We start from the raw sequence: 461,373 nt of genomic DNA, 5'->3' as shown, positions 1-461,373 counted from the left end.
AGCCATTTTGAGCCATAAATTTGCCGAACTCTTTTTCGCTTGTACGCTCTCCGCCAGAAAATCCACCGCCAAAAGCGAATAGGATCAACGGAATTTTTTCATTAGATTTTTTCTTCGGCAGATATAAATCTAAGTCTAGTTTTAAAGTATCGTTCTGGAAATAAGTCAGCGTTTTGATTTCTTGCGCTTTAATGTTGGAAAAAGTACAGATTGTAAAAAGGAAGAAGATGATTTTTTTCATTGTAAGGTATTTTAATTTTGCAAAGTCGAAGAGTTGCGAAATATTTCAAATATAAAGTTTTGTCAAGAATTTTGCGAATTTTTGCGAATTTAAATTGTAAAAGCAGTCAAAAACTAGTGCGATTTAATCAAGAGATTTGCAATAATATAATTAGTGTAAATTAGTGAATTTGGTGGCGAAAAAACAGCTGTCTTTACAATAGAAAAAATCTAAAATCTAAAATCTAATATCTGAAATCAAAAACGTATATTTGCGTTTATTTTTAATTACGAATGGAGAACGATAAAGAAAAAAATACCGCCGAATTTTACGAAAGATTAAAATTAGAGCTAGATAACGCAAACACTTGGCCAGCAGAATATTTGTATAAATTTATTGTGCCATCTGTTGCGGATAATGTGGAGCGAGTTGAAAAAGCTTTTGATAGAATGGGAGCGGTTATTAAAACAACAAAATCTAAAACGGGTAAATTTACCAGCGTTTCTGTAGATGTTACTATGAACAGTTCAGATGATGTGATTAGTAAATATAAAGAAGTTTCTACAATAGAAGGTATAGTTTCATTATAACTTATGGTCGAAAAATATAAAAAAGAAGTCGCAAATGACGTTGTTTTTAACTTAGAATATAATTCTGAAAGACAGCGTTTGATTATTCCGGAATATGGTCGTCATTTACAAAAATTGATCGATCAGGCTACCGCAATAGATGATGATGAAACACGCAATAAAGCGGCGAAATATATCATTCAGGTTATGGGAAGTTTGAATCCGCATTTGCGCGATGTACCAGATTTTCAACATAAACTTTGGGATCAGCTTTTTATAATGTCTGATTTTAAACTGAATGTAGAATCGCCATATCCTATTCCGTCAAGAGAAGTTTTGGAACTAAAACCAGATGTGCTGCAATATCCGCAGAACTTTCCAAAATACAGATTTTATGGTAACAATATCAAATACATGATCGATGTTGCTAATAAGTGGGAAGATGGAGAAATGAAAAATGCATTGGTTATGGTAATTGCCAACCACATGAAAAAATCTTTCTTAAGCTGGAACAAAGACACAGTCAAAGATGATGTGATTTTTGAGCATTTATATGAATTGTCTGGTGGAAAAATAAACTTGCTTCACAGCACAGAAGAATTGTTGAACACAACAGATTTAATGCGTACCAACAAACGTATGTCTAATAAAACAGCATCTGTTGGACAGCCAAAAATTCAAAACAACAAAAACAATAAAGGAGGCCAAAAAAAAACATTTCAAAAAAACAATAATCAAAAATAGAAGAAGTTGCTAAGATACTAAGCGTCTAAGTTGCTAAGATTTTAGCTAAACCTTAGAACCTCAGAATCTCAGAACCTTAGAACCTTAAAAAAAATCTATGGGAATTTTTAAAATCGAAGGAGGAACTCCTTTAAAAGGAGAAATCACTCCGCAAGGAGCAAAAAACGAGGCATTACAAATTTTATGTGCCGTGCTTCTAACGGGGGATAAAGTAAAAATTAATAATATTCCCGATATTATTGACATCAATAAATTAATCACTCTATTGGGTAATTTAGGGGTTAAAATTCAACGTAACGAACCAGGTTCTATCACATTTCAAGCCGATGAAGTTAATGTTGGATATTTAGAAACCGAAGCTTTCAAAAAAGAAGGTGGAGCGCTTCGTGGTTCTATTATGATTGTTGGACCGCTTTTGGCTCGTTTCGGAAAAGGTTATATTCCAAAACCAGGAGGAGATAAAATTGGCCGTCGTAGATTAGATACACACTTTGAAGGTTTTATTAACCTTGGAGCAAAATTCAGATATAACAGAGAAGATCATTTTTACGGAGTAGAAACTCCCGAAGGAGGACTTCAGGGAACAGATATGCTTTTAGACGAGGCTTCTGTAACCGGAACGGCAAACATTGTAATGGCTGCTGTTTTAGCAAAAGGACAAACTACAGTTTACAATGCTGCCTGCGAACCCTATTTACAGCAGTTATGTAAAATGCTAAACTCTATGGGTGCTAAAATCACTGGAGTTGGTTCGAACTTATTGACTATTGAAGGTGTTGAAAGTCTTGGCGGATGCGAACACACTATTCTTCCGGATATGATCGAAATTGGTTCTTGGATTGGTCTTGCGGCTATGACAAAAAGCGAAATCACGATCAAAAATGTAAGCTGGGAAAATTTAGGTTTGATTCCGAATACATTTAGAAAATTGGGAATTACAATTGAAAAACGTAACGATGATATTTACATTCCAGCTCACAAAGATGGCTATGAAGTAAAAACAGATATCGACGGTTCTATTTTAACAATTGCAGATGCACCTTGGCCAGGTTTTACGCCTGACTTATTAAGCATCGTTTTGGTTGTGGCAACTCAAGCAAAAGGAGATGTTTTAATTCATCAAAAAATGTTCGAAAGCCGTTTGTTCTTTGTGGATAAGTTAATCGATATGGGAGCGAAAATCATGTTATGTGACCCGCATAGAGCTGTGGTTATGGGGCATAATTTTGAATCTCAATTGAAAGCAACAACTATGTCATCTCCTGATATTCGTGCGGGAATTTCATTATTGATTGCGGCGCTTTCTGCAAAAGGAACAAGTACGATTCAAAATATAGAACAAATTGACCGTGGATACGAGCGTATCGACGAGCGTTTAAGAGCAATCGGTGCAAAAATCGTGAGAGCTTAAAAAGAAAGTTAGCCGCAAATTCACGAATTTAAATCTTCAAAAGATTATCAAATATTCGTGAATTCGCGGCGAAAAAAATAGTCTAAATGACAAATGAACAAAAAGCTATAAAAGCTACTCTATTTAGTATAGCTGGAAATACCTGCCTGGCCCTAGTAAAAGGTCTCGCAGGTTTTTTTGGCAATTCATACGCCTTGATTGCAGATGCCATCGAATCGACTACGGATATATTTTCGTCTTGTCTGGTGTTATTCGGAATCAAATATTCTAACAAACCGGCAGATGAAAATCATCCATACGGGCACGGTCGTGCAGAACCTTTAATTACATTTTTGGTGGTCGGATTTTTAATTACTTCGGCAACAATTATTGGTTATGAAAGTATTGCCAATATTGGCACTTCACACGATTTACCTAAATCTTGGACATTATATGTTTTAGGAGCCATTATTGTCTGGAAAGAATATTCTTTTCGTTTGGTAATGAAACGAAGCAGACAAACAAATAGTTCGTCATTGGCTGCTGATGCTTGGCATCATAGAAGTGACGCTATAACTTCTGTAGCCGCGTTTATCGGAATTTCGATTGCGCTTATTATGGGAAAAGGCTACGAATCTGCAGATGATTGGGCAGCACTTTTTGCTGCGTTTTTTATTCTGTATAACAGTTATAAAATTTTCAGACCTGCGCTTGGCGAAATCATGGATGAAAACCTAAATGATGATTTAGTAGAAGAGATTCGCGTAGTATCTTTGACAGTTCCCGGCATCTTGGGAACAGAAAAGTGTTTTATTCGTAAAGCAGGAATGCGCTATCACGTAGATTTGCACGCAATAGTTTCAGCGTGCAATTTCAGTAAAAGAAGGACATGATTTATCACACCAATTACAAGATACATTAAAGGAGCAAATTCCACAGTTAGGAAATGTTTTAATCCATATAGAGCCAGATGATTATCATTGTTAAAAGGTTCAAAGTTGCAGAGGCGCAAAGGTTCAAAGGCTTTGCTTCTAAGATAAAATTTTAAAAATACGTTTATTCTTTAAAAGAGTCAATGGGATTTTTTTATGCGCGTTACCTTTGGCCGGGCTATCCGCTATATCTTTTTGTTTTTAAAGAAAAAACAAAAAGGATATCGCTCCTATCCCTAACGCAATCTCTGGTAGTAAGAATTATTTTGTAATAAAGTAGTTGTCAGTTCAAACGTCCCGCGAATTCTCAAAGTAAATACCTTTGTACCTCTGAACCTTTGTAGCTTTGCACCTAATCTAAAACATTCAAAATCTTCAATCCAAACACAATACCATTTTGTTGAATGCCTCCTTGATAAGAATGTACGTAATCCACTCTAAACAATTTAAATTTACCGAAACCTAAATTATCCAAACCAACAGTGAATTCCGTATAAGGTTTTCGATCTGGAATCGCCAGTGAGTGAAAACCAATATTCATCGTAGATTTTAACAGATTTAGTAATGGAATCTTATTCATAATAAATCCTGTGTCATTGTGCTCTAGATGCATTTCAAAATAACTGTCATTTGTGCTATTGGCGTAGTATGGCATTAAATTAAAAACATTTAAGTAGCGGCCGCTTGTACCGATATGAGTTTGGTTTCCGTTGAAATGTCTGTAATCTATAAAAGAAATATTTTCGGCATTAAAGAATTTCCCGGCTCTAAAATTAGTGCCTAAAAGACCTTTATTTCCAAGTCGTAAATCATATTGTACAGAAGCACCGATTCTTTCAAATTCGTATTTCTTTTCGCTTGCAGCAAAAGCTTTTTCGAAACCTAAAACTACAGTCGGATATTTATCATCTTTAAAATTATATCTTCCGTCAGGTCTTGAAATATATTTATTTCCAAAGTTAATTCTGGCATTGAGACCAACTTTAAACAAATGATGCTGCTCAAATGGCGCAGCAGTAAAATCGTTTGGAGCAAGCGGATTGTTTGAAGAATATAAATCATCCCTTTTAAAGAAAGAATAATCAGTTGTATTGAAAAGAGGTTTTCGCTGTTCATAAGCCACTTTTGCAAACAGATTAACGCCATTTAAAACGTCTTGCGAATAATTTACCTGTGCATATTCTAAGTTATACAACTTCATATAATTGTCTTTAAAAAATAAAGAACTTATAGAATTGACCAATTTAGTAATAGGTTCAGCACTGTTAAACTGTGCAACTTTTGTCCCTCCCGTAACTCCCAATGTTGCATAATTTATATTGTTGAATTTATGACTAAATTGTCCAACAACTCTAAATCGATGATCTGAAAAACCATAATTGAAAGTAGTACCAATCGAAGTTGATTTTCCTTCTTCTTCATTTTCTTTTTTAAATGAAAAACCAGAATCCAAATTAAATCCCTGAACGGTATTAAAACTCAAAGAGGAAATATTCAGTAAACCTTGATAATTGAAAGAATATTTTTTGAACGTATTTTTATAGTCATAGCCCATTAAAATATCCCAAACTTTAAACTTATTATTTTTAGCATCAGTAGAATCCGTATATTTTTTTGATTTTCGAATTACTAAGAGGCTGTCTTTTTTACTATAATCAGTGCTTTCTTCAATAGTTAACGGAATTGGTCTGATTTCGTTCCAGAATGCATCATCTTTTTTATTGGCGTTTGCTTCAAAAGAAACAATTTCACTTCCAAAAGTTTTCTTCTCGAAAGAAGATGGAAATTCATAATTAGAATAAACATAATTGAAGTTTCCAGAAAATTTTACTCCAAAAATACCCGCATTAAACGAAAGTGTCTGTGCATTTTTAGACCAGATTTTATTTTTTGCATTATAACTAAAACTCTGTTTTAGATTCATTACTTCAGTAAATTCATTTTTCATGCGATAGCCTTTAATTTCTAGGTCTATAGCATAAATAGCAAAACTGTCATCAACAATATAAATGTAACCTTCAAACACAGGTTCTTTGTCGCGTTTTGGAGTCACTTTAATTTTATAAATCTGCTGCTTATTGTCGTCGTAAAAACTACTTTCGAGTTTATATTTGTAGTAATTAAAAGCATTATCTGCAATAGGAGAAATCATTTTAACGTCGAAGTCCAGAGCATTGTCATAAAAATCGTAAGTTGATAAAGCAGCAGTATTGTAGCTGTATCCACGATTGTTTCCTGAAATTTTCGAAGCTATAATTCTCTCCTTCAACTTCTCAGGTTTTTCAAAAGTAATTTTAGAAACAGTTTCAGATAAATATAAAATTCCTGTTCCGGTAGAATCTAAATTGGAAGCCATGTCCTCACCAAGATCAACTTTTTGACCTAAGATTTTTTTAGGAAGATCTTTAACCTTAAACATTCCTTTAGAATAAAAGTCGGCTGTGTATCTTCCTGTTTTATCGGAGTTTTCTTTTTTGTTGGCAATTGCACTTTTTATAATGGCATTTGCGGGATTGTTTTTAGGATCAATCACAACTTCGTTTAGAGAGAAGCTTTCTTCCTCCATTTTTATATCTAAAGTTGTATTTGAATCTGGAGAAATTGTGATTTTCTGTGTTTTAAAACCTAAATACTGAAAGACAATTCGGTTTTTACCAATTTCTTTAACCTGCAATTGGTATTTGCCTTGTTCATTCGAAGTGGTTCCTCGATAAGTCCCTTCTTCAAAAATAGAAACAAACGGGAGTGGATTTCCCTTTTCATCGGTTACAGTTCCTTTGATTTGGGCAAAATTGGAAATTGAAAAAATTAAAAAGGCAAATAATGTAAAGTTTTTCATGTAAGTGGTTTCTCTTACAAAAATAAAATAACTTGAAAATGAGCTTATTAATAATATGTTAAATTAAAGAGATTCAATTTTGTTTGCACTGTCAGGCTGAGCGGAGTCGAAGCCACTTCCTATACCCATACTGTGGTGATGATGTTTAGTTTAAAATTATAAAAACGACTGAATTGCCAACTCATAACTTTTCAACCCAAAACCTAAAATAACACCTTTAGCGTTTCCAGATAAATAAGATTGATGTCTGAAACTTTCGCGAGCATAAGTATTAGAAATATGAACTTCGATTACAGGAGTTGTCACAGCTTTCATCGCATCGCCTAAACCAATTGAGGTATGAGTGTAAGCGCCCGCATTTAAAATAATTCCGTCGTATGTAAAACCGCATTCTTGAATTTTTCCAATCAATTCTCCTTCAATATTACTTTGGTAATATGAAAGTTCAATATTTGGAAACTTTTGTTGCAGCGTCTCAAAATAATCTTCAAAAGTCTGGCTTCCGTAAACTTCTGGTTCGCGTTTTCCTAAAAGATTCAAATTGGGTCCGTTGATAATGCAGATTTTCATATTTATTTTTTTGTGTAATTATGTGTTGACATTGCCATTGATTTGCCATTGCCATTGAACTTTGTAAAAATAAAAAAACCGCTCCAATTAATAGAGCGGTTTTTATAAAAGTATGTGATATATTTTAGAACATGTATCCAGCTGAAAGTTGGAATACAGAGTTTTTAAAATCAGCTTCTTCTGAAATCTCAGTCAAACCTATTCCGTAGCGAGCTTGAACAAAAAGACCTCCAACAACTTTTAATCCTAAACCTGCGTTAAGAGAAAAGTCAAATGTTTTTGGATCTGCAACGTCAAATTCCTTTTTATTAGATACAAGGAATGAAGCTTGCGGGCCAAGTTCTAAACTAAGTGATTTAGTCATGTAGATTTTCGCCATTACAGGAATAGCGATATATCCCATTTCGTTTTTAAATTCTGAAACAGCATTTTTATAGGTAGCACCTTGTGTAGTGTACAAAAGCTCTGGCTGAATTGAGAATTTTTCTAATAATTTAAGTTCTGCTACAAGACCTGCATGGTAACTTGTAATACCTTCTTTGTCAACAGAAATTCCATCAAAGTCAGAACCTCCAGTTTGGTTCGCAAAGTTAACCCCTGCTTTAACCCCGATTTGTACAAATTGAGCGTTGATTGTAGCTGATGTTGCAATGAACAAAACAGCCGCTAAAAGTATTTTTTTCATAAAAAATGTTTTTAAAGTTTGGTATTTTAAACGTTATTTAAAATTCAAAACTACATATTTAGCATTTTATTGCCTTATATTTTGGATTAAATAATTAATAAAATTCCCACCGAAACTCATTTTTCTTAACAAAAAAACATTGAAAAGTCTTTTAGATACTTGATTATCAGATTTCTATTTAGTCCTTTTTTTCTGTCTTATTGTGATACTTTTTAAACTTATTGTGGATGATATTTTGTAAGTCTAATCTTAGTTTTGTGTTTTGTAATTAAAAAATATAAAACATGAAAAAATTAATTTTAGCTGCTATTGCAGTAATGGGATTTAGCGCTGCTAATGCACAAGATTCTGGGTCATATGGATTTTCTAAAGGAAACATTCTTTTAGAAGGTAATTTAGGTTTCTCAACAAACAATGACAAAAACACAGATGTTAAAACTAATTCTTTTGAATTTAATCCAAAGGCTGGTTATTTTTTAACAGATAAATTTGCTCTTGGACTTGATTTAGGGATTGGTTCTGATAAGAAAAAAGTAGCTGGAACAGATGCTGATAAAAACTCAAATTTCAATGTTGGAGTTTTTGGACGTTATTATTTCTTAGATCTTGGTCAAAGATTTAAAACTTATGCGGAAGCTGGTGTTGGATTAAATACCGGAAAAGAGGGTGAAGCTAAATATTCAGGAGTTGGAATTAATGCAGGATTGGGAATCAATTATTTTGTATCTAACAGTTTTGCAATTAATTTTGGATTAACTGATATTTTGGATTATGGTACTAATAAGTATAAAGGAGGTAAAGCGGTTTCTGATTTTAATGCAAATTTAAATGTTTTTAACAACTTCTTCAGTACTGCTACATTTGGTTTGACATATAAATTTTAATAAAAAATAATAAGTTAGTTTTTTTTAAGCCTTTCTCATCTGAGGAAGGTTTTTTTTCTTTATTCGCCCACAATTTAATTAAATATGTATGAAAGTTAATTTTAAAATACTAGTATTAGGAGTTATTAGTTCTTGTTTTTTAGCTTGTGATAATCATGATGAAAATGATAGAAAATCAAATGCTAATATAGATAAAGAATTAAAAGTAGATAATTTGTATGATGCTAATTCAAACTTGAAAAGAGAGTTTGGCAAAGCACTTATGAAATCATTAAATAAAAGTAAAGCATTAAGGAATTTGATTAAAAATGAATCTTTAAAGATGTTTGATAATGATTATGAAATTTTATACCAATTGATTAAAAATAAAGAACTTGAAAGCGGAAAAACTGTTAGGGAAATCATACTTGAAAATTTAAGTGACGAGGCTTTATTGAATAAAATTGAATTGAATAATCCCACACTTACGATCTTGGTTCCTAAATTACCTGAAAATTCATTTTCTGCAACTATATGGGATGCAGATAGTGAAATTCCAAAAGTCGCAATTAGATTAACAACAAGTAATGATGTACCATTAATAAATCAAGATGGAACTGAAGAAATCTTTAAAGCTGAATATACTCCTAGTTTTCCTGTAATTGTTTTAAAAGACAATGAAAGAATCATTTTAAGTAATAGTGCTACAGGAAAAAATATTAGAAGTAGTTTGGTTGCTAATATAAATGGTTTAGATTATAAATTTTTAGATGATTGTTTTGATGGATCAAAAAAAACTAAAAATGCAACAGCACGAACAGTTAATTCAAGCTTATTGGATGATAAAATAATCAACGCTTATAATATCTATACAGGAGCAGATGTTGATGGCTGGCAAAGAGATTATATTTATTATGGTATAACTCCAGGAACTCCAAAAGGGCCTTTTAAATATGATTTTCATGAAGCCATTAAATCATTTGCTTTATTAGGAGATCCAACTGCTGCTTATAATAAAATTGCTGATCAAACAGGAGATCCTAGATTACCAGAGCAAGTAGTCGGAAATGAAAACGGTCCCCTTACCCCTATTTCAACTTGGGCAGGAGGTAATTATGAGTTTAAAATTAGAATTATTATTAATGGTAAAAATGGTGTTGGTAGTGAAGTGATAAAATATTTTAATGCAACTGTAGAGGACTTATTTGATTTTACATATGTAAAAGGAGATAGAACTGGGTTTCTTAAATATTGGTATATTAGAGATATTAAAGGTTTAAAAAAGATGGATTTAAATATTCCAATATTCAGCTGGGATTTAGATCAATATGCATCTTCAATTAAGATCGATATTGAGGAAATTGATTTGACCGAAACTATAATATTAACGGAATCTAGAAGTGTTGAATATGCTTCTAATTTTGGAGTCGAATTAAGTGGTGGATATCAGGATTACATAAAAATTGGACTTAAATACGGAACAAGTCAGAAAGTTGTAAAAAATAGTGCAGTACAAAGAACATTTACTCAGGGTAACGATTTGCTTGGTGACGTAATTATTAATTTTGCGGATAATATAATAATTAACAAATTAGGAAATGAATATATAACTAGGGAATACAGTTCAGGGTTGTATTCTATAGCTGTCGAGCCAATTAGAGTACAATGATTATTGATTTGAAGCCTTTTCAGCAATGAAAAGGCTTTTTTCTTTCTGATTTTTTGAGAATTTAAAACAAATTTATTTTGAATTAACCATTTCTATATATACTATTTTATTTGTTAAATTCCAAATTAGTTTTTATGAAGAATATTTTTATATTTGATTATTAAAATTTAACCAAAACAAATTAAAATGAAGAAAATTATTTTAACTGCTATAGCGGTAATGGCATTTACATTTACTAATGCACAACAAACCAGATTTGGAGTAAAAGGAGGTCTTAATCTTTCGACGGTAGTTGGTGGAGATGTTGAAAATACTAAAACCTTTGTAGGTTTTCATGTTGGTGGATTTGCTGAAATCAATATTGTGGAGAAATTTTTTATACAGCCGGAGCTTTTGTTTTCTGCTCAAGGAACAAAAGTTGACGGTCCTTTTGAAGATGGGGATATTAAATTAAATTATTTAAATATTCCAGTATTGGCTAAGTATTACATTGTAGATAAAAAATTCAGTGTTGAAGCTGGTCCACAATTAGGAGTTTTGTTATCTGCTAAAGCTGAAGATACAGATATTAAAGATTTTACTAGATCAGTAGATTTTGGTTTCAATTTAGGAGCGGGATACAATTTTACAGATAATCTTTCTGTAGGTGTTCGTTATACTATCGGTTTATCTCCTCTTTCTGACGAAGACGTTGATAATGCAGATGATTATTATGACAGTGCAAAAAACAGCAATTTTGCTTTATCTTTAGCTTACAAGTTTTAATAATTTCGAATAAAATATTTGAAAAGACCTTCCCGAAACGGAAGGTTTTTTTATGTAGAAAAATCACTTACTTTGTAAATATGAATTGGAGCAGATACATAAAAGATTATCAGTCGTATTTGAGGATAGAAAGAGGTTTGTCGAAAAATACAATTGAAAACTACGGATTTGATATTGAGCGGTTATGCCTTTTTTTAAAAACCAATCAAATTGATGTTTCTCCAATAAAAATTTCAGACGAAACATTACAGCAGTTTATATATTCTGTAGCAAAGGAAGTAAATCCGAGATCGCAGGCACGTATCATTTCGGGATTAAAAAGCTTCTTTAATTATCTTGTTTTTGAGGATTATCGAAATGATAATCCGTTAGAATTAATCGAAGCGCCAAAGACTGGTCGTAAATTACCTGATACTTTATCACTTCAAGAAATCGATGCGCTTATTGAAACTATAGATTTGAGCAGCAATGAAGGTGAAAGAAATAGAGCAATGCTTGAAACTCTTTACGGATGCGGACTTAGGGTTTCTGAGTTGATCTCGCTTAAAATTTCTGATTTGTTTTTTGATGAAGGTTTTATAAAAATTACCGGGAAAGGAAATAAAGAAAGATTTGTTCCAATTGGTCCATTGACTCAAAAATATATTGATATTTATAAAAATTCTGTTCGTTCGAATTTAAATATTAAAAAAGGAGCAGAAGATACTTTGTTCTTGAATAGAAGAGGAAATCAATTGACTAGAGCTATGGTTTTTACAATTATTAAAGATCTAGCTCAGAAAATGGGATTAAAGAAAAATATCAGTCCTCATACACTGCGCCATTCTTTTGCAACACATTTACTGGAAAATGGTGCAGATTTAAGATCCATTCAATTAATGCTGGGTCACGAATCAATCACAACAACAGAAATTTATGTTCATTTAGATCGCAGCTTTTTAAAAGAAGTGATGCATAGTTTTCATCCTAGAAAATAATTTTATCATTATTGCGTTTATTTTGTCGTAAAAATTAATATATTGTGTTAAATTTTTGTTTTAATAAAAACAATTTAGCCTCATTTTGTGATTTTAATTTGTTTTTTTTAGAATAAAAAGTATGAATATTTTATTTACATAAAAAGAAGTATATGGTTTTTGATTTATATGGAAATGACGATTGCTTAGAGGTAAATAATTTTTATAAGAAATTGTTGGCTGAGATGCCTGATTTGCTTTTTCAGTTTATTATTGATACTGATAATAATTATTCATTTCCTCTTGTAAGTAAGTCAGCTGATGAAATATTTGAACTTTCTGCATTAGATTTTACTGATGATATAAAATTTATAATTTACGATCGAATTGTACCACAAGACCGTGATTATTTTTTTCAGTCTTTGGTCAAAGCTAGGAGAGAAATAAAACCATGGGAAATTGAGTTTAGAGCAGTTTTGCCTAAAAAAGGAATTCGCTGGTTTAAAATAACTTCGAAAACAGAATCGACTATAGATGGTAAAGTGATCTTTTATGGTCATGTTTCGGATATTACAGAGTTAAAAGATAAAGAAGAAAAACTTCGCATATCTGAAGAACGCTTTCAATTTGCTCTCGATGCTTCAACTGCGGGCATTTGGGATTGGGATATGGTGACTAATAGTGTTTTTTATTCCTCTTTATCGCTGAAAATTTTAGAATTAGAATCTACTGATATTTTTGATGATCCGGAACGCTGGGATAAAATTGTGCACCCTGATGACCTTCCGAAATATTACTCGGATATTCAGGAACATTTTGATAATAAGATTCCGTATTATGAAAATTACCATCGCGTAATGACTTCAAGTGGTAATTACAAATGGATTTTAGACCGCGGGAAAGTGATTAAAAGGGATGAAAATGGAAAACCGTTGCGTGTAATTGGAACACATACGGATGTTTCTGCTCAAAAAGAAAAGGAGCTAGAACTAATAAAAACGATGAAACTATACAGCGACCAAAATAGTCGTTTGTTGAATTTTTCGCATATTGTTTCACACAATTTAAATACTCAGGCTGGAAATATAAAATCGATCCTGGATTTTATTGATGCCGATGTAAATAAACAAACAGTCGAAGAAATGCTGGAGCATTTGCGTACTGTTTCTAATGATTTGAATGAAACAATTTCAAATCTTACACAGATTGTAAAAACGCAGAGCAACATCAATATTGCAGTTGTACCGCTAATGTTGTGTGAGTATATCGAAAAAACAATTTCGACTATTAAAGGTTATGATAAACAGCGTAAAGTGACAATTATAAACAATGTGCCGAAATATTTGACGATTAATTTTAATCCGGCTTACATGGAAAGTGTTTTATTGAACTTTACAACAAATGCAATTAAATATGCGCATCCAGATCGTGATCCAGTAATAACTTTTGATTTTGCTATAGAGCCAGAAGGGTTTAAATCTCTTAAAATTACAGATAACGGACTTGGAATTGATTTAAAGTTATACGGAGATTTATTGTTTGGAATGTATAAAACTTTTCACAAACATGACGAAGCACGTGGAATTGGACTTTATATTACAAGAAATCAAATAGAAGCGATGAAAGGAACAGTTTTAGTAGAAAGTGAAGTGGGAGTAGGAACGAGCTTTAAAATTGTTTTTAATGATGTTTAAGATTGAAATAAATGATAAAAAAGAAAGGCTGTCGTAATCGACAGCCTTTCTTTTTTATATATAATCCTTTCTTTTCTGTTATTTCGCAATATTTACAGCCCTAGTTTCTCTAATAACTGTAACTTTTACTTGGCCAGGATAAGTCATTTCTGTTTGGATTTTTTGTGAAATCTCGAAAGATAAGTTTGCGGCATTGTCATCTGAAACTTTTTCACTTTCTACAATTACACGAAGCTCTCTACCTGCTTGAATTGCATAAGCGTTTTTAACACCGCTGAATCCGTAAGCTACATCTTCAAGATCTTTCAAACGTTGGATGTAAGAATCCAATACCTGACGTCTTGCACCTGGTCTTGCTCCAGAAATAGCATCACAAACTTGGATAATCGGCGATAATAAAGATTTCATTTCGATCTCGTCGTGGTGAGCTCCAATCGCATTACATACTTCTTCTTTTTCACCATATTTTTCAGCCCACTGCATACCTAAAAGTGCGTGTGGTAAATCGCTTTCTGTATCTGGCACTTTTCCAATATCGTGTAGTAAACCTGCTCTTTTAGCTAGTTTTACATTCAATCCTAATTCTGCAGCCATGATACCGCAAAGTTTAGAAACCTCTCTCGAGTGTTGTAGTAAGTTTTGTCCGTAAGAAGAACGGTATTTCATTCTACCCACAACTTTGATTAATTCTGGGTGTAAACCGTGAATTCCTAAGTCGATTACCGTACGTTTTCCAACCTCAATAATTTCGTCGTCGATTTGTTTTGCTGTTTTAGCAACAACTTCTTCGATTCTCGCTGGGTGAATACGTCCGTCAGTTACTAATTTGTGCAATGACAAACGAGCAATTTCTCTACGCACAGGATCAAAACAAGAAAGGATAATAGCTTCTGGTGTATCGTCAACAATGATTTCAACTCCAGTTGCAGCTTCAAGAGCTCTAATATTACGTCCTTCACGACCAATAATTCTACCTTTTACATCATCAGATTCGATATTGAAAACAGAAACGCAATTTTCAACTGCTTCTTCAGTTCCAACTCTTTGGATAGTGTTGATGATAATTTTCTTAGCTTCTTGTTGTGCAGTAAGTTTAGCCTCTTCAATTGTTTCTTGAATATGAGACATTGCTTTAGTTTTAGCTTCAGCTTTTAAACCTTCAACTAATTGTTCTTTTGCTTCTTCAGCAGAAAGACCAGAAATTACTTCAAGTTGCTGTAATTGGCTTTTGTGAAGTTTATCTACTTCAGCTTGTTTTTTGTCTAAAATTTCAATTTTATTATTGTACTCAGCAGTTTTAGCTTCAAAGTCATCGTTTACTTTTTTAGCTTTAGAAAGTTCATTTGAAACTTGAGATTCTTTATCACGTACGCGTTTTTCTACTTCAGCAACTTTTTTATCTCTTGCTAAAATAACTTGTTCGTGTTCTGATTTTAATTCGATAAAGCGTTCTTTTGCCTGAAGAATTTTATCTTTTTTAATATTTTCAGCTTCTAAATTAGCGTCTTTTAAAATTGAAGCTGCTTCTTTTTTAGCGTTTTTAATTAGGTTTGAAATATTACTTTTCTCGATAATTTTAGCTATTGCGAATCCTGCTGCAATACCTACAATACCAATGATGATCGTTATGATGTCCATGTTTTTAGGGTTTATATATAAAAAAAGCCTACATTAATTGCTTGAATAAACTCGTAAAGACAAGTTTTGAGCTAACTCACTGTTCAAGTTTCCCGGTCAAAGCTGGGCATACTATAGTAGCGACGATTTGCTCATTCTAAATTGTTAGTGTTGAGTTTACCAATTGTGAACTAATGTAGGCAGTATCTTAGTTTCTTGTAAAGAACGTTTAATTTTCGAGATATTGATCTAAAAGCAGATTTAATTTTTTAATTCGCTCAATGGTTTCTTCTCCATCGATTGCGTTATCAATTTGTTTTTGTTCTACTTGCGATGCAAATTGCAATGCGCACATAGCTAGAACATCTTGTTTGTCACGAACTGCGTAATTTTCTTCGAACTGCTTAATCATAGCATCAATTTTTTTAGAAGCGCTTCTAAGGCCTTCTTCCTGAGCTGGTTCAACCGTTAAAGGGTAAACGCGGTCGGCAATTGATATTTTTATTTTAAGCTTTCCGTCCATATTACTAATCTGATAATTGCGCTATACAGTAATCGATTTCGCGAATTAATGAATTTATTTTAAGCTTTGTCTCTCTCTTGTTATTGTCGCTGCCAAGCAAGGAATTGGCTATCTTAAGTGTTTCATTTTGCTTTTTCAAAGCTTCAATTTCTTCAGATTGTTTCTGGATAATTTGCGCAGCTTTGGCTAGTTCTAATCGTAGTGCTTGATTATTTTTCTCCAAACCTTTTGATTTTTCAAAAAGCTTTTCGACTTTATATTCAAGAGTATCAATTATTTCTGCAATTACACTCATTATACATCCTATTCATTACTTAATCCTACAAAGTTAGTATTCCTTTTTATTAATGCAATTTTTTATCGAATTTTTTACATTAAAAAGAGACAAATAAATGAAATTCAGTATATTGTGTTATAATGTTTGTTTTTTAGGTTTTTACCTGTTAATTTTTTATTTTAGCAAAAATATTTTTATATGAAATTATCTATACTTGCCCTTTTATCCTGTCATTTTCTATTTGCCCAAACACAATATCCTAAAGATTATTTTCGTGCCCCGCTCGATATTCCAATGCAGCTTTCTGGGAATTTTGGGGAGTTAAGACCCAATCATTTTCATGCGGGTTTTGATTTAAAAACAAATCAAAGAGAAGGATTGAGTGTTCATGCAATTGCAGATGGTTATGTATCGAGAATTAAAATTTCGACTTTTGGAAACGGAAAATGCATTTACATTACACATCCAAACGGTTATACTTCTGTTTATGGTCATTTACAAACTCCTGTCGGTCCAATTTTGGATTATGTAAAAAATACACATTACAAAGAAAAAGCATATGAAATTGAAATGTTTCCAAAGCCAGATGAACTTCCTGTTACAAAAGGAGAAATAATTGGACTTTCTGGTAATACTGGCTCTTCAGAAGGACCACATCTTCATTTTGAAATTCGCGATACTAAAACGGAATTCGTAATCAATCCGATTTTCTTTGGCTTTGACCAAAATATAAAAGATTCTAAAAAACCTACTTTGTCAAGTTTGTATGTTTATCCGCTGGATAATGCAACTGTTAATCAGTCCAAACAGCCTTTGTTGCTTAGCATGGCGCTGCAAAAAGATGGAACTTATCTGGCTTCAAAAGTAAAAGCAAACGGAAAAATTGGTTTCGGAATCAATGCAACAGATACTGATGATGTTTCATTTAATAAAAATGGTGTTTTTAATGTTTCAACTTTTTTAAACGGAAATCCGAATTACAATTATCAGTTTAATACGTATTCATTTGATGAAATGCGTTATATCAATGCTTTTATCGATTATGCGAGGTATAAAAAAACAAGTCAGAGAGTTCAGAAGCTCTTTATGAAAACGCCTTTCGCTTTAAGTATAATTAAAACAGATTCGCAGTACGGAGTTATCACGCCAGAACCAAACTTGGCTTCGAATTACAGAATTGAAGTTTCGGATTATTTTGGAAATTTAAATTCGATAACAGTGCCAATTGAATACGACACGGCAACACCGCTCGTGCAGGCAGAACCTGTTACAGGACAGTATTTTGTGCGATACAATAAAGATTCTAATTTCGAAAAAGATAATATGTCTGTGTTTATTCCTGCGGGAACTTTTTATGAGGATTTTAATATGAATTTCGATGTTAGAAATAATAAGATCTATATTCACGACGATACAGTTCCTGTTCATTCAAACTTTACGATTACAATAAAAGATGATTCTTATCCTGAAAATTTACGCGATAAACTTTACATAGGAAAAGGAAATAGTTATAATGGAACTATTAGAAAAGAAAATGTTTTTACAGCAAAAGCAAAAATATTGGGGCAGTATGGTTTAGTTCTGGACACAATTGCTCCAGTTGTAAAAATCACTAAACCAGTTGAAGGAAAATGGATTAGTGATCAGAAAAAAATTGAGTTTGTAATTAGCGATTCTTTATCTGGAATTAAGTCCTATAATGGCTATTTAAACGGAAGCTGGGTTTTGTTTGAATATGAAAATAAAAACAGAAAAATCACACACACTTTTGATGATCAATATTTGACCGAAGGCGAAAACTTTTTAAAAATAGAAGTTGTTGATAATGTAGGAAATACTACTATCTTTGAAACTAATTTTTTTAGAAGTCAAAAATAAAACCGTAATCTTTGAATAACTATAGGTTTATATTCGCTTTTCTTTTTTTATTCTTCAGCTGTATTTCATTAGCTCAAAATGCTTTTGTTAAAGGTGTAATTTTAGATACAGAAAAACATCCTGTTCCAAGCGTAAATATTTCTTGGCAGGGAAATTCAGTGCAATCAGATTCAAATGGTTTTTTTGAAATCGCAATTCCTTCAAACAAAAAAGCTTCCTTGATATTTACTCACGTTTCTTTAAAGACGATGAGTTTAACGGTTAGTTTAAAAACCAATGAAGTTTTTATTTTTAATCCGATAATGAATAATTCGCAGGAACAAATGGGAGAGGTTTTTGTTTCTTCGGGAAATAGAAAACGTGTTCAGGGAATTGCAACGATCGATACCGAAACCATAAAAAAAATTCCTGGTGCAAATGCAGGAATTGAAAATATTTTAAAAACGCTTCCAGGTGTCAATTCGAATAACGAATTAAGCACGCAGTACATGGTTCGAGGCGGGAATTATGATGAAAATCTGGTTTATGTAAACGAGGTCGAAGTCTATCGTCCGTTTTTAATTCGCTCTGGTCAGCAGGAAGGTTTAAGTTTTACGAATACAGATCTGGTTCAAAATGTTGATTTTTCTGCAGGCGGATTTCAAGCAAAGTTTGGAGATAAATTATCGTCCGTTTTAGATATTACTTATAGAAAACCAACACAGTTTGGCGCTTCTTTTGAAGCGAGTTTTCTTGGCGGAAGCGCTTCTGTAGATTTGGTGTCTAAAAACAAAAAATGGTCTGCAGTTACTGGAGTTCGTTACCGAAACAATAGTCTGCTCGTAAATAGTCAAGATACGCAAACGAATTATACGCCAACTTTTGCAGATGTTCAAACGAATATTAATTATGATATTTCTGAAAAATGGCAGATGAGTTTTTTAGGGAATATTTCGCAGAATAAATATTTATATCAGCCATTAACCCGTGAAACAAAATTTGGTACCGTTGATCAGCCAATGGCGCTTGCTGTTTATTATCAAGGTCAGGAAAAAGACCAATATGATACTTATTTCGGTGCTTTAAAAACAACTTATAAAGTTTCTCCGTCGCTGACTTTAAAATTAATTGGATCTATATTTCATACAACAGAAAAAGAGCATTTTGATATTCTAGCACAATACCGTTTAGGAAATGTTGATGCTGATGATCCTGCAAATCCATCGACTATTGATTTTACACGCGGAATTGGTTCGCAGTTAAATCATGCCCGTAACGATCTGGATGCGTTAATTGCAAATATCGAGTTGAAAGGTTCAAAAGACTGGAGAGATAGTCAATTAGAATTTGGTTTGAAATATACTAGAGAATCTATACGAGATAGAGTAGTAGAGTGGGAGATGATTGACTCAGCAGGGTTTTCTATAAACCCGCCGTTGGTTATTCTGCCAGAAAACAATCAGCCATACACTCCTTATACTGGTCCTCTTTTGCCGTATCAGGATATTCGTGCGACAAATTTTAATACTATCAATCGCTTTTCTGGATATGTGCAATGGAATAAACAATCTGAAATTGGTTCCAGTAGAATTTGGTATCATTTAGGAGCGCGTTTTCAAAGCTGGAATGTTTCAGGAGCTGTAGAAGAAGGGAAAAATCAGACTGTTGTAAGTCCGCGTGCGCAATTTGCCATAAAACCAGATTGGGATCGAGATATGGTTTTCAGAATTTCTGGTGGATTGTATCATCAGCCGCCATTTTATCGAGAACTTCGCGATTTGGACGGCGTTGTGAATCCGAATGTGAAAGCTCAAGAAGCTGTTCATGTGGTTTTGGGGAATGATTATAATTTTAAGATGTGGAATCGACCTTTTAAATGGGTTACAGAAGTTTATTATAAATCGCTTTCTGATGTCAATGTGTATTCGATTGACAATGTTAGAATTCGATATGTGGCCAATAATAATGCGAAAGCATACGCGCAAGGTCTTGATTTTAGGTTGAATGGAGAATTCGTGCCGGGAACAGAATCTTGGGTAAGTTTCGGATACATGAAAACTGAAGAAAACTACGAAAACAAAGGTTATATCGCCCGCCCGACAGACCAGCGTTTAAAGTTTGCAATGTTGTTTCAGGATTATATGCCGAATATTCCAAGTGTAAAAGTATATCTGAATTTGGTTTACAATACGGGTCTGCCAGGCGGCGCGCCGTCATACACGGATCCTTATTTGTACCAAAACCGATTAAACGATTATAGAAGAGCGGATATTGGTTTTGCAAAAGTTTTCGTAGACAGCAGTACGCAGAATACTAAAACAAGCTGGCTGAAAAACTTCAAAGAATTAGCAGTAGGATTAGAAATTTTCAATCTCTTTAATAATCAAAATGCAATTACAAATACTTGGGTTCGTGATGTGTATTCTAAAAATCAATATGCGATTCCAAATTATATGACTTCTAGGGTTTTTAACGTTAAGATTAATGCGAGACTGTAAAGTCTTTTCTAATTTTTTAGTAAAATTCAATAAAAACCAAAATTACAATCAAAAATAGTATATTTGATAATCGAATATAATCCGCCTAGATGAAAAAGTATTTTAAATATATAGCCTTGGTAATCGTTGGAACAGTTATAAGCTGCCGCGAAGAAGTTAAAAAACCAAAAGTAAGTTACGACGTATCAAATAAGGTAAGTGTCACGAAAGCCGATTCTACGCAGGTAGAAGTTGCAGATCTGCCTATTCAAATGCAGGGGACGGATTATTTAATTCATCCAGTTGGAGATTTAAGAGTATATGAAAAAGGTTCTAAAGCAAGATTTGGTTCCTCAACTGTAAACGACGTTAGTTTTACTATTTCGAACTTAGGTGAATATGAAATCACGGGTTATTTGCAAAATTTGAAATTTCAAAAAGTAGATTCAGATTCTATTCGTCCTTTATCAGATAAACCAATTTTGATTTTAACTGCCACTTATTTAAAAACTGTTGCAGATAAAACCCATAATAATGTTATGGTTTACACGCTGACAGATTCAGATACAAACAAAGATGGAAAAATAGATACCAGCGATATTAAAACTTTATATTTAAGCGATATCAGCGGAGAAAACTTCACAAAAGTTTCTGCTGATCTTCAAGAGTTGGTAGATTGGAATTTAATTGAATCTAAAAACCGTTTGTATTTTAGAACTATTGAAGATACCAACCAAAACGGACAATTCGATAAAAATGATGTATTGCATTATAATTATATAGATTTGACTTCTAAAAAATGGGAAGTTAAAAGTTATAAACCGATCTAAGTTGCTAAGGTTCTGAGGCGCTAAGATTCTAAGGTTTTATAAAAAGCCGTTTAAAAATTATTTCAATAATTTTTAAACGGCTTTTTTGTTCAGTAAGAAAAAAAACTTAGAATCTTAGCTACTCAGAATCTTAGCACCTTCATATCAATATATCACTTTCCAAATCAGATTTTTCAATTTCAAAACCAAAATCCAGACGTTCGACCAATTCGATAACTAGTTTTTTATACCAGTTTTCAGATTTTGGATGAATATATATCTTCTCAATTAGTTGATTGATGTCAACATTGATTTTTAATCCGTCGTTTAGTTTTATGTCGCTTTTTGAAGTATCAGTAATAATGCGGACTTCTCGCTCGTATTGAAAACTTTTTCGTTTAAATAAAAACGGAAAAAATAAATCATCAAACGGAATGTATTCTTTTTTATAATCGATATAATTTACTTCACCAATATATTGATCAAAGTTGTTCTCTGGTTTTAAAGCTTTCTGTAATCTTCCAATAGTAGACTGAATCGCTAAACCTTCGCTGTTTTGTGTAAAAATCTGCCACATGGCAAACGATTCATATTCATTAATATGCCAGCTGCTTATAGCAACTTGTTCTCGTTGAGTTTTGTAGTATTTTAAAAAGTCAGGATTGTTTATTGCAAGCTTTTTAATCTCTTCGTAAGTAGGCTCGCTGAAAGTGCCTTCGTATTGATCTTCAAATTTGTCTGAACGAGACATAAATAATTTCTTAGAAAGTAATAAGTCTAAGAACTTAGATAAGTCAAGATATTTCCAAACTATAGTGTCAGGATCTTCAGGAAGTGTAATGTTCGGATGGTTAAGATACATTTTATGGAGATTAAAATTTATTCTTTAACTCACCTAAAGTTATAAAAATAAACACAGATTAAAGAAATTAAACTGAGTTTTAATATTTCCTTAATCTGTGTAGATTATTTAATTGTATGTGTGTCTTAAGATTCGAAAGACTGCATGGTTACCAATTTGTTGTAAGTTCCATTTTTTGCAATTAGTTCTTCGTGAGTTCCCTGCTCAACAATTCTTCCTTTCTGCATAACCACAATTACATCTGCTTTTTGAATTGTCGAAAGTCTGTGGGCAATTACAATAGAAGTTCTATTCTGCATCATGTTTTCGAGTGCAACCTGAACAAATTTTTCGCTTTCTGTGTCCAACGCAGATGTTGCTTCATCCAAAATCATAATTGGTGGATTTTTCAATACTGCTCTCGCAATAGATAAACGCTGTTTTTGGCCGCCAGAAAGCTTGTTTCCGCTGTCGCCAATATTGGTGTAAATACCAGCTGGCAGATCTTTTACAAATTCGTATGCGTTTGCGATTTTCAAAGCTTCAATGATTTCGTCGTCTGTAGCATCTAGTTTTCCTAATGCAATGTTGGCTTTTATCGTGTCATTAAATAAAATGCTGTCTTGAGTTACCAAGCCCATTAGACCTCGAAGAGACTTCAGGTTCATGTCTTTAATATTAATTCCGTCAATAGAAATTGATCCGTCATTAACATCGTAAAAACGAGTTAACAAATTGGCGATGGTACTTTTTCCGCTTCCAGATTGTCCAACAAGAGCAACAGTTTGTCCTTTTTTAATTTGAAGAGAAAAGTCTTTTAAAACGGTTTCCTCTTCATATTTAAAGTTGATATTTTGAACAGATATAGTATCGTCAAAAGTTGTTTTTTCAATTGCATCCGTTTTGCTTGTAATAGGGTTTTCCTGATCTAAAATCTCTAAAACACGCTCTGCTGCTGCGTTTCCTTTTTTTACTCCGTATGAAGCTTTAGAAATTGCTTTTGCAGGAGTTAGAATATTATAAGCTAATCCCATATAGGCAATAAACGAAGGGCCGTCAAGAGTTTTGTCAATTAAAACCATTTGACCTCCATACCAAAGTAAAATGGCAATTACGGTAATTCCCATAAATTCACTTGCAGGAGAAGCTAAATTTTGACGGTTTCCAATACTATTAGATAATTTAAAAAATCGTTCTGTTGAGTTTTGAAAAACGTTATTGAAATATTCTTCAGAGTTATATCCTTTTACAACTTTTAGTCCGCCAATAGTTTCTTCAATTGTCGATAAAAAAGCGCCCTGTTCTTGTTGTGCTTTACCGGATTGTTTCTTTAATTGTTTTCCAATTAATGAAATAATATAACCAGATACTGGAATAAATATAAATACAAACAGAGTAAGTTTCGCACTAATAATTAACATTGTAATTATAGTGAAGATGATAGTTAAAGGTTCTTTTACTATAAGTTCTAGAATTGCCAAAAATGAAGTTTGTACTTCGTTTACATCAGCAGAAATTCTTGAAATCACATCTCCTTTTCTTTTTTCTGAATAAAAGGCCAAAGGCAGTTCTAATGTCTTTTTGTACAAAGCATTTCGCATGTCTCTTAAAACACCATTTCTTAAAAAGTTAATGAAAAACATAGCTAAATAATCGGCTAAGTTTTTAAGTAAAAAGATAGAAATAATAATTGCCACCATTACGGATAAAATATATCCAGCTTCATGAGTTCCTTTTGTTGTGGTGATATAGTAACTTAAATAGTCTTGACCGTAATCCTGAATTTTTAAGATTCCCTGATAGACTGGTTTTGTATAATTTTGTTTTGTTTTGTCGAATAAAACCTGAAGCATCGGAATTAAAGCAACAAAAGAAAGGGTACTAAAAAGCGCATACAAAATATTAAAAAAGATATTTAAGAATGCGTATTTTTTATACGGATATATAAAAGGAACTATTTTTTTGAAATTACTCATTTTGGTGTTTTTTACCATTAAAACCCGATAGCTTAATAAGCTATCGGGTTTTTGAAAAGTGTATTTGTATTTTTATTATTTCAATTGCATATCTGCAATGATATTCTGTATTTTTTGATCTAAGAAACTTTCGGCAGCATCAAAATCTTGAACAGATTCTAATTCGGCATTTACGCTGATGTAGAATTTAATTTTTGGTTCTGTTCCGCTTGGTCTTGCGCAAATTTTAGAACCGTCTTCTGTATAATAAATTAATACATTCGATTTCGGCATATCCATCGTAGATTCTTCATTAGTCAACAAATTCAATGCAGTAGATGATTGATAATCTTCAACCATAATCACACGCTGACCATTGATTTCTTTCAAGGGATTTTTACGTAAATCAATCATCATCTGATTAATTTCTTGTAACCCTTCCATTCCTTTTTTAGTCAATGAAACTAAAAATTCTTTGTAAAAACCATTTTCAACATACAGTTGTAAAAGTTCTTTGTAAACAGAGCTTCCGGCAGCTTTTGCCTGTGCAGCAACTTCGCATATTAATAACGTCGCAGCAACTGCATCTTTATCTCTAACCGCATCGCCAACCATAAATCCGAAACTTTCTTCACCGCCACCGATAAATTCAAGTTCAGGAAAATCTTTGATCATTTTTGCGATCCATTTAAATCCTGTTAAACCAACTTTACATTCAACACCATAACTTGTAGCCAATTCCATAATCATTGGAGTGGAAACGATTGTTGAACCAACGAATTGTTTTCCGTTTATTTTACCTGCTTTTTTCCATTGTTTCAAAAGGAAAGAAGTCATTAAAACCATAGTTTGATTTCCGTTAAGCAAAATCATTTTGCCGTCATTATTTCTAACGGCAACACCTAAACGGTCACAATCAGGATCTGTTCCTACAACAATATCAGAATTTGTTTTATCTGCCAAAGCCAAAGCCATTGTTAAAGCTTCTGGTTCTTCTGGGTTTGGTGATTTTACAGTTGGAAAATCTCCGTCTGGAACTGCCTGTTCAGGTACAATATGAACATTTTTGTAGCCAGCCTGAGATAAAGTATCTGGAATTGATTTTATTGAAGTTCCGTGTAATGAAGTGAAAACAATATGAAGATTGTCCTTAGCTTCTGCAGGAGTATTAAAACTTGCGTTTTCGATAGATGACTTAATAAATGCTTTATCAATATCAGTATCAATATACTGGATCAAGCTTTCGTTTGCGTTGAATTTAATTTTATCGTAATCTAGATTTTCGATTACATTAATAATTGCTGCATCTTGTGGAGGTACAATTTGTCCGCCATCCTGCCAATACACTTTATATCCGTTATATTCTGGCGGATTGTGAGAAGCTGTAAGAACGATTCCGCATTGACACCCTAGGTACTTAAGTGCAAAAGATAATTCTGGAGTTGGTCTTAAGTCAGAAAACAAATAAACGTGAATTCCGTTTGCAGAGAAAACATCTGCAACCACTTTTGCCAAAGTATTACTGTTATGACGGCAGTCGTAAGCAATGACAACTTTTAAAGGTTCATTTGGGAAAACTTCGTGTAAATAATCAGATAAACCCTGAGTATTTTTTCCAAGCGTATATTTGTTAATTCTGTTGTTTCCAACGCCCATAACGCCACGCATACCTCCAGTTCCAAATTCTAAGTTTTTATAAAAACTTTCTTCAAGTTCTTTTGGTGAAGTAGTCATTAATTCTTTAACAGCAGCTTGTGTTTCTTGATCGAATGTTGGTGTCAGCCATTCATTTACAGCATTTAAAATATTAGGTGCTATATTCATGTAAATTTTCTTTTATGTTTTAAATAAAGGTAGTTTTTCTTCAAAAATTAATTTGACTCAAAAAGATTTTTTTTTCCTGATTTGTGTCAAAAATTTACTTCACGTGCTACTTTATATCTTTCTTCATTGTTTTTGGTTCTTAAAATAATTTCACCCAAAAATCCAGCTAAGAAAAGCTGAGTTCCTAAAATCATTGTAGTCAAAGCAATATAGAACCACGGATTATTTGTAACCAAAGTATATTTCATTCCGTTATACATATGGTATAGTTTTGAAACGCCTATATATCCGGCAGACAAAAATCCGATTATAAACATTATTGATCCCATTGCGCCAAATAAGTGCATTGGTCTTTTTCCGAAACGTGATAAAAACCAAATAGTGATCAAATCAAGAAATCCGTTAATAAAACGTTCCATTCCAAATTTGGTCTCACCATATTTTCTAGCTTGGTGAATTACCACTTTTTCGCCAATTTTTCCGAAACCGGCATTTTTAGCCAATACAGGAATGTAACGGTGCATTTCGCCAGAAACTTCAATGTTTTTGACAACAACATTTTTATAGGCTTTTAATCCGCAGTTAAAATCGTTTAACTCAACACCAGAAGTTTTTCTGGCAGCCCAGTTAAATAATTTTGAAGGAAGATTTTTGGCTACAACAGAATCGTAGCGTTTCTTTTTCCAGCCTGAAACCAAATCGTATTTCTGAGCTGTAATCATTTCGTACAATTCAGGAATTTCATCTGGACTGTCTTGCAGGTCGGCATCCATTGTAATAATAACGTCGCCTTTTGCTTTAGCAAAACCAGCATGTAAAGCCTGCGATTTTCCAAAGTTTTTCATGAAACGAATGCCTTTTACATTCGGATTTTCATTAGAAAAACCTTCAATTATCTGCCAAGAATTATCTGTACTACCATCATCTACAAAAATGATTTCATAAGAGTAATTGTTAGATTGCATCACTTTAATGATCCAAGTATAAAGTTCTTTAAGTGATTCCTCCTCGTTTAGAAGCGGTATAAGTATAGATAAATTCATTTATATTTTTATTCTTGTGTAGTTTTGCTTTTAAAAAATGCAGCGAAAATTAATCCGAAAATTGCACTGATAACAATTGCAAAAACAGATCCTTTTGCTAGTTCTATAGTAGAGTACGGACTGCTTTCTTTCATTTTAGCAACTGCTTCGTTAATACCTGAAGCTGGAGCACCAAATTTCTGCATCATATTTACAGTGTATTTGATCATAATTTCGCTTAAAGTGTCTTTAGCTCCTGGATCAATTACGTTAAATAGAATAATATTAAAAGTTGTAGAAATCAAAATACCGATTACTGCAGCTATAAAATAAGTGGTAAAAGCATCTTTGAAAGTAAAAACGCCATTTAATTCCTTCTTTGTTTTAGAAAGCAAAATAATACTTATTGTAAGACTTATTGCTATTCCAATTATACCCATCCACCAAGCTGTAAAGAGGTTTAAATCAACAGCATATATCGTTGCAGTAACCAAAGCAGATGCAATACCAATCATTACACCATAAGTAATACCGTTCTTTTTTATAACTTCATTAATCATATTTCTATATGTTTTAAAATTAATCCACAAATATAGTAATTCCCACTATAATCGGAGATAAAAAAAGCTTTTCGAAATAAACTAAAAAAAAGTGGGCTAAGTATTTGTTTATTAAAAAAGAATTGTAAATTTGCACACTCAAAAATAATTAAAAGTTTTTAAACAAAAAGAGTATCATTTGTTTACACCTTTTTCTAACCATGAAAAAGCTTCAAAATAAAAATACTCCAAACAATAAATAAAAGATAAAGATGAAAAAAGGAATTCACCCAGAAAATTACAGATTAGTTGCATTTAAAGACATGTCAAATGATGACGTTTTTATCACTAAATCTACTGCAGATACAAAAGAAACAATTGAAGTTGACGGAGTTGAGTATCCAGTTGTAAAAATGGAGATTTCTAGAACATCTCACCCTTTTTATACTGGTAAATCTAAACTTATCGATACTGCAGGACGTATTGATAAATTCAAAACTAAATACGCTAAACACGCTAAAAAATAATAGCTGTTTTACATTATACAAAAGCCTTCCAGATCTGGAAGGCTTTTTTTATGCGTTAAATATTACTTTTCGTTAAAGTGGTTTTTTAGTAAACCCGTAAAATATTTGTAACTTTGGGGTCAGGTAACCAAATCAAATTTTAACAAACACTCAATTATTTATGAACTACATTCTTTTCGACGGGCCCGTTCGGAATGCGTTATTACCCTTTACCTTTACGAGGCCTGTGGCTGATATTTTGGTCGGAATTATGACCATCCGTCAAAAATGGGAAAAACGTTTAGGTTCAACAATTACCACTATTACCGAAGAATATTTATCGGAAAAATTTCCAATGGTTGAAATGGAAGAAAATGTAATGATCAATGCAGCGTATTTGCCAAATGATACACTCGTAGAGATGATTTCTGACTTAACCGAAAATCAGGCCATTTTTAAAGGAGAAGATGTAATTGCATTTTTTGCAACCGAAAACCAAGAAGAAGTCGATTTTGATTCTTATGAAATTATTCAGTACAATGATGACTGTATAACTATTGAACATACTTGGGATATTTTTTCTAAAAATGATGCAGCGATCCGTCAGGATTTTAATTATTTGACAGAAGATCGAAAATCGCAGCCAATTCCAAAAAGCGTTAATGTAATTGCACCTGAAAATATATTTATCGAAGAAGGAGCCAAATTGGAGTTTGTAACTTTAAATGCTTCGAACGGTCCTATATATATAGGTGCGAATTCGGAGATCATGGAAGGAACTGTAATCCGCGGGCCTTTTGCTTTATGCGAAAATGCAATAGTAAAAATGTCTGCCAAAGTTTACGGAGCGACAACTGTAGGGCCAGGATCCCGAATAGGAGGAGAGGTTAAGAATTCTGTTCTTTTTGCAAATTCAAATAAAGGACATGAAGGATTTTTAGGAGATTCTGTTTTAGGCGAATGGTGTAATATAGGGGCCGATTCTAATAATTCAAACCTGAAAAATAACTACGAAGAGGTTAAGTTGTGGAGCTATGAAACGGAAGGTTTTGCAAAAACAGGACTTCAGTTTTGTGGTTTAATGATGGGAGATCACAGTAAATGTGGTATCAATACAATGTTTAATACCGGAACTGTTGTTGGAGTAAGTGCCAATATCTTCGGATCTGGTTTTCCTCGTAATTTTGTGCCAAGTTTTTCTTGGGGAGGTGCAGCGGGTTTTACGACTTATGTAACTAAAAAAGCATTTGAAACGGCAAGATTGGTTCTGTCAAGACGAAATATTGATTTTGATGAAACGGAACAAGCAATTTTAGAACACGTTTTTGAAGAAACCAAAAAATGGAGAAAAGACTGATTTAATTAGAGAATTAGTCAATTTGAGAATGAGATAATTTTAGCAAACCCGATAGGTTTTTGAAACCTGTCGGGTTTTGTTTTGTTGTGAATTTTAAAAACGACACATTTTCAAATTAAACAAATGATCTAATTATCAAATTGTCACATTTTCTAATTCCCTAATTGGTACATTATCCAATTAAAATCTATCTTTGCGCTTTCAAAAAAATACTTGCGTAGAAATCTAAAAATCTAAGCAGTCTAAAATCTAAAAATCTAAATGATTACAGTTAACGATATTTCGGTTCAGTTTGGTGGAACTACACTTTTTAGCGATGTTTCTTTTGCTATCAATGAGAATGATAAAATTGCCCTTATGGGTAAAAATGGTGCGGGAAAATCGACACTTTTAAAAATAATTGCTGGTGTAAATAAACCTTCAACTGGAAGTATTTCTGCTCCCAAAGAAGCGGTAATTGCCTATTTGCCACAGCATTTACTTACTGAAGATGGTGCGACTGTTATGGAAGAAGCATCTAAAGCTTTTAGTGAGATTTTTAAAATGAAATCTGAAATAGACGAAATCAATGAACAGTTAACGGTTCGTACAGATTATGAAAGTGACGAATACATGAAATTGATCGAGAGAGTTTCTGACTTAAGCGAAAAATTTTATGCTATTGAAGAAGTAAATTACGAAGCTGAAGTTGAAAAAATATTAGTTGGTTTAGGTTTTGAACGTGAAGATTTTACACGTCAGACTTCTGAATTTTCTGGAGGATGGAGAATGCGTATCGAACTGGCTAAGATTTTATTGAGAAAACCAGATTTGATTTTACTGGATGAGCCAACGAACCACATGGATATCGAAAGTATTCAATGGTTAGAAGATTTCTTGTTGAATCAAGCTAAAGCTGTTGTGGTAATCTCGCACGATAGAGCGTTTGTAGATAATATTACAAATCGTACTATTGAGGTTACAATGGGAAGAATTTACGATTACAAAGCAAAATATACTCACTATTTAGAATTAAGAAAAGACCGTCGTATCCATCAGCAGAAAGCATACGATGAACAGCAAAAAATGATTGCAGAAAATCGTGCTTTTATTGATCGTTTTAAAGGAACATTTTCTAAAACAGATGCTGTGCAGTCTCGCGTAAAAATGCTGGAGAAACTTGAAATTGTTCAGGTTGATGAAGTAGATACTTCGGCATTGCGTTTAAAATTCCCGCCTGCAGCGCGTTCTGGACAATATCCTGTTATTGTAAAAGAAATGTCTAAATCTTACGGAGATCACGTTGTTTTTAAAGATGCAAATATTGTAATCGAACGTGGTCAAAAAGTGGCATTTGTTGGGAAAAATGGCGAAGGAAAATCGACCATGATCAAAGCCATAATGAAAGAAATTGGTGTTGATTCTGGAAGTGTTGAAATCGGACATAATGCACAAATTGGATATTTTGCTCAAAATCAAGCGGCTTTACTAGATGAAAACGCAACGATTTTTGAAACAATTGACAGTATTGCAGTTGGAGATATTAGAACACAAATTAAAAATATTTTAGGTGCTTTCATGTTCCAAGGTGATGACATTACCAAAAAAGTAAAAGTGCTTTCAGGAGGAGAAAAAACACGTTTGGCAATGATAAAATTATTGTTGGAACCTGTAAACTTATTGATTCTGGATGAGCCTTCGAATCATTTGGATATGAAAACGAAAGATATTATCAAAGATGCGCTTCGTGATTTTGACGGAACTTTAATCTTAGTTTCTCACGACCGTGATTTCCTTGACGGTTTAGCAACTAAAGTTTTTGAGTTCGGAAATAAAAGAGTAAAAGAACACTTTGAAGATGTTGCAGGTTTCCTTGCTCATAAGAAAATGGACTCTATGAGAGAGATCGAAAAATAAATCAAAATAGATTCAAATTAAAAGCACAAGTTAATTCTTGTGCTTTTTTTGTTTTTAGTAACATTATTTTAATGCAACTTTTTTTACAAGAGATGTATTTTTTTGCTATTTTAGTAGTCCCATTTCGTTTTAGCTGTAAGTAGTTAGCTTTTTGGTTTTCAAAAAGCATAATTCTGATTTGAATTCAGTTGTATAAAAAACTAATATTTTATCTATTTGAAGTCTATGAATAAAATTCTACTATTTCCAATTGTTTTTTTCTTCTTTTTAACTCCGCTTTTGCTGCAAGCCCAAGACGATGTAAATGAAAGTGGAAAAACTGAAAAGCCAGAAAACGAGGTAAAATATCCACAATACCAAATCAAAGGTCTTTTGCAGGCAAGATATCTAGAAAGTTTTGGTGATAATGTTGATGTTTTAGGGGTTCACCACTCTACTGGTGATGTTACACAGCAGTCTTTTGATATTAAAAGAATGCGTGTTGGTTTAAATACCAAATTAAGTGAAGCAACAGAAGTTGTGATCCTAGTCAATTTAGCTGATTTTAAATCGGATACAAAAGGTAAAGTTTTGGAAAATGCCTATGGAAAATATACTTTTAGTAAATACATTGCTCTAACAGGAGGGCAATTCCGTCCTGCATTTGGTATAGAAGAGCTTGTTCCGGTGGATATTATAAAATCATTTGACTTTTCAAATCAATATTACGAATTCGGAAAAAATGGATGGACCAGCTTTCAGATAGGAGCTTCCGCAACTGGAGCTTTCGATATCGGAAAAATTCCAGTCAATTACGCTGTTTCTGTATTAAATGGAAATGGAAAAAATGTAGAAATGGATAAGGATAATGGAAAACAATATTCTACAAGATGGGTTTTCGAATTATCAAAAGAACATAAAATTAATCTGGGTTTAAACGGAGGTTTCGGAAAAGTGTTTAAAGAAGATGTTTTTGCAATTGGTGCAGATATAACCAGTGATTTTAAACTTACAGACAGATTTACTTTCGATCTTCAAATCGAATACAAACAAGGAACAAATCATAACTTATATTTTTCTCTGCCAGTAGAAAGCAGAACAGATAATGTTGCCGATTATCAAATGCGAGGGATTTATTTTCTGCCAAATCTGAGATATGTTGTAAACTACAAAAAATTGACTGCTTTAGAATTATCATGTCGTTACGAAACATTTGATCCTAGTTATAAGGTCAATTCAAATGTAAGGCAGACCTATACGCCAATGGTAAGTTTAGAATTTGGAAAAGCCTATACGGGTCGAATAGAATTGGGATTTGAAATTGATCGATTTGATAGAAGTATTCCAGATACATCAACCTATAATGATGATTTATTCTTAATTCAATTACAACTCCGACTTTAATTCACCTAAATTTTGTTTTTTATGAAAGAAGTAAAAATTCCTCAGACCCTGATAACGCTGGCAATTGGAATTGCAATTTGGTTAATTCCTGCACCAAATGGCGTTGTAATAGAAGCGTGGCATTTATTTGCCATTTTCGTAGCCACAATTTTAGGAATTATTCTAAAAGCAGCTCCTATGGGGACTATGTGTATGATTGCAATTGCATTAACGGCAATGTCACAGGTTTTGGCTCCAGGCGATCCAGGAAAATCGATTACTTTGGCCTTGAGAGGTTTTGGAGATAAAGTAATTTGGTTAATTGGAATTTCATTCTTTATAGCCAGAGGTTTTATCAAAACAGGTTTAGGAAATAGAATTGCTTTTTTATTCATTAAAATATTCGGAAAAAGTTCTTTAGGATTGGCTTATGGTTTAGGACTAGCTGATTTAGTATTAGCACCAGCTGTACCGAGTAATACAGCAAGAGGAGGAGGAATTATTTATCCGATCATGAAGTCCATGGCTATGAGTTTTGGCTCAATGCCTGATCAGCCCGAAACACACAGGAAATTAGGTTCATATTTGACTTTAAATAGTTATAATATGAATTTGATAGCATCTTCAATGTTTCTAACAGGTACGGCAAGTAATCCGATGTGTCAAAAATTTGCGCTTAATTTAGGAATAAAAATAACTTGGATGTCGTGGGCAGCTGCGGCGATTGTTCCAGGTTTATGTGCATTTTTTGTCATTCCGTTTGTGTTGTATAAAATTTATCCTCCAGAATTGAAAAAAACAGCCGATGCGCCGCAGATTGCATCTCAGAAATTAAAAGAAATGGGAGCAATAACCCGAAACGAATGGATGATGCTGCTGACGTTTTTTATACTTCTTTTTCTTTGGATGACTGGAGATTTATTTTCTATTGATGCGACAACAACAGCATTTATAGGATTAGTAATTTTATTGCTGACTTCGGTTTTAACTTGGGATGATGTAAAAGCCGAAAAAGGGGCTTGGGATACAATAGTTTGGTTTTCTGTTTTAGTAATGATGGCCAGTTCGCTCAACGAATTAGGTTTTATTGCATGGTTTAGTGATCTTGTAAAAACAGAAATTGGGGGATTAAGCTGGCAGATGGCTTTCCCAATTATTGTGCTTGTATACTTTTTTAGTCATTACCTTTTTGCAAGTGCAACAGCACACGTAGCGGCAATGTATGCGGCATTGCTTGGCGTAGGAGTTTCGCTTGGAATTCCAGGACTGCTGCTTGCTTTTATGCTTGGTTTTATAGGTTCACTATACGGAACATTAACGCATTATGGTCATGGTCCGGCACCTGTTTTCTTTGGGAGCGGCTACGTTGATTTAAAGAGCTGGTGGGTCAAAGGACTTATAACTGGTTTAGTTATGCTCTTTATTTATATGGTAATTGGAGGATTGTGGCTCCGAATTATTGGATATTTTTAGATTCTAATTCCAGGAGGAAGCAGTTCTTTATATCTAGGATTTTTTTTGAAAAAAGAAACAATCTTTGGATGAATTGGAACAACTCTGTAATTTTTCTCAGAGCTTAATTCTAGGATGTTTTTAAGCAAAGCATTGATCGCTTCTTCATTTTGATACGAATCTGGTGTGTTGATTTTGGTTAAGAAGATTTTTTTTTCTTGAAATGAGTATTCAACTGCCAGCATTCCTTCAGGTACGACAGTTTCAAATTGGCGTGCAAAAGTGTTGTCTTTGATTTCCATAGTTACAAAAGTTTCCATAGTAATTTCTTTTAAGGTTATGTTTATAAATTGAATTTGGGAATTGAAATAGTATTGACAGAAAATTCTTTATAAGATTTTAAAGCCAAAAAATATTTCAAATACAAAGGTAATCATTTGATTTTCAATATTAAATTATTTTTTGAAGAGATAAACTTTAAGCAATTGTTTCTAAGTTTATTTTTTTAAGTTGAAGTAATAATATGGAGCGAAATTTGATTAAGATGATATTAAAAAGTAACTTTATTTTTTTAAAATAAATGTCATAAGGTAATTTCATTTTAATAATATGAGTAAAATTCCAGTTTATTTTATGCCGGGTCTGGCAGCAAGTTCGTCTATTTTTGAAAGAATACAATTAGATGAAGATGTTTTTGAAATGTTTCTTTTGGAGTGGGAGATTCCCAAGCCTAAAGAATCACTTTCAGATTATGCGCTTCGAATTAGTGAAAAGATAAAACATGAAAACCCTGTTTTAATTGGTGTTTCCTTTGGCGGAATTTTAGTTCAGGAAATTTCGAAACATATAAAAACTCAAAAAGTTATTATTATATCCAGTGTAAGAAGCAATGCGGAGTTTCCTAGAAGAATGAAAATAGGGAAGAGCACAAAAGCATATAAATTAATTCCGATGCAGTTGATTTTAAATATTGAAAAATTGGCTAAATTTTCATTTGGCGAAAAAGTCAATAAGAGGATTAAACTTTACGAGAAGTTTTTATCAGTCCGTGATTTAGGTTATCTGCAATGGGCTGTAGAAAGTGTGATTCGCTGGGATAGAAATCAAATTGATGAAAATGTAATTCACATTCACGGAGATCAAGACGAGGTTTTTCCAATAAAATATATCAATAAGTGTATTATCGTAAAAGGCGGAACCCATATTATGATTCTCAATAAATATAAATGGCTGAATGAGAATCTGCCTTCTATTATATTGGAAGACTAAAAGATTTAAATTCCAATTTTATCCCGAAGCTTCGGGACCAAATTCCAAGTTTTTAAACCTTGACAAAGTTTTGCATAAGAATTTAATCGCGATCTTGTCATTGCGAGGAACGAAGCAACCACACTATCATTAATAAAGCTTTAATATGTGTTGTGAGATTGCTTCGTTCCTCGCAATGACAAAAAAAATCCCAAACACCAGTAAATTAGAATTTGGGATTTAAATATTGAAATTTAAAAATCGTTAGATTTTCTTCATTTGTTCTTTCATCATAGAAATTTGCTCTTTCAGCATTCCTTGTTTGTCTAATTTTTTAGCTTCGTTTAATAAATTAGTCGCTTCAAGTTTTCTTCTGCGTGACATGGCAACCCCTGCAAGGTTCAATTTAGCTACAGCTAAATCCATGTCCATTGATAGTCCAAGTTCGATAGCTTTTTTGAAATGTTTCTCAGCTTGGTTGATATTTGTTTGAGACAACATGATTCCTTGTAAGTAATTTAAGTAACCTTGCTGCTTTCTTACTAATGCTCCTTCTGGATTTTTAATATATGATAGCCATTTTTTAGCACCTTCAAAATCTTGTTTTCTTAATTTTAGGAAAGCTAAAAGGATAAATTCGTTTTTAAAATAAAGAAAAATTGGAATTGCAGTTAGTAAAATAAGGAAAATACCATTTCCGATATTACTTTCTGTAAATTGCCAAATGCCAGCTACAACAAGAAGTCCGGCCAAAATAAGTTTAATATTTTTGTGAAACATAATTAATGTAAATTTGTGATTGCAAAGATAGTAAAAGGAATTAAAAATATTTTTATAAAACTACTTGCCAGAAAAAAAAGTCTTTGTATATTTGCACTCGGTTTTTGAGCAACGATATCGAAAACTAGAAAAAGAGATATTAGATACCATTTTAAAGATACAAAACAATGAGCAAAAGAACATTTCAACCATCGAAAAGAAAAAGAAGAAATAAGCACGGATTTATGGACAGAATGGCTTCTGCGAATGGAAGAAAAGTTCTAGCGCGTAGAAGAGCAAAAGGAAGACATAAATTAACTGTTTCTAGCGAACCTAGACACAAAAAATAATGTTTGTATAAACATACATAAGGCGATTACTTTTTTAGTATCGCCTTTTTTTATACCTTGTCGGTAAAAATTTTTGCAACATTCTAGTTTAGAATAGACTACGAATGTTTTTTAGAAGTACTTTATATAACTACACAATACATACAAAATGCCTAAAGACACATCAATTAAATCCGTTTTAATAATAGGTTCGGGACCTATTGTTATTGGTCAAGCTTGCGAATTCGACTATGCAGGTTCTCAATCTGCACGTTCTATTCGTGAAGAAGGAATTGAAGTTATCTTGATTAACTCAAATCCAGCGACGATTATGACCGACCCATCTATGGCCGATCATATTTATTTGAAACCATTAACGACAAAATCGATTATTGAGATTCTTAAGGAACATCCACAAATTGATGCTGTTTTACCAACAATGGGAGGACAAACAGCTTTGAACTTATGTTTGGAAGCGGAAGAAAAAGGAATCTGGCAGGATTTCGGAGTAAGATTAATTGGAGTTGATGTAAACGCAATTAATATTACAGAAGACAGAGAGCAGTTTAAACAGCTTTTAGAAAAAATCAATGTACCAACTGCACCTGCAAAAACGGCTACTTCATATTTAGAAGGAAAAGAAATTGCACAAGAATTTGGTTTTCCACTTGTAATTCGTCCATCGTTTACACTTGGAGGAACAGGAGCTGCAGTAGTTTACAAAAAAGAAGATTTTGATGAGCTTTTAACAAGAGGTCTTGAAGCTTCTCCAATTCACGAAGTTTTAATTGATAAAGCTTTGATGGGATGGAAAGAATACGAATTAGAACTTTTAAGAGATAAAAACGATAATGTTGTAATTATCTGTTCAATCGAAAATATGGACCCAATGGGAATCCATACTGGAGATTCGATTACAGTTGCACCTGCAATGACTTTATCTGATACAACTTTCCAAAAACTGAGAGATTACGCAATCTTGATGATGAGAAGTATCGGAAACTTTGCTGGAGGATGTAACGTGCAATTCGCAGTTTCGCCAGACGAAAAAGAAGATATTGTAGCAATCGAGATCAACCCTCGTGTGTCTCGTTCTTCTGCATTAGCATCAAAAGCAACGGGATATCCAATTGCTAAAATTGCTTCTAAACTGGCTTTAGGATACAACTTAGATGAGTTACAAAATCAAATTACAAAATCTACTTCGGCTCTTTTTGAACCAACTTTAGATTATGTAATCGTAAAAATACCACGTTGGAACTTCGATAAATTTGAAGGATCTGACAGAACTTTAGGTCTTCAGATGAAATCTGTAGGTGAGGTTATGGGAATCGGGCGTTCTTTCCAAGAAGCGCTTCACAAAGCAACTCAATCTTTAGAAATTAAAAGAAATGGGTTAGGGGCTGACGGAAAAGGATATAAAGATTACGAGCAGATTATCGAAAAGCTTACATACGCAAGCTGGGATAGAGTATTTGTAATTTATGATGCAATCGCAATGGGAATTCCGTTGAGCAGAATTCATGAAATTACAAGAATCGATATGTGGTTCTTAAAACAATACGAAGAACTTTATGTTTTAGAGAAAGAAATTTCAAACTATAAAGTTTCTAATCTTCCTAAAGAATTATTACTTGAAGCAAAACAAAAAGGTTTTGCAGACAGACAAATTGCTCACATGATGAATTGTCTAGAAAGTGAAGTACATTCTTTACGTATGGAACAAAACATTAACCGCGTGTTTAAACTGGTTGATACTTGTGCAGCTGAGTTTAAAGCGCTGACTCCTTATTACTATTCAACTTTTGAGGCTGAAATAGAAAAAGCAAATGGAGAACGTTTTGTTGATAACGAAAGTATTGTTACAGATAAAAAGAAAGTTATTGTTCTAGGTTCTGGACCAAACAGAATTGGTCAGGGAATTGAGTTTGATTATTCTTGTGTGCATGGAGTTTTAGCAGCAAAAGAATGCGGTTACGAAACAATCATGATTAACTGTAATCCTGAAACGGTTTCTACAGATTTTGATACTGCTGATAAATTATACTTTGAGCCAGTTTTCTGGGAACATATTTACGATATCATCCAGCACGAAAAACCAGAAGGTGTAATCGTACAGCTTGGTGGACAAACAGCTCTTAAATTAGCAGACAAATTATCTAAATATGGTGTAAAAATCATCGGAACTAGTTTTGATGCACTTGATTTAGCTGAAGATAGAGGACGTTTCTCAGACTTATTAACTGAATTAAATATTCCTTTCCCAAGATTCGGAATCGCCGAAACGGCAGACGAAGCTTCGAACTTAGCTGATAGTTTAGATTTCCCACTTTTAATTCGTCCTTCTTATGTATTAGGAGGTCAGGGAATGAAAATTGTAATCAACAAAAAAGAACTTGAAGAACACGTTATCGATTTGTTGAAAACAATTCCAGGAAACAAATTACTTCTCGATCACTATTTAGCTGGAGCAATCGAAGCTGAAGCTGATGCAATTTGTGATGCTGATGGAAATGTTTACATTATCGGTATTATGGAGCACATTGAGCCTTGTGGAGTTCACTCTGGAGATAGTAACGCGACATTACCTCCTTTTAACTTAGGAGAATTTGTAATGCAGCAAATTAAAGATCATACACATAAAATTGCGAGAGCTTTAAAAACTGTAGGTCTAATTAATATTCAGTTTGCGATAAAAGACGATACAGTTTACATTATCGAGGCAAATCCAAGAGCTTCTAGAACGGTTCCATTTATTGCAAAAGCTTACGGAGAACCTTATGTAAACTACGCTACAAAAGTAATGTTAGGCCACAACAAAGTAACTGACTTTGATTTCAATCCGCAATTAAAAGGATATGCAATTAAGCAACCAGTTTTCTCTTTCAGCAAGTTCCCGAACGTAAACAAGGCGTTAGGACCAGAAATGAAATCTACAGGAGAAAGCATCTTGTTTATTGATGACTTAAAAGACGATCAATTCTACGAATTGTACTCTAGAAGAAAAATGTATTTGAGTAAATAATCTCAAATTCTGATATAAAAAAAGCTCCAATGAAAATTGGAGCTTTTTTGTTTTTTGTTCCTTAGTAGGCAACATCATATTTATAATTAAAAGTACCATCTGTAACTTGTGTTGTAACTGGATTATCTGCACCAATTGGCTTTGAATAATCTTCAACACAATTAAAAGAAAAGGTTCCTGCGACGATTTTTGTATTTAAATCAATTGAAGTTATAGACAAAGTTCCTTTGGCGACATATTGGTTTTTTGGTTTTGTATTAAAGATAAATTGAATTTGTGTTTTTGAGGCATCATAAGTTTCTGGCGTGATAGGATAAGTGCCAATTTTTAGATCGCTTCTTTTAATATATAAAATTATTTCATCTACACCTTTTCTCCCCTGTAATTGAATATATTCAGCTGTGGGATAGTAGGTGTATAATGGTTTTGTTGCAAAATTTGAATTGAACGGATTGTTCATTTCCCACAAAGTTCCATCAATTTTAGCATTCATTGCAAATTTTGATGTTGGAGCGGTTGGATCTTCTGGATTTTCACTGTTATCGCTTGAACAGCTGTTTAGAACTAAAACTAAAAAAAGAAAGAGAATTTTTGGTGTTTTCATTAGTGGTATTTAAAGGTTATGTTGGATGTAAATGTAGAAAAATATTTGTTAATATTGTAATTTTGTAAAAGCCTTGTTATTAACGGGCTATAAAAAAAGCTCCAATTTATTGGAGCTTTTTTGGTTTAAAAAGTAAGATATTATTTTTTAAGTAATTGTTCTAAAGGTTTTAATTGATCCATATCTATTTTAGATTTTTGTAAAACAGACATTAATGTCATAATATTATTGGGATTCATATCTTCACCTAAAACACGAACTACAGCAAAGCCAGTTTCTTTTCGATTAAGGAATATAACAAATTCTTTAATGTTGTCTTCAGATCCTACATAACTAATAGAAGCTCCGTCTTTACCAGATCCAAATTTCATTAATTGTTCATATTTTGGATTTTTTAATATGGCATTGACTTTTGTTCTTTCTGTCTCAAACTGCGCCTGATTTTTATCATTTGCTTTAAAAGCCAGAATATTCATTTTTTCGAAAGAATTTACCGCTTCAGTTTGTTCTGCTGAAAGTTTCGTTTTTTCAAGATTTAAAATATTGGGAGAAATATCCAATGCTATAAAATCTTTGTTTTCTGTGTTTTCAACAAAATACTTTTGTAATGTTGGTTCAGAGTTACAGCTTCCTAAAGTTAGCAAAGCTATAAGTGCTAAGGTGAAAATAGTTGTCTTCATTTTATTTTTTGCCTTTAGAAGCTTTCTTTAAATCAGAACCTCCTGGAAGCTGCATTTTATCTGTTAATACTGAGATTTCGTTTAGATCAAAATTACCAGTTAAAGATAATAAAACAGTCTCATCGTTTTTAGCACCGTCAACATACATTAACAATTCTCTTATCTGCGTATCTGATGCGCCAGATTTTACCATGATTCTAACATTTTTACCACTGTCATTTACACGCATCAATTCTTCAAGACCTGCAGTTTTAATGTATTTGTCTGCTGAAACTTTCATTTCTGCTTCAATTTTTGGATTTTTAGTGGTAAACACTTTTAAATAATCTAATTTTTTAATTAAAGCAATGTATTGTTGTGTCTGTTTATCAGAAGCATCAACTTTTACCTTGCTCATTAAATCGAACATTTTTTTGTTTACAATTACAGAGGTTACGTCGTCTTGACCATCAAATTTGTCAAAAGCACCTTGTGCATAAAAAACGTTTGTAACGAATGCGAAAACTAGAGTTATGATGAAATTTTTCATTTGATTTAAATTTAATTACTGTTTAAAAATTTTGTTTTTTGATTGTTCGTATTCTTTAATGTACTGTACACTTTCAATACCTACATTAACATTGTTTGATAATAAAGCCAAAGCTTTTTGTGTCGCTTTTAGCGCCTCTTCGGGATCATCGTAGGTTCCTAATTCTGTTTTAGAAGCTACGGCAGTAGTAGTACTTTGTTCGCTTGCAAAATAATAGGTTCCAATTCCCAGCAAAATCACAGCTGAAGCCGCAATCGATAACCACGCCACATTTCGTTTTTTAGTTTGTAGTGGAATTTCATACGTCGATTTCTGTTCTTTTGCTAGAGAGAAATAGCCAAACATAGACTTGTACTGCTCCAAATGCTGCGCAACATTTGGTGAAGAAAAGTATTCTCTTAATTCTTTTTCTTCGGCAATCGTTGTTTCTCCCTGAAAGTATTTTTCTAATAGATTTTCTATTTTATTTAGTTCCATAAAGGTGTGTATTTGTCATTGATTCTCTAATTTTTTTTCTCGCTCTCGAAAGTGCCACTCGTATTGCAGTTTCGTTCATATTGACAATTTTCGCTATTTCGTCAAATTCATATTGTTCAACATCCCGAAGCTGAATCAGTAGCTGCATTTGTTCTGGAAGCTGATTTATAATTTTTTCAACCCATTCTAGACTATTTTCATCTTCGAGCTTTTTGTCTAACTGCGGTTCCCTGTCGGTAAAATTATTATGAACAATCTGCAGATTACTGGCTCTTTTAGATTTTAATTGGTCGAGACAATAATTTTTAGTCATTGTCATAGCTAAAGCTTCGACGCTGTTATAGTTTTCCAGATTTTCTTTTTTATTCCATAATTTTACCATTACTTCCTGAGTGGCGTCTTCGGCCTCTTCAGTACTTGTAAGCAATCTTTTTGCCAGACGAAAAACTTTGTCTTTAAAAGGATTTATTAATTCTATAAATACAACTTGGTTCATTAAACTGATGGTTAATCGTTAGCTTATATAGTCAAGACGAGGTACAATTATATTTGTTACAACAAAAAATAAATATTTTTTTTACGTAAAAAAAATACTGCTTTTTTGACGAAGCTAAAACTAAAGATACTACTTTTACGTTTATACCACTAAGAAACCCAATTGATATGAAAACACCTTTAAAGAGTATTCTCTTTCTTTTTTTGCTAGCTTTTTCTTTGCAGTCTTGTGAAGATCAAGATGACGTTGCAGCTCCAGCAGACTTACAAGTTAATAATTTTATATGGAGAGGATTAAATGAAGTTTATTTATGGCAGGCAGATGTGCCTAATTTAGCTGATGGACGTAATCTTCAACCTGATTTCGATACTTTTTTAAGAGGTTATTCTAAGCCGGAAGATTTGTTTGAAGATTTATTGAATAAACCAGAAAGTAAATACCCGAACGGAGGGGCTATTGACCGTTTCAGCTGGATTGTTGATGACTATACAGTTTTGGAACAAGAATTAAGCGGTATTACCAAAAATAACGGAGTCGATTTTAGACTAAGCCTTATTTCTTCTGGGTCAAATGATGTTGTTGGATATGTTCGTTATATTATACCAAATTCTGATGCTTCTACAAAAGCAATTAAAAGAGGCGATTTGTTTACAAGCGTGAACGGAACAAAACTTACTGTTTCTAATTACCAGCAATTGTTATTGAATCAAGACAGCTATACTTTAAATCTAGCAGATTATAACGGAAGTACTTTTGTTTTGAATGGTAAATCGGTTGCTTTAACGAAAACAGTTTTAGAAGAAAATCCAATTTTCATCAATAAAGTGATTACTTCAGGAAGTCATAAAATTGGTTATTTAATGTATAATGGTTTTTATTCTGAATACGATGATAAATTAAATCAAGCTTTTGGCGAATTAAAAGCACAAGGAGTAACAGATTTAGTTTTAGATCTTCGTTATAATGGAGGAGGAGCTATTACATCTTCAACTAGACTTGCAAGTATGATTACGGGACAGTTTCCAGGGCAGATTTTTTCAAAAATGACGTTTAATGCTAAACAAATGGAAGGTCTAAGCGGTGATGACTTAGAAAGTCTGAATGAAAGATTCGTTAATAATATTGATGGAAAATCATTAAATAGTTTAAATTTAAATACAGTTTATATCATTACAACCGAAAGTACAGCTTCTGCAAGTGAATTAGTGATAAATGGGTTAAAACCTTACATCAATGTTGTTCAAATTGGAGAAATTACAACTGGAAAGAATGTAGGTTCATTTACAGTTTATGATTCAGAAACTTTGACTAAAAAGAACGTTAATCCGAATCATAAATACGCAATGCAGCCTTTGGTTTTAAAGATTACAAATTCAGCAAATTTTGGAGATTATACTCAAGGTTTACAGCCAACATACGAGCAGAACGAACAAGTTAGCACTTATGGCGTTTTAGGAGAAACATCTGAGCCGTTACTTAGTTTAGCTATTTCGAAAATTACGGGAGCAACTGCTAAAAGAACTTTTAATGATTTGGAACCGAAGTTTCCTTACGTAACAGATTCAAAAATCATTAACGGATTGAAACATGGTATGTATCTTAAAACTGCTCCAAAAGTATTTTAAGTAAATTCTATAGAATAAAAAAAGGCTTTCAGAAATGAAAGCCTTTTTCGTAAAAAAAACAAAAACTAATTCTAAATAGTTTAATCGTTAAAGTAAAAACCGTTTGATCCTGCACCAGTTGCTAATTCTTTTTGAAGATTTCCAGCTAAGTCGTAAATGAATGCTTTACTATCTTTATCGAATTTTGCATCTGCAACATAAATACGATTGTTTTCTACTGCAAATCCGTATATATAACTATCAGCTATCGTAACAATTGCTGTTGTAGAAGGCGCTGTTGCATTAATGCCCATTGCATAAACAGAAGTTCCTGCTGTGTAGTAAATTTTGTTGTCTTCAATATCCATAAGACCAACTCCAGCTAAACTGTCTGGGAATCCAATTTTAGAAACGGATTTGTCTGATAATTTAATTTTTACTAATTCACCATTACCAGAAAATGGTGCTCTAAGAATATATAAATTACCATTTTCTTCTTCGATACAATCTGCACTATATCCAATTTCTAAAGTTTCAACTGCTTTTGTAGCAATATTTACAATTAAAAGTTTACTGCTGCTGTTTGGTTCAGTGATGTATAATTTACCATCTTCTAGAACTAATCTGTTTGCAGTTGCGTTTAATTCAATTTTTGACTCTACTTTATTAGTAGCTAAGTTAATAACAGCAACAAAATCATCAGTATCTCCTGTTGCTGGATTAATGTACGAATACGTATTTGCGTTGGTAACATAAGCTTTTCCATCTTTCACAACACCATATCTTGGAGTTGCAAGACCTGAATCAATTTTTGCAATCAATTTAAAAGTATATCTGTTTACAACATTGATCACATTGGAACCACCTGCAATGATATAAGCTTTATCTCCGTCAAAAAAGATATTCTGTAAATATCCTCCAACCAAATCATTTCCATTTTCAGCTTTATAAGCATCTTTTGTAAACAAACTAAAATCATTGCTAGAGAATGAAACACTACCAACACTTGAACTTCCTTCATTCAAAATAAAAAAACCATTGTCATAAGCGCCTTTTGGAGTATCGTCATCATCGCTTGAACAAGAAACGAATAACGAAATGCTTAACGCTATTAAAAGTAATTTACTGAACTTCATATATTAAAATTTTAAGGTTAAATACACATTGAAATTGCGACCTGGCATTGGTCTGTTTTCTAGGCTTTCATAGTCTTTATTTAAAAGATTTAAAACCTGAAAACCTATTTTAAAAGAATCTAAAAATTTAAGATCATAATCGATTCCGATATTTGAAATTAAATAATCGTTTATAATTTCATCCTTACTATTATCGGCGGTTGTATAAACAAAACCATTGTAAAGAATTTGATAGTAAGCGCTTACTTTATTTCTTGAGTAGGAAACTGCTCCAGTTGCTTTATTAAAAGGAACAAAAAAGATTTGGTTTTTGGTTTTTTCATCTTGAGATATGGTATAAGCATACGTTGCATTTACTGCAAAATTGTTTTTACCATAATTTTTTCTCCAGCTTAATAAAGTTTCAGTTCCATAACTGTTGACTTTATCTTGGTTTTGCGGTGTCCAAATACCACCAGTTCCAGGCACCCATTGCAGCATGTCTTTTATTTTTATATAATAAAAATTCTGCGTCCAAGTGAAATTTTTAAATGTAAGCACATTGCCAATTTCTCCCTGATAAGAGTTTTCTGGTTTCAAGTTCGGATTTCCTCCAGTTTCCCAATACAAGTCGTTGTAAGTTGGAATTCTGAAATTTCTAGAAATATTCAACTTTAAATTGTACCAATCATTGAATTTATAAGAAGAGCCTAAATTGAATAAAAGCGGTGATTTGTAATTATTGGTAAATTCTTTTCTAACACCAATTTCATTTTTCCAGTTATCACCAATATCTTGCCTTAATAACAAAGAAGCCGAACTGATTTCGCGAACATGACTTCCAAAACTAGTTCCATAACCATTTGTTCTGCTGTAATCTATAATTCCGTTGACCTGAGTAGATTTAAATAAAGTATAATCTAAATCTAACTTTGTAATCAAATTTTCGGTTTTTCCGTACGTAAAATTATTAGCGCTATTATCAGCAAAGTATTGATAATTTTCAAAAATATATGCTGTCTTAAAATTGGTTTTCAGCTTTCCAAAATTTCCATCGTATTCAAGCAGGTTTCTGTTGAAACCATTTACGTACTTGCTTTTGGTTTCTGTTTCTACAATTAAAGATGTATTTCTGTCTGTATTTGAAGTTTGACTATACAGCTTTAAAATATGGTTTTCGTTTATTTTGTACCCAACATTTGCATTCAAAGTAATAATATCATACTGCCCGTTTTGGTTCCAGCGCTGTTCGCCTCTCCAAGTATAGCGATTCAAATACTTATAATCGTTTGTGGAGCTGTTTTTTGAAAAACCAATTTGCGTGCTCCATTTTTTGTTAGAAATAGATGTTTTGTAATTAATACCAATAGTATTAAAACTGCCGTAATCTAATCTTAAGTTATTTTCAAAACGATTTAAAAAAGATAAGTCATTATTTAAATGAACGGTTCCTCCAATTGCGCCACTTCCATAAATTACACTTCCACCGCCAGCCTTAATACTGACTGAATTATAATCTGAACTGGAAATAGTATTAAAATCGGTGCTTCCATTCATTTGAGAATTAATGTTTATTCCGTTCCAAATTACTGCTGTTTGGGAAGAAGTCGTTCCTCTAAAAGAAACAGTCGAAAGCATTCCGCGACCATATTCTTTAAAATATAAAGTAGAATTAAAATTCAGCAAATCAGTTAACAATGCCTCATTTTTATTGATAATGGAATCATTAAGTTTTAAAACAGATTGCGATGCTGAGTATTTTTTTAAGTTTTTGTCTGAAACAAAAACTTCTTTCAAACTGGTAATAGAATCGCTCTGCGCCAAAGTAATCTGGCACAACAATAATAAACAAAAAGCTAACCTTAGTTTTATAGTCATAATTTCTACACTCTTTTTCCCGAGAGCTCGATATTGTTACAAAGGCAGGTCTCCTGGCTTGCGTCTTGTTGTTTACCTTCCCATTCGCCATGGGCGAGCAGTGGTTTTGTAGTTTACAACAAGCATTCGTTTAAGAACTCAGCTTACAGTTGCGGGTACAGCTCAAGAAATTACTTGATTCCCTTTTAATGTGTTTTATAAAAACACAACCTTAATTGGCTGCAAAGATAAAGTTAAAAATATTGAATATTCAAAATTTGTTTAGCTTTTCGAAGCAAAATGTAAAACATTACAGAAAATTAGAGCTTTATTCTGATAACTTGTCCGAAATTTACTTTATTTTTAAAAGCTTCTATCAAAGGAGTTTCTGTCTGATGACATAAAATACTTCTGATGACTCCTGCATGAGAAACAATAATTATAGGATTTTCTAGCAGTGAAATTTCATTTAAAAAGTCACCAACTCTTTCATGTAACTCTACAAACGATTCGCCATTTGAAACTTTGATATTTACAAAATCTTCCATCCACGGATTGAGTTGTTCGGGCGGAATTTCATCCCAGCTTTTCAATTCCCAATCTCCAAAATTCATTTCCTTTAGACGATCATCTTCCTGATATGAAATTGTATTTACATTCTCCTGAATATGTTTAGCAAGAATTGAACAACGTTTTAATGGACTTGAAAAAATCATTGCTTTTGAAGGTAATTCTGAAATAATTTTACCAAATATTTCATCAAAGGGTTCTGCAATATTTACATCAGAGTGTCCGTAACAGATTCCTTTTTCGCAGATCGTCTCGGTGTGACGGACTAGATAAATTTCCATAAAAATAAAATACTTAGATAAAATATAACCTCGCAGACTTGCTGTGTTGCGCCTAAACAATCACCTGTATAACCGCCAATCCATTTTTGAAAATAACGAGCCAAAAAATATCTTGTAATAAATACAGGAATTACAGCTAAAATCAATTTATAATCAAAAAAAGAAAATACAATTAACGGAATTAAACCAAAAAAGCATGAGCCAAAAACTTCTTTCCAAGTATATTGTTTCGCAATTGGTTTACTTTTGCTCGAAGCATCTTCACGAGCATATTCATGTGTGAAAATGATACTTATAGCTGCTAAACGACTTAACGAATGAGCAGAAATAAATAAAAGGAAAATTAGTAAAATGTTATTTGTGAAAAGTAAAATGGATTCTGCAAGCAGTTTGAATTTTAATAAAAAAAGTAAAACTAATCCGATTGCTCCGTAAGCGCCAATGGCACTGTCTTTCATAATCATTAGGATTTTTTCTTTGGTCCAGCCGCCGCCAAATCCGTCACAGACATCTGCAAATCCGTCTTCGTGAAAAGCGCCGGTTGTTAAAACAGAAGCAATAATTGCAAAAATTACAGCAGTTTCTGTATAAAGAAAAAGCGAAAAAAGATAGAAAGCCAGAAATGAAATTGTTCCAACAATCCAGCCAATAAAAGGGAAATATCGTGTGGCTTTATTTAAATAATCAGGATGATGAGTTATGTTTTTTGGACAAGGAATTCTGGTGTAAAACATTAAACAGGTGAAGAAAATATGTAGTTCTTTTTTCATTTAGATTGGGTTTTCATTTAGTATGTCATTTCGACGAAGGAGAAATCTCCGCAAGTAATTCCGTTCTAAAAGAGGCTCAACTTTGTGGACTTTCTTTTGGAGATTTCTCCTTCGTCGAAATGACAAAAGTGAGAATAAATCATAATGAAACATAATTATTTGTAGAAAATAGAGTAATTACTATTTCCTACTTATGCCGGCACTTTCAAAACTAGCCATTTCATTCAAAAAAGCCTCAGCCGATTTTAGAAGTGGAAAAGCAATCGCACAGCCCGTTCCTTCACCTAAACGTAAATCAAGATTTAAGATAGGCTTGACATCTAAATATTCTAGCAATTTAGAATGTGCTTTTTCTGCAGAGCAATGGCAGAAAATAGCATTTTGCTTTATATTCGGATTGATTTTATAAGCGATTAAAAAAGCTGTGGTACAAATAAAACCATCAACTAAAATCAGCATTTTATTTTCAAAGGCAGCCAGCATTCCGCCAGCCATTTGTATAATTTCAAAACCGCCAAAATAAGAAAGCTGTGAAATTAAATCGGCTTGACCGGAATAATTTTCGAGTGCTTTTTTTAGAATATTTTGTTTCAGAATTAATTTTTCATTTTCAACTCCAGTTCCTTTTCCAACGCATTCTTCAATAGGAAAATCAGTTAAAAGGCTAATTAAAACAGAAGCTGTAGAAGTATTTCCTATTCCCATTTCTCCAAATCCAATGCAGTTAGAACCTGTTTTAGCAATTCTTTCTATAATATCTTTTCCTTTATCAAAACACAATTGAACTTCGGTTTCACTCATTGCAGGAATATGCAGAAAAGACTGAGTTCCTTTGGCAATTTTGGCATCAATCAAATTTGCATTTGTTGGGAAATCATAATTTACACCTGCATCAACAATTGATAATTCAATATTATTTTGTTTGCAGAAAACATTAATTGCTGCGCCGCCTTCAAGGAAATTAGTTACCATTTGTCGTGTAACATCTTGCGGATAATCGCTTACGCCATGATTAGCGATTCCGTGATCTGCAGCAAAAACAACAATATTTGGTTTTTCAATTTTAGGATTTAAAGTTTCAAAAACACTTGCCATCTGAAAAGCCAAGGTTTCTAAAGTTCCTAAAGAACCAACTGGTTTTGTTTTTGAATCTATTTTTTCTTGCAGCAGTTTGTTGAAATCGGGTTTAGTTTCGATTTCATTTTGAGATTTTAGTTCAAAATCAGAAATGTTTACTTTATGAATTTCTGTGATTTCAGTACAAATCGGAGCTTCCGATTTTTGTTTCCAATGCAATTGCTGCAGCATTGGCTGGTTATTATAGTTCGTTGCTGGCTTTCCAATACAGAAATAGCCGAGCGGTTCTATATTCTCAGGTAAATCAAGGATTTTTTTAAACTGATAATAATTCAGAATCGAAACCCAGCCCATTCCGTAACCTTGTTCAGTCAGAGAGAGCCAAATATTTTGAGCCGCACAAACCGAACTAAATTTCACAGCTTCATTACTGCCAATAGTCCCAATAGTAAATTGGTTTAAAACCGAACGATCATAAGCAATAATAAGCCCGATTGGCGCTTCTTCAATTGCTTCTAATTTGAGCGATCTGTAAAGTTCTTTCTGCTCTGGATTATCGGTAAGTTCTTCTGCTTTTTTGTTGTAATCTAAAAATAGTTTTTTAATTGAAGTCTTTACTTCATCCAATTTAATGATATAATATCTAGTAGCATCAGTCAAACCAACAGACGGTGCCCAATGTCCAGCCTGTAAAGCTTTTTGAATTACTTCATCAGGAACTTCATCAGTTGTAAAATGTCGGGTGTCGCGGCGTGATTTTAATATATCTTCTAGATTGCTCATTTTAAATTCCAATTTTTTAAATTCCAAATTCCAAATTTGAAAATGGATAACATTCTAGTAAAGATAAAGCATAGCTTTGTAATTTTGATTTTAAAATTTTGAATTATCTTCCTAAGTTTTGGAATTTGGAATTTAAATTTTGGAATTTTCTCCTTTTATCTTAACCGGAATTCCCGAAACCATCAAAACTACTTCATCTGCATTTGAAGCTAGAAACTGATTCATCCAGCCTTGTAATTCGGTAAATTTTCGTCCGATTTCTGTACTAGCATGAACGCCCATTCCAATTTCGTTAGTTACAATAATTAAATTAGTATCTTTTTGACTGGCAATTGAGAGGAATTCTTTTTTAGCTTCTTCGAGACTTAGATCGACATTATTTTTATGATCGACAAAAAAGTTAGTCAGCCAAAGAGTTACGCAGTCAATTAAAGCTGTTTTACCAGAAAAATCAATTTCGCTTAAAAATTTTTCTTTTTCAATATTGGTCCAGCGCTCGTCTCTTTCCTGCTGATGGCGGTCTATGCGATTTTGAAAATCATCGTCCCATTTTCGAGCAGTTGCTACATATATAGGAGAGTTAGAAAGTTCCAAAGCAAGTTTCTGAGCATAACTGCTTTTGCCAGAACGCTCACCGCCGGTAATTAGGTAAATCATCTTAATTGTTGATTGTTAATTGTTGATTGTTAATGGTTAATTGGGAAGAAGTCTACTTTTACTTAATTGGCTTTTTGATGTTTTAATGATGCTGGTTATTAATTTTAAAATTGAAACAGCATCATTGTTGATGTTTTCAAATTCTTTTTGATTTAAATAATCAGTTGCTTTTAATAATTCCAGCCAATAAATAACCTCATTTGCTTCTTTTTGCGCAATAGCAAATTTATGAATAAAATCACTTTTACTTTCGGCATGTTCTGCTTCTCGAATCATTGCGCCAATACTTGTTCCTGATCTAAGAAGTTGTTTGGAAAGTATAAATTCTTTTTTATCATTGCTGAGATACTGATATAGTTTGACAATTCTGATTGCAAATTCAAAACTTTTATTTTTTACGATGTTGTTTTTCATAATTAACAACTAACAATTTATAATTAACAATTAATACGGGCAATGTCTGCAGTCATTTCCGCAGCAGGTTCCTCGTTTAAGATGAAACCAGGTTTTGAAAACCATATTGCCATCTTCGATGTAATAATCAATACCTTCGATTAATTTTTCTGATTTGGGTAAAGATATGGCTTTATTTTTTGGAGCATTTTGAGGAGTAATAGTTTCGATGTAAGCCTCTATTTTGTCTTCACAGGCTTCTTTGAAGCAAACTGGACAAAGACAATCTCCGCCTTCAGAGAGATTGAAGATTGGCGGGTAATCATTACACCAGCATTTTTTTTCTATAGATATATCTCCACAGCTGAATTCAGATTCACAGCTTGAGCAAATTTTCATTTTTGTGGTATTCATGTTGTAAAGATACAATTGTTTAAATTTGTAAGAATAAAGGTAAACAAAAAAAATATAAAATACTTTACCTTTGTTCCATCCAAAACATAAAACATGAGACATTTATTACCGAAAATGATTTTTACAGCTTCTTTTTTTATTCTTATCGGATGTAAGAAGAATGAGAAAGCTGAAATTGTAAAAGCTGAAAATGCAAAAAACAGTATCGAATATGCAACAGGACTTTCTATCGTAAAATATGAGGATTATTCGGTTGTAACAGTCTCAAATCCATGGCCGAATGCCAATAAAGATTTTAAATATATTTTAAAAGAAAAAGATGCAAAGGTTCCAGACAGCCTTCAAACTTATACTACAGTCCAGGTTCCGTTAAACTCTGTCGTTGTGACTTCAACAACTAATATTCCGTTTTTAGAAATGCTTGAAGTGGAAAGTAAATTGGTCGGATTTCCGCATACCGATTATATTTCATCAGAAAAAACGAGAGCATTAATTGACAAAGGTTCCGTAAAAAACGTTGGACAGAATGAAAAACTGAACATTGAACAGTTAATCGAATTATCTCCAGATTTGATTGTAACTTTTGGAGTTGATAATAATAATCCGATGCTGGATAATCTGAAAAAAAGCGGTTTAAAAGTTTTAATTCAAGGTGATTGGATGGAACAATCCCCACTTGGAAAAGCAGAATGGATCAAGCTTTACGGTGCTTTATTTGGTAAAGAAGATCAAGCCAAGGAACTTTTTGATAAAATTGTAGAAAGTTATAATCAGGCTAAAAAATTAGTAGCAGACAAACCAGCTACTTCAAAAGTTTTGTACGGTTCAATGTACGAAGATGTTTGGTATGTTGCCAAAGGAAACAGCTGGGTTGCGCAATTTATGCAAGATGCGAAATCCAATTATTTGTGGGCAGATTTAAAAGGAACTGGAAGCGAAGGTTTATCTTTTGAAAAAGTTTTAGACAAAGCCAAAACGGCCAACATTTGGATTGCTTCGGGTTCATTTAAAAGTTTAGATGAACTGCAAAAAGCAAATCCACATTACGGAGAATTCGACGCTTTTAAAAATAAAAGCGTTTATAATTTTGAAGGAAAATTGGGAGCAACAGGAGGTACTGTTTATTACGAATTGGCACCAAGCCGTCCAGATTTAGTTTTAAAAGATTATATTAAAATTTTTCATCCAGATTTATTGGCTAGCTACGAATTTACTTTTGCATCAAAACTGAATTAAATTGGCGAATAAAAAAAGAAATACCATTTTATTTGTCGTTTTGGCTTTGGGTCTTTTGCTGATGTTTTTTGCGAGCATTAGTTTAGGATCTGTGCTTATTCCTGTAAAAGATGTTTTTGCAAGTTTAACAGGAGGTCATGTGGAAAAATCAACTTGGGAATATATTATTATCAATTATCGTCTGCCAAAAGCAATTACGGCAGTTTTAGTTGGAAGCGGACTTTCAATTAGCGGACTCTTAATGCAGACTTTATTTCGAAATCCGCTTGCTGGACCTTATGTTTTAGGATTAAGTTCTGGCGCGAGTTTAGGAGTTGCATTTGTGATTTTGGGCGCAGGATTTCTGCCTTCTTTTTTAAGTGTAATTGCCTTGTCTTCATACGGAATTGTTTTGGCATCTACTTTAGGAAGTACATTAGTTTTGCTTTTGGTTTTAGTAGTTTCACAGAGACTGCGCGATACCATGGCGATTTTAATTGTGGGTTTAATGTTCGGAAGTTTTACAACGGCAATTGTTAGTGTTTTAACGTATTTCAGCACAGCAGAACAATTACAGAAATTCACTTTCTGGTCAATGGGAAGTCTCGGGAATCTTTCGTGGTCAACAATTGGAATTTTGACTTTTTGTGTCGTAATTGGATTGCTTTTAAGTGCTAATAGCATTAAACCGTTAAACGCATTACTTTTAGGTGAAAATTATGCAAAAAGTATGGGTTTGAATTTTAATCGAGCAAGATTAGTAATCATATTTGCAACTAGTATTTTATCGGGCGCTATTACGGCGTTTGCTGGACCAATTGCTTTTATCGGATTAGCGGTTCCTCATATTGCAAAACTGACTTTTCAAACCAGTAATCATACGATTCTATTTTGGAGTACTTTGTTTTTTGGTTCCATTATAATGTTGTTTTGTGATATCGTTTCGCAAATGCCAGGATTCGATGTCACGCTTCCAATAAATGCAATTACGTCTATAATTGGTGCGCCAGTTGTAATATGGCTTTTGGTAAGAAAAAGGAATTTTCAATAATTTTTTTAGTCACAGATTAAAAAGATTAGCATAGATTTTTTTTAATCATTTTAATATCTTAATCTGCGGCAAAAAAAAACTTAGAACCTTAGTTTCTCAGTAACTTAGAATCTTAAAAAAAATGATAAGTATATTAAAGACATCAGATTTAAATATTGGATATAAATCCAAGAAAGGTCTTACGCTTATTGCTGAAAATCTAAATCTAAATTTAGCATCTGGCAAACTCATCACTTTAATAGGGGCAAACGGAATTGGAAAATCAACCTTACTGAGAACAATTACGGGAATTCAGCAGCCTTTATCTGGAAATGTCTATTTAAACGAAAAAAATATTTCCGACTATAAACCTTTAGAATTAGCGCAAAATTTGAGTTTGGTTTTAACGGAAAAATTACCTCCGAGCAATCTTTCTGTTTTTGAATTAGTTGCGCTTGGCCGTCAGCCGTATACCAATTGGGTTGATACCTTATCAAATGAAGATATTCTGAAAGTTCAAGAGGCTATGAAGCTCACACAGATTGAACATTTAGCTTCAAAGAAGCATTTCGAAATCAGCGATGGTCAATTGCAGAAGGTTTTAATCGCCAGAGCTTTGGCACAGGATACACCATTAATTATTTTGGATGAACCCACAACTCATTTGGATTTACTGCACAAAGTTTCTTTATTCAAATTATTAAAGAAACTGACTCAGGAAACTCAAAAATGTATTTTGTTTTCAACACACGATATTGATCTGGCGATTCAATTAAGCGATGAAATGATTATCATGACGCCGGAAAATATTACTCAAGATCAGCCTTGTAATTTAATTTCAAACGGAAGTTTCAGCAATTTATTCAAAGATGAACATATTGTTTTTGATGCTGAAAAAGGGAAATTTATTGTGACTTAGTTTTCTTCGTCTTCCTGCAATGTTTTCAAAACCTTGTAGGTTTCAAAACATCAACTTCAGAATTTATACCTACAAGGTTTTGAAAACATTGCAGGAGAGATACTATAGGTATTATTTCTTCAATCCAATTTGTCTCTTAGCTTCTCCAACCACAAAAGCAACAGAATTAGCGATATTAAAACTACGAATAAGCGGTGACATCGGAATCGTTAAATGATTTTCAAATCTCTCCATAAACTCCTTACTCAAACCAACGCTTTCTTTTCCGAAAACTAACCAGTCACCATCTTGAAATTCATTTTCTAAGTAAGACTTTTCAGAATGGGAACTCATTAAAAATACACGAGAATGATCTGGAATCTGCGCCATCCACTCTTCTACGTTTTGATATTCGGTTACATCAAGATGAACCCAGTAATCTAATCCAGAACGTTTTAGGTTTTTATCATTAATAACAAATCCGAACGGGTGAATTAAATGAAGGCGACTTTCTGTGCCAACGCACAATCTTCCTATGTTTCCAGTGTTATTTGGTATCTCGGGTTCTACAAGAACAACGTTTAGCATTTTTTTTGAGTTTTGAGTTTTGGGTTATGGGTTATGAGCTATGAGTTTAGTTCAAGAATTATCTAATTGACACATTTTCTAATTTAAAATCGTTTACCTCCAGAACTTCTCCAGCTTTTAGGTTTTGCAAATATACATTTCCTATTCGAACGCGAACTAGGCGAAGAGTGGGAAAACCAACAGCAGCAGTCATTTTTCTAACCTGACGAAATTTCCCTTCGTTTACAGTAATAGAAGCCCACGAAGTAGGACCATGGCGTTCGTCTCTGATTTTTTTGGCTCTTGGTCCAAAATCAGGAATTTCATTTACGATAAAAGCTGAACAGGGTTTTGTTTTGTATTTACCGCCTTCAAAACCAATTTCGACACCTTTTTGGAGTTCTTCAATTGCTTCTTGAGTAATAATGCCGTCAACTTGAACGTAATATTCTTTGTCAACTTTTTTGCTTCTAATTTGTTCACTTACTTTTCCGTCGGTAGTAAGTAAAAGCAAACCTTCAGAATCTTCATCTAATCTTCCAATTGCCATTGTTCCCTCCGGAAAATCATGCAATTCTCCCAAAAGCTTTTTCTTTCTTTTTAATTCATAAATAAATTGGCTTAAGTAGCCGTAAGGTTTAAAAAGAATGAAGTGTCTGTGCATTTTTAATTTTTTGCAAAGATAGTTTCTTTCTTAAAATTAAAGCGAAAGTAAAGCATATTAATAGTCTGCAAAAAATGAGTTCAAAACGGGGAACAGCATGAATCGAGAAAGAATCATAATCTTAAAATGTTGTAAATAAAGATAATAAATTATGAAAGATCTTGCCTTTTAAACCCAAAGCAATGTTAAACCATTTAATTTTAAGATTTAGAATTCGTAATATTATAATAGAAACCAAAAAATAAAACGATTATGGGAACGGATAATTTAGGAACAAAAAAGATAAACGGAACGCAGAAAGATATTGACGAATCTAAAGGAAAAAACGTTTCGCACGATAAAGATTTAAAGGATGCTAAATTGAAAAAAGAAATCGTAACCGATGCAGACGGCGATAAAAAAATAGTTGACCGAGCTCGAAATGAGAACGAAGATATTCAATTAAAAACGCCAAAAGTATCCTCAGATAATCCAAATTCAAATCGAGGAGTATCTTCTGAAGAAGAAGCAAAAAAGACGGTTGAAAATAAAGACCGGAATTCTGATATCACACCTAACAGATATCCAAATTCAAATCCAGAAAGTCGTAAAGACCGAGGTAATATGAAATTGGATGAAGATGAATAATACAAAATTTTATAGAAAATAAGGTCATTTTAATATCAAATAACATAACATTAGCGGTAAGCGTTAATGTTATCGTAAACTCTTTTCAAACCTTGAGTATCGGTGTATATCTTCGTAAATTAGAGGTACAAATTTAAATCTTAAGAATATGTCACTTTTAGAAAACAAAGTAGCATTTGTATCTGGCGGCGGTTCAGGAATCGGACGCGCAGTTGCAGAAGCATATGCTCGAGAAGGAGCAAAAGTAGTAGTATCTGATATTAATGTTGATCATGGTGAAGAAACCGTAAAAATTATAAAGGAAAAGGGCGGAGAAGCTTTTTTCGTAAAAGGAGATTCGTCAAGCGCAATTGATAATAAACACATGGTTGAGGTAACCGTTTCAAAATACGGCCGTCTTGATATTGCATGTAACAATGCAGGAATGGGCGGACCTGCAAAACCAACAGGAGAATATGAGCCAGAAGCTTGGGATAAAGTTATTGCTTTAAATTTAAGCGGTGTTTTTTATGCCTGCCGTTATCAATTGGAACAAATGGAAAAAAACGGCGGTGGAAGTATTGTAAACATTGCCTCAATTCATGGGCAGGTTGCAGCTCCGCTTAGCCCTGCATATACAGCTTCTAAGCATGGAGTTGTCGGTTTGACAAAAAACATTGCTGTAGAATATGCACAGAAAAATATTAGATGTAATGCAGTTGGACCTGGGTATATTGAAACAGCACTTTTGAAAGATAATTTGAATAAAGATATGATGGACGCTGTTGCAGCAAAATCTGCAATGAATCGTTTAGGGACTGCAGAGGAGATTGCCGAATTGGTGGTTTTCTTGAATTCTGATAAATCATCATTTACAACAGGAAGTTATATTATTGCCGATGGAGGTTATACCGCGGTATAATAATTTTTAGAGAATACTATTTTGAATTAGGAAAGCAGCGAACAAAAGTTCGCTGTTTTTTGTTTAAAAACCCTGCGGTTTGTAGGAAACATGGAGTTTTTTAGCGTTTTTAAAGATTGTTTATTTTTGAATTATATTTTGAATTAAGAGATTTTGGTTGTAGTAATTTTAATTTAATAAGGCTTATGTTGTTTTAAATTGAATTATTTTGATAAAAAATTCAGCATTAAGTTTATAGTTTTATAATATTAGCTTAACTTTAAAGGCTATAAATTTGACTTCTAAAAACTCTATTCTTTAACGTATGAAAAAACTTTACTTTTCGCGACAGCTTTTGCTTTTACTATGTTTTTTGGGCTGTTTTTCTGGAGATCTTTTTGCTCAGACAATGCCAGCTCCGCAAAAATTGCCACACTCACAGAATTTTAATACACTTTTAGTAACAGATACATCTTATCCAGCAGGATATCAGGGATGGACTGCAGGAACTTCAAATCCAACAGGTGAAAGTCAATTTGCTACATCTGGTAGTTTTGGTGCTGATAGAGCTTTAGTAGCCAATAGTTCTGCCAGTACTAGCAGCGGTAATTTTCATAATTATAATGGAAAAATTGGATTTTTGAATACAGGTTCGTTAGACTTGACTATTGGTTTTGCGTTTGATGCAACTGGACAATTCTCTATTCCTGTTCAATATGATGCAATGACGATTCGTAATCCATACGGCGATGGAACAAATAATCGTATCAATGAAATGATATTGCAATATAGAGTAGGAACAACTGCCAGTTTTACTTCAGTAACTGGAACGTTATATTCAAATAATACTACTACCCAGATTGGAACGGGAAATACAACCCCTCAAAATCCTAAGACTATAAATATCATTTTGCCAGCAGAGTGTGATAATCAGCCTGTAGTACAGATTAGATGGATTTCCAGACAACTTAGCGGGGGAGGTTCTCGCCCATCTTTTGCTATAGATAATATAAAAGTTGGAAGAGATATTACTGCACCTATTAATATTTCTGGTTTCCCTAAAGCAAATAATGTTTTAGCCGAAAGTTTTGATTTTATAAATAAATTAGATGAAGCTGGAAAAACTTATTTTGTACTGCTTCCAGGCGGAAGTGCTGCGCCAACCGTTGCGCAGGTAAAAGCTGGTCAAGACTCAAATGGTACTGCAGCTTTACAAGCAGGAAGTATAGATATTGTAGATCCTGCTCAGGAATATACCAAAACTTTTTCGGGACTTACTTTAAATACGAGTTATTCTGTTTATTCTGTTTCTGAAGATACTTCTAGTAATATTCAGGCAGTAGTAAATAAAGTTGATGTTACTACAGCCAGTTCTGCAGTTCCAGTTTTAACAACTTCTACGGCAAGTTTAGATTTAGGTTTTTCCGAAGCAAATTATGAAGCAAAGGTTCTAAGCTACCAAGTTGGAGCAATTGATTTAACTCAAAATGTTGTTTTAACTTCTACAGCTAATTTTACTATTTCTAAAGATAACAGCACGTTTGCCTCTTCTCTGACTTTTGTTCCTTCTGATTTTGCATCAAATGCTACCCCAACAATATATGTGAAATTTATTCCAAATGCGGTTGCTAATTTTACAGGACAAATCACCCACGAATTGACTGGTGCTGTAACAAAAACGGTTACTTTGACAGGAACAGGAATCAATCCTTATAAACAAGATTTTAACGATTCAAATGTTTTAACAAATAGCGGATGGACACAATATAACGAAGCCGGACCAGTAAACAAATGGTCTTATACTTCAGTAGCTAGAAATGTAAATTCAGGAACTGGCGCCGTTCTTATAAATGGTTTTTCAGATAATGGACCAAGTAAAGATTGGTTGATTTCACCTAAATTACGTTTAGATAATTTTGGAGCACTCCCTTTGCTGTCTTTTTATTCTCGTAAATTTTATGCCGGTCCCTCTTTAAAATTAATGGTCTCAACGAATTATGATGGTGTTAGTAATCCTAATACAGCAACATGGACAGAAATAAATGGAGCATTTCCGACTGTAACAGGTACTTATGCACAATCTCAATATATTAAGCTAGATAATTATAAGACAAGCAATACCTATTTGGCTTGGGTTTATGAAACAACTTCGGGAGGTAATACCAATGCATCAGAATGGTCTTTTGATGATTTTGCTGTAACAAATGAGATTGGATATGTAGATTCAAATCCTGTTTTAGATTTTGGAGTTGTACTTCCAAATACAGTTTCAGACTCTCAATCGTTTAACTTTAAGGCAGAAGGATATGGAGATATTACAATTACAACTCCTGCTTCTTATCAAATTTCAGCAGATAATGTTTCGTTTGTATCCAGTATAGTAATTACTGCTGCCGATGCTTTAGCAGGAAAAACACTTTATGCAAAATTTGCACCAACAGTAAAAGAATTTAAAATATCAGGAGCTTTAACTGTAACAGGAACCTCATTAAACAAGCAAATAGGTTCATTGACTGGTTCTTCTTTGCCAAAAGCAGATACTTTTGATGTAGTAACATACAATTTAGAGTTTTTCGGTGCTCCGACTTCAGCTTATGGTCCTTCAGATAAGCCTCTACAACTAGAAAACGTGGCCAAAGTCATGAATAAATTAGATGCAGATGTTTACGTAGTACAAGAGGTTTCTAGTGATGCTCAGATTGATGCTTTAATTCAGAAAATAAATGTAAACGGAAAAACATTTGAAAAAAGTATTTCTAATGTATGGTCATATTCTTGGCAAAATCCGCCTTCAGATCCAAATTTTCCACCTCAAAAATTGGTAGTGCTTTATAATACGCAAACCGTAACAGTGAAAAAAACACGTGTCATGTTTGATAAATTCTATACTGAATTGCGTAATGGAACTAAAACACTGAACAATTATCCAGGTGATAGCAATAGCAACTTTTTCTCTTCAGGGCGTCTGCCTTATATGGTAACAATAGAAACAAATCTTAATGGAGTTAAAAATGAAATTAATTTAATAGACCTTCACGCACGTGCTAACAGTGGTACTGATATTTCTCGTTACAACATGCGTAAGTATGATACTCAGGTTTTGAAAGATAGCTTAGATGCTCATTATGCAAACTCCAATATTATTCTTTTGGGAGATTACAATGATGATGTAAAAGCATCTGTAATTGAAGGACAGCCTTCTTCTTATGAAGCTTTTGTAACAGACACCAATAATTATAAAGCACTTACTTTAGAAATTAGCCAGGCTGGTGCATACAGCTTTTTGAGCTCAGGCGGATTCTTAGATCATATTACGATTTCTAATGAGTTAATAGATGATTATATTTCAAACTCTACAGCCGTTTATGATCCGCGTAATGATATTGCAAATTACACCACAACAACTTCAGATCACGGACCAGTAATAGCGCGTTTTCAGTTAAAACAAGATGTGCTTTCAACGCCAGATTTTGAAAAGAACAAATATTATGTAAAAGCGTATCCAAATCCTGCTATAGATGTTCTGAATTTTGATGTAAAAACAACTCAAGGAAGAGATCTGAAAATTAGATTATACGATTTCAACGGACGTGTAATTGGAAATCCAATCAGCGTTAAAAACGAATCTGAAGTTAGTACAGCAGCTGTTGCGGTTGGAAATCTAGTTTCGGGAGTTTATTTCTATACCGTTACCGAAAACAACAAAGTGATCTTTAAAGATAAGATTCTTAAAAAATAAGAAAAATAAAAACAAAAAAAGGCTTCCAAATTTGGAAGCCTTTTTTATTGAAAATCTATAAAAGAATTTCTCAATTGATCGAAATCAATTTTATTTGAATTAGTAAGCGAAATAAAATAATCTAACTGCCATTTTTGTGTTTTTTGAGATTGTTTACTTGTCGTTTCATCCCAAGGCGGATAAACTCTTGTAGCTCTAATTCCCTCTTTATTTGGGGCTGAAAACACACCTTTTTCCAATAATATCTTTTTAGGGAAAATAAACTGTCCCCAATTTTGATCCTTACGAACACTAACAATTACAAAATCTATTGCATCAGAGTAATCAAAAGGTTCGATTGTCCCAGTTTTGTTACGTTTCCATAAAGTAACAAACTGTCCAGTTTTAGTTGGAGTGATTTTGGCTTCACGGTAACAAATGTTTTTATCATTCAGCATAAAACGATATGCGCTGTATTCATCACTTTCGGCTTCTTTTTGCAGCGCTGTTAAATGAAGGTCAGTTTGGTCAAAAATACTTTCTTTGGCTAATAATAAATCAGTTGGAATAGGCATGGAATCAATCGTAGAAGCGGTAAAACTCATAAAAGAAATAATAATTAATTTTCTGAAAATTACTACAAATATAATTTAGAAAGAAACATTTAATCCGAAATTTAATCCCCATTGAAACTGATTGAAAGACTGGCTGTTTAACGGATTGATATAGTAATTCATAGCAGGCTCTACAAAAACATTTGTTTTTTTGTAAACTCGATATTGAATTGTACTGCTCAAAGTAGAACCGTAAACATAATCGTTTGCAGTTACATTTTCTCCAATAGAATGACCGTCTAAAGCAACATTGTTCGAAATTAATTTCCCGACAAAACCACCTGTATTCAAATTAATGCTGGCTTTATTTTTATTAAAAACAGAATAAGAAACTTCCAAAGGCATTTCAATATATCGTAGATTTTGATCCAATTTTCCACTCTGGATATTATCACCTTTTAGAGCTTCTTTGGTGCTGTTTGATATCAGTATATAATCAGAATTACTGCTTACCTGCGAAACGGGACTATTACTATTGCTGGCATATTCACCAGGAGCAAAAAGGGCATTACCTTTGGCACTTACATAAGAGACATTCGCCACACTTTGACCAAGTTCATTGATTTTTAAACCAGAACCAACAGCCCATTTTTTATTAATGCTGTATTTCGTTTTAACCCCAAAAGAATTAGATTGTTTGGAGTCGTTTACATTGCCTAAAGTCTTTTCATTTCTAGTGTTTTCAGAACTCGCAACACCGGCAAAAACAGAAAGAGCCCATTTTTCTTTTTTGTTAATTAATTTGTCTTTTTTATCCTTTTCTTCTTTTTTAGTTTCTGGAGCTAAAATTCCTTTTTCTAAATTTTGAAGTTCTGCCAGCTGCATAGAATCTTTTTTACTTAAAGCAGCAGTATTGAATTTTGAGTTCTCTTTTATATTAGCGGCTAAAGTTTTTTCGGAAACTTTTTCATTCTTATTAACAAGAGCATTTTGTTTTGATGCATTATTCCCAACAGAACTTTCGGCAATGAAAGCAAAATTGTTATTGTTTTTAGGAACTAACTTATCATTAAAAATAGAATTCGAAAGCTGTTTTTTAGCCGTAGAATTAAATTTGTTTGGTTTTCCAAAAGCAACTCTTTCTTCAGCGATTCCTTTAGTATTAGAAAATTTGTCTTTTTCTAAAATAGATTTTTTTGAAGATCGAGCACCTGATTTTTCTTCTGGAGAATTAAAATTCTGAACCGCAAGAGATTGATTCGGAACATTATTGTTCGGAAGCTGCATATGAGATTCAGAATCCTTTTTATTGGTTTTGTTTTTCGAATTGGCATGTGCAACACCACTTTCTTGCTCTTGCGTTGCTTTTGAATTATTTAATTTATCTTTTGTTGAAGAAACATTAATTACAGAATCAAGGGTTTTGTTATGATTGTGATTACTGTTTATATTGCCTTTTTTGGTATTATCATTTATTTTTTCATCCAGAACTACGCGATTATTTTCGAAACCACCTTTCCCATTGTCAAAGTTTTTATTTTGAGGAGAAGAACTAAAATGTAAGATTGAGGGCAGAAGCAACCCTAATAGTAAGCATGCAGCAGCCGACCACCAAAGAATAGCTCTTTTCTTCTTTTTTGGTTTGTCTAATTTTTCTTCAATTTGTCCCCATAATTCAGGAGGCGGAACACTCGAAAAGTCTTCCATTGATGAAAAAATATCTTCTATTTTTTGCTTCTTCATGCTGTCTTAAAATTTTTTATGCTCAAAATTCGCTTTTGTAATATGTGTTTGGCGCGATTTAAATTTGATTTTGATGTTCCTTCGGAGATTTTTAATAACTCGGCAATTTCCTTGTGTTTCATTTTTTCAAAAACATATAAGTTAAAAACCGTTCGATATTGGTCTGGTAAATCCCGAATATATTCTAGAAGTTTTTCCTGCTCCATCGGAATAATTTCTAATTCTTCCTCTTCAACAAAATCAGTATCTGGATCAAAAACATCTAAAAAGAAACTTTCTTTCTTTTTTTTATTTAAAGTCTCGATGAGTTTGTTGATGAAAATCCGCTTGAGCCATCCTTCAAAGCTTCCTTCAAATTTGTATTGGTTTATTTTCTGAAAGACAATCACAAAGGCTTCCTGAAAGACATCTTTTGCATCATCCTCGTTTTTCATATATTTCAAACAGATACCATACAAAACAGGAGAGAACAACTGATAAATTTTCAGTTGTCCCTCTCTGTCATTTTTCATGCACAGTTTGATATATTTTTCTAGCTCGTCTTTCAAAAATGTGGTATTGTTTGGTTTGGCAAAAATAGTTCTAAAAAGCTTATAAAACTATCTTTTAAAAATAGTACGAGCTGCGTCTTGGTTATTACTCAAAATCGTTAGGTTTTGATTGTCAAGGTTTTCTATCACATAAGTTTTGCCTTCGAACGTAATTAGATCATGTTCTGACTGATCAAGATATCCTATCCCTTTTTCTACCTGATAAGGACTGTTTCTAATCTCTACATTATTTTTATATGTAATCACTCTCCCATCTGGAGTAAAGATAATTTTCTTAGTAAAACCAATAGTTTTTGGCGTTGCGACATACGGATTATTAGCACCGCCTACAGATTTTTCCCAGATCCAAGTATTTACAAGCGAACTAGATCCTGCACTAAAAGTCTTGTCTATGGAATAAAAACTGGCAAAAAGAAAAAATGCAATAAAAGAGATAAAGAGTTTTTTCATGATCGGGGGGATTATTTTAAACTAGTAATTTTTTCTTGAATAAGTTTTTTGAAAGCTTTTATATCAGCACTTTGATCTTGTGTATCATTGTTGTCAATATAAACCTTAGTTACTGTTATACCTTGGCGTAATTCAAAATAAACACCACCTTGATCTGCTGCATCTGGAGCGCCGTAAATTTTAGTTTGTCCTTTTAAAGCTAAAATTTCAGCAGGAACAGCTTTTAATAATATTGTGTAATCACCTCTTTTTATAGTTGGAGTGTATTTATATTGATTGAAATCGTATTGATTAGCGCCAACATTTAAGAATTTTAAAATACTGTAATCATTAACTTGAAAGAATTTTTGACAGTCTGCACCAGTACAATTATTATTGAAACTACCAATAATTGCTGTGTCTGGACTTTCATTAGCTTTAATGAAAATAAAACCTTTTGATGTTTTTGGAATTAAAACAAAGTCTGAAGGATAAGTAGGAGATTGAGTTATATTTTCGCCTGGCGCTGGTGATTTCTCGTAGTAATTAACTACAATTTCGCAATTGTTTTCTACAATAGAAGTAATTTTAATTGCATATCCGCTTGTAGGTTTAGCTCCCGCAAAAATTCCCACTAAATATTGTTTGGTAAAATCAATATTAGGATCGCTTGCAACAGGACATGTGTTATCATGTTTTGGGAATAATTCATTCATTTTTTCTTGCGTTGCAACAACTGCTACAGCCGCATTGTTAGGCTGCGATTTTACGCTATAATTACAATAGAAGGGAAATCCAGTAAAAGCTACATTTGTATTAGCACCGCAATCAACATAATTATCATCATTATTTAGAGAACATGCACTAAATCCGAAAGCTATAAATAAGCTCAACATTAATTTTTTCATAATTTATTTTAATAGGTTTATATCTTGTAGATTGAACTTTTTAAAAAAGGTTGCGTAAAACTTTTATTTTTTTTTGGAAAAAAAATAAAATGTTGATTTAGTTTGGATTAAATACGAATTCGTGAAATTTTAATTTTTAAAACTAAGTACTACGTATTATTGCGTACTTTTACGTAAAATAAACTTAGTTATGTCGGATTATCTACCATTTTTATTGGCTTTTGTAGTGGCGCTTTTTGTTGGAATATACTTAGGTAAAATGCTTTCCGGGTCTAAATTTCAGTCAGAAAAAGCAATTTCAGAAGAGCGATTAAACGCATTAAACAGCCAGTTGCAAATGCAGAAAGAGCAATTTGAAAGTGAAAAAAATTACTTTCAAAAACAATTGCAGCTGCTCAATTATGAGAAAGAAAACATTCGGACAGAGAAAGACAGTCTGGCGATTCAGCTTTCTAAAAAGGAAGTTGATTTTGAAAATTTGTGGGAACGACATAAAGAACAAAAAAATGAAATCAATGAGCTTCAGGAAAAATTCACCAAAGAATTTGAAAATCTAGCCAATAAAATCCTCGAAGAAAAATCGGCTAAGTTTACCGAACAGAACAGCGAGAATATGAAAAATATTCTATTGCCGCTTCAGGATAAAATTCATGTTTTTGAACAAAAAGTAGATCAGACCCATAAAGAAAGCATCGACTATCACGCCGCACTTCGCCAGCAGATTTTAGGTTTAAGCGAAATGAATGCACAAATGAGTAAAGAAACCTTAAATCTAACCAAAGCGCTAAAAGGCGACAGTAAAATGCAGGGAAATTGGGGCGAGTTGGTTTTAGAACGTGTTCTGGAAAAATCTGGATTAGAGAAAGGAAGAGAATATGAAGTACAGCAGAGTTTTACGAACAGCGAAGGAAATCGTGTTTTTCCAGATGTTGTAATCAATCTTCCTGACGGTAAAAAAATGATCGTCGATTCTAAAGTTTCGCTTGCAGCTTATGAAAAATGGATTAACGAAGAATCGGAAATTTTAAAAATAGATTATCTAAAAGAACATGTCAATTCTATTAGAAGGCACGTGGAACAGCTTGGCAGTAAAAATTATCACGATTTATATCAGATAGAAAGCCCCGACTTTGTGCTGTTATTTATTCCGATGGAGCCAGCTTTTGCGATAGCTTTAAATGAAGATCCAGCTTTATACACCAAAGCATTCGACCGAAATATTGTAATTGTTACGCCAAGTACACTTCTGGCTACTTTGAGAACAATAGACAGCATGTGGAGCAATCAAAAACAGCAGGAAAATGCTTTTGAGATCGCAAGACAAGCCGGCGCATTGTACGATAAATTTGAAGGTTTTGTTTCTGATTTAGTCCGAATTGGAAATAAGATAAAAGATACCAAAACAGAATACGAAAACGCAATGAACAAATTGGTTGACGGAAAAGGAAACTTGATTACAAGCGTAGAAAGATTAAAAAAAATGGGAGCAAAGGCCAAGAAATCACTTCCTGAAAATATAATTGCAAGAGCTTTAAATTCAGATGAAAATGAATTGTTGAATTAAAAAAAATAAAACACATAGAAATATAGGTTTTGTTCTGAATCTATGTGTTTAAAAAATTAAAAATAAAATACACTCCAAAAAACAAAAACATGACTACAGATTTTAAACCCGTTTCTTCATCAAAAATCAGCATATCAGAATTAATGCTGCCTTCGCATACCAATTTCAGCGGTAAAATCCACGGAGGTTATATTTTACAACTATTAGATCAAATTGCTTTTGCTTCGGCATCGAAATTCAGCGGTAATTATTGCGTAACGGCTTCTGTAGATACCGTAAACTTTCTAAAACCAATTGAAGTTGGAGAATTGGTGACCATGAAAGCCTCTGTAAACTATGTCGGCAGAAGTTCAATGATTGTCGGGATTCGTGTTGAAGCAGAAAATATTCAGACTGGAGTTGTTAAACATTGTAACTCCTCTTATTTTACAATGGTTGCCAAAGATAAAGAAGGAAAGAGTGTTCAGGTTCCTGGATTAATTTTGTCAAACCTGCAGGAAGTCCGTCGTTTTAGAAAAGCAATCAAACATATCGAAGTTAGAAGAGAAGTCGAAGAGCACGAAAAACTTACAAATATAAACTCTATTGAGGATTTAGCCAGTTTAGAAAAATATAATGTCCTTCTAGAAATCAGCTAATTTTTCTTATATTTATATAATACACATTAAATAAAGAAAACATGATAAAGTTTGGATATACCATTTTGTACGTTGAAGATGTCGAAGAGGCATTGGCATTTTATGAAAATGCATTTGGATTCTCAAGGAAATTTATAAGCCCGGATAATGATTATGGCGAATTAATTACCGGAGAAACAACACTTTCGTTTGCATCTAAAAAGCTGGCATCGCAAAATTTGAAAGACGGTTTTATAGAAAGCAGTTTAGAAGATAAGCCTTTTGCCATAGAAATAGGTTTTATTGTTGAAAATGTTCCAGAAGTTTTACAAAAAGCGACTTCTTTTGGTGCGATAATGGTTTCAGAACCTGTAGAAAAACCGTGGGGACAAGTTGTGGCTTATGCACGAGACTTAAATGGATTTTTAATCGAAATCTGTACAGAAGTAAAAATGTAGTTAAGGAGCATTTCACATCTTACAAAAAACATTTTACTTTTAAAAACATTCACAAATATTTAGCATTAGTTCTAGAACTTTGCTTGTCGAAATTTCGTAACTTTAAATGTGATCATTTGGTTACGAAATTTTTTTTTTCACTGAATAACTGCCGTTCAATTTTTATAGTTAATCGGATTTTTTTTCACTTTCTATTAACTGCAATTATTGAATGACATAATTGTTTAAATGTAGACGATTATGAAAACAACTACCTTATTATTTTTATTTTTTACTGCTTTTTCTGTAATTGCTCAAGACAAATTTTTTACCAATACCGCCACGGTAAACTTTGAGGCGTCTGTTCCTCTATTTGAAGAAATAAAAGCAGTTAACAGACAAGTTGCAATTCTTTTAGAACCTAAAACAAGTACTTTTATTTGTACTGTAATGATCAAAGATTTTCGTTTTAAACTCGATATGATGCAAGAGCATTTTAACGATAATTATATGGAGAGCCGTCGTTATCCTAAAGCTGTATTTAAAGGCAAAATAGAAAAATTTGATTTGAAAGATATTAATGAAGTCGAAAAGCAATATCAGATAAAAGGCAAGCTTTATTTACGAGGAAAAATGAAAGAGATTGTTGTAAATGCTCTAATCAAGAAAGTTGCAGACGGCATTCAGGTAATTTCAGATTTCCCAATTTCAATTTCAGATTTCAATATCCAAATTCCAAGTTCGGTTGCTTCAAAAATTGCAAAAACTGCCAATACAGCGCTGACAGGTGTTGTTCATAGCGACGAAATAATGTTTGCAGCTTTGAAATAAGTGTTATTTGATACAATTTATGAGTGCCTTTTCTAAATCGGTAAACTGAAATTCAAATCCAGTTTTCTGAATTTTTTCAGAAGAAACTCGTTGCCCAGTTAAAACAGCTTCGCTCATTTCTCCCAAGAAAATTTTTAGAATAAATGGCGGAACTTTAGGAAGCCAAATAGAATAACCAAACAAATTGGCAAGTGTTTTAGAAAAGCTGGAATTTGTGGTATTGTCTGTTATACATGCGTTATACGCGCCTTTCAGCTTTTCATCTTCGATGCTTTTTAAATAAATATTGCATAAATCATCAATATGGATCCATGGAAGATATTGTTTACCCGAGCCAAGGACCGAGCCAAATCCAGATTTAAAAGTCGGAATCATTTTTTTAAGAAAACCTTCGTTTTTCCCTAAAACTATTCCCGTTCTTATTTTGACCGTTCTAATCTCTAAAGAGTCAATTTTGTCTACTGCGCTTTCCCATTTTTGACAGATCGAACCCAAAAAATCATCTGCTGGCGGTGTGTTTTCGGTACAGATTTTATGACTGGTGGCAGCGCCATAAATCCCAACTGCCGAAGCAGAAATAAAAGCATTTAGTTTCTTGTTGTTTTGTTCTAAAACCGAAAAGATTAAATCAATTGGTTTAATACGGCTTTCTAAAAGCTCTTTTTTTCTTTTGTCTGTCCATCTTTTTTCAACAATTCCTTCACCAGCAAGGTGAATGATGTAATCAGCATTTAGGACGGCATTTTCGTCAATATAATTTTTATTTAAATCCCATTTATAATATGTAATTGAAGGAGAATTTTCTCTTTCAGAACGACTCAAAATAGACACAGAATATCCAGCTTCGAGAAGTGTATCTGTTAAGTGTTTTCCAATGAATCCGCTTCCGCCAGTTAAGAGAACATTTTGAGCCATAATAGTTTATAATATATTTAACAGTGTATATTGTTTAAGGATTAGTAAAGATAATTAAACAATGTTTACCTTTATGGCAAATTCTAAATTTTAATAAAATGGCGACTAAAAAACAGGTTATTACCAAAGATGTTATCGTTTCAAAATATATGGATGAGGTTCTGGAAAAAGGTCATAAACCAAAATCGGTTTATCATTTTGCGAAAGAAAATGATTTTACCGAAGCTGAGTTTTATTCCTTTTTTGGAACATTAGAAAGTTTAGAAAAAGAAATTTTCAGAATGTTTTTTGAAAATACAGTTAATCTGCTTCATAAAAATGAAGAATACCAGCAGTATGACATGAAGAATAAAATGCTGAGTTTCTATTTTACGTTTTTTGAAATTTTAACTGCAAATAGAAGTTACGTTTTACAGACGCTAAAAATCGATAGAAATCCGCTTAAAAATTTAGTACAGCTGACTACTCTTCGAGAAAGTTTTAAAAATTATGTTTCTGAAATCCTTACTGATGATTGCAGGTTGGAGCAGGAAAGATTTCAAAAATTTCAAGAAAAAACTATTCGGGAATCAGCTTGGCTGCAATTAATGCTGACGATTAAATTCTGGATGGAAGATGAATCTGCTGCCTTTGAAAAAACAGACATTTTTATCGAAAAATCGGTTAATGCATCATTTGAATTAATGAATGTTGCACCAATGAATCATTTAATAGATTTTGGAAAATTTCTATTTAAAGAAAAAATACACAGCAGATAATGAAAACAATCGATTATATTCCAACTTCAAAAATAGAAAGAGCTGGAAAACTGGTTCAGACTGGAGCCAAAATTGGGGTAAACTATGTAAAGCATTATGCTGAAAAAATAGTAAATCCAGATTTAACCCGAGATAAACTAAACGAAAATAACGCCGAAGATATTTACGACGGACTTAAAAGCTTAAAAGGAAGCGCGCTTAAAGTCGCGCAAATGTTAAGTATGGACAAGAATTTTCTGCCTCAAGCTTATGTGGAGAAATTCTCATTGTCTCAATTTTCAGTTCCGCCGCTTTCTGCACCTTTGGTTTTAAAAACTTTCAAAAATAATTTTGGTAAAACACCTTACGAAATCTTTGACGAGTTCAATCCAAATTCTGTAAACGCAGCAAGTATTGGACAGGTTCATTTGGCAAAGAAAAATGATAAAAAACTGGCTGTTAAAATTCAATATCCAGGTGTTGCAAACAGTATTTCATCAGATTTAGCTTTGGTAAAACCTATTGCAATTAGAATGTTTAATCTGCAAGGGAAAGATTCTGATAAATATTTCAAGGAAGTTGAAGATAAACTTATTGAAGAAACGAACTATTTATTAGAATTAGAACAAAGTAAGGAAGTTGTTGATGCCTGTAATAAAATTGAAAACATCATTTTTCCTAATTACTATCCAGAGTTTTCATCAGAGAAAATCATTACCATGGATTGGATGACAGGAATTCATCTTTCTGAGTTTACTGCTATAAATAAAGATCAGGAAGTTGGGGACAAAATAGGGCAGGCACTTTGGGATTTTTATATGTACCAAATTCACGTTTTACGAAAAGTTCACGCCGATCCGCATCCAGGTAATTTCTTGGTTGATGATCAAAACCAGTTGATTGCTTTAGATTTTGGCTGTATGAAACAAATCCCAGAAGATTTCTACACGCCTTATTTTGAATTAATCAATAAAAATGTAATTACAGATGAAAAGCGTTTTAACGAAAAACTATTCGAATTAGAAATTCTTCGTCCAGACGATTCCCCTGCAGAAGTTGCATATTTCACAGAAATGTTTTATGATTTGTTATCGCTTTTCACGAAACCTTTCCAAAATGAAACCTTCGATTTTGCCGACGAAACTTTTTTCAATGCAATCGCCGAATTAGGAAAGCGTTTCTCTGAAGATACAAATCTTAGAAAAATGAATGGAAATCGCGGTTCTAAGCACTTTATTTACATGAATCGTACTTTCTTTGGTTTGTATAATTTAATGTTTGATTTGAAGGCGAAAATTGTGGTTGATAATTATTTGAAGTACTAGATTGGAAAATTCCAAATTTTTTAAATTCCAAATTCCAATTTTACATAAACCTTTCAAAGTTTAAAACTTTGACAAAGGTTTTTTTTGTATTGTTTGTCATCCTGACGGAAGAAGGATCACAAGATTACGAACAATTGGAATTTGGAATTTTGAAAATTTGGAATTTTATTTAATTATTCCATCCTTATAAGCCGCAATAGCGCGATCTCTCGCAAAAGCATGATCGACCATTGGTTCATTATAACCAAAATCAAATTCAGGAATCCATTTGCGGATGTATTCGCCTTTTTCGTCAAATTTCTTTTGCTGGATTTCTGGATTAAAAACCCTGAAATAAGGCGCAGCATCACAACCTGTTCCTGCTGCCCACTGCCAGTTTCCAACGTTCGAAGCCAGTTCGAAATCTAAAAGTTTCTCGGCAAAATAAGCTTCTCCCCACTGCCAGTTGATTAATAAGTGTTTACATAAAAAACTCGCCACAACCATGCGAACGCGATTGTGCATGTAACCCGTTTCGTTAAGCTGGCGCATTCCTGCATCGACCATTGGGTAACCTGTAGTTCCAGAACACCATCTTTTAAAATCGTCTTCGTTATTACGCCATTGAATTCCATCGTAGGCCGATTTGAAATTATGATTGACACAATTCGGAAAGCTGAAAAGAATTTGAATAAAGAATTCTCTCCAAATTAATTCGCTTAGAAAAGTTTGATTTTTTCGATTTGCCCAGTTTACTAATTTCCGAATGCTTACAGTTCCAAATCTTAGGTGTGGAGAAAGATAGGAGGTACTGTCTAAAGCAGGAAAATCTCTGGTCTCTTTATAATTACCAATTTGTGTTAAGTTGTGCTGCTGTACTTTTATGGTGCTTCTTTCAAAACCAATTACTGATAAATCGGGAAAAGGAAATTGATTTTTTGCAAAATTGGATTGATATGGTTTTGAATCATATTCTGGAGCCGATCCTAAAATATGATATTTCTCAAGCCACTTATTTTTGTATGGAGTGTAAACGGTATATGGAAGTCCGTCTGCTTTTGTGATTTCTTTTTCTTCAAAGATAACGTGATCTTTAAATGAAAAGCATTCTATTTTATTTTCTTTTAATACCGTAGCAATTGCGTTATCACGTTTAATTGCAAAAGGTTCATAATCTTTATTGAAAAATACGCTTTGAATGTCGAATTCTTCTAAAAGCGATTTCCATACTTCTTGTGTTTTTCCTTTTTTAATTAAAATTGAAGATTCAAAAGTGTTTAATTCTGAATTTATTTTTTGGAGTGAATCATAAATGAAAGAGACCCTCGCATCGTTTTTTGGAAGATTATCCAAAATATCTTCATCAAAAATAAATAAAGGAATTATTGGAAATTCAGATTGTAAAGCGTGAAATAGTCCATTGTTATCCTCTAAACGTAAATCCCGTCTGAACCAGAAAAAGGAAACTTTTTGTTTTGTCATTTGTTGAGTTCCGTTTTGTTTTTTTTGCCACAGATTAAAAGGATTAAATCTGTGGGTGTATTCTAAAATTCTCGCAAGGAGTTAAAAGCAAATTGTTTATTTTTAAATATATAGTTTTATAATTTAAACTTTAAAAAATATGTTTCTATGTTTAAAAATAAAATCTTTAAATACTTTTTTGCTCTGCGTGTATTTGTATAATCTTTGGTTGTGGTTTTGAATTAAATAATTCTTCGATTTTCTTATAGCGGAAATCGAAAATGGTTTTTAGTTTGTTTTTTACAACTAAACTATTCATAATCCGCCCAAAAATTCCGAGTGGTAAAGCATAGTGTACAATGTCTGTCATTTTTGTTCCACCGTCTGGTGTTCGCTCAAAAAAATGTTTGTGATGCCATAGTTTGTACGGACCAAAACGTTGTACATCGATAAAATACTCGTTTTCCTTACAAGCAGTAATTTCGGTAACCCAAGAAATTTTGATTCCTAAAAGCGGTCTTAAAGTGTAAGTGATAATTTGACCGTGATACATGCGTTTGTCATCGAAGTCCTTAATTTGAAAATTCATATTGTCCAGAGTGATGGTCTGGAGATTTTTTGGGCTCGAGAAAAAATCCCAGCACTCTTCTACGCTGGCATTTACATATTGTACGGTTGCTATTTTGTATAATTTCATTTCTTATGAATCAATTGTTTGCAAATGTTTCTTGTACTACGTGAGCGTTAGGGATTGCAGTGGAGCTCTTTTTATGGCTGGCTTTTTAGCCCGACATAAAAAAGCGGGAACGAAAAGCCCGGCCCTTGGGAAACGCCCAAATAATGCTACATTTTATAATATTTTAATGGTACAAACAACATTCCGAAACATTCTCCTTTTTCTTTATTAAGGTGTTTATGGTGTATTTTATGTGCTTTTCTGAGTCCGATTAGATATTTGTTTTTGGTGTTTTTGAACCAATTAAAACGCTGATGAATTAATACATCATGAATTAAAAAATAACAAATTCCGTAAAGTGTCACGCCGCAGGCAATAAAAAATAAATAGTTAAAACCGCCTTGAACACCAAAATAAAATAAGAGAATACTTGGAATTGCAAAAATGACAAAGAAAATATCGTTGCGCTCAAAAGTATGTTCATATCTAGGCTGGTGATGATCTTCGTGAAAATACCACATAAAGCCGTGCATAACGTATTTGTGCGTAAGCCAGGTCACACATTCCATAAACAGAAAAACGCCCAAAAAGATTAAGAAAGAAATCATTTGTAAAATGTTGTAATTAAAATTATAATTTAAAATCTTTTGAGTTTAGCTTTAAATTACAAAAGATTGACTCTAAAGAATATTTTTTTTTGATTTGTTGCTCTCATTTTTGTCATTTCGACGAAAGAGAAATCTCCGCAAATAACTCCGCAAACTATGGTAACCATCTTTGTCGGGAAATTATAAACTGGACGAATTTATACCAGTTTGAGCTTGTACGTTACAAAAGACTGCGCCAAAAGTCCTGCTTTTGTGTAATTAGAAACACGGATTCTTGCGTTACCAATTTCGTAATAAGGCGTATTTTTTAGTTTTTTAAGCAATTTTCTGTAATAAACATAAGCGGTATAAACTCCGAATTTGGCTTCGATAGGAAGTTTTACAATTCCTTGGTAAGCGATGCGGAAATCTTCTTCAATTTCTTGTATAATCTGCTCTTTTGAATCTTCGTTGAAATTGTTAAGATTAACACCTGGGAAATAAGTTCGGTTTAAAAGCGTATTGTCATCTTTTAAATCCCTCAAAAAGTTTACTTTCTGAAAAGCAGATCCTAAGCGCATGGCTTCATCTTTTAATTGTTCGTATTTATGCTCTTTTCCAGAAACAAAAACCTTTAAACACATTAATCCCACAACATCAGCTGAGCCGTAAATATAATCTGCGTACTCTGCCTGTGTGTTGTAGGTTGATTTTATAAGATCTAGTTTCATGCTTTTTAGAAAAGCCTGAATAAGATCGTCTGTAATATTGTATTGTTTTACAGTATGCTGAAAAGAATTTAGAATTGGATTTAGGCTGATTCCTAATTCCATTGCTTTATAATATTCTTTTTCAAAATCGTCGATAAGATATTCTTTTTCATAATCATGAAATGAATCTACAATTTCGTCAGCAAAACGAACAAATCCATAAATGCTGTAAATAGCATCGCGAATGCTTGGTGAAAGCATTTTCACGGCAATTGAAAATGAAGAGCTGTAGTTTTTGGTAACCAGCTTGCTGCATTTGAAAGAAACGGCGTCGAATAGTGATTTCATTTTTTTTAAGATCTTAGAGATTTTTGAATTAATTCAGCTGCTAGTTTTCCTGAAATTAAGGCAGGAGGAACACCTGGTCCAGGAACAGTTAATTGTCCTGTAAAGTATAAATTCCTGACTTTTTTGCTTTTTAATTTGGGCCTTAAAAATGCAGTTTGCAATAATGTGTTGGCCATTCCGTAAGCATTTCCTTTATAAGCATTATAATCTGTTACAAAATCGTTTTTGCAGAATGACTTCTTAAAGATAATATTATTTCTGATTTCTTGTTGCGTAACTTGTTCAAAACGAGTGATTATCTTTTCGAAATACTCTTCTCTGAGTTTCTCGTTATCTTCAATTCCCGGTGCAAGCGGAATTAGGAAAAATCCAGTTTCCATTCCATTTGGTGCAGCTGTTAAATCAGTTTTGGATGGAAAATTGGCATAGAATAAAGGCGATTCCGGCCATTTTGGATTATCGTAAATATCGACAGCATGCTGGTTAAAATCGGTATCAAAAAATAACGCGTGATGCGAAATGTTTTCTATTTTTTTATTAAAACCAATAAAAAATAGGAGAGAAGAAGGTGCAAAAATGCGGGTTTCCCAATATTTTTCGGAATAAGCGCGATGCTCTTTATCTAATAAAGTTTCGGTATGCTGATAATCGGCGCCGCTTAAAATGATATCTGCTTTTATAACTTCGCCATTGATAACAATCGCAGTTGCTGTGCTGTTTTCAACTACTATTTTTTCAATTGGAGCATTAGTTTTAATAGAAACACCAAGTTCTAAGGCTAGTTTTTCGATTCCGCGAATAACATCAAACATTCCAGTTTTCGGGTGCCACGTTCCTAATCCAAAATCGGCATAATTCATGAAATTGTAAAATGATGGCGTTTTGGTTGGTTTCGCTCCCAGAAATAATACAGGAAACTCAAGAATTTGGATCAATCTTTCATTTTTGAATTTCTTGCGGATATCGGCACTTACATTACTAAAAAACTGATTTAATTTTAAAGCGGTTTCTTTTGTAATTAATTCAAGCGGTGAAACTCCCGGGCGATACACTAAATCTTTTATAGCGATATCATAATTGCTTTTGGCTTGATTGATAAAGTTTTGAAGTTTTTGAGCGCTTCCTTTTTCAATTTCTTCAAATGTCGATTTGATATCTTCTAAATTGTCATAAATACTTATAAAATCATTTATTCCAAAATAGACGCGATACGCTGGATTCAGCTTTACGAGTTCGTAATAATCTGATGGTTTTTTATTAAAGTCTTGAAAAAAGCGTTCAAAAACATCGGGCATCCAATACCAGCTTGGTCCCATGTCAAATGTAAAACCGTCTTTTTTAAATTGTCTGGCACGTCCGCCAATCGTGTCATTTTTTTCATAAATAGTTACATCATTTCCTTGTTGTGCAAGGTAACAAGCTGCGGCTAAAGAAGAAAAGCCCGATCCTAGTATTGTTATTGTTTTTCTCATTTGTTTAACAAATATAAGAAAAACTTAAACAAAATAAAATTAGATCATATTAATAGTTTCTTCCATTGAATCAAAAACTCGAATTCTATCGGTTAAAACTTTCTGATCGATATGTTCAACCATTTTTCCCATAAGCCAGATTTCGTTGTTTTTTTGCAACAATTTCTGTCCCATAGATTTAACATACTGGTTAATTACATTTCTATCAGGCTGAACTGTCATGAAAGAAACAAATGTAATGTTCTCAAAATGTCTGGTTAAATCCTGTAGATTTTCAATCGGCATACTTTCTCCTAAATAAATGGATTTGTAGCCTTTGTCGAGAATTTCATATTGCAGATATAGTAATCCGATTTGGTGAATTTCATTTAGCGGAAGCGACAAAACAAATACTCTATCTGTCTTGGTTGGTTTTCTTATTTGAAGACTTTCTGTGTAAATTAATATTTTCTGTTTGATCAAATGGCTCATGAAATGTTCATTTGCAGGAGTAATTGTTTCAGACTGCCATAATAATCCAAGCTCTTTTAAAAGAGGTAAAAAATGTTCTTTAAAAACTTCTTTAAAAGTCTTTTCAGAAATAAGCCAATCGAAAGTATTAAAGAATAACTCTTGGTCAAAATTCATCATCGCCATTTTGAAAGAAGTGATGGCGTAATTTTGTGAATTTTTCTTAGAAATTATTTCGCGCACCAATTGTGGAATCTTTTCTTCAGGATAAGTTGCGATTTTAGAAATCTTATAGCCGTACTCGTGTAATAACGTGATGTTTAAAAGTTTCTGAAGATTTTGCAGATTATAAAATCTGATGTTTGTATCAGTTCGCATTGGTTCAAGGATGTTGTATCTCTTTTCCCAGATGCGTATGGTATGCGCTTTTATTCCAGATAAGTTCTCAAGATCTTTAATACTGAAAACAGTTTTAATATTGTTTATCATTTCTCGCGATTAGGTCGACAAATGTAAAACAAAATCTTATATGCAACCTTAAAACCACATTAAAAAGATAGAGGATTAGAGGTTTACGTACTGTAAATATATTTTTTACCTAAAAACAGGTATATTTTATCTAAGAAATATATTACTTTAATAAAAAGTAAAAATAGTCTGCAGTAAGATTGCAGACTATTTTTGTTTTTAAGTTCTTATTTGCAGAAAGTCGATCTGTTTTTTGCAGCACTTTGACTTCCTAATTCAATTGCTTTTGTAAAATCTTTACAAGCATTTTTACTATCGCCGATTTTATTATAAGCTAAACCTCTCAAATTGTAAGCAATGTAATCTTTCGGATTTAAACCTAAAGAAGATGTGCAGTCGTCAATTGCTCCCTGATAGTTTTGCAATTTATAATTAACATTGGCTCTGCCTGTAAATGCATCTGCATTCATGCTGTCTAAGTCGATTGTTTTGCTAAAATCTGCCTGCGCGCCTTTGAGATCGTTTAGTTTAAATTTTGCAACACCACGATTCTGGTATGCCTCGACAAATTTTGAATTCATGCTGATGGCTTTGGTGTAGTCGGCGATTGCGCCTTTTGTGTTTCCGGCTTCCGCTTTTTTTATGGCTTTGTCAAAATAGCCAGTTGCAGATTGTGCCCAGATGGAGCAGGTCATCATCATAAATGATGCTAATAGTAGGTTTTTCATAAAACTAATTTGGGATTAGTGATTAAATTATTTCCAAACGAATTTAAGAAAGTTTTTATTCTGTAAGGGAATTTCTTTTTTAATATAATGCTATTTGTTTATAATTAGGATTTTGACTTTTGTTGAAAGATCAATAATGTGTGCTATAAAATTCTCTTAACTCCTGGAATTAATAAAATAATAGATCCTAATACAAAACTGCCCAATACAATTAGCGGCGCGGTAATTAAAAGCTTTATTGCGGGGTCAATAGCCCAGTTTTTTAGTGCTAACATAAATATAACTGTCACTAATGGATGAAAAATGTAAACGGCAAAAACTACTGCGTGATGCTTTAGTAAGTAATATTGAAGTAGCATTCCAATTTATTTTTCCTCTAATTAATAATGCGGTTAATATCGAAATTCCAATCCATTGCTCCCAGACTGCGTATAATAATGCCTGCCAGTGAAAACCACCCGAAAACCAAGAAAGAGGTGTGTTTAATTTGTATCTGATGATAAAAAATACTGGAAAAAGCAGCAGGCATAAACGTGCTGACCTTTTGAGTTGTCTGCCTGTTTTTCCTGAAAGCTGTTCAAACCAATTGTTTTTTGATGCCAGTAATCCAATTATAAATAGTGCGATATATTGTGGAAAATGCCCAAGCTGAAATCCGACAGGTTCAAGAACCCTTCCAACAGGGAATATAATTCTAACTAAGAAAGAAATAACTCCTAATCCTGCCGCAAATAATATTATAGCGCAAGAGCTGGGAGCAGCCACAGATTTGTTGAAGTTAATGTTGAATATTTTTTTTACTGCCACATAAACTAATGTAAAAAGCAATAGTGCTGCTACAAACCAAGTAACTCCTAAGTCGATCCAGCTGTCATATCTGCTTAAGTAATTGAAATAAGTGATATGTGCTTTTGTGAAATAATAAACTAGATAACAAATAAATGGAGTAAGAATAAAAGAGTAGAAAATTAAAGGAATTCCTAGTCGAATTAGTCTGTCCTTGATAAATTTAGAAACTCCTTTTTTAGAATAGGAAGAGTTGGTAAAATAAGCAGCCAGGAGAAAGAAATATCCCATAAAGAAAGACTGATTTATACTGATGAATACTGTCGAAAGGATGCGTGCTCCTAAAAAACTAGTTTCTTCATTGTAGTACCAGCCTTCAGAAGAACTGTAAGCAATAACGGTGTGGTGAAGTACAACTAATATGGTTAGAAGAACTTTGATATTATCGATGTATAATAATTTGTTTGAAGAGCCAGAATCCTGATTCTTGACAGCAGTTGCAGTTGACATAATAATTTTGGTTTTGTGTTATTAATGGCAAACGTACAACAGTAAAATGCAGTAATAGCGGGCATTGTTACTAATAACTACCTTTTGTGACGAGCAACAAGATTATGCAATGTATTTGCGGCGAAGCTCTTGGTGATAGTTGTTGAAATTGTTTATCTGTTTTCTTGAAACTGGAATTTTAACATTGGTTTCATTAAATGATAGTAAATAACCTTGAGAGTTTCCAGATATTTTTTGAACCTTAAACATATTTACTAAGTAGGTTCTGTGGCATCTAAAAAAGTGTGGATAATCTACTATTTGAGTTTCAAATTGGGTTAAAGAAATTCTCTTTACTTCTGTGGTAATTTGGTTGTTGTTCGATTTTGTTAACTCAATATAATTGCCATCCGCTTTTGCGAAAAGTAATTGATCGATATCAAGGCTAAAATCATCTTGCTTTACCTGTGTGCTGATGAAAAGATTAGATTTTGAAATTGTTTTTTCGGCTTCAACAGCCAAAGGTGTAAATTGAAGAACAAATGGAGATCCTTTTTTAGATTCAAAATAGAAACTAGCTAATCGTATAAAAAAGTAAAAAAAGATACCTGCTACGAGGCAGTTTCTTATTTCTTCGAAAAAATAATTCCAAGACCAGTTGTTTGGGTTGTTATAAAGCAAATCACGCATTAGAAAACTCGATGTGCCAATAAGGACTAACAGTATTCCAATGTGACTATATTCTTGGAGCAAAGTCCATTTAGTCTGGAATTTTGTTTTTCTGTAATGATTTAAAACTTCAAAATAAGCAAATAAAATAAATGCCGGTGCAAAAGCATGAAAGAAACAAATAAACAAATAGTGCATTTTGAGTTCAGGATCATAAACTCCAAATGGTTTGAATAGTAAGAGAAATGTTAGAATAATAAAAAATACTATAACTGAACTTTTGATGAGATTTTGAGATTGATATCGAGTTGGGTATTCGATTTCATTTATTAAATGTTCTGTATTAATGTAAAATCTCATGCTAAAGTTTGTTTAGTTCCAAAAATACAAAAAAGAAAGGTTTAATTTTTGTGTAGACATTTCTCCGATTTGAAAGGGTATAAAAAAAGGTCAAGTAAATTAATACTTGACCTTTTGTGACCCGACTGGGGCTCGAACCCAGGACCCCATCATTAAAAGTGATGTGCTCTACCGACTGAGCTATCGAGTCTGTTGTTTTCTTCAATGAGGGTGCAAATATAAGTACTTTATTTAGCTATTTGCGTCTTTTTTTTGAATGATTTTAAGAATAAATTATAAAAGCCTATTCTACAATTAAATAGAGTTTTAATTTTTTTCTAGTGACCATGGAGGGATTTGAACCCTCACGCCCTTACGAGCACCACCCCCTCAAGATGGCGAGTCTACCGTTTCTCCACATGGCCAAAATAAAAAAGGTCAAGTAAAATAAATTACTCGACCTTTTGTGACCCGACTGGGGCTCGAACCCAGGACCCCATCATTAAAAGTGATGTGCTCTACCGACTGAGCTATCGAGTCATTGCTATCAAGAAATTTAATTTGTTAATCACAAAATCTGTGACCCGACTGGGGCTCGAACCCAGGACCCCATCATTAAAAGTGATGTGCTCTACCGACTGAGCTATCGAGTCATTTAATTTCTTGAATGCGGGTGCAAATATAAGGAGTTTATTTTGAAGTTTCCAAGCAAATTTATTATAAATTTGTCTTTTTTTTGGAAAAATTTCCAATTGCTTAGTTTATAAGGTTTTATTAGTATGAAGAAAATTGTATTGTTAGGTTATATGGGTTGCGGAAAGTCGACAATCGCCCAAAATTTGTCAAAAATCACGAATATTCCGTTCTTAGATTTGGATAAAATTATCGAGGAAAGAGCAAAAATGTCAATAAATGAGATTTTTGAGAAGCACGGAGAGATCTATTTTCGAAAATTAGAGCACCAAATTTTTGTTGAATTATTGCAATCTGCCGAAAATAATATTATCGGATTAGGAGGAGGAACTCCCTGTTATGCTAATAATCATGAATTGTTAAAAGGAGAAGATGTTGTTTCTATATATTTAAAAGCATCGATTGATACTTTATATAATAGATTAATATATAATAAGAGTAAGCGTCCCTTAATTGCAAATATGAATGAGGAAGAGATGAAAGAGTTTATTGCGAAACATTTGTTCGACAGAAGCTTTTATTACAATCACGCGCAGCATAAAGTCTCGGTAGATGATAAGTCTGTCGAAGAAACGGTTAAGGATATTTTAGATATTCTAGCTTAAAGAAGCATAGTCTCCGTTTTCTGAGTCGAAAACAACTTGGACGTGCTCTAATAATGAAGTTGAAAGTGAAATGCCCTTAAAGTCTGCCTTTACAGGGTATTTTTTATGGTTTCTGTCAACAAGCACTGCTGTTTTGAATTTTTTGAGAGGTACATCTAAGAAATGACGAACAGCATAGATTAATGTTGTTCCTGAATTTAGAACATCATCAACAAGAACTAATCCTTTGTTTTTATACTCCTCGGGACTTAATGAAGTTTGTATTGCCTCCTGTGGATTTTGCTTGTTTACTTTTACTTCGCAGATTGATACCTTTAAGGTTGAAATGCTGCTTAGTGCTGTGGCAATTTTTTTGGCAAAAACATATCCATTTGAAGCAATTCCAGCAATAACGACTTCTTCCTCGTTTACAAATGTTTCGTAGATTTGATAGGCAATACGTTTTATTTTATGCTCGACTTCTTGATTGGTTAAGATGATGTTGCTGCTCATAATTTATTTTTTTGCTAATATAATTAATTTAAATTCCATTATAAAAAATCCAAATTTCAATTTTTTCAGAAGAAATTCTAAATTGGAATTGGGTATTTAATTTTTGGGTTTTTCAAAGTTTTGAAATTTATTCCGTTTCTTCTTCTTCGTCAAAGATTTCATTTCCGTACTCATCGATATCTCTTCGGTCTTTTTTAGTTGGACGTCCTGTTCCGCTTTTTCGGTAATGTTCTTTAGAAAGTTTTAATAACTCTAAATGCGCGTAAGCTTCTGGGGGTGTTTCGTTTTTACGGTAAATATCAACCAACTTTGCTCCAACACGACTTTCTGGTATGTCTAGAACGGTTATAATTTGGGTAATTTGATCTTTTCTAAATGTAATTCGGTCTGTAGGGAAAACTTCTTTTGATGGTTTAGCAACCTGCCCATTTACAGTGATGTGATTCTTTTTACAAGCCTCAGTCACCATGTTTCTGGTCTTGTAATAACGAACACACCATAAGTATTTATCTATTCTCATAATTTTTCTAAAATCCAAGTTAAATTCTTTACAAAAATAAATCAATATTGTATCTTGCGCACCTAAAAAAATCATAATAATGAATAAATTTAAATATTATTTTGTTTTATTACTTGCTGGTATTGCCATCGTTTCTTGCAGCAAAAAGGATGATGACGATGTTGTAGTAACTCCGGTACGAGATTATGCGGTACAGTATAAAGCAGATAATGATTCGATTGAAAAATTTTTAAAAAATAATTATATCGAAAATGTTACAGCTGATTTTGATGTTAAAATATCAAAAATTACAGATCCAGCAACACAAGTTTCTATCTGGGATCAAACTACATATAAATTAACGAGCAGGGATGTATATAGTGATGACATTACTTATAAAGTATATTATTTGACATTAAAAGAAGGTGCTGGTGAATCTCCAACAAATACGGATAGAGTTTCTGTGTCATATTCTTGTTATTTGTTAAATGGAAATTTAATGGATTCGTCTTATGGTCTTCCGTTTACAGCTAACTTGTTTCCTTACGCTGGTTCAAGTACTGTGATAGAGGGTTGGTCAGAAATTCTTCCCAAGTTTAAAACCAGCAGTGGTTCTTCTATGGCTAATGATGGGACTATTACTTATAATGATTATGGAGCTGGTGTTATGTTTTTACCTTCTGGTTTAGCATATTATGCTACAGGTAGCGGTTCTATTCCAGCATATACACCAATATATTTTACTTTTAAATTGTTTGACTTGCAGAGAATGGATAATGAATACAATTCATCAAGTAACGGAATAGTTTTTGTTGGTGATGGTGTTCCTGATTATTTAGAAGATGTTAACGGAGATGGATATCTATATGATTTTAGAAATACAACTAAATATCCTAATCCGCCCAAAGAGTTGATTGATGATACTGATGGCGATGGAATTGCAGATTTTCTAGATTTTGATGATGATGGAGATGGTTTTACAACAAGGTTTGAAATTACTAAAGCAGCAGGCGAAGTTGGTGTAGTAAATGGTTTTAACTATGGAATTAAACTTTACTTTCCATGGGATCCAGTTGTAGATAATACGTTAACGCCGAATGTAGATGAAACAGAGCCGAGAGGAATTCCTAGAAGGCCAACAGGAGAACTTGCAAATCCTAGTTTACCAGAATCTGCTACAAATGTTAGAAAATACATTGAGGCAGATTATACGGAAAATCCAAGAAAAAGAATTCATTTAGATAATACTTATCCAATAAAGATTAATTAAATTCGATAAATTAAAAAGCCCTGAAATTATATTTCAGGGCTTTTTTTATGGTCAATATTATGTTGTTACTTTTATGAAGGTTGATGTATATTGATAAAAACAAAAAACCTCGAAATATAGATCTCGAGGTTTTTTTATAAGTAAGAAAATTTAAAAATTATTTTCTTTTGATAACTCTTTCTACAGCTTCAACAATTGCTTGATTGTTTAGTTTGTATTTGTTCATTAACTGCTCTGGAGTTCCAGACTCACCAAAACTATCTTGTACAGCTACAAATTCTTGTGGAGTTGGATTGTGTAAAGCTAATACTCCTGAGACGCTTTCTCCAAGACCTCCAAGGTAATTGTGCTCTTCTGCAGTTACAATACATTTCGTTTTTGCCACTGATTTTAAAATTGCTTCTTCGTCAAGTGGTTTAATTGTATGGATGTTGATTACCTCAGCAGAAATTCCTTTTGCTTCAAGAGCTTCAGCAGCTATAAGAGCTTCCCAAACTAAGTGACCTGTAGCAACAATAGTTACATCAGTTCCTTCGTTTAGTAGAATTGCTTTTCCAATTACGAATGGTTCGTCAGCAGGAGTAAAGTTAGGTACAACTGGACGTCCGAAACGTAAATAAGCAGGACCGTGGTGATCTGCCAATGCTATAGTTGCAGCTTTAGTCTGATTGTAATCGCAAGTGTTGATTACAGTCATTCCTGGTAACATTTTCATTAAACCAATATCTTCTAAGATTTGGTGTGTTGCTCCATCTTCTCCTAAAGTTAAACCAGCGTGAGAAGCACAAATTTTTACATTTTTGTCTGAGTAAGCAACAGATTGACGAATTTGATCGTAAACTCTTCCTGTAGAGAAGTTAGCGAAAGTTCCAGTAAAAGGAATTTTTCCACCAATTGTTAAACCTGCAGCTATTCCGATCATATTAGCTTCTGCGATTCCGATTTGGAAAAAACGCTCTGGGTGATTTTTTTTGAAATCATCAAATTTTAATGATCCAATTAAGTCGGCGCATAATGCAACTACATTTTCATTTTTTTGACCTAGTTCAGTCATTCCCGCTCCAAAACCTGAACGAGTATCTTTACTTCCTGTATTTTCGTATTTTTTCATTTTTGTCTTTTTGCTGTACGCAATAGGCTATAGGCAATAGGTGTAAAACTTATTGCTTAAAGCTTATAGCTTTTTTAATAATCAACTTGGTCTTTAGAGTAATTTTGAGCTAGAGCTTTCTCTAATTGCTCATCGTTTGGAGCTTTACCATGCCAAGCATGTGTGTGCATCATAAAATCTACTCCATTACCCATTTCAGTATGTAATAAAATACAAACTGGTTTTCCTTTTCCTGTTCTTGATTTTGCGTCATTCAATCCGGCAAGAATTGCATCGATATTGTTTCCTTCTGCAATTTCTATAACATCCCAGTCAAAAGCTTCAAATTTAGCGCGAAGACTTCCCATTGGCAGAACTTCATCAGTTGTTCCGTCAATTTGTTTTCCGTTAAGGTCTACTGTTGCGATTATATTATCTACTTTTTTAGCAGATGCATACATAATTGCTTCCCAGTTTTGACCTTCCTGCAATTCTCCGTCTCCGTGTAAAGTATAGATTAAGTGATTGTCGTTGTTTAATTTTTTAGCTTGCGCTGCTCCAAGAGCTACAGATAAACCTTGTCCTAATGAACCAGAGGCAATTCTAACTCCAGGTAAACCTTCGTGAGTTGTTGGGTGTCCTTGTAAACGAGAATCTAATAATCTAAAAGTAGCAAGTTCTGAAATTGGAAAATAACCGCTTCTAGCTAATACGCTGTAGAATACAGGAGAGATGTGTCCGTTTGAAAGGAAAAATAAATCTTCTCCAATTCCGTCCATATCAAAACCTTCTTTGCGGTCCATAATATTTTGATATAGTGTTACCAAAAATTCAGTACAACCTAATGAACCACCTGGGTGTCCAGAGTTTACAGCATGTACCATTCTAAGAATGTCTCTTCTTACTTGGATCGTTAAATCGCTTAATTGTTGTGTGTTAGGCTTCATTTATATGTAAAATTTTAAACTGTAGCAAAAGTAATTGTTATTTTGCGGGGAGACAAATGATTTTCTGCTTTAGTTTGTTTCAATTGTTAAATTTTTGTAGTCTTTTTTTAATGAAATAAGAAAAATATACTCTTTTAGGATCGTTTTTGATGTTGAGGTGTTGAAATCAAATTACTATTGTGATTGTTTTTTGATTCTAAAATATAAAAAAAATAAGCCCTTGTTGAAGGACTTATTTGTTATGATTTTTAAATGATATAGTATTTTAAATTTAATTGGTATCGCTTTCGCTGTAAAAATTATTTTCTTCATCTTCTGAGCCAATATCTTCTTGCTCGTCGTCAAGTTCAGATCCTGGAACGTCTAAGTCATTACCAATTTTATCACTGTTTTGTTTCCATTCATGATTATTGTCTTGATTGATAATGCGTTCGCCAGAAATTCCTTCTGGATCAATATCCTCTAATTTATCTTCTTGATTGTAAATGTCTTCATTTGCTGGATAATCTAAATTTTCTAGATTTCTTTCGATTTGCTCATCCTTAATTTGGTCCAAACGATCTGCAGGATCTCTTTCTTCTGAATTTATCATGATTTCTATGATTTAAAATTGATAGTAATTTCTATTTAATTAAAATTAAGAAATAATGCAGTCGTTATGTTACATATTAATAATGTGATTGTTGTAGTTTTTACATTTGATAAAAATTGGTTCTGGCTTCACGCTGAGGTCTTCGCGTTAGGGATAGGAGCGGCATCCTTTTGTGATAAATGTCTGGTCTTGTCTGGAAATGAAACCTTCTTGAACAAAAGATATAGCGGATAGCCCGGCCGTAGGAAACGCCCAAATAACTTAATAGTTAGATATTAAATGCTAGAAGTTTAACGTTTCAAGTTGATTCCAATGATTATCTAATTTTCTAATTGGTAAATTATGTAATTAAATTTCTCTGAAATTAGCTTATCTTTGCCGTCCCGAAAGGTCGGGAGAAAAAAGAAACAGATGAAGTTTGATTTATTACAAAAAGATCCGCAGTCTAAAGCTAGAGCGGGAAGTATTACAACAGATCACGGAGTTATAGAAACTCCTATTTTTATGCCGGTTGGAACGGTTGCATCTGTAAAAGGCGTGCATCAGCGTGAGCTTAAAGAAGAGATAAACCCTGATATTATTTTAGGAAATACATACCACTTGTATTTGCGTCCGCAAACTGAAATTCTTGAAAAAGCAGGAGGATTGCATAAATTTATGAACTGGGATCGTAATATTTTGACTGATTCTGGAGGTTATCAAGTGTATTCGCTTTCTTCAAATAGAAAAATTAAAGAAGAAGGGGTAAAGTTTAAATCGCACATTGATGGATCGTACCATTTTTTTACACCAGAAAATGTAATGGAAATTCAGCGTACCATTGGAGCCGATATTATTATGGCTTTTGATGAATGTACTCCGTATCCTTGTGATTACAGATATGCGCAGCGATCTATGCATATGACGCATCGCTGGTTAGACCGTTGTATTAATCATTTGGAAAAAGTTCCTTATAAATATGGTTATGAGCAAACATTTTTCCCGATTGTTCAAGGAAGTACTTATAAAGATTTACGCCAGCAATCTGCTGAATATATTGCAAATGCAGGTCAGCAAGGAAATGCTATTGGTGGACTTTCTGTAGGTGAGCCGGCTGAAGAAATGTATGCAATGACTGAAGTTGTCTGCGAAATTCTTCCAGAAGATAAACCTCGTTATTTAATGGGAGTTGGAACTCCTATTAATATTTTAGAAAATATTGCGTTAGGAATTGATATGTTCGATTGCGTTATGCCAACACGTAATGCAAGAAACGGAATGTTGTTTACAGCAAACGGGACAATCAATATCAAAAATAAAAAGTGGGAAGCCGATTTTTCTCCGATTGATGAAATGGCACATACTTTTGTTGATACTGAATATTCAAAAGCATACTTACGTCACTTGTTTGCTGCTAATGAATATTTAGGAAAGCAAATTGCAACAATTCATAATCTTGGGTTCTATATGTGGTTGGTTCGTGAAGCTAGAAAACATATCTTAGCGGGAGATTTTAGACCATGGAAAGAAATGATGGTTAAAAATATGAGTCAAAGACTTTAAAAGTTTTAAGTTTCAGGTTTCAAGTTTCAGGTTCTCTGCAGGCCGTGAAACTTGAAACCTGAAACGAAACAAACAAAATATATATGTTAACAATAATAGATAAATACATTTTAAAAAGATATCTGGGGACTTTCTCTGTTATGCTTCTTTTATTCGCTCCAATCGGAATCGTAATTGACGTTTCTGAAAAAGTAAATAAAATGTTAGAAAACAAGATTCCATTTGGAGATATTGCATTCTATTATTACAATTTCACGATCTATTTTATCAATTCGCTTTTTCCGATATTTTTGTTTTTATCGGTAATTTGGTTTACTTCAAAACTGGCGAATAATACGGAGATTATTGCAATATTAAGTTCTGGTATTTCATTTACGCGTTTTTTACGTCCTTATATTATTGGAGCAACAATAGTATCGCTTTTTGTGCTGTTAATGGGGTTTTTTATTGTTCCTGCCGCAAGTGAAGGTTATAATAATTTTAGATATACGTATTTAAAAGGAAATGGAAAAGAGCTCATGCGGGGCGAAAACACAAATGTTTACAGACAAATTAACGATCACGATTTTATCTTTGTAAATAGCTTTAACGAAGAAACTAAAACAGCTTTTAATTTTTCTTTGGAACATTTCGAAAAAGAAAAACTAACTTATAAGATTACTGCAAGTCGTATTAAATGGGATCCTAAAAAGAAGATTTACATTTTATACGATTATACCAAAAGAACAATTGGAGAATTAAATGATGTAATAGAAAAAACTCCAGAAAAAAATGTTGCTTTTAAGTTCGAGTTAGCAGATTTAACGCCTGTTGTTTATATCGCAGAAACTTTGACTTTAGGCAAATTATACGATTTTATTGAAAAAGAAAGAAAAAGAGGTTCTGGAAATATCAATACCTATTTAGTAGTTCTTTACAAAAAATACAGCGTACCAGTTTCAGCTTTTATTTTAACCATTATTGCTGTTGCGGTTTCGTCTATGAAACGTCGAGGCGGAATGGGAACGAATTTAGCAATCGGGATTGCAATTGCTTTCTCATTTGTGTTTTTTGATAAAATATTTGGTACACTTGCCGAAAAATCTACATTCTCACCTTTATTAGCTGTTTGGTTCCCAAATATTGTTTTCGGAATCCTGGCAGTTTACCTATTACGTAATGCGAAACGATAATTTAAAAAGTTATTTAAATCTTCACTTAATTGTTTTTATCTGGGGTTTTACAGCCATTTTGGGCGCTTTAATTACTATTGATGCCGAAAATCTGGTTTGGTTTAGAATGTTGCTGGCTGGGATTTTTCTTGGCGGTTTTATTGCTTTTAAAAGACAATCTTTTCAAGTTCCAGTAAAAGAATTTTTTAAGTTAATCTTTGTTGGATTGCTTATAGCACTTCATTGGATTTTCTTTTTCAAGGCTATCCACGTATCTAACGTTTCTATTACGCTTTCTATTTTCTCTTTAGGAGCTTTTTTTGCGTCTTTATTAGAACCTTTATTCTACGGAAGAAAAGTATTGTGGTATGAAGTTTTCTTTGGACTAATAATTATTGCAGGTTTAGGATTGATTCTTCAAGTAGAAATAAAATATCTGCAAGGTGTTTATTTTGCTTTGGCTTCGATAATATTAGGAGTTTTATTTACTTTAATGAATGGAAAATTAATTGCGGATCATGAATCTTCTGTAATTACATTTTATGAGTTTGGTGCGGGAGTTTTTTTTATTACTATTTATTTTTTATTTCAAGGAAAATTCACGGCAGATTTCTTTTCAATGTCTTTAAATAACTGGGTTTTATTATTGATTTTATCATCCATATGTACGGCTTATGCTTTTACTGCTTCTGTAAAAGTCATGCAGCGATTAACTCCCTATACAGTAATGTTAACGACTAACTTAGAGCCTGTTTATGGTATCGTTTTAGCGTATTTTATTTTAGGCGGAAAAGAAAAAATGAGTGTCGAATTTTATATAGGAGCTGTTATAATTATCATAACAGTTATTCTAAATGGTGTTTTTAAACATTATAAGAATAAGAAAGAAAACTTGTAATAGTTTACTTATTTTTAAATTGCATTTTTATACTTTAAATAACAATTAACTTCGCCAATGATATAATATTTTTATATTTGCGGTTCGATTTACAAACAAAATTCAAAAATCCATGGAATATTTAGATTTTGAGCTTCCAATTAAAGAACTTGAAGAACAGTTAGAAAAGTGCGTTATTATTGGAAAAGAATCTGACGTTGATGTAACGCCAACTTGCAAGGAAATCAACAAGAAATTAGAACAAACCAAGAAAGATATATACAAAAACCTTACGGCTTGGCAGCGTGTACAATTGTCAAGACACCCAAATAGACCTTACACTTTAGATTATATCAAAGCTATCTGCGGTGATACTTTCTTAGAGCTTCACGGAGACAGAGGTTTTAAAGATGATAAAGCAATGGTTGGTGGTCTTGGTAAAGTAAACGGACAATCGTTTATGATTATTGGCCAGCAAAAAGGTTTTAATACTAAAACACGTCAATATCGTAATTTTGGTATGGCTAATCCTGAAGGATACCGTAAAGCTTTGCGTTTGATGAAAATGGCAGAGAAATTCGGAATTCCAGTTTTAACTTTAGTAGATACTCCGGGTGCATATCCGGGACTTGAAGCTGAGGAACGAGGACAAGGGGAGGCTATTGCTAGAAATATTTTCGAAATGGTTCGTCTTAAAGTGCCAATTATCACAATTATTGTTGGTGAAGGTGCTTCTGGAGGAGCTTTAGGAATTGGTGTTGGAGATAAAGTATATATGTTAGAAAATACTTGGTACTCTGTAATTTCTCCAGAATCTTGTTCTTCTATTTTATGGAAGAGCTGGGAGTACAAAGAGCGTGCAGCTGAAGCTTTGAAGTTAACTTCTTCTGACATGAAAAAACAAAAATTAGTTGATGATGTTATTCCAGAACCGCTAGGCGGAGCACACTATGACCGTGAAACAACTTTCAAAACGGTTGCAGAATACATTACTAAAGGATATAATGAATTAAAAGACTTATCAACAGCCGACTTAATTGCCCAGAGAATGGACAAATACAGTAATATGGGCGAGTATAAAGAGTAAATTCATAAAAAGAGACTTAAAATCCGAAGCCTTACCGTTTCGGATTTTTTTTTGGTTATCAACAAATCAATATTATTTATAAACAATTATTAGTTATAACTCGATAGCAGATTTTTTTTAAATTTCGCTACTTTCGCTATATGGAAAATTTCAAAAACTTAAACCCTGTAAAGGTAGATAAAACCACAATTATTAACTTAGAAAAAGGTAAGCTCCCTCCGCAAGTAATTGATTTGGAAGAGGCTGTGCTTGGTGCTATGATGATTGACAAAAAGGGGGTAGATGATGTAATTGATATTTTACAGCCTGATGCTTTTTACAAAGATGCACACAAACACATTTTTGAAGCAATTTTGCAGCTCTTTACCGAAACGCAGCCAATTGATATATTGACGGTTTCGACTCAATTAAAGAAAAATGGAAAATTAGATTTAGCAGGAGGAGATTTTTATTTAATTCAGCTTACGCAGAAAATTGCTTCTTCTGCGCATATCGAATTTCACTCGCGTATTATTCTTCAAAAATTTATTCAAAGAAGTTTGATTAGAATTTCTTCTGAAATTATCGAAGAATCTTATGATGAAACTACAGACGTATTTGATTTGCTTGATAAAGCAGAATCTAAATTATATGAAGTAACTCAGGGAAATATCAAACGTAGTTCTGAAACTGCTCAGAGTTTAGTTCTTCAGGCGAAAAAACGTATTGAAGAAATTGCAGGAAAAGAAGGTTTGAGTGGTGTTGCAACTGGTTTTGAAAAATTAGACGAAGTAACTTCTGGATGGCAGCCTTCCGATTTAATTATTATTGCGGCTCGTCCTGGTATGGGTAAAACGGCTTTCGTACTTTCGATGGCAAGAAACGTAAGTATTCAGTTTGGACATGCAGTAGCAATTTTCTCCCTGGAGATGGCGTCAGTACAGTTAATTACGAGGCTTATTTCTTCTGAAACAGGATTGTCTTCAGAAAAATTAAGAACAGGAAAGTTAGAAAAACATGAGTGGGAACAATTAAGTACTAAAGTGAAAAACTTAGAAAAAGCCCCGTTGTTTATTGATGATACACCTTCGCTTTCGATATTCGATTTACGTGCAAAATGTCGTCGTTTGGCTTCACAGCACGGAATTAAATTAATTATTATTGACTACTTGCAGTTAATGACTGCTGGAGGTAGTGGTAAAGGGGGAGGAAACCGTGAGCAGGAGATCTCTACAATTTCCCGAAACTTAAAGGCTTTGGCAAAAGAGCTAAACGTGCCGGTTATTGCACTTTCGCAGTTATCGCGTGCCGTTGAAACCCGTGGATCTAGTAAAAGACCTTTACTTTCGGATCTTCGTGAATCTGGAGCGATTGAGCAGGATGCCGATATCGTATCGTTTATTTATCGTCCTGAATATTATAAAATTGAAGAATGGGATGATGACGAACAATCATCTACAGCTGGTCAGGCAGAATTTATTATAGCCAAACACCGTAATGGTGGTTTGGAGAATATTCGTTTAAAGTTCTTAGGACACCTTGGTAAGTTTGATAATCTCGAAGACTTTACGGGAGGTTATGATGATTTACCTTCAAAAATGAATCATGATGATAACCCTTTTATAACCAAAAATTTACCTTCAGCTAATGAAGCTTTTGGAAGTAATTTGAACGATGATGATGATGACAGCGATGTTCCATTCTAATAAAATATAAAAGCCTTAATTTTAAGGCTTTTTTTATGTTTGAATGTTAATTTTTTAATTAAAATCAGTAGTTTAGCCAAACCAATTATAAACTATTAATTTTTTTTAGATTATTAACCAATAACAAATTTAAATTATGAATGAAGAAGCTTTTCCAGGGCCTATCAGGGTTCCCTTGTCTACTGCCAAAGAATGGGAGAAAAAGTATGACGACGATACTACTGTCGAAGATCGTGCGAAAAAAGTTAAATCTTATTTGATACCAAGAGAAAGTTTAGAACTGGTTTTAAAACTTAATACCGAAGCTGTTCGTGCATATATTGGTATTAATGATGATAATGAAAAAACTTTACTTTTTGTTGGTGCTAAATACGACGAAAAAACTGGTAAGTACGTTGATGTTTACGGACCTGGTGACGGCGTTGAAAACGGAGGAGATGTTGTTTATGATGGTTCACGTCCGAGCCCTCCATTTTAATTTTAAATATTTTAAGTAAAAAATAATGGCTGATTTTTTAATATATTCAGGTTATTCCATTTTATTAATTAATCTAATATTATATGCATATAGCTTTTTCCGAAAGGAAAAAGCTAATGTTTTTTTTGTTAGTTACCTAGCTTTTGCATTTCTTATGCAAATATCAATGGAGACACTATTTCACCTTAAAATGAATAATTTATTTCTCGTAAATACTTTTTTTATAGGTCAAATGATATTTCTTGGTTTATTTTATTATTCAATTTTAAAAATAAAAATCCAAAAACAATTTGTAAAAGTTAGTCTTATTGTGGCTTTGCTTGTACTAACAATACAATTTGTTAATGATCCACAGGAATTTTTGAAATTTAATTTATTTGAAATTACATTAACATCATTGTTGATTGTTGTTTTTGCATTACTTCATTTCTATAATATGCTTACCGAAAATAAAACATATTACTATGCAAGTATGGGAATAATCATTTATTTACTGTCAAGTACAGTATTGTTTATTATTGGTAATCTTACTTCTACCTTGAATAACGATGTAAAATATTTAAGCTGGATGTTTAATGCATTTTTAAATATAGTCTATTATCTTTTTATTATGTACGAATGGAAGGTCAGTTTTTCAAGAAAAAAAGTTTTATAAGGTTAGTCTGTAATTGTGTACCATAAATAAATACATATGAGCACCCATTCAATTCCTGATAAAGAGCTAGTTGCAATTATATTATATATATCCCTTTTTTTTATAGTTGTTGCAGTTGCATTAATTATATTCTTTTACTATTCCCGAAAAAAAATCATTCAAAAAGAATTAGAGAAAAAAGATTTAGTTCTTCAATATCAAAAAGAACAGCTCCATGCGATTATAATTACTCAAGAAGAAGAACGTAAAAGAATTGCACAAGACCTTCATGATGATATTAGTTCAAAATTAAATATTGTTTCTCTCAACAGTCATTTACTTACTGCTCCTAATCTTACGGAAACAGAAACTGCAGAAATTACAGAGAACATCATTAATTTAACAACGAAGGCATTAGAAAATTCTAGAAAAATAGCTCATAATTTATTACCGCCGGTTTTTGAAAAATTCGGTTTAAATGCTGGTATAGAAGAGTTGTGTGAAGAATTTGAAACTAGTAAATCTGTAAAAACACATTATAAAAATGAAATCGATTTTGATGATAAAGATATCGATCGACATTTACATGTTTTTAGAATTTTACAAGAGTTGATGAATAATTCCATGCGACATGGAAAAGCAACAGAAATATGGATTTCATTTATTAATAGAGATGGAATAAATATTTGTGATTATGAAGATAATGGAGTTGGTTTTGATAGTGCAAATGCTGAAAATCAAAAAGGACTTGGAATGAAAAATATTGACAGCCGTATATCGTTTTTAGAAGGAACTATAAAAATTACTTCTGAAATTAATAACGGAATCGCAGTAAATTTTACTTTTTAATCTAGTTTTTGTATTAAAATAAGATTTTTACTCAATAAAACAAGTTAAATGGACTTTTTATAAATGATATTTCGTAAATTCGGCATACCAAAACAAACGACCAAAATCAAATTAAATGAATGCTGCTATTAAAATTGCCCTAGTCGATGATGAAATTTTGTTTCGAAAAGGAATTTCTTTTTTATTGCAGAGAGAAGAAAATTTTGATGTTCTTTTTGAAGCTTCAAACGGAGATGAACTTATTTCTCAGTTAAATAAAAATGAAATTAAGCCCGACATTATTATAATGGATTTAAAGATGCCAGTTTTAAATGGTGTCGAAGCTACAAAAATCATAAGGAAATCGTTTCCAGACATTAAGATCATTGCTCTGACAAGTTATGATACAAAATCATTTATTGCCAATATGATTCAGGTAGGTGCGGTTGCTTATTTAATAAAAAATACCACCCCAAAAGATTTAATACACACTATTAATGAAGTAGCTGCAAAAGGATTTTATTATAACGAAAGCGTTTTAAAAACAATTCAAGAAACAATAGTTTCTCCTAAGAATTCAAAAGGCGGTTTAGAAACTAATTTTCTTTCTCCTCGTGAAGTGGAAATCCTGCAATTGATCTGTCAGCAGAAAACAACTGCAGAAATTGCAGATCATCTTTTTTTAAGTCCAAGAACTATAGAAGGACACAGAAATAATTTACTGCTCAAAACAGAATCACGAAATATTGCAGGCTTAGTAGTATACGCCATTCAAAATGACTTAGCTGTTCTAACAATTTAAAATATTACGCTGTCAAAAATTGAATTGACAAGACGTAATATAATATGATTGTTATGACAAGAACACATAGACCTATTTTTTGAATTATATTCATACCCTTTTCTTGGTTATTACTATCATTAAACTTCATGGTGGTTGATTTTTTTTGCATTGATTAGTTTTATGACCTGGGATAGCAAATGTATATAGAATATTTTGCCACACTATAGGTGTTTTTACCTGTTTTTTTTAATATTGTAAATCAGGTATTTACCCCTGTTTTTATATTTAACATTCTATTATGCCAGAAAAAAATCTCACGATTCTTTTTTTAGATTCTTCCTTTATATCTTTACTAAAATAATTTTCGGATGAATAGGAGTTTATTCTACATTTTTATACTATTAATTACATTTAGTGCTCGAGCATCGTTTATCTTAATTCCGATGGACGAAACTACACAGCAAAATCACTTAAAGGCTTATGGTATAACATATTGGTGTTTAAGCAGAGATTATAAAGCAAGCTGGCTTTTAAATTATCGTGGTGGTTCTTTTTTGCTGCCAGATGCAGAAGAGATTAGAAAAGAATGTAAAATTAGGGGAGTTAGTTTTGAAGTGATTTCAGATAGTGAACAAACTTCAATTTTAAATGAAATTTCGAGTCCTTCTCAAAATATGGAATCGGTAATTTTAGAAAAAGCTCCAAAAATTGCAGTATACACTCCAAAAGGAAAACAGCCTTGGGACGATGCTGTAACGCTGGTTTTAACTTATGCCGAAATTCCGTTTACGCCAATTTATGACGAAGAAGTATTAAGCGACCAGCTTTTGTTATACGATTGGCTGCATTTACATCATGAAGATTTTACAGGCCAATACGGAAAATTTTATGCAGCATATAAAAATACACCTTGGTATATTGACCAGAAAAAAGATGCTGAAGCGCTGGCCGCAAAATTAGGATATGATAAGGTATCTCAAGAAAAAGGTGCTGTTGCCAAGAAAATTAGAGATTTTGTTATTGGTGGTGGTTTTATGTTTGCAATGTGTTCTGCAACGGATAGTTTTGATATTGCCCTTGCAGCAGATGGAGTAGATATTTGCGAAACAATGTTTGATGGTGATCCAAGTGAATCAAATTACCAGTCAAAACTAAATTATAATAATTCTTTTGCTTTTAAAAACTTTACTTTAGAAAGAAAACCTGAAGTTTATGAATTTTCAGATATCGATATGACTACCAAAAGGCGTATCGTGATGGATAAGGATTATTTTACTTTAATGGAATTTTCTGCAAAATGGGATCCAATTCCTAGTATGTTGTGTCAAAATCATACGCAATTAGTAAAAGGTTTTATGGGACAAACGACTTCTTTTGATACTTCATTAATAAAATCTAATGTTCTCATAATGGGAACTTGCGAATTAAATGGAGAATCTAGATATATTCATGGTGAAAAAGGAAAAGGAATGTTTACTTTTTTTGGAGGTCATGATCCAGAAGATTTTCAACATCAAGTAGGAGATCCGCCGACTGTGTTAGATTTGCATCCTAATTCTCCAGGATACAGATTAATTTTGAATAATGTATTATTTCCTGCTGCTAGAAAAAAGAAGCTTAAAACCTAATTTTAGTTTAAGGAGAATTCAAACCAAACCGGAATATGATCAGAAACTCTTCTAGCATTTTGTAGAGAATCATAATCTTCGTAAAATTTAATAACTCCTGAATTAATAAGCTTTAAATTGGAATCTTTGTAAAATATGTTGTCAAACTCAGAAGCTAGACAGACATTGTTTTTACATTTTTGCTTAAGTGTGGTTTTTTGATTTTTAAAAACCGATGAATATCCCATTCCTTTTAACGGATTAAAAACAGTATGTTTTTCGGGACAATTGAAGTCACCTAAAAAAACCAAGTTTAAATTCGGATATTGATTTGGTAAGAATTTAAAATATTTAATTTCAGTTTCAGGCTGTTTTTTTTTAGTTATAGCATGAAAATTAACCAGAGTGATCGCTTTTTTATTAATCTCGAAGGTAGCAAAATAAGGTTCTCGGTCAATTTCTAAGTTGTATTTTTTCTCGAGCCAAGGCTTATTTTTCAATTTGACTTTTTTTGTTTTCCAAATATAAGCATATCGCTCAGTTTTATAACTACTGCTCGTTGTAGGATCACTGATACTATAATCCCATTTAAATCCTTTTTGATTTAGTAGTTCAGAAAGTTTAGCGACGCTTTGGGCACCGCCATTTCCAGCGACTACCTCTTGAATTGCAATTATGTCGTAAGTTGAAATTTGTTTAGCAATATAATTTAGCTCAATATCGGATTTTGACTTACCAAAATTTTCGATATTCCAAGATAGAACTTTGGTTTGAGCAAATGATAAAAATGTAAATAATAGTAAGAGAAGGCTGAGAACGTTTTTCATGTACAATTAAAAATGAAATCAAATATAGATATTTCCTATAATATGAATATCATACCTCTCTTAGAATTAACTAGTGTTTTTTATATCTGTTTTTTAAGGCAGTACCAATAATGATGATTTGTAAAACAAGTAAAGCTGGAATAAAAATTATTTTCCAATCGATTTCCAGCCAGCCTGTTTTTTCAGAAACTAAAGCAAAACTAATTGATAAAAAAAGGCAAAGAAGCATTGTTTTCATAATAATTTTATTTTGAGTTGTGTTAATTTTTGCAAATAAAATAATAGCTTTATTTTTTGGTTTCATTAGAAGGTTAGTAGGTTATTTACAAATGTATATCTATCAAAGTTGTAATCCTTACGGAAAACCGTAAAGCTCATCAATTTATACTAGGCCAAAATCTTTAGCTATTGCAATTAGATGCACATTATTATTTGCTTTAAAATATATTTTTAATTTATTGATTCTCTTCTCAATACTGCTCGTTCCATTAGGAGTAATAGATAAATCTTTAAATTCTTTAGAAATACTTTCTAAAATATATCCTTGTGAAAGAAGTTTTAAGATCGAAATGTCATATGATTCAATTTCAATCAAAGATTTATCATTAAAGCTAAAAGATAAATCAGAAGAAAGTATTCTTTCCTCATTATTGTATGTGCTTTCAACGGCATTCTTTAGCTCAGTCATACTGTTTCGTCCTTTAGAAACGTATGCATTAATACCCAATTCATTAAAAAGAGTTTTGATTCTATAGCTTTTATCTTCGATAGAAAAAACAATTTTTTTTAATTCAGGCTGAACATGATTTACAGCCTCAATTAGTTCGTCTCCACTTGTTAAGTCGGCTTTTCTATGATCTAATTTAAATGACAAATCGGTAATTAAGAGATCGTAAGGCTCTTTTTCCAATAAAGCTTTTTTTACTTTGAGTAAGCCTTCATCACAATATTTTACATGGTCAATTACCGGAACCTCTAATTCTTCCAGAACTTGAACTACAGCGATGCTGATACTGTCTAAATCTTCGGCAACTAAAACTTTTTTAAACATATTTAAATCTTATATAGGGAATGTGAAACTTATTTTAAAACCTCTTTCTGTATTTTTGTCAAAATTAATAGTTCCTTTTATTGTTTTAATACGGTTTTCCACATTTTGTAGTCTTTTTTCTAAAATTGTATCTTTAGTTGTAATTTCAGTACTGTTATCAGTGCATACTACAGTAAGGCTTTTGTTATTTATTTTTAGTATAATGCTTATCAAAGTTGCATCGCTATGCTTTTTCATATTAAATAAAAGCTCCTGTAAAATTCTATAGAGTATTATTTTTCTATTTTTTTCGATTGTATTCCAAGAAACGACATCAAAACCATTTAGGATAATATTGACATCTTTAGATCTATACTCTGAAATCATTTCTTTTAAAACTGCTACATATCGATCATCTGTTGGAATTTGACTATTTTCTTTTGAAATGTTTCGTGTTTTTGAGTAAATGTTATTCAGGTGATAAAGTAATTTTTCTTTATTTTCTTCATTTTCCAGATCATTATCTTCTGCGAATAATAAAGTTTGGTGGACATTTATGGCAAGTTCATCATGTAATTTATTTGAAATTCGCATTTCACTTTTATATATGATATCTTTTTTTTCCCTTTTGCCTTTTGAGGTTATATAAAAGATTAAAAAAAGCAATATGAAAATGGAGAAAGATATGATAATGTAAGAAATAAAGCTTCTGTTTTTTTGTCTCTGCAGCTCTAATTCATTTTCTAATTTTTGAGTTTTGAGCTCTAAATTTTCTTCTTTGTCTTTTTTAGAATCGTATATTATATTGGCAAATTGATTTTTTGCTTTTTTTCTGCTAACAATAAGACTGTCAATTTTTTTACTATAAACTTTCCAGTGTTTTTTTGAATTTTCAGCATTATCCGCTTCGATTAGGGAAGCTAACATGTTGATTTCATTTGTTACAGATTTTGCGCTTTTTGCACAATAGTAAGCTTTTTCGGCGTTAATTTTTTTTAGTACAGGATTGTGGTATTTTGAATAAAACAAGTAAAAAGCGTAGTAGTTGCCGATTAATTCATAATCGTCATTGAGTTTTAGGGTTAATTCTAGGCTTTCGTTAAAGCATTTCAATGCCTCATCTTTGTGGTCTCCTAGTCTTAAGTAAGAAAGACCTAGATTATATAGAATAGCTGCACGTTGAGCATTTGTATTTGAAGGGGTGATTTTATCTGCAATCTTGCACTTAGATATAGGTTCTAATAAATTTACCGCCTCTTGATATTTTTTCTGGTGCATATATGCAAATGCAATTTCAGACAATATTCTCGCTTTCCTAAATGTTGAGATTGCTTTTTTTAATGCTTTTCTATGATAATACAACGCTTTTTCATAATCGTACATATACAAATAGTTGTAAGCCATGAAGGTATAAGCGTTAACGGCATATTTTACATTGGTAGTTTTTTCTAAGTAAGGGAATGCTTTTATAAGTGTGGTTTCTGCTTCGTTATAATTACCATTTTGTTGGAGAATTTCGACCATATTGTTTAATGAACCAACATAATAATCTGCATAATCTGCTTTTGGGTAACATAACAATTGTGTTTTATTGAAATAAAAAAGGGCACTATCATTTTTTCCTGAATACCAAAAAGCATTAGATTTTTCCATCATTTGTTTAATTGCAGCTGAACGATCGGTGTTGATGTGTAGTACTTTATCGTTTGCCTTAGAAAGCTGTATATAAAAGATCGTTGCCAAAATTATACCGAAGATTAGCAAGCAAAAAATAATGTGTTTTTTTTGAAAAAAGCGAAATAGAAACAAGTTCTTAATCATTATACTGGAACTTTAATTATAACCTTAAAACCTTTTCCTAAACCGGAATGAATTTCAGTGTCACCTCTAACAGCATGAATTCGATTCTCAATATTGCTCAAACCATTTCTTAATATCATTTTATTTTTATCGATTCCTTTTCCGTTATCCGTGTAAGTGATAATTATAATATTCTCCAGTACTTTAAATGTTATTGCTGCTAAACTTGCATCACTATGCTTTTTCATATTTACGAACAATTCCTGTATAGTTCGGTAAATGGATGTTTTTTTATCTTCATTAATTTTATCCCAGTTAATAGTATTGAGACCATTTACTAAAATATTAATATTTGGAGTGTCAAATCCTGATATCATATCTTTTAGCGAAGCTACATAATTGTGATCACTAATGGCAGGAGTATTGTCTTTAGAAATATTTTTTGTTCGGGAGTAGATATTGTCTAGTTTTTTTAATAAATGATTTCTGTTTTCTGGAGAAGTAAGATTTCTGTTTTCGACAAATGCCATTGTGTGATAAATATCATTAGCTAATTCATCATGCAATTTTTTTGAAATTCTGATTTCGCTCTGATAAGTTGCTTCAATTTTTTGACGATTATTTCGTAGTGTTAAAAAAAAGTACAGAAAAACAATTAGGCATGAGGCTAATACGATTATGATATATGATACAATGTTTTTGCTTTGCTGTTTTACTATTTGAAGTTCATTTTTAATTTTTTGAGCTTTTAATTTTAAGTTCTCCTCTTTTTCTTTTTTTGAGTCATATTTGATTTTTGCAAATTGATTTTTAGCTCTTTGTCTTACTTCAAAAATACTATCTATTACTCTTGTATAAAGTAGAGCATTTTTTTTTGAATCAATATCAGAACTATTTTCTATGATAAATTTTAAAGCAAGTAAGCGGTCCTCAGTATTGCCCGATAGTGTATAGTTTTTATAACTTAATTTTGCATATTTTATTGCTAAATCGGCTTTATCATTTTGATAGTATTCGGCGAGATTATAGTAGGTCCTGCCTAAACCCTCTGTATAATTTGCTTTAGACTTTATTTTTAAACTCATTTCAAAAAAATTCAATGCTTTTGAATTCTTGAGTTTATAATAACAATAACCTATATAATCTAATATTTTAGAATAGTTTTCAGGATTTTGTTGTACGATTTTTTCATTACTGATTGAAACAAAAATAGGAAGTGCTTTGTCGAACTTTTGTTGTTTTATGTAAATAACAGCGATATTATTTTTTGCTTCGAGTTTATTTATTTTATTAGTTTTTAACGTAAAAGCTTTAGAGTAATAATATATTGCAGTTGGATAGTCATAGGTGTAATAATAATTCCTTCCCAAAACACTATATATATTCCATATATAATCAGAGTTATTTAATTCATCTAAAAGCGGAACTGTTTCCATTGCTGTTTTAATGCTTCCAACAAAATCTTCATGGTCTTGTTGGATTTCGGCCATGTAGTACATGCAAGAAACATAACTTTTAAGATCTTTTTTAAGATTGCAGGCAACTCTTGCTTTGTTGTAGTAGAAAAAAGCGCTGTCAGTATTATTATGATTATTGTAAAACTTATTTGCTTTACTTATGATCTCCTTAATTTCGATTTCTCTGTTTATTTTTTTTGAGCTATCGACATTTTGCTTTCGACAAGATGTAAGCATTACCAAAGCAGTTATTAAACAAGTAATTATTTGCGCTCTTTTTGGAATCATGCGCCAAAAATAAATATTTCTAGAAATCTCAAAAGAGTATAAATACGGTATTTTCAATTATTTTTAAATGAGGATTTTTTTAATTCTCATTTATAGATAAATACAAAAAGCCCTTTTAAACAAAGGGCTTTGCAGAGTTTTAGGCTTGTAAATTTATCCTTATAAATTATACAGCTCTCAACCCAGTTGTAATAGCAAGTCTATTCCAAGAGTTAATTGTGATAATGGCAAGGATGATTTCAGCAAGATATTTTTCGTCAAAAAATTGTGCTGCGTTTTGGTAAACTTCATCAGAAACATGATTGCTAATTTGGGTTACCTGTTCGGTCAAAGCTAAAATTGCTTTTTCTTCTTCCGTATAAACATCAGCTTCACGCCATGCACTTATTAGGTAGATTCTCTGTTCAGAAATTCCATGTTTTCTAGCGTCAGCGGTATGCATATTTATACAAAATGCACAGCCATTGATTTGCGATGCACGAATCTTAATTAATTCTTTATGTACTGGAGTTAGTGAGGTAGTAGAAATATATTTCTCTAAATTCATTAAAGCTTGATAAGCGTCTGGAGCAACATTCGGGATAACAATTCTTGGTTTCATTTTTATATGTTTTAAAAGTTCATTACAAAGGTCAGTAATGCATACTTTTAAAAACTTGAACTACTTCAAGAAATTAAGGTCACACTTTTCCAGCTCTTATTTTACTCATAAATTCAGCTGAAAAATCTAAATAGGAGGCAAGCATGTATTGAGGAACCCTTTGTACAAAATCTGGATTTAGATTATTAAAATGGTTATATCGTTCTTCTGCAGACATTGTAAATAGAAATTTAATTCTCATCTGCGCGGCGCCAAATGCTTTTTGAGCTACAATTCGAAAGTATCTTTCAAGGTTCGGAATTTGCACAAGCAATGACTCTAAAACTGATTTTTCAATTGCAATAACTTCAGTGGTTTCAACTGCTTGAATGTAGAAATGAGAGGGTATGTGATTGTGGTAACTTAAATAATCTGTTATCCACCAGTTTTCAATGGCGAATTGTAACGTTTGTTCTGTCCCTTTAGAATTGATAATATACTGACGCATGCATCCTTTTACAATAAAATACATAGTATTGCAAACTTGCCCTTCTTGTAAAACTAGATTCTTTTTCTTAATCTGTGTTAAAGTTAAGCATGATTCAAGTATGTCAATTTCGGATGGCTCGAGTGGAACAAACTTCTGGATATGATCTAAAATTGTATTGTGCATTTGAGATTATAGTTTTAAGTAAATTTAATCTAATATTTTAATTCATAAACTAATAAAATTATAGCAGCTATATAAAAACAAAAAACCATCCCGCTTAAAGGATGGTTTTTTTATGATAAGTAAGTAATCTAAATTGAGTTTATAAAACGTTTATTTTACTTTATTAAGTATTGCTTTGAAAGCTTCTGGGTGGTTCATAGCTAAATCTGCAAGAACTTTACGGTTCAATTCGATTCCGTTAGCTTTAACTTTTCCCATGAATTGAGAATAAGACATTCCTTCTAATCTAGCTCCAGCGTTGATACGTTGAATCCATAATGAACGGAAATTTCTTTTATTCTGTTTTCTGTCACGGTAAGCATAGCTCATTGCTTTCTCTACCGCGTTCTTAGCAACTGTCCAAACGTTTTTACGTCTACCAAAGAAACCTTTGGCTTGCTTCATTATTTTTTTTCTTCTTGCTCTTTTAGCAACTGAATTTACCGATCTTGGCATAATTTTAAATGTGTTTTTGTAGCAGGCGTCCTGAATTGAATCAAAGGAACTTGAAAGCCATACTCCAAGGTTATATAAATAATTTTTTAACCTAAAGAATTATTAGATAATTCTTAATTGTTGTTTGATGCTTTTCATATCTGTAGAGTGAACTAGCGCTGAGTGTGTCAAAGCTAATTTACGTTTTTTAGATTTTTTAGTCAAGATGTGACTTTTAAAAGCATGCTTTCTTTTAATCTTTCCAGAGCCAGTAACTTTAAAACGTTTCTTAGCGCTAGATTTTGTTTTCATTTTAGGCATTTTTCCTAGTGTTTTAATTTATTCTTACTTACTTATTTTTTTGTTTCAAGTTTATAGTTTAAAGTTCAGAACTGAACACTGAGACTATAAACTGAGAACTACTTCTTTTTCTTCGGAGCAATGAACATAATCATTCTCTTTCCTTCCAAAACAGGCATAGCTTCAACTTTACCATGTTCTTCTAAATCTTGAGCAAGACGTAATAATAGAATCTGACCTTGATCTTTGTAAATAATAGAACGTCCTTTAAAGAAAACGAAAGCTTTTAATTTAGCTCCTTCTTTTAAGAATTTTTCAGCGTTCTTTCTTTTGAACTCATAATCATGCTCATCAGTTTGAGGACCGAATCTAATTTCTTTTACAACAACTTGAGAAGATTTAGCCTTCAATGCTTTGTCCCTCTTCTTTTGCTCGTAAACAAATTTCTTGTAGTCCATGATTTTACAAACCGGCGGTTCTGCGTTTGGCGAGATCTCAACTAAATCCAATTCAAATTGGTCAGCTAAACGTAACGCTTCTGCGATTTTGAAAACGCCAGGCTCAATATTTTCACCTACAAGACGTACCTCTGGAACACGAATAAGATTGTTTATTCTGTGTGCGTCTTTTTTTTCTACTCGAGGTTGAAAACCTCTGTTGCTTCTTATTGCTATGACTTTATAATTTAAGTTAAACTGTAAAAACTTTTAATGTCTTTTTTATTTCTTCGTTTACAATCGAAGCAAATTCTTCAATAGAAACGGTAATGTTACCTTTTCCTTCTTGCCCGTGGCGACGAATAGAGATTGTACCATTTTTCTCTTCTTCTTCACCTACAATTAGCATAAAAGGGATTTTCTGCATTTCTGCATCTCTGATTTTCTTGCCAATTGTCTCGTTTCGATTGTCAATTAGGGCGCGAATTTCGTGATTTTCTAGCAAATCTAAAACTTTTTTAGCATAATTTTCGTATTTCTCGCTCAAAGACAAGATTATAGCCTGTTCTGGCATTAGCCAAAGTGGGAAATTTCCTGCTGTATGTTCTAGTAGAATTGCTATAAAACGTTCCATCGATCCAAAAGGAGCTCTGTGAATCATAACTGGTCGATGTAATTCATTATCAGCACCTTTGTAAGTTAATTCAAAACGTTCTGGTAAATTGTAATCTACCTGAATTGTTCCTAATTGCCATTGTCTTCCTAAAGCATCCTTAACCATGAAATCAAGTTTCGGACCGTAAAAAGCAGCTTCACCATATTCTACAACAGTATTTAGACCTTTGTCTCTTGCTGCGTTAATAATAGCGTTTTCAGCTTTTTCCCAGTTCTCATCTGTTCCAATGTATTTTTCTCTGTCTTCTTGGTCTCTTAACGAAATTTGAGCAGTAAAGTTTTCAAAACCTAATGAACCAAATACATATAGTACAAGGTCTATTACTTTTTTGAATTCTTCGTCCAATTGTTCTGGAGTACAGAAAATATGCGCATCATCTTGAGTAAATCCTCTTACACGAGTCAAACCATGTAATTCTCCCGATTGCTCATATCTATATACAGTACCAAATTCAGCGTAACGCTTTGGTAAATCTTTATATGACCAAGGTCTTACATTGTAAATTTCACAGTGGTGAGGACAGTTCATTGGTTTCAATAAAAATTCTTCACCTTCTGCAGGAGTATGGATTGGCTGAAAGCTGTCTGCTCCATATTTTGCATAATGTCCAGAGGTTACATAAAGTTCTTTCTGACCAATATGTGGAGTTACCACCTGCTCGTAACCTGCTTTCTTTTGTGCTCTTTTTAGAAATTGCTCCAAACGATCTCTCAATGCAGCTCCTTTTGGCAGCCATAAAGGTAAACCTTGACCAACTTTTTGAGAGAAAGCAAACAATTCAAGTTCCTTTCCTAATTTACGGTGATCACGACGCTTAGCTTCTTCAAGAAGTTCAAGGTATTCAGTTAGATCTTTTTGTTTAGGAAAAGAAGTTCCGTAAACACGAGTCAGCTGTTTGTTCTTTTCATCTCCTCTCCAGTAAGCTCCAGCCACACTCATAATTTTTACAGCTTTGATAATTCCAGTATTCGGAATATGGCCTCCACGGCATAAATCTGTAAAAGTAGAATGGTCGCAAAAAGTAATAGTTCCGTCTTCAAGATTAGAAATCAATTCCGTTTTATAAACATTATCTTTATAGATCTCTAAAGCTTCTGCTTTGCTTACAGGACGCATTTTAAAATCATGTTTCTCTCTCGAAATCTCAAGAACACGGTCTTCAATCTTTTTGAAATCTGCTTCAGATATCTTCTGATCTCCAAAATCTACATCATAATAAAATCCATTAGCAATTGCAGGTCCAAGGGTTAATTTAATTCCTGGGTATAATTCCTCAAGAGCTTGAGCCATTACGTGCGAAGTCGAATGCCAGAAAGCTTTTTTACCTTCAGTATCATTCCAAGTATATAATATAAGATTACCGTCGGTCGTTAATGGAGTTTCGGTTTCAATAGTTGTACCATTAAAAGATGCAGAAATCACATTTCTTGCAAAACCTTCGCTAATGTTTTTAGCGACCTCCATTGGAGTAACGCCTGAAGCGAACTCTCTAATTGACCCATCGGGTAAAGTAATCTTGATCATTGTTTATAATTTTGTGAATGCAAATATAGGTGATTACAAAAACACATACAATATATATGTATAAGTTTACTTTTATATCTATTGCAAGCATCATTATATATAAGTTGAATTATATGGTTATATATATAGGACTAAAAAAATCCTCAGGCTGAGCGAAGTCGAAGCCTCTCACAATGATTTGGAATTTAAAATTTGGAATTTACTTTTAAATAAGAGGCATAATCCCCCTGTCCGTTCCAGCCTTCTTCTTTTTAAAGAAAAAGCAGAAGGATTTTCTCTGAATCCTCGGGACTGTCAGGGCTGGGGCATATATTTTTAAAAGAACATTAGAATAAATAAGGAATATAAAATCTCTTAAAGTGCCGGCACAGGGCAGTAAAAATTAAAAACTCTGCAAAAATGGAATGCAAAATTGGGGTTAAATTGAGGAAATGCTGTCCTGGCAAAGAAAAAACTGACAATGGTTCAAAGAAGCTGATAATGTAAATGGAGAGTTATCAGTGTGTTAAGAAAAACTTTCAATAAAGATGAAAAAAATATAAAAAAAAGTCTTGCAGATGTAAATAAAGGTAGTACTTTTGCACCCGCAGAAACGATAGACGTTCCCTGAAAGACTGACAAGAAAAAGCAATCAAAGCTGAAAAGAAATTTTCAAAAAAGATTAGAAAAAGCTTGTGGGAATGGAAAACGGATATTACATTTGCACCCCGCAATACGGGAAGTTCCTTGAGATACTGAGAGAAGAATTAGAGAAAAAGAGATTTAAAAATTTCGAAAAAAAACTTTAATTTTTTCTTGCAGGAAACAAAAAGAATTTTTAGTTTTGCACCCGCTTTGAAACACAGGCGGAATGATAAAGAAGACACGTTCGTAGACATATTGAATTGACAGCCGTTTTAACAGAGATGTTAAAACAAAAGAATAAGAGTAATAGAATCGTAAGATTCGAAAAGAACCGATAGATAAATCATCGCAGTATAATATTACAATATACGATGAAGAGTTTGATCCTGGCTCAGGATGAACGCTAGCGGCAGGCTTAACACATGCAAGTCGAGGGGTATAAGTCTTCGGATTTAGAGACCGGCGCACGGGTGCGTAACGCGTATGCAATCTGCCTTTCACAGAGGGATAGCCCAGAGAAATTTGGATTAATACCTCATAGTATTACGACCCGGCATCGGGATGTAATTAAAGTCACAACGGTGAAAGATGAGCATGCGTCCCATTAGCTAGTTGGTAAGGTAACGGCTTACCAAGGCAACGATGGGTAGGGGTCCTGAGAGGGAGATCCCCCACACTGGTACTGAGACACGGACCAGACTCCTACGGGAGGCAGCAGTGAGGAATATTGGACAATGGGCGCAAGCCTGATCCAGCCATGCCGCGTGCAGGATGACGGTCCTATGGATTGTAAACTGCTTTTGTACGAGAAGAAACACTGATTCGTGAATCAGCCTGACGGTATCGTAAGAATAAGGATCGGCTAACTCCGTGCCAGCAGCCGCGGTAATACGGAGGATCCAAGCGTTATCCGGAATCATTGGGTTTAAAGGGTCCGTAGGCGGTCTTGTAAGTCAGTGGTGAAAGCCCATCGCTCAACGGTGGAACGGCCATTGATACTGCTGGACTTGAATTATTAGGAAGTAACTAGAATATGTAGTGTAGCGGTGAAATGCTTAGAGATTACATGGAATACCAATTGCGAAGGCAGGTTACTACTAATGGATTGACGCTGATGGACGAAAGCGTGGGTAGCGAACAGGATTAGATACCCTGGTAGTCCACGCCGTAAACGATGGATACTAGCTGTTGGAAGCAATTTCAGTGGCTAAGCGAAAGTGATAAGTATCCCACCTGGGGAGTACGTTCGCAAGAATGAAACTCAAAGGAATTGACGGGGGCCCGCACAAGCGGTGGAGCATGTGGTTTAATTCGATGATACGCGAGGAACCTTACCAAGGCTTAAATGTAGATTGACCGTTTTGGAAACAGAACTTTCGCAAGACAATTTACAAGGTGCTGCATGGTTGTCGTCAGCTCGTGCCGTGAGGTGTCAGGTTAAGTCCTATAACGAGCGCAACCCCTGTTGTTAGTTGCCAGCGAGTCATGTCGGGAACTCTAACAAGACTGCCAGTGCAAACTGTGAGGAAGGTGGGGATGACGTCAAATCATCACGGCCCTTACGCCTTGGGCTACACACGTGCTACAATGGCCGGTACAGAGAGCAGCCACTGGGCGACCAGGAGCGAATCTATAAAGCCGGTCACAGTTCGGATCGGAGTCTGCAACTCGACTCCGTGAAGCTGGAATCGCTAGTAATCGGATATCAGCCATGATCCGGTGAATACGTTCCCGGGCCTTGTACACACCGCCCGTCAAGCCATGGAAGCTGGGGGTGCCTGAAGTCGGTGACCGCAAGGAGCTGCCTAGGGTAAAACTGGTAACTAGGGCTAAGTCGTAACAAGGTAGCCGTACCGGAAGGTGCGGCTGGAACACCTCCTTTCTAGAGCCTCAATTGTTAGCTGAAAGGCACGATGAGGAAAAAAGATGGTTATCTGCAGGTATCTGAATTGGAGATTGTATTACTCTTGCTGTTAATTTAAAAGAAATGAAAATTAAGTAAAACAGAGTCTCGTAGCTCAGCTGGTTAGAGTACTACACTGATAATGTAGGGGTCGGCAGTTCGAGTCTGCCCGGGACTACTTTTTTAAGATTGTTAATTGTAAATTATGAATTATAAATTACAAAAGACGGAATAAAAAAAGACTGTAAGCTTGATTAAAAGGAAATTTTAGGGGTTGAGGCCTTATGAGAACTAATTCATAACTCATAACTAATAACTCATCACTAAGAAAATGGGGGATTAGCTCAGCTGGCTAGAGCGCCTGCCTTGCACGCAGGAGGTCAACGGTTCGACTCCGTTATTCTCCACAGGTCCGAAAGGACAAAAGTTCATTGACATATTGAGATAAGAAAATAATAAGAAAGTAGAAAGCGTTTTTTACAATTTTATTGTAAAAAACAAAAAAAAACGGTCATAATTGATTTTAAGACTGGTACAATAAGCAAAATAAGGGCGTATGGGGGATGCCTAGGCTCTCAGAGGCGATGAAAGGCGTGATAAGCTGCGAAAAGCTGCGGGGACGGGCACACACCGACTGATCCGCAGATACCTGAATGGGGCAACCCGCTATGCTGAAGGCATAGCACACCGATAGGTGGGCAAACCCGCTGAACTGAAACATCTAAGTAGGCGGAGGAGAAGAAAACAAAAGTGATTCCGTAAGTAGTGGCGAGCGAACGCGGATTAGCCCAAACCGGTGCTGTTACGGCAGTGCCGGGGTTGTAGGACCGCGGTATTTTATGTACAAGGAACCGGAAGCTTCTGGAAAGGGGCACCATAGAGGGTGACAGTCCCGTACGGGCAACGAGTATAATAGATAGCGGTATCCTGAGTAGGGCGGGGCACGTGAAACCCTGTCTGAATTTGGCGGGACCATCCGCTAAGGCTAAATACTCCTGAGAGACCGATAGTGAACCAGTACCGTGAGGGAAAGGTGAAAAGAACCGTGAATAACGGAGTGAAATAGATCCTGAAACCATACGCTTACAAGCGGTCGGAGCCCTTTCGTGGGGTGACGGCGTGCCTTTTGCATAATGAGCCTACGAGTTAACGTTGCTGGCAAGGATAAGTGTTTAAGACATGGATCCGCAGCGAAAGCGAGTCTGAATAGGGCGCTTTAGTCAGTAGTGTTAGACGCGAAACCGTGTGATCTACCCATGGGCAGGTTGAAGCTGTGGTAACACACAGTGGAGGACCGAACCGGTTGACGTTGAAAAGTCTTCGGATGACCTGTGGGTAGGGGTGAAAGGCCAATCAAACTCGGAAATAGCTCGTACTCCCCGAAATGCATTTAGGTGCAGCGTTATTTTAGTTATACAGAGGTAGAGCTACTGATTGGATGCGGGGGCTTCACCGCCTACCAATTCCTGACAAACTCCGAATGCTGTATAATGATTGATAACAGTGAGGGCTTGGGTGCTAAGGTCCAAGTCCGAGAGGGAAAGAACCCAGACCATCAGCTAAGGTCCCCAAATATATGCTAAGTTGAAAGAACGAGGTTTGTCTGCCCAGACAGCTAGGATGTTGGCTTGGAAGCAGCCATTCATTTAAAGAGTGCGTAACAGCTCACTAGTCGAGCGGACGAGCATGGATAATAATCGGGCATAAGCATATTACCGAAGCTATGGATTTACAGTTTACTGTAAGTGGTAGGGGAGCATTCTGACAGGGCAGAAGGTGTATCGTAAGGTATGCTGGACCGGTCAGAAAAGAAAATGTAGGCATAAGTAACGATAATGCGGGCGAGAAACCCGCACACCGAAAAACTAAGGTTTCCACAGCTATGCTAATCAGCTGTGGGTTAGTCTGGTCCTAAGGCGAACCCGAAAGGGACAGTCGATGGCCAACGGGTTAATATTCCCGTACTGCTTATTACTGTGATGGGGTGACGGAGTGATGAAAGCGCCGCGGACTGACGGAATAGTTCGTTAAAGTACCTAGCTATATTCTCTGCAGGCAAATCCGCAGAGAATGGTGAAATACGATAGTACTCGGAGTCTTCGGACAAAGAGATAGTGCGCCTAAGGGCTTCCAAGAAAAACCTCTAAACTTCAGGTAATAAGCACCAGTACCGTAAACCGACACAGGTAGTTGAGGAGAGAATCCTAAGGTGCTCGAGAGATTCATGGCTAAGGAATTAGGCAAAATAGACCTGTAACTTCGGGAGAAAGGTCGCCCCGAGCAATCGGGGCCGCAGTGAAGAGGTCCAGGCGACTGTTTATCAAAAACACAGGGCTCTGCAAAATCGTAAGATGAAGTATAGGGCCTGACACCTGCCCGGTGCTGGAAGGTTAAGAGGAGATGTTATCTTCGGAGAAGCATTGAATTGAAGCCCCAGTAAACGGCGGCCGTAACTATAACGGTCCTAAGGTAGCGAAATTCCTTGTCGGGTAAGTTCCGACCTGCACGAATGGTGTAACGATCTGGACACTGTCTCAGCCATGAGCTCGGTGAAATTGTAGTAACGGTGAAGATGCCGTTTACCCGCAGTGGGACGAAAAGACCCTGTGCACCTTTACTATAGCTTAGTATTGACCTTGGATAAATGATGTGTAGGATAGGTTGGAGACTTTGAAGGGGCGTCGCCAGGCGCTTTGGAGTCATTGTTGAAATACAACCCTTTGTTTATCTGAGGCCTAACCCCGCAAAAGCGGGGGACATTGCTTGGTGGGTAGTTTGACTGGGGTGGTCGCCTCCAAAAGAGTAACGGAGGCTTCTAAAGGTTCCCTCAGTACGCTTGGTAACCGTGCGTAGAGTGCAATGGCATAAGGGAGCTTGACTGAGAGACATACAGGTCGATCAGGTACGAAAGTAGAGCATAGTGATCCGGTGGTTCCGCATGGAAGGGCCATCGCTCAAAGGATAAAAGGTACGCCGGGGATAACAGGCTGATCTCCCCCAAGAGCTCATATCGACGGGGGGGTTTGGCACCTCGATGTCGGCTCGTCACATCCTGGGGCTGGAGAAGGTCCCAAGGGTTGGGCTGTTCGCCCATTAAAGTGGCACGCGAGCTGGGTTCAGAACGTCGTGAGACAGTTCGGTCTCTATCTACTGCGGGCGTTAGAAATTTGAGTGGATCTGATTCTAGTACGAGAGGACCGAATTGGACAAACCTCTAGTGTATCTGTTGTCCCGCCAGGGGCACCGCAGAGTAGCTACGTTTGGAAGGGATAAGCGCTGAAAGCATATAAGCGCGAAACCCACCACAAGATGAGATTTCTTTTAAGGATCGTGGAAGATGACCACGTTGATAGGCTATAGATGTAAAGGCAGTAATGTCATAGTCGAGTAGTACTAATAATCCGTAAGCTTATGTACACCCTTTTCTCTCCCGCCGCAAGACGGGAGGGAAGAAACTTTCTAAAATATATTTACTTTTCTTTATCTCAGTATGTTAAAATATTTGCCCGTCGCGGGCAGTTATGAGTCTTGGGTTATAAGTGAGGAGTTGAAAAACAATAAACTCTGAACCAAAATCCAAAAACCATAACTAAAAACCTTAAGGTGGTTATTGCGGCGGGGCTCACCTCTTCCCATCCCGAACAGAGTAGTTAAGCCCGCCTGCGCAGATGGTACTGCAGCATTGTGGGAGAGTATGTCGCCGCCTTTTTTTCAAAAACCCTGTTTCTAATCGAAACAGGGTTTTTTCGTTTTTATTGGTTTATCTTGATTCTAATTGAGTTGTTGTTTTATTGATTAATCAGCTCTATGATTTTGTATGTCATAATATTGTCTTATGATTTCTAATAGGTAATGTACCTTGTCTTTTATTCTTGGGTATGTTATGTCTGCAGTCCAATCTGCTCTTGTACTTTGAGTTAATTCCTTTTATTTAATTTGGATATTTGTACATCTAGGGTATTGAATTTGTTGTCTTATGGGATCTTCTAACTTTAGATCAATAAATATTGATCACGTAAAAAAAACAAGCAATTTGTCTCTGCCCATCTTTATCTGACATGTTTTTAAATCATCTTTTAGTATATAATACAGTTTCCTGCCGCCGGTTTTTGGAATCTTATGACGAACCGATATCTCTGTGGATTTGAGGTGGTTTTTGTCGGGAGCTGACTTTAATTGATTTGATTTCTGTTTGTAAATAAGCTGGTTTGTGATAACCAAATGCTCTGCATATTCACTAATCCTGTATATGCAATTTATTTTTTGGACTGTTTTGAACCAGGCTTTTGATGACGGCGAAGAAGATTTACTTGTAGAATAATTTCAATTCTTTTATAACCTTTTTTGGGGAATATCTCATCTATAGCTTTTTTTAGGATGAAATAAGAAGAAATAAATCATAATTATCAAAAAAGTTGATAAATGTAAATTAGCAGTTATCAGTGTGTTAAGAAAAAATTTCAAAAAAGATGAAAAAAATATAAAAAAAAGTCTTGCAGATGTAAATAAAGGTGGTACTTTTGCACCCGCAACAACGCAATGTTCACAGACAGACTGGCAGGAAAAAGTAATTAAATGCGAAAATAAATTTTCAAAAAAGATTAGAAAAAGCTTGTGGGAATGGAAAACGGATATTACATTTGCACCCCGCAAATACGGGAAGTTCCTTGAGATACTGAGAGAAGAATTAGAGAAAAAGAGATTTAAAAATTTCAAAAAAAAAACTTTAATTTTTTCTTGCAGGAAACAAAAAGAATTTTTAGTTTTGCACCCGCTTTGAAACACAGGCGGAATGATAAAGAAGACACGTTCGTAGACATATTGAATTGACAGCCGTTTTAACAGAGATGTTAAAACAAAAGAATAAGAGTAATAGAATCGTAAGATTCGAAAAGAACCGATAGATAAATCATCGCAGTATAATATTACAATATACGATGAAGAGTTTGATCCTGGCTCAGGATGAACGCTAGCGGCAGGCTTAACACATGCAAGTCGAGGGGTATAAGTCTTCGGATTTAGAGACCGGCGCACGGGTGCGTAACGCGTATGCAATCTGCCTTTCACAGAGGGATAGCCCAGAGAAATTTGGATTAATACCTCATAGTATTACGACCCGGCATCGGGATGTAATTAAAGTCACAACGGTGAAAGATGAGCATGCGTCCCATTAGCTAGTTGGTAAGGTAACGGCTTACCAAGGCAACGATGGGTAGGGGTCCTGAGAGGGAGATCCCCCACACTGGTACTGAGACACGGACCAGACTCCTACGGGAGGCAGCAGTGAGGAATATTGGACAATGGGCGCAAGCCTGATCCAGCCATGCCGCGTGCAGGATGACGGTCCTATGGATTGTAAACTGCTTTTGTACGAGAAGAAACACTGATTCGTGAATCAGCCTGACGGTATCGTAAGAATAAGGATCGGCTAACTCCGTGCCAGCAGCCGCGGTAATACGGAGGATCCAAGCGTTATCCGGAATCATTGGGTTTAAAGGGTCCGTAGGCGGTCTTGTAAGTCAGTGGTGAAAGCCCATCGCTCAACGGTGGAACGGCCATTGATACTGCTGGACTTGAATTATTAGGAAGTAACTAGAATATGTAGTGTAGCGGTGAAATGCTTAGAGATTACATGGAATACCAATTGCGAAGGCAGGTTACTACTAATGGATTGACGCTGATGGACGAAAGCGTGGGTAGCGAACAGGATTAGATACCCTGGTAGTCCACGCCGTAAACGATGGATACTAGCTGTTGGAAGCAATTTCAGTGGCTAAGCGAAAGTGATAAGTATCCCACCTGGGGAGTACGTTCGCAAGAATGAAACTCAAAGGAATTGACGGGGGCCCGCACAAGCGGTGGAGCATGTGGTTTAATTCGATGATACGCGAGGAACCTTACCAAGGCTTAAATGTAGATTGACCGTTTTGGAAACAGAACTTTCGCAAGACAATTTACAAGGTGCTGCATGGTTGTCGTCAGCTCGTGCCGTGAGGTGTCAGGTTAAGTCCTATAACGAGCGCAACCCCTGTTGTTAGTTGCCAGCGAGTCATGTCGGGAACTCTAACAAGACTGCCAGTGCAAACTGTGAGGAAGGTGGGGATGACGTCAAATCATCACGGCCCTTACGCCTTGGGCTACACACGTGCTACAATGGCCGGTACAGAGAGCAGCCACTGGGCGACCAGGAGCGAATCTATAAAGCCGGTCACAGTTCGGATCGGAGTCTGCAACTCGACTCCGTGAAGCTGGAATCGCTAGTAATCGGATATCAGCCATGATCCGGTGAATACGTTCCCGGGCCTTGTACACACCGCCCGTCAAGCCATGGAAGCTGGGGGTGCCTGAAGTCGGTGACCGCAAGGAGCTGCCTAGGGTAAAACTGGTAACTAGGGCTAAGTCGTAACAAGGTAGCCGTACCGGAAGGTGCGGCTGGAACACCTCCTTTCTAGAGCCTCAATTGTTAGCTGAAAGGCACGATGAGGAAAAAAGATGGTTATCTGCAGGTATCTGAATTGGAGATTGTATTACTCTTGCTGTTAATTTAAAAGAAATGAAAATTAAGTAAAACAGAGTCTCGTAGCTCAGCTGGTTAGAGTACTACACTGATAATGTAGGGGTCGGCAGTTCGAGTCTGCCCGGGACTACTTTTTTAAGATTGTTAATTGTAAATTATGAATTATAAATTACAAAAGACGGAATAAAAAAAGACTGTAAGCTTGATTAAAAGGAAATTTTAGGGGTTGAGGCCTTATGAGAACTAATTCATAACTCATAACTAATAACTCATCACTAAGAAAATGGGGGATTAGCTCAGCTGGCTAGAGCGCCTGCCTTGCACGCAGGAGGTCAACGGTTCGACTCCGTTATTCTCCACAGGTCCGAAAGGACAAAAGTTCATTGACATATTGAGATAAGAAAATAATAAGAAAGTAGAAAGCGTTTTTTGTTATTAGTAACAAAAAACAAAAAAAAACGGTCATAATTGATTTTAAGACTGGTACAATAAGCAAAATAAGGGCGTATGGGGGATGCCTAGGCTCTCAGAGGCGATGAAAGGCGTGATAAGCTGCGAAAAGCTGCGGGGACGGGCACACACCGACTGATCCGCAGATACCTGAATGGGGCAACCCGCTATGCTGAAGGCATAGCACACCGATAGGTGGGCAAACCCGCTGAACTGAAACATCTAAGTAGGCGGAGGAGAAGAAAACAAAAGTGATTCCGTAAGTAGTGGCGAGCGAACGCGGATTAGCCCAAACCGGTGCTGTTACGGCAGTGCCGGGGTTGTAGGACCGCGGTATTTTATGTACAAGGAACCGGAAGCTTCTGGAAAGGGGCACCATAGAGGGTGACAGTCCCGTACGGGCAACGAGTATAATAGATAGCGGTATCCTGAGTAGGGCGGGGCACGTGAAACCCTGTCTGAATTTGGCGGGACCATCCGCTAAGGCTAAATACTCCTGAGAGACCGATAGTGAACCAGTACCGTGAGGGAAAGGTGAAAAGAACCGTGAATAACGGAGTGAAATAGATCCTGAAACCATACGCTTACAAGCGGTCGGAGCCCTTTCGTGGGGTGACGGCGTGCCTTTTGCATAATGAGCCTACGAGTTAACGTTGCTGGCAAGGATAAGTGTTTAAGACATGGATCCGCAGCGAAAGCGAGTCTGAATAGGGCGCTTTAGTCAGTAGTGTTAGACGCGAAACCGTGTGATCTACCCATGGGCAGGTTGAAGCTGTGGTAACACACAGTGGAGGACCGAACCGGTTGACGTTGAAAAGTCTTCGGATGACCTGTGGGTAGGGGTGAAAGGCCAATCAAACTCGGAAATAGCTCGTACTCCCCGAAATGCATTTAGGTGCAGCGTTATTTTAGTTATACAGAGGTAGAGCTACTGATTGGATGCGGGGGCTTCACCGCCTACCAATTCCTGACAAACTCCGAATGCTGTATAATGATTGATAACAGTGAGGGCTTGGGTGCTAAGGTCCAAGTCCGAGAGGGAAAGAACCCAGACCATCAGCTAAGGTCCCCAAATATATGCTAAGTTGAAAGAACGAGGTTTGTCTGCCCAGACAGCTAGGATGTTGGCTTGGAAGCAGCCATTCATTTAAAGAGTGCGTAACAGCTCACTAGTCGAGCGGACGAGCATGGATAATAATCGGGCATAAGCATATTACCGAAGCTATGGATTTACAGTTTACTGTAAGTGGTAGGGGAGCATTCTGACAGGGCAGAAGGTGTATCGTAAGGTATGCTGGACCGGTCAGAAAAGAAAATGTAGGCATAAGTAACGATAATGCGGGCGAGAAACCCGCACACCGAAAAACTAAGGTTTCCACAGCTATGCTAATCAGCTGTGGGTTAGTCTGGTCCTAAGGCGAACCCGAAAGGGACAGTCGATGGCCAACGGGTTAATATTCCCGTACTGCTTATTACTGTGATGGGGTGACGGAGTGATGAAAGCGCCGCGGACTGACGGAATAGTTCGTTAAAGTACCTAGCTATATTCTCTGCAGGCAAATCCGCAGAGAATGGTGAAATACGATAGTACTCGGAGTCTTCGGACAAAGAGATAGTGCGCCTAAGGGCTTCCAAGAAAAACCTCTAAACTTCAGGTAATAAGCACCAGTACCGTAAACCGACACAGGTAGTTGAGGAGAGAATCCTAAGGTGCTCGAGAGATTCATGGCTAAGGAATTAGGCAAAATAGACCTGTAACTTCGGGAGAAAGGTCGCCCCGAGCAATCGGGGCCGCAGTGAAGAGGTCCAGGCGACTGTTTATCAAAAACACAGGGCTCTGCAAAATCGTAAGATGAAGTATAGGGCCTGACACCTGCCCGGTGCTGGAAGGTTAAGAGGAGATGTTATCTTCGGAGAAGCATTGAATTGAAGCCCCAGTAAACGGCGGCCGTAACTATAACGGTCCTAAGGTAGCGAAATTCCTTGTCGGGTAAGTTCCGACCTGCACGAATGGTGTAACGATCTGGACACTGTCTCAGCCATGAGCTCGGTGAAATTGTAGTAACGGTGAAGATGCCGTTTACCCGCAGTGGGACGAAAAGACCCTGTGCACCTTTACTATAGCTTAGTATTGACCTTGGATAAATGATGTGTAGGATAGGTTGGAGACTTTGAAGGGGCGTCGCCAGGCGCTTTGGAGTCATTGTTGAAATACAACCCTTTGTTTATCTGAGGCCTAACCCCGCAAAAGCGGGGGACATTGCTTGGTGGGTAGTTTGACTGGGGTGGTCGCCTCCAAAAGAGTAACGGAGGCTTCTAAAGGTTCCCTCAGTACGCTTGGTAACCGTGCGTAGAGTGCAATGGCATAAGGGAGCTTGACTGAGAGACATACAGGTCGATCAGGTACGAAAGTAGAGCATAGTGATCCGGTGGTTCCGCATGGAAGGGCCATCGCTCAAAGGATAAAAGGTACGCCGGGGATAACAGGCTGATCTCCCCCAAGAGCTCATATCGACGGGGGGGTTTGGCACCTCGATGTCGGCTCGTCACATCCTGGGGCTGGAGAAGGTCCCAAGGGTTGGGCTGTTCGCCCATTAAAGTGGCACGCGAGCTGGGTTCAGAACGTCGTGAGACAGTTCGGTCTCTATCTACTGCGGGCGTTAGAAATTTGAGTGGATCTGATTCTAGTACGAGAGGACCGAATTGGACAAACCTCTAGTGTATCTGTTGTCCCGCCAGGGGCACCGCAGAGTAGCTACGTTTGGAAGGGATAAGCGCTGAAAGCATATAAGCGCGAAACCCACCACAAGATGAGATTTCTTTTAAGGATCGTGGAAGATGACCACGTTGATAGGCTATAGATGTAAAGGCAGTAATGTCATAGTCGAGTAGTACTAATAATCCGTAAGCTTATGTACACCCTTTTCTCTCCCGCCGCAAGACGGGAGGGAAGAAACTTTCTAAAATATATTTACTTTTCTTTATCTCAGTATGTTAAAATATTTGCCTGTCGCGGGCAGTTATGAGTCTTGGGTTATAAGTCAGGAGTTGAAAAACAATAAACTCTGAACCAAAATCCATAACTAAAAACCTTAAGGTGGTTATTGCGGCGGGGCTCACCTCTTCCCATCCCGAACAGAGTAGTTAAGCCCGCCTGCGCAGATGGTACTGCAGTATTGTGGGAGAGTATGTCGCCGCCTTTTTTTCAAAAAAACCTGTTTCTAATCGAAACAGGTTTTTTTGTTTTTATTGGTTTTGTATATTTTAGTTTTTACTAAAAAGCTCAAACTGTTAAATTATAGTCAATTGTTTGTTCTTCTATATTCATACTTTAGAAGTTTTAAATTTGAATGAGTATTTTTGTGCTCAAATTATTATTTAAACATGAGAAAAAGTATTTTACTGTTGGCACTTTTTATAATTACAAATCTAAGTGCACAACAACGTCCTAAGTTAGTTGTAGGTATAGTAGTTGATCAAATGAAAATGGAATATTTATATCGTTTTTCAGATGATTTTTCCCCGAATGGTTTTAAAAAGTTAATGAATAATGGATATGTTTTTCAGAATATGCATTATAATTATATGCCAACCTATACTGCGCCGGGACATGCTTCTATATACACTGGTACAACTCCTGCTACACACGGAATCGTAGGCAACGAATGGTTTAGCAGAACTCTTGGAAAAGAGATGTACTGCACAGATGACGCAGATGTGAAAACTGTGGGAGACGGAACTGCTGAAGAAGGTGCAATGTCTCCTAAAAATCTTCAAAGTACTACAATAACTGACGAAGTTCGAATGTCAACTAATTTTGCTGGAAAAGTTATTGGAATGAGTCTTAAAGATCGTGGAGCAATTTTACCAGCTGGTCATTTTGCAAATTGGGCTTTTTGGTACAGTAAAACCGGTTCGTTTATTTCTAGCAGTTTTTATGGAGAAAAATTACCAGAATGGGTGTCTGAATTCAATAATGAAAAAAACTACTTAAAATATATTGATAAAGGCTGGGATTTGTATAAACCAGCTTCAGTTTATAATGAAAGTCTCCCAGATAATAATCCTTATGAGGGGAAATTGTACGGAAGTGCTGCTCCAGTTTTTCCATACGATTTGAAAACTATGTATGAGAAAAATGATGCTGGAATTATTCGTGCTACTCCTTATGGAAACGATCTTTTGGCAGATTTTGCTAAAAGAGCAATTGAAAAAGAAGAATTAGGAAAAGATAATATTACAGACTTCCTAACTGTGAGTTTTTCTTCAACTGATTACGTAGGTCATTTACTTGGACCAAGATCTATGGAACTTCAGGATACTTACTTGAGGCTAGATCAAACTATTGCTGATTTCTTAACCTATTTGGATAAAACTGTTGGTAAAGGTAATTATTTGTTGTTCCTAACTGCGGATCACGCAGGAGCAGAGAATGTAATTTACTTAAAAGACCGTAAATACAATGTAGATAACTATCCGTCAAAAGAAGTTAAGAAAAGCATGCAAGATTTCTCAGTAAAAACTTTTGGAGTAGATCTGGTTTTAAACTATTCGAATTTTAATGTTTTCTTGAATAAGAAGATAATTAAAGATAAAGGTTTAGAATTATCTAAAGTTAAAAAAGCTTTTAAAGATTTCTTGATTTCTCAACCACAAGTTAAAAAGGTTTATACAGAAGAAGAAATTCTAGCTAATGGCGGAAACGATTACGCTCTTAATTTTGTGGCTAAAGGATATGATGTTACACAAAATGGTGATTTAGTTATAGTTGATAAACCAGGGGATATTGAATATAGCACGACAGGTACATCTCATGGAACGATCTACAGTTATGATACTCATGTCCCAGCTATTTTTTACGGGTGGCATATCAAAAAAGGGGAATCTTATGAGAAAAAAGCAATTACTGAAATAGCTCCGACAATTGCTCAAAAAATTAAAGTTACTTTTCCTAATGGAACTGAAGCAAAAGTATTGCAGGAAGTTTTAGATGAAAAGAAATAACATCTTAATATTATTAGAAATAGAAAACCTGTCTTTTATGAAGACAGGTTTTTTTATGCATAAAAAAAGGCTTTTCAATTAAGAAAAGCCTTTATAATAGTGACTTAGTAAGCACTTATTAAGTATTAGCACTATGCGTTTGCTAATACTATCTCTTCGTTAAAAGGAAGGTTCCAAGCTTCAGCAACTCCTTTGTAAAGGATTTTTCCATTAGCTACATTTAAACCTTTTTTCAATTCTTCATTTTCGTTACAAGCTTTCTCCCATCCTTTGTTTGCTAGTTGTACGGCATATGGTAAAGTTGCATTAGTTAAAGCTAAAGTTGATGTGTAAGGTACAGCACCTGGCATATTAGCTACACAATAGTGAACAATATCATCTATAATAAAAGTTGGATTTTCGTGTGTTGTAGGAGTACAAGTTTCAATACATCCACCTTGATCAACCGCTACGTCAACAACAACGGCTCCTGGACGCATTAATTTTAGCATATCACGAGTAATTAAGTGAGGTGCTTTTGCTCCTGGAATTAAAACCGCTCCAACAACTAAGTCAGCATCTTTAATTGCTCTAGTGATATTATAATGGTTAGACATTTCTGTATTTACATTCGCAGGCATAATATCATCTAATTGACGCAAACGAGGTAAACTTAGATCCATGATAGTAACTTGAGCACCTAAACCTGCAGCCATTTTTGCAGCTTGAGTTCCAACAATTCCTCCGCCTAAAACTAAAACTTTTGCAGGAGGTACACCTGGAACACCACCTAAAAGAATTCCTCTTCCTTTTAATGGTTTTTCAAGATATTTAGCTCCTTGTTGAATTGCCATACGACCTGCAACTTCTGACATTGGTACTAAAAGAGGTAAGCTGCGATCTGTTTTTTCTACAGTTTCGTAGGCTAAACAAACAGCTCCTTTCTCAAGCATAGCATGAGTTAGTTCTTCTGATGAAGCAAAGTGAAAGTAAGTGAAAAGTAATTGATCTTTTTTAATCAAAGGATATTCAGAAGCAATTGGTTCCTTAACTTTGATAATCATTTCTGCAATTGCATAAACTTCTTCAATAGTTGGTAAAACTACAGCACCAGCTTGAGCATATTCATCATCACTAAAACCACTTCCTAAACCAGCAGTAGCTTGAACATAAACTGTATGCCCGTGTTTTTTCATTTCTGATACACCAGCAGGAGTTAAAGCAACTCTGTTTTCGTTGTTTTTTATTTCTTTTGGAACACCTATTATCATTTTGTTATATTTTTTTGTTTTTATTGAAATTGTTTTACAAATCTACAGAGAGAGAAGAAATTATGGCTTAATGATTGTTAAATAAGAAAATATTATTTTATTTTTTACTTTTACAGAAAAATATTCTGTTTTAGGTTCAATTTTATTCTTGAAAAAGAAAAAAAGACTAAAAACTATTAATCTAATAAAACGTTTTCGCTATGGCTTTAGATGAAATTGACAAAAAAATCTTACGTCTTCTTCAAGAAGATGCACATTACACTTTAAAAGACATTGCAAACAAAATAAACTTGTCGCTAACTCCTGTTCATGATAGAGTGAAACGTCTTGAGAAAGATGGTATTATAGAAAAATATGTTACTATTTTAGACAAGAAAAAGTTGGGAAACAACTTAACGGTTTACTGCCAGGTCACACTTACTAAACAGACTTATGATACATCTGAAGGGTTTAATCAATCGATTTTAAATTTACCCGAAGTTGTGGAGTGTAATTATGTTTCTGGAAATTTCGACTATATGCTTAAAATCATTATTCCAGATATGGAAAGTTATCATCATTTCCATCAAAAGAAATTATCTGTTTTGCCTGAAGTTTCTTTGATTAATACTGTTTTTGTAATTTCTGAAGTAAAAAGCACAACAGTTTTGCCAATTTGATTAAAGAAAAAACCACCAAGAAATCTTGATGGCTTTAAAAAATAGTTAGTTTGGTTGAATTAATAATACGTATAACGTCTTACTTTGGCAATATATTTTGCTAAACGAATTACTTGATGGCTGTATCCATATTCGTTATCATACCAAATATATAACACGATATTTTTTCCATCCTTTGATACAATTGTTGCATTGCTGTCATAAATGGATGGAGCAGAAGTTCCAACAATGTCAGATGAAACTAATTCATTATTTAAAGAATATTTAATTTGTTCTACCAATTCTCCCTCAAGAGCATATTTCTTCATTATTTTATTAATGCCAGCAATTGATGTCGCTTTTTTAACTTCTAAATTTAAAACAACCAAAGATCCATTTGGAACAGGAACTCTAATCGCATTTGAAGTTAATTTTCCTTCTAAAGATGGCAAAGCTTTTGCAACGGCACTTCCAGCACCAGTTTCAGTAATTACCATATTTAACGCAGCAGCTCTTCCGCGACGGTATTTTTTGTGCATATTATCAACCAGATTCTGATCATTTGTATAAGCATGAATGGTTTCTAAATGTCCTTTGGTAACACCCAAAGTATCTTCAATAACTTTCAAAACTGGCGTAATGGCGTTAGTTGTACATGAGGCAGCAGAAAAAATATCGACTTCATCAGGATTGTATTCATTTTGATTTACTCCGTAAACAATATTTGGAACACCTTTTCCTGGTGCCGTTAATAAAACTTTTTCAACTCCATTTGATTTTAAATGTCTTTTTAAAGCTTCTTCCGTTGTAAAAGCTCCAGTATTGTCAATTAGTAAAGCATCATTAATTTCGTATTGCGTATAATCAATTTCTTCAGGAGAATTTGCGGTTATGATATGAACTGTAGTTCCGTTGATAATTAGAGAGTTATTTTTTGGATCGGCAATAACAGATCCGTGAAAATCACCATGGATAGAATCATAACGGAGTAAAGAAGCACGTTTCTCTAAACTTGTCGCATCATTTTTATCACGAGTTACAATTGCTCGCAGACGCAGCTGATTTCCTTTCCCGGTTTTAGACATCAATTCTCTTGCTAATAAGCGTCCGATTCTTCCGAAGCCATATAAAACCACATCTTTCGGTTGAATTTCTTTTGATGATTTGGCTTTCTTCAATTTATCCATCACAAAATACCTTGCATCTGGATATTTTTCGTCCTCTAAGCGATATTCGTAGGTTAGTTTTCCAAGATCTATTTTTGCCGGTGGCAGGTCTAAAGATAAAACGACTTTTGCAATTTCTACAGAATCAAATATGGTGATTGGTTTTCCAACAAATTCACCTGCATATTGATGAAGGTTGATGATATCGCTGACATTTTTGTCTAGCAATTGGTTTTTAAATAAAACCATTTCTATCGATTTGTCATACCATAAATCACTTATGATTTTAATTAATTCGACACCAGCTCTTCTTCGGTCGACTTGTAAGGATACCTCTTTTTGGTACAAAGATTTGTTGTTCATAATAGATTAAATTGAAATAATAAAACGCTCACTTATTTTATAATTTGGCGCAAAAGTATCTATTTCAATCGATTTCGTAAACTATTTTAGCATTTATTTTAAAAAATAAAAAAGCCATCTTAAATTTACTAAGATGGCTTTTTTAGTTTTCAGTCTCAGTCATAGTGTTCAGTTGTAAAAACTGTAAACTGGGACTGAGTACTGTGACTTAAATTATAATTCTAAAAATTTCTCCGTTTCTGTTGATCATTTCAATTCGAACACTTTGGCCTTCGTCTTTTTTACTTAAGAGTTTCGAAACTGTTTCAACATTTGTTGCTTTAACATTATCAATGCTTAAAATGATATTGCCTTGTAATTCGTTTTGATACTGCATTAAATTCTCATTTGTAATATTTTTAATCTTAACACCATAATCAATTCTGAATTTTTTCTTGTCTGCAGCATCGATATTTTCTAATTCAATTCCTTTAAACTCGGCGCTGTAAAATTCATTTTTACTTAAAGTTACTGGAACAGTTTTAGTTTTTCCATCTTTAATATACGTTACTTTTACTACATCATTTGGGCGTTTGGTATTAATGTAACCTGATAAATCTGCATATGTAGAAATATTTTGATCATCTAGCTTTACAATAATATCACCTTTGCCTAAGCCTGCTTTTTCTGCGCCAGAATTTTTGGTTACTCTATTAATGTAGAATCCTTGAGTTTCTGTAATACCTAATTCTTTAGATGCGGTACTATTTAGTTCACCACCTTCAACTCCTAAAATTCCTCTTTGCACATTTCCATATTCCATAATATCCTCGATTATTTTTCGAGCGATATTAGAAGGTACAGCAAAAGAATATCCTACATAAGAACCAGTCATTGAGGAAATCATGGTATTAATTCCAATTAGTTCGCCTCTCGCATTAACTAACGCTCCACCGCTATTTCCTGGATTAACTGCCGCATCTGTCTGGATAAATGATTGAATGCCGCTTTGATCTAAATTTCTGGCTTTCGCCGAAACAATACCAGCAGTTACTGTAGAAGTTAAGTTATACGGATTTCCAACTGCCAATACCCATTCTCCAACTTTTACGCTGTCTGAATTTGCGAAAGCGGTGTAAGGAAGTTTTTCATCGGCATTGATTTTCAAAAGTGCTATATCCATTTTTGAATCTGTACCGATTAACTTCGCTTTATATGATTTTTTATTGTTTAAAGTAATTTCGATTTCCGTAGCATCTTTAATAACGTGATTGTTAGTTACAATGTATCCATCTTCGGAAATAATTACACCAGAACCAGTACCAACTTGTTCTTGTTGCTGCTGTCCTCCGTAACCATAGAAAAATTCAAGCATCGGATTACTAACGGTTCTTCTAGAAACATTTTTTACGTGAACAACGGTATGGATAGTTTTGTCTGCGGCTTCGGTAAAATCTACTGTTTCAGCTGCTAAACCAACATTTTTTCCAAATGAATTGGGGGCAAGAGTAACAACAGAATTTCCTTTTCCAAAAAAAGAATTGTTGCTTTCAAATAATAACTTGTAAGCACCAAGAGTAATAGCACCACTTAATAATGACACTAAAAATAAGGCTGAAAATCTTTTCATATTAGAATTTGTAATTAAAGTTATTAGAATTTATGTTCATGTTATTTAACGTAAAATTACTTCAAAAAATTATTTGTAAAAACGGTTTAACTCTCTTTAACAATGATTAACATTTCATTAATTAATAGTTTGTACTTTTGTATTTCTAATGACTAAAAAATGCAAATAGAATTTTATAAATATCAAGGAACCGGGAACGATTTTGTAATGATTGATAATCGTTCAAATTTCTTTCCAAAAGAAGATGTTAAACTTATTGAACGCTTGTGCGACAGACGTTTCGGGATTGGAGCTGATGGATTAATTCTGCTTGAAAATGACTCTGAAACCGATTTTAGAATGGTTTATTATAACTCCGATGGAAATCAAAGCTCCATGTGCGGCAATGGTGGGCGTTGTCTTGTTGCTTTTGCCAATCAGTTGGGAGTAATTGATGACAAAACAACTTTTATTGCCACTGACGGATTACACCATGCTTCTGTTAATGATGATTCTATTGTTTCCTTGCAGATGATTGACGTCAACGAAATACAGAAAAAAGATTCTTATACGTTCTTAAATACTGGATCGCCACATCATGTTCAAATTGTGGATGATTTAGAACATTACAATGTAAAAGAAAATGGAGCAGTAATTCGTTATGGAGAATTATATGGAGAAAAAGGCAGTAATGTCAATTTTGTGAAAAAAGTAGATAACGATACTTTTTCTTTGAGAACATACGAAAGAGGTGTTGAAGATGAAACTCTTGCCTGCGGAACTGGTGCAACGGCCGTAGCAATTGCTATGAATGCAATTGGAGAAACAGATAAAACCTCAATAAACTTAAATGTTGAAGGAGGAAAACTTGTCGTTTCTTTTGATAAAGAAAATGATGGTTACATAAATGTTTTCTTAACCGGACCTGCGAAATTTGTTTTTAAAGGAACAATTGAGATCTAATGTTAAATTCCAATATTTTAAGTTCCAAATTCCAATTGACATTCTAAAATCTAAAATTGTAAATGATAACATTAAAAGGAGATTCGATTTATTTGCGTGCACTTGAGCCTCAAGATTTAGAGTTCATCTATTCGATAGAAAATGATGAGAATATCTGGGAAGTTAGCAATACGCAAACTCCTTACAGCCGTTTTTTGATTAAACAATATTTAGAAAATGCCCATCAAGATATTTATGAAGCAAAACAACTTCGTTTGGCAATCTGTCAGGATGAAGATTTTCCTGCTGTTGGATTAATTGATTTATTTGATTTTGATCCTAGAAATAATAGGGCAGGAATTGGGATTGTTATTCAGAAAGAAGAAAATCAAGGAATAAATATTGGTTCTGAGGCTCTAGAACTTTTAATAAAATATTCTTTTTATAATTTAAACCTCCATCAATTGTATGCAAATATTGGTGTACAAAATGTAGCTAGTCTTGCACTTTTTACTAAATTTGGTTTTAAGAAAATCGGAATAAAGAAAGATTGGATCTTGTATCATAACCACTATCAAGATGAAGCAATTTTTCAATTAATTAATAAACAAATTTAAATTTTAAGCTTTGACTCTAAAAAAAATTATCACAATAAGTGCCGTAGCCGTAATTTCAGTCTTAATGATTTATGGTTTTATTTTAATCAGTAAAATTTTTAGTTCTAATACTAAGTTTGAAGAAAAAGAATTATATGTATATGTGCCTACAGATGCAACTTATGCTGATGTAAAAAAGATATTATCGCCTTACATCAAAAATTTCGACAATTTTGAAATGGTTGCCGAAAAGAGAGATTATCCAGAAAATGTAAAATCTGGACGTTTTCTTTTAAAGAAAGACATGAATAACATCGATCTAGTTCGTGCAATGCGTTCTAATATTCCAGTGAAATTGGTTTTTAATAATCAAGAACGTTTAGAGAATTTTGCCGGAAGAATTGGTTCAGAAATAGAAGCAGACAGTTTATCATTATTAAAAGCCATAAAAGATTCTACTTTCTTAGCAGCAAATGGTTTTAATGAAGATAATGTTTTTGCCATGTTTATTCCAAATACTTATGAAATCTATTGGAATACTTCTGCAGAGAAGTTTCGTGATAAAATGATTAAGGAATACAATAATTTCTGGACAGCAGAAAGAATTGAAAAAGCAAAAAAACAAGGTTTAACTCCTGTTCAAGCTACTATTTTGGCATCAATTGTTCATAAAGAATCAGTTAAAAAGGATGAAAGACCGCGTATAGCTGGTGTTTATTTAAATCGTCTTCGTTTAGAAATGCCATTACAGGCAGATCCAACTGTTATTTATGCATTGAAATTAAGAGACAATAATTTTGATCAAGTTATTAAAAGAGTTTTTTATAACGATTTGATTATGAGATCACCATATAATACATATGTGAATAAAGGACTTCCTCCAGGACCAATCGCTATGCCTGATATTACAGCGTTAGAAGCAGTTTTAAATCCAGAGAAAAACGACTATATTTATTTCTGTGCAAGTGTAGAACGTTTCGGATATCATGAATTTGCGGCAACATTGGCAGAACATAATGTAAACGCAAAGAAATATTCTGACTGGATCGCTAGTCAGGGCGTAACAAGATAATTTACTTTTTTAGATTATTCAAAACCGAAGTAATTTTACTTCGGTTTTTTTGTTTCTAATTTTTAGTTGAAAAGTGATTTCGATCTTAAAAATATCAAATTATTATTTTGAGTATTTTTTTGTTCTGCTTCATAAAAAAATAAACATTTTTTAATGGGAAATTTTATAAAATTCAAAAAGTAGTTTTCAAAATTTGGATAAGAACTAGTAAATAATTATAATCTATTTCTTTCTTTTTAGCCTTTTTTACTTAAAATTAATATAAAATTTGATTTTTTTTGAGCCTAAAATTCAATTTTTGAAGGAAAAAAATCACTCGATAAAACTTTTGGAATCCATTATTATAACTGGGACGAAAGCAATTTTGAGTTTTTTGATAAAAATGTTAAAACGTTGATTTATAGCATATTTTTAAAATGCCTTATCTTTGCACCGTAGAAATTTCAAGAGGGTGACAGCGTTTTGAAGAAAAACAATTTATGATAAAGAAATGGTATTTTTATGCGAGTTTAGTCGTTATTATTACATTTTTAAGCTTGGGATTTATTCCCTCTAACCACGAAACCAAACCTTGGTTTTCAATTGAAAAAACAGATGGATCAGAATATATTTTTCCATCTAAAGAAAAGGATGATTATCCAAACACCAACGTCCCATACACAGGAAATCATCTAATAGGTTTTAAAGAAGCAGTTGCTTTTAAAGAATCTCAAGGGAAATACAGATTAGTAAATTCTCTTGGTTACATGGGTAAATATCAATTTGGTTCTAAAGCTTTAAGAGCAATCGGGATTAATGATAATAAAGCCTTTTTAAAAGATCCTGCCCTACAAGAAAAAGCTTTCATGGCTTTATTGGCCAAAAACAAATGGATTTTACGCAATGAAATCGAAAAGTATGAAGGCAAAATCATCAGCGGTATTGAAATTACCGAATCTGGAATTTTAGCTGCAGCCCATTTAGGAGGTGCAGGTTCTGTAAAGAATTTTTTCAAAAACAAAGGAAGCAGACATTTTAGAGATGCTTTCGGAACTTCTTTGAAAAGTTATATGAGAGATTTTGCAGGTTACGATCTTTCTTTTATAGAAGCAGATAGTAACGCAACAGTTAACGACTAAATTAAAAGAGGTTGTTTCATAATTTTGAAACAACCTCTTTTTCTGTTTTTATCTCTTCAATCAGCCTTAAGTAATACTATAAATCTTAAGATTTTTTTTATCCACATTCCTAATAATTGAAAACCGAGACTGAGACTGAGAATAAAAAACTTACTCAATCAAGGCTTCCAAGATTTTAATAGCAGCTTCACTGATTTTAGTTCCTGGACCAAACACGGCAGCAGCTCCGGCATCAAACAAAAATTGATAGTCTTGAGACGGAATAACACCACCTACAATTACCATAATATCATCACGGCCATGTTTTTTTAATTCTTGGATAACCTGCGGGACCAATGTTTTATGACCGGCTGCAAGTGAAGAAACTCCTAAGATATGGACATCATTTTCTACAGCTTGTTTCGCTGCTTCAGCTGGAGTTTGAAATAACGGACCAATATCAACGTCAAAACCAACATCGGCATAACCTGTTGCGACTACTTTTGCACCTCGGTCGTGGCCGTCCTGACCCATTTTTGCAATCATAATTCTTGGGCGTCTTCCTTCTTGTTTAGCAAAAACATCAGCTAATTGTTTTGCCCGCTCAAAATTCTCGTCATTTTTTATTGCTGCACTATACACACCACTAAAAGATTTGATTTGTGCTTTAAAACGACCAAAAACAGTTTCCAATGCATTACTAATTTCGCCTAGTGTTGCTCTGTTTCTGGCGGCTTCAATTGCATTTTCTAATAAGTTTCCTTGTCCTGTTTGTGCACAAAGGATTAGTTTTTCTAATGAATTATTTACTTTTTCTGTATTCCTTGTTCTTTTTATTTCTTCTAAACGTTCGATCTGCTGTTTGCGAACCAATTGATTATCAACATCCAAAATATCTAATGGATCTTCTTTTTCCAATCGATATTTGTTAACGCCGACAATAATATCCTGTCCGCTGTCGATACGCGCTTGTTTTCTCGCGGCAGCTTCTTCGATTCTAAGTTTTGGAATTCCGGCTTCAATTGCCTTAGTCATGCCGCCTAACTCTTCAACTTCTTCAATTAATTTCCAAGTTTTTTCTGTGATGTTATTGGTTAAACTTTCGACATAATAACTTCCAGCCCACGGATCAACTGTTTTAGTAATCTTAGTTTCCTCCTGAAGAAAAATTTGCGTGTTACGAGCAATTCTTGCGGAGAAATCTGTTGGAAGGGCAATTGCCTCATCTAAAGCATTCGTATGAAGTGACTGTGTGCCTCCAAAAACGGCTGCAGCAGCTTCAATACAAGTTCTAGCAACATTATTAAACGGATCTTGTTCTGTTAAACTCCAGCCGCTAGTTTGACAGTGTGTTCGCAAAGCCAAAGATTTATCACTTTTCGGATTAAACTGCTTTAGTAATTTTGCCCAGATCATACGTCCAGCCCTCATTTTGGCAATTTCCATAAAATGATTCATCCCGATTGCCCAAAAGAAAGATAGCCTCGGAGCAAATTCATCAATTGTCATTCCTGTTGATAATCCTGTTCGAATGTATTCTAAACCATCTGCTAAAGTATAAGCCAATTCAATATCCGCAGTGGCTCCAGCTTCCTGCATGTGATAACCAGAAATTGAGATAGAATTGAATTTTGGCATTTTTTTGCTAGTAAATTCAAAAATATCAGCAATTATTTTCATCGAAGGAGCAGGAGGATAGATGTAGGTGTTTCGTACCATAAACTCTTTCAAAATATCATTTTGGATAGTACCTGCTAATTTTTCTGGGGTAACACCTTGTTCTTCGGCAGCGACAATATAAAAGGCCATAATAGGTAAAACAGCTCCATTCATCGTCATTGATACCGACATTTCATCAAGTGGAATCTGGTCAAAAAGCACTTTCATATCTTCGACAGAATCTATTGCAACGCCGGCTTTTCCAACGTCACCCACAACTCTTTCATGGTCAGAATCGTACCCGCGGTGTGTAGGTAAATCAAAAGCTATTGAAAGTCCTTTTTGACCCGCAGCTAAATTCTTTCTGTAAAAAGCGTTGCTTTCTTCCGCAGTAGAAAATCCAGCATATTGACGTATCGTCCACGGGCGTCGTACATACATTGTTGCATATGGACCGCGTAAATTAGGTGCAAAACCAGCTCCGAAATCAAGAAATTCTAAATCTTCTATATCCTTTTCAGAATAAGTTTTTTTAATCTCAATTCCCTCTGCAGTTGTGAAGTATTGTTCTAAGTCTTCTGGGTTTTGCGTTGGTTCGCTTAACTCTTCACTTTTAACTTCCAGCTTTATATGTTTAAGGTCTTTTCTCATTTTATATTGAATGACTACTGAAGATTTTTAAGAGCATTAATCATATTATTCATTATCATGTAATATGGTAAATAATAAAAAAGTATAGCTAATAACATGGTTGTAATTGCTATGAAAATCTTTTTATAGTTTTTATATGTGATTCCGATTGTCAAATAGATTAAACAAGTAACTATCATAATTAATGATAATATCCAAAAGATAACAAAATAAATTCCCATCTTATTCTTGTTCTAATCGTTCCTGTTCCATTTTTTCTGAAAGTCTTTTTTCGATTATGGGCGTAATTAATGTTTTTCTGGGTTTGATTTTGACAAAAGGAAACAGTTCTAAATCATGCTTCATTCTGTCTTCTTTGTTCGGATATTTATTTGTTCCTAAAAGAATTTCCTTTTTAGAATCAAATAATTCCTGCTCTTTATTGGCGCTTTCCTGAATTTTCTTTTTGATTGTTCCATCATTTAAAAGCTTCAAGAAACCTCCATTAGCTTCAATATCTTTAAACAAGGCTAAAGCTTTTTCGGCGAGCTGCATTGTTAAACTTTCGATATAATAACTTCCATCAGCTGGATTATTTACTTTGTCAAAATAGCTTTCGTGTTTTAAAATCAAAAGCTGGTTTCTGGCGATGCGGTCTCCAAATTCATTGTCTTTATGATACAAGGCATCGTATGGCAAATTAGCAATTGCATCTGCACCTCCTAAAATTGCCGACATGCATTCTGTTGTTGTACGAAGCATGTTAACATTATAATCGTAAATCGTTTTATTTCGTTTTGTCGGCGTTACCAAAAAATGGCATTTTATTTTAGAATTGTATTCTTTTGCTATTATATCGAAAAGCATTCTAAGTGCGCGAAGTTTTGCAATTTCGAAGAAATAATTGGTTCCAACAGAGATTTGAAAAACAATTGGTTTCGTTAATTCAGAAAAACGATTCAGGTATTCGTTAGCATGCGCTAGACTGTATGCAATCTGCTGGGTAATATTTGCACCCGAATTTTGATATAAACCTAAATCTACGCTTAAGAGATTTAAGTTGGTTGTATTTTTAAATAGTAAATCTAAAGTTTCAAAATTATTTTTCTCTGAAGTTGTAAACCAATTTCCGTCGCGTGCTAATTGTCCAATAGGATCAAAATTGCAATAAAAATAAGCCTTTTTTTGGATTGAAATTGTATCTAATTTTTTAACGAAATCGATTGAGATAAAATTGAAATTAAAGTAAACGATTTTGTTTTCTAAAGGAAGATTCTCTAGTAATTTTTGAATATCAATTTTGTCATTTTCTATAGTAAAACGAAGACTCTCTGCACCTCTTTGTAATGTGTTTAAAGCTCGTTCGATAGATTTATCGACATCATAAACAAAGATATTCTGGCAGATTTTAAAATCTGATGCCTGAGTATTTACATTAGCTGCTTTGGTGAATTCATCGTTGTGATAGAAAGGTTTTACCTGAATATCCTCGGGCGAATTCCAAATAACAGTTTGATTATAATCGGCTCCATCTAATTCAAACTGAATTTTTTGTTTCCATTGTTTGGATGAAATCGGATTAAAATCGTCGAATAGGTTAGTGGCCATTTTATTTTTTTTGATTATTCTTTTTCTGGAATAGTGTCTCCTTCAAATTGTATGATGTAGATATCTTCGCTGTCTTTTTTCATGAAATACTTTTCGCGGGCGTATTTCTCAATTTGTTCTGGATTTTTTAATTGCTTGATCTGTTCCTGATCTTTTTTGATTTCTTCCTGATAATATTTTTTATTATCTTGAAGCTCATTTATTTGCTGATCTAAAAAGCGATGATCAAAATAAGAGTAATTGTCTAAAAATAACATCCAAACAATAAAAAACAGCAAAACCCAAACGTATTTGTTTCCAAGGTATTTGAACCATTTTTTGTCTTTATATGGATTTTTTAATTTCATTTTTAAACGAATATTGTTTTGAATATGATTGGTGTTGTTTAGCCCCGATAGCAGTGAAAATCCTTTTGTGTCTCGTTTCTTTAACGAGACACAAAAGATTGTAACGAATAGCGGGAAACAGCTCCTTATTATTATGGTTTAAATTTACGATAAAAATTATGAAATTCGCTGATTAATTACTGCACGAACTACATCAATTGCTACTGTATTGTATTTGTCATTAGGGATAATAATGTCTGCAAAAGCTTTAGACGGCTCGATAAATTGCTCGTGCATAGGCTTTAAAGTCGTTTGGTAACGGTTTAAAACTTCGTCAATATCACGTCCGCGTTCTGAAATATCTCTTTTTAGACGACGAATTAATCTTTCATCAGAATCTGCGTGAACGAAGATTTTGATATCGAACATTTCACGTAATTCCGGATTTGTTAAAATTAGAATTCCTTCTACGATCATTACTTTTCGAGGATGAGTTGAAACCGTGTCATCTGTTCTATTGTGCTGTACAAAAGAATAAACAGGCTGATCGATTGTTTCTCCAGCTTTTAAAGCTTTTAAATGTTTTTCTAACAATTCAAAATCGATAGCACGCGGATGATCAAAATTAATTAATGCTCTTTCGTCAAAAGACAAATTGGTTGTTTCTTTATAGTACGAATCTTGAGAAATCACCCCAACTTCTGTGTGTGGCAATTCATTCATAATTTGGTGTACTACTGTGGTTTTTCCACTTCCTGTTCCTCCTGCAATTCCAATAATGAGCATAAAATTTTTGTTTGATATTTGTTTGGCAAAAATAATAATTTAACTGAATCGCTAAACATATTATCTGTTTTAAACCATATAAGTAATATAAGTAAATTTAAGCGGAAAATTTTTTAAGCAAAACAGTACTTAACTGAACTTATATCACTTATATGGTTAAAATGTTTGTTTTTATTTTAAAAAAAATCCCGAAAGTAAACCTTCGGGATTTCGTGCAATCAGTATAGTTTTAAAAAAATATTCTGAATTTAGTAAGCACTTGTAATTATTTATTCTTTTTTTCTTTAATCATCATTTCAAGCTGATCCCAAAGTTCTTCTGGAATTGCTTCTAACAAGTTGAATTGGCCTGCGCCTTTCAACCACTCACCTCCATCAATTGTGATTACATCTCCATTGATATAGGCTGAAAAATCAGATACTAAATAAGCTGCTAAATTGGCTAATTCCTGATGATCACCAACTCTTTTCAATGGCACTTTTTTAGCCATATCAAATTTTTCAGATAAATCTCCAGGCAGTAATCTGTCCCAAGCTCCTTTTGTTGGGAAAGGTCCTGGAGCAATTGCATTAGAACGAATTCCGTATTTTGCCCATTCTACAGCAAGACTTCTTGTCATTGCCAAAACCCCTGCTTTTGCTGTAGCACTAGGTACAACGTAAGCAGATCCTGTCCAAGCATAAGTAGTTACTATATTTAAAATCGTTGCCGAAGTTTGTTTCGTGTCGATCCAGTGTTTTCCAAACGCAAGTGTACAGTTTTTAGAGCCTTTCAATACAATATCTATAACTGTATCAAATGCATTGGCTGACAATCTTTCTGTTGGCGAAATAAAATTTCCTGCTGCATTATTTAAAAGAACATCCACTTTTCCAAAAGCCTTTAAAACTTCTTGAAGCATGTTTTCTACCTCTTCATAATGACGAACATCGCATTGCAAAGGAAGACATTTGCCCCCAGTTTGGCTTTCCAGTTCGGCAGCTGTAGTTTTTAACTTTTCCAGATCTCTAGAAGTTATCGCTACTTGAGCTCCTAATTCGAGAAAATATTTGGTCATAGCTTTACCTAAACCACTTCCGCCGCCTGTAACGACAATGACTTTGCCTTGTAAAGCATCATCACGTAACATTTTGTCTGTATAGCTCATACTTTTTCTTTTTTTGCAATATTAGTTAAATAAAATAGGATGCATGCATAATAATGTTATAAAATTTTGAAAAATTTTATATTTCGCATAATTTTTTTGCAGCAGATTCAAGCGTAAAGTCGTCTTTGGCGAAACAAAACCTAATTAATTTTTGATCTTTATGATCAGAGTAAAAAGTCGAAATCGGAATTGCTGCAACGCCATGGTTAATGATTAGATTTTTGCAAAAGCTCACATCGTCTTCGTTTGAAATATTGGCATATGAAGCGACTTGAAAATAAGTTCCTTCGCAGGGCTTTAATTCAAATCGGCTGTTTTGAAGTAATTTTTGAAAGTAATCTCTTTTTTCCTGATAAAATTTTCCAAGAAGATTGACATCGACAACGTCTAAATATTCGTTGATGGCAAATTGAGAAATACTATTAACACTGAAAACCAAAAACTGATGCACTTTTTTGATTTCTTTCATTAAATGTTCTGGAGCAATGGTATAACCAATTTTCCAGCCTGTTATATGAAATGATTTTCCGAAAGAGGAAACCATTACACAACGTTGTAAAAGGAAATTTTTGGTGTGAGCAGAAATATGTTTTTCTTCGAAAGTAATATATTCGTAAACTTCATCAGATAAAACGATAATGTCAGGATATTTTTCGAGAAGGTTTTTTAGCTGAACAAAATCATTTTCAGTTAAAATTTTTCCAGTCGGATTATGCGGGTTATTGATAATCATCATCCTGCTTTTTGCAGAACAAGCTTTTTCTATCGTTTCCCAATTCGGCGTATAATCATCGTTTAAGGCAACTCGAACTGGTTTTGCTTTGCAAAGTAAAACAGGAGATTCATAAGAATCATAACTCGGATCGAGAATAATTACTTCATCATTTTCTTTTACTAAAGCTAAAATTGAAGTAAAAATTCCCTGCGTAGCGCCCGCTGTAACTAAAAGTTCTAAATCAGGATTAATTGTTCTGTTGTAAGAATCTTGAATTAGTTTGGTAATTTTATTCATCAACGGAGGATAACCTGCCATTGGAGTATATTGGTGAACGTTTTCCTTCGCTAATCTTGCAACTATATCTGTTAATCTTTCATCTACAGGAAAATTTGGAAATCCCTGCGAAAGATTTATCGCATTGTATTCGGCTGCCATTTTTGACATTACCGTGAAAATGCTTGTGGTTACGTTTGGGAGTTTGCTCATGCTTGAAGTTTGATTAGGAGAAAAACTTATTTAATAAAAAGGAAGACCAATTGAAAATTTAATTGATTGTTATAGGGATAGCAAATAAAACCCTAACATCTTGTCCTTCTAATTTTCCTGAATTCCATTTAGGAGATAGCTTTAAAACCCTAATTGCTTCATTTCCTGTGTTAAAACCGAGATCTTTTACAATTTTTATTTCATTTAACGAACCGTCTTTTTCAACAACAAAAGTGGCGACAATTCTTCCTTTTACGGTAATGGGCTTTTCGTGTGGGATTTTATAATTCTGAGCTATGTATTTATAAAATTCATTTAATCCTCCCGGAAACTCTGGTTTAATATCTATTCCTGCGGTATTGTAAACATGATTTTCATCGTCAGAAAGAACACTAACAGTTTTAGTTGCTTGAGAGAATGAACTTTGGGCAGCACAAATTAAAATCAGAAATAAAAGTTTTTTCATGGATGATGGTTTGAGTTAGTCTACATTTTATGGATAATAAAAATCGTTGGTCTATTATGTAAATCAACTTTCAGTTTTTTCCAGTCGGCAATTTTCATTGTTTTAATGAATTCTGTCGGCAGTGTAATATCTGTGGCGATACATAAATGTGTTGACGGACTTACAATCTGCAAAATATCTTCAACCAATTTGTTGTTTCTGTAAGGAGTCTCAATAAAAATCTGTGATTGGTTTTTATCAAAAGATAATTTCTCAAAATGTCTCAATGCCGATTTTTTCTCGTCTTTGTCAATTGGCAAATATCCGTTGAAAGTAAAACTCTGGCCATTCATTCCTGAAGCCATCATAGCAAGTAGGATAGAAGATGGTCCAACCAAAGGTACAACTTGAATTCCTTTTTCGTGTGCTAGTTTTACGATCACAGCACCAGGATCAGCGACACCTGGGCATCCTGCTTCGCTCATTAAACCCATATTTTTCCCTTCTAATAAAGGTTTGATAAAGTCTAAATGTTCGCTTGGTTCAGTACGTTTGTTAAGAGTAAAAAGCACCAATTCGGATTGCTTTTTCTCTGGATAAACCGCTTTAATTGATTTTCTAGCGGTTTTATCGTTTTCAACGATATAGTGGTCTATGAGTTCGATACTTCTTTTAACTGTTTGAGGTAAAACATCCATCGGATCGCTTTCGCCCATTGTGGTTGGAATTAAATATAGTTTTCCTAGAAGTTTCATGTGTATATGTTTAAAATTAAAAAATTCAATTATCTCATTTTTGAAACAATTGAATTAAATTAAGCGTGTTTTTTGATTAGTTTTTCGGCGATCAAGTCTGTTACTTCGTCCAGCATTTGATACACATTTTCAAATCCGTTTGTAGCACCGAAGTATGGATCTGGAACGTCTACATTTTCGTCGGGAAATAATTCATTTAGAATCAAATGAACTTTGTTTTTGTGTTCAGGATTTTTAGCAAGATGATTTACATCATTAAAATTTGAATTGTCCATTACAAATATGTAATCAAATTCATCAAAATCACTGGTTTTAAACTGTCGGCCTTTTTGTCCGCTGATATTGATGCCATTTTTTCTGGCAACCTCGATTGATCGTTTGTCAGGACAGTGGCCTACGTGCCAAGAACCTGTTCCGGCTGAATCAACAAAGAATTTATCTTTAGGTAATTTAGAAGCTAAAATTCCTTCTGCCAAGGGAGATCTACAGATATTCCCTAAACAAACCATTAGGATTTTTACAGGCATGATGCGTCTTAAAGCGTTAGTTTTTTATTGATGTCTTCAACAAACTTTTTAAATTGTTTGTCTGTAGAAACTAAGTTGTCGACTGTTTTACAAGCGTGAAGAACAGTTGCGTGATCACGATCTCCAATTTGTGAACCGATATTGGCTAAAGAAGCTTTGGTGAATTTTTTAGCAAAAAACATTGCTAATTGTCTTGCTTGCACAACATGCCTCTTTCGGGTTTTCGATTGAAGTGTTTCAATATCTAACTGGAAATAATCTGAAACGATTTTTTGGATATAATCGATTGAGATTTCTCTTTTTACGTTTTTAACAAATTTCTCTACAACGCTTTTCGCTAATTCGATTGTAACTTCTTTTTTGTTGAAAGAAGATTGAGCAATTAACGAAATAATGGCGCCTTCTAGTTCTCGAACATTTGTTTTAATGTTTCGAGCCACATATTCTAAAATATCTTCTGGCATTTCAACACCATCACGATATAAGATGTTTTTTAGGATCGAGATACGGGTTTCGTAATCAGGCTGATGCAATTCTGCAGACAATCCCCATTTGAAACGAGACAATAATCTTTGTTCAATATCCTGCATATCAACAGGAGCTTTATCTGAAGTTAAGATTACTTGTTTTCCATTTTGATGTAAATAGTTGAAAATATGGAAAAACACGTCTTGTGTACCTGATTTTCCAGATAGGAACTGAACATCATCAATAATTAAAACATCTATTAATTGGTAAAAGTGAATGAAATCATTACGATTATTCTTTTTTACCGAATCAATATACTGCTGTGTAAAAATCTCAGCAGAAATATATAAAACTGTTTTTTCAGGATATTTATCTTTTACTTCTACACCTATAGCATGTGCTAAGTGTGTTTTTCCTAAACCAACTCCTCCAAATATCAATAACGGATTAAATGAAGTTCCTCCAGGTTTGTTGGCAACAGCCATACCTGCAGAACGAGCCAAACGGTTAGAATCTCCTTCTAAGAAATTATCAAAGCTGTAGTTCGGATTTAACTGAGACTCAATTTTTAAATTTCTAATTCCAGGAATTACAAATGGATTTTTTAGTTCAGGATTTAAGTTTTTAAACGGAGCATCAACCTCTTGCGGTTTCATCGGCACTCTGTTGGAACTTGGCAGCTGCTCGGTAAACGGCTGTTTGTTACCATAAGTGTTCTCCATTTTAATTTTATAGAGTAACTTTGCGTTTTTTCCCAGTTCTTTGGTAAGCGCAACTTTCAATAATTTTACATAGTGCTCTTCGAGCCACTCGTAGAAAAATTTACTTGGAACTTGAATGTATAATGCGTTATCGGTTAGCTCAACTGATTTGATTGGTTCAAACCAAGTTTTGTATGCTTGATCTTGAATATTATCCTTTATAAAGGACAAACAGTTTTCCCATACCGATTGAGCAGTTTTAGTCATAGATTCAGATAAATTTTTATTATTGTTATAAAGATTCTCCTAATAAATGAGGAGCAATTTTATTCCGTATTTCGGGATAACAAATATGTGAACAAATTTCTGTAAAAAAAAATATTTTGACATCTAATTTTATAAAAAAAAGTTGTAAGTAGGCTTTTTAAATTTGAATTTTTTTAATCTCTAAATAATGAAAAATCACCAGACTCAAGTAAGAGTTCGTTACTCAGAAACCGACCAGATGGGAGTCGTTTATCACGGAAATTATATTCCTTATTTTGAAATCGGACGCGTGGAATGGCTTAGAAATAAAGGGGTTTCGTATAAAAGCATGGAAGAAAGCGGTATTGGTCTGCCAATTGTAAACATGAACATAAGTTACAAAAAATCGGCGAGATACGATGAGCTTTTAACAATTCATACAACTTTCAAAAGTCACTCTTCTGTCAAGATTGAATTTGACTGCGAGATCTATAATGAGTCAAATGAGTTATTAACAACTGCGACGTTTATTTTAGTATTTATTTCGTTAAAAACAGGTCGTCCGACAGCTCCTCCAGATTATATTTTAGAAATATTTAAATCGCTTGAATAATTGTTAAATCGCTTAAAGATTTTATACTAATTTATACAATTTTAATATCAATTTCAAACATTAAATCAAAAATGCTGAACACTGTTTCGGCATTTTTTTTTCGCGTTTTGATCGTAATTTTGCCAATCGGTAATCCAGAAATTTCATCCATTTCCATTTCTTGAGAAGTTATTTCTAATTTTTTCTCTTTGATCACACGCATTACTTTATTCATGTTTTTATAATCAAATGAAATTAAAAATGATTCGTCAATTGTTTTTTCAATAATCTCGCAAGTTTCTAAAGTCATTTGAGCTGTTGTCCGATAAGCAGCAATTAAACCGCCGACTCCTAATTTTACGCCTCCAAAAATTCGAACAACCACAACAAGAACGTTCGTTACTCCAAAAGATTGTATTTGGCCGTAAATTGGTGCGCCTGCAGTATTGCTTGGTTCACCGTCATCATTAGCACGATATGAAATTTTGTTTCCAACACCCAGTTGATAAGCATAACAATAATGTACAGCATGCGGATGTTGTTTTTTAAGGTCTTCAATAATTGGTTTTACTTCGTCTTCATGATCTATCGGAAATGCATAGCCAAAGAATTTACTGCCTTTTTCTTTAAACAGCATTTCTTCAGATGGAGATGCAATAGTTTGATAAGTATCGTTAATTTCCAAAAGCAGTATTCTAAATTATATTTTTATTATAAAGGTCAATAACATCTTCTTTCCCAACTTGAAGATTCCAGACTTTAATGCCTAGAGCTGCTGCGCTGTCGGTGTTTTCTTTTTTATCGTCAACAAATAAAGTGTTTTCTGGTAATAGATTATGTTTGTCAAGCAAGAATTGATAAATTTTTGGATCTGGTTTTCTTAATCCCATATCAAAGGAGAAATAAACTTTTTCAAAACAGCCATAAAAATCTTCATAAAAGGCAGTTCCGTTTTTTGTTTCAAATGTGTTGATATGAATAGAATCAGTATTACTCAACAAAAACAAACGATATTTTTTGGATAATTCTTTTAGGAACTCCAAACGGTATAAAGGAAAATCTGCCAATACAGCATTCCAAGCTTTTAAGATTTCTTCTTTGGATGCGTTGGGAAGTTGTTTTTGAAAACCGCCAATAAAATCTTCTGGAGAAATATGTCCAGTTTCAAAAGAAAAATTTAATTGATCAAAGTCATTATTCCATTCTGTCATTCCTAATTTTTGCAAACCAGAAATTGTGGCAGGTTTGTCTAAATTGATGAAAATATCTCCAAAGTCAAAAATTATAGTATCAATCATAATTTCTAATCTGTATTAATTCGTCGCTTAAAATAGTAATTTTACTGTTGTTTTTTCTTGAAATAATTGGAGCTTTTGTTCCATTGCCAAAACTTTGTTTTCCAACAAAAATTCGAGCTTCATCCCAAACGTTTTCATCTATAAAAGATTGTAAAGTTTGTCTTCCGCCTTCAATTATTATCGATTGAATTTGATTTTTATATAAAACATCTAAAATTTCAGGAATAATATTTTTACTAAAATCAATTACTTCAAACTGCGTGTTTGCTGTTGATGTTTTTTTGTTTTCATTAGAAAAAATAATAGTTTTTACGGTGTCGTCAAAAATAAAACTGTTTTGGTCAATTTTATTTTCCCGATCTATCACAACCCTCACAGGATTATTACCGCTCCAGTTTCTGGCGTTTAATTTAGGGTTGTCATCAATAACAGTTTGTGTTCCAACTAAAATAGCCTGCTCTTCGGTTCTCCATTTGTGAACCAGTTGGCGAGAATAAGTATTTGTAATCCAAATAGGTTTACGATCCTGGCTGATTGTTTTTTCAGGAGCTAAAAATCCGTCTTGACTCTCTGCCCATTTTAAAATAATATAGGGTCTCTTTTTTTGATGAAAAGTAAAAAAACGTTTGTTCAACTCGTTGCATTCATCTTCTAAAACTCCAACCGTAACATTTGCTCCCGCTTCGATTAATTTTAGAATTCCTTTTCCGGCCACTTTTTCATTAGGATCAACCGTTCCGACAACTACATTCGGAATTTGATTTGCGATAATTAAGTCGCAGCAAGGAGGCGTCTTTCCAAAATGACTGCAAGGCTCTAAACTTACATAAATTGTAGCTTTTTTTAGCAGTGATTTATCCTTCACAGATCGAACCGCATTTACCTCTGCATGTGGTTCACCGGCCTTTTTGTGCCAGCCTTCACCAATAATTTGATTTTCGTAAACAATTACGCTTCCGACCATTGGGTTCGGATAAGTAGTTCCAAGCCCATTTTGTGCCAGTTCGATACAGCGTTTTATATATTTTTCATGTATATTCACGGTGCAAAAGTAGTTATTTTTGAGTTTATGACTAAGTGAAGAAACTATAGAAATAACTACCTTTATTTTGCGTTTATAATATTTTAGATTAAAAAAAATGGTAAATTGGCTTATACGCGCAATTGAAAAAGAAGATAATCAATCAGTTGCGAGTTTAATTAGATCAGTTTTTGACGAAATGGAGATTCCAAAAGTCGGAACTGCATACGAAGATCCTTATTTGGATTTAATGTTTGAAGAGTATAGTAAAGCAAAATCTTCCTATTTTGTTGTAGAAAGTGAAGGTGAAATTGTAGGCTGTGCTGGAATTGCGCCTTTGGAAAATGGGGATCCAAAAATCTGCGAATTGCAGAAAATGTATTTTCTGCCCAAAACCCGCGGTTTAGGAATTGGGTCCAAAATGATGGAAAAGTGTTTAGAGCAAGCAAAGGATTTTGGTTTCGAAAAATGTTATATAGAAACAATGCCTTTTATGCATGCAGCACAAAAGTTGTATAAAAAATCTGGTTTTGAATATCTGGATGCGCCATTAGGGTCAACAGGACATTGCTCTTGTCCAATTTGGATGCTGAAAGTTTTGTAATTAGAAGTTGTAACAATTTTGTGTTAACGAGACTTATTGAATTGTAAAAATCAGTTTTTAACTGGTACATAATGTTCAAAAAATTGAAATGAAAATTAAACAATACCGCACTCAATTTATTAAAGAATTATCGCCTTTTTACGATGCGTACGAAGCGGAGAGTTTTTTTTATTTAATTCTGGAAGAAAAACATAAGCTTCGTCAGATTGATTTGGCATTAAATCATGAATTGACTTTTGAAGAGAATGATTTTGTTATATGGGACGAGCTTTTAAAACAGCTCAAAAAAGAAGTTCCAATTCAATATTTATTAGGAAAAACGAACTTTTACGGTTTGGATTTTGAAGTAAATGAAAATGTTTTGATTCCAAGGCCAGAAACTGAGGAATTAGTAGAATGGATTATTAATGAAAATTCTAATCCAGATAAATCAAAAAAAACGAAAATTCTAGATATTGGAACCGGAAGCGGCTGTATTGCTATTTCGCTGGCAAAAAATCTGCCTAATGCTGAGGTTTATGGAATCGATGTTTCTAAAAAAGCAATAGAAACAGCAAAAAGAAATGCTGTAAAAAATAATGTCGATGTGACTTTTGTTCTTTTGGATATTTTAGAAACCGAAGAACTAAGATGTAATTTTGATATTATTGTTTCGAATCCGCCCTATGTTCGAAATTTAGAAAAAGAAGAAATCAAAAAAAATGTACTGGATTACGAACCGCATTTAGCACTTTTCGTGGAAGATAATGATGCTTTGATTTTTTACAGAAAAATTGCTTCGCTGGCACAAAAACGCCTTTTTGAAAAAGGAAAATTATATTTCGAAATCAATCAATATCTTGGAAAAGAAATGATTGAATTGCTCGAAAATATGGATTTTAAAAACGTAGAGCTGCGAAAAGATATTTACGATAACGACAGAATGATAAAAGGGAATATTTAGAGTTTTTCAGTCACAGTTTTCAGTCACAGTTTTCGGTAACACTAATAACTGAAAACTGAGACTGAAAACTGAATACTAAAAAACTATTCGTATCGCAAAGCCTCAATAGGATCTAATTTAGAAGCTTTAATTGCTGGATATAAACCAGAAACCAATGCAACGCAAAAACTTGTTGCAAAAGCGGCAAAAATTGCCATCCACGGAATCACAAATACGAAGCTCATCGCTGCTGCAATAGCAAAACCAAGCAAGATACCCAAAACGATTCCGACTAAACCTCCAATTTGTCCGATCAATAAAGTTTCAATAAAAAACTGGAATGCTACGGTTGATCTTTTTGCTCCTAAAGCTTTACGGACACCAATCTCGCGGGTACGTTCTGTAACCGAAACAATCATAATATTCATCAAAGCTATGGAAGATCCTAAAATCGTTATGATGCTGATAATCCACGCTGCCCATCCTAAGTATTGAGTAATTCCGAGAATTCTATTGATTAAATCATCGCTTCGAACAACGCCAAAATTATTGTCACGAACGGGGCTTAATTTGCGCACTCTTCGCATTGTGCTTGTTGCATTGTCAATTGCCTGGTCTAAAACTTCTTTTTTAGAAACCATAACACTAATTGTATAATTGATATTTGGTGCCGTGAATAAAGATCTTGCAACCTGAATCGGAATCAAAACTCGTAAATCCTGACTGTTTCCAAATGTTGAACCTTTCTCTTTAAGAACACCAATTACTTTGAATCGGGCACCTCGAATTGAGATGATTTTATCAATTGGATTAATATCTTTTAAAAGTCCTTTTTCAAAGTCAGAACCAACAATGCAGGAATACGTATTGTTTTCAACGTCAAATTGATTAAAACTTCTTCCTAAACTTGTTTCCAAACCAGAATTAGTAATAAAATGTTCGTCAACTCCAACAATTGTAATTTCAGGATCTGTTTTTTCGCCTAAATATTTCACTTCGGCAGTAGTAGTAGCTGTAAATGACAAAGAAGTTTCTGTAAAAGGATATTTGTATTTATTTTTGAAAGCAACAGCTTCGGGATAAGAAATAATCGGATTGATGACTTCTCGTTCGTTGCCGCCACGATTACGAACTTTATTTTCGTATTGATTGATGTTAAATGTATTTGCTCCCATTGACGCAAAATCGGTAGAAATTGTGTTTTCTAAAGCAGAAACCACCGTTAGAATTCCAACCAGAGCTGTTATACCAATAGCGATAATTAAAACGGTAAGAATAGTACGCAGTAATTGTGTTTTGATAGAACCAAACGCAATTCGAATATTTTCTTTAAATAATTTTAGCATCATGACCAATTTGTCACGAAAATACGTTTTTTGTTACAAGTTTGTTTTCGAAGCGCTATTATTTATTTTAAAAAGTAAGATATTTGCAGGCGATTAAAATTAAAAGAAAATAATGTTAAAGAATTTAGAAGTAAGGATTCAAGGAATCTGAAATCTAAAATCAACAATCTAAAATAAAAAAGATGGCTTCAAAACCAAGCATTCCACAAGGGACAAGAGATTTTTCGCCTGCAGAGGTGTCAAAACGTCAATATATTATTCAGACAATCAAAACTAATTTTGAGAAATTTGGTTTTCAGCCAATAGAAACTCCTTCGTTTGAAAATTCAGATACTTTGATGGGGAAATATGGGGAAGAAGGAGATCGTTTGATTTTTAAAATATTGAATTCAGGAAATTTTTTCTTCAATAAAAATAAAATTGAATTGCCAGAATCTATCGAAGCACTTCAGTCAAATTCTGCCGAAACAATAGATTTAAGTCAGAGAATCGAGTTGAATAAATTTACTGGAAGAATTTCAGAAAAAGCATTGCGTTACGATTTGACAGTTCCTTTCGCAAGATACGTTGTACAGCACCAAAACGAAATTGAATTCCCTTTTAAAAGATATCAGATTCAGCCCGTTTGGAGAGCAGACAGACCACAAAGAGGACGTTACAGAGAATTTTATCAATGTGATGCCGATGTTGTTGGTTCAAAATCACTTTGGCAGGAAGTAGAATTAGTTCAGTTGTATGATACCGTTTTTACTTCATTAGGATTAGAAGGCGTTACAATTAAAATTAATAACAGAAAAATATTATCTGGAATTGCTGAGGTTATTGGCGCTTCAGATAAATTGATCGATTTTACGGTTGCTTTAGATAAACTAGACAAAATTGGAGAAGACGGCGTAAAAAAGGAAATGATCGAAAAAGGAATTGCTGCAGAAGCGTTGGTTAAAGTACAGCCGCTTTTTAGCTTTAGCGGAACATTTGCAGATAAAATTGAGCAGCTTTCAGAATTATTGGCTTCTTCGGAAGAAGGAATGAAAGGTGTTGAAGAATTGAAATTTATTTGTGACAACGTTGCCGTTTTAGGATTGGCAACAGCAACTTTAGATTTAGATGTGACTTTGGCACGTGGTTTAAATTATTACACTGGAGCTATTTTTGAAGTTGCGGCTCCAAAAACCGTTTCGATGGGATCTATTGGAGGCGGTGGAAGATACGACGATTTGACTGGTATTTTTGGTTTGAAAAATATGAGTGGTGTCGGAATTTCTTTTGGTTTGGATCGAATTTATTTGGTTTTGGAAGAATTGCAATTGTTTCCAGAAACTGTTGCAGCGACTTCAAAAGCTATTTTTATCAATTATGGAGATAAAGAAGCTTTGTATGCTTCAAAAGCAATTCAAAAATTAAGACAAGAAAACATAAAAGTAGAATTGTATCCTGATAATGTAAAAGTTGGAAAGCAGTTTCAATATGCAGATAAACGTCTGATTCCGTTTGCAGTAATTGCAGGTGATCAGGAAATAGAGTCAAATTCTTATGCACTTAAAAATTTAGTGACAGGAGAACAGGTTACAGTTGATTTTGAAGGATTGAAAAATGCTTTTTTGGCATAAGAGGTTAACCGCAAAGTACGCTAAAATTTATTTTACTTTCTGTATAAAAAATACAAAGTTCGCAAAGCCAAATCAATACAACGCTTTGCGAACTTTGTGTTTTTTTATAAACCACACTCTAAAAAAACTTAGCGAACTTTGCGGTTATTTCGCATAGTTTTGTTTTGATAAAAAAGGAGGAATTTGCAAACCTTTGAATATGATTTGGTTAGTAAATTATTAGCATTTTATGCGCTGAAATCTTTTGTAATGTTAGTGAAATACTTGCTAGTAAAGAAAAAAAGCTTTTAATTTGCCGACCTTAAGTTACGGGCGTAGTTCAAGGGTAGAATAGCGGTCTCCAAAACCGTTGATGGGGGTTCGAATCCCTCCGCCCGTGCAATAAATTTTTTTACGCAGATTTTTTGTTGTAGAGATTTTAAACAAACATACATAAATCGCAAAGCTAAATTAAAGCTTGCGATTTTTTTTTAACCACAAAGAACACAAAGACTTATTTAAGTATAGTTTCTAAAATCACAGAGTTCGCAAAGCTTTGCGTGTTTAGATTGTGTAAACACAACTTAAATCTCTGTAAACTCTGTGAAAAATCTTTGTGTCCTCTGTGGGTAAAAAAATGTAGTAAAAAAGCAAAAAAAAGCTTCGTCTCTTAAGGCGAAGCTTTTTTTAATATAAGGTAAATTTGAATTAATAATTATTTTGAGGCCGAGGCCAACCCTTAAATTCAATTTTGATAGGTAATGATTTAGTTTTAATGCTTCAAAGATAAAATAAACTATAACGTAATAGTCTTAAAATTATACTAAATTTTATTTGCTACGTTTCATTTTTTAAAAGACTCATAATTAATAAAGTGACAATTTGACATTTTAGAAGATTTGGCAGTACTTTTGCAATCCAACAGAAAGAAAATAAAATGAAGTTTAAAAATATTTTTAAAAATAAAAGTAATATGACTACGGAAAATACAGAATTCGATCAGGAATTAGACGACGTAACGTTAGAGAACAATGCCAACGGAGAACAGTTAATTGTTGAAGAATTAAGTGTTGAGGAGCAATTAGCTCAAGACTTGGCTAAAGAAAAAGATAAGTTTTTGAGATTATTTGCCGAATTTGAAAATTACAAAAAAAGAACTTCAAAAGAGCGTATTGATTTGTTTAAAACTGCAAATCAAGAAGTTTTGTTAGCAATGCTTCCAGTTTTAGATGATTTTGACAGAGCAATGGTAGAAATCAACAAATCTGAAGATGAGAATTTAACTAAAGGTGTTGAATTGATTCACGAAAAACTAAAAAGTACTTTGGTAACTAAAGGTTTAGAACAAGTGGATGTAAAAGCAGGTGATGCTTTTGATGCTGATTTTGCTGAAGCAATTACCCAAATTCCAGCTCCGTCTGATAAATTAAAAGGGAAAATTGTTGACGTTATTGAAAAAGGATACAAATTAGGAGACAAAATTATTCGTTTTCCTAAAGTAGTAATCGGAAACTAAAAAAAGCAAACAAAAGTTTCAAAAGTCAGTTTTAAGATTGGAATTTGGAATTTTAGGTTTTGGAATTTAACCTTTATTATGAAAAAAGATTTTTACGAAATACTAGGCATTTCAAAAAATGCTGACGCTGCTGAAATAAAAAAAGCATATAGAAAAAGTGCGCTGAAATATCACCCTGATAAAAATCCAGGCGACAAAGAGGCAGAAGAAAATTTCAAATTAGCGGCAGAAGCTTATGAAGTTTTAAGTGATCCGCAGAAAAAAGCAAAATACGATCAATACGGACATCAAGCATTTGATGGTTCTGGCGGATTTGGCGGTGGTCATGGCGGTATGAATATGGATGACATCTTCAGCCAGTTTGGTGATATTTTTGGAGGTGGATTTGGCGGTTTCGGAGGCGGAGGCGGTGGTCCTCGCCGTGCAAAAGGAAGCAATCTTCGAATTAAAGTGAAATTAACTTTAGAAGAAATTGCAAATGGAGTAGAGAAAAAAGTAAAAGTAAAACGTAAAGTTCAGGCAAAAGGTGTAACGTATAAAACTTGTACGACTTGTAATGGTCAAGGTCAGGTAATGCGTGTAACTAATACCATTTTAGGAAGAATGCAATCAGCGTCAACTTGTCCTACTTGTGGTGGTTCTGGTCAAATTTTAGATAAAAGACCTTCTGAGGCAGATGCTCAAGGAATGGTTCAGGAAGACGAAACAGTATCAATCAAAATTCCAGCGGGAGTTGTTGACGGAATGCAGTTAAAAGTTTCTAACAAAGGTAACGATGCTCCAGGAAATAGTATTCCAGGTGATTTGATTGTTGCGATTGAAGAAATTGAGCACGAATTCCTAAAACGTGAAGGCGAAAATGTTCACTACGATTTATATATCAGTTTCCCAGAAGCTGTTTTGGGAGCTTCAAAAGATATTGAGGCAATCAACGGAAAAGTTCGTATTAAACTGGAAGAAGGAATTCAATCTGGAAAAATCTTACGATTAAAAGGAAAAGGGATTCCAAGTCTAAACGGTTACGGAAGCGGAGATTTATTAGTTCACGTAAATGTTTGGACTCCTAAAACTTTAAATAAAGAACAAAAACAATTCTTTGAAAATGCTTTAAACGATGATCATTTCGTTCCAAGTCCAGAGAAATCAGAGAAATCATTTTTTGAGAAAGTAAAAGATATGTTTTCATAATTGAAACTTTTTCTAAAATGTAATACTATCAAAAACCCATTCTAGTGCAAATTAGAATGGGTTTTTTGCGTATTATAATACAAGTTCGCTTCGAATTATTTACTTTTACAGTCGCAGAGCCATAATTGGTAAAGTGACGCAGAAAATCTAAAAAACAGCATGAGTAACTTACTTGAAGTACATAAAGTCGTAAAACAATATGGCGATTATGTAGCGCTTAACGAAGTTTCATTAAATGTGCCGAAAGGCAGTATATATGGACTATTAGGTCCCAATGGAGCTGGAAAAACTTCCCTTATCAGAATCATCAATCAAATTACAATGCCCGACAGCGGCGAAGTAATTTTGGATGGAGAAAAATTACAGCCAAAACACGTGCAGACAATTGGTTACCTTCCTGAGGAAAGAGGTTTATATACTTCTATGAAAGTAGGAGAACAATGTTTGTATTTGGCACAAATGAAAGGGCTTTCTAAAGCTGAGGCAAAACTGCAGTTAGAATATTGGTTTGATCGTTTAGGAATTCAAGGCTGGTGGAACAAAAAAATCCAAGAACTTTCTAAAGGAATGGCGCAGAAAATTCAGTTTGTAGTCTGCGTTTTGCATAAACCAAAACTGCTGATTTTCGACGAACCTTTTTCAGGTTTTGATCCTGTAAATGCCAATGTTATAAAAGATGAAATTTTGGCATTAAAAGAGCAGGGCTCAACAATTATTTTTTCTACACACAGAATGGAAAGTGTTGAAGAACTTTGTGATCATATTGCTTTAATCCATAAATCGAATAAATTAATAGAAGGCAAAGTAAGCGATGTAAAACGTCAGTTTAAAACCAATAGTTTTGAAGTTGGAATTTTAACTGATAACGTCGAAGGTTTGATGTATGACATTACACAAAAATTTACTGTTGCACCGGCAAATTTCAAATCCTTAAATGATGATTTAAAATTAAATATCCAAATAGGAAATGCAACTCCAAACGAATTATTGAATATTTTGACACAACGTGGACAAGTGACACATTTCGTTGAAAAAATTCCAAGTGTAAACGATATTTTTATTCAGACAGTAACAGAAAATAAAATTTAAAAATTCCAAAATAGAAATTCCAAATTCCAATTGTAAAAGCTTGGAATTTGGGATTTGAAGTTTTAAAAATTAAAAATATTTATGAGCATCATTTCGTTGATTATAAAAAGAGAATTTATTGCCAAAGTCCGCAATAAATCTTTTGTTGTCATGACTTTTTTGAGTCCGCTTTTATTCGTGGCAATAGCCGTTTTTATTGGCTATTTGAGCTCGATGAAAGCCGATACAAAGCGTATTGCAATTCATGACGAAACTGGACTTTTTGCTTCCGATTTCTTAAAAGAAAATAAAAAAGGAGCAGAGTTCAAATATCTCGATTTATCTGCAATTGATGTAAGGGCTTTAAAAGACAGTATTACAAAAGAAAATTTCAGTGGTCTAATTGTCATTCCAAAAACAAATGACACAAAGGATTTAGAAAGTAAAATTGAATTTATTTCGAATAATAGTCCGAGTATTTCTTTTGTAGAAAGCACACAGGATGTCATCGGAACAAAAATTACAAAACTAAATCTCGAGAAAGCCAAACTAGACACTCTAGCGATTCAAAAAGCACAGTCAAAAGTTAATATTCATTTGATAAAAGCTTCTGGTGAAGAAAGTTTAAAAGGCTTAAATGAAATCAAAATAGGAATTGGCGGTGCGTTCGGTTATTTGATTATGATGTTTATTATCATCTACGGAAACATGGTAATGCGAAGTGTAATTGAAGAAAAAACAAACCGAATTATAGAAATCATTATTTCGTCGGTAAAACCATTTCAGTTAATGATTGGTAAAATTGTAGGAACATCGCTTGCAGGGATTTTACAATTTATGATCTGGGCAATTATTGGTTTGGGATTAATGTTTGCAGCGTCAGCATTTTTTGGAGTTAACGTTGGTCCAACAGCCAGAATTTCACCAGAGTTAATGCAGTCAACACAGCACGAACTTTCAGGATCTGCACAAATGTATATTGCTGAATTGTGGAACCTGCCAATTGCAAGTATCATAATCGGTTTTGTGGTTTATTTTATAGGAGGTTATTTTCTGTACAGTTCATTTTATGCTGCAATAGGCGCGGCAGTAGACAATCAAACAGATTCGCAGCAGTTTTTACTGCCAATTATAATGCCTCTTATTTTAAGCGTCTATATAGGATTTTTTACAGTTGTTAATGATCCGCACGGAAGCGTTGCTGTAATTTTTTCGATGATTCCATTAACATCGCCAATTGTAATGCTAATGCGTATTCCGTTTGGTGTGCCGTGGTGGCAAATCGCAATTTCGGTATCATTATTGTTTGCTACATTTTTACTTGTTGTCTGGTTCGCTGCAAAAATTTACCGTGTAGGTATTTTAATGTACGGCAAAAAACCAACTTGGAAAGAATTGTATAAGTGGCTTAAATATTAATTTTTTGGAGTTGCTAAGGTTCTAAGGTGCTGAGGTGCTAAGATTTTTTTAGTGTCTTTTAGAAAAACCTCAGAACCTTAGTGACTTAGAACCTCAGAACCTTAAAAAAAAATGAGTAAAATACTAATTATAGAAGACGAAGCAGCAATCAGAAGAGTTTTGGTAAAAATTTTATCAGAAGAAAATGATTCATACCAGGTTGAAGAAGCTGAGGATGGTGTTGCGGGGCTTGAAAAAATAAAAAACAACGATTACGATTTGGTTTTGTGTGACATCAAAATGCCAAAAATGGACGGTGTTGAGGTTTTAGAAGAAGTAAAAAAGATAAAACCAGAAATTCCGATGGTCATGATTTCGGGTCACGGCGATATGGAAACAGCAATTCATACTATGCGCTTAGGAGCTTTTGATTACATTTCAAAACCGCCGGATTTGAATCGTTTATTAAATACCGTTCGTAATGCTTTAGACAAAAAACAATTAGTTGTTGAGAATAAAATTCTAAAGAAAAAAGTCAGCAAAAATTACGAAATGATAGGCGAGAGTGAGTCAATTAATCATATTAAATTAATGATTGATAAAGTAGCTCAAACCGAAGCCAGAGTTTTAATTACAGGTCCAAACGGAACTGGAAAAGAATTAGTAGCGCATCAGTTACATGAAAAAAGCGAACGTGCTAATTTCCCTTTAATAGAAGTGAATTGTGCGGCGATTCCAAGTGAATTGATTGAAAGTGAATTGTTCGGACACGTAAAAGGTGCTTTTACATCGGCAGTGAAAGATCGCGCGGGGAAGTTTGAAGCCGCTGACAAAGGAACTATTTTCCTGGATGAAATTGGCGATATGAGTCTTTCGGCGCAAGCCAAAGTTTTACGTGCCCTTCAGGAAAGTATGATTACCAGAGTTGGTGCCGATAAAGATATTAAAGTTGATGTTCGTGTAGTAGCTGCAACAAATAAAGATTTAAAAACAGAAATTGCCGAAGGCCGTTTCCGTGAAGATTTATATCATCGTCTGGCTGTTATTTTGATTAAAGTACCGCCGTTAAATGAAAGACGTGACGATATTCCAGCTTTGATAAAACATTTTGCAGAAAAAATTGCATCAGAGCAGGGAAATGCAGTGAAAGTATTTTCGGCGCAAGCCATAAAATTATTGCAGGAATACGATTGGACAGGAAATATTCGTGAACTTCGAAATGTAGTCGAAAGATTGATTATTTTAGGAGGAAACGAAATCTCTGAAACCGATGTGAAATTGTTTGCAAGCAAGTAGATGTCTTGCGCAATAGGCTTTAAGCTTTAAGCTTTAGGCTTTACAAAAAAGTATAATATTTTAGCTTATGGCCTAATGCTTAAAGCTTAAAGCATAAAAAAAATGAAACTAAAAAAAATAAACGAGAAATTACAAGACGGATTAATTGAAAATGGTTTGGCAGAAGCAAATGCATTGCAGCTGGAAACATTTTCGACCATAAAAAGTGGTGCCGATTGTGTTATTATTTCTCCAAAAGGAAGTGGAAAAACAACTACAATTGTTTTAAATGTCATTCAGCAGTTAGCAGGAAAAAATGAAGAATCGCCTCGTGCTTTGATTATTGTCGAAGACAAAGTGAAGGTATTGGAAATGGTGGCGCTTTTTGAAAAATATGGAAAATACACCAATCTTGAGGTGTATGGCGTAAATGAAAAAGGCGACATGGATTACGATAAAAATTACATTTCAACTGGAATCGATGTCTTAATTGGAACACCAACGAAATTAAACGATATGTTTAGTACGGCAGGTTACAATGTTAACCGATTAAAAATGCTGATCCTTGATGATGCAGATCCTATTTTAAGGTTGAGACACGAAACAAAGATTATGCGAATTTCTGGCAGTATTGCAAAAACACAACGTTTGATTTTTGCTGAAACCCTGACAGAACGTATCGAAATTTTGGCTGACAAAATGTTAGTTGAACCTTTTTTATTTGATATGGATGAAGAAGGAGAGGAAGAACTTGACGAAGAAGAAGACGATATTCAAGAAGAATAGATAGTCTCAGTTTTCAGTTTCAGTCAACAGGCTAATAAACTGAAAATTGCGACAAACAAATAATTACTGATTAATGGAGATATTAAAAACGTTTAAATTTTTAGCATTTGTACTTTTGTGCTTTTTTTTAATTGTTTATGTTTTAATAATATCTTACGTCTATTTCAATCAGGTTGAATTAGTTTTTCATAGTTCAAAATTACCAAAGAACTTTAAATTTGATTATCAGCATAAGTATGAGGAAATTAACATCGAGTCCTTTGATGGAAGTATTCTCAACGGATTGTTATTTAAAGCAGAAAAATCCAAAGGCTTAATTTTTTATATTCATGGAAATGCCGGAACATTAGAAACTTGGGGCAAGATTGCTAAAATATATACTTCACTGGGTTACGATATTTTTATTTTGGACTATAGAAGTTTCGGGAAAAGTGAAGGTGAAATTGAAAATGAAGAACAATTAAGTAAAGATATTTCGATTGTTTATAAGCAATTGTCTAAGAGATATTCTGAAGATGAAATTATAATTGCTGGATATTCTATCGGTTCTGGGTTTGCTGCAAAACTTGCTTTAGAAAATAGACCAAAAGCAGTAATCCTTCAGGCTCCATATTACAACTTTTTAGAATTGTCAAGTTCGAGAGTTCCCTTTTTTCCAGACTTTATGAAGAGGTTTAGTTTAGAAACCAATTTATATCTTCCAAAAATTAAAGCTCCAATTTATATTTTTCATGGAACTGATGATCAGTTAATTCCTTGTGAAAATTCATTAAGATTGAAAAAGCTTTTGAAATCAAATGCCTATTTTTATCCTTTGGAAGGTCAGGGACATGTTGGTATGAACGAAAATGAAGATTTTCAAAAACAATTAAAAATAATATTAGAATAAATATAGAATATCATGGGATTAATGAAGGTGTTTTCGGGTAGTGAAGTATTAGCAATTGCTTTGCAGGAAAGATTAGAAACTGCGGGAGTAGAAACCGTAAAAAAAGATAATATTCAATCGGCTCGTTTAGGAGGTTTCGGCGGAACAGATTTGGCTGTTGAGGTTTTTATTCAAGAAACTGATTATGCAAAAGCAAATCCTGTTATTGAAGAATTTAGAATGAGTCTTTAAAAGTTTTCAGTTTTCAGTCTCAGTTTTCAGTTGTTACTGAGACTGAGACTGAAAACTGAGACTGAAACTAAAAAATATGCAATACAAAATGCTGGTGCTCGACATGGATGATACCTTGTTGACAGATGATCATAAAATTTCAGATTTAAATAAAAAAGTAATATTAGAGGCACAAGCCAAAGGTGTTTACGTAGTCTTGGCTTCGGGAAGACCTACATCTGCAATGACGGCTTATGCAAAAGAATTACAATTAGATATTTATAATTCTTATATTATTTCATTTAATGGTGCTATTATCAGCAGGGCAAAAGACGATTTAGTTTTTTTTGAACAAAAGCTGACTGTAGAGCAGATTCATGAATTATACGATTACAGTGTTAAAATGAAAACGCATATTATCACTTATTTGGATAATGAAATTATAAGCGAAACAGATTCGCCATACATAGAAGTCGAAAAAGAAATTACTGGAATGGTGCATCGTAAAGTGACCAGTTTTAAGGAATATGTTGACAGACCTGCTGTAAAATGTATTTTATTAGAAGATCCGGCTTATTTGAAAACGGTTGAAAAAGATTTAATTGAAGCAATGCCGCATTTGAGTGTTTCTATGTCGAAACCGTTTTTCTTAGAAGCAGCGCAGCAAGGAATTGATAAAGCGGCCAGTTTGAAACTTTTGGCAGATAAGTTAGGAATTCTTCAAAGTGAAATTATCGCAGTTGGAAACGCTGGAAATGACTTAACAATGATTGAATATGCTGGCCTTGGAGTCTGGGTAGATAATGTAACGCCCGAATTGCGTGATAAAGCAGATATAATTGTAGCATCTAATAATAATGATGGTGTTGCAGAAGTAATAACACGTTATATTTTAAACTAAATAAAGATGAAGAATTCAATTGAAACCGAACGTTTGATTTTAAGAGAATTAGCACTTTCTGATGCAGAAGGAATGTTCGAATTGGATTCGAATCCCAATGTCCATTTGTTTTTAGGAAATAATCCCGTAAAACATATTGAAGAAAGCATTGATTATATCAAATTCGTTCAAAAACAATACAAAGATTTTGGAACAGGGCGTTGGGCTGTAGTTCTAAAAGAAACGAATGAATTTATTGGATGGTCGGGAATAAAATATATTACTAACGAAATCAATAATCATAAAAATTTTTACGAGTTAGGTTATCGTTTTATCGAAAAACATTGGGGAAAAGGATATGCATCTGAAGCAGGAAAAGCTTTTGTCGATTATGCATTTAATGAAATGAAAGTGGAAACCCTTTACGCTTATGCAGATGCTGGGAACGAAAATTCTAGAAAGATTTTAGAAAAACTAGGTTTCCATTTTGTGAATTCTTTCGAATATCAAGGAGAAATAGAAGTTTGGTACGAACTCAAAAATCCAAACTCAAACTAAGAAATGTATTCCAAATCTTTACATACTTAAAAGTCAGTAAAGATTTGGAAACAATTCAGAGTGTATGATTATTTTTTAGCTACAGAAACAAAATATTTATTTCCGTCACCCATAGTTAATTTTACACGTTCGTCGCAAAGATCGATTGCAAAATTAGCGCTTTCGTAACAGCTGCAAGTTGTGTTTTTGTCTTTAGACATTTCTGTTTTACAGTTGTTATTTTTAAAACTTGCCAATTGCGGTGTATATAAACTAACTAAGTCAGTAGAAGCAGTTACCAATGAGATAATACTTGCCGAATTATTATTAGTAATTCTGTACACAATTCTATCAGTATAGTTTACTTCGTTAACTGTTACTTTACGAATGTAGGTATAAGCTGTAGATCCTTCACCTGGTTCTTTAACTTCAAACTTAAACCCAACAGCACGAATAGCAACATCAAATTGCTGTTGTGAATTGAAGCTCGCCCAAGTCGTTAATGTACTAATAGAAGGAAATGGATTTGCGGCTGGGACATTAGTTTGCGCTTGCGAGCTAAAAATGGTTAAGAACATCAAGCAGATTGTGGGTAAAAATGCTTTCATAAAGTGGTATTTATTATTATAATTTTGCCTACTCTCTTTGGTTTTCGGCTTTCCCATTTCATTTTGTAACACAAAACAACAACATAACGAGTAAAATTCAAAATTGTTATGCCCGAATTATTATTAAATTAATTAAAGCTTTCTAAAATTCTTAATTATGGATTTATTTTGAGGCTCAGCCATAATGAAAGTAAATGTAAGAAATTTTGAATTTAAATCAAGAAAAAATGTATTTAATCGATAAAATTTGCATTTGATCGATTATTTTGTCATTTTATTCTTATTGTACTGTTAAAAAAATAGAGTTTACGAGGTATAATCTTCTGAAAAAATAAATCTCCAAAATATATTTTTAATGTTTCTAAATTAACATTGAATGCAAATTATTGATTCGAAGTAAATTAATCCCTTTCTTTTGATGAATATTGTTTGTAAATTTGCAGCCTTAAATTTTTTGACAACGATTTCATTAATTTAAGACAGATTATGGAAAATAGAAAGAAAGTTGCCTTTTATACGCTGGGTTGTAAACTGAATTTTTCAGAGACTTCTACAATTGCCAGAAACTTTAACGACGAAGGTTTTGACCGTGTCGATTTTGAAGAAATAGCAGATATTTATGTAATTAATACTTGCTCTGTAACAGAAAATGCAGATAAGCAGTTTAAGCAGGTAGTTAAAAAAGCAATGAAGCTTAATGATAAAGCTTTTGTTGCTGCTGTTGGCTGTTATGCACAATTAAAACCAGAAGAATTGGCTGCAGTAGACGGCGTTGATTTGGTTTTGGGAGCAACAGAAAAATTCAAAATCACTGACTATATCCATGATTTGAGTAAAAATGATATGGGCGAAGTGCATTCATGCGAAATTTCCGAAGCCGATTTTTATGTTGGAAGTTATTCTATTGGTGATCGTACAAGAGCATTTTTAAAAGTTCAGGACGGCTGTGATTATAAATGTACATATTGTACAATTCCGCTGGCAAGAGGAATTTCCAGAAGTGATGCTTTAGAAAATGTACTAAAAAATGCCAAAGAAATTTCGGCTCAGAATATCCGTGAAATTGTTTTAACTGGAGTAAATATTGGTGATTACGGAAAAGGGGAGTTCGGAAATAAAAAACACGAACATACTTTTCTAGATTTAGTTCAGGCTTTAGATAAAGTAGAAGGAATCGAACGTTTACGTATTTCTTCTATCGAACCAAATTTATTGAAAAATGAAACAATCGAATTTGTTTCTAAAAGTCGCACTTTTGTACCGCATTTTCATATTCCGTTACAATCGGGAAGTAATGATATTTTGAAATTAATGAAACGCCGCTATTTACGTGAAGTTTATATTGATCGCGTGAATAAAATTCGCGAAGTAATGCCTCACGCTTGTATTGGTGTTGATGTGATTGTTGGTTTCCCAGGAGAAACAGACGAACACTTTTTAGAAACCTATCATTTCTTAAATGATTTAGATATTTCGTATCTGCACGTATTTACTTATTCTGAAAGAGATAATACAGAAGCAGCTGATATGGAAGGCGTTGTGCCTTCAAATGTAAGAGCAAAACGCAGTAAAATGCTTCGAGGATTATCAGTTAAAAAACGTCGTGCTTTTTACGAAAGCCAATTGGGAACAAACAGAACGGTTCTTTTTGAAAGCGAAAATAAAGAAGGATATATTCACGGATTTACAGAAAACTACGTAAAAGTAAAAACACCGTGGAATCCAGAATTGGTAAATACATTGCAAGAAATCAATTTAACTAAGATTGATGAAGATGGAAGTGTTCGTTTGGAGTTTTTGAATAAACTGGCGGAAGCTTAATTTTATGATTTTTCAACTTTGACAAAGTTTCAAACTTTGACAAAGTTTTTACATAACTATTGTCATTCCGAGGAACGAGGAATCTCCACAAGTAACTCTACAAAGATTGGCAATTTTAGGAGTGGAGTTTCTCGTGGAGATCCTTCCTTCGTCAGGATGACAAAAACCGCATAATTTTTTAAAATTATGCGGTTTTTGTTTTTTAGAAGATATTTATTTTTGATTCTCGTCAACCACCAATTTCAAAGAATTAATATAATCCGTATCAAACTCAATAACACGAATTTTTTCTGGATTAAAACTTAATTCTCCTCCAAACTGGCCGCGTGTGTCCAAAAAATTAATGGTTAATTCTTCGTCGTTTAATTCTATTAATTTTCCTAAATAAGCAGATTTTGATGATTTTTTTGCAATTTGAAAAACGCCGTATTTCTCAGAAATAAATTTCATGATTGAAGCCAAATCTTTAATAGGAATAATATCTTCAGAATTAATTTTTAACCCTTTCAACCGAATTACTTTCTCTGTAAACGCCAGATCATGATCTCGGTTTACAGCTTCGATATTTTTATTTCTCAAAATGACAAAACCGTCCAAAACAAAATCTACAGGATTATTTCGAAGTAAAATCCATTCATCAGAATAATCAATTAAAAATCCGCTGAATATTTCTTTCTTATCCTGAAATTCTATTTCGACCAACTGTCTTAAATATTGTTCCATAATTTTAGTTTTTGAAATTCCAATATTTAAAATCCCAATTTAGTCAAACTTGGAATTTGGAATTTAAAAAATTGGAATTTGAAGTTTTAATTTTTAAGGATTAGTAGACCAGATGCTGCTGTTTTTGATAAATACTCTTCGGTTTAATTTTAACTGCGCAATAATTAAATCTGCCATATCTTCAGACTGCATCACTTTTTCTGGATTTCCGTCAGTCAGGTTTAAATCTTTTGCCATGTCAGTAGCAACAGTACTTGGCGTTAAAGCTGTAACACGAATGTTGTGTTTTCTCATTTCCTGCATCAAAGAATCGGTTAAACCTAAAACAGCAAATTTAGAAGCGCTGTATGCACTCGTAAGAGCATTTCCGTTTAAGCCGGCAGTAGATGAAATATTAATAATGTCTCCAGTTTGTCTTTCGATCATATTTGGGATAACGGCGCGTGTCGTGTAATACGTTCCCATTAAATTTACTTGGATAATTCGTTCCCAAGCTTCTGGCTCCAATTCCAAGAATTTTCCAAAAGAAGCAATTCCGGCACTATTGATTAAGATGTCAATACTTTTAAATTCGGCAATTGCTTTTTCAACAGCAGTATTTATAGAGTTAATATCCGAAACGTCAGCAGATAATGCCAAAGTTTTTACACCCAGTTTTGCAGTTTCTTCTGCCAATTGATCAATATCGCTTTTAGTTCTAGAAACTAAAATCAGGTTTACACCTTCTTTAGCCAAAGCAGTAGCTACAGCTTTTCCAATTCCTTTTCCAGCACCAGTAATTAGTGCATTTTTATTTTTTAAGTCGGTCATGATTGTATTTTTAGAAATGCAGAAAGCATCATTTTAAGTAATACAAAAATAAGCTTTTGCAAACTAAAATGATGCTTTAAAATATATTCTTAATCTAAGTTTAACAACTTTTTGTTATTCTTTCAAAACCATATCGATACACATTACGGCTCCTAAAATTAATTGTCTCAATGGACTTTCGGTTGCTACAGTGTCTTCAATTTGAAGTACATAATTATCAGCACTTGTAAAAAACTCTTTTCCTAATCCAGCCCATTTTTTACTTACCTGCGCCAATTGTTTGTTTTCATGCGAGAATTTAAAATCCCATCCTGTCCATTTTCCCTGAAGTGTTGCAACAGGTTTTTCGTTTTTGTCTAAGATGTCAAACTTTCCTCCGATAGAAAAGAATTTTTGTTTGAAAGTTCCAACCAAACGATCTTTTTCATCTAACACTTCAACAGTCGATCTAAAGATGGCAACGCCTCTTCTTACGGTAATTAATTTTTCTCCAGAAGCAGTTGTAATTTCAACATTAAATGGAGTTGCTCTTTTGTAATCTGTAAAACGAAGTACTTTTGTGAAGAAACCAAGATTATTTTCTCGGCAGTTCATAATTATCTGATTCGTTTCTGGATTGTATATGTCATAATTATTTGCGGCTTTAAACATTCCAACATGTTCTTTTACTAAAAATAGATTTTGGCTTAAAATTGGGTTCATACGAGTATAAAAATTAATGTTTTAAATAAAACCCAAAAGTAATACAATATTTATTAATTATACTGTTTGGAGGTTTCAACCAAACGAATAAATTCAGCTTTGTAACCTTCGGGATCATTTGAATTTCCTTGCTTTGCTAATTTTACAATCTCTTTAGAAGACTTGTCGGCAATCAATTTTGAATCTCTTAATTTTAATCCGAACCAAGCAACTGCAGTACTAAATTTCATATCATCACTCGCTTTTTCCATAGCAGCTGATTTGTTTTCAATTACCTGAACCATTTCTATACTTTTTTCACCGTCAGGTTTTTTATAACGGAATTTTATTGTTGCCAATTCATTAGTGTAATTGCTTGAATTAGTTTCTATTTTAGTATATTTTAAATCATCTGGCTGTACATTTAAGTAATCGCTTTTTACACCAACGGGAATTATTTCATACAAAGCCGTTACGGTATGATTGCTTCCTAATTCTCCAGCATCAATGGCGTCATTTTTAAAGTCTTCTGGACGAAGTTTTCTGTTTTCATATCCAATCAAACGATACGATTGCACTTGTTTCGGATTGAATTCAATCTGAATTTTTACATCTTTCGCGATAGCAAACATCGAACCTTTAAATTCTTTCCCTAAAAAACGATTCGCTTCTTGAATATTATCGATGTAAGCGTAATTTCCATTTCCTTTATCGGCTAAGATTTCCATTTTGCTGTCTTTATAATTACCCATTCCGTAGCCTAAGCATGTCAAGAAAACACCCGTTTTTCTTTTGTCTTCTATTAATTTTTCCATGTCAGAGTTAGAAGTGCTTCCCACGTTAAAATCGCCGTCAGTTGCCAGGATTACACGATTGTTTCCGCCTTTGATGAAATTTTCAGTAGCGGTTTTATAAGCCAGTTCGATTCCTGCACCGCCGGCAGTACTTCCGCCAGACTGCAATTTATCCAAAGCATCGATTATTGTTTTTTTCTCATCGCCTGAAGTTGGAGGTAAAACCATTCCGGCAGCGCCCGCGTACACTACGATTGCCACTTTGTCTTTTGCACGTAATTCGTTTACTAAAATTTTTAAAGATTGTTTTAATAACGGAAGTTTATTCATATCACTCATCGAACCCGAAACATCAATTAAGAAAACAAGGTTTGAAGCTGGCAGATCATTTGTTGGAATATTTTTTCCTTGTAAACCAATTTTCAAGATTTTATTGTTTGCATTCCAAGGCGAATTACTTACTTCTGTGTTAATAGAAAACGGATTTTCATTTTTAGGCTGTGGATAAGTGTATTTGAAAAAGTTCACCATTTCTTCTACACGAACTGCATCTTTTGGAACTTGTTGCCCATTGTTTAAAAAACGTCTGATATTTGTGTACGAAGCATTATCAACATCAATAGAAAAAGTAGAAAGCGGTGCTATTTTTGGACTTTCGAAAGCATTCTCGACAAAAGCATCATAATCTTCCTGAGTAGGTTCAACAGGAATTGGCATTATGTTTAGTTTTTTGTCTAATTCCTTTTCTGAAAGATTTTTATAAAGTTCATTTTTAGTCGAAACTATCACAACGCCATTTGAACCTTTAGTTCCATATAGAGAAGTTGCTGCCTGGTCTTTTAAAACCGAAACATTGTCAATATCATTCGGATTAATTTTTGCCATTTGATTGGCTTTTGCAGGAACTCCGTCAATAATATACATTGGTTCATTTTTTGGAGAAACAGATGCATTACCACGTACAACGACATTAGGGCTTGGCATATAAAGGGCATTACTCGCAACTGGCATTGCCATTTTTCCTTGCGGTGCTACCGATTTATCTCTTTTTTCTTTTCTTCTTTCGGCAGGTGCATAACTGCGGTCTTCATATTCAGCATTACTTGTACCGTAACCCATAACCAGAACTTCACTTAGAGTTTGATTGTCTGGAAGAAGTTTTATATTGATAATATTTGAGTTCTGAACCTTTTGACTTTGGTTTTTATATCCAATGAAGCTGAAAACCAGCATATCGCCAGTTTTGGCTTGAATACTGTACTGCCCATCAAAATTGGTTGCCGCATTTGCTTTTGAGGTCTGATTGTAAATAGTTACACCTGGAAGTGGTTGTTTTGTTTCATCTGAAACGATTCCAGTTATTGTTCTTTGTTGTGCCATGGTTACGAAACATACAAGCATAGCAATGGCTGATGAAATAAGTTTTAAACTTTTCATGATAATAATTTTTAAGATTAATGTTCGGATTTAGCTTTGTCAAAGCTGCAGACTTTGACAAAGCTTGGAATTACTTTTTCGGAGCTGGTTTTCCTGTTTTTGTAGTAATAATAACAACTCCTTTTTTACCTTTTTCACCGTATTTTGAAGTGGCTTCAAGGTCTTGTAAAATAGTTATAGTTTTAATGTCTTGTTTGTCTAAAGGCGCGTAAGGACTCGTTGGATTATTTCCAAATAAATCATTTTCAGAATAATAAATGCCATCGATAATGTACAATGGCTCATCTAGAACAACCAGCGAATCTACATTTTCTGGATTTAGATTCGGCAGTTCGCTTCGCATCATTTTATCTTTTTTAGCCTCGTCGCTGTGCGCCATTGCGTTTCCGTTAAAAATAACAAGAGGTGCACTTTTTTTAGCTCTTTGAGTACTTTTTTCAGCAAAAGCAACTTTCGCAGATTCTCTTTGCGGACTTCTTAAATAATCCGATTCTGAAGAAAGCTCTTTTTTATAAATAATGTTATTATCTTCTTGAATTGATTCTTCCGCTGCAGGCGCAGCAATTACGAGAGCATTTGCTGCAACTTTTGGTGCTGGTGCAGATTGTACTAATTCTGTATTTGGTGCAATTATTTCATGGACAGCTACTCTTTCTTTATTTTTAATATGATTTTCTAAAATTTTATCGGCTTCTTCGTTTGAAACAATTCCAGAATCCGAAGAAGGTTCTGTACTTTTTTGATTTAAAGTAGGCTCTTGAGATTGTTCTTTTTCAGTTTCCTGAATAACTACTTTTGGAGTTTCTTGTACGGCATTTTTATCTGTATGTAAAAATTGAACAGCTAAAGAAATCAGTAAAAGAAGAGAAGCAGCAATGGCAATTTTTTTCCATAAAGCAATTGTTTTTTTATCTTCTTTTTTGTCGAGTTTTTCTTCAACACGTGCCCAGACTTTTTCCATTGCGGGAAAGTCTTTGAATTCCGCATTTTGCGAAGCTTCTTTTATTTTATCGAATAATTTATCTTGATTGTCCATGACTATTTTGCTTTTTGATAATACAATTTATTAACCAGTTCTTTCAATTTGGTCTTAGCGGCGTTCAATTGTGATTTTGAAGTGCCTTCGGAGATCTTCAGCATTTCGGCTATTTCTTTATGGGAGAAACCTTCAATGGCAAAAAGGTTAAAAACAGTTTTACAGCCGTCTGGAATATGGTTTAATAAATTGAGTAAATCTTCTTCTTCCAATGTATTTAATTCGTCAACAGAAGGTTGAGAAATTAGTTTTACATCGTCGAGATACATGTTGAAATTAGTTGCTTTTCGAATTGCCGCCAAACAATGATTTACGGTTATCCTTCTGGCCCAAGCTTCAAAAGCATACGCTTCTTTTAATTGGTCGAGTTTGGTAAAAATCGTAAAGAAAGAATCGGCAAGTGCTTCTTCAATTTCCTCTTCCTTTTTTAGGTATCGTTTGCAAAGGCGATACAATTTGGGCGCCATGTATTCGTACACCTCACGCTGCGCATCGCGGTGCATTTTTTTACAGTTTGCTATTTGAGTCTCGTTTATCACAATTGTTGTCTTTCTTATATAGAGAGATAAAAAGATAAAAAGGTTGGGACGATGATGATTTTTTTTTTTAAAGGTTCAAAGTTACAGAGATTCAAAGTTACAAAGGTTTGTCGTAGAGACGCACAGCAGTGCGTCTAAAGTCCTGTAAATCCGCAATTTTTAATGGGGTGAAATATTTATTCTCCCAAACAAATATCATTATAAAATTCTACAATTTCTTTAATATCTTCAAAAACCCATTTATCGCCTTTTAATTTTTTGACGATAAAATCGCAGTCAGCGAAAAATTTGGAAGTGTTTTTCCTCCACGCGTTTATAACACCGCAGTTTAAACAAGTTGGATATTTGTCTTTTGGCTTCTTTATGTAATAAAATGTAGAAGGTTCGCTTACATTAGAATTTGATAAATGTTGTTGGGCTTGCGGACCTAATTGTGTTTTTAAAGTTGGGCTTAAGGTATTATCAGGCCGATCATCGTACGGATTATAAATCATGTCTGTGAGACTAAAATCTGAGCCTACTTTTTTATATAAAGTCGCTTCACCTTTAGTAATAATTTCTACCAATTTTGGTTTGTCTAAAGAATTCAGCTTTACATATTCAAAAGTTCTTGTGGTTCCAAAATCAAGGAAAGTAATTTTTTTGACATACTCTTCATCCCAGCTGTCAGATTTGTCATCCTGCGAAACTTTAAATTTTATTTTATTGAATTTTAATGAAGCAAAACCTTCTATAGAATCACCATCTTTAAAATAAATTATAGCTTGTGTTTGAGAATAGCTTTTAAGGCTGATAAGAATTAGGATGATGATTTTGTAAAGTTGTTTCATTAATGAATTTTGATTTCATGAAATATTTATCGAAGAGGCGTGTACAGCAGTGTGTCTCTACATTTAATCTGCTAAGCGAAATACTTTGTGTTCTCTGTGTAATTCTTTGTGAATCTCTGTGTAATAATTTTACCGCAAAGATTCACAAGGAATTTAATTTGCATGTACAGAACTTTTATACCAAATTTCTATTTTTTTAATTGATTCTCTGTCAGTTTTAGGATAACAGTTCAAACCCAAATTTATCTTTTTTTTCGAAATATAAGAATTTAAAAATATTATTGCGAAACCCCCAATCTCAGCATCTTCGGTTGAAAGATATGAAGAGAATATATTCATATATCCACAACATTTTTCTTGTGAACGTATTATCGAAATTAAGTATTGCACATCATCTGGTTTTACCCAGTTTTCAGGAAATTCTCCAGTCATTGTTACGCTATTTATAGGAGTTTTGTTATACCTGTCTTTACAAATAGTAATAAAAGATTCTGGGTCCAGATCCTTTATGTATAGAGTTTTATAATATTCTTTCTGGGCTTTCTTGGTCTTAAAATCATAAAACAAATAAGCACCGGTAACAAGAATTAAAACTAATACTAATGAAAGAATTATTTTTTTCATAAATGTAACTAGCAAATTCAATTATATGTTCTATTACTTCGCCATCTGAAATTTTGAATTTCCAACCTGCCACAATGCAAAAGCAAACATATCAGCACTATCATTATAAGTTACATCCAAATCGTTAGAAAAATGTCCGTTTGCGTAATTTACATGTAATAATATTGGTCTGTCAGAACTATTGTAATTTTGTAAAACAGCAGCAAATTTTCCAGGTTCCCAAGAAGCTACTCGTGCGTCGTTAATTCCAGTATGAACTAAAACTGCAGGATATTTTTCTCCTTTTTTGACTTTACTCTGCGAATCCATTTCCAATATATTTTTAAAATCTTCTTCATTTTTTAAAGAACCAATTTCTGGAATTTGATTTGGACCGTTTGGAGTTGTTTCCATTCGCAAAGTATTGGTACATCCAACTTCAATAATAGCAGCTTTATAAAGATCAGGACGTTCTGTAATTGCTCTTCCAATTAAGACACCGCCCATACTTGCACCATTTCCAATAAGTTTGTCTGCCGAAGTATATTTTTCTTTGATTAAATATTCAGAACAAGCAATAAAATCTTTCCAAGTATTAGGTTTCGTCGCTTTTTGACCTCCTTTATGCCAATTTGCTCCTTTTTCTCCGCCGCCTCTAACGTGTGCAAAAGCAATTACAGTATTTTGCTCCAGCAATGCCATCAAATCATCGCCAATATAATAGGGTGTTCTGCTTGATCCGTAAGCGCCATAACCACTAATATAGCAAGGAGTAGAGCCGTTCATTTTAATGTTTTTTGGATAAATAATAGACAAAGGAACCATTACGCCGTCGTGACTTGCAATTTCAACTTCTTTGACACTATACTGCTTTGAAAAGTCAGGATAATTGCCGCTTGCAATAAATTGTTTTGATTTTTCTAAATGGCCAGTTGAACCATTAAAAGAATAAGTCGTAGATGGTGCGATCCAGCCGTTGTAAAAAAATAAGAGATTATCATTTTCACGAGAATTTAAAGCGTAAGCTCCACTTGAACCTTTAGGAAGAGGTATTTCCTTGCTTTCTAATGTTTTTGGATTAATCTGATATCTGTCAATTACAATTCCGTCAGTTAAGCTATAATAAATGAAATTTTTAGATTTCAGTATTCTTCGTAATACTTTATTACTCTCCGGAATTATAATTTTAGCATTATCAATATTTGGATTTTTAATATCTGTTAGTCCTATTTTATAATTTGGTGCATTTTTATGAGAAACAAAGAAAAATTGATCTCCAATTATTTCATAGCTTATAATTTCATCATCATATTTAATAAGCGGTTTCCAATTTATCTTCGGATTGTTAAGTTCTGAATAAGGAGCATAGAATGCTAATATTTCGCTTTTTGTAGATCCAATTTCTAAAATTATGTATGAATAATTATCTGAGAATTTAACATCAGGAAACTGTTCAGCAAGAAGATTCAAGTTGGGATTGTTTTCTTTTGATGCCAGTATTTTATCGGTCTCCGGATTAGTGCCAATAACGTGAAGTAAAGATTTCATGTGTTTTAGAAAATCATCACTTTTATTATCGTTGGTACTCATTTTGGTATAAGTGATCGCTTTGCTGTCAGGGGTAAATTCAAAACTAAATTCACTCCAGACTGGATTTAAATTGTCTGGAAGAAAAGTTTTAGATTCAATATCCATAATTCGGAGATCACAAACTTCAGCACCATCTTGAGATAATGTAACCGCTAATTTTTTCTGATCTGGACTAATATTGAAACTCGTAATCGTTGCATCTTTTTTATAAGTATTCGGGTCTAATAATAAAACCTCGGTTCCGTTTAAACCTTTATGGATATATAATTTATCAATGCTTTCTCCTTTTTTCTTTTTGGTGTAATAATAATTGTCTCCTAATTGTTTTACGTAAGTATAATCATCTCCTGCCAATGCACTAATTTCCTTCATTCTATTGAAAAGAGCATCACGGCCAGAGATTTTTTTTATGACAGAATTGGTAAAATCGCTTTGATCTTTAAACCATTTTTGCACTTCTGGTTTTTTCATATCTTCCAGCCAACGGTAAGAATCTGTTATTTTTGTTCCGTAATAATCATCTACTACAGGATTTTCAGGTGTTGAAGGATATTGATATTGAGCCTGTGATATTTGACTGGTAATAAAAACTAAAAGAGCGAAAGCGGTTTTTCTGATCATTATTTTTTTATGTTTATAGTTATTACTTAAGGTTTGTTGTATAGTCAAAGACTCAATAAACAGGAAATTACTATGTTATTTAGCCGGAATTGTCAATTTGTATATTTTTGTTTCCAAAAGATCGGTGTCATTATCCTCGCAAAGCAAAAACTCGATTTTATTGTTTTCTTTTTTGTAGAAAGTTAAACCTTCAAATTTATTTGTTGAGGTTATTTTTTGAGTGAAATCTATTTTCATCGTTTTAACGTCGATTCTGCCAATGAAGCTTCCTAAGATTTCACCGTCATCATAAGTTGATTTGGTATCTTCTGCTGTTGAAAGGAAATAGATTTTATCATCAACCAAAACGGCATCGGTAAAGCTGGAACGAACACCTTTTATTTTTGGAAGTTTGTAATTGACAGAAATTAGAGCAAATTCTTCTCCAAGGTTTTTCGCGTGAATCGTAAAAATGGTGTTTTTATTAGAAATTCCATTTCCTCGATTGAATAAATACCAGTTTTCGCCATCGAAAATAGCGCCTTCCAAATTGAAATCTTCTGGTTTTATTGAACCGAAATTCTGCATTACGGCATACAAATCAACTAAATTGTTTTTTTGTAAAACGGTTTTGGATTTCAAATCAAATTCGATCATTCTGTTTCGGTTTTCGGTTGAACCAGAACCAAAAACATAAAGTGTATCGTTATGATGCGTTAGCGATTCAAAATCGGGTTTTAAGTTTTTCGGAATATTTTGCGACGGATTGTCAATTAACGCATGCTGGTTCAATTGCTGATTCTGCATATTGTATTCGTATAAGAATCCGCTGTTGTCGCCAATGACATAAAGTGCATCATTATTATAAAATAAACCTGATGCCGAACCGATGCCTATGATTTGAAATAATATTTCTAATGTGAATTTTTCCATGGAAAATGTGTTTTGAAAACTTTTGTGTGATAAAAATAAATTTATTTTAAAATTAGTTTTTAAATCTAAAACTCTTTAAGATTTAAGTAGATAATTAGATTTTCAATCTGTTCTCCTAAATTACAATCATATGATTTTTCTTTTTCTAATAAGATTTTTTCAGGACTATAAAAATGGTATGGAAATACTTCAATATGATATGGACCGAGGTCATCGTTTAAATGATTATAGTTGTTTCTTACTTTTAACAATTCTCTAAGTAAGTTATCCGAATTCTTAATATTTAAAAAAAGTTCGTATTCATCCATAATGTAATGCGATCTCTTCTCCTTATTTAGATTGAAAGCCTCTAACCCCCATCTTTTAAGCATTTCAATTGTTTCAATATTTCCGAAATAATAGGCTAAAATTAACTGATTTATTATAGCCAAACATGTACGTATTTGAATATTCACATTCCAGCTTAATTGAATATAACCAATACGCCTAATTTTAATTTCTTCTAAGTTAAGTAAATAAGCTTCAAAGAGATTTATTGTATTTTCTCTCAATGCATCAGAAATAAAATAAGAAATTTTATTTGCAACAAGTAAAGGGTTATTTATTTTATCAATAGTAGTAATAAAGTTTTCTATATCTTCATGTGTTAATTTTTTCATTTTAAATTTTTATAACTTTAATCAAAATAATCCAATGAATAGCAAATTGGATAGTTATCGGAATTCGTAAAAGTAGTATATTTATTATAAATAAAAACGGGAAAAAATATGAAGTCAATAGACCCAAAAGATTTTAAAGTTACAGATGAAATAAAATTAAAGAAGCTTCCGACATTACTAAATGTTGATGCGGATGATGACGAAAAAGAAGAGAAACTAGATAAAGTTCAGGCAAAATTAAGTGATTTGCAGGATGTTATGTATGCGCACAATAAGTATGCGGTTTTAATCTGTCTGCAAGGAATGGATACTTCTGGAAAAGACAGTTTGATTCGGGAAGTTTTTAAAGAATTTAATCCGCGCGGGGTAGTGGTGCATAGTTTTAAAACACCAAATTCAACCGAATTGGAACACGATTATTTATGGCGACATTACATTGCTTTGCCCGAAAAAGGGAAATTTGCCATTTTTAACAGAACGCATTACGAAAATGTTTTGGTAACGAGAGTGCATCCAGAATTTATTTTGGCAGAGAATTTACCAGGAATTAATTCGGTTGATGATATTAAACCGAAATTTTGGAAAAACAGAATTGAACAAATCAATAATTTCGAAAAACATATTGCAGAAAACGGAACTATCGTTATGAAGTTCTTTCTGCACTTGAGTAAAGAAGAACAAAAGAATCGTTTACTGCGCCGTTTGGAAGAAGGAAAGCATAATTGGAAATTTTCGCCAGGCGACCTTAAAGAACGCGAACATTGGGATGAGTATCAGCAATATTACGAAGAAGCAATTAATCAGACTTCGAAAGAACATGCGCCTTGGTATATAGTTCCTGCAGATGATAAAGATATGGCGCGTTATATAGTGGCTAAAATTATTTGGGAGGAAATGAAGCAATATACCGATATTCAGGTTCCAGAATTAGCTAAAGAAATTAAAGACAATTTTGATACGTACAAAAAGACTTTGGAGAAGAGTTAAAATTAGATAATTTGGAAATGTGTCCATTAGATAATTTTTCTAACGTACAAACCCGACAGGTTTTAAAAACCTGTTGGGTTTAATTTTTGTGTGGATAAATTTTATAAAATAAAAAACCCGACAGACTATGCGAGCTGTCGGGTTTTTACCAAAAACAAAATAATAAATTAAACCTATTTCTTAAAGTTTAAAACCGTATGCAACACGTAATGCTACTTGGTTGGTTCTAAAATCATGATAATCTTCGTAACGAACACTTAAGTCAATATATTTATTAGCGTAACCAATTCCTGGCGACCATAAAAAAGTAGTGTTGTTGTAACCATTTGTTACTGCAAAACCAGCACCAAGTTCTCCTAGTACATAAAATTGATCTTTTAAAACAAAGGCTTTAAAACCTGCTTTAGCCGGAATAAATCCTAGATCTTTTATGTCATTTCCAGCGGCATCTTTTTTGCCGTTAAATAAATTAGTAAATCCTGTTGTTAAGGTTAATGATGTTTTTTTAGAAAGGTCATATTGTAAACGAACGTCTCCACCAAGAGCCCAGTCGTAATCGTTATCTGTTGGAAGTCCTCCATTTACTCCAAATCCTAATCTAAATCCTTGATCGTAATTTGTTGCTTCTGTTTCTTGAGCGAAAGTTGTGTTAGAGAATAAAAAAGCAAAAGCAGCTAGGCAAATAATCTGTAATTTTTTCATGGCTTATAATTTTGAATTATTAATGATGTAAAAGTAAAATAGAGCACTTTTGAGCTTGTTATATAATTTTTAAAAATCGTTATATAATATTATGGTATACTTATTTTACCCTTAATAAAGGCTTATATTTTTATTAATAGGATAGAATTCGAAGCTTCTGATTATCTTTGCCGACTAAAATTGATTACAAGTGAATTTAAAGCAGTACACCAGAGAGTTTTCGTATAATTTGAGACTGGCATACCCTATTATTCTGGGAATGGTTGGCCATACTTTAATTGGTATAGTCGATAATATTATGGTAGGTAAATTAGGAAGTACAGAACTTGCCGCGGTTTCTCTAGGTAACAGTATGATTTTCATCGCGATGTCTCTTGGAATTGGATTTTCGACAGCAATTACACCAATTGTTGCAGAGGGTGATGCAGAGAAAAATGACAACAAAATTCGTTCTGCATTTCACCACGGTTTATTCCTCTGTACTATTTTAGGATTAGTTCTTTTTGGTGTCATTATGTTTGCAAAACCAATTATGGAATTATTGGAACAGCCTGTAGATGTAATTGTATTAGCAAAACCATATCTAGGCTGGGTAGCTTTTTCGTTGATTCCGCTAATAATGTATCAAGGATATAAACAGTTTGCAGACGGAATGTCGATGACTAAATATTCGATGTATGCAATGGTAATGGCAAACGTTCTTCACGTAGGAATTAATTATGTTTTGATTTACGGAATTTGGATTTTTCCAAAAATGGGAATTATTGGCGCAGCACTTGGTACCGTAATTTCGAGAATCTTTCTAGTTATGTTCATGCATATCATGCTTTCACGAAGAAATGATTTAAAACGATTTTTCAAAAACTTTAGTTTCGACGAAATTAAAAAAGCAACCATTAAAAAGATTATCAGTATCGGATTTCCTTCGGCTATGCAGATGCTTTTCGAAGTGGTTTTGTTTACAGCTTCTATCTGGCTTTGCGGTAATATCGGAAAAACGAGTCAGGCAGCCAATCAAATTGCTTTAAGTCTTGCATCGATGACTTTTATGTTTGCAATGGGACTAAGTGTTACTTCGATGATTCGAGTGAGCAACCAAAGAGGTTTAATGGATTATAAAAAACTAATTGTTGTAGCGAGGTCTATTTTCTTGCTTGCCATTATCTTAGAAACTGTTTTTGCTATATTCTTTATCATTTTTCATAATTACCTTCCCTATATCTTTTTGAATATGGAAAACACAGGACAGATTTTGGACAATGAAGAAGTAATCAGTATCGCTTCAAAATTGCTTTTAATTGCAGCTGTTTTTCAAATTTCTGACGGAATTCAGGTTGTGGTTTTGGGCGCTTTACGCGGATTGCAGGATGTAAAAATCCCAATGTATATTACGTTTGTTGCATATTGGGTTATTGGTTTTCCAATTTCTTATTATTTAGGAGAGCATACCGACTTAAAAGCACAGGGAGTTTGGTTAGGACTTTTGGCAGGTTTGACAGCCGCAGCGCTTTTTCTGTATATTCGCTTTCATTACTTAACTAGAAAATTAAATAATAATTCAGTTTCAAATAATTAAATTTGACTGCCCATAAACAGTGACAGCAAAATAAATAAACAATTAATAAAACAAAATAAATATGGAATTACCTAAATTTTTACTTGGAGATAATACTGATTTTCCAGATGATATCTTTATCATTCACCTTGATTACCCAAGATTTATTATCAATTTAAAAGATGATGAGGTAGAATTTTTAGAAGAACCAGAAGATCTAGATGAAGCTGAATTGAATGCAGAAATGGAAAGCTTGATCGAAAAAGCAAATGATTTTTACGATCGTGAAGTAAACCGTTACGAAGAGTAGGGAAGTACACCCTTACTTCGTACAAAACACTTTAGCTAAATATCTAAATTATCTAATGAAAAAATTAAGTTTTTTAAAGCCTATATTTAATTTTATAGCAATCGGATTATTGATTACTACTTTAAGCCGAATCTTTTTATTTTTTCTTTTTAAAGAAAGAGTAGAGCAAACACCAAATTTCTGGTACATTTTTCCAATCGGTTTACGAATGGATTTGATTTTACTTTGTTATTTGTCTTTTCTGCCTGCTGTTTTAATTACTTTTCTGCCAAATAAATGGCTGAAATTTACCAATACGTTTTTGGTAATCTATAGTTTCTTATTTCTGTTTCTGATTCTATTTGTGGAGTTAGCTTCTCCAGATTTTGTCAAGCAGTACGATACGCGCCCAAATAAGATCTTCTTAGATTATTTAATTTACCCAAAAGAAGTTGTCGGAATGCTTTTAAAAAGTTATCTGACTTCTATAATTGTTACTTTCCTGATTTTAGGAGTTGTGATTTATTTTGCCTTCAAAAAAGGGAAAAAATATTTTCACACCACAAGTACAGAGTATAAATTCAAATTAATGGTTTTTCCATTACTTGCTTTTGTGTTGTTTTTTGGAGCACGTTCAAGTTTAACTTCAAAGCGTCCTATAAATGCCAGTAATGCTGTTTTCTCGACAGATCAGCTAACCAATACTTTAGGTTTAAATTCATTTTATACCGTTGCTTTTGCAGCATATTCTATTAAAAATGAAGGAAACACAAAGATGTATGGTAAAATGGATGAAGCCGAAGCGATTGCACGTGTAAAAAAATACATGGTTGCCGGTCCAAATGATTTTACTGATGCTGAAATTCCATTTTTGCATGTACAGCAGCCAGATTCTGTTTTGAAAAAACCTTATAATTTGGTGATTTTCCTGCAGGAAAGTTTAGGCGCAGAATATGTTGGAATCTTAGGCGGAAAACCTTTGACACCAGAATTTGATAAATTATCTAAAGAAGGAACATTATTCACCAATTTATACTGCACAGGAACTAGAAGTGTTCGCGGAATAGAAGCCGTTGTAACAGGGTTTTTACCTTCGCCTTCTGAAAGTGTTGTAAAACTTGGAAACTCACAGCAAGGCTTTTTTACACTTGCCGAGGCTTTAAAACAAAAAGGTTACGATACGAGTTTTATTTACGGAGGAATGGCGAATTTTGACAATATGGCTTCGTTTTTCAACGGAAATGGTTTTCAAGATATTGTAGATCAGGAAGATTTTGAATCTGATGGAAACAAATATGCTTTTAAAGGAACTTGGGGCTATTCTGATGAAGATTTGGTAACCAAAGCCAATCAGTATTTTAAATCAAAAGGAGATAAACCGTTTTTCTCATTAATGTTCTCGACTTCAAATCACGAACCTTTTGAATATCCAGCGGGAAGAATTAAACCTTATGATAAAAAAGCAGCGACGGTAAACAACGCTATGAAATATGCTGATTTCTCAATTGGGAAATTCTTCGAAATGGCTAAAAAAGAAGATTATTTTAAAAATACCATTTTCATCGTTATTGCAGATCACAATACGAGAACTTATGGAAAGAATTTAGTGCCAATAAATAAATTCCATATTCCAGCATTTATTATGGGACCTGGAGTTCCAAAAGGAGCAGTTTATGACAGACTGGCAAGTCAGATTGATATTCCACCTACATTGCTAAGTTATTTAGGGCTTTCTTTTGAAACGCCTATGGTAGGAAGAAATTTAAGCAAACTAGATCCAAAAGTTCAAGGAAGATCTATTATGCAGTTTAATGACATCAACGCATTTAGAGTAGAAAATCAGGTTGTAATCATGCAACCAAATCTAAAACCTTTGCAGTTTGAGATTAAAAATGACACCACTTTAATCCCTGTAAAACTAAACGAGGAATTGGCAAAAGATGCTTTGGCACATGTTATTACAGCGGGGAATTTATATAAGGAGAGTAAGTATAAATTAAGGCGCTAAGATTCTAAGATACTAAGGTTCTAAGTTTTTTATATACTGTCAGTTTGATCAGAGAACTGCAGAGCATTCCGACTTTGCTCAATGTGACAAAACTAGACAATTTCCTAAATTAAAATCTTAGCAACTTAGTATCTTAGTCACTTAGAATCTTTAGAAAAATATAATTTCAATAATTCAGAAGCAGCTGCAAAAGGTGAAATTTCATTTTTTTGCACTGCTTTTTTGCTTTCTTCTAAAAGTGAAATAATTTCTGGCTGATTATAGAAGTTTTGTTTTAATTGTTCGTTGATGGTTTCCATCATCCAGAAATGATTTTGGTCATTTCTTTTTTCGTCGAAAAATCCGCTTTCTTTAGTTAATTCAAAATATTCAGAAATAGTATTCCAAACTTCAGGAATGCCATCTTTTGTCAGTGAACTGCAAGTGGTTACTTTTGGCTGCCAATTTGATTTTTTTGGTGGAAACAAATGTAAAGCACGACTAAACTCTAATTTTGCCTGATTTGCTTTTTTTATATTATCTCCATCCGCTTTATTGATGACAATTGCGTCTGCCATTTCCATAATACCGCGTTTGATACCTTGAAGTTCATCGCCGGCACCAGAAATTTTTAAAAGTAAAAAGAAATCAACCATACTATGAACGGCAGTTTCGCTTTGGCCAACACCAACAGTTTCTATAATAATAGTATCAAAACCTGCAGCTTCGCAAAGAATAATTGTTTCTCTCGTTTTACGCGCGACACCGCCTAAAGTTTCCCCAGAAGCGCTTGGTCTTATAAAAGCATTTTCATCTTTAACCAATTCTTCCATTCGGGTTTTATCTCCTAAAATACTGCCGTGTGAAAGCGAACTGCTTGGGTCGACTGCTAATACGGCTACTTTTTTTCCTAACTCAGTAAGTTGTTTTCCGAAAGCTTCAATAAAAGTACTTTTTCCAACGCCGGGAACACCTGTAATTCCTATTCGGATAGATTTATTCGCATGTTGTAAGCAGCCTTGAACAACTGCACTGGCTTTTTCAAAATGATCTGGATTTGTACTTTCGATTAAAGTTATAGCACGGCTTAAAGAAGTTCTGCTACCATCTAAAATTCCTTTAATTAATTCCTCAGAAGAAGGCTGTTGTCTGCGTTTGCTTTTAATTTGATTGATAGCCGAAACATTGGTGATTTCAGGAGGTGAAATTCCAGCTTTTTCAGTAATGCTGTTCGACTGTTTCTTTAAACTTGACAAAATACTTTTTTAATATTGTAAAAGTACAGAAAACAAAAACAGTTTCAAAAAGTTAGTTTGCCACGAATTGCACGAATTATCACTAATTTGTTATGTTTAAACCGTTGCATTAAAAAAACAATTCGTGAAAATTCGTGTAATTCGTGGCTGAAAAAAAAAATTAATATCCAGCCGTAAATCTAACTTGATGGTGTTTTGGATTTTCTGCTTCATCAGCAATAACAACTGCTAAATCTTCTACAGATAAAATACTTCTTTGCTCGTCGTTAAATACTGGATTTTCTAATCCTAAACGATATTTTCCTGTTCTTCCTGTTGTAATTCCGCCATGCATTTCAAAAGCAGGACTGAAGAATGCCCAGTCTAAATCTTTTTCTTCCTTAATTACATTTAAATAATCTCTTGCAGCCGTAGCTCCTGCATAAAATTCTTTTGGAAAATCTGGAGTATCAACTGCTTGTAAACCTGGAGCGACAAACAAACTTCCGCCTCCGCCAATAGTAATGAAACGTTTAACTCCTGATTTTTTAACTGCTTCCTGAATAGCTTTAGAACCTGCTAAAAAGTCATCATAGATGTTTGGGTTTGTCCAACCTGGATTATATGCGTTAATAATTGTATCGTGGCCTTTTAAAATTTCTGCCAATGCATCTATATTAAAAATATCTGCAGCAACCCAAGTTGCGTTTGCAGTATCTTTTGGAGTTCTTGCAATTGCAGTAATTTCATGTTTTCTATCTGCTAATTCGTTTAAGATTGCTGAGCCAACAAATCCTGTTGCTCCGATAAGTGCGATTTTCATAATATATAAATTTATTTAGTAATAAAAAATGTTACAGTTTTGGTTAAAAAAATAGTTTTTAAAATTGATTCGAAAAATCTTCCAATGAAATACCTTCCAGCTGTGTGCTAACTTTTTGGTTCATTTCGCTGTATAAAGCTTCCAGATGCTGATTGATGTTTTTTCCAACAGGACAATCAGGATTCGGCTGATTTTTAGCAAAACCTAAACCAATAGTCTCAAAGGTCATTTCGAATATTTGTTTTAAAGTCAGTTCAGCAGCATTAACCGCCAATTTTGTTCCGCCATTTTTTCCTTCTTTGCTTTCTACAACATGATGAGCTTTTAGGTTGGCAATTTCTTTTCGAACCAAAACAGGATTTAAATTAATACTTCCTGCAATAAACTCAGATGACAAAAAATCATTTGGGAATTTATGGAGCAAAGTAAGAATGTGAATCGTTATGGCAAATTTACCTGAAATCATACTGTAATAAAATATGTTACAAATATAAGTGGCTTTTTTGAAATAAAAAAAGTTTTAACTAAAAATTAATTTTTGGTACTTAAAAGTCACTTAACCAGTTAAAAACAAAAAAGATGCACATCATTAAATTGAATGATGCGCATTTTCCTGATTGACTATTTTGATTTTTGATTATTCCTAATAGAAGAAAAATATACCCAAAGTATAAAAAGAAGTTGCATTGGTATTCTAAGCCATAAATAGGAAAGGCCTTTGCCTGTATGGTCTGCAGTTTGTAAATTGATATTATTACTAGCCGCATAAATGTTAGCCGGAAGTAGCAGTATAAAAAATAAAATAAGTAAATTTCCGGTAAGGAATTTGGTACTTGGCAATAAGAGTCCAATTGCAGCGACTAATTCTATAATTCCTGTAGCCAGTACAATGGCGTTTGCCCAAGGTAAAAAAGAAATCATCATTGCCATTCCTTTCGTAAAGGCAAAATGACCTATAGCTGTAAATACTAGCATAATTGCCATGGCAACCCTTCCTGAGAATGATAGTTCAAGTCGTTTGGTTGTAAGCCAGATAATAAGTAGAGTTGCAGTAAAAGCACCAAATAATACAATTAAGGTTTCCATATCTTTTTGTTTTTATTATACAAAATTGCACAGTAAAGAAACCTAAAACAATGAACCTGGGTTAAGAAATGCGCTTTCTAATTCGGCTTAAAGCTTGTGGAGTAATACCGATATAAGAAGCAAGGTATTTTTGAGGTATTTTTTGAATTAATTGAGGTTGCTCAGTAAATAAATTAAGGTATCGCTGTTCTGCAGAATCATTTAGTAACGACAATTCTCTTTTTGATTTTTTAAGAAATAATACTTCGCTTGCCAAACGGCCGATAGTATTACCGATTTCGGTTTTGGCATAAATATACTGAAGATCATTATAAGAGAGACGCCATAATATAGTATCTGCAAGAGTTTCAATAGTATAATTTACGGGTAATCGGGTAATAAAGGAGTCGTAACCGCTTGTAAATTCGCCATCAAATACAAAAGTAAAAGTAAGATCTTTATTTTCTGAAGGAATGTAATATCTAACGATTCCTTTTTCTATAAAGGAAAGGTAACTTTCAACGTGGCCAATATGGAGAATTGCCGTTTTCTTTGAAAATTCCTGACGGATAAGTTTTGACGAAAAGATATTCCAGTCTTCATCAGAAAGTTTTACCATTCGTTCCAAATTGTCTCGTATTTGCTGCATTACTTTTTTTAATATTAAAAGTAACAAAAAACTTAATGAAGTGCTATAATTTGTTCAGCATCGCAATTTATAAATTCCTATTTTTGTGCGTAAGCCCTGATATGAACAACTTTATATTAATATTTCTTTTTCTTTCGCTAGGTTTAGTTTTACAACACGTAAAACAATTTCCTACTCATATCTATAAGACACTTAATAAAATTGTTATTTATTTCTGTCTCCCTGCGATCACCTTATATCACATTCCGAAAATAAAATGGAGCAGTGAACTTTTGTTTCCAATAGGAGCAGGGTGGATTACTTATTTATTAGCCTTTGTGTTTTTTCATTTTTTAGGAAGAAGAAATGGCTGGTCTAATAAATTAATTGGGTGTTTGATTTTAACTGCTGGATTGAGTAATAGCTCTTTTCTTGGTTATCCAATTATTGAAGCTTTATTTGGAAAAAAAGGATTAGAAACGGCAGTGTTGGTCGATCAGCCTGGAACTTTTGTCGTTGTATCGACTCTTGGTGTGTTTACAGCAGCTTTTTATTCTAAAGGAAGCCCAAACGCTTTGGGAATTTTGAAAAAAATAATTCTGTTTCCGCCTTTTATCATGTTTGTTATATCATGTTTGATGAACATTTTCCAATTTGATTTAAATGAAAATATTCAATCACTGTTATTGAAAATAGGCAGTTTAGTAACGCCTTTAGCTTTGCTTTCTGTTGGTCTCCAATTAACTTTTGATCGAAAAAGCCAGCATTGGAAATTCTTGAGACTAGGACTTTTTTTTAAGTTAATTTTAGTTCCTTTCATAATCTTTGTACTATATGTTTTTATTTTTAATCAACGCTCTGAAGTTATAAAAATCACCTTAATAGAAACTGCTATGGCTCCAATGATTACGGGTGCTATTTTAGCTTCAACTTATGGTTTAAAGCCCAAATTAAGCAGTATGATGATCGGTTTCGGAATTCCAATTTCATTTGTAACTCTTGCTGTTTGGTACTTCGTTTTAAGTTTTATTTAGCTTAAAATAGTAATTATATCGAGGAAGTAGAATTTTAACTTTTTTTTAATTCTATGTTGTTTTCTCAATGTATTTTTTAGTTAATTTTAGAGGAACTAAAAAAATTAAATTATGTCAACATTAAGATTAGGCGATATAGCTCCAGATTTCCATGCAGAAACCACACAGGGACCAATTAATTTTCATGAATGGCTGGGAGATTCTTGGGGTGTATTATTTTCGCATCCAGCAGATTTTACTCCTGTTTGTACAACTGAATTAGGAACTGTAGCGAATTATGTTCCTGAATTTACTAAAAGAAATACGAAAGTTATTGCTTTGAGTGTAGATGGTTTGGAGTCGCACAAAGAGTGGATTAAAGATATCAACGAGACTCAAAATACAGAAGTTAATTTCCCTATCATTGCCGATGAAGATAAAAAAGTAGCTAATTTATACGATATGCTTCATCCAAATGCGAGCGATAAATTTACAGTACGTTCTGTTTTTGTTATCGGTCCAGATAAAAAAATCAAATTGACTTTAACGTATCCAGCTTCTACAGGAAGAAATTTTGATGAATTACTTCGTGTAATTGATAGCTTACAATTGACAGCAAACTACAGCGTTGCAACTCCTGCAAACTGGAAAGATGGAGAAGATGTAGTAATTGCACCTGCAATTCCAGACAGCGACATTCCAGCGAAATTCCCAAAAGGACATACACCAATTAAACCTTATCTGCGTTTGACACCACAGCCGAATAAGTAATTTTTGAGGTTCAAAGTGGCAGAGGTTCAAAGGCACAAAGGTTACAAAAAAAACGATATTTTCAATTTTTGAAAATATCGTTTTTTTTTAGTCCTAACAGAATTATATCTTAACTATTCCTCTTGAAAAACCTTTGATCCTTTGTATCTCTGCCTCTTTGAACCTAAAAAAAAAAACTATTTCACCGCTAATAAATCAGTCATTCTTTTTTTGTCACCAACGACCCAGAGAATATCGTTTTTCTCTAAGATTAAACTAGATTCTGGATTTAGGATACGATTTCCGTTTCGTTCGATTCCCACAACCATCCCGTCGGTTTTTGCTCTAAATTGCCCGATGCTTTTTTGAATGAATTCTTCCTGAGAAACTTCGAGCTGACGTAGTACAATATTAGTTTCTTCCACTTTTCCAGGTGCCTCAGTTTCATTCTGAGTTAAAAATTTAGTGAATTCAACAATTTGAGCATCTGTTCCAATTACGCAGATTTCATCTCCAGGAAATAGGCGTTCATTTTTTGTTGGAATTGGTATAGTAACTTCGCCTCTTTTGATATAGGCTATATTAATTCCTAATTGTTCCCTAATTTTTAATTCCTGTAACGTTTTACCAACTAAATTAGATTCTTTTTTAATTTCAAAAAAAGACATGTGACCGTCCCACGGCATTAAATTGGCATATCTTCTGTCGATTTTTTTGTTTTCGCGGTCATTAAGATTTTTCAAAAAGTGATTTTCAATTCTATGGTATTGTTCGTTCAGTTTTTTAGGGAAAATTTGATAGGCAGCAATAGCGATAATCAGCGCAACAAATGCTACTAAAGGAGAGAAGAAAATATTCAATAAAAATCCAACAAAAAATAATCCAAGGCTCATTCTAATTAAAATCAGCATTAAAAGGGCTCCACGATATTTTCGTTCTTCCCAAAGTATTTCTACTTCTTCTACTTTAACGCGTCGAAGCGAGAGAGCCCATAAAAACGGCGCAATTATCACCAATGTTAGTAAGGCAGCTAAAGTATTTCCGAATCTAGTATCGGCTACTAACGGCGCTACAAATCGAGATGACAATAAAATAATAGCCGCAATAATTATAGTATGAAGAATAATTTGAGTGATTGAAGACCGCAATACAATCTGCCAAGTACTGACCGACTTAATTGCCTGCGCATTTACACTGTAGCGGTTGATGTTTTTAACCCATTTTTTTGGCATTTTTGATTCTAAAAATTGAGCAAATGTTTCAGAATATTTGATTAAGAATGGAGTTGTAAAAGTTGTAACTGCCGATACTGCCACAATAATTGGGTACAAGAAATCGCTTGTTACTTTCAAAGTCATACCTAGCGTGGCAATAATAAATGAAAACTCTCCAATTTGCGCCAGACTCATTCCCGTTTGAACAGATTGTTTAAGAGGCTGACCAGAAATTAACGCTCCAATAGATGAACTAAATGCTTTTCCGAAAATAGTTATCAGTGTAATTAAAGCCACAGGAAGTGCATAAGTCACTAAAGTTCCCGGATTAATCAACATTCCTACGGATACAAAGAAAACCGCGCCAAATAAATCTTTTACAGGCTGAATTAAATGTTCGATTTTTTCTGCCATTGTAGTTTCAGCAATAATAGAACCCATGATAAATGCGCCTAAAGCTGGAGAAAAACCAACATTTGCAGCAAAAATAACCATCATTAAACAAAGTGCCAATGAAATTATCAAGAGCATTTCGTCTGTCATAAGATGTTTGGCTTTTTTAAAGATAGTTGGAATAATAAAAATTCCGCCTAAAAACCATATAATTAAAAAGAAAATCAATTTTAAAACCGATTGTAATAATTCACCTCCCGAAACTTGGTCGCTTACCGCAATGGTTGATAATAAAACAAGCATTAAAATAGCTACAATATCTTCCACGATTAAAGCTCCAAATACAATGCCGACGAACTTTTTACCTTTTACTCCCAATTCATCAAAAGCCCTGATAATAATAGTTGTAGACGAAATCGAAAGTGTTGCACCTAGAAAAATACTGTCCATTTTTCCCCAGCCCATCCACTGGCCAACACAGTAACCAATCAGCGTCATAAACATAATCTGGGTTATAGCGGTGATAGAAGATGTTCCGCCAACTTTCATTAGTTTCTTAAAACTAAACTCAAGTCCTAAACTAAAAAGTAAAAATATAACCCCGATTTCTGCCCATACTTCGACACTCTTCATATCGGTTATTGAAGGGAAAAAATCAAAATGGTTTCCAGCTAAAAATCCTGCAATCAGGTATCCTAAAACTAGAGGTTGTTTCATTTTTTTAAATAATAAAACGGCAATTCCAGCAGTCATAAGGATTAATCCTAAATCACTAATTAAAGGTTGTAGGTGATGTGTACTTTCGGCCGCGGCATTTAATGCAATCATATTAAAATGTGGTATTTTTTTAAGGAGCTGATCCAGCTTTTCATTACAAGCTTTTGTTCAAAAATGCCTATTTTTTTAACAGTTACAGGAGCTTCCGTTGGTCGCTCTGTACCTGCAAAAAAAATATGGCTTTTTTCACAGTTAAAGGCTTTTCATTTCAATCTGGGCTAAACTCTGATTTAAATAAAAAAAGCTATCTCGATAAAGATAGCTTTTTTTGGTAAAATATTTTGAATTTTCTTTAGATTCCTGTGTAATTACTAGGTGTTATCTGCATTAATTCAGCCCTAACCGCATCAGAAACTTCCAAATTAGCAATAAAATTATGAATTGCATTTTTGTCAATAGCTTCATTTGTTCTAGTCAAACCTTTAAGAGCTTCATACGGATTTGGGTAAGCTTCGCGGCGTAAAATTGTCTGAATTGCCTCAGCAACTACTGCCCAGTTTTTTTCTAAATCTTCAGCAAATTTACCTCCATTTAAAAGTAATTTATTTAAACCTTTCAAAGTAGCTTCAAAAGCGATAATTGTATGTCCAAAAGGAACTCCAACATTGCGTAAAACTGTACTATCAGTTAAATCACGCTGTAATCTTGAAATCGGTAATTTTGCAGATAAATGTTCAAAAATAGCATTTGCAATTCCTAAATTCCCTTCAGAATTTTCAAAATCAATCGGATTTACTTTGTGCGGCATTGCAGAAGAACCAATTTCTCCAGCTTTGATTTTTTGTTTGAAATAATCCATCGAAACATACGTCCAAATATCGCGGTCTAAATCGATGATAATTGTGTTGATTCTTTTTAAAGCATCAAAGAAAGCAGCGAAATGATCGTAATGTTCAATTTGAGTAGTTGGAAAAGAATGCTGTAAACCAAGATTAGTCTCAACAAATTTATTTCCAAATTGTTTCCAGTCAATCTGCGGGTAAGCCACATGATGTGCATTGAAATTTCCTGTCGCACCGCCAAATTTAGCTGCAAACGGAATATTGAATAACAAACGCATCTGCTCTTCTAAACGTTCTACAAAAACCAAAAGTTCTTTTCCTAAACGGGTAGGAGAGGCAGGTTGTCCGTGCGTGCGTGCCAGCATCGGAATGTCCTTCCATTCAACGCTTAATTCCTTTAATTTAGAAATTACGGCAATTAAAGTTGGCATATAAACCTGCTCAAACGCTTCTTTTGTAGAAAGCGGAATAGCAGTATTATTAATATCTTGAGATGTTAATCCGAAGTGAATGAACTCTTTGTGTTGAGATAAACCTAATTTTTCAAAAGCATCTTTTATGAAGTACTCAACTGCTTTTACATCGTGGTTGGTTACTTTCTCTGTTTCCTTAATCCAAAGTGCATCTTCTGTAGAAAAGTTTTTGTAGATATTTCTTAAGCTGTCAAATAAACCTGAATCAATACCTTTTAATTGTGGTAAAGGAATTTCGCATAAAGCAATGAAGTATTCTACTTCAACTAATACACGATATTTTATTAAAGCTTCTTCAGAGAAAAAAGGGGCTAAATTTTGGGTTTTATTTCTATATCTTCCGTCAATTGGCGATATAGCATTCAGTTCGTTTAGAGTAGTCATTGTTATGTTGTTTTTCGAAAGGTGCAAATATAAACAGAATTTGCGGATTTAAAGTAATCAGAAAGTCAATTGAATAAATTTAAAAAGGGAGAAAAGAGAACATAACACAAATTTCACGAATTACCACGGATTTTTTGGCTGCTTGATAGATAATGCAAAAGATTCATGTCAATTAGTGAAATTTGTGTCAATAAATTATGTGTTTAAATTGATTTTAATCGCTCTCTTAAATCTGCAACTCCTTCTGAAGCAAATTTGGCAATCGTTTCAACTTTGTTGCGAATATTCGGAATTGAAATTGGCTTTGGATCAATATAAAAAACTGGAGTTGTACTTGGAACATACGAAATTAAGCCCGCAGCAGGATAAACCTGAAGGGAAGTTCCAATTACAGCAAAATAATCTGCGGTTTCAGTTATATCAATAGCTTCTTCGAGAGCAGGAACTTCTTCGCCAAACCAAACAATATGAGGTCTGAGCTGATGTCCGTTTGCATCAAAATCTCCTGTTTTTAAATCTTCAGTCCAATCTAGAATTAGATTTTTATTTTGAATACTTCTCACTTTTAGCAATTCGCCATGTAAATGAAGCACTTTTGTACTTCCAGCACGTTCATGTAAATCGTCAACATTTTGAGTGATAATATAAACATCAAAATCTTTTTCCAATTCAGCCAGAATAATATGGCCTAAATTTGGATTCACTTCTTTTAACTGCTGACGGCGTTTATTGTAAAAATCTAAAACTAATTCCTGATTTTTATACCAGCCTTCAGGAGTTGCAACTTCCATTACGTCATGTCCTTCCCACAAACCGTCACTGTCACGAAATGTTTTAATGCCGCTTTCTGCGCTGATTCCAGCTCCTGTTAAGACTACAAGTTTCTTTTTCATTTTTAAGGAGATTTTTTGATTCTCATTCAAAGATAATCAAATGAGAAATTTTTCAAATGAAATGGTTATTTTAGCGCGCTATTAAATTCAAAACATTTGAAAACGGAACTTAAGATTAAAATTCAAAGAAGTTTTTTAGATAATTATAAAAGAGATTTACATCTTCATCCTGATTTTATTAGCTTTGAAAACAAAGATTTAGTTGGAAGTGGAATCACATCTTTCAAAACAGATGAAATAAAAGAGTTTCGTTATGGTGTAACCTTGTATCAATATGATATTGTTTTCGGTCGTGATTTTCAGATTTTTATCAAAAATTTCAATGATGAAGTATTGAAGATTAATTTTAAAAGTTACTTTGGAATTAAAAAAAGTGAATACACTAAGATCTATGCTGAAATAATTAATACTGTTTGGGATTTATATTTTAAGCAAAAAGTAATTTTATTTATTAAAGCTTTTGAAGTGGGTGAGTCGTTTACTATTGGAGATGTTGATATTAATTCAGACGGTGTACTAATTACAATTTCAAAACTTTTGAAGCAAGAAAAGAAACTAATTAATTGGAAAGATATAGGAATTAGAAAATATACTACGTATGTTTCTATTTACTCACGAGAAAATCCATTAGATTTTAATCGTGGTTATTCCTATAAAGAAGATTGGAATACTTTTGTTTTATATGAAGTAATTCGCAATATATTGGAAAATAAAAATATTAATAATGATTGATTTAGATTACCTCGCATTTCTAGAAAATATCTTAACGGATAATAGAAAAAGCAATTTTTTGAAAGTTTTAGAAAACCGTACGAAGCATTTTACAGTTGCGGTAGAAGATGTTTTCCAGATGCATAATACAAGTGCAGTAATGCGAAGCTGCGAAGTTTTTGGAATTCAGGAATTGAACGTAATTGAACAGCGTTTCGGAAAAAGAATTGATAAAGAAATTGCTTTGGGCGCTCAAAAATGGGTAGATATCAATCGGTTTGATTCGGTTTCAGGATGTCTTTCTGATTTAAAAAGCAAAGGTTACCAGATCATTGCTACTACACCTCACGAAAACGACTGCATGCTGGAAGATTTTGATATTACAAAACCAAGTGCTTTATTTTTTGGAACAGAAAAAGAAGGTCTGTCAAAAGAAATAATGGACAATGCCGATGGTTTCTTAAAAATACCAATGGTTGGTTTTACGGAAAGTTTAAATATTTCAGTTTCGGCAGCTATTGTCATTCAAAATTTGACGAATAGATTAAGAAGATCAGATATTGATTGGAAATTGACCGAAGAAGAAATTTTAGTAAAACGTCTGGATTGGGCTAAAAATTCTATTAAAGATATTAAACGAATTGAAGCGCGTTATTATCTGGAAAATCCGAGATAAAAAAGTCGCAGTTTACAGTTTCAGTCTTCAGTTTTGAGATGTTTAATTTAAAATATAAACGCTTAAAAAATAAAAAACCGACAGTTTTCGCTGTCGGTTTTTTTATGGAATTTGAAGTATCAGTGTAAACTGTAAACAGTACTGAGACTGTAAACTGCGACTGAATACTTAGAATTTATTCATTTACAATAACCCAAGTTCCAGCAGCTAAAAGACTTTCTGCTTTTTTGAATTTCATTGTTTCTGTTTTACCAGTTGCAACTTCTTGAACTGTTACAGTATCGTTACGATTGATTTTTGGCATATCTCTCACGATAGTTTCAGTAACTTGACGTTGTTGTGTTTCTCCAGCTTCGCGATTAATATTTTCGCTGTTTGGAATTTCGTCTTTAGTTAATTGTAAATTTTCTTTTTGACGAATTTCTCTTGCTTCATGAATTTCAGGAGCGTTTTGAGCAGGTAAATCACCTTTGAATAAGAATGAAATAACTTCTTTATTAACGTTGTCTAACATTGATCTAAACAAGTTAAAAGCTTCTAATTTATAAATAAGCAATGGATCTTTTTGTTCGTGAACAGCCAATTGAACAGATTGTTTCAACTCGTCCATTTTGCGTAAGTGTTTTTTCCAAGCTTCATCAACGATAGAAAGTGTGATGTTTTTCTCGAAATCAGCAATTAATTGAGCACCTTCACTGTCGTACGCTTTTTTCAAGTCAGTAACCACATTCAAAGTTTTGATTCCGTCTGTAAAAGGAACTACAATTCTTTCGAAATGATTGTTTGGTTCTTCATAAACACCTTTAATGATTGGGAAAGCTTCTCTAGCGCTTCTTTCAGTTTTTTCTGTGTAGAATGCTAAAGCTTCTTTGTAAACTTTTCCAGTGATTTCAATATCAGATGATTTCAAGAAATCTGCTTCTGAAATTGGAGATGTAATTCCGAAATAACGAATTAAATCAAAATCAAATCCTTTGAAATCATTTGCCACTTTATTATTACTTACGATTAATTCGCAAGTGTCATAAAGCATATTAGCGATATCCAGTTTCAAACGCTCTCCAAATAAAGCGTGGCGACGACGTTTGTAAACTACTTCACGCTGTGAGTTCATAACGTCATCATATTCCAATAAACGTTTACGAACACCAAAGTTGTTTTCTTCTACTTTTTTCTGAGCACGTTCGATAGATTTGGTCATCATAGAATGCTGAATAACTTCACCTTCTTTAAGTCCCATTCTGTCCATTACTTTAGCAACTCTTTCAGAACCGAATAAACGCATTAAGTTATCTTCTAGAGAAACATAAAATTGAGAACTTCCTGGATCTCCCTGACGTCCTGCACGACCACGTAACTGTCTGTCTACACGACGAGAATCATGACGCTCTGTACCCACGATTGCTAAACCTCCGGCAGCTTTTACTTCTGGAGATAATTTAATATCGGTACCACGACCAGCCATGTTTGTTGCAATAGTTACAACTCCGGCTTTACCTGCTTCTTCAACGATTTGTGCCTCTTGTTTGTGCATTTTAGCATTCAAAACGTTATGAGTAACGCCTCTCATTTTCAGCATTCGGCTTAATAATTCTGAAATCTCTACAGAAGTTGTTCCAATCAAAACTGGTCTTCCAGCGTTTGATAATTCAGTAACGTCTTCAATAACAGCGTTGAATTTCTCACGTGTTGTTTTGTAGATATAATCTTCTTTGTCATGTCTAGCAATCGGACGGTTGGTTGGGATTTCAACAACATCCAATTTATAAATCTGCCATAACTCGCCAGCTTCTGTAACTGCTGTACCCGTCATACCACCTAATTTGCTGTACATTCTGAAATAATTCTGTAATGTAACGGTAGCAAAAGTTTGTGTAGCAGCTTCGATTTTTACATTTTCTTTAGCTTCGATCGCTTGGTGTAAACCGTCAGAATAACGACGTCCATCCATGATACGACCTGTCTGCTCATCGACAATCATAATTTTGTTGTCCATGATAACGTATTCTACATCTTTTTCAAATAAAGCGTATGCTTTTAAAAGCTGAGTAAGAGTATGAATACGCTCGCTTTTTACACCAAAATCTTGGAATAATCTTTCTTTAGCTTCAGCTTCAGAATCTTTATCAAGTTTTTGTTTTTCAATAGCAGCAATTTCTGTTCCGATGTCTGGTAAAACGAAGAAATCTGCATCAGTATCTCCAGAAAGGTATTTAATACCATTATCTGTTAATTCAACTTGATTGTTTTTTTCTTCAATCACAAAATACAAAGCTTCGTCAACTTTGTGCATTTCGCGATTGTTGTCCTGCATATATTGATTTTCAGTTTTTTGAAGTAATTGTTTAATTCCTTCTTCACTCAAAAATTTAATTAATGCTTTATTTTTAGGTAAACTTCTGTAAGCTCTTAATAATAAGAAACCACCTTCTTTAGTATTTCCTTCTCTGATTAATTTTTTAGCTTCTGCTAAGAAACCATTTGCTAACTGACGTTGTTGTGCAACTAAGTTCTCGATTTTTGGTTTCAATTCGTTAAATTCATGACGATCTCCTTGCGGAACTGGTCCTGAAATAATAAGCGGTGTTCTAGCATCATCAATTAATACAGAATCGACCTCGTCGACAATTGCATAATTGTGTTTTCTCTGCACTAAATCGCTAGGCGAATGTGCCATGTTATCTCTTAAGTAGTCAAAACCAAATTCATTGTTGGTTCCGTAAGTGATATCTGCATCATAAGCTTTTTTTCTAGCTTCTGTACTTGGCTGGTGATTATCGATACAATCAACAGTTAAACCGTGAAATTCGAATAAAGGTGCTTTCCATGTGCTATCACGTTTTGCTAAGTAGTCATTCACCGTTACTAAGTGAACTCCGTTTCCTGTCAAAGCATTTAAGTAAAGTGGAAGTGTAGCAACCAAAGTTTTACCTTCACCTGTCTGCATTTCGGCAACTTTACCTTCGTGCAATACCATACCACCAATTAACTGAACGTCATAGTGAATCATGTCCCAAGTGATATCTTTTCCAGCTGCATTCCATTTGTTAGCCCAAATTGCTTTTTCACCATCTATGGTAATGTATGGTTTTGTTGCTGAAAATTCGCGGTCTCTTGGAGTTGCAGTAACTTCAATATGTGAATTATCTTTAAAACGACGAGCCGTTTCTTTAACAACAGAAAAAGCTTCCGGAAGAATTTCCATTAAAGTTTTCTCAGAGATTTCATAGGCTTCTTTTTCAAGAGCATCTATTGCATCATAAATATCTTCTCTTTTGTCGATGTCTTCGATGTTTTCTACTTCCGCTTTAAGTGCAGCAATTTTAGCATCTTTTTCTGCTCTAGCTTCTTTTATTCTATCTTTAAAATATACGGTTCTCCCTCTTAATTCGTCATTAGATAGACTCATTAAGGTAGTTTCGAATGTTTTAATTTTGTTTAAGTAAGGTTGTAAAGCTTTGACATCTTTCTGTGATTTATCACCTACAAAGACTTTAATAATACTGTTTATGAAACTCATGATTTATTGTATTTCTTTATTGTTTTAAATATGTATTTGAACCAAAAAAAAAGCCTCTGTGATGAGACTTTTTCCTTTGGTTTATTTTTTTAATATTCATCCTCATTCCAAAGATAATCTTCGTCTGTTGGATAATCAGGCCAAATTTCTTCCATTGATTCATATATCTCGCCTTCGTCTTCTATTGATTGAAGGTTTTCTACCACCTCTAATGGAGCACCAGCTCTAATAGCGTAGTCTATAAGTTCATCTTTGTTAGCAGGCCATGGCGCATCACTTAAATAAGATGCTAATTCTAATGTCCAATACATCTGTTATCTGTTTAGTTTGTGCAAAAATAAATTTTTTACTGAAAAAGACAAGTAAATTTTGATTTATTTTAATAAAATTTAAGAACGTCTCTTGTTAAATTCCAAAAAACAAATTTCAAATTCCAAAAAATGGGCTTGAAAGCCTACTCTTTAATCACCATATTGTAATATTAGATGATAATTTTGTCATTTGTAAATTCAAAGAATTTTGTTTTTTTTCTTTGGAATTTGGAATTTAAAAATTTGGAATTTTAGAAAATTTATTTCCTAGGTATCCATTTCACTTCCTCCGCTTTTAAATCAGACGACAACTTCCGTGCCAAGACAAAAAGATAGTCAGAAAGTCGGTTTAAGTATTGAATTGCTATTTCTGGTACATGCTCATTGTGGCTTAAATGAACAGCTAAACGTTCTGCTCTACGGCAAATACAACGTGCAATATGACAATGTGACACAGTTGGATGACCGCCTGGTAAAACAAAGTGAGTCATTGGCGGAAGACTTTCGTCCATTTTATCAATTTCTTTTTCTAATAATTCTATATCAGAATCAATTATTCCTAAATTTTTTAATCTCAGCTCACCATTCTTCAAAACTTCTTTTTCTTGCGGCGTTGCCAAAATGGCACCAACAGTAAAAAGACGATCCTGAATTTCTATTAAAACTGTTTTATAATTTGAGTCAATTTCTTGGTCGCGAATAAGTCCTATATAGGAATTCAATTCATCAACAGTTCCGTAGCTGTCAATTCGAATGTGGTCTTTTGGTACACGAGTCCCTCCAAAAAGAGCTGTTGTTCCTTTATCGCCGGTTTTGGTGTATACTTTCATTTTTTTTATTGTAGATTGTAGATTTCTGATTTTAGATTAACCTATATATCTTTTATGATTCTATTGTAGTTCTTTCTGGAAACTGTTCTTTATTTTGAACACTTAAAACTGCTAGTCTTTGAGCAGCTCTTTTAAAATAAAAAGCATTAGAAATTTGTGGATCATTTACAGGTTGTAAATCTAGAATTTTTTGATGAATTTTGTTAAACTCTATTTTTCCCAATATAATTTCGTTTGGACCATATTGATATACTACCTTGTTTTTATCTTCATATTCCTTAATCATCACAATAAATACTGCCATTACAATTATTTAGTTGTATCACTTTCAATTAGTCCGTCACGTAGACGAATTACACGATGCGCATAAGCCGCAATATCTTCTTCGTGAGTTACTAGAATTACCGTATTTCCCTGTTCGTGGATATCTCCAAATAATTTCATGATTTCTACAGAAGTCTTACTATCTAAGTTTCCTGTGGGCTCATCGGCCAAAATAATCGAAGGTTTATTGACTAAAGCTCTGGCTACAGCGACACGCTGGCGTTGTCCTCCAGAAAGCTGATTTGGCTGGTGATCCATTCTATCTGCTAAATTCACTTGTTTTAGAACTTCGGTTGCTCGTGCAATTCGATCAGATTTGCCGTAGCCGGCATAAATCATAGGAAGTGCAACATTATCAAGAGCTGTTGTTCTTGGAAGTAAATTAAATGTCTGAAATACAAAACCAATTTCTTTATTTCTGATTTCGGCTAATTCATCATCTCTCATTTGGCTGACATCTTTTCCATTTAATATATAATGTCCAGAAGTCGGTGTATCTAAGCAGCCTAATAAATTCATTAATGTAGATTTTCCAGATCCAGAAGGCCCCATTAAAGCAACATATTCTCCTTTTTTTATTTCTAGATCTATTCCTTTTAATACATATACAATTTCGTTACCTAAAACAAAATTTCGTTTGATGTCCGTTATCTTAATTAATGGTTCAGCCATTTCTTTTTACAATTTTGGATTTAAAAGTACAAAACACTTTTGAATTAAAGAGATAAGTAGCTTATAATTGGTTTTTGTTACAAATGGATCTTTTCTTATATAGTGATATTATATTTTAAACTGTTACGTAATTTTTATATTACTTTATATAATTGTCATTATTTTTTATTTTTTACAGATTTAATATATTTTTAATATTAAAAATATGGTAATAATGTAATTTATGGGGTTTTGTTTTGGGTATCTTTGAAATGTAATTAATTAAATAATCAACATTATGAAGAATATTAAAATAACTGCAGTAATTGCATTAATGGCGTTAGGTTTTACGTCATGTAAAGATGAGAAACAAGAAAAAGCACAGCGAACAATTGACTCTTATGTAACCTACGTAGATTCGGTTAAAAATGTTAAAGCCGAAGATTTAAAAGAAAATTGGAATGCTGTAGAAGCAGAATATGACAGAAGAGCGGCAGAGGCTAGTTTAGCTTTAGCAGATATTAAAGACAACGCTGCTCAAACTGAAAAAATAAATACAAGTAAAGCAAAATACGAGGACTTTAAAAATGAAATGACTACCCTTTTGGCCCCGCCAGCTCCAAGTCCTAAACAACAATTGAGAAATGCTTTATTTGGTGAAGGAAAAATTGGAGACGATATGAGTTTTAGCTGGGTTAACGCTCAGAATATTCACAGCGTTTACCAACAATTTGTACATACAGTTGAAAACAATAAAGATAGTTATTCTAGAGAAGACTGGGATGAAATTAAATTATTGTATGAAGCACTTGACAGCAGAAAAAATACTGTTGAAAAAGAAGGACTTTCGTCTGAAGATAACAGAAAAATTGCTGGTTTAAAAATCAAATTTGCACCAATGTACACTGTTAACAGAATGGGAGCAAAATCTGAAGAGAATAAAGAAGCAAAAAAATAAAAAATATTTTTTTGAATTAGTATAAAAAAAGGCAATCAGAGATGATTGCCTTTTTTTATTTATGCTCTTATTATAAAGTGTTCTTTTTCCTGTTCACGTCTAAAGAAAACAAATCCCCATTGGAAAGTATCTATTGTTACTTTTACCTTTGGATGATTTTTTATAATCTCCCAGGTTTCCTCCATTTCTGGAGACCAATGAATATCATCAAAAATCCAAACAGAATCATTGTCAATCGTTGGTAATAAAAGTTCAAAATAGGTTAAAGTCGCTTTTTTTGAATGATTACCATCAAAATAGATCAGATTGTAAGTTGTTGATTGTAGATTTTCGGAAATTAAAAAAGATTCAAATTCAGAAATTATATTTTCAACATTTGTACAATCGAATTCATTCAGTTGATTTTTGGCAATATTTGCTGTATTCGGACAACCTTCTATCGTTATTACTTTTGCTTTGGGATTTCCTAAAGCTAAAGCAGAAGTTGCCAAGCCAAGTGATGTTCCTATCTCCAGAATATTTTTAGGTTGAAAATAATTAGATACTCGAAACAATAATTCGGCACGTTTAGGTGAAATTCCCGCTGTTTTAGCAATTTTCGAAATTTGTCTTTTGTTTGATTTAAAAACTTTAGAGCCTGCTCCAAAATCAGTTACTTCAATGAAACTTTTATTACTGAGAAGTGATTTTCGATATTTTTTCAGAATTGAATATTCTGGCTTTTGTTTCTTATCATAAAAACATTTTGTCAGTAAACTAAAAACAAAAGGCGAGTGAACCGCATGTTCGTTTTTAGAATTCCACAAAAATTTTAGATAAGATTTTATTTGAAAGAGCATTATTTTTCTAATAGTTCTTAAAATGGCATTAGTTTACTGCAATAATCTTTACATCAAACACAAGTACAGATCCTCCAGGAATTCCTCTGTCAGTATAACTTCCATATCCTAGGTGAGACGGTATTAGTAAAACACCACTACCACCTTCTTTAAAAAATGGAATTCCTTCCTGCCAGCCTAGTATTACACGATTTAAAGGAAAAGTTGATCCAGAAATTGGGCTTTGATCAAAAGTAGTTCCGCTTGTGTAATAACCTTTATAAACTACTGTAACTGTAGATGCTGTTGTTGGTTGTTTTCCTGTTCCTTCTTCATTAACAATATAATACAATCCTGAGCTTGTTCTCTTTGCAGTTAAGTTATTTTTTGCTAAATAATCTGTGATTTCTTTTTCATTTTCGGCCGTAAAATCTTTAGGCTTTATCAAGTCATCAGAACTAGAGCAGGAAACAAAAAGTGTTAAAGTGAATAATGCAGTTAATAATTTTTTCATGTGGTATTTATTTTTAAAGTCGTAAATATATAAAAATTAGATTTCAGTCTCAGTTTAAAACCTGAAACCTGAAAACTAAAAATTACCCTTCAATCTTTGCCGAAAGCTCAAACCAGCGTTCTTCTTTTGCGTCTATTTTCTTTATGATATTTTGCAATTCATTTGCTTTCTTTTCAATATCAGCATCGGCAACTTTTCCGTCAGAGAATAACTGTTCAATTTTAGTTTTTTCGATTTCTAAATCTTTGATTTCTCTTTCGATTTTTTGATATTCTTTTTGCTCGTTAAAGCTTAAATTTCCTGTAGGATTGTTTTGTTTCCAATCTTTCTTTTCGGCTTTGTTTTCTTCTTTTTGAGCAACGTCGGCACTGTCTTCATAAGCTCTAAAATCAGAGTAGTTTCCTGGGAAATTCTCAATTTCACCTTGTCCTCTAAATACAAATAAGTGATCGACAATTTTATCCATAAAGTAACGGTCGTGAGAAACTACCAATAAACATCCAGGATAATCTAAAAGGAAACTTTCAAGAACATTCAGCGTTACAATATCCAAATCGTTTGTTGGCTCATCGAGAATCAAAAAGTTCGGATTCTGAATTAAAACGGTACATAAATACAAGCGTTTTAATTCTCCACCGCTTAATTTCTCTACATAATCGTATTGTTTTTTTGCATCGAATAGAAAACGTTCTAACAATTGTGAAGCAGAAATGATTTTTCCTTTTGCCAGCGGAATATACTCTCCGTATTCTTTTATAATATCAATAACGCGCTGTCCTGGTTTTGGGTTTATTCCAGATTGTGTGTAGTAACCAATTTTAATAGTATCTCCTTTTACAACACGGCCATTATCGGGTGGAATTGTTCCTGTCAACAGATTTAAAAAAGTAGATTTTCCTGTTCCGTTTTTACCAATAATTCCGATTCTTTCGCCACGCTGAAAATCGAAACTAAAATTGTCTAGAATAACTTTGTCTTTGAATTTTTTAGAAAGTTTATGAAGCTCGATAATCTTGCTTCCCATTCTTTCCATATTAATTTCAAGCTCAACTTTGTTTTCTTTTCTTCGGCTTTGTGCTTTTTCCTTAATTACATAAAAGTCATCCTGACGAGATTTAGATTTGGTTGTTCTTGCTTTTGGCTGGCGGCGCATCCATTCTAATTCTTTTACAAACAAATTTTTAGCTTTATCAATGCTAGAGTTTTCAGAAGTTATTCTCTCTTCTTTTTTCTCTAAATAGTAAGAGTAATTTCCTTTGTATTGGTATAATTTTCCGTTATCAAGTTCGATAATTTCGTTGCAGACGCGTTCTAAAAAGAAACGGTCGTGCGTAACCATAAACAGCGTAATATTTTCTTTAGCAAAATAACTTTCCAGCCATTCGATCATTTCAAGATCTAAATGGTTGGTTGGCTCATCTAAAATCAATAAATCTGGTCGATTGATTAATATGATTGCCAATGAAAGGCGTTTCTTTTGTCCCCCTGACAGATTTTTTACTTTAAGTTTAAAATCTTCTAGTTTTAATTTGAATAAAATCTGCTTGTACTGCGTTTCAAAATCCCAAGCATTATGCTGATCCATTCCGTCAAAAGCCTTTTGATAAGCTTCTTCATCATTTGGGTTTTCAAGCGCTTTTTCGTAAGCCTCAATTATTTTTAGAGTTTCGTTATCTGAGGCAAAAATGCTTTCTTCAATCGTTAATTCATCTTGCAGATTATTGTCTTGCGATAGAAACGCCATTCTGATTCCCTTTCTCAGCACAACTTGTCCTGTATCTGGTTCGTCCAAACCATTAATAATGCTCATAATGGTGGTTTTACCAGAACCATTTTTGGCAATAAAAGCAATTTTTTGGTCTTTGTTGATTCCAAAAGAAATGTTGTCAAAAAGGACTCTTTCGCCAAATGACTTTGATATGTTTTCTACAGATAAGTAATTCATGAAGATCTTTAACTGATATTTCAGTTTTTATTAATTAAAATTCTAAATATTGCGCAAAGATAGGCTTTTGCATCAGAGAAAAAAAACAGACTTAAAAGCTCTATATCTTTGATTTTGTAAACCTATAACAAGTCCTTCACTAAAAACAGTTTTAAAAATAGATTGTAACGTTTTAAGATTATCTCCGACATATTTAAAAACTTAATTTCTTAAATATGAGTGAGAAAGAGATAAAATCGGGCAGTTTTGAAGATTTTAAAATAAACACTAAAATCAAACTTGCTGCATTGTGGACTTCGGTAATGTTTTGCTACATATATGGAGATTATTTTTCATTGTATGTTCCAAAGAAAGTAGAAGATTTTATAAGTGGTGAGACACTTCTTGATTCTCCAGTAAGATTATTTCTTGCCACAATTTTAATGACAATTCCAGCTTTAATGATTTTTGCCTCTGTTATTTTAAAACCAAAAATAAATAGACTGCTAAATATTGTTTTTGGAGTTATTTATACACTCATAATGTTATTAATTGCTTTTACCACAATGAAACCTTGGTGGAGTTTTTATGTTTTTTTGGCATTTATAGAAAGTATACTTACAGCTATAATTGTCTGGTTTGCATTTAAATGGCCAAGATATATTTAATTTTAAAAAGATAAAAGATGACTCAAGAATCAAAAATATCGTTTACTAATACAGGAAGAATTGCAGGTTTGTTATACTTAGTTGTTGTAATAACCGGAATTTTTAGTTTAGGATATGTTCCCTCAAAATTAATTGTTTGGAACAATGCATCTGAAACTTTTAATAATATTGTGAATTCTGAATTTCTTTTTAGACTTGGAATCGTCAGCAGTTTAATCTGCTATACCTTCTTTTTGTTTTTGCCTTTGGTTTTATATAAATTACTCAGGTCTTTTAATAAAACATATGCCAGATATATGGTTGTTTTAGCTGTTGTAAGTGTGCCAATTTCCTTTGTAAATATGTTGAACAAATTTGCGGTTTTGTCTATTATTAATTCGGGAGAACAAAAAAAAGATCTCGTAATGTTTTACCTCAATCAATATGATTACGGAAATTTAATTGTTCAGATTTTTTGGGGACTTTGGTTGTTACCTTTTGGATACTTAGTTTTTAAATCAGGAATAATTCCAAAATTTTTAGGAATTTTATTAATGCTTGGCTGTTTGGGATATTTAATAAATTTCTTGGGCAACACATTATTATCTAATTATTCTGAACTCGGAATATCATCTTACGTAAGACTTCCGGCAAGCATTGGAGAAATCGGAACTTGTTTTTGGCTCTTAATAATGGGGGCGAAAAACAAAGTTATTGTTGCCGATTGATGTATTGATTTAAAATTTGACTCAAATCTAAATAATGAATTTGCTGCTTCACATTTATCACAGGTTTGCGAACCAGAGCTTCATTCGTTAAAAAATAATGAAGACCATCTTTAGTTGTAATTCCTTCAATTTGATGAAAAGGGAGTTTTAAATCTATTCTTCTTTTATTTCCAGACAAAAAATCCTGATTTTTAAAATCGTAAAGCATGTATAAAAATGGTTTTCCGACTTTAGTATACCCGCATAAAACAATCAAGTTTTTATTTGCTACATAAGTCGCGCCAGTTACCAAACCTTTTGTATCAAGTGTAGTTTTGTGTTTTGCAACCTGCGATCCAGTTTGATTGGGGAGGACGTAAATATTGGTTTTAGAAGATTTCCATTGTTTAGTAAACAAATAAATACTGTTTTTAGAAACAATAAAAGCTTCACAGTCAAAATCGGTTTTATTGGGTTTTGAAGCAGAAAAATCCGTTTGATCAGCATAAGAAAATGAAATTGTTTCAATCTTAGGATTTTCTTCCAAAAACGATTTTTTTTCAATTTTAAGGATTTTAAGGTCAGATCGGTTTCCAGAATAATTATTGCCAAAATCACCTATATAAATGTGTGAGCTATCTTGGGCAATTTCTTCCCAATCGTGATTTGTTGCTTCATTAAGAATGATTTTTCTTTTGATTCTTCCTAAAGAATCCAATCCGTAAATCGTTTTATCGTGATCGTCGTTATGCGTCCAAAGTAAATTTTCGAAAGCAATTAATCCTGAAGTTTCTCTTATAGAATCGCTTAAAATTTTCGAATATTCTGGTTTAAGTTTTAAATTCTTATAACTACAACTGCCATCATTTTGTATAGCATTCGAATTGTAATTTTCTGCTCTAGAATCTGTACAGAGCGAGATTTGACTGTAGGTCGAAGTAACAATTAAGAAAAAGAATACTATAACTTTTTTCATTTAAAGTCGCGTTTTAGGCATTGCAAAAATAGCTTTTAATGTTCAAAAAGCAGCTTTAAACTATTTTAAATGCAAATCTATATTTTTTTATTCTACTTTTTTGTAAGAGGAACAATACGTCTTTTTTATATTAAAATAAGACATTTCTTTCATTTTTGTTTTTTGATACTGTTTTACTAAACTACTTTTGCAAAAATTAAAAGGACTCGCGGATAAATGAGATGATTTATTAAGAGTATTTTTTAATAGAATTTTAATCTGAATCTGACTTTTGTGAGTGGGAGAAGCGAAGCTATGCTTATAAATAACTAATTTTTTAAATATGACGATAGGAATAACATTTAGCGCTTTTGATTTACTACATGCAGGTCATATTAAAATGCTGGAAGAAGCCAAAAGACAATGTGATTATTTAATTGTGGGATTACAAATAGATCCGGCTTTAGATCGCCCTGAAAAAAATAGTCCGACACAAACAGTTGTTGAAAGGTACATTCAACTTAAGGGATGCAAATTTGTAGATGAAATTATTCCTTATGCTACAGAACAGGATTTAGAAGATATCCTGAGATCGCATAAAATAGATGTTCGAATTATTGGTGAGGAATATCAAAATAAAAACTTTACTGGAAGAAATTACTGTGAAGAAAAAGGAATTAAACTCCACTTTAATAAACGAGATCATCGTTTTTCAAGTAGTGGACTAAGAAAAGAAGTTGCTGTAAGGGAATTGAAAAAAGCGCGATAAAATATTTTTTGTAATAAAAACAAGTTTGTTTAGAAGACTAAAAAGCTGCCTACACTTAAATTATAGTGATACAAAAAATTAAACAAAAAGTTTTTTCTTTTTTTTTAGAGGGTCATAGCAGGACCATTTTAGCAAAAAAGAATATAGCAATTTCTTTTTTAACTAAAGGTGCTAGTATAATTACTGGTTTACTATTGGTACCTATGACTATAAATTATATTAGTCCTATGCAATATGGTATATGGTTGACAATTAGCTCGTTGATTGGCTGGATGAGTTTTTTTGACATTGGAATGGGGAATGGTCTTCGAAATAAATTAACAGAAGCTTTAGCTGTAAAGAATTATCATTTAGCCAAGATCTATATTAGTACAACCTATGCCACCTTATTAATTATTTCTTCTTGCTTATTTCTTTTTTTTTCTTTTTCGAACCGTTATATAGATTGGCAAACATTTTTAAATATACCTAAATCTGTCAAAGAGGATATTTCATTTGCAGTTTTAATAGTCTTCTGTTCATTTTGTTTACAATTTGTAGTTCAATTAATTAATACAATATTAACGGCTGCTCATAAGCCTGCTATAGCTGGCTTAATTTTGTTAATTAGTCAAATATGTGGTTTAATAACCATATATATAATGACAAAAACAATTCAGGGTAATCTTATAGTTTTGGTTTTAGCCCTAACGATAAACCCAATCATCATATTTACATTAGCAAGTTTATATTTTTACAAAACTAAACTTAGAAATATAGCTCCTGCATTTTCTCATGTCGATTTTAGTTACTCAAAAAAAATATTCAAAGTAGGAGGTTACTTTTTTATTATTCAGATAGGATCTATCGTATTACTTCAGACAGATAATATTATTATTTCAAAATTTATAGATCCAGAGTCTGTTACACAATTCAATGTGGCTCTTAAATTGTTTTCAACAGTAATTATGCTTTTTTCAACGATTTTGATTCCTTATTGGAGTGCTTTTACGGATGCAAATGCAAAAAAGGATTACATATGGATAAGAAATAGCATTAGAAAAATTAGGCAAATTTGGTTTTATATTTCAATTATCGTGGTTCCTATTATATTGATGGTGTCAAAATTTATATATAAATTTTGGATTGGTGATTCAGTCAAAATACCTTTTAGCCTTTCTTTTTTGCTAAGTTTATATGTAATCGCTTATATCTGTTTGAATTTAAATAGTTACTTTTTAAATGGTGTAGGTAAGATTAGGTTACAAGTGTATCTTTATATAATTGTCTGCTTTTTAAATATTCCTTTGTGCTGTTTTTTGGCAGCAAAAATTGGCGTAAATGGTGTGGTTATATCCAATTTAATAATGTTTATAGGAATGAATATTATTCTTTGGATTCAAACTAATAAGATTTTAGCTCAGAAAGATAAAAATATATGGAGCAAATAAAAAAGCATTGTGCAATCAGTATATCCTAAAAGAGATTTTTTTTTAAGACAAAAAAATTCAACAAAACCAAATTTAAGCGTTTTACTCCTGATTCATTTACAGCTTATTAATATTATCACAGGACCTGATATCATTTTAAAATTTTTAGGTTTTAGATATGATGATGTAGCTGAAATTGGGCTAGGATGGTTTACATTCTCGGTAAATTTTTTATTTATTTTATTGGGCGTATTCGTTCTTCTTAATAATAAAACTAAAAGTCTTAAACTTATTTTAGAGGTAAAAAAAATCGGATTTTTTTTAGTTCTAATTTTTTTGTCAAGCTTTTTAGTTTTAGAAAACTTGTTTGAACAATCTCTTAATTTAATTTTTCTTACTATCGGTTATAGTATTAAAATTTGCAGTCTAATCATTTTATTTGATAAATATAATATTGAATTTTCTTCAATACTATTAAAAGTACTAAAAATACTAATGATAGTAATGTTAGTATATCTTGTTATTTTTTTTGGAAATGGTTTTTCAACAACATTAATAGGTCGATACCAAAGTGTTTTTAATCAACCTAATACATTAGGACAGTTTTCTTCTTTGGCAATTGCAACTTTATTTTCGGAGAGATTATATATTTCTAGAAAAAATAAAAAATTTAATAATTATTCTTTTTTCTTTTTCTTATCAACTGCAATAGCTTTTGTGATAATCAGTCAAAGCTTCACAAACTTTTTATTAATTATATTAATAGTATTGATGTACTTCTTTTATGTCTTAAAAAACAAGATGTTACATGTTTTATTGCTGGTTTCAATAGCACTTTTTTCTTTTTTCTTTTTTACAAATTCTAAAGATTTATCGTTCTTGTCATTTTCAGATGTTAATGTAACTTCTTCAAATTTTAATCGGGATTTAACTTTAACTGGAAGAACACAAATTTGGAGAGACGTTTTAGATAAAGTTCAATTTGATGACAAGACATTATGTGGTTATGGGATAGGGGGATTTTGGGGGAAAACTGGTGCTCCATCCTCCAAGATTGACAATGCTCTTTTTGCAGAAATAGGACAGTCACATAATGGAATGATAGATTTATATACACAATATGGGTTAGTTGGTATCTCTCTATTTGTTTATATTTTATTTACAATTTTGAAGAAATTATCAAAGTTAAAATCTAATTCTGCCCAAGTCATTTTTTTGAATTTCTTCTTTGTTTTATTTCTTTTTAACAACTTAGTAGAGTCTAGCTATCTTCAGCCTAAGAATTTTTTAAACATCATATTTATTTTAAATACAATTTACATTCTTAATCCTAAATATTTATTAGAATTTAGGAAAGCTATATTAAACGCAATCAATATTTCTCAAAGTTAAAACTGAATGCTTTATAAATATATTACAGTTGCGATATGCACGTATAATAGACCGTTATTATTGCAGAAATGTATTGAATCTGTTTTAATACAAAATACCGATTATGAATATGAAATAATTGTTATAGATAATGATTCAAGAAAAACGGCTCAGGAAATTGTCGAAAAATATGAAGAAAGAGTTCAATACTATTTTCAACCATTAAAAGGATTGTCCTTTGCAAGAAATATGGCGGTATCAAAAGCAACAGCAGAATTTGTTCTTTTTATTGATGATGACGAATATGCTGATCTAAATTGGCTCACAAATATGATCAATTGTCAGAAAAAATATTCTGCAGATGTTGTTTTAGGTAAAGTGATCTATGAAATTCCTGAATATTTTCCTTCTTATATTAAAAAGAGTTCTTTTTTATTCGCAAGAATATAGTTACAGGCCAAGAAGCTAAAATAAATGAAGGATATACAGGAAATACTTTGGTTAATAGAAAATTATTTGATCTAAGAATTCCTTCTTTTCTCGAAAAATTTAATCATACAGGAGGAGAGGATTCTGATTTTTTTAATTTTTTATTATCAAAACAAGCAAAAATTATATTTTCAAATGAAGCTGTTATTTATGAAACTCAAGATAGTAAAAGGCTAAAAGTATCTTGGTTTTTTAAAAGAGGATATCGTTCGGGATATAATTATGCAAATCATATTTTGAAAAATAACAATTTTTTTATTGGTTCAATAAAATTGATATATAGTGTTTTGGGTGGATTGTTTATAAGCTTTATACTAATTATTAGAACCATTTTTAGTCCAAACAAATTTTACATAAAAACGTTAGCAAAAATTGGCAACCAATTAGGGAAGATTGGATATTTATTTCGTTGCCAAATTACAGATTACTCATAATAGTTTAATCAAAGCAATAAAAAGTTAAAAAAAAATGTAGGTTGTGAAGTCCAACAATCTTAGTTCTACAAGTATTGTCTCATATAGAATACATTTTCGTGTAAAAAAATTTGAGCAGAAATATTAATAAATGAATACTTTTTCTCCAATTGTACTTTTCACATACCGACGACTTGGTCCTTTACAAAAAACTATACAATCGTTAAAAGAAAACTATCTCGCAAGTCAATCAGATCTCTATATTTTTTCTGATGCAGCAAAATCAGATTCTGATAGCGAGGCTGTAAATGCTGTTAGGGAATATATACATTCTATTGATGATTTTAAAACTATTACAATTTTTGAAGCAGCAAGAAATAAAGGATTAGCAAGTTCAATTATAGATGGTGTAACCCAAATTTTGAAGATTCATGACACTGTTATTGTATTAGAGGATGATCTTGTCAGCAGTAGAAATTTTCTAAATTTTATGAATGAAGCTCTTGATTTTTATCGGGAAGAGCCAAAGGTATTTTCAATTGCAGGATTTAGTATGCCTATTAAAAGTAATACAAAATTTGATAATTATTTTACTCAAAGATCCAGTTCGCATGGCTGGGCAATATGGAAAGATCGTTGGATGAGAATAGATTGGGCTGTTAGTGATTATAATGAGTTTAAAAGTAATAGAAAGTTAAAACATAGTTTTAATAAAATGGGCTCAGACATGTCAGGTATGCTGGACCGCCAGATGCAGGGAAAGATAAACTCTTGGGCTATTCGCTGGTGTTATCACCAATTCAAATACGGATTATTCTCAGTACATGCAATTAACTCAAAAATTGAAAATGTTGGTTTTACAATTGATGCAAGTAATACGACAGAAAAATATAATAGATTCAAGACAATTTTAGATAATGGAGTAAAAACAAGTTTTCTTTTTTCGCCAGATATTCGTTTAGATCCAAAAATAATAAAACAGTTCACTAAACCATTTTCTATTCTTTTAAGAATTAAATATAAGGCGATTAATTTATTTCAGTAAAATTGAAAATTCTTATAATTCATACACGCTATCAAATGTCTGGTGGCGAAGATACTGTTGTAGAGCAAGAATTGAAATTATTAAAACAATATCATACTGTTGAGGTTGTTTATTTTCAAAATTATTCTGGATGGAAAGGAGCAATACAATTTTTAGCTTCAATATGGAATATTTATTCTGTTAAGAAGGTTAGAGAAAAAATAATAGAATTTAAGCCGGATTTGGTGCATATCCATAATTGGCATTTTGCTTTAGGACCACTGGTATTTAGGGAAATAAATAATTTGGATATTCCAATTGTTCACACAATTCATAATTATAGATTATTATGTCCGTCTGGTATTTTACTCAATAATGGACAATTATTTACTCATAGTTTACATCAAAAATTTCCATACAGAGCAGTCTTTAAGAAGGTTTATCGGTCCTCTTTTTTTTAGACGTTTTGGCTTTCTGTTATTATTTGGTTTCATAAAAAAATAGGTACATGGTCAAAAATTGAAAAATATTTATGCCTGACTTCATTTGCAGTTGAACTTTTTCAAAAATCCAATTTTGGCATACCTGTCGAAAAATTTACGGTTAAGCCAAATTTTGTAATAGACCATAAAAATAACTTGGAAACTAAAAGAGATAATCATTTTTTATTTGTCGGAAGATTGTCTGTAGAAAAAGGGATAGAAGTATTAATTGATGCTTTTAGAGATACTTCATTTGAATTGAAGATAGCTGGAGATGGTCCGTTAAAACAGCTTGTTATAGATGCAGCTGTAGACAATAAAAATATTTGCTATTTGGGAAGCTTAAAAAATGAAGAAGTAAAATTAGAGTTGCAAAAAGCGCAGGCTTTTATTTTTCCTTCTATATGGTATGAAGGAATGCCAATGACGATAATAGAAGCTTTTTCATGCAGTACGCCAGTTATAGCATCAAATTTAGGAGCTATGTCTTCTATAATTTCTAATAATTTCAACGGTTTTCATTTTGAAGAAAGGAGCCCTCAAAAACTAAAAGAAGCAGTAAAGTTATTTGACAATTTAATGCCAGAAGTTAAAAAGCACATTCAAGATAATGCTTATCAAACTTATAAAGAAAAATATTCAGTAAGCTCGCAATTATCATATTTCAATACTATATACATGCCAATTATTAATAAAAGAAGTGATAGAAATGATTAATAATTTATCATTTGAGCCCTGTCTCAATTATAAAATATTCAAGGATGATTTGTCTACTTGTTTCACTAGCAGAAAAACATTAATTAATACCATTAATCAATATTCGTATTGCATTGCTGAAGTAGACTTAACATTTAAAAAAGCGCTACAGGGATCTGATATTTTACTGCCAGATGGTATTGGAATTGTAGCCGCTGTAAAATTACTGAATAATAAAAAAATTTCTAAAATTGCCGGAGCAGATCTTCATCATTATCTATTAGATGATTTAAACAAAAAAAAAGGAAAATGTTTTTATTTAGGTTCTTCACAAAATACATTAGATAAAATTGTTCAACGCCTTTCAATAGAATTTCCCAATGTTAGTGTAGTAACTTTTTCGCCTCCTTTTAAAAGTGAATTTTCTGATGATGATAATCAACAAATGATAAATGCGGTAAATGATTTCAAGCCAGATGTTTTGTTTATTGGGATGACAGCACCAAAACAAGAAAAATGGTCTTATGGCAATAAAGAATTTTTAGATTCCAAAGTTATTTGTTCTATTGGAGCGGTATTCGATTTCTACGCTGGAACTGTAGAAAGACCTAACAAACTATGGGTGAATTTGGGACTGGAATGGTTCATTAGGCTAATTAGAGAACCACGAAGAATGTGGAAAAGATATTTATATTATGGACCAATATTTATTTGGCTGATTTTCGTAAAAAAGATAAAAACTGTTTTTAATTAAAAATTTTTTATCATGAAAATTTTAGAGCAATTATCAAAATATAAGTTTTCAAGATATTTCCAAATACTGTTCATATTGTGGGATGTGATATTGCTTAATACCGCAGTAATTATTTCAGGATTAATAAAATTTGAAAGTCTGGATAGGCTTTTTTTAAAGGAAGTACAAACAATATCGTTATTAGAAAATTTAATTTGGCTTGGGCTTTTTATTATATAAAGATTCCTATAGAATTATCAGAGTCGAAACGATTGAATCTATATTATCAAGAACAATAAAAAAAGTTATTGTTCATGGATCAATTGTTGCCATTTTTGTTGTCTTTTTAGATTACTCCGATATTTCGAGATTTCAATTGCTTTATTTTTATATTTTTTTCTTTTCATTTTTAATGCTTTCCAGAATTTTTTCGATGAAAATTTTAAAATATATCAGAATGAAAGGCTATAATTTCAGAAACGTTATCATTGTAGGAGCCAATGAAACTGGGAATCGTATTCGCAAAATACTGGCTAAAAATTTAACTTACGGTTATAGGTTTCTAGGTTTTTTTGATGAAGAGGAAAATATTTCTGGTTCAATTTCTAAAAACATTATCGGAGGATTTGAAGATGTTCAAAACTTTATTAGTAAGCATCAGGTTGATGAAATGTACATCACACTTCATATTAATGATATTGATATAATTAATAAATTAATTCAAATATGCGAACAGCATATGGTACGAATAAAATTTATTCCAGACTTTCAATTGTACACTAAATCTAGTCGAGTTGAAATCTCTTTTTATGAAAACACACCTGTTTTAATGTCACGAAGAGAACCTTTGGAAAATTCATTAAATCGAATCATAAAAAAGATTTTTGATATGTGTTTTTCCTTTCTGGTAATAGCTCTGTTATTTCCTTGGCTGTTTCCTATTTTGATGTTAATTATAAAAATCGAATCTCCAGGACCAGTTTTTTTTAAACAAGAAAGATCAGGAAGAGATAATAAACCATTTTCATGTTTAAAGTTTAGAAGCATGCGTGTAAATGAAGGTTCCCATAAAAAACAAGCCGAGAAAGGGGACAAACGTGTTACAAGATTTGGTGCTTTTATGAGAAAGACAAGTATTGATGAACTGCCTCAATTTTTTAATGTTCTGTTTGGTAATATGTCAGTTGTCGGGCCAAGACCACACATGTTATATCACACCCAAGCGTATAAGGAATTAATTAACAATTATTTGGTTCGTCACTATACAAAACCTGGAATTACAGGATGGGCACAGGTAAATGGTTATCGTGGTGAAACAAAAGAACTGGTCGACATGGAAAACAGAGTAGAGTTTGATATTTGGTACATAGAAAATTGGAGCTTGCTCTTAGATATAAAAATCATCATAAAAACAGTTCTCAATGTATTTCATGGAGAAAAAAATGCGTACTGATTTAGTACTTCTATAGATTCAAAATATAATCCTAGCAGAATAATTTAGACTATTCCTGTCCTATAATTTTTTTAAAATCAAGTTTAATGAAATCTAAAATTAATTTTTTGATGAGAAACATCAGTTTCTTGTCAATCATACTTATTCTTTTTTCCTGTGCTTCAAAAAAAGATCTAATATATTATCAAAATATTGATTCATTGGAAACAAAGCAAAATGAAAACTCATATGAAGTTAAAATTCAGCCAGACGATTTACTTATGATTATCGTCTCTGCTGATGATCCTGAAGCAGCTTTACCTTTTAATTTAAAAACGTACAGTATTTCTAATAATAACAAACTTGATGTGACCCGAGGCCAAGAAACAGTTCAGACTTATTTGGTGGATTCTAAAGGCAATATTGAATTTCCAATCGTCGGAAGTATTAAAATAGGAGGACTTACACGTACAGAAGCCCTTCAATTATTGCAAAATAAGATTGGTAATTATATTAAGAAACCAATTATAAATCTTCGTATAACAAATTTTAAGGTTTCGCTGCAGGGTGAAGTCAATTTACCAGGGACTTATAATGTAGCTTCCGAAAGAATTACATTAATAGAAGCTTTAAGCATGGCAAAAGATTTAACAATTTATGGTAAAAGGGACAATATTCTTGTTATTAGAGAAACAAATGGTGTAAAAACATACAATAGAGTTGATATAACAAAAGCTGACTTTATGAATTCGCCTCTTTATTATTTGGCTCAAAACGATATTGTTTATGTTGAACCAAATAGAACAAAAGTCAATTCATCTGCAGTTGGTCCCAATACTTCTGTAATTATATCCGCTGTTTCTATTTTAGTTTCCCTAGCAGTTTTAATTTTTAAATAAAAACAAATGCAAAAAAGAGATTATTACAACGATTTTATCGATGATGAAATTGAAGATGACAACTTTAGAGAACAGTTGGAAAAATACTTAGTTCATTGGCATTGGTTTTTATTTAGCATTATTATTGGTTTAGTTGGAGCTTTTACATATTTATGTTATGCAACAAGAACATATGAAGCGCACACAACCGTATTGGTTAAAGATGAGAAAAAAGGAGGCATACTTTCAGAATTATCAGCCTTTTCAGATATCGGCCTTGGTGGAAGCATGAAAAGTAATGTAGATAATGAAATTGAAATTTTAAAATCAAGAAGCCTAATAGAAAAGACAATTAAAAAATTAAATCTTAATATTTCATTATTTGCTGAAAGAAATATAGTAGACCAAGATATCTATCAAGATGCGCCAATAAGTGTCAATTTTATAAATAGAACAGAATTATTTGATGACACTAAAATTATACTAAAATGTAATTTGTTAAGTTCTGGAACTTTTTCATTGAAGAATGAAATAGAAAATAAAGCAAATGTCAATTTTATTTTAGCATCTAAAAAAGAGTTTAAATACGGAGAAAAAATACCAACAAAGATTGGTACTTTAATTATTGATAAAGCACAATTGTCTGACAACAACAAAACTGATAAATTTGAATCTATTTCTATTCAAATCAAACCATTCGATGAGGTTGCAGAAGATTTTAAAAAAAGACTCAAAATTGATCCTATAAGTAAAACAAGTAGTATTGTAGAGGTTTCAATTACAGATCCGGTGGCAAATAGGGCAGAAGCATTTTTAGATAATTTGATTCAGATTTATAATGAAGATGCTACTGAGGATAAAAATCTAATATCTGAAAACACCTCTCAGTTTATTTCAAACAGACTTTCTTTGATAACAAAAGAACTTGATGGTGTAGAACAAAACGTAGAAGGATTTAAAAAAACGAATAGATTAACAGATATAAATTCTGAAGCTAAGCTATTTATCGAAGGATCAAATGAATATGATAAAAAGGGAGTAGAAACTGAAATTCAACTAAATGTTATTTCTTCATTGTTAGGTTTTATGAAAAACAGTACTAATTCAGACTTACTTCCTTCGAATATTATTACTGATAAAGGAGATGCAGGAGGTTTAATTAGCGCCTACAATCAACTGGTATTAGACAGAAACAGGATTTTAAAATCGGCAACAACTGACAACCCGTCTGTAATTAAATTAGACCAGCAAATTAATTCTTTGAAATCAAGTGTTACGGCTAGTTTAAATCGAATCCAGTCCAATCTCGAGATTCAAAATAAAAACATTAGAAATCAAGAAGGAATTTTAAACAATAAAATTGCTAAAATTCCAGTTCAGGAACGTCAATTAAGAGGGATAGCAAGGCAGCAGAAAGTAAAGGAAGAATTATATTTATACTTACTTCAAAAAAGAGAGGAAACAGCAATTTCACTTGCTGCAACAGAGCCTAATGCAAGAGTAATTGATAGCGCAAAAGCGGAACAGACACCAGTTAACCCGAAGAAAAAAATTATCTATTTAGCGGTAGTCTTATTAGGGTTGCTAGTTCCATTTGTGATTATTTATGCGAATGACTTATTAGATACCAAAATCAAAAACAGCAATGATTTGGAAGGAAAAACACAAATTCCATTTATTGGCGAAATACCTTCTTGCAATGATATTTCGGAATTAATTAAATCCAATAGCAGAAGCAGCTCTGCAGAAGCTCTTCGGATTGTTAGAACCAATCTTGGATTTATGTTGAATAAGGTAGAAGAAGGTAAGGCTAAAACGATATTTGTAACTTCAACCTTTGCTTCTGAGGGAAAAACATTTGTTTCAACGAATTTAGCAGCAAGTTTTGCATTACTGGAAAAAAGAGTTTTACTTGTGGGCCATGGATATTAGAAGTCCACGTCTCAATGAATATATGGATCTTCCTGTCGAAGGGGTAACAAATTATTTATCATCAAATGATCATAATGTTGACCAATATATTGTAAAACATACTGGGTATGAAAATTTTTATATACTGCCGGCAGGTGTAGTTCCTCCAAATCCAGCTGAATTATTAATGGATAATAAAAAAGTAGATCAATTATTCGAAAAACTAAAAAAAGAATACGATTATATTATTGTTGACACTGCTCCATCCAGTCTTGTAACAGACACTTTACTGGTTGCGAAAAACGCTGATACTTTTGTGTATATTATGCGAGCCAGATTTTTAGAAAAAAGAATGATATCAATTGCAAACGGATTTTTTAGAGACAAAAAACTTCCAAATATGTGTATTGTTCTTAATGATACAAATCCGCAACAAAAATACGGTTATGGATATGTTGAAAAAAGTTCGAAAGCAGGATGGTTCAAGAAACTTATCGGCTAAATTTATAAAAGGAAAAAAACGGCTCAAATATATTGAGCCGTTTTTTTTATGACCAAGCCATTGTATAATATGTCCTTAATCTAAAGTTTCACAAGAATTGATTTAAAAATAGTATATAAGAATAATTAAAATACTATTTTCGTCATCCAGACTAAAAAACAAATCTTATCTAGAGAAATAAGCCGAAGATGAATTTTTTGCAAAACTTATCACGTTATCGTTTTTCGCGTTACTCCAAATTCTTATTTGTGTGCTGGGATCTTTTATTGTTAAATTTTGCTATATATCTGTCTGCTATGGCGAGATTTGGGGATTTAGACAAGCTTTTTTTAAAAGACGAAAAAACGATTTCATTATTGGCGAACCTAATCTGGATAGCTTTACTGATGCAAAAAGACTCTCATAGAATTATTAGGATAGAATATATCGAATCAATTTTAAGAAGAACAATTAAAAAGATTTTTATGCATGTTGCGTTAATAGTCTTTTTTGTGGTTCTTTTAAAATATACAGACATCTCCAGACTCAGGCTATTGTACTTTTACCTGTTTTTCTTTGCTTTGCTCGTGATCTCTCGTTATGTGTTAATGAAGATCTTAAAATATATTAGAGCTAAAGGATATAATTTTAAAAAAATCATCATTGTAGGGGCTAATGAAACTGGGGAAAAGATGCGCAAGATATTAGCTAAAAATTTAACCTACGGATACAAATTTTTAGGTTTTTTTGATCAAAAAAATGAAATTGAAAATCATTCTATTCCTATTACAGGAGGATTCGATGATGTACAAGAGTTTATTATTAGAGAAAAAGTAGAAGAAGTTTATGTGGCTCTGCATATAGACAATATTGAAATAATAAATAAGCTGACAAAAATATGTGAGCAAAATTTGGTAAGGATCAAATTTATTCCAGATTTCCAGTTGTACACAAAATCCAGTAAGGTTGAGGTAGCTTTTTACGAAAACACACCTGTTTTAATGCTGCGTCCTGAACCTTTAGAATTAACACTTAACAGACTCATAAAAAAAATATTTGACCTCTGTTTCTCGATACTCGTTATAATTTTAATCTTTCCCTGGCTATTCCCAATAGTGATGTTAATTATCAAATTAGAATCACCAGGCCCAATATTTTTCAGACAAGATCGTTCTGGTCGTGATAATAAATCGTTTTCATGTTTTAAATTTAGAAGTATGTACGTAAATGATTTGGCACACGATAAACAGGCAGGAAAAGGAGATTCACGTATAACAAAATTTGGGGCCTTTATGCGTAAAACAAGCATTGATGAGCTGCCTCAATTTTTCAATGTTCTTTTAGGAAATATGTCTGTTGTTGGACCAAGGCCTCATATGGTCAATCTAGCTAAAGAATATGGGGAACTAATAGATAACTACTCTGTCCGCCATTATGCAAAACCTGGAATTACAGGTTGGGCCCAAGTAAATGGCTATCGAGGAGAAACAAAAAAGCTCTCTGATATGGAAAATAGAGTGGAATGCGATATTTGGTATATAGAAAACTGGAGTTTGTTATTAGATATTAAAATTATAATTAGAACAATTATGAATATTGTTCAAGGCGAAGAAAATGCTTATTGATAGCTCTAAAGTATTAAATCTTAAAAAAAGAATTATTTGCAATTACTTCTTTCAAAATAGAAACACTACTAACATTCACTTTTTGTTCAAAAGATCTGATATGCTTATTATGATGTACATCAGTTCCTGCAAAATCATACATTCCTTTTTTTAGAAGCTGTTCGGCTGTCTTGCTAATCTCACTTCCATAATACCCAACAACAGAAAGTAAGTTTAACTGAAATTTACACCCCGCCTTTTTTAATTTATCATATTCATTGAAGTTTTTATGATAAAACAAATATCTTTCCGGGTGGGCCAGAACAGGGATATATCCTGCGACCTGTAAATCAAAAAGTATCTTATAAAGCTGTACAGGAGCATTAATGTATGACATTTCTACCAGTACGTAATTATCTTTTAAAGTTAAAAGCTTTTCAGTTCTAAAGTGCCTTTCAAACCAATCGTCCATAAAATATTCAGCAGCAGCCTTAAAAGGTATTTTTATTTGATTTTCTTCTAATGCATTTTGTGTTTCCTGAAGTTTTGATTGTATAATTTCAGAAGAGTTATTCCAAACATAATGACTGATATGCGGTGTCGTGATAATTTGACTTATTCCTAATTTTTGAAAAGATTTAGTAAGTTCAATAGATTTCGCAGGAGATTTAGCACCATCATCAATTCCTGGTATAAGGTGAGAATGAATGTCAACAAAACTGCCGTCAAGCAAGTCTTTTAATGCAGGTTTCGATTTAAAGAATGTGAACATGGGGTAAAGCTATGTAACTCAATTTATAAGTGACAAAATTAACATAGAAATTGTAATAAGACATTTTAGAATTATACTATATTTGATTTTTAGTAAAAAAGTAAAAAATTATGAAAATAAAAACGAATTTGTTTAATCAGAGAATTATTTCTATAGATGCTTTGCGTGGAATTACGATTTTTGTAATGATTTTTGTAAATGAGTTGGCAAGTATTCAAAATGTCCCTCAATGGATGAAACATATGCCTGCAGATGCAGATGCAATGACTTTTGTAGATTTAGTTTTTCCTGCTTTTTTATTTATTGTCGGAATGTCAATTCCGTTTGCTTTTAATGCCAGACTAATAAAAGGAGATACTACAAAAACAATTTGGACTCATACTTTCAAACGAGCTTTAGCACTTATAATTATTGGTGTTTTTATGGTGAATGCCGAATATGGTTATGATGCTTCTAAAATGATAATTGCGCCTGCTTTTTGGGGACTTTTGGCGTATGCCATGCCAATTCCGATTTGGAATAAATATCCCAAAGATTTTCCTATTTGGCTGAAAAATGTACTTCAGTATGGCGGAATTCTGGTTTTAATTGCCCTTTACTTTCTGTACATTCAAGACACTGGAGAAAGAGGAATGACTCCAAAATGGTGGGGAATTTTAGGACTTATAGGCTGGGCATATCTTTTTACAGTAGTTTATTATTGGCTAGTATCTGGAAATCTTTGGGCAATGATCGGATTTTTAGTTTTTTGCGTGGTTATGAATTCTTTAAATCTTATTGAAAATTCATTTGTTCAAAAAATTTCTTGGCTTAGTTTCATCGCTGGGCATCTAACACATGCTGCTTTAGCCTCTGCAGGAATAATTATTTCTTTATTGTTTTTTGATCGAAAGATTGAAAACAAAATCAATTGGCCGGTTATTGGTTTTATAGTTTTGTTTTTTGCCGTTGGATTTGCTCTCCGACCTTATTTCGGGATATCAAAAATACACGGAACTCCTTCATGGACAATGCTGTCAGCAGGAATTTGCACAATCTTATTTTACTTTCTGTATTGGTTAATGGAAGTTAAGAAGCAGACAAAATGGAGTGACTTTTTTATGCCAGCCGCTGCAAATCCGTTATTGATTTATATTTTGCCGGGCGTTATTTATTATTTCTGTAAAGAATTCAATATTCATATTATTCCGGGATATTTTAGAGAGGGAGTTCCTGGGATTATTTGGTCTTTGGTATTTTCTACGATTATGCTTTTCGTGATGAAAATCTTGAACAAATACAAAATTCAGCTGCACCTTTAGTTAGTATTCAGTCTCAGTCTCGGTCTCAGTTTCCAGTCTCAGTATTCAGTGTTAAAAACTGAAAACTGTCACTGTGACTGAAAACTAAAAAAAGACCGATTTTATCCGTAATATATCTCCAGAAACTGGATTGTAATTTACAAAGTTGAATTTGCATAAATTGTGAATATTTAAAACTTTCCCATCCGGAAGTTCATCTTGCTTGAAATTTGACCACGGAATTTTTATAGTTCTAAAGTGGTTTGGAGAGGCAGGAAGGCTAACTCTCGGATGCGAACCTCCGTGCACACAGCCAGTTCCTTCAGGATTTCCTTCTCTGGCTTGTAATTTTATAATCTGAGTAGATTCATACGTAATTTCAACATACTTTGATTCGCTGGAAAGATTGGTCGAAATTCCGTCATTCGTTTCAGATGCTGTGATCATTACATTCAGTTCTATTTCGCCTTTTGGATTATCTTTCGCAGTAACCGAAACGATTCCTTTTTCTAAACGGATGGAATTTATAGTTTCTTCCTTTTCTTTAACAGGACCGGCGATAAACCATTTATTCAACTTTACAAGATCTTGCTTTTGTTGATCATTTTGAGAAAAACAAAAAAGGGAAAAAAGTAAAAAGGACACAAATAGATAACGCATAGGAGTTTAAAATCAAATGTTTAGATATTCAAATGTAACTTTTTCTATTCATTTTAAAATTCTTTTTTATTCACTTAAAAATTTGACTATAATTCTTAATAAAGTTTTAAATTTGTAAGAAGAGTTTTTAAAATATTGTAAGTGAATAGTTTAAGAATTGTATCAGCACTCTCTTTTTTCTTAATCGCCTCGTTTTGTAATGCGCAAAACGACAGTATAAGTATGGGAAATCGAGACATTCTAGATGTTATTCATAGAATTTTTGATAAAAATGATACAATCAAAAAAGACAATCAAAAAAAACTAGCATTCTCCTTGCTGCCAGTTCCTGTAGATGTAAATTCCAGTACAGGTTTAGTGGTTTCTTTTTTAACTACATTTTATTTAGGCGAAGATCATCAAAAAACTAAAATGTCTCAGGTTACATTTTCCCCTTATTTCAGTTTTACGAAACAATATGTTTTTCCTATTCAGACTTATATTTATACCAGTGAAAATAAGTGGAATTTTATTGGAGATTATCGGTATATGATTTATCCGCAGCTTACTTATGGATTGGGCGAACATGAGTCAAAAAAAGAAATGTCAACTCTTGATTATCAGCAGTGGCATTTTTATCAGTTCATAACCAGAAAAATTGTTGGAAATTATCGTTTGGGAGTTGGTTTTCTTTTTGATAATTACCAGAATATTTCTGAAGAATCTTATATAGATGAAGAAACAGATTATTTTAAATATATGAATGGCAATTATTCTGATGAAAGTTCTTTTGGTTTTGCTGTTCAAGGTTTATACGATTCTCGAAAAAATATTATAAATCCAGAACAAGGATTGTATGTAGAAGCCGATTTGCGAATTAACACCAGCGGAGTGGAAGGAGATAAATGGCAGTCATTGTATATTGATGCTCGAAAATATCATTCTTTTAGTAAAACCAAACACAGAGTCTGGGCATCAAGAGCTTTTTATTGGTCAACCTTTGGCGGAAAACCACATTATTTAGATCTTCCAAGTATTGGCTGGGACCGCGACGGAAAAACAGGGCGCGGTTTTACCAAAAACAGATATAGAAGTAATGCCTTGATTTATTTTGAAACCGAATATAGAACGGATATTAGCCGAAATGGATTTTTTGGTGCCGTATTTTTTACCAATATTTCCTCGGTTTCTAAGTTGGATACTTACGATTTTAAAAAATGGAATCCAGCTGTGGGAACAGGAATTCGGATCAAATGGAACAAACGAAACGGCAGCAATCTCGCGCTGGATTACGGAATTAGTAAAAACGATTGGTCATTGCGTTTGGGGTTATCAGAAAATTTCTAACTTTCGACCCAAATTTACAGATCAAATATTCATGCAGTTATCGATTATTATTCTCAATTATAATGTCCGTTACTTTCTGGAGCAATGCATTTTAAGTGTTCAGGAAGCGATTGCAGCAATTGAGGCCGAAATTATTGTTGTAGATAATAATTCGTCAGACGAAAGTGTTTTGATGATGCAGGAAAAATTTCCAGAAGTTACTTTGATTCAAAACAAAGAAAATTTTGGTTTCCCGAAAGGGAATAATATTGGTTTTCGTCAAGCGAAAGGAAACTACATCTGTATATTAAATCCCGATACTGTTGTTGCAGAAGATACCTTTACTAAAATTCTGGCTTTCGCCGAAAGGCAGTCCAATCTCGGCATTATTGGCTGTAAATTAATTGACGGGACGGGAAATTTTCTTCCAGAAAGTAAACGCGGTATTCCCACGCCTTGGGTTGCATTTACTAAAGTTTTTGGGTTGTATAAAATCTTTCCCAAAATAAAACTTTTTAATCAATATTACGCACAGCATTTAAGTGAAAACGAAACGGGAAAAGTTGATATTCTAGTAGGAGCTTTTATGTTTTTAGAAAGTAAATTATATCAAGATTTAAATGGTTTTGATGAAGATTGTTTTATGTATGCCGACGATATCGATTTGTCATATCGTGCGCTTCAGAAAGGGAAAAACAACTTTTATTTTCACGATACCACAGTTTTGCATTATAAGGGAGAAAGCACAATAAAAGACGAAAAATACATGAAACGTTTTCAGGAAGCTATGAATTTCTTTTATGCGAAACATTTTAAGAAATCATGGTTTTTTAGTTTTTTCATTCAAGTTGGAACTTGGTTTTTCTCTATTGTAAAAATGTTTCAGGGAAATGTAAAAGAAAAACCATTGCCAGAATGCTATATTTTGTACTCTGAAAATGCGAATTTATCTGAAAAACTAGCTTCGATTTTAGAAAATAAAGTTAGTTTTTTGAATTTGAAAAAAGAAAAAATGGTAAATTCGTGCCTGATTTTAAAGGGTAAAAAGACAGAGATCATTTTGGATAATCAATATGTTTCATTCAAAAAATGTATCAATATAATAGAAACTCTTAAAGATAAGAACATTACTTTTAAGATTTTCCCTAAAAGAACAGCTTTTATTATTGGAAGTAATTTAAGAAATGGGAGAGGGGAAATCAGGAAAATTAAGTAAAAATTATACAAAGTGTAATTTATATTTAATTTTTTCAGTAATTTCGCAATCAGAAAATCAAAATCATCCTTTAGAATAACAATATGGCAAGATTTGAATTAAAGCTTCCAAAAATGGGAGAAAGTGTCGCTGAAGCAACTATTACAAATTGGTTGAAAGAAGTTGGAGACAAAATTGAAGCTGATGAAGCAGTACTTGAAATTGCAACAGATAAGGTTGACAGTGAAGTACCTAGCGAAGTATCAGGAATTTTAGTTGAGCAGTTGTTTGGTAAAGATGATTTGGTACAAGTAGGGCAGACTATTGCTATTATTGAAACTGAAGGCGGTGCGGCACCAGCTCCAGAAACGAGTTCGGTTGAAGAAACTGCTGTTCCTGAAGCGGCGGCTGAAATTGAAAAAACAATTGAAGCAGTAAAAGAAACTGTAACCACTGCAGAAGATTTTTCAGGATCAGAAAAATTCTTTTCTCCATTAGTAAAAAACATCGCGAAAGAAGAAAATATCTCTCTAAATGAGTTAGAAAACATGGCTGGATCTGGAAAGGACGGCCGAGTTACAAAAGAAGATATTTTAAAATATATAGAAGATCGTAAATCTGGTGTTGCAGCAACGCCACAAGCGATTGAAGCTCCTAAACCTATTGTTGAAGCGCCAAAAGCAGTTCAGACACCAGAGCCAGTTGTACAAAAAAGTCAGCAGGCGGTTCCAGTTTCTGTAAATGGAGGCGACGAAATTGTAGAAATGGACAGAATGCGTAAACTGATTTCAGGATACATGACAGCTTCGGTTCAAACTTCTGCTCACGTACAATCGTTTATTGAAGTAGACGTAACAAACATTGTAAAATGGAGAGATAAAGTAAAAACAGCTTTCGAAAAAAGAGAAGGCGAAAAACTTACTTTTACTCCAATTATGATGGAAGCCGTTGCAAAAGCATTGAAAGATTTCCCTGGAATGAATATTTCTGTAGATGGCGATTATATCATTAAAAAGAAAAACATCAACTTAGGAATGGCAGCAGCATTGCCAAACGGAAATTTAATTGTTCCTGTAATTAAAAATGCAGATCAATTAAATCTTGTTGGAATGGCAAAAGCGGTTAACGATTTAGGAAACCGTGCAAAAGCTGGAAAACTAAAACCAGACGATACACAAGGCGGAACTTACACAGTTACAAATGTGGGAACATTTGGAAGTGTTTTTGGAACGCCGATTATCAATCAGCCTCAAGTGGGAATTCTGGCGCTTGGAGCGATTCGTAAAGTTCCTGCAGTAATAGAAACTCCAGAAGGAGATTTTATTGGAATCCGTCAAAAAATGTTCTTGTCGCACTCTTACGATCATAGAGTTGTAGATGGGGCATTAGGAGGAAGTTTTGTGAAAAGAGTAGCAGAATATTTAGAAGCTTTTGATGTAGATAGAGATTTCTAAAAATATATTATAAGTATAGATTTAAATCCGATAAGTATAAAAACTTATCGGATTTTTCTTTTGTAAGAAAAGGTTAGAAATCAAAGCGTCAACTAGAAGGTGACCTATTTTTGAAAAGTTAAAATTGCGAATTGAAAGCTTTTTTCGACAAAAAAAATGAGAATAAACGAGGAAATTCGGCTTTAAAAATTACATTTGTAAACTTATAAAAATTAGAAATGGAACTCAAACTAAACAAGCCAATTTGCTTTTTTGATCTCGAAACAACGGGAATTGATATCGGTAAAGATAGAATCGTAGAAATTTCAATATTTAAAGTTTTTCCTAACGGAAATAAAGAAAGTAAAACCTGGTTGGTTAATCCAACAATTCCAATTCCTCCGCAAACAACGGCAGTTCATGGTATTACAGATGAAAAAGTAGCCAATGAACCAACCTTTGCAGAGCTTGCTCCGCAAGTTCATAATATGATAAAAGATAGTGATTTGGGTGGTTTTAACTCAGATCGTTTTGATATTCCGCTTCTCGCAGAAGAATTGCTTCGTGCAGGAGTAGATTTTGATATGAAAAATAAAGTTTCTGTAGATGTTCAGACTATTTTTCATAAAATGGAAGAGCGTACTTTGAGTGCTGCTTTGAAGTTTTATTGTGGAAAAAGTCTAGAAAATGCACACTCGGCAGAAGCAGATACAATGGCGACTTATGAAATTTTAAAAGCGCAGTTAGATCGTTATCCAGAATTGGAAAATGATATGAGATCGTTGTCTGAATTCACAACCCGTAAAAAAATAGCAGATTTTGCCGGAATGATCGCTTTTGATAAAGACGATGAAGAAATTTTTACTTTTGGAAAACATAAAGGTGCTAAAGTTGAAAAAGTTTTAGAAGCAGAGCCAGGATATTTCAGCTGGATCCAAAATGCTGATTTTCCTTTATATACCAAAAAAGTATTAACAGCAATTAAATTAAGAAAATTAAATACGAAATAAGTTTCTAAGTTGCTAAGGTTCTAAGTCGCTAAGTTTTTTTGCGCAGTTTTTCTTAGAATCTTACCGTCTTAGAATCTTAGAACCTAAAAAAAAATGAAAATTATCTGTGTCGGCAGGAATTATGCCAATCATATAGAGGAATTAAAAAACGAGCGTCCAACAGAACCAGTGGTTTTTATGAAGCCCGATTCGGCAGTTTTGTTGAAACAGCATCCGTTTGTAATTCCAGAGTTTTCTGAAGATGTTCATCACGAACTTGAAATAATCGTAAAGATTAATAAGGTTGGAAAATATATTGAGCCTAAATTTGCTCATAAATATTATGATGAAATTAGTGTTGGAATTGATTTTACAGCACGTGATCTGCAGAGTAAATTAAAAGAAAAGGGACTTCCTTGGGAAAAAGCCAAAGCGTTTGACGGTTCGGCAGTTATTGGCGATTTTTTGCCAAAAACTAATTTTGTTTCTATGGAAAATCTTAATTTTGAATTGAAAAAAAATGCAGAGACAGTTCAAAAAGGGAATTCAAACATGATGCTTTGGAAAATAGATGAACTGGTTTCTTATGTATCTCAATTTTTTACATTGAAAATTGGAGATATTATTTTTACAGGAACGCCAGAAGGTGTTGCAGCTGTAAAACCAAATGATGTTTTAGAAGGCTTTTTAGAAGATAAAAAATTATTCAGAATACAAGTAAAATAATGGCTTTAAAATACAACCTTTCGAAAGTGTATGCGCTTTCAGACAACGATCCTGAATTTGTAAACGAAATTTTAAATTTATTTGTTACAGAAGTTCCCGAAGATTTGAAACAAATTAAAGAGGGAATAAAGAAAAAGGATCATAAATATGCCTATTCATATGCGCACAAAATAAAGCCTACTTTAGATTTAATGGGGCTAAATGTGGCTTTTGAAGAGATTTTGCAAGTTGAAGCTTGGACAAAAGCAGAAGGCAAGAAAAAAGATATAATTGAAACTTTTAAAAGTATTAAAATACAAGTTAAAGAAGCAATCAAAGAGATCAAAAAAGACTTTGATTTGTAAAATATAATACCCAGCCCAATTCTTGTTTTTATAAAGAATTGGGTTTTCTTATCTAAATCTAAAAGATTCGTTTTTTGTGATTTGGATTAAATATGATGAATCTTATAAAAGTTCATCACGAATAACTTCTTCTTATAATAAACCTGTTCGTAATTACAGGTAATATTCCTTACATAGATATGAAAGCAGCAATTATAACAATTGGAGATGAAATCTTAATTGGCCAAATCGTAGATACAAATTCAGCTTTTATTGCCAAATCGCTTGATAGAATTGGAGTTGAAGTAATAGAAATGCTTTCGATCAGTGATGATAAAAGGCATATTTTGGACACTTTTGCCTTACTGCAAAACAAAGTGGATGTGGTAATTGTAACCGGCGGATTAGGGCCAACAAAAGATGATGTTACGAAAAAAACATTCTGTGACTATTTTAACGACGAATTGGTTGTAAATCCAGAGGTTTTGGCGCATGTAACGCAATTAATTGAAGGTTTTTATAAAAGACCAATTTCGCAGCTTAATAAAGATCAGGCTTTGGTTCCGTCAACTTGCACAGTATTGCATAATAAAGTGGGAACTGCTCCGGGAATGTGGATGAAAAAAGAAAATACCGTTTTTATTTCGCTTCCAGGTGTTCCTTATGAAATGAAATATTTGGTTGAAGAAGAAATAATTCCAAAAATAGTTCGTGAATATAAACGTCCATATATTATTCATAAAACCATTTTAACTTACGGTCAAGGTGAAAGTTTAGTTGCAGAACGTATTGAACATTGGGAAAATAATCTGCCGGAATTTATAAAACTTGCTTATCTGCCAAATCCAGGGCGCGTACGTCTAAGATTGACCGCAAGAGGAACAGATAAAGAGCTGTTGGAAACTGCAATAGAGGAAAATGTCCGTTCGTTAGATTTGATTATCCATGACATTATTGTGGGATATGAAGAGAATGAAACCATAGAATCTGTAGTTGGTAAAATTTTAACCAAACAAAATAAAACAGTTTCAACGGCAGAAAGTTTTACTGGTGGAAGAGTCGCGTCGCTTTTATCGGCTGTTCCGGGCGCTTCAAGCTATTTTAAAGGAAGCGTGGTCTCTTATGCAACCGAAACTAAGATAAATGTTTTAGGAGTTTCAGAAGAAATAATTAAAAAACATTCTGTGGTAAGTGCAGAAGTTGCATCTGCTATGGCTTTGAGTGTGAAAAACTTACTCAAAACCGACTACGGTATTGCTACGACTGGTAATGCGGGACCTTCAAAAGGTGATTCAGATGCAGAAATCGGTACTGTTTTTATTGCTTTGGCGACGCCGAACGAAGTAATTGTAGAAGAATTTAACTTCGGACAACCTCGTGAAAAAGTGGTAGATAGGGCAACAGTTAAGAGTTTAGAAATATTGCAGAAAGAAATTTTAAAATTTGTGCAATAATTTTTTGCTACAATGGTTTATTTTTCTTTTCTTTGCACCCTGATTTTGAATAACGATAAAAGATAAGTATAATGTCAAGAGTTTGTGACCTTACAGGTAAAAGAGCGATGGTAGGAAATAACGTTTCTCACGCTATGAACAAAACTAAGAGAAAGTTTTCTGTAAACTTAGTTAAAAAGCGTTTTTATCTTCCAGAAGAAGATAGATGGATTACTCTTAGAGTAGCAGCATCTACGATAAAAACAATTAATAAAAATGGAATCACTGCTGTTTTGAAAAAAGCACAGTCAGAAGGATTTATCAAATAATCTTTTCCTAAATAAATATATAGCAAGATGGCAAAGAAAGGTAATAGAATCCAAGTAATTTTAGAATGTACTGAGCACAAGACTTCTGGTGTTCCAGGAACTTCTAGATATATTACAACTAAGAACAAAAAAAATACTCCAGACAGATTAGAGATTAAGAAATTTAATCCAATCTTAAAAAGAGTAACTGTTCATAAAGAAATTAAGTAATAATTAGAGATTTTTGTAAATCTCGAATGGTTTAGCCATGAGAGTTTTATAAAAGCTTCAAATAACATTTGAATCATGGCAAAGAAAACCGTAGCATCGTTACAAACATCTTCTAAGAGATTATCAAAAGCCATCAAAATGGTAAAATCTCCTAAAACTGGTGCATATACATTCGTAGAATCTATTATGGCTCCTGAAGAAGTTGATGAATTCTTGAAAAAGAAATAATTACAATTACATTATATAGAAAAGCTACTTTCTTTCGGAAGTAGCTTTTTTATTACCTATATTTGTCTATAAATTTAAAGAAACACAGTAATTGACTTTTTTTAATATGAATTTCTGTTTAAATTAAGGTTAATTGAAAAACAATTGCACTTTCTTTAAAGATTTGGATTTCTGATCTAAACAATCAAGAGATCTAATAAATCTAAAAATCTACAAAAATGAGTTTTTTTAAAAAATTATTCTCTACCGAAAAAAAAGAGACTTTAGACAAAGGTCTTGAAAAAACAAAAACTACTTTTTTCTCTAAGTTAAGTAAAGCCATTGCTGGAAAATCTAAAGTTGATGATGATGTTTTAGATAATCTGGAAGAAATTCTTGTAGCTTCAGATGTTGGCGTAAATACAACTTTAAAAGTAATTTCAAGAATTGAAAAACGTGTTGCTGAAGATAAATATTTAGGAACAGATGAATTGAATCAAATTCTTAGAGACGAAATAGGGGCTTTATTATCTGAAACCAATACAGGCGAGGCAACTGAATTTGATATCCCTAAAGATAAAAAACCATACGTTTTAATGGTTGTTGGAGTAAACGGAGTTGGTAAAACTACAACGATTGGTAAGCTGGCTTATCAATTTAAAAAAGCAGGTCATAAAGTTGTTTTGGGTGCGGCAGATACTTTTCGTGCTGCAGCAATTGACCAATTACAAGTTTGGGCTGATAGGGTTGATGTGCCTATTGTAAGACAAAATATGGGAAGTGATCCAGCTTCTGTAGCTTTTGATACTTTACAGTCTGCAGTTGCTCAAAATGCTGATGTTGTAATTATTGATACCGCAGGGCGTCTTCATAATAAAATCAATTTAATGAACGAATTGACGAAGGTAAAGCGTGTAATGCAAAAAGTTGTTGCCGATGCTCCTCACGATGTACTTTTGGTTTTAGATGGTTCTACAGGACAAAATGCTTTTGAGCAGGCCAAACAATTTACAGCGGCGACAGAGGTTACTTCATTGGCTGTAACTAAATTGGACGGAACTGCGAAAGGCGGCGTTGTAATTGGTATTTCAGATCAATTTCAAATCCCGGTAAAATATATTGGTGTCGGCGAAGGAATTGAAGATTTACAAGTCTTTAATAAGTATGAATTTGTTGATAGTTTCTTTAAATAATTTAAAATGAGTTTTGAGTCTATAAAAAATATACCAGCGATTGCTTTTTATTTTGCAAGCGTTATTTGTTTTGTTTTGGCAAATGTATTGAGAGATAACAATCTTTCTTTTTATTATATTTTGCTAGTGGCTGGTATAATTTTATTCTTTTTAGGTATTTTGAAAAGAATAAAAACTAATCGTTAGTTTTTTAGTAGAATTTTATTTCTAAAAAAAATATTGAGCTTTTAAATATAAAAAGGGTCTTTTAAGACATTTTATATTTAAAAGCTCATTTTTTTATTGATACAAAGCATTAATCTTTTCCCATAAAGTTTTATCAAAATCTGATAAAGCTAGATTTACATTGTCGGCTGCGTCTCCCATTCTAATTACAACCATCTTCTTGCTTGGAACGACATATATTTTTTGATCGTTTTTTCCTAAAGCCATGAACATGTCATTTGGACCAGTCGGAATTACGCTTCCTTGAAATGTAAGCTGCGATTGTGGTAAATGATAAGAGCTTTTGCCGTTTAGCCACCATAAATAACCATATCCTAGATTAATATTTTGTGATGTGGCGGTTGCTTCATTAAAAAAAGATTCGTTCAAGATTACATTGTTTTCCCATTTTCCTTTATTCAGCATTAATAATCCAAAGCGCGCCATACTTCTTGTGGTACTTGTATAAACGCTGTTTACTCCAATCTGTACCCAAGTACCATTCATGCCTATTTTATCTCTTAATTTGGCATTGAAATAATTCTCCCAGCTTTGTCCGCTGGCTTTTGCAACAACATCTTGTAGTTTTACATAAACATTATGGTAAGCCCATCTTGTTCCTGCATCAGCTTTATAAATTAAATTGGCTGGTTCAACTTCATCGGTACTGTCATCTAATCCAGAAGTCATAGAGAGTAAATTTTTGCAGGTAATTTGGTTTTCTTGAGCAATTGTTTCGCTTGTCCAGCCAGTTCCAATGTAGTCGGATACTTTATTGTTAATGTTTAGTAATCCTTCTTGCTGCGCAATTCCAGTTAATGTTGAGGTTAAAGTTTTTCCGGCGCTTGCCCAATACCAATTTGTTGTGGCTGTATGATTGTTGAAATAATTTTCTAAAACAATTCGTCCGTTTACTAAAATCATAAACGATTTGGAATGTTTTAGTTCTAAGTAATCTAGCAGTGGTTGAACTGCATTTTGATTCCATTTTAAATCAGTCAGCGATTTTGTTTCCCAAGCATTTCCAGTTAAAGGAGGGAAATACATTGTTTCTGTTGGAGTTGAATCTGGTTCTGTTGAATCTTTACTACAGCTTATAAACGATAAGGCCGCTAGAATTGTACAAATAGTTTTAGTCATGTTTTTTGTTTTGGTTTAGGGTTTGACTAAAAATATATAAAATAGTTTAATGTTAATTCTTGTTATGTGGAAATTTACTGATCATCAGATCCCCATTTTGTACCATCGACAAAGACAACATAATAAGCTCTAATTTTAGTTATTTTATCAGCATCTGTAGAAAAGTCTTCCCAGAATTCTGTTCTGCTTTCGCCAGATTTTATTAAGGATATTACCTTTTCAGTAAATCTTCCGTCGGCATAAAAATATCTTCCATTTGCGGGTTTGTCAAATGCATTTTTACAGAACCATTCAAATTTAATGGCTTTAATATTTTTCTTTCCTGAGTTTTTGTAAATTAATTTCAGGTCTTTGTGATTGGAATAGTCGTTTTTTAATAATGTAGCTGCTGTAATTTTTATGGGTGAAACTTCTTTTTTACTTTTTAAAGAATCGTTTTTTATTGAGTCAGTATCTTTTAAGTTTGAAGTGATTGTCTCTACACTTTGTTTCTTAGTTTTTTCTGGCTTTTCGCATTTTGAGAATATTAGTATTGGACTAAAAAGTAATATCAATATTTTTTTCATCTTTTTTGTAGAGATTTTCAAAAGTAATTTGGATCTGAAATTCATTAAAAATGTGAATATCTTTTGCCCTTAAAAGTTTTTATGTTGTTAAAATAGGGTAATTATTATAATGGGTATTAAAAAGATTGTTTTGGATAGGCTCAATAAATTAAGAGATAAAGCATTTCTTTTGATGATTATAAGTTTATCTTTGTAGTTCGCTAAAAATTTATTTTGAAAACTGAAGCACTAGCCCTGATGGAAGCGGCATCCTTTTACTTTTTTCTTTAAAAAGTAAAAGATATAGCGGACAGCAGGTATCAGCTCCTTAATATTATAATAATTATGAAGAACACTTTTATGATCTTGGTTTTGTCAATCTTGTTTTTAAGTTGTAAACAAGAAATAAAACCGACGGATATTACTAAACTAAACGGTTATTGGGAAATTGAAAAAGTAGTTTTTGACAAAGGTGAGCAGAAGGATTATAAAATGAATGAAACATTTGATTTCTTTCAAATTAAAAATAATAAAGGTGTTCGAACGAAGGTAATGCCGCAGTTTGACGGGACATTTTTAACGACAGATACATTTGAAAATGTATCAGTTCGCTTTGCTGGGGAACATGTCTTTTTAGATTATAAAACAGATTATGCAAAATGGAGTGAAGAAATTATTTCGCTTTCTGATGAGCAGTTAGTGGTTAAAAATCCACAAAAAATAGAATATCATTATAAAAAAGCGGGACCAATTAATCTATTGAATGATGGCGAAAAGAATAAATAACGAGTCTACAATAAGTGCAGTTTTGCAGCAAATTATTCAGGTGAATAAATTACAGCCTGGAATGGATCAAATCGATGTTCGTGATGCTTGGAAAAGCCTTATGGGCAGTGGCGTAAATACTTATACAAGAAATGTTGTCCTAAAAGGCAGTACACTTTATGTAGAATTAGGATCTGCAGTTTTGCGTGAGGAATTAAGCCACGGAAAATCTAAAATTGTTAAAATGATTAATGAGGAGTTAGGACGCGAGGTAGTAAAAGAGGTAATTTTGAGATAGCTCTTTTTAATAGGATTATTTTTAAAATAAAATAACACTTCTATTGTGGAGTGTTTTTTTTTGCGATACATTTGCGCGTTATTTTTTGTAAGTAACATCCCTTTAATAACCCAACAATTTAACAAACAATGAAAAAATTTTTACTTATTTTAACCGTATTATTTGCCTTAACTGCTTATTCTCAAAAGAAGAAAGTTGCTGTAGTTTCTTTTTACACTGACAAAACAATAGATCTTTCAGATTTAGGTTTAAATAGCATTGCAGCAGTAACAGATTTAGGAAATAATCCAAATTTTAACCTAGCGCCTATTTTAGAGAAGTATCATAATGCTTTTTTTAATGATTATGCTAAAAAATTTCCGTTTGATTTAGTTCCAGAAAGTGAAGTAACACAAAAACAAGAATATATTGATTTTACTCCAAAATTTGCTAGAGAAGGAGATGCAGGAAGCACTATCATTAATTATCCAGGATATAAATATATATATGAAGGAATAAATGGTTCAACTAATGAAGTAGCATCTGCTAAAATTTTTAGTGAGAAGGCTGACGGAGTTTTATTTACAGAAATTCATTTCGCTTTGCAAAAAGGATTTGCAGTTGGCGGAACTGGAACCGTTAAAATGAGAGCTTATGCAAGAATCGCTTTATATGACAAAAATGGAAAAAAAGTATTTGCATTTAATGAAGGAGCAAATTCTAAGAAAACTGGAACAATTGTAGGAGGAATACCTGTTTTGTCTTTTGATAAAGTATTACCAATGTGTGAAAGTGCATTAGATGAGCTTCTAAAAGATTTAGATGGAAAAATTGAGAAAATGGTGAAAAAGACGTCTGATAACCTTTAATCCATTTATAATTAAAAAATAAAAACCCGCTTCAATTGAAGCGGGTTTTTTATTTGATTGAAAATCAAAATTCTTATTAGAATTGCTCTCTTCCTGCAAAGTGGAATGCGCTTTCGATAGCAGCGTTTTCGTCGCTGTCAGATCCGTGAACTGCATTTTCTCCGATTGAAGTAGCGTATGCTTTACGAATAGTTCCTTCAGCAGCTTCAGCAGGGTTTGTAGCTCCAATTAAAGTTCTGAAATCTTCTACTGCGTTATCTTTTTCTAAAATAGCAGCAACAATTGGTCCGCGTGACATGAATTCAACTAATTCTCCGTAGAAAGGTCTTTCTGCGTGAACTGCGTAAAATGCTTTTGCATCAGCTACAGTTAGTTGAGTTAATTTTAATGAAACGATTTTGAAACCACCATTAGTAATCATTGCTAAGATATTCCCGATGTGTCCGTTTGCAACAGCATCTGGTTTAATCATTGTAAAAGTTCTATTTGTTGCCATTTTATATTTTATTAAATTTTGTGCAAAAGTATACTTTTTTTATCAATTGATTTTAATAAATTCATAATTAAAACTTGATAGAAAGGTGTTTTGGTTAATAAAAATGTCTTTTGAGAACCATTTAAGTAATAATTAGCGATATGCTGTCGTGCATTTAATATAAAAAGCATAATTATAATAATAAAAAATACACTTTGGTATGTCTTTATATTAGATCTAGTTAAATTGTTTTATACTTTGAAAATCAGTTTGTTTCTGTAGAAAATCCATAAAATAAATGTCCAGATTGCTACATAAGTTAAAGCACCTGCGAGTGATGCTGTCATTGGATTACTAAAAAATGGTGCAATTCCGAAGCGGTATAAATAATCTAAAAGATTGGTTTGTTCTTGTGGGTTTTGCGGATTTTGAAATCGAATCATAGTCAATGCCTGCGGAATAATCTGTGAAGCAAAGAATACAATCATTGGATTTACACCCCAGATAACAAATAACTTAAAACCTTTTTTATATTCGGCAATATCAATTATATAATACAGTAAAGCTAGACAAGTTGAAGCTAAACCTGTAGTATAGAAAACATAACTGCTGCTCCAAAGTGATTTATTAATTGGAAATACAAAATTCCAAATTAATCCTCCGATAATTAAAGCGATTCCGGCAATTGCCATTTTTTTTGCCTTTTCGGTTTTTAATATATTTTGCAGTAATAGTTGCCCTATCAGTAAACCAATAATTCCGTTTACTATTGAAGGAATCGTACTCAAAATCCCTTCAGGATCCCAGGTATTAGTTTCATGGTACATATGTCCTTTTAGAAGAATACTGTCAACCCATGCAGCTAAATTAGTTCCTCGTTCTAAATTTGCCTCTCCAATTCCAGGAACGGGGATTAAAGTCATTACTGCCCAATATCCTAGAAGTAAAACAGCTCCAGCAATAATTTGTGTTTTTTTAGATGTTTTTAAATATAAAAGTGAAACTACAAAATAGACTATTGCAATACGTTGTAAAACTCCTGGAAGTCTAACGTCTTGGTAGTTTTCGAAACCACCGTAGGCTAAAAAGAGATAGATGATTAATATACTAAAAGCTAAAATATTTTTTACTTTAGTACTAAAACTTCCCATTAAAGCATATCCTACTGCAATGGTTATCGCTAGTCGACCAATAAGAAGGGGAATTCCGTCTAGACCAAATAATTGAATTTTTCCGAAGAAATTAAAAAATATTCCAAGACATAACATTCTTAGAGAACGAATGAGTATTTTATTAAATGTAGTATCGTCGTAAACTTTATCCGGCATTGCAAGTGGAACCGCAACTCCCATTATAAATATAAAAAACGGAAATACAAGATCGGTTGGTGTACAGCCGTTCCAGTGTGCGTGTAAAAGCGGCGGATAAACATTTCCCCAGTCACCGGGATTGTTTACAATAGTCATTAATAGAATAGTCAGTCCGCGAAAGACATCAAGCGAAATTAGGCGTTCTCTTACCATTTGGTTAGTTAGTTAATAGGTTATAAAAATAATTCTATTTGGTTTGAGAGAGCAATAATCTCGGAAATGAGCTGGTTATTTGTTCCGAAATACTTACTTTAATTTTTTAAAGATAATTATTTTAGGTGATTATGATGTTAAAATTATTTTCCAAGGGTTTTAATTTCTGAATTAAAAGCGGAATTAACTGATCTCCGTTTTCTAAATAAAATTCAGAGAAGTTTGCCTGACGTTCTTGAAGACTATAATTCGGAAACAATTCGCATTGCAAATCAGTTACACGCTGTAATTGATCTTGGAGTTTTCTCTTTTGAGCTTTTAACAAACGTTTTTCCAGATTTTCTAAACCTTTTTTCTGCTTTACTTCTTGTGCTTTTACAGCGCCACTAAAAGATTTGTCGGTCTTTTCAGCCAATTCAAAAAGGTAATTAAATTGCTTTTCAAGCGCTTCTTTTTGTTCAGTTAAATCAATTGGAAAAGGAGATAGTTTACGGGTAATAGCATTAATTAAAACTTCAGATTTACTAAATAAATCTTTCCAGCTTAAATTTAAATTATCAGCTTTTTTAGCTTGTTTTTCTGTAGCTAAAAGAACCGAATTTCGAACCAATAAGATCGGGAAAGTAATGTTTACGGCATCAAAAAATGCTTTTAATTCTAACCAATAAGCAATTTCACCGCCTCCGCCAATGTAGCAAAGATTTGGCAGAATAATTTCCTGATATAACGGACGCATGATTACATTTGGACTGAATTTTTCAGGATTGCTGTCAACTAATTTTAGAATTTCTTCTTTAGAGAATGAAATTTTAGTGTTGTTAACCCAATATTTATCATCTTCAAAAATTATTCGTTCGCGGAGTTTATCTTCTATATAAAATAAATTAATTTCTCGCGGATTTACCTGAACAGTGTAGTCTGAAAGATTTTCAATAGATTTTTGAACTTCCTTAAATGACGTTTGATTTTCTAACTCATTTTTTATATACGGAATAAAAGCGCGTTTTAATTCGGCATTATCAGCATCTATAATAACTAGTCCATAATTTGAAAAAAGACTATTAGCTAAAAAACGTGTAGCATCGGCTAGATTTTCATGTTTTAAATAAGCTTCTTCAAATAATTTCTTTAGAGTAGCTGCATTTGAACTTGAACCTAATTCTTTAGAATAAACCTCAAATAAATCTTCTAAACCTTTTGCCGATAATCTGCCAACAGGACCTGTGCTTTCGGCATTCCAACGGATTTTTTTTCCTTTAAAATTAAAATAATTAATTTCTTCAAAATCGTGATCTTCTGTAGCCATCCAATAAACAGGTACAAAATTATAAGAAGGATATTTCGATTTTAATTCTTTAGTTAAATTAATAGTAGAGATAATTTTATATAAGAAATACAACGGGCCAGTGAATAGATTTAATTGGTGGCCAGTTGTAATTGTAAACGTATTTTCTAACGCTAAAAGAGTGATGTTATGTTGAGTTGATTCTGAAATATCAATATTTTCATATTGTTTTTTTAAAGTATCAACTAATGCAGTTCTGTTATTGTTATCAAAATTAGATGCTTTTTCTGCAATCTGTTTTTCGAAATTTTCCAGTGTAGGGAAGTTGTTGTACAGCGGTTTTAATTCTGTTTTTTGATCTAAATAATCTTGCATCAATTTAGAAAAATATCCAGAAGATTGAAAGCTGATACAGTCGGTAGGCATAATTTTAAATTTATTTTTGACAGCTGTAAATTTAATGAAAATATACAGTTAAAAACTCTTTTAACGATTGCTTAAGATTTGATTTTTGATTTTTCTTTTAAAGTTCCAGTAATCAAGATTTTAAAAACAGATCAAATGCTTATTTTTAAAATCTAAAATACATGAAATTTGTTAAAAAGCATAAGTGTTCTAAAACTAATTCTATTAAAGATGAATTATTGGTAATGAAACTATATTTTTGTAATCAAAAAAAAAGTTATATCTATTTTACATGAAAACGAACCCGAATCAAAAGAACTCCCTAAAACATGTTCTTTTTGGAAGCCTTATTGGCACGACAATCGAATTTTTTGATTTTTATATTTATGCCAACGCCGCGGTGTTGGTTTTCCCTCAGTTATTTTTTCCAAGTTCAGATTCTACAATGGCGACATTAGAATCTTTAGCTACTTTTTCAATTGCATTTTTATCCCGTCCGTTAGGTTCTGCTTTTTTTGGACATTATGGAGATAAAATCGGTCGTAAATTTACTTTGGTTGCCGCTTTGCTGACTATGGGAATTTCGACAGTTACAATCGGATTTTTGCCAAGTTACGCCAGTATTGGTATTGCCGCTCCATTATTATTGATGCTATGCCGTTTCGGGCAGGGCGTTGGTTTAGGAGGCGAATGGGGAGGAGCTGTTTTATTAGCGATTGAGAATGCACCGCCAAATAAACGTGCTTGGTACGGAATGTTTCCACAATTGGGCGCTCCAATAGGTTTGTTACTCTCTGGTGGAACTTTTCTACTATTAACGGATTCTATGAGCAATGAGGATTTTATGGATTATGGGTGGAGAATTCCGTTTATTGCCAGTTCGCTTTTGGTAATAGTAGGTTTTTATATTAGAACCAAAATTACGGAAACCCCTTCTTTTGAAAATTCTAAAAAAGAACACGAAGAAGTAAAAGTCCCATTTTTAGAATTAGTTAAATCATATAAAAATCAACTTATTTTTGGAACCTTTGCAGCGATTACAACCTTTTTAGTTTTTTACTTAATGACAGTTTTTACATTAAGCTGGGCAACTTCGGACTTAGGAATTGTAAAAAGAGATGGTTTATTAATACAATTATTTTCGGTATTGTTTTTTGCTATTTTTATTCCAGTTTCGGCTGTAGTGGCTGATAAAATCGGACGTCGTAAAATGCTTATTATTGCGACGGCGGCAATCGCAATTTTCGGCTTTTTCTTTTCTTACTTTTTAAGCTCAGGAAATATTGTTTTAGTGACAACATTTGCCTGCATCGGAATGGCTTTAATGGGATTTACTTACGGCCCGCTTGGAACTTTTCTATCTGAGTTATTTCCAACAAACGTTCGTTATTCAGGTGCTTCACTAACTTTTAATATGGCAGGAATTCTAGGCGCTGCTTTCGCACCTATGATTGCGATTTGGCTGGCTTCAACTTACAGTGTGAGTTACGTAGGTTTGTATTTAACAGCTGCTGCGTTTATTTCTTTAATTTCATTTTTGGTAATTAGTAAAGACGAGCATAAATTTTAATTTATACCTAGACAATAAGATTTAAGCAAAGTCCGCAACGTATTAATTTACTTTGCGGACTTTCTGTTTATTTATCTTTTTAAACTAAAATGACCCCTAAATTCTGTTCCATTTAATCTTTTTACAATAAACCAATAATCTGCGGCAGGTTCTTGACGGCCAATATAATTCCCGTCCCAAGAAGTGCCTGGGGCTAATTCCTTGATGAATTTTCCATATCTGTCAAAAATTTTTATTCCCGCATTTGGTGCTAAATAGGCAGGATTTATCGTCCAAAGATCATTAAAACCATCACCATTTGGCGTGAAGAATTTTGGAAAAGGAAGTTCTTCAACTAAATTAATGCAATCTCTATCTGTTGCTTCTAGAATATTTACTGTAATTGGAATTCGGTCACTTTCACAGTTACTTATGGTTTGAGAAGCATAATAGGTAATTCCATTTTCTAGGGATGTTTCTTCAGATAAAGTATTATTTGAGGAAGTACTTTCATACCATTTTATATTTTGTCCAATAATTTCAATATCATTAATGGTAGCATTTTTTTGAATGCAAAATTGCTGTGGAGAATTAGCAATTGGATTTGGTGTATCTTGAATTTTTACAGTAATTGCTAATCTTTCGCTTTCGCAGTTGTTTAGAGTTTGCGAAACATAATAAGTTCTATCGTTTTCCAGTACAGTTGTACTTGGTAAAGAATATGCGGAAAAGCCGGTGTCGTACCATTTTATATTTTGTCCAATAATTTGAACATCACTTAAAGTTGCATTTTGTTGTGTGCAGAAAGATTGTGAGAGATCGGCAATTGGTTCTGCGGTATTGCAAACATTAAATTTAAGAATCCAAAAATCTTGCAGACCACTTTTGTTTTCAGTTTTGTCTCCAGAAATATCAGATTGTGACCAGCCGGCAATAACATAAGAACCATCATTAGATTGAACTATAGACTGGGTCTGATCAACACTAGAACCTCCAAAAGCCTTATCCCATTCCAATATATTATTTGAGTCTAGTTTTATAATCCAATAATCGCGGTTACCTTGAGAAGCTTCTGTTTTAATTCCAGAAATTCCTGAGTAAGACATTATTCCTAGAACCAAACCATTATCAGATGTTAATCTCATATTAGAAAAAATTTCAGTATCATCGCCTCCAAAATTCTTCTGCCAAATTAATTGTCCATTGTTATTTAATTTTACAAGCCAGACATCATTAGAGTTATTTATAGTGTTTTCTGTTTTATCACCTGATATTCTAGAAGAAGAATCTCCACCAATAAAATAGTTTCCATCAGCTGTTGCTATTATTGATTTTGCATAATCTCCATTATTTCCGCCAATAGTATTTTGCCAAATGATGGATCCGTCAAGATCAAGTTTTAAAATCCAGTAATCAAAAATTCCTTTGGAATTTTGAGTTTTGTCACCAGATATATTAGAACTTGAAGATGAGACTACAACATACTTATGATCATTTGTTTTACTGATAGATGAAATTAAATCGGCAGCATTTCCTCCAATTGTTTTTTGCCAGACTATTGTCCCTAGATTATCTATCTTGATAACCCAGATGTCAATACTGCCTTTCGAGTTTTCATTTTTATCGCCAGAAATATTAGAATCAGATTCTCCACCAATTAAATAACCTCCGTCTTCAGTTTCAATTATACATGTTAATCTATCTGTACCAGTTCCTCCATATGTTTTGTCCCAAACGATATTTCTATTAGAATCAAGCTTTACAACCCAATAGTCGTCACCTCCTTTAGTATTTTGAGTTTTTTCGCCAGAAATTCCAGACGAGCTATATCCGCCTAATATGTAACCTCCATCTGTGGTTTCTTTCGCAGAAACTAAGTGGTCGTTGCTAGTACCGCCAATAGTTTTTTGCCATAACAAATTACCAGTTAAATCATCAAGTTTAAAAAACCAAAAATCATTTTGTCCTCTTGAGTTTTCATTTTTATCTCCAGAAATATTTGAGTATGAATATCCTCCAGAAATGTAATTTCCGTCACTTGTTTTTTCTATGAAGTCACACCAATCATAATCATTACCACCAATAGTATTTTGCCATTGAATATTTTGTGCTGTAATTGATGCTGTGAAGAATATGAAATATAAAAGTAAAGTTTGTTTCATTTGATTATTTTGGATGTCGACAAATGTAGTTAAATATCCTACAATACAAAATCAGAAACTTAAAACAGAGCGGCTAAAAATCTTTAACTTAAAAGTCTCCAAATATCTCGTATTTTTGCAAAAAAATAATTCCTCTTGAAAACAAAACTTTTTGTAATTACGCCTCCATTTACCCAACTGAATACTCCGTATCCGGCAACGGCTTATATAAAAGGTTTTCTAAATACCAAAAATATCGAATCGGCTCAGGCTGATTTGGGGATTGATGTGATTTTAGAATTGTTTTCGAAAAAAGGATTAATTGATTTGTTTCAAGTTTCAAGTTTCAGATTTGAAGTTACAAATATTGAAGTTTCAGATAATTCCAAGAGAATTTTTGCTTTACAAGACGAATACATCAAGACGATTGATTCTGTAATCCAGTTTTTGCAGGGGAAAAATCCAACTTTGGCATTGCAGATTTGTCAGGAAGATTTTCTGCCAGAAGCTTCTCGTTTTGCACAGTTAGAAGAACTCGATTGGGCTTTTGGAACAATGGGAACACAGGATAAAGCCAAACACTTAGCAACTTTATACCTCGAAGACATTTCCGATTTTATTGTTGAATGTGTCGACGATAATTTTGGTTTCAGCAGATATGCCGAACGTTTAGGCCGAAGTGCAAATTCTTTTGATGAATTGTACGAAGCATTTCAACAGGAACCAACTTATATTGATTCGATTTTGATTTCGCTTTTGAAAGCAAAAATTGAAGCTGTAAAACCAACTTTGTTTTTAATTTCAGTTCCTTTTCCTGGAAATTTATACAGTGCTTTTCGTTGCGCACAATGGGTAAAACAGAATCATCCCGAAATTAAAATTTCGATGGGAGGCGGTTTCCCAAATACAGAATTACGCTCACTTTCTGACAAACGTGTTTTTGAATTTTTCGATTTTATCACTTTAGACGACGGAGAAGTTCCAATTGAAGAATTAATTTTTAACTTAGAAAATCCAGATTACAATTCTTATAAAAGAACTTTTTTATTAGAAAATGGAGAAGTAGTTTATAAAAATAATTCCTTAAAACACGACTACAAACAAGCTTATGTAGGAACTCCAGATTATTCAGATCTGCCGTTGGATAAATATATTTCAGTAATTGAAATTGTAAATCCGATGCATAGAATGTGGAGTGACGGACGTTGGAATAAGCTTACAATGGCGCACGGCTGTTATTGGGGAAAATGTACTTTCTGCGATATTTCATTAGATTATATAAAAGTCTACGAACCCGTTGCAGCAAGTCTGCTTTGTGATCGAATGGAAGAATTGATCGAACAAACTGGACAAAACGGATTCCATTTTGTTGATGAAGCTGCACCGCCAGCTTTAATGCGTGCTTTGGCGCTTGAAATTCTAAAAAGAAAACTGGCTGTAACTTGGTGGACGAATATTCGCTTTGAAAAAAGTTTTTCAAAAGATTTATGTTTACTGCTAAAAGCTTCTGGTTGTATTGCTGTTTCTGGTGGTTTGGAAGTAGCCTCAGATCGATTATTAAAATTAATTGATAAAGGTGTAACTGTAGAACAGGTCGCGAAAGTGACTCGAAATTTTACTGAAGCCGGAATTATGGTTCATGCGTATTTAATGTATGGATATCCAACGCAGACGATTCAGGAAACAATTGACAGTCTCGAAATGGTGCGTCAATTGTTTGAAGCAGGAGTTTTACAATCTGGATTTTGGCATCAATTTGCTTTAACAGCTCATAGTCCTGTCGGATTATATCCTGAAAAATTTGGCGTAACCAAAAAAACAGAAGCAATTGGAACTTTTGCCAATAATGATATTGATTACACAGATTCTACAGGAATTAATCATGATAAATTCAGTTTCGGATTAAAGAAATCACTTTTTAATTTCATGCACGGAATCTGTTTTGATTATGAATTGCAAGACTGGTTTGATTTTAAAATTCCGAAAACCAAAATTCATCCCGATTTTATTTTTGATGCACTTCAGGAACAAAATGATTTCAATACAAAACCAAATGCAAAAGTGGTTTGGCTTGGCGGAAAACCATCTGCTGAAATTTTTATAAAATCGAAAAAAGGAAGAAGCTGGGAAATGATGTCTTTAACTTTTCACGATAAAAAAGAAAGCTTCAATATTCAAACCAGCAAAGAAGAAGGGGAGTGGCTGATTTCAATCTTGTCTAAAATTTCAATTTCAAGTGCTAAAAATTATACCTTTCAAGAAGTGAAAAATGATTTCGAAACTTCATTAGAAGATTTCGAATTATTTTGGTATTCTAAACCTATAAATACGCTTCGTGAATTTGGATTATTAGTGCTTTAATACTCCAAACATTCACCATCTTTAGGAATAGACGTTTTTGTTAAAAGCCCATGATCTGAAAGAGCAGATCGTAATTGCAATCTAGTTGTTGGGCAATGATTTAAAGCTTCTAAATGATTGGCAAGAACTTTTCCTGGAGCAAGGGTTGCAAATTTCAAAATGTCATCCATTCGCATTAATAATGGCTGTCCGATATCTAATCGCGCAGTACCGCAGGCGACAATCGAAATATCTGGTTTTAGCTGTGTTAGAACTTTTTCGACATGTTCGGTAAAAATAGTGTCAGAGCTTATATAAATTGATTTTTGATCTGCCAATTCGATAAGAAATCCCATGACATTTCCCATAAGTTTAGAGATAAAACCGTAACCATGAATGGCAGGAATTCCAGTTATTTTTCCGTCTAAAAATTTTTGAGGTTCCCAATATTCTAAAGTTTGAATAACAGTCAGTCCTCTTTGAAGAAGTGCTTTTTCGTCCTTTGAACTGCAGATTACAGGAACACTTTTTCTTCGTAAAAATACTTCGCCGGCTTTATCAATATGATCTGGATGCAAATGAGTAATTAAGCAATGTGTAACTCGGCTTAATATTTCTCGGCTGTTTTTTGGCAGTGCCACCAGCGGATTTCTTTTGGGCTTGTATCTAAAAATAGTAAAAGGCGGAATTGTTTTTCTTTTGCCTAACATTGGGTCCACTAAAATGACATGCTTTTCTGTTTCAATCACCAAAGTAGCATTTCGCAAATGATGTAATTTCATATCAAGGAAATTTAGATATTAAAAATACAAAGTTTTTCGAAAATCTATTTACAGATTTTTCTTTATTTTTAGCAAAATTGTTATCATTTTGTTTATGTATTTACAAGAAGGTTTTCATACCTATTTCATTTATATTCTTACAAATAAAGCGAGATCTGTTTTTTATGTTGGTGTTACAAATAACCTTAAAAATAGATTGTTGAAACATAAAGAAAATATTCTACTTGAGAATAAAACTTTTGTGTCTAACTATAAAGTTGAGTTTTTGCTTTACTATGAAAAATTTAATTGGATTCAGGAAGCAATAGCACGTGAAAAAGAAATTAAAGGATGGAGGAGAGAGAAGAAAATAGCATTAATAAAAACTATGAATCCTGACTTAGATTTTTTAAACTATTAATTTACGAAGAGATTTGATCAGAAAAGGTTTAATAGTTTAGTTTGTCATTCCGACGAAGGAGGAATCTCCATAAGTAACTCGCCAAAGATTTGTCATGACTGTGTATAAACCTTGCGTTAAGTTTTATTTATAGGTAAATTTGAACATTCTGTATGTCATTCCGACGAAGGAGGAATCTCCGCAAGTAGCTCCTCAAAGATTGGTCATAACTTTGCGGAATATTGTCGCGGAGATTCCTCCTTCGTCGGAATGACATACTGTACGATTATATTTCTTAAAACTGGTTATCCAATAGAAAATCGAAACCCAATGCCATGAAGGTTTTCAATTGAGATGCCTTGTTCATTTGCTAATATTTTGCGAAGACGCGAAATAAAAACGTCAAGACTTCTGCCCATAAAATAATCGTCTGTTCCCCACAAAGAGGTTAAGATTTGTTCGCGCTTTAAAACCGAATTTTTATGATCTAGAAAGAGTTTCAATAATTCGGCTTCACGCTGGGTAAGACCTACTTTTTCTTCTTCATTAAAAAGAATAAAATTTTTAGTGTCAAACTGATATTTTCCTACTTCGTAAATAGTTTTTACAGGCGCAATATTTTTCTGCGAACGTTTTAAAAAAATCTCAATTTTCAAAAGTAATTCCTCAATACTAAAAGGTTTTACCAAATAATCATCGGCTCCCAGACGTAATCCTTTAATTCTGTCTTCTTTTAAAGTTTTTGCCGAAAGAAAAATGATAGGAATATCAAGATCGATTTTTCTAATAGCTTCTGCCAAATCAAAACCATCCATTTTTGGCATCATAATATCAAAAATGCAGATATCAAAATCTTCTTCTTCAAAAGTTTTCAATGCCGATTTTCCGTCAGCACAATGAATTACTTCATAATTATTCTGCTCCAAATTGTCTTTGGTTAAAAATGCAAGAGTTTCGTCGTCTTCGGCGTAAAGTATTTTGAAATTTCTCATTTTTTATAAGGAATTGATAAGGTTATTGTTACGCCTTTTTCAACATTGTTTTCAGCTTTTATTTTCCAGTTCTGTAGTGTACAGATTTCTTTCACATAATATAAACCGAGACCAAATCCGTTGACTTCATTACTTTTCTCGTTCTGAACACGGTAAAATTTATCAAAGATAAAAGATATTTTTTTAGGAGTAATCCCGATTCCATTATCAATAAACTCAAGTTTTAAACAATTTTTATCTTCGGTAATTTTGATTATTACTTCTGGCTTTACGCTGCAGTATTTTACAGCATTATCCAATAAATTATAAACTAAATTAGCAAAATGAAAAGTATCAGTTTCTATTGAATAATCATTCGATGAAGTTTCAATTGTAAAAACAGCATCTGGATATTTTAAATTGATATTTGAAATTGCTTCTTCAATTATAGGAACAATTAGGATATTCTCTTTTTTAAGTTCTAAAGGAGCATAATCTGCTTTTGCAACATTTAGAATTTTTTCAATATGGCTATTTAACTTATTTCCTTGACTAATAATAATATCGGTATAAGTATATAACTTTTTATCTTCTTTAATTGGCTTTTGCTCAATTAGATATTTAGAAGCGATAAGAATAGATGCCAGAGGCGTTTTAAACTCATGCGTCATGTTATTGATGAAATCACGCTGTAATTCAGAATATTTTTTTTGCTGTAAAAGTTTAAAAATAGAATAAACATAAATCAGTAAAATTAAAATTAACGCCGTTGAAAGGATAAACCAAAAACGCATAGAACTAAATAAATACGTAGTTTCATTAGGAAAACGTACAGCGAAATAATAAACCAGATTTTTATGCTTAGGGAAATAAACAGTTTTTTTGCATTCTGCTTTTTTCTTTGAAAGCGAAATATAATCACCATAAATCATTTCATCACTCTGGCAGTTGTACATCGCGTATTCAAAATCTGTAGTGATATTCATTTTTTTGAATTCCGTTTTTAGATAAAACTCTAAAATTTCAGGTTCAAATTCATTATCGACATTTACAATATAATAATCGTTGGATATTTTCTGTACGGGATTCTGTACCGGCAGTTCATGATTTGTTCCTTCATAGAGCTTTTTTGCCACTTCCAGTAAAGCAATATGTGCTTTCTGGCTAAGCTTTTTTTGTTCAATTGTAAAAGCCTCTTTTGTCCATAACAATTGTGCCACCAAAATACTAATGATGGCTACCAATCCTAAGAGAATGATGCTGTTGAGTTTATTAATTTTCAAGAATAAGGAATTTTAAAAGTGTAATATTAATCAATTTTACCCTGAAAATAAGCGATTAACAAGTCATTAACAAACATTTGAAAGCGGTTAACAGCGATTTGGTTTTGTCTGAAATACCTTTGTAATATCAAATTAGAACTATAAACCATTTTAAATATATCCGTTATGAAAATGATTAAAATTTTGATGTTAGCTTTGGCTTTAGGGCTAATGTCTTTTTCGGCGATTGCTCCAGTAAAATCTTTAGTTTCAGAGACTAAAATTTCAGAAACTTCGGCTTCTACAATTACTTGGAAAGCAGAAACAATAGATGTTGGACAAATTCCACAAGGAACTCCAAAGGCAATTGTTTACGAATTTAAAAATACTGGAAAAACAGCTGTTGTGATTACAAACGTTAAAGGATCTTGTGGTTGTACGGCTACAGATTACACCAAAGAACCAATTCAGGCTGGAAAATCTGGAAAAGTTACTGCAACTTACAATGCTGCAAACAAAGGTGCATTTACAAAAACAGTTACTGTAACAACTAGTGCAGAAACAGCACCAAAAATCCTTACTTTAAAAGGTACGGTTATCTAAGAATTTTAATAGGTTGGTTATATGGCAAGCTCCAGACAAGTAATTGTTTGGGGCTTTTTTTATGCAGTTTAATTACTTTTAAAATCAGAAAAAAAGATAAATAAGATTTATTTGCGAAGACTTTGATTTAATAGAATTTTTTCTACTTTTAATAAAAAATTCTGGTATGAAAATTTGGTATTCGCTTATTATTACGGTTGTACTTTTTACTGTTTTTTCGTGTAACTCTAAAGCAGATAAAAAAGAGGAAAATTCGATAAAAAAAGTTGAGAAAATTCCAGAATTAAAACTTACAATTGACAGTACTCGCGTTGCTGCATTTTATGAAAGTTATCCGAAACTTTCAAAATTTAAAAGGGATGTAACTTCTTTATATCAAAAAAATAAATCAACTCAATTGTGGCAGGATAATAAAGGCGTTGTAGAATTTGGTAATACTTTATTCAACCAATACAAAAATCTGGATCAAGAAGGATTAAAAGCAAATTTTCCATACAGCGAACAATTGAATTTGGTTTTTGATAATAATGCTGCCAAGAAATTATCAAAAGAAGATACGGATTTACTTCTTTCTAATCTCTATTACTATTATGCCGAAAAAGTATATGGAGGATTTGATGAAAAAACGGTTATTTCTTTAGAATGGCTTTTACCTCGTAAAAAGTTCAATTATCAAGTGCTTTCAGATTCTATCTTTAAAAAATCGACCATTTTAGACGATAAGAAAAGAAAGATGTTCAGCCAATATTATAAACTTCGTGATGCTCTAAAAGAATACAGAGAAATTGAGAAAAAAGGCGGCTGGAAAAACATTGAAACGGGAGATGATTTTAAAAGTTTAAAATTAGGCGATTCTTCAAATGTTATAGCTCAAATTAGAGAAAGACTTTTTGTAACTAAAGATCTTAAAGAAGATACTAAAAGCGCGATTTGTGATACAGTTTTAATTAAAGCCATGAAAAATTACGAACTACGACACGGTTATGCGCCAAAAAACACCATTTTAACAGAACATATAAACGATTTGAATATTCCAGTTTCTGACAGAATAAAAACCATAATCGCCAATATGGAACGCTGCAGATGGATTGATCCTGAATTGGAAAAAGGGAAAAAATACATTGAAGTAAATATTCCTGAATTTAAATTGTATTTAATTGAGGATGGAAAAATTGCTTTTACTTCGCCTGTTGTTGTGGGGAAAGCAATGACAAAAACCGTAATTTTCAGTGGAATGATGAACAATATTGTTTTTAGTCCGTATTGGAATGTGCCGCCGAGTATTATTGCAAAAGAGATAAAGCCAGGAATGGCGAAAGATAAAAACTATCTTCAAAAGAAAAATTTAGAATGGAATAACGGGGCCGTTCGCCAGCTTCCAGGAAAAAATAATTCTTTGGGATTGGTAAAGTTTTTGTTTCCAAATTCAAGCAATATTTATCTGCATGATACGCCTTCTAAAAGTTTGTTCGAAAGGGAAAGCAGAGCTTTTAGCCACGGCTGTGTGCGTGTTGCAAAACCTCGTGAATTGGCAATTGAATTATTAAAACCAGATCCATCTTGGAATCCTGCCAGAATCGATAAAGCCATGCACGCCGGAAAAGAAAGCTGGTATACACTTAAGAAAAAAGTTCCTGTTTATATCGGATATTTTACAGCGTGGGTAGACCGCGAAGGGCAGTTGAATTTCTATAAAGACATTTATCAAAGAGATGAAAGTCTGTTGAAACTATTGACAGAAGAATAAAAGTTTAAATTCGAATTCCAATAATTAGCTGGATAAATTCCAAATTCTAAAAATGGTTTTTTTAAATTTTATTTTATTCAGAATGAAAAAATTGAACCCAGAGATTAATGGATTAAAAAGAATTATATAAAATGGATGCTAATCTTTTAATCTGTGGTAAAAACTATTTAGATAAAACATCAATACATTTATAAAAACGTTTGGTATAATGTTCTGTATCAAGAGCTGTAATCGTAACCTGCTGTGCTTTTCCAGATGAGGCGTGAATAAATTTAGAATGCATCCCGTTAGCTTCGCATATAATTCCAAGATGACCAACAATAGTTCTGTCTTTGTAACCGTAAAAAACTAAAATATCTCCAACCTTAAAATCTTCAGGTTTTAGAGCTTTTCCCAAATTCTTATAACCGCTTGAGCTTCTAGGCAATGTCAAACCAAAATTGCTATACACATAACTTACAAAGCCAGAGCAGTCAAAACCTTTTTTCGGATTACTGCCTGCGTACAAGTAAGGTGTTCCTAAATATTGTTTGGCATATGCGATAATAGAATCCCGATCAATTTCGGCTTCAATTTTAGGATTTTGAATTGTTTTTTGTTTCTCTTCCCTTTTCACAGTGAAAGAAGAAAATAAAAAAAGAGGAAGTAAAAAAATATAAAGGATTGATCTCATTTTTTTTAGTCTAATATAAGTTGAAACGTTAAAGATAAACCGTTATTTTATTTTAAAAGAACAAAAACACCCTTTAAAAGTACAAATAGCATTCGTTATCCTTCAAATGATGTGTTTATGTGGTGTTTTTTTATTGCATTTTGACATTTTAGTATCTTTCTGTCTAGTTCATTTCAAATATATTTGTGAATCGTATTTATATTTTAACAAATAAATTATGTTTCCTAAAAAAATAACTCTTTTAATTTCGTTTTTGCTGATTTCGATCGTTTCGACTTCACAAACTCAAAATTCAAGTAAAACTTTTTTATACCAAGGCCGAATTGATAAACTTCAAAACGATAATGTCATTTTGATAGGGACTGCATCTTCGGTTTCGTTTAATTTTATTGGAAATGAATGTTCAATTGCACTTCAGAGTGTAGATTCTTACGAACATCATAATTATGTTCAGTTGGTTTTGGATGGAAAATATATTGGGAAAATCAGGATTGAAAAAGGTGATGTTCAAACATTTCCAATAAAAGTGACTTCAAACAAAAAAGAACATCGTTTAGAAATCTATAAAAATACAGAAGCGCAAAGCGGTAATGTTTTATTCGCAGGAACAACGGCAAAACTGACTACAATTTCTTTTAAAAAGAAAAAGAAAATCGAGTTTATTGGAGATTCTATTACTTGTGGCGCGGCAAGTGATGGTTCTGACATTCCTTGCGATAAAGGAGAATATTACGATCACCACAACAGTTATTATGCTTACGGTCCAACACTTTCAAGAAAGATTGGTGTTGATTATTTGATGAGCTGTGTTTCTGGAATTGGAATGTATCGCAATTGGAATGACGAAAATAAGGACGAAGCTATAATGCCAGATGTTTATCAAAATTTGTATTTAACGAAAGATCCTTCGAAACCTAAATATGATTTTGCTTTTCAGCCGGATATTATCAGTATTGCCTTGGGAACCAATGATTTTTCTGGTGGAGACGGAAAAAAAGAACGCCTTCCATTTAATCCTGAAAAGTATGTTTCGAATTACATCAATTTCATCAAAATGTTGTACAAACATAATCCGAATGTACATATTGTAATTACGAATAGTCCAATGGTTGGAGGAGAAAAAGGGGGCGTTTTTGAAGATTGTCTGAATAAAGTTAAAAATGCTTTCGCGAATGATAAAGCGCATAAGCCAATTCAGATTTTCAAATTTAAGCCGATGACTCCCAAAGGTTGTTCAGGACACCCAGATGTAGCAGATCACAAAGTTTTGGCTGATGAATATGCTCCATTTTTAAAAAGCTTATTACATGAAAAATAATATTTATAAGTTTGTCTTCTTTCTATTGATTTCCAGTACTATGATGGCAAACGTTTCGCTCCCGAATATTTTTAGTGATAATATGGTTTTACAGCGCAATTCTGAAGTGAAAATTTGGGGTTGGGCAAATCCAAAAGAAGAAATAAAACTAGTTTCTGGCTGGAATAATCAGGAATATAAAACCGTTGCCAATAATCAGGCGAAATGGGAAATCACGATTAAAACTCCCGAAGCTGGCGGACCTTTTTCTATTAATATAAAAGGCTACAATGAAATCATTTTAAAAAATATTTTGATTGGTGAAGTCTGGCTTTGTTCAGGACAGTCTAATATGGAAATGTCGGCAAGCTGGGGAATTGATGGTGGAGAAGAGGAAGCAAAAAATGCTACAAATCCGAATATTCGATTTTTTACTGTTCCGAAATTGACTGCAGAAAGTCCGCAGAATAATTTATTGGGAAACTGGACAGAATCGACTCCAGAAACCATGAAATATTTTAGCGCTGTAGGTTACTTTTTTGCCAAACGCCTGCGCGAAGATTTGAAAAATGTTCCAATAGGATTAATTTCTTCGAATTGGGGTGGCACTCCTGCCGAAATCTGGATGCCCGAAGATGTTGTAAATAATGATCCACTTTTATTGGAAAATGCTAAAAAACTAAACGAACAAGAATACGGACCAAGACAGCCTGGCCGTGCGTATAATGCAATGATTTATCCAATTGTCGGATTTAAAATTGCTGGAACGCTTTGGTATCAGGGAGAATCGAATGTAGGTTCTTTGGTTTATGATAAAACTTTAGGCGCCTTAATTACCTCATGGAGAAAAGAATGGAAGGATGACTTTCCGTTTTATTACGTTCAAATTGCGCCTTTTAAAACGGGAAGTAATAATTTCTCAAATGTTACGGTTAGAGATTCTCAAAGAAAATTATTGAAAGAAGTTTCAAAAACCGGAATGGTCGTTATCAGTGACATTTCAGATACGATTGATATTCATCCCAAAAATAAAAAGGATGTTGGAATTCGCCTTGCTAATTTGGCTTTGGCTGAAACCTACAAAGCCAATTCCAATTTGGTTAACGGACCGCTATTTAAAGTAATTACAGTTGAGAAAAATAAAGTGGTAGTTTCTTTTGATTATGCTGATGGATTGTATTTTAAAGATAAAAAATCGAATCAATTTGAAGTAGCGGGAGGCGATGGCGTTTTCTATCCAGCCGAAGCTTCGATTAAAAATAACGAAGTGATTTTGACAAGTAAAAAAGTTGTGAATCCTGCAAAAGTGAGGTTTGCATGGGGAAATACAATACAGTCAGATTTGTTTAATAAAGCGAATTTACCGGCTTCTTGTTTTACGTCGGAATTTTAGATTTTAGATTTTTTTGTCAGGCTGAGCGACCCCAAGGCTTCGGGAGAAGCCTCGCAAAGTTAATACCCAAAGTTTGTCATTGCGAGGAACGAAGCAACCACATTTGCAAAATCCAGTTTGTGGCTAATTGTTATTGAGGTTGCTTCGTTCCTCGCAATGACAAGATTGTGTCTTTTGAAAATGCTTGCGTGAGGGATAGTAGTGGAAAGCCCACAGCCTGACGAAGGAAGAGCGAGGACTTGAAACGGATAGCCCGACCCGGAGGGACACGCCCAAAAAACTTAGTAGCTCAGAACCTTAGAATCTCAGTATCTTAAAAAAAAACTAACTAAACCACACATATGAAAAATAAAAAAATAATAACTATTGGGGTTTTTGCCCTTTTTACGATTGGAAATATGAATGCACAAAAAAAGCCGTATCTGGATAAAAACAAAACTGTTGAACAGCGAATAGATTTGCTTTTGCCGTTAATGACGCTGGAGGAAAAAGTAGGGCAGATGAACCAATACAATGGTTTTTGGGATGTTACAGGTCCAGCGCCAAAAGGTGGGACTGCCGAATTAAAATATGAGCATTTAAGAAAAGGATTAGTGGGTTCAATGCTGACGGTTCGCGGCGTGAAAGAAGTTCGTGCCGTACAGAAAATTGCAGTTGAAGAAACGCGATTAGGAATTCCGTTAATAATTGGTTTTGACGTTATACATGGTTATAAAACGTTAAGTCCGATTCCGTTGGCAGAAGCTGCGAGTTGGGATTTGGAAGCGATAAAAAAATCGGCAGCGATTGCGGCAGATGAAGCTTCGGCATCTGGAATTAACTGGACTTTTGGACCAAATGTAGATGTCGCAAATGATGCACGCTGGGGACGCGTGATGGAAGGTGCGGGAGAAGATCCGTATTTGGGAAGTAAAGTGGGTTATGCAAGAGTAAAAGGTTTTCAAGGAGAAACTATTGCAGATCTTCAAAAAGTAAATACAATTGCGGCCTGTGCAAAACACTTTGCAGCTTACGGTTATGTCGAAGCTGGTTTAGAATACAATATTGTGGATATCAGCAATTCTAAATTGTACAACTCCGTTTTGCCTCCTTTTGAAGCTACGGTTCAAGCGGGAGTTCGTACGTTTATGAACTCGTTTAATACCTTAAATGGCGTTCCGGCAACGGGAAATGCTTTTCTGCAAAGAGATATTTTAAAAGGAAAATGGAAGTTTGACGGATTTGTAATTTCTGATTATGCTTCGATTCGAGAAATGATCGCGCATGGATACGCAAAAGATGAAACAGATGCAACTGCAAAAGCGGTAATTGCGGGTTCTGATATGGATATGGAATCGTATTTGTATGTGGCAAAATTGGTTGATTTGGTAAAATCTGGAAAAGTGAAAGAAGCTTTGGTTGATGATGCTGTTCGCAGAATTCTACGAGTAAAATTTGAGTTAGGATTATTTGATGATCCGTACAGATATTGTGATGAAAAACGCGAAAAAGAAGTTGTGGGAAGTAAAGCCAATAATGACGGCGTTTTAGACATGGCGAAGAAATCAATTGTATTATTGAAGAATGAAAAGAATTTGCTTCCGCTAAAAAAATCAGGACAAAAAATTGCTTTGATTGGCGCTTTGGCAAATGATAAAAATAGTCCGCTAGGAAGCTGGAGAATTGCTGCTTCTGATGATACAGCAGTTTCGGTTTTAGAAGGAATGCAGCAATATAAAGACAATCAGCTGACTTTTGAAAAAGGAGCCGATTTATTGAAACAAAAAGCGACTTTCTTAACGGAAACGGTTTTTAACACCACAGATAAAAGTGGATTTGAAGCAGCTAAAAAAGCGGCAAAAAACGCCGATGTTGTCGTAATGGTTTTAGGTGAATATGGTTTCCAAAGTGGTGAGGGAAGAAGTAGAACTGATTTGAATCTTCCAGGTTTACAGCAGGAATTGTTAGAAGAAATCTACAAAGTAAATCCGAATGTAGTTTTGGTTTTAAATAATGGTCGTCCGTTAAGTATTCCGTGGGCAGCAGAAAATGTTCCAGCAATTGTAGAAGCTTGGCATTTAGGAACGCAGACTGGAAATGCAGTTGCGCAGGTTTTATACGGAGATTATAATCCGAGCGGAAAACTGCCAATGTCGTTTCCTAGAAATGTGGGTCAGGTGCCAATTTATTATAACAAATACAGTACAGGAAGACCAATAGACAGTGATAAAAATGTTTTTTGGTCGCATTATATGGATGTGGAGAAAACGCCTCAGTTTCCGTTTGGTTTTGGATTAAGCTATACAAAATTTGATTATAAAGACTTGAAGATAAACAAAACTGCTTTCGCAAAAGGAGAAAAAGTTGAGGTAAGTGTTGAAGTAACGAATTCAGGAAATTATGATGGAAAAGAAGTAGTGCAATTATATATTCACGATGAATTTGCAAGTATCGTTCGCCCAATAAAAGAATTAAAAGGCTTTGAATTGGTGAATCTTAAAAAGGGTGAAACTAAAACGGTAAATTTTACTTTAACGGATAAAGAACTTGGTTTTTATGATAACGAAGGAAATTATTTAGTTGAGCCAGGAACTTTTAAAATTATGGTTGGAGGAAGCTCTGATAAAGGTTTACTTGGTGGTTTTGAAATTAAAGAATAGGTTTTTTTGAGGTGCAAAGTTGCACAGGTTCAAAGAAACAAAGGTTTTTTGCCACGAATTCACGAATTAATTGTTTAAAAATTCGTGAATTCGTGGTTATTCTTTTTAGTAAATTTCTAAAATCATTAATTCATCGTTTAAAATAAACGATTCAATTATTTCTTTCTTTGAAGTAAGAAGTTCAGCTATTTGTTTGGTGTTTTTGTTGAAGGTTTTTAGTATTATTACTTTTGGAGGAACGCCTTTTAGAAGTAATAATTTTTCAAAATCGTCGTCATGCGTAAGTACTGTGAAATTGTTTTTTCCAGCAAACTCCCAAATTTCTAAATCTTTTGCAGGCTGATTAACTGGAATATCTTTGGAATGAAAACAATCTGGGAAATCATTTTCAATGAGCTTTACAATTCTCCAAGAGATATTCGCATCCAAAAGTAATTTCATTATGCAGCAATTATTTTTGTGATATTTTCTCTATTTGCAGCAAAAGCTAAAGCTGCAAGAATATGTTCTTTATTTAATTCAGGAAAATCTTCAATAATTTCTTCAAAAGACATTCCTGTTGATAGCCATGAAAGTATATCTGAAACACAAATTCTGGTTCCACTAATTACAGGTTTACCAAACCTAATATCAGGATTTATCGAAATTAAATTTTGCCAATTATTATTCATAATATTATAATTTAAACAAATTTACAAAATTAAAAATGAATTAGTTTTTTTAATTATTGAGGTTTGTTTTCTACCTTTAAAACCTATAAAAACTCCAACCATTAAATTAAAATAATGAAATATAACAGATGCGGAAAGAGCGGGTTATTATTACCTGAGATTTCTTTAGGATTATGGCACAACTTCGGGTCAGTAGATAATTTTGATAATGGTGAAAGTATTGCTGTAGAAGCTTTTGACAAAGGTATTACTCACTATGATTTAGCCAATAACTACGGACCAGTTCCTGGTTCTGCAGAAACTAATTTTGGTAAAATTCTATGGCATAATTTTCAAGGAAACCTGCGTGATGAAATCATTATTTCGACAAAAGCGGGATACACAATGTGGGACGGACCTTATGGCGATTGGGGTTCCCGTAAATATTTATTGTCAAGCTTAGACCAGAGTTTAAAACGAATGAAAGTTGATTATGTTGATATTTTCTATTCGCATCGCCCAGATCCTGAAACGCCGATTGAAGAAACGATGATGGCTTTGGATTATGCTGTGAGAAGCGGAAAAGCGTTGTATGTTGGAATCAGTAATTATTCGGCAGAGCAGACTCGTGTTGCGGTTGATGTTTTAAAACAATTAGGAACGCCGTGTTTGATTCATCAGGCAAAGTATTCAATGCTGGAACGTTGGGTTGAAAATGGTTTATTAGATGTTTTAGAAGAAAAAGGAGTGGGCTGTATTGCATTTTCACCTTTGGCACAAGGACTTTTAACGGATAAATATTTAAACGGAATTCCTGAAAATTCAAGAGCGCATAACCCAAACGGACATTTGAAAGAAGATGAGGTTACGGCAGAACGTATTCAGAAATTAATTCAGCTGAATGAAATTGCACAAAATAGAAATCAATCTCTGGCGCAAATGGCTTTGGCCTGGCTGCAAAAAGATAAAAGAATTACATCTGTTTTAATTGGCGCAAGTTCTGTAAAACAATTGTGTAATAATATTGATTGTTTGCAGAATACGGAGTTTTCGAATGATGAGTTAAATGCGATTGAGAAGATTTTATCTTGACTATATCAAACCTAACAGGTTTTTAAAACCTGTTAGGTTTCTATATTTTTTTATTAAATAATCATCGCCAATCCACCACCGCTTGCTAATCGATACGTTAATTTCGTTGCAGAATCAATTGTAATGATTTCTCTTTTATAATCAGTTGCAGCTTTATCTGCATTTAAACCATCAGAGAAAATTTCAGCTTGGAATTTTTTGCCTTTTTCAAGGAAAGAAAAATCGATTGTAATATCTCTGGACTCCCAATTTGTAATTGACCCTAAATACCACGTATTGCCTTTTCTTCTGGCAATGGAAATGTATTTACCAACTTCACCATTTAAAGAAACCGTTTCATCAAAAGTTGTTGGAACTTTAGCAATAAAATCGGTACTTTCCTGCTCTTTCATAAAAGCTGTTGGACTGTCTGCCATCATTTGCAAAGGCGCTTCAAAAATGGTGTAAAGTGCCAGTTGATGACATCTTGTTCCCTGACTCATTGGGTTGGAATTACTTGGCTTGAATTCGCTTTTTGTGGCATTTCGCATAGCTCCGGGCGTATAATCCATTGGTCCGGCCATCATTCGGATAAACGGAATGGTGCAATCGTATAACGGAACATCATCATTTGGTGTCCATTTATTGTTTTCTAAACCTTTAACGCCTTCAAAATTTAGAATGTTTGGAAAAGTTCTCTGAATTCCGGTTGGCTTGTACATGCCGTGGAAATCCAAAAGCAATTTATGATTGGCTGCTCTTTGAGCAATATCGTAAACTGAATTGACCATTTTAGCATCGTCGCGGTCTATAAAATCAACTTTAAAACCTTTTACGCCCAGCTTTGCATAATTGTCGAAAACTACTTCTGCTTTATCATGTATAGCCATCCACGAAGCCCACAAAATAATTCCAACGTTTCTCTCTTTCGCGTAGGCGATTAAAGCTTTGAGATCAACATTCGGGTTGTGTTTCATAATATCGGTTTCTACGCTCCAGCCTTCGTCTAAAACCACATATTCGACTTTGTTTTTAGAAGCAAAATCAATATAGTATTTATAAGTTTGTGTATTGATTCCGGCTTTAAAATCAACATTATAAATGTTCCAGTCGTTCCACCAGTCCCACGCTACTTTTCCGGGTTTTATCCACGAAACATCTTTTATTTTTGATGGCTCGGCCAATTTCTGAACCATATCATTATTGGCTAAATCCGCATCATTTTCAGAAATCACAATTGCTCTCCACGGAAAACTTCTTGTTCCTCTGGTTTTTACCAAATAATCTGCTCTTTCTGTAATTAATTTGTTGAGGTAATTGAAACCGCCGTTGATTTCCTTTAGCGGATATTTAGAAAATCGAGATTCAAAACCAGAATTGTTTTTATTATTGGTTACAAACAGTCCCGCGTAATCTTCCAGATTTGCTTCTAAAAAAACGGCTTTTTTATGATTTTTATAATCAATTAAAAAAGGTAAAAAGGCTAAAGTATCTTTTTTGAACTCGCTGATTTTTTTGTTTTCATAATGCGATTCAAACGAAGAAATAAACGGATCTTTTGGATTTCGTAAGTCGCGGACGTAAGGCATCAAAGTATTGTAATCCTGATCAAAGTTTAAAACCACTTCTTCAGATTTAACGGTAATATCTTTTTTCTTTTTAGTTATAAAACGATACGCAGCGCCGTCATCAAAAACGCGATATTCGATGCTGAAGTCATTTTTGAAGTTTAAAGTCAATTGATTGTAATTGTTTTGAACTGATTTCTTTTTGTACAAAGGTGTTTCAAAAGAAGTGTTTACAGTTTCCTTTTTTGAATTTAAAACAACAGCATTTTTTCCTAAAACAATATTTTCGTCCAAAGTCATAGACATTTCTGATGGAGTCAAAATCACATCGTTTTCATGCAAAATTGTCCAGCTGATTTTATCATCAACATTAATTTTAACTTCAATTTTTCCGTTTGGAGATTTTACAGTAAAATCCTGTTTCTTCTGCGAAAAAGATAGGTTTAAGAAAAATAAAAGCAGCAATATTGTTATAGCGTTTTTCATCAATTTTTGATTTGTTTTTTCTGTAGAGACGCACCGCAGTGCGTCTACGCCAAGTTTACGTTCCATATATTCGTTGCACATAAGACGCACTGCGGTGCGTCTCTACAGAAAAGGGGGATGAATATTTTTTTATTTCTTCAATTCTAGATTGTATTTCTTAACGATTTCTAAAGTCGATTTATCGCCGTTAAAAACAGAATTCAAACCTTGTGGTTCTTGCGGAGGATCTGTTGTAAGTGGTTCACCCGGATTCCATTTTCCCGTTTCATTAACGGCTTTTCCTTCACCGCCATATCCCCAGAAATTCGCTGCCTGCAACGGACCTCCATTTTTATGACTTTCTAGAACTCGTCCAAAAATATAACTGTAAAATTTATCTCTGTAGATCGACGAAGCCCCAGCATTTAAGTTTTCATTTTCCCTCGGAAGACCAAATTCTTCTATAATAATTGGTCTCTTTAAATTATTTGCCACTTTAATATGATCGTCAATATATTTTCCAGTGTTTTCGATTGTTTTTGGCATTGTAGCTTCGGCATTGTCGGCTTTAAACCAGTTCCAGTTTTTTGGCCAGATATGCATGGTCAAATAATCGATATTCGGATTCTGATGCGTTCTTTCAAAGATTTCCATGCTGTCGTTCGAACTGTTTTTTCCTTCAGAACCCGTAGAAACCAAGTGATTTTTATCTAAACTATCAATTAAATCCACAATGTTGTTTAACCATTTTGTGAATTTAGCTTCATTTTCTACTGTAAAAAGTCTTGGTTCATTTCCAACCTGCCATGCCATAATGGTGTTGTCTTCGTTGTATTTCTTTTTAGAATAAGCATTTGTTCTTCCAATAATAAACTTTACATGATTATTTAAAGCTTCCATGCAAGGTTCGCAGCTGTGAAACTGTTCTGTATACGACATAAATTGAGGCCAAGTGTTTGGCGGAATATTCGGAACCGGAATTGCACCTTTACCGTTCCATTCTAGATATTGCGACATTCCGCCCGACCATTCCCAGTTATTTGTCAAGTACAAAACGGCATACATATTACGTTTGCTCATTTCATTGATTAAAAAATCTAAACCATCCAAAAGATCTTCATCATATTTTCCCTGCTCATATTGCAAAGCCGGGCGAACCGTAAAATCGTATTTTCCTCCATCCGCACCAACCAAAACACGAAGGTTATCAATTCCGTTTTTCTTCATTAAATCCAACTCGCGTAAAAGTCTTTTTCTGTCCCCAATTTTTTTAGAAGCAAGCATACTGCCGTACCAATAATTGGTTCCGATGTAGGCATAAGGTTTATCACCTTTATAAAACTGCGTGCCTTTTACCGTTATTTTTTCCTGCGCCTGACAAGCAATTGTCGACAAAAGCAGTGTTAGAGAAAGTGTTTTGAGAAATCTGTTTTTCATGATTTATATTTTAAGGAGCTGTTTCCCGCTATCCGCTGTATCTTTTATGGTGAACCCCACCATAAAAGGATGCCGCTTCTATCAGGGCTAGGACTTTACGTTACTTTAGACCTTTTTATTTATATCGTTTAAGGATTTCGTTTTAAAAATTCTTCTTCAGAAAGCGTTGTTATTTTAATATCATCAAAAAATACAGTACCGTTAGTTTGGGCAAGAGCGAGCATTATCCTAATCTTTTTAGCATCTGCAGGAACCTTTATGGCTTTTTTGTAATTGATCCAGCTTGTGGTACCTTTTGCATTGCCAATTAATTCAGAGCTGATTTTCTTTTCAGCATCAGTGGTAAATTCGATAATTATTGCGGCAGCTTTGTAATCTTCTTTTTGGATTTCTACACCGTCGGTTTTCATCCATGCACTGCATTCGATTGCAAAAGTATTTCGCGGAATTGAAACAACTTGATCAAAAGCCCTCCATTCTGCACCAGTATATTGATTAATCAGCGCACCATTTTTCCCAGATTTTTTATCATACGTAGAAAGAGCACCATTTTCTTCGCCTCTCCAATTTACAAACTCGTATTCGAAACCTGCATTTTTTATAAGATTTGTTTGCGCGGTTATTATTGTGGTCATAAATAATAAACTAAAAAGAAAAAAATGTTTCATAAGCGACTGTAAATTAGAGTTAAAATCAATAAAGTTATTCTTTAATACGCTGTATAAGTTCCAAACAGGCTCGGCCATTATGATAAGGACATTTCCAGAATCCGGCTTTGTCTTTTTCGATTAAAGAATAGTCGTGGTAAATTCCCCAAACCCATTCTCCGTTTTTCTGATCGAGAATATGTTTTTTTATGAATTTCCAATTTTTGTAAACAATTTCCAGATATTCTTCTTTTTCAGTTAATTGGTAAGCGTTGTAAAAACCAATTAAAGACTCCGCTTGCGGCCACCAATGTTTTTCGGCAATTAATTTGTTTTTCTCCGGATCAAATTCGTACCACAAACCTCCATCAGAATCAAGTCCTTCTTTTGTAACTTCAGCAATTTGAACGGCGTATTTTTTATAATTTTCGATCAGTTTTTCATTGCCCGAAATTTCCGCACACTGCTGTAAAAGCCAAGCTGCTTCAATGTCGTGGCCATATGAAATAACATCTGGTTTTTCGACCCAATTTTCGTTGAAAAATAAACGTAAATGAGCAGTTTCAGTATTAATGAAATATTTCTCGATTGTTTCTAATAATTCAATAATATCTTCAAGCAGTTTTTCATCTTTCCAGACTTTGTATAAATTTACATAACCTTCAATAATATGAAGATGCGTATTCATAGTTTTCTTTTCATTCGCATCTTTTGCACTCAAACGTAAATCTTCAATTGGCTGCCAATCTCTTGTAAAAGCTTCAAAATAGCCTTTGTTTACAGGATCGTAACTGTGTTCTTGAATTTTTAGATATAAATTTTTAGCAATTTCTAAAGCTTTTTCATTTTTTGAAATCACATAATATTCAGACAATCCGTAGATTGCAAATGCTAAAGCATAAATTTGATTTTTGGTGTCTTTTGGAGTTTTATCCTCATTAATACTCCAAAAAAGACCGCCAAATTTTGTGTCATAAAAATAAGCACTGAGAAATTCAAATGCTCTTTCTGCCAATTTTTTGTGGTTTTCGTTTTTTGTGGTTTGATAACTGGCAGAGAAAGTCCAAAGAATTCGGGCGTTTAAAACCGAACCTTTTTCTGCATTTTCAATTCTTTGATCATTAAAATCGATCTGACCTGCAAAACCGCCATTTTGCTCATCAACAGTATGTTCTGACCAATATTTTAAAATGGAATCAAGTTCTGAGGTGAGTTCAGATTTTAAAAGCTTTCTTTGTAATGACACGATATATTAAATTGCGTTGTTTCTTTCGATTTGATCAATAATAGTCTGTACAGAACCTGCAGAAATAAAAGTGTCTGCTGGTGCATTGGTAACATAATCAACTAATTTCTCTACGGTTGAAACTGCTACGTGCATTCTGGTGTCTGAAGAGGCATAATAGACATAAACAGTTCCGTCATTATCTTCAATCCATCCGTTAGAAAATAAAACATTCGAAACGTCGCCGACTCTTTCAGTTCCTTCTGGTCCCATAAAATGTCCGGCAGGAACGTGTGTGACTTTTGTAATATCATTCAAATCTGTCATGAACATATACAAAGTGTAACGTAAACCTGCAGCAGTATTACGAACTCCGTGTGCCAAATGCAGCCAGCCTTTTGATGTTTTGATAGGAGCAGGGCCAAGACCATTTTTCAATTCATAAATAGTATGATATTGTTTTCCAAAGATGATTTTTTCTTCTTTAACAACAGGGTTTGTCATGTCTTCCACATAACCTAAACCAATTCCGCCGCCACTTCCAACATCAATAAAACCATCTTGAGGGCGTGTGTATAAAGCGTATTTTCCGTTTACAAATTCTGGATGTAAAACAACATTTCGCTGTTGTCCCGTATTAGAAATTAAATCAGGAAGTCTTTCCCAGTTAACTAAATCTTTTGTACGAACTATTCCAGCATTGGCTACAGCCGAACTTGTATCGCCTTTTGGTGCTTTTGGATCTTTTCTTTCAGTACAAAAAATACCGTACACATAACCATCTTCATGATGAATCAAACGCATATCGTATACATTTGTGTCTGGTTCTTCTGTCTGCGGAATTACGCAGGGTTTGTCCCAAAACTTGAAATTATCAATTCCGTTTGGACTTTCGGCAATGGCAAAAAATGATTTTCTGTCGATTCCTTCTACACGAACTGCCAATAAATATTTGCCGTTCCATTTCATTGCACCAGCATTAAAAGCAGCATTTATTCCGATTCTTTCTTGCAGGAAAGGATTTGTTTTTTCGTTAAAATCAAAACGCCAGTTCAACGGAATGTGCGCAGCAGTTACTACAGGGTTTTTGTAACGGTCATAAATTCCGTTTCCAGCAGCTTCCTGAGGTGCATTTTTTTGTTCAAGAAGTGTTGTATGTTCTTTTTCTAATGCCGACTTTCTTTCTCGAAAAATGGCTGAAGATGTTATCGTTGTCATATTAATTGATTTCGGTATCTGTACTAATTTATTTTTGGTCTCGTTTTTGGTTTAAATCTTGTTCAATTGTTTGAAGTTTTTCTTCAGATAATGGGTAAAATGCTATAAAAGCTACCGATATTCCAGCTGCTATTGCCGGAAGTATACTCAGCATTAATTGAATTCCGTTTTGAGCGGTTGCAGTTTGTTCTACATTTGCTTGAAAACCATAATATCCTAAAAGCCATCCAGCTCCTGCACCTCCAATTGTCCATCCAAATTTTTGTGACATGGAAGAAGCAGAAAATACCAGTCCTGTAGCTCTTCGTCCTTGTTTCCATTCAGAATAATCGGCACTGTCTGCGTACATTGACCAGATTAATGGAAAAATACAGCCTGCACAAATACTGATTAAAACTTGGAAAGTCATGATTAAGAAAATGTCTTCTTTTCCAAATAAATAGAAAATCAAACTAAGAATTGCCGCCAGTGCCATTGCACCAAAAAAGGTTTTCTTTTTACCAATTCTATTTGCAATTGGCGTCGCTGCGATCACTCCGATGATGTTCGCTGCTTGTCCTAAAACCAAATATATTGAGGTTGGAGTCATATGAAAATCGGTTCCGAAAAGCGAAAAATCGAAGTTTATACTGCTGCTTACATAATATTTGAAATAGTAAACCGCAGCACCATCTCGAATTGAATTGAAAACTAATGCGCCAATTCCAGCTCCCAATAAAATCCACCAAGGTCTATTTTTTAAGAGGTCTTTTAAATCCTCCTTTAGATTGTTTTGTTCGTCTCCAATTGGTTGTACTCTTTCTTTTGTAAATGCAAAACAAGTCCAGAAGAATATAGTTGTAATTAATCCGAAAACGGCAATTGTTGTCAGCCAGCCTGTTTTTGAATTTAAGTTTCCGCCGAAGTAATTTACCAAAGGTTCAATCAGCCAAAGTGCCAAAAGACTTCCTCCAAAAGCAAAAACCATTCGATAAGATGAAAGCGTATTTCTTTCTTTTCTATCAGAAGACATTACGCCCAAAAGTGAGGCATAAGGAACATTAATTAATGAATAAATCATCATCATTAAAGAATAAGTCACATAAGCGTAAATGATTTTTCCTTTTTCGTCAAAATCTGGAGTATAAAAAGTCAAAACTCCAATCACGGCAAATGGTATGGCGACCCAAAGTAAATACGGTCTGAATTTTCCCCATTTACTTTTTGTTCTATCAGCTAAAATTCCAACAATTGGGTCAAAGCAGGAATCCCAGATTCGGGTAATTAAAAACATGGTTCCGACTATAGCAGGCGCTAATCCGAAAACATCGGTGTAGAAAAACAACAGATACATGCTGAAAATTTTCCAGAACATAGATGATGCAGCATCTCCAAGACCGTAACCTATTTTTTCTTTTAAACTAATTTTGTCGTGCATTAGATTTTTTTTAAAGATTGTCATTTGTTTTGTGGGCAGTTATTTTAATTTTTTTGGAATATCTTTTTCAAATATAGTTTGATCTAGATTATAAAAATCGACAAAATCTTTTTCACTTACTTGTCTTGAGAAAGGTGCGTAATAATGCATTTTTTGCTCTTTTTCCTGCCAGCCGTGATTTCTCCAAAGTAAAACATAAGAGATCTTATAATCTCCAATTGCTTTTAATAAAGTTCCTGTCCACCATTTAGGGTCTGGAACGGCTTCATAACCAGCTTCGGCCAAAGCTATTATTTTATGTTTTTTAATATTGATTTCATTTAAGATTTTAAACTGATTTTGAACTTCGGCAATAAATTTCTCTCCATTTGGATCGTTGCTATTTTGGTAAGAGTCAAAACTTAAAATATCGGCGTAATTATCTCCGGGATAGTTAGCTAAAAAATCTGCTTCACTTCCAAAACCACCTGTGTTGTAAACGTAAATTAAATTGTGGACACCTTTCTTTTGTAGATAATCAAAGGTAAATTTCCAAGCCGTTTTAAATTCTTCTGGGGTACAATTTCCTTTTCCCCACCAAAACCATCCGCCGGTAAGTTCATGAAAAGGTCTGAAAAGTATTGGAATGTTTTTGCCGTTTTTATCTCTTAATGACAGAAAAAATGTAGCCGCTTTATCTAACCAAGAAGTAAATTTTTTGTGGTTTTCGGCTCCTGGTAAAATTGTTTTTAAAGAGTTTGGAGTGTGATCCCAAGCATCTTTTCCTGTTGCAGGATTGTCAAAATGCCAGCTTATGGTTGAAATTCCGCCTCTTGCATTGGCTTCAATAATGTATTGTTTCATTTTGGCAAAAGGAACGCCGTCAATATTATTAGGTTTTTCATTTTCCAAACCTGCAATATCCCAGCCATATACAGCTGGATAATCGCCCGCTACATCTTTTACATCACTTCGACCGTCTTCATATTTCCATTTCACGCCGTAAGCCAAATCATCTTGATGACCAAAAAGAAAACCTTTTTGAGATAAAGTATTTAGGTTTTTATAAAGTGTCTTAGTTTCTGTAGTTGCTTTTTTATCTGAAAGTGACAAATTAGTATTATCTATACTTTTTTGCGCTATGCATGAACTGGTAAGTACTGTTACTGTCAAAAGTGTCAAAAAGTGTTTTTTCATTGCAGATTAGTTAGTTTGTTTTTCGGCTAAAAGCAAAATAAACAAGTGGTTATGGTTTGGAAATAGTATTGATTTGTCTGTCAAAAAATCATTATGATTTTATTGCTAAAATTATTAAAACTATAAAAACATATTCAATTAAAAATGATTAATGTTTATTATTAATGTTCTTTTTAAAGAAATGATAATTTATTTTTTCAAAGATAATTGGATGATTATAGTGGAATTAATATTATTTTATCAATTATATATCATATTATTGCAGTCAAAAAACAAAATATTACGTTACTAATAATAATTCTGAGATGGGGACTACGAAAAATTTTTATAGAGAAATTGCACCGCTTGCTGCTAGCGACAGCTTTTTAGTTTTTGACCGAGTTAAAGACAGCTTTGATTTTCCTGTTCATTATCATCCGGAATTTGAAATTAATTTTATTTTAAACGGAAAAGGTGTTAAGAGAGTTGTGGGAGATAATATTGAAGAAATTGATAATATCGAACTCGTTTTAATTGGCCCAAATTTATATCACGGCTGGGAGTTGAGTAAATGTACCAGTAAAAAAATTCATGAAATAACGATTCAGTTTCATAATGATTTATTTCATGAATCCTTATTGTCTAGAAGAATTATGAATCCGATTCGTGATATGTTTAACAGATCTATTCACGGAATTCTTTTTTCGAAAAAAACAGCAGAAGAATTGACGCCAAGACTTGTAAGGCTTTCGAAACTAGACGGAATGGATTATTTTTTAGAAATTACCTCTTTATTATATGATCTGGCAAATTCTAGAAATCAGCGTCTGCTTTCGACTTATACAGTTGACTATGATACTTTTGATGACTACGATAAAATGAAATTGGTCTACGAATATGTGCAGAAACATTTTGCTGAAAAAATTACTTTAGAAGACGTGGCAAATGTGGCGAGTATGTCTATTATTTCTTTTAATAGATTCATTAAAAAACGTACAGGTAAAACTTTTGTCAATTATATAAATGATATTAGAATTGGTTACGCTGCTCGCTGGCTGGTAGAAAAAGATATGAGCGTTTCTGAAGTTGCGTTTAAATCTGGGTTTAATAATATTGCCAATTTTAACCGCAGTTTTAAAGCGACAAAAAATTGTACTCCGAGTCAATACAGAGAAGATTTTTCTGGATTGAAACGTATTTTATAGTGATACTTTTTTGTCACTAGTAAATATTATTTTTAACGAAATCGTTTGATTTTACGCTTTTTGTTGATTTTTATATAGGTGTTAGGTTCTTTTTGAGGATTGTTGTTGCGAATAATTTAATTTTTATATGATTTTATTTTCATATGTGTTTTTTTAATCGCTTAAAGTAAAAATATTATCATTAAATGATATAATATTATCGATTTGATAATTCTCTCTGTTATAGATTTGTTAAATAATTTAAGAGTTTGATATACCAGGCTTTTTGATCTCTTAGATTGGCAATAAAACAAATTTAAACTAACCAAACACTTATTATGAAAAAACTAATGACTAGCTTCATTCATTGGAAGGCTGACCACAGAGCTGTTCCTTTGATATTATTTTTGTTACTGACCAGTAATTTTATTACTGCGCAGGTAAAGGTTTCGGGGACGGTATCTGATGAAAAGGGATTATCTATCCCAGGGGCAAACGTATCAGTTGCAGGTTCTAAAGCAACGGTTTCAACTGATTTTGACGGTAAATATTCTATCGATGTTCCTGCAAATTCAACTTTATTATTTTCTTTTATCGGATTTGCTACGCAGAAGGTTGCTGTAGATGGTAAATCGACTATAAATGTAATTTTAAAATCAAATGCTGAAGATTTAAAAGATGTAGTTGTAATTGGTTACGGTACTCAAAGGAGAAAAGATGTAAATAGTGCTATTTCTAGTGTTGCGGCAAAAGATATTGAGAACCTAAAAGTAGCCTCATTTGACCAAATGCTTCAGGGTAAAGCTGCGGGGGTAGTTGTAAATAGTAACTCTGGAGAGCCGGGAAGTAATGTTTCTGTAAGGATTCGTGGAGTTTCTTCTTTAACAGGTACTAATGAACCTTTGTATGTAATTGATGGTGTGCCTATTTCTGGTGATGCGAGAAACTCTTCTACTTCTGGAAGAAATGCAGCTGGAGATTCTAACTTTTCAAACAACGGAAATATTACTGTAAGTCCATTAGCGCTTATTAACCCAAGCGATATTGAGTCTATTGATATCTTGAAAGATGCTTCTGCTACTGCAATTTATGGTTCACGCGGAGCAAATGGAGTTATCATTGTAACTACTAAATCAGGGAAAAAAGGTACTGGGAAATTGTCTTTTGAAAATTCATATTCAATCAGTAATCTGCCTAAGAAACTGCATTCTATGAATTTGCAGCAATATGCTACTCATCAAAATGCTTTGGCAGATGTCTATGATCCGTCATCAAAACGTCCAGAATTTGCTCATCCTGAACTATTAGGAAAGGGTACAGACTGGCAGGATGCTATTTATGAAACAGGATTAATGAGTTCTAATCAGTTGTCTTTTTCAGGCGGAAAAGAAGGGATTAACTATTATATCTCTGGAGGTGTTTTAAATCAAGAAGGTATCGTAATCGAATCTGGATTTAAAAGATACAATGTTAGAGCTAATATCGATGCTAAGGTAAACAGCTTTATTAAAGTTGGTATCAATGTAAGTGGTGCAATTACAGATGAAAAACTTACACTGAACGGACAGTTTAATGGAGTTGTAGCTACTTCTCTTTTGGCGACTCCAGATGTGGCAGTAAGAGAATTGGATGGTGCATTTGCTGGACCAACAAGTGGTATTTCATTTGTTAATCCTGTTGCAACCTCTTTATTAGGTTCAAATACATTAGTAAGAAAAAATTATTCTGGAAATTTTTATACTCAGGTTGATATTCTTAAAGGTTTAGAATATCGTTTTGAAGCGGGAGGGTATATCTACGATAATTTAGGACAACGATTTGATCCTATGTATTCTTTGGGTAATGCGGTGAAAAATTACGCTAATCTATATTATAATCCGTCTTCTGGTAATTCATGGAACTTAAAAAACATGCTTACTTACAGAAAGACAATTGATAAACACAATTTTACAATTTTAGCTGTTCAGGAATCAAACAGAGCACATTGGGAAGGATATTCTATGGAAGGAAATGGTTATAAAGATAATAGTAACCAGACGCTTGCCGGCGGAGATTTAGCGAAAGCAGTGCTTAAAAGTACTTATTCTGGAACTCAAACTTTATCATCTTATTTAGGAAGGGTAGTTTATGATTACGCAGATAAATATGGTATTTCTGCTGCGATTAGAACAGATGGATCTTCTAAGTTTTTCGTAGGAAATAAATGGGGTGTTTTTAGTTCTGCCAGCGGTTCTTGGAAAATTTCGAACGAATCTTTCATGGAAAGCACTAGAAAATATGTTGATAATATCAAGTTAAGATTTGGATGGGGGCAAACAGGAAACAATCAAATCGGAAATAACTTGTACGATTCTAATCTTCACGTAGTGGTAAGTTCTATGGGAACTTCTTATCTTCCTTCAAATACTCCAAATAAAGATTTGAAATGGGAGACTCAGGATCAAACAAACTTAGGTTTAGATTTTACTTTGTTTCAATCCAAATTTACAGCATCGGTTGATGTTTATAAAAAAGTGTCTAAAAACTTCTTGTATCAGGTTCCGTTGCCAAATTATCTTTCTGGAGGCGGTGATTATGAAGGTGGTGTAAATCCTCCATATTTTAACCTTGGAAGTATGCAGAATAAAGGTATCGAGGTAACTCTTGGCTATCATAATAAATTCTCAGAAAACTTCTCTTGGGATTCTAGTTTGAACTTTACCAAGTATGAAAATAAAGTTACAGACATGGCAGGTTTAAATATTATAAAAACAACTAATACACTTGCTTATAGTACTGTAAGTGTTTCAAGAACGCAGGAAGGTCTGCCGATTGGTTCGTTTTTAGGATACGAAGCTGTAGGGATTTACAGAACTGATGAAGATTTATTAAAATACGGACATGTTGACGGTTCAGGAAATAGAGTAGTCTTAAAAAACGGAACAAACTCTTTATTGCCAGACTTTGTAAAAGGTGATGTTATTTATAAAGATTTAAATAATGATGGTAAAATCGATCAAAACGATTTAACGAATATTGGAAATCCAAATCCAAAATTCACTTACGGTTTTACAAATAACTTTAAATATAAAAATGTCGATTTATCGATTTTCCTTCAAGGAACTGCAGGAAATAAATTGCTGAATTTAACTCGTGCATCGGGAACGATGAATAGTAACTTGGGAACTAATTATTTAACAGAAGCTGCCGATTTCTATTCTGCGAATAACTTAGATGCTTCGCTTCCTAAACCTTCTAGTTACGATCATATCAATAATGCCGTTTCTACCCGTATGATTGAAAATGGTTCTTATTTAAGAATTCAGAACGTAACTTTAGGATATTCGTTGCCATCGGATATAATTTCAAAAATCAAACTAACAAGATTGAGAATTTATGCTTCTGGACAAAACTTATTCACTTTTACAAAATACACAGGTTATGATCCTGAGGTGGGTGCTTATAATCAAGACGCATTAATGTCTGGAATTGATAACGGACGTTATCCTGTGCCAAGACTAATTTCTTTTGGTTTTAATGTTGAATTTTAATAAAAAATAATATGAAAAATATATATAAAAGAGGCAGCGTAGGTTTTATGGCGTTATTGATGTTGTTCTCATCCTCTTGCTCTCAAGATTTTATAGATGTTCCTGCAGAAGGAAATCCTACAATAGGAAGTTACTATGATTCTGACGAAAAACTAGACAATGCGACCAACGGACTTTATGGTTTAGTTTGGTTTAATATGAATAAAGAAGGTTTTTACGGTATTACAGATGTAATCTCTGGTAATATGTATGCCGATATTTATAATGACTTTGGAAAATTTACAGATTTGAGTTTTACAAATACATCAAGATATATTTCAGATTCTTGGAGATCTTGTTTTGGAGCTATTGCAAATTCTAATGCTTATATCAGTAATTTACCGCAGAGTGTTGGTCCAAATGTTAGTAAGGAAGCTTTGAATAATACATTAGGAGAATGCCATTTTATTAGAGCATTTTCTTATTTCTTCTTGGTAAGATTATGGGGAAATGTGCCTATTATCGAAAATAATGCAGACTATTCTAAAAACTACGTTATTCCGAGTAATCCAACTGAAGATGTTTACAAATTCATCGAAAATGATTTAAAATTTGCGATTGCTAATTTGAGAACAAAAAACAGAGGTTCAGATTATGCTGCGAATGCGCACGTATCAAGCGGTTCTGCAAAAGCAATGCTTGCAAAAGTTTATTTATATCAAAAGAAATATGACTTGGCGAGACAAATGGCTCAGGAAGTAATTAACAGCGGTGAGTTTAAATTGTTAGGAGGTGATGAATTACCGACTAAGTCTTTTGCCGACTTGTTTTTGCAAAAAAACAATAATAACGAAGAATCTATTTTTGCTTGGCAATGGACAGGAACTGGAGGGTATTTTGATGGTAATTTCACCAATACATTATTTGCTCCAGAAAACAGATTGGTAGAAACAACGTATTCTGGACAAATTGCACCATCTCAAGATTTAATTAAAAATGTTTTTGAAAATGGAGACAGAAGAAGAATTGAGACTTTTATGCTTCCTGGAGATTTCTATCCAAATTTGACTTACGCCAAAACACTTGATCTAGGTGCTCCAAAAATTCTGGGTTATACTTTTGAACTTCAGTACGAAGCTCAAAAATCTGGTGCAGGATTGAAAAAATATGTTATCGGGAAAGAAAATCTCCCAATAACGGGAGCGTTTAATCCTGTAAATAATGGAGAAAGTAGCATGAACAGCTACATGATGCGTTATGCAGAATTACTATTAATTCATGCTGAAGCAATTTTGGGCGGACAAACAGGCAGTACATCAGATGCACAAGCGCTTCAATCTTATAATGCAGTTCGTAAAAGAGCAGGGCTTGCACCAAAATCAGTTATAACATTCGATGATATTTTTAAAGAAAGACGTGCTGAGCTGGCGTGCGAAGGAGATTATTATTTTGATTTAGGTCGTTTACCTTTTGAAAAAGCAAAAGCGATTCTAGAAGCACAAAATAGAGGAAACAGAGAAGCTGAAAAACATATTACAATCTCGGCAACAAATCTTTTATTACCTTATCCAGCTGACGACTTGACTAAAAATCCAAAATTGACAGAAGTAGTACCATATACTTTTAAATAATTTTAAAAATATAAAACATGAAAAATTTAAAAATTGTTTCATTAGCAGCATGTCTCGCATTAATAATATCATTATTGCTTTTTACTTCATGCTCTAACGATGATAATGCAGATGCTTCCAGCGGAGGACCTGTAATAGAATCAGTAATGCCTTCGGGATATAATCTTGACGGAACTCTTAAGCCGCTAGAGCCAGTAACATTAGTAGATCCGAAAAACTATTATGTTATTCACGGAAAAGGACTTTTGGGTACTACAAAAGTATATTTTAATGATTTTGATACTTATTTTAGACCAACTTTTGTAACCGATACTGACATAATTGTTTTGGTAGATGAAGCGACTCCTTTTGCGAATGCTTCGAATAAACTAAAAGTTGTTACAAAAAATGGAACAGCAGAGTTTGATTTAATGGTTGCGCCTCCAGTGCCAACATTTAGCGGTTTTAATTATATAAATTGTGCAGAAGGTGACGAAGTAATTATAAAAGGTAAGTATTTTCTAGATCCTATTGTTACGCTTTCAGCAACTCCAACACAGCCTGCTGTTCCAGTTGAAGTAATATCATCAACTTTAGAGCAGGTAGTAGTTAAAATTCCAGCCAATGCAGATCATAGATATTTGGCTGTAACCAATATTTCAGGAACAGCAGTTTCAAAAGAAGCAATTGGCACAGCGCTGTATGATGATAAACTATATGGAATGCAATGGGGTGGACCTTGGGCAGGCAAAGGAGTTAATTTTGATTTTGGAGGAGATTCCTATCAAGGAGAAAAATCTTGGCAGTGGGAATTTGCTGGCTGGGACGGTGGAAACTGGGGCTTTAATTTTGATATGACACCATATAAAGCCTTTAGAATTGCTGTAAAAGCAGCTAAAAATGGACAAGTGAACTTTAATTTAAATGGAGGGCCAAACTATGTAATTCCAGTTACAACAAGTTGGGTTTATATGGAAATTCCGTTGGATAAATTAGGAAGTCCATCAAGTGTTACAATGATTACATTCCAAGAGTCTAATAATGACGGTGGTAATACTGTATTGTTTGACGATTTAGGATTTGTATTAAAATAAACATTTCTGTTTTTTGAGTTAGTTTTGTGATATTCCCTAATTTTCAATTAGGGAATATCTTTTTTGTATATCTTTTAAATTCATTGAGAATGAAGAAAATAATTTTAATGCTGACTTTGAGTGTTTCCAGTTTTGCTTTAGCTCAAGGCAATACACATAAACAACAAGCCGGAAAATTTGAAGGCCTTGCAATGACTCCGCCAATGGGCTGGAATTCGTGGAATACGTTTGCAACGAATATTGACGAAAAATTAGTAAAAGAAACTGCTGATATAATGGTTTCTTCTGGTTTAGCGGCTGCCGGTTACAATTACATTGTCTTAGACGATGGCTGGATGACACATGAACGTGATGTAAATGGCGATTTAGTTCCTGATCCACAAAAATTTCCAAACGGAATGAAATCACTGATTGATTATGTGCATGGTAAAGGATTAAAATTCGGATTATATAATTGTGCAGGAACAAAAACCTGTGCAGGATATCCAGGAACAAGAGGTTATGAATATCAAGATGCTCGATTTTATGCCAAGCTTGGAATCGATTTCTTAAAATACGATTGGTGTAATACCGAAGGAATTACCGCTAAAGAAGCCTATACAACAATGAGCAATGCGTTAAAAACAGCTGGAAGACCAATTGTTTTTAGTCTTTGCGAATGGGGCGATAATCAGCCTTGGGAATGGGGAAAACCAGTTGGAAACCTGTGGAGAATTTCGGGAGATATCTATCCTTGTTTCGACTGCGAATTCAAGCATCCAGAAAATTGGTCGTCTTGGGGATTTATGAAAATTGCCGATATGCGAAAAAACATTCGTAAATATTCTGGCCCAGATCATTGGAATGATTTTGATATGATGGAAGTTGGAAACGAAATGAATGATACAGAAGATAAATCGCATTTTGCAATGTGGTGTATGTTGTCGTCTCCATTATTTACAGGAAATGATTATCGAAAAATGTCTAAAGAAACACTGGCAATTTTGACCAATAAAGAGTTACTGGCCGTTAATCAAGATAAGCTTGGAGTTCAAGGATTTAAATACGCTGTTTTAGATGGAGTAGAAGTTTGGGTAAAACCGCTTTCTGATGGAGCTTGGGCAGTTAGTTTTATCAATAGAACTGAAACTTCAAAGAAAGTTAATTTTGATTGGAATAAAAACAATTTCAAAGATGCCGATTTCGGATATGAAGCGGATTTTAATAAGACGACATTCAAAATAAAAGATCTTTGGAAAAATAAAGAAGCAGGAAATACTAAAAAAGCATTTAGTGCAGCAATTGCTTCGCATGATGTTATAACTTTAAAACTAATTCCTTAAAACCTAATATTATGAAGTTGAAGCTTTGGTATGTCACTTTTTTTCTTGTAATGTTTGGCAGTATTTCGAATGCACAATTTGTAAAAAAGCATGGTCAGTTAAGTGTTCAGGGAACGCAGCTTGTAGATAAGAATAACAATCCTGTTGTTCTTCGCGGACTAAGTTTTGGCTGGCATAGTTTATGGCCTCGATTTTATAATGAAAAAGCAGTAGCCTGGTTAAAAAAAGATTTTAATTGTAATGTAGTTCGCGCTGCAATGGGTGTAGAACTCGGAGATCTTTCCTATATTAATAATCCGCAGTTTTCTAAAGAAAAAATAGAAGCAGTTGTAAATGGCGCCATAAAATCGGATATCTATGTAATAATAGATTGGCACAGCCACAATATCAACTTAAAAGAGGCGAAAGTATTTTTTGAAGAGATGTCAAAAAAATATGCTAAGTATCCTAATATTATATATGAAGTATTTAATGAGCCAGATCATGAAACTTGGTGGGAAGTAAAAAATTATGCGGAAGAGGTAATTAAAGTCATCAGAGAGAACGATCCTAATAATATTATACTCGTTGGCTGTCCGCATTGGGATCAAGATATTGATCTTCCTGCCGAAGACCCAATTACAGGTTATACTAATATAATGTATACCATGCATTTTTATGCTGCCACACACGGAAAAGAATTAAGAGACAGAACAGACGCGGCAATCAAAAGCGGACTCCCCGTTTTTGTTTCAGAATCAGCAGGAATGGAAGCATCAGGAGATGGACCTTTAAACTATCAAGCTTGGCAGGAATATATAGATTGGATGGAATCTAGAAAGATAAGCTGGATTACTTGGTCGGTATCTGATAAAGATGAAACTTGTTCAATCCTAAAGAAATCAGCTAAATCTGAAGGGAAATGGCAAGACGAAGATTTAAAAGAATCTGGACTTAAAGTTCGAGAATATTTAAGAAAGTATAATAAGGTAGACTAGAAAATAATTGTCTGTTTAAAAAGAGCCTGTTCAAACTTGAGCAGGCTTTTTTGTTTTTTATGAACTTTTTATTTAAGCATTTGAGCTTGTAAAAGTGATGATAAAGGTGGTTTTCCTGATTTTATTTTTTGTAAGAATTAGTTTCGCTGGTTTCAACTGTTTTTTAATTGATACGAGAATATGACTTTTGTTCTTTTTTGTGTTATTTTTGATTAACACCCCCTTTTATTTTGGGGTTATTTTTATTTTAAGGTTATTTTATAATCGTTTTATGTCAGTTTTTAGCTTTGTTTTTTAATTAAACCCTGTTTTTTTAATTGTTTTACTTGAAATTCTGTTGTTGAATTTTCAAAAAAAAATATCGATAAATGTCAAATAACGATTATTGTTAATTTAATTTTTGTAATCCGTAATTCTTCGTCTAAAACGTCAAAAAAGTACTTTTGAATTATTCTACTCATACAAAAGTTAATAAATTCGCTAATGAAAATGATGATGTTTTAGAGGGCGGAAATAGGTTTTAGAAATGACTTATACTATTAAATAGATATATAAAAGATTAACTAACCAGAATCAATTAATAACTAAAAACCAATTTAAAACATGAAAAAAGTATTTCACATTTTAGCCGCGATGTTAACAAGTTCTTTTGCTTTTGCCCAAGAAGATGAAGCAGCCGCTCCACCAGCAACCACCTGGGGAGGCTCTGCAGATGCGTACTATAAATATGATTTTTCAAAACAGATGAATGGATTAACGAGCTTCACCAACTCGCAAAATTCATTCGAACTAGGAATGGCGTCGATCGAGGCAGGTCATACTTTTGGAAAAGCTTCTGTTTTTGTAGACTTAGGTTTCGGAAAAAGAGCAGCAGAGTTTTCATATAATGAAACACCAGATAAAGATGTAAGTGCAAAATTTTTAATTAAACAATTATTCTTTACATACAATTTGACTGATGAATTTAAAGTAGTAGCAGGTAGTTTTGGAACTCATATTGGATATGAAGTTTTGGATGCCGTAGATAACAAAAACTACAGTATGTCTTATGCTTTTTCTTATGGGCCATTTTTTAATACAGGGGTTAAAGCGCAATATACTGCTGGTAAATTTACAGCTATGTTAGGAGTAACAAATCCAACAGATTTTAAATCAGCGATGGATGCGGGTTCTTATCAAAAAACGTTCATAGGGCAGGTAGGATATATAGGAGATACAGGAAGTGCTTATTTGAATTTTACAACAGGAAGTACTAATCCAATACCAGGAAGTGTAATTCCAGTATCAGACGAAAATAAAACTCAGTTTGACTTGACTGCTTCTAAAACAATTAGTGATAGTTTTGGTCTTGGGTTAAATGCAACTTACGCTAAAACTACAAACGATTTTGATAGTGCTTTAGATGGTGAGTGGTTTTCAATAGTTGGATATGCTAATTATTCATTCAGCCCATCATTGCTTTTAGCTTACAGAATGGAATATTTTGATGCTAAAGATGCAGCGCCAAGTATGGGAACATTAACAGGATCTAGTGTATTTGCAAACACAGTTTCTTTAAATTACAAAGTTGGAAAGCTTACAATTATTCCTGAGCTAAGATACGATGCAGCGTCTGAAGATATATTCTTAGATAAAGATGCATTGCCAACAGGAGGAAGCTTCTATGGTTTAATTGCTACAACATACTCTTTCTAGAGATAAAGATTGATATTTTTTTTTTTTTTGGAGCTGTCGAAACATACTAATGTTTTGGCAGCTTTTTTATTGGAAGAGGTTTGTGAATTGTGAATTGTAAATTGTGAATGGTAAACTGTGAATTTTGAGTTGTTAGTTGTTAGTTGTGTTCAGTTAAAGCTCTTAGTGGGTATATTCTAACAATATTTTGTAGAGACGCGCTGCAGTGTGTCTTCTTTTTATAGATCAATTTCTTTTGCATTCTTTCGCTATTTAAATAAAAAAAACGCATTTCTAAAACTTAGAAATGCGTTGCTTATTTTAAAAATTGAATCTTATTTATTGAACTTGTTTTTTGTAAATCGAATAAATAGTATCAATTGTTTTTCTGTCTAAGGTTGAGGTTGCGTCGGTTTGAATATAATGTAATTTAAATGCCTGAATTGCTGCAGTTAAATTTTTAGTATTATATCCAATTATTCGTAGCGCAGGTTCGATTTTAAAATCGAATGGTGCAGGTTCTAGAATTTCATCCGGCCAGATTCCGAAACCTTTTTCGGCAAGTGTTTTCCAAGGAAATAAAGCACTTGGGTCTTGTTTCCTTCCTGGAGCAATATCGGCGTGACCTAAAAAGTTTTGAGTCGGAATGTTATAGTCTTTTTTCAGCTTAGTCAGCAAAGCAACAAGACTGTTGATTTGTGCCTCTGTAAAAGGTTTGAAACCATTATTGTCTAATTCAATTCCGATAGAACAGGAATTTAAATCTGTTGTTTTTCCCCAAGTAGAATTTCCAGCATGCCAAGCTCTAAGGTAATCGTTAAGCATTTGGACTACTTTTCCATTTTCAGAAATAACATAATGTGCGCTAACCTGAGTTTTTGTTTTTGTAAAAGTACTAATAGTCTGCTGAAGCGAATCTTGAGCAGTATGATGAATAATAACGAAACTTGGTTTTCTTAAATTAAAGTTTACGGTACCAATCCACTCTGTATTAATTCCATTTACTAAATAGGTAGAACCAGTTTTAGATAAAGTATCTTTTATAATTCCTAATTGTTGTGCATAAGAAGTATCAATTACAACAGGAGTTGCAGGAATTGGTTTTGCTTCTTTGTTGGTAATCTGGTTTTCTAAAGTTTTTAACTGCTGGTCATATGCTTTTTCCGTATTCTTATACGGATTTGTAGAGCAAGAGCTGATTATAACAGCTAAAATAAGATAACAAAAATGTTTTTTTGTCATAATTCGTTGTTTATGGTTTTAAACGATTATTCTTCGATTTTCGTATCTGTGTTTTCTTTTACTTCTGTATTTTCTTTAGATTTTTTTGAGTCTTTGTCTTTTTTCTTTTTAGATTTTCCTGTTTTGCCTTCTTTTAGCTTCTCCATGAAAGTTTTGTACTTCTCTATTTGATCTGGATTTAAAAAAGAGCCAATTTTTTTATCAGTACTTTCTCTTAAAGCTTTTATCTGCTCAATTTTTTGCTCTTGACTGCTGCTTTCATTTTTCAATAAAATACCTTGTTCTCTTAAACTGTCTGTCAAAACATTTGTAATAGCAATTGCTTGTAAGTCATCAAGATTTACATCAGGTTTCATTTGTTCGACAATTTTACCAGCCGTTTCTTCAACAGGAATTTCTTTAGGCTTACTTTGTGAACCTTGCTGCTGTCCTGCCATCATACTTCTGTCCATTCCGCCGCCTCTTCCGTAACCGTTGCCATAGCCATTACCATAACCATTGTTGTATCCGTTTCCATATTGTGCAGAGGCACTATCGAAAAAGAATAGGCTTAAAACTAAAATAAATAAAGTTTGAATTGGTTTCATAAAAGTATCTTTTATCTAATGTTAACTATTGTTCAGCGTAAATTTAAGCAGGTTCTCCGTATAAATCAAATTCTGTAGCTTCAATTATTTTTATATTAACAAATTCACCTGTTTTTACGTAATGTTTAGAAGCATCAATTAATACTTCATTGTCAACATCAGGGCTGTCAAACTCTGTACGTCCAACAAAATGTGCTCCTTCTTTTCTGTCGATAATACATTTGAAAGTCTTGCCTACTTTTTCTTGGTTTAAATCCCAAGAAATTTGAGACTGTAATTCCATAATCTCATTTGCTCTAGCCTGTTTGACGTCATCTGGAACATTGTCTTCCAATAAATAAGCATGAGTATTTTCTTCGTGAGAATAAGCAAAACATCCCATTCTGTCAAATTTCATTTCTTGAACAAAATCTTTCAAAATTTCAAAATCCTCTTGAGTTTCACCTGGATAACCAACAATTAAAGTAGTTCTAATTGCCATTCCTGGAACTGCAGCACGGAAATCTTTTAATAGCTGAGTTGTTTTAGCTTGAGTTGTACCACGACGCATCGATTTTAAAATCGAATCTGAAATATGCTGTAACGGAATATCAATATAATTACAGATTTTTGGTTCGCGTTTCATTAATTCCAAAACATCCATTGGGAAACCAGTTGGATAAGCATAATGAAGACGAATCCATTCTATGCCTTCAACTTTTGCTAATTCTTCTAAAAGTTCCGCAAGATTTCTTTTTTTATAAAGATCAAGTCCATAATAAGTTAAATCTTGAGCAATCAAAATTAACTCTTTAACGCCGTTTTTAGCCAAACCTTGAGCTTCTTTAACTAATTTTTCAATTGGCTGAGAAACGTGCGAACCTCTCATTAAAGGAATTGCACAAAAACTACAAGGTCTGTCGCAGCCCTCTGCAATTTTTAGGTAAGCATAATTTTTTGGAGTCGTAGTCAAACGCTCTCCAAGTAATTCATGTTTATAATCTGCTCCTAGAGCTTTTAATAATTGAGGTAATTCTGTAGTTCCAAAATATTGATCCACATTTGGAATTTCTTTTTCTAAATCTGGTCTGTAACGTTCAGATAAACATCCTGTAACGAAAACTTTATCTACAAGTCCTCTGTCTTTTTTATCGGCATATTCCAAAATCATGTTTACCGATTCTGCTTTTGCATTATCAATAAAACCACAAGTGTTGATTACAATAATGTTTCCTTCTTTTTCTGCTGGAGCTTCATGTTCAACTTCTTTTCCATTGGCACGCAGCTGACCCATAAGGACTTCACTGTCATAAACATTTTTTGAACACCCAAGAGTGATTACGTTAATTTTGTTCTTTTTTAAAGACTTGGTTCTCATACTTTTATAAATTGGAGTGCAAAATTACACTTTTTTTATTCAAACACACTAGTTTCAGCATGTTTTAGGTGTTTTTTATGAAGCGGATTTTGCTTTTAGGATGTTATTTTGAGATTAAAAATAAAAATGATCTTAGATTAGGAGTAAAAAAAAAATCCGTTCAGTAAATACCAAACGGAAATTTTCATTCATCTATTTATTCTTAATTACAATTCAAATAATAAAGTAAGTGTTACATTGTTTAGTTTTGAAGACAGGTTAGCCCCATCTGTAAAACCTGTAGCAAAAAATCCTTGATTCGATTTTCTTTCTAAATAAGAGTAAGCTAAATCTAATTTAGTGCCTCCAAAATTGTAACCCAAACCACCAGAATAGCTGGTTAAATCTCCCACAGTAGTTCCATTTTTGTACGGACTTCCTTCGAAACGATATCCAGCTCGTAAACTTAGTTGATTAATTTTATATTCACCACCAATACGAAGCTCTCCTGTACTAGTTAGATCATTACTGATATCACTGTTGATTCCTCTGAAACCAGCATCATTTGTAGGTTTGAATTTTGCATTTCCGTAATTTTTTACAGCATAATCAACACTTAATAAACCTGATTTTCCAAAAACATACGCAGCGCTAAAAGTCCATTTGTCTGGAGTTTGTAAAGTGTATGATTCGTATACATTTACAATATTCGGGTTAACATTCGCATTTAAAGGTTGTCCGCCATCTGCTTGTCTTGTAGTGTAAATACTTTGTGAAGTTTCATCATATAGTTCATACCAAGTATTCGATTCATAAGCAACACCTAGTCTAAAAGCGTCAGTTACTTTTCCTATAGCTCCAAGCTGGAAAGAAAAACCATTTCCATAAGTATACAATTCGTTATTGAAACGTAAATTTGAAATAGTTTCATAAGGTTGTAATGGATTGCTGTTGTCTTCGTAAAAACTTGTCGATCTTCTATAGTCAGTTACGTGAACATTTAAGTTGGCTCCTAAATAAAGTCTATCTTTGTATGAAGTTGCAATATTAAAACCTACTTTACTGTTGTAACCTCTAGTGTGGATTTCGTTTTCTTGATAATAATTTCCTCCGGCAGGAACATTACTAATGTATTGAGTATTTCCTGGTGTATTAGATGCAGGGTCAACAACATGTCCCCAGTATCCCATATAAGCCTGTTGCTCTCTATAGTTTAAATCTCTATAATCTAATCCATCAATATCTTGTAAAGGAATTCCATTCGCAAAGGATAAGAAATAGTCATCAACAGAATTGATTGGATTTGTTCCAGCAGAGAAAATATCATTATTAAAATTATTTGTATTCTCGTATGTCGCGCCAATAGCAATTTTATTCCAACCGTTGTTAGGATTACGATCTTTAAAAACAAAAACACCTCCCGCTTGATTCAAAATAAAAGAGTTTTCTTTATCTGAAGTTTGAGTTCCAAAGTACTCAGAATTATTTTTAATGTTTTGATTACTAAAAGATATTCCAACTTGATTGGTATTAAAAACTGCAGAACCAGCTGGGTTGACGCTTAAAGATGATAAATCCCCTCCAACAGCACCGAAAGCACCGCTCATAGCTCTAAATCTTGCAGTTCCTGTTAGATTGTCTTGAGAATAACGCAAAGCATCTGAAACTTCTTGAGAATATGACGCGCTGGCAGTTAGTCCTGTTATAAGTAGGAAAAGTATTTTTTTCATTTGGATAAGTTTTAGTTTGAATTTAGTTTAGTGAGAAAAAATTATCTTCTTCCTCCGCCACCGCCAGATCTCATACCGCCGCCACCGCCGCCGCCAGAAGATCTCATGCTTCCACCGCCACCGCTGTTCATTGAACGTGATGGACTGCTAGGAGTGTAGCTTCTTGATGAACTGCTGTTGTTGCTATTGTTGTAATTGTAGCTTCTGTTTGTCGTAGTGTTACTATTGTTGTAAGATCTTCTAGAGTTACTGTAATCTACACTATTGGTATTAGCTCTTCTATTTGTAAATGACGGACTAGTTCCTCCATTCATATTAGATCTTCTAAAGTCAGTATAACCATTAGATCTGTTTGTTGTGTAGTTTCTATTGGTTGTGTAACTTCCTCTGTTAGTAGTGTAGTTTCTATTTGTTGTAAAACCTCTGTTAGAAGTGTAGCTTCGGTTGTATGCATAATTTCTGTTTCCATAATATGCGGCAGAACCTCTTCTTCCGTAAGTGTAGTTATAGTTATTGTAGCCGTAGTAACCGCCTCCCCAATATCCTGGATAGCCCCAGCCTGGTCCCCAGTATCCTGGATAACCCCAGCCTCCCCAGTAACCTGGGTATCCCCAGCCCCAGTATCCGCCATAGCCCCATCCATAATAAGGATAGCCCATTCCAAAGCCAAATGACCATGATGGGTTTGAGTATACGTTTACAGAAACGTCAGAGCTACTGCTTCCCCATGCAGGATAAGCTACAGAAGCTGTTTGAATACTGTCATTTTCTGAATAATTGGTATAATTGTCAACGTCAGTAAAAATTTCTGTCGGTTGGTTATCATCTTGCAGTGATCTGAAATAATCTTTGTATTGATTGTTTGTGCCATTAGACTGCTGCACATATCTGTTTGATGAAGAATTACCGTATACACCATCATTGTCATGATAAGATGAATTTTGGTAAGAACCACACGACGCAAGTAATAAACTCAATAATCCAATTAAGTAAAAATGATTAGAGTTTTGGCGAAGAGAAATGTTAGTTTTCATATCTGTGGTGTTTTTTATTGTTGCACATTACAAAAATAGTTAGTTTTGTCAAACTATTTAGTTAAAATTATTAAAACAAAATTTGTGCCAAACTATACAATATGAGTAAGAACCTCACTACAAGATCAGAAGATTATTCGAAATGGTATAACGAGCTGGTTGTAAAAGCAGATCTAGCTGAAAATTCAGGAGTTAGAGGCTGTATGGTAATTAAACCATACGGATATGCTATTTGGGAAAAAATGCAGGCTGAATTAGATCGTATGTTCAAAGAAACTGGACATCAAAATGCGTATTTTCCTTTGTTCGTGCCGAAAAGCATGTTTGAGGCTGAGGAGAAGAATGCTGAAGGATTTGCAAAAGAATGTGCTGTTGTAACACATTATAGATTAAAAAACGATCCAGAAAAACCTGGAAAATTAATGGTTGATCCTAATGCAAAGTTAGAAGAGGAGCTTATTGTTCGTCCAACTAGTGAGGCAATTATTTGGTCTACCTATAAAGGATGGGTACAATCATATAGAGATTTGCCTTTATTGATTAACCAATGGGCTAATGTGGTTCGATGGGAAATGCGTACGCGTTTGTTTTTGAGAACAGCTGAGTTTTTATGGCAGGAAGGGCATACTGCTCATGCTACTAAAGCAGAAGCTATTGAGGAATCTGAAAAAATGATGAATGTTTATGCTGATTTTGCAGAAAGTTTTATGGCAATTCCGGTAGTAAAAGGTTTTAAAACTGAAACAGAACGTTTTGCAGGTGCAGATGAAACTTATTGTATTGAAGCTTTAATGCAGGATGGAAAAGCATTACAGGCTGGTACATCTCACTTTTTAGGACAAAACTTTGCAAAAGCTTTTGATGTTAAGTTTGCTAATGCAGAAGGAAAACAGGAACATGTTTGGGGAACATCGTGGGGAGTTTCTACTCGTTTAATGGGAGCTTTGATTATGACGCATTCTGACGATCAAGGATTAGTACTGCCTCCAAATTTAGCGCCAATACAAGTTGTTATTGTGCCGATTCATAAAACAGATGAACAATTAGCACAGATTACGGCAGCGGTTAATGAATTGACTGCGAAATTGAAAAAGCTTAAGATTTCGGTTAAATACGATGACAGAACAACTCAAAAACCAGGATTCAAATTTGCTGAATGGGAATTGAAAGGTGTTCCTGTTAGAATTGCTGTTGGTCCAAAAGATCTAGAAAACGGAACTTTTGAGGTTGCAAGACGTGATAATTTGACTAAAGAAGTTGTTGAAGGTGAAAAAATTGTTGAATACATTAATGACTTGTTAGAACAAATTCAAAAAGATTTATTTGACAGAGCATTAAACTACCGCAATACTCATATTACAGAAGTAAATAATTTTGAGGAGTTTAAAGAAGTTCTTGAAGGTAAAGGAGGCTTTTTGTCTGCTCACTGGGACGGAACTGCTGCAACAGAAGAGAAGATAAAAGAATTGACAAAAGCAACTATTAGATGTATCCCTTTAGATGCTGTTGAAGAGGTGGGAACCTGTGTGTTTACTGGGAATCCTTCTTCTAAAAGAGTGCTTTTTGCTAAGGCATATTAAAAAAATATATTTTTTTTTGTGTTAACTATTGTGCAACTAAAAAATAGATGTATCTTTGCATCCGCAATACAGAAGCACGGTCCGTTCGTCTATCGGTTAGGACGCCAGGTTTTCATCCTGGTAAGGGGGGTTCGATTCCCCCACGGACTACAAGTTATATTACATATTGAAAAGTTTCCAAACTTAGGAGAATTATGGTCCGTTCGTCTAGGGGTTAGGACGCCAGGTTTTCATCCTGGTAACAGGGGTTCGATTCCCCTACGGACTACAAATTAGTTGTAAATAAGTTTTGTAAAATAAAAATTGGTGTCTCGGTTTTTATTTTATTAGTTAAAACCAAAGTGATTGTTTTACAATTGTGGGAGGTTTTTCTTTTTTAACTAGTATTTATAATAAATTATTACATCTAAAATTAAAGAAAATGGCAAATCATAAGTCAGCATTAAAAAGAATCAGAAGTAACGAAAAAAGAAGAGTTCTTAACAGATATCAACATAAAACTACTCGTAATGCAATTAAAGCATTAAGATTAGCTACTGATAAGTCTGATGCTGCTGCAAAATTATCAACTGTAATCTCTATGATTGATAAATTAGCTAAAAAGAACATCATTCATGATAATAAAGCTTCTAACTTGAAGTCTAAATTAACTAAACATGTTGCTAAATTGTAATTAAATACAATTTGAAAGATATATAAAAGTCCTCATTCGAGGACTTTTTTGTTTCTGCTAAAAATGAAAGTTTAAGTAAACGCTTTGTTTATTAGATCAAAATCAAAAATCCAAATTCTAATTTTAAAAGATTGGAATTTGGATTTTTTGATGTGAAATTTTTAAGTTTAAAGATCTATTTTCTTTTTAAGATATTCCAGCATTGGCTGTGTAATGGGTTTAGAAAGAAAATCGATTATAATAGGATATTGTTTTGCTTTAGCTAAATCTTCTGGGTCAATTGTAGAGGACAGCACAATTACAGGAGCAGAGTTGAATTCGTCATAATCTGAAGAAGTAAAATGATCTAAAAACTCCCATCCGCCCATTATTGGCATGTTTAAATCTAAGAAAATCAATTCTGGTTTTCTTTTATTTTTATCGTTTGTGTATTTTAAGGTGTTGAAATGATGGAGGGCTTCTTCACCGTTTTGAGCTGTAATAACTTCATGTGAAAATGAAGATTTCGAAATTACCTTTTTGCATAGCATCAATGTGATTGGATCATCGTCAACGCATAAGATCTGCTCAAGCATAATATTAATTTTTAAATGTTATTGTAAATGTGGTTCCTTTGTTAACTTCGCTGTCTATAGAAATAGTTCCTCCCATTGTTTCTACCTGCGATTTCACGAGATAAAGACCTAATCCTTTGCTATCTGGATAATTGTGAAATCTTTGATAAAGACCAAATACTTTGTCTCGGTTTCTTTCTAAATCAATTCCAATTCCGTTGTCTTTAAAGGTTAGGATTGTTTTATTATCGATTTTTTCTGCAGTTATAGATATTTTTAATTTTCTATTCTCTGATTTATATTTGATGGAATTGGTAAGTAAGTTTAATAAAATACTTTCAATATATGCTTTATTGGTAATGAGCTCTGGTACTTTGTCGAACTTAAGTTTGATTATAGGTTTGTGCAATTCTATTTGGAATGACAGCTGACTGAATACATTTTCAAAAACTTCTTCTAAAGATGCTTCTTCTTTTTGCATCGAAGGATTGTCTTTAATGATAATGACTTTTACTAAGTCATTAATTGTTTCGTTTAATAAATGTGTTGATTTTGTAAAACCAGTAAGGATTTCCTGAAGTTCTTCATTTTCTACAGGGATGTCTTCAATTAAATTTAAAAGTCCGATTAAATTAGATAATGGAGCTCTAAGGTTATGAGATGTAATGTAAGAGAATTGTTTTAAGTCTTTATTGTTTTGGGTTAATTCTCGAATAAGATGTTCTTTTTCTGTTTCCAGTTTTTTCTCGTCGGTAATATCTCTTTGTATGGAAATCCAGTGCGAAATAGCTCCTTCGTTGCTGAAAATTGGAATCATGGAAAAACGTACCCAAAATTCTTCTTTATTTTTGGTATAGCTGATAGTTTCAATTAGACATTCTTCTTCGTTTTTTATAGCACGTAAAAGTTTCTTTAATTCTTCAGAATCAGAATTCGGCCCCTTAAAGATGTTAGGTGACTTTCCAATTATTTCATTGGATTGGTATCCGGACATTTGCGAAAATGCTGGATTAACATAAACAATTTTAGGGATTTTTCCGTCAGGCGAATTGGCTTCTGTGATCAAAATAGAATCTCTAGATTGAGTAATTACAGTTTCTAAAAGCTTTAAACGTTGTTCTTCTTCTTTTTGTTTAGTAATGTCTTGAATAGCACCAATCATTCTAATGGCTCTTCCGCTTTCATCTTTCAATAAAAAACCTCTGTCCAAAACATATTTATAAGTCCCGTCTGCGCATCTAAAACGGTATTGATCCTGCCATTTTTCTGTTTTTTGCTCAATAAAAGAATATAATTTTATTGACATTCGGATACTGTCTTCTGGGTGAATTTTGTCAAACCACCATTTAGAAGTTTTTCCAACTTCTTCAGGGTTGTAACCAAAAACACTTTCAATTCCTTTGTTCCAATTAATACTATCCTCTTGAATTTTCCAATCCCAGATAGTATCGCTTGTTGCTTTTGCTACGATGTCATATTTCTCATTAGATTCCTTTATTTCTTCATTGGTTTTGTTTAGCTTTTCAAAAATGGTAATACTCCTTTTTTCATTTTTTGCCAGTATAAACTTGAAAACCAATCCTGTAATTAGAATAAAGATAATGTCTTTTATAAGTGATAAATATTGATATTCTGATGAAGAAAAGTAACTTATGAGTAATATATGACACAAAACTGCCATAATTATCGAGATGATTGAATAAATAAGAGTAATTTGGAGAGTTTTACTTTTCATTACCTCAAATATAGTTAAATTAACTATAACTAAACATATGTTAATATTATTTTGAAGGCGATATTTTGGTGTTTTATATTAACTAATTGATTGTATATACGCAAACTATGTCAGAAACGTTTTTTATTAAAAAATAAAGTGTACCTTTGCGCCCATTAAAAATCACAGATGGAATCTATTAGAAACATTGCAATTATTGCCCACGTCGATCACGGTAAAACCACTTTGGTTGATAAAATTATGTATCACTGTCAATTATTTCGTGAAAACGAAAACACAGGTGATTTAATCCTAGATAATAACGATTTAGAGCGTGAGAGAGGTATTACAATTACTTCTAAGAACGTATCGGTTCAATATAAAGGAACAAAAATCAATATTATTGACACCCCAGGCCACGCCGATTTTGGTGGTGAAGTAGAACGTGTATTGAACATGGCCGATGGTGTATGTTTGCTAGTTGATGCTTTTGAAGGACCAATGCCTCAAACTCGTTTTGTTTTGCAAAAAGCGATCGATTTAGGATTGAAACCTTGCGTAGTTATCAATAAAGTTGATAAAGAAAACTGTACTCCAGAAGAAGTTCACGAGAAAGTTTTTGATCTAATGTTTGAATTAGGTGCAACTGAAGAGCAATTAGATTTCCCAGCGGTTTACGGTTCTGCTAAGAACAACTGGATGTCTGATGATTGGAGAAATCAAACAGAAAACATTGAACCATTATTAGACATGGTTATCGCTAATGTTCCTGCTCCAAAAGTATCTGAAGGTACTCCTCAAATGTTGATTACATCTTTAGATTTCTCTTCTTTTACAGGTCGTATCGCAATTGGTCGTCTTGAAAGAGGTGTATTGAAAGAAGGAATGCCAATCTCTTTAGTAAAAAGAGACGGTAAAGTAATCAAATCTAGAATTAAAGAATTACACACTTTTGAAGGTTTAGGCCGTAGAAAAGTAGATCAAGTTATTGCTGGAGATATTTGTGCTGTTGTAGGTATTGAAGGATTTGAAATTGGTGATACTATCGCTGACTTCGAAAACCCAGAAGCTTTACAAACTATCGCTATCGATGAGCCAACAATGAGTATGTTGTTTACAATTAACGATTCTCCTTTCTTTGGTAAAGAAGGTAAATTTGTTACTTCTAGACATATTCGTGAAAGATTGACAAAAGAGCTTGAGAAAAACTTAGCAATGAAAGTTGGAGAGACTGATTCTGCTGATAAATTCATGGTTTTTGGTCGTGGTGTATTACACTTATCTGTTCTTATCGAAACAATGAGAAGAGAAGGGTATGAGCTTCAAATTGGTCAGCCGCAAGTTATCATCAAAGAAGTTGATGGTGTTAAATGTGAGCCGATTGAGGAATTAACTATCGACTTACCAGAAAACCTTTCAGGTAGAGCAGTTGAATTTGTTACTATCCGTAAAGGTGAAATGCTTTCTATGGAAGGTAAAGGAGAGCGTATGATTATTAAATTTAATATTCCATCTCGTGGAATCATTGGTTTAAGAAATCAATTGCTTACTGCTACTGCTGGTGAAGCTATCATGGCACACCGTTTCATTGGATATGAGCCTTACAAAGGAGAAATTCCTGGACGTAACAACGGTTCATTAATCTCTATGGAAAATGGAAAAGCAATTCCTTACTCTATAGATAAGTTACAAGATCGTGGTAAATTCTTTGTTGATCCTAACGAAGATATTTATGAAGGTCAGGTTATTGGAGAAAACACTCGTAGCGACGATATGACTGTTAACGTTACTAAAACGAAAAAACTTTCTAACGTACGTTCTTCTGGAGCTGATGATAAAGCTAGAATTATTCCAGCTGTCAAATTCTCATTAGAAGAAGCTTTAGAGTATATTCAAAAAGATGAGTATGTTGAAGTTACTCCAAAATCTCTTCGTTTAAGAAAGATTTATTTAAGTGAAACTGATAGAAAAAGATATAAAATCTAATTAGTTTTCAATTTCAATATAAAAATCCCAAATTCCGTATGGAGTTTGGGATTCTTTTTTATTATAAAATTGAGTTACTTGGAATTTACCTTTTCAACGAAAAATGACCTTTACTTTCTCGCTGGTCGCTTAATTTTAAAGTATACCAATAATCATCTGATGGTAATGGAATTCCTTGAAATGTTCCATCCCAGCCGTTGTCAAATGTGGTTAATTGTTTTAGTAATTTTCCAAATCTGTCATAAATATAAATTTTGGAATTTTTATATTCATTGCCATTCAATCCAATGATATTCCAATAATCATTAAAACCATCATTATTGGGTGTGAAAAATTGTGGAACACCAATTACGGCTACTGTTTTACTGACCAGTCCACAATTCTTTTTATCATTAATATAGACTTCATAAATTCCAGATTTTATATTTTCAAATACATTTGAATCTTGAAAAGGACCGTTTGGAGTATTTAAACTAAATTCATAATCTCCGCTTCCAGAAACATTTATCTTAATTTTATTAGAATTATCAATTTGTAAATCGACAACTTCAACGCTTTCTATAGTTGCAATGTTTGAAGATACAACCTGAATTATTCTCGTTTTAGAACAATTATTTTTGTTGAAGACTGTTACAGTATAAATTCCGCTGGTATTGACTTCGATATTTGATGCTGTTTTGTCCAATATTTCAACACCGTCTTTTTTCCAGACGTATACAAAGTCACTTAATGTATTAATGTCTTTTATTCCAGCATCTAATTGGGCAAAATAAGAAGAATCATTATCGCAGACATTTGTTGTTGTACCAATAATTTCTATATCGGGTAATCGGATGACTTCTAATTTAATTTTACTGATTCCAAAACATTCATTTCCTTCTTCAATTCTTGCATAGACAAAATCATTATAAGGGACTTTGTTGTTATATTGTGAAGGTGTCTGAATCTGATTTTGTTCTAATAAAGCATCATTTTCTGTAGCGTAATATTTTAATTCTTGAGTGTTTGTGAAAGGAATATTTGCGTTGGTTAAATTAAAGGTATGTATGCCATCTTCATTTTCATCATCATCACAAGCAATATCTAATAGATAAGTTTGTACCGAAATTACATTGGTTTTTAAATTTACGGTAGAGATGCTGCTACATTTAGTTTGTAAATTAGTGATTCTGGCAAACACAGTTTGAGGATTGCTACTATTGGTATACTCTGTAGACAATTGATCTGTATTGCTTTCAGCATCGGTCTTACTTATAAAAAAAGAAGTTTCAAGATCAGGATTATTATTGGTCAAAGCTGCATTTGCTTCTTTTAAATTGAACAACACAAAACCATTAGCATTTTCACCAGAATCACATTGTACAAGACTGACATTGTTTACTGGCGGTAAAGGATTTATAGTAATTTTTACTTCTGCTACAGATGCGCTGAGCTGGCTATTAAAGGCTTTTATAAATACCGATTGCTCAAATGGTGTAATGCTGTTAAAAAGATTTGGCAATTGATTGCTGTTATTATCAGCATCGCTTTGAGTTAAATAATAATTGATAGTTAAACCAGAAACATCAGCATTATCAAAAACTACTTTTGTTACTTGATCAAAATCAATTTTCGTTTTTCCATCGAATGGATTTGCATCATTTTCATCACAAACTTCAACCTTGTTATTCGGAAAAACAACTTTGTCATTTATTTTAATTGTAAAAGAAGCAGTATTATAACATTGTGTAATCGTGTTTGTTGCTCTCACAAAAATAGTTTCGGGACTTGTAGTGTTTCTGTAAGCAGTTGGATCTGCTATTGGATTGCTATTAATAATAGCATCATTTTCAGAAGTATGATAAGTAATTTTTACTCCTGTTTGAGATCCTGTTATTTTTGGAGAATTTGCTGTCAAATCAAAAATTAATGAAGAATTTGCCTGTCCAGAAAAGTCAGATTTTGTAATATTCAAATCACTTAAAACAGGAACGCTGATACTTGGTGCATCATCAAATGTTGCTGTGCCCAGCCATTCTAAAGAAAAATTACTAATTCCGACAGGCCTGTCAATTACAATAAAATAAGATTCTCCAGCATTTGCGTTAATCCATTTGATATACCCGTCTCCAAGTTCAGCAGGACCTTCAGACGTGTCAAAATAATCAGCTGTCATTCCCGTATGGTTGTAGGTGAGTTTTGCCATATTAGGATTTGTGGTAGAACAGCGAATGGGAAATGTTAATGAAGTACATTTTGCATCTGGACCAAATACAAAAAAATCAAAATCTTCGTTAAGATCAGAACTTTCAGGTTTTATAATAAAACCAAACGTTCCAGAAGTTTTAATTGAAATTTTTAACCATACGCTATTATTTTCTCTAGAACCACAGCTGTTTTCTCCTGTAATTTCTTGAACGTTTCCGGCGCCTTGTATACTTAAACCTTTAAAACCAGAATTGCCGCAAACTACAATTGCATCGATGCAATCATTTTGCGAATAAATATTTGTAGAAAGTAAAAAAAGAAAGAGTAAAGTTTTACATAAATTCATCTTATAAGAATTTAAAGTAAATATAAGATAAATTTGATGTTTTGTATTTTTTTATGCTTTACTTTTTAAATTGTTTTAAGCTTTTAGTAAAGAATTAGTTAAAATTCTACTTTACCTTTTCAAGCTGAAATGACCTTTAACATTTTTTCCATTAATGAATTGAAGTGTAAACCAATAATCATCTGACGGCAATTGTTGTCCATTGAAGATTCCGTTCCAGCCCAAACTGTTTTGAGTCATTTGTTTTAACAATTTACCATAACGGTCAAAAATTGAAATGCTATAATCAGGCATTTCTTCAATATTTTTGATTGCCCATAAGTCGTTATATCCGTCGCCATTGGGAGTAAAAAATCTAGGATAATCTAACACATAGACTACAAACGAATTAGATATTCCGCAGCCATTTTTGTCTCGGGCAATTGCATTATAAATACCTGGATTTACTTGTGTAAATGTTGGATCATCTTGAAAAACAGAGCCTTCTAGAGAGAATTCATAATTTCCAACTCCAGTATATTGAATTCGTACCGCATTTTCTATACCTGAAAAATCTTTTACTTCGGCTCCAGTAATTACTGCCGGTTCAGATAGAATGACTTTGAATTTTTTAGTTTTTTGACAATTATTAATATCAGTTACTGTAACAGAATAATCTCCAGCAGTGTCAATTTGTGTTGAATTTGTAGTGTTTCCATTTGACCAAGTATAGCTTTGAAAACCCGCCTCAACCGTTAATGTTATCTGATAACCTTTGCATAAATACAGTGGTTCATCTTCAAAATTAGGAGGATCAAAAGTGTGGACAATTAATTCTATTGGAGCTATATCATAACAATCAGGGCCATTTGCTGCTCGAGCATAAATTGTCTGACTATTTGGCGTTGTATTTTTAAAAATATTAGGAAGTACGTTTGTTTCTGTTATCGCATCATTTGCTGTCAAATAATAATTGATAATCAATCCTGCTGGTAATCCTGTCAAAACTTGGGGTGTTACTTCAGAATTTAAATCAAATTGGTACAAACCGTCTTGAGTATCGTCACCATCACAAGTTGCAATTGGAGATTGATCAGGAATAATTGAATTTGAAATGTTTAAAGCAATTTGTGGAGTAGTATAACATCCGAAAGAATTCTCAATTCTGGCATAAACAATTTGATTTGGAGCTTTATTGGTGTAACTTTCTGGATTTACAATTGGATTTGTTTTGGTTTGTGCATTTGCTAAGTTCTCATAGTATCCTTGATTGATAATTTGTGTATCATTGTTTTTCACAACATTGGCAGCTTTAGTCAAATTAAAAATTGAAATTCCATCTGTATTATCATCACATTGCAATAAAGAAGTATTTGTTGAGGCAATTTCTGGCGTAAATTCGATTGTTATCTCCCCAACTGAAACGCAAGTTGTGCCGTTTAATGTAGCTTCTACTTTATAAGTTCCCGATGTAATTACAGCGTATGTAGAAGTTATGGCGCCAGATAGTTGGATATAATTATTAGAATCGTCTTTTTTAAACCATTTAAAATTGTAATCAGAAGTGCTTAATTTGGTGTCTAAAACGAAATTTTCTCCAAAACATACAGGATTATTATTAGCAGCCGTTCTATCTTGTCCAAAATTTATTCGGGTTACAAAACTTCCGGCTTGTATAAAAACAGCCGAGTTATATTGTCTGGTCTCATCATCTGCAATAACTAATTTTAGATGATATTTTTTATTAGGAACTACATCTGTATAAGCATTCATTACAACGGTTTGCCCCGCATAATTTATTGGACTTACTGCAGAATTATAACCATTAAAATAAGTTTCATTTTCAGCATCACATCCTTTTACTATTCCTTCTGGAGTTGTAATAGGATTTATTTTAGGATGTACAGTTGTCGCAGAAACTGCCGTAGTTAAATTTGGCAGAACTGCTAAATTTTTATAATCTTCGGAACTTCCAACTTCCTTAATTAAAAAGGCAAAACCATCTGAATAAATGCATGGATAATTGAACTGATATTCATTTGAAGCAAACAGATAATTAAAGCTGATAGAATTCGTCAAAGCAGTAAAGTCAAATTCTAATACTGTTGCTTGTCTGCTATTGTTAATGCCCAATGCTCTATTTAAGTCATTATCACCGTTCCACGATTGTACTTGTACACCTTTAGAATCTGCTTGGTTGTAAGGACCTTCTGCATTTTGACTTGGCGAAGTACTTAGAACAAGTCCGCCCGAAAAAGGAAAATTAGTTCCTGCGGTGAAGGAAGCATAACTTTGACCATTTGCAGACGGATTTCCTGAAGCGCTTACATTTTCAATAGCAATACAAGAACTATTGATTAAAATATTTTGAACTAAATCTATAGGCGTGATATTTGGATTAACAGTAATATTTTGAGCACTGGTCTTATGCGTGACACAGGACAGCAGAAATAAAACAATTAAGATTTTAAAATGCTTCATAGTATAACAAATATACTATAAATCTCTATTTTTTAATAGTTTGTAAGAAAAATATACAAATAAGAAAGTCCATGTTAAAACGATTAAAACTGTAAAGTAATTTACGCTGTAATCCATATCTGTATCGATTCCCATTTGTGAACCAATATTCTTGATAACGGATAATCTAGGTCCTGGATTAACAATTAAATTTGACATAGATTCTAATGGAAAAAATTGCATAACTTTTTCGCCAGTATTACTGTCTGGGAAAATTTTAAAAGCCAATACACCTTTTGCAATTCCTTCAATTATACTCCAGACCAAAAGAAATCCTAATGCAAATGCGGAGCGTTTTACCAGAATTCCAAGAAATAAACAGAAAGAAAAGAATCCTGTTAATTTTACAAAAAAGGCTAAAAGATAATCTAAATCACTAAAAATAATATCAAATTCAGTATAAGAAGAAAAAAACAATCCCAGAATTAAACTCATAATAAAAACGAAAACTGTCGAACCGAAAGCAAATAAAACCACGGTTAAAAATTTAGACAGAATAAATTCTTTTTTGCTTAAACCGTCAATCAAGTTTTGTTTTAAAGTTCCGTAACTGTATTCATTAGCCATCATAGAAACAATTACAATAGCCAGAAAAAATTTAAGAATAGCAGCAACATAGGTATTAAAATGCCAGATAAAAGGGAAGTTAAAAATTCCCATTTCTGCTAAATGAAATTTAAAAACGCCAATGTCAAATTTTATGGCTGCAATTAGTGCTATAAAAGAAAGTAATATAAAATAAGTTAGTGTTAATATACGGCTGGCTTTATTCATCCAGATTTTTTGTAATTCTATAGAGATAAGTCTTTTCATGGCTTGGTTAGTTTTTTGGATGAGTGTTTTTGGTTAATTCTAAAAATTGCGCTTCCAAACTATTTTTACGTTTTACCAAGTGACTTAAAATTATATTTTTGGAAAATAAAAATTGGTTTAATTCTGAAGCAGACAAATCTGATTTTAAATACACTAAAACTTTTCCGTCTTCATCCTTAATTTGACTTACGGCATTGTGATCTTTTAAAGCGGATTTTAATAGCTCATTATCATTCGAAGAAATTTCAAAGAAACCTTCATTAGATGACATTCCATCGACGGAACCTGAGTATAAAACTTCGCCTTTTCTTAAAACAATTACCTGCGAACAAACTTTTTCGACTTCATCTAATAAATGTGATGCCAGTAAAATAGTAGTTCCCTGAGAAGCAATTTTTTTAATAATATCTCGAATCTGATGAATTCCCTGCGGATCTAATCCGTTAGTTGGTTCATCTAAAATTAAAATTTCCGGATCATTTAAAAGTGCAGATGCAATGGCCAGACGCTGTTTCATTCCCAACGAAAAAGTACTGAATTTGCTATCCTTTCTTTCATCCAAACCAACCAATTCCAGCTTTTCATTAACTTTAGAATAATTGATATTTTTGATTTTGCAGACCAATTTCAGGTTTTGCTCAGCAGTCATATAAGGATAAAAGTTTGGTCGTTCTATAATTGCGCCAACCTTTTTTAAAGCTTCATGCGTTTCTACATTGCCGTCAAACCAGCGATAATTACCAGAAGATTTATTAACAACATTCAATACAATTCCTAATGTAGTTGATTTTCCGCTTCCGTTAGGGCCAAGAATGCCATAAACACGGCCTTTTTGTATAGTAAAAGATACATTTTTTAAAGCCTGAATTCGGCCGTATCTTTTGTTCAGATTCTCAATGGTTAATATGGTTTCCAAATTTTTCTGGTTTTAGTTTTTAGTATGACGAGCCAAATTGATTTTTGTTACTTTAAATTCGAACTTTAATCGTATTGACGTAAATTTGTAATAAAGATATTCAAAATGAGCGAGCCATTAATGGTTTTAAAAAAACCGTCCTATCCTTTAACACTGCAACTTTTAAACTATTTAGAGCGATACGAACGTATTTCTAAAGTTTCTGTGTTTTATGATGATTTGCTTCGTTTTTCGGGCTCGATAAATGTTTACGATAAAAATGATAATGATACTCTTTGGATTCGTGTATATTACAGCGAATTTGAACGCAATGAAATTGATTTAAACCTAAAAAGAATTTATTCTCTCCTTCATTCTGATGGTAACAGCGAAATTATCCAGTTCCTGAATATTGATGCGATTGATTATTGTACATTCGGAAATTCGAAACCTTTTAGAATTAAAGTTCGAAATATCCTCAACGATAATTACGTTCATTTCTACATTAAAAAAGCAGATGCTTCTCGAATTTATGGTTTAGAATTGGAAGATATTCTTTCGCCAGATAAAATCAATTTTTTGGTTTATAAAGATACTTTGATCGAAGAACACATTATCGGAATTCCAGGTGATGTTTTTATGGATACTTTGTTGGATAGTTGTTCTGAAACTGAAAAAGCGCAGATTGCAAAAGAATTTGTGAAGTTTAACGAACGTTGTATGATTCGTCTTTTGGGTGATATGCGTGCGTACAATTATGTAATTGTCCCAATTCACGATTTTGATCAAGTAGTATATAAAATTCGTCCAATTGATTTTGACCAGCAATGTTATGAGGGAAATTTCAAAGTATATCGCCCTCAGTTTTTCAAAGAAAATTATCCAATGATTCAGCTCATCAAAGAAAAATTGGAAGAACGTTCGATAATTCAGTATAAAGATGAAGAAAGAGCGATTTTGGCCAAACGTATTCATTCGGCAGAAAATCGAATTAAAAAACTCTTGAATATAATGTGTCACGATACCATTTCGACAGAAGAACATCTGAATCAATTAAAAATGGAATTGTACCGATATACTAACGATATGAAATTTAAAAATGCCAAATCGATGGGACATATCATGCACGCGGCATTTGAGTTTATTATCCGTAATTTTAAAAACACAAACTTAGTTTAGAATTTAACATCCAATTTAAGTTCATTAAATCAACTCTTAAATTGACTGATATAACTTATATGGTTTAAGAAGAAAATATAATCTTATGAAAAAATCTTTTTTAGTATTCGCGTCTTTAGTTTTATTGGCTTGTCAGCAACAGTCAGGGAATGATTTGAAGACACTTTATTCGCTTCCGAAAAAATTAAAAGAAGTTTCAGGAATAACTTATTTCCCCGAAACAAGTACAATTTATACCTTAGAAGACAGCGGTAATAAAAATGCAATTTATGCGATTGATTCTAAAGGAAAATTAGAAAAAACAATTACAATCTCTAATGCAGAAAATATCGATTGGGAAGATATCACAAGAGATAAAACTGGAAATATTTATATTGGTGATTTTGGAAATAATGATAATGAACGTAAAGATTTATGTATTTATAAAGTTGCTAAAAGCGAATTAAACAAAGATTTGGCTAAAGCCGAATATAAAATCTCATTTTCGTATCCAGAACAAACCGAATTTCCTCCAAAGAAAAAAGAAATGTTTTTTGATGTTGAAGGCTTTTTTGAACAGGGCGGTTACTTTTATCTTTTTACAAAAAACAGAAGCAAAGGTTTCGATGGAACTGCTTTTATTTACAAAATCAAAAATGCATCTGGAACTCAAAAAGCAGTAAGAATTGGCGAATTTAAAACTTGCAATAATTACAATCATTGTGTTTTAACGAGTGCCACAATTAGCCCTGACGGAAAAAAAGTAGCGTTGTTGAGCCATGATAAAGTTCTTTTATTTAAAGGTTTCAAAGGAGATTTATTCCACAAAGGAACTCATACAGAAATAAACCTAAACCATTTTTCTCAAAAAGAAGCCATCGTTTTTAAAGACAACAACACCTTACTTATTGCCGACGAAAAAACGAATAAAGTAGGAGGGAATGTTTATGAGTTTAAATTAAAATGATAAAAGGTTCTGAGAGGCTAAGATTCTAAGGTTCTGAGTTTTTCTTAGAAATCAAAAATGATAATAAAAAGTTAGCCACGAATTACACCAATTTCCACGAATAATATTAAAAAAAATCAGTGAAAATGAATGTAATTCGTGGCTAAAAAAATCTTAGAACCTATCTTAAAAGCTATATGCCGCGCCAAAAATAACTCTTCCTATTTCATCTGGAGATTTAAAATAAGAGATTCTGGCAGTTAAAACATTAATGGCATTTAACCAAAGTCCGCCGCCGTAATCGTGATGCCATTTTTTAGAATCTTCTCCGTCCAGCCAAACTCTTCCGTAGTCGAAACCGCCTAAAATTCCGTAGGTAAATGGAGCAATTGTTTTTCTAATTCTGCCCAAACTTAAACGTAAATCAGAACTTTGCGAGAAATAAGAACTTCCTAAAAAGCGTTCATTTCTAAAACCACGTAAATCAGTGTCACCGCCTAAAGCAGCACCTTGATAAAATTCGAAATTATTATTCAAAATTGCTTTTCCTTTGAAATAAGTTGCTAAAACCAATTTTCCGTTGTGATCAATTTTATGCGTGAATCCTAAGAAACTTTCAAGAGTTGGAAAATTTTGTTTTGTTTCAGATAAATTTGTGGTCCAAGTCGCAGCGACCATAAAAGCCATCCCTAAAGTTGGTTTCGCTGCAAAATCAGAATTTTTGAAAAGATATTTTACTTTCAGTCCGCCATAATTCTGAGTGTCAAAAACATTTGGATTCACAATATTGGGAATGTCAATGTATCTATCTTCAGTTTGCTCAACCGTCATTCTTTGAAACATCGGCTGTATGCTAAATTCGCTTCCATATCTTCCAACATGTCTTATGGCTCCCGAAGCATTAAATTTTCTGATTCTAACACGGTTATAATCTAAGCTAACGTCATCATCATATTGCGATTCATTTCCGTATCCAAAATAATTCATAGCAAAATTTGGAGTTGTATACAACGATTCAACATCAATAACCCATTTTCCTAATAAACCTGGGAAATGTGCTGCATAATTAAATTCTAAACCGCCTGTCGCAAAGTAGTAAAAAGCATTTAAAACATGTCTTTGTGTATAAGGATTCTGTTTGAAATTGTTAACAGTATAATTTAAATTGATACCCACTTTTACACCGTCATCTGGATTAAAACCAATGTTAGGAAGACCAGAAACGACATTATATTTCGGTTTTTCATAATTATATAAGTTAACATCATAATCGTCAGTTAACTGCGTTTGAGTTTTTGAATCTAAATTATAAGTGTTTTCTTTTGATTTAAAATCGTAAACAATAACCTTTCTTCCGTTTTCGATATTATAAGTATCATTGTTTTGGCCGCCTATTAAGCGAACTTTAATTTTCGATTTCTGATCTCCTTTTACTTCAAAAATATCATTATCATCTAAACCATAAATCCATAAATTTTTGGTTTTAGCATCAGTTACTGTTTTTGAATATTGTAATTCGTCACCTTCTTTTTTAACTCTGTAAACTTGAATTTCAATACTTTTTTTAGCATCGTGATTCAATACAAATTTGTCTTTCTTATCAGTACCAGCAATCATAACTGTTTTGCTTAAAACATCAGAATAACGTGATGCATATTTTTGAAGTTCTCTTTTTCTGTTTTTCAGTTTGGCTATAATTTCATTAACAGTTCCATCCTGAACTTCTTTTGGCATTTTTTTGAAAGCATTTTCAATTTCGGTGTCAGATAAATTTTCCTGAATAAATTTTGCCTGCTCAATCCATTCTTTTTCTCCAGAAGTTCTTAAAAAAGCCAGATCCATTGGATAAGGTTCCCTGCTTAACCATTTTACATTGTCAATTTTATACTTAAAAGTTCGCATATGACGAAGCGCAGGAATGTTCATTAATAAGGAAAGCAAAGTTCCATCATATTTCGCAAAAGCTTGATCACGATCTCTAGGAATCGGTCTGTAGATTACTTTACCATCTTTTTTATATTCTGCCCAGCGCCATTGATCGCTATGTCTGTCCCAATCGCCAATAAGCATATCAAACAAACGGGCTTTTATATATTCTTTTTCATCAACCGAATATTTTTCATCCTTATGAAGATTGGTCATCAGATCATCTGTACCAATTATATTACTTGGATTTCCGAAATTTTTTCCATCCAGATGATTATCAGCAGGTCTTTCTTCAACCATATATAGTTGATCTCCAAAACCTGCATTAAATTCACCTAAACCTTTCTGTCTCGGGATATAATATAAAACTGGATTAGTGTGCAAAAGACCAATTTGATCAGACATGCTTCCAATTACAAACGGAGCGTAAGGATGAGAAGTGGTGTAAAAATCAAACAAGAAATTTTCTGCGTATGTGTCTTCAAAATCATTTACTACATATTGATCTTTAAAAGCAACAGATTGTAAAAATACAGTCGCACTTTTTTTCATGCCTCGCATGACATATTCACGACCTTTAGGATCAGACATTCTTAAAGAAACAGATTGATGTCCGCCGCCTTCGCGAATAGGTTTCAGGCCGCCCATTAAAGTGTCTACAGTTGCAACTTTCGCCTCAATTGGCATGCTGTAATATTTTCTGTAATGCTGCCCAAATAAAAATTTATGAAACAAACTTTTATTGGTCATTTTCTCTGAGTAGATAGAAGTTGTAATTTTTGCAGGGTAACTATTTGGAATATCTGAAGCCCAATTAATTTCTTTGGCTTTTATAATTTCACGTTCAAACAGCAGTTTTTCTTTATTGTTGTCATTTCCGTAGAAAGAAACTTTGGCATCGCCGCTTTTAAATAAAGTTAAGGTTGCATAACCATTTCCTCCATAAGAAAAATCATTTTCATTTATGGCTCTAGCCGCTTCGGATTTTGAACCCGCACCGCTAATAATCTGCTGAATATTTTCTTTGCTGATGAATTGAAGGTTATGATCATGCCCAGAAACTACAATTACATTTTTCTGCTTTTGCAAAAGCGTCTTTATCCTTTTGGCATAAATTGTATATTGTTTATTCTGAATATCCTGTGGACTTACACCAGATGTCTTTCGGAGTAAATTAATAAAAGATCCAATTATAGGAAGCGGAATTTTTTTCTCCAGCGGAAATAATTGTTTTTCTAGTGAAAATTGTCCGCCGTGAGTTCCATTGCTTAACAATGGGTGGTGAATTGCCAGAACAACTGTCTTTTCTTGATTTTTATTTAAAATATTTTCCAGTTCATCAAAAAATGCTTCTCTGGTTTTAATATCACAATTATCATTTATTGTCGGGTGATTATCCCAATCTTCTAGAAACCATTCGCTGTCAATAGTTACTAACGTTGTAGTACTGTCAATTTTTACATCTTCAATTGGACATGACTTTCTGGGCATAAATGCTTTTTTGTCATTGAGATGCTTCGTTACAAAATCAGCCTGAAGTTCCAGCCCTTTTATACCGCTGTACCAATCATGATTTCCAGGAATAAAAATAGTTTTTCCCTTAAAACCATCTGCTAATTTTAACTGATTGGTAAGTTTTGTTTCTGCTAAAGCTTTGTCTCCCGATTTATTATCGCTGGGAAAACCTTTCGGATAAATGTTATCGCCTAAAAAGAGTAAGGTCGATTTCTTGTTAGCTTTCTTCAGCCTTTTGTGTAAAAGTTCAAGCGTTTGCTGCGCTTGTGCTTCATCGGCATTTCCAGCATCGCCGACAAGATAAAATGTTTGCGCAATTTTTATGGTATCTGTTGCGTTTTCATTTTCGTTTGCGCTTACATTTTTGCCATATTGCGGCTTATGCGTAGCACAAGAATTGATCAATGATATAGTAATAATTGCTAATGAATAGTTTTTAATCTTAGCAATAAAATGATTATCCAAAAACAATTTCATAATTTAGTGGTATAAAAATATTCTTTATGAATCTAATAGAACAATCCGAAGATTTCGTCAGTAATTTACTCAAAGATAAACTTTCTAATTTATATTCTTATCATAATTTTAACCATACTTTCACCGTAGTTTCTGCGGTAAAAGAACTGTGTAAAAAAGAAGATGTGGAAGGTGATGATAAAGAAGCACTTCTGGTTGCAGCATGGTTTCACGATGCTGGATATGTTGAAGGATATGACAATCATGAAAAAACGAGTGCTAAAATAGCGGCCGACTTTTTACGCGAAAAAGGAAAATCAGAGGATTTTATTGCGCTAGTTTCGAGTTTGATTTTGGCAACAGTTAAAGAGTACGTACCCAAAACTCATTTAGAAAAGATCATTAGAGACGCAGATTATGCTCATTTAATGGGAGAAGAATACGCTACAACTTGTGAATTATTGCGTTTGGAGCTAAAAAATACTGGAATAGTAAATTTTTCTAATGCCGAATGGACCAGAGAAAATTTGAATTTTTTATTGAATAAGCACCGCTTTTATACTGATTATGCATTGAAAAAATGGCAGCCTTTAAAAGAAAAAAACCTGCTTCTAATTCAGAAAAAAATAAATAAACAGGAGTTGAAGGCGGCAGCGGCGATTGAAGAAGAAAATAAAAAGAAAGAAAAATTAGAAAAACCAGATCGTGGTATTGATACTTTATTTCGTGTTACACTTGGGAATCATACTCGTTTAAGCGGAATCGCCGATAGTAAGGCTAATATTTTATTGTCTGTAAATGCGATTATAATTTCAATTGCATTATCCTCTATAATTCCAAAATTAGATAGTCCGAAAAATGCCCATTTGGTTATTCCGACATTTATAATGCTGATGTCTAGTGTTATTACAATTATTTTTGCGATTCTATCCACACGTCCAAAAGTAACTTCTGGATTTTTTACACGTAATGACGTAGAAGCAAAAAAAGTGAATTTAATGTTCTTTGGAAATTTCTATAAAATGCCTCTTGAAGATTACGATTGGGCAATGAACGAAATGATGAAGGATAGAGATTACTTATATTCTACAATGATCAAAGATTTGTATTATCTCGGATTGGTTTTACAGCGAAAATATAATTTACTTCGAATTGCCTACAATTTTTTCATGTTCGGATTAATTATCACGGTAATCGCGTTTGTGATCGCTTTTAAATCTATTTAAAATTTAAAAATATAGACGCTCATTTTACGGATTTGCTATCGCGAAAACGCTGATAAAACGGATTTTTAATTTAACCTAAAAAATCAATCTGCGTCCATCAGCGTTTTCGCCATAGCGAATCAGTTTCATCTGTATTGCAAAAAAAAGCTCAACTTTTAGTTGAGCTCATCTAATAAATCTTGATAAGTAATCTTTTTTACTCCTGGATTTGAATTGTTATTGATCACTTTGACACGAATAGCTCTCAAACCAGAAACACCTTGAAGATCTTCAACTTCAAATTGTTCTATCGAAGGTTCTAGAATTTTCTTGTGCTGTAAGTATTTAATATATTTTAAATATTCTGCTTCTTCGCTGTTTTGAGAATAAACAATTGTGATTTTTTCTTTTTCAGTAATTCTTTCGTTTGTTCCTTTAATGTTCGATTTGTCAATTCGTTTTTTTACGACTTCATATCTTGCATTATAAGTCCCGTCCACATCAAAGCGTTTTTCATCCATCCTAAAACGAATTGAAAGCGGAGAACTGAAAACCAGAATCAATGACGTCACATCTAATTCATAAGGAAGTGATTCCTTAAGTTCATGATGCTCCAATTCCATTTCGCATAAAGTCTGCAACTGCCACAAACGAAGATTATGCAGGTACATAATATCAAATGGTTTGGTGGGCGAAATTGAAGCTCCGATGTACAAATTGTGTTCCACACCATCCGTTTTAAAACGCTCGTAATAATGCGGATAAATTTGCTGCGCTTCAACTTGTTTTTTATCTAAAACCGTTGCCAGTCTTTTATTAATGATTGACATTGCATTGTCAAATTTCTTTCTTTCCTGATAAAACATTCCTGTTTTTTCGTCCAGACTTTCAAAGTAAAGTTTTTCTAATTTTTCGTTTTTAGCGTTGCTTTTTGTGTTTTTAAGGATCGGGTGAATTTCTTCTTCGATATAACGTTGGATATGCTGTTCCGTATCAGCTTTTAGAGGGAAATCTAGTTCACTTCGAAGGGATTCTAATTCAAATTTTCTTTGTTCCAAAAGAACCAAATTAGAATTCGGATCCTGATTTTCGAAAATTTCTAAAAGAGCTGTAAGCTGGCTTTTTAAATCAGTTTTTACCGTTTCGTTTCGATGTTCTGAAGAACTTTTAATATCAATTTGTCCATAAAGCGGAAACACATTTTTAAATACAATCTCTTTAAAAATATAATCTTTTGTATGATTTAAATTTTGAAAATAGTTCTGCGATTCTTTTTTGAATTTCCAGTAAACACTTGGGTGAATTGTAGTGTACTCACGTTGAATAATTGCTTCAACCTGATGCTGCATGTCTGTATTGTAGCGATCAATTGTATCAGTTAAATACGGAAGTACTAATTCTAGTTTTGTAGCATTCACACTATTTAAATCTCTTGGATTTTCAGAAACCAATTCGACAACACCCAGTAAATGTCCGTTTCTAATAACGGGAGCAAAAATACAGCTGTTAATGTTTTGCGATAAAAGATGCTCTCCCAGTCTTTTATTGGTCGATTCTTCTGTAAATTTAGTAACATTAGAAATCACAAAAGGTTCTTTATTATCTAATAAATTTTCAAATGAACATCCAAAAAAAGCATTTTTACAATCGACTTCCTGATCGGCAGAAAGTAAAAAGCTTTTAAGCTGGTTTTCGTATTTTGCAGGTCTAATAAATTTTTCTTCTTCAGGATTGTAAATAATAAACCCAACTTTTAATTTTGGAAGATTAAAAATAGACTGGAAAATATTAGAAACTTCCTGATCTGTTGTAACTGTTTTAGCTCCAGGTTTCAACAAATTACTTTTCAATGTAGAAATGGCACTTTCTGTTGTAGCATCAAATAAAGAAACAATTCCGAAACCTCTTAAGATCCAGCTTCCTTTTGGGAATTTAGATTTCCACAAATTAATATCGCCGTAATTATCAATCAGCTGATCGATATCTTCCTGAGTTAACGCAATAGCATTTTCAGTCGGAATAATTTCCATGAAATCTGCATTGTACAAAATACGATAATGTTTTTCGACACCGCTTTCGTCTGGAATATCATAGAAAAATGGTTTGTTGAAATCGATATGCTGTTTATAGTAACTGCTCAAAATCAAACAGCAGTTATTAATGTAAAATTGATGTTCGTCGAAATCACGAATTTCCATATAAAATTCGTCTCCAGCGTTTTTTAGAATTTTTTTGAAACGTTCTGTATAATTGAAGGAGATGTTTTGAAATGGAATTGTAACTGCTTTTATTTCGTTTTGCGTTAAAGCTGTTGGGAATAAATCGGCTAAAATATTTTTAATTAAAGCTTCATTATCTTTAATAACCGAATAATCTTGAATCCCAGTTCTTAATTCCGGGATAGATTCAATTTGTTTTAAAATAGCTTTTGCGTAATTCGATCTGTAATCAACGTCTGATAAAGCAATTTCTTCAAAAGATTCAATCAGCTTATGAAATGATATAATGGTAGTGAAGGGACTTTCTTTAAAAAACTGAATATCCATCTTAGTTTATTTTTAATGCAAAATTAATGATAAATTAAGAATGATCGACATTTTATGATTTCTTTCGTCTATGAAAGTATAAAATTTATCTTTAAGCAAAAAAACCTCAAAGCCAAAGCTTTGAGGTTTTTTATCAGTAAGTAATAGAAAATGAAAACTTCTTAGCTTTTTTCTTCTTTGTTGAAGTAAACTAAGTAGTAATACATTTGTTTTTCTTCATCCCATCCTTTTTCAACAAATTTTTCTGCGCTTTCAGGATTAATAAAATCCATTTTAATCTGAATATGAGTATCCAAATTAATAACGTTTTTAATCGATTTTCTTGCGTCAGAAACTGCTGCGTTGGCAATTGGGAATGAGGTTACATCTTCGATGCTGTATTTTTCTCCTTTATCAACTTTATAATTTTTGAATTCAGGAATTAAGTCTGGATTATCTAATACTTCATTCAAGAAATTCTGCTCTTCAAACTGATCATTTTTAGCGAAATAATTCACAGATCGGTTCATAAACATTACTTCCTCTTTCTTATCTTCTGCTGGCAAAACCACATCTTTTGCGAAGTTTTGACAGAATTTTAAATATTTTTTAGTGATGAAATTTTCATCTTCAAAAGCATCAACAGATAAAAAGTGCTCTAACCAGTAACGAGCATCATAACGGTTACTGTCGACAGTTAGAATTTTATAACCTTCTTCTTTTTTATAATTGAAAATCAAACAGCCTTTATCCAATTTATTCAAGTTGATTCCCTGCTGTAAAATCATTTCAAGATTGCTGTTTTTTTCTTCAAACTGTAAAAAGTCTGCCTGCAATTCGCTTTTAAAAATCCCAATTGCATCAACAACATTGTTATCGATACTAAGATTAGTCAAATACGTCACATAAACCTCTCCGTTTTTAATATGCGGATGATTTGACTGCTCGTACAAATGCTTTGTGATGTTTTTAGAAACCTCATGCACATTTGCCGGATTAGCAAAAATCTCAGTTGCATATTTAAACATATCGTTGTAGTCCAAGTCCACTTCGTGTGCAAACTGATAATAGTTTTCTTCTTTTTCTCTAAAAGGCTTAAAAAAGAATTCTTTTATAAGAGGCACAATTTCATCATTTAAATTAAATGGCTGCTCTGATAAAAAAATCGCTTCGTTACGGCTTTTGTTTCCTACACGGTGTATAGAAAGCGTCTCGATGTGGGTGTTGAATAGGTTGATCATTTTTTTTGTTTAGGTACAAAGATGCAGAGGCTCAAAGGGACAAAGGTTATTTTCTATCTTTTATTTTTCTAATAAAAGCACTTAACATTCGTTCTATTTCTCTGCTTTCTCCATTTATTTTATTGAATTGATACTCGGTTATATATTTTAGATTGAATGAAATTTCAAGCTGAGTCTGTAATTCAAATAATGATGAAATTGAAATATTTAAAAATCTCAAATAATCACTATTTCCATCTCTGCCATATCCTTCAGCAATATTACTCGGTATTGAAATGGAACATCTTCTAATTTGTGAAGATAGTCCATAAATTTCTTCTTTTGGGAATGAATTTGTTAATTGGTAAATTTCAGTTACCAGGGACATAGATTTTTGCCAGATCAAAAGGTCACGAAAAGTTTTCATTTTATATTTTAAAAATTAAAACATAAAAATAAAGAAAAATATTACATTTTAAAATCCTTGGATTTTAAATAAACCTCTGAACCTTTGTAACTCTGAACCTTTGAACCTGAAAAAAATTAATTCCAATTCTCCTCAAATCCATAATCTTCGAAGCTGTCGTCGCCTTCGAACATGTCAAGATCCTCTTCGTCTAGGTCGTCTTCAAATTCTCCGTAGATATCGTCGTGCATATCAGCTTCAAAGTTTTTTTCGACAGCCTCGTCTGGCATTTCACCGTGAGAGAACAAAGTTTCAGGATAAACAGCTCCAACGGCTTCCTCTTCGATAGCAGCTAATTCAACCAAGAAAGTCCACATACTGATGAAATCATAAACGTAGATAATTTTAGTGTTTTCACGATCTAAGATACTAGACAAGGGATAATCATTCATGGTTCTTATTTCGCCAGGAACATCTCCAGTATCAAAAAGCGGAATTTCATCTTCTTGATTCCAAGTTTCATCACAAGTATAAAATGAAGCGACTTCTGATCCGTCAAAGCCAAAAGCGTTGAAGATTGCATTATGTAAATCCTCAAGAGTATCATCTTCAAGAATTGCAATGTCTCTAAAAATATCTTCTTCGGCGTCTAGAATTACTCTAAATTTATAAACCATAACATTTGTTTTTATTGAGAGGTCAAAGGTAAAATATAAAAAACGAAATACGAATTGTGAATTGAGATTTGTTGAAAAGATTTTAATGTTTTGATTTACGGTAGTTTATTTAGTTGGCGCTCCTGCAAGGTTTTCAAAACCTTATAGGTTTGTAATCGTATTAAAGCTATACCTACAAGGTTTTGAAAACCTTGCAGGAATAGGAATGATAATTACCTTCCAGTCAATCTTTTTCTAATTTTATGATAATGTTTATGATAAGTACTATGACTAGGATAGCTTCTGCTGGAAGTCAGATTATTAAAAACTAAAGCCGTTAAAAGTAAAATAAGCACACCAACTAAAACTGGCGAAATCACATACATATATCCTAAAGCTTTTATTTGTGTTGAACCTGTAACTGCAATCAAAGCAGTAGCACCTCCCGGCGGATGAAGGGTTTTTGTAATCTGCATGAAAATAATAGAGAGTGAAACTGCCAGAGGAGCAGAGATCCAAACAATATCGGGTACAAGCTTATTTATAGTGACACCTATAAAAGCCGAAATAACATGACCGCCAACTAAATTTCTCGGCTGCGAAAATGGACTTTGAATAATTCCGTAAATCAAAACACTCGAGGCACCAAAAGAACCAATTAAATACACAACATCACTCCCCGAAAAATGAGAAGATTCAAGATAAGCTAGAATTCCGATACCAACAAATGAACCTAAAAAGGACCAAAAATGTTCTTTATAATCAATTAAAGTTTCTTTATAAAGAATGTAACGTGTTTTTCTGTAGCTTCTTCTAATTTTTTGAGTGGGCATTTATGTGGTATTTATTGTAAAACTTTGATATTTTTTGCAATAGATTTCAACGATACATAAAGATTTTTTAATCGTTTTAATCTGTGAAATCTGTGGCTAAATTATTTATTTAGTCAAGCTTGGCGCGTAACTATATACAGTGTATGGATATATTGTTTTCGCAGTGTATTTTGAAATTAAGCAAACTATAAGAATTGGTAAAAAGAGAGTATAATCGTTTGTTAATCCGCAGACTAAAAATATTGCTGTAAACGGAGCATGAATGCTGGCGCTTAAAACAGCTGCCATTCCGATGATCATGAAATTTACTGGAATTACATTTACATGAAAAAGACTGTTTAATATTGATGCTAATAACAATCCTAAAAATGCACCAATAAATAAACTTGGAGCAAATACGCCGCCGTCACCTCCAGAGGCAAGAGTTACTGAAGTAACAATTGGTTTTAAAACCAAGATTCCTATAAATGTCAGTGCCAACGTTATGGTTAAAGGAAGCTGGCTGGTGCTAAAAATCCCTTTTATAGCATGATATCCTTCTCCGTATAATTGAGGGAAAATAAAAAGTGAGATACTCAAAACAGCAGATCCGATAATAATTTTATAATAATGGGTATTTATTTTTCCGAATTGAGATTTGAAAAATAAAACGCATTTAGTCAAATAAACAGAATTCATTCCAGCTAAAATTCCTAAAAGAATAAAATACGGAATCGCTTTTAAATGCCAGGTTGTAATAGATACAGCAAATAGAGGTTCTTCTTTTAAAATATTAAGTAAGCCAAAAGCAATTGAAACAGCAATTACATTTGAAATTATAAATGCACGTGTTACTTTTCTGGAAATAACTTCAAAAGCAAACAATATTCCCGCAATCGGACTGCTGAAAAGGGCAGTAACTCCCGCCGCGACTCCTGCACAGATTAACTCAGTTTTGTATTGGCGGAAAACATTTTCTTTTTCGTGTGCAACAGAACCAATTGTTGCTGTGGCTACAACTGTAGAAACTTCAATTCCGGTTGAACCTCCAAAAATTACAGTTAATAATCCGTTTATGAAGTGAGATGGAATTTTATATAAAGGAAGATTTTTTTCGGTTTTTGTGCTTTCAAAAACCTCTTTAATTCCTTTATTTTCTTTTTTCTTAAAAAGATATTGTCTCAGGAAATAAATTACAGATAATCCGAAAACTGGAAATACAATGTAAAATAGAGGATGAACCGATACTTGGTGAAAGAAGATTTCTTCGTAATATTCGGTTATTTTTTTTAGAGAAATTCCAAGAAAGGCAGAAAGGAAGCCAATTAAAATAGAAACAATAACTAATTTTCGGAATTTTATAAATTGATGATTTTTTTTGATTTGCGCCGTTTTGTTCATTAGAAGTAAATTTGAAATCGCATTTTTTTTATGCGGATCACAAAATTAAGCATCAAAATTGGTTTTTTATAAGAAATAATCAATTTAGTATGTTAAAACCGATATAAACAAGAAAATTCGTTCGGTTAAACATGTTGCCACAAAGTCGACAAGGCGCAAAGTTTTTGTTTACTTTATTTGCAAAGTTCTCACATTTATGTAGGTGTATTCGTTAAATGAAAAACCTCTGAAGCTTTGCAACTTTGAGCCTTTGCACCTCTCATTATCTATCTCTCATAAAACTCGATCGGCAATAAATCAGGATCTGCAATAAAAGTAAAACGTTTATCGGTGGTTTCATCGATTCTGATTGGTTCTGATTCGATATTTTTTGAAGTTAAAAAAGCAATAGTTTCTTCTAAATTAATTACTTCAAAAGCCAAATGTCTTAAACCAACAGCTTCAGGTCTTGAAGGTCTTTGCGGCGGATTCGGGAATGAAAACAATTCAACAACATAGGAACCATTTAAAGCCAAATCTAATTTATAAGATTGACGCTCTTCGCGATAAATTTCTCGAATAATTGTTAACCCTAAAATCTGGGTGTAGAAGTATTTAGATTTTTCGTAATCTGAGCACAAAATGGCAATATGATGAACTTTATTAAGGGTAAGCATTATTTTTTTGATTCAGGTTCTTGATTTAATTTTCTAATTACTTTTGCTGGGTTTCCAACCGCTAATGAATTGTCTGGAATATCTTTTGTCACAACCGATCCGGCGCCAATAACACAGCCTTTTCCAATTGTAACACCTGGACAAATAACTGAATTTCCGCCAATCCAGCAATCGTCTCCAATGGTAACTGGGTAAGCATTTTCAAGCGTTTTTCTTAATTCAGCGTCAAGCGGATGTGAAGCTGTGTAGATTTGAACATTTGGTGCAATAAATACATTTGATCCGATATTTACAGGAGCACAGTCTAGAACGACACAATTCACATTGAAATAAACGTTGTCGCCGCAAAAAATATTATATCCGTAATCGCAGTGAAAGGGAGGCTCTATATAAAAACCATCTCCAGTATTTGGAATAAGTTCTTTTAGAATTTCTTTTGCTTTTTTGGTTACTCTATATTCTTTTACATTAAGAGTGTGCAAAAGATTTTTGGCTGTTCTACGTCCTTTGACAAGTTCTGGATCAAACGCATTATAGTATTCGCCAGAGATCATTTTTTCTTTTTCTGTTTTCATTTATTACATTTTCGTCTTGGCGATTTTTTCATGTATTTTTAAAGTTTCCAATAAAGCGGCAGTGGCATACCAAGGCGTTAATTCGGCTTCCAGTAAATTGGCTTTTATGGCAGGATCTGTTGCAACAAGTGCCTTTGCTTCTTCTATAGTTTCTACATTAAAAATATAAATGCCCCTATAATTTCTGTCGTTTTTCATAAAAGGGCCAGCAACAACCAGTTTTCCTTCTTTTGCTAATTTATTGATGTTGGCCATATGTCCCTCAAAAAGTTTTTTGGTTTCTTCTTTTGAAGCTGTTGTATTGGTTCCAGATTTTAAAAGACAAAAAACATATTTTTTCATTCCGTATTCGTCGGCATGAAGAGATTTTGCAAGATTTTCATCGTATTTGGCTTCAGTTTGCTGCGAAAAAGCGATTACATTCATAAATAAAAAAAATAATAATAGTGTTGATTTTTTCATATGAATATATTTTAGATTTCGTTTTTTATTTTTCGTTAATTCTTTATGAATTAAATTAAACCAATTTCTTCAAAATAACGATCTGACCTAAATGATACACATCATGCTGAATAATTCCGTGAATGTGTTCGTAATAGGTATGGCCATTATTTACGTAAATTTTAGCCAAATCTTCGTCATTAAAATCTTCGAAAAAAGTATTCCATGATTCTTGAGATTTTGCCAATGTTTGAAGCGATTGTTCCCAAGCAGCTTCTGAAGGGTCTAGAACAGGTACAAAATAATTATGGTCAGGAGTTATAATTACTTCTCCCTGCATGCGTTCTAAAATGTTTCTTCTCCATTGTATTAAATGATTCACAATTTCCCAAATCGTGTTAAGGTTTGGATTTGCTTTTTTATAAGCCTGCTCTGCTGTTACATTTTGTAAAGTATCGGCAAGATTTACTTCCAGCCAAGGATTACCATTATAAATGGATTGATATAGATTTGAAATTCGTTTACTTTCTGACATAAAATGATGATTTTGGATTTCATAGCTAAGATACAAATTAGTAATTTACAACTCATCCTCGAAATTCTACAATTGGGTTATTATATATTTTTTAACAGAAAATGTTAAAATACATTTGCTTCATCAAAACCAAAGATGATATGAAAACCAAATTATTTTTTACCATTAGCTTTTTATTTTTTACAGCTTTAATTTTTGCACAAAATACTATTTCTGGAAAAGTTGTAGATCAAAAAGGAAAACCAGTTGCCGGTGCTAATATTTATATTGACGGCACTTATGATGGAGCAACAAGTTCTGAAACGGGAGATTTTTCTTTTGAAACAACTGCTGAAGGAAATCAATTTATAGTAGTTAGTTTTTTACTTTTCGAAACTTTTAAAACCGAAATTGATGTTACCAATTATAAAAATCAAACGGTAAAATTAAGAGAAAACGTAAATGCTCTTGATGCAGTTGTAATTACAGCTGGAACCTTAGAGTCTGGAGACAAAGCACGGGTTTCTGTTTTAAAACCATTAGATATTGTAACAACTGCGGGTTCTGCAGGAAATATCGTGGCAGCTTTACAAACTTTACCTGGCACACAAACTGTTGGCGAAGACGGACGTTTGTTTGTTCGTGGAGGTGAAGCCAATGAAACACAGACTTTTATTGACGGAATTAGAGTTGCGCAGCCTTACGGAGCGACAACCAATAACTTACCAACTCGAAGCAGATTTTCTCCTTTCTTGTTCAGTGGAATTGCATTTTCTACTGGAGGTTATTCTGCCGAATATGGCGAAGCTCTATCTAGTGTTTTACTTTTAAACACGCAAGACGAAGAAGATCACGAAAAAACAGATATCGGTTTAATGACAGTGGGTTTGAGTGTAGGAAATACTCAAAAATGGGAAAAAAGTTCTTTAAGTGTAAATATGGCTTATATAAATTTGGCGCCTTATCAAGCAGTAATTCCACAAAATGTAGATTGGAATAATCCATATCAATCTCTTGGAGGTGAAACGGTTTACCGATATAAATTCACAAATGGAATCTTTAAATTATACGCTTCTTTCGACTCGGAGAAATTCGATTTGAATCAGAAAAATATCAATTTCGAAAATCCGATCAGAACCGATATGAACAATAATAACTTTTATTTGAATTCTTCATACAAAGGAAGTTTTGGAACAGGATGGCAGTTAACTTCAGGAATTAGTTACGGTTACAGTAAAAATAAATTGAAATATAATATCACAGATGTTGACAGCAACGAAAATGCAGCACAGTTGAAATTGAAACTTGCCAAAAAGGTTTCCAACCATTTTAGATTGTCTTTCGGTACAGATTATTTCATTACCAAATACAACGAAAATTTCGATGATAATGTTTCTATTAACGGTTCAAACGGATACGATTCTAATATTTTTGCCGCTTACACAGAAGGAGATCTTTCGATCTCTAAAAATCTAGCTTTAAAAGTTGGTTTGAGATATTCAAATAACAGTTTGTTAAACGAAAATAACATAGCTCCAAGAGCTTCATTAGGTTATAAAGTTTCAAAAAGCAGCCAGTTCTCGTTTGCTTACGGAGATTTTTCTCAAACGCCTGTTGTAGATTATATTAAATATTCAAAATACCATCAGTTTGAGAGTGAAAAAGCCAGACATTATATCTTAAATTATACGTTTACAAAACCTGGACAACTGCTTAGAACAGAATTATATTATAAAGATTACAGCAATTTAGTTCAATACGATACAAGAGATATTCAGTACAATTCGGTTTTCAATAATAACGGATCGGGTTATGCAAAAGGATTGGATGTACTTTGGAGAGACAGCAATTTGTACAAAAACTTAGAATATTGGATTTCATATTCATACATCGATTCAGAAAGACAATATAAAAACTTTCCAAACATGGCTACTCCAAGTTTTATTGCTAATCATAGTTTGTCTGTTGTAACCAAATATTTTATTACAGACTGGAAATCGCAAGTAGGTTTTACAAATAGCTACAGCTCAGGACGTCCTTACAATGATCCGAACCAAACGCAATTTATGAGCGGAAAAACAAAATCTTACAATAGTTTAAGTTTCAACTGGGCCTATTTATTAACCACACAAAAAATTCTTTACTTCTCTGTTTCGAATATTTTAGGAACACAAAATGTTTTTGGATATGATTATGCCAAAACAGCAGATCCAAGCGGAGTTTATCAAAGACAAGCTGTAACACCAACCGCAGATAGATTTTTCTTCGTTGGTTTCTTCTGGACAATCAGCCAGAATAAAAATGAGAATCAGTTGAAGAATCTTTAAAAGATGCTAAGGTTCTGAGATTCTAAGTTGCTAAGAAAAACTAGAATCTTAGTCACTTAGAACCTCAGAATCTCCAAAAAAACAATTCATCATCAAAAATCAACAACTCAGTATCATTTAATTTTAAAAGAGTAAAAAGCGTAATACTTTTGAAGTATAAATTAGAAAGGACCAAAGAAGCAAAGTGACAAAGGTTCAAAGTTTTAAAAATAGTAACAATATAAAAACCAAACCTTTGTCCCTTTGCAGCTCTAAACCTTTGAACCTTAAAAAAAGAGTTTTAATCATCAATAAAAAAACCTTAGAATACCAGAATCTTAATAACTTATAAACTTTAAAAAAAAGAAATCATGACCAAAATTATCACCGTTATTACATTATTTATCTGCAGTTTATTATCTGCACAAACACAATTTGAACAAGGAATGACTAAAGCTTTCGGGCTTTGGAAAGAAGGCAAAAATGCAGATGCTTCTGCAATGTTTGAAAGAATCGCAGCGGCAGAAAAAACAAGCTGGCTTCCTAATTACTATGTAGGTTTGGTAAACACGTTATCTGTTTTTACAGAAAAAGATAAAACAAAAATCGATTTGTTATTAACCAAAGCTCAGGATGCATTAGATATTGAATTGATAAAAGATCAAAGTAACTCAGAATTATATGTATTGCAAGCGCTAATTTATACAGGATATGTTGTAGCAGACCCAATGACAAACGGAATGAAATATTCTGGAAAAGTTATGGAAGCTTACGCGAAAGCTAAAGCACTTAACCCAAACAATCCAAGAGCAGTTTTTGGAGAAGCTGACTATCAATTAGGAGGCGCAAAATGGACAGGAGTTGACACAAAACCTTTATGTGTACAAGTTGATAAAGCTATTGAACTTTTTGGTACTTTTAAACCAGAAACTCCTTTTTCTCCAAAATGGGGATTAGAAAGAGCTCTTGAAGTTCAAAAAACTTGTAAATAATAAAAATATTAAACTAAGCTGATTATATGAAAGATGATGGAACTGTTTTTTCTGATTTAAAAGGTGGAACTATAGCATGTTTCAAGATTGCAATGGTATTTGCGATAATATTTTCAGCTTGTTTAGGAGATGATCTAAATATTAGAAACGTTCTTTTAACCTTTTTTATAAGCTGTCTTTATTCTTTTGGATTGGGTTTCGGTAACGGATTTATCAATGTTTTTCTAGATAAAAAATGGGATTGGCTGGAACAAACCAATCTGAGAGTTTATTACGGAATCTTAATAACCGTTTTATATACGGTTCCAGTTGTTTTAGGAATAAACTATTTTATTTTCGTTGTCGTGCAACATGTAACTTTAGATGTGTTTTTTGGAGCAAGAATGTTATGGGTGCATCTTTTCTACATCATTTTATCATTAGGAGTTTCGACTTTTATGCAGGCCAGAAGTTTTATGGTAAAATGGAAAAGGGCTTCAAAATTTGAAATAACACAACAGAAAATCATTGCAGGAACAGCAAATGCTAAATTCGAAAGCTTAAAAAATCAAATTGATCCGCATTTTCTTTTTAACAGCTTGAATGTTTTAAGTTCATTGATCGAAGAAAATCCAGATAATGCGCAGCGGTTTACCACTTCTTTATCTAAAATTTACAGATATGTTTTAGAACAAAAAGATAAAGAATTGGTTTCGGTTGAAGACGAATTATCATTTGCGAAAACCTATATGAATTTGTTGAAAATGCGTTTCGAAAACAGCTTGTTTTACGAATTGCCAACAGAAGACATAAATCCAGATGCTAAAGTGGTGCCGCTTTCCTTACAGCTTTTGCTTGAAAATACAGTTAAGCATAATGTGGTAAGCGAACAGAAACCACTTCATATTAGAATATTTATTGATAAAGATTATTTGGCTATTCAAAATGATCTTCAGAAGAAAGAAGTGCTGCAGGACAGACAAGGTGTTGGACTGCAGAATATCGTAAACCGTTACGGAATTATAACCGATAGGAAAGTGAAGGTGGAGCAGGACGAGAAAAATTTTACGGTTAAAATTCCAATTTTAACAAAACAAGTTAGTGTTATGGAAACAAATGCAGATTATAATGATGAAGCGAAAGCTTATTATAGAGCCAAAAAAAGAGTTGAGGAATTAAAGGGATTTTATGCAAATATAATTTCATACTGTTGTGTGATTCCGCTTTTAGTTTTTATCAATCTAAGATTTTCACCTGGATTTCAATGGTTTTGGTTTTCTGCTTTAGGCTGGGGATTTGGAATTACGATGCACGCTTTTAAGGTATTCGGTTATAGTTCAGATTGGGAGGAAAGAAAAATTCGAGAGATTCTAGAAAGAGAAAACAAACAAAAAACCTGGAAATAATCATGGAAAAAGATTTTACAGAAGCAGAACGTTATTATGATGCTCAGAAAAGAGTAAAAGAAATAAAAGAGTTTTACGAGCATTTGACAGTTTATCTTCTAACTAATCCAATTGTGATTGTGGTAAATCTGATGACTTCTCCAGGATATTTGTGGTTTTTATGGTGCTTGATGGGATGGGGAATGGCTCTTATTATGCACGGATTAAAAGTTTTCAGCCTGCCGCCTTTTTTCAATAAAAAATGGGAAGAAAGAAAAATTAGAGAAATTCTAGAGAAAGAAAAAATTAGAAAAACTTGGGAGTAATATGGAAACAAAATTTGATTTTGATAAAGAACAATCTGAATTACAGAAATTAGCAAGTCGGAAAGTTATTAAACTTAAATCCTTTTACAAACAGTTATTTATTTACACCATCATTCTAATACTTTACCTTTTAAAAGGATACACCGAACTGCCGCTAAATGTATTCCCGATTAATTTGTTAAATGGTGTAATTATGATTTTGTGGGCTGCGGTAGTCATTGGCTCAGCAATAGATGTATTTGCTTCTTTTAAGATTTTTGATGAAGATTGGGAAGCACGTAAAGTAAAAAGTATTTTAGAGAGAAGAAATAAAAAACAAAAATGGGAGTAGTCATGGAAATGAATTATAACGAAGAAGAAAGATACATTCAAGCAAGAAAAAAAGTTGAAAATATCAAAGGATTTTATGGAAATCTTGTTGCCTATGTATTGGTAAATGCGATTCTGATTTTCATCAATTTATATACATCACCCCAGTATTTATGGTTTTTCTGGCCTTTATTATGGTGGGGAGTAGGGGTCGTTTTTCACGGATTGAAAGTTTTTGAAGTTTTCCCAACTTTAGGAAAAGAATGGGAAGAAAGAAAAATCAAAGAATTTATGGAGAAGGAAAAACAGAACAAAAATAAGTGGAAATAATATTAAAAGATAAAAAAATGGGACGATTAAGAAGACATATGTACGAAGAATACGGGCAGGATTTTAACACTGATGAACGTTATAATAAGGCGTATAGGAAAGTAAAGAAAATCAAAGGCTTTTACTCACATTTAAAAGTTTACATTATTGTTAATGTAATTATTATATTTTTAAGTTTGAATAAAAATTTTATAGGCAACGAATTTAGACAAAGTGGTCTATTTGAGTGGCATACTTACTCAACAGCATTTTCATGGGGAATAGCACTTTTAATTCACGCTTTCCTTGTTTTTAGCGGCGATTATTTTTTTAGTGATAACTGGGAGGAAAAGAAAATTCGAAAATACATGGAAGAAGACGCTGCGAATAAAAAAAAATGGGAGTAACTTTGAATTAATTTTTTTTCAAATTTTACATTATAGTAAATGATCACATTAATTATAGAAGACGAAAAACCAGCGGCAAGATTACTGCAAAGAAAACTTGAAAAGTTAGATGTAAAAGTAGAAACGATGCTTCATTCGGTTGAAGAATCAGTTGAATGGTTTGAAAATAACCCTCATCCAGATTTAATTTTTCTGGATATCCAATTATCAGATGGTTTGTCTTTTGAAATTTTTGAAAAAATTGACATCAAAAGTGCTATTATTTTTACTACTGCATATGATGAATATGCTTTAAAGGCTTTTAAATTAAACAGCATTGATTATCTTTTAAAACCAATTGATGAAGATGATCTTGAAGTGGCCGTTTCGAAGTTTAAAACCCGTATGCCAAAAGCAGCAGAAAGTTCAAATCTGCAATTAGATTTTGAGCAGATTCGCCAAATGCTTTCCAATCCTTTTGAGAAAACGTACAAAAAGAGGTTTACAGTTAAAATTGGACAGCATTTAAAAGTCATTACTACAGAAGAAATAGAATGCTTTTTTAGTGAAAATAAAGGAACATACATTCATACTTACGAAAATCGTGATTATTTAATCGATTCGACTTTAGAAATCCTGGAGCAGGAATTAGACAAGAAAGATTTCTTTCGCGTAAGCAGAAAATTTATTGTGCCGTTAAAAGCTATTAAAGAAATTCAGGTGTATACCAATTCTCGTCTAAAAGTTATTTTACCAACTTACAGAGAAGATGAGGTTATTGTAAGCCGAGAAAAAGTGCAGGATTTTAAATCTTGGCTGGCATAAAACTTTTACTTTAAAATAGATTTCAACAGATTATAATTCATTCGAATTAAATCTATTCCATAAAAATGCCCCCAAATAGTGTCTAACTTTTTGGGGGCAGTTCAATTCGGCTCTTTTTAGTTTACATAAAATGAGTTATTTGCTCAGTCGGTGCAGCGTAAAAGTCATAGCGCTTAAAAGGAAAAATGCCATAATCTGGTGAATTAATCCTAAAGCCAATGGAACGCTGTATAATAATGTGAAAACTCCAAGTAAAAATTGGATGAAAACAAAAACTACAAGAGTTTTGATTCCGTTAGATTGTGTGTTTGTCAGCGAAATTTTGGTACTTCTGTAATATAAAAACAAAATAAAAGCTACAACAACATAAGCAAAAGTTCTATGCACAAACTGAACACCGCTTTTTCCTTCAATAAGATTTTTAATTAATGTTGGCTGTTCGATGTAAACCGAATCATGAATAAATTGCCCATCGCTCATTAAGGGCCAGTGATTGTGAATTAATCCAGCATTTAATCCAGCAACAAATCCGCCATAAATAATTTGGATTAGTAAAGCCACTAAAGCAAATCGTCCAATGTTTCTTAGCGGAATATTGATTCTGCTGTTTTTTTCAGGATAGATTAAATCTAAAGCGACCCAAAGTGTATAAGCAAAAGTGATGAAAGCAAAAGTTAAGTGTAATGAAAGTCTAAAGTGACTTACATCTGGATTATCAATCAAGCCGCTTCTCACCATAAACCATCCTAAAAATCCTTGGAAACCTCCCATCGCCAAAAGAATGACACATTTTTTGATGGTTGCGCGATCCAGTTTTTTTCTAATTAAGAAATAAACAAATGGGACAAAGAAAACCAATCCAATAATACGACCGATGAAACGGTGAAACCACTCCCAGAAATAAATGAATTTATAATCTGCTAATTGAAAATCGTTATGAATATTGATTTTTTGATACTCAGGAAACTTTTTATATTCATCAAATGCGGCCTGCCATTTGGCTTCAGTTAAAGGTGGAAATGTATCGGTTACCAAATGCCAGTCAGTCATTGATAAACCTGAATTGGTCAAACGTGTGATTCCGCCCACGACAACCATTAAAAACAATAAAACACAGCCCGATAGTAACCAAATGATTACTGATTTATTCTCTTTTTTCATTTTATAGATAGTACTTATTTCTCTACTTTTTTTAAGCCCAATTTAGCAGCTCTTTTAATCACAAAATCATAAGCTGCCTGATATTCATTCGGAATATCTCCTTCTAAAATGGCTTCTTTCACTGCTTCTTTTAAAATTCCGATTTCTCTTGAAGGTTTTAAATCAAATATTTCCATAATTTCTTCACCAGAAATTGGCGGTTGAAAATTACGAACATGATCGCGTTCTTCAACTTCAACAATTTTCTTACGGACGATTTCAAAGTTCTTGTGATATTTTTTGAATTTCGATGGATTTTTAGTCGTAATATCGGCTTCGCATAAAGTCATTAGATTTTCAACATCTTCACCAGCATCAAAAACCAAACGACGAACTGCGCTATCGGTCACAATATCCTGCGCCAAAACAATCGGGCGCGAACTCATAATAACCATTTTCTGCACAAATTTCATTTTATGGTTCAAAGGCATGTGTAAACGTTCAAAGATTTTCTTAGCCATTTTTCCGCCTAGGAATTCGTGGCCATGAAAAGTCCATCCTTGTTTTTTAGTGAAACGTTTTGTTGGCGCTTTCCCAATATCATGCAGTAAAGCCGACCAGCGTAACCAAACATCATCTGTATTTGGGCAAATATTATCGACAACTTCAAGCGTGTGGTAAAAGTTATTTTTATGCGTATGACCTTCAATTTCCTCTACCTGATTCAACGCCGTTAATTCAGGTAAAATAATATCCAAAAGTCCAGTTTTATATAAAAGTAAAAATCCGATTGAAGGTTTATCTGTAGAAAGAATTTTATTTAATTCGTCTACGATTCTTTCGCCAGAAATAATTTTAATACGTTCAGCATTTTTTGTGATCGCGTTTAGCGAGTTTTCTTCAATCTCAAAATTCAATTGTGTGGCAAAACGAATCGCGCGCAGCATTCGCAAAGGATCATCAGAATAGGTAATATCTGGATCCAAAGGCGTTTTTATTGTTTTGTTTTCTAAATCTGCCAAACCATCAAACGGATCTAAAAGATCACCAAAATTACTTTCGTTTAATGATAAAGCCAAAGCATTTATGGTAAAATCACGACGGTTTTGATCGTCTTGAAGTGTTCCGTTTTCTACAATCGGATTTCGGCTGTCAAAATTGTAAGACTCTTTTCGGGCTCCAACAAATTCGATATCCGTATCTTCAAAACGCAGCATTGCTGTTCCGTAAGTTTTAAAAACCTGAACTTTTGGGTTTTTCGGAAGTAGTTCAGACACTTTCAAAGCCAGTTCAATACCGCTTCCAACTGCGACAACATCGATATCCTTTTTAGAACCTCGGTTTAAAAGCAAATCGCGAACAAATCCGCCAATAACGTAACTGTCAACATTAAGTTCTTTTGATGCTTTCGAAATTATATCGAAAATTTTGTTTTGTAAAGCAGTTTTATAATTTGTTTGTGTAGCCACGAATTCAGTGATTTTTGAGTAAAATGCATTTTATATTTTAATAGAAATAGTTTCTATTAAAATAGAATAAAAATGCATGCAAATTTACAACATAGAAAATGCCTATTATAATCTACAGCTCACTTTTTTGAAGAAATTAATAGTTTTTAATATCGATTTTTATGAATTGAGAAAAAGGTTTGCCACGAATTATACAAATTACCACGAATTTATTTTTTTCTGCCACAGATTACAGGATTAAAAGGATTAAAAAATCTGTGTAAATCTTTTTAATCTGTGGTAAAAAATCTTCGCGACCTGCATGAAAGAAAAATTCGTGCTAATTTGTGTAATTTGTGGCGGAAGAAAAAACTATAGAGCAATAAAACAAATCAATTAGGATAATCTGTTTTTAGAAATGCAATTTGTATTTTTGAGTCATAGAAAAAAGCACAAATGAAAATAGTTATATCGCCAGCAAAGTCTTTAAATTTCGAAAAAGAATTACCAACTACAAAACATACAGAGCCTTCATTTTTAAAAGAAGCAAGAGTAGTTCATAAAGTGGTTAAACAAAAAAAGCCATCTGAATTATCTGAATTAATGTCAATCTCAGATAAATTGGCAGATTTAAACTGGAAAAGAAATCAAGATTGGAAAACGCCTTTTACGCCTGAAAACGCGCGTCCTGCGGTTTATACTTTTGATGGAGATGTTTATACAGGCTTGGATGCTTATACTATTCCGTTAGAGAAATTAGAAGCGCTTCAAGATAAATTAAGAATTTTATCTGGTCTTTATGGTCTTTTAAAACCGCTTGATTTAATGCAGGCATATCGTTTAGAAATGGGTACTAAAATGCCAGTTGGTGAATACAAAAACCTCCACGAATTTTGGAAACCAACAGTTACAAAAGCGTTGAACAAAGAATTGAAAAAGGGTGAGTTATTCGTGAATTTAGCGAGTAACGAATATTTTTCTGCTGTTGATGTAAAAGCTTTAAAAGTTCCTGTTATTACTCCAGACTTTAAAGATTATAAAGACGGAAAATTAAAAATGATCAGTTTTTTTGCCAAAAAGGCGAGAGGTATGATGGTTCGTTATATCATCGATACTAATGCTGAAACGGTAGATGATTTAAAAGGATTTAATTATGATGGATATCAGTTTGATGCCAATCTTTCGAAAGGAAATCATTTGGTTTTTACAAGATAATTTCTAAGATGCTAAGATTCTAAGTAGCTGAGGTTCTAAGTTTTTTACAGAGTTATTTAAAAAATTCAATAAAATTATCCTCTTAGAAAAGAAATAATAGTAAAATAAAAAGCCGAGTTACAGGAAAGTGAACTCGGCTTTTTCGTATTATAAATAATTATTAACATTAATGCATCGCATCTGCGGGATTAATTTTATTCTTCCCTTTTTTGATAAAGAGAATAATCGGTATACAACATAAAAACATAATTCCTAAGTACATGAAAATATCCATGTAAGCCATTACTGTACTTTGTTTCATGACTGAACCTTCTATTGCCTGATATGCTTTTTTCAAAGCAACATCTGCACTATATCCTTTCGACATAAAGGCGTGCTGCATTCCTGCAATTCGTTGCTGCACTTCAAATTTGGCAGGATCAAGATTGTTTATTAAATCTACTCGGTGTGACTGGCTGAAACGTGTGATGAAAGTGGTAATAATCGCAATACCAAATGATCCTCCTAATTGACGCATCATTCCTGTAAAAGCTGCACCTTCACCAATTTGTTTTCCTTTTAATGTAGAAAGCGAAAGGGTGGTAATAGGTACGAAAAGTAATCCAAGACCAATTCCTCTTAAAATTAAAGGCCAGTACATATGTTCAACTCCTGTATCAGGTGTCATACGGCTGTACATCATGAATGTGAAGAAGAAGAAAACTAAAAATCCTACTCCAACCATATATCCTTGAGGAACACCTTTCTGAATCATATTTCCAACAAATGGCATCATAATCGCCGTTGTAATAGATCCTGGAATTAATAATAATCCGGCATCAGTTGCGGTCCACCCTAAAATGGATTGCGTATAAATTGGTATAATTAACGTCGAGCCATATAAACCGAAACCAAGTATGAAACACATAATAGTTCCGATTCGTAAATTTCCATCTTTTAAAACACTCAAGTTTACAATTGGATATTTGTATGTCAGCTCTCTCCAAATAAAAAGAACTAATCCTAAAACAGTTATGACACTTAGAGTTACAATAAGTGAATCGTTAAACCAATCGTCCTGCTGACCGTGTTCTAGTACGAATTGTAAAGAACCAATAAAGGTGCTCAACAAAACAATTCCCCACCAGTCAACCTGATTTGCTTTTAATTTTTCTCCATATTTTGGACTTCTAACAAAAGTTAAAGCCAAGATAGTTGCAATAATTCCTAACGGAATGTTGATATAGAAAATGTACGGCCAAGAATAATTATCTACTAAATATCCTCCTAAAGGCGGACCTAAAGTTGGACCAACAATTACACCCATTCCGTAAATTGCCTGCGCCATTCCACGTTTTGCAACTGGGTAACTTTCTGTAATAATTGTTTGGGCTGTTACCAGAAGCGCTCCACCACCCATACCTTGTACGAATCGAAAGGCTACAAGTTCCCAAATATTTGTGGCATTACCACACAAAAAAGAACAGACCGTAAATATTATGATGGAAGCCACAAAATAATTACGTCTTCCAAATTGCTGTGATAGCCAGCTCGTCATCGGAATTACAATAACATTCGCAATTGCGTATGCTGTAATTACCCACGCCACATCGGTCAAGGTAGCACCAAGACTTCCGCGCATGTCTGTTAGAGCTACGTTTACGATCGTGGTATCAACAATTTCCAGCAATGCACAAAGTACAGCTGTAATTGTAATTACAACACGTCTGAAGCCGTATTCTACTAAATCGTCGTCTGCTTGTATTGCTGTTGCCATTTATTTATTTTAAATGTACGTCTACATCAACATTCATTCCTGGTCTTAAAAGTTTTACTTTCTCAGGATCGTTTGATTGGTCTAAACTAATTTTTACTGGTAATCTTTGAATTGTTTTTACGAAGTTTCCTGTTGCATTATCAGGAGGTAACAATGAAAAACGAGATCCTGTAGCAGGAGAGAATGAAGTTACAGTTCCTTTAAACTCATAATTTGGATACGCATCAACTTTTAAGCTTACTTTTTGTCCCACAACCATTTTGTTTAATTGTGTTTCTTTAAAATTAGCTACAACCCAAGCTTCATTATTATTGATAATGTAGAATAAAGATTGTCCTGGCTGTACTAATTGTCCTGGTTGAATATCAACTTTAGAAACCTGACCATCAATAGCTGCAGTTACAACTGTGTAAGAAAGATTTAAGTGAGCAACATCTAACATTGTTTTTGCTTTTTTGATGTTTGCTGCTGCAACTTCTGTTTGTTTGTCAGAAACTTTAGATTTTGACTGAATAACAGATTTTTGATAAGAACTAGCTCTTTGTTGTTGTTCTAAAACACGTACTTGGTTTTCAGCCTCTTCTTTTGCAGTTAAAGCCTGCTCATATTGTTGTTTTGTAATAGTATGAGTTTTGTACAAGTTATTGTAGCGGTTGTAATCGTTTGTAAGTTGTCTCAATCTAATTTTTGCACTTTCGATAGAACCACCTGCAGATCTCATTTGAGCATCAGAAACTGAAATACTTGCGTATGCACTTCCGATATCAGCTTTTGCAGCTTCATATTGACCTTCAGCACCTAATAATGCAGCATTTGCTTCATCAATTTTTAACTGATAATCTCTCTTGTCGATAGTAAATAAAGTATCTCCTTTTTTTACATAATCATTATCTTTCACATATACTTTGCTGATATACCCAGAAACTCTTGGGATAATCGGGTTCATTTTTTTCTCAATTTGAGCATCATCTGTTTCTTCGTGAGCCAATGAGTGCATGTATTTTGATATTCCGTAAGTTCCTCCCACTAAAACCAAAACGGTTAGTATGATGATGAATTTTTTATTTGTCTTTTTCTTTTCCATGAGAGATATCGATTATATTTTAGAAAGATTGAATGATTGTGATAATTGTCCTGATACTGAAAGTAGTTCGTAATATTTTTGAATAATTGTCGCTTTTGATACAGCTGTATTTATTTTTGCGCTTAATTGCTCAACATCAGCTTCTACCAAGTCATTGGTATCTGCCAACCCATTATCGAATTTATCTTTTACAAGTCTGTAATTTTCAGCTGCTTGTTGAAGTGCTTCGTCATAAACTACACTTTGATTGATTGCCAAGTCATAGTCTTCAAGAGATTTTTGAACTTCAACTTTAATGCGATCCGTCATAATAGCTTCGGTATTTTTAACTTCTAAAGCTCTGCTTTCTGCTTCTTTAACATGTGCGCTGTTTTTTAGAATTCCAGATAAATCATAAGATAAACCTAAACCAAAATTCATAGCATATTTTACAGTTATAATATCTTTAAGATCTAAAGCGGTATAACCTCCCAACAATGAAAGAGTTGGGTAATAAGCTGCTTTTGCAATCTTGATATTAGCTTCTGAAGCTTTTTGCTGTAAACGAATTGCTTCAAGATCTTTTCTGTTTTCAAGAGCCATAGCATCAGATGTAGGTGCGTTGGTTGTTTTCAAGTTGAAGAAATCTTCTTCATTTACCTCAATCTTTACAGATGGATCTAATTTAAGTATTGTCGTTAAATAATAATTAATGTTAGTGATATTATTATTAGCTTCATCGATTGATAATTGTGTCTTTGAAACTAATAATTGCGCTTTCAATAAATCATTTCTCGGAATAATTCCGTTTTTTTCCAATTCAATGAAATCAGTAACACGTTGTTTAGCGCTTTTTTGATTCTCATTTAGAGCATCTAAAGTTTTTTGTGCTTTGTATAGAGCAGTATAATAGGTAATAACCCTTAAAGCAACATCTTCTTTTGTTTTCTCAGCGTTAGCACTTTCAGCTTCGTATAATTTATCGTAAGCTTCAATGCTGTTTTGAATTTTAAATCCAGCAAAAAGAGGTAAGCTTAAATTCGCCATTCCTATCATTGCGCGGTCTGGAGAAGCCAAAGAAGCACCTTCACCTTGATTTGGCAAATCAATCGAAGCTTTTGTAAGACGTTGATATTGCCCAGAAATTTTTAAATCTGGATATTGGTTATTCTTAACCGTTTGTAATTCATACTTTTTTGTGTTTACCTTAGTATTGGCAAGCGTAACTTCGTTACTCTTCTCCCAGGCCATTTTCACGGCTTCGTCTAAGGTTAAACTTGTTTTTTCTTGTGCTTCAATTGAAGATATTCCTATAAAGAAAACTCCAAAGAGCATTAATTGACTAATTTTCATAAACAAGTAGCGCTTTTATAGTTTGTTGAATGTGCTTTGTGAGATCGTTTTTAATGTAATTGTTAAACATTTCTTCTGTTTTTAAATCCAATAATTCTTCGAAGAAAGATCGGTTCATATGGAAGTGAAAGAAGGTTCCAATAATAGTTGGTGTAATTAGTTGAATATTAATATCTTTTCTAAAAACACCCTGAGTCTGACCCTGTTTGATAATACTTTCAACAGATTTTAAATTTCCTTTTTTAAGTTCTGTAAACGCATTTAGGCTCTTCTCTCTTTTTTTATTGTTAAGTTCAAAATGTAAAACTCTGTAAATCCCTTTGTTAAGGCAAATTCTGTTAATGTAAATTTCGATTAATTTATTGACTTTTTCAAGAGGTTCAAGGTTTTCCTGTAATAAATTTTCGAGTTGTAATTTTAAATCAACAGTTTTGTAAAAAATCAAAGCTTCTAGAAGTCTTTCTTTTGAACCAAAATAATACGAAACCATGGCAATATTAATTTTTGCCTCTTTGGAAATATCCCGTATTGATGTCCCCTCAAATCCTTTCTCAGAAAATAGCTTTTCAGCAACATTAAGAATCTGAATTTTTTTATCGTTTAATTCGATCTGTGACATGATATTGTTTCTAATCGGATGCAAAATTAAACAGTTGTTTAATTTAAACGCTTGTTTAATTTTATTTTAACAAAATATTAACATAAAACGGTTTCGATAATTTTGAGCAAAAAAAAGCTGAAACACTTAGTATTTCAGCTGTATTAGTTTTATTTTTCATTCTGACGATGGAGGAGTCTTACTCGTAATGTGACAAAAATTGGCGACTTTAGAACTGGAATTTCTAATGAAATTACTCCTTCATCGGAATGACAAACAGAATTTTTAGTTTAGATAATTATCGAATCGCTCCAACAAAATCTTCAATTTTCCCACTACCTTTTTCACTCAGATGTTTAATAAAAGCACTTCCAATAATAGCGCCTTTTGCATATTTTGTGGCCTGATTAAAAGTTTCTTTATTTGAAATTCCGAAACCTACAATTTGAGGGTTTTTCAAGTTTAGGTTTGCGATTCTTTCGAAATAATCTTCCTGAACATTTCCAAAACCAGATTGTGATCCTGTAACGCTTGCAGAACTTACCATATAAATAAATCCGTTCGAAACACTGTCAATAAAACGAATGCGTTCATCTGAAGTCTGAGGCGTAATTAAAAACACATTAATTAATCCGTATTTTTCAAAAATAGCTTTGTATTCATCTGCATAAACATCTACTGGAAGATCTGGAATAATTAAACCATCTATTCCAATTTCAGCACATTTTTTACAAAAAGCTTCAACACCATATTGTAACATCGGATTAAAATATCCCATAATAATCAATGGAATTTTTACGCTTTCGCGGATGTTTTTCAGCTGATCGAATAGAATTTGAGTAGTCATTCCGTTATGAAGAGCCTGTGTAGAACTTGCCTGAATGGTTGGTCCATCTGCCAAAGGATCACTGAAGGGAAGCCCAATTTCAATTAAGTCAACTCCATTTTTTTCTAAATCTTCAATAATCTGCACGGTATCATTTAAGTTCGGATATCCTGCAGAAAAATAGATCGAGAGTATTTTTTTATCTTCTTGTAATTTCTGAGTTATTCTGTTCATTAGTGTGTGTTTTTGTCCTAACAGGTTTGCAAAAAACCGGTTACGTATTTTTTATCGTAATATTTATCGATTATTTATTTTCTGTATAAACCCATGCCATTCTTCCTGACTTTAGTTTGACTTGGACTCTTTTATATGAATTAGATTCGAATTGATCAACTTTTAATAATTCTGTATTAGTAACCTCAAAGACAGCACCATGGATAATGTCTTCCAGATTTTCACTTGGCACTGCAACGACATAATCTGCCATTCCAAATTCTTCTTCTATCTGCAAACTTTTTAATTTGAAACCCAGTATTTGATCTTGAGTTCCGTTTAAAACTTTATTGAAAATCTGCATTTGAATTTGTTTCGATCTTAATGTTCCGTATGAGAATAATAGTTCCATAATTATGATTTTTCTCTTTATTTGTTTGAGTTTGGATATCGGATTGGAACGTCCAAATTACAATTTTTATTACAATTTAAAGTAATCTATATAATTATCTAAATCTTTGTCACCACGTCCAGAAAGGCTGATAACCACAATATCTGTAGGTTTAAATTTTTTCTGATCTAAAACTGCAAAGGCATGCGCACTTTCGATTGCCGGAATAATTCCCTCTAATTTTGTCAGTTGTAAACCTGCATTCATCGCATCATCATCGGTTACCGAGAAAAATTCACCACGTCCGCTTTGGGCTAAGTGTGCATGCATAGGCCCTACTCCAGGATAATCTAATCCTGCTGAAATAGAATAAGGTTCAGTAATTTGTCCGTCTGCAGTCTGCATTAGCAAAGTTTTGCAACCGTGAATAACGCCTACTTTTCCTAATTTACTCGTTGCAGCGCTATGTCCGCTGTCAACACCTTTTCCTGCAGCTTCAACAGCAATAATGCCAACTTCTGGTTCGTGCAAAAAGTGATAATACGTTCCCGCTGCGTTACTTCCGCCGCCAATACAAGCTACTACATAATCAGGGTTTTCGCGGCCTTCTTTTTCTTTTAACTGCCATTTAATTTCTTCTGAGATAATACTCTGAAAACGCGTTACCATATCTGGATAAGGATGAGGTCCAATCGCAGATCCGATAATATAATGTGTATCTACAGGATTATTGATCCAGTCGCGAATCGCCTCGTTTGTGGCATCTTTAAGTGTTCTTGAACCCGAAAGTGCTGGACGAACTTCAGCGCCTAACATTTTCATACGTGCAACGTTTGGTGCCTGGCGCGCAATGTCAATTTCACCCATATAAACGATACATTCAATTCCCATTAAGGCACAAACAGTTGCTGTTGCAACACCATGCTGGCCAGCACCAGTTTCGGCAATAATTCTTTTTTTGCCCAAACGTTTTGCCAGTAAAATCTGCCCGATTGTATTGTTTACTTTGTGTGCTCCGGTATGATTTAAGTCTTCTCTTTTTAAGTAGACTTTGGTGTTGTATTTTTCAGATAAACGTTTTGCAAAATACAACGGACTTGGCCGCCCAACATAATCTTTTAGCAGTTGGTTGAATTCGGCTTTAAAATCCGGTTCGTCCATTATACTAAGGTATTTTTGACGTAATTCTTCTACATTTGGATATAACATTTCTGGAATATAAGCTCCTCCAAATTCTCCGTAATATCCTTTTTCGTTGACGTTAAAACTCATTTTATTTAAAGTTTAAAAGTTGGCAACATCAAATTTGCGTTTGAAGTTGCTAAATAGATTTCTGTTTTTCAGCCCTGGTTCGATTTCAAATTTACTATTTACATCGACAGCATAAATAGGTAATTTACTTTTTGAAATTTCTTCAATGGCTTTTAATTCGTTAATTCCGATGCCGCCGCTCAAAAAGAAAGGTTTATCAGAATTGTATTTTTTTAATATAGTCCAGTCGAAAGTGGTGCCGTTGCCGCCTGGTAATTTGCCTTTGGTATCAAAAAGAAAATAATCGCAGACACTTTCAACAGGTTTAATAATTTCAAAATCAAAGTTTTCATCAGCCGAAAACACTTTTATAATTTCGATTTTTTTCGGCAGTTGTTTTTTTAATTCCGATAAAAATTCGACGGATTCATTCCCATGTAACTGAACGGCTTGTAAATTGTATTTTGTTACTTTTTCCAGAATTTCTTCTTGGCTTTGATTGACAAAAACGCCTACTTTTTTAATTGTTTTTATCAGTTCCGGAATTTCTCCGTTAAAGTATCGTGCGGATTTTTCCCAGAAAATAAATCCCATATAATCGGGTAGGAGTGCGCCTACTTCGAGGATGTTTTCGGGGTATTTCATGCCGCATATTTTGAGTTTCATTACAGTTGTGTGTTTTTTACCGCAAAGTGCGCTAAGGTTTTTTAATTTTGATTATGCTTAAAGCGATAAGTTCGCAAAGGCTTTTTATTATTTTTTGCCACGAATTACACGAATTTTCACTAATAAAATTCGTGCTAATTAGTGTAATTTGTGGCAAACCTTCATATATTTAATTGTTTAATAAATTCTGTTGCAGCCACTCCAGCGTTGTCGGTTTTCATGAAGTTTTCTCCAATTAAAAAACCTTTGTAGCCGTAAGGTTTTAGTTCCTGAATAGCTTCGACTGATGAAATACCGCTTTCTGAAACTTTTACAAAATCGTCTGGAATTTGCGACGCCAATTCTTTACTGAAATTTAAACTTACTTCGAATGTTTTTAAGTTTCGGTTATTTACACCAATCATGTCTAAAGTTGGCATAATCGATTTTTCCAGTTCTTCTTGATTGTGAACTTCTAGTAAAACTTCTAAATCTAATTTTTTGGCAAATTCAGATAATGATTTGATTTCTTCTCTGGTTAAAACAGCAGCGATCAAAAGAATTAAATCTGCCCCGTGAGCTTTTGCTTCTAAAATCTGATATTCGTCTACAATAAATTCTTTTCGCAAAAGCGGAATATTTACCGATGCTCTAGCCAAAAGCAAATCGTCTAGAGAACCACCAAAGTATTTTCCGTCTGTTAAAACTGAAATTCCGCAAGCGCCTGCATTTTCGTAGCCTTTTACTACTTCTTCAACAGTAAAATTATTGTTAATGATTGATTTTGAAGGAGAACGACGTTTGTGTTCGGCAATAATTCCTGAATTACTTTCTTTTAATTTCTGACTCAGAGAAATAGTTTGTTTTCCAAAAAATACAGAAGCTTCCAACTGAGAAACTGGAATAATCGATTTCTTCAAAATCACTTCTCTTTTTTTGTCTATTATTATTTTATCTAAAATGTTCATTTTTAAAGATGCTAAGTTTCTAAGGTACTAAGTTTTTTAAAGAGATAGTTGTTGTAATTTTTTAAGAGCTTGATGTCCTTTTCCGGATAACAAACTTTCTTTTGCCAGTTCAAAACCTTCTTTTGGAGAGCATTTTGTAACCGTTGCGATTGCCATTGCAGCATTCGCTAAAACTACATTGTTTTGTGCTTCAGTTCCTTTTCCTGAAATGATGTTGATAAACATATCAGCTGATTCTTCGATGGTTTTACCGCCTTCAATTTCACTTTGTGATAAAAGATGAACACCAAAATCTTCTGGTTTCAACATTCCTTCCATGTGGTTAGAAATGGTTTTGGTAGGACCAGTTAAGGAGATTTCATCATATCCGTCAAGGGAATGCAGAATCGTAAAATTCACATCGGTGTTTTGATATAAATAAGCATACATTCTCGCCAGCTCTAAATTGAAAACCCCAACCAATTGATTTTTTGGAAATGAAGGATTTACCATTGGCCCCAGCATATTAAAAAATGTTTTTACGGCCAGTTCTTTTCTAATTGGTCCAACATTTTTCATCGCTGGGTGAAATAGGGGAGCGTGCAAAACACAAATTCCGGCTTGATCGATACATTTTTCTAAAAACGAAGGATCGTTGCTGAATTTAATTCCCATTTTTTCCATCACATTGCTTGATCCTGAGATCGATGAAACTCCGTAATTTCCGTGTTTGGCAATTTTAATTCCAGCTCCAGCAGAAACAAAAGAGGCTAGAGTTGAAATGTTGAAAGTGTCTTTTCCGTCACCGCCCGTTCCGCATAAATCTATTGTATTATAGGCTGATAAATCGACACGAATACATAATTCTAATAAAGCTTCGCGAAAGCCTGAAAGCTCATCGATTGTTATGCTTCGCATCATAAAAACTGTCAAAAATGCCGAAATCTGGCTTGGATTGTATTGACCGCTTGAAATATTAATCAATACATTTTTTGCTTCTTCTTTAGAAAGCACTTCATGATTGATTAATTTGTTTAATATAGTTTTCATTTTTTTTAAGATTCTAAGTTGCTAAGGGATTAAGGTTCTAAGTTTGAACTGAGACTGAATACTGAGGCTGAAAAACTAACTCTTAATCCAATTCTCTAAAATCCTTTTTCCGTTTGGTGTTAAAACACTCTCTGGATGAAACTGAACACCTCTTACATCATAGTTTTTGTGTCTAAGAGACATAATTTGTCCATTTTCGTCTACGGAAGTTGCTTCTAGATCATCTGGTAAATTGCTGTCTACAACCCAAGAATGATATCTTCCTACTTCAAATTCGTTACCTAAACCTTCAAACAAAATTTCGTCTGAAACGACTGTTTTTACATTTGTTGCAACGCCGTGATATACTTTATCAAGATTTGAAAGTGTTCCGCCAAATACTTCTCCAATTGCCTGTTGTCCTAAACAAACGCCAAGAATACTTTTCGTTGGACTATATTTTTCAATTACAGCTTTTAATAAACCCGCTTCATCTGGAATTCCAGGTCCTGGAGAAAGTAAAATTTTATCAAAAGATGCGATTTCATCAATATCAAATTCGTCGTTTCTATAAACGGTTACTTCGCAGTTTAAATCTTCTAAATAGTGCACTAAATTGTAAGTGAAACTATCGTAATTGTCTATAACTAGTATTTTTTTCATGTCTTTTTTGTTTCAGGTTTTCTATGTTTCAAGTTTCACGTTCCAATAACTTGAAACTTGAAACCTGAAACTTGAAACCAATTTTATTTTTCTCGAACGTATTTTTCTGTAATAATTCGATTGATTCCTAATTTTTCTACTTTCTCAACACCTTTTTGTATTAAAGTGTCGTTTTGAATTTTTACTACAAATTCAAATTTGCCATTTTCCCAATCACGGTTATTAAAATATTCTAGGTTTTCGGTATAAATACTGTCTTTCAAAGTATATTTTCCTCCTCCTGCAAAATATACGGCTGTTGTAGAATCTTTTCCGTTTTTCAAATCATGATTTAAAAAAGCAAAATGACTGTCATTTATAATTTTAATCATTTTTGTGTTTGCATTGAAAGTCGAAAAAGTAGAATCTTTCTCTGTCGTTTCAGCAGAAATAAGACGCCAGGTTCCTTCAATAGAATTTTGCTTTTTTTCGGAATTACAAGCTGTGATCGTAATGATTAAAACTAAAATTGAAATTACTTTTTTCATGGATTATTGATAGTTTATGGTTTGTGGTTTGTTGTTAATTGTTTAAAGTTTCGGGTTTCAAGTTCTGCGACTGAAAACTGAACACTGATGACTAAATTTTCTCTGCCATTTCCAACGCCGTATTTAAAGCTCTTAATTTATTATAAACTTCCTGCATTTCACTTTCTTCATCTGAACTTGCTACTATTCCTGCACCAGCCTGACAATGCAATTGGTGATTTTTAGAAAGGAAAGTTCGGATCATAATGGCGTGGTTAAAATTTCCGTCAAAATCCATAACACCTATTGCGCCTCCGTAAAAATTACGATTGGTTTTTTCGCAGTCTTCAATTAACTGCATAGCTCTGTGTTTTGGAGCACCGCTTAATGTTCCTGCTGGAAACGTGTCTGCAACTACCTGCATTGTTGTAGCTTTGTCGTGTAAATGTCCAGTAACTTTTGATACTAAGTGAATTACATGCGAAAAGAACTGAACTTCTCTATATTTTTCAACATTTACGTCATGTCCGTTTCGGCTTAAATCATTTCTAGCCAAATCGACTAACATTACGTGTTCGCTGTTTTCTTTTTTATCTTCAGAAAGTTCTTTAGCCAAAAGAGCATCACGTTCGTCATTTCCAGTTCTTTTAAAAGTTCCAGCGATTGGATGAATCTCAGCTTTTCTGTCTTTTACGATAATCTGTGCTTCTGGCGAAGAACCGAATATTTTGAAATCTCCATAGTCAAAGAAAAATAAATATGGAGAAGGGTTAATGCTTCTTAAAGCTCTGTAAACGTTGAATTCATCACCTTTAAAACCTTGTGTAAATCGGCGGGATAAAACCAATTGAAATACATCACCTCTGTAGCAGTGCTTTTTCGCTAAAGCCACATTTTCTTTAAATTCTTCATCGGTTAAATTTGAAAATCCTTCGCCTTCTTTTGCAAATTTGTATGAAGCAATATTTCTAGATTGTAATAATTGTTCGATCTCAGCAATGTTATTTTTCCCGTCTAAACTGTGGCAGAAAATATATGCTTCATTTTTAAAGTGGTTGATCGCAATAATGTTTTGGTAAACGGCATAAAAAATATCTGGAATTGCAGTTGCATTGTCTTTTTTCGCAATAGAAACCTTTTCAAAATAACGAACAGCATCATAAGAAATGTATCCGAATAAACCATTGTTGATGAATTTAAAATCGTTTTTTTGAGATTTAAACTGGCTTGAAAATTCCTGAATGACCTGCGGAATATTTGTAGAAGCATCAATATTGATTTTTTCTGAAGTTCCGTCAGGAAAAGTTTTAGAGATAACTTCGTTTTCAATTTTTATAGTAGCAATCGGATTACAGCAGATGTAAGAGAAACTGTTGTCATTTCCGTGATAATCACTACTTTCCAATAATAAACTGTTCGGGAATTTATCTCTAATTTTAAAATAAATACTTACTGGAGTAACCGTATCTGCCAGAATTTGTTTGTAATGTGTATTAAGAATAAAAGGTTTCAAAATGTATAGTTTTATTTAGTTCGTTTTTTTTTTATTTTAAATTTTGACCAAAAAAAAAGGCTTGTCGTGATGACAAGCCTTTTATATTTTATAGTTTTACAATACCATAGGAAGCTTTGTTCACGACGTCTGACGTAAATTGTTCCACCACCAAGTATTGTTTAATATTGTTCTCATTTCTGTTTTTGTTGTGACAAAGATATAAATGTAATTTGAATTGAAGTACATAAAATTTGAAAAAAATCTTTTCGAAAATGCAAATTTTGTTAAATTTTGATCAAATATACTATGGTAACTCTTTAATTACCAATTGCTATTGTGTTGTTTACATTTAACCTAAAATCTGGATTTCCTTTGATATTAGGAAGCGCAAATAAGTCATTAAGCTTAATTTTAGTAAATTCAATTCCGTTTGCAGGATTGCTGTAATAGCTTTTTATGCCAGAATTGTTACTTGTAGATTCGCTTTCAATTTCACCAGTACAATTATTAGCAACAACATTTTTAAAAGTAATTTTAGCTAAATTAGCTTCCCCATTTCCGATATTTCCTTCCAATAAAACAAAAGGGGAAAATCCAGAAATGACACTGTTGGTTAAATTGAAAAATGTATTTTCTTTAATGTATGCAGATTCTCTTACCAAGCCTTGATTGTTTTCTTCTAAATTAACCAATGTAATGTTGGTTGCATTAATTTTGGTCATTTTTTTGGTCATATCAGTATTAGCGACCTTCTCATAAGAATCTACCTCAAAACATCTTGAACCTGAAATATCCGAAGAAAACGGATGACGAATTGCAATACTATTGCTGATATTAATTTGAGCACCTTGTGTAAAATCAAAATCATCATCAGTTGTTCGGTATGAAATTAAATTGCTCATATTCAAATCACCGCCATAACATTCGAAAGAATCATCGTTTGAAAAACTAATTTGTATATTACTAACAATTGTTTTTCTTCCAACACCAGCAAGAGAAAGTCCGTTTAATTCTTTTGAAGCACTCAGTTTTCTTCCCGCATATTCGATTCTCACATATTTTAAAATTCCAGAATTATCTTCAGCATCGGTACCTCCATAATGATTCAAATTTGCTTCTAGATCAAAAGGCAGAGTATGCATGCCTCCTAAAGAATTTATTGGAGCTTTTCCTAAAACAATGATTCCGCCCCAATCTCCTGGTTTTCTATTGTTTATTTCTTTTTCTGATGTAAAAATAATAGGATCTGTTTCCAGACCTTCTGCGATAATTTTTGAACCAGTTGTAATAACAAGAGTCCCGCAGGTTTTGTCGTCGCCTCGAATTACCGTTCCTGGTTCAATTGTCAAAGTTGCATTATTGGTAACGTAAACCACACCTACTAAATGATAAGTATTACGCTTTAATAATTTGGTGTCTTTATCAATGTTTCCAGCGATTATATTGGTAGCTTCATTGTAGTCGTTAGCAGCAGGTTTAAAGTTCGTCCAATTGTTCATCCAGTTTGTATTTCCGATAATTCCTTTTGGCTGTTGCTGCGCTTGTGCGAAAAAGCTGATAGTGAATAGAATACAGGCAATACGTAATTTTGTTTTCATAACTATGATTTAAATTTCTAGTTGTTGATTTTTTTAATTTCCCCAAAATTAGAAGCCCAATGTTAATCAAAGTCCTGATACTTATTACGAAAGCGTTATTATACCATTAAGAACGTTAAGATTTTGAAAAGAAAAAAGAAACCCCAGCAGTATCAAACTGCTGGGGTTTATTACAATTTTTGAATTAGTAAGTTTTAAAATATTAGAATTTTAAAGCTACAGTCAATTCAAATTCGTCATTGATAGTTTTGTCTCCTAAACCTTCGAAGAAGCTACCTGATCCGTATTTAATATCGTATTTAGTTCTGTCAACTTTGAAAGCAGTTGTAGCAGTGTTTCCTTTTACAGTGATATCAAAAGTTACTGGTTTAGTAATTCCTTTGATAGTTAAATCTGCAGTTACAGTGTAAACGTCAGTAGATTTAGCACCAATAGTTTTGAAAACTAATTTTGAAGTTGGGAATTTTTCAGTTCCGAAGAAATCATCAGCTTTTAAGTGCCCGTTTAATTTTCCTTGGTATTCTCCAGTTAAATCAGTTGAAGTTAATGAAGTCATGTCAACAGTAAAACTACCACCAACTAATTTTTTTCCTTTGAAAACTACAGCTCCATCTTTGAAGTTTACAGTTCCAGAGTGCTCTCCAGTTACTTTTTTACCTACCCATTTAATAGTAGACGCTTTTACGTCGATTTTTTTAGTTTGAGCGTTTACTGAAATACCAGCTGCTGCTACGAATAATGCTATTGCAATAGTTTTTAAATTTTTCATGTTTTTTAAAATTAAAATTTGAATTTGATTAATAAATAATTATAGTGTGATAAATAATTCTTCGTGAGATTTTCTAACTTTTTTAAAGTGCTGTGTATTGTCTTCTTCATGTCTGTAACCTACAGTTGCAATTACAGAAGCATTTAAACCTAATTTATCGAAACCTAAAATTTCGTTGAATTTAGCAGCATTGAAACCTTCCATTGGAGTAGCATCAATTTTTAATTCAGCAGCAGCATTTAATAAGTTTCCTAAAGCTAAATACGTTTGTTTTGCTGTCCAAATATGTTTTGCTTCTACAGGTAAATTTGAGATTACACCTTTCATCATATCGCTGAATCCTCCTAATGCATCTGCAGGAACACCTCTTGTTTCGCTGATAGTGTTGATGTATTTGTCAACAGAAGCTGCATCAAGGTTTAAATCGTTAGCAAAAATAAATAGGTGAGAAGCATCAGTAATTTGTGCCTGCCCGTAAGCTGCGCCTTTTAATTGCTCTCTTAATTCTGGATTTTCAACGATAATTACTTTATAAGGTTGTAATCCGTAAGAAGAAGCGCTTAATCTAACTGCTTCTTTCAGAGTATTTAAATCATCAGATGATATTTTTTTTGAAGCATCAAATTGTTTCGTTGCATAACGCCAATTTTGATTTTCTAAGAAATTGCTCATAGTATTAATTTATTTATTGGTTCTGTATTTTTCTAATAATTGATTTAAGAAAGTTAATTCTTCTGGCTTTAAATTGTCAGCAAACGTTTTCTCATGTTCGTCTACTTTCGGATCTAATTCTTTTAAAACATCTAATCCTTTTTGAGTAATCAAAACTTCAATTTTTCTTCGATTATCCGGACAAACATTTCTAGTTACAAACTCTTTCAATAATAATTTGTCTACCAGCCGTGTTGTGTTGCTTGTTTTAGCAAGCATTCGCTCTTGTATTACGCACATATTGGCAGGTTTTCCTTTTTGCCCTCTTAATATACGTAACACATTATATTGTTCTCCAGATAAATCATACGGTTTAATTAACTCGTTGAAATGATCCTGAATCACATTCTGCGTGTACATGATATTCAGAATAACTTTTTTCGCATTATCCATCTTAACCGTACTCTTAATAACCTCTTCAATTGTCATAGTCGTAAGTGTATAATTTGTATATACAAATGTAGAACTTTTAATAGTTGTATATACAAATGTTTTGTTAATTTTTTGTTAATCTGTTTAAATGCGGTTTTCGAAGAACGTATTGTATAATTTTCAGAGAATAAAAGTACTATAATTTTTTAGTGTAAACTATTGATATGATGTTGTTTAATGATTTTTTAAAATCAAAAAGTAATTATGGCTCGAAAAAATATCAGATAATCTTTTGTAAGATAGTTTTTAAGCAAGCAGATTTTCAAATTCATCAGAGTTTACGATTTATTGGAATTCAGACAAAAGAAAACCTTTTGCAATTTGTTTGAAATTGACAATTTCTGTACTTATCCAAGCTTCATCATGACCAAGTTCTTTGGCAATTATTCTTGCCGTTTTTTCTGCAACTTCAATTGCAGCTCTGGCATCTAAGAATAATAATCGTACTCGTCTTGCCAATATATCATCAGTAGTTCTTGCCATTTCATAGCGAATCGCCCAAACGACTTCTGCCATTGTAAATTCGTAATCAGGATGCAGTTTTTCTTTTAACTCCAGCTCGTTTTCTTGTAATTCGAGTATTTTTGGAATATCAGAACCATATATATAAAGGTGATTTTCTCTATCGAGAGACGTTGTAGGTTTATTTCCGTGAATAGAAAGATGCTCAGTAACGCATTCCTTTTTTGTTAATTTTTCCGTTTTAATAGCTTTGTCTATTAGGTCTTCGGCAATTTTTCTGTAAGTTGTCCATTTTCCTCCAGTAATGGTAATAAGCCCAGTTTCAGAAACAATTATTTTATGGCTTCTAGAAACTTCTTTGGTACTTTTTCCTTCTTCTTTTGGGGCGGCCAACGGGCGCAAACCTGCAAAAACCGATAATACATCTGTTCGTGTTGGTTTTTTGGCTAAGAATCGTTGTGCTGTTTCTAAAACAAATTGAATTTCAGTTTCTAAAGCAATTGGTTCTAAACTTTGTTTTTTTATTAAAGTATCCGTCGTTCCCACCACAACATGATTGTGCCACGGAACAGCAAACAAAACTCGTCCATCTTTTGTTTTCGGAATCATTAAGGCATTTTCACCTGGCAAGAAAGATTTATCAAATACTAAATGGATTCCCTGACTTGGAACAATATATTTTTTGTAAACTGTATCATTGAGTTTCATGATAGCGTTTGTAAAAACTCCAGTTGCGTTTATAATGGCAGCACCTTTTAGACTATATTTAATTCCGGTTTCTAGATCTTGAGCTTGAACACCAATTATTTGATTTTTATCGTCCTTTAGTAAATTGACAACTTTTACATAATTTAAAACGCAGGCTCCATTCTCCACAGCAGTCTGAGCCATGTTAACTGCTAGACGAGAATCATCAAATTGACCATCGTGATAAATAACACCATTTTTCAATCCGATTTCTTCGACGTTTGGAAGCAATTCAATTGTTTTCTTTTTCGAAAGATATTTAGAACCTCCTAAACTCAGGCGCCCCGATAATAAATCGTAAATTTTTAAACCGAAAGTGTAAAAATATCCGCCAAACCAATGGTAATTTGGAATAACAAAAGATTGATTTTTGACCAAATGATTGGCATTTTGAAGCATTAAACCTCTTTCCTTTAAAGCTTCTCTTACCAAATGAATATTTCCCTGTTCCAAATAACGCACCCCGCCATGAACCAGTTTTGTACTTCTGCTTGAAGTTCCTTTTGCAAAATCTACAGCTTCTAATAAAATTGTTTTATAACCTCGGCTGGCAGCATCAATTGCAGTTCCTAAACCGCTAGCTCCACCGCCAATTATGATTACGTCCCATTTTTGTGTATTTTGTAATTGAGATAACTGTTCGGAACGATTCATGTTTTTATTTTCTAGGAAATGTTGTTCGAAAGCAAACTTAACGAAATGAAATTAATAATCGATGAAGAAAAGTTTTTTGGTTTTTATTTGTTTCGGGTTTCAAGTTTTAAGTTTCAGGTTTCAGGTTTTCAAGTTTCGCGTGATAGTGAAATCTATAACGAGATGGGAAGTTCTATGAAGAAACGAATCTTTTTATTCCGTAGGAATATTTCGTCGGTAACAAATGATAATATGGTTTTGCATTGTGTCCTGTAGGGACAAATGATTTATGAAAATAATGCATTTGAAATAATGTATCAAACGTTCCTACGGAACGTGTAATGGCAATCACATTTAATTTTCTACCAACGAGACATTCCTACGGAATGAATCTTTTCTTAAAGAATAAACCCGACAGGTTTTTAAAACCTGTCGGGTTTGTGTTATGTTAAGTTAACTTGAAACATGAAACCTGAAAAAAAACAAAATCTTAATGAGGCAATTTATCCTTAATCAAACCATAAAACCAAGTTCCTGCAATAGCACTTAATAAAGTAACGATGATTACAGTTGCTCCAGTTCCAATCTGCGCGAAAAGCGGACCTGGGCAAGCGCCAGTAATCGCCCATCCAAAACCGAACATAAGTCCGCCGTAGATTTGTCCTTTGTTGAAAATTTTAGGCTGAATCTCGATTTTTTCGCCTTGAAGCGTTTTGATATTGAATTTTTTAATGATGAAAACAGAAACAACGCCTACTGCAACCGCGCTTCCAATTACGCCATACATAAAGAAAGACTGCAGATGAAACATTTCCTGAATACGAAACCAGCTGATAATCTCTGCTTTTACAAATACAATCCCGAAAAAGATTCCGACGATTAAATATTTAAGGTTTGATAGACCGCTTTCTTTTTTCTGACTTGCGTTGATTCCTTCGCTATCTATATTTTTATTTTCTAAATTATTCATTTTTGAAATTTTAAAGTGAAAGAATATAAGGTAAAATCAAAAGGGACATTACAAAACCTCCAATCATAAAACAGATTGTGGCTACCAGTGAAGGCCATTGTAAGTTTGATAATCCCATAATTGCGTGTCCACTCGTACATCCGCCCGCATAACGAGTTCCAAAACCAACTAAAAATCCACCTACGACAATCATAATAAATCCGCGAAGCGTTAATAAACTCTCCCAAGAAAATAATTGCGAAGGAACTAGACCAGTATGATCTGTAATTCCATAACCTGCCAATTGTTCTGAAAGCTCTGGAGTAATTACAACCGCATTCGGATTCGATAAAAAGTAAGCTGCAATTACACCGCCAAGAAATATTCCGAAAACAAAAAATAAATTCCAGCTTTCTTTTTTCCAGTCATACTTAAAAAACGAAATATTTGACGGAATACAAGCCGCGCAAATATGACGAAGAGAAGAACTAATCCCGAAAGATTTATTTCCGATAATTAATAAAATTGGAACAGTCAATCCAATCAACGGACCTGCAACATACCAAGGCCATGGTTCTTTGATGATTTCTAGCATATTTTTTAGATTCAAAGGTTCAAAGGAACAGAGGTTCAAAGGGAAAAACTTTGCAGCTTTGAACCTTTGTCTCTCTGTACCTTAAAATTTTATTTTAATACTTTACTCTGACAAACAAAATCTGATTTTGGAAGATTTGTTTTTGAAATGGCTCCAAAACCGCCTTCAACTTCAGAAAAATTTCTAAATCCGCGTGCCTGTAAAATAGAAGCAGCAATCATACTGCGGTAACCACCTGCACAATGAAGATAAAAATGCTCATTCGGATTAATGTCTTTTACCCAGTCATTAATATAAGCCAAAGGTTTGCTGTAAGCATCTTCAATATGTTCGGCTGCGTATTCTGTTTCTTTACGAATATCGATTATTTTATCTGTCTCGATATTTACTTCGTTTGCAAACTGTTCAGCTGTAATTCGGTTTACGGTATCTGTTTCAAAACCTGCATCTTGCCAAGCTTCAAATCCGCCTTCTAAATGCCCAATAATAGTATCAAAACCTACACGGCTTAAACGTGTTACGGTTTCTTCTTCCATTCCATCAGCTGTAATCAATATAATAGGCTGCTTTACATTTGCAATTAAAGTTCCAACCCACGGCGCAAAATCACCATTAATTCCGATATTAATAGACTGCGGAATAAATCCTTTGCTAAAATCGGCAGCACTTCTGGTATCCAAAATTAAAGCGCCAGTTTCTTCTGCAACAGCTTCAAAATCTTTTACATTTATAGCTTTCATTCCGTTGTTTAAAACCGATTCAAAACTTTCGTAACCTTGCTTGTTCATGGCAACGTTCATGCTGAAATAGGCAGGAGGAGGCAATAATCCATCCGTTACTTCTTCAATAAATTCAGCTTCGGTCATATTGGCACGCAAAGCATAATTTGTTGCTTTTTGGTTCCCGATTGTCGAAACAGTTTCTTTACTCATGTTTTTTCCGCAGGCACTTCCAGCGCCATGTGCAGGATAAACAATTACATCATCAGCCAGAGTCATAATTTTATTTCTTAAAGAATGAAATAAAATTCCAGCCAATTGATCTTGTGTCATTCCAGCAGCTTTCTGTGCTAAATCTGGACGGCCGACATCTCCAATAAATAAAGTGTCACCAGAGAAAATAGCGTGATCTTTTTCGTTTTCATCAATCAATAAAAAAGTAGTGCTTTCCATAGTATGCCCAGGAGTGTGCAATACCTTAATAGTCACTTTTCCGATTTTAAATTCTTGTCCGTCTTTTGCAGAAATGCAGTCAAATTCGCAGGCCGCGTTTGGTCCGTAAACGATTGGAGCTCCAGTTTCTTTACTTAAATCGACGTGGCCCGAAACGAAATCGGCGTGAAAATGTGTTTCAAAAATGTATTTCAATTTTACGGCATCGCGTTCTAAACGATCTAAGTAAGGCTGTATTTCTCTAAGCGGATCGATAATGGCCGCTTCGCCATCTGAAGTAATATAATAAGCACCTTGTGCTAGACATCCGGTGTAAATTTGTTCTATTTTCATGATATGAAATCTAAAATATGTGGGATACAAATGTACTGCTGTTTTCTCAGAAAATAGGTGACTAATGTTACAGAAATTTGATTTCTGTTAAAAAATAACATTGATTTTATCATACAGGTTATATAAAGTGATTTAAAGTTGAGCAATTAAGCTTTTACTTCTAATTTTGCATATGACGAATGTCATTTTAAGAAAAAAATAATCATTTACTATGAACACAAAAGACTTATTAGATCAAATTGCTTTTATAAAAGAAATTGATAAAGTAAAATATATTCAGCGTAAAACAAAGTTATTTAACAGCGACCGATGCGAAAATGATGCTGAACACAGCTGGCATTTGGCATTGATGGCAATTGTTTTGGCAGAACATTCAGATGAGCCGATTGATGTTTTAAAAGTCGTTAAAATGGTTCTCATTCATGACATTGTCGAAATTGATGCTGGAGACGTTTTTATGTACGACACCGTAAAAAATCATTTAAATACAGATGAAGAACGATTAGCTGCTAATCGAATCTTTGGTTTACTGCCTAAAAAACCAAGCAGAAGAGTTTATTGCTATTTGGGAAGAATTTGAAGCTGGTGAAACCAATGAAGCTAAATTTGCAAAATCGATGGATCGTCTAGAACCTTTATTACAAAACACCTCTAACAATGGTGGAACTTGGAAAGAATTTGACGTGAAGTATGACAAGGTTTATGAGAAGAAAAGCGTAATTAAAAATGGTTCAAAATCATTGTGGAATTATGCTGAAGGTTTGATTAACGATAGTGTAGAAAAAGGGATTTTGAAGAAATGATTTTTTTAAAACCATATAAGTGATATAAGTAAATATAAATTGGAGGTAACTTTGACAAAGATGCAGCGTTTACTTATGAGTTTAAAAAAATTACCGCAAAAACTAAATCAAACTTATATCACTTATATGGTTCAAAAATTTAGAAATAAACTCTTGTTTTAGGGGGTAATTCGGGTTTTAATGGGTAAATTTGTGGAACTTCATAAACAAATTACCTATTATGGAAGAAATGCTCTTTTATGATCGAATGCAATTTGCCTTCACCATTACTTTTCATTATCTTTTTCCTCAGCTTACAATGGGCCTTTCGCTCATCATTGTTTACTTTAAATGGAAATACTTAAAAACCAATAACGAACAATACAATCACGCCACCCATTTCTGGATGAAAATCTTTGCCCTGAATTTTGCAATGGGCGTTGTTACCGGAATTCCGATGGAGTTTCAATTTGGAACCAACTGGGCAAAATTCTCTGAATTAACGGGCGGAATTATTGGTCAGACGCTCGCGATGGAAGGAATGTTTTCTTTCTTTCTCGAATCTTCGTTTCTCGGAATATTTTTATTTGGAGAAAAACTCCTCGGGCATAAATGGCATTTTGTAACTGGTGTATTAATCATGATTGGTTCTTGGGCAAGTGGTTATCTTATTATTGCCACACATTCTTGGATGCAGAATCCTGTGGGTTATGAAATTCTAGAAAACGGAAAATTTGTATTAACCAATTTCAAAGCTTTATTTTTAAATCCTTGGCTTTGGCCGTCTTATCTGCATAATCAAGCCGCTTCTTTGGTTACAAGTTCTTTTGTTGTAGCTGGAATCGGGGCTTTTTATATTTTGAGTAAAAAGAATGTTTCTTTTGGGAAATTGTTCTTGAAAACAGGAGTAATTTTTGGATTGATTTCGAGTATTATTGTGGCTGTGCCAACTGGAGATTTACTGGCAAAAAATGTGGTAAAATACCAGCCGGTGACTTTTGCAGGAATGGAAGGAATTTTTCATACCGAGAAAAGAGGTTCTGAAATTGTCTTAATTGGTCAGCCCGATGTAAAAGACAAAAAATTGGACAACAAAATTGCCGTTCCTAATATTTTGAGTTTCCTGACTTACGGAAATTGGGATCAGGAAATTAAAGGTTTAGATCAGTTTGAAGAAGATCTGCATCCAACAAATATTTCAGGATTGTATTATGCCTATCATATTATGGTTGGACTTGGAACAGTTTTTATCGGTTTAATGGTAATTTCTCTTTTTCAATTGGTTAGAGGAAAATTATTTCAAACTAAATGGATTTTATGGTCACTAATGTTTATGATGCCATTTCCCTATATCGCAAATACAACAGGCTGGTACACGGCCGAATTAGGAAGACAGCCTTGGCTGGTTTATAATTTACTGAGAACATCTGCAGGGGCTTCGCCAACGGTTTCTTCTGGAAATACTTTGTTTACATTGCTTGGATTCATAGGATTGTATTTACTGCTCGGAATGTTGTTTTTACTTTTAATTGGAAAAATTATCAATAAAGGACCGCATCATGTGGAACTTTCAACAGAAAAAATATAAGTATGGAATTTTTTTGGTACGTAGTTTTAATGGGAATCCTGGCAGTTTATCTGGTTTTAGACGGCTACGATTTTGGTGCAGGAATTATTCATTTGTTTTTTGCAGATACAGAGCGAGATAAAAAAGTAATTACAAACTCAATTGGACCTTTTTGGGATGCTAATGAGGTTTGGCTGATTGCAGCCGGAGGTGTTTTGTTCTTTGCATTTCCGACTTTATATGCTTCTTCTTTCAGCGGATTTTATCTGCCGTTGATTATGATTTTATGGCTTTTGATTTTTCGTGCAATTGGGTTAGAAATGCGCGGACAGGTGCATCATCCCATGTGGGAAAGTATTTGGGATAAAGCTTTCGGAATTGCCAGTTTGCTTTTGGCTTTGTTTTTTGGAATTGCTTTAGGAAATATCGTTCGCGGGGTCAATCTTGGAATGGTGCAGAATGGCGTTTCTACACAAGAAGCACATTTTTTCTTTCTGCCTTTGTGGAATCCAACTTTTAGTCCGCAGGCCAATGAGCTGGGAATTATCGATTGGTTTACGCTTTTCTTAGGAATTGTAAGTACTGTAGCTTTAACTATTCACGGGGCAAACTGGATTATTTATAAAACAAATTCATCTCTGAATCCGAAATTGAAAAAAGTAGTTTTTGCCTTGAATATTGTTTTGCTGGTTTTAGTTTGTATTTCATTGCAGATTTGGCATTTTATCGAGCCTAAACCATTTCATAATTTTGTTGAAAATCCGATTTTATGGTTTTTTCCTTTAATGACTTTTGTTGGAATTTTAGGATTATTCAAAGTTCGTTCGTTTAAAAAAGATGGTCACGGATTTCTGTTTTCGACTTTGTTTTTAGTCGGCGGATTTGCTTCAACAGCGGTTTCTATTTTCCCAAATGTGCTGCCTTCAACCAACAAAGTAAATCCGTCCTTAACGATTTATAACACTGCCGCTCACGAATACGGATTAAATGCTGGTTTGAGCTGGTTTTTTATCGCTTTGGCTTTGGTAATTGTTTATTTCATTATTCAATATCGCGTTTTCAGCGGAAAAATGGATGATATTGGGTATGGAGAGCATTGATTTTTATAAATGCGGATTCACGAATTTTAATTATTTGATTATATGAATTGCCTCCAGTTTTAACTGGAGGTTTTTTTATTGAAAGGTGAGAATGCTTTAGCCAAATAAAAAGTTTGGCTAAAACCTAGACTCAAATTTCTTTATCTCCAGATGGAGACAATTGTTAAAAATCTTTAAAACCAAAAAAAATCATTCACTCAAGTGTGCGTTAGGGATAGGAGCGGTATCCTTTTTCTTGTTTCTTTAACAAGGAAAAGATACAAGCGGATAGCCCGGCCGGAGGAAACGCCCAAAATATAAATCTCCTAAATCAGGACATTTTATAAGTAATAAAAGGGGTAAATTATTATTAAAGATTTAATTACAACTTATAGTTATATTCTATAATTTTCTATTGTAGGAAAAAAAAGAAGTTAATGCTTAATATTGCGTATCTAAGAATTATTCCCCTAATATTCTTTAAAAATGATTTCTACTATAACTTTTAAATCTATTTTTACCTACTAATTAATTATGTCTTTAACAATTTTTCGCGACAAGATTAGATTTCATTACAAATCTAAAAATTGGCAGTATCAATTTGATGAAATAAAAGAGATTGGACTGCTGAAAAAAAAGAAAAAATACTTTTTAGAAAATAGTGTTTTTATTGCCGTTACAGCTGTTACTTATTATTGCATGATTTTCTCTGATATAATAGATGTGTATTACATTATTCCCGCAGTTTTGTGTTACAGTCTTGTTATAATCGCTTGGTTTAGAGAAAAAACGGAGTTTAACTATTTTGTGTTTGTAAAGGATGTTTACAAAAATAAAATAAGAACCAAAATCAAGGCAGAGGATCGGGTTTTGATAAGCAGACAAATAGATCATTTTTTAGATCTTCAGTTTGAGCGAAGTATTGGAAGAACCGCTTAAATTTAAAATTCAAGGATGTTTGTATTTGATGTTTTCCATTATGATTTTGTTTTCATAATGGGAGCTTTGATGTGTAGTTATTTATTGCAAAAAGGAAAAATTAACGAAAAAACAATGCTTCATAAATTAGTAGTATGAAGCAATACTAGAATACCCAAAAATAAGTATAGTTACGCTGTTTAACCAACGGCTGGCTGTTTTAACTATACATGACCCCAAATCAGAAAAATTATGGCCGCAACAATTAAAAACAAAATTAAAAACATTAGAGAGTTAAAGAATTATACTCAGGAATATATGGCAGAAAGATTAGGTGTAACACAAGCAGGTTACAGTAAAATTGAAAAAGGGAAGACTTCTTTGAGTTACGAGAAATTGGTTGAAATTGGAAGAATTTTAGATGTCAGTGTAGAGGATATAATTAGTTTTGATTACGATAAATACTTTAACAATTTTAATAAAATAACAGGAAACAACAACGGAAGCATTTTGATAAATGCTGATAATTCTTCGATTTTAAAAGAGCTTTACGAAGACAAAATCAAACTTCTGGAAAAACTTCTCAACCGAACAGAACATGAGCTTGAGCGCTATAAAGAGAGGTTTGGAGAGATTTAAGAAATACACTTTTTAGTTTCATCTTTGTCAAAGTGTATAACTTTGACAAAGATTACTCTACAAGTAAAACTAAATTCAAAATATTTAAATAAAAATCTAAACAGATTGGCAATCCGTTTTAAATTTTAAAAGTTAAAACAAACTTCTTTTGCAATAATGTAAATTCCCATTACAAGTACAAACCATCCAAAAAGAGGTTTGAGTTTTGCACCATCGATTTTTTTAGAAAGCTGGCTTCCAATAATCATTCCGATTAAAGCCATTGCCGAAACGCTTAATAGAAAAGTATAATTGATTGGTGTCCCGATATATAAATCGCCTGCAAAGCCTATTGACGAATTAATTGTGATAATTAATAATGAAGTGCCGACTGCCTGCTTCATTGGTAAATTGGCAAAGAAAAGAAGCGCAGGAATAATTAAAAATCCACCGCCAGCGCCAAGAAATCCCGTGACGATTCCCACTAAAAAGCCAATTAAACTAAGCTGCAAATAATTGGTTTCTGTTGTTTTTATTTCAGGCTGATTTTTTTTAATCATCGAAATTGCTGCCGTAATCATTAAGATGGAAAAGATTATCATGATCAGAAAATCTTTTGAAACCGTATAAGAGGCTACAGAAAATAATGTCGCAGCAATTTGAGGAAAAATTACTTCGCGGATAATTAAAATGGAAATTACAGAGGGAACTGCAAAATACAACGCCGATTTCAGTTTGAGATTTCCCATTTTGTAATGGCTGTAACTTCCTGATAAAGCCGTTAATCCCACAATAAATAGGGAATATGAAGTTGCCTGATCTGGATTTACTTGAAATAAATAAACGAGAATAGGAATAGTCAAAATAGAACCGCCGCCGCCAATTAAGCCAAGCGAAATTCCGATTATGATTGAAGCAAAATAGCCTAAATATTCCATTGCATTTCTTTTGATGCAAAGTTGCTTCGGAAATTAGAATCCTACAGTAACATTTATCACAGAAGGAATTTTAAAGAAGAATTTCACAAATTTTCACGAATTATTCTGTCGGCATAAATTTTAAATCCTATGTGCAGTAATGAAAGTGAAAAACCTTTTTAAAATTACTAAAGCTATGTTTCTATGTGTTTAATACTAATAAAATATTTTGTCACGTTGAGTGAAGTCGAAATGCGATGTGCAATCTCTCCCGAAGCCTCGGGATGCTCAACCTGACAATCGTTTTTAGAAATAAATTATTGGAATTAGTTTTAATTCGTGAAATTAGTGTTTAATAACTCAATCTGGTTTCGGTTTAGTTTAACCAGACCGCGTTGTTCCATTTTTTTTAATAATCGAGAAATCACTTCACGCGAAGTATTTAATTCCGTTGCAATTTCTTGGTGTGAAAGATTGACTTCAGAACAGCCGCAGGCATCAGAATGTCTTTTTAGGTAAAACTCCAAACGTTCGTCCATAGAACGGAAAGCGATATTATCAACCACTTCCAGCACTTCTTCAAAACGGCTTCTATAGGTTTCAATTACAAATTCGTACCAGCTTCTGTGTTCCATCATCCATTTGTCCATTAACTGCAGCGGAATCATCATAACAGAAACATCTTCTACCACTTTTGCCATAATCTGGCTTTTCTCACTTTTTGCAGTGCAGATCATAGAAATGGCACAGGCTTGGCCAGGCTGTAAGTAGTACATTAAGAACTCGCCGCCATCTTCGCCCTGACGATAAATCTTTATTTTTCCTTTGGTGATTAAAGCGGTATTTTTGATATACTGCCCCATACGCATTAATATTGTTCCAGCTTCAAAATCCTGCAGGCTTCCGTTTTCTTCTATAGTAGCGATAAGTTCGTTGGAGAAATTGGGAAATATGGTTTTTAAGGAATTTTGCATTGCTATAATAATTTTGGCACCTCGATCGGAGTCGAGATGTTTGCGGTTTTCGACTCTGCTCAAACTGACAGATGATACTTTTGGTTTCTAAATTTTTATCAAAAAGAGATTAAAAATTGTAATTGTTTGCAAAGATAATAGTTTGATTTGGGATTCATTGTCATAAAATTAGATTTAAGATGTATTTAGCGGAAATGAAAAAATCCTATTTTCTACCGATTTTGTAGACTGAATTTTTAAAAATAGTAAGTAAATTTGTAAATCACTGATTATAATACTTTCTCTAAAACGTTTTCTGAGAATAATAATCGAAATCGCATTTGGTACGTTTTTTATAAATAGAAACGTCGTAATTTTACAAAAACACATTTTATTATGAATTTATCACAAGAAGATTGGGTTGCTCAGTTAGAAGCTGACGAAAATGCAGTTATACTTGACGTAAGAACTGAAGACGAATTTAATGACGGCTATATTGAAAATGCTTTAAACATTGACATCAATAAGGGTCAGGGGTTCATTTACGAAATCGAAGAATTAGACAAAAATAAAAATTACTATGTATACTGCCGTTCTGGAGCTAGAAGTGCAAAAGCATGTCAAATCATGAACGAACTAGGTATCGAAAATGCCTACAATCTGCTTGGCGGAATCCTGGATTGGGAGGGCGAAACAGTACAACCATAAAAGAAGAAGAGGCATATAAAGGCCTCTTTTTTCTTTTGAAAATAGAATTACCAGACCATTAAACAAACCAAATTATGAGTTTTATACCAGAAGAATATCAGATTAATACGCTGATAAATCAAGATACTTATCTTGTAAACGGAGAATTGAAACAATGGACAGGGCAAACCACACCTGTGTTTTCTACTATTTCTTCAACAGAAAAATATTCGCCGACTTTATTAGGATCTATTCCTTTTATGGGAGAAAAAGAAGCGGCGGAAGTTGTCGAAGCTGCAACCAATGCATACGATATGGGTCAGGGCTTATGGCCGACTATGAAAGTAGCAGATCGCATTAAGTGCATGGAAAATTTTGTGAAACAAATGAAGGAAACCCGCGAAGAAGTGGTTAAACTTTTGATGTGGGAAATTGGAAAAAATCTTGGAGATTCACAAAAAGAATTCGACAGAACGGTAGAATATATTTACGATACTATTGCCAGTTATAAAGAATTAAATGGACGCAGTTCGCACTTCGAAAAAGTACAGGGTGTAAACGCGATGATTCGCCGCGGACCTCTTGGAGTTGTATTGTGTCTTGGACCTTACAATTATCCACTGAATGAAACTTTTTCATTGTTGATCCCAGCTTTAATTATGGGTAATACAGTGATTTTTAAACCTGCTAAACATGGTGTTTTATGTATTACACCATTATTAGAAGCGTTTAGAAGCAGTTTCCCAAAAGGGGTAATTAATATTGTTTATGGCAGAGGACGTGAAGTGGCTTCTCCAATTATGAAATCTGGAAAAATTGATGTTTTGGCATTAATTGGAAATAGTAAATCGGCGATTGCATTACAAGATCAGCATCCAAACAAAAATAGACTGCGTTTGATTTTAGGTTTAGAAGCTAAAAATCCAGCGATTATTTTACCAGATGCCGACTTAGATTTGGCAATTCAAGAATGTATTGCGGGAACTTTATCTTTTAACGGACAACGCTGTACGGCTTTACAAAGTATTATATGTTCACGAATCTGTTAGAGAAGAATTCAATAAACGCTTTTCTGAAAAAGTAGATAGTTTAATTTTTGGAAATCCTTGGGAAAAAGGAGTTTCTTTAACACCGCTTCCAGAAACCGAAAAACCAAGTTACATTCAGGGATTAATAGATGATGCAACTAGTAAAGGAGCGAAAATCATTAATGAAAAAGGAGGAAAGCATACTGATAATTATATTTTTCCAGCGGTTTTATATCCAGTTAACAAGGAAATGCGCGTTTATCACGAAGAACAATTTGGACCAGTTGTTCCTGTACTTTCATTCAAAGATATTAAAGAACCTTTAAATGATATGGCAGAATCTAACTACGGACAACAGGTGAGTTTGTTTGGTAAAGATATAAAAACGCTTGCCCCGCTTATTGATTCCTTGGTAAACTTAGTTTGTAGAGTAAACCTCAACAGTTCTTGCCAAAGAGGACCAGATGCGTTTCCGTTTACAGGCCGCAAAGATTCGGCTGTAGGAACATTAAGTATTCCAGATGCTTTGCGTTCTTTCTCAATTCGTACGTTTGTAGCTTCAAAAGATATCGATTATAATAATGAAATTCTGCAGGAATTGCTAAACAGCAAAGAATCAAATTTTATTAACACCGACTATATTTTGTAGTAATAAAGGTTATATATTAATTGTAGATACCGTCTGTTTCTTTTAGTGATAGACGGTTTTTTTTTAAATGTAAAATGTAAAATGTTAGATGTTAGATGTTAGATGTTAGATGTTAGATGTTAGATGTTAGATGTTAGAGCAGTCTTTTCACATCTAACATCTAACATCTAACATTTCACCATTAACAATTAATAATTAAATTTGTAACATTCGCAGAAAAGACACCACTAATCTGTTATCAAAAATTAATTTAAAAGATCTAAGAATAACTTATGGAAAAGAAAATATTGCAATTTGCAGTAATAGCATTTGTTTTTTTTGCCCAAAACAGCTTTGCACAAGAGCTTTATATGCCAAGAAACATAAAAAAAGCTTACGCAGAAGGAACTCGTTCTAAAGACGGAAAACCAGGAAAAAACTATTGGCAGAATCACGGAAAATACAATATGGAGATTTCGGTTGATCCGAAAACTAAAATTGTAAGCGGAACAGAAACAATTATTTACGAGAACAATAGTAAAGACACTTTAAAAAACTTGGCTATTCGTTTTGTAAACAACCTTCATAAGCCATCTGCACCTCGCGGAAGCTCTGTAAGCGACGATTTTTTAAGCGACGGCTTGACTATCACTTCATTAAAAATAGAAAATGAAGTTTACAAAGAAGATGCAAGAAACTGGGGAACAGTTGGAAATGTAAAATTGAAAAAGGCAATTTTGCCACATTCAAAAACCATCCTAAATATTCAATGGAATTATCCTTTGTCTAAAGAAAGCGGAAGAGAAGGACAGATTGACGAAACTACATTTTTTGTAGCCTACAGCTATCCTCGGGTTTCGGTTTATGACGATTATAATGGCTGGGATAGATTACCACACACAGACCGCCAAGAATTTTACAACGATTTTAATGATTACGTTTTCTCTGTAAAAGCTCCAAAAAACTATGTAGTCTACGCAACTGGAGATTTACTAAATCCAGATGAGGTTTTACAGCCAGAATTTGCCGCTCGATTAAAAAAATCCTACACGACAGATGAAATTCTGCATATTGCCAATGAACAAGAAATGAAAAGCGGTATTGTAACCAAACAATACGATTGGAATGTTTGGAAGTTTGAAGCCAAAAATATTTCAGATGTAACTTTTGGATTAAGCGATCATTACTTATGGGATGCCAGCAGTGTTGTAGTGGATAAAAAAACCAATCGCCGCGCAAGTGTTCAGGCAGCTTATGATATTAAAGGAACAGATTTTGTAAATTCAGTAAAAAACAATCAATATGCTTTAGATTGGTTTTCAAATAACTGGCCTGGAGTTCCATATCCGTTTTCTAAAATGACAGCTTTTCAAGGTTTCGCAGATATGGAATATCCAATGATGTGTAACGATTCGCAAATGGGAGATCCTGTTTTTGCACAATTGGTACAGGACCATGAAGTTGCACATACTTATTTTCCATTTTATATGGGAATCAACGAAACACGCTATGCTTTTATGGACGAAGGATGGGCAACAACTTTTGAATATTTAATTGGAATTGCAGAACATGGTAAAGAAGCAGCAGACAAATTTTATCAGGACTTTAGAGTAAAAGGATACATAAATGATCGATCTACGGAAGAAGATCAGCCGATAATTTCAATGTCTACACAAGTTTCTGGAGCAGGTTACGGAAATAACTCTTATGGAAAAGCATCACTTTCATATTTAGCTTTAAAAGATATGCTGGGCGATGAATTGTTCAAAAAGGCGTTGCACGCTTATATGGATACTTGGAATGGAAAACACCCTATTCCGTGGGATTATTTTAATTCATTTAATACTGCAACAGGGAAAAATCTAAACTGGTTCTTCAACAATTGGTTCTTCACTAATAATTACCTTGATATTGCAGTAAAGAATATTTCTTCGGATAATAAAATAATTACAGTAGAAAACATTGGAGGTTTTGCTATTCCTTTTGATGCAATTATTACTTATGCGGATAATTCAAAAGCAGTATTGCATCAGACTCCTTCAGTTTGGGAAAAGAATCAAAAAACAGCTAAAATTATTTTAAAAAGTACAAAAAAAATTAAGCAGGTACAACTTGACGGAGGTATTTTTATGGATGCAACTCCAGAAAATAACATTTTGCAGATCAAATAATTAAACGTTTTTTAAATATATTACAACGCCTCTTTTCAATAGAAAAGAGGCGTTTTTTATTATTGAATTATTTAAGACAATGAAAAAAAAATAGAAAGTGTAAGAAAGTTTCTTTAAAATAAATTAGGTTTGCAAAAAATAAACCTACTAATTTAATGAAAAAGACTTTTATTCTAATTGTTTTGTTGAAGACTTGTCAGTTTTTCGGGCAGAATGATCAAAAAACCACATTTCAAAAGAATAAATACGAATTAGCCCTTTCGTATTATAAAAAAGCTGATTTTGCAAAAGCTATTGATTTATTTTCTTTAGCCGCAAAAATTAAACCTGACAATGAAATAGCGGAAGAAGCTATTAAAAAAGTGGACACCTTACGTGATGTTTTAAGAAAAAATATCTTAGACCATGCAATAGGAACTTGGAAGAAAACTGGAAGTCATCCAGTTTGGGCAACTACATCTGCTGGTGCCGATAATCAGACTGATTTTGATGAATTTCTTGAAATTAATGAAAATGAAATTTTGTTTTTCGAAATTGATAGAAAAACCAAACAAAAGAAAATTCTAAAAACTGAGAATTTAGTTTATAATGATCAGAAGAATACCGTATCATTATATTCAGAAATCATACTTTCAGACGGAACGATTTGGAATTGCAGTATTAACGAAAAATCAAATGTATTGCATGTAATCAACGTAGCTGTTAAAACAGAAGAAGGTATCGAAAAAATAGATGAGGATAACTTGGAAAGTTACTACGTTAAGATATAATAGAAAGGGAATCAATTGATTCCCTTTTATTTTTTACAAGAATTTAAAGCCAAGCGAAAAATTTGTAATTCCTGTTTTAATTTCACCATCAGAAGAATCGATATCGGTTAAACCAGCAAGATATCTTACGTCAAAAGTCAATTTCCATACATCAACTCCGACTCCGCCAATTATACTATGATTGTTCTTTTCTAATGCTATAGAATTGAGGTTATTATTTTTACTAATATCCGAATAATTTTTCCAGTTATACCCAACAAAAAGCCTCACATTTCCAACTTTACCAAGTGGTACAAGCTTGTACCCGGCAATTAACGAAGCGTCTGTCCCAGCTAGTTTAAATTCGGTTTCACCAATGCCATCTTGATAAACACTGAAATTTGATTTCGAATAACCAAATTCGCCCTGACCATAAAAAAGTAAAAGATTTACTCGGGCAAATGCCGTAATACCAATTCCTGTGTTGGTGTGATCTGAACTAAAATTTTTTGCATTTACAGAAGTTATATTAGTTGAAATCTGAGGTCCGATTTGTATTAATTGCGCAAATCCGTTGACACAAATACATAAAAAAGCAGCTAAAAAGAAATTTTTCATAATGGAAGATATTTGATGTTGGTACTATAAAAATAATGATAATTGGTTTAAATTGAACGATTTGTCTGATTTATTTTCGTTTAATTTTTGAAAGAATATTAACATTCATCTCTTTTTTGATTTTTCAAATTCATGATAAAATGCATTACTTTTGGTCAACTTCTAATGGACTAAAATGGAAATTAAAACAATAAATGCATCCGATACGTGGCAGATCAGACATGAGGTGATGTGGCCAGACCAGCCTTTTGAATTTGTGCAGCTCGAAGAAGATAATTTAGGATTGCATTATGGTGCTTACGAGAATGATAAATTACTTTCAATAGTGTCTTGTTTTATTACGGGAGAAGAGATGCAGTTTCGAAAATTAGCCACTTTAGCCGAATATCAAGGCAGAGGAATTGCATCGACATTATTGAACCACATTTTTACGGCAGCGAGAGAAAAGGAAATAAAAAAAGTTTGGTGCAATGCAAGGGCAGAAAAAAAACAATTTTATGAAAAATTCGGTATGGTTGATACTGGAGAGCTTTTCACAAAGGCAGGACAGGAATTTGTAATTATGCAGATCGTCTTTTAAGTGATTGGTTTGTAGTGTTTTGACTGTGTTTTTGTTGTCTAAATATGTCCATTTTGATTTTATTTTAAAGTGAAAACGTTTTCGTTTACGATTACATGTTAAGACTTTCTTATTTTATTTTTTTTATTCCAATCTTTTATTACTTTCGCACCCAAATGAGAAAGTTAATAGTATTTTTAGTATTCATGAATATGCTTCTGTTCGGCGGAGGCCAATATCTTAATGCTAATACTTTTGGCTTACCTCAGCACCATAATCTTGAAAAGAAACACCGAGTTAAATTCACTAATCAAGATCGTGGATCTTCAACTTTTGAAGATGCCGCAGATATTGATATTGAAGAGGAATTTCTAGGAAATGATGATGTTGATGGACTTACGAATAAATTTTTTGCATCGTCTTACAGTTTAGTAGACGACTTGTATCTGGCTTTGTCAGATCAATCTGCTGCAAATGATTCCAATCGTTTAAAAATTTCTACGCCTAACTTAGGGCATTCAAATCCTATATATATTACTCAGAGAGTATTAAGAATTTGATTTTAAAATATACATTGGTTGCCTAAGTTGCGATCCTGCATATCTTGCTGCTGTATATTTTTCTCTTACTTCCGCTTATATGACAATTAAGGTCAGACCAAGGCTTACTGATGTTTTATCCATCTTTAAGGAATCTTTGTATTCCAAGCATTCAATCGCTTAATTTCCATTTAAAAATCATGAAAAGAATCATCTTGTTCGCGGGCTTTATGGCCGCGGTGTGCTTAACCAGTTGTACAGCAAAAAAAGAAGAAAAAGAAGAAGCGGAAAAGTTTACAGTAACTAATCCCGTAAAACTTGACACTTCATTTACAAAAGAATATGTTTCGCAGATTAAATCTGTACGAAACATTGAAATCCGCGCCCAGGAAAAAGGGTTTTTACAAAACATTTATGTTGATGAAGGACAGTTTGTAAAAAAAGGACAGCTGTTGTTTAAAATTATGCCAAACATGTATCAGTCTGAATTGCTTAAAGCTCAGGCAGAACAAAAATCAGTAGAAATTGAATTACAAAATTCAAAACTATTGGCAGATAAAAATATCGTTTCTAAAAACGAATTAAGTGTAGCTCAGGCAAAATTGCAGTCTGCAAAAGCTGAAGTTGCTCTTGCAAAACTTCACTTATCATTTACAGAAATCAGAGCTCCATTTGATGGAACAATCGATAGAATTCCATTAAAATTAGGAAGTTTAATTGATGAAGGCGAATTACTGACAAGTCTTTCAGACAACAGTCAGATGTTTGCCTATTTCAATGTTTCGGAGCCAGAATATATCAGCTATGAAACAAATGTAAAAGATCGTGCAGATAATAAAGTGAATTTAGTTTTGGCTAACGGAGACATTTTTAAAGAAAAAGGAAATGTTGAAGTTATCGAAAGTGAGTTTAACAATGAAACAGGAAATATTGCTTTTAGAGCAAGATTCCCAAATTCTAATAAATTACTTAGAAACGGTGAAACAGGACAAGTACAAATGCTGGTTCCTCTTAAAAATGCAATTGTAATTCCGCAAAAAGCGACTTACGAAATTCAGGATAAAAAATATGTTTTTGTTGTGGATAAAAATGATAAGGTAAGCTCTAGAGAAATCACTATTACAGGTGAAATTCCTGATTTATATGTGATCAAAAGCGGACTTAATGAAAATGATAAAATTTTACTTGAAGGTGTTCAGAAAGTAAAAGAGAATGATAAAATTAAATACGAATTTGAATCTCCTAAAAAGGTTATCAATAACCTGCGCTTAAAAGCAGAGTAAATTAGTGTTCAGTCGCAGTTTTAAGTATTCAGTTTATTTTGAAAGTACTAATATTTGCAAGTAACTTATTGATTTCCTTTTAGTTTAATCATTAAAAAAAATAAAAATGTTTAATAAATTTATTCAAAGACCAGTATTGTCGATAGTGATATCGTTGATAATTGTCTTTTTAGGGATTTTGTCTGTATTGAATTTACCAATTACACAATTCCCTACCATTTCACCGCCAATGGTGAACGTTACCGCAGATTACCCGGGATCTAACGGTGAATTGATGGTAAAAGCTGTTGTTATTCCTTTAGAAAGAGCCTTAAATGGAGTTCCAGGAATGAAATATATGGCTTCTGACGCAGGAAATGATGGTGAAGCTACAATTAAAGTGGTGTTTAACTTAGGAACAGATCCGAATCAGGCAGCTATTAACGTTCAGAACCGTGTGGCTTCGGTTACTAATAAATTACCTCCATTAGTAATTAGAGAAGGTATCAAAATTACACGAGAAGTACCAAGTATGTTGATGTACGTGAACCTTTACAGTACAGATAAAAATACCGACATGAAGTTCTTGTATAACTATGCCGATATCAACGTTCTTTCAGAATTGAAAAGGGTAAATGGTATTGGTTCTGGAGATATCTTAGGAACACGTGAATATGCAATGCGTATCTGGCTGAAACCAGACCGTATGCTGGCTTATAAAATTTCTGCTGATGAGGTAATGGAAGCATTATCCAGTCAGAGTTTGGAAGCTTCCCCAGGTAAAACAGGAGAAAGCTCTGGTAAACGTTCTCAGGCATTTGAATATGTATTGAAATATTCTGGACGTTTTACAACAAAAGAGCAATACGAGAATATTGTAGTAAAAGCAAATCCAAATGGAGAGCTTTTGAGATTAAAAGATGTTGCTAAAGTAGAATTTGGAAGCTCGATGTACGATATCTATTCTAATTTGAATGGAAGACCATCTGCGGCTATTGTATTGAAACAATCTTTTGGAAGTAACGCGAATCAGGTTATTGAAGAAGTTAAAGCTAAACTGGAAAAAATCAAGCAAAGATTTCCTAAAGGAATGGATTATGAAATTTCGTATGACGTTTCTAAATTCCTTGATGCTTCTATCGAAAAAGTAATCCATACTTTGGTTGAAGCATTTATTCTGGTAGGTTTGGTAGTTTTCCTTTTCTTAGGAGACTGGCGTTCGACAGTTATTCCTGCAATTGCGGTACCAGTATCGTTGGTAGGAACTTTTGTGTTCATGACATTCTTCGATATTTCGTTGAACTTGATTACATTATTTGCTTTGGTATTGGCAATTGGAGTCGTCGTCGATGATGCGATTGTAGTTATCGAGGCCGTTCACGCCAAAATGGAAGAAGAACATCTTTCTCCATTTAAAGCAACCAAAAAAGCCATGCACGAGATTGCAGGAGCAATTATCGCAATTACATTCTTGATGGCAGCGGTATTCATTCCTGTTGCTTTTATGTCTGGTCCTGTTGGAGTATTTTACAGACAGTTCTCTGTAACTATGGCAACTGCGATTATCCTTTCTGGTATTGTGGCTTTGACATTGACACCGGCACTTTGTGCGATGATGTTAAAAAACAATCATGGTCAGCCTAAAAAGAAAACCCCTGCAAATAGATTTATAGATGCGTTTAACGATAAATTCAATTTAGCGCAAGGTAAATATCAAAATCTATTAGGTAAAATTGTTGACAGAAGAGTTGTTACTATTGTGGCACTTTTAGGTTTCTGTGCTGGAACATGGTTGATAAGCAGTTCTGTTCCTTCAGGATTTATTCCGAATGAGGATCAGGGAATGTTTTATGCCGTAATTCAGACTCCTCCAGGTTCGTCTTTAGAAAGAACTAATAATATTGCAGAGAGAGTTCAAAAAATTGCCGAAGATATTGATGGAGTAAAATCTGTTTCTTCTTTAGCAGGTTATGAGATTTTGTCTGAAGGTACAGGAGCCAACTCTGGTACTTGTTTGGTGAACTTGAAAGATTGGAGTGACAGAAAAGAATCTGTTGTTGAGATTATGCATGAAATGGAGGAAAAATGTAAAGATATTACAGGAGCGAATATCGAATTTTTCCAACCGCCTGCTGTACCAGGATATGGTGCTGCCGGAGGATTTGAGCTTCGCTTGTTAGATAAAACAGGTTCTGTTGATTATAAGAGAATGGAACAAGTAAATAACGATTTTGTTGCTGAATTGAATAAACAACCGGAATTATCAAACGTATTTAGTTTTTACAGTTCTAGTTTCCCTCAATACATGATGAAAGTCGATAATGACTTGGCACAGCAAAAAGGTGTTTCTATCGAAAATGCCATGAATACTTTGTCAACTCTTGTGGGAAGTAACTACGAAATCAGTTTTATCAAATTTGGTATCAACTATAAAGTAATCGTTCAGGCTTCGCCAGAATATCGTGCACAGCCAGATGATATCTTAAAATTGTATGTAAAAAATGATCGTGATGAAATGGTACCTTTTTCTGCTTTTATGAAACTAGAAAAAGTGTATGGTCTTTCTGAAATTACACGTCATAATATGTATACCTCAACACAAATAAGTGGTTCACCAGCTGCGGGTTATAGTTCTGGTACAGCGATTAAAGTTATTCAGAAAATTGCGGCCGAAAAATTACCAAGAGGATATGACATTGACTGGGCAGGTATTTCTGCCGATGAGGTAGCTCAGGGAAATCAGGCAATCTGGGTATTCTTGATCTGTTTAGGATTCGTTTACTTAGTATTAGCTGCTCAATACGAAAGTTTTATCCTTCCATTATCGGTAATTCTTTCTTTGCCAGCGGGTATTTTTGGAGCTTTCCTTCTGTTAAAATTAACAGGATTAGAAAACAACATTTATGCTCAGGTTGCAATGGTAATGCTTATTGGTTTATTGGGTAAAAATGCGGTATTAATTGTAGAGTTTGCGATTCAGCGACACGCAGCAGGATTATCAGTTTTACAAGCATCAATGGAAGGAGCTAAAGCAAGGTTCCGTCCAATCTTGATGACTTCGTTTGCCTTTATTGCAGGTTTATTACCGCTTGCTTTTGCAACTGGTCCAGGTAAAATTGGTAACAGAACTATTGGTACAGCAGCTGCAGGAGGTATGCTTATAGGAACTATTTGTGGTGTATTCGTGATTCCTGGATTGTATTTCATATTCGCTAAGATTGCTGAGAAACACAAACTAGTAAAACATGAAGAAGAAAATCCATTAACAGAAGAAATTGATAACAATCATGTATAAATTCAAATCATATCAATATGGTATTGCATTAGGAATATGTCTTACGGTTGCAGGGTGTAAAGCCCCTGCACCTGAGGCAGCAATTACCACAAGCACACCAGTTCCTGAGTCATTTGGTACAACGGCTCAAGCTCAGGATGCAAACAATAATACGGCAGCTTTAAATTGGAAAGATTACTTTAAAGATCAAAATCTTATTGATTTAATTGATATTGCCCTGAAAAATAATCAGGAGCTGAATATCACTTTACAAGAAATTGAAATCGCTAAGAATGACATTCGAGTAAGAAAAGGACTTTTATTACCAACAGTTGGTGTTCGCGCCGGCGCTGGAATAGAAAAAGTAGGTAGATATACCAGCCAGGGTGCCGGTGATGCTACAACAGAAATTAAACCAGGTGTAGAAACACCAGATCCGCTGGGAGATTTTACAATCTCTGCTTATGCAAATTGGGAAGTAGATATCTGGAAAAAACTTCGTAATTCTAAAAAAGCAGCTTTAAACAGATATTTAGCTACTGTTGAAGGTAGAAACTTTGTTATTACAAACCTTATTGCAGAAGTTGCAGATTCTTATTATGAATTAATAGCTTTAGACAATCAGTTGGATATTGTAAAACAAACGATCAAATTGCAGACTAACGCTTTAGAAATTGTAAAAGTTCAGAAGCAGGCTGCAAGAGCAACAGAACTAGGAGTTAAGAAGTTTGAAGCAGAGGTTTTAACTTCACAGAGTATGGAGTTTGATATTTTGCAGCAGATAAAAGAAGCTGAAAACAAAATCAACTTTTTATTGGGAAGATATCCACAGGAGATTAAAAGAACAAGCAATACTAATTTCTTAAGTTTGCTTCCAGCTGCTGTAAGTTCTGGAATTCCATCTCAATTATTAGCTAATCGCCCAGATGTGAAACAAGCAGAATTGGAGTTAGTAGCTGCAAAATTAGATGTAAAAGTAGCGCGTGCTGAGTTTTATCCATCTTTGGATATTTCTGCTGCAATAGGTGTACAAGCTTTTAAACCATCTTATTTGCTTACAATGCCCGAATCTCTTTTATATTCTTTAGCGGGAGATCTTGTTGCACCATTGATTAATAGAAATGCAATTAAAGCGGAGTTTGCAAGTGCAAATGCAAGACAACTTCAAGCATTATATAATTACGATCGTACCGTTTTAAACGCTTATTTAGAAGTTTCAAATCAATTGTCTAAAATTGATAATCTTCAAAAAGGATATGATCTTAAATCGAAACAAGTAGAAGCTTTAAATACTTCTATTGACGTTTCTAACGATTTATTTAAATCTGCAAGAGTTGATTATTTCGAAGTTTTGATGACACAAAGAGATGCATTAGAAGCTAAACTAGAATTGGTTGATACTAAAAAGGAACAATTGAATGCTGCTGTCCATGTTTATAGAGACTTAGGCGGCGGTTGGAAATAATATTGCCAATTAATTTGTAGAAAAAAGGCCTTTTGGAAGTAAAATTCTGAAAGGCCTTTTTCTTTAAATTAAATTTGAATCTATTTACATTTCTAATTTTAATTTATTTTGGCATTGAAATCTTTGCTTTAAAACCTTTACCCGGTTCTGTATCAAAATCTATAGTTCCTTTAACAGCCTGAATGCGGCTTTCCATGTTTTGGAGACCATTTTTTATCATCTTAGTTTTTTCACAGCCTTTACCATTATCGGTATAGTTTATTAAGACTGATTTTGGGTCACTGTCAAATTTTATTACCACAAGGTTTGCCTCACTGTGTTTTTTCATATTGACCATCAATTCCTGTAAAATTCGGCTGATAGCGATCTTTTTTACATCATCTATAGTTTCCCAGTTTACACTTTCTAAATTAGTAACCATGATATTCCTTTCTCTAGTATTATAAGTAGATAGCATTTCTTTTATACTTCTGGTAAAATCTACCCCGGTATCAATTTTATTGTTTTCTTTTGAAATTCCTCTCACGCGCCCGTAGATATCATCTAGTTTTTGTAATAGATTTTCTTTAGTGTTTTCTTGAGATAAGGGTTGAGATTCGGCAAAAGCAATTACATGAAATACATCGTTTGCCAATTCGTCGTGGATTTTTTTAGCAATTCTAGTTTCGGTATTGTACGAAGTTTTAAATTCTATAGCCTTGTTTTTATTTTTATAATAACGAATTAAAATTGCTATTAAAATGACTAAAAAAACAAAAACAATTACAAAAACAATTCGCATGTATTTGGCTCTTTGAAGAAACAATTGATTTTCTGCTTTTTCCAAACGAAGTTTTTCGTTTTCATCTTTTTCTTTTTTAGAATCGTATTTAATTTTAGCAAACTTATTTTTGAAGTTATTTCTAATCTTAATAATACTGTCGTTTAGTGTAAAATATTTTTGCACATATTTGGTGTCTTGAGAACTATGATTATTTGAAATTAGAATTTGAAGCGCTTCGAGTCTTTCGTCAACGCTGTTTAGTTTTGTAGCAATGTTATAAGCAGCAAGAGCATTTTCATCTGATTTTTGAAGATCTTTTTTAGAATAGTAATCCGCAAGATGTAGATAACTTTCGATGCTTCCGTAAGTATCTTTATCGTCTTTTCTTATTTGAAGAGCTTCATCCATTAAACGGAATGCTTTTTCATCCATTCCTTTCTTAAAATACGCATAACCGAGATTATCTAATATTATAGATTCTTTTGCTTCTTCAGCTTCCTCCTTTAATAATTTTTTATTTAAAAGAGATTCTAAAAGAATAATTGCCTTATCATATTTTTTTTGTTGGATATAAACAACAGCAATATTATTTAAAGACATTTGTTTCCCAGCAGGACTCGTATAACCATCAACTGCTTTTTTATAGTAAAGAATAGCATCATCATAAAGAGAAAGTTCTTTGTCGGCAATGCCTAGCCTATTATTTATACTAGCTAAATATTGTGCGTTTTTTTTAACATATGGCAATGCTTCTGTTACTGTTTCCTTACTACCATAATAATCTCCATTCACTTGCTGAATACAAGCCATTTCAATAAGGATATATCCGATATTGGCACTATCTTTTAAAGTTTCATAAAGTATTTTAGATTTATTAAACTCATAAAAAGCAGTATTAAAGTTTTGTTTCTCGGAATTTTCTATTCCTTTATTTCTTAATGTAAGGGCTTCTTTTCGTATAGAGTCTGTGTGAGTATTAATGATTTTTTTTTCTTGACAGGAAAAAAGAAAAAGAAGTATAATAAAATAAAAAAACGGGGACCGTAACATACAAATTTACTTTCCCCGAAAATAGTAATTAATTAGATACTAAAATATATATTTATTAAACTTTTGGTGGTGGATTCTTGATACCTCCATCACCAGGACCATCAGGATCTGCATCACCAGCTTGTAAAGGTTTAGTAACCTTTTCAATTTTCTTTTCTGTTTGAGTCTCGTATTCATCAGGAGTACAAGAAAATATCGTGAATATTAACGCAAAAGCGATAAACAGTATTAGTTTTTTCATTTTAATTTAATTTAGAAATTAGACATAGGTATTGCTGTCCAGAATTATCCAGAGTCTATTTATGACAATACCAAATTGATTTTGGGAAGTAGAGCGTGTAGGACTGTAAGATGTTATTTATACTTCCCGAATAGAATCGATCTTACGGTTTTTCCACACTGCTAATTAGAACTAATTAGTTTATACATTTGTTTTAGTCTGCAGACAAAACTTGAACTAATTTCTATGGCAAAGTAAAGGCGTTTGTAGGCCACTGTAGATAAGGTATTCCCAGAATTCCCGCATTTCCCAGAGATTCCCGAGAATTCCTTAAATCAAAATACAAGGCATAGTAATTTAGGTTCGTTAGAACATGTTATTTCAATATAAAACCAATCTGACCTATATTATAATAGATGCAAAAAGTCCTGAAAAAGTTGCCTTGAATGATTAAAAAAAGATAGAAAATAGAGTATTGAAGAAATCAATAAATTGAGATTGATAGTTGAACAAGTAAAATCGTTGCAAAACAAGAAATAAATCATAGAATTACGTTTGGTTTTTTGGGAAATGAAAATGAGGAGTCGAAAGAATATCCTAAAGAGGAAATCTTTTAAATTGTCAATTCTAAAATAATTAAGAAAGAAATTGAAGCGGTCGCTTCGGTATATTCTGCACTTTTATGTTTGGTGCAGAAAAAAGATTAGAAAACAAAATTTCTAAATGAAGTTGGAAAGCATTTTTAAAAATAAAATGCGAAAAGAGATAAAAAAAATAATTTTTAAGGGAATAATTAAGGCGTTGAAAAAGTTTGTTTTTTGGCATATATTATCTGTTATTTATAGCTTAAAGATAAGAAAAAAATACCGATAAACCTAATGATTATCAATAAAATAACGATTTTTTTTACTCAAAATCATGTTTTTTTTCTTGACTTTTTTCGTCGTCAATTATGAATTTTTGAGACACTTAAACTTGCCTTTTTCTTATAACTGAATTGTGATAAAATTATTTATATTTATAAAACATTACAATAGATTTAATTCTAGTAATTATCATTTAAAAAATATCTTTTATGAAAAAGCTTCTTATACTATTAATTGTTTTTTGCACATTCGGTTGTAAAAAATATGTTGTCTCGTTTGAACAGCCCACAAATATGAAACTTGATAACTTAAAGCTGGAAGTGCTTCTTGATAAGCAGAAAGTTAAAGACATCAATTTAAAAGCATCAGATGCAATGCCTACTTATGAGACAGCGTCATTATCAGTATCTGATGATGGAAAACATCTGCTTCAAATAAAAGTAAAAGACACCACCTTTAGCTATGATATAAATTACCCTGAGGAAAAATATATTCTTGTAACGGCTCACTTAAAACAGAATGGTAAGATTCATATCGGAATCTTAAAACAAAATTATAAATATAGATTGCGTTGATCAATTCGATCATATTTAAATCAAAAAAAGCCTTTCACAGTTTAATTGCGAAAGGCTTTTGTGTTTTTTAAGATAGGGGTTAAGATAAAAAATCTTTAAACCATAAACCGGAGTTTTTTATAGTCCGTTTTTGTGTTTCGAAATCAACGTGAATTAATCCGAATCTGGCGCTGTAACCTTCAGCCCATTCAAAATTATCGGTTAAACTCCACACAAAGTAACCTTCAACATTCAAACCTTCACTTTTAGCTTTTAAAATCTGTTCTAAATGATCTTGAATGTAATGTGTTCGTTTGATATCAAAAACTTTTCCGTTTGTAACTGTATCTGGAAAAGCGGCACCGTTTTCAGTGATGATAATTTTTCTAATTCCTTCGTACGCATTGAATTTTTTCAAAACATGATATAACGCAGGCGGATAAACTTCCCAGCCCATTTCGGTCGCAATCACATTTCTTTTCTCGGCGCTGACCAATTCGGCACCAATATACGGAATCAGCATTGCCGATTTTACGACTTCTCGAGTATAGCATTGCAGTCCTATGAAATCAAAATCGAAATCGAGATTGTTTAAATCGTCTTCAAGAATATAATTGTTGAGTTTTTTTAGCACAGGAAGATCTTTCTGCGGATAACCTAAGCCTAAGATAGGCTCGATAAAAGTTCTGTTTAGTAAAGTATCGACACGTTTTGCGGCTTCGATATCTTTAGAACTTTCCGTTGCAGGTTCAATATGGGTGCATGAAAATGTAGTTCCGATATTCGCATCAGGAACTCGGTTTCGTAATATCTTTGCGCCCGCAGCTGTTGCCAAAGTAACATGATGCATCGCTTTTAGATAATTGGTAATTCCTTTTTTTCCAGGTGCGTGAATTCCTAAAAAATAACCCGCTCCGGTAAAAACAGAAGGCTCGTTAATTACCATCCAATTTTTAACACGATCGCCAAAATGCTGCGCGCACACCTCCACATATTCTGAAAACCAAGAAACCGATTCGCGGTTTGTCCAGCCTCCTTTTACTTCGAGAGCGTGCGGTAAATCCCAGTGGTAAAGTGTAATCCACGGTTCGATTCCAGATGCAAGTAACGAATCGATAATTTTATTGTAGTAATCTATTCCAGCTTGATTTACAGGATGAATTCCAGTTGGCATAATTCGCGGCCAGCTGATCGAAAACCTAAAATTCGGAATATTTAATTCCTTAATCAGATTAATATCATCTTGATAAGAGTTATAAAAATCGCAGGCGGTTAGGGCATGATGTCCGTTTTTTATTTTCCCTTTTTGAGAAGTAAAAACGTCCCAGATAGAAGAACCTTTTCCGTCAGAATCATGTGCTCCTTCAATTTGGAAAGCGGCGGTAGAAACACCCCACAAGAAATCTTCACCAAATTGGTTTTTGTTCAAAAATGAGTTTTCAACTTTATTCATTCAATGGTACTTTCCTTTATTTTTAAATGATTTATTAATGAAGGAAAGAAGATTGCATAGCTCTTAAAAAAAGCCATTCTTTGAATGATATCAGGAATTTTAGGTTAAAGAATTTCATAACGATTAGTTTTATATCAAATTAATAAAACTAATGTGGATTTATTGTAAAGTGATTATTATCAAATAATTAAATAAAAAAAAGGGAAGATAAATTAATCTTCCCATCCACAAAGTGTCAATCTAAGACCTTGTGCCTGTTTAAGCGTTTTTTTGACCACTCCATGACTGCAGGAACTTAAACCTCGACAATTTTCATTGAAATGATATTTTTTTGCAAAACTGAGATGCATTTGTATGGTATGCAAAAACTGAAAATGGAGTCGACTTTTTTAATGGTCATGGAAGGCATCCCGAGAATAATCGTCCTTTAAAGCCTGTTACAAAGTATATTATATCAAAGTATGTAAAAAAATAAAATTTCGTTAAAATGCGATTTATGTAAGATTTTGTTGAAATCATAGAATTTTTTGTAAGTGTATCCCTGTAATTTAGCATTATTAAATTAATTCAATAATAAAAACAAATCAACATGAAAAGTAGAAACATATTATTTGCAATGGCTTTAGGCTTAGGAATGTTTGCAACGTCTTGCAGCAGCGATGATAACGAAGGAGAAACAATTGTTCCATTACAAGGAAAATACAACTTAAGCAAAACAGGTACACTTGTTGGTACTGAAGAAGTATTGGTTGATGCCGCAGCAAACGCACCAGGATGCAACAGAGATTATTTAGATCTAAGATTAAGTAATGCAGCAGTGTATGGTGATTATAATGGAAGTAATTGTGCATTGGTAGAAACTACAGGAACTTATGTAAGATCTCATAATGATTTAACTGTTACTATTGGTGGTATTACTACAACTAGTGATATTATGAACCTTACAAACAAAGAACTTAAATTAAAAGATAAAGCAACTGGTGTAATTACTGTTTATACTAGATAATTAGTTTTCTTTTAAAAAAAATAAAAAACGGAAATAGCTTTAAAGTTATTTTCCGTTTTTTTATGAATTCGATTTAAAGTTTTAGCTTACTGGAATATAAATATCGAAAGAAGCTCCTTCGTTTTGTACGCCCGAAGCACTTATAAATCCGTTATGGTTTTCTACGATTTTCTTCACAATTGCTAAGCCAATTCCAGTTCCGTTATAATGGTCTCGGCCATGTAGTCGCTGGAAAACTTCAAATATTTTTTTATTGTATTGAGAGTCAAAACCAATTCCGTTGTCTGACACTTTAATATGGCAATAGTTTTTAGCTGGAATGAGTTTCTCATTTTTAAATTCTTTTCCAGTTTTAATTTCGCTGTTAATTTTAATGACAGTTGGAATTTCTGGATTTGAAAACTTTAATGAATTACTTATCAAATTGTACAACAATTGTTTGAATTGAAACGGAATAATATCAACTTCTGATGTTTGTCCCATTTCGATAATGGCACTTTTTTGTTCCAATTCTTCTTTTAAATCCTCTTTTACTTCGTTGATTATCTTAGAAAGTTCTGTTTTTTCAAATACACGTTCTTGAACATTAGTTCTAGAATAAGCTAGTAAATCATTAATTAGAGTCTGCATTCGCTGCGCGGCATTTTGCATTCTTCTAAATTTATCTTTTCCGCTTTCAGATAAATTTTCAGATTCTTTTTCCATAATCTGAGAAGCAAAAGTCTGGATTTTACGAAGCGGTTCCTGCAAATCATGACTTGAAATATATGCAAATGACTGAAGTTCTTTATTCATTTCTTCCAGTTCATTGTTTTTTTTGCTCCAATTCCAAAGCATTCATTTTTAATGTATCATCAGCTCTTTTTTTCTCTGTTAAATCATGCGTCACTTTCGAAAAACCAATAACCTCACCTTGTTTATTATGAACCGCTGTGATCACAACGCTTGCCCAAAATAAATTTCCATTTTTTCGTGCACGCCAGCCTTCATGAATTGCTTTTCCTTTTTCTCTCGCGATTTGTAAAAGTTTTTCTGGAAGGTGATTTTCTTGATCTTCTTTGGTATAAAAAATGGCAAAATATTTACCAACAATTTCTTCTGCTTTGTAACCTTTTATCTTTTCAGCCCCAACATTCCAATTTTCAACAATTCCTTCTGGATTTAAATATAAAATAGAATATTCCTGAACTTCTTCAACCATTAAATGATAACGTTCTTCACTTTTTTGAAGCGATTCGTTGATCTGAATTAATTCTCTTGTTCTCGCTGTAACTTGCTGCTCAAGTTCATGTGTAAATGCTTTTTCAGTATGAATATCTGTAAAGGCTCCCACCCATTTTATAATTTTATTATCTAAATCGTAAATTGGTTCTCCAATAGCTGTATGCCATCTATAACTTCCATCTTTTCTTCGCATTCTAACATCGCATCGATATAATTCTCCTGTTGCAAGCGAATGTTTCCAGATTTTGATATTTTCTTCAAAATCATCTGGATGTACCATAGACTGCCACGAGTCGTCGAGATCTGGGTGAATACCAGTATATTCCTGCCATCTTCCAGAAGTAAACAAAGAATTACCTTCTGCATCTGTTTCCCATATTAGCTGCGGAATACTTTCGGTTAGAGAACGGAATCTTTTCTCGCTTTCTTCGATTTTTTTTCGGGCTTCTACTTTTTCTGTAACATCAATAAGTGTCATTCTAATTCCAGAAATAGAATTATCGCTTTCGCGGAGCGGTGCAAATTCAAAATCAACATAAAATTGATTAACAGAATTTAGATCATTAATAAAAAGCAGCGATTCGTATTCAGAATAAGTTTCTCCAGATTCGTAAACTTTCTTTAGTAATTCGGCGTATTTCTGTTCTTTAAGTTCTGGAAATAATTCTAAAATATTTTTTCCCTGAACATCAGCTTCTCCTTTTTTCCAAATATTATTTAGAAGAGCAAAATTGGCCATTTCGATTACAAAATTATTTCCTCTTAAAATGGCTTTAGGAACTGGAGACTGCATAATAAGATTGCGTAATTTTTTTTCGCTATCTTCAATTTTCTGCTGGTATTTTTTCTCTTCCGTTATATCTCTAACCGTTCCAATTAGTTTTTCGGGTTCATTATTTTCATCATAAAAAAGTTTGCCTTTTCCCTCAACCCAATGTATCGATTGATCGATCCAGATTACGCGAGCTTCATAATGCAGCAAACCATTAGTTAAAGCATCTTTAAATGCTTTGTTTCGAATATGCATATCATCTGGATGAAGATGTGCCAATAATTCTTCATGCGTTAAAGAAACATCTTCTTTGTAACCACCAATAACTTCAAGATAACGTTGAGAATAAGCAGGAACTCTAGTTTTGACATTTAATTCCCAAGTTCCAAGTTCACTGGCTTCAACAACAATTTTAAGCCGATCTTCGTTATGTTCAATTTTTTTACGGGTTTCTACTTTTTCACTAACTTCAGTTACGGTTACGATAATACCCGTAATTTCTCCATTTTCTTCTCTTAGCGGATGATAAAGAAAATCAAAATAGCAAATTTCTTGTTTTCCATATCGGTTTAATGGAATAGGCATTTCGTTTCCATAATAAGGAATTCCAGTAGTAAAAACATTATCTAAAAGAGAGCCAACAGTATCTTTTACTTCAGGTAACGAATCAAACAGAGGTCTGCCCACAAAAGTACTTTCTTCGCGTGCAACCAATTTTAGATAAGACTCATTCGCCATTTCTACCACATGCTGAGGTCCGCGTAAAATTGTAATTCCTACAGGAGCTTGTTTAACGGTGTTTCTAAAGCGTTTATCTGCTTCTTCAATTTCTTGTCTGGCAGTGACTTGCGCTGTGTTGTCTAGAACCCAAATTGCGATTTTAGTTACTTTGCCTTCTATGTTTTTTAGTGGAGAGTAAACAAAAGTTACGTATATTTTTTCTTTTTTGCCATGCCTGATTAATACCATTTCCACTTCATTGGCATGAAAAGGAATTCCTTCTATAATTACTTTCTGCAGTTCTTTTTCATAAAAAGGTTTAACTTCTGCAAAAGCATCCCAGTAATATTTTCCAGCAATTTCATCGTAAGTTTTTCCAGCGACTTCTACAAAACTGTCATTTACAATTTCGCTTATCAAAGTATCAGCATCAAGTAAACAAATGCCAATTGGTGCTTGATGCACCATGCTGCTTAAATTTTGTTCGTTTTCTTCAATTATTTGTTTGGCCAAATACAAATCTGTCAATTCTGCAGCAGTATTCATTACCGCATAAATTTTACCATTTGTATCGTACAGTGGTGTAAAACTATAATTGAAGTAGAATGGCTGCAATACATTATCTATTACAATATCGATTCGTGTATTTTTAGAATGGAAAGATTGTCCGGTTTCATAAACCATTGCGACTTGTTCAAATACAGATTGATTATGCAGCTCCGGAAGAATTTCTTTGTACGTTTTACCGATTACGTCGTTACCTTTTCCCCAAATTTTTATAATTGATTCATTGGCAAGTTCAATGCGCATTTCCTTACCAACATATACTGCAATAGGAAAAGGAGCATTTTCGACCAATTGTCTTATCTTTTGTTCACTTTCTTCGACTTTTGAACGAGCCAAAACCTGAGCCGTTACTTCGGTAGCAATTGCCACAACACCAGAAATAGTGCCGTCACTTTCCCTAAGCGCTTCATATACAAAATTGATATAAGTGTTTTCGGTTTGACCATTTCTATTTAATTGAACAGAACGTTCATTAGTCGTGATTTTTTTTCCGTTTTGATAAACGTTTTGAAGAATTTCATCGAGACCTTGCTCTTTAAATTCAGGAAAAGTTTCAAAAATAGGTCGATTGATTATTTTTTCTGCATTTGCTCCCCAGAGTTCGATCATTTGCTCATTGGCAATTTCAACCACATAATTATCGCCTCTAAAAATGCACATTGCAATTGGAGCCTGCATAATATTGTTTACAAATCGAGCATTGCTTTGCTGTAAAGCATCTGCAACAATTTTCTTGTCTGTAGTTTCGACTACGGTAACTAAAATACCGCCAATAGATCCGTCTTCTATTTTTATTGGACTGTATGAAAAATCAAAGAAGCATTCTTCTGTATACCCATTTCTAGATAGAAATACTTTAAAATCGGGATAGCTTACTGCTTTTCCTTTCATTACATCGGCGAACATAGGACCGGTAATATCCCAGATTTCGGCAAAAGTTACTTGAGGACTTCCACCTAATGCTTCTGGATGTTTGGTTGCGCCCAAAATTGGCAGAAAAGCATCATTATATAATTGAGTATAATTTTTTCCCCAAGCAATGTACATCCCAAAAGGATTATTAAGCATCATTGCCGTCATAGTTTTTAAACTTTGCGGCCATTTTTCAGGATCGCCCAAAGGCGTTTTGCTCCAATCCTTAGAACGTATCAAACTGCCCATTTCTCCTCCTTCGGACAGAAAATAATGTTCCTTTTTTTTTCGGTTCATTTCCAAAGAAGATTTAGGGTTGCAATATAAAATTTGCTCTTTCGGGCTGTTTAAAATTGTTCTCTGATGCGTTCGTCAGTGCGTTTTCGATAACTTTTTTTAATTTAGAAAAATCACCTGGTTTCCTAATATAAAATGATGCTCCTTTTTTATACAAGTTGTTTACAATTTCAGTATCCAAGGAGGTTGAGAAAATTATTATGGGCAGATCTTTCAGTTTTTCGTCTCCTTTTATTTCTGCTAAACATTCCAAACCGTTTTTTCGAGGCATATTCAAATCAAGAAAAAGAACATCTGGAAGGTTTAAAGCGTTAGTTTTTAAATAATCCATCAGCTGCACACCGTCATTAACTGTGGAAAGAGCGGTCTCAATGGGAATCTCATCGAGGGCTTCCTTAAAAAAATCGCAGTCATCTTCATCATCATCAGCTAATAAAAGATTGTAATGCTTTATATTCATTGCTTTTAGTCTCCTAAAATTTATTATTAATTTTTTATTTGGCTAAATTTAACTTTTTTAAGTAAGAATTCCTGTTTTTTTGTGAAGAATGTTTTTTGAAAAGAGAAAAAAAATAGCTCCTGCAATTTTATTTTAAATTTTACGTTATTAATTATTGTTAGATGTTTTTCACTCTACATTATTTTGAGTTTTGATTTCTTAATTAATCCTAAAAAGAAATCCTGTTAAAAGGGAGCAATAATACTCTTCAAGACCCTTTTTAAATCTGACTTTAAACTCTGAAATTTTCCGTTTTTCTGTATACTATATGCACAAAGTGTAAAATAATTATACACTCTTTTTTGGCCTGATTTCGCTAAAAGCCTCTACATCAGTTTTAAACCTTATTGGCACGACGCTTGCAAATTGTGTTTATGTCAAAATCTTTGATGCGTTTGTTTTTTATTATTTCTCCCCATACGAGAAACAAATAAAAGGAGAAGAAAAGATTTTACTAAAAGCCATATTAAAGAAATCAAACAGGAGTATAAGCATGGAAAGCGAAACAATTATCTCAGAACAATTTTACTCGAACAGCAGTTCGGTTATCAGCGAAAAAGCATTAAACAGTTCTTTTTTTGGAACTAAAGAAAAATCACAAAAAATACACGTAGAAAGACCAACAAGTCCTTTTGGATTAGCAGTTCTTATTGCAACATTTTTATTAATGATTGCAGGTGTGTATTTGGTAGTTCAATTACAAGACGATTTTGAACAATTCCACTTTGAAAGAATTGCTTCAACTTGGGGACTGCCATTTTTAATCATAACTACAATTTTATTCTTATACCAAACAGGAGTTTTCTTGTACAGTTCTTATTTGTATTTAAGATATAAAGCAATTCCATCTGTATCAGACGATTTATTGCCAACTTGTACGATTATCGTTCCAGCTTATAATGAAGGAAAATTAGTTTGGGATACTTTAATGAGTCTTGCAGAAAGCGATTATCCAGCAGAAAAATTACAGCTTTTAGCAATTGACGATGGAAGTAAAGATGATACTTGGTATTGGATGCAGGAAGCAAAAGCAAAATTAGGAGATCGTGTAACTATTTTCCAACAACCTAAAAATGCAGGTAAACGCCATGCTTTATACAGAGGATTTAAATTAGGAACAGGTGAAATTTTTGTAACAGTAGATAGTGATTCTATCGTTAAAAAAGATACTTTAAGAAACTTAGTAAGTCCGTTTGTAGTAAACAAAAAGTGCGGTGCTGTTGCAGGAAACGTTCAGGTTTTGAATAATAAAAAAGCTATTTTACCAAAAATGCTGAATGTAAGCTTCGTAATGAGTTTTGAATTTCAACGTTCTGCAGAAAGTGAAGCAGGTGCAGTATTATGTACTCCTGGAGCTTTAGCAGCCTATAGAAGAGATGCAGTATTTAATTGTCTGCCAGAATGGATCAACCAAACTTTTATGGGACAGCCTTCAGATATTGGAGAAGATCGTGCTATGACAAATATGATCTTGAAACAAGGTTTTCATGTATTGTTTCAGAGAAATGCAGTTGTGTTGACTAATGTTCCAGAAGACTATAAAGGATTGTACAAAATGTTTATCAGATGGAGCAGAAGCAATGTTCGTGAAAATCTTATGATGGCTAAATATGCTTTTAAAGATTTTAGAAAAGAATCAAAATTTGGAGCAAGATTTTTCTTTTTAAATCAGTCTTTCAAAATTTTAATGACATATCCGTTCCTATTATTTATGTTCTTCTTTATTGCGGTACACCCAATATTATTTTTAAGCTCGACCTTAATGGCAATTTTGATTTTCTCTAGTTTCACAATGCTATTTTATGCAAAAAGATATACGCTTGCAGAATCTTTCTGGGCATATTCATACAGCCTTTTTTACACTTTCAGTTTGTTCTGGATTGCGCCTTATGCGATAGCAACTGCCAGCAAAAGAGGATGGTTAACAAGAGGATTGTAATATTTCGTACACTATTTATATCACTATAAAAACTCCACCCAAGTGAAAGAGCCCGCTGTATTTTTACAGCGGGTTTTTTAGTTATACGCCAATTCATTCTGAATGTCTGTATATAAAGTAAAATTTGTTATGATAGCATACGTTCCTTGGGAACGTTTCATTGGTAAAAAAATAGCAGCCAGTACAAATACGTTCCGTAGGAACGTTTGATATGTCAGGGGATTAAAAAATGAAAATCAAACGTTCTCAGAAACAAATAAATTTTAAAATTTTTATTTGTTATTATTTGAATCTAAAGCAGCAATAATCTGCTTTTTCATCGAAGTATTAATGTAATCTAAAACTTCAGCATAGGAAATAGCATAACGTCTTTCTATATTCTGAAAATGCTCTGGAAAAGTGTCTAAAATTTTATCGTAATAAATATTCAGCTGGTTTTCAGATGGCATTTCATATTTCAAACGAAGCTGAAATCTTCTTAATAAAGCGCTGTCGATTATTTCGTAATGATTCGAGGCACAAATCAGTAAACTATCAGAAGGGAAATAATCAAAAAGCTGAATTATAGTATTTACCAATCGTCTCATTTCGCCGACATCTTTATCATCGCTGTCGCGGCTTTTACCAATTTGGTCAAATTCATCTAAAAATAAAACGGCTCTTTCGCGAATGGCTTTGTCAAAAATTGCTTTTAAGTTTTTAGAAGTTTCACCAATTCTAGAGTCGATTATAGTGCTGAGGTTGATGATTATAATCTTTTTGTTTAAAGTATTTGCAATTGCTTTTGCCGTCGTAGTTTTACCGCAGCCTGAACTTCCATGCAATAAAATCTTATTATCAACTTTAAGATTGTATTTCTTTAATTCCTCAAAATATTGATGTTCTTTAATAATCTGAAGCAGGGCAGATTTGTTTTCATTACTAAAGAATAAATCATCTAAAGCAATTTTTTCGGTATCGATTACGGTAAGATCATTCAGGTTCATCTGCTGTTTATTTTGCTGCAAAATTAAGGTTTATTCTGTTTTGTTCTAACGAATGAAGATGTTAAAGAAAATCCTTTGAAATAATTAAAATCATTACGTTTTAATTCTTTTCTAAAATTTGAACAGATAAAAAATCTGCTGTGGATTCTTCTGCAGCAGATTTTTTTTATTTCTAAAGCTTAAGCAGAGTTTCAATTGAAAAAATAAGATAAAAAATTTCAATTTTAGATTTAAAGAAATTGGCTACGGCATTTTTTTGAAATTTAATAAAAATACAATTTTAACTTAATAATGGTTTGAATTTGATATTTTGTAAAATCCATTTTATTTTAATTGAAGAATTCATTTAAGTTGAAAAAAAGAATGTATTTTGTGTTTTAGATTAAAGATTTTTTAACGTTTAGTTGTTTTTAAAATTAAGAATTATAGCAAATATAAAATTGTGTTGTCGAGAACAAATTAGGATTATTGGCTAAATTTATTATGTTTGTTGCGAATTATTCAATTTCGTAAACCATCATTCATTTGTCGACTCTTACCTTAAATCAAGATCAAATTTTAATTGATCGTCTTCGTGACGGCGATGAATCGGCTTTGACAGAATTGTATAATAAATTTTGGCAGGCGCTTTTTATGTCTGCTTATAATGTCATCAAAGACAAAGAATTGTGCGAAGATATTATTCAGGATATTTTCATGAATATCTGGCACAATCGAGAAAAAATTGAAATTCATATTTCTTTAAAAGGCTACATGTACGCGTGCGCCAGATATCAGGTTTTTAATCATTTAAGAAAAAATAAAGACAAAATACATGTCGAACTTTTTGATGATCTTGAAAAACGATTTCTAACAACTACTCCCGAAACGCAGTTAATGCACGACGAATTGGTTCAGCAGCTCAATTTAATTATCGAATCGCTTCCCGAAAAATGTCAGGCGGTTTATAAATTAAGCCGTGAAGAACAACTGAGTCATAAAGAAATTGCCGAACGACTTAATATTTCTACAAAAACCGTCGAAAACCATATTACAAAAGCCCTGCATACTATAAGATCTTCTATGGGCGAGAGTATGAGTATGGCGATGATTTTATGGCTTTCAAAAAATATCTTTTAGCAAAAAAATAATGCAGTGATTAGATTGTTGATGCGTGGTTTTTCTTCTTTTTTAGTTGTCTTTCAAAAAAAATCAAAAAAAATACGATTTGGACTAGGGGGTATGTGTCTTTTTGGATACTTACTTAATAACTCCCAGAATTAATATAAAAAAAATGAAAAAAGAGGATTTTTTAGTGCTGCTAAATAGATATCTTTCCGGGGATACCACTCTCGAGGAGAATAATAAATTATTGAATTATTACGAGAGTTTTCAAACCGCACAAGATTGGGACGATGCATTGGGTTCTAAAGAAGAAATGGAACTCAAAATGAGAACGCGTCTTCAAAATGCACTTCAATCTGAAGAAAATAAAATTATTCCTCTTCAGCCTTTTTATACTAAAACGACTTTTAAACTAATGGCGATGGCAGCATCACTGCTATTGTTGATTTCGATTTCATTATTCATTAGTAAAACAAATCCGCTTAAAATAGAAACGCCGGCAGTTGCCCACAAAGAAATTCTAATTGGCAGCGACAAAGCTACTCTGACATTAGAAGATGGTTCTGTAATTGCTTTAGAAAAAGGAAAATCGTATACGCAGGGGAATGCTTCAAGTAACGGAGAAAAATTGATTTACAATTCAAAAGATGCTAAACCTGCCGCAATCGCAAACAATTATTTAACGATTCCGAGAGGCGGACAATTTTTTGTTCAATTAGCCGACAGTACTAAAGTCTGGCTTAACTCTGAATCTCAGCTAAAATATCCAGTTGCATTTATCGATGGCGAAACCAGACAAGTAGAGTTGGTTTATGGAGAAGCCTATTTTGAAGTTTCGCCAAGCACCAAACACAAAGGTTCAAGATTTAAAGTAAAAACTCAAAGTCAAAATGTAGAGGTAATTGGAACAGAATTTAATATTAAAGCCTACAAAGACGAAACTACTATTTATACCACATTGGTAAAAGGGATAGTTGCGGTAAGTAATGCAAGTAAAAAACAAATTTTAGCGCCAAACGAACAATCTAGAATAACTGATTATAATGGAAATATTACGGTTTCTAATGTAGATGTTTACAACGAAATTTCGTGGAGAAAAGGATTATTTGTGTTTAAAGGAATGCCTCTAAAAGATATTGCAAGAGTACTTTCTAGATGGTACGATGCTGATATTGTGTTTGCTGATCCAGCTCTTGGAAACGTAAAATTTAATGGAGTTTTAAATAAAAATCAAAAATTAGAAGACATATTAACGACCATCAAAAACATCAATTTTATTAATGCCTATGAGAAAAAAGACAATAAGATTATTATAAAATAAAAAGAAAAGGGATTAAAGTTTAGACCTCTCACCGTACTGCACTTCATCCCTTTCTGTGTATTAATCAATTAATCAGTTTTAACAACCAACCAACCAATTAACATGTAAATTTATGAAATTTAAATTAACCAGTGCCTATTTCTATTTGAGAAAGAGGCTAATTATTAACATTATGAGAACTTTTATCTTCTTGTTTTGTACTACAATTTTTGGTTTTTCTCCCGTAAATCTATTTTCACAAAACACAAAAGTTGTAATTGCAGCTGATAAAATGGTGTCTGTTGACGAAGTTTTTGACATTATCAAGCAGCAAACAAATTATACTTTTATTTATCAGGAAGATTTATTTAAAAAATTACCGAGAGTACAATTAAAAAAGGGAAAAATTAGGGTAAATGATCTTTTAAAAGCGACTTTTACAAGTAAAGATTTTGACTTTAGTTTTGCAAATGGAAATACGATTGTTGTAAAAGAGGTTCGTCCAGAAAGAGTTGTAGTACAGCAGTCTAAAAATATAGAAATTTCTGGTGTTGTAACCAATCAGAAAAAAGAACCGCTGCCAGGGGTTAACGTAAAAGTTAAAGGTACAAATGCAGCTGCCCAAACAGATTTTGACGGGAAATTTAAAATTACAGCGCCAAATGATGGAATCTTATTATTTACTTATATTGGACACAGAGCCGAGATTGTTGCCGTAAATAACAGAAAGGTAATCAATGTTTCTCTTACCGAAGAGACCAAACAATTAGAAGGTGTTGTCGTAAATACAGGGGTTACGGTTCGTAAAAAAGAATTAATTACAGGAGCAGTCTCTACTTATAAAGGTGAGGAATTACGACAAGTTTCGACTCAAAACGTTGTTCAGGCCTTAAAAACGTTAGATCCTTCGTTTATGGTTTTAAACAATAACATTGCAGGTTCAAACCCAAATGTTTTGCCAGTAATCGAAGTGAGAGGACAGACCAGTTTATCTGTAAATCAAGTAAATGATCGTTTTAAAGAAGATCCAAATCAACCTTTGTTTATCTTAGACGGATTCCCGACTACATTACAGCAAGTTGTTGATTTAGATATTAATAGAATTGCCAATATTACGCTTCTTAAAGATGCTGCTTCTACGGCATTATATGGTTCACGGTCTGCAAACGGAGTTGTTGTTATCGAGACCAATAAACCAATTCCTGGAAAATTACAAATTTCTTATGTCTATAATTCATCTTATGAATTGGCAGATTTAAGTGTTTATAATTTAATGAATGCGGAGCAGAAATTAGAATTCGAAAGACTTTCTGGCGCTTATGTAATAAAGCGTCTTGGCGACTATGCTACACAATTTAAGTGGGATGAAATTTATAACCAGCGTCTGGCAAATGTGCGTCGTGGTGTTGATACTTACTGGCTGAATGAGCCTATTCAAATGGGAATTACTTCGGGACACAGTTTGTCAATTGGCGGAGGATCAGACGAATTTAGATTCAATCTTGCCGGAAATTACAAATCTTTATCCGGAACAATGAAAGGCTCTGAGCATAATACTTGGGGATACAATGCCAACTTGATTTATAAAAAGAAAAAAGTAAGTTTCAATAATAACTTCTTTATTTCAGGAGGTAATAATCAGGAATCTCCCTATGGCTCATTTGCTACTTGGGCAAAAGCAAGTCCGTATTATGAAAAATATAATGAAAATGGAGTTCCAACACGTTATTTAGATGGAACTAATATTCCTGTGGGAAATCCAATTGTAAACGATTATGTAAATCAGGCAGAGAATCCTTTATATAATGTTCGTTTAAACAGCTTTGACAAGAGTGTAGATTTTAATTTCACAAACAACTTTGCTATTAATTATGACATTAATCCTCATATAAAAACAACTGCAGCACTATCGGTTTCTAGATTGCAGACTACATCTACAAAATTCGTTTCGCCAGATAACACGCAATTCATTTCAGATATTCCAACAGAAAAAGGAAGTTATGAGAGAAAAGATTATCTGACTAATAAATGGAATGGAAATATTGGAGGGACATATTCAAATGTTTTTAATAATGTTCACTCTGTTACTTACACGTTGCGAGCTTCGGCTTTAGAAACAAGATATGGATCTTATAGTTCTATTTTAAGAGGATTCCCATTAGGAGTTGAAGGCAATCCTAGCTTTGCTTTTGGATTTGAGAAAGATTCAAAACCTGGAAATTACAATGAAATGGTGCGAAGCGTTGATTTAACCAATCAGCTGAATTATGCTTACAATAGAAAATATTTGCTTGATTTAACTCAGACAATTTCCGGAGCAACCAATTTTGGAACAAATAAAAAATATTCACCTTACTATGGTATCGGTATTGGATGGAATATGAACTATGAATTTAACATGAATGTGGATGTCGTGAATATCTTAAAACTTCGTGCAAATTTTGGTCAGACAGGAAATCAAAATCTTGTTGGTTTTGCTTCACATGATATTTATACTTATGATCCTAATACTAATATTTTTGGCGCCGGATTAAACGTTTCGCAATTGGCAAACATCAATTTAGAGCCACAAAAAACAAAAGATTTGTCTTTAGGATTAGACTTGGCAATGTTTAGAAACAGATTGACGGCAACTTTGGGAGCTTACAGACGTAGAACTTCTCCACAAATTGTTGAAATCGATCTTGCGGCTTCAACTGGAGTTACCGCTTATCCTTTAAATATTGGTTATATCACTACTCAAGGTTTAGAGCTTAAAGCCAATTATACTATTATTAATAATGCTAAATCTGATTTTTATTGGGGAGTTGGATTAACAGCGACTACAAATGAAAATGAATTAGGAGGCTTTAATAATGCTTTGGCTTCATTAAATGATGCGGCCAAAAAAACAACCAGTCTGACAAGATTTTATGATGGAGCCAGCACAAATGATCTTTGGGCAGTGCCTTCATTAGGAATTGATCCTGCTACAGGAAGAGAAGTTTTCTTGAAGAAAAATGGAGAAACTACATTTATTTTAGATAAAAATGATGAAAGAATCATGGGTAATTCAAGAGAAATTGCAACAGGTGTTTTTTCTACAAGTGTTAATTACCAAAGCTTCAGTTTAGGAGTATTCATCCGTTACAGTTTTGGAGCAGATCAATTCAACACTGCTTTATATGACAAAGTCGAAAATATCAGCTCAAGTAATATTTTTGATAATCAAGATGCCAGAGCGTTTACAGACCGATGGACAACTCCAGGACAAATCGCACAATTTAAGGCTATAAGCTTAACAAACGAAACACCGATTTCGTCTCGATTTATTCAAAAAGCAGATTATATATCAGGAGAATCGCTTCGCTTAGGATATCGCGTAACCAACAAAGCTTGGCTTAATAAATCAGGATTAGCTGGTTTAGCATTCAATGCTTATGCAAATGAGTTTTTTAGAGTTTCGACTATAAAAGCTGAGCGAGGAATTGAATATCCTTTTTCAAGAATTTATTCTTTAAGCATAAACGTATCATTTTAATACAGAAATTATGAAACAGTATTTAAATAAAATAGCATTAATCATCTTGATTGCATTGTTAGCGACAGGCTGCAGTGATTTCTTGGATGTAACGCCTCAGGATAAAATTTTAGAAAATCAAATATTTGAAAATGAAGCCGGAATGCAGAATGTGCATAACGGACTTTATTTAAGTCTGGTATCTGATGACCTTTACGGAAGACAGCTGACAATGGATGCTGTAGAAATTTTAGGGCAACAATATAATATGACAAACAATACCTCTAAAAGTAAAATAGCATCGTATTCTTATACAGAAAGTCATCCTAAAGGAGTGTTCTCTGATATTTGGGAAACAGGATATAAAACTATTTTGTATGCCAATAAATTTTTAGAAAGCATGGATGAACATGCAGGAATTGTTTCAAAGGAAAAAGCCGATCTTTTAAAAGGAGAAACAATCGGGATTAGAGCAATGCTTCATTTTGATCTGCTTCGTTTATATGGACCAATCTATAAAGTTGATCCTTCGCTTCCTGCAATACCTTATTATGACACTGCCGTTACTGCAAATCAGCCTTTGATTTCTGCAAAAGATGTTGTGGCTAAGATTCTGGCTGATTTGGATAAAGCCTTAGAATTATTAAAAAAAGATCCAATTTTGACTTCAGGAAAATATAATGCTACTACTGATTTTGATGCTAATCCGTATTATTCTGCAAATAGAGGTTTACGAATGAATTATTTGGCAGTAAAATGCCTTAAAGCACGTGTGTTATTATATTCTGGAGATAAAACAGGGGCTTCTGCAGTAGCAAATGAAGTAATTAACTTTACTAAATCGACGACATTTTTTCCATGGACTCCATTTTTAGAAGCCACAAATGCTTCAAATCCAGATCGAATTTTTTCTTCTGAAAACTTTTTCGCTTTAAGTGATTACAGATTGTATACAAAACAAAAAGCTTTATTTGATTATAATCTATCCAATGAAGCTATTTATTCGCCTTTATTGAGCAGATTAACAGCTGTTTTTGAATCAAATGATAATGATTACAGAAGCCTGCCAAGCTGGAAAGTTCCTGCTGTTGGTGGAAAAACGCAAAAAACTTTTTACAAATATGAAGATGTAGAGACAAAAACAAAGCTATTTCGTCTGCAGATTCCTATGATAAGACTTTCAGAAATGTACTTGATAGCTGCAGAAACCGCACCAGTACCAGCCGACGGAATTGCTTTTTTAAATACACTTCGTTTTAATCGCGGTTTAACAAATTTGGCTGCAACGGCAAATGTTACTACAGAAGTTACAAAAGAGTATAAAAAAGAATTTATTGGCGAGGGACAGCTATTCTTTTACTATAAAAGAATAAATAGTGCTACAGTTCCTAATGGCTCAGCAGCTTCTGGAAACATAACTATGGGAGCACTTCAATATGTTGTGCCATTGCCAGACATTGAAGTTAATTTCCAATAATTTTAAACAAAGTATCATGAAAAAAATATTGATTTTAAGCATATTGTTTTTATCATTTTTAGGACTTGCTTCATGCGATCAGGAAGGAATAGAAACATATAGTGGAAGTGACAGCATTTATTTTGCACCTTCTGTTTATGGAATTTCTGACGGTGCAACTATAACAGTAACAGATAGCACAGGGATTACTTTCGCTTTAGACAAGGCTGAAATTGCTGGTAGAATTTATAATATTCCAGTTCGAGTGCAAGGAAAAAGCAGTGATGTGGACCGAAAAGTAAAAATTACCATAGATCCCAAAAGTACTGCCGTATCAGGAACTCATTTTAAAATTCCTGAAAATTTTGTAATTCCTGCAGGAACGGTAGTGAATGATCTGCCAGTAACTGTTTTCAGAACTGCAGACATGAAGAAAAATGGTTTTTTGCTGATTTTAAATTTAGAGGAAAACGAATCGTTTAATACGAATATGAAAAGTAAAGTAATAAATAATCTGACGAATAAAAAAATCAGCTTTATTACTTTCAAACTTTCTTTTGATGATAAATTAACGCAGCCTATCGGATGGTATGCACCATATTTAGGTGTTTTTTCGGCAAAGAAATTCTTCTTGATGTGCGACTTGATTCATTTAGAGCCAGCAATGTTCAATCAGAAATTAGGTTCAGTAGGACTTGCTATTTCTGATATTATGTATTATCAAGCTTTTATGAAACGTTATCTGGCTGACCAAAAAGCATCTGGCAATACTGTTTATGAAGAGGATGGGAAAGAAATGGTCTTTCCTTAAAAATCATTTAGTAAATTTTAAAAATAGAACATTATGTTAAAAAATATAAAGATTCAATTTCTTCTGTCGCTGTTGCTGGTTTTAACTTATAGCTGTGCTGAGGATGAAGGAAATTACAATTATAGTGCAATAAATGAAATACACGCGACTGGTATTGAAGAAGCGTATACGGTTTATACGGGTGATAATTTTAAAATTACGCCTGATTTGAATGAAACTTTAATTGACGTCAACAGTACAGATCGTTACAGCTACGAATGGGTAGCGCTAAATCCTGCTAAACTTTTATTAGAATCACGAACATTGCTTGCAACTACCAAAAATTTGGATGGAGTCATAAAGTTAGCACCAGGAAGTTATAATATCTACTATTTTGTAAAAGATAAAGTTACAGGCGTTACTTGGCAGCAAGAACCTTTTAAGCTAAATGTAGTTTCGGCTATTTATGAAGGCTGGATGGTGATAGGAAATGTAAACGATAAAGCACGTCTCGATATGGTTTCAATTGTGCCAGGTGTTGCACAACCAAGAATTATTACAGATGTTTTAGATGCTTCAGGTTCTGCTTTAAAATTAACTGGCAAAGCTGTAGAGGTTTCTTGTTTTGGAAGCGCCGTTTCTACTACTTCGGCTTATGGGATTTATGTAACTACTACAGAAAATGGTACCGCAAGACTTGATCCAGATTCTTTTGCGTGGACTCAATCACAAAATTTGGCTTATGAAACTTTGGGAGGTTCATTTCCTACCAATTTTGGGGTTGATTTTATGGAAACTCCTGGTGCCGGAGGCGAAAATTTTATTTACAGCAAAGGCGATATATATTATTATTACCGCGCTTTTAATATAAAATACGGTTTGCCTCAAAACATATTAGAGACAGCTACAAAAACTTTTTATGCAGCGCCTTTTATAGCTTCTAATAATGGCTCAAGTGCAGCGCCGGTTTTCTTTAATAATGAGACTAGCAGTTTTGTTCGTTTTAATTATTCAAAAGGAAATTGTTCGGCGATGCCACCTGTCACTGGAACTGCATCAACTTTAGATTGGAATAATACGAACTCCGATTTAATCTACATGACTACTTCTGGATTTAATGGTTATGAAAATTTTGCTGTTCTAAAAAATCGATCAACAGGAAAATACTATTTACTGCGTTTTTCTCGAGGTTTGATTCAAAGTTATTACAAAGAAATTTTGAATGCGCCAGAATTTGACAAAGCAACAAAATTTGCTGTAAGCCCAGATTCAGGGTATTTATTTTATGCAGTTGGTGGTAAAGTGTATGAATATGACAACGGAACACAATCGGCTAAATTGATGATTAATAAAGGTGCTGAAGAAATAACTTATATCGCTTTTAATTCTCTAGCAAAAAATGCTGACAAAAAATTAATTGTGGGCAGTTATGGAACTTCAGGCACATTAGAGCTTTATACAGTTCCTCCGGTAAACGGCGATTTAGTATTAACTGACAAATATGAAGGCTTATGCAAAATTGTCGATGTTGCATACCGCCGAAGATAATTTTAAACTAAAAAAAAACCGGATGAAGCATGAAATTCATTCTTCATTCGGTTCTTAACAATCACACTTTATGAAACGATTTATTAGAATCGCAAGCGCAGTTTTGCTGCTTGCCTGTCCATCTATTGCCTTAAAAGCACAGGCTCAATCTACCGAAGAAAGCTGGGCGCAGGCCAAAAAACAAGCGCAAACAGAGAAGAAATTAATCTTTGTCGATTTGTATTTTACAGGCTGTGCGCCGTGTGCACAAATGGACAAAGAAGTATTTCCAGATCCAAAAGTAGCAGCTGTTTTAAGTGCAGATTTCGTCACTTTCAAGTCTGATATTTTAAAAGAAGAAATTGGTGAAAAATTATGTATGAAATATGGCGTAACTGGTTTTCCAACATTTTTATTTATGAATGCAGATGGAAAAGTAATTGATATTGCCGGCGGATTTCAAAACGTAGAGCAGTTTACAGCCTTGCTTCAAAATGCAAAAGAAGCAGCTAAAAAAGGAATCTTCAAAAAGTACAGCCCAGAAATCCAGGAAAAAGATTATCCTGATTTTTACAAACAAGCTTATTTAGACGGAAAAAGAAATGTGCCGTTTGAGGTTATCGATACGTATTTAAAATCCAAAGATGCTTCTGAAGAGGTTTCTTTTGTGATTATTACCGGATTAAGAGTGGGTAAACAATATGATGATCCATTTCTTTTTGGGAGTAAAAAATTAGCGAATGATTACGGAAAATGGAGTGTTAACAGTCATGTATTTACAATTTTACAGCGCAAGAAAAGAGAGTACGAAAAAAAGAATGATCTAAAAGGATTTACAGAACTAGTAAACGGTTCAAAAGAACTTTATACGCCTGAAGAATTTACAAAATATTCAAGCATTTTATTGAAAGATTTCGGAGTAGAAAAAGTGGTAGTGAAACCGAATACGGCACAAAAGTAACCCGAAATGAAAAAGATATTCCTGCTTTCAATATTGATTTTTAGCTGCAACATTTATGCTCAAAACAGCATTCAGAAATCTATTGAAACTTTCGAAAAAGCCTTTCAGAATAAAAATTATAATGAAATAAAAGATCTTCTGGCGCCACAATTTACTGTTGGCGTTGGAGATTCGTCTTCAAACGAATATTATTTGAATGGTATTTTTAATGCTTTTCCCGTTTTAGATTCTATACAAATTGGGAAGACTGTAACGATTAAAAATGAAACTTTTGCTTTGGTAGATTTTTGTTTTAATGGAAAACAAAAAAAGCCATCTCAAATTGTTTTCAATTCAGAGAACAAAATTTTGTACGTGACTTTTTTTGATGGTTTATACAAAGTCGACCGAAATGCAACAGTAAAACAAGTGGCAAGTATTCCGTTTCAAATTATCGAAAACGGAATCGCCATTAAAATAAAACTAAACAAAGCCGACCGAGAATTTTTAATGCTTCTTGACACAGGCGCCGACGGAATGGCTTTAAATCCAGACAGTGCTTACAAAGCTGGAGTTGTGGTTACGAAAAGTAAATCGGCATCTGTTGTTGGCGGCAGTCAGCAGGTTCAGTATTCCGCAGATAATACTATTTATTTAGGAGATCAGGTTTTAAAAAAACAAGGATTGGTAATTTTTCCAAAGCACGGTGTTTATGACGGCTTATTTGGTGCCAATCTGCTTCGAAATTATATCACTTCTGTCAATTTTGATACCATGACTATTGATTTGTACAACTTCGGAAATTTTAATTATTGGGGAAAAGCAAAGCCGTTGGTTTTTGATTATAAATCGGGACTTCCGGTAGTAAAAATGAATCTGACTTTTGAAGATAAAAAAACAGTCGAAGGCAGTTTCACTTTTGATACTGGAGCAGGTTATGATCTCATTGCTTACGGACCTTTTAATCATAAAAATAATCTCGAAGCAAGTTTAAAAACCGAGTACACATCTGTCAATTACAGTTTAGGAAAACAAACTAAAATTGTTGGCGGCGCCATTCCGAATATTTCTATTAACGGAAACAATTTTTCAAATGTAACCGTGGCACTTCAAGAGTATGACGAAGCCAATAAAAGCTGGGCTTTCGCCGATGGATCTTTGGGAATTGATTTAATAAAACGTTTCAATTTTACAATCGATTTATTACACAAAACCGTGTATTTAGAACCCAATAAAAATTTCAATAAAACACCTTCTTTTTATTTGAGCGGACTCGATTTAGATTTTGATGAAAACCAGAATCTTTTAGTAAAAAGAGTTTTAGATCAGCAAAACGAAGATTTAAAGAAAGTAAAAGTTGGAGCAAAAGTTACTCAGATAAACGATTTCGAAGCCAAAGATTTAGTAAAACCAGAAAATCTAAAAAAGCTGAAAGAAACTAAAGAAAGCAAAGATATTATTATAGAACAAGACGAGCAATCGATGCGAATTTCAATTTAATCTATCAATCAAAAAACAAATATACTATTATGAAAAAACACATTTTTTATTTCATTTTAACCTTCATTACGGTTCAAATGAGTTTTGCTGCAAACCTATCTGAATATGCAGTAATTAAAGGAACGATTTCGATTCCAGATAGTAAAGTAAAAGAAGTTACACTTTACAATGTCGAAGAAGGAAAGCCAGTCGTTGCAGCTACCGCAAAAGTTAATTCGCTGGGGGAGTTTGGCTTTATGACACCAGTTTCAGCTGCTGGCTTTTATTATGTCGATTACGGACAATTTAAAAGCAGAAACCAATTAATTCGTTTGTATTTAGAACCTAAATTGGATATCAATCTTGTTATCAATAAAGAAAATTACGTTTTAAGCGGGAAAAATATCGGACAAAATGCCTTGGTTCAAAAAGCCAATGAAATTTACAACGAATTTGCGCCTTTCGCTAGACTTGGAGGAAATGTAACTTATGTGGAGTTTTATCCTTTTATAGATAAAGGTGTGGCTAAAGCAGAAGAATTTTCGAATTCAATAAAAACGAAAGATGCTAGCTTTAATAAGTTATTAAAATTAGCCGTTGCAACAGATGTTGAAGAATTGACGTATACTTTTTTCAGAATGCCTAGAACTGCATTTCCAGATAAAGATGATCGTCCTGCGGTAATCAAAACTTGGCAGACCGATAAAAAGTTTACAGATCCAGATTTATTAAAATTGCAAAATGGCGTTTCATTAATGTCACATTATTTCTTTTATGTAACAATGAATTCTGGTGGAGGACCAAAACGTCTGGATTTAGCAGAAGCAATTACTCACATTACAGATCCAGCTTTAAAAGATGTTTATCTTCGTGATGCAGTTGCAACATCAAGAATGAAAATTGAAGAATATGAAAAAATTGCACCAAGTATAAAACCTTTTATGATTTCTGATGCAAGTAAAACATTTTTAGTAGAATACGAAAAAGTATTGCATAAAAGCGTAGGTCAAAAAGGATTAGATTTTACGTATAAAGACATTAATGATAAACCGGTTTCGTTTTCAGATTTTAAAGGTAAATTTGTTTACATCGATTTATGGGCAACTTGGTGCGGACCATGTAAGGCTGAGATTCCTCACATGAAAAAAATCGAAGAAGATTATCACGGAAAAAATATTGTTTTTGTAAGCCTTTCATTAGATAAACCAAAAGATGCACAAAAATGGAAAGATTACGTTATTAAAGAACAATTAAAAGGAATTCAGTTAATGGCAGATAAAGATTTTGGTTCAGATGTGGCTAAAAATTACGAGGTAAATGCCATTCCGAGATTCTTATTGTTTGATCCAAAAGGAAACATTATCAATGCAGATGCGTTTCGTCCTTCAAATCCTGAACTAAGAGAACAGCTTGACAAATTATTGAAAAGTTAATAAACCAGCTTTATGAAATACAGCAAAAAAATAGCGATCTTACTGCTCTTCGTTGGATGTTTGTCATTCGCGCAAGCGCAGCATTATAAAGCAAACGATCCAATTGCGGTCAACCAAAAAATAAAAAAAGGAGTGCTGCCAAATGGAATGACGTACTATATTTATCCTACTGAGGTCAATAAAAATACAGCAAGTTATTACATCATTCAAAATGTAGGTTCGATTTTAGAAAACGACCAGCAGAAAGGTTTGGCGCATTTTCTGGAACATATGGCTTTTAACGGAACCAAAAATTTTGAAGGAAAAGGAATCCTGAATACGCTTCAAAAACAAGGTGCTGTTTTCGGCAAAAATATCAATGCGTATACCAGCACAGACGAAACAGTTTACAATTTAGACAATATTCCGTCAAAAGATGGAGGAGTAGTCGATACTTGTTTATTGGTTTTACACGATTGGTCTAATTTTTTATCGCTGACGAATGAAGAAATCGATGCCGAGCGCGGTGTAATTACCGAAGAATGGCGCACGAGACAAAACGCGCGCGCTAGAATTTACAATCAGTTAGCGCCATATTACTACAACAATTCGCTTTACGCAGACCGTATGCCTATTGGCGATATGGAAATCGTTAAAAACTTCAAATATCAAGTTTTAAAAGATTTTTATAAAGATTGGTACCGTCCGGATTTACAGGCAATCGCAATTGTTGGAGATATTAATGCAGATGAAATTGAGGCAAAAATCAAAAAACTTTTTGCAGATATTCCAACACCCGTAAATCCGAAAAAAAGATTTGAAGTTGCTATTCCAGAAAAAGCAGAACCTACTTTTAAACTGGCTCTAGACAAAGAAATTGCAGCATCGAATATCAATTTTATGATTCGTCATAAAGCTGAGAAAGCAAGTGGAACTTATGCCGATTTAGAAAAATCTACACAGCGAAGCATTGCGTTTGGAATTATAAACAATCGTTTGAGCGAAATGGCTCAAAAACAAGAATGTCCTTTTAAAGGAGCGCAAATTGGATATCAAAAATATTCACGTTTGAACGATGTTTTTGTAGTAAGCATAACGCCAAAACCAGATAAACAAGCCGAAGCTTTAACAGCAGTAATGAACGAATGGGTTCGAGCTTATAAATTTGGTTTTTCAAAAGGAGAAATCGAAAGAGCAGTTACAGAAACGATTTCTAGATATGAGAATTATTTAGACAAACTAAACGAGATTTCGCACAAACAAGTAATCGGAATGGTAAAAGATGATTATTTGAACCATGAAGTTATCGCAGATCCTAAAGCAGAATTTGAAATGACGAAAAGCATTTTGAAGAATATTGATACTAAAACGCTTCAGGACGAAATCACTAAATTATACACAAAAGAAAATCGTGTTGTAACAGTAACCGGTGTAGAAGGGGAGGGAAATTTAGCACAAGAAAAAGCTTTTGATATTATTGAGAAAGCTGAAAATGACACTTCGCTACAGGCGTATGTAGATACTTTTGAAGGAAAAACACTTTTAGGAAATCTCAAAATTAATCCAGGAAAAATTGTTTCTGAGAAAAAAGAAACTGCAATCGATGCCACAACTTTTGTACTAAGCAACGGCGTAAAAGTGCATTATAAGTTTGCAGATAAAAACAAAAAACAGATAAACCTGCAAGCAGAAAGTTTGGGCGGTATATCCATGTATAAATCTGAAGACATGCCTTCAGCATATCGTTCTACAAGTCTGGCAATGATGTCTGGCGTTGGTGAACTTTCTAATGTTGATTTAGAAAAGGTTTTAAAAGGAAAAATTGCAAATTCATCTGTAAGTTTAAATTCTGTAAAGGAAACAGTTTCGGGTTCTGCAAATGTTAAAGATATCGAAACGATGATGCAGCTAGTGCATCTGCGTTTTGTACAGCCAAGATTTGATACTAAAATGTACGAACTTTTAAAGCAGAGACTTCAAAACTCTTTAAAAAATAGAGAAAACGACATTAATGCTAAGATGCAGGATAGTCTGTCTAACATTGTTTACGGAAAAAATAACCCTAAAATTCGTCCATTAGATCAAAAATATATCGATGATTTATCTTTTGATAAAATGAAAGCGATTTATACGGATCGCTTTGCAGATGTTTCAAATTTTGATTTTTTTATTGTTGGGGATGTTACAGCAGAAGTTTTAAAACCATTACTAGAAAAATACATCGCAAGTATAAATGGGATTAAACGAAAGGAAAAATTTAATACCGAGATTCCAAAATGGACGTCGAATAAAATTGATAGAGATGTTTTCATAAAAATGGAAACTGCAAAAAGTTCTGTTCGAATCACATTTGTAAAGGACTATGCTTATAATCAGCGAAACAAAATTTTAGCTTCTTTCTTAGGAGATATATTGACTTTGCGTTATACAGAAAGTCTTCGTGAAAAAGAAGGTGGAACTTATGGCGCAGGTGTGGATTCAGGAATTGACAAATTACCAATTTCAAAAGCTAGTCTAGAAATTAACTTTGACTGCGATGCTAATAAAGTAGAGCATTTACTTCCAATTGTTTATCAAGAAATTGATAAAATTAAAAAAGGAGATATTGTAGCTGAGGATTTAGAAAAAACAAAAACAAACTATTTAAAGGAGAAAGAAGACAGCAAAAATTTTAATATGTATAGCAGTTATTTGCTTTACAGTTATTTTATAGATGGCAAGAATATGAATGATCCTAATAATTACGAAAATATTATAAAAGGTATTACAGCAAAAGATATTCAGGACTTTGCGAATTCGTTTTTATACAAAGCCGATTCATATGAAATCGTTTTCAAACCACTACAATAATCTGAAGAGTTTTTATTACTAGAGTTTAATTTGTATTTCCCTATCAATCAATTATTTTGAATTAGTAAGCAATTTAGTTTGAATAGCGGATTTAATAGAGGGTTGTTTTGCTATTCAACCCTCTTTCTAAAGTTTTTACCCATGAAAAAGAATATTTTTTTACTGGGCTTTTTCCTGCTGTTTTCCATATTAGTAAAAGCTCAGATATATAACCCAATAAAATGGAAAACCAGTATTGCGAAAATTTCTGATACTGAATATGAATTGCAGGCAAAAGCCATTATAGAATCGGGCTGGCATTTATACAGTCAGGAAGTTGCAGACGGAGGTCCGCTTCCCACAACTTTTAGTTTCAGCAGGAGTTCAGATTTTCAATTAGTTGATAATGTAAAAGAAGAAAAAGGAAAAAACATTAATGATCCCGTTTTTAAAATGCAGATCAAGTTTTTTGAAAAAGAAGCAGCTTTTACACAACGCATTAAAATACTTTCGTCCAAACCTTTCAAAATTAAAGCTCAAGTGGAGTTTATGGTTTGTAATGATGAAAATTGTCTGCCGCCAAGTTCTGATGAATTAGAATTTACGATTATTCCTTCCGCGAAAGCGAAAACTTTAATAGAAACAACCGTAAAAGAAAATAATAAACCAATTGTTGTTGATTCTTCGGTTTTAGAATTAAAAGAAAAAGCATCAATAGTTTCAAAAGAAATAGTTGAAACGCCAAAAGCAGCAGTAAAAAAAATCCAGCCCAAAACAGCATCAAGAAGCTTGTGGACTATTTTTCTTTTATCATTTTTCTCTGGATTTGCTGCATTGCTGACGCCTTGCGTTTTCCCGATGATCCCAATGACGGTCAGTTTTTTTACCAAACAAAGCAAAACCAAATCGCAGGGAATTAGAAAAGCCATTTTTTACGGAATTTCGATTATTGCCATTTATATTTTTCTAGGCGCCGTTGTAACTTGGGTTTTTGGAGCAGATTCTCTTAATGCGCTTTCTACAAACGTTTGGTTCAATCTGATCTTTTTTGTGCTGTTAATGGTATTTGCCTTTTCATTTTTGGGTGCATTCGAAATTATGCTGCCGAATTCATGGGCAAATAAAGTTGATACGCAAGCAGACAAAGGCGGAATCGTTGGAATATTATTTATGGCTTTGGCTTTGGCAATTGTTTCTTTCTCATGTACAGGACCAATTGTTGGAACGTTATTGGTGGAAGCCGCTTCACGCGGAGGAATCGCACCTTTTGTGGGAATGTTTGGTTTTTCATTGGCTTTGGCTTTACCCTTTACACTATTTGCTGCTTTTCCCGGCTGGCTGAATTCACTTCCAAAATCTGGTGGATGGTTAAATTCGGTAAAAGTGTTTTTGGGATTTTTAGAAATGGCTCTAGCGTTCAAATTTTTATCAAATGCCGATTTGGTTCTGCAGCTGCATTGGCTGGAAAGAGAAGCTTTTTTAGCCATTTGGATTGCCATTTTTGGAACGCTGACTTTTTATTTATTCGGAAAAATTCAGTTACCGCATGATACGCCGAGTTCAAATATCAGCGTTGGAAGACTTGGACTTGGTGTTGTAGTCCTAGCTTTTACCATTTATTTAATTCCCGGAATTTGGGGTGCTCCGCTAAAAATGATCAGCGGTTTTCCGCCGCCAATGCATTACAGCGAAATTCCAAATGGATTGAATAATTCAAGTTCGTCGCAAATAATACAGAATCTTCCAGAAGGAGCAGAGCTTGGGCCCCATAACATTATGGCCTTTACCGATTACGATTTAGGAATGCAGTACGCCAAAAAAATAGGAAAACCAGTTATGATCGACTTTACCGGCCACGCCTGCGTAAACTGCCGAAAAATGGAAGACAATGTCTGGTCTGACGAAAAAGTACAGAAAATTCTAAAAGGCGATGTGGTCTTGATTTCTCTATACGTTGACGACAAGAGAGAATTGACGCAAAACGAGCAGACTACCTCTAAGCTGACAGGGAAAAAGTTAAAATATATTGGTCAAAAATGGAGTGAATTTCAAACACTAACTTACAAAACCAATGCACAGCCTTTTTATGTTTTGGTAAATCATAACGGCGAAAAGCTCAATGAAACTTCAGCCTACAATCCAAATATTCAAGAATATTTAAACTGGCTGCAAAAAGGCGTTTCTAATTTTGAGAAAAGTTCATAAAGAGATTTTTATCTTTAATTTGTAATTATATTGTTGATGAAAGAGACTATCTAAAAGTGATAGTCTTTTTTTTTTATATTTTTTGTTCCGTAGGAACATTTCATCGGTAGAAAATTATTGTTAGCATATTCATCGTTCCATAGGAACGTTTCATTTTGACATTGTTTTTTAACAATTTACCAATTTCAAACGTTCCTACTGAACGTGAATATGACGGGTCATTATTTTGTCTACCAATGGGACATTCCTACGGAATGATGTTAGCTATATAAACGTAAAAAAGCGGTTATCTCAATTTTGAGATAACCGCTTTTTTTAGAATCCTAAGAGAGAGTATTAAGAAAGAACAGCTTCTGGCTGTTTAACGGCTTTTTTAGTAAAGTTTAAAGTCATTTGATCTAAATGCCCGTAGAAAAAAGTATCCAGAACTTCTTGAAAAACAGGATCTGCATTTTCTACCTGAACAAATAAACTCATTGACGAATGCAGTTTTCTTGCACCAAGTTCTCCCAAAATACCTTCTGCTGACTTTTTCTTTAAAGTCAAAAGCAATTTTGAGATTTCAATTAAATGTTTTGCTAAAATCGGATGATTTAAAAATTCAGTTGCTTCTTTAAGATCTGCAACCGCATAATAATCAGAGAGCGCGCTTTTTCCCAATCCTTTTATCTGCGGAAAAATAAACCACATCCAGTGTGTTTCTTTTTTTCCTTTTTTAATCTCAGAAAGAGCAGTCAGATAAAGTTTATTTTGTGCATCTAAAAATCGGGTCAAATCATTTTTTGCGTAGATCATCTCTTGATTATATATTAAATGGTTTATAAATCGGGTTTGTTTAATCGGTAACACTTGTTTAATCTTTTTATTATATTTTATCGAAATTTTCGATTATCAAAAGTAGAATTCCTATCTATTTGGGAGTTATAGAATTATAGCGTGGTGTTATATAATTTCGATAATCTTTAAGTGTAGGAATGTCCTGTTAATTTATTTTTAAAGTTTTAAAAAGAGCTAAATTCTAATGTTATTTTAATGTTCTGCAAAAAAAATGGCGCTAAATTGCGCGCTCCTAAAAATTAGGATGACTGCTCTAAATCACTGAGGTTTTGAACAAAATCGAATGTGATTTTTAGACTGAAAAGTAAATTTAGAGGCAAAAAAGACTTAGAAATATTAAACTGTATTTGGTTAAAGTCTTTCAGGGATTTTATTGGTGATGTAACTTTTATTTTTTAGAAAATGTTGAATAAAATTAAAAATAGCTTTTTTTGCAAATGCCTTCAGGTGTTACTAGTCGGTTATTTTTTAATCAGCAGTTTAAATATCTCCAATAGTTTTGGCAGAATTATAAGCGACAATGCCGAAACTTATACTGTAAAAGGTATTGCATGTAACTTTTTAAAGAAAGTTTTTAAGTGTGACGGAATTCCAGAAGAGTTGGATGATTACGAAACAAAAGACACGAAAACAGCGAAATTAGCCAAAGGAATTCCAGCAATGGAATATTTGATTTCGATAGAATCATCAATGCCTAATTTTTATTTTCACATAGAAACCAAAGGAAAAAACTACATCAATAATCCAATGTTTTCGTTTGGATTTCATGGTAAGATACATTTACCGCCTCCTCGAGTGAACTCATAAATACTTGTTTTTTAGGGATTGGAAGAAAAATCTTGATCTCGAATACGGTTTTTGCCGTATATTTATTCTATGTAATAATCTCGTATTTATACTTACATTCATGACACCATTAAAACGTTTTTATACCTTATTGCAGCTCGATAAGCGCGATGTATATCAAATTATCTTCTATGCTGCTTTTGGAGGGTTAGTAAACCTTTCACTGCCTTTGGGAATCCAGGCTATTATTAATTTTATTCAAAGCGGACAACTCAGCGTTTCTTGGATTGTTCTCGTAGTTTTAGTTACAATTGGAGTTGGTTTTGGCGGTGTTTTAACAATCTTACAGCTTCGTATAGTCGAAAACCTGCAACAGCGAATTTTCGTTCGTTCTTCATTTGAATTTGCATACAGAATGCCTTTAATTAAATTTAAAGAAATGTATTCTGAATATGCGCCCGAAAAAGCCAATCGTTTTTTTGATACCTTAACGGTGCAGAAAGGAACGGCAAAATTACTGCTTGATTTCTGTACAGCATTTCTTCAAGTGGGTCTGGGTATTATTTTACTGGTTCTTTACCATTCTTTCTTTATGGTTATCGGACTTCTTTTCATTGTTATTTTATATGTCATTTTTAAATTTTCTTACAAAGATGGTCTAGAAACCAGTTTGAACGAGTCGAAGTTTAAATATAAAGTAGCAGCATGGCTTCAGGAAATTGCCCGCAATCGAGAAAGTTTCCGCAGAAAAGGTGCTTTTGAATACGCTTTAGACAGAAATGACGGCTATGTGAGTCAATATGTTAACTACCGTGAAAAACACTTTCAGGTAATGAAAAAACAATATATACAGCTGACTATTTTTAAAGTAATTGTTACCGCTGCCTTATTGTCGATCGGTGGTTTTCTGGTAATTCACCACCAAATGAACATAGGGCAGTTCGTAGCAGCTGAAATTGTAATTGTATTATTGATTAACTCAGTTGAGAAAATTATTTTCGGATTAGAATCTTTCTATGATGTTTTGACTTCCCTTGAAAAAATTGGACAGATTACGGATATGGAAATTTCATGCATTCCGCAGACTTCTGATAAAACAGAAAAAGGAATTAATATAGAAACCGAAAGTATCAGTTATAATTATCCAGAACATACCAAAAAATCGCTTAAGAATATTAATTTAAAAATCTCTCAGGGCGAAAAAATTATTCTAACCGGAACAAACGGAGCTGGAAAAAGTACTTTGTTAAGACTTCTTTCCGGAGTTTTGGAGCCAGAAAGCGGTGCCATGTATGTTACCGATAATTATATGAACCGTCTTAACGAAGACACTTACAGAGCTCAGGCAGGAACTTTTTTGCAGGGTGATACACTTTTTGCAGGTACAATACGCGAGAATATTGTTTTCGGAAACGAAACATTAAACAGTGATGATTTAAAATGGGCTTTAGATAATGTTGGTTTGACACCGTATATTAAAACTTTTGAGAACGGACTCGAGAATCAAATTCATCCAGGCGGGCGCGAACTTTCTGCTTCAGATGTTCAAAAGATTCTTTTGGCCAGAAGTATTGTCGGGAAACCGAATATTTTATTCTTAGAAGATCCGGTTGATAAAATGGACGAATTAACTTCGAACAAAATTGTTGATTTTTTACTTTCTGATGAAAACGACTGGACTGTAATTGTAACTTCTAAAAGTGACATTTGGAAAAGCAAGTGCAGCCGTATGATCACGATTGATGACGGAAAAATTATTAACGACATAAAGCTTTAATCATGCTCAATATATCTAAAGATAATAACGTACTTATAACGCCGGGCAAATACAAATCGATTACAAGCGTTGCCCGCAGGCCACATTATAAAATTTTAAATAAAGTCATAATCGGATTCTTGATTTTTCTTATCTGCTGTCTTTTTCTGCCTTGGACACAGAATATATCTGGAAGCGGTTCTGTAACGACTTTAAAACCAGATCAAAGACCGCAGACTGTGCATAATGCTATTGCTGGACGTATTGAAAAATGGTTTGTAAAAGAAGGAGATTATGTAAAAAAAGGAGATACTATTCTTTTTATTTCAGAGATTAAAGAAGATTACCTAGATCCAAATTTGGTTGCAAATACCAAAGAACAAGTTGATGCCAAAAAAATGGCAGCAGAATCGTATAGTGATAAAGTAGGTTCTCTTGATGTTCAGGCACAGTCGCTTACAACAGAAAGACAATTGAAATTGCAGCAGGCGCAGAATAAAATTCGTCAGGCACAACTGAAAATAAAAAGTGACAGTATGGATCTTGTTGCGGTAAGAACACAATTGCGAATTGCAAAAACACAATTTGATCGTTCTACAGCATTAAACAAAGAAGGTTTAAAACCAATGACAGATGTTGAGCAGAAAAGATTAAAACTGCAAGAGTCTGAAGCTTATATTATTACACAGGAAAATAAACTTTTAAGCAGCAGAAACGAACTGATAAACGCCAAAGTTGAAATCAATAGAATTACGGCTGAATATGCTGAAAAAATATCAAAATCAAGAAGTGATAAATTTACAGCATTAAGTACACAGTACGATACAGAAGCTCAGGTAAATAAGCTGGAAAATCAATACACCAATTATAAATTGAGAAATGGTTTATATTACATTACAGCGCCTCAGAGCGGTTATGTCAATCGTGCTTTGCTGGCTGGTCTTGGAGAAACTATTAAAGAAGGAACTCCAGTTGTAAGCATTATGCCGTCTAAATATGATATTGCTGTAGAAACTTACGTAGATCCTATTGATTTACCGCTTGTTCACCGCGGTGCAAAAGTTCGTGTCTGGTTTGACGGATGGCCTAGAATCGTATTTTCTGGATGGCCAGGATTATCATACGGAACTTATGGAGGTAAAGTCGTTGCGATAGAAAACTTTATTAGTCCGAATGGGAAATATAGAATTTTGGTATCGCCAGATGGAGAAGATCGTCACTGGCCAAAAGAATTAAGTATTGGTGCCGGAGCACAAAGTATTGCTTTGCTCGAAACGGTTTCTGTAGGGTATGAAATTTGGCGAAACTTGAATGGTTTCCCGCCAAACTATTATAATTCTGGTGATAAAGAAGAAAAAGGAAAGGAGAAAAAATAAAATGAGAAATCTTGTAAAATTGCTTTCTTTCTTATTTCTGCTGAGTTTTTCTTCGCTTCAAAGTCAAAGCTTTAATGAAGAAGAATTGAGTTTCAGCGAGTTTTTGGGATATGTCAAAAAATACCATCCGCTCGTCAAACAAGCCAATCTTGAAGTAACCAATGCACAGGCGAGATTAATGGCGGCGCGTGGGGGCTTTGATCCAAAAATTGAAGTAGATTACAATAAGAAAGAATTTAAAGGAACCGAATATTATTCCATATTAAACAGCAGTTTCAAAATTCCGACTTGGTACGGAATTGAAGTAAAAGCTGGTTTTGATGATACAGACGGACAATATTACAATCCGCAGAATCGTACACCTGAAGCGGGTTTAACATCGCTCGGAATCAGCGTGGCTTTAGGGCAGGGAATGTTTATTAATCAGCGAATGGCTGATGTGAGAGAAGGAAAACTTCAGGTAAAATTAAGTGATGCCGAACGAAAGCTGAAAGCTATCGCAGTTTTGTACAAAGCGAGTGAAGCTTATTTCGATTGGAGAAGAAGTTACAATGAAGCCGAATTGTATAAAAATTACTTAGGCTTTGCAAGTACGCGTTTTTCTGGTGTTAAAAAATTAATTGAATCTGGAGACTCTCCTGCAATTGACAGCGTTGAAGCTCGAATTACTGTGCGAAACAGAGAATTAAATGTAGAAAATGCAAATCTGAAACTGGCAAAAGCAAAACTTAATCTGGCTAATTATTTGTGGATTGAAAATGTTCCAGTTGAATTAGGAGATTTTGTAAAACCAGAGCAGAATTTAGGTCAGACGATTGAAGAAACTTTAAGAACAGATGCCATGATGGTTGATGTTGAATCACTGGATTCGCATCCGAAAATACAATCTTTAGAAACTAAAATGTCTATTTTGGAAGTGAACAGGCGGTTAAAGGCAAATTCACTGCTTCCTAAAGTAAATGTTGGTTACAATTATATTTCAGAACCTCAATACTGGAATACTTTTAATGCCGATGATTATAAATTTAATATCGATTTTAGTTTTCCTATTTTCTTAAGAAAAGAAAGAGGGAATTTAAAAATGGCTAAAATTAAAATTCAGGATCTGCAGTTCGACATTGGGCAGCAGCGATTGGAACTTAAAAATAAAATAAAAGCACAGCAGACAGAAATCGCTTCTTTACGAAGACAGAAAACCGTAATTGATAATCTTGTTAACGATTATATGACAATGCTGAATTCAGAAGAGAAACTGTTTTCATTTGGAGAAAGTTCCATTTTCTTAATTAATTCTAGAGAAAATAATCTAGTAAGTGCCAAATTATCTCAAATTAGTCTAGAAAATCAGTTTTATCTTTCTAATGCAGAGTTGTACAAAATACTGGCAAATCCAGATTAAAACAAATCAAATATGCAGTTTGCAATGACTGTAGTATATTAATTTTCAGAATTTAAATTCAAAAAAGCTTCAGATTTTTTCTGAAGCTTTTTTATTTAGAGAAATAATACGACCTTTCTCTTTTCATTTCTGAGTTAAAAATTAAAAGAAATAAATTAAACATGAAACAAGCAATTGTAAACGCTGTTGTGCATACCGGTGAAGAAATAATCGAAAATGGTGTCGTTATTATAGAAAACGGAATTATTATTTCGGTGCAAAATGAAATTCCAAGTGATATTGAAAAAATTGATTTAGGAGGCAATCATCTTGCAGCTGGTTTTATAGATATTCAAATCAATGGCGGCGAAAAGTATTATTTCAGCCAGACTCCCAACGAAGAAACCATTCAGGATATTTACGATTCGAGTTTGAAATACGGCACAACACATGTTTTACCTTGTTTGATTTCTTCTTCAAACGAAACAATCTTAAAAGGAATTGAAGCAGTTCGCGATTACATAAAAAAGCATAATAATGGTGTTTTCGGAATGCATTTAGAAGGACCATTTTTAAATCCCTTAAGACGTGGCGCCCACAGTATCGATCAGGTGCGAAAACCAACAAATGAAGAACTTAGGGAAATTATCGAAAAAGGAAAAGATGTAATAAAAGTAATTACAATTGCTCCAGAATGTTTTACAGAAGAACAATTAAATATGCTGATTGAAAGCGGAATTACCATTTCAATCGGGCATTCGACCATAACCCATAAAGAAGCGCAACCTTATTTTGCTAAAGGAATAAATCTGGTAACGCACTTATTTAATGCCATGACACAGTTTGGACATCGTGAACCAGGATTGGTTGGGGCAGTTTTTGAAAATGAAGAAGTTTATGCTCCAGTTATTCTGGACGGCGTACATTGTGATTATGCAGCGGCCAAAGTGGCTTACAAACTTAAAAAAGACAAATTCTTTCTAATCAGCGACGCAACGTTTTTAGGCCGAAAAGTATCCAATTTTAAATGGGACAATTTTGATGCTCATTTAGAAAATGGTTTTTACAGAAATGAAGACGGTAATTTGGCCGGTGCGGCAATATCAATGGCAGAAGCAGTACAAAACGCCTATAATCATCTTGAAGTTTCTGCAGATGAAGCAGTAAAAATGGCGGCTTCAAGAGTTGCAGCAGCAATTGGTCTGCAAGATAAAATCGGAAAAATTAAAGCTGGATTTCCTGCATCTTTTGTAAAATTCAATGCTGATTTATCTACAATCGAAACTTTAGATTTAACGTAAAATACATTTTTTTAAATCTTAAAATATAACTTTTAAGTACTGTAGTGACTGGATAATTTTACTTTTAGTACAATTTAATTTCATACTTTTCTTTCAATCTGTTTGTTTTTAAAAAGCATATTGATAGTTTTGTGTGCATATTTAACCCCCAAACCTACTTACTTAAAATGAGAAAAAAAACTCACTACATTGTACTTGCGTTACTTTCAAGTATAATTTTTGGCTGCAGTGACGATGGAGATTCGTACAAACCAAATTACCTTCCGAGCATTGATGCTACAGCTTTACCCGCAGAAAATCATCCGATGACCATGTTTGCTGATGACGAAGATCCAGCAAGAATGTACGATAAAACAGATCGATGGTTTAGAGTAAATGAGCCGCTGCAGGTGATTCAAAAAGGAAAAGATTCTGTACAGATTTCGCTTTATTCGCCTGTTGGACTTAACGATGTGAAAATTTATGCAAAACTGCCGAATTACGATAAGCGATTTTTGATTTACAGCTTTTCAAAAATTCCTGCTTTTCACCGCTCGTTTCATAAAATACCTTTAACAGATCAGAAAAATGATTATTTGTTAGAAACAGGAAATACGGTAACAATTGACAAAATCGAAGGATTCTCTTCTGGTGCAATTGAATTCTCTGTTGAATCTGAGGATCCATTATTTCAAAAAATCAAAAAGATCAAATCCAATCATTTAGTGCAGTTTAATGATTCGTATCATATTAACGATTTAGGTAAATACCTTCCAATGAATCCGGCTTTGGCAAAAGAAGCAATAACAATGATTATCAATTATTCTTACGCCTTAAGCCATCCGTTATATTACAGCACTTTTACCAATTTTGATAAATACAAGCAAGAGCAGGCTACTTTGGCGGGAACTGCTGTAAATGGGGCATTGAATTGGCACGGAAATGCTGAAGATGTAGACGGAGTTTACGATTATATTTCAAAAGAAGAAATTGAAAAAATATATTGGAATTATCTAGATAAAAGGACGCTTTGGATGGCAATGGTTGGAGGTGATTCTGCCTGGGGTGGAGGAAATCTGGCATCACAGTGGGAATCTGGATACGTTACCGGACATTGGTTAGGAGAAATGTCAGTTTGGTCGCATGAGTATTCGCATCATATTGGTTTCAGCCACAGCAGTAATTTGGCCAATAGCGGAGAAGGCGGCGGACAGCAGGAAATGCTGACTCATTTTTATAAATATTTGATTTATTTAAATGACCTTCCTTTTACAGATCCAGAGGTTTTACAAACTTATACAAAGACAAAATACCTTAACGGAACGTACAAAAAACCAGTATTTACCATTAATCCAAAGAATCCATTTTTGCTGAAATATAAAGGCGAAGGAAAATGGAATTAAAATATAAAATAGATATGAAACATATTTTGACCTTAATTCTTGTACTTTGCTTTTTTACCAATTGCAGCAAAGACGATATTGAATCTAAAAATTACGATTACTATTATCCAACAGAACAAGCGACTCTAACCGCAGAAAATATTCCTGGAAGCACAGAAGCATTTGATCCTAAAGGAATAGCCGTTTCAAAAGATAAATTATACGTTGTTAATGGAAACGTTTTGGAGGTTTTTGATGCTGTTACTTTTACTCATATCAAATCCATTAAAGAATATGTAAAAGGAACAACTACAATTCCGTTAACGAGTTTGACTTCTGTTGCGGTTGACAATGGCCGTATTTATGTTGGAAGTACAGAATCGAGATTATTTGTTTTTGATGAGACCACAAATGCGGGAATCAGTACTGTTGGAAACGGACAATGGTGGAAGACTTTTGTACACGTTTTTGGCGTAGTTGTAAAAGATGGATTGGTATTCGTAAAAGAAAAAGAAAAGTCTATTAAAGTATTTGAAACCTCTCAGATTACAGAAACAAGCGATTGGGATTTACAGCCTCTTGCAAAATTAAACACATTAAATGGTTATACAGAGGTATATTCAATGGATGTGTATGGCGGTAATCTTGTGGTAGCAGGAAGAGATGCAAAAAGCTATTTGTACTATAACATTGCCAATATTAAAGCAAATGCGGCAACATCTTTAACAACTCCAATCGAGCCTCAGAAAACACAATTTATAGATATAAAACCAATTGCTGTGTCTTTCAGCAAAGATTGGGCAGTAACTTCAGAAAATGTTGGAAGTGCTTCTTATTTAAGATTATACCCAAAAGAAGATTTTATCAAACAAAATTATAAAGCAGTTGTAAACGCTTCAGATATTTTGGGACAGAATTCATTTGGAACTATTGTTGGAACGGCACAGCTTAATGATTTTATTTTTTTATCGGACAATACCAATAAGAAAATCAGAATTATAAAATTGAATAAATCTACTATTGCAGAACAGAATAATTAGGATTTAAATTCCAAAATAAAAACTCTAAATCAAAAATTTCAAATTCTAAATTCCAAATTCCAATTCACTCTGGAATTTGGAATTTGGAATTTTTTATTTTGAAAAAGTCTACTATATTGATAGGCTAATAAAAGTTTTGATAATTTTTACAGTAAAATTGAAAATAACTATTTAAATTTGCAGCAGCAATGAAAAATAGTAACCAGAATATGAAGAATTATTATAGCTGCAGTATGATGTGCTGTGATGCTGTTATGAATCTTATTGATCTGGCTTATATATAAATGATATTATTTGTTTCGAAAAAGCCTTTCATAACTATTTGAAAGGCTTTTTTTGATTTTAAAACGTAATTAGAGAATGATTGAATTAAAAAATGTAACCAAAACATTTCATCAGAAAGACAGAATAGTAGCTGCTTTGTCTGATGTCTCGCTTAGAGTTCCTCCAGGGAAGATTTTTGGTGTAATTGGAACTTCTGGTGCTGGAAAAAGTACTTTAATTCGCTGTGTGAATTTATTAGAAAGACCAACTTCTGGAGAAATTATAGTAGACGGCAAAGCGCTTATGCAGTTATCAAATTCGGAATTGGCGATTGAAAGAAGACAAATCGGAATGATTTTTCAGCATTTTAATCTGCTTTCGTCACGAACTGTTTTTGAAAATGTTGCTTTTCCGCTGGAATTAGCTGGAACTTCAAAAACGGAAATTAAAATGCGTGTTTTAGAACTGCTTCAATTAGTTGGTTTAGCAGAAAAAGCAAATGATTATCCTGCAAGTCTTTCGGGAGGACAAAAACAAAGAGTTGCAATTGCAAGAACTTTAGCCAATAATCCAAAAGTGCTTTTGTGTGATGAAGCTACAAGCGCGCTCGATCCTGCAACTACAAGATCTATTTTAAATTTATTGAAAGACATTAACAAACGTCTAAATATTACTGTTTTATTGATAACGCACCAAATGGAAGTTGTAAAATCTATTTGTGATGAAGTTGCGGTAATCAGTCACGGGAAACTAATAGAGCAGGGAAGTGTTGGAGAAATCTTTGCCGATCCGAAACATGAATTGACTAGAGAGTTTATTTCATCTTCTTTACATATTGATATCCCATCCGTTTATCAGGAAAAATTAAAACAAGAAGATGACGGAACTTTGAATCCGTTGTTGAAATTAGAAATGACTGGAAAATCGGTAAACGAACCTGTTATTTCTGAAGTTTCAAGACTTTTTGATACTGATTTTAAAATTGTCAGTGCACAAATGGATCAGGCAGGCGATGTAAATTTTGGTGTAATGCTGATTGAATTATCAGGAAAGCGTGAAAATTATAGTGCCGCGATTCAATATTTTAATTCAAAACATATTAAAACAGAAATTATAGGTTATGTCTGATTCCATTATAGAATTATTGTTAAAAGGAACATGGGAAACCATTGTTATGACTTTTGTATCGGGATTTTTCGGTTTTTTACTGGGGCTTCCAACAGGAATTTTACTTTTTCTTACTCGTAAAAATCAAATTTTAGAACAGCCTGCTTTAAACAGGACATTATCTGTTTTAGTAAATATTTTTCGTTCGATTCCATTCATTATTTTAATCGTTTGGATGATTCCGTTTACACGCGCCCTTGTAGGAACTTCAATTGGTGTTAGTGCGGCATTAGTACCGTTAAGTATAGGAGCGGCTCCATTTATCGCCAGATTAGTCGAAAACAGTTTGTTAAGTCTTCCTTCAGGATTAATTGAAGCGGCAAGAGCTTTAGGAGCAACTCCTCTTCAAATAGTTTACAAAGTATTACTTCCAGAGGCTTTACCTTCATTAATAAACGCTGCATCGATTACGTTAATCACGCTTGTAGGTTATTCTGCAATGGGCGGCGCTGTTGGTGCGGGCGGACTTGGACAAGTGGGCTATCAGTACGGATATATTGGTTATGATGCTGTTACAATGAATTCGGTTTTGGCATTACTGGTAATATTAGTATTCCTGATTCAGTTTGCAGGAGACAGATTATCAAAACGATTTGATCACAGATAATTATCAATTAAAAAATTAGAATTAAAAATTTAAAAATAGAATTGTCATGAAAATAAATTTCTTGAAAACAGCCGGAATTTTAGCTTTAGCTCTTGTTGTAGCAAATTGCGGAAAAAGCAAAAACAATGATCCGCATTTTATAAAAGTTGGTGTGGCTTCCGGCCCAGAATTAAAAGTAGCCGAAGCAGCTAAAAAAGTAGCAAAAGAAAAATACGGTTTAGAAGTGGAATTGGTTTCTTTTAACGATTATGTTATTCCAAACGAAGCTTTAAGCCAAGGAGATATTGATGCGAATGCTTTTCAGCACAAACCATATTTAGACGAACAATCTAAACAACGCGGTTACAAATTGGCAATTATCGGAAAAACATTTGTTTACCCAATTGCAGCTTATTCTAAAAAAATAAAAAGTCTTTCAGAATTGAAAAACGAAAGCACAATCATTATTCCGAATGATCCAACAAACGGCGGACGTTCTTTATTGCTTTTGCAGAAAAACGGTCTTTTGAAATTAAAAGACGGCGTTGGTTTACTTCCTAAAGTTACAGACATCGTTAGTAATCCTAAAAACTTGAAAATTTTAGAATTAGAAGCACCGCAATTGCCTCGTGCTTTAGACGACGAAAATGTTTCTATCGCTATCATCAACAATACTTTTGCTTCTGCAGCAGGATTGGTTCCTTCTCGCGATGCTTTATTTGTTGAAGATAAAGAATCACCTTATGTAAATTTAGTGGTAAGCCGTGAAGACAATAAAAACGAAGAAAAAGTAAAACAGTTTTTACAAGCGTTTCAATCTGCTGAAGTAGAAAAAGCTGCCGAGCAGGAATTTAAAGGTGGAGCTGTTAAAGGCTGGTAATTAATTGTTAATTATGAATTATTAATTATGAATTATTAATTATGAATTATGATTTCGCCCATAACTCATAATTTATAGCATAACTCATAACTTTATAAAATAACGGGTTGATTTTGTAACGTTTATAGATTATTCCTTATTTAATTTAGGGAGATATTTCTAAAACAATAATCATGAGATCAATTTGGACAGGTTCGGTAAGTTTTGGTTTAATTAATATTCCAATTAAAATGTTTTCGGCGGTTGAGGAAAGCAGTCTTGATATGGATATGCTGGATAAAAAAGACCATGCAAATATCAAGTTTAAGCGTGTGAATGAAAGTACGGGCAAAGAAGTCGATTTTGCTGATATTGTCAAAGGATATAAAATTGACGATAAATATGTCATTTTAGACGATTCAGATTTTGAAGCCGCAGATGCCATCAAAACGAAAACTATTGACATTGAAAGCTTTGTTCTTGAGAAAGAAATTCAAAGTATTTATTACGAACAGCCATATTATCTTGAACCAGACAAAGGTGCAATGAATGCTTACGGACTACTTCGCGACGCGCTTCAGGCTTCAGGAAAAGTCGGGGTAACACGTTTTGTTTTAAGAAATAAAGAAAGCCTTGCGATTTTAAAACCTTATAAAGATGTAATTGTTTTAAATCGAATTCGGTTTGAACAAGAAATTAGAAGTACAAGTGAATTAAAATTACCGCCAATGTCGAAAAAATCTACAAAAGAAATGGATATGGCCGAAAAACTTATTGATCAGCTTACTGAGAAATTTGATATTACAGGATTTAAAGACGAATATACTGCCAAACTTTTGGACATTATTAAAAAGAAAGCCAAAGGAAAACCACAAAAAGCTTCTCCAAAACTTAAAGTCGTGCACAAACAAAGTGACGACTTAATGGAAATGCTGAAAGCAAGTCTGGAAACTAAAAAGAAAAAATCATCTTAGCTGTTTTGTTTTTCTTCCAGCTTTAAAATAATCTTTTTAATATTGGCTCCTTTTGATAAAATAGGTTTCCACAAATCACCTTTTTTCTCAAAACGGCCCAATACATTTTTGATGGTAAACTGTGAAGGATGCAGTTTTTCTGTGACTTCACTCCATTCTAAAGGTGTAGAAACTGTAGCGCCAGGTTTTGGACGAACAGAATACGGCGCAGCCAAAGTTTGCCCGCGGCGGTTTTGCAGAAAATCTATATATAATTTGTTTTTTCTTTTCTTGATGCTTCTTTCAATAGAAGTAATTTTAGGAAGTCTTGCATGAACTTCTTTCGCAATTAATTCGGCTAAAATTTTAATTGAATCATAATCGTACTGCGCTCCAAGCGGAATATAAATATGAAGTCCAGTAGCGCCAGAAGTTTTGCAAAGACATTCCGTTTCCAATTCATCCATCACTTCTTTTACCACTAATGCTGTTTGTACCACTAATGGGAAATCATTTTCTGTGGCAGGATCTAAATCGATTACCAGCCAGTCTGGATTTTGAATATGTTTTATAGTCGAGTTCCACGGATTCATTTCTATACAGCCAAGATTTGCCATATACAAAAGCGTTTCTTTATCGTTACAAATCAAATAATTCACATCGGCATCATTTGATTCAGAGAATATTTTTTTGGTTTTCAGCCATTTTGGCGTTTTGTCCAAATCAATATCTTTTTGATAAAAACTAGGAGAATCAATTCCGTTTGGAAAACGATTCATAGATTCTGGTCGGTCTTTTAAATACGGCAGCATAAGTGGTGCCACTTCATTATAATATTGAACGACATCGCCTTTTGTGATTCCGTCTTTAGGAAAATAGATTTTATTTTGGTTGGTTAAATGCAAAGTCGTTTTACCAATTTTCAAATCATAATCATTTTCAGTTTTATGTTCTTTTAAATCTTCCATTGCAGTTGTATTATCATTGGTTATTTTATTCTCTTTGATATTGCCAATGAAATTTACTTCGCTGGCTTTTTTGTCTATTCTCAATCCTAAATAAACCGGATGTCTTAAATTTTTGTCTTGCGTCCATTCAGAATATTTTACCTGACAAACCACTTTGGGCTTAACCCATTGAATTTTGTCGCGTAAAGGTACTTTTTCCTTAAGTGGTGACTTATCAATAAAAAGAGGCTGTAATTTGGTATAAAGTTCTTTTAAAACCGATTCAGTAAAACCGGTGCCGCATTTTCCAATATATTGCAGTTCTTTTCCGTTGTACTGCCCCAGCAAAATTGCACCAAAATATTTTCTGGAATTTTTAGGTTCTGTAACTCCAATAATGATAGCTTCTTCTTCGTTAGAAATTTTAATTTTCAGCCAATTATTACTTCTGTTTCCTGCGGAATATGAGCTGTCTGCCTTTTTAGCAATAATGCCTTCGCTGTTACTTTTTCTGGCATTTTCAAATTGTTTTATTCCATCGCCGATTGTATGTTCAGAATAAAAAATATTCGAAAAATCATATTTATTAAATAAGATTTTAAGCAGTTCTTTTCGGTCAAGAAGAGATAAGTCGGTTATTGAATTTCCGTCTAAATTCAATAAATCAAAAACATAATATTTTAAATTGCCAATGCCGGTTTTAAGATAATTTTGAAGCATTTGAAAGTCTGCACGTCCAGCATCATTTTCAACTACAACTTCGCCATCGAGAATAACAGTATGATCTATTTTTTTTAATTCTTCTGCAATTGGTTTAAAATTAGTATCAAACGAAATTTTATTTCTACTAAATAATTCTACACTTGGCGGATTGACTACAGCAATTGTACGATAACCGTCATATTTGTTTTCGAAAATCCACTCTTCATCGTCAAAAGGTTTTTCAGTTATATTGGCAAGCATAGGTTTTAAGAATCCTGCTTCGGCAGTTTTTGCTTTAGGCTTTTTTTTTACGGCACTTTTAGTTTTACTTTTTTCTTCCGATTTAGAAATTAACTTTTCAGATCTCTTTTCTAATTCATCCAAAGTTCTTTTAGAAATCACGGATTTATCATTTTCTAAAATATCAGAATCAGAAGCGTATTTGTCGTGTTTTTTAATCAACAGCCAGGCATTTTCCTGCTTTCCATGAAGTTTTACCAGAGAAAATTCGCCTTTAAGTTTTTTTCCTTTTAGGATAAAACTCAAACGCCCTTTTTTAAGATCGGCCAGTAATTGTTTTTCATCAGATGCTGTTTTTTCATCAGAAGTATAAGTTCCATTATCCCATACAATCACATTTCCTGCCCCATAATTTCCTTCCGGAATAGTGCCTTCAAAATCTTTATAACTATAAGGATGATCTTCAACCATCATAGCAAGACGTTTTACTTCAGGATCCATTGACGGTCCTTTTGGAACTGCCCAGCTTTTTAAAACACCATTCATTTCTAACCTAAAATCATAATGCAAATGTGATGCGGCGTGTTTCTGCACCACAAAAATTAACTTGTCAGCCGATTTTTCGATTTCTCCTTTGGGCTCACGTGTTTGTTTAAAATCCCTTTTTTGGTTGTATTTAGAAAGTGACATAAGTTTTCTTAGATTATCAGGGTTAACATAATAGCATAAAGTGCAGTCGCAACAATAGCAAAAATTATATGGGCAAAGAACAGCTGAATATAATAACCTCTAAAATCAATTGGGGGTTGATGATGGGTCATTTTAAAAATGATTATCCAGCTGATTATGCCAATTATACCGCTGATAGCGCCTAAGATAAGAGCAGTTAACGGTGTAATTGGTGCAATATTCTTTACCCAAATGGTGTGATATCCAACTACAAACAAAAAACCAATTGCATAATGCAATATCCATCCCCAATTTATTTTTGCTTGTGTTGAAAGTTCAATTTTCATTTTGTCAATAGCGTAACTCAAGAGTACCGGCTCTTTATACAATTCCCTGAAATTTTTAGACATTGCATAACTAAACCATGTCATGGCAGATGTTGCCGCAATAGATACTAATAATAGTTGTAAAATAGTATAAAGCATGATATAGGTGATTTAGAGACTAATTGATACCAAAGTTAGTTTCCAAATACCTTTTCTGCTTATAGGATTAGAATTACAAATTACATAATTGTCAGTATATGAGATACTTGTTCAAATTAGTTGTTGGAAGAAACTGTAGCTTCCAGACTTGTGCTTAATATTGTTACGGCTTTTTCCATTTCTTCTGGCTCCAAATTTCCAAATCCTAAACGGGTTGCAGTAAGATCTTTGGTTTGGTACAAAATGGTTTTCGGAAGGAATAATCCGTTTGTAGAGCATTCTTTCTGAAATTTTATGAGGTTAAAATCAGGAAGCCATTCTACCCAAATGGCTAAACCTCTCGGCGGCACTTTAAATTTAATTTTGCCTTTTAGTTTTTCGTTAAGTAATGAAACAAAATAGTCTCTGCGCTCTTTGTAGATTTTTTTATTTTTTTTAGAAAGCCGATGCACTTCGCCTTCAGTAATCCATTCGGTTAAAACCTGTTCTTTAATAACATCAATTCCGGGTTCGAGAATGTTTTGATGTTTTTCAAGTTCCTTAATAAATTCAGAAGGAGCAGCAACAAATCCGTAGCTAAATCCCGAAGGAAGCGATTTTCCAAAAGATCCTATATAAACCACACGCTGGTTAGAATCAAATGCTGCCAACGGTAAAACAGGATTGTTATCATAATGAAAATCAAAGTCATAATCATCTTCGAGAATCACAAATCCATACTGATTCGCCAATTCCAAAACTTCAATTCTCTTTTTAGCACTCAGTAAAATTGTCGTCGGATAATGATAATTGGAAGTAAGATACAAAACTCTGATGGTAGAAGTTTCACAGATTTCTTTTAATCGTTTGGTGTCAATTCCGTCTTCATTTACTGGAATAGAAATAATGTGAGCTCCCGTATTGGTCAAAGTCATATTGGACATGTAATAGCTGGGAGAAGCCACCACAACTTTATCTCCAGGACTTATGAGCACTTTTGTAACCAGATACAAGCTTATTTCGTGACTGCTGGTTGTAAGCAGGTTTGAAGTCGAAATTCTAATTCCCCTCGTAAGATTTAAATAATTGGAAAAATGGGTTTTAAAATTTAAATGCGATCGCAGCTCGATTTGTTCGTATGTTTTAGAAGTTTTTCGTCTCTTTAATTTAGAAACATAAAGTCTTGCCAGAACATCTGTTTGTACCAATCGCAAATCTGGCATTCCGTCATTAAATTGATAAGGCAGATTACTAATTTCTGTTGGATTTTCAAGAATCGTAGAACGCTGAAATGTAAAACCAGTATCTAATTCAGATTGATTTTGGTCTTTTACAACAGTATATTCAATTTGTTTTTTTTGTTTTTGCTGTGATAAAATAAATGTTCCTTTATTCGGAAGCGTTTCAATCCATCCCTGCGATTCCAGATCCTGAAAAGCTTTAATTAATGTATTGCGATTGACTGCCAATACTTTGCAGAGTATTCTTGTGCCGGGAAGTTTTGTTCCTTCGGGAAGAAAACCAGTTTGTATGGCTTTGATAAATTCAAAAACAATCTGAAGATAAAGCGCTGTATTTTCTTCTGGCTTAAGCTGAATAAAGCTTTTAAAAGGAATTTCAACCGGACTATCCATAATTACAAAACTGGTATGCTTGATTAGTACGGCAAGATACTACTTTTGCCAAAAAAACATTAACCAAATGAAAAAAATCTATTTTGCTGTTTTTACAGTAATTTGTACCAATTTTTACGCGCAGACCAAAAAAGATTCCATCAATAATATGGAGGAAGTTATAATTAATGAAAACCGTTTTAGTACCCCAATTTCTAAACAAAATAGAAATGTGTATGTTATAACAAGTGAAACCATTAAGAAACTTCCAGGAAGAACGCTTCAGGAAGTATTACAGTATGCAAACGGAGTTGATATTAGACAAAGAGGTCCGTTTGGAACTCAAGCCGATATTAGTGTAGATGGCGGAAGTTTTGAACAGACGGTTGTTTTGCTAAATGGAGCAAAAGTAATCGATTCGCAAACCGCTCATAATATGCTAAATCTGCCTCTTCCGGTAGAAGCAATCGAAAGAATAGAAGTAGTGCGTGGACCAGCTGCGAGAGTTTTTGGAATTAACAGTTTAACGGGAGCAATTAATATTGTAACTAAAAAACCAACAGATTCTGGATTTTTGGTAAGTACTTATGCGGGTTCTAATTTTGAAAAAGATACTCAAGATACTGGAGACACTTTTTACGGAACAGGTGTGCAGGCAGGAGCCGTTTTAGGTAAAGAAAAACAACAGCATTTAATTTTTGCTTCGCACGATAAAAGTAACGGTTACCGTTATAATACCGCATTTGAAAACAATAAAATTTTCTACCAAGGAAATGTACAGATCAATGATTCTAATGAAATTTTAGGTTCGGCAGGTTACATCAAAAACGGCTTTGGAGCAAACGGATTTTATGCAGCGCCTGGAGATCGAAATTCTACCGAAATAGTGCAGACTACATTTGCCAATATCCAGTCGAAACATGCTATTACAGAAAATTGGAAAATTATGCCGAGAGTAACTTACCGCTATAATTATGATGATTACCGTTACTTAGGAAACTCAAATTTGAATGTTGGAAGAAGTCAGCATTATACTAATTCTATTGCTGGAGAATTGAATTCGACAGTTAAATTGTCTAAAGGCGAAATTGGTTTTGGCGCAGAATTTAGAAATGAAAATATTCATTCTACTAATATTGGCGATCACGACCGTGAGAATGTTGGAATCTATGCCGAATACAGAACAAGTTTTACAGAAAAACTAGACGTAAATTTAGGAACTTATTTAAATTATAATTCTGATTATAAATGGCAGGTTTATCCTGGAATTGATGCTAGTTATGCCATTACAGATGCATTTAAAATCATTGGAAATGTTGGAACAAGCCAGAGAATTCCATCGTTTACAGATTTATATTTAAAGCAGACAGGAAATATTGGTAACGCCGATTTAGATTCAGAGAATGCTTTTCAAAGTGAAATTGGTTTTAAATACAATAAAAGAGCTTTAAGTTTCAATGCCAATTATTTTTACAGAAAAATAAACAATTACATCGATTGGATGCGTAACTTAACCACTCAGCCTTGGCAGAGCCAAAACACCGGTGATTTAAAAACAAACGGAATTAATTTGCGAGGTAATTACAGATTTGATTTTTCTAAAGATTCAAGATTGAATATTCTTTTAGCATATACTTATTTAGATTCTCAATTTGAAAGTTCTCGTACCGAAGTATATTCTAAGTATCTTATTTCTTCGTTGAAACATCAAATAACAAATACGATCGATTATCAATACAGAGATTTTTCAGTATTGTTTGCAACTCGCTTTGACGAAAGAATTACTGGACCTTCTTATTGGGTAAATGATTTTAGAATAAGTCAGACTATTCAAAAATTTACAATCTTTTTAGATGCGCAGAATATATTTAATGCCACTTATTATGAAGTAGGAGCGGTGCCTCTCCCTTCAAGATGGTTTACTTTGGGAGTAAAATTGGTTACTTTTTAGTTTTAAAAGCCTGTAAATCGAAATTTACAGGCTTTTTTATTGCTAATCAAACCAATTGCGGTTATATAAAATTCAATAGAAATATTGTAAAATAAACTGCTTTATAAGTAGTTACTTAGCTTTTGTAAATATTAAAACGTTTATTATGAAAGCATTATTAAAATTAAAAGTCATACTTTTTGTAGTTGTAATTGGATTGCTGTTTTCTTGTAAAAAGAATGACGGCTACAGCGATCAAATAGAAACTTCCAGTGTTCCGCTTGACACAACGGAAACAAAACAAGTTTCTGATACTGCCACTACATCAACTAATATTGTTACTACTCAAACGCCAACATCTGCAAATGGTAATACAGATTCTTTAAGTACAGCCGGCAGAGGAAGCGGGCCCGGAGAAAGTGCACAAGATGGGTCTACCTACACGCCTTCAAAAGGAGTGCAAAAAGACAGTGTTAAACTGCAGACGGAAAGTGCTAAAAAAAGAAAGAATAAATAATTTATTCGGTCAGAAAAGTTAAAAACTCATTTCAAAACGAAATGAGTTTTTTTATGGAGTAAAGAATTTAAAGCTATTGTATTAGGAATTACTGTTCTAAAAATAAAAATTAATTGAAATTTATTTTAGGACTAAATAATTGTTTTCCAGAGTGTTTTAAAGGGTTTTGAGCAACTCTTAAAATAAAATTTTAAAAAATATTACTAAATACTACTAATTTGATAGAATTAGTATGTATATTTGTATCACAGAAAATTTCTGAATGATACTTATCCAGAAAGACCGAGGGAATAGGCCCATTGACGTCTTAGCAACCTGTTACCGAATAAGGTGCTAAATCCTTCCACTGTGGTGGACAGATAAGAAAGATTTCCTCCAAATCTGAATAAGATCATATTTTTAAACTTTTATTTTTTTAAAATGAAAACCGAATCAATCTTATACTCAGGTTACGAACTTTTGAATTTAATTTTCGAAGAAAATAGTCTTGCTTTTTTCCGAATGTGAAGACATTAAATTCTCCCAATATTTTTATTAAACAGCATTTTCTAGAAGCCTTTGTGACTTTGGCCTAGAATTCTTTTGTCCAATCTTAAACTAAAAATCAAAATAAAATGAAAAAAATACTATTAGGCTTTGCGCTACTTTTTGGCTTTACGCAATCTCAGGCACAGGAAAATAATTTACAACTAAAAGGAACTGTTGTAGATACAGTTGTCAATTATGTTTATCTGCAAAAGTTTCATAATAAAATGTTTACCACAATTGATTCGGTAAAAGTAAAAGACGGAAATTTTAGTTTCAAAACTAAAGTGAAAACGCCAGAACTATATGGTTTAAGTGTGAATACAGAAAGCAGTCCTTTGTATATTTTTCTTGAAAAAAGCCCGATTACAGTAAAATTAAGTCCGAAGAAATATTACAGTAATTCTGTAGTCGAAGGTTCTGCTTCTCAAGATTTATTTGAAACTTACAAAAAATCAAAAGATGTAGAAATCAGTAAATTCATTACAGAAAATCCTAATTCAATTGTTTCTGCTTATGTATTGTACAGAAATTGGTCTTACAGATTATCGCCAGAACAAATAAGACAAAATATTGCCTTGCTTGATAAAACCCAGCAAAATACTACTTACGTAAAAGAACTAAAAGATCTTGCCCTTGTTTTGGACGGATTAGCAGTTGGGAAAAAAGCTCCAGATTTTACTGCCAATGATCCTGAGGGAAAACCAATCCGCTTTTATGAAAATTTAAAAGGTTACACTTTAGTCGATTTTTGGGCTTCGTGGTGCGGTCCATGCCGAAGAGAAAATCCAAATATCGTAGCCGCTTATAAAGAATTTCACGATAAGGGATTTAATATTGTTGGAATCTCTTTGGATAAAAAGAAAGAAAACTGGATCAAAGGAATTCAGGATGATAATCTAACCTGGCTGCACGTTTCCGATTTACTTTTTTGGAACAGCGCCGTTGCGAAATTATATGGAATAAGAGCGATTCCTGGAAATTATTTAGTGGATTCGAACGGAATAATCGTAGCCAAAAATCTTCAAGGCGAAGAATTACAGTCTACACTTAAATCGCTTTTAGAGAAAAAAATATGAACGTTTTAAAAACGTAGAGTCAAGTCAAAATGCTTTGCTCACCAAAAAATTAAAGTTCATCAATAAAAAATTTAGTTAATTTAAAATGATCAGGAAATGAATGCTATTGAGACAGAAACACAGCCAATTGAATTAGAATGTTACTTCTCTAAATTTAGAGAAAATACAGTAGGTATAAATCATATTTATAAATCGGTATATGGAAAGCAGAATCTGCTTTACGCCGACTGGGTTGCCAGCGGAAGATTATACAATCCGATCGAAGATATTATGCTTAATAAAATAGGCCCGATGATTGCCAATACGCATTCGCTTTCAAGTCAGACCGGAAAAACGTCTACTTACGCGTATCAACATGCCAGAGATATTATTAAAAAGTCAGTTAACGCAAATGAATCTGATGTTTTAATCACAACAGGAACCGGAATGACTGCTGCTTTATCGAAGCTGCAAAGAATCATGGGACTGCGAACGAGTAATGAAGCAGATAAGCCAGTAGTTTTTATCACACATATGGAACATCATTCGAATCAGGTTTCCTGGTACGAAACAAATGCCGAAGTTGTGATTCTTCCCGCAGATGAAAATAATTTGGTCGATCCTAAAATTCTTTCGGAAGAAATTAAAAAATATGCCGGCAGAAGTTTAAAAATTGGTTCGTTCACAGCTTGCTCGAACGTTACTGGAATTATTACGCCTTATCATGAATTGGCTAAAATCATGCATCAAAACGGTGGACTTTGCTTTGTAGATTTTGCAGCTTCGGCACCTTATGTTAAAATCAACATGCATCCAAAAGATCCAGAGCAGCAGTTAGATGCTGTTTTCTTTTCGCCTCATAAATTTCTTGGCGGACCAGGAACATGCGGTATTTTGGTTTTTAATGAGAAATTATACAAATCAGATTTTCCGGATAATCCAGGCGGTGGAAATGTAAAATGGACCAATCCGCTGGGTAAATATTGTTATAGCGAGGTCATAGAAGTTAGAGAAGATGGTGGGACACCAGGCTTTCTACAAGTAATAAGAACTGCCTTAGCTTTAGAATTAAAAGATAAAATGGGAGTTTCAAACATTAAAAACAGAGAAAAAGAACTGCTTGATCTTTGTTTTTCAAGACTTCAAAAAATAAAAGGTTTGTCCATTCTAGGAGACCTTACAACAGAACGAATTGGCTGTGTTTCTTTTGTCATCGAAGATATTCACTATAACTTAATCGTAAGACTTTTAAATGACCGTTTCGGCATTCAGGTTCGCGGCGGGTGGTCTTGTGCGAGTACATATGCGCATTATCTTTTCAATATAAATGAAAAAAAATCGGCAGAACTTACTAATGAATTATTAGAAAGAAACCAGACCAATAAACCAGGATGGGTTCGTTTGTCACTGCATCCGATTATGACAAACGATGAGGTTACATTTATATGCGATGCAATTGAGCAGATCGCTTTGCATTATAAAAAATGGAAGAAAGATTATGTCTATAATTCGGTTTCAAATGAATTTGAAAATCCAGAAATAAAAGAAACAATTTCAGAAGAAGTAAATGAATGGTTTAAACTGGAATAAGATATTCTATTACTATCACAGATTAAAGCTAACAAGTTTTTTTTAAACCTGTTAGCTTTAGTGTTAGATATTATAAAAGTAATTAGAAGTATAGTATTCTAAGAAGATCAGTAGAGGAAAATATGTTTTCGTTTGTTGCAGCGTGTAAGTAAAATATCTCAAAAAGTGTTTATATTTGAATGATTCTATTCTTTAAAGAATATTTAAAATTTCAATTTAATTCAACTCTGTATGAAGCTATTTTTTCTCAAGACAATGCTTTTTTTAATGTTCTTAAGTTTTTTTTCCTGTAATACTAAAAACGAAAAACCTGAGCCAAAACCTTATAAGGCTGGTGTGATTTTGTCTTTTGATGATGCGTACGTAGATGAGTGGGCTGAAGCTGATGCCGCTTTGAAAAAATATTCTTGGAAAGCAACTTTCAATGTCTGCAGAATAGATTCTATTGGAGAACCTCAAATTAAAAAACTTCTTCAAATGCAGAAAGAAGGGCATGAAATTGCTGGCCACGGTTATCATCATTATAATGCTGTGAAATTTGTACAAAAAAACGGAATAGACGAGTATATGAAGCAGGAAATAGAACCAATGATTGCTTCGATGAAAAAGAAATCTTTTAATGTTACTTCTTTTGCCTATCCTTACGGCGAAAGGTCTCAAGAACTTGATAAGGCTTTATCAAGCAAATTTAAAATTATTAGAGGCAGGGCATTTGGAGGTGAAGTTCCTGAAAAGCAGGACAGTTATTTTAATAATTCAAAAATTGTATTTGCATTCGATATCGATAACAGCCATATTCATTTTAGTATTCCATATCTTTTGGAGTTATTAGATTACGCGAAGAAAAATGATAAGATCTTGATTTTATGCAGTCACAAACCAGTTAAAAATGTAACCGAAAATTATCAGACCAAAATCGAAACCTTAGAATTTGTCTGTAAGTACATGAAACTTAACGGACTTAAATTTTACACTTTATCAGATTTAGATAATTTACTTCCTGAAGAATAATAGATTTTAAAGATAAGCTTGATCAGTTTTTATTTATTATTACTTTGAGTTTATATTGTTGCAAAAAACAATCTTCAAATTTAATATTGTTGCAAATTATAACTTGCAACATCTTTGTAAAACAAATGGCGTTTTAAATTTATAATTTAGTATAGAAATAATTTACTTCTTAGTTCCTAAAAGAAATTTTATGGAATTATTTTCTTCTCTTAGAGACTGTTAATCATAGATTAAAAGTGTAAAAATTTATATTTTAAATTCTAAATTATGACTGTGCCTGAAGAATTATACAATATCAAATTTGCGGAATATTTTGAATCTATGAAAGTTCTCTACTTAACAAATGATAAGTTTAGAACCATCTGTGATGATTATTGCAGTAATGTTGTCAATGCACAGGTTTATAAGAAACGGTTTGAAAAAAATTTTCGACGTAAGCTGGAATGTGAAAATTTATCAAAAGAACTAGAAGAAGAAATATTGTTTTTTATGATAAGAAGCACAGATGAATCTTAAAAATTGAGACTCTATTTCAATCAATTTTTTACATATACTTTTTAAAAATTTTATAAAAAACATTTCCTAGATATTTAAGTTTTCGGCAGCAGAATGCTTTTTAAGAGTTTTATTTAGGATTTAGCTTTCTATATTGTTTAAATTTGGAATTCCCAATAGAATTTTTAAAAATGATACCACGATTATTTTTTTTATGGCTTTTTTTGCTTCCCCTTACTATTTATTCACAGTCAACACAAGAACTGATAGATAGTGTAAATACTACTAACAATCATCAGAAAAAAGTAGAACTGTGTCGCAAAATTGCTTTAAGATTACAAAAAACAGATTGGGAAAGAGCTATAAAATACATAGAACTGGCTGAGACTGAAGCTAAAAAAACAAAAGAATCTGAACTTACCTTGGCTGGTGTTTATATTACATCAGGCAAAATGTATTCTGCGAGAGAGGTATTAGATGTTGCCCTTCAGTATTATTTAAAAGCCTATGATATCTACAAAAAAAATGGCAACCTTGAAGAAGCATCCAAATTAGAAAACAATCTTGCGATTATCTATGCACAAGGGAAAAATAAAGAAAAAGCACTGCAATGTTTCTTAAACGTATATCGTTTTCAAAAGTCAAAAAATGATGCTGTAAAACTGGTCAAAATTTTAAATAATATTGGGACTTTATATCTCAGTCGAAATTTAGATTCTTCATTGCATTATTTTCATAAAGCCGAAGGACTAAATAAAAGTTTAAAAAATGATGATCTAAAGGTTTACGTATTCACTAATCTTGCAAGAGCATATGTTTTGAAAAAAAATAAGACACAAGCTGATGAGTATTTTGACAAAGCTTTTTCTTTATTGAGCAATCGTGTTGATAATTTACTGCAGGCTTTTGTATATCAGTCTTTTTCTCAATATAATTTAAAAGAAAAAAACTATGATACCGTAATTGTAAACGCAAAGAAAGGTTTAGAATTATGCAGCGAAAATGTATATAGTTCTTCTGGTTTAGACCTCAATAAAATGCTTTATGAAGTTTATGTAATTAAGAAGGATTATAAAAATGCTGTTTATTATTTTCAGAAATATAATGCCATTAAGGATAGTATAAATATTGAAGAAAAGACAGTAAACATTGAAAGAATAAAGCTGGAACAGGATTACAAAGCCAGAACCCAGATAAAGATGCTTATTGAGCAAAAAAAGCGATTTAAATATTATGTAGTTGGTTTAATATTGGTTATCGGGATATTGATTTTAATTATTTTACTGATAAAATACCGCAACAAGAATATTAAAAATCAGCTCGAAAAAGAGAAATTAAAGACAAAAATGCAAGCCTTAAACGAAAGTTTGGAAGCCAAAAAAAAGGTTCTCATAGGAAAGGCAATGGCAGAAATACATCGTACAGACAGCATTAACGAAATCCTGACGGATCTTAAACAGATTAAACTCAAAACTGTTAATAAAGAAATGCAGCAGGCTATTGATATAGTTTTAAAGCGTCTTGAGAAGAATTTGAATACAGACATCTGGAAAGAATTTGAAATAAGTTTTGAGCAGGTTCATAAATCTTTTTTCGACAAATTAACGGAGGATTATCCTTCTCTTACTCCAAAAGATCGAAGATTATGTGCACTTTTATATCTGGATTTAACCACAAAAGAAATCTCTCAAATTACAGGACAATCCTTTAAATCTATCGAAAATGCCCGAACGAGACTGCGTAAAAAGTTTGATTTAACCAACGAAAAGGTAAATCTCTCCACTTATCTCAATACAATTTAACGTATTTAACATCATAAAATAAACCAAGCTAATGATCTGATTTAGTTTGGTTTATTTTTTTTTGAGTGCTTTCTGGGTGGAACTTTTCTGCCTCAGAGTGTTTTTGCAATAGTCCTTTTTTGCATAAACACATAATCTCCATTCTACATTTACCAAATCGATTAGCGCGCAGATCGAAGTAAATAAATTAGAATGAATAGGAAGAAAAAAGATATCCCTCCTAAAAGTTTAGAACAACTCTTAGAAGAAACAGAAACAAAAAAGAAAACCCTTTTAAAAATTCTAGAAAAAATAACAAAAGAAAATCCTAAAGATCAAACTCCGAATTGATTTTTAGAAACTGCTTTTATGGTTTTGCTATGAGCCATCGAAGCACAATATTTATTAACCAAGCATACTATATTATTAATTTTTAAATTTAAAACGAATGAACCAAATTTACTTTAAAACCAAGTATTTGTTTGTTTTGTTAGGTTTCTTTGTCTGTTCCGTAGGAATGGCTCAGTCACCTGTTCCCAACAAACTAAAGGGCAATGCAGTAATGGCATTAGGATCACCAACTTTAAGCAGGACAAAAGATAAGGTTTCTAAAAATGCCAGTGATTCATATTCAAGTCAGAATAATGATGCTGCAAATCTTCTCACTCAAAAAGAAGAAAAAATAAACGGAATAGAACTTTCTGATGCTGAAACTGAAGCAGTAAAGAAGAAGGAACAGGAAAGCCAAAAATTATACGGACAAAATCTAAGTAGTACGGTACAAAAAACAAATCCGCAGGATTCAGTTAGTACAAAGGTTAAGTCTTTTGCAAAAACTGCAAACGTAACGGCTAAAAATATATTTGAGGTTAAAAAAGGCGATTTTGATTTAGCTGCGTCCGATAAAATGCAGGTAAAATCAGTTTCTGATACTCATGGGAGAACAGTAGTTACGTATCAGCAAATGCATAACTCGGTTCCTGTTGAAGGAGCAATTTATAAGGTGAGAGAAAATAAAACTAAAATTGATGCATTTGGTGCAACGGCTAAGAAATTAACGGTAAGCAGCAATTATAAAATAAATGCAGCGACAGCTTTAGACAATGCGCTTAAAGCCGTAAATGCACAGCAATATATTTGGGAGAGTAAAAAATTAGGTTCTTTAGTTAATAAAAACATTAGCACAAAACCACAGGGGGAGCTGGTTTATGTTGGACCTAATTTTTCTTCTGAATTAAAAGAATATTACCTGGCTTGGAAATTTAATATTTATGCGACAAATCCGCAATCAAGTCATACCATTTATGTAGATGCAAATACAGGAAAAATAGTTTTAAACCTTGATTTAAGTCGTGATGCTGCTTTTGGAGATCAGAGTTTAGGAAAAGGTAAATCAAGATATGCTGGAGAAGTAGTTTTTAATACCAAACAATATGCTGACGGATACAGACTAGAAGGTCTGCAAGGTAAATATAAAGTACCAATGGTTACTTGGAATATGAACCATGCCGAGCATGCTGCAGATGAGGTAATCACAGAATTTGTTGATGAAGATAATATTTGGAATGAACTGCATAACAAAGATCACGATGAGGTTGCTATGGATATTCATTGGGGTATGCAGAAAACCATAGAATATTATGGTGAAAGGTTTAATCGAAATAGTATCGATGATAAAGGAATGACCATTATTGGTCTTGCGCATTTAGGCACTAATGTCGAAAATGCTTCATGGACTGGCGGATGGGCACAATTTGGAGATGGTTATGGTACGCCGTATGTTGGTTTAGGAATTACAGCCCACGAATTAACTCACGGTGTAACAGGTTTAACCGCCGACTTAATTTATCAAGGAGAATCGGGAGCGATGAATGAATCTTTCAGTGATATCTTTGGTACGTGTGTTGAATTTTATGTTGGAAAAGACAAAAAAGAAGATATTTGGATGCTTGGAAGTGAGTTGTACACTCATGGCAGTATGAGAAATATGGGTAACCCAAAAGCGCAGGGTCAGCCTGATACGTATGGAGGAATAAATTGGATAAGTCCAACAAATGTTAGTTACGATAATGGCGGCGTGCACATTAACAGCGGTATCACGAATTATTGGTTTTACCTTTTAAGCGAAGGTGGTCAAGGTGTAAATGACCTTAATAATAGTTATGATGTTAAAGCTATTGGTCTGACTAAAGCAGAAAAAATTGCCTACATAACACTAACAGAGTATTTATCGCCTTCTTCAAACTTTAGCGATATGCGTCAGGCAACCTTAATGGTTACAGAAGATTTATACGGAATAGGTTCTGAAGAATACAAACAAGTTAGTAATGCCTGGTACGCAATTGGTATTGGAACTGCTTATGCAGATAAACAAATAGCACTTGTTTCTGTTGAAAATCCTGTGGCATCCTGTGGTTCTTTAAAAGGAGATGAGCCTTTTTATATTAAATTTAAAAATACAGGCTCAACTGTAATTAAAGCAAATGAGGTTTTAAATTATAAGTTGAGATTAATGGTGCCAGGTTTTGGCGGCAGATTGAATGAAATTTACGGCAGTAATGGCGTTATTAATTTTGATAAAGATTTGGCATCTGGTGAAGAAACGATTGTAAAAATTCAGGAAAAACTTCCTTACTTAATAAGCACGACTAAATTAAACTATGTAGAAGTTAAATTTGATTTTGCTCCAGTTACAGAATTTGGCGCAAAAGATGGAATTTCTTTTACTACAAGTTTTATGGTTGTTCCAGAGCAAAAAGATTTTGATCTTAAAGTAGTAGGATTAAATCTTCCGGAATATACCGGCACTTCGCTGTCAGCAAATCATGCACTAACAGCAACGATCTATAATGTGGGCTGTAAAGATATACCAGCAGGATCTCAATTAAAAGTGGGATATGCAGATACAGCTTCTGGAAATCAAACCATCTGGAAAGATATAACGTTAAGCACTGCATTTAAAGGAAATACAGAAATGACAATTCCTTTTGATGGAACAATTGATTTATCAGCAGCAGGTCTGCATACTTATGAAGCTTTTGTATCATACAGCCAAGATCCTGTAGCGGCTAATAATAGTGCTATAAGTGCTTCGTACAGCGGTATTATTACTCAGTTTCCTTACAATCAAAATTTTGAAAGAACACCGGGAGGCTGGTATTCAAAATCACTGGCTACCAATCAAAAATTTATTTGGCAGGCATCTTCTTATTCATTTAGAGATACAAAATCGAAATATTTGTGGGCTACTGAAAACCTTGCAAATGCTTCTGAAAGAATGGCTTTGAATGCTGATTTTACATTACAATCGCCAGTATTCGATTTTAGTAATGTTGCCTCTCCGTATGTTGAGTTTGATATTATTTCATTGTTTCACAATGGATATGATGGATTAGTGGTAGAATATTCTGAAGATAATCAAAACTGGAAAAAAGTTACCGGTATCGATTATCCTTCAACTTTACATATTTATGATGATGGTGTATTGTCAGGCCCATGGTTTACTGGAATTAATAATGATTTTAGTAAAAAGCCAATTGGTATTCGCTTAAGTGAACTTGCAGGTAAAAAAGGAGCGATTCGTTTTCGTGTTGCTACAGATGATTATAATGACGGATTCTTAGGAGCCTTTATAGATAATATTCATCTAGATAATGCACCTTATGACTTGGTGCTTTTAGATGCAAAAATAGATGCTGGAAGTTGTAAAATTGACAATACTAATACAACAATAACTACTAAAATCATCAATAATTTTGCGACAAAAGCAGAGCAGGTAAATGTTGCCGTAAAAATTCTTGATAATTTACAAAATGAAGTTTATTCAAAAACAGAAAAAGTGGCATTGGCATTTACTAAGTATAGAGATACCATAACGTACGCTATTCCGAATATTGATTTAAAAAGCATTGGTACTAATACCATTAAAGTTTCTGTATTTCCTGATGATATGACTCAGGATATCAAGCCAGAAAATAATACTTACACTTTTGATTACGATAATTGGAACAATGAAGATGAGAAAATAGCGGTGCTGCCTTATACAATGGATTTTGAAGATGCAGCTGGATATAAAGGATGGAGAACTTTTGAAAACAAAGGTGCTGCAGGCTGGAAACTCGGAACATACTTAGATTTAAGGTCTCCAAGTTTTTACCTAACAGAGCATACAAAATTTATGGCCAGTAACGATGATATTTGTAACTGCGACGCTGCAAATGATATGTTGACTTCTCCTGTGCTGGATTTGAGCAATTACAAAGAAGCACACTTGACATTTGATGCCTTTGGAGATGGCGCTGGAATTTCTGACGGATATGTAAAAGTAAGTACAGATGGTGGTAAAACCTGGGAACAGGCATTTAAAATGTATTACATTAATAACTGGATAGAATATCACGTAGATTTAACTCCGTATGCAGGAAAACCTTGTGTTATTGTAGCATTCCAGCACGATGATAATGGGTTATTTGCTAATGGTTTTGCAGTAGATAATATTAAGATTACAGAGAAATCAGAATATGTACAGTTATCTGATTTAAGTGTACCTGAAATTGTTTACGAAGATGTACCTTCTCACCAATTTTTTATTGGGGCAAGAAATGTATTTTATAAAAAAGTAGAAAAAGCTTCGATAGAATATCAAATTACCCAAAATGGTAAAGCTGTCGGTGAACCAATTGTTTTAGAACGAAATGATCAGATCCTACAGTATCAAACAATTGTTTACACATTAGATGGTCTTCCGAAGTTGGAACCAGGAAATTACGAAATCAATGTAAAAGTAATTACAAACGGCCAGCCAAAAGCTGAAGCGGCAACTCTTACAAAATCTTTTCAGGTTGTGGCTAAGGCACCGACTCTAGATATTGAAACTTTTTCAAGTGTAGCTCAGGGTTCAATATTTGGAACAAATGGTTACACTTCAAATCAAAGTGATGATAATTATCCGTGGAGAGCTGTTCCAAAGCCAGATAATACAAATCTGACACTGCCGAAAAAAGATCATACAGGAGATACTTTAGGAACAATGCTTTACAATCAGCTTGAATATTATGCAATTAATGGAGAAATGGTTTCGCCAATGTATAAGTTATCTGAAAATGCAACTTCTTTAGAATTTTACTATGCAATGCAATGTAATTATAGGAACTCATTCAGCATAGATATTAAAACGCAAGGTGGTGGATGGACAGAAATATGGAAAGACGCTAAACAAGGAACTTATTCAGATACTGATTGGCAAAGAGGAGCAGTAAACGTAAGTAAATATGCAGGAAAATCTGTAATGCTTCGACTTAGACATGCTAAAGAAGGCGGATACTCTTATATGGTTTTAGATGATTTAAAAATAATCAGCGAACCTGTTTTAGATGTATCTGTGCAAATAATGTCACCAAAAGATATATGCGGCGGTTCTGAATTTAAAGTAAAGCTGACAAATGAAGGACAAATTGCAATTCCTGCAAATAGTATTCAATTAGATGTGGAATATATCAATACAAATGAAACTATTTCAGAAGCTATTGAATCAGGAATTCCAGTTGGCGAAAGCGTAGAATATATTTTAAAGAAACAGCCTAAACTTGATAACAGCGGAGATTCTCATGTGTTTAATGTTATCGCCAAATTGGAAAATGACGGTATTGCACAAAACAATAAAGTCGAAAATTATCTTTATCAAGGAACAACATCAGATTTTAAAATATTTGATAGTCCAGTAATTCATGGATATGCAGGCAAAAGCTTATATATTGATGCCCAAACTAATTTTAATTCAGATAAATTAAAAGTTGCTTCATACAAATGGAGTACAGGTGAAAGTACTAATGGTATCGAAATAAATAAAGCTGGAGATTACTCTGTAACGATAACAACCAAAAACGGATGTACGCTTACAGAAAAGATTACGGCAACATTTGATACTTTCGAATCTGACTTAGTTAGTGGAGCTGTCTGCGGTCCAGAAGTTGTTTTAAATCCTGGAAATTATAAATCATACGAATGGTTTGATGGTTCAACAGAGCCAACTTACAAGACAACAGAAAGCGGCGATTATTTTGTAACGGTTTATAATGAAAATGGAATTGGTAAAACTTTTAGTACTACGATTTCAATTTTGGAGAACAACATTGTACCAGAAATTCAGGTTGTGGGAGAGAAGAAATTAACAACTTCGGTTGAAGGAACATCTTACCAATGGTTTTTAAATGAAAGACCAATACCAAACGCAACTGAAAAATCTATAATTACAATTTGGGAAGGAAATTACAGCCTTCAAGTAACAAATAATAATGGATGTAATAGTATGTCAGCACCATTTGATTCAAAAGGTATGCTTGTTGGAAAAATAACAAATCCTTTTAGAGTATTCCCTAATCCAGCTGTTGATAATGTAAACCTATTTTTAGCTGAAAAGATTGATGGGCAGGCAGAAATCAAAATGTATGCAATGGATGGTAAAGCTGTATGGAGTAAAACGTATTCAAGTATTCCATCAAATGTAAATCTAAGCGGATTAACTTCTGGAGTTTATGTTTTAGAGTGCGCTGTACAAGGCAAGAAATACACAGCTAAGGTTATTAAAAAATAACAAATTAAGATAGAAATACGGCAGCTTTCCTTTTTGAGAGCTGCCATTCTTAAACAAATATTATCTATGAAAAAATATATGCTTATATGCACACTCTTTTTAGGTGTGACTGTTATGGCTCAAACTGAAAAAGTCAAGCTCGGTGTAAAAGCGGGTTTAAATTTAGCAAATCTTACTTTTGATGAAAGTGAATTGAATTCATCAAGCAAAACGGGATTTACTGCAGGATTAATGGTCGAAATTCCAGTGGCGAAAAACTTTTCAATTCAACCAGAATTATTGTACAGCCAGCAGGGAACAAAAATCTCCTTTTCTGATCAGGATGTAACCAATTCCAATTATAAAAGCACAATAGACTTAAACTATTTGAATATTCCTGTAATGCTAAAATATTATGTGCTAAAAGGATTAAGTGTGCAGGCAGGACCTCAAATAGGAATACTTCTAAAAGCTAATAATGAATATCACGATAATTTTTTAGGTTACGACAATCATGAAAATTTAGATTTGAAAAAATACTCAACAGGTATTGATACTTCTGTAAACTTTGGATTGGGTTATCAATATAAAGATAAGTTTTACACAGACCTACGATATAATCTATCATATTCTAATGTTTTTAAAGAAAGTGATGTCAGTTATGTTATCAATAATGACATGAAGAATAGAGTTTTCCAAATAACGATTGGTTATTTTTTTAAATAACGTGAATTAGTAAAAAGCGGTTTAATTAAGTACATAAAAAAAGCCTGTAAACAAATAGTTTACAGGCTTTTTTGTGGAGTCGCCGGGAATCGAACCCGGGTCCAAACAAGCAACTAAAGAGCTTTCTACACGCTTATTTCCTGATTAGATTTTCGATGTTAAGCTAGGCCAGAAACAGCCACCGAACACTTATCTTCTTAATTTTCGAAACCCACCCGAAGCTCATGGGTATCTAGGTTTATTTTTACGGTTCTCCTTGACGGAACGCCACAAACCAAGGCTTTCCAGGAGAATCCAGCTTCTCTACCTTGTAGAGACGTGGCGCAATCTTACTATGATTCGGATTATGCAGCTAAAGCGTAATTATTTTCGCCGTGTAAAAGTTCGAGATCTTATATTTACGAGCAAGGTCTCAATGCTCGACGTGCTTACTGTTCAATTCGACTTGCTGTCAAAACCAGTCGACCCCAAAAATAGGATTGCAAATTTATGCTATTTGAAATTACTTTATGCTAAAATTTTCAGAAAAATTTTCTTATTCTTCGTCTTTAAAATTAAAAGGATAATCTCCAAAAATCGGCGCTAATTTGCGAACTGCATAAGTGTTTCTTGTCATCTTATTGGAAAGCGCAATTATGGTAACTCCTTCTTTCATTAAAGTAATATACGACGAAGTATTGCCATGCCACCAGCCATTATGAAAGTAAAAATTCTGACCAGTTTCCCAATTAATCATTCTAATTCCAAGACCGTAATTTTTAGTCCCTTTACGTTCGTTGCTATAGCCTGTATAAACTTGTTTCAATAATTCAGGTTTTAAAAAGTCAGGTGATTGTCTCGCGCGGTCAAATTTTAAAAGATCTCGTGCCGTTGAAAATACATTTTTGTCTCCGTACACATTATCCAAATAATCGAAACCAATTTCTACACCGTTTCCTTTGTAAGAAGGAACAATTTTCTTTCTGTCCTTATCATCGTCAAAAACATAAGTATGCGTCATTCCTAATGGTTTAAAAATCATCTGAGACATCGCCTCTTTATAACTTAAACCAGTAATTTTCTCAATAATAAGAGCCAGCATTGCATAATTGGTATTGCAATAACTAAAACGTGTTCCAGTTTTAGATTCCAAACCAATGTCTTTTGTTGCTAAAATATTCAGAATGTCTTTGTTTGTTAATTGATTATGTCTATCCCAAACAGATTTATCTCTATCTGTAAAATAAGCATAATTACGCATTCCAGTACGATGACTTAAAAGCATTCTGATTGTGCAGTCTTCGTATGGAAATGTCTTTAAAATAGTATTTACCTTCTGGTCTAAATCAATTTTACCTGCATTTACGAGTTTTAAAACCGCTGTAGCTGTCAAAACTTTACTGACAGAAGCAATTTGTACAGGTGTTTCTGGAGTTATTTTAGTACCTTCATTTTTATTAGCAAACCCATTATATCTTTCAAAAATAATCTGGCCGTTTCTTGCCACTAAAAAACTGCCATTCATAGTATTATTAGGCCAGTTTTTATTGTAAAAATGATTAATTCTACCAACAACCGAATTTTTATAGGTCTGTGAAATTTTCTTTTCAGCACCTAACGGCTTCATTTTAGGTAATGTATCTTCGACTGTAGGAGTAGTATCTGTTTGTGTATTTTTGTTTTTACCACATGAACTCAAAACTAGAACTGAGAAAAGTATTTGTGGTATCTTTGTTTTTTTAAGGAAAATCATTTGCATCGTTCTTTAAAAACAAATATATCGAATTCAATTTTGTTGTTTTCTCAATTTATACAGTTTAATTTATTCTTTTTAACATAATTTTAAGAGTTGTAAATTTTATTTGTTTGTTTTTCAGCTTGTAACGTTTTTGAAGCATTCTAAATAGTATTTTGGAAACAAAAATTTAACTAAATTTGTTATATTTGAAACAAATACAGTATAAAAAGTTATATTATTGAATATTAAAATCATTTATAAATGAAGTTTGGAATCATAAAAGAAAGAAAAAATCCACCAGATAGAAGAGTTGTATTTTCTCCAAATGAACTCACAAGATTAAAGCAGCTTTATCATGATGCTTCTGTAAAAGTAGAAAGTTCGGATATTAGAATATTTTCTGATGAGGATTATAAAAATATGGGAATCACCGTTACTGAAGATGTTTCAGATTGTGATGTTTTATTTGGTGTGAAAGAAGTTCCTGTCGAAGATTTGATTCCAAACAAAGCCTATTTCTTTTTTTCTCATACGATTAAAAAACAACCTCACAATAGAAAATTATTGCAGGCAATCTTAGAAAAAAATATTGATTTGTATGACCACGAAACCATTGTTGACGAACATGACCGCCGTTTAATTGGTTTTGGACGTTATGCTGGAATGGTTGGTGTTTATAACGGAATTCGTGCTTTCGGAATTAAATTCGAGTTATTTAAGTTACCAAAAGCTGAAACACTTTCAGGAAAAGAAGCTTTGATAATGCACTTAAAACGTATTACAATGCCGGCCTTAAAATTTGTAATTACTGGGACTGGAAAGGTTGGGAGCGGCGCTAAAGAAATTTTGGATGCTATAAAAGTAAAAGAAATTACGGTTGATAATTATTTGACGAAAAAATATGCGCAGGCAGTGTATGTGCAGCTTGATGTTTTGGAATATAACAAAAGAAAAGACGGACAGGTTTTAGATTTTAATGATTTTGTGAATCATCCAGAAGAATATGAATCTGATTTTGAAAGATTCACCAAAGTGTCTGATATTTACTTTGCAGGACATTTTTATGCCAGTAATGCACCAATGATTTTAACTAAAGAAATGCTGAATGCCAGCGATTGTAAGTTAAAAGTCGTGGCAGATATTTCCTGCGATGTAAATGGACCGATTGCGAGTACAGTTCGTTCTTCGACAATTGCAGAACCTTTGTACGGATATTTTCCTTTAGAAGATAAAGAAGTTGATTTCTTCCATCCCGCAGCAGTTGCTGTTATGGCAGTAGATAATCTTCCATGCGAAATTCCAAAAGATGCCAGCGAAGGTTTTGGAGAACAATTTATGGAACACGTAATTCCTGCTTTCTTCAACGGTGATAAAGACGGAATTCTAAAAAGAGCCAAAATCACAGAAAACGGTAAATTAACAGAGAGATTCAGTTACTTACAAGATTATGTCGACGGAAAATGATTTTTTAATTGTGAATGGTGAATGGTGAATGGTGAATTGTGAATGATTAATGGTTAATTGTGAATTATAAAAGGTTAAAAAAAAAAGGATTTCTCAATTTGAGAAATCCTTTTTTTTTTAAATAATAGTTACCATCAACCATCAACCATCAACCATCAACCATCAACCATCAACCATCAACCATCAACCATCAACCATCAACCATCAACCATCAACCATCAACCATCAACCATCAACCATCACCATCAACCATCAACCATCAAAAATTTAAACCATCTCCTCAGGTTTTACCCAAGCATCAAAATCTTCTGGAGTTACGTAGCCTAAACGAACTGCTTCATCTTTTAGAGTAGTTCCGTTTTTGTGTGCGGTTTGTGCGATTTCGGCAGCTTTGTAGTAACCGATTTTAGTATTTAAGGCCGTAACCAGCATCAATGAATTGTCTACTAATTCTTTAATGCGTTTGTGATTCGGTTCGATACCTTGTGCACAATGTTCGTCAAAAGAAACACAAGCGTCGCCTAATAATTGTGCCGATTGTAAAAAGTTAGCTGCCATAACAGGTTTGAAAACGTTCAATTCATAATGTCCCTGCATTCCTCCAACGGCAATTGCCATATCATTTCCGATAACTTGTGCGCAAACCATTGTAAGGGCTTCACATTGCGTAGGATTTACTTTTCCAGGCATAATAGAAGAACCTGGCTCATTTTCAGGGATATGGATTTCTCCAATTCCAGAACGTGGACCAGAAGCTAACATTCTTATATCATTCGCAATTTTATTTAAAGAAACGGCTAATTGTTTTAAAGCTCCGTGAGTTTCAACAATTGCATCGTGTGCAGCAAGAGCTTCAAATTTGTTTTCTGCTGTTACAAACGGATGATTCGTAAATTGTGCAATGTATTCTGCAACTTTTACATCATAACCTTTTGGGGTGTTTAGTCCTGTTCCAACCGCAGTTCCGCCCAATGCAATTTCAGATAAGTGCGATAAAGTATTTTTTAGGGCTTTTAAGCCAAAAGCTAATTGCGCGGCGTAACCAGAAATTTCCTGGCCTAAGGTTAATGGTGTTGCATCCATTAAATGTGTACGACCGATTTTTACAACATCTGCATATTCTGCTGCTTTTTGAGCTAAGGTAGCATGCAGTTTTTCAACACCTGGAATAGTCGTTTCAACAACCATTTTATAGGCTGCAATATGCATTCCGGTTGGGAAAGTATCATTGGATGATTGTGATTTATTTACATCGTCGTTGGCTTTGATGAATTGCTCGCCTTCGCCAATTTCAAAACCTTTAAGCACCTGCGCGCGATTTGCAATAACTTCGTTTACATTCATGTTACTTTGCGTTCCAGAACCTGTCTGCCAGATTACCAGAGGAAATTGATCGTCTAGTTTTCCTTCTAGAATTTCATCGCACACAGCTGCAATTGCATCTCTTTTTTCTATTGGCAGAACTCCTAAATCGTAATTTGCATAAGCTGCAGCTTTTTTTAGATAAGCAAAACCTTCTATGATTTCCTTTGGCATTGAAGCCGAGGGCCCGATTTTAAAATTATTTCTAGAACGTTCTGTTTGTGCACCCCAATATTTATCGGCTGGGACTTGAACTTCGCCCATGGTGTCTTTTTCTATTCTGTATTTCATTTTTTTGTTTGTAAAATGTTATTTGAAAATGTGAAATGTTATTTGTAAAATTGAAACTTCTTTTGAAAACGAGTGCCCTAGCCCTGATGGAAGCGGCATCCTTTTTGTTTTTTCTTTAAAAACAAAAAGATACAGCGGACAGCAGGATACAGCTCCTGAAAATTATTATGATTTGAAATGAACTCTTTATTTAAAAGGTTTCACGTTCAAAAAAAAGCTTATTTAAAATGAGTATAAATATACGGATAAATGTTATTTAACGAAAATTGATTTAGATTTTATTGCTGAGAAAAAATATATACCCTACATTTGTCGTAACATTCAAAAATTCCGGAAAACATGTTTGAATTTTCACAGTACTTAGGCTTTTTACTTTTCTTAACCATACTAACTATAGGGTTTTGGTTAATGTTTTTCTTAGTTGGTTTCGTATCTTATTGGGTTACGGGAGCAAGCTGGGAAATGTTCAAAGAAAAGAGAGCTAAAAAAAGACAAGAAGAACAATCTATTAAATACTAGATTGATGTCATAAGAAAAGAACCCTTTTGGGTTCTTTTTTTTTGCTGCACAAAAAAATAAATTCCAATACTAAAAAATCCAAATTCCAATTTCATTTGGAAAATTCCAATTCCTGAAATTCTAAATTCCAAAATATAAAAGGTTAAATACAAAAAATCCCAAATCCCAATCTTATAAATTGGAATTTGGGATTTTTTGTATTATAATTTATCTCAAAGAGATTGGAATTTGGAATTTCAGGAATTGAAATTTAACTGATGTTATCCAGGAAATTCTCCGCCGCCTTCTCCGCCGCCTTCATTGTTTTTAGGTATATTTTTATCTCTTTCACCTTTTGCTTTGTTGAAACGGTAAGTGAATGACAAATTAAATTGACGTTTACGAAATTGGAATTCGCTGTATGAATTTACATTATCCAAATACGTATAAGATCTCATTTTTCTAGAATTAAAGATGTCGCTGATATTGAATGCAATTGTAGCTTTGTCTTTTAATACATCTTTGCTTAAAGCAGTATTCATTCCGAACATTCCTAAATTTTTACCTTGAGCTGTTTTTTGTTCGCCATTGTACATAGCTGTCAATTGCCAGTCAATTTTGTATGGAAGCGTTACTTTAGAGTTGATTCTTGCAAACCAAGAATTAGCCTGATTGTCTAAATTTTGAACAATTTCGTTTCCTTGTGTATCGGTATAACTGTTTTCTCCAGTTGTTTTTACGTTGAAAAAGTTGAAATTACTGTTTAATTTCCACCATTTGAATGGAGTATAATTAAATGTAAATTCGAAACCAAATTTTTGTTCTCTTCCTAAGTTGATAGGAGAACTTTTGATTACTGGAGTACCAATAACTGTTTCACCTGGTGCAGGGGTTACCACTTCACCGTCTGGAGTTACAACGTCACCAGTAGGAGATCTTACAAAACTAAATACGTCTTTTGTGCTTTCAAAATACGCTGAGGTGTTAAATGTTACTTTATCCCATCTTTTGATATAACCGATGTCATATTTATCTGTTAAAGAAGGATCTAAATCTGGATTTCCTTGAAATATGTTAATGTTACTTGCGTAATTTACAGCTGGATTCATAAAACGTCCTCTTGGTCTGGATAAACGTTTGCTGTAACTTGCAGAGAAATTACTTTGGTCTGAAATTTCGTAACTAACAAAAGCACTTGGAAATAAATTGTTGTATTTTTTAGTGTTAAAATCGCTGTTATCTAATAAGTTAACCTCGATATTAGTGTCTTCCCATCTTAGACCAAATAAATAAGAGAATTTATTTACTTTGAAACCATATTGCGTATAAAGGGCATTAATGTTTTCTTTATACTCTAATGTGTTTGATAAATTAGGATTTGGAACTGTACCATTTGTAACATCATAAACGTTGTTCAAATCACCAAAACTTCCTTTATAACCTGCTTCAAATTGACTGCCTTCGCCTAATGGCAATACATAATCTGCCTGAAATAAAACTTGTTTTTGTACTTGGTTGTTTAATGTTGTATCAAAATTTGGTGAATCAGTAATAGTACTATTACTGTCATCTGTATTTCTTGAAACAGAAAGATCTGCAGTAAGTTTGTGTCCTTTGTCGTTAAAATTTTTAATTAAGTTTGAAGTAAACTCAATATTTTCGCTCCCAGTATCTGCGTTGTTTAAACGGTAAGTTGTTCCTGTAAAATTACGGCCGGCATCATAATTATAATAATTAATCAAATCTCGATCGTCACCAGTGTTCTTTTGATAATTAATGGCGTTTGTCCAGAAAGTCGTTGGAGTAACTGTCCATTCAAATCCAGCTCTTCCGTTAAATCCGTTTCGGGTACGTTTAGTATCACGATCTTCATCCAAGAAACTTTTTGTTGTTCCGTCTGGATTAAGGTATTCTGAATTTGTTTTACCAGCTCCTTCGTTTGTTCTGTAGTTGTACCCCGCAGTTGTGAAGTAGTTTAGTTTTTCAGTTTTATAATTCACATTGGCACTTAAACCATAAGTTTCTGGTAAACCTGTAGAAGCAATTAAAGTTCCGTTAAAACCTTGATTTTTCCCTTTTTTAAGAATAATATTGATAATTCCAGATCCGCCTTCGGCATCATAACGCGCTGATGGATTAGTGATTACTTCAACTTTATCAATTGCATCAGCAGGAAGCTGTCTTAGGGCTTCTGCCATATTTATAGCCTGAGAAGGTCTTCCGTCAATTAAAATACGAATGTTGTCGCTTCCTCTTAAACTTACATTTCCTTCTGTATCAACAGAAACAGATGGAACATTGTCTAAAACATCGCTTACGCTTCCACCTTTTACAATCATATCTTGACCAACGTTGTAGACTTTTTTATCTAATTTTATTTCTACAGATGATTTTTCTGCACGAACTACAACTTCATTTAATTGTGCTGCATCTTCAGATAAATTTACTACGCCCAAATTTGTGTCGTCTTGAATACTCTTTTGCTTGATTTCTGTTGATTTAAAAGAAATAAATTCAACTTTTATGTCGTAAGTTCCAGGCGCAACAGCAACCTCAAATTCTCCTTTTGGATTTGTAATACCACCAGCAATAACTTTAGTGTCATTTGGAGCAGTAATAGAAATTGTAGCATACTCCAAAGGTTGTTTGCTTACTTTTTCATAAACTTTTCCTGTGACTTTAACTTTGTTTTTGCCACCCGGACCTTGCTGAGAGTAATTGTAAAAACTTGTAAATAAGAATACAAGTAATACGGCAAATTTGATTTTTTTCATTTTTTTTGGTTTCTTTTTCTCTTTAGACGGCAAATGTAGTTTTTGGTTTAAAGCAAGAACTCACAAAAAAATGTTAATAAGGTATTTTAGAATCAATCTAAAAAAGAAGCTACTAGTTCTGGATCCCTGCCAATAATAGCTTTTCCATCTTTCACAACAATTGGTCTTTCTATCAAAATTGGATTTTCTACCATCGCGTTAATAATTTGATCATCGCTTAAAGTTTTGCCTTTAAAATTTTCGATCCAGATTTTTTCCTTAGTTCTAATTAATTGAATAGGCTCAAGATTAAGCTGTTTCAGCAAAGTTTTGAGTTCATCAAAAGATGGAGTTTGTGTTAAATAAGGTATAATTTCGAATTCTTGATTGGATTGTTCTATAAAAGCAAGGCAGTTTCGTGATTTTCCGCATCTCGGATTGTGGTAGATTTGTATCATTTTGTTATATTTAAACGTTTCAATATTCGTAAAATAAAAAAGAGGTATTTTAGCTATACCAAAAGTAAGATTAACTTATCGAATTTGAATTCTCATTTTTTAAAATTTAAAATTTATGTTTTTAGAGCAAGGAATTAAACCTGAAAATAAGTTTTGGAAATATCTTTTAGGATCTGTTTTTATTATTGCGGCTTCTTTTGTGGGACAAATTCCAATTACGGCCGCGGTGTTTTATAAAACTTTTTCAGAGAAAAAAGCTTTTCCAACGACCAATGAAGGAGTTATGAAAATGTTTGAGTCCAATACAACGCTTTTTCTGGTAATGATCTCGTTTATTTTTGCTTTTGCTGGAATTTATTTTGTTGTAAAATATATTCATCATCAAACATTATTGTCAGTAACAACTTCAAGGTCAAAAGTAGATTGGAGCCGAATTTGTTTTTCTTTTTTCTTGTGGACATTCTTTTCTTTATTGAGTTTTTTATTTGTTTATCTAAGAGCTCCAGAACAGTTTGTATTGAATTTTAAATTAATTCCATTTCTAATTTTAGTTGTTTTGGGTTCTATTTTAATTCCGATTCAAACCAGTACAGAAGAATATGTTTTTCGTGGATATTTGATGCAGGGATTTGCTAATCTGGCTCGAAATAGATGGTTTCCGCTGCTTATGACCTCAGTTATTTTTGGATCAATGCATTGGGCAAATCCAGAAGTGGCCAAAATGGGAAATGTTATAATGATCTATTACATAGGAACAGGACTTTTCTTAGGAATTATCACCTTAATGGATGAAGGCATGGAGTTGGCTCTTGGGTTTCATGCTGCTAATAATCTCGTAGGAGCATTATTGGTTACTTCAGACTGGTCGGTTTTTCAGACAAATTCTATATTTAAAGATCTTTCTGAGCCCTCAGCAGGAATTGATGTTATTTTGCCTGTTGTAGTTATTTATCCTATTCTGCTTTTTATTTTCAGTAAAAAGTACGGCTGGACAAATTGGAAAGAAAGATTAACAGGGGATATTAATAAAATTGAAGTAATAAATTAAAATCATGTCAAATTTAACCCATAAAAATGTTCACAATTATTTCAAGTTAAATGGTTATCATTTAAACGCAAAAGATTTGTGTCGTGTCGCTTATAGTTTTATCAAAGAAGGAGATGCTTACGAACAATCAATAGGAGAGTTCTTTTTGGATTGGTTTGATAAAAAAGAATATATCGAAATGACAACTTCAGGAACCACTGGTCTTCCTAAATTAGTTCGACTGCAAAAACAGGCAATGATTCATTCTGCCTTGGCAACTGGTGATTTCTTCGACTTAAAACCGGGAGATAAAGCTTTATTGTGTCTTCCTACTCAATTTATTGCGGGAAAGATGATGCTGGTGCGTAGTCTAATTTTAGGATTAGAACTTGACGTAGTTTCGCCAAGTCTTCATCCGCTGGCTTTAAATTCTAAAACTTATGATTTTGTTGCGATGGTTCCGCTTCAGGTTCAAAATTCGATAAAAGAACTCTCAAAAGTTCGTAAGCTGATAATCGGTGGTGCAAAAATGGATTCTTCTCTTGAGGAACAACTTTTACCGCTTAAAACCGAAATCTACGAAACTTATGGAATGACGGAGACAATTACTCATATTGCAGCAAAACGTCTGGGAGATTCTGTTTTTTCAATTCTGCCAAACGTAAAAATATCTCAAGACGATCGTCAATGTCTAGTAATTAATGTTTCTACAATTTCTGATGAACCAATTGTGACTAATGATCTGGTAGAATTGGTAAATGAACAGCAATTTATTTTTCTAGGAAGAATTGATAATGTAATTAATAGTGGAGGAGTGAAGCTGATTCCAGAACAGATTGAAGCTAAATTGATCGGCAAAATAAATAACAGATTTTTTGTAACTGGACTTCCTGATACTGTTTTAGGAGAAAAATTAGTTTTGGTTATTGAAGGGGAAAAACAAGACTTTCCAGCCGATTTCTTTGATGTTTTGGGAAAATATGAAAAACCGAAAGAAATTGTGTTTGTTTCAAAATTTAAAGAAAACGAAAACGGAAAGTTACTGCGAAAGCCGACCTTGCAATCTTGAAGAAATTTCAAATTAAAAATTCCAAATTCCAATACTTTGAGTTTAGAATTTTGTCAAGTTTTAAACTTTGTCAAAATTAGATAACGAAGTACCAATATCATAAATTAAAAAAATCCAAATTCCAAGTTTAAGATTGGAATTTGGATTTTTAAATATTGAGTTATTCCGTAAATAATTGGAATTTGGAATTTAAAAATATTGGAATTTAAAAATATTGGAATTTAAAAATATTGGAATTTAAAAATATTGGAATTTAAATTAAGCTTTACGTTCCAAAAGTGCCATGTAGAATCCGTCAAAACCAGATTCTGAAGCCAGCATTTTACGGTCTTCAACAAAAGTAAATTGTTGTCCGATTTCTGTTTTTAAGAATTTCTCTACCTGCTCCTGATTTTCTGATGGTAATATAGAACAAGTTGCGTAAACTAATTTTCCACCTGGTTTTACGATTTTAGAATAGTTTTCTAAAACTTCACTCTGTACTTTACGAATATTATCAATAAATTCAGGCTGTAATTTCCATTTAGAATCTGGATTTCTCTTTAAAACTCCTAAACCGCTGCAAGGTGCATCAATTAAAACACGGTCTGCTTTCTCGTGTAGTTTTTTAATCACTTTTGTGCTGTCGATAATACGGTACTCAATATTAAAAGCGCCGTTTCTTTTAGCTCTTAGCTTTAGTTGTTTTAATTTGCTTTCGTATAAGTCCATTGCAATCAACTGACCTTTATTTTCCATTAAAGAAGCCATATGCAATGTTTTTCCTCCAGCTCCAGCACAAGTATCAACAACACGCATTCCAGGTTTTACATCCAAAAATCCTGCAACTAATTGCGAATTGGCATCTTGAACTTCAAAAAGACCTTGTTTAAAAGCATCTGTTAAAAATACGTTTGCTCTTTCTTTTAAAACAAGAGCTTCTGGCTGATCTTTCAAATATTCTGTTTCAATATTTAAATCCATCAGAGTATTTCTAAGGTTTTCTTTAGTACCTTTTAAAGTATTGGTTCTAAGAATAACTTTTGCCGGCTGATTTTGTGCGGCAATTTCTTTTGCCCACACTTTTTCACCCAATTCTTTAACTCCTAATTCATCCATCCAATCTGGAATAGATTCTTTTAAAGCTCTATTTTTAGATAATTCGTCAAAACGACCTTTTATTTTTCTTTCAGGAGTTCCTTCCAATTGTCTCCAATCAGGAATTGGATAACCTCGAAGAACAGCCCAAACGGCAAACATCCTCCATAAATTATCTCTGTCATAAGGTTCCTTAACATCTGCAATTTCTGCGTATAATCGTTTCCAACGAACAATTTCGTATATCGTTTCAGCAACAAACTTCCTGTCAGAACTTCCCCAACGTTTGTCTTTTTTTAATGCTCTTGCTACCACTTTGTCTGCATATTCTCCTTCATTGAAAATTGCATTTAAAGAGTCGATGGTAGTATAAACTAAATTTCTGTGTAATCTCATTTTTAATATTTGAGTTGCAAAGGTACTATTAATTGATTGAAAGTTAAATTTTTAATACTGAATCTTAATTCAGATTCTCATTAAAAGAAAAAAACACTCTAAAAGATAGAGTGTTTTTTTGAATTATTTAAAAGCGTTTATTTAATAATACGCGTTAATCCAATATTTTCTGGCGCATGAAGCACCATTGGGAATTTCTCTATTTTTACAGAACTGCTGTCTAGTCCAAAAGCTCTTTCTTCAGATAAACTCAGTTTTTTAATAAAGAAGTAAGAATTCATGATAATGTTTTCATGCCATCTTAAATCGTTGTCGTTTGATAAGAATTTCTCAGATAAAACAAATTTAAAGTCTCCAATAATATTGTTTTTGTTTAAAGATTCGTAACGGCTTGTAATATCCACTTCGCCGCGTTTCACCATGTCTTTGATAACTTCTCTAAACATCAAATTGATTTTAGTAGGTTCTCTAAAACCTAAATTAAAGTCAATTCTATAAATATCGTCTTTAGCGATTTCTGTTACTTTATACTGTGTTTTATAAGGTTCTGTCAAGATATTAACGTGAACAAACCAATAAATATCAGCTCTTTTTGGGCGTTTTTGCAGAATAGAATAAATTACTTTTTCTTCCAATTCATCAACTCGATTTGCATTGGTCATGTAAACTAAGTGTGTCGCATATTTCGGAATAGATAAATCTTGGCTTAGTTCTACTAATACACGTTTGTAGTCATCAATTTTAACCACTTTCGTATAGTTTTTATTAATTTTCTTAGCTAGGTACCAAATAGTCATTACAGAGATCAGCATACTTGCAATAATCAATGTTACATAACCACCTTCAGCGAATTTCGTGATATTAGCAAAAAGGAAACTAAATTCAATCAAAAGATAAATTGTGATCAACGGAACCATGAAATATAATTTCACACGTTTCATGATTAAGTAATAATTCAACAAAATCGTGGTCATGATCATACATAAAATAATGGCAAGACCATACGCATGCTCCATGTTTCCAGATTTTTCAAAATGTAAAACGATTCCAACACAACCAAAAAACAATAACCAGTTGATTGACGGAATGTATAATTGACCTTTTACTTCTGTTGGATATTTGATTTTTACTTTAGGCCAGAAATTCAAACGCATAGCTTCATTTATCAAAGTAAATGATCCGCTGATAAGCGCTTGAGAAGCAATTACAGCTGCTAATGTTGCCACTACAATTCCGAATGGTAAAAACCAATGCGGCATAATTAAGTAAAACGGATTCCCGTTTTCTCCACCTAGTTGCTGCAACGTACTTCCTTCATGGTGAATTAAGTAAGCTGCTTGTCCGAAGTAGTTTAAAACTAAAGTTGTTTTTACAAAAATCCAGCTGATTCTGATGTTTTTTCTTCCACAGTGTCCCATGTCAGAGTATAAAGCTTCAGCTCCAGTTGTACATAAAAATACAAAACCAAGAACAAAGAAACCATCAGGATGAATCGATAATAAATGATAAGCGTAATATGGATTAATGGCTTTAATTACTTCTGGAAAATTAATAACTTGTATAGCTCCTAAAGTTCCCAGCATCGCAAACCATATTAACATCATTGGTGCAAAGAATTTACCAACGAGTTTAGTTCCGAATTGCTGAATCGTAAATAAAACAAATAAGATAGAAATAACAATATAGACAATGGTTTGTGTTTCCATTGTTGGATAAAATGCCCTAATTCCTTCTACAGCAGATGAGATTGAGATCGGCGGTGTTATAATTCCGTCTGCAAGAAGGGCACTTCCTCCAATGATGGCGGGCACAATGAGCCATTGAATTTTTGTTTTCTTGACTAATGCGTATAACGCAAAGATTCCACCTTCACCATGATTGTCTGCACTTAAGGTAATAAGTACATATTTAATTGTAGTTTGTAATGTCAAGGTCCAAAACACACAAGAAATACCTCCTAAAACAATATCGGCATTAATCGTGTGATCGCCCAGAATAGCCTTCATTACGTACAATGGAGATGTTCCAATATCTCCATAAATAATCCCTAAAGTAATCAATAAACCCCCAATAGACAACTTACTATGTAAGTTTTTATGCGATGCGCTCATGTATATTTTTATAAAAGACGGTTGCAAATTTACTGTTTTAAAACAAATTAGAAGCAATTAAAATTAAAAAGATAAAAAAAAGCACAATCGTAAAATTGTGCTTCTATTTTAATGATAAATTGAAATATTGTTAACCTCTTCTTCCGCCGCCTCTTGAATTTGAGCCGCTTTCTCTCTGTGTCTGTCCTCCTCTGGATTCTTGACTAACTCTTGGAGACTCAGAACGCTGAGTGTTTTGAGGTCTTGCAGTGTTTGATCTGCTTTCAGAATAGTTTCTTGAAGGCTCGGTTCTTTGCACTGGAGCAGACTGAGTATTCACTCTATTTGAACTTGCTCTGTTTTCAGAATAATTTCTAGGAGCTTCACTTGTTTGTGAAGATTGTCTGTTACTATAACCTCTATTTTCTGAATTTCCTCTTGCAGCAGGAGTAGTAGCCGAATTATTTCTGCCATAATCTGATCTTTGAGTATTTTCAGTTCTTACAGGTGCATTTACTGTTGCAGTATTGTCTCTGTTAGTATTTGCTGTACGATTTGTGTTGTAACCTCTATCAGAAGCTGTTCTGTTAGTATTATAATTTGTATTCGTACTTCTGTTTTCTGAATAAACTCTTCCAGTATTCGATCTGTTAGTGTTGTAAGTGTTTGAATTTCTATTAGATTCTCTGCTTGCAATTCTTCTTTGATCTAAATCGTATCTGTTGCTGACATTAGAATGTCTTTGAGCAAAGCTGTAATTTGGTTTCATTCTTTCGTAACCATATGTACGTCTTGTTTCATAAATAGCTGGAGCTCTGTAACTTCTTCTAGTGTTTACGTAGTTGTAGCTGTTGTGAACATTGATACATACATTTATGTTATTTCTGTATCTATACACAGGATAAGGTCTCCATGCAGAATAGTATGTTGGATAGTAACCCCAATACCATGTTGAATAGTATGGTCTGTAGTTAGTAACCCAGAAAGAAGTATAAATTACTGGAACAACACTGTAAACAGGCTCATAAATATAGTTGTCGCCATATAAATAAGAGTTTCCAACAACCTGAACACTTACTTTATTATAATTATCTCTTTCAACATCGATAGTAGCAACGTCTTGGTAAACATCACGATCCAAAACAGCTTGAATAATTACAACGTGGGTTCTGTCTTCTACAGATTCAATTACACGCAGGTAATCAACTTGGTCGTCGCCATTTAAATCAAGGTTAGAAATTTGATATTTAGGATCGTTTAATCTTCTTTCAAAATCTTGAAGATTTGCAGATTCTCCAAACATAGAAGCTACTGCTCTTAAATCTAAATTATCGCTTATATCTGAATTTTTGGCGTATACAGTAGCTCCAGCTTGTGCTTGACATGAACTGATTGCTAATGCAAATAGGGCTATTATAAGTAATTTCGCTTTCATGACTAAATCATATTAAATTATTTGTATTAGTAGATATCCAATTACTGTGCCACAAAATAATTTTATTGCTTTTAGATTTTATGTTATTGATAATGAGTGTGATTTTATTGGGTACTTTATCTTCTAATAGTTAAATAGATATTTAGTGCTGTGTACATAAACGGAAGTATGATGTCTTTAGCACGTAAACCTGAGTCATTATAATATGAACTTCGTTCTCTATCTGCATTCCTGTTTGGATTTATATTTTGACGATCTGTGCGGATAGCCGAATTTGCACTTCTATTTTGATTCTTTAATATAATATTGATAGATGCTACATCTTGATATATATTGGGACTCATTTCAGATTGAATTTTTATTATTTGAATGTTGTTCTCGATTTTATCTGAAACTTTTAAGTAATCAACTTTTCCATCATCATTTAAATCAAGATTTGAAATTCGATCTTGGGGATAATTTATTTTTTTCTCAAAGTCTGCGAGATCTGCAGATTCTTCAAATAGTAAGCCTACAGCATTTAAATCTAAATTTTCTTGTACGTAAGAACTGTTAGGATATACTTTAACTTTTTGTGAATGAGCTGAATTCATAAATAATAGTAAGATTCCAGTTAAAACTATAATTCTCATATTTTATTTTTTACAATTGTAAGAAATATACTTCAATTATTATGCCAGAAAAAATCATTTGAATTGTTAGAAATAATCGTATTTTAGCATTAACCAAATTTTGAATTCTTATGAAAAAACTCGCTTTATTTTGTGGTATTTTTATTTTATTGATGTCTTTTAAAACATTTAATTATAAAACTAAAGTTTGCTACAGCGGCGGTTTTACATCAATGACTGTAGATACCTTATTTAAAGATAGAATTAGTATAAGAGCAATTCTAATTGATAAAAATAAAGTTTGGTATGGTGCTGATAATTCGCGTTTTGGATATTATGACCTAGATAAGAAAGAGAAATTTGAAGAGCATATTTACCGAGATACGCTTAAATTAGAATTTAGAAGTATTGCTCAAACTTCTAAAGATATATTTCTACTGAGCGTCGCAAATCCAGCTTTACTTTATTCTGTATCAAAAAAAGATCGTAAAGTTAAATTGGTTTATAAAGAAGTTAATCCCAAAGTTTTTTATGATAGCATGCAGTTTTGGAACGATAAAGAAGGAATTGCAATTGGTGACCCGACAGAAGATACTTTTTCTGTTATTGTTACTCGCGATGGAGGAGAAACTTGGACTAAATTATTATCTGATAAATTACCAACAAATGCTACCGGAGAAGCTGCTTTTGCTGCCAGTAATACGAATATTGTAATAAAAGGAAATGATACTTGGCTGGTTTCTGGAGGAAAAAAATCACGTGTTTTCTATTCGCCAGATAAAGCAAAAACATGGAAAGTAATTGAGACTCCAATTGTGCAGGGAAAGGAAATGACAGGAATTTTTACGGCCGATTTTTACGATTCTAAACAAGGATTTATTGCTGGTGGCGATTATGAATTTCCCAATAAAAAACTAGATAATAAAGCTTTTACAAAAGACGGAGGAAAAACTTGGGAATTAATTGGCCAGAATCTAGGATTTGGCTATGCATCATGTGTGCAATATGTTCCAGGAGGAAGCGGCAGAGAAATTATTTGTGTAGGTTCTGAAGGAATACAATATTCTCAAAATGGAGGTGAAAACTGGACACAGCTTTCTACAGATTCAAAACTTTTTACCATCCGATTTGTCAATCGTAATACTGCAATTGCTGCGGGACACAATAAAGTAGTTCGACTTAACTTTAAATAAAAAAATAAGAACCCTAAATAATAAAGTAAGTATTATTATATAGGGTCCTTATCACTGTTGTTTCGTATTTGAATTTAATCTTTACCAGCTTTATCTCTATATTGTTGTAGTAATTTTCGATTAAAGTCGTCTTCAGATTTTTTAAGCTTTAGTATTTTTTTTGCTGAAAGCACTTTCTTTAAGCTTGTCATGTATTTTTCTCGAAGCACATATAATTCCTTATCTGTACTTTCTATTTGAGATAATAATGTTACTGCATCTTTGTCCGAAAGATTATTGATGTTGTCATCATTTAATTTTCGCAGATAAGTTTTCATTTTCAAATGCTTTAAGTCGAATTGCTTGTCGTCGTAAGCATTGTAAATTGGCCAGAATTTTTCGGCTTCTGTAGAAGTCAGTTCTAATTCTGTTGTTAAAAAAGAAACTTTAAAAGCTTTAATTTTTTCACGCTTTTCGTCAATTTTTCCATTTTGTGCAAAAAATGAAAAACTCGTCAGAAAGAGCAGAAGCGGTAAAATATTTTTTATTTTCATTGTTAAGTTAAGTTAAGTTTAATTTAGTTTTGTTCTGAAATTAAATGTTCTATGTTCGGACTGGTCGATAAAATATCTTCTATCGTTTCATCTTCCAAAGTAATGTCATTGTTTATTTTTTCGATATCGCTGTCATCTAATTTTTGAATTAAATCGTATTGATTCAAATTAGATTGATACGATAAATAGGTTTCTAAAGTAGCTTCGTCAAGATCATTTGATGTTGCTCTATAATTGTTCACAATTGGAATCATTAAGGCAAAACCTACTACCGCTGCCGCTACTAGAGAGAATGTTTTTTTACGTTTGTAAAAAGGAATTACTTTTACTTCTTTTTCGTTTAATTGCTGTAAAACTTTCTCTGAAAAATCATCAAAATAATGCTCGGGAGTTTTAAATCCAGATTTTATTTTTGGTTCGTTTTCTAATTTAAATGTTTTCATAATACCTATAAGATAGTTTTAGTTACAAAAGGTTTAATTTGATGTAACATATAATTCGATTTTTTTTACTGCATGATGATAAGACGCCTTCAAAGCTCCCACAGAAGTACCTAAGATTTCTGCTATTTCTTCATATTTTAATTCTTCAAAATATTTCATTTTGAAAACCAGCTGTTGTTTTTCTGGAAGTGTTACAATTGCTTTTTGAAGTTTGATTTGAATTTCATCTCCATCAAAATAAAGATCTGCTTTTAGGTTGTCAATTGTTTTATTCTGCAGATCTTCGGATGAAATACCGCTTAATTTTGCTTTTTGAGATAAAAAAGTCAAAGCTTCGTTTGTAGCAATACGATACATCCATGAAAAAAGTTTACTTTCACCTTTAAAGTTTTTAAGATACTGAAAGACTTTTACAAAAGTATTCTGCAAGACATCGTCGGCATCATCATGATTCAAAACAATGTTTCGAATATGAGAATACAAAGGTCTCTGATAATCAGATAGGAGTTTTTGAAACGCAACATTTTGCGTTTCAGGGTTTAATAATTGTTTTATAAATTCCTTCTCGTCTATCAAACTTTTTGTTTTGTAAACCTTCTTAATATAACTTAGACTGAATTTAAAACAAAAGGTTTAATCAACACCTTTAAGTTTAGAATTCTGACTGTTCTTCTTCTTTAGCAGGAGTTGTTGCAGCTGGGGCTGGAGTAGCAGCAGGTTTTTTCTGTGCTGGTTCCGCTTGGGTTTCTGGTGAATAAACTGGTGTAGTTACTACAGGTTCTTCTACTTTAGGTTTAACTGGGAAATAAATTTCAGTAACTAATTTAGACGAGCCTTTAACATCCAATTTACTTAGTGTCCAAATTTCAAGATGCGACCAGCTTAATTCTGGAGTAATCTTTTCTTTGTTTATAAAAGCTGTTGTTTTGGCAATAGCTTCATTTCTATGAGAATAATCTCCGGTAAGCGTAGTTTTTACAGCATCGAATCCGTTAAGTTTTCCAGAAAGAATGTCACTTCCAGAACTAATAGAAATTTCTTTATTGATTGGTAAACAGATAGAGATTTTAGCTAAACCTGTTTTAGTGTCGTACGTATGATAAATAATAAAAGGCTTTCCGCTTGCAGATAATCCGTTTGTTTCGCTAAAGTGAATTAGCTTCGGAATTACAATTCGGGCATTTTTGTTTACTTTTTCTATCTCACTTGTAAAAGTTTGTTTTATATATGGAGTTTCAGTTTTTTTAACCAATCCATCAACTTTAACAGCATAAGTTTTTGTTTCGTAATCAAGGTTTTTATCAATATTGGCTAAACTTTTTTCATAAATAGTACCAATAACTCTGTCAGAACCTCCATGTAATGCAGTGTAGATTTTGAAAAGAAAACTCATAGTTCCTTTTCCTTTCCAGGTAACTTTAGTTTTTCCGTTCAAGGTATCTTTTAAAGTCCAGCTCACATCTGCTTCTGTACCTTCATATTTCATTTTTTGCTCAATGCTTTCACCATCTTTTGTTTTCAAGATGATTGCATTTCCTTTTCCTTCAACCCCGTCCCAATAAAAAGAAGCGCCGCTTCCGCTTGTTTTGTTCGGAAAAGTCATTTGTATTGAAGGATCTTCAACCGACCAAGATTCAAAATCTTCGTAATTTCTAAAATCATTAAGGTAATTGTAAACCGTTGCACGAGGCGAATTGATTACTTTGCTTCTTTCTACATCAAAAATTCCTTTTTGTGTAGCAACAAAAACGGTAAGGGCAACAAGACTTAATAACGCAAAAAGAAATAAATACTTAAGAATTTTCATTGGTAGATTGTTTGGTTTCGTAAAGTTATAAATTTTATTGTGAGTCTTACTAATAACCAATAATTATTAGGTTTTATTTTGCTGCGATGTACTTTTTTATCGAAAAAAGACCCTTTTAACTTTGAGGATAATTATCTTTTAAAGAAAATTTTAATCAAAAATAAAATTGCGATGAATAGTAAAAAAACAAGTAATACTTTATAATTTCCTTTGTAAAAGATTTTATGTAATGCTAAATCTTTTCGATAAGCAAATATCATTACGATTACAAAAGCAATAAAAAAACACACCCCAAATATTAATTGTCCTTGACTAAACATAGCTTTAAAATTATTTTTGGCAAATTTAGAGAATTGCAGACGATTTGCTGCTAAATTGCCTTTTGATTTAATTCAGTTTTATTGCTAGATTTATATCGAAGTAGTTTAAATTAGCAAAAAAAAAGAAACAACTATATGAAAAAACAACTTGACGCCGTAACAGAATTTCACACCGCTTTTAAAATTGGCCACAGCGCAACACCAATTGCCGATGTTGGAGCTGAGAAAAAATTACTTCGTTACAATTTAATGAAAGAGGAAAATGAAGAATATTATGAGGCAGTTCAAAATAATGATTTAGTTGAAATTGCAGACGCACTTGGAGATATGATGTATATTTTGTGCGGTACAATTATAGAACATGGTCTTCAAGATAAAATTGAAGCTGTTTTTGATGAAATTCAGCGTAGTAATATGAGTAAGCTTGGCGAAGATGGGAAACCAATTTATCGTGAAGACGGTAAGGTAATGAAAGGTCCAAATTATTTTAAACCTGATTTTTCGAAGCTTTTGTAAAAAAAATGCTGTGCTATTTGAGTATAGTTTGTCATTTCGACGAAGGAGAAATCCTTGCGAGAAGCTCGACAAAGATTGAATTCTCGTTGCGGAGTTACTTGCAGAGATTTCTCTTCGTCGAAATGACAATATTGTGTTTAAATAGTTATACTATAATAGAGTAAAACACAAAACCCGACAGATTTTTTAAAATTTGTCGGGTTTGTTTTTGTAAATATCTTTTGATTATTGAACTTTAACTGTCCATCCGTAAGTGTCTTCAGAAAGTTTGTTTTGAAGACTTGTTAGTTTTTCTTTTAAGAAAGAAGCGTATGAATTCTCGATTGGAGCCATTTCATAATATTCATCTTGATAAGAGAAGCCTTTAATTACGCTGATAACTGCAGCAGTTCCAGCTCCAAAAATTTCTTTTAAAGATCCGTTTTTAGCAGCTTCAACTAATTCTGAAACAATTACTGGACGAACTTCTACTTTAAGACCTTCTTTTTCAGCCATTGCGATCAAACTTTTTCTAGTAACACCATCCAAAATTCTTTCGCTTGTTGGAGCAGTCAATAAAGTATCGTTGATTCTGAAGAAAACGTTCATTGTTCCAGCTTCTTCTAATTTTGTGTGCGTTGCATCATCAGTCCAGATAACTTGTTGGAAACCATCTTTGTTTGCCAAGTTAGTTGGGTAAAATTGCGCAGCGTAATTTCCAGCAGCTTTCGCGGCACCAATTCCGCCATTTGCAGCTCTACTGTAATGTTCAGCAATAATTACTTTTACTTCACCTCCGTAATAAGCTTTTGCAGGAGAAAGTAAAATCATGAATTTATATTCGTCAGAAGGATTGGCGATAACTCCAGGTCCTGTAGCAATCATAAACGGACGGATATACATACTTGCTCCGTTTCCTCTCTGAATCCAGTCTTTGTCTACTTTCAATAATTCATTTAAACCATCCATGAAAATAGATTCCGGAATTTCTGGCATTGCCATTCTTACTGCAGAACTATTAAAACGTTTGTAGTTTTCATCCGGTCTAAACAACCAAACATCATTATTGTCATCTTTATAAGCTTTCATTCCTTCAAAAATAGCTTGACCATAATGGAAGACTTTTGAAGATGGATCCATCAAAATAGGAGCATAAGGTTTAATGACAGGATTTTGCCATTGTCCGTTTTTAAAATCGCATTCGAATAAATGGTCTGTAAATACAGCACCAAAACTTAAGTTGTCAAAATCTACTTCGTTTATTTTTGTAGAAGTAGCTTTTATGATTTCAATTTTGCTTGTTTGAGTTGTACTCATAGTTATGTAAGTTTTTTGTGAGATATTTCACGGTCGAGAATCTAACGTGATGATATCATGTAAAATAGAATTTATTGAATGCAAAATTAAGTAAAATAATGTAAAAAGCTTAGTGAAAATTCATTATTTACTGCTTTTGATTGAGATTTATTTATCCTATAATAAACTCAAATATTTAATTCGTTTTTATAAAGATTTTATGAAAAAACTATCGATTTTTAAGGCTTTACGCATTAGTTTTGACTAATTTTGAATATTAAAATGGCTTGAAAATCAATAAAAAGCTATTACAAATTTCGAAAAAATGAAAAGGGAAATAATTAAAACGCTAGACGGCTCAACTACAATTCGTTTGCTAGAATGGGATGAATGTTATCATTCGAAACATGGTGCAATTCAAGAAGCTAAACATGTATTTATTAAAAACGGACTTGATTTATTTGAGCAGCCAATAAGTATATTAGAAATAGGTTTTGGAACAGGTTTAAATGCCTTTATTACTTTTTTAGAAGCTGTCCGTAAAAAACAGAATATTGATTACGTTGGAGTAGAAGCTTATCCCGTTGATGCAAATGAAATTCTGGAGATGAATTATGCCGAAGAGCTGGAAGCATTGGAATTTGAGAACATTTTTGAAAAAATGCATAAAACTGAATGGGATAAAAAGGTAGAAATTTGCGATCTGTTCTCGTTAACCAAAAGGAAACAATTTTTTCACGAAATAAACGATTTTGAAATTTTTGATTTGATTTACTTTGATGCCTTCGGATATAGAGTACAACCGGAGCTTTGGAGTACAGAAATTTTTCAGAAAATGTACAATAGTTTAAAGCCAAACGGTGTTCTTGTAACTTATGCAGCGCGCGGAGTTGTTAAAAGGAGTATGATCGAAGTTGGGTTTACAGTAGAAAAATTGGCAGGCCCTCCAGGGAAAAGAGAGATGTTTCGAGCTTTTAAAAAGGTTTAAATGAACTATTTAGAATTATTCTAGATTGATTTATATGTTTTAAGAAAACGTATTCGTTGCTAAATTTTTTAAAAAAATAAGTTAAAAGTAGTATTTATGTTGGATATTTGATTAAATTTGCTCGAGTTTAAAAAAATAGATAACCCCCCGAAAATCTTATTTTATTATGTCAAAAATGATGTTTGATTACACGAAATCAATACTTGAAAGAGTAAGTTTCGACCCGGTACTTTTCTGCAAGGAGTTAGAAAAAGCTATCAAAACACTGTTGCCTTACGAAATGGAACAATTGCAAGAATGGTTATTAAATTTCATTATTGAAAAACCAGAATTAAAACAGAGTCTACAGCTAATTAAAGTATAAGAGAAAAGGAGCCAAAATTGGCTCCTTTTTTTATGCTTTCTTTTGTAAAGGACTAATGATTTGAACATTCTGAAAAACAATTGCTCCTTTTACAACGCCGGCAATTGTAGATCTGATCGCGTCAATGATTTGCATTTTTAATTCGCTCTTTGGGTAAATTAAACTTACCTCACGAGCAGGTTTTGGTTCCTTAAAATTACGTAGTTTCAGTTTGTCGGAATCTTTTAAGTCTAACGTGTGCAAGTACGGAAGTAACGTTGTGCCAAGGCCTTCGTCTGCTAATTTAATCAGGGTTTCAAAACTGCCGCTTTGAATCTGAAAATTAGTCTGATCGATGTCGGAACCATTTTTGCATAAATTAAGAATTCCATCTCTAAAGCAGTGTCCGTCTTGTAAAAGAAGGATTTCATTTAAATTTAAATCAGAAACTTCTATTTCCTGCTTTTGAAAACTAGCATGATGCTCAGGAATATAAGCCACAAATGGTTCGAAGTATAAAACTATTTCTTTAATTTTTTCATCTTCCAGCGGTGTTGCAGCTATCGCAGCATCTAAATGTCCGTTTTTTAACTTTACAATAATTTCGTCTGTGTTAAGCTCTTCAATTAAGAGTTTTACCTTTGGATATTTTTTAATGAAATTATTTAAAAACATCGGTAAAAGCGTCGGCATAATGGTTGGAATTATTCCTAAGCGGAATTCTCCTCCTATAAAACCTTTTTGCTGCTCTACAATGTCTTTTATTCGATCGGCTTCGTTTACAATGTTTTTCGCCTGGTTCACTATTTTTTGACCAATGTCAGTAAGTTGAATAGGTTTTTTGCTTCTGTCGAAAATTAATATATTAAGTTCTTCTTCAATCTTTTGTATCTGCATACTCAAGGTTGGCTGAGTTACAAAGCATTTTTCAGCAGCTAGAGTGAAATTTTTATGCTCAGCAACTGCTAACACATATTGTAATTGAGTTATAGTCATATTGATAGTAAATTTTGATGCAAAAATAAGAAAATATAATTTTTATTTATATAAAATTCATGAAACTTACTTTAAATTTGTAGTAAATTAGTGTAAAAATTAAATTATGAAAACAAATATTTTAGGATTACCTGTAAAAGAATCAGAAGAATTAGTAAAAGAGTTGAATGTATTATTATCAAACTTTCAGGTATATTATCAAAACTTGAGAGGGATTCACTGGAACATTCGAGGAAAACGTTTTTTTGATTTACACGTAAAATTCGAAGAATTATATACAGACGCACAATTAAAAATTGATATGATAGCCGAAAGAGTTTTGACAATTGGAGGAACTCCGCTGCACACTTTTGAGGACTATATTAAAAATAACAAATTAACTGTTGGAAAAAATATTTCTAATGATGAAAAAGCTGTTCAGTTAATTGTTCATTCGTTATCAGATTTGTTAAAAATTGAAAGAGAGATATTAAACAAATCTGACGAAATTAACGATGAAGGTACTAATTCTATGATGAGTGACTTTATTGCTGAGCAGGAAAAAACAATTTGGATGATGAATGCTTGGTTAGAAGAAACTCTTTAAAATATTGTTTGTTAACGATTTAAAGGCAGAACAGCATAAAAATTGCGTTCTGCTTTTTTGTTTATGTTAAATTTCTATAAAAATCTCTTTGATTTTATTTGTTTAACGCTATTTTTGCTTCAATGAAATTAGTTGCTCGCATATTATTATTCATTTTTATTGCCTTCTTATCGACCCCGACAATTGTTCAGGCGATAAAGAAAGGGAATAATACAGTTGTATCTTTTAGTATAGCTGAAGAAGAAGTACATAAAGAGCTGAAAAATGTTATGCACCATCCATCAATTTTGGAGCATGAAGTTATAATTCCGGTTTACATCGAGAAAAAAACAATCATATCTGAAAATATTGTAAAACTTGACAATATTTCTCCGAGCATATTTGCTCCACCTCCCAATTTAGTATAATACTTCCGATTATTTGATCTTTAACCGCATTTGAATTTAAACAAATGGGGTAAATCTTTAATGAATAATTTTTTTAGTATTGTATTATTATGACAAAAAAAATCAATCTTTTTGCCAACCTTAAGTCTGATTTTGCGTCAGGTTTAGTGGTTTTCTTGGTGGCTCTTCCATTGTGTTTAGGTATTGCAATGGCTTCTGGGGCGCCGTTATTTTCTGGAATTATTGCTGGTGTTGTAGGCGGTATTGTGGTAGGTTATTTAAGCCAGTCACATATTAGTGTATCGGGTCCAGCTGCTGGGTTGACAGCTATTATTTTAACCGCAATTACCGATTTTGGAGCTTTCGATGTATTTTTAATGTCTGTTTTTATTGCAGGATTAATTCAATTAGCATTAGGATTTTTAAAAGCCGGAAGTATATCCAACTATTTCCCAACAAATGTAATTGAAGGAATGTTAGCTGGTATAGGAATCATCATCATCTTAAAACAAATCCCTCATGCTTTTGGTTATGATGCTGATTTTGAAGGGGATCAAGCCTTTATACAAAATGATGGAAGTAATTCTTTTTCGTTTTTGTTTGATCTTTTAAATCACATTCAATTAGGAGCCGTAGTAGTTTCTTTAGTCTCACTGGTAATCTTGCTTTCGTGGGAGAAAGTACCATTTCTAAAAAGAATAAAATTAGTTCCAGGAGCACTAGTTGCAGTTATTGCTGGGGTTGTTTTAAATGAAATATTTGTATCAACAGGAAGCGCTTTGGCAATTGGAAAAGAACATTTGGTTTCTTTGCCAGTTCCAAAATCTTTTGATGAATTTAAATCAATTATAATTACGCCAAACTTTGCCGCTGTTTCAAATCCGCAGGTTTGGGTAGTTGCTGTTACAATTGCCATTGTTGCTTCTATTGAAACACTTTTATGTATTGAAGCCTCAGATAGAATGGATGCTCAAAAACGATACACAAACACAAATGTTGAATTAAAAGCGCAAGGTGTGGGTAATATAATAAGTTCTCTTTTAGGAGGACTTCCTATGACATCTGTTGTAGTGCGTTCGTCAGCTAATAATAATGCTGGTGCAAAATCTAAAATGTCTACTATTATTCATGGTGTACTTTTATTAATAAGTGTATTATCGATTCCAGCAATTTTAAACAAAATTCCGTTGGCAACATTGGCAACAGTTTTAATTTTAGTGGGTTATAAATTAGCAAAACCAGCAACTTTTATGCATTTCTGGGAAAAGGGGAAATACCAGTTTGTCCCTTTTATTGCAACTTTGGTCTTTGTCGTTGCGACAGATTTGCTAAAAGGTGTTGCGTTGGGAATTATTATTAGTATCATTTTTGTTTTAAGAGGAAACTTAAAAAGAGCTTATATCTTCAAAAAAGAAGAATATGAAGACGGTGATATTATTCACATCGATTTAGCGCAGGAAGTTTCATTTTTAAATAAAGCTGCGATCAAACAAACGCTGAATGAAATTCCTGAAAATTCAAAAGTAATTATCAATGCTCATGATACAGAATATATTGCACATGATGTTTTAGATTTGATTCGTGAATTTAAAGAAACAAGGGCAATTGATGATAACATTAAAGTCAAACTTAAAGGCTTTAAAGAAGCATACGAATTAGAAAATACACCAGATAATAACAATCACGTTACTATTGAACATTATTATGATGTAGCAAAAAGGGAAGTGGTTAAAAAAGAAGTTGTTAAAGGAGAATAATTAAAATAAGGTGTTTTTAAGGAGGAAGAAATCTTAAAAATTAGGTAACTTTACCTCAAGTTCTTTTTTGAGAAGATTATAACTTAAAAATTACCACAAAAAAAAATAAAAAAATGAGAAAGTTTTATGAGCAGTTATTAGAAAACAATAAAAAGTGGGTAGAGAATTCATTGGCATTAGATCCAAATTATTTTGCTGATTTAGCAAAAGGTCAGTCGCCGCCATTATTATGGATTGGATGTTCTGACAGCCGTGTTCCTGCAAACGAAATTGTTGGTGCAAAACCAGGTGAAGTTTTTGTTCACCGTAATATCGCAAATATGGTTGTGCATTCTGATATGAATATGCTTAGTGTTTTAGATTATGCTGTAAATGTATTAAAAGTAAAACACGTTATCGTATGCGGACATTATGGATGCGGAGGTGTAAAAGCTGCAATGGGACACCAATCTGTTGGAATTATTGATAACTGGCTTCGTCACATAAAAGATGAATACCGTCTGCACGATAAATACTTAAACTCAATTGAGGACGAAACAGAACGTTTTAATGCTTTTGTTGAAATCAATGCAAAAGAGCAGGTTTACAATTTAGCTAAGACTTCTATTGTACAAAATGCATGGAAAAATGGTCAGGATTTAATGCTTCACGGATGGGTTTACGGATTAAATTCAGGTTTTGTAACCGATTTAAATGTAAATATCGCGTCGAATGATGAACTAGACGAAGTTTATCAATTAGATCTTTAATAGATAAAAAAATCGCCCTCAAAAGGGCGATTTTTTTTATTCATTTTCATCTAAGTTTTCGTTAAATGCAGATGGAAGCATTGTTGGGATAAACTTGATTAATATTGGTAATAACAAACTTCCTCCTGGAAGTAAAAATATCGTAAGCGATGGAATTGTTTTACAAATGTCCAAAAGCTGTTTTTTGACTTTCTTTTTTTCCTTTGCATCCAAATCTCTTGTTGTAGAGTATGCTAATAAAACAACGAGTTCTTTACTCTGCATAATTTCTCTTACCAATCGGTTTTTGTTTCTTGTGATCAATTTTATAACGCTGTGCGTCATTTGATCGTAAAAATGCTTAACAGGGTTCGAGTAATTAAAATAAGGAATTTTACTTTTATGAGTTGTGATAAAAGCGTTTGTTGTTGCAATACTTTGGGCTGTAAATTCATCTGTAACACCCATCATTGATCCTAAAGAATATAAAAAATAAGCTTCTTCATTTTCAACAACACCATCACTCCAAAGTGCCATTCCAGCCATATCAATTAAATAATATTGCTCTAATTTGTTGCTGAAATAATCTAACTGCAAGGTTTCTAAAGTATCTACAGTAACTTTAGAGAATTTAGAATAACGAATAGAAGCTTCGAATAATTTAATCAATAAATCATCGTGCTGTGATTTTACCGTTTTAGTTTTTAGCGCTAAACCCACAATACCAAGAACTGTTTCTTCAATACGTTTTAGATATTTTTCTGGAATTTCGCCATGAGCCAAATATTGTCTAAAAGCTAAAACATCAATAAACAATAAAGCATTTGTTACCAAATGCGAAAAGTTTTTGCTGATGATGCTGTCATTCGTCTGAACCCTTTGGTCAATAATGCTTTCCAGAGAGAGGGAAGGAGTATCTTTTGGAAGTAAAATTTTAAACAAGTTAAATCCTTCTGGATTCATTTGTTTGTAAAACTTTAAAACTTCTGAGATGAAATTTTTAGGTTCCGAGTTTCTTTTCTCTAAACAAAAAACATGATAGAGTGTATTAAGTAAAGCTACTTTAGAAATTTCGGTTTTAAACCAGCCTTTTATCGGAATCGGAATCTGAGAATCTATAGCAATAATATGACCATAAATAAATCCCGTTTCTCTTACTTTATAGTAAAACGATTCTACTGTTTCAAAAGGAATTGCTTCTGAAAACTTCTGTTCACTAAAAAACTTATCTATCCAGCCGTGTGCTGATGGGTTAATCATTGACTTAATTTTGCTAATGCAAAGCTATGTCTTTTTCTTGTTTTAGGATTCATTTTAAAATGAAATAACCACTAGATTTTGTTAAAAATAGTGGTTATTGTATTTTCTTATTTGATGATTCCTGCACAAGCAACTCTTCCGCCGGCATTTCCTGTAGGCTGGGTTGTAAAATCATCTGTTCCTGCATGAACGATTAAACCTTTGCCAAGAACATCTTTGTTAGAATCTCCACATCCAACGCACCATTCGTCAGTAGTTAAAGTGATCGATCCATTACCTTTTGCATCTGCAGTAAAGTTTCCGATATCACCTTTATGATATTCGCCAACTCCCCATTTTCCGTGTTTTTTAAAAGTTGGATTCCAGTGTCCTCCAGCAGAGCTTCCGTCTGCAGCACTACAATCTGCTTTTTCATGGATATGTATAGCGTGAACTCCTGGTTCTAATCCAGTCATTTTTGCAGTAAAAGTAACTTTTCCATTTTTCTCTGTAAAAACAGCAGTTCCAGTAACCTTACTGTTGCTTTTTGGTTCTAATGCAACTGTTAATGTTTTTGCATCACTTGATTTTGTATTTGTCTTACAGCCAATGATTACGGCTGTAATTATAGCGAAAGAAACAATTAGTTTTTTCATATATATGGGCATTTTAGTTAAATATTAAGTAAATTTAACATAAAATAACGGAATGGCTTAACTCTAAAAGTTAAAAAAAAGTCAAACTATTCGTTATAATTTAATATCGATTGAGCACATAACACGGAAATATTGCGTAAATTCGTATGGTTTTAACGAATAATTTCTGAGATCATCCTGCTCTAATTCGCTCATATTTAATTCTTAACTATTATGATTAAAAAGATTTTTACTCTCGTTTTTCTTAGTTCAATATTGCTTTCCTGCAATATTTTTAAATGTAAAAAAAGTGATGCAGTTTCAAAACTCGACGGAACTTGGGAACTGAATTATATCACTAGTCCAAAGATTACTTTTGATGGTCTATACCCAAATAAGAAACCTACAATAATTTTCAACACAAAAGAAAACCAGGTTTCGGGCAATAACAGCTGTAATTCTTATACTGGAAAATTGGTTGTAAATGGAAATAAAATTGATTTTACACAGCCAATGGCAGTGACCAAAATGATGTGTCTGGACGGACAACAGGGCGAACAGACTTACATGAGTACACTTCAAAAAATTACTTCATACGATATTACAGATGATGGTAAAACTTTAAATTTTATTTCTGGAGATATTGCAATGATGCGTTTTACTAAAAAATAATGCTATGAAAGCTAAAATATCTGTTATGTTCCTGATTTTTTCACTCTTAAGCTTTTCAGTTTCGGCACAGGAAAAAACAAAAAAAGAATTAAAAGAAGAAAGAGAACTAAAAAAGCAAAATGAAATTCAAGCACTTTTAGATGCCAAGAATTTTGTTTTTGAAGCACAAAAGGTTACACCGCAAGGTGGAAGATTAATTCAGCTGGATTATAATACTTATTTCTTGAATTTTAATACAGAAAACACAACTTGCGATCTTCCTTTTTTTGGACGCGGATTTAATGTTGCGTATAATGGTGACGGCGGAATTAAATTTGAAGGAAAACCTGAGAATATCAAAATTGAAAAGAAAAAGAAAAATACCATTTTAAAAGCGACAGTTCGAGGAAAAAACGATGTTTATGATCTAATGTTTAGTATTTTTTCTAATGGAACAGCTACGCTTAATGTAAATAGTAACAATAGAGCGCCAATTAGTTATGATGGAATAATTAGTGCTCCAAAGACATCGGTGAATAAATAATAGTTTTACCTATTTAAGATATAGATATACTGTTTTGGGTTTTAAGGTTTTAATAATCAGTATATTTAGTATGCATATTATTTTTAAAAACAAATTTAAAATTGAAACTATGAAAAAATTAAGTCTTATTCTTATTCTGGCTGTTGCCTCATTTTCATCTTATGCACAATCTTCTTTTAAAGAAGATGTAGATGTTTTGCAAAGTGTTTACGGAAAATCTAAAAGTGATTTAGTAAAACAATACATGAACTTGTCAGATGCTCAAGCAGCAGCTTTTACAAAAGTGTATGATGAGTACGAAACCAAACGTAAAGCGCTCGGACAAACCAAATTTCAATTAATAAATGATTATGCAGCTAATTATGAAACTTTGACAGATGCCAAAGCCGATGAATTAGCAAAAGGTACTTTAAAAAATCATATTGATTATGAAAAACTTTACTCTAAAACCTATAGTCAAGCCAAAAAAGCGATTGGAGCTATAAATGCGGCTAAATTTATTCAGTTGGAAGTGTATCTACAAACGATTATTCGCAGTGAAATTTTAGAATCTATTCCTTTTATCGGAGAATTGGATAAATCAAAAGTTCAATAAGGTTTTTGTAACTATAAAACAAAAAGGCAGTTATTTAGATAACTGCCTTTTTTTATTCTTTTAAACAAAATTATTTTGCTGTTTTTACTTTGTAAATTTCATTTACCATTCCGTCACGGAAACTATCTAACGTAAGTTCCCAAAACATAATTCCTCC

General features: G+C 33.2%; 405 protein-coding genes, 11 tRNA genes, 6 rRNA genes, 1 other RNA gene, 3 pseudogenes and 2 riboswitches (2 of these 428 cut by a window edge). Of the genes and pseudogenes, 217 read left to right on the top strand and 209 right to left on the bottom strand.

Translation table 11 applies throughout. From position 1 onward, the window contains the following. Window positions 1–241, bottom strand: partial view of a S9 family peptidase gene (locus QE431_RS18145; protein ID WP_307298845.1) — the 5' portion only. The gene continues 674 nt to the left of window position 1, outside the view; 241 of the gene's 915 nt are visible here — the first part of the coding sequence; the start codon lies at window positions 239–241; its stop codon lies beyond the left edge, outside the window. 272 nt (window positions 242–513) lie between these two features. Between QE431_RS18145 and QE431_RS18140 the strand changes: the two genes are divergently transcribed. The 4 genes and pseudogenes from QE431_RS18140 (at window position 514) to QE431_RS18125 (ending at window position 3,910) form a co-directional block, all read left to right on the top strand. Continuing rightward, the gene (locus QE431_RS18140; protein ID WP_026727611.1) at window positions 514–810 is read left to right on the top strand and encodes a DUF493 family protein; all 297 of its coding nucleotides are present in this window, start codon (window positions 514–516) and stop codon (window positions 808–810) included. Between the two features lie 3 nt (window positions 811–813). After that, the gene (locus QE431_RS18135; protein ID WP_307298836.1) at window positions 814–1,533 is read left to right on the top strand and encodes a DUF4290 domain-containing protein; all 720 of its coding nucleotides are present in this window, start codon (window positions 814–816) and stop codon (window positions 1,531–1,533) included. A gap of 97 nt (window positions 1,534–1,630) precedes the next feature. Continuing rightward, entirely contained in the window at window positions 1,631–2,944 is a 1,314-nt protein-coding gene (murA, locus tag QE431_RS18130) for a UDP-N-acetylglucosamine 1-carboxyvinyltransferase (RefSeq protein WP_057117740.1), read from the top strand. 86 nt (window positions 2,945–3,030) lie between these two features. Next, window positions 3,031–3,910: pseudogene (locus QE431_RS18125) on the top strand (cation diffusion facilitator family transporter). Between the two features lie 297 nt (window positions 3,911–4,207). Here QE431_RS18125 and QE431_RS18120 read toward each other — a convergent pair. From QE431_RS18120 to QE431_RS18110, 3 genes are all read right to left on the bottom strand, one after another. Next, window positions 4,208–6,694, bottom strand: a complete 2,487-nt coding sequence (locus tag QE431_RS18120) for a DUF5686 and carboxypeptidase regulatory-like domain-containing protein (RefSeq protein ID WP_307298833.1) — start codon at window positions 6,692–6,694, stop codon at window positions 4,208–4,210. A 156-nt stretch (window positions 6,695–6,850) separates the two neighbouring features. After that, window positions 6,851–7,264 carry a type II 3-dehydroquinate dehydratase gene (gene aroQ, locus QE431_RS18115; RefSeq protein ID WP_057117743.1) on the bottom strand — a complete coding sequence of 138 codons (414 nt, stop codon included), beginning with the start codon at window positions 7,262–7,264 and terminating at the stop codon, window positions 6,851–6,853. Between the two features lie 124 nt (window positions 7,265–7,388). After that, window positions 7,389–7,949, bottom strand: a complete 561-nt coding sequence (locus QE431_RS18110; protein WP_057117744.1) for a porin family protein — start codon at window positions 7,947–7,949, stop codon at window positions 7,389–7,391. A 284-nt stretch (window positions 7,950–8,233) separates the two neighbouring features. Here QE431_RS18110 and QE431_RS18105 point away from each other — a divergent pair, with 284 nt between their 5' ends. The 5 genes from QE431_RS18105 (at window position 8,234) to QE431_RS18085 (ending at window position 13,896) form a co-directional block, all read left to right on the top strand. Continuing rightward, window positions 8,234–8,833 carry an outer membrane beta-barrel protein gene (locus QE431_RS18105; protein WP_057117745.1) on the top strand — a complete coding sequence of 200 codons (600 nt, stop codon included), beginning with the start codon at window positions 8,234–8,236 and terminating at the stop codon, window positions 8,831–8,833. Window positions 8,834–8,921: 88 nt separating this feature from the next. Further along, the gene (locus QE431_RS18100) at window positions 8,922–10,481 is read left to right on the top strand and encodes a hypothetical protein (protein ID WP_307298830.1); all 1,560 of its coding nucleotides are present in this window, start codon (window positions 8,922–8,924) and stop codon (window positions 10,479–10,481) included. 186 nt (window positions 10,482–10,667) lie between these two features. Continuing rightward, window positions 10,668–11,246 carry a porin family protein gene (locus tag QE431_RS18095; protein ID WP_307298827.1) on the top strand — a complete coding sequence of 193 codons (579 nt, stop codon included), beginning with the start codon at window positions 10,668–10,670 and terminating at the stop codon, window positions 11,244–11,246. Window positions 11,247–11,326: 80 nt separating this feature from the next. Further along, window positions 11,327–12,223, top strand: a complete 897-nt coding sequence (gene xerD / locus QE431_RS18090) for a site-specific tyrosine recombinase XerD (RefSeq protein WP_307298824.1) — start codon at window positions 11,327–11,329, stop codon at window positions 12,221–12,223. A gap of 152 nt (window positions 12,224–12,375) precedes the next feature. After that, a complete protein-coding gene (locus QE431_RS18085) occupies window positions 12,376–13,896 on the top strand; it encodes a PAS domain-containing protein (RefSeq protein ID WP_307298820.1) in 1,521 nt (506 codons plus the stop codon). Window positions 13,897–13,974: 78 nt separating this feature from the next. Here QE431_RS18085 and rny read toward each other — a convergent pair whose 3' ends face one another. The 3 genes from rny to QE431_RS18070 all read right to left on the bottom strand — a co-directional run bounded on the left by rny (window position 13,975) and on the right by QE431_RS18070 (window position 16,331). Further along, window positions 13,975–15,534 carry a ribonuclease Y gene (gene rny, locus QE431_RS18080; protein WP_057117750.1) on the bottom strand — a complete coding sequence of 520 codons (1,560 nt, stop codon included), beginning with the start codon at window positions 15,532–15,534 and terminating at the stop codon, window positions 13,975–13,977. A gap of 208 nt (window positions 15,535–15,742) precedes the next feature. Further along, on the bottom strand, window positions 15,743–16,036 hold the full coding sequence (locus QE431_RS18075) for a cell division protein ZapA (RefSeq protein ID WP_057117751.1): 294 nt from the start codon (window positions 16,034–16,036) through the stop codon (window positions 15,743–15,745). A 4-nt stretch (window positions 16,037–16,040) separates the two neighbouring features. Beyond that, window positions 16,041–16,331, bottom strand: coding sequence for a hypothetical protein (locus tag QE431_RS18070; protein ID WP_095952164.1), 291 nt, complete (start codon window positions 16,329–16,331; stop codon window positions 16,041–16,043). A gap of 180 nt (window positions 16,332–16,511) precedes the next feature. Between QE431_RS18070 and QE431_RS18065 the strand changes: the two genes are divergently transcribed. The 3 genes from QE431_RS18065 (at window position 16,512) to QE431_RS18055 (ending at window position 21,477) form a co-directional block, all read left to right on the top strand. Further along, window positions 16,512–18,191 carry a M23 family metallopeptidase gene (locus QE431_RS18065; RefSeq protein WP_307298814.1) on the top strand — a complete coding sequence of 560 codons (1,680 nt, stop codon included), beginning with the start codon at window positions 16,512–16,514 and terminating at the stop codon, window positions 18,189–18,191. 11 nt (window positions 18,192–18,202) lie between these two features. Further along, a complete protein-coding gene (locus QE431_RS18060; RefSeq protein ID WP_307298811.1) occupies window positions 18,203–20,668 on the top strand; it encodes a carboxypeptidase-like regulatory domain-containing protein in 2,466 nt (821 codons plus the stop codon). Window positions 20,669–20,757: 89 nt separating this feature from the next. Continuing rightward, window positions 20,758–21,477, top strand: coding sequence for a hypothetical protein (locus QE431_RS18055; RefSeq protein WP_057117755.1), 720 nt, complete (start codon window positions 20,758–20,760; stop codon window positions 21,475–21,477). A gap of 139 nt (window positions 21,478–21,616) precedes the next feature. On the opposite strand, the gene QE431_RS18050 is transcribed toward QE431_RS18055, so the two are convergent. From QE431_RS18050 to QE431_RS18030, 5 genes are all read right to left on the bottom strand, one after another. Next, on the bottom strand, window positions 21,617–22,318 hold the full coding sequence (locus QE431_RS18050; protein ID WP_134142488.1) for a DUF2971 domain-containing protein: 702 nt from the start codon (window positions 22,316–22,318) through the stop codon (window positions 21,617–21,619). Window positions 22,319–22,443: 125 nt separating this feature from the next. Continuing rightward, window positions 22,444–24,273: an ABC transporter ATP-binding protein gene (locus QE431_RS18045; protein WP_307298807.1), complete on the bottom strand. Its 1,830-nt coding sequence runs from the start codon at window positions 24,271–24,273 to the stop codon at window positions 22,444–22,446. A 75-nt stretch (window positions 24,274–24,348) separates the two neighbouring features. Then, complete coding sequence (locus tag QE431_RS18040; RefSeq protein ID WP_307298805.1) at window positions 24,349–26,076, bottom strand: phospho-sugar mutase; 1,728 nt, start codon at window positions 26,074–26,076, stop codon at window positions 24,349–24,351. A gap of 86 nt (window positions 26,077–26,162) precedes the next feature. Continuing rightward, window positions 26,163–27,119: a glycosyltransferase family 2 protein gene (locus tag QE431_RS18035; RefSeq protein WP_057117759.1), complete on the bottom strand. Its 957-nt coding sequence runs from the start codon at window positions 27,117–27,119 to the stop codon at window positions 26,163–26,165. An 8-nt stretch (window positions 27,120–27,127) separates the two neighbouring features. Continuing rightward, on the bottom strand, window positions 27,128–27,658 hold the full coding sequence (locus QE431_RS18030; RefSeq protein ID WP_134142493.1) for a DUF4199 domain-containing protein: 531 nt from the start codon (window positions 27,656–27,658) through the stop codon (window positions 27,128–27,130). Between the two features lie 251 nt (window positions 27,659–27,909). On the opposite strand from QE431_RS18030, the gene QE431_RS18025 reads away from it, so the two are divergent. The 5 genes from QE431_RS18025 to QE431_RS18005 all read left to right on the top strand — a co-directional run bounded on the left by QE431_RS18025 (window position 27,910) and on the right by QE431_RS18005 (window position 34,231). Further along, window positions 27,910–28,164, top strand: coding sequence for a type B 50S ribosomal protein L31 (locus QE431_RS18025; protein WP_011921626.1), 255 nt, complete (start codon window positions 27,910–27,912; stop codon window positions 28,162–28,164). A gap of 160 nt (window positions 28,165–28,324) precedes the next feature. After that, window positions 28,325–29,500: a GlmU family protein gene (locus tag QE431_RS18020; RefSeq protein WP_307298796.1), complete on the top strand. Its 1,176-nt coding sequence runs from the start codon at window positions 28,325–28,327 to the stop codon at window positions 29,498–29,500. 261 nt (window positions 29,501–29,761) lie between these two features. After that, complete coding sequence (abc-f, locus tag QE431_RS18015; protein ID WP_057117762.1) at window positions 29,762–31,396, top strand: ribosomal protection-like ABC-F family protein; 1,635 nt, start codon at window positions 29,762–29,764, stop codon at window positions 31,394–31,396. Between the two features lie 225 nt (window positions 31,397–31,621). Beyond that, entirely contained in the window at window positions 31,622–32,779 is a 1,158-nt protein-coding gene (locus QE431_RS18010; protein ID WP_057117763.1) for a porin, read from the top strand. Between the two features lie 21 nt (window positions 32,780–32,800). Next, window positions 32,801–34,231 carry an anion permease gene (locus QE431_RS18005; protein WP_307298792.1) on the top strand — a complete coding sequence of 477 codons (1,431 nt, stop codon included), beginning with the start codon at window positions 32,801–32,803 and terminating at the stop codon, window positions 34,229–34,231. On the opposite strand, the gene QE431_RS18000 is transcribed toward QE431_RS18005, so the two are convergent. Continuing rightward, window positions 34,228–34,530, bottom strand: coding sequence for a GNAT family N-acetyltransferase (locus QE431_RS18000; RefSeq protein ID WP_230406408.1), 303 nt, complete (start codon window positions 34,528–34,530; stop codon window positions 34,228–34,230). The genes QE431_RS18005 and QE431_RS18000 overlap by 4 nt on opposite strands. A 289-nt stretch (window positions 34,531–34,819) precedes the next feature. On the opposite strand from QE431_RS18000, the gene QE431_RS17995 reads away from it, so the two are divergent. Next, on the top strand, window positions 34,820–35,479 hold the full coding sequence (locus QE431_RS17995) for an alpha/beta hydrolase (protein WP_307298786.1): 660 nt from the start codon (window positions 34,820–34,822) through the stop codon (window positions 35,477–35,479). Between the two features lie 243 nt (window positions 35,480–35,722). Here the strand turns inward: QE431_RS17995 and QE431_RS17990 are convergent, their stop codons facing one another. Next, entirely contained in the window at window positions 35,723–36,238 is a 516-nt protein-coding gene (locus QE431_RS17990; protein ID WP_057117767.1) for a hypothetical protein, read from the bottom strand. Window positions 36,239–36,405: 167 nt separating this feature from the next. Between QE431_RS17990 and rpmH the strand changes: the two genes are divergently transcribed. Then, the gene (rpmH, locus tag QE431_RS17985; protein ID WP_008464848.1) at window positions 36,406–36,567 is read left to right on the top strand and encodes a 50S ribosomal protein L34; all 162 of its coding nucleotides are present in this window, start codon (window positions 36,406–36,408) and stop codon (window positions 36,565–36,567) included. A gap of 148 nt (window positions 36,568–36,715) precedes the next feature. Then, window positions 36,716–39,571 carry a carbamoyl-phosphate synthase large subunit gene (gene carB / locus QE431_RS17980; RefSeq protein WP_057117768.1) on the top strand — a complete coding sequence of 952 codons (2,856 nt, stop codon included), beginning with the start codon at window positions 36,716–36,718 and terminating at the stop codon, window positions 39,569–39,571. Window positions 39,572–39,632: 61 nt separating this feature from the next. Here carB and QE431_RS17975 read toward each other — a convergent pair whose 3' ends face one another. From QE431_RS17975 to QE431_RS17955, 5 genes are all read right to left on the bottom strand, one after another. Beyond that, window positions 39,633–40,175 (bottom strand): DUF6252 family protein, encoded by a 543-nt coding sequence (locus tag QE431_RS17975; protein WP_307298638.1) that lies wholly within the window; start codon window positions 40,173–40,175, stop codon window positions 39,633–39,635. Window positions 40,176–40,315: 140 nt separating this feature from the next. Continuing rightward, the gene (locus QE431_RS17970; RefSeq protein WP_307298636.1) at window positions 40,316–40,855 is read right to left on the bottom strand and encodes a DUF4252 domain-containing protein; all 540 of its coding nucleotides are present in this window, start codon (window positions 40,853–40,855) and stop codon (window positions 40,316–40,318) included. A 1-nt stretch (window position 40,856) separates the two neighbouring features. Next, complete coding sequence (locus QE431_RS17965; RefSeq protein ID WP_307298634.1) at window positions 40,857–41,384, bottom strand: DUF4252 domain-containing protein; 528 nt, start codon at window positions 41,382–41,384, stop codon at window positions 40,857–40,859. Window positions 41,385–41,399: 15 nt separating this feature from the next. Continuing rightward, window positions 41,400–41,861, bottom strand: coding sequence for a hypothetical protein (locus QE431_RS17960; RefSeq protein ID WP_307298633.1), 462 nt, complete (start codon window positions 41,859–41,861; stop codon window positions 41,400–41,402). Beyond that, window positions 41,848–42,357 (bottom strand): RNA polymerase sigma factor, encoded by a 510-nt coding sequence (locus tag QE431_RS17955; protein WP_057117773.1) that lies wholly within the window; start codon window positions 42,355–42,357, stop codon window positions 41,848–41,850. The genes QE431_RS17960 and QE431_RS17955 overlap by 14 nt, the downstream gene beginning before the upstream one ends. 167 nt (window positions 42,358–42,524) lie before the next feature. Here QE431_RS17955 and QE431_RS17950 point away from each other — a divergent pair, with 167 nt between their 5' ends. Beyond that, on the top strand, window positions 42,525–43,982 hold the full coding sequence (locus QE431_RS17950) for a S41 family peptidase (protein ID WP_307298630.1): 1,458 nt from the start codon (window positions 42,525–42,527) through the stop codon (window positions 43,980–43,982). Between the two features lie 80 nt (window positions 43,983–44,062). Here the strand turns inward: QE431_RS17950 and QE431_RS17945 are convergent, their stop codons facing one another. The 8 genes from QE431_RS17945 to QE431_RS17910 form a co-directional block, all read right to left on the bottom strand. Further along, complete coding sequence (locus tag QE431_RS17945) at window positions 44,063–45,097, bottom strand: YncE family protein (RefSeq protein WP_307298629.1); 1,035 nt, start codon at window positions 45,095–45,097, stop codon at window positions 44,063–44,065. Between the two features lie 3 nt (window positions 45,098–45,100). Then, complete coding sequence (locus QE431_RS17940; protein WP_307298627.1) at window positions 45,101–46,954, bottom strand: TonB-dependent siderophore receptor; 1,854 nt, start codon at window positions 46,952–46,954, stop codon at window positions 45,101–45,103. A 25-nt stretch (window positions 46,955–46,979) separates the two neighbouring features. After that, window positions 46,980–47,183: riboswitch (cobalamin riboswitch) on the bottom strand. Between the two features lie 70 nt (window positions 47,184–47,253). Beyond that, the gene (gene cobC / locus QE431_RS17935; RefSeq protein ID WP_134142502.1) at window positions 47,254–47,784 is read right to left on the bottom strand and encodes an alpha-ribazole phosphatase; all 531 of its coding nucleotides are present in this window, start codon (window positions 47,782–47,784) and stop codon (window positions 47,254–47,256) included. After that, window positions 47,769–48,554, bottom strand: coding sequence for an adenosylcobinamide-GDP ribazoletransferase (locus tag QE431_RS17930; protein WP_307298623.1), 786 nt, complete (start codon window positions 48,552–48,554; stop codon window positions 47,769–47,771). The genes cobC and QE431_RS17930 overlap by 16 nt, the downstream gene beginning before the upstream one ends. 180 nt (window positions 48,555–48,734) lie before the next feature. Then, complete coding sequence (cobT, locus tag QE431_RS17925) at window positions 48,735–50,414, bottom strand: nicotinate-nucleotide--dimethylbenzimidazole phosphoribosyltransferase (RefSeq protein ID WP_307298620.1); 1,680 nt, start codon at window positions 50,412–50,414, stop codon at window positions 48,735–48,737. 132 nt (window positions 50,415–50,546) lie between these two features. Beyond that, window positions 50,547–51,071: a bifunctional adenosylcobinamide kinase/adenosylcobinamide-phosphate guanylyltransferase gene (cobU, locus tag QE431_RS17920; RefSeq protein ID WP_281866531.1), complete on the bottom strand. Its 525-nt coding sequence runs from the start codon at window positions 51,069–51,071 to the stop codon at window positions 50,547–50,549. Between the two features lie 36 nt (window positions 51,072–51,107). Further along, complete coding sequence (locus QE431_RS17915) at window positions 51,108–51,485, bottom strand: four helix bundle protein (RefSeq protein ID WP_281866530.1); 378 nt, start codon at window positions 51,483–51,485, stop codon at window positions 51,108–51,110. 30 nt (window positions 51,486–51,515) lie between these two features. Continuing rightward, a complete protein-coding gene (locus QE431_RS17910) occupies window positions 51,516–51,878 on the bottom strand; it encodes a DUF5522 domain-containing protein (protein WP_307298615.1) in 363 nt (120 codons plus the stop codon). Between the two features lie 93 nt (window positions 51,879–51,971). Between QE431_RS17910 and QE431_RS17905 the strand changes: the two genes are divergently transcribed. The 3 genes from QE431_RS17905 to QE431_RS17895 all read left to right on the top strand — a co-directional run bounded on the left by QE431_RS17905 (window position 51,972) and on the right by QE431_RS17895 (window position 55,042). Then, entirely contained in the window at window positions 51,972–53,114 is a 1,143-nt protein-coding gene (locus tag QE431_RS17905) for an ABC transporter substrate-binding protein (RefSeq protein WP_307298613.1), read from the top strand. A gap of 1 nt (window position 53,115) precedes the next feature. Further along, on the top strand, window positions 53,116–54,144 hold the full coding sequence (locus QE431_RS17900) for a FecCD family ABC transporter permease (RefSeq protein WP_373428948.1): 1,029 nt from the start codon (window positions 53,116–53,118) through the stop codon (window positions 54,142–54,144). Window positions 54,145–54,265: 121 nt separating this feature from the next. Beyond that, complete coding sequence (locus QE431_RS17895; protein ID WP_162789233.1) at window positions 54,266–55,042, top strand: ABC transporter ATP-binding protein; 777 nt, start codon at window positions 54,266–54,268, stop codon at window positions 55,040–55,042. Window positions 55,043–55,153: 111 nt separating this feature from the next. Here QE431_RS17895 and QE431_RS17890 read toward each other — a convergent pair whose 3' ends face one another. Beyond that, window positions 55,154–55,609: a tRNA (cytidine(34)-2'-O)-methyltransferase gene (locus QE431_RS17890; RefSeq protein WP_307298609.1), complete on the bottom strand. Its 456-nt coding sequence runs from the start codon at window positions 55,607–55,609 to the stop codon at window positions 55,154–55,156. Window positions 55,610–55,667: 58 nt separating this feature from the next. Next, a complete protein-coding gene (locus QE431_RS17885) occupies window positions 55,668–56,252 on the bottom strand; it encodes a pseudouridine synthase (protein WP_307298607.1) in 585 nt (194 codons plus the stop codon). Window positions 56,253–56,504: 252 nt separating this feature from the next. Here QE431_RS17885 and QE431_RS17880 point away from each other — a divergent pair, with 252 nt between their 5' ends. From QE431_RS17880 to QE431_RS17870, 3 genes are all read left to right on the top strand, one after another. Beyond that, a complete protein-coding gene (locus QE431_RS17880; RefSeq protein WP_307298606.1) occupies window positions 56,505–56,879 on the top strand; it encodes a hypothetical protein in 375 nt (124 codons plus the stop codon). Between the two features lie 148 nt (window positions 56,880–57,027). Beyond that, window positions 57,028–57,780: an SDR family NAD(P)-dependent oxidoreductase gene (locus QE431_RS17875; protein ID WP_281866522.1), complete on the top strand. Its 753-nt coding sequence runs from the start codon at window positions 57,028–57,030 to the stop codon at window positions 57,778–57,780. Between the two features lie 304 nt (window positions 57,781–58,084). After that, on the top strand, window positions 58,085–61,498 hold the full coding sequence (locus tag QE431_RS17870) for a T9SS type A sorting domain-containing protein (RefSeq protein WP_307298605.1): 3,414 nt from the start codon (window positions 58,085–58,087) through the stop codon (window positions 61,496–61,498). Between the two features lie 44 nt (window positions 61,499–61,542). Here the strand turns inward: QE431_RS17870 and QE431_RS17865 are convergent, their stop codons facing one another. Genes QE431_RS17865 through QE431_RS17845 form a run of 5 tightly spaced genes read right to left on the bottom strand, consistent with a single transcriptional unit; the run spans window position 61,543 to window position 65,662 of the window. After that, window positions 61,543–62,082 (bottom strand): MepB family protein, encoded by a 540-nt coding sequence (locus QE431_RS17865; RefSeq protein ID WP_307298602.1) that lies wholly within the window; start codon window positions 62,080–62,082, stop codon window positions 61,543–61,545. A gap of 45 nt (window positions 62,083–62,127) precedes the next feature. Next, window positions 62,128–63,774, bottom strand: coding sequence for a hypothetical protein (locus QE431_RS17860; RefSeq protein ID WP_307298600.1), 1,647 nt, complete (start codon window positions 63,772–63,774; stop codon window positions 62,128–62,130). Further along, window positions 63,771–64,322: an RNA polymerase sigma factor gene (locus QE431_RS17855; RefSeq protein ID WP_057117791.1), complete on the bottom strand. Its 552-nt coding sequence runs from the start codon at window positions 64,320–64,322 to the stop codon at window positions 63,771–63,773. Before QE431_RS17855 ends, QE431_RS17860 begins: the two co-directional genes overlap by 4 nt. A gap of 51 nt (window positions 64,323–64,373) precedes the next feature. Then, window positions 64,374–64,775, bottom strand: a complete 402-nt coding sequence (locus tag QE431_RS17850; RefSeq protein ID WP_057117792.1) for a hypothetical protein — start codon at window positions 64,773–64,775, stop codon at window positions 64,374–64,376. An 11-nt stretch (window positions 64,776–64,786) separates the two neighbouring features. Beyond that, the gene (locus tag QE431_RS17845) at window positions 64,787–65,662 is read right to left on the bottom strand and encodes a protease complex subunit PrcB family protein (protein WP_057117793.1); all 876 of its coding nucleotides are present in this window, start codon (window positions 65,660–65,662) and stop codon (window positions 64,787–64,789) included. A 190-nt stretch (window positions 65,663–65,852) separates the two neighbouring features. Here QE431_RS17845 and rmuC point away from each other — a divergent pair, with 190 nt between their 5' ends. The 4 genes from rmuC (at window position 65,853) to QE431_RS17825 (ending at window position 69,111) form a co-directional block, all read left to right on the top strand. Further along, the gene (rmuC, locus tag QE431_RS17840) at window positions 65,853–67,226 is read left to right on the top strand and encodes a DNA recombination protein RmuC (protein ID WP_307298597.1); all 1,374 of its coding nucleotides are present in this window, start codon (window positions 65,853–65,855) and stop codon (window positions 67,224–67,226) included. Between the two features lie 89 nt (window positions 67,227–67,315). Next, the gene (locus QE431_RS17835; protein ID WP_057117795.1) at window positions 67,316–67,864 is read left to right on the top strand and encodes an acyl-CoA thioesterase; all 549 of its coding nucleotides are present in this window, start codon (window positions 67,316–67,318) and stop codon (window positions 67,862–67,864) included. A 41-nt stretch (window positions 67,865–67,905) separates the two neighbouring features. Then, window positions 67,906–68,301 carry a VOC family protein gene (locus QE431_RS17830; protein ID WP_134142521.1) on the top strand — a complete coding sequence of 132 codons (396 nt, stop codon included), beginning with the start codon at window positions 67,906–67,908 and terminating at the stop codon, window positions 68,299–68,301. A gap of 240 nt (window positions 68,302–68,541) precedes the next feature. Further along, window positions 68,542–69,111 carry a YceI family protein gene (locus QE431_RS17825; protein ID WP_307298593.1) on the top strand — a complete coding sequence of 190 codons (570 nt, stop codon included), beginning with the start codon at window positions 68,542–68,544 and terminating at the stop codon, window positions 69,109–69,111. Window positions 69,112–69,114: 3 nt separating this feature from the next. On the opposite strand, the gene QE431_RS17820 is transcribed toward QE431_RS17825, so the two are convergent. Beyond that, a complete protein-coding gene (locus QE431_RS17820) occupies window positions 69,115–70,026 on the bottom strand; it encodes a TIGR01777 family oxidoreductase (protein WP_307298591.1) in 912 nt (303 codons plus the stop codon). A 98-nt stretch (window positions 70,027–70,124) separates the two neighbouring features. Here QE431_RS17820 and QE431_RS17815 point away from each other — a divergent pair, with 98 nt between their 5' ends. Next, window positions 70,125–70,784 (top strand): TetR family transcriptional regulator C-terminal domain-containing protein, encoded by a 660-nt coding sequence (locus QE431_RS17815; protein ID WP_307298589.1) that lies wholly within the window; start codon window positions 70,125–70,127, stop codon window positions 70,782–70,784. Beyond that, the gene (locus QE431_RS17810) at window positions 70,784–72,088 is read left to right on the top strand and encodes an AarF/ABC1/UbiB kinase family protein (protein ID WP_307298588.1); all 1,305 of its coding nucleotides are present in this window, start codon (window positions 70,784–70,786) and stop codon (window positions 72,086–72,088) included. The genes QE431_RS17815 and QE431_RS17810 overlap by 1 nt, the downstream gene beginning before the upstream one ends. Before the next feature lie 165 nt (window positions 72,089–72,253). Here QE431_RS17810 and QE431_RS17805 read toward each other — a convergent pair whose 3' ends face one another. From QE431_RS17805 to QE431_RS17745, 13 genes are all read right to left on the bottom strand, one after another. Continuing rightward, on the bottom strand, window positions 72,254–73,549 hold the full coding sequence (locus QE431_RS17805) for a deoxyribodipyrimidine photo-lyase (RefSeq protein ID WP_307298586.1): 1,296 nt from the start codon (window positions 73,547–73,549) through the stop codon (window positions 72,254–72,256). Between the two features lie 166 nt (window positions 73,550–73,715). Then, window positions 73,716–74,225: an SRPBCC family protein gene (locus QE431_RS17800; protein ID WP_307298583.1), complete on the bottom strand. Its 510-nt coding sequence runs from the start codon at window positions 74,223–74,225 to the stop codon at window positions 73,716–73,718. Window positions 74,226–74,371: 146 nt separating this feature from the next. Then, on the bottom strand, window positions 74,372–74,812 hold the full coding sequence (locus QE431_RS17795) for a sterol desaturase family protein (protein WP_307298582.1): 441 nt from the start codon (window positions 74,810–74,812) through the stop codon (window positions 74,372–74,374). A gap of 197 nt (window positions 74,813–75,009) precedes the next feature. Further along, window positions 75,010–75,849 carry a phytoene/squalene synthase family protein gene (locus tag QE431_RS17790; protein ID WP_057117803.1) on the bottom strand — a complete coding sequence of 280 codons (840 nt, stop codon included), beginning with the start codon at window positions 75,847–75,849 and terminating at the stop codon, window positions 75,010–75,012. A 5-nt stretch (window positions 75,850–75,854) separates the two neighbouring features. Further along, complete coding sequence (locus QE431_RS17785) at window positions 75,855–77,321, bottom strand: NAD(P)/FAD-dependent oxidoreductase (RefSeq protein WP_307298580.1); 1,467 nt, start codon at window positions 77,319–77,321, stop codon at window positions 75,855–75,857. A 39-nt stretch (window positions 77,322–77,360) separates the two neighbouring features. Next, the gene (locus QE431_RS17780) at window positions 77,361–78,260 is read right to left on the bottom strand and encodes a MerR family transcriptional regulator (protein ID WP_057117805.1); all 900 of its coding nucleotides are present in this window, start codon (window positions 78,258–78,260) and stop codon (window positions 77,361–77,363) included. 206 nt (window positions 78,261–78,466) lie between these two features. Continuing rightward, a complete protein-coding gene (locus QE431_RS17775; RefSeq protein WP_243839380.1) occupies window positions 78,467–78,967 on the bottom strand; it encodes a tetratricopeptide repeat protein in 501 nt (166 codons plus the stop codon). 246 nt (window positions 78,968–79,213) lie between these two features. Further along, complete coding sequence (locus QE431_RS17770) at window positions 79,214–80,263, bottom strand: acyltransferase (RefSeq protein ID WP_307298578.1); 1,050 nt, start codon at window positions 80,261–80,263, stop codon at window positions 79,214–79,216. A 102-nt stretch (window positions 80,264–80,365) separates the two neighbouring features. Further along, window positions 80,366–81,271, bottom strand: a complete 906-nt coding sequence (locus tag QE431_RS17765; RefSeq protein WP_307298575.1) for a LytTR family DNA-binding domain-containing protein — start codon at window positions 81,269–81,271, stop codon at window positions 80,366–80,368. Window positions 81,272–81,388: 117 nt separating this feature from the next. Next, window positions 81,389–81,461: transfer RNA gene (locus tag QE431_RS17760), tRNA-Lys, on the bottom strand. Window positions 81,462–81,592: 131 nt separating this feature from the next. Next, window positions 81,593–81,675, bottom strand: a tRNA-Leu gene (locus tag QE431_RS17755). A 42-nt stretch (window positions 81,676–81,717) separates the two neighbouring features. Next, window positions 81,718–81,790 (bottom strand) — tRNA-Lys (locus QE431_RS17750). Window positions 81,791–81,830: 40 nt separating this feature from the next. After that, a tRNA-Lys gene (locus QE431_RS17745) sits at window positions 81,831–81,903 on the bottom strand. A 126-nt stretch (window positions 81,904–82,029) separates the two neighbouring features. On the opposite strand from QE431_RS17745, the gene QE431_RS17740 reads away from it, so the two are divergent. Beyond that, on the top strand, window positions 82,030–82,548 hold the full coding sequence (locus tag QE431_RS17740) for a shikimate kinase (RefSeq protein ID WP_307298574.1): 519 nt from the start codon (window positions 82,030–82,032) through the stop codon (window positions 82,546–82,548). Here QE431_RS17740 and QE431_RS17735 read toward each other — a convergent pair. Both QE431_RS17735 and QE431_RS17730 read right to left on the bottom strand, forming a co-directional pair. Further along, entirely contained in the window at window positions 82,540–83,040 is a 501-nt protein-coding gene (locus tag QE431_RS17735) for a phosphoribosyltransferase domain-containing protein (protein ID WP_307298573.1), read from the bottom strand. The genes QE431_RS17740 and QE431_RS17735 overlap by 9 nt on opposite strands. A gap of 127 nt (window positions 83,041–83,167) precedes the next feature. After that, window positions 83,168–83,560, bottom strand: a complete 393-nt coding sequence (locus QE431_RS17730; RefSeq protein WP_057117844.1) for an RNA-binding S4 domain-containing protein — start codon at window positions 83,558–83,560, stop codon at window positions 83,168–83,170. A 79-nt stretch (window positions 83,561–83,639) separates the two neighbouring features. On the opposite strand from QE431_RS17730, the gene QE431_RS17725 reads away from it, so the two are divergent. Then, complete coding sequence (locus QE431_RS17725; protein WP_307298571.1) at window positions 83,640–84,809, top strand: FKBP-type peptidyl-prolyl cis-trans isomerase; 1,170 nt, start codon at window positions 83,640–83,642, stop codon at window positions 84,807–84,809. A gap of 157 nt (window positions 84,810–84,966) precedes the next feature. On the opposite strand, the gene QE431_RS17720 is transcribed toward QE431_RS17725, so the two are convergent. From QE431_RS17720 to QE431_RS17710, 3 genes are all read right to left on the bottom strand, one after another. Beyond that, on the bottom strand, window positions 84,967–85,920 hold the full coding sequence (locus QE431_RS17720) for a transketolase family protein (protein ID WP_057117811.1): 954 nt from the start codon (window positions 85,918–85,920) through the stop codon (window positions 84,967–84,969). A gap of 74 nt (window positions 85,921–85,994) precedes the next feature. Then, window positions 85,995–86,846, bottom strand: a complete 852-nt coding sequence (locus QE431_RS17715; protein WP_057117812.1) for a transketolase — start codon at window positions 86,844–86,846, stop codon at window positions 85,995–85,997. A gap of 271 nt (window positions 86,847–87,117) precedes the next feature. Further along, on the bottom strand, window positions 87,118–87,438 hold the full coding sequence (locus QE431_RS17710) for a hypothetical protein (RefSeq protein ID WP_057117813.1): 321 nt from the start codon (window positions 87,436–87,438) through the stop codon (window positions 87,118–87,120). A 411-nt stretch (window positions 87,439–87,849) separates the two neighbouring features. Between QE431_RS17710 and tgt the strand changes: the two genes are divergently transcribed. The 10 genes from tgt to QE431_RS17660 all read left to right on the top strand — a co-directional run bounded on the left by tgt (window position 87,850) and on the right by QE431_RS17660 (window position 98,132). Further along, a complete protein-coding gene (tgt, locus tag QE431_RS17705; RefSeq protein ID WP_134142542.1) occupies window positions 87,850–88,980 on the top strand; it encodes a tRNA guanosine(34) transglycosylase Tgt in 1,131 nt (376 codons plus the stop codon). Between the two features lie 83 nt (window positions 88,981–89,063). Continuing rightward, window positions 89,064–90,152 (top strand): LptF/LptG family permease, encoded by a 1,089-nt coding sequence (locus QE431_RS17700; protein ID WP_307298565.1) that lies wholly within the window; start codon window positions 89,064–89,066, stop codon window positions 90,150–90,152. Continuing rightward, window positions 90,139–91,029, top strand: a complete 891-nt coding sequence (locus QE431_RS17695; protein ID WP_307298563.1) for a DMT family transporter — start codon at window positions 90,139–90,141, stop codon at window positions 91,027–91,029. Before QE431_RS17700 ends, QE431_RS17695 begins: the two co-directional genes overlap by 14 nt. A 112-nt stretch (window positions 91,030–91,141) precedes the next feature. Further along, window positions 91,142–92,095: an acetyl-CoA carboxylase carboxyltransferase subunit alpha gene (locus tag QE431_RS17690; protein WP_057117817.1), complete on the top strand. Its 954-nt coding sequence runs from the start codon at window positions 91,142–91,144 to the stop codon at window positions 92,093–92,095. A gap of 140 nt (window positions 92,096–92,235) precedes the next feature. After that, window positions 92,236–93,780, top strand: coding sequence for a replicative DNA helicase (gene dnaB, locus QE431_RS17685; protein WP_057117818.1), 1,545 nt, complete (start codon window positions 92,236–92,238; stop codon window positions 93,778–93,780). Between the two features lie 136 nt (window positions 93,781–93,916). Beyond that, window positions 93,917–94,258, top strand: a complete 342-nt coding sequence (locus QE431_RS17680) for a hypothetical protein (protein WP_057117819.1) — start codon at window positions 93,917–93,919, stop codon at window positions 94,256–94,258. 25 nt (window positions 94,259–94,283) lie between these two features. Continuing rightward, window positions 94,284–94,913, top strand: coding sequence for a hypothetical protein (locus QE431_RS17675; protein ID WP_307298559.1), 630 nt, complete (start codon window positions 94,284–94,286; stop codon window positions 94,911–94,913). A 36-nt stretch (window positions 94,914–94,949) separates the two neighbouring features. Continuing rightward, window positions 94,950–95,741, top strand: a complete 792-nt coding sequence (locus QE431_RS17670; RefSeq protein ID WP_307298557.1) for a sensor histidine kinase — start codon at window positions 94,950–94,952, stop codon at window positions 95,739–95,741. A 115-nt stretch (window positions 95,742–95,856) separates the two neighbouring features. Continuing rightward, the gene (locus QE431_RS17665) at window positions 95,857–96,522 is read left to right on the top strand and encodes a response regulator transcription factor (RefSeq protein WP_057117822.1); all 666 of its coding nucleotides are present in this window, start codon (window positions 95,857–95,859) and stop codon (window positions 96,520–96,522) included. 350 nt (window positions 96,523–96,872) lie between these two features. Continuing rightward, entirely contained in the window at window positions 96,873–98,132 is a 1,260-nt protein-coding gene (locus QE431_RS17660) for an asparagine synthetase B (RefSeq protein WP_307298554.1), read from the top strand. A gap of 2 nt (window positions 98,133–98,134) precedes the next feature. On the opposite strand, the gene QE431_RS17655 is transcribed toward QE431_RS17660, so the two are convergent. From QE431_RS17655 to thrS, 11 genes are all read right to left on the bottom strand, one after another. Next, entirely contained in the window at window positions 98,135–98,938 is an 804-nt protein-coding gene (locus QE431_RS17655) for an endonuclease/exonuclease/phosphatase family protein (RefSeq protein ID WP_057117824.1), read from the bottom strand. Window positions 98,939–99,008: 70 nt separating this feature from the next. After that, the gene (locus tag QE431_RS17650; RefSeq protein WP_157848514.1) at window positions 99,009–99,176 is read right to left on the bottom strand and encodes a hypothetical protein; all 168 of its coding nucleotides are present in this window, start codon (window positions 99,174–99,176) and stop codon (window positions 99,009–99,011) included. Window positions 99,177–99,320: 144 nt separating this feature from the next. After that, window positions 99,321–99,989: a response regulator gene (locus QE431_RS17645; RefSeq protein WP_134142551.1), complete on the bottom strand. Its 669-nt coding sequence runs from the start codon at window positions 99,987–99,989 to the stop codon at window positions 99,321–99,323. A 9-nt stretch (window positions 99,990–99,998) separates the two neighbouring features. After that, the gene (locus QE431_RS17640) at window positions 99,999–101,492 is read right to left on the bottom strand and encodes a tetratricopeptide repeat-containing sensor histidine kinase (protein ID WP_262712691.1); all 1,494 of its coding nucleotides are present in this window, start codon (window positions 101,490–101,492) and stop codon (window positions 99,999–100,001) included. A 296-nt stretch (window positions 101,493–101,788) separates the two neighbouring features. Continuing rightward, window positions 101,789–103,570: a tetratricopeptide repeat-containing sensor histidine kinase gene (locus tag QE431_RS17635; RefSeq protein ID WP_307298550.1), complete on the bottom strand. Its 1,782-nt coding sequence runs from the start codon at window positions 103,568–103,570 to the stop codon at window positions 101,789–101,791. Window positions 103,571–103,679: 109 nt separating this feature from the next. Next, on the bottom strand, window positions 103,680–104,114 hold the full coding sequence (locus tag QE431_RS17630; RefSeq protein WP_281866487.1) for a carboxymuconolactone decarboxylase family protein: 435 nt from the start codon (window positions 104,112–104,114) through the stop codon (window positions 103,680–103,682). A 79-nt stretch (window positions 104,115–104,193) separates the two neighbouring features. Next, complete coding sequence (locus QE431_RS17625; protein WP_307298547.1) at window positions 104,194–104,766, bottom strand: Crp/Fnr family transcriptional regulator; 573 nt, start codon at window positions 104,764–104,766, stop codon at window positions 104,194–104,196. Between the two features lie 150 nt (window positions 104,767–104,916). Beyond that, window positions 104,917–105,261 (bottom strand): 50S ribosomal protein L20, encoded by a 345-nt coding sequence (rplT, locus tag QE431_RS17620; protein ID WP_008464948.1) that lies wholly within the window; start codon window positions 105,259–105,261, stop codon window positions 104,917–104,919. A 102-nt stretch (window positions 105,262–105,363) separates the two neighbouring features. Next, complete coding sequence (gene rpmI / locus QE431_RS17615; protein ID WP_007810722.1) at window positions 105,364–105,561, bottom strand: 50S ribosomal protein L35; 198 nt, start codon at window positions 105,559–105,561, stop codon at window positions 105,364–105,366. A 98-nt stretch (window positions 105,562–105,659) separates the two neighbouring features. Beyond that, window positions 105,660–106,214, bottom strand: a complete 555-nt coding sequence (gene infC / locus QE431_RS17610; RefSeq protein ID WP_373428954.1) for a translation initiation factor IF-3 — start codon at window positions 106,212–106,214, stop codon at window positions 105,660–105,662. Between the two features lie 16 nt (window positions 106,215–106,230). Further along, window positions 106,231–108,177, bottom strand: a complete 1,947-nt coding sequence (thrS, locus tag QE431_RS17605; RefSeq protein WP_307298490.1) for a threonine--tRNA ligase — start codon at window positions 108,175–108,177, stop codon at window positions 106,231–106,233. A 992-nt stretch (window positions 108,178–109,169) separates the two neighbouring features. Between thrS and QE431_RS17600 the strand changes: the two genes are divergently transcribed. The 11 genes from QE431_RS17600 (at window position 109,170) to pafA (ending at window position 122,675) form a co-directional block, all read left to right on the top strand. After that, window positions 109,170–110,683, top strand: a 16S ribosomal RNA gene (locus tag QE431_RS17600). 125 nt (window positions 110,684–110,808) lie between these two features. After that, window positions 110,809–110,882, top strand: a tRNA-Ile gene (locus tag QE431_RS17595). A gap of 155 nt (window positions 110,883–111,037) precedes the next feature. Next, window positions 111,038–111,111 (top strand) — tRNA-Ala (locus QE431_RS17590). Window positions 111,112–111,239: 128 nt separating this feature from the next. Continuing rightward, window positions 111,240–114,121, top strand: a 23S ribosomal RNA gene (locus QE431_RS17585). Window positions 114,122–114,303: 182 nt separating this feature from the next. Continuing rightward, window positions 114,304–114,413, top strand: a 5S ribosomal RNA gene (rrf, locus tag QE431_RS17580). A gap of 1,225 nt (window positions 114,414–115,638) precedes the next feature. Then, window positions 115,639–117,152: ribosomal RNA gene (locus QE431_RS17575) — 16S ribosomal RNA — on the top strand. Between the two features lie 125 nt (window positions 117,153–117,277). Continuing rightward, window positions 117,278–117,351 (top strand) — tRNA-Ile (locus tag QE431_RS17570). A 155-nt stretch (window positions 117,352–117,506) separates the two neighbouring features. Continuing rightward, window positions 117,507–117,580: transfer RNA gene (locus tag QE431_RS17565), tRNA-Ala, on the top strand. 127 nt (window positions 117,581–117,707) lie between these two features. Beyond that, window positions 117,708–120,589, top strand: a 23S ribosomal RNA gene (locus QE431_RS17560). Between the two features lie 175 nt (window positions 120,590–120,764). After that, window positions 120,765–120,874: ribosomal RNA gene (gene rrf, locus QE431_RS17555) — 5S ribosomal RNA — on the top strand. The 16S, 23S and 5S rRNA genes sit together here with 4 tRNA genes alongside, the layout of an rRNA operon. Window positions 120,875–121,055: 181 nt before the next feature. After that, a complete protein-coding gene (pafA, locus tag QE431_RS17550; RefSeq protein WP_307298488.1) occupies window positions 121,056–122,675 on the top strand; it encodes an alkaline phosphatase PafA in 1,620 nt (539 codons plus the stop codon). A 131-nt stretch (window positions 122,676–122,806) separates the two neighbouring features. On the opposite strand, the gene ald is transcribed toward pafA, so the two are convergent. Then, window positions 122,807–123,925 (bottom strand): alanine dehydrogenase, encoded by a 1,119-nt coding sequence (gene ald / locus QE431_RS17545; protein WP_057116967.1) that lies wholly within the window; start codon window positions 123,923–123,925, stop codon window positions 122,807–122,809. Window positions 123,926–124,125: 200 nt separating this feature from the next. Here ald and QE431_RS17540 point away from each other — a divergent pair, with 200 nt between their 5' ends. Continuing rightward, window positions 124,126–124,584, top strand: coding sequence for an Lrp/AsnC family transcriptional regulator (locus tag QE431_RS17540; protein WP_053474073.1), 459 nt, complete (start codon window positions 124,126–124,128; stop codon window positions 124,582–124,584). A 59-nt stretch (window positions 124,585–124,643) separates the two neighbouring features. Here QE431_RS17540 and QE431_RS17535 read toward each other — a convergent pair whose 3' ends face one another. Together QE431_RS17535 and QE431_RS17530 are read right to left on the bottom strand one after the other, a co-directional pair. Further along, a complete protein-coding gene (locus QE431_RS17535; RefSeq protein ID WP_307298478.1) occupies window positions 124,644–126,092 on the bottom strand; it encodes a glyceraldehyde-3-phosphate dehydrogenase in 1,449 nt (482 codons plus the stop codon). Window positions 126,093–126,300: 208 nt separating this feature from the next. Next, on the bottom strand, window positions 126,301–127,701 hold the full coding sequence (locus QE431_RS17530) for a Do family serine endopeptidase (protein WP_057116965.1): 1,401 nt from the start codon (window positions 127,699–127,701) through the stop codon (window positions 126,301–126,303). Window positions 127,702–127,860: 159 nt separating this feature from the next. Between QE431_RS17530 and dapF the strand changes: the two genes are divergently transcribed. From dapF to QE431_RS17510, 4 genes are all read left to right on the top strand, one after another. Then, window positions 127,861–128,643: a diaminopimelate epimerase gene (dapF, locus tag QE431_RS17525; protein WP_307298476.1), complete on the top strand. Its 783-nt coding sequence runs from the start codon at window positions 127,861–127,863 to the stop codon at window positions 128,641–128,643. A 62-nt stretch (window positions 128,644–128,705) separates the two neighbouring features. Then, window positions 128,706–129,239 carry a GNAT family N-acetyltransferase gene (locus QE431_RS17520; RefSeq protein WP_134139679.1) on the top strand — a complete coding sequence of 178 codons (534 nt, stop codon included), beginning with the start codon at window positions 128,706–128,708 and terminating at the stop codon, window positions 129,237–129,239. 10 nt (window positions 129,240–129,249) lie between these two features. Then, window positions 129,250–130,290 carry an endolytic transglycosylase MltG gene (mltG, locus tag QE431_RS17515; protein ID WP_307298471.1) on the top strand — a complete coding sequence of 347 codons (1,041 nt, stop codon included), beginning with the start codon at window positions 129,250–129,252 and terminating at the stop codon, window positions 130,288–130,290. A gap of 479 nt (window positions 130,291–130,769) precedes the next feature. Continuing rightward, on the top strand, window positions 130,770–131,408 hold the full coding sequence (locus tag QE431_RS17510) for a hypothetical protein (RefSeq protein WP_057116961.1): 639 nt from the start codon (window positions 130,770–130,772) through the stop codon (window positions 131,406–131,408). Between the two features lie 150 nt (window positions 131,409–131,558). On the opposite strand, the gene scpA is transcribed toward QE431_RS17510, so the two are convergent. The 10 genes from scpA to dnaA form a co-directional block, all read right to left on the bottom strand. Continuing rightward, entirely contained in the window at window positions 131,559–133,697 is a 2,139-nt protein-coding gene (gene scpA / locus QE431_RS17505; RefSeq protein WP_307298468.1) for a methylmalonyl-CoA mutase, read from the bottom strand. Between the two features lie 222 nt (window positions 133,698–133,919). Continuing rightward, window positions 133,920–135,284 carry a methylmalonyl-CoA mutase subunit beta gene (locus tag QE431_RS17500; RefSeq protein ID WP_307298466.1) on the bottom strand — a complete coding sequence of 455 codons (1,365 nt, stop codon included), beginning with the start codon at window positions 135,282–135,284 and terminating at the stop codon, window positions 133,920–133,922. A 14-nt stretch (window positions 135,285–135,298) separates the two neighbouring features. After that, entirely contained in the window at window positions 135,299–135,631 is a 333-nt protein-coding gene (locus QE431_RS17495) for a septum formation initiator family protein (protein WP_057116958.1), read from the bottom strand. Between the two features lie 156 nt (window positions 135,632–135,787). After that, window positions 135,788–136,396: a uridine kinase gene (gene udk, locus QE431_RS17490; RefSeq protein ID WP_057116957.1), complete on the bottom strand. Its 609-nt coding sequence runs from the start codon at window positions 136,394–136,396 to the stop codon at window positions 135,788–135,790. Window positions 136,397–136,661: 265 nt separating this feature from the next. Further along, complete coding sequence (locus QE431_RS17485) at window positions 136,662–137,543, bottom strand: SDR family oxidoreductase (protein ID WP_307298462.1); 882 nt, start codon at window positions 137,541–137,543, stop codon at window positions 136,662–136,664. A 76-nt stretch (window positions 137,544–137,619) separates the two neighbouring features. Beyond that, on the bottom strand, window positions 137,620–138,747 hold the full coding sequence (locus QE431_RS17480; protein WP_307298459.1) for a methionine aminotransferase: 1,128 nt from the start codon (window positions 138,745–138,747) through the stop codon (window positions 137,620–137,622). A gap of 58 nt (window positions 138,748–138,805) precedes the next feature. After that, a complete protein-coding gene (locus QE431_RS17475; protein ID WP_307298458.1) occupies window positions 138,806–139,213 on the bottom strand; it encodes an energy transducer TonB in 408 nt (135 codons plus the stop codon). 20 nt (window positions 139,214–139,233) lie between these two features. After that, complete coding sequence (locus tag QE431_RS17470) at window positions 139,234–139,947, bottom strand: SAM-dependent methyltransferase (protein WP_113676235.1); 714 nt, start codon at window positions 139,945–139,947, stop codon at window positions 139,234–139,236. A gap of 59 nt (window positions 139,948–140,006) precedes the next feature. Beyond that, window positions 140,007–140,474 (bottom strand): low molecular weight protein-tyrosine-phosphatase, encoded by a 468-nt coding sequence (locus QE431_RS17465; protein ID WP_307298455.1) that lies wholly within the window; start codon window positions 140,472–140,474, stop codon window positions 140,007–140,009. Window positions 140,475–140,482: 8 nt separating this feature from the next. Continuing rightward, window positions 140,483–141,910: a chromosomal replication initiator protein DnaA gene (gene dnaA, locus QE431_RS17460; protein WP_057116951.1), complete on the bottom strand. Its 1,428-nt coding sequence runs from the start codon at window positions 141,908–141,910 to the stop codon at window positions 140,483–140,485. Between the two features lie 187 nt (window positions 141,911–142,097). Here dnaA and QE431_RS17455 point away from each other — a divergent pair, with 187 nt between their 5' ends. Next, window positions 142,098–142,502, top strand: a complete 405-nt coding sequence (locus QE431_RS17455) for a thioesterase family protein (protein ID WP_134139690.1) — start codon at window positions 142,098–142,100, stop codon at window positions 142,500–142,502. Window positions 142,503–142,533: 31 nt separating this feature from the next. Here the strand turns inward: QE431_RS17455 and QE431_RS17450 are convergent, their stop codons facing one another. From QE431_RS17450 to ribD, 3 genes are read right to left on the bottom strand one after another with little or no spacing between them, the layout of a single operon-like run. Continuing rightward, window positions 142,534–143,166 (bottom strand): YigZ family protein, encoded by a 633-nt coding sequence (locus QE431_RS17450; RefSeq protein ID WP_134139692.1) that lies wholly within the window; start codon window positions 143,164–143,166, stop codon window positions 142,534–142,536. A gap of 10 nt (window positions 143,167–143,176) precedes the next feature. Beyond that, window positions 143,177–143,779, bottom strand: coding sequence for an HAD family phosphatase (locus QE431_RS17445; protein ID WP_134139693.1), 603 nt, complete (start codon window positions 143,777–143,779; stop codon window positions 143,177–143,179). Then, complete coding sequence (gene ribD / locus QE431_RS17440; RefSeq protein ID WP_307298447.1) at window positions 143,772–144,821, bottom strand: bifunctional diaminohydroxyphosphoribosylaminopyrimidine deaminase/5-amino-6-(5-phosphoribosylamino)uracil reductase RibD; 1,050 nt, start codon at window positions 144,819–144,821, stop codon at window positions 143,772–143,774. The genes QE431_RS17445 and ribD overlap by 8 nt, the downstream gene beginning before the upstream one ends. A gap of 97 nt (window positions 144,822–144,918) precedes the next feature. On the opposite strand from ribD, the gene QE431_RS17435 reads away from it, so the two are divergent. Both QE431_RS17435 and prmC read left to right on the top strand, forming a co-directional pair. Next, window positions 144,919–145,404 carry a GNAT family N-acetyltransferase gene (locus tag QE431_RS17435; RefSeq protein ID WP_307298445.1) on the top strand — a complete coding sequence of 162 codons (486 nt, stop codon included), beginning with the start codon at window positions 144,919–144,921 and terminating at the stop codon, window positions 145,402–145,404. Window positions 145,405–145,492: 88 nt separating this feature from the next. Beyond that, entirely contained in the window at window positions 145,493–146,347 is an 855-nt protein-coding gene (gene prmC, locus QE431_RS17430; RefSeq protein WP_057116945.1) for a peptide chain release factor N(5)-glutamine methyltransferase, read from the top strand. 83 nt (window positions 146,348–146,430) lie between these two features. On the opposite strand, the gene QE431_RS17425 is transcribed toward prmC, so the two are convergent. Next, the gene (locus tag QE431_RS17425; RefSeq protein WP_307298441.1) at window positions 146,431–147,675 is read right to left on the bottom strand and encodes an ABC transporter permease; all 1,245 of its coding nucleotides are present in this window, start codon (window positions 147,673–147,675) and stop codon (window positions 146,431–146,433) included. A 179-nt stretch (window positions 147,676–147,854) separates the two neighbouring features. On the opposite strand from QE431_RS17425, the gene hisS reads away from it, so the two are divergent. The 12 genes from hisS (at window position 147,855) to QE431_RS17365 (ending at window position 159,029) form a co-directional block, all read left to right on the top strand. Next, on the top strand, window positions 147,855–149,282 hold the full coding sequence (gene hisS, locus QE431_RS17420) for a histidine--tRNA ligase (protein ID WP_307298439.1): 1,428 nt from the start codon (window positions 147,855–147,857) through the stop codon (window positions 149,280–149,282). A gap of 308 nt (window positions 149,283–149,590) precedes the next feature. Then, window positions 149,591–149,661 (top strand) — tRNA-Trp (locus tag QE431_RS17415). 537 nt (window positions 149,662–150,198) lie between these two features. After that, the gene (locus tag QE431_RS17410; protein ID WP_057116942.1) at window positions 150,199–150,777 is read left to right on the top strand and encodes a nucleotide exchange factor GrpE; all 579 of its coding nucleotides are present in this window, start codon (window positions 150,199–150,201) and stop codon (window positions 150,775–150,777) included. A gap of 78 nt (window positions 150,778–150,855) precedes the next feature. Further along, window positions 150,856–151,965 carry a molecular chaperone DnaJ gene (dnaJ, locus tag QE431_RS17405; protein WP_057116941.1) on the top strand — a complete coding sequence of 370 codons (1,110 nt, stop codon included), beginning with the start codon at window positions 150,856–150,858 and terminating at the stop codon, window positions 151,963–151,965. Between the two features lie 159 nt (window positions 151,966–152,124). Beyond that, complete coding sequence (locus tag QE431_RS17400; protein WP_134139701.1) at window positions 152,125–153,054, top strand: ABC transporter ATP-binding protein; 930 nt, start codon at window positions 152,125–152,127, stop codon at window positions 153,052–153,054. 81 nt (window positions 153,055–153,135) lie between these two features. After that, a complete protein-coding gene (locus QE431_RS17395) occupies window positions 153,136–154,452 on the top strand; it encodes an ABC transporter permease (protein WP_307298433.1) in 1,317 nt (438 codons plus the stop codon). A gap of 111 nt (window positions 154,453–154,563) precedes the next feature. After that, window positions 154,564–155,727 (top strand): sigma-54 dependent transcriptional regulator, encoded by a 1,164-nt coding sequence (locus QE431_RS17390; RefSeq protein ID WP_307298430.1) that lies wholly within the window; start codon window positions 154,564–154,566, stop codon window positions 155,725–155,727. Window positions 155,728–155,829: 102 nt separating this feature from the next. Then, window positions 155,830–156,492, top strand: coding sequence for a DEAD/DEAH box helicase (locus QE431_RS17385; protein WP_307298429.1), 663 nt, complete (start codon window positions 155,830–155,832; stop codon window positions 156,490–156,492). A gap of 73 nt (window positions 156,493–156,565) precedes the next feature. Next, window positions 156,566–157,381 carry an alpha/beta hydrolase gene (locus QE431_RS17380; RefSeq protein WP_307298427.1) on the top strand — a complete coding sequence of 272 codons (816 nt, stop codon included), beginning with the start codon at window positions 156,566–156,568 and terminating at the stop codon, window positions 157,379–157,381. A gap of 12 nt (window positions 157,382–157,393) precedes the next feature. Continuing rightward, entirely contained in the window at window positions 157,394–157,612 is a 219-nt protein-coding gene (locus QE431_RS17375; RefSeq protein WP_281866465.1) for a putative signal transducing protein, read from the top strand. A 76-nt stretch (window positions 157,613–157,688) separates the two neighbouring features. Further along, the gene (locus QE431_RS17370; protein ID WP_307298422.1) at window positions 157,689–158,492 is read left to right on the top strand and encodes a Cof-type HAD-IIB family hydrolase; all 804 of its coding nucleotides are present in this window, start codon (window positions 157,689–157,691) and stop codon (window positions 158,490–158,492) included. Between the two features lie 6 nt (window positions 158,493–158,498). Beyond that, window positions 158,499–159,029: a GNAT family N-acetyltransferase gene (locus QE431_RS17365; RefSeq protein WP_307298420.1), complete on the top strand. Its 531-nt coding sequence runs from the start codon at window positions 158,499–158,501 to the stop codon at window positions 159,027–159,029. A gap of 68 nt (window positions 159,030–159,097) precedes the next feature. Here QE431_RS17365 and QE431_RS17360 read toward each other — a convergent pair whose 3' ends face one another. Beyond that, complete coding sequence (locus tag QE431_RS17360) at window positions 159,098–159,616, bottom strand: hypothetical protein (RefSeq protein WP_134139709.1); 519 nt, start codon at window positions 159,614–159,616, stop codon at window positions 159,098–159,100. Window positions 159,617–160,102: 486 nt separating this feature from the next. Here QE431_RS17360 and mtaB point away from each other — a divergent pair, with 486 nt between their 5' ends. After that, on the top strand, window positions 160,103–161,437 hold the full coding sequence (gene mtaB, locus QE431_RS17355) for a tRNA (N(6)-L-threonylcarbamoyladenosine(37)-C(2))-methylthiotransferase MtaB (protein ID WP_307298416.1): 1,335 nt from the start codon (window positions 160,103–160,105) through the stop codon (window positions 161,435–161,437). A gap of 213 nt (window positions 161,438–161,650) precedes the next feature. On the opposite strand, the gene QE431_RS17350 is transcribed toward mtaB, so the two are convergent. The 11 genes from QE431_RS17350 to QE431_RS17300 form a co-directional block, all read right to left on the bottom strand. Then, the gene (locus QE431_RS17350) at window positions 161,651–162,160 is read right to left on the bottom strand and encodes a hypothetical protein (RefSeq protein WP_134139711.1); all 510 of its coding nucleotides are present in this window, start codon (window positions 162,158–162,160) and stop codon (window positions 161,651–161,653) included. A 93-nt stretch (window positions 162,161–162,253) separates the two neighbouring features. Then, window positions 162,254–162,970 carry a 3-ketoacyl-ACP reductase gene (locus QE431_RS17345; protein WP_307298411.1) on the bottom strand — a complete coding sequence of 239 codons (717 nt, stop codon included), beginning with the start codon at window positions 162,968–162,970 and terminating at the stop codon, window positions 162,254–162,256. 114 nt (window positions 162,971–163,084) lie between these two features. Beyond that, a complete protein-coding gene (locus QE431_RS17340; RefSeq protein ID WP_307298410.1) occupies window positions 163,085–163,672 on the bottom strand; it encodes a phospholipid scramblase-related protein in 588 nt (195 codons plus the stop codon). Window positions 163,673–163,725: 53 nt separating this feature from the next. Beyond that, a complete protein-coding gene (locus tag QE431_RS17335) occupies window positions 163,726–165,882 on the bottom strand; it encodes a VWA domain-containing protein (protein ID WP_307298408.1) in 2,157 nt (718 codons plus the stop codon). Window positions 165,883–165,952: 70 nt separating this feature from the next. After that, a complete protein-coding gene (locus tag QE431_RS17330) occupies window positions 165,953–166,918 on the bottom strand; it encodes a hypothetical protein (RefSeq protein ID WP_307298405.1) in 966 nt (321 codons plus the stop codon). Window positions 166,919–166,920: 2 nt separating this feature from the next. Further along, window positions 166,921–167,421, bottom strand: coding sequence for an RNA polymerase sigma factor (locus tag QE431_RS17325; protein WP_281866458.1), 501 nt, complete (start codon window positions 167,419–167,421; stop codon window positions 166,921–166,923). A 212-nt stretch (window positions 167,422–167,633) separates the two neighbouring features. Beyond that, a complete protein-coding gene (locus QE431_RS17320) occupies window positions 167,634–168,287 on the bottom strand; it encodes a hypothetical protein (protein ID WP_307298399.1) in 654 nt (217 codons plus the stop codon). 153 nt (window positions 168,288–168,440) lie between these two features. After that, window positions 168,441–168,911, bottom strand: a complete 471-nt coding sequence (locus QE431_RS17315) for a hypothetical protein (protein ID WP_307298396.1) — start codon at window positions 168,909–168,911, stop codon at window positions 168,441–168,443. Between the two features lie 33 nt (window positions 168,912–168,944). Beyond that, window positions 168,945–171,101 (bottom strand): prolyl oligopeptidase family serine peptidase, encoded by a 2,157-nt coding sequence (locus QE431_RS17310; RefSeq protein ID WP_307298392.1) that lies wholly within the window; start codon window positions 171,099–171,101, stop codon window positions 168,945–168,947. Window positions 171,102–171,176: 75 nt separating this feature from the next. Beyond that, window positions 171,177–172,013 carry a hypothetical protein gene (locus QE431_RS17305; RefSeq protein WP_307298390.1) on the bottom strand — a complete coding sequence of 279 codons (837 nt, stop codon included), beginning with the start codon at window positions 172,011–172,013 and terminating at the stop codon, window positions 171,177–171,179. A gap of 65 nt (window positions 172,014–172,078) precedes the next feature. Then, window positions 172,079–172,672 carry a hypothetical protein gene (locus tag QE431_RS17300; protein WP_057116923.1) on the bottom strand — a complete coding sequence of 198 codons (594 nt, stop codon included), beginning with the start codon at window positions 172,670–172,672 and terminating at the stop codon, window positions 172,079–172,081. Between the two features lie 108 nt (window positions 172,673–172,780). Between QE431_RS17300 and QE431_RS17295 the strand changes: the two genes are divergently transcribed. Continuing rightward, window positions 172,781–173,659, top strand: a complete 879-nt coding sequence (locus tag QE431_RS17295; protein ID WP_307298385.1) for a PPK2 family polyphosphate kinase — start codon at window positions 172,781–172,783, stop codon at window positions 173,657–173,659. Window positions 173,660–173,839: 180 nt separating this feature from the next. On the opposite strand, the gene QE431_RS17290 is transcribed toward QE431_RS17295, so the two are convergent. After that, window positions 173,840–174,361, bottom strand: a complete 522-nt coding sequence (locus tag QE431_RS17290; protein ID WP_134139724.1) for a hypothetical protein — start codon at window positions 174,359–174,361, stop codon at window positions 173,840–173,842. 190 nt (window positions 174,362–174,551) lie between these two features. On the opposite strand from QE431_RS17290, the gene QE431_RS17285 reads away from it, so the two are divergent. The 3 genes from QE431_RS17285 (at window position 174,552) to QE431_RS17275 (ending at window position 178,213) form a co-directional block, all read left to right on the top strand. Beyond that, window positions 174,552–175,937, top strand: a complete 1,386-nt coding sequence (locus QE431_RS17285; protein WP_307298382.1) for an MATE family efflux transporter — start codon at window positions 174,552–174,554, stop codon at window positions 175,935–175,937. Window positions 175,938–175,998: 61 nt separating this feature from the next. Then, entirely contained in the window at window positions 175,999–176,226 is a 228-nt protein-coding gene (locus QE431_RS17280; protein ID WP_057116919.1) for a hypothetical protein, read from the top strand. 55 nt (window positions 176,227–176,281) lie between these two features. After that, window positions 176,282–178,213, top strand: coding sequence for an LTA synthase family protein (locus QE431_RS17275; protein WP_307298380.1), 1,932 nt, complete (start codon window positions 176,282–176,284; stop codon window positions 178,211–178,213). Between the two features lie 137 nt (window positions 178,214–178,350). On the opposite strand, the gene meaB is transcribed toward QE431_RS17275, so the two are convergent. The 5 genes from meaB to QE431_RS17250 form a co-directional block, all read right to left on the bottom strand. Next, window positions 178,351–179,448: a methylmalonyl Co-A mutase-associated GTPase MeaB gene (gene meaB, locus QE431_RS17270; protein ID WP_307298378.1), complete on the bottom strand. Its 1,098-nt coding sequence runs from the start codon at window positions 179,446–179,448 to the stop codon at window positions 178,351–178,353. A 160-nt stretch (window positions 179,449–179,608) separates the two neighbouring features. Next, window positions 179,609–180,250, bottom strand: coding sequence for an NAD(P)-dependent oxidoreductase (locus QE431_RS17265; protein ID WP_307298376.1), 642 nt, complete (start codon window positions 180,248–180,250; stop codon window positions 179,609–179,611). A 58-nt stretch (window positions 180,251–180,308) separates the two neighbouring features. Further along, window positions 180,309–180,716: an Rrf2 family transcriptional regulator gene (locus QE431_RS17260; protein ID WP_248727933.1), complete on the bottom strand. Its 408-nt coding sequence runs from the start codon at window positions 180,714–180,716 to the stop codon at window positions 180,309–180,311. A 155-nt stretch (window positions 180,717–180,871) separates the two neighbouring features. After that, window positions 180,872–181,336: a hypothetical protein gene (locus tag QE431_RS17255; protein ID WP_307298373.1), complete on the bottom strand. Its 465-nt coding sequence runs from the start codon at window positions 181,334–181,336 to the stop codon at window positions 180,872–180,874. A 61-nt stretch (window positions 181,337–181,397) separates the two neighbouring features. Next, window positions 181,398–181,964 (bottom strand): Crp/Fnr family transcriptional regulator, encoded by a 567-nt coding sequence (locus tag QE431_RS17250; RefSeq protein WP_307298370.1) that lies wholly within the window; start codon window positions 181,962–181,964, stop codon window positions 181,398–181,400. A 101-nt stretch (window positions 181,965–182,065) separates the two neighbouring features. On the opposite strand from QE431_RS17250, the gene QE431_RS17245 reads away from it, so the two are divergent. Both QE431_RS17245 and QE431_RS17240 read left to right on the top strand, forming a co-directional pair. After that, window positions 182,066–182,977: an AEC family transporter gene (locus tag QE431_RS17245; protein ID WP_307298367.1), complete on the top strand. Its 912-nt coding sequence runs from the start codon at window positions 182,066–182,068 to the stop codon at window positions 182,975–182,977. Between the two features lie 111 nt (window positions 182,978–183,088). Continuing rightward, window positions 183,089–183,727 carry a peroxiredoxin gene (locus QE431_RS17240; protein WP_134139734.1) on the top strand — a complete coding sequence of 213 codons (639 nt, stop codon included), beginning with the start codon at window positions 183,089–183,091 and terminating at the stop codon, window positions 183,725–183,727. Between the two features lie 176 nt (window positions 183,728–183,903). Here QE431_RS17240 and QE431_RS17235 read toward each other — a convergent pair whose 3' ends face one another. The 3 genes from QE431_RS17235 to QE431_RS17225 form a co-directional block, all read right to left on the bottom strand. After that, complete coding sequence (locus QE431_RS17235) at window positions 183,904–186,141, bottom strand: cation:proton antiporter (protein ID WP_057116910.1); 2,238 nt, start codon at window positions 186,139–186,141, stop codon at window positions 183,904–183,906. A gap of 241 nt (window positions 186,142–186,382) precedes the next feature. Further along, window positions 186,383–187,729 carry an adenylosuccinate lyase gene (purB, locus tag QE431_RS17230; RefSeq protein WP_307298359.1) on the bottom strand — a complete coding sequence of 449 codons (1,347 nt, stop codon included), beginning with the start codon at window positions 187,727–187,729 and terminating at the stop codon, window positions 186,383–186,385. A 203-nt stretch (window positions 187,730–187,932) separates the two neighbouring features. Continuing rightward, window positions 187,933–188,622 carry an NAD-dependent deacylase gene (locus QE431_RS17225; protein WP_307298357.1) on the bottom strand — a complete coding sequence of 230 codons (690 nt, stop codon included), beginning with the start codon at window positions 188,620–188,622 and terminating at the stop codon, window positions 187,933–187,935. 96 nt (window positions 188,623–188,718) lie between these two features. Here QE431_RS17225 and QE431_RS17220 point away from each other — a divergent pair, with 96 nt between their 5' ends. Together QE431_RS17220 and QE431_RS17215 are read left to right on the top strand one after the other, a co-directional pair. Beyond that, complete coding sequence (locus QE431_RS17220; RefSeq protein ID WP_134139738.1) at window positions 188,719–189,354, top strand: hypothetical protein; 636 nt, start codon at window positions 188,719–188,721, stop codon at window positions 189,352–189,354. Further along, window positions 189,347–190,009, top strand: a complete 663-nt coding sequence (locus tag QE431_RS17215; RefSeq protein ID WP_281866441.1) for an RNA methyltransferase — start codon at window positions 189,347–189,349, stop codon at window positions 190,007–190,009. Before QE431_RS17220 ends, QE431_RS17215 begins: the two co-directional genes overlap by 8 nt. A gap of 175 nt (window positions 190,010–190,184) precedes the next feature. Here the strand turns inward: QE431_RS17215 and secA are convergent, their stop codons facing one another. From secA to QE431_RS17190, 5 genes are all read right to left on the bottom strand, one after another. Beyond that, window positions 190,185–193,529, bottom strand: coding sequence for a preprotein translocase subunit SecA (secA, locus tag QE431_RS17210; RefSeq protein ID WP_057116906.1), 3,345 nt, complete (start codon window positions 193,527–193,529; stop codon window positions 190,185–190,187). 89 nt (window positions 193,530–193,618) lie between these two features. Beyond that, window positions 193,619–193,840, bottom strand: a complete 222-nt coding sequence (locus QE431_RS17205) for a DUF2795 domain-containing protein (RefSeq protein WP_007138072.1) — start codon at window positions 193,838–193,840, stop codon at window positions 193,619–193,621. A gap of 260 nt (window positions 193,841–194,100) precedes the next feature. Further along, window positions 194,101–194,670 (bottom strand): cob(I)yrinic acid a,c-diamide adenosyltransferase, encoded by a 570-nt coding sequence (locus QE431_RS17200; protein WP_057116905.1) that lies wholly within the window; start codon window positions 194,668–194,670, stop codon window positions 194,101–194,103. Window positions 194,671–194,722: 52 nt separating this feature from the next. After that, window positions 194,723–194,974: a hypothetical protein gene (locus QE431_RS17195; protein ID WP_307298233.1), complete on the bottom strand. Its 252-nt coding sequence runs from the start codon at window positions 194,972–194,974 to the stop codon at window positions 194,723–194,725. 5 nt (window positions 194,975–194,979) lie between these two features. Then, window positions 194,980–195,666 (bottom strand): ABC transporter ATP-binding protein, encoded by a 687-nt coding sequence (locus QE431_RS17190; RefSeq protein ID WP_057116904.1) that lies wholly within the window; start codon window positions 195,664–195,666, stop codon window positions 194,980–194,982. A 277-nt stretch (window positions 195,667–195,943) separates the two neighbouring features. Between QE431_RS17190 and QE431_RS17185 the strand changes: the two genes are divergently transcribed. Then, complete coding sequence (locus QE431_RS17185) at window positions 195,944–196,603, top strand: DUF6565 domain-containing protein (RefSeq protein WP_057116903.1); 660 nt, start codon at window positions 195,944–195,946, stop codon at window positions 196,601–196,603. Window positions 196,604–196,662: 59 nt separating this feature from the next. Here the strand turns inward: QE431_RS17185 and QE431_RS17180 are convergent, their stop codons facing one another. The 3 genes from QE431_RS17180 to QE431_RS17170 all read right to left on the bottom strand — a co-directional run bounded on the left by QE431_RS17180 (window position 196,663) and on the right by QE431_RS17170 (window position 199,880). Continuing rightward, the gene (locus QE431_RS17180; protein WP_307298229.1) at window positions 196,663–197,442 is read right to left on the bottom strand and encodes an O-methyltransferase; all 780 of its coding nucleotides are present in this window, start codon (window positions 197,440–197,442) and stop codon (window positions 196,663–196,665) included. Between the two features lie 28 nt (window positions 197,443–197,470). After that, entirely contained in the window at window positions 197,471–197,935 is a 465-nt protein-coding gene (locus QE431_RS17175; protein ID WP_057116901.1) for an FKBP-type peptidyl-prolyl cis-trans isomerase, read from the bottom strand. Between the two features lie 82 nt (window positions 197,936–198,017). Beyond that, entirely contained in the window at window positions 198,018–199,880 is a 1,863-nt protein-coding gene (locus tag QE431_RS17170) for an ABC-F family ATP-binding cassette domain-containing protein (RefSeq protein WP_057116900.1), read from the bottom strand. Between the two features lie 215 nt (window positions 199,881–200,095). Here QE431_RS17170 and QE431_RS17165 point away from each other — a divergent pair, with 215 nt between their 5' ends. Together QE431_RS17165 and QE431_RS17160 are read left to right on the top strand one after the other, a co-directional pair. Beyond that, on the top strand, window positions 200,096–200,527 hold the full coding sequence (locus QE431_RS17165; RefSeq protein ID WP_307298223.1) for a DUF6326 family protein: 432 nt from the start codon (window positions 200,096–200,098) through the stop codon (window positions 200,525–200,527). Window positions 200,528–200,544: 17 nt separating this feature from the next. Continuing rightward, a complete protein-coding gene (locus QE431_RS17160; RefSeq protein WP_307298220.1) occupies window positions 200,545–201,234 on the top strand; it encodes a DUF4386 domain-containing protein in 690 nt (229 codons plus the stop codon). On the opposite strand, the gene QE431_RS17155 is transcribed toward QE431_RS17160, so the two are convergent. Further along, window positions 201,218–202,189, bottom strand: coding sequence for a T9SS C-terminal target domain-containing protein (locus QE431_RS17155; RefSeq protein WP_307298217.1), 972 nt, complete (start codon window positions 202,187–202,189; stop codon window positions 201,218–201,220). The genes QE431_RS17160 and QE431_RS17155 overlap by 17 nt on opposite strands. A gap of 322 nt (window positions 202,190–202,511) precedes the next feature. On the opposite strand from QE431_RS17155, the gene QE431_RS17150 reads away from it, so the two are divergent. The 15 genes from QE431_RS17150 to QE431_RS17080 all read left to right on the top strand — a co-directional run bounded on the left by QE431_RS17150 (window position 202,512) and on the right by QE431_RS17080 (window position 215,881). After that, window positions 202,512–202,937, top strand: a complete 426-nt coding sequence (locus QE431_RS17150) for an adenylyltransferase/cytidyltransferase family protein (RefSeq protein ID WP_307298216.1) — start codon at window positions 202,512–202,514, stop codon at window positions 202,935–202,937. A gap of 65 nt (window positions 202,938–203,002) precedes the next feature. Further along, window positions 203,003–204,367, top strand: a complete 1,365-nt coding sequence (locus QE431_RS17145; protein WP_307298213.1) for a lipopolysaccharide biosynthesis protein — start codon at window positions 203,003–203,005, stop codon at window positions 204,365–204,367. 9 nt (window positions 204,368–204,376) lie between these two features. Further along, window positions 204,377–205,738, top strand: coding sequence for an O-antigen ligase family protein (locus QE431_RS17140; RefSeq protein WP_307298210.1), 1,362 nt, complete (start codon window positions 204,377–204,379; stop codon window positions 205,736–205,738). 6 nt (window positions 205,739–205,744) lie between these two features. After that, the gene (locus QE431_RS17135) at window positions 205,745–206,167 is read left to right on the top strand and encodes a glycosyltransferase family 2 protein (RefSeq protein ID WP_307298208.1); all 423 of its coding nucleotides are present in this window, start codon (window positions 205,745–205,747) and stop codon (window positions 206,165–206,167) included. A 47-nt stretch (window positions 206,168–206,214) separates the two neighbouring features. After that, window positions 206,215–206,640: a hypothetical protein gene (locus QE431_RS17130; RefSeq protein ID WP_307298206.1), complete on the top strand. Its 426-nt coding sequence runs from the start codon at window positions 206,215–206,217 to the stop codon at window positions 206,638–206,640. 130 nt (window positions 206,641–206,770) lie between these two features. Then, complete coding sequence (locus tag QE431_RS17125; protein WP_307298204.1) at window positions 206,771–207,664, top strand: sugar transferase; 894 nt, start codon at window positions 206,771–206,773, stop codon at window positions 207,662–207,664. A 35-nt stretch (window positions 207,665–207,699) separates the two neighbouring features. Continuing rightward, window positions 207,700–208,104 carry a glycosyltransferase gene (locus QE431_RS17120; protein WP_307298203.1) on the top strand — a complete coding sequence of 135 codons (405 nt, stop codon included), beginning with the start codon at window positions 207,700–207,702 and terminating at the stop codon, window positions 208,102–208,104. 177 nt (window positions 208,105–208,281) lie between these two features. Continuing rightward, window positions 208,282–208,842 carry a glycosyltransferase gene (locus QE431_RS17115; protein WP_307298201.1) on the top strand — a complete coding sequence of 187 codons (561 nt, stop codon included), beginning with the start codon at window positions 208,282–208,284 and terminating at the stop codon, window positions 208,840–208,842. Continuing rightward, window positions 208,835–209,575: a WecB/TagA/CpsF family glycosyltransferase gene (locus QE431_RS17110; RefSeq protein ID WP_281866430.1), complete on the top strand. Its 741-nt coding sequence runs from the start codon at window positions 208,835–208,837 to the stop codon at window positions 209,573–209,575. The genes QE431_RS17115 and QE431_RS17110 overlap by 8 nt, the downstream gene beginning before the upstream one ends. A 12-nt stretch (window positions 209,576–209,587) precedes the next feature. Next, window positions 209,588–209,794: a hypothetical protein gene (locus QE431_RS17105; protein ID WP_307298198.1), complete on the top strand. Its 207-nt coding sequence runs from the start codon at window positions 209,588–209,590 to the stop codon at window positions 209,792–209,794. After that, the gene (locus QE431_RS17100; protein WP_307298196.1) at window positions 209,775–211,007 is read left to right on the top strand and encodes an undecaprenyl-phosphate glucose phosphotransferase; all 1,233 of its coding nucleotides are present in this window, start codon (window positions 209,775–209,777) and stop codon (window positions 211,005–211,007) included. The genes QE431_RS17105 and QE431_RS17100 overlap by 20 nt, the downstream gene beginning before the upstream one ends. Window positions 211,008–211,093: 86 nt before the next feature. Then, window positions 211,094–211,885 carry a polysaccharide biosynthesis/export family protein gene (locus QE431_RS17095; protein ID WP_281866428.1) on the top strand — a complete coding sequence of 264 codons (792 nt, stop codon included), beginning with the start codon at window positions 211,094–211,096 and terminating at the stop codon, window positions 211,883–211,885. Between the two features lie 6 nt (window positions 211,886–211,891). Then, window positions 211,892–213,796: a GNVR domain-containing protein gene (locus QE431_RS17090; RefSeq protein WP_307298194.1), complete on the top strand. Its 1,905-nt coding sequence runs from the start codon at window positions 211,892–211,894 to the stop codon at window positions 213,794–213,796. After that, the gene (locus tag QE431_RS17085; protein ID WP_307298192.1) at window positions 213,786–214,277 is read left to right on the top strand and encodes an AAA family ATPase; all 492 of its coding nucleotides are present in this window, start codon (window positions 213,786–213,788) and stop codon (window positions 214,275–214,277) included. Before QE431_RS17090 ends, QE431_RS17085 begins: the two co-directional genes overlap by 11 nt. 188 nt (window positions 214,278–214,465) lie before the next feature. After that, complete coding sequence (locus QE431_RS17080) at window positions 214,466–215,881, top strand: undecaprenyl-phosphate glucose phosphotransferase (RefSeq protein WP_307298190.1); 1,416 nt, start codon at window positions 214,466–214,468, stop codon at window positions 215,879–215,881. Window positions 215,882–215,894: 13 nt separating this feature from the next. On the opposite strand, the gene QE431_RS17075 is transcribed toward QE431_RS17080, so the two are convergent. Next, entirely contained in the window at window positions 215,895–216,632 is a 738-nt protein-coding gene (locus QE431_RS17075) for a tyrosine-protein phosphatase (RefSeq protein ID WP_307298188.1), read from the bottom strand. A gap of 110 nt (window positions 216,633–216,742) precedes the next feature. On the opposite strand from QE431_RS17075, the gene QE431_RS17070 reads away from it, so the two are divergent. Further along, window positions 216,743–217,933 (top strand): DUF5009 domain-containing protein, encoded by a 1,191-nt coding sequence (locus tag QE431_RS17070; protein WP_307298186.1) that lies wholly within the window; start codon window positions 216,743–216,745, stop codon window positions 217,931–217,933. A gap of 84 nt (window positions 217,934–218,017) precedes the next feature. Here QE431_RS17070 and QE431_RS17065 read toward each other — a convergent pair whose 3' ends face one another. Then, complete coding sequence (locus tag QE431_RS17065; RefSeq protein WP_307298184.1) at window positions 218,018–218,488, bottom strand: hypothetical protein; 471 nt, start codon at window positions 218,486–218,488, stop codon at window positions 218,018–218,020. A 306-nt stretch (window positions 218,489–218,794) separates the two neighbouring features. Here QE431_RS17065 and QE431_RS17060 point away from each other — a divergent pair, with 306 nt between their 5' ends. From QE431_RS17060 to QE431_RS17005, 12 genes are all read left to right on the top strand, one after another. Further along, on the top strand, window positions 218,795–219,898 hold the full coding sequence (locus tag QE431_RS17060) for a BamA/TamA family outer membrane protein (RefSeq protein WP_307298181.1): 1,104 nt from the start codon (window positions 218,795–218,797) through the stop codon (window positions 219,896–219,898). A 31-nt stretch (window positions 219,899–219,929) separates the two neighbouring features. Beyond that, entirely contained in the window at window positions 219,930–221,093 is a 1,164-nt protein-coding gene (locus tag QE431_RS17055; RefSeq protein ID WP_307298179.1) for a glycosyltransferase family 2 protein, read from the top strand. Between the two features lie 83 nt (window positions 221,094–221,176). Continuing rightward, window positions 221,177–222,526 carry a dihydrolipoamide acetyltransferase family protein gene (locus tag QE431_RS17050; RefSeq protein WP_307298177.1) on the top strand — a complete coding sequence of 450 codons (1,350 nt, stop codon included), beginning with the start codon at window positions 221,177–221,179 and terminating at the stop codon, window positions 222,524–222,526. A gap of 218 nt (window positions 222,527–222,744) precedes the next feature. Further along, a complete protein-coding gene (locus QE431_RS17045) occupies window positions 222,745–223,515 on the top strand; it encodes a 3'-5' exonuclease (protein WP_057116877.1) in 771 nt (256 codons plus the stop codon). Window positions 223,516–223,608: 93 nt separating this feature from the next. Further along, a complete protein-coding gene (locus QE431_RS17040) occupies window positions 223,609–224,220 on the top strand; it encodes a fumarylacetoacetate hydrolase family protein (RefSeq protein WP_057116876.1) in 612 nt (203 codons plus the stop codon). Next, window positions 224,220–224,564, top strand: a complete 345-nt coding sequence (locus QE431_RS17035) for an Hpt domain-containing protein (RefSeq protein WP_057116875.1) — start codon at window positions 224,220–224,222, stop codon at window positions 224,562–224,564. The genes QE431_RS17040 and QE431_RS17035 overlap by 1 nt, the downstream gene beginning before the upstream one ends. A 179-nt stretch (window positions 224,565–224,743) precedes the next feature. After that, window positions 224,744–225,997 carry a CinA family nicotinamide mononucleotide deamidase-related protein gene (locus tag QE431_RS17030; RefSeq protein ID WP_307298172.1) on the top strand — a complete coding sequence of 418 codons (1,254 nt, stop codon included), beginning with the start codon at window positions 224,744–224,746 and terminating at the stop codon, window positions 225,995–225,997. 71 nt (window positions 225,998–226,068) lie between these two features. Continuing rightward, the gene (gene rpmB, locus QE431_RS17025; protein WP_008468080.1) at window positions 226,069–226,305 is read left to right on the top strand and encodes a 50S ribosomal protein L28; all 237 of its coding nucleotides are present in this window, start codon (window positions 226,069–226,071) and stop codon (window positions 226,303–226,305) included. A 27-nt stretch (window positions 226,306–226,332) separates the two neighbouring features. Next, on the top strand, window positions 226,333–226,515 hold the full coding sequence (gene rpmG / locus QE431_RS17020) for a 50S ribosomal protein L33 (RefSeq protein ID WP_008253902.1): 183 nt from the start codon (window positions 226,333–226,335) through the stop codon (window positions 226,513–226,515). Between the two features lie 75 nt (window positions 226,516–226,590). After that, a complete protein-coding gene (locus tag QE431_RS17015) occupies window positions 226,591–226,743 on the top strand; it encodes a DUF4295 domain-containing protein (protein ID WP_008468081.1) in 153 nt (50 codons plus the stop codon). A gap of 218 nt (window positions 226,744–226,961) precedes the next feature. Further along, complete coding sequence (ftsY, locus tag QE431_RS17010; RefSeq protein ID WP_057116873.1) at window positions 226,962–227,915, top strand: signal recognition particle-docking protein FtsY; 954 nt, start codon at window positions 226,962–226,964, stop codon at window positions 227,913–227,915. A 6-nt stretch (window positions 227,916–227,921) separates the two neighbouring features. Next, window positions 227,922–228,101 (top strand): hypothetical protein, encoded by a 180-nt coding sequence (locus QE431_RS17005; RefSeq protein ID WP_281866418.1) that lies wholly within the window; start codon window positions 227,922–227,924, stop codon window positions 228,099–228,101. A gap of 93 nt (window positions 228,102–228,194) precedes the next feature. Here the strand turns inward: QE431_RS17005 and QE431_RS17000 are convergent, their stop codons facing one another. Both QE431_RS17000 and QE431_RS16995 read right to left on the bottom strand, forming a co-directional pair. After that, the gene (locus tag QE431_RS17000; protein WP_281866417.1) at window positions 228,195–229,259 is read right to left on the bottom strand and encodes a serine hydrolase; all 1,065 of its coding nucleotides are present in this window, start codon (window positions 229,257–229,259) and stop codon (window positions 228,195–228,197) included. A 74-nt stretch (window positions 229,260–229,333) separates the two neighbouring features. Then, the gene (locus QE431_RS16995) at window positions 229,334–229,825 is read right to left on the bottom strand and encodes a hypothetical protein (RefSeq protein WP_307298004.1); all 492 of its coding nucleotides are present in this window, start codon (window positions 229,823–229,825) and stop codon (window positions 229,334–229,336) included. Window positions 229,826–230,149: 324 nt separating this feature from the next. On the opposite strand from QE431_RS16995, the gene QE431_RS16990 reads away from it, so the two are divergent. From QE431_RS16990 to QE431_RS16980, 3 genes are all read left to right on the top strand, one after another. Further along, a complete protein-coding gene (locus QE431_RS16990; RefSeq protein WP_307298001.1) occupies window positions 230,150–230,590 on the top strand; it encodes a lipocalin family protein in 441 nt (146 codons plus the stop codon). Beyond that, the gene (locus QE431_RS16985; RefSeq protein WP_057116869.1) at window positions 230,571–230,867 is read left to right on the top strand and encodes a DUF721 domain-containing protein; all 297 of its coding nucleotides are present in this window, start codon (window positions 230,571–230,573) and stop codon (window positions 230,865–230,867) included. The genes QE431_RS16990 and QE431_RS16985 overlap by 20 nt, the downstream gene beginning before the upstream one ends. A gap of 128 nt (window positions 230,868–230,995) precedes the next feature. Then, window positions 230,996–231,715 (top strand): hypothetical protein, encoded by a 720-nt coding sequence (locus QE431_RS16980; protein WP_057116868.1) that lies wholly within the window; start codon window positions 230,996–230,998, stop codon window positions 231,713–231,715. A 76-nt stretch (window positions 231,716–231,791) separates the two neighbouring features. On the opposite strand, the gene QE431_RS16975 is transcribed toward QE431_RS16980, so the two are convergent. The 3 genes from QE431_RS16975 to bshC all read right to left on the bottom strand — a co-directional run bounded on the left by QE431_RS16975 (window position 231,792) and on the right by bshC (window position 235,424). After that, a complete protein-coding gene (locus tag QE431_RS16975; protein ID WP_012026941.1) occupies window positions 231,792–232,211 on the bottom strand; it encodes a nucleoside-diphosphate kinase in 420 nt (139 codons plus the stop codon). A gap of 230 nt (window positions 232,212–232,441) precedes the next feature. After that, on the bottom strand, window positions 232,442–233,713 hold the full coding sequence (locus QE431_RS16970; protein ID WP_307297988.1) for an acyltransferase family protein: 1,272 nt from the start codon (window positions 233,711–233,713) through the stop codon (window positions 232,442–232,444). A gap of 121 nt (window positions 233,714–233,834) precedes the next feature. Further along, on the bottom strand, window positions 233,835–235,424 hold the full coding sequence (gene bshC, locus QE431_RS16965; RefSeq protein ID WP_307297986.1) for a bacillithiol biosynthesis cysteine-adding enzyme BshC: 1,590 nt from the start codon (window positions 235,422–235,424) through the stop codon (window positions 233,835–233,837). Between the two features lie 271 nt (window positions 235,425–235,695). Here bshC and QE431_RS16960 point away from each other — a divergent pair, with 271 nt between their 5' ends. After that, the gene (locus QE431_RS16960) at window positions 235,696–236,973 is read left to right on the top strand and encodes an MFS transporter (protein ID WP_307297983.1); all 1,278 of its coding nucleotides are present in this window, start codon (window positions 235,696–235,698) and stop codon (window positions 236,971–236,973) included. Window positions 236,974–237,044: 71 nt separating this feature from the next. On the opposite strand, the gene QE431_RS16955 is transcribed toward QE431_RS16960, so the two are convergent. After that, window positions 237,045–239,114: a T9SS type B sorting domain-containing protein gene (locus QE431_RS16955; RefSeq protein ID WP_307297980.1), complete on the bottom strand. Its 2,070-nt coding sequence runs from the start codon at window positions 239,112–239,114 to the stop codon at window positions 237,045–237,047. Between the two features lie 135 nt (window positions 239,115–239,249). Here QE431_RS16955 and QE431_RS16950 point away from each other — a divergent pair, with 135 nt between their 5' ends. Further along, the gene (locus tag QE431_RS16950) at window positions 239,250–241,454 is read left to right on the top strand and encodes a radical SAM protein (protein WP_307297977.1); all 2,205 of its coding nucleotides are present in this window, start codon (window positions 239,250–239,252) and stop codon (window positions 241,452–241,454) included. Here QE431_RS16950 and QE431_RS16945 read toward each other — a convergent pair. Next, window positions 241,451–242,215 carry an MBL fold metallo-hydrolase gene (locus tag QE431_RS16945; RefSeq protein ID WP_307297974.1) on the bottom strand — a complete coding sequence of 255 codons (765 nt, stop codon included), beginning with the start codon at window positions 242,213–242,215 and terminating at the stop codon, window positions 241,451–241,453. The genes QE431_RS16950 and QE431_RS16945 overlap by 4 nt on opposite strands. A 94-nt stretch (window positions 242,216–242,309) precedes the next feature. Between QE431_RS16945 and QE431_RS16940 the strand changes: the two genes are divergently transcribed. Continuing rightward, window positions 242,310–242,615, top strand: a complete 306-nt coding sequence (locus tag QE431_RS16940; protein WP_057116861.1) for a GIY-YIG nuclease family protein — start codon at window positions 242,310–242,312, stop codon at window positions 242,613–242,615. A gap of 284 nt (window positions 242,616–242,899) precedes the next feature. Here the strand turns inward: QE431_RS16940 and QE431_RS16935 are convergent, their stop codons facing one another. Together QE431_RS16935 and QE431_RS16930 are read right to left on the bottom strand one after the other, a co-directional pair. Then, entirely contained in the window at window positions 242,900–243,586 is a 687-nt protein-coding gene (locus QE431_RS16935) for a response regulator transcription factor (RefSeq protein ID WP_307297971.1), read from the bottom strand. Beyond that, window positions 243,583–244,848 (bottom strand): sensor histidine kinase KdpD, encoded by a 1,266-nt coding sequence (locus QE431_RS16930; RefSeq protein WP_281866408.1) that lies wholly within the window; start codon window positions 244,846–244,848, stop codon window positions 243,583–243,585. Before QE431_RS16930 ends, QE431_RS16935 begins: the two co-directional genes overlap by 4 nt. Window positions 244,849–245,013: 165 nt before the next feature. Between QE431_RS16930 and QE431_RS16925 the strand changes: the two genes are divergently transcribed. Together QE431_RS16925 and QE431_RS16920 are read left to right on the top strand one after the other, a co-directional pair. After that, entirely contained in the window at window positions 245,014–245,430 is a 417-nt protein-coding gene (locus QE431_RS16925) for a DUF1573 domain-containing protein (RefSeq protein ID WP_307297966.1), read from the top strand. A gap of 166 nt (window positions 245,431–245,596) precedes the next feature. After that, window positions 245,597–247,177: a murein L,D-transpeptidase gene (locus QE431_RS16920; RefSeq protein WP_307297963.1), complete on the top strand. Its 1,581-nt coding sequence runs from the start codon at window positions 245,597–245,599 to the stop codon at window positions 247,175–247,177. Between the two features lie 163 nt (window positions 247,178–247,340). Here QE431_RS16920 and QE431_RS16915 read toward each other — a convergent pair whose 3' ends face one another. Further along, on the bottom strand, window positions 247,341–247,850 hold the full coding sequence (locus QE431_RS16915; protein WP_307297961.1) for a C40 family peptidase: 510 nt from the start codon (window positions 247,848–247,850) through the stop codon (window positions 247,341–247,343). A gap of 217 nt (window positions 247,851–248,067) precedes the next feature. Here QE431_RS16915 and QE431_RS16910 point away from each other — a divergent pair, with 217 nt between their 5' ends. From QE431_RS16910 to bglX, 3 genes are all read left to right on the top strand, one after another. Beyond that, window positions 248,068–249,168, top strand: coding sequence for an SGNH/GDSL hydrolase family protein (locus QE431_RS16910; RefSeq protein WP_307297959.1), 1,101 nt, complete (start codon window positions 248,068–248,070; stop codon window positions 249,166–249,168). Next, a complete protein-coding gene (locus QE431_RS16905) occupies window positions 249,158–250,540 on the top strand; it encodes a sialate O-acetylesterase (RefSeq protein ID WP_307297957.1) in 1,383 nt (460 codons plus the stop codon). The genes QE431_RS16910 and QE431_RS16905 overlap by 11 nt, the downstream gene beginning before the upstream one ends. A gap of 341 nt (window positions 250,541–250,881) precedes the next feature. Next, window positions 250,882–253,179: a beta-glucosidase BglX gene (bglX, locus tag QE431_RS16900; protein ID WP_307297954.1), complete on the top strand. Its 2,298-nt coding sequence runs from the start codon at window positions 250,882–250,884 to the stop codon at window positions 253,177–253,179. A 105-nt stretch (window positions 253,180–253,284) separates the two neighbouring features. Here the strand turns inward: bglX and QE431_RS16895 are convergent, their stop codons facing one another. Together QE431_RS16895 and QE431_RS16890 are read right to left on the bottom strand one after the other, a co-directional pair. Next, window positions 253,285–253,620, bottom strand: coding sequence for a DUF5615 family PIN-like protein (locus QE431_RS16895; RefSeq protein ID WP_307297951.1), 336 nt, complete (start codon window positions 253,618–253,620; stop codon window positions 253,285–253,287). Continuing rightward, window positions 253,620–253,850, bottom strand: a complete 231-nt coding sequence (locus tag QE431_RS16890) for a DUF433 domain-containing protein (protein ID WP_307297949.1) — start codon at window positions 253,848–253,850, stop codon at window positions 253,620–253,622. Before QE431_RS16890 ends, QE431_RS16895 begins: the two co-directional genes overlap by 1 nt. Window positions 253,851–253,964: 114 nt before the next feature. Here QE431_RS16890 and QE431_RS16885 point away from each other — a divergent pair, with 114 nt between their 5' ends. Beyond that, window positions 253,965–254,921, top strand: coding sequence for an aldo/keto reductase (locus QE431_RS16885; protein ID WP_307297947.1), 957 nt, complete (start codon window positions 253,965–253,967; stop codon window positions 254,919–254,921). A gap of 53 nt (window positions 254,922–254,974) precedes the next feature. On the opposite strand, the gene QE431_RS16880 is transcribed toward QE431_RS16885, so the two are convergent. The 7 genes from QE431_RS16880 to QE431_RS16850 all read right to left on the bottom strand — a co-directional run bounded on the left by QE431_RS16880 (window position 254,975) and on the right by QE431_RS16850 (window position 264,053). Further along, window positions 254,975–256,954 (bottom strand): glycoside hydrolase family 97 protein, encoded by a 1,980-nt coding sequence (locus tag QE431_RS16880; RefSeq protein WP_307297944.1) that lies wholly within the window; start codon window positions 256,952–256,954, stop codon window positions 254,975–254,977. Between the two features lie 129 nt (window positions 256,955–257,083). Beyond that, window positions 257,084–258,370 carry a cellulase family glycosylhydrolase gene (locus tag QE431_RS16875; protein ID WP_307297943.1) on the bottom strand — a complete coding sequence of 429 codons (1,287 nt, stop codon included), beginning with the start codon at window positions 258,368–258,370 and terminating at the stop codon, window positions 257,084–257,086. 128 nt (window positions 258,371–258,498) lie between these two features. Further along, entirely contained in the window at window positions 258,499–259,005 is a 507-nt protein-coding gene (locus tag QE431_RS16870; RefSeq protein WP_134139802.1) for a hypothetical protein, read from the bottom strand. 67 nt (window positions 259,006–259,072) lie between these two features. Beyond that, window positions 259,073–260,263, bottom strand: coding sequence for an AGE family epimerase/isomerase (locus QE431_RS16865; RefSeq protein WP_134139803.1), 1,191 nt, complete (start codon window positions 260,261–260,263; stop codon window positions 259,073–259,075). Window positions 260,264–260,269: 6 nt separating this feature from the next. Beyond that, complete coding sequence (locus tag QE431_RS16860) at window positions 260,270–261,460, bottom strand: glycosidase (RefSeq protein WP_307297941.1); 1,191 nt, start codon at window positions 261,458–261,460, stop codon at window positions 260,270–260,272. A gap of 28 nt (window positions 261,461–261,488) precedes the next feature. Continuing rightward, window positions 261,489–262,877: an MFS transporter gene (locus QE431_RS16855; RefSeq protein WP_307297939.1), complete on the bottom strand. Its 1,389-nt coding sequence runs from the start codon at window positions 262,875–262,877 to the stop codon at window positions 261,489–261,491. Window positions 262,878–262,916: 39 nt separating this feature from the next. After that, window positions 262,917–264,053, bottom strand: a complete 1,137-nt coding sequence (locus tag QE431_RS16850; RefSeq protein WP_307297937.1) for a glycoside hydrolase family 26 protein — start codon at window positions 264,051–264,053, stop codon at window positions 262,917–262,919. A 305-nt stretch (window positions 264,054–264,358) separates the two neighbouring features. On the opposite strand from QE431_RS16850, the gene QE431_RS16845 reads away from it, so the two are divergent. The 7 genes from QE431_RS16845 to QE431_RS16815 all read left to right on the top strand — a co-directional run bounded on the left by QE431_RS16845 (window position 264,359) and on the right by QE431_RS16815 (window position 275,423). Beyond that, on the top strand, window positions 264,359–265,237 hold the full coding sequence (locus QE431_RS16845; protein WP_057117015.1) for an AraC family transcriptional regulator: 879 nt from the start codon (window positions 264,359–264,361) through the stop codon (window positions 265,235–265,237). A gap of 317 nt (window positions 265,238–265,554) precedes the next feature. Further along, entirely contained in the window at window positions 265,555–268,746 is a 3,192-nt protein-coding gene (locus tag QE431_RS16840) for a TonB-dependent receptor (RefSeq protein WP_307297934.1), read from the top strand. Window positions 268,747–268,757: 11 nt separating this feature from the next. After that, window positions 268,758–270,356, top strand: coding sequence for a RagB/SusD family nutrient uptake outer membrane protein (locus QE431_RS16835; protein ID WP_057116844.1), 1,599 nt, complete (start codon window positions 268,758–268,760; stop codon window positions 270,354–270,356). Window positions 270,357–270,373: 17 nt separating this feature from the next. Continuing rightward, window positions 270,374–271,429, top strand: coding sequence for a hypothetical protein (locus QE431_RS16830; RefSeq protein WP_307297932.1), 1,056 nt, complete (start codon window positions 270,374–270,376; stop codon window positions 271,427–271,429). 89 nt (window positions 271,430–271,518) lie between these two features. Beyond that, window positions 271,519–272,751, top strand: a complete 1,233-nt coding sequence (locus QE431_RS16825) for a glycoside hydrolase family 27 protein (RefSeq protein WP_307297931.1) — start codon at window positions 271,519–271,521, stop codon at window positions 272,749–272,751. A gap of 11 nt (window positions 272,752–272,762) precedes the next feature. After that, window positions 272,763–273,728, top strand: coding sequence for a glycoside hydrolase family 5 protein (locus tag QE431_RS16820; RefSeq protein ID WP_307297929.1), 966 nt, complete (start codon window positions 272,763–272,765; stop codon window positions 273,726–273,728). A 603-nt stretch (window positions 273,729–274,331) separates the two neighbouring features. Next, complete coding sequence (locus QE431_RS16815; protein WP_134139814.1) at window positions 274,332–275,423, top strand: outer membrane beta-barrel protein; 1,092 nt, start codon at window positions 274,332–274,334, stop codon at window positions 275,421–275,423. A 318-nt stretch (window positions 275,424–275,741) separates the two neighbouring features. On the opposite strand, the gene QE431_RS16810 is transcribed toward QE431_RS16815, so the two are convergent. The 5 genes from QE431_RS16810 to QE431_RS16790 all read right to left on the bottom strand — a co-directional run bounded on the left by QE431_RS16810 (window position 275,742) and on the right by QE431_RS16790 (window position 281,331). Then, entirely contained in the window at window positions 275,742–276,644 is a 903-nt protein-coding gene (locus tag QE431_RS16810) for an N-acetylmuramoyl-L-alanine amidase (protein ID WP_057116839.1), read from the bottom strand. 26 nt (window positions 276,645–276,670) lie between these two features. Beyond that, entirely contained in the window at window positions 276,671–277,231 is a 561-nt protein-coding gene (locus tag QE431_RS16805; RefSeq protein WP_057116838.1) for a hypothetical protein, read from the bottom strand. A 43-nt stretch (window positions 277,232–277,274) separates the two neighbouring features. Then, window positions 277,275–278,588 carry a 30S ribosomal protein S12 methylthiotransferase RimO gene (rimO, locus tag QE431_RS16800; RefSeq protein ID WP_057116837.1) on the bottom strand — a complete coding sequence of 438 codons (1,314 nt, stop codon included), beginning with the start codon at window positions 278,586–278,588 and terminating at the stop codon, window positions 277,275–277,277. Between the two features lie 206 nt (window positions 278,589–278,794). After that, the gene (locus QE431_RS16795; RefSeq protein WP_307297922.1) at window positions 278,795–280,297 is read right to left on the bottom strand and encodes an OmpP1/FadL family transporter; all 1,503 of its coding nucleotides are present in this window, start codon (window positions 280,295–280,297) and stop codon (window positions 278,795–278,797) included. Window positions 280,298–280,338: 41 nt separating this feature from the next. Beyond that, window positions 280,339–281,331: a hypothetical protein gene (locus QE431_RS16790; RefSeq protein ID WP_307297919.1), complete on the bottom strand. Its 993-nt coding sequence runs from the start codon at window positions 281,329–281,331 to the stop codon at window positions 280,339–280,341. Window positions 281,332–281,432: 101 nt separating this feature from the next. Here QE431_RS16790 and proS point away from each other — a divergent pair, with 101 nt between their 5' ends. From proS to rpsT, 4 genes are all read left to right on the top strand, one after another. Further along, window positions 281,433–282,911, top strand: a complete 1,479-nt coding sequence (gene proS, locus QE431_RS16785; RefSeq protein ID WP_307297916.1) for a proline--tRNA ligase — start codon at window positions 281,433–281,435, stop codon at window positions 282,909–282,911. Window positions 282,912–282,989: 78 nt separating this feature from the next. Next, a tRNA-Glu gene (locus tag QE431_RS16780) sits at window positions 282,990–283,061 on the top strand. A gap of 46 nt (window positions 283,062–283,107) precedes the next feature. Beyond that, a tRNA-Glu gene (locus QE431_RS16775) sits at window positions 283,108–283,179 on the top strand. 153 nt (window positions 283,180–283,332) lie between these two features. Further along, a complete protein-coding gene (rpsT, locus tag QE431_RS16770; RefSeq protein ID WP_012026903.1) occupies window positions 283,333–283,584 on the top strand; it encodes a 30S ribosomal protein S20 in 252 nt (83 codons plus the stop codon). Window positions 283,585–283,751: 167 nt separating this feature from the next. Here rpsT and QE431_RS16765 read toward each other — a convergent pair whose 3' ends face one another. Further along, window positions 283,752–284,159, bottom strand: coding sequence for a response regulator (locus QE431_RS16765; protein ID WP_057116833.1), 408 nt, complete (start codon window positions 284,157–284,159; stop codon window positions 283,752–283,754). Between the two features lie 4 nt (window positions 284,160–284,163). Then, on the bottom strand, window positions 284,164–285,873 hold the full coding sequence (locus QE431_RS16760) for a PAS domain-containing protein (RefSeq protein WP_281866385.1): 1,710 nt from the start codon (window positions 285,871–285,873) through the stop codon (window positions 284,164–284,166). Between the two features lie 168 nt (window positions 285,874–286,041). Here QE431_RS16760 and typA point away from each other — a divergent pair, with 168 nt between their 5' ends. Then, window positions 286,042–287,838: a translational GTPase TypA gene (gene typA / locus QE431_RS16755; RefSeq protein ID WP_057116831.1), complete on the top strand. Its 1,797-nt coding sequence runs from the start codon at window positions 286,042–286,044 to the stop codon at window positions 287,836–287,838. Between the two features lie 85 nt (window positions 287,839–287,923). Here typA and QE431_RS16750 read toward each other — a convergent pair whose 3' ends face one another. From QE431_RS16750 to QE431_RS16735, 4 genes are all read right to left on the bottom strand, one after another. Continuing rightward, window positions 287,924–290,371, bottom strand: coding sequence for a T9SS type B sorting domain-containing protein (locus QE431_RS16750; protein ID WP_307297883.1), 2,448 nt, complete (start codon window positions 290,369–290,371; stop codon window positions 287,924–287,926). A 111-nt stretch (window positions 290,372–290,482) separates the two neighbouring features. Further along, window positions 290,483–292,831, bottom strand: a complete 2,349-nt coding sequence (locus QE431_RS16745) for a T9SS type B sorting domain-containing protein (RefSeq protein WP_307297881.1) — start codon at window positions 292,829–292,831, stop codon at window positions 290,483–290,485. A gap of 15 nt (window positions 292,832–292,846) precedes the next feature. After that, on the bottom strand, window positions 292,847–293,683 hold the full coding sequence (locus QE431_RS16740) for an ABC transporter permease (RefSeq protein WP_057116828.1): 837 nt from the start codon (window positions 293,681–293,683) through the stop codon (window positions 292,847–292,849). 7 nt (window positions 293,684–293,690) lie between these two features. Then, complete coding sequence (locus QE431_RS16735) at window positions 293,691–294,599, bottom strand: ABC transporter ATP-binding protein (protein ID WP_134139824.1); 909 nt, start codon at window positions 294,597–294,599, stop codon at window positions 293,691–293,693. Between the two features lie 105 nt (window positions 294,600–294,704). Here QE431_RS16735 and QE431_RS16730 point away from each other — a divergent pair, with 105 nt between their 5' ends. Both QE431_RS16730 and QE431_RS16725 read left to right on the top strand, forming a co-directional pair. Continuing rightward, a complete protein-coding gene (locus tag QE431_RS16730; protein WP_057116826.1) occupies window positions 294,705–295,757 on the top strand; it encodes a hypothetical protein in 1,053 nt (350 codons plus the stop codon). A gap of 85 nt (window positions 295,758–295,842) precedes the next feature. Beyond that, window positions 295,843–296,703, top strand: a complete 861-nt coding sequence (locus tag QE431_RS16725; protein ID WP_057116825.1) for a hypothetical protein — start codon at window positions 295,843–295,845, stop codon at window positions 296,701–296,703. 165 nt (window positions 296,704–296,868) lie between these two features. Here QE431_RS16725 and QE431_RS16720 read toward each other — a convergent pair whose 3' ends face one another. Next, on the bottom strand, window positions 296,869–300,600 hold the full coding sequence (locus tag QE431_RS16720) for a metallophosphoesterase (RefSeq protein ID WP_307297876.1): 3,732 nt from the start codon (window positions 300,598–300,600) through the stop codon (window positions 296,869–296,871). Window positions 300,601–300,626: 26 nt separating this feature from the next. On the opposite strand from QE431_RS16720, the gene QE431_RS16715 reads away from it, so the two are divergent. Beyond that, a complete protein-coding gene (locus tag QE431_RS16715) occupies window positions 300,627–301,805 on the top strand; it encodes a Pycsar system effector family protein (RefSeq protein WP_134139829.1) in 1,179 nt (392 codons plus the stop codon). Window positions 301,806–301,960: 155 nt separating this feature from the next. On the opposite strand, the gene QE431_RS16710 is transcribed toward QE431_RS16715, so the two are convergent. The 10 genes from QE431_RS16710 to QE431_RS16665 all read right to left on the bottom strand — a co-directional run bounded on the left by QE431_RS16710 (window position 301,961) and on the right by QE431_RS16665 (window position 311,011). Continuing rightward, window positions 301,961–304,330, bottom strand: a complete 2,370-nt coding sequence (locus tag QE431_RS16710; RefSeq protein WP_134139830.1) for a GAF domain-containing protein — start codon at window positions 304,328–304,330, stop codon at window positions 301,961–301,963. 161 nt (window positions 304,331–304,491) lie between these two features. Next, the gene (locus QE431_RS16705; protein WP_057116821.1) at window positions 304,492–305,550 is read right to left on the bottom strand and encodes a nucleoid-associated protein; all 1,059 of its coding nucleotides are present in this window, start codon (window positions 305,548–305,550) and stop codon (window positions 304,492–304,494) included. A 46-nt stretch (window positions 305,551–305,596) separates the two neighbouring features. Continuing rightward, window positions 305,597–305,956, bottom strand: coding sequence for a four helix bundle protein (locus QE431_RS16700; RefSeq protein WP_307297870.1), 360 nt, complete (start codon window positions 305,954–305,956; stop codon window positions 305,597–305,599). Between the two features lie 116 nt (window positions 305,957–306,072). Beyond that, window positions 306,073–306,612 carry a hypothetical protein gene (locus QE431_RS16695; RefSeq protein ID WP_307297867.1) on the bottom strand — a complete coding sequence of 180 codons (540 nt, stop codon included), beginning with the start codon at window positions 306,610–306,612 and terminating at the stop codon, window positions 306,073–306,075. A gap of 212 nt (window positions 306,613–306,824) precedes the next feature. After that, window positions 306,825–307,424 (bottom strand): HPP family protein, encoded by a 600-nt coding sequence (locus QE431_RS16690; RefSeq protein ID WP_057116818.1) that lies wholly within the window; start codon window positions 307,422–307,424, stop codon window positions 306,825–306,827. Window positions 307,425–307,529: 105 nt separating this feature from the next. Continuing rightward, complete coding sequence (locus QE431_RS16685; protein ID WP_307297864.1) at window positions 307,530–308,804, bottom strand: chloride channel protein; 1,275 nt, start codon at window positions 308,802–308,804, stop codon at window positions 307,530–307,532. A 266-nt stretch (window positions 308,805–309,070) separates the two neighbouring features. Then, window positions 309,071–309,460: a VOC family protein gene (locus QE431_RS16680; protein ID WP_307297861.1), complete on the bottom strand. Its 390-nt coding sequence runs from the start codon at window positions 309,458–309,460 to the stop codon at window positions 309,071–309,073. After that, a complete protein-coding gene (locus QE431_RS16675) occupies window positions 309,460–310,035 on the bottom strand; it encodes a sugar O-acetyltransferase (protein ID WP_134139836.1) in 576 nt (191 codons plus the stop codon). Before QE431_RS16675 ends, QE431_RS16680 begins: the two co-directional genes overlap by 1 nt. A 3-nt stretch (window positions 310,036–310,038) precedes the next feature. Continuing rightward, entirely contained in the window at window positions 310,039–310,497 is a 459-nt protein-coding gene (locus QE431_RS16670; RefSeq protein WP_307297857.1) for a YciI family protein, read from the bottom strand. A gap of 55 nt (window positions 310,498–310,552) precedes the next feature. Continuing rightward, the gene (locus QE431_RS16665) at window positions 310,553–311,011 is read right to left on the bottom strand and encodes a DinB family protein (RefSeq protein ID WP_057116813.1); all 459 of its coding nucleotides are present in this window, start codon (window positions 311,009–311,011) and stop codon (window positions 310,553–310,555) included. A 140-nt stretch (window positions 311,012–311,151) separates the two neighbouring features. Between QE431_RS16665 and QE431_RS16660 the strand changes: the two genes are divergently transcribed. From QE431_RS16660 to QE431_RS16625, 8 genes are all read left to right on the top strand, one after another. Beyond that, window positions 311,152–313,317 (top strand): TonB-dependent receptor, encoded by a 2,166-nt coding sequence (locus QE431_RS16660; RefSeq protein ID WP_307297856.1) that lies wholly within the window; start codon window positions 311,152–311,154, stop codon window positions 313,315–313,317. A gap of 350 nt (window positions 313,318–313,667) precedes the next feature. Next, on the top strand, window positions 313,668–314,288 hold the full coding sequence (locus QE431_RS16655; protein WP_057116811.1) for a hypothetical protein: 621 nt from the start codon (window positions 313,668–313,670) through the stop codon (window positions 314,286–314,288). 26 nt (window positions 314,289–314,314) lie between these two features. Continuing rightward, window positions 314,315–315,673: a histidine kinase gene (locus QE431_RS16650; RefSeq protein WP_057116810.1), complete on the top strand. Its 1,359-nt coding sequence runs from the start codon at window positions 314,315–314,317 to the stop codon at window positions 315,671–315,673. 2 nt (window positions 315,674–315,675) lie between these two features. Further along, complete coding sequence (locus QE431_RS16645) at window positions 315,676–315,978, top strand: 2TM domain-containing protein (protein ID WP_057116809.1); 303 nt, start codon at window positions 315,676–315,678, stop codon at window positions 315,976–315,978. Between the two features lies 1 nt (window position 315,979). Continuing rightward, window positions 315,980–316,309, top strand: coding sequence for a 2TM domain-containing protein (locus QE431_RS16640; protein WP_307297851.1), 330 nt, complete (start codon window positions 315,980–315,982; stop codon window positions 316,307–316,309). Beyond that, a complete protein-coding gene (locus QE431_RS16635; RefSeq protein ID WP_057116807.1) occupies window positions 316,300–316,617 on the top strand; it encodes a 2TM domain-containing protein in 318 nt (105 codons plus the stop codon). Before QE431_RS16640 ends, QE431_RS16635 begins: the two co-directional genes overlap by 10 nt. Continuing rightward, a complete protein-coding gene (locus tag QE431_RS16630) occupies window positions 316,608–317,003 on the top strand; it encodes a 2TM domain-containing protein (RefSeq protein ID WP_307297848.1) in 396 nt (131 codons plus the stop codon). Before QE431_RS16635 ends, QE431_RS16630 begins: the two co-directional genes overlap by 10 nt. A 39-nt stretch (window positions 317,004–317,042) precedes the next feature. After that, a complete protein-coding gene (locus tag QE431_RS16625) occupies window positions 317,043–317,807 on the top strand; it encodes a LytTR family DNA-binding domain-containing protein (RefSeq protein ID WP_057116806.1) in 765 nt (254 codons plus the stop codon). Between the two features lie 135 nt (window positions 317,808–317,942). Here QE431_RS16625 and QE431_RS16620 read toward each other — a convergent pair whose 3' ends face one another. Both QE431_RS16620 and QE431_RS16615 read right to left on the bottom strand, forming a co-directional pair. Beyond that, a complete protein-coding gene (locus QE431_RS16620; protein ID WP_281866374.1) occupies window positions 317,943–318,968 on the bottom strand; it encodes a COX15/CtaA family protein in 1,026 nt (341 codons plus the stop codon). 14 nt (window positions 318,969–318,982) lie between these two features. Then, window positions 318,983–320,416 carry a CCA tRNA nucleotidyltransferase gene (locus QE431_RS16615; protein ID WP_307297843.1) on the bottom strand — a complete coding sequence of 478 codons (1,434 nt, stop codon included), beginning with the start codon at window positions 320,414–320,416 and terminating at the stop codon, window positions 318,983–318,985. A 435-nt stretch (window positions 320,417–320,851) separates the two neighbouring features. Between QE431_RS16615 and yaaA the strand changes: the two genes are divergently transcribed. Beyond that, entirely contained in the window at window positions 320,852–321,610 is a 759-nt protein-coding gene (gene yaaA, locus QE431_RS16610) for a peroxide stress protein YaaA (RefSeq protein WP_307297840.1), read from the top strand. Between the two features lie 166 nt (window positions 321,611–321,776). Here yaaA and QE431_RS16605 read toward each other — a convergent pair whose 3' ends face one another. The 18 genes from QE431_RS16605 to QE431_RS16520 form a co-directional block, all read right to left on the bottom strand. Further along, on the bottom strand, window positions 321,777–323,366 hold the full coding sequence (locus QE431_RS16605; protein ID WP_057116802.1) for an MDR family MFS transporter: 1,590 nt from the start codon (window positions 323,364–323,366) through the stop codon (window positions 321,777–321,779). Between the two features lie 4 nt (window positions 323,367–323,370). Continuing rightward, window positions 323,371–324,450 (bottom strand): HlyD family secretion protein, encoded by a 1,080-nt coding sequence (locus QE431_RS16600; RefSeq protein WP_057116801.1) that lies wholly within the window; start codon window positions 324,448–324,450, stop codon window positions 323,371–323,373. Between the two features lie 12 nt (window positions 324,451–324,462). After that, window positions 324,463–325,782 (bottom strand): TolC family protein, encoded by a 1,320-nt coding sequence (locus QE431_RS16595; RefSeq protein ID WP_057116800.1) that lies wholly within the window; start codon window positions 325,780–325,782, stop codon window positions 324,463–324,465. Next, window positions 325,772–326,401, bottom strand: coding sequence for a TetR/AcrR family transcriptional regulator (locus tag QE431_RS16590; protein ID WP_057116799.1), 630 nt, complete (start codon window positions 326,399–326,401; stop codon window positions 325,772–325,774). Before QE431_RS16590 ends, QE431_RS16595 begins: the two co-directional genes overlap by 11 nt. Before the next feature lie 277 nt (window positions 326,402–326,678). Beyond that, entirely contained in the window at window positions 326,679–327,440 is a 762-nt protein-coding gene (trpA, locus tag QE431_RS16585) for a tryptophan synthase subunit alpha (protein WP_307297833.1), read from the bottom strand. A gap of 70 nt (window positions 327,441–327,510) precedes the next feature. Beyond that, window positions 327,511–327,831 (bottom strand): gamma-glutamylcyclotransferase family protein, encoded by a 321-nt coding sequence (locus tag QE431_RS16580; protein WP_057116797.1) that lies wholly within the window; start codon window positions 327,829–327,831, stop codon window positions 327,511–327,513. 69 nt (window positions 327,832–327,900) lie between these two features. Beyond that, the gene (gene trpB, locus QE431_RS16575; protein ID WP_307297830.1) at window positions 327,901–329,082 is read right to left on the bottom strand and encodes a tryptophan synthase subunit beta; all 1,182 of its coding nucleotides are present in this window, start codon (window positions 329,080–329,082) and stop codon (window positions 327,901–327,903) included. A 12-nt stretch (window positions 329,083–329,094) separates the two neighbouring features. Next, window positions 329,095–329,706 carry a phosphoribosylanthranilate isomerase gene (locus tag QE431_RS16570; protein ID WP_307297829.1) on the bottom strand — a complete coding sequence of 204 codons (612 nt, stop codon included), beginning with the start codon at window positions 329,704–329,706 and terminating at the stop codon, window positions 329,095–329,097. A gap of 182 nt (window positions 329,707–329,888) precedes the next feature. After that, entirely contained in the window at window positions 329,889–330,674 is a 786-nt protein-coding gene (gene trpC / locus QE431_RS16565; RefSeq protein ID WP_307297827.1) for an indole-3-glycerol phosphate synthase TrpC, read from the bottom strand. A 36-nt stretch (window positions 330,675–330,710) separates the two neighbouring features. Beyond that, the gene (gene trpD, locus QE431_RS16560) at window positions 330,711–331,703 is read right to left on the bottom strand and encodes an anthranilate phosphoribosyltransferase (RefSeq protein WP_134139849.1); all 993 of its coding nucleotides are present in this window, start codon (window positions 331,701–331,703) and stop codon (window positions 330,711–330,713) included. A 75-nt stretch (window positions 331,704–331,778) separates the two neighbouring features. Next, window positions 331,779–332,345, bottom strand: coding sequence for an aminodeoxychorismate/anthranilate synthase component II (locus QE431_RS16555; RefSeq protein WP_281866367.1), 567 nt, complete (start codon window positions 332,343–332,345; stop codon window positions 331,779–331,781). A gap of 83 nt (window positions 332,346–332,428) precedes the next feature. Next, window positions 332,429–332,872 (bottom strand): hypothetical protein, encoded by a 444-nt coding sequence (locus tag QE431_RS16550; RefSeq protein ID WP_281866366.1) that lies wholly within the window; start codon window positions 332,870–332,872, stop codon window positions 332,429–332,431. Window positions 332,873–332,963: 91 nt separating this feature from the next. Continuing rightward, on the bottom strand, window positions 332,964–334,364 hold the full coding sequence (locus tag QE431_RS16545; protein ID WP_307297823.1) for an anthranilate synthase component I family protein: 1,401 nt from the start codon (window positions 334,362–334,364) through the stop codon (window positions 332,964–332,966). A gap of 299 nt (window positions 334,365–334,663) precedes the next feature. Further along, window positions 334,664–335,944 (bottom strand): hypothetical protein, encoded by a 1,281-nt coding sequence (locus QE431_RS16540; protein ID WP_134139853.1) that lies wholly within the window; start codon window positions 335,942–335,944, stop codon window positions 334,664–334,666. 202 nt (window positions 335,945–336,146) lie between these two features. Next, complete coding sequence (locus QE431_RS16535; RefSeq protein WP_057116788.1) at window positions 336,147–336,713, bottom strand: YceI family protein; 567 nt, start codon at window positions 336,711–336,713, stop codon at window positions 336,147–336,149. A 39-nt stretch (window positions 336,714–336,752) separates the two neighbouring features. Beyond that, on the bottom strand, window positions 336,753–337,385 hold the full coding sequence (locus tag QE431_RS16530) for an NAD(P)H-dependent oxidoreductase (RefSeq protein ID WP_057116787.1): 633 nt from the start codon (window positions 337,383–337,385) through the stop codon (window positions 336,753–336,755). 9 nt (window positions 337,386–337,394) lie between these two features. Beyond that, on the bottom strand, window positions 337,395–337,853 hold the full coding sequence (locus QE431_RS16525; RefSeq protein ID WP_057116786.1) for a MarR family winged helix-turn-helix transcriptional regulator: 459 nt from the start codon (window positions 337,851–337,853) through the stop codon (window positions 337,395–337,397). A gap of 288 nt (window positions 337,854–338,141) precedes the next feature. After that, entirely contained in the window at window positions 338,142–339,719 is a 1,578-nt protein-coding gene (locus QE431_RS16520; protein WP_307297818.1) for a glycerol-3-phosphate dehydrogenase/oxidase, read from the bottom strand. 45 nt (window positions 339,720–339,764) lie between these two features. Here QE431_RS16520 and QE431_RS16515 point away from each other — a divergent pair, with 45 nt between their 5' ends. Next, the gene (locus tag QE431_RS16515; RefSeq protein ID WP_307297815.1) at window positions 339,765–339,974 is read left to right on the top strand and encodes a hypothetical protein; all 210 of its coding nucleotides are present in this window, start codon (window positions 339,765–339,767) and stop codon (window positions 339,972–339,974) included. A gap of 214 nt (window positions 339,975–340,188) precedes the next feature. Here QE431_RS16515 and QE431_RS16510 read toward each other — a convergent pair whose 3' ends face one another. The 3 genes from QE431_RS16510 to QE431_RS16500 form a co-directional block, all read right to left on the bottom strand. Then, the gene (locus tag QE431_RS16510; protein ID WP_134139856.1) at window positions 340,189–340,668 is read right to left on the bottom strand and encodes a DUF6691 family protein; all 480 of its coding nucleotides are present in this window, start codon (window positions 340,666–340,668) and stop codon (window positions 340,189–340,191) included. Window positions 340,669–340,678: 10 nt separating this feature from the next. Then, window positions 340,679–341,242, bottom strand: a complete 564-nt coding sequence (locus tag QE431_RS16505) for a YeeE/YedE family protein (protein ID WP_057116783.1) — start codon at window positions 341,240–341,242, stop codon at window positions 340,679–340,681. 89 nt (window positions 341,243–341,331) lie between these two features. Then, window positions 341,332–342,747 carry a rhodanese-like domain-containing protein gene (locus QE431_RS16500; protein ID WP_307297810.1) on the bottom strand — a complete coding sequence of 472 codons (1,416 nt, stop codon included), beginning with the start codon at window positions 342,745–342,747 and terminating at the stop codon, window positions 341,332–341,334. Between the two features lie 211 nt (window positions 342,748–342,958). Between QE431_RS16500 and QE431_RS16495 the strand changes: the two are divergent. From QE431_RS16495 to QE431_RS16475, 5 genes and pseudogenes are all read left to right on the top strand, one after another. Then, window positions 342,959–343,550: pseudogene (locus QE431_RS16495) on the top strand (HD family hydrolase). A 220-nt stretch (window positions 343,551–343,770) separates the two neighbouring features. Continuing rightward, window positions 343,771–345,117 carry a cytochrome ubiquinol oxidase subunit I gene (locus QE431_RS16490; RefSeq protein ID WP_281866359.1) on the top strand — a complete coding sequence of 449 codons (1,347 nt, stop codon included), beginning with the start codon at window positions 343,771–343,773 and terminating at the stop codon, window positions 345,115–345,117. 2 nt (window positions 345,118–345,119) lie between these two features. Next, complete coding sequence (cydB, locus tag QE431_RS16485; protein WP_307297807.1) at window positions 345,120–346,196, top strand: cytochrome d ubiquinol oxidase subunit II; 1,077 nt, start codon at window positions 345,120–345,122, stop codon at window positions 346,194–346,196. Window positions 346,197–346,709: 513 nt separating this feature from the next. Further along, window positions 346,710–347,114 carry a hypothetical protein gene (locus tag QE431_RS16480; protein WP_057116778.1) on the top strand — a complete coding sequence of 135 codons (405 nt, stop codon included), beginning with the start codon at window positions 346,710–346,712 and terminating at the stop codon, window positions 347,112–347,114. 231 nt (window positions 347,115–347,345) lie between these two features. After that, complete coding sequence (locus QE431_RS16475; protein ID WP_057116777.1) at window positions 347,346–347,732, top strand: helix-turn-helix transcriptional regulator; 387 nt, start codon at window positions 347,346–347,348, stop codon at window positions 347,730–347,732. 125 nt (window positions 347,733–347,857) lie between these two features. Here the strand turns inward: QE431_RS16475 and QE431_RS16470 are convergent, their stop codons facing one another. Together QE431_RS16470 and QE431_RS16465 are read right to left on the bottom strand one after the other, a co-directional pair. Next, window positions 347,858–348,649: a sulfite exporter TauE/SafE family protein gene (locus tag QE431_RS16470; RefSeq protein ID WP_057116776.1), complete on the bottom strand. Its 792-nt coding sequence runs from the start codon at window positions 348,647–348,649 to the stop codon at window positions 347,858–347,860. Window positions 348,650–348,960: 311 nt separating this feature from the next. Further along, window positions 348,961–349,602 carry a Crp/Fnr family transcriptional regulator gene (locus QE431_RS16465; RefSeq protein ID WP_113679650.1) on the bottom strand — a complete coding sequence of 214 codons (642 nt, stop codon included), beginning with the start codon at window positions 349,600–349,602 and terminating at the stop codon, window positions 348,961–348,963. Window positions 349,603–349,977: 375 nt separating this feature from the next. On the opposite strand from QE431_RS16465, the gene QE431_RS16460 reads away from it, so the two are divergent. From QE431_RS16460 to QE431_RS16445, 4 genes and pseudogenes are all read left to right on the top strand, one after another. Further along, the gene (locus QE431_RS16460) at window positions 349,978–350,289 is read left to right on the top strand and encodes a rhodanese-like domain-containing protein (protein WP_057116775.1); all 312 of its coding nucleotides are present in this window, start codon (window positions 349,978–349,980) and stop codon (window positions 350,287–350,289) included. 74 nt (window positions 350,290–350,363) lie between these two features. Then, a pseudogene (locus QE431_RS16455) lies at window positions 350,364–351,945 on the top strand (NADP-dependent glyceraldehyde-3-phosphate dehydrogenase). 272 nt (window positions 351,946–352,217) lie between these two features. Continuing rightward, window positions 352,218–354,095, top strand: a complete 1,878-nt coding sequence (locus QE431_RS16450) for a M1 family metallopeptidase (RefSeq protein WP_057116773.1) — start codon at window positions 352,218–352,220, stop codon at window positions 354,093–354,095. 155 nt (window positions 354,096–354,250) lie between these two features. Beyond that, on the top strand, window positions 354,251–354,865 hold the full coding sequence (locus tag QE431_RS16445; RefSeq protein WP_281866353.1) for a tol-pal system YbgF family protein: 615 nt from the start codon (window positions 354,251–354,253) through the stop codon (window positions 354,863–354,865). 33 nt (window positions 354,866–354,898) lie between these two features. On the opposite strand, the gene QE431_RS16440 is transcribed toward QE431_RS16445, so the two are convergent. Beyond that, window positions 354,899–355,462, bottom strand: coding sequence for an outer membrane beta-barrel protein (locus tag QE431_RS16440; RefSeq protein WP_307297799.1), 564 nt, complete (start codon window positions 355,460–355,462; stop codon window positions 354,899–354,901). A 175-nt stretch (window positions 355,463–355,637) separates the two neighbouring features. Here QE431_RS16440 and QE431_RS16435 point away from each other — a divergent pair, with 175 nt between their 5' ends. The 5 genes from QE431_RS16435 to QE431_RS16415 all read left to right on the top strand — a co-directional run bounded on the left by QE431_RS16435 (window position 355,638) and on the right by QE431_RS16415 (window position 362,561). Further along, window positions 355,638–356,042: a GNAT family N-acetyltransferase gene (locus QE431_RS16435; protein ID WP_307297796.1), complete on the top strand. Its 405-nt coding sequence runs from the start codon at window positions 355,638–355,640 to the stop codon at window positions 356,040–356,042. Window positions 356,043–356,197: 155 nt separating this feature from the next. Then, window positions 356,198–356,581 carry a hypothetical protein gene (locus tag QE431_RS16430; RefSeq protein WP_307297795.1) on the top strand — a complete coding sequence of 128 codons (384 nt, stop codon included), beginning with the start codon at window positions 356,198–356,200 and terminating at the stop codon, window positions 356,579–356,581. 179 nt (window positions 356,582–356,760) lie between these two features. Next, window positions 356,761–357,843, top strand: a complete 1,083-nt coding sequence (locus QE431_RS16425) for an efflux RND transporter periplasmic adaptor subunit (RefSeq protein ID WP_307297793.1) — start codon at window positions 356,761–356,763, stop codon at window positions 357,841–357,843. Between the two features lie 106 nt (window positions 357,844–357,949). Further along, the gene (locus QE431_RS16420; protein WP_057116768.1) at window positions 357,950–361,117 is read left to right on the top strand and encodes an efflux RND transporter permease subunit; all 3,168 of its coding nucleotides are present in this window, start codon (window positions 357,950–357,952) and stop codon (window positions 361,115–361,117) included. Further along, window positions 361,110–362,561 carry a TolC family protein gene (locus QE431_RS16415; RefSeq protein ID WP_057116767.1) on the top strand — a complete coding sequence of 484 codons (1,452 nt, stop codon included), beginning with the start codon at window positions 361,110–361,112 and terminating at the stop codon, window positions 362,559–362,561. The genes QE431_RS16420 and QE431_RS16415 overlap by 8 nt, the downstream gene beginning before the upstream one ends. 103 nt (window positions 362,562–362,664) lie before the next feature. Here the strand turns inward: QE431_RS16415 and QE431_RS16410 are convergent, their stop codons facing one another. Both QE431_RS16410 and QE431_RS16405 read right to left on the bottom strand, forming a co-directional pair. Next, window positions 362,665–364,134 carry a tetratricopeptide repeat protein gene (locus tag QE431_RS16410; protein WP_307297791.1) on the bottom strand — a complete coding sequence of 490 codons (1,470 nt, stop codon included), beginning with the start codon at window positions 364,132–364,134 and terminating at the stop codon, window positions 362,665–362,667. Window positions 364,135–364,429: 295 nt separating this feature from the next. Then, window positions 364,430–364,615, bottom strand: a complete 186-nt coding sequence (locus QE431_RS16405) for a hypothetical protein (protein ID WP_307297790.1) — start codon at window positions 364,613–364,615, stop codon at window positions 364,430–364,432. A gap of 1,054 nt (window positions 364,616–365,669) precedes the next feature. Here QE431_RS16405 and QE431_RS16400 point away from each other — a divergent pair. Next, window positions 365,670–366,035, top strand: a complete 366-nt coding sequence (locus QE431_RS16400; RefSeq protein ID WP_307297787.1) for a hypothetical protein — start codon at window positions 365,670–365,672, stop codon at window positions 366,033–366,035. Window positions 366,036–366,114: 79 nt separating this feature from the next. Here QE431_RS16400 and QE431_RS16395 read toward each other — a convergent pair whose 3' ends face one another. After that, window positions 366,115–367,467, bottom strand: a complete 1,353-nt coding sequence (locus tag QE431_RS16395) for a GH1 family beta-glucosidase (protein WP_307297784.1) — start codon at window positions 367,465–367,467, stop codon at window positions 366,115–366,117. Between the two features lie 589 nt (window positions 367,468–368,056). Between QE431_RS16395 and QE431_RS16390 the strand changes: the two genes are divergently transcribed. Continuing rightward, window positions 368,057–368,473 (top strand): lipocalin family protein, encoded by a 417-nt coding sequence (locus QE431_RS16390; protein WP_057116761.1) that lies wholly within the window; start codon window positions 368,057–368,059, stop codon window positions 368,471–368,473. Window positions 368,474–368,554: 81 nt separating this feature from the next. Here the strand turns inward: QE431_RS16390 and QE431_RS16385 are convergent, their stop codons facing one another. The 3 genes from QE431_RS16385 to QE431_RS16375 are packed head-to-tail and all read right to left on the bottom strand — an operon-like array spanning window position 368,555 to window position 373,425. Continuing rightward, window positions 368,555–369,310 (bottom strand): ATP-binding protein, encoded by a 756-nt coding sequence (locus QE431_RS16385; RefSeq protein ID WP_307297782.1) that lies wholly within the window; start codon window positions 369,308–369,310, stop codon window positions 368,555–368,557. Then, window positions 369,279–372,965 (bottom strand): PAS domain S-box protein, encoded by a 3,687-nt coding sequence (locus QE431_RS16380; RefSeq protein WP_307297780.1) that lies wholly within the window; start codon window positions 372,963–372,965, stop codon window positions 369,279–369,281. Before QE431_RS16380 ends, QE431_RS16385 begins: the two co-directional genes overlap by 32 nt. A gap of 13 nt (window positions 372,966–372,978) precedes the next feature. Then, a complete protein-coding gene (locus QE431_RS16375) occupies window positions 372,979–373,425 on the bottom strand; it encodes a response regulator (RefSeq protein ID WP_057116760.1) in 447 nt (148 codons plus the stop codon). Window positions 373,426–373,957: 532 nt separating this feature from the next. Between QE431_RS16375 and QE431_RS16370 the strand changes: the two genes are divergently transcribed. Next, complete coding sequence (locus QE431_RS16370) at window positions 373,958–375,403, top strand: glycosyltransferase family 2 protein (RefSeq protein ID WP_307297778.1); 1,446 nt, start codon at window positions 373,958–373,960, stop codon at window positions 375,401–375,403. A gap of 272 nt (window positions 375,404–375,675) precedes the next feature. Here the strand turns inward: QE431_RS16370 and QE431_RS16365 are convergent, their stop codons facing one another. Next, complete coding sequence (locus QE431_RS16365) at window positions 375,676–376,389, bottom strand: AAA family ATPase (RefSeq protein ID WP_307297776.1); 714 nt, start codon at window positions 376,387–376,389, stop codon at window positions 375,676–375,678. Window positions 376,390–376,914: 525 nt separating this feature from the next. Between QE431_RS16365 and QE431_RS16360 the strand changes: the two genes are divergently transcribed. The 11 genes from QE431_RS16360 to QE431_RS16310 all read left to right on the top strand — a co-directional run bounded on the left by QE431_RS16360 (window position 376,915) and on the right by QE431_RS16310 (window position 394,930). Next, window positions 376,915–377,508, top strand: a complete 594-nt coding sequence (locus tag QE431_RS16360) for an RNA polymerase sigma factor (RefSeq protein WP_157848509.1) — start codon at window positions 376,915–376,917, stop codon at window positions 377,506–377,508. A gap of 154 nt (window positions 377,509–377,662) precedes the next feature. Beyond that, entirely contained in the window at window positions 377,663–378,814 is a 1,152-nt protein-coding gene (locus QE431_RS16355) for a FecR family protein (RefSeq protein WP_307297774.1), read from the top strand. 172 nt (window positions 378,815–378,986) lie between these two features. Then, window positions 378,987–382,313, top strand: a complete 3,327-nt coding sequence (locus QE431_RS16350; protein ID WP_307297772.1) for a SusC/RagA family TonB-linked outer membrane protein — start codon at window positions 378,987–378,989, stop codon at window positions 382,311–382,313. A 10-nt stretch (window positions 382,314–382,323) separates the two neighbouring features. Beyond that, window positions 382,324–383,769: a RagB/SusD family nutrient uptake outer membrane protein gene (locus tag QE431_RS16345; RefSeq protein ID WP_307297771.1), complete on the top strand. Its 1,446-nt coding sequence runs from the start codon at window positions 382,324–382,326 to the stop codon at window positions 383,767–383,769. A 16-nt stretch (window positions 383,770–383,785) separates the two neighbouring features. Next, complete coding sequence (locus tag QE431_RS16340; RefSeq protein ID WP_057116753.1) at window positions 383,786–384,559, top strand: DUF4843 domain-containing protein; 774 nt, start codon at window positions 383,786–383,788, stop codon at window positions 384,557–384,559. A 33-nt stretch (window positions 384,560–384,592) separates the two neighbouring features. Next, the gene (locus QE431_RS16335) at window positions 384,593–386,086 is read left to right on the top strand and encodes a PKD-like family lipoprotein (protein WP_057116752.1); all 1,494 of its coding nucleotides are present in this window, start codon (window positions 384,593–384,595) and stop codon (window positions 386,084–386,086) included. A 70-nt stretch (window positions 386,087–386,156) separates the two neighbouring features. After that, on the top strand, window positions 386,157–387,026 hold the full coding sequence (locus QE431_RS16330; RefSeq protein ID WP_307297768.1) for a thioredoxin fold domain-containing protein: 870 nt from the start codon (window positions 386,157–386,159) through the stop codon (window positions 387,024–387,026). Between the two features lie 6 nt (window positions 387,027–387,032). Continuing rightward, window positions 387,033–388,505 carry an aspartyl protease family protein gene (locus tag QE431_RS16325; RefSeq protein WP_307297767.1) on the top strand — a complete coding sequence of 491 codons (1,473 nt, stop codon included), beginning with the start codon at window positions 387,033–387,035 and terminating at the stop codon, window positions 388,503–388,505. A 29-nt stretch (window positions 388,506–388,534) separates the two neighbouring features. Next, window positions 388,535–389,917: a TlpA disulfide reductase family protein gene (locus tag QE431_RS16320; RefSeq protein WP_307297766.1), complete on the top strand. Its 1,383-nt coding sequence runs from the start codon at window positions 388,535–388,537 to the stop codon at window positions 389,915–389,917. A gap of 12 nt (window positions 389,918–389,929) precedes the next feature. Then, window positions 389,930–392,746, top strand: a complete 2,817-nt coding sequence (locus QE431_RS16315; protein ID WP_307297764.1) for a pitrilysin family protein — start codon at window positions 389,930–389,932, stop codon at window positions 392,744–392,746. A 141-nt stretch (window positions 392,747–392,887) separates the two neighbouring features. Further along, window positions 392,888–394,930 (top strand): thioredoxin family protein, encoded by a 2,043-nt coding sequence (locus QE431_RS16310; RefSeq protein ID WP_307297762.1) that lies wholly within the window; start codon window positions 392,888–392,890, stop codon window positions 394,928–394,930. Between the two features lie 336 nt (window positions 394,931–395,266). On the opposite strand, the gene QE431_RS16305 is transcribed toward QE431_RS16310, so the two are convergent. After that, complete coding sequence (locus tag QE431_RS16305) at window positions 395,267–395,725, bottom strand: DUF1810 domain-containing protein (RefSeq protein ID WP_057116746.1); 459 nt, start codon at window positions 395,723–395,725, stop codon at window positions 395,267–395,269. Between the two features lie 489 nt (window positions 395,726–396,214). Here QE431_RS16305 and QE431_RS16300 point away from each other — a divergent pair, with 489 nt between their 5' ends. The 11 genes from QE431_RS16300 to QE431_RS16250 all read left to right on the top strand — a co-directional run bounded on the left by QE431_RS16300 (window position 396,215) and on the right by QE431_RS16250 (window position 408,615). Next, a complete protein-coding gene (locus tag QE431_RS16300; protein WP_281866322.1) occupies window positions 396,215–396,574 on the top strand; it encodes a hypothetical protein in 360 nt (119 codons plus the stop codon). 100 nt (window positions 396,575–396,674) lie between these two features. Beyond that, window positions 396,675–398,330, top strand: coding sequence for a peptidase domain-containing ABC transporter (locus tag QE431_RS16295; protein WP_057116744.1), 1,656 nt, complete (start codon window positions 396,675–396,677; stop codon window positions 398,328–398,330). Between the two features lie 2 nt (window positions 398,331–398,332). Then, window positions 398,333–399,685, top strand: a complete 1,353-nt coding sequence (locus QE431_RS16290; RefSeq protein ID WP_134139895.1) for an HlyD family secretion protein — start codon at window positions 398,333–398,335, stop codon at window positions 399,683–399,685. 1 nt (window position 399,686) lies between these two features. Beyond that, entirely contained in the window at window positions 399,687–401,084 is a 1,398-nt protein-coding gene (locus tag QE431_RS16285; protein ID WP_307297757.1) for a TolC family protein, read from the top strand. Window positions 401,085–401,245: 161 nt separating this feature from the next. After that, the gene (nagA, locus tag QE431_RS16280; RefSeq protein WP_307297754.1) at window positions 401,246–402,364 is read left to right on the top strand and encodes an N-acetylglucosamine-6-phosphate deacetylase; all 1,119 of its coding nucleotides are present in this window, start codon (window positions 401,246–401,248) and stop codon (window positions 402,362–402,364) included. A 167-nt stretch (window positions 402,365–402,531) separates the two neighbouring features. Beyond that, on the top strand, window positions 402,532–403,746 hold the full coding sequence (locus tag QE431_RS16275) for a hypothetical protein (RefSeq protein ID WP_281866318.1): 1,215 nt from the start codon (window positions 402,532–402,534) through the stop codon (window positions 403,744–403,746). 14 nt (window positions 403,747–403,760) lie between these two features. After that, the gene (locus tag QE431_RS16270) at window positions 403,761–404,765 is read left to right on the top strand and encodes a PQQ-binding-like beta-propeller repeat protein (RefSeq protein WP_307297752.1); all 1,005 of its coding nucleotides are present in this window, start codon (window positions 403,761–403,763) and stop codon (window positions 404,763–404,765) included. A gap of 360 nt (window positions 404,766–405,125) precedes the next feature. Continuing rightward, entirely contained in the window at window positions 405,126–406,157 is a 1,032-nt protein-coding gene (gene metN / locus QE431_RS16265) for a methionine ABC transporter ATP-binding protein MetN (protein ID WP_307297750.1), read from the top strand. Beyond that, a complete protein-coding gene (locus QE431_RS16260; RefSeq protein WP_057116737.1) occupies window positions 406,150–406,803 on the top strand; it encodes a methionine ABC transporter permease MetI in 654 nt (217 codons plus the stop codon). Before metN ends, QE431_RS16260 begins: the two co-directional genes overlap by 8 nt. A 46-nt stretch (window positions 406,804–406,849) precedes the next feature. Next, window positions 406,850–407,662: a methionine ABC transporter substrate-binding lipoprotein MetQ gene (gene metQ, locus QE431_RS16255; protein ID WP_307297748.1), complete on the top strand. Its 813-nt coding sequence runs from the start codon at window positions 406,850–406,852 to the stop codon at window positions 407,660–407,662. 173 nt (window positions 407,663–407,835) lie between these two features. Then, window positions 407,836–408,615 carry a Ku protein gene (locus QE431_RS16250; RefSeq protein ID WP_307297747.1) on the top strand — a complete coding sequence of 260 codons (780 nt, stop codon included), beginning with the start codon at window positions 407,836–407,838 and terminating at the stop codon, window positions 408,613–408,615. Here QE431_RS16250 and ligD read toward each other — a convergent pair. The 3 genes from ligD to QE431_RS16235 form a co-directional block, all read right to left on the bottom strand. Next, a complete protein-coding gene (gene ligD, locus QE431_RS16245; protein ID WP_307297745.1) occupies window positions 408,612–411,173 on the bottom strand; it encodes a DNA ligase D in 2,562 nt (853 codons plus the stop codon). The genes QE431_RS16250 and ligD overlap by 4 nt on opposite strands. Window positions 411,174–411,181: 8 nt before the next feature. After that, window positions 411,182–411,637 (bottom strand): hypothetical protein, encoded by a 456-nt coding sequence (locus tag QE431_RS16240; RefSeq protein ID WP_307297743.1) that lies wholly within the window; start codon window positions 411,635–411,637, stop codon window positions 411,182–411,184. A 116-nt stretch (window positions 411,638–411,753) separates the two neighbouring features. Then, a complete protein-coding gene (locus QE431_RS16235) occupies window positions 411,754–413,250 on the bottom strand; it encodes a PLP-dependent aminotransferase family protein (protein WP_307297742.1) in 1,497 nt (498 codons plus the stop codon). A 67-nt stretch (window positions 413,251–413,317) separates the two neighbouring features. Between QE431_RS16235 and QE431_RS16230 the strand changes: the two genes are divergently transcribed. The 10 genes from QE431_RS16230 (at window position 413,318) to QE431_RS16185 (ending at window position 429,433) form a co-directional block, all read left to right on the top strand. Continuing rightward, complete coding sequence (locus QE431_RS16230) at window positions 413,318–415,180, top strand: TonB-dependent siderophore receptor (RefSeq protein WP_307297740.1); 1,863 nt, start codon at window positions 413,318–413,320, stop codon at window positions 415,178–415,180. Window positions 415,181–415,325: 145 nt separating this feature from the next. Continuing rightward, the gene (locus QE431_RS16225) at window positions 415,326–415,676 is read left to right on the top strand and encodes a hypothetical protein (protein ID WP_307297739.1); all 351 of its coding nucleotides are present in this window, start codon (window positions 415,326–415,328) and stop codon (window positions 415,674–415,676) included. A gap of 266 nt (window positions 415,677–415,942) precedes the next feature. Continuing rightward, window positions 415,943–416,042, top strand: a riboswitch (SAM riboswitch). A gap of 248 nt (window positions 416,043–416,290) precedes the next feature. Continuing rightward, the gene (locus tag QE431_RS16220; RefSeq protein WP_307297736.1) at window positions 416,291–417,280 is read left to right on the top strand and encodes a TlpA disulfide reductase family protein; all 990 of its coding nucleotides are present in this window, start codon (window positions 416,291–416,293) and stop codon (window positions 417,278–417,280) included. 96 nt (window positions 417,281–417,376) lie between these two features. Further along, entirely contained in the window at window positions 417,377–418,849 is a 1,473-nt protein-coding gene (locus QE431_RS16215) for an aminotransferase class V-fold PLP-dependent enzyme (RefSeq protein WP_307297735.1), read from the top strand. 231 nt (window positions 418,850–419,080) lie between these two features. Further along, a complete protein-coding gene (locus QE431_RS16210) occupies window positions 419,081–419,860 on the top strand; it encodes a polysaccharide deacetylase family protein (RefSeq protein WP_307297733.1) in 780 nt (259 codons plus the stop codon). Window positions 419,861–420,127: 267 nt separating this feature from the next. Beyond that, window positions 420,128–420,376, top strand: coding sequence for a hypothetical protein (locus tag QE431_RS16205; protein ID WP_057116726.1), 249 nt, complete (start codon window positions 420,128–420,130; stop codon window positions 420,374–420,376). 170 nt (window positions 420,377–420,546) lie between these two features. Continuing rightward, window positions 420,547–422,157, top strand: a complete 1,611-nt coding sequence (locus QE431_RS16200) for a hypothetical protein (protein WP_307297731.1) — start codon at window positions 420,547–420,549, stop codon at window positions 422,155–422,157. Between the two features lie 192 nt (window positions 422,158–422,349). After that, window positions 422,350–422,487, top strand: coding sequence for a hypothetical protein (locus QE431_RS16195; RefSeq protein ID WP_157848508.1), 138 nt, complete (start codon window positions 422,350–422,352; stop codon window positions 422,485–422,487). A gap of 97 nt (window positions 422,488–422,584) precedes the next feature. After that, on the top strand, window positions 422,585–428,728 hold the full coding sequence (locus tag QE431_RS16190; protein ID WP_307297729.1) for a M4 family metallopeptidase: 6,144 nt from the start codon (window positions 422,585–422,587) through the stop codon (window positions 428,726–428,728). Between the two features lie 66 nt (window positions 428,729–428,794). Continuing rightward, window positions 428,795–429,433: a porin family protein gene (locus QE431_RS16185; protein WP_134139917.1), complete on the top strand. Its 639-nt coding sequence runs from the start codon at window positions 428,795–428,797 to the stop codon at window positions 429,431–429,433. 71 nt (window positions 429,434–429,504) lie between these two features. Here the strand turns inward: QE431_RS16185 and ssrA are convergent. Then, window positions 429,505–429,902, bottom strand: a transfer-messenger RNA (tmRNA) gene (gene ssrA, locus QE431_RS16180). A 66-nt stretch (window positions 429,903–429,968) separates the two neighbouring features. Next, window positions 429,969–431,171, bottom strand: a complete 1,203-nt coding sequence (locus QE431_RS16175; protein WP_307297727.1) for a serine hydrolase — start codon at window positions 431,169–431,171, stop codon at window positions 429,969–429,971. A 240-nt stretch (window positions 431,172–431,411) separates the two neighbouring features. Between QE431_RS16175 and QE431_RS16170 the strand changes: the two genes are divergently transcribed. After that, window positions 431,412–432,614: an NAD(P)-dependent oxidoreductase gene (locus QE431_RS16170; protein ID WP_307297725.1), complete on the top strand. Its 1,203-nt coding sequence runs from the start codon at window positions 431,412–431,414 to the stop codon at window positions 432,612–432,614. 267 nt (window positions 432,615–432,881) lie between these two features. Here the strand turns inward: QE431_RS16170 and fumC are convergent, their stop codons facing one another. Continuing rightward, entirely contained in the window at window positions 432,882–434,267 is a 1,386-nt protein-coding gene (gene fumC / locus QE431_RS16165; RefSeq protein WP_307297721.1) for a class II fumarate hydratase, read from the bottom strand. Window positions 434,268–434,606: 339 nt separating this feature from the next. Between fumC and QE431_RS16160 the strand changes: the two genes are divergently transcribed. Continuing rightward, window positions 434,607–434,786, top strand: coding sequence for a hypothetical protein (locus tag QE431_RS16160; protein ID WP_057116719.1), 180 nt, complete (start codon window positions 434,607–434,609; stop codon window positions 434,784–434,786). A gap of 260 nt (window positions 434,787–435,046) precedes the next feature. Here the strand turns inward: QE431_RS16160 and QE431_RS16155 are convergent, their stop codons facing one another. Continuing rightward, a complete protein-coding gene (locus tag QE431_RS16155) occupies window positions 435,047–437,539 on the bottom strand; it encodes a TonB-dependent receptor domain-containing protein (RefSeq protein WP_307297719.1) in 2,493 nt (830 codons plus the stop codon). Between the two features lie 92 nt (window positions 437,540–437,631). Then, on the bottom strand, window positions 437,632–437,976 hold the full coding sequence (gene arsC / locus QE431_RS16150; RefSeq protein ID WP_307297718.1) for an arsenate reductase (glutaredoxin): 345 nt from the start codon (window positions 437,974–437,976) through the stop codon (window positions 437,632–437,634). A gap of 115 nt (window positions 437,977–438,091) precedes the next feature. On the opposite strand from arsC, the gene QE431_RS16145 reads away from it, so the two are divergent. Both QE431_RS16145 and QE431_RS16140 read left to right on the top strand, forming a co-directional pair. After that, entirely contained in the window at window positions 438,092–439,024 is a 933-nt protein-coding gene (locus QE431_RS16145; RefSeq protein ID WP_307297716.1) for a CPBP family intramembrane glutamic endopeptidase, read from the top strand. A gap of 4 nt (window positions 439,025–439,028) precedes the next feature. Next, a complete protein-coding gene (locus QE431_RS16140) occupies window positions 439,029–440,072 on the top strand; it encodes an AMP-binding protein (protein ID WP_307297714.1) in 1,044 nt (347 codons plus the stop codon). A 258-nt stretch (window positions 440,073–440,330) separates the two neighbouring features. Here the strand turns inward: QE431_RS16140 and QE431_RS16135 are convergent, their stop codons facing one another. The 4 genes from QE431_RS16135 to QE431_RS16120 all read right to left on the bottom strand — a co-directional run bounded on the left by QE431_RS16135 (window position 440,331) and on the right by QE431_RS16120 (window position 445,663). Further along, window positions 440,331–441,545, bottom strand: a complete 1,215-nt coding sequence (locus QE431_RS16135) for an RsmB/NOP family class I SAM-dependent RNA methyltransferase (protein WP_057116714.1) — start codon at window positions 441,543–441,545, stop codon at window positions 440,331–440,333. Between the two features lie 137 nt (window positions 441,546–441,682). Then, window positions 441,683–443,656, bottom strand: a complete 1,974-nt coding sequence (locus QE431_RS16130; RefSeq protein ID WP_057116713.1) for a KUP/HAK/KT family potassium transporter — start codon at window positions 443,654–443,656, stop codon at window positions 441,683–441,685. Window positions 443,657–443,786: 130 nt separating this feature from the next. Further along, a complete protein-coding gene (locus tag QE431_RS16125) occupies window positions 443,787–445,070 on the bottom strand; it encodes a hypothetical protein (protein WP_307297710.1) in 1,284 nt (427 codons plus the stop codon). A gap of 116 nt (window positions 445,071–445,186) precedes the next feature. Continuing rightward, entirely contained in the window at window positions 445,187–445,663 is a 477-nt protein-coding gene (locus QE431_RS16120) for a hypothetical protein (protein WP_307297707.1), read from the bottom strand. 149 nt (window positions 445,664–445,812) lie between these two features. Here QE431_RS16120 and QE431_RS16115 point away from each other — a divergent pair, with 149 nt between their 5' ends. Further along, on the top strand, window positions 445,813–446,874 hold the full coding sequence (locus tag QE431_RS16115) for a hypothetical protein (RefSeq protein WP_057116710.1): 1,062 nt from the start codon (window positions 445,813–445,815) through the stop codon (window positions 446,872–446,874). Between the two features lie 74 nt (window positions 446,875–446,948). Here QE431_RS16115 and QE431_RS16110 read toward each other — a convergent pair whose 3' ends face one another. From QE431_RS16110 to QE431_RS16095, 4 genes are all read right to left on the bottom strand, one after another. Then, complete coding sequence (locus QE431_RS16110) at window positions 446,949–447,407, bottom strand: hypothetical protein (protein WP_057116709.1); 459 nt, start codon at window positions 447,405–447,407, stop codon at window positions 446,949–446,951. Between the two features lie 23 nt (window positions 447,408–447,430). Then, window positions 447,431–447,850, bottom strand: a complete 420-nt coding sequence (locus QE431_RS16105; RefSeq protein ID WP_134139927.1) for a hypothetical protein — start codon at window positions 447,848–447,850, stop codon at window positions 447,431–447,433. Between the two features lie 33 nt (window positions 447,851–447,883). Continuing rightward, complete coding sequence (locus tag QE431_RS16100; protein ID WP_307297701.1) at window positions 447,884–448,426, bottom strand: RNA polymerase sigma factor; 543 nt, start codon at window positions 448,424–448,426, stop codon at window positions 447,884–447,886. 76 nt (window positions 448,427–448,502) lie between these two features. Beyond that, window positions 448,503–449,657 (bottom strand): SRPBCC family protein, encoded by a 1,155-nt coding sequence (locus QE431_RS16095; RefSeq protein WP_057116706.1) that lies wholly within the window; start codon window positions 449,655–449,657, stop codon window positions 448,503–448,505. Window positions 449,658–450,112: 455 nt separating this feature from the next. On the opposite strand from QE431_RS16095, the gene QE431_RS16085 reads away from it, so the two are divergent. Beyond that, the gene (locus QE431_RS16085; RefSeq protein ID WP_057116704.1) at window positions 450,113–450,493 is read left to right on the top strand and encodes a nucleoside triphosphate pyrophosphohydrolase family protein; all 381 of its coding nucleotides are present in this window, start codon (window positions 450,113–450,115) and stop codon (window positions 450,491–450,493) included. A gap of 225 nt (window positions 450,494–450,718) precedes the next feature. Here QE431_RS16085 and QE431_RS16080 read toward each other — a convergent pair whose 3' ends face one another. Beyond that, window positions 450,719–451,789 carry a branched-chain amino acid aminotransferase gene (locus QE431_RS16080; protein WP_307297696.1) on the bottom strand — a complete coding sequence of 357 codons (1,071 nt, stop codon included), beginning with the start codon at window positions 451,787–451,789 and terminating at the stop codon, window positions 450,719–450,721. Window positions 451,790–452,093: 304 nt separating this feature from the next. On the opposite strand from QE431_RS16080, the gene mnmD reads away from it, so the two are divergent. Then, window positions 452,094–452,756, top strand: a complete 663-nt coding sequence (gene mnmD / locus QE431_RS16075; RefSeq protein ID WP_281866298.1) for a tRNA (5-methylaminomethyl-2-thiouridine)(34)-methyltransferase MnmD — start codon at window positions 452,094–452,096, stop codon at window positions 452,754–452,756. A 166-nt stretch (window positions 452,757–452,922) separates the two neighbouring features. Further along, window positions 452,923–453,120, top strand: a complete 198-nt coding sequence (locus QE431_RS16070) for a hypothetical protein (RefSeq protein WP_057116701.1) — start codon at window positions 452,923–452,925, stop codon at window positions 453,118–453,120. 30 nt (window positions 453,121–453,150) lie between these two features. On the opposite strand, the gene QE431_RS16065 is transcribed toward QE431_RS16070, so the two are convergent. Next, window positions 453,151–454,095 carry a LysR substrate-binding domain-containing protein gene (locus tag QE431_RS16065; protein WP_134139931.1) on the bottom strand — a complete coding sequence of 315 codons (945 nt, stop codon included), beginning with the start codon at window positions 454,093–454,095 and terminating at the stop codon, window positions 453,151–453,153. Window positions 454,096–454,201: 106 nt separating this feature from the next. Here QE431_RS16065 and QE431_RS16060 point away from each other — a divergent pair, with 106 nt between their 5' ends. The 4 genes from QE431_RS16060 (at window position 454,202) to can (ending at window position 457,573) form a co-directional block, all read left to right on the top strand. Beyond that, entirely contained in the window at window positions 454,202–454,681 is a 480-nt protein-coding gene (locus QE431_RS16060) for a Dps family protein (RefSeq protein WP_307297692.1), read from the top strand. Between the two features lie 122 nt (window positions 454,682–454,803). After that, window positions 454,804–455,088: a hypothetical protein gene (locus QE431_RS16055; RefSeq protein ID WP_241774348.1), complete on the top strand. Its 285-nt coding sequence runs from the start codon at window positions 454,804–454,806 to the stop codon at window positions 455,086–455,088. 89 nt (window positions 455,089–455,177) lie between these two features. Beyond that, window positions 455,178–456,824, top strand: a complete 1,647-nt coding sequence (locus QE431_RS16050) for a SulP family inorganic anion transporter (RefSeq protein ID WP_307297690.1) — start codon at window positions 455,178–455,180, stop codon at window positions 456,822–456,824. Between the two features lie 113 nt (window positions 456,825–456,937). Then, window positions 456,938–457,573, top strand: coding sequence for a carbonate dehydratase (can, locus tag QE431_RS16045; RefSeq protein ID WP_057116696.1), 636 nt, complete (start codon window positions 456,938–456,940; stop codon window positions 457,571–457,573). Window positions 457,574–457,609: 36 nt separating this feature from the next. On the opposite strand, the gene QE431_RS16040 is transcribed toward can, so the two are convergent. Both QE431_RS16040 and QE431_RS16035 read right to left on the bottom strand, forming a co-directional pair. Then, the gene (locus QE431_RS16040; protein ID WP_057116695.1) at window positions 457,610–458,812 is read right to left on the bottom strand and encodes an LETM1-related biofilm-associated protein; all 1,203 of its coding nucleotides are present in this window, start codon (window positions 458,810–458,812) and stop codon (window positions 457,610–457,612) included. A gap of 107 nt (window positions 458,813–458,919) precedes the next feature. Further along, a complete protein-coding gene (locus QE431_RS16035; RefSeq protein WP_057116694.1) occupies window positions 458,920–459,447 on the bottom strand; it encodes a superoxide dismutase family protein in 528 nt (175 codons plus the stop codon). Between the two features lie 213 nt (window positions 459,448–459,660). Between QE431_RS16035 and QE431_RS16030 the strand changes: the two genes are divergently transcribed. The 3 genes from QE431_RS16030 to QE431_RS16020 all read left to right on the top strand — a co-directional run bounded on the left by QE431_RS16030 (window position 459,661) and on the right by QE431_RS16020 (window position 461,216). Then, window positions 459,661–460,098 carry an META domain-containing protein gene (locus tag QE431_RS16030; protein ID WP_307297685.1) on the top strand — a complete coding sequence of 146 codons (438 nt, stop codon included), beginning with the start codon at window positions 459,661–459,663 and terminating at the stop codon, window positions 460,096–460,098. A 4-nt stretch (window positions 460,099–460,102) separates the two neighbouring features. Next, a complete protein-coding gene (locus tag QE431_RS16025) occupies window positions 460,103–460,621 on the top strand; it encodes a DUF4251 domain-containing protein (RefSeq protein WP_134139935.1) in 519 nt (172 codons plus the stop codon). A 109-nt stretch (window positions 460,622–460,730) separates the two neighbouring features. Next, window positions 460,731–461,216 (top strand): hypothetical protein, encoded by a 486-nt coding sequence (locus tag QE431_RS16020; RefSeq protein ID WP_057117011.1) that lies wholly within the window; start codon window positions 460,731–460,733, stop codon window positions 461,214–461,216. Between the two features lie 70 nt (window positions 461,217–461,286). On the opposite strand, the gene QE431_RS16015 is transcribed toward QE431_RS16020, so the two are convergent. Further along, window positions 461,287–461,373: the 3' portion of a glycoside hydrolase family 18 protein gene (locus tag QE431_RS16015; protein WP_307297682.1), read on the bottom strand. 1,008 nt of this gene lie beyond the right edge of the window; 87 of the gene's 1,095 nt are visible here — the last part of the coding sequence; the start codon falls outside the window, past its right edge; its stop codon occupies window positions 461,287–461,289.

The sequence above is a fragment of the Flavobacterium sp. SORGH_AS_0622 genome (assembly GCF_030818825.1).
In the GTDB taxonomy this organism is placed as follows: Bacteria; Bacteroidota; Bacteroidia; order Flavobacteriales; family Flavobacteriaceae; genus Flavobacterium.
Note: the sequence above shows the minus strand (reverse complement) of the source record. Positions and strands in the feature narration are given on the sequence as shown.

Bases quoted from the DNA above. Each gene is read 5' to 3' on its own strand.
- QE431_RS16905 (WP_307297957.1), top strand. From the start codon at position 249,158: ATGAAAAATAATATTTATAAGTTTGTCTTCTTTCTATTGATTTCCAGT.
- proS (WP_307297916.1), top strand. From the start codon at position 281,433: ATGAGTAAGAACCTCACTACAAGATCAGAAGATTATTCGAAATGGTAT.
- rimO (WP_057116837.1), bottom strand. From the start codon at position 278,588: ATGAGAACCAAGTCTTTAAAAAAGAACAAAATTAACGTAATCACTCTT.
- QE431_RS16425 (WP_307297793.1), top strand. From the start codon at position 356,761: ATGAAAAGAATCATCTTGTTCGCGGGCTTTATGGCCGCGGTGTGCTTA.
- QE431_RS16080 (WP_307297696.1), bottom strand. From the start codon at position 451,789: ATGAGTACAACTCAAACAAGCAAAATTGAAATCATAAAAGCTACTTCT.
- QE431_RS16530 (WP_057116787.1), bottom strand. From the start codon at position 337,385: ATGAGCAATTTCTTAGAAAATCAAAATTGGCGTTATGCAACGAAACAA.
- QE431_RS18140 (WP_026727611.1), top strand. From the start codon at position 514: ATGGAGAACGATAAAGAAAAAAATACCGCCGAATTTTACGAAAGATTA.
- QE431_RS17240 (WP_134139734.1), top strand. From the start codon at position 183,089: ATGTCAACATTAAGATTAGGCGATATAGCTCCAGATTTCCATGCAGAA.
- QE431_RS16215 (WP_307297735.1), top strand. From the start codon at position 417,377: ATGAATGCTATTGAGACAGAAACACAGCCAATTGAATTAGAATGTTAC.
- QE431_RS17795 (WP_307298582.1), bottom strand. From the start codon at position 74,812: ATGATTTCTTTCTTAATCTTTTTGGGCGTTTTTCTGTTTATGGAATGT.
- QE431_RS17765 (WP_307298575.1), bottom strand. From the start codon at position 81,271: ATGAGATTTTACATTAATACAGAACATTTAATAAATGAAATCGAATAC.
- arsC (WP_307297718.1), bottom strand. From the start codon at position 437,976: ATGATACAAATCTACCACAATCCGAGATGCGGAAAATCACGAAACTGC.
- QE431_RS16070 (WP_057116701.1), top strand. From the start codon at position 452,923: ATGTCAAAAATGATGTTTGATTACACGAAATCAATACTTGAAAGAGTA.
- QE431_RS16740 (WP_057116828.1), bottom strand. From the start codon at position 293,683: ATGAAAAGACTTATCTCTATAGAATTACAAAAAATCTGGATGAATAAA.
- QE431_RS16605 (WP_057116802.1), bottom strand. From the start codon at position 323,366: ATGGCAACAGCAATACAAGCAGACGACGATTTAGTAGAATACGGCTTC.
- QE431_RS16670 (WP_307297857.1), bottom strand. From the start codon at position 310,497: ATGAAAAAATCAACACTATTATTATTTTTTTTATTTATGAATGTAATC.
- QE431_RS17400 (WP_134139701.1), top strand. From the start codon at position 152,125: ATGAGTAACTTACTTGAAGTACATAAAGTCGTAAAACAATATGGCGAT.
- QE431_RS16850 (WP_307297937.1), bottom strand. From the start codon at position 264,053: ATGAAAAAACACTTTTTGACACTTTTGACAGTAACAGTACTTACCAGT.
- QE431_RS16700 (WP_307297870.1), bottom strand. From the start codon at position 305,956: ATGAAAACTTTTCGTGACCTTTTGATCTGGCAAAAATCTATGTCCCTG.
- QE431_RS17665 (WP_057117822.1), top strand. From the start codon at position 95,857: ATGAATGCTGCTATTAAAATTGCCCTAGTCGATGATGAAATTTTGTTT.
- QE431_RS16365 (WP_307297776.1), bottom strand. From the start codon at position 376,389: ATGAACCTGAATGATCTTACCGTAATCGATACCGAAAAAATTGCTTTA.
- QE431_RS16820 (WP_307297929.1), top strand. From the start codon at position 272,763: ATGAAGTTGAAGCTTTGGTATGTCACTTTTTTTCTTGTAATGTTTGGC.
- secA (WP_057116906.1), bottom strand. From the start codon at position 193,529: ATGAGTTTCATAAACAGTATTATTAAAGTCTTTGTAGGTGATAAATCA.
- thrS (WP_307298490.1), bottom strand. From the start codon at position 108,177: ATGATCAAGATTACTTTACCCGATGGGTCAATTAGAGAGTTCGCTTCA.
- QE431_RS17225 (WP_307298357.1), bottom strand. From the start codon at position 188,622: ATGAAAAAGAAACTTGTAGTCTTAACAGGAGCTGGAATCAGCGCAGAA.
- nagA (WP_307297754.1), top strand. From the start codon at position 401,246: ATGAAACAAGCAATTGTAAACGCTGTTGTGCATACCGGTGAAGAAATA.
- QE431_RS17990 (WP_057117767.1), bottom strand. From the start codon at position 36,238: ATGTTTCACAAAAATATTAAACTTATTTTGGCCGGACTTCTTGTTGTA.
- QE431_RS16920 (WP_307297963.1), top strand. From the start codon at position 245,597: ATGAAAATTTGGTATTCGCTTATTATTACGGTTGTACTTTTTACTGTT.
- QE431_RS18020 (WP_307298796.1), top strand. From the start codon at position 28,325: ATGAACTACATTCTTTTCGACGGGCCCGTTCGGAATGCGTTATTACCC.
- QE431_RS17995 (WP_307298786.1), top strand. From the start codon at position 34,820: ATGAGTAAAATTCCAGTTTATTTTATGCCGGGTCTGGCAGCAAGTTCG.
- QE431_RS16745 (WP_307297881.1), bottom strand. From the start codon at position 292,831: ATGAAGCATTTTAAAATCTTAATTGTTTTATTTCTGCTGTCCTGTGTC.
- QE431_RS16295 (WP_057116744.1), top strand. From the start codon at position 396,675: ATGACACCATTAAAACGTTTTTATACCTTATTGCAGCTCGATAAGCGC.
- QE431_RS16600 (WP_057116801.1), bottom strand. From the start codon at position 324,450: ATGGAAAAGAAAAAGACAAATAAAAAATTCATCATCATACTAACCGTT.
- yaaA (WP_307297840.1), top strand. From the start codon at position 320,852: ATGAAAATAGTTATATCGCCAGCAAAGTCTTTAAATTTCGAAAAAGAA.
- QE431_RS17470 (WP_113676235.1), bottom strand. From the start codon at position 139,947: ATGAAACTTCTAGGAAAACTATATTTAATTCCAACCACAATGGGCGAA.
- bshC (WP_307297986.1), bottom strand. From the start codon at position 235,424: ATGCCTACCGACTGTATCAGCTTTCAATCTTCTGGATATTTTTCTAAA.
- QE431_RS16210 (WP_307297733.1), top strand. From the start codon at position 419,081: ATGAAGCTATTTTTTCTCAAGACAATGCTTTTTTTAATGTTCTTAAGT.
- QE431_RS17425 (WP_307298441.1), bottom strand. From the start codon at position 147,675: ATGATGCTAAAATTATTTAAAGAAAATATTCGAATTGCGTTTGGTTCT.
- QE431_RS16470 (WP_057116776.1), bottom strand. From the start codon at position 348,649: ATGGAATATTTAGGCTATTTTGCTTCAATCATAATCGGAATTTCGCTT.
- QE431_RS17325 (WP_281866458.1), bottom strand. From the start codon at position 167,421: ATGCACCGCGATGCGCAGCGTGAGGTGTACGAATACATGGCGCCCAAA.
- QE431_RS17885 (WP_307298607.1), bottom strand. From the start codon at position 56,252: ATGCACAGACACTTCATTCTTTTTAAACCTTACGGCTACTTAAGCCAA.
- QE431_RS16060 (WP_307297692.1), top strand. From the start codon at position 454,202: ATGAAAACAAATATTTTAGGATTACCTGTAAAAGAATCAGAAGAATTA.
- QE431_RS17445 (WP_134139693.1), bottom strand. From the start codon at position 143,779: ATGATTGATACTATAATTTTTGACTTTGGAGATATTTTCATCAATTTA.
- QE431_RS17005 (WP_281866418.1), top strand. From the start codon at position 227,922: ATGAGTTTTGAGTCTATAAAAAATATACCAGCGATTGCTTTTTATTTT.
- QE431_RS17155 (WP_307298217.1), bottom strand. From the start codon at position 202,189: ATGAAAAAAGTTATAGTATTCTTTTTCTTAATTGTTACTTCGACCTAC.
- QE431_RS16035 (WP_057116694.1), bottom strand. From the start codon at position 459,447: ATGAAAAAACTAATTGTTTCTTTCGCTATAATTACAGCCGTAATCATT.
- QE431_RS16760 (WP_281866385.1), bottom strand. From the start codon at position 285,873: ATGAAAAGTAAAACTCTCCAAATTACTCTTATTTATTCAATCATCTCG.
- QE431_RS17785 (WP_307298580.1), bottom strand. From the start codon at position 77,321: ATGAGAAAAACAATAACAATACTAGGATCGGGCTTTTCTTCTTTAGCC.
- rny (WP_057117750.1), bottom strand. From the start codon at position 15,534: ATGGACATCATAACGATCATCATTGGTATTGTAGGTATTGCAGCAGGA.
- QE431_RS18100 (WP_307298830.1), top strand. From the start codon at position 8,922: ATGAAAGTTAATTTTAAAATACTAGTATTAGGAGTTATTAGTTCTTGT.
- QE431_RS17780 (WP_057117805.1), bottom strand. From the start codon at position 78,260: ATGATAAACAATATTAAAACTGTTTTCAGTATTAAAGATCTTGAGAAC.
- QE431_RS16515 (WP_307297815.1), top strand. From the start codon at position 339,765: ATGAAATTAATAATCGATGAAGAAAAGTTTTTTGGTTTTTATTTGTTT.
- QE431_RS16350 (WP_307297772.1), top strand. From the start codon at position 378,987: ATGAGAACTTTTATCTTCTTGTTTTGTACTACAATTTTTGGTTTTTCT.
- QE431_RS16220 (WP_307297736.1), top strand. From the start codon at position 416,291: ATGAAAAAAATACTATTAGGCTTTGCGCTACTTTTTGGCTTTACGCAA.
- QE431_RS17260 (WP_248727933.1), bottom strand. From the start codon at position 180,716: ATGATTTCAGGTAAATTTGCCATAACGATTCACATTCTTACTTTGCTC.
- dnaA (WP_057116951.1), bottom strand. From the start codon at position 141,910: ATGACTAAAACTGCTCAATCGGTATGGGAAAACTGTTTGTCCTTTATA.
- QE431_RS16270 (WP_307297752.1), top strand. From the start codon at position 403,761: ATGAAACATATTTTGACCTTAATTCTTGTACTTTGCTTTTTTACCAAT.
- fumC (WP_307297721.1), bottom strand. From the start codon at position 434,267: ATGAAATACAGAATAGAAAAAGACACCATGGGCGAAGTTCAAGTCCCA.
- QE431_RS16140 (WP_307297714.1), top strand. From the start codon at position 439,029: ATGTCAAATTTAACCCATAAAAATGTTCACAATTATTTCAAGTTAAAT.
- QE431_RS17500 (WP_307298466.1), bottom strand. From the start codon at position 135,284: ATGGCCACTAACCTATTCGACGATTTTAATCCGATTTCATCCAAACAA.
- QE431_RS17960 (WP_307298633.1), bottom strand. From the start codon at position 41,861: ATGGAACTAAATAAAATAGAAAATCTATTAGAAAAATACTTTCAGGGA.
- QE431_RS17175 (WP_057116901.1), bottom strand. From the start codon at position 197,935: ATGAAAAAATTATTAACTGCATTATTCACTTTAACACTTTTTGTTTCC.
- trpC (WP_307297827.1), bottom strand. From the start codon at position 330,674: ATGAACATTTTAGATAAAATAATAATAGACAAAAAAAGAGAAGTGATT.
- QE431_RS18050 (WP_134142488.1), bottom strand. From the start codon at position 22,318: ATGTATCTTAACCATCCGAACATTACACTTCCTGAAGATCCTGACACT.
- QE431_RS16235 (WP_307297742.1), bottom strand. From the start codon at position 413,250: ATGGATAGTCCGGTTGAAATTCCTTTTAAAAGCTTTATTCAGCTTAAG.
- dnaJ (WP_057116941.1), top strand. From the start codon at position 150,856: ATGAAAAAAGATTTTTACGAAATACTAGGCATTTCAAAAAATGCTGAC.
- QE431_RS17235 (WP_057116910.1), bottom strand. From the start codon at position 186,141: ATGATTGCATTAAATGCCGCGGCCGAAAGTACACATCACCTACAACCT.
- QE431_RS16885 (WP_307297947.1), top strand. From the start codon at position 253,965: ATGAAATATAACAGATGCGGAAAGAGCGGGTTATTATTACCTGAGATT.
- QE431_RS17195 (WP_307298233.1), bottom strand. From the start codon at position 194,974: ATGGCAGTATTTATTGTGATGATTAAGGAATATGAAGATAAAAACAAG.
- QE431_RS17300 (WP_057116923.1), bottom strand. From the start codon at position 172,672: ATGAAAAAATTAACACATGAAGATATAGAAAACTTTATTACTACTATT.
- QE431_RS17740 (WP_307298574.1), top strand. From the start codon at position 82,030: ATGAAGAAAATTGTATTGTTAGGTTATATGGGTTGCGGAAAGTCGACA.
- QE431_RS16535 (WP_057116788.1), bottom strand. From the start codon at position 336,713: ATGAAAAATTTAAAAACTATTGCAATAGCATTATTCGTAGCAGCAGCT.
- QE431_RS17770 (WP_307298578.1), bottom strand. From the start codon at position 80,263: ATGTCAACTGCAACTGCTGTCAAGAATCAGGATTCTGGCTCTTCAAAC.
- QE431_RS17860 (WP_307298600.1), bottom strand. From the start codon at position 63,774: ATGAAGAAGCAAAAAATAGAAGATATTTTTTCATCAATGGAAGACTTT.
- QE431_RS17030 (WP_307298172.1), top strand. From the start codon at position 224,744: ATGAAAGCAGCAATTATAACAATTGGAGATGAAATCTTAATTGGCCAA.
- QE431_RS16510 (WP_134139856.1), bottom strand. From the start codon at position 340,668: ATGAATAATTTAGAAAATAAAAATATAGATAGCGAAGGAATCAACGCA.
- QE431_RS17475 (WP_307298458.1), bottom strand. From the start codon at position 139,213: ATGAAAAAACTTTTATTTCTGATTTTAATTTGTGCTGCCCAAAGTTCA.
- QE431_RS17695 (WP_307298563.1), top strand. From the start codon at position 90,139: ATGCGAAACGATAATTTAAAAAGTTATTTAAATCTTCACTTAATTGTT.
- QE431_RS16635 (WP_057116807.1), top strand. From the start codon at position 316,300: ATGGGAGTAGTCATGGAAATGAATTATAACGAAGAAGAAAGATACATT.
- QE431_RS16370 (WP_307297778.1), top strand. From the start codon at position 373,958: ATGGAAAGCGAAACAATTATCTCAGAACAATTTTACTCGAACAGCAGT.
- mnmD (WP_281866298.1), top strand. From the start codon at position 452,094: ATGAAAAGGGAAATAATTAAAACGCTAGACGGCTCAACTACAATTCGT.
- QE431_RS17930 (WP_307298623.1), bottom strand. From the start codon at position 48,554: ATGAAAAAAGAACTACATATTTTCTTCACCTGTTTAATGTTTTACACC.
- QE431_RS16475 (WP_057116777.1), top strand. From the start codon at position 347,346: ATGGCCGCAACAATTAAAAACAAAATTAAAAACATTAGAGAGTTAAAG.
- QE431_RS16750 (WP_307297883.1), bottom strand. From the start codon at position 290,371: ATGAATTTATGTAAAACTTTACTCTTTCTTTTTTTACTTTCTACAAAT.
- QE431_RS16450 (WP_057116773.1), top strand. From the start codon at position 352,218: ATGGAAAAGAAAATATTGCAATTTGCAGTAATAGCATTTGTTTTTTTT.
- QE431_RS16645 (WP_057116809.1), top strand. From the start codon at position 315,676: ATGGAAAAAGATTTTACAGAAGCAGAACGTTATTATGATGCTCAGAAA.
- QE431_RS17630 (WP_281866487.1), bottom strand. From the start codon at position 104,114: ATGAAACCAAGAATTGTTATCCCGAATGTTGCTCCAGACGCTTATCAA.
- QE431_RS16640 (WP_307297851.1), top strand. From the start codon at position 315,980: ATGGAAACAAAATTTGATTTTGATAAAGAACAATCTGAATTACAGAAA.
- QE431_RS16970 (WP_307297988.1), bottom strand. From the start codon at position 233,713: ATGGTAAGAGAACGCCTAATTTCGCTTGATGTCTTTCGCGGACTGACT.
- QE431_RS17735 (WP_307298573.1), bottom strand. From the start codon at position 83,040: ATGAGCAGCAACATCATCTTAACCAATCAAGAAGTCGAGCATAAAATA.
- aroQ (WP_057117743.1), bottom strand. From the start codon at position 7,264: ATGAAAATCTGCATTATCAACGGACCCAATTTGAATCTTTTAGGAAAA.
- QE431_RS17455 (WP_134139690.1), top strand. From the start codon at position 142,098: ATGAAAAATCACCAGACTCAAGTAAGAGTTCGTTACTCAGAAACCGAC.
- QE431_RS16625 (WP_057116806.1), top strand. From the start codon at position 317,043: ATGATCACATTAATTATAGAAGACGAAAAACCAGCGGCAAGATTACTG.
- QE431_RS16155 (WP_307297719.1), bottom strand. From the start codon at position 437,539: ATGAAAAAAATCAAATTTGCCGTATTACTTGTATTCTTATTTACAAGT.
- QE431_RS16620 (WP_281866374.1), bottom strand. From the start codon at position 318,968: ATGAAAAAAGAGAATAAATCAGTAATCATTTGGTTACTATCGGGCTGT.
- QE431_RS17105 (WP_307298198.1), top strand. From the start codon at position 209,588: ATGAAAATTTTAGAGCAATTATCAAAATATAAGTTTTCAAGATATTTC.
- QE431_RS16055 (WP_241774348.1), top strand. From the start codon at position 454,804: ATGAAATTAGTTGCTCGCATATTATTATTCATTTTTATTGCCTTCTTA.
- QE431_RS16725 (WP_057116825.1), top strand. From the start codon at position 295,843: ATGAAAAAATCTTTTTTAGTATTCGCGTCTTTAGTTTTATTGGCTTGT.
- QE431_RS17655 (WP_057117824.1), bottom strand. From the start codon at position 98,938: ATGAAAAACGTTCTCAGCCTTCTCTTACTATTATTTACATTTTTATCA.
- QE431_RS17895 (WP_162789233.1), top strand. From the start codon at position 54,266: ATGATAAGTATATTAAAGACATCAGATTTAAATATTGGATATAAATCC.
- QE431_RS17185 (WP_057116903.1), top strand. From the start codon at position 195,944: ATGAAGAATATTAAAATAACTGCAGTAATTGCATTAATGGCGTTAGGT.
- QE431_RS18070 (WP_095952164.1), bottom strand. From the start codon at position 16,331: ATGAGTGTAATTGCAGAAATAATTGATACTCTTGAATATAAAGTCGAA.
- rpmB (WP_008468080.1), top strand. From the start codon at position 226,069: ATGTCAAGAGTTTGTGACCTTACAGGTAAAAGAGCGATGGTAGGAAAT.
- QE431_RS17815 (WP_307298589.1), top strand. From the start codon at position 70,125: ATGGCGACTAAAAAACAGGTTATTACCAAAGATGTTATCGTTTCAAAA.
- cobU (WP_281866531.1), bottom strand. From the start codon at position 51,071: ATGATTTACCTAATTACCGGCGGTGAGCGTTCTGGCAAAAGCAGTTAT.
- xerD (WP_307298824.1), top strand. From the start codon at position 11,327: ATGAATTGGAGCAGATACATAAAAGATTATCAGTCGTATTTGAGGATA.
- QE431_RS16835 (WP_057116844.1), top strand. From the start codon at position 268,758: ATGAAAAATATATATAAAAGAGGCAGCGTAGGTTTTATGGCGTTATTG.
- QE431_RS18110 (WP_057117744.1), bottom strand. From the start codon at position 7,949: ATGAAAAAAATACTTTTAGCGGCTGTTTTGTTCATTGCAACATCAGCT.
- QE431_RS17820 (WP_307298591.1), bottom strand. From the start codon at position 70,026: ATGGCTCAAAATGTTCTCTTAACTGGCGGAAGCGGATTCATTGGAAAA.
- QE431_RS16840 (WP_307297934.1), top strand. From the start codon at position 265,555: ATGAAAAAACTAATGACTAGCTTCATTCATTGGAAGGCTGACCACAGA.
- QE431_RS16050 (WP_307297690.1), top strand. From the start codon at position 455,178: ATGACAAAAAAAATCAATCTTTTTGCCAACCTTAAGTCTGATTTTGCG.
- QE431_RS18055 (WP_057117755.1), top strand. From the start codon at position 20,758: ATGAAAAAGTATTTTAAATATATAGCCTTGGTAATCGTTGGAACAGTT.
- trpD (WP_134139849.1), bottom strand. From the start codon at position 331,703: ATGAAAACTATATTAAACAAATTAATCAATCATGAAGTGCTTTCTAAA.
- QE431_RS17000 (WP_281866417.1), bottom strand. From the start codon at position 229,259: ATGACTAAAACTATTTGTACAATTCTAGCGGCCTTATCGTTTATAAGC.
- QE431_RS17335 (WP_307298408.1), bottom strand. From the start codon at position 165,882: ATGAAAAGTTTAAAACTTATTTCATCAGCCATTGCTATGCTTGTATGT.
- QE431_RS17275 (WP_307298380.1), top strand. From the start codon at position 176,282: ATGAAAAAATTAAGTTTTTTAAAGCCTATATTTAATTTTATAGCAATC.
- QE431_RS17495 (WP_057116958.1), bottom strand. From the start codon at position 135,631: ATGAAATTAAAAAATCCATATAAAGACAAAAAATGGTTCAAATACCTT.
- QE431_RS17825 (WP_307298593.1), top strand. From the start codon at position 68,542: ATGAAAACAACTACCTTATTATTTTTATTTTTTACTGCTTTTTCTGTA.
- QE431_RS17055 (WP_307298179.1), top strand. From the start codon at position 219,930: ATGCAGTTATCGATTATTATTCTCAATTATAATGTCCGTTACTTTCTG.
- QE431_RS16400 (WP_307297787.1), top strand. From the start codon at position 365,670: ATGAAAAAGCTTCTTATACTATTAATTGTTTTTTGCACATTCGGTTGT.
- QE431_RS17120 (WP_307298203.1), top strand. From the start codon at position 207,700: ATGTCTGGTGGCGAAGATACTGTTGTAGAGCAAGAATTGAAATTATTA.
- QE431_RS17180 (WP_307298229.1), bottom strand. From the start codon at position 197,442: ATGCTCTTTCAAATAAAATCTTATCTAAAATTTTTGTGGAATTCTAAA.
- QE431_RS16325 (WP_307297767.1), top strand. From the start codon at position 387,033: ATGAAAAAGATATTCCTGCTTTCAATATTGATTTTTAGCTGCAACATT.
- metN (WP_307297750.1), top strand. From the start codon at position 405,126: ATGATTGAATTAAAAAATGTAACCAAAACATTTCATCAGAAAGACAGA.
- QE431_RS17700 (WP_307298565.1), top strand. From the start codon at position 89,064: ATGTTAACAATAATAGATAAATACATTTTAAAAAGATATCTGGGGACT.
- QE431_RS16940 (WP_057116861.1), top strand. From the start codon at position 242,310: ATGTATTTACAAGAAGGTTTTCATACCTATTTCATTTATATTCTTACA.
- QE431_RS17320 (WP_307298399.1), bottom strand. From the start codon at position 168,287: ATGAAACAACTTTACAAAATCATCATCCTAATTCTTATCAGCCTTAAA.
- tgt (WP_134142542.1), top strand. From the start codon at position 87,850: ATGAAGTTTGATTTATTACAAAAAGATCCGCAGTCTAAAGCTAGAGCG.
- QE431_RS17950 (WP_307298630.1), top strand. From the start codon at position 42,525: ATGAAAACACCTTTAAAGAGTATTCTCTTTCTTTTTTTGCTAGCTTTT.
- QE431_RS17520 (WP_134139679.1), top strand. From the start codon at position 128,706: ATGATAACATTAAAAGGAGATTCGATTTATTTGCGTGCACTTGAGCCT.
- QE431_RS17295 (WP_307298385.1), top strand. From the start codon at position 172,781: ATGAAGTCAATAGACCCAAAAGATTTTAAAGTTACAGATGAAATAAAA.
- dapF (WP_307298476.1), top strand. From the start codon at position 127,861: ATGCAAATAGAATTTTATAAATATCAAGGAACCGGGAACGATTTTGTA.
- QE431_RS17725 (WP_307298571.1), top strand. From the start codon at position 83,640: ATGAATAAATTTAAATATTATTTTGTTTTATTACTTGCTGGTATTGCC.
- QE431_RS16825 (WP_307297931.1), top strand. From the start codon at position 271,519: ATGAAGAAAATAATTTTAATGCTGACTTTGAGTGTTTCCAGTTTTGCT.
- pafA (WP_307298488.1), top strand. From the start codon at position 121,056: ATGAGAAAAAGTATTTTACTGTTGGCACTTTTTATAATTACAAATCTA.
- QE431_RS17090 (WP_307298194.1), top strand. From the start codon at position 211,892: ATGCAAAAAAGAGATTATTACAACGATTTTATCGATGATGAAATTGAA.
- QE431_RS16385 (WP_307297782.1), bottom strand. From the start codon at position 369,310: ATGCTTTGGAATTGGAGCAAAAAAAACAATGAACTGGAAGAAATGAAT.
- QE431_RS16160 (WP_057116719.1), top strand. From the start codon at position 434,607: ATGTTTGAATTTTCACAGTACTTAGGCTTTTTACTTTTCTTAACCATA.
- murA (WP_057117740.1), top strand. From the start codon at position 1,631: ATGGGAATTTTTAAAATCGAAGGAGGAACTCCTTTAAAAGGAGAAATC.
- QE431_RS16525 (WP_057116786.1), bottom strand. From the start codon at position 337,853: ATGACAATTGAAGAGGTTATTAAGAGTACGGTTAAGATGGATAATGCG.
- QE431_RS16520 (WP_307297818.1), bottom strand. From the start codon at position 339,719: ATGAATCGTTCCGAACAGTTATCTCAATTACAAAATACACAAAAATGG.
- QE431_RS17715 (WP_057117812.1), bottom strand. From the start codon at position 86,846: ATGAAGCCTAACACACAACAATTAAGCGATTTAACGATCCAAGTAAGA.
- QE431_RS17250 (WP_307298370.1), bottom strand. From the start codon at position 181,964: ATGCAGCAAATACGAGACAATTTGGAACGAATGGTAAAACTTTCTGAT.
- QE431_RS16205 (WP_057116726.1), top strand. From the start codon at position 420,128: ATGACTGTGCCTGAAGAATTATACAATATCAAATTTGCGGAATATTTT.
- QE431_RS16285 (WP_307297757.1), top strand. From the start codon at position 399,687: ATGAGAAATCTTGTAAAATTGCTTTCTTTCTTATTTCTGCTGAGTTTT.
- QE431_RS16310 (WP_307297762.1), top strand. From the start codon at position 392,888: ATGAAAAAGAATATTTTTTTACTGGGCTTTTTCCTGCTGTTTTCCATA.
- rpmG (WP_008253902.1), top strand. From the start codon at position 226,333: ATGGCAAAGAAAGGTAATAGAATCCAAGTAATTTTAGAATGTACTGAG.
- QE431_RS16115 (WP_057116710.1), top strand. From the start codon at position 445,813: ATGAAAAAACTCGCTTTATTTTGTGGTATTTTTATTTTATTGATGTCT.
- QE431_RS17035 (WP_057116875.1), top strand. From the start codon at position 224,220: ATGGCTTTAAAATACAACCTTTCGAAAGTGTATGCGCTTTCAGACAAC.
- QE431_RS16320 (WP_307297766.1), top strand. From the start codon at position 388,535: ATGAAAAAACACATTTTTTATTTCATTTTAACCTTCATTACGGTTCAA.
- QE431_RS16190 (WP_307297729.1), top strand. From the start codon at position 422,585: ATGAACCAAATTTACTTTAAAACCAAGTATTTGTTTGTTTTGTTAGGT.
- QE431_RS17845 (WP_057117793.1), bottom strand. From the start codon at position 65,662: ATGAAAAAATTAATGTTGAGCTTATTTATAGCTTTCGGATTTAGTGCA.
- QE431_RS18030 (WP_134142493.1), bottom strand. From the start codon at position 27,658: ATGATTAATGAAGTTATAAAAAAGAACGGTATTACTTATGGTGTAATG.
- QE431_RS18120 (WP_307298833.1), bottom strand. From the start codon at position 6,694: ATGAAAAACTTTACATTATTTGCCTTTTTAATTTTTTCAATTTCCAAT.
- QE431_RS16810 (WP_057116839.1), bottom strand. From the start codon at position 276,644: ATGACAAAAAAACATTTTTGTTATCTTATTTTAGCTGTTATAATCAGC.
- QE431_RS16355 (WP_307297774.1), top strand. From the start codon at position 377,663: ATGAAAAAAGAGGATTTTTTAGTGCTGCTAAATAGATATCTTTCCGGG.
- QE431_RS16815 (WP_134139814.1), top strand. From the start codon at position 274,332: ATGAAAAAAGTATTTCACATTTTAGCCGCGATGTTAACAAGTTCTTTT.
- QE431_RS18005 (WP_307298792.1), top strand. From the start codon at position 32,801: ATGAAAGAAGTAAAAATTCCTCAGACCCTGATAACGCTGGCAATTGGA.
- QE431_RS16410 (WP_307297791.1), bottom strand. From the start codon at position 364,134: ATGGCTTGTATTCAGCAAGTGAATGGAGATTATTATGGTAGTAAGGAA.
- dnaB (WP_057117818.1), top strand. From the start codon at position 92,236: ATGGAAAATTTCAAAAACTTAAACCCTGTAAAGGTAGATAAAACCACA.
- QE431_RS16715 (WP_134139829.1), top strand. From the start codon at position 300,627: ATGAATCTAATAGAACAATCCGAAGATTTCGTCAGTAATTTACTCAAA.
- QE431_RS17775 (WP_243839380.1), bottom strand. From the start codon at position 78,967: ATGAAAAACCTACTATTAGCATCATTTATGATGATGACCTGCTCCATC.
- QE431_RS17040 (WP_057116876.1), top strand. From the start codon at position 223,609: ATGAAAATTATCTGTGTCGGCAGGAATTATGCCAATCATATAGAGGAA.
- QE431_RS17265 (WP_307298376.1), bottom strand. From the start codon at position 180,250: ATGAAAATCGCACTTATCGGAGCAACAGGATTTGTTGGCTCAGCAATC.
- purB (WP_307298359.1), bottom strand. From the start codon at position 187,729: ATGACTACTCTAAACGAACTGAATGCTATATCGCCAATTGACGGAAGA.
- hisS (WP_307298439.1), top strand. From the start codon at position 147,855: ATGGCTTCAAAACCAAGCATTCCACAAGGGACAAGAGATTTTTCGCCT.
- metQ (WP_307297748.1), top strand. From the start codon at position 406,850: ATGAAAATAAATTTCTTGAAAACAGCCGGAATTTTAGCTTTAGCTCTT.
- QE431_RS16805 (WP_057116838.1), bottom strand. From the start codon at position 277,231: ATGAAACCAATTCAAACTTTATTTATTTTAGTTTTAAGCCTATTCTTT.
- bglX (WP_307297954.1), top strand. From the start codon at position 250,882: ATGAAAAATAAAAAAATAATAACTATTGGGGTTTTTGCCCTTTTTACG.
- QE431_RS17110 (WP_281866430.1), top strand. From the start codon at position 208,835: ATGATTAATAATTTATCATTTGAGCCCTGTCTCAATTATAAAATATTC.
- QE431_RS16345 (WP_307297771.1), top strand. From the start codon at position 382,324: ATGAAACAGTATTTAAATAAAATAGCATTAATCATCTTGATTGCATTG.
- QE431_RS17385 (WP_307298429.1), top strand. From the start codon at position 155,830: ATGAAACTAAAAAAAATAAACGAGAAATTACAAGACGGATTAATTGAA.
- QE431_RS16020 (WP_057117011.1), top strand. From the start codon at position 460,731: ATGAAAAAATTAAGTCTTATTCTTATTCTGGCTGTTGCCTCATTTTCA.
- rpsT (WP_012026903.1), top strand. From the start codon at position 283,333: ATGGCAAATCATAAGTCAGCATTAAAAAGAATCAGAAGTAACGAAAAA.
- typA (WP_057116831.1), top strand. From the start codon at position 286,042: ATGGAATCTATTAGAAACATTGCAATTATTGCCCACGTCGATCACGGT.
- QE431_RS17720 (WP_057117811.1), bottom strand. From the start codon at position 85,920: ATGAAAAAATACGAAAATACAGGAAGTAAAGATACTCGTTCAGGTTTT.
- QE431_RS18085 (WP_307298820.1), top strand. From the start codon at position 12,376: ATGGTTTTTGATTTATATGGAAATGACGATTGCTTAGAGGTAAATAAT.
- QE431_RS16200 (WP_307297731.1), top strand. From the start codon at position 420,547: ATGATACCACGATTATTTTTTTTATGGCTTTTTTTGCTTCCCCTTACT.
- ftsY (WP_057116873.1), top strand. From the start codon at position 226,962: ATGAGTTTTTTTAAAAAATTATTCTCTACCGAAAAAAAAGAGACTTTA.
- QE431_RS17830 (WP_134142521.1), top strand. From the start codon at position 67,906: ATGATAAAGTTTGGATATACCATTTTGTACGTTGAAGATGTCGAAGAG.
- QE431_RS16490 (WP_281866359.1), top strand. From the start codon at position 343,771: ATGGAAGAAATGCTCTTTTATGATCGAATGCAATTTGCCTTCACCATT.
- QE431_RS17280 (WP_057116919.1), top strand. From the start codon at position 175,999: ATGGAATTACCTAAATTTTTACTTGGAGATAATACTGATTTTCCAGAT.
- QE431_RS17680 (WP_057117819.1), top strand. From the start codon at position 93,917: ATGAATGAAGAAGCTTTTCCAGGGCCTATCAGGGTTCCCTTGTCTACT.
- QE431_RS17485 (WP_307298462.1), bottom strand. From the start codon at position 137,543: ATGAGCTATACAGACAAAATGTTACGTGATGATGCTTTACAAGGCAAA.
- QE431_RS16795 (WP_307297922.1), bottom strand. From the start codon at position 280,297: ATGAAAAAAATACTTTTCCTACTTATAACAGGACTAACTGCCAGCGCG.
- QE431_RS17315 (WP_307298396.1), bottom strand. From the start codon at position 168,911: ATGAAAAAAATAATTCTTTCATTAGTATTAGTTTTAATTCTTGTTACC.
- QE431_RS18075 (WP_057117751.1), bottom strand. From the start codon at position 16,036: ATGGACGGAAAGCTTAAAATAAAAATATCAATTGCCGACCGCGTTTAC.
- QE431_RS16395 (WP_307297784.1), bottom strand. From the start codon at position 367,467: ATGAATAAAGTTGAAAACTCATTTTTGAACAAAAACCAATTTGGTGAA.
- QE431_RS16890 (WP_307297949.1), bottom strand. From the start codon at position 253,850: ATGAATAATAATTGGCAAAATTTAATTTCGATAAATCCTGATATTAGG.
- QE431_RS16790 (WP_307297919.1), bottom strand. From the start codon at position 281,331: ATGAAAACTAACATTTCTCTTCGCCAAAACTCTAATCATTTTTACTTA.
- carB (WP_057117768.1), top strand. From the start codon at position 36,716: ATGCCTAAAGACACATCAATTAAATCCGTTTTAATAATAGGTTCGGGA.
- QE431_RS16995 (WP_307298004.1), bottom strand. From the start codon at position 229,825: ATGAAAAAAATATTGATATTACTTTTTAGTCCAATACTAATATTCTCA.
- QE431_RS16665 (WP_057116813.1), bottom strand. From the start codon at position 311,011: ATGTCAGAAAGTAAACGAATTTCAAATCTATATCAATCCATTTATAAT.
- QE431_RS18065 (WP_307298814.1), top strand. From the start codon at position 16,512: ATGAAATTATCTATACTTGCCCTTTTATCCTGTCATTTTCTATTTGCC.
- QE431_RS17370 (WP_307298422.1), top strand. From the start codon at position 157,689: ATGCAATACAAAATGCTGGTGCTCGACATGGATGATACCTTGTTGACA.
- QE431_RS16960 (WP_307297983.1), top strand. From the start codon at position 235,696: ATGAAAACGAACCCGAATCAAAAGAACTCCCTAAAACATGTTCTTTTT.
- QE431_RS16860 (WP_307297941.1), bottom strand. From the start codon at position 261,460: ATGACAACGATAACATCTTCAGCCATTTTTCGAGAAAGAAAGTCGGCA.
- QE431_RS17245 (WP_307298367.1), top strand. From the start codon at position 182,066: ATGAACAACTTTATATTAATATTTCTTTTTCTTTCGCTAGGTTTAGTT.
- QE431_RS16110 (WP_057116709.1), bottom strand. From the start codon at position 447,407: ATGAAAATAAAAAATATTTTACCGCTTCTGCTCTTTCTGACGAGTTTT.
- QE431_RS16025 (WP_134139935.1), top strand. From the start codon at position 460,103: ATGAAAGCTAAAATATCTGTTATGTTCCTGATTTTTTCACTCTTAAGC.
- QE431_RS17535 (WP_307298478.1), bottom strand. From the start codon at position 126,092: ATGAACAACAAATCTTTGTACCAAAAAGAGGTATCCTTACAAGTCGAC.
- QE431_RS16420 (WP_057116768.1), top strand. From the start codon at position 357,950: ATGTTTAATAAATTTATTCAAAGACCAGTATTGTCGATAGTGATATCG.
- cobT (WP_307298620.1), bottom strand. From the start codon at position 50,414: ATGAGCAATCTAGAAGATATATTAAAATCACGCCGCGACACCCGACAT.
- QE431_RS16650 (WP_057116810.1), top strand. From the start codon at position 314,315: ATGAAAGATGATGGAACTGTTTTTTCTGATTTAAAAGGTGGAACTATA.
- QE431_RS17970 (WP_307298636.1), bottom strand. From the start codon at position 40,855: ATGAAGACAACTATTTTCACCTTAGCACTTATAGCTTTGCTAACTTTA.
- QE431_RS17290 (WP_134139724.1), bottom strand. From the start codon at position 174,361: ATGAAAAAATTACAGATTATTTGCCTAGCTGCTTTTGCTTTTTTATTC.
- QE431_RS16955 (WP_307297980.1), bottom strand. From the start codon at position 239,114: ATGAAACAAACTTTACTTTTATATTTCATATTCTTCACAGCATCAATT.
- QE431_RS18135 (WP_307298836.1), top strand. From the start codon at position 814: ATGGTCGAAAAATATAAAAAAGAAGTCGCAAATGACGTTGTTTTTAAC.
- QE431_RS16975 (WP_012026941.1), bottom strand. From the start codon at position 232,211: ATGGCAACAAATAGAACTTTTACAATGATTAAACCAGATGCTGTTGCA.
- QE431_RS16505 (WP_057116783.1), bottom strand. From the start codon at position 341,242: ATGCTAGAAATCATCAAAGAACCATGGCCTTGGTATGTTGCAGGTCCG.
- QE431_RS18095 (WP_307298827.1), top strand. From the start codon at position 10,668: ATGAAGAAAATTATTTTAACTGCTATAGCGGTAATGGCATTTACATTT.
- QE431_RS16555 (WP_281866367.1), bottom strand. From the start codon at position 332,345: ATGAAAAAAATACTAGTTATAGACAATTACGATAGTTTCACTTACAAT.
- QE431_RS17345 (WP_307298411.1), bottom strand. From the start codon at position 162,970: ATGACCGACTTAAAAAATAAAAATGCACTAATTACTGGTGCTGGAAAA.
- QE431_RS17165 (WP_307298223.1), top strand. From the start codon at position 200,096: ATGAGTGAGAAAGAGATAAAATCGGGCAGTTTTGAAGATTTTAAAATA.
- QE431_RS17675 (WP_307298559.1), top strand. From the start codon at position 94,284: ATGGCTGATTTTTTAATATATTCAGGTTATTCCATTTTATTAATTAAT.
- QE431_RS16185 (WP_134139917.1), top strand. From the start codon at position 428,795: ATGAAAAAATATATGCTTATATGCACACTCTTTTTAGGTGTGACTGTT.
- QE431_RS17810 (WP_307298588.1), top strand. From the start codon at position 70,784: ATGAAAACAATCGATTATATTCCAACTTCAAAAATAGAAAGAGCTGGA.
- QE431_RS17070 (WP_307298186.1), top strand. From the start codon at position 216,743: ATGAAAATAAAAACGAATTTGTTTAATCAGAGAATTATTTCTATAGAT.
- QE431_RS16730 (WP_057116826.1), top strand. From the start codon at position 294,705: ATGAGCGAGCCATTAATGGTTTTAAAAAAACCGTCCTATCCTTTAACA.
- QE431_RS17160 (WP_307298220.1), top strand. From the start codon at position 200,545: ATGACTCAAGAATCAAAAATATCGTTTACTAATACAGGAAGAATTGCA.
- QE431_RS17965 (WP_307298634.1), bottom strand. From the start codon at position 41,384: ATGAAAAATTTCATCATAACTCTAGTTTTCGCATTCGTTACAAACGTT.
- QE431_RS16275 (WP_281866318.1), top strand. From the start codon at position 402,532: ATGAGAAAAAAAACTCACTACATTGTACTTGCGTTACTTTCAAGTATA.
- QE431_RS16065 (WP_134139931.1), bottom strand. From the start codon at position 454,095: ATGACTATAACTCAATTACAATATGTGTTAGCAGTTGCTGAGCATAAA.
- QE431_RS17850 (WP_057117792.1), bottom strand. From the start codon at position 64,775: ATGAAAAAACTCTTTATCTCTTTTATTGCATTTTTTCTTTTTGCCAGT.
- QE431_RS16340 (WP_057116753.1), top strand. From the start codon at position 383,786: ATGAAAAAAATATTGATTTTAAGCATATTGTTTTTATCATTTTTAGGA.
- QE431_RS17350 (WP_134139711.1), bottom strand. From the start codon at position 162,160: ATGGAACAATATTTAAGACAGTTGGTCGAAATAGAATTTCAGGATAAG.
- QE431_RS16375 (WP_057116760.1), bottom strand. From the start codon at position 373,425: ATGAATATAAAGCATTACAATCTTTTATTAGCTGATGATGATGAAGAT.
- QE431_RS16480 (WP_057116778.1), top strand. From the start codon at position 346,710: ATGTCTTTAACAATTTTTCGCGACAAGATTAGATTTCATTACAAATCT.
- QE431_RS16305 (WP_057116746.1), bottom strand. From the start codon at position 395,725: ATGATCTACGCAAAAAATGATTTGACCCGATTTTTAGATGCACAAAAT.
- QE431_RS17805 (WP_307298586.1), bottom strand. From the start codon at position 73,549: ATGACAAAACAAAAAGTTTCCTTTTTCTGGTTCAGACGGGATTTACGT.
- QE431_RS16910 (WP_307297959.1), top strand. From the start codon at position 248,068: ATGTTTCCTAAAAAAATAACTCTTTTAATTTCGTTTTTGCTGATTTCG.
- QE431_RS16655 (WP_057116811.1), top strand. From the start codon at position 313,668: ATGACCAAAATTATCACCGTTATTACATTATTTATCTGCAGTTTATTA.
- QE431_RS16675 (WP_134139836.1), bottom strand. From the start codon at position 310,035: ATGAAAACAGAAAAAGAAAAAATGATCTCTGGCGAATACTATAATGCG.
- QE431_RS16040 (WP_057116695.1), bottom strand. From the start codon at position 458,812: ATGATTAACCCATCAGCACACGGCTGGATAGATAAGTTTTTTAGTGAA.
- QE431_RS17410 (WP_057116942.1), top strand. From the start codon at position 150,199: ATGAAGTTTAAAAATATTTTTAAAAATAAAAGTAATATGACTACGGAA.
- QE431_RS16390 (WP_057116761.1), top strand. From the start codon at position 368,057: ATGAAAAGTAGAAACATATTATTTGCAATGGCTTTAGGCTTAGGAATG.
- QE431_RS17880 (WP_307298606.1), top strand. From the start codon at position 56,505: ATGGGAACGGATAATTTAGGAACAAAAAAGATAAACGGAACGCAGAAA.
- QE431_RS17200 (WP_057116905.1), bottom strand. From the start codon at position 194,670: ATGAAAGTATACACCAAAACCGGCGATAAAGGAACAACAGCTCTTTTT.
- QE431_RS18035 (WP_057117759.1), bottom strand. From the start codon at position 27,119: ATGAATTTATCTATACTTATACCGCTTCTAAACGAGGAGGAATCACTT.
- QE431_RS17645 (WP_134142551.1), bottom strand. From the start codon at position 99,989: ATGTTTAAAAAAGTTTTAGTTGCCGAAGATTTAGACAGTATCAGCATC.
- QE431_RS16660 (WP_307297856.1), top strand. From the start codon at position 311,152: ATGAAAACCAAATTATTTTTTACCATTAGCTTTTTATTTTTTACAGCT.
- QE431_RS17330 (WP_307298405.1), bottom strand. From the start codon at position 166,918: ATGGACAATCAAGATAAATTATTCGATAAAATAAAAGAAGCTTCGCAA.
- QE431_RS17205 (WP_007138072.1), bottom strand. From the start codon at position 193,840: ATGTATTGGACATTAGAATTAGCATCTTATTTAAGTGATGCGCCATGG.
- QE431_RS16845 (WP_057117015.1), top strand. From the start codon at position 264,359: ATGGGGACTACGAAAAATTTTTATAGAGAAATTGCACCGCTTGCTGCT.
- QE431_RS17085 (WP_307298192.1), top strand. From the start codon at position 213,786: ATGGATATTAGAAGTCCACGTCTCAATGAATATATGGATCTTCCTGTC.
- QE431_RS16935 (WP_307297971.1), bottom strand. From the start codon at position 243,586: ATGAGAAATTTCAAAATACTTTACGCCGAAGACGACGAAACTCTTGCA.
- can (WP_057116696.1), top strand. From the start codon at position 456,938: ATGAGAAAGTTTTATGAGCAGTTATTAGAAAACAATAAAAAGTGGGTA.
- QE431_RS17800 (WP_307298583.1), bottom strand. From the start codon at position 74,225: ATGAAATTATACAAAATAGCAACCGTACAATATGTAAATGCCAGCGTA.
- QE431_RS18010 (WP_057117763.1), top strand. From the start codon at position 31,622: ATGAATAAAATTCTACTATTTCCAATTGTTTTTTTCTTCTTTTTAACT.
- QE431_RS16170 (WP_307297725.1), top strand. From the start codon at position 431,412: ATGAAGTTTGGAATCATAAAAGAAAGAAAAAATCCACCAGATAGAAGA.
- QE431_RS16460 (WP_057116775.1), top strand. From the start codon at position 349,978: ATGAATTTATCACAAGAAGATTGGGTTGCTCAGTTAGAAGCTGACGAA.
- QE431_RS17835 (WP_057117795.1), top strand. From the start codon at position 67,316: ATGACTACAGATTTTAAACCCGTTTCTTCATCAAAAATCAGCATATCA.
- udk (WP_057116957.1), bottom strand. From the start codon at position 136,396: ATGCTCATTATTGGAATTGCAGGAGGAACAGGAAGTGGAAAAACCACA.
- QE431_RS16240 (WP_307297743.1), bottom strand. From the start codon at position 411,637: ATGCTTTATACTATTTTACAACTATTATTAGTATCTATTGCGGCAACA.
- QE431_RS16680 (WP_307297861.1), bottom strand. From the start codon at position 309,460: ATGCTTACCCTTAATAAAGTTCATCATATTGCCATTTTGTGCTCAGAT.
- QE431_RS16405 (WP_307297790.1), bottom strand. From the start codon at position 364,615: ATGAAAAAACTAATACTGTTTATCGCTTTTGCGTTAATATTCACGATA.
- QE431_RS17135 (WP_307298208.1), top strand. From the start codon at position 205,745: ATGCTTTATAAATATATTACAGTTGCGATATGCACGTATAATAGACCG.
- QE431_RS16315 (WP_307297764.1), top strand. From the start codon at position 389,930: ATGAAATACAGCAAAAAAATAGCGATCTTACTGCTCTTCGTTGGATGT.
- QE431_RS17190 (WP_057116904.1), bottom strand. From the start codon at position 195,666: ATGGCTGAACCATTAATTAAGATAACGGACATCAAACGAAATTTTGTT.
- QE431_RS17095 (WP_281866428.1), top strand. From the start codon at position 211,094: ATGAAATCTAAAATTAATTTTTTGATGAGAAACATCAGTTTCTTGTCA.
- ald (WP_057116967.1), bottom strand. From the start codon at position 123,925: ATGATAATAGGTGTTCCAAAAGAAATAAAAAACAACGAAAACAGAGTT.
- cobC (WP_134142502.1), bottom strand. From the start codon at position 47,784: ATGGAAATTTATCTAGTCCGTCACACCGAGACGATCTGCGAAAAAGGA.
- QE431_RS16335 (WP_057116752.1), top strand. From the start codon at position 384,593: ATGTTAAAAAATATAAAGATTCAATTTCTTCTGTCGCTGTTGCTGGTT.
- QE431_RS17170 (WP_057116900.1), bottom strand. From the start codon at position 199,880: ATGAATTACTTATCTGTAGAAAACATATCAAAGTCATTTGGCGAAAGA.
- QE431_RS16980 (WP_057116868.1), top strand. From the start codon at position 230,996: ATGAAAAAATTTTTACTTATTTTAACCGTATTATTTGCCTTAACTGCT.
- QE431_RS18105 (WP_057117745.1), top strand. From the start codon at position 8,234: ATGAAAAAATTAATTTTAGCTGCTATTGCAGTAATGGGATTTAGCGCT.
- QE431_RS16875 (WP_307297943.1), bottom strand. From the start codon at position 258,370: ATGAAAAACAGATTTCTCAAAACACTTTCTCTAACACTGCTTTTGTCG.
- QE431_RS16225 (WP_307297739.1), top strand. From the start codon at position 415,326: ATGAAAGCATTATTAAAATTAAAAGTCATACTTTTTGTAGTTGTAATT.
- rpmI (WP_007810722.1), bottom strand. From the start codon at position 105,561: ATGCCTAAAATGAAAACAAAATCTAGCGCTAAGAAACGTTTTAAAGTT.
- QE431_RS18000 (WP_230406408.1), bottom strand. From the start codon at position 34,530: ATGGAAACTTTTGTAACTATGGAAATCAAAGACAACACTTTTGCACGC.
- QE431_RS16915 (WP_307297961.1), bottom strand. From the start codon at position 247,850: ATGAGATCAATCCTTTATATTTTTTTACTTCCTCTTTTTTTATTTTCT.
- QE431_RS17625 (WP_307298547.1), bottom strand. From the start codon at position 104,766: ATGCACAATACAATTTTAGATCATATCCAGAAGTTTGTTCCACTCGAG.
- QE431_RS17905 (WP_307298613.1), top strand. From the start codon at position 51,972: ATGAGACATTTATTACCGAAAATGATTTTTACAGCTTCTTTTTTTATT.
- QE431_RS16095 (WP_057116706.1), bottom strand. From the start codon at position 449,657: ATGAAAATTCTTAAGTATTTATTTCTTTTTGCGTTATTAAGTCTTGTT.
- QE431_RS17955 (WP_057117773.1), bottom strand. From the start codon at position 42,357: ATGAACCAAGTTGTATTTATAGAATTAATAAATCCTTTTAAAGACAAA.
- QE431_RS16705 (WP_057116821.1), bottom strand. From the start codon at position 305,550: ATGATCAACCTATTCAACACCCACATCGAGACGCTTTCTATACACCGT.
- QE431_RS18040 (WP_307298805.1), bottom strand. From the start codon at position 26,076: ATGAATATAGCACCTAATATTTTAAATGCTGTAAATGAATGGCTGACA.
- ligD (WP_307297745.1), bottom strand. From the start codon at position 411,173: ATGTCACTTTCTAAATACAACCAAAAAAGGGATTTTAAACAAACACGT.
- QE431_RS16085 (WP_057116704.1), top strand. From the start codon at position 450,113: ATGAAAAAACAACTTGACGCCGTAACAGAATTTCACACCGCTTTTAAA.
- QE431_RS16870 (WP_134139802.1), bottom strand. From the start codon at position 259,005: ATGACCACAATAATAACCGCGCAAACAAATCTTATAAAAAATGCAGGT.
- QE431_RS16695 (WP_307297867.1), bottom strand. From the start codon at position 306,612: ATGGTTTATAAATTTAGAGTAATTCTAGACGCCGAAGAAGATATTTTT.
- QE431_RS16380 (WP_307297780.1), bottom strand. From the start codon at position 372,965: ATGAACCGAAAAAAAAAGGAACATTATTTTCTGTCCGAAGGAGGAGAA.
- QE431_RS17150 (WP_307298216.1), top strand. From the start codon at position 202,512: ATGACGATAGGAATAACATTTAGCGCTTTTGATTTACTACATGCAGGT.
- QE431_RS16990 (WP_307298001.1), top strand. From the start codon at position 230,150: ATGAAGAACACTTTTATGATCTTGGTTTTGTCAATCTTGTTTTTAAGT.
- QE431_RS17375 (WP_281866465.1), top strand. From the start codon at position 157,394: ATGGGATTAATGAAGGTGTTTTCGGGTAGTGAAGTATTAGCAATTGCT.
- QE431_RS16550 (WP_281866366.1), bottom strand. From the start codon at position 332,872: ATGAAAAAAGTAATTTCAATTTTAGTTTTAATCATTACGATCACAGCT.
- QE431_RS17530 (WP_057116965.1), bottom strand. From the start codon at position 127,701: ATGAAAAGATTTTCAGCCTTATTTTTAGTGTCATTATTAAGTGGTGCT.
- QE431_RS16925 (WP_307297966.1), top strand. From the start codon at position 245,014: ATGAAAATGATTAAAATTTTGATGTTAGCTTTGGCTTTAGGGCTAATG.
- cydB (WP_307297807.1), top strand. From the start codon at position 345,120: ATGGAATTTTTTTGGTACGTAGTTTTAATGGGAATCCTGGCAGTTTAT.
- QE431_RS17015 (WP_008468081.1), top strand. From the start codon at position 226,591: ATGGCAAAGAAAACCGTAGCATCGTTACAAACATCTTCTAAGAGATTA.
- mtaB (WP_307298416.1), top strand. From the start codon at position 160,103: ATGGAAAATAGAAAGAAAGTTGCCTTTTATACGCTGGGTTGTAAACTG.
- QE431_RS17305 (WP_307298390.1), bottom strand. From the start codon at position 172,013: ATGGAAAAATTCACATTAGAAATATTATTTCAAATCATAGGCATCGGT.
- QE431_RS17975 (WP_307298638.1), bottom strand. From the start codon at position 40,175: ATGAAAACACCAAAAATTCTCTTTCTTTTTTTAGTTTTAGTTCTAAAC.
- QE431_RS17060 (WP_307298181.1), top strand. From the start codon at position 218,795: ATGGGAAATCGAGACATTCTAGATGTTATTCATAGAATTTTTGATAAA.
- QE431_RS17435 (WP_307298445.1), top strand. From the start codon at position 144,919: ATGGTAAATTGGCTTATACGCGCAATTGAAAAAGAAGATAATCAATCA.
- rmuC (WP_307298597.1), top strand. From the start codon at position 65,853: ATGTCGGATTATCTACCATTTTTATTGGCTTTTGTAGTGGCGCTTTTT.
- rpmH (WP_008464848.1), top strand. From the start codon at position 36,406: ATGAGCAAAAGAACATTTCAACCATCGAAAAGAAAAAGAAGAAATAAG.
- QE431_RS17890 (WP_307298609.1), bottom strand. From the start codon at position 55,609: ATGCTAAACGTTGTTCTTGTAGAACCCGAGATACCAAATAACACTGGA.
- QE431_RS17075 (WP_307298188.1), bottom strand. From the start codon at position 216,632: ATGTTCACATTCTTTAAATCGAAACCTGCATTAAAAGACTTGCTTGAC.
- QE431_RS16465 (WP_113679650.1), bottom strand. From the start codon at position 349,602: ATGCAAAATTCCTTAAAAACCATATTTCCCAATTTCTCCAACGAACTT.
- QE431_RS16415 (WP_057116767.1), top strand. From the start codon at position 361,110: ATGTATAAATTCAAATCATATCAATATGGTATTGCATTAGGAATATGT.
- QE431_RS17215 (WP_281866441.1), top strand. From the start codon at position 189,347: ATGATTGATTTAGATTACCTCGCATTTCTAGAAAATATCTTAACGGAT.
- trpB (WP_307297830.1), bottom strand. From the start codon at position 329,082: ATGAGTTTTAACGTCAACGAAAAAGGATATTACGGAGAATTTGGAGGA.
- QE431_RS16250 (WP_307297747.1), top strand. From the start codon at position 407,836: ATGAGATCAATTTGGACAGGTTCGGTAAGTTTTGGTTTAATTAATATT.
- QE431_RS17710 (WP_057117813.1), bottom strand. From the start codon at position 87,438: ATGATAAATTCAGAAGAAAGAGATCCTGCAGATCGTTTGGACCAAATT.
- QE431_RS17540 (WP_053474073.1), top strand. From the start codon at position 124,126: ATGGCTTTAGATGAAATTGACAAAAAAATCTTACGTCTTCTTCAAGAA.
- QE431_RS16595 (WP_057116800.1), bottom strand. From the start codon at position 325,782: ATGAAAATTAGTCAATTAATGCTCTTTGGAGTTTTCTTTATAGGAATA.
- QE431_RS16895 (WP_307297951.1), bottom strand. From the start codon at position 253,620: ATGAAATTACTTTTGGATGCGAATATCTCTTGGAGAATTGTAAAGCTC.
- QE431_RS17380 (WP_307298427.1), top strand. From the start codon at position 156,566: ATGGAGATATTAAAAACGTTTAAATTTTTAGCATTTGTACTTTTGTGC.
- prmC (WP_057116945.1), top strand. From the start codon at position 145,493: ATGAAAATTAAACAATACCGCACTCAATTTATTAAAGAATTATCGCCT.
- QE431_RS17465 (WP_307298455.1), bottom strand. From the start codon at position 140,474: ATGCCTGTAAAAATCCTAATGGTTTGTTTAGGGAATATCTGTAGATCT.
- QE431_RS17390 (WP_307298430.1), top strand. From the start codon at position 154,564: ATGAGTAAAATACTAATTATAGAAGACGAAGCAGCAATCAGAAGAGTT.
- QE431_RS16540 (WP_134139853.1), bottom strand. From the start codon at position 335,944: ATGAAAACAAAATTACGTATTGCCTGTATTCTATTCACTATCAGCTTT.
- QE431_RS17910 (WP_307298615.1), bottom strand. From the start codon at position 51,878: ATGAATACCACAAAAATGAAAATTTGCTCAAGCTGTGAATCTGAATTC.
- QE431_RS17640 (WP_262712691.1), bottom strand. From the start codon at position 101,492: ATGGTCGAAATTCTCCAACAAAATGGTAATTATAACGAAGCAGAAACC.
- QE431_RS16125 (WP_307297710.1), bottom strand. From the start codon at position 445,070: ATGAAAGCGAAATTACTTATAATAGCCCTATTTGCATTAGCAATCAGT.
- QE431_RS16195 (WP_157848508.1), top strand. From the start codon at position 422,350: ATGAATAGGAAGAAAAAAGATATCCCTCCTAAAAGTTTAGAACAACTC.
- QE431_RS16445 (WP_281866353.1), top strand. From the start codon at position 354,251: ATGAAAAAGACTTTTATTCTAATTGTTTTGTTGAAGACTTGTCAGTTT.
- QE431_RS17945 (WP_307298629.1), bottom strand. From the start codon at position 45,097: ATGAAGTTCAGTAAATTACTTTTAATAGCGTTAAGCATTTCGTTATTC.
- QE431_RS17510 (WP_057116961.1), top strand. From the start codon at position 130,770: ATGATAAAGAAATGGTATTTTTATGCGAGTTTAGTCGTTATTATTACA.
- QE431_RS17340 (WP_307298410.1), bottom strand. From the start codon at position 163,672: ATGAACCCAATTTTAAGCCAAAATCTATTTTTAGTAAAAGAACATGTT.
- QE431_RS17650 (WP_157848514.1), bottom strand. From the start codon at position 99,176: ATGAAAACAATGCTTCTTTGCCTTTTTTTATCAATTAGTTTTGCTTTA.
- QE431_RS17080 (WP_307298190.1), top strand. From the start codon at position 214,466: ATGAATTTTTTGCAAAACTTATCACGTTATCGTTTTTCGCGTTACTCC.
- QE431_RS17790 (WP_057117803.1), bottom strand. From the start codon at position 75,849: ATGAAATCACTATTCGACGCCGTTTCTTTCAAATGCAGCAAGCTGGTT.
- QE431_RS16570 (WP_307297829.1), bottom strand. From the start codon at position 329,706: ATGAAATACCCCGAAAACATCCTCGAAGTAGGCGCACTCCTACCCGAT.
- QE431_RS16145 (WP_307297716.1), top strand. From the start codon at position 438,092: ATGTTTTTAGAGCAAGGAATTAAACCTGAAAATAAGTTTTGGAAATAT.
- rplT (WP_008464948.1), bottom strand. From the start codon at position 105,261: ATGCCAAGATCGGTAAATTCAGTTGCTAAAAGAGCAAGAAGAAAAAAA.
- QE431_RS17870 (WP_307298605.1), top strand. From the start codon at position 58,085: ATGAAAAAACTTTACTTTTCGCGACAGCTTTTGCTTTTACTATGTTTT.
- QE431_RS16175 (WP_307297727.1), bottom strand. From the start codon at position 431,171: ATGCAAATGATTTTCCTTAAAAAAACAAAGATACCACAAATACTTTTC.
- QE431_RS17730 (WP_057117844.1), bottom strand. From the start codon at position 83,560: ATGAGAATAGATAAATACTTATGGTGTGTTCGTTATTACAAGACCAGA.
- QE431_RS16105 (WP_134139927.1), bottom strand. From the start codon at position 447,850: ATGAAAACATTTAAATTAGAAAACGAACCAAAAATAAAATCTGGATTT.
- QE431_RS17255 (WP_307298373.1), bottom strand. From the start codon at position 181,336: ATGGAAACCTTAATTGTATTATTTGGTGCTTTTACTGCAACTCTACTT.
- QE431_RS17310 (WP_307298392.1), bottom strand. From the start codon at position 171,101: ATGATCAGAAAAACCGCTTTCGCTCTTTTAGTTTTTATTACCAGTCAA.
- QE431_RS16260 (WP_057116737.1), top strand. From the start codon at position 406,150: ATGTCTGATTCCATTATAGAATTATTGTTAAAAGGAACATGGGAAACC.
- QE431_RS16720 (WP_307297876.1), bottom strand. From the start codon at position 300,600: ATGAAATTGTTTTTGGATAATCATTTTATTGCTAAGATTAAAAACTAT.
- QE431_RS17480 (WP_307298459.1), bottom strand. From the start codon at position 138,747: ATGAGCAAACTCCCAAACGTAACCACAAGCATTTTCACGGTAATGTCA.
- QE431_RS17125 (WP_307298204.1), top strand. From the start codon at position 206,771: ATGAATACTTTTTCTCCAATTGTACTTTTCACATACCGACGACTTGGT.
- QE431_RS16135 (WP_057116714.1), bottom strand. From the start codon at position 441,545: ATGAGATTACACAGAAATTTAGTTTATACTACCATCGACTCTTTAAAT.
- QE431_RS16230 (WP_307297740.1), top strand. From the start codon at position 413,318: ATGAAAAAAATCTATTTTGCTGTTTTTACAGTAATTTGTACCAATTTT.
- QE431_RS16130 (WP_057116713.1), bottom strand. From the start codon at position 443,656: ATGAGCGCATCGCATAAAAACTTACATAGTAAGTTGTCTATTGGGGGT.
- QE431_RS16830 (WP_307297932.1), top strand. From the start codon at position 270,374: ATGAAAAATTTAAAAATTGTTTCATTAGCAGCATGTCTCGCATTAATA.
- QE431_RS17670 (WP_307298557.1), top strand. From the start codon at position 94,950: ATGAGCACCCATTCAATTCCTGATAAAGAGCTAGTTGCAATTATATTA.
- QE431_RS17915 (WP_281866530.1), bottom strand. From the start codon at position 51,485: ATGAAAAACAACATCGTAAAAAATAAAAGTTTTGAATTTGCAATCAGA.
- QE431_RS16290 (WP_134139895.1), top strand. From the start codon at position 398,333: ATGCTCAATATATCTAAAGATAATAACGTACTTATAACGCCGGGCAAA.
- QE431_RS16330 (WP_307297768.1), top strand. From the start codon at position 386,157: ATGAAACGATTTATTAGAATCGCAAGCGCAGTTTTGCTGCTTGCCTGT.
- QE431_RS17865 (WP_307298602.1), bottom strand. From the start codon at position 62,082: ATGAGTTTTACCGCTTCTACGATTGATTCCATGCCTATTCCAACTGAT.
- QE431_RS16880 (WP_307297944.1), bottom strand. From the start codon at position 256,954: ATGAAAAACGCTATAACAATATTGCTGCTTTTATTTTTCTTAAACCTA.
- scpA (WP_307298468.1), bottom strand. From the start codon at position 133,697: ATGAGAAAAGACCTTAAACATATAAAGCTGGAAGTTAAAAGTGAAGAG.
- QE431_RS17395 (WP_307298433.1), top strand. From the start codon at position 153,136: ATGAGCATCATTTCGTTGATTATAAAAAGAGAATTTATTGCCAAAGTC.
- QE431_RS16440 (WP_307297799.1), bottom strand. From the start codon at position 355,462: ATGAAAAATTTCTTTTTAGCTGCTTTTTTATGTATTTGTGTCAACGGA.
- QE431_RS16690 (WP_057116818.1), bottom strand. From the start codon at position 307,424: ATGCCCACTCAAAAAATTAGAAGAAGCTACAGAAAAACACGTTACATT.
- QE431_RS17365 (WP_307298420.1), top strand. From the start codon at position 158,499: ATGAAGAATTCAATTGAAACCGAACGTTTGATTTTAAGAGAATTAGCA.
- QE431_RS16855 (WP_307297939.1), bottom strand. From the start codon at position 262,877: ATGCACGACAAAATTAGTTTAAAAGAAAAAATAGGTTACGGTCTTGGA.
- QE431_RS17875 (WP_281866522.1), top strand. From the start codon at position 57,028: ATGTCACTTTTAGAAAACAAAGTAGCATTTGTATCTGGCGGCGGTTCA.
- QE431_RS18025 (WP_011921626.1), top strand. From the start codon at position 27,910: ATGAAAAAAGGAATTCACCCAGAAAATTACAGATTAGTTGCATTTAAA.
- QE431_RS16985 (WP_057116869.1), top strand. From the start codon at position 230,571: ATGGCGAAAAGAATAAATAACGAGTCTACAATAAGTGCAGTTTTGCAG.
- abc-f (WP_057117762.1), top strand. From the start codon at position 29,762: ATGATTACAGTTAACGATATTTCGGTTCAGTTTGGTGGAACTACACTT.
- QE431_RS17045 (WP_057116877.1), top strand. From the start codon at position 222,745: ATGGAACTCAAACTAAACAAGCCAATTTGCTTTTTTGATCTCGAAACA.
- QE431_RS16765 (WP_057116833.1), bottom strand. From the start codon at position 284,159: ATGCTTGAGCAGATCTTATGCGTTGACGATGATCCAATCACATTGATG.
- QE431_RS17940 (WP_307298627.1), bottom strand. From the start codon at position 46,954: ATGACTATAAAACTAAGGTTAGCTTTTTGTTTATTATTGTTGTGCCAG.
- QE431_RS16580 (WP_057116797.1), bottom strand. From the start codon at position 327,831: ATGGAACTATTATTCTCATACGGAACATTAAGATCGAAACAAATTCAA.
- QE431_RS17690 (WP_057117817.1), top strand. From the start codon at position 91,142: ATGGAATATTTAGATTTTGAGCTTCCAATTAAAGAACTTGAAGAACAG.
- QE431_RS16500 (WP_307297810.1), bottom strand. From the start codon at position 342,747: ATGAAAATAGAACAAATTTACACCGGATGTCTAGCACAAGGTGCTTAT.
- QE431_RS16945 (WP_307297974.1), bottom strand. From the start codon at position 242,215: ATGAAATTACATCATTTGCGAAATGCTACTTTGGTGATTGAAACAGAA.
- QE431_RS16685 (WP_307297864.1), bottom strand. From the start codon at position 308,804: ATGAACAAAACGGCGCAAATCAAAAAAAATCATCAATTTATAAAATTC.
- QE431_RS18045 (WP_307298807.1), bottom strand. From the start codon at position 24,273: ATGAGTAATTTCAAAAAAATAGTTCCTTTTATATATCCGTATAAAAAA.
- QE431_RS16120 (WP_307297707.1), bottom strand. From the start codon at position 445,663: ATGAATTCAGCTCATTCACAAAAAGTTAAAGTATATCCTAACAGTTCT.
- QE431_RS16710 (WP_134139830.1), bottom strand. From the start codon at position 304,330: ATGGATATTCAGTTTTTTAAAGAAAGTCCCTTCACTACCATTATATCA.
- QE431_RS17360 (WP_134139709.1), bottom strand. From the start codon at position 159,616: ATGAAAGCATTTTTACCCACAATCTGCTTGATGTTCTTAACCATTTTT.
- QE431_RS17050 (WP_307298177.1), top strand. From the start codon at position 221,177: ATGGCAAGATTTGAATTAAAGCTTCCAAAAATGGGAGAAAGTGTCGCT.
- QE431_RS16430 (WP_307297795.1), top strand. From the start codon at position 356,198: ATGAGAAAGTTAATAGTATTTTTAGTATTCATGAATATGCTTCTGTTC.
- QE431_RS16030 (WP_307297685.1), top strand. From the start codon at position 459,661: ATGATTAAAAAGATTTTTACTCTCGTTTTTCTTAGTTCAATATTGCTT.
- QE431_RS16435 (WP_307297796.1), top strand. From the start codon at position 355,638: ATGGAAATTAAAACAATAAATGCATCCGATACGTGGCAGATCAGACAT.
- trpA (WP_307297833.1), bottom strand. From the start codon at position 327,440: ATGAACAGAATAACTCAGAAATTACAAGAAGATAAAAAAATACTCTCG.
- QE431_RS17660 (WP_307298554.1), top strand. From the start codon at position 96,873: ATGAATAGGAGTTTATTCTACATTTTTATACTATTAATTACATTTAGT.
- QE431_RS16590 (WP_057116799.1), bottom strand. From the start codon at position 326,401: ATGTCACAGATCGAATTAAACGATAAAAAAATTCAGATTCTTAATGTT.